The sequence below is a fragment of the Fulvivirga maritima genome (genome assembly GCF_021389955.1).
GTDB classification, from domain to species: Bacteria; Bacteroidota; Bacteroidia; order Cytophagales; family Cyclobacteriaceae; genus Fulvivirga; species Fulvivirga maritima.
Window position 1 is genome coordinate 5,913,078 of sequence record NZ_CP089980.1, and the last position, 461,373, is coordinate 6,374,450.

The window sequence follows — 461,373 nt, forward strand, 5'->3', positions numbered from 1 at the left end:
GAAGAAATACTACTCCCTCCTTTTCATCAGAAATAGTTTTAATTACAGCATCAGTAAATTCTTCCCAGCCCTTTTTCTGGTGAGATCCTGCCGTATTAGCCCTAACGGTAAGGGTAGCATTAAGAAGCAAAACTCCCTGCTCGGCCCATCTTTCCAAATTACCTGATTCTGGTATTTCTTTACCTAACTCGGACTTAATCTCTTTGAATATATTGAGTAATGAAGGAGGCTTTCTTATCCCGTCTCTTACAGAAAAGCATAAACCATTAGCCTGATCCGGGCCATGATAAGGGTCTTGCCCTATTATCACTACTCGGGTTTCATCAAAACTACAATAATCAAAAGCATTAAATATTTCTTTTCCCGGAGGGTATATGGTGTATTGCTGATACTCTGACTTAACAAATTTCACTAAATTTTGAAAATAAGTCTTCTCAAACTCATTAGTTAATTTATTTTTCCATGAATCTGCAATTTTTACTTCCATTCGCTTCCTTTAATTTTAATTCAGTTTTAAATTTAAAACTTCTTATATTTCATTTTCGTTTAATTAAGAAAATTTAGTGCTCTATGGTAACAGAAATAACTCAGGGGATAAAAGTAAGTGTAGAGGCTGAGTACCAGCCCGGCTACTCAAGCCCCAGTCAATATCACTATGTTTTCACTTATAGAGTAACTATCGAAAATCAAAATGAGAATACCATACAGTTACTCAGCAGGCATTGGCACATTAGTGATGCAGGCTATGCTAACCGCGAAGTTCAGGGAGAAGGGGTAGTAGGCCAGCAGCCTATTATGGAGCCTGGTCAACAGCACCAATATGTATCCGGATGCAATTTAAAATCAGGTATAGGTAAGATGTATGGCGTTTTTATAATGGAAAGAATTGTAGATGGGCATAGGTTCGAAGTATCCATTCCTCAATTTCATATGGTAGCTCCATTTAAACTTAATTAATGGAGTGCAACAAAAAATTCAGCAATTAAAAAGTTTTTTGTGGTATTGGTTAAAAGCTGAAGACAAGCATTCATTACATCCTCCTTTTGTTTTCTCTTTATACACCAGTGTTTTTCAAAACAGAGATCAGCCCGAGTGCTTTAAGGCAATTAAAAAAGCACAAAAAGAATTTCAACAAAGTAAAGAAGAAATAAAAGTAACTGATTTTGGAGCCGGATCTACCGTAGCCAAATCAGGAACCAGAAAACTAGCTCAAATTGCCACCAATGGCATTACCAGAGCTAAATACTCTCAATTACTTTACAAAATTTGCCGCTTTATAAACGCTCAGCAAGTAGTTGAGCTTGGCACCTCCATAGGCATCAACACACTTTACCTGAGCTACGCTTGTGCCAATGGAACGGTAACCACCTTTGAAGGAGCCACAGCATTAGCACAAAGAGCTCAAAAGCTATTTAATGAGCATAAAGCTGATAATATCAAAATAGTAACAGGCAATATTGACAACACCTTAGAGCCTAATTTACCTGATAAAGTAGACCTGGCTTTTTTTGATGCGAATCACAAAACAGCCCCTACCCTTCAGTATTTCCATACGGTATTAGATCATGCCCATGAAGACTCTTGCTTTGTTTTTGATGATATACACTGGTCTGCAGAAATGGAAACCGCCTGGGAAGAAATAAAACATCACCCTGATGTTAGCCTTTCGATGGATGTCTTTCAATTTGGTCTTATCTTTTTCAAAAAAGGCATCAAAAAACAGCATTATATTTTACAATTCTGAAAAGGCATCATTTAAAATAACATATCGTAATGCTACCTGTTATCTTTAGGCTTGCTAACCATAAGGGTTATAAATTCGGAACATAAATATGAAAAAGATGTCAGGCAGAATTAGCCTAATATTCATTGCTTTATTAATTCTATTCTTTGTAGTACCTAATATTTTCAACAACCGTGAAAAGGCAGCGTTCTCAAATGAAGAACGACTTGAAAAGGCAAAGCAGAAATACACAATCTCTCAGCTGGGGGATTCTGTGACCGTATCTATATCCGATTATTATGACCGTGGCAGTCTGGCTACGTATTTTCTTGGAGAGCATTACCGTGACATCTGGCATACTGAATTTACCCTACCAGTATTAGATATTGACACCTTAAAAGGCGGACTACAATTTGAAAAAATTGGTGGTGGCCAGCAAACGATTAGCGCTGATGTAATGAGCAAAAGCGGACGTGCCTACACCTTAAGATCAGTAGATAAAGACCAATCAAAGGCCTTACCTCCTATTTTACAATATTCCCTGGCTCGCCCACTATTTAGAGATCAGACGGCAGCTCTCAATCCCTTTGGAGCCATTATAACGGCTTCTCTTGAAAAAACTGCAGATATCCTACATACTACTCCAATCATGTACTTTGTGCCTTATGACAGCAGTTGGAATGAGGAATTTCAACTCAACATGTCAGGCAGGGTAGTAATTATGGAAGAAGAACCCGGTAGAGAGTGGGTAAACCTCAAAAATTTTAACAATGCCATAAGAATAATAGATTCTGATGAGCTAATTCCTGAGTGGCAAAGCTCAAAAATAGAGATAGACACCCGTAATTATTTGAAATGCCGCTTATTTGATATGCTCATTAATGACTGGGACAGGCATGAAGGGCAATGGGACTGGGCTGTTTATAATCGAGACAATAAAATTATTGCTAAACCAATAGCCACTGATAGGGATATGGCTTTTTATAATTTTAATGATGGGCTATTGAATAAAGTGGCCTTGCAGATCAACAACAAGTTTCAATCCTTTACTCCAGAATATGAAGATATTTCCGGACTAATAAGAAACTCTAAAGAATTAGATTTGAAACTGCTGGCTCAGATGAGCAAAGCAGATTTTATAGAAACGGCCGAAAAATTGCAATCTACATTTACGGATGAAAGTATTGATGCAGCGTTTTCTAAATACCCCCATTCCATTTATACCACCTACGGGAAACTACACAAGAAAACCTTTAAACAGCGCTTAGCTAAGTTAGATGAAGCAGCTGGTGAATTTTATGATTTATTAAACGCACACGATTAATCAGCTATAAATCCTCTATGAGAAACTAAATGAATAGCCAATGAAATGTAATTCGACTAAGTAAGATTTGATTATTAATCGGTAGCGTGGAATAAAAGCCAAAAACCTTTATTCCTTCGCAGATAAAGGGAATTTCGTTGCTCTTTTTAGTTTTAGAATGGCTACCTTTCAAACATTTTTAAAAACTAAATAGACTAAGGCTAGATAATTATCTAGCAATATATTAAATTGTTACTACTATTACAACTTTAATAATAATTTTTAATTATTATTTAATTAATATTCTATGAGAGATAGCAAATTGAGACCTCAAAGGGTGACCATGCTTAGAGAACTTCTTCAGATGTCTCAGGTGAAGTTTGCTGAGAAAATAAATATTTCACAAGGAGCCTTATCTCAGATTGAGAACGGCAAATCTCAGATATCCTTAGAAACTCTTCGGAGTATAAGTAATGAGTTACAAGTGAATTGCAACTGGTTAGTAAACGGAACTGGAGATATTTTTCAGCAAGACGAAGAAGAAGCGTATGAAGAAGTAAGAAAAAGCGAGAAAGTATCCATTCAATTGGTATATGATGGTCAAAGCATAGTTCCTTTTGTAAAAGAGGAGGCTCATGCCGGATATATTAACGGATATGATGATCCCTCCTACCTTCAAACCTTGGATGTTTATAAGATACCAGGGTACCAGAACGGGAATTACCGCCTGTTTGAAATAGAAGGAGAAAGCATGACGCCCACTATTTTTCCCAGAGAGATTGTGATATGCTCACACATTGAAAACAGGGAAACAATAGAAAACGGCACCTTGTGTGTTATAGTGACCAAAGAAGGCATTGTAGCAAAACGAGTTTACTTTTATGAAAATGATAATCAGCTTTTTATCCTTAAAAGTGATAATAGTAAATTCAAAACTTACAGCATTCAGGATAAAAAAGTGCTGGAAATATGGAAAATAGAGGCCAAGATTACCACTGTTTTTGTAGAATCAGGACTGGTAGACGCTAAAAGAATAGAAAAGCTAGAGAATAATTTAGAAACACTTAGAAGGGAAGTAAGAAAACTCACCGATACTCCACGAGACTGACCTTTTATTCCACAATTTTAATTTATTACTCTTTATTTTTTTTAGCCAGAAGCTACTTTAATTACTGGCACAATTTTTTAAACTAATAAGCCATAACCAAATGATTAAACTGTTATGGCAAAGGATCATGGATCGTCTATAAAAAACGACGAGCAATACGAAGAATTAAGAAAAAAGGGTTTAAGCAAAGAAAAAGCTGCCCGAATTGCTAATACACCTGACTCTGGGAAAAAGGGAGGCAAGGCAAAACCTTATGAGGAAAGAACTAAGGATGACCTTATGAAGCAGGCCCAGAAAATAGACATAGAAGGCAGAAGTAAAATGAATAAAATTGAGCTAATCACAGCCTTAAGAAACCACTAAGAATATAAAAACAAAGCCAGCAAAAATTGCTGGCTTTGTTTTTATTAAACGACAATCGTTTAACCCGGATTATTCATTAGAATAATCAAAAGGAGGACTAGTAGACGATATGTTCAAGAATATTCCCTCCATCCAGGGTCTTCTTTTGGAGGGTAATGAGATTTTTAAAACCTTTTTATTAGCATGGTTTGCTGTCCAGGCTCCTAATGCAAAGCAATAGGATCTGAGGGTTGACAGGGTTGCTTTTCGATGATGGTTCAACGCAAAATGCCTGAATAAACTCATCAAATTGTAAGCCACCATGATAAAGCGGAAAGAGGCTTCTGTTGCCCAAAAATCTTGTAAACAAAAATTTTCAAGCCCAAAATCTTGTTTCAATTCCTTAATTCTGTTCTCACAATCAGCGCGGGTGTTGTACATGTTCCAAATCTGATCCAGAGGTAAATCCATATTGGTCACATAGCAACTATACCGATAGCCAGGCTCATCTTCAAAAAGTTCCTTGCCTCCTGCATGTGGCCTGATGTCAACTTGCTTTTTTACAATAATATATCGTCTTGGCTTACCGTTTTTATGACTGAAAACCATCTCGTTCAGCTCTATTCCCTTTGCCAGTCTGACCCAATCTTTAAGTCCCCAAACTTCGCTTTTTACATTGGGATACATGCGTACAGCCATAATGTAATTGATGAGTTCTTCATCTAGATATGACATGATTTCTTCGTTGTAAAAACCACTATCGGCCCTTACCAGACCTACTTTTTGTCCTGCCAAGGCGTGCTTAAAGGTTTCTTCCATGAACTCCCTGCAACTACTACTGGCCGCTGTGTTGCCTGGCCTGAGCCATGCATTGGCCACCATTCTGGTTTGACTCACAAAGGCCATCAAAGGATGATGTGAATTTCTCCCTCTTTTGTTGGGGTTATAACCTTTACTACTCCCTTGTTGATCTCCATATCGAGTGATCACAGTACTATCAAAATCAATGGTGAGTGCTCCTAAATGGAGCTGGTCAAAGAACCATTGTTGAAGCTCTGGAAATACTTCGTTGTTTAGGGATTGAGAGAATTTTCCAAAAAAACGACTGTAGGTACTTTGGCTAGGCATACCATCCCAGCCAAAAATTGACTGTAAAACAGTATCATATCTCAACCAGTCACAATGGATGTATCTACTAGCCCCTGTCCAGATACTCAGCCAAAAACTCTCTACGATTTGCTTGGGGTCATATCCTCGGTTAGAACCAGGAGATGGAAGTGCCATTTCGGCTAATTTTTCTCGTATCCCTACCTGATCGATAAATCGTTTCATTAAACTCATCCCTCCAAAGGGTGTCACTGGCTTTGAGGAATATTCAATGGGTAAAGACCCTATATTTTGAGTAACCATTCTGGTGATTTTTATACCTCATCAAAATCGATCTTTTTACACAATTATCGAAGGATTTTCTAAACTTTTAGTTTTCTAATGCATAATCAGGGTTTAATGGCAAGAGAAAAATCTATGGCAAACATAATAGATTATCTCTATTTCACATACACTGCCTTAATATTTACAAATTCTTTTATTCCGAAAGGGCCTAACTCTCTGCCATAACCACTTTCATTAATACCTCCAAAGGGCAATCTAGGATCTGACTTTACCAGTGAGTTAACAAAGCAAGCTCCTGCCTGTAACTCCTCTTCCGCTATGCGTTGGCCTTTAGCCTCATCTTTGGTGAATACAGCTGCTCCCAATCCAAACACTGTATCATTAGCTATACGAATGGCATCTTCATCATCTTTGGCTTCTATAATAGATGCCACAGGGCCAAACATTTCTTCGCTATAAGCAGGCGTACCTGCCTTTACATCACTCAATACTGTAGCAGGATAGAAAGCTCCCTCTCCTGAAGGTACAGTGCCTCCTGTAAGGCACTTGGCTCCTGCTTTTACACTTCTCACCACCTGGTCATGTAACTCGTCTCTAAGATCCTCTCTAGCCATAGGACCTAGCGTAGTAGTTTCTTCATTAGGATCACCCAATACACGGGCTTCCATTTTCTCCACCACTAAAGCTTCAAACTCAGATTTGATTTTAGTGTTAACAATAAACCTTTTGGCGGCAATACAACTTTGCCCTGCATTAATCAAGCGGCTATTTACACAAGTATCAGCAGCTAGCTCTACATCAGCATCTTCCAGCACTACATAAGGATCACTACCGCCCAGCTCCAGCACTGTTTTCTTAAGCTCCTCTCCTGCTTTAACTGCTACAGATTTACCTGCAGGCGTACTTCCTGTTAGGGTTACTGCTTTTACCTTTTTATGTTCAATGATCTTGTTTACGCCAGATGAACCGATTAGCAATGTTTTGAATATATTTTCTGGAAAGTCCGCTCTCATCAATATCTCTTCTATGGCCATCGCACAGCCAGGCACATTAGAAGCGTGCTTTAGCACTCCTGCATTACCAGCCATTAAAGCTGGTGCGGCAAACCTCCAAACTTGCCAGAAAGGAAAATTCCAGGGCATCACAGCCAATACAATTCCTATCGGCTGAAAGGAAACAAAACTATTAGACGCATCCGTTGAGACAGGTTCCCGTTGTAGAAATTTTTCAGCATTTTCAGCATAATATTCACAAACCCAGGCACACTTTTCAGCTTCAGCTATTCCGTCCTTTTTAAGCTTGCCCATCTCATCGGTCATGAGCTGACCCCACTGCTCCTTCTCATCTCTTAAAATGCGTGCAGCTTCTTTCATAAGGCCTGCTCTGTGCTCAAAGGAGGTCTCCTTCCACGACAGCCAAGCCTCATGAACATCATCTATAATATTTTCCGCTTTTTCAGGAGAGATCTCATCATAAGACTTTAATTTCTCTCCATTTGCCGGATTTATAACTTGCATACTCATAACTATTGGATTTTTATTATTCTTACGCTACTACATATGCAAAGCCTATGCCCGCTAGTCCATTAGCGTATGCAGAGGAAAAATAATTCTAAAGATAGTTCCCTGCCCTACTTCACTATCTACTGTAATTTTAGCGCCATGGCTATTTATAATATTTTGAGTAGAAGTAAGACCAAGACCCATACCGCCCTTTTTGCCTGTAAAAAAGGGATCAAAAAGTTTCTTAATCTGATCAGGGGGAATACCCTTACCATTATCAGCAATCGAGATTACTACTGCGCCTTCATCTCTATGGCTATCAATTTTGAGTATACCATGATCTACTTCCATGGCTTCGATAGCATTGATAATTATATTTAAAAAGGCCGTTTTAAGCTGTTCTTTGTCAAAAGAGATTTTTGGCAGCTCTGGCTCCAGCTTTCTTACCAACCTTATACCTCTTAATTTTATTCTGTCAGAAGTGATGTTGAGCGTTTCATTGATCACATCATTCAGGCTACCTACTTCAGGGTTTAGCTGCTTAGGTTTAGAAGATTTGAGCATTTCAGTAATGAGCTGCTCTATTCTATCTGCATTTCTTCTTATGATGTCAAAATATAGGCCGGTATCTTCTTCCTGATCTTCTACCTCATCTCTCAGCTGCTCCAGTGCTAAATTAAGGTTAGTGAGCGGGTTTCTCACTTCATGAGCCATGCTTCGGGCTATTTGCCCGGTCATAGCTAATTTCTCTGCCACCAATAGGTCTTCTTCCGCTCGCTTGCGCAAGGTAAGGTCATGAATAATGCCTTGATAACCATAGATTACGCCATCATCATCAGCTAAGGCAATGCCATTTACCAAACATTCTACCTTTTCATCATCCTTTTTCACCAGGGTGATTTCAAAATCTTTTACCTGCCCGTTTTTAGTGAGCATATGGTAGAAGTACTGATAAGATTCCTCACTGGCGAAAAGCTCCTTCATGGTCATTTGCAGGATTTCTCCTTTGGCATATCCCAGCAACTTTTCCATGCTTTGATTTACATCTATAAAAAGATGCTCTTTGTTGATCATATAAATAGAATCTACTGATCTCTCAAAAAGCGACCTGTATTTAGCCTCGTTGGCATTCAGATCTTTTATAGATTGCGCATGATTGATGGCATATCTTATGCTTCTGCCCAGAGTATTAGCATTGATTTCGCTTTTTATAAGGTAGTCAGAAGCTCCCAGCTTCATAGCCTCATAATCTATTTCTTTATCTCCCTGACCAGTTAAAAGAATTAGAGGGATTTCACAGCCTTTAGATCTGACCCCCTTTATAAAATCAAGTCCGTTTTTTTCACCCAGTCTATAATCTACCAGGCAAATATTATAGTTGTTAGAACAAACTTCCTCTAAGGCAATATCATAATCTGGCTGCCAACTGATATTAAATGAGGTCATACTATTGAGCTCATCCAGATAGTCTTTTACCAGGATAAAGTCATCCTCATCATCATCAATTAGAAAAACATCGATGATATTACTTTTATTTTGCACCATACTTTTATTAAATACTATTTGGCATTTTTAGGCAGCTCCACTATCCCAAACCAATAATCACCTATTTTCCTTGTTACATCTACTAATTCATCGAAAGTGACAGGCTTAGAAATGAAAGAGTTAACCCCAAGGTCATAACTTCTTACAATATCTTCTTCTGCCTTACTGGTGGTGAGCACTATAACGGGAATTCTTCGTAAGTCGGCATCACCTTTAATATGCCTGAGCGCTTCTCTCCCATCCATTCTAGGCATATTCAAATCCAGTAATATTAAGCCTGGACGTGGAGATTCTGCATACTTTCCTCTTTGATACAAAAAGTCTAATAATTGTTCTCCATCCTCCACAAAATGTAAATCGTTAGCCAGTCTGTTTTCGGAAAGGGCTTCCTGAGCCAGCATACGATCATCCGGATCATCGTCTGCCATTAAAATGGTGATAGTCTTAGCTATTTCTGACATCTTTTATTAATTATTTTAAAGGTAATACTATTGTAAATGTTGCTCCTTCTCCTTCTACACTATCAGCGGAAATAAGGCCATTGTGATTTTGAACCACTTTTAAGCATATAGCTAAGCCTATACCTGTTCCCTGAAATTCATTCCTACCATGCAAACGCTCAAAGATATTGAAAATTCTATCAGAATACTTTTTATCAAAGCCTATTCCATTATCACTAATCTTTATTTCCGTAAATTGTTTAGAAGAATCGACATTAAAATTATATTTCTTTTGAACTTGTGTGCCAGTAATGGCATTTGCACTCACTTCAATGTGTGGCATTCTTTCCGGCGGAGTAAATTTTAGAGCATTACTCATCAGGTTTTGGAACAGCTGTCTTAACTGTAAGCTATCACCCTCTATTTCTGGTAATTCGCCTACATCTATTGTAGCTTTTGTTTCTAATATGCGAGTTTCCAAATCTCCTTTCACCTCATCTACAAGCTCGTTGAGTATAATAGGCTTAAATGGCTCCTGATTTCTGGCTACTCTTGAATATTTCAGTAAATCATCTATCAAAGACTGCATACGAGCCGCTGCACTTTGCATTCTACTGATGTAATCGGCTCCTTTTTCCTCCAGCACGGCTTCATATTTAGTCACCAATCTATCACCAAAGGCGCGAATCTTTCTTAAAGGCTCCTGCAAATCATGCGAAGCCACATAGGCAAACTGCTCAAGGTTTTCATTTGACTTCTGTAACTCTTCATTTTTAATAACCAGATTATATTCAAAATTCTTTTGCTGAGTAATATCTTGAATAGCACCATAAAATGTTTCTAAACGGCCCAGTTCATCTAATTCATAGGTGGCTAGTGCTCTTATATATTTTATAGTGCCGCCATTACCCACCAGCCTGAATACAATATCATAACCAGTAATTTCGGTTCGTGCTTTTTCTATTTCTTCCGTAACCCTTGCTAAATCTTCCGGATGGATATGGTTAACAAAGAAACTCTCGTAGGTAGGAACAAAAGAAGCAGGTCTATCATAAATTTTATACACTCCAGAAGACCATTTTACTGAATTTTTAGGCAAATACCACTCCCAGCTACCCATGTTAGCAATGTGCTCTGCAGAGGCCAGAATTTTATTATTCTTCTCTAAATCATCATGAACTTTCTTTTTAATTAATAATGCCCCTATTGATGATGATACTTGCAAAATAGTTCTTCTAAGTGGATCTATGTCAGAAGAGCTATCTTTAGAAAAGAAAGTAGCGGTAAGGATAAGTTCATTATTAAATATAATAGGCACGGCAAACACCATCTTCAGTCCATATTCAGCGGCTTTGTGCTTTTTAATGAACTCCTCATTAGTGGCTTGAGAAATATCTTCTATAAACTCCATCTCCAGGGTGTTCATAACACGGCCAATCATCCCCTCCCCTTTATTAATATCCAGCCTTAAATTATTGGTATGTAACTCTTCAAAAGAGTCATCAACAGCATAGTGTAACTCTGATAAGTACATTTGCCCTTCAAATGGCAGCCACACTTCAGCATAATCCATATTATATCGCTGACTTATTTTCTCAAACACGCTGATTACCGCCTCATCGAAAGTGCTTGAGTCTGCAATAATTAGGTTAAGCTGAGATACGAAGGAACGTTCTTCTTCAGCAAATTTCAATTCAGTAATATCTCTGCCTTCAAATACAATTAAAGACACCATTCCTTCATTAAAAATTGGTTTTAAAGAGAAGTCAACCGTACGCGTGATTCCTTCACTATCAAGCAAGCTCACCTCTTCTCTAACAAAATTTCCGCTTTGCGCCTTATTAAATATTTCCCTGATATCTTCTGTTACTTTTGAAGATTGTATCCACAAAGAAACATCCCACAGATTATGCCCTATCAAATCTTCCGGTTCGAAGCCTCCAAAATCTAAGAAGGCTTCATTCGCTTCCATTATAACGCCTCGGTAATCTAATAAACTGATATACTGAAAGGTGTTATTGAAAATAGCTTCAAACTTTTTACGTCCTTCTTCTATAATAAAATTGGCCTTTTTATGCACGGTGGTGTCTACAAGGGTGATAACACAACCATCATCTAGCTTTACGCAACTTTCTTCAATCCATATTTCATGATTTTCATTAGGATTGTAAAATGTCTCCATGCTATGAGCTATTCCCCTGTCTGTGGTATCAACATAGTTTTCATAAGCACCAGACTCCAGAGCTGAAGGAAATTCTTCTAGCAGAGTTTTTCCTAAAAAGCTTTCTAATGGCCTTTGTAATAATCTTTCTACCGCACGGTTACCCAGCTGATAGCGGAAATCTACTATTTCACCGTTTTCACGGATTGCTTCCATAAATAGAATACCATTAGGAGAGCTGTCCATTACTTTTTGTAATGACTCTCTGGCTCTCATTTTTTCATTTACCTCTTGGCTTATTTGCTTAAGGTTATTCTCTAATTCATGCTCTGCCAGCACTTTTATTCTTAAGGTTTTATATAGCTGCGTAAATAGATAGGCTATAGCTATTATGGCCAGTATAAAACTCATAAAAATGAGCAGAGGGGTAACCATACTACTATAATCCTGGCGATTAGTACGTGCTATTAATAGCTTCCATTCACTATCAGTCATTGTATCTACCTGCTTACGAATAGCCGCCATATTCTTGTTGCCTTTTGCAAGAAGTGTATTTTCAGTCGCTTCAAACTGATTCTTAGTAGACATATCCTCAATGATATTTTCTATGATGCTGTACTGATTAATTACAAGCTCCCTAAGACTATCAACCCTAGTTTTCTGCCTTGCATTATCACTTACCAAGCTATCTACAAGGTCTATCTTAGATAAGGCTATCCATTTACTATTAAAATAAGGCTCTAGAAAGGCAGAGTCAGAGGTAAGCTGATAGCCTCTATGAGCCGATTCAGCATCTTTAACTTCAGAAATAACTTTTTCCAGTTCTCTCATCACCACATTGGTGTGCTCTACATCTTGTGCATCCTGGATCATGTTATTCAAACTTCTATAAGTAAGATATGATATGGCCAGCATTATAGCCACTACCAACCCAAATATGACCCTAAAAGATTTAACTGATTTCATAAATAATATTAAGTGTGTGCAATTTTCCTCATGTATGTAGAATTTATTCCACATACATATACTTACTGATATTTACTTATTGTAATAATATACTCATAAAAAGACTGAATTATCAACTCAAAAGCGGTCATGCTCTGACATTTAATACGGAGCAGAAAATTATCCAAAAATAACAGTGCTAAAAAAATACCGATGAAAGCTACCCTTTAAAAGTAAATTAAGCCCTAACAATAGTTCTACCCGCTGCTTCAACATTGCATGGTTTGGGAAAGAAAAGAAATTACCCATAAGAAAAGCCAATGATTACGAGGTGTGATTAATTATGTATTTCATACTAAGGCTAAAAAATATTATCACTTATAAAATCTCAAAATTCATTGAGTTATATAAAGAGAATAAACGCACAGGGCAATGATATAAAAATCACCCTATGCACAAATGATATTTAAATGTTTATATCGTAAGCTTTTAGCTTATTGTAGAGTGTTTTTCTATCAATATTTAAAACTTCTGCCGCTTTGGTTTTATTGTAACCGGTTTTTTCCAGTACGCTAATAATAGCATTTCTTTCAGCATTTTCTGAGACAGATTTAAGATTGGTTACATCAGTACTAGCTGGCTCACCATTACTTAAAGACGCGGTAAGATAATCAGGAGAAATAATTTCTGATGGCAAGCATTCTAAACTCACCTTATCTGACTGGCATAGTAATACAGCCCTTTTCACTACATTTTGAAGCTCTCTGAGGTTTCCGTGCCAGTAGTAATTCTTCAATTTCTCTTCTACTTCAGGCTCAAAAGCTTCTATATTTTTATCTAACTGGGCATTAGCCAATTCTAAGAAATGACGAGCAAAAATCAGAATATCAGGCTTTCTTTCTCTCAAAGGAGACAGCTCTATTCTAAACTCATTAAGCCTATGGTATAAGTCTTCTCTAAATTTACCGTTTCTTACAGCTTCTTTCAGGTCTTCATTTGTAGCGGCAATCACTCTTACATCTATATCCAGGTCTTTCACACCACCTACACGCTTAATTTTGCGCTCTTGCAACACTCTTAAAAGCTTGATCTGGTTTTCGTAAGATAGGTTTCCTATTTCATCTAAGAAGAGTGTACCTCCATTAGCTATTTCAAAACTACCTGGCTTATCTGCCAAAGCACCAGTAAAAGCTCCCTTCATATGACCAAACAACTCACTACCAGCAAGTTCTTTAGGTAACGCACCACAGTCAATAGCCACAAATGGCTTATCTACACGCTTACTTTTATTATGAATTTCATTAGCTACAAACTCTTTTCCTGTACCTGTTTCTCCGGTTATGATTACAGACATATCAGTAGGTGCTATAAGCGTAATATGCTTATGTACTATTTCTGACTGGCTACTCTTTCCTGCTACAAAATTTTTCTTCTTATTAGGAGATACTTTTTTAGCTCCTGAACTCCCCTTGGCAGGCTCATGATCGTTCTGCTCTTTCTTTTGTTTTATAGCTTCCTTTACGGTAACTAAAATTTCATCAGGATATAAAGGTTTGGTTACATAATCATAAGCTCCATGCTTAAGTGTTTGTACGGCTATGCGCACATCTGAGTATCCGGTAATGATGATTACGGCAGTTTCAGGGCTTATTATCTTTATTTTTCGTAGTATGCTTATACCATCTTCATCTGGCAATCGGTAGTCACTTATTACCAGATCAAATGTTTTTTTCTTAAGTATTCTTATCCCCTCTTCACCAGTATTGGCGTAGTCTACTTCATAGTTCTTTTTGGTTAAAAATTTATTAAGAAGCAGACATATGTCATTATCGTCATCTATTATCAGTATTTTCTCCATTGGGTTAGTCTATAGTATATTCAATCAATTTGTAATGGTTATGACGAGTAAGTCACATGTAATTCTTCGAGGGCATCCATAATCATTTTCTTATTAAATGGCTTGGGAATAAAGAAGTCAGCACCTTCTGCAGTTGCCCTTTGTCTTTCTATGTTACCATCATAAGCGCTTATTATTATCACTTTGGAATCCTTGTTTTCTTCTAAAACCTTGGGAATAAGATGAAAACCTAGTCCATCTGGCAGGTTGAGATCTAAGAAAACAAGATCATACTTATTTGCCTTTATTTTTTTTGCTCCCTCCTCTACGCTATGAGCGTAGGTGGTCTGAAAACCCAGTTTTTTTAACATCCCTGACAGTAGCAAGCATATCTCAACTTCGTCATCCACTACTAGTATCTGCTCTTTCTTCAAAACGTAATCATCTTTAAAAGTTAAGAAATTTGTATTCTTCCACCTCTCTTTATGTGTTCCTTCACATTTACCTTCCTAAAAATGAGTTTTGAAAGGATACAAACTGCAACTATGAAAACAGCAAAGCCAAGGAACAGTGATAATATAATGTTTAGAATCATCATTTTGTTTACCATTATTTACTAATCCGGCTAATGAAAATTTTATACCAATTAAACCATGCGCATTTAAAGCTCAAAATCAACCTTTTGGTTTGGCTAAGTTAGGCAATAGAGATTAAAAGTGTGTATTTAATTCCACACTTAGGAGGTGTGGGGTTCTCACCCCTAATAAAGGAAAGAGCTAATAAGGATTATCAATTAACAATTAGGCTATGGCACAGGATTTTCATATTTAACTTCAATCAAAACTAAATCTTAATACAATTATGAGTGATTTACTTTATATTATAGCTGTGATCCTAATAATAGGATGGCTTCTAGGATTTTTCGTCTTTAGCATTGGAGCTTTAATACATGTACTATTAGTATTTGCAGTTATAGCTATCTTATTCCGACTCATCTCGGGTAGGCGACTATAAATCTACAGTATGAGAAATTTCGAACTTTCTTTTGAAGATTATGCTCAGGACATTCTACCCAGAAGAATGGAAATGCTTAAGTCCTTGGTAAAACATCCTTTTCCGGTAAAGACCCTTTTTGGCAAAGGGCAAGGAGAAAAAAATGTGATAAAAAAGATAGGCAGAGTTTCTGACTTCAAGGGCTTATATGCTTTCATTCAAAATGATGAAGTGATCTATGTAGGCACTTCAGAAAAAGTGGTGAACAGGCTAAGCTACCAGGTGAAAGGGTATACTAAGTATCAGGCTCACCTGGCTTGGGAGATAGCTAAAGAGTATGAGTTATATACTAACAAAAAATTAGGAACTCCTAATCTCAAAAAGGCTAAAAACATTATCATGAACATGCATGTGATATTTCTAGAGATCACTTCGCCACTAGAGCGGCATCTGATGGAAATTTATTCATGCATGAAGTTCGACTGCAAATTCAATATTTTTGAAGGGCACCGCTAATTACAGCGCTGCCCTTATTTTTTCTCTTGCCTCTTCTCTTTCGTCCTCTTCAGCAGGATCTTCTAACGGCTCATCATTAGGTCTATCAGGCGAATATGCTAGTCTTATATACATAGGAAAATGATCTGAACCTATGGCTGGCAACCTTTGAATATCTACTAATCGGAAATCTGTGCTATGAAAAACATGGTCTAGCGGCCATCTTAATATTGGAATCTTAGCATTGAAAGTATTAAAGAAGCCTCTTCCCTTCCGCGGATCTAGCAGCCTGCTTATGCGCTGAAAAATTCTTGTGCTATGAGACCAGGCCACATCATTAAGGTCTCCGGCCACTATTACCGGTCCTTCTACCTGCTCTACCTCTTTGGCTACCAAATAAAGTTCAGCATCACGCTCAGTAGAACGCTCATTTTCTGTAGGGCTTGGCGGCTCAGGGTGTATGGCATACAGCTTTATTAAGTCACCGCTTCTGAGCTTAACATAAGTATGTATAGAAGGAATATCCTCTTCCACCATAAACTTCACCTCTGAACCTTGCAACTGCAGCTTAGAATACATTAAAATGCCATACGTATTGTCAATCGGATATTTAATAGTATAAGGGTAAAATTCCTCAATTTCTTTCACTCCATGCTCCCATTTAAGGTCTGTCTCCACCATAATCAATACATCCGGCATGGTATCTTTCACCACTTTTACCAGCCTTTGATATTCTCGGTTATACATGTACACATTACTGATCATTAGACTTAGAGTACATTCATCGCTTACATCATTTATCCTCTTAGATTCTTTATTGGCCAGCCAGGTATATGGAAAAACTATTATGCTTTCATAAACAGTAGCCGCAGTAAGCACCAGGGTAAGTACAAAATGCCACCATATATTAAAATCAAGTTCCAAAATAAGGCCTACTAAGCAGAGCATACCTAAAACGGCGAGTTGCGCTTGCGGAAAATCAAAAAAGCGAATCCACCAGGCATCTTCCTTCAATAACTTTATGAAGGTTCCTATTATGGTTATAACCGAAAGTACTATGATAATAGTTGTTAGCATTGAATATGTTTTTTTTGAGGAATTATCTCCACATTAAACAGTGAGCAACCATTTTGGTTATCATTTTTTAAGGATTTCTAAATGGCATGAATTTTACCCTATAATAATAAAACATTAATCAACTTGCGAAAAAAGAAAAGTAGTAAAATCATAATCATCACTGCAGTAGTGCTGATAGTGCTAATAGGCACTGGTATTTTTTTAGTAAAACAATATGCTAAGCCTTATGTAAGAGGTAAAATTACCGAACAACTAGACTCCCTTAGCAATAGTCCGTGGAATTTGCAGTATGATTCCTTCTCGATAGATCTGAGCGGCGGAAATTTTAGCATTACTAACCTCTCTATAGACCACCAAGCAGATAGCAGCAGCCGTTATAAAGTTTCTACTGATCAGCTGGAGATTACAGGTATAGGCATTATTACCTATTTACTGAACAAAAAGATATCTATCAATAATATACACCTTTCTAAGCCCAAAATTCAGCTTATTAATAAGCAACAGGCCAAGAATAAGCAAGACAGTAGCTCCACTGCCAAAAGCAGACCTAAGCTCCCTAAAATGAAAATAGGTAAAATTGCTATCTCCGATGGCCAAATACAAATACTACATGCAGATAGTTCACTGGCTAACCCTATGCTAGAGGCTGAGTTTAACTTTGAACTTACCAAACTTAAGACTGACTCCACTGAAGCTCATGAATACAACTTCTTTGATATGGAGACACTCCTATTTGACATGAAAAACATAGCCTATAAGCCAGACAGCCTTTATTTAATAAATCTGAAACAACTCAGCTTAAGCCTGCAAGACAGCAGTTTAATGCTTGATAGTGCCAGTATCACCTCACAATATAGCAAGTTTGATTTGGGGCTGGCAGTAGGTCATGAAATAGACTGGATGGACATTAGTAATCAATCAATAGCTATAAAACATATTAATTTTAAAGAGATTTTTAATGATTCTACTTACCATGCGGGCGCTATAACTGTAAATGGGCTAAATGCTTTGATTTTTAGAGATAAAAGACTGCCTTTCCCTGATAAACCGAATACTGAGCTCTTTAAGGACTTTGTAGCTAAACTTCCCGTAAAGGTGAATATTGACACTATTATGGTAAAAGATGCCAGAGTTGAATATCAAGAATATATCAAAAAGGCTGTAGGTCCTGGCAGAGTACACTTTGATAACCTCTACGCCTCTTTTTATCATTTCACTAACACTGACAGTGCCTTGCTTAAAAAAATTAATTACACCGCCCAAATGGATGCGCAGTGTAATGTTATGGGTGAAGGGCTACTGAAAGCGTCTTTTAAATTCCCCATTACGGATGAAGGTGAACCATACTCCGTAACCGGAAGCATGGAACCTATGGAGCTATCCAGCATTAACCCTATGATAGAGTATGTAGGCTTTACAAAAATTAGAGAAGGAAAGCTTCTGAACCTTGATTTTAATTTCACTTATAATAACAATAGCTCTGATGGTAAGATGTATTTTGAGTATGAAAACCTTAAAATTAACACGCTCGATAAAGACGATCATACCAGTAAAGGGCTGGGACAAAACATCAAATCTTTTATAGCCAATACCTTTGTAGTGAAAACTGATAACTCAAAAGATGATGGTAAATTCAGAGTGGGTGATATCTCATTTGAAAGAGATAAAAAGAAGTCGATATTTAATTACTGGTGGAAATCACTGCTGACAGGCTTTAGGTCCAGCACAGGTATAGAAGCTCCGGAAGAAAAGATTAATGTAAACTAAAAAACATCTTAAGCATTTATAAAGCATAAAAAAGCCTTATGAACATAGAGTTCATAAGGCTTTTTTAATGATCAACGTATATTATATTTAACGGCCTGTTTTCTCTTCGGCTTTTATGTCATCTACTTTGTGCGATGTACTTCTGCCAGAGTCTTTATCTCTTTTTCGGCGAATAAAGAACATCACCCCAAATAATATCGCTATAGATATGATTACGTACAGTATGATTACTAATATCTCCATAATTGTTAAGGTTTATTCGTCTAAAAATATGTTTTTAATAGTTTGGCTTGGTGTAAAGAATAACATGGCCTCAAAGTAAGGACTGGGAGTAACCGTGTTTTCCAGTATTTCATCACGGTTAAAAGAATTATCTTCAGCAATATCAAACCGGAGGTTAAACCTGTACCCGGCCGATAGACCTAACCAGATAAAATCGCTAATTATCGCTCTCTCATAACTTAGTGAAGCTAAAATATCTGATCTTCTAAGTTGTAAATCATTGAAACGTGCCAGCTGCTCATAGTCTAGGGCTATGTTATAGCTATCGCCACTCACTTCATAACCGAAGAAGAAGCGTTGCTTTTTATTCACATTATATCTTAAGTTAAAATCAGCGGGTAATTTCGATTCAAAACCCCAGTTTTCATTCCAGGTTTTATTCCACAAAAACACTGGGTAAATACTTCGTCTACCCAGATTATATGACAGATAAAGGCCTACACCATAGGCATTATCCGGGCTTTTTTGCCATCCGTAAATGGTAGCTAAAGAGTAGTTAGCGAAATTATAAAAAGGAATATCATCATCACTGATATCTCCATTAAATGCTGCTGATGCCCGCACATATATAAAGTGTTTTTTATCAAAAGCATGATTATAATAAGCCTTTACCACGCGAGATCTAAGATCTTTATCATTCAAAGATTGATATAGCGGATAATCTTTATACTCTTCACCCTTAAACTTGTATTCGCTCTGAGCATAATCAAAGCCTATGATGAAGTTACTCCTATCCCTAAGCACAATAGGAATTTTAATTTTAAAACGGAACTTATTCAAATGGCTCACTTCTCCCTCAGAATCGGGCAGGCCAGCTATTTTACTCTTGGTATCAATATCATAACCCACTACAGGAGTATACCGAAGCACTATACCTCGGGGCATCATATTAGTGACATTGGGTGAGGGCCAGTCATCTTCCTCGTCTTTATCAGTGTCTACATCTACTTGTGCTAAAGACTGAAATCCTATCAGCCCCATTATGACCATAATTGCTATTTTTCTCATATATTTTAAAATAAAAATCCTGCTTTAAATGTGAATAATTGATCCTCATCAGAGATACCATAAGAACCTGAGAGTAAGAACACTTCGAAAAAGTGTAGATAAACACCCGGTCCGTAAGATCGGTGCATTTTATTAGAACTTCCTTCTTTACTCCAAACGCGTCCCTGATCGAAGAAGCCAAACAAACCAAAGTTGCCGTTGATTAGATTATTTCTTAGTCTGAAGAGCTTAAATCGCACTTCATTGTTATTATAAAAACTAGTTTTACCCGCAAATCGTGTCCTTCTGAATCCCCTTAAATTTTCCAGATTACCTACAAAGTTGGAGTGGTAGAAATAGTAGTCTCCCACATTAGTGGCAGCCCCCACTCTGGAAGCAAAAGTGACCTTGATAGGTAAGTTAGGAGTAAAATAAACTGACAAATCAGTTGAATATTGGGTGAATTCAGAAAAACCACCATCAAGCTCATTATAATAGTTAATTTCATTTCTCCACTTCATTCCTTTTTCGGGATTCACCGGATGATCTGCCAGCACTGCTTCGGTGAAAAAATTAAAGCCCAGGAATGACTTCCCTCCTCTTGTAACCTCGGGATTATTAATAATATCAGTAGCCAAAATATTATCGCTATTTTCTTCTACGTCTATGTATTCATAATTAGGTCCTGCTCCCACTTTAAATACACTGGAAAACCTTTTCACCACAGCTGGTTTAAACTTGATGCTGTTCATGTGAATTCTATAGTAATCTATACTTCTATCGTTCTCCGTTTCATTACCCTGGCCGAAGTAGTTGAAAACATATTTAGGGCCATTGGCTTTGGCATCTAGGGTAACATCCCAGTGATGCCCCAATACTGAGCTAAATACACCTTCGTATTGAAAGTTGAAAGCCCCTGTATTCACCGCGTAGTTAGCCAAAAGACTATGACTGGCTTTAAAAGGATCCTTTCTGAAACCATGAGTCACCAGTTTGGCTCCTCCTCCCAGATACAGGCCATCATCTACATTATACTGCACAAATAAACGCGGCCCCGTATAATTATATTGATAGCTATCTCGCTCATAAGCATTTACCCATTCATGTTTTGAGGTGATTACCCGTGTTTCTTTACCGGGCTTCATGTTAGGCTCATTGTCCTTATTATCATAGAAAATGGTTTTCTTACTCAGCCCAGCTACTGATGATTCATCAATAAACTCATCTTCTTTCTCCTTACCACCTACTACCCTGATGAGGATGCCATCATTTACCTTTCCGGTGATCTCTACTTTGTCTTCTCCGTCTCTTCCAAAAATCCTTATCTCATCAGTTTCATAGGTATAAAATGTTCTGTCATAAATTGACTTATCTACTTCGCCACCTTTAAAAGTTTTGAACATTTGCACTCTGGTTTCATCATCATTCAAGCGCTCCACTTTTACATATTCATGCTTATCACTCCCAACCACATTTACTTCTTTAGACAAGTAATTATAGTATTCACTGGCATATCTCTGCAAATGATCTCTTCGAGATTTGAGTTTAGCGGCTATCTCAGGGCCAGAAAATGGATACACTTCTTCCGGTAATTGTTTCACTGCTTTATCGATCACTTCATCAGTAAGCTCCTTTTGAATGTTTTTAGCTGTGGACATCCATGCATCTTTATCTAGCTCGCTCAGCAGTGCATGATCGAGATTGATGGCCGAACGGTTAAGACCTTTTATGTCAGAGATATCATAGTCAAAATCGCTAAAGTTTCTAAAAGCCCATTTTCTGCTTAGCAGCCAGGGTATAGCCCCATCATAAAGCACAAACACCTGATCTCTATCTCTTGGAACTGGTCGGAATATTGAACCTTTATCCTCCTTTTCATATTCAGCCCATCTCCATTGGTCATTATGCCTGTCCCAATCACCTATGAGCATATCGAAAAATCGTGATTTCAGATACATATCCGCATCTACTTCATTGTCATTATCTTCTTTCAGGTGCTCAAAAAGCGTAGTAGTGCTCACTACATTTTTAGAAAAACCAAAGCGTTTGTAAGCGCTTAAATCTTCATCAGGACGAATCTCCATCAGGCCCATTCTTCCTCCAAAGTCATTAATATAAGGCCCCAAATAAGGTGTAAATGGAGTATAATAAAGCTCCGGCTCTGTATGATAAATACCTATAGCTTCTGCCATATCGGGCACAGCTAATGCTCCGTACGGATGCGCCGTGCTAATCTGATCTTTTACAAAATCATTTACCCAGGTATCTCTAAAAACATCAGGAATAGCCCCGGCCGGAAACTTATCTATAGAACGCAGGTTATATTGCACACTGTCATCATCAATAAACCGTATAGAGATAGTCTGCTTTCCTCCGCCTTTCTTTATAGGAGTTAGACCTCCTTTATAGCTTTTCAAATCAATGTAAGGTACTTTCACTGGTGTAGTCCACTCCTCTCTGTAATGCTTACCGAAAAAGAACTGTCCTATCTTATTCTTATCATACTCCGGGTTAGCGGCCATTACCTTTACACTGTCAGTATAATCTGGCACATTGGTTTTATCAGCCGCGGGAGTTTTCTCAGGATTTAGTGAATAAAGTGAACTTCGGAAGGTGAGTATTCCTTCAGGGTGTTCCTCATTGGCAGTATAAAACTCCACCCAAACCTGGCCATTTTTATAATACACCAACCGGGCAAAACCTGCCGTCTGCTGTACATAGGCGGCGCCAAATCCTCTAGCAGCGAAGTTAGACTTAGAAGCCGCTCCACTGATTATTTCATTCATTAACCCTTCCTTATGCATCTGCAAGTTATGATCATGACCAGCTACATATGTAATATTGCTCCTTTGCTCAATAATAGACATCATAGCCTTTTTAAAATCCTGAAAGTCGCTACTGGGTATGTCCTGACTGCTCGCTCCTGATTTTCTTAAAATTGGATATAAAGAACCGATGGCCGGAAGTGGCACATACAGGTGATCTCTTACCAAACGAAGAGGGAAAATATTATCCATGAAGTTAAAATGGCCACCGTGGTTTCCATTACTTATTACGGGGTGGTGAGTGGCCAGCAGCACGTGCTTTCCATCATTTCTCCTGATCATATCTTCTAGCTGAATAAAGAAGTCTAACCGATCCTCCACGCCACATCCATTCTCCGGAGCACGAGGCTTGTCATATTTTCTAAGCCACCATTCCACATCAAACACTATGATGGTCATATGTTCATTTACTGAAATTTCTACAGGTCCGGGGCATCCATTATCAGGTAGAAATACATTTTGATGATGGTCTTTCAAATATTCTTCCACCAGCTCTTCCTGCCTGTTAACTGCCAAAAGCCCTTCTGGCCCGCTCTTATCCCAGTCATGGTTTCCGGGTATGATTATGATCCTGCCATTATAACCTTGAGTCACATCCATCTGCATTTTCATAATATCTTCCTTCTCCTCTCTATTATAAGCAGAAGCTTCTGGCAGGCCTCTTTCATAGATATTATCTCCGAGGAAAATTACGGTACTTGCAGAGTCTGGCTCCTGCCTAAGGTTCTTTCTGAGCAGCTTTAGCAGTGGGGTCATCTCATCAGTAGGTACGTCCCCTCCATCTCCTATGAGGTAAACTGTATGATCAACCTGAGCATCAGGCATATTGAAATTCCTCCACCCTCTATATGACTTTCCGTAGTAGGGTTTTACGGTACTGCAAGAAGCAAGAATAAGTAAAAAAAGAAAGGGTAGTGAATACTTACCTAAGTAGTCTTTGTCCATCCGGTATCTTAAAATTTATCATACCTGATTGCAAATACCATGTCGGACTATGGTAAGTATTATGAAATTATCGTTTTGAATGCCCGCTAAGCGATAACGGCCTTTTTTATTTTAATTGAGAAGAGATTTCTGCCTACAAAATAGGGTTTGGTAGTAAACAGATGTGTGTAAGTTATTCCACACATCTGCTTACCCATTTTACTATTTGTCTTCTACCACATCATCAAAAGAAACGGTATCATCCGTCTTTTTCTTGATAGCTTCTATAAAGGCATTTTTAAAGATATTGCCTATGGTAGGCCATATTTTAGTCTTAGGATTATTTAAGTCACCTTTCATAGGCACTTTAGTGGCAAACTGATCATGCGGATGGTTTTCAAAAATCTCTTTAACCAGATCAGCAAAGCCTTCCCAAATCAGCTTCAAAGGCTTTTTCTTGTCATCAGAAAAATCCACAATCTGCAAGTCATTCATCACAGGCTTTATGTACCCTTCTAACTGGCCATCTGCTACGGCCATTTCTGTGTATAGATTGAAAGTACCCTTCTCAAAATCCAGCTTAGCATAAGCCTTGGCAAAATCATTAAGAGCTGGCATATAAACGCCCTCAAACTTAGCATTCATATCAAAATCCGGAATTTCTTTTAGTAAATTAGCTTTGGCTTTCAAGGTAAGTACTCCCCCTCCTACTGATGTGGCGGTAGCATTAATATCACTAGGCAGCGTACCTTCTTCGCGGTCAGCATTGCCCAGGTTGGTAGCCTGAAGCTGTAGACTATCAATAGAAATATTTACCTTAGGATCACTACTGAAATCGCGATAAGCCAAAGTACCATCTTTTATTGAAAAATGGTTTATCTGCAAAGGCATCAGGTCTTTTATAGGCTTGGTCCAGTCGGTATCTACACCAGTCTGCTCTGCCTGGGTACTATCAGCTACCGCTACCACAAAGTTGACTTTGGGCTTTAGTAACTCCACCTCTCCCACTATTTTACCTTTGAACAACGCTCCCCATTGTACTGATAAATCTATATTTTCAATATCTAAAAAAGGCACTGGAATATCTTCACCGGTTTTCTCCATTTTAAGCCCTTCTATCTGATAAGCTCCTCTATATAATCGTAAGCTTACACCTTCTATGGAACCACTATATCCGGGCACCTCATCTAGCACTTTGTTTACATAATCCGTGATCCAGTATGGCAGATAAATACGAACTCCTATCAGCACCAACACAACTACCAAAAGTATTTTAATCGATTTTTTCATTATTCATTTACATTTCCTTCTTCTGATTCTACCTGCTTCACTATTACCGCTCCTTTATCTGGCCTAATTTTATGACCTATCTCTCTGGAATAAACAAAGGTAAACTCAGCACCAAACAGCACTATAACCGAAGAATAATACACCCACACTAACAATAACACCAGCGAACCGGCCGCCCCATAAGCATTGCTCAAAGAGCTATTTCCCAGATAAAAACCAATTAAATATTTACCCAGCGTAAATAAAAGAGTAGTTACAAAAGCTCCTACCCATACATCTCTCCACTCCACTTTAGCATCAGGAAGAATTTTAAAGATCATGGCAAAAACCAAGGTTATGATAGCTAAAGAAAAGCCCAGGTTAACCGCAGAAATAATATAATATGTGCCTCCACTAAAGAGCTCTGATAGTATGTTATTAAACACCACTATGAGGGTATCTACCACCAAAGACACCAAAAGCAAAAAGCCTATACTGATGATCATGGCTAAAGAAAGCAGCCGATTAACAATAAACTTAATAAATCCTTTTTCAGGCTTGGGTTTGATACCCCAAATGCAGTTCAAACCATTTTGCAGGGATACAAATACGGTGGTAGCACTAAAAACGAGCGTACCTATTCCAATTATTTTTGCCAGTATGGAATCCCCCAACCCATCAGCGTTAGCCATTATTTTATCTATTTCACTGGCGCTGGTAGCTCCAAATAAATTTTGAATCTGCTCCATGAGGTTATTACGCACCACCTGATCTTCATAAGCAGAGCTGGCTATAGATACTGTAATTATTAAAATGGCAGGGAGGGAAAATATAGTGTAGAAGGCGATGGATGAGCTATAGCTCATCGGATCATCGGCAATAAACTCTTTTACCGTGTTTTTTATAACTTTCCAATAATCCATGATCCATTTGGCTATCCTCACTTTTTAAATATCTTTTTCACCTTTTTCTCCAGATGATTTGTATCATCAGTCTGATAAAGGTCATCTTTTAAAAGGTAGCTAACAGGTTTTAGCTGTTTGTAGTGCTCACAAGCTACCTTTAATACTGCCGTAAAAGGCAAAAACAAAATCATACCGGCAACACCCCATACGGAGCCTCCTATAATCAGTGCTATAATGGCTACTAATGCATTTAGATTAAGGTTGCCTCCCACTATTTTAGGATTAAGGAAATTGCCCTCTAAAATCTGAATGAACCAGAAAATAAGTATTACACCCAGAGGGTACCACATAGAATCATAATTCATGAATGCGTATAAAGTAGGAATGGCCCCACCTATGAGAGTACCTACATAAGGTATTATGGCCAGAAAAGCTGCCAAGTAGCCAAAGAAAATGGCATAATCGATGCCTAAAAGTAATAAGCCAATACTATTTAATGCTCCAAGTATAACTATAAGGGTAAACATACCGGTGAGGTACTTTTGCCCCACATGCTGCATATTATCTATCATATGCGCATAATCTTTCTGCTTATCAGAAGCGGCAAAATTGACCAAGGCACATTTTAAACCATGCCTGTAAAGTAAAAGCAGAAAGGTGTAAATAATAGTGAGTACAAAGCCAGTAATAAAGTCTGAGGTATTATTGAGCATGGTTTTCACTAGTTTATCAGACTTACTGCTAAACCAATCTTTGCTCATATTCATGATGTCTTCTTCGCTTACATCTGGCAGAATAGACACTTTTTCATTAATAAATGAAGTAAGAGATGCCATAATTTCATGAAGTCGACTACTAAAATCAGAGAAGTCTTTCATGATTTTTACTATCTGCGAGCCAAACAAAGTAATAATGCCAACTAATAGCAACGCCACGCCAAGCATAGTCCAAAGAATAGACCATATACGGCCTACTCTTTTGGTCTCTAAATACCGACAAATGGGATAGAGTATAAAAGAAATGAGAAGTGCAAATGCCATAGGCACCATCACTGTTCTACCAAAAAATAATAATGCTGAGACTCCAAAAACAACGGCAAGGACGTAAAAAACCTTCTTAATGGAAAAGCTCATATTAGCTTCTGCTTCTTTTATACTGCCCACTTATATATCTATTTTATATTGTATGAAGGTTTATTGTAAGAACCGGCACGTCAGATTCCATACTTAAATCTTCTGCCAGGCTATGAGAGAACATTCTAAAGAAGCTGTCTTCTACATGTGTAAGCACCGCTAGTAATGAAGCTGATTTTTGATGAGCAAAATTAATCAGACCCTCTTCAACTTTATCGGCTTCTATTACAGTAATAGAGCTGCTTACAATATTATGCTGAGTAGTAAATGCTGATATCTTTTTCTCTACATCAATCTTATCATGAACTGACTTAGCCACGTTAACAATGTGCAATTCTGCTCCCAGACCTTCAGCTATGTCTTTAAGCAATGAGGCGGCCTGCGTAAAGTTATCATGACGATCCTTTTCTGCATCTACTCCTAAAACAATGCTTTTAAAGTCTGACTTAACATACTTCTCTTTCACTGTAATTACGGGGCAGCTGGCTCTTTCTATCACCTGCTCTGCATGGTTACCAGAGAATATCTCATCTATAGATTCCTCTCCGCTGGTACCCATTACCACCAAATCAATACTGTTGGCTTTAACGTACTCATCAATGCCATCCTGTAATTCTTCTCCATACACCTCAAAGTTCACCACACGCACATCACTACCATATCCATATTTTGTGGCTAACACCTCTAGGTCTCTATGTCTCTTCCGTACTAACTGTACAGTAAATAAGTTTTCTTCGTCGCTAAACTTTTTGTCGAGCTCACCAGTAGCAGTAAATGTCTCACCGAACGGATGATCTGTAAAGTTTACCAAAAAAATTTCTGCTTTCGTGATATCAGCAATATCTGCTGCCATTTGCAAAGCATTCTCTGAAATGTCACTTAAATCAGAAGGCACAAGAATTCGTTTCATAGTGATGTTGTCTTTTAAATTGTTAATAAGTTCATAGAAAAAATCGCACCAACATATTATGTGGTGCCTGAGCAATAAATAAAGGGATTTTACTAATTAAATAGAAGCGAATTGCCATATATCGTGCAATAAATTCTACACTCAGCCAAAATCATCGACAAGAAGGGTAAGTAAGCAAGAAGAACCAGAAAGATTTCTGGTGAGGTTATTTATTTGGAAGATGTTTTACGAATAATACCAAGGCATTATTGAATATCACCAGGTTATCAGTGATCTGTTGCTTTTCGGCTTCAGGAATCTTTATCTCAGCTGTTTTATTAGCCCAGTCTGTAGTCTCTCCCCTCAATATTTTTCCCCAACACACACTGGAAACCACAATAAAAAAAGCAAATAGACACAACGTGAAGATCCTCTCCAGAGATAATTGCTTAAGGTTTAACATGGTAAGTTATGGTTGTTTTAATTACAGACTGATATTACTTTCAGTTTGTTACACCCAATGTAAGTTTTTTTATCTAAAAAACCATTTTATTTCCACTTATTATTCTATGTTCAAACATTATAGCAAATCAACTTAAAGCTTGGCATTTATGCATTAAGCAGCATGAGCAGAGCAAATGATGAAGACTTAATTTAGCCATAGTATGCTAATCAATCACATCATTTATCTTTTCCCAAAGCACATTATCAAAGCCCGAAACAGCAAAGTTAGGATCATCAGGATTGGCTGCTTCCCCCATTCTAATTACAACCATGTTTTTACCAGGCACTATATAAATTCTTTGGTCATTGGCTCCCATGGCAGCATACATATCATTGGGGGCATTAGGCACAAGTGGTCCGGAGAATACGTCCTGACTACCAGGAATCATATATCCTGACTTTCCATTTAACCACCACAAATAGCCATAAGAAGGGTTAATGTTTTGTGATGAGTTAATGCTTTCCATAAAAAAATCTTCATCAATGATTTCCTGATCATTCCACTGCCCTCTGTTCAAGGCTAGCAGACCAAACCTGGCCATGCTTCGGGTGGTACTGTGGTATATGGTATAAACTAACCCTGTATTCCAATAGCCATCCATTCCTATTTTATCACGTAATTCATTATTGAAATAACTATCAAACTGAGTGTTACTTGCCTCTTCAACCACATTAATCAAGCGTTGAAATACATTACCATATGCCCACCTTGTGCCAGCATCGGCCAGGTAGGTTAGATTTGGCCTAATGACTAATTGCGGCTCATCATCCAAACCAGAGGTCATGGTTAATAAATTCTTCACTGTTATTAAATCTTCTTGCTCTGCGGTAGCTCTGGTCCAGCCTGTACCTATATAATCCGAAACCTTATTATTGATATCAATTAAACCATTTTGCTGAGCAATTCCTGTAGCAGCTGTAACCAATGTTTTACCCGCACTATTCCACTCCCAGGTAGAAGTGGCTGCATGTCCATTGAAATATTCTTCTATCACAATTCTACCATTGACCAGAATCATAAAAGATTTCGTGTTCTGATCTGTCAAAAATTGCTTTAAAGGCTCTATTGCACTTTCATTCCACTCTAACTCAGTAACAGCAGAGGTTTCCCATTCCGCCCCGGAAATAGGAGGGAAATACATAGTAGCATTCTGATTTGTGGGTGTTTCATTCTCTTCACTACAACCCATCAATAACAGCACAAAAACTATGGACAAAATACTTTCTTTCATATTGCAATTTTAAAGATGTTTAATAGCTGCTTTTCTTCAGGATTTACTCTTGCAAGCTGTTCCCAAAAACACCTAAACATCTGATTAACAGACTTAAATATAGCAAATTTTGATTAAGTAAGGTCGCAGTTATTCTTAGGCTTACTGAAGGGGAGTTAGGGTTTATCAATGGCTAATGGTGTATGTGACACGGTAAATGAAAGGCATTATTGATAATTGGGAGGGTTGTAGTAGCTAAAGTTGAACAAAAATCATGACTTATGCCGTTGTTTGAAGCCTAATTATTCCAATTGATTACTGGTAAATCTTCATTCACCACTTATCCATCTGCTTTTTGAAATCCTCACGGCTAATAAATTCTCCCCTATCCATTTCATCTTCCGCCTCGTCTATTTCACGGTTGTATTGCTCGATACTAGCTTGCTGGTCTGACTCCTTTAAAGTTTCCTTCTTAAGCAAGGTCTCAAGCTTATCAATGACGGCTTCATTATTAAGAGCAAGAAACTTTTGTATGAATTGGATTTTTTTGGTTTGTATATCCATAGTGATCCGTTTTTAACAAAAAAACATTTTATTTTTATGATTACGTTCATTTGAACCGATGAAGTTTGTCTATAATAGTTTTCATTTCTTCCATGACCTTTATCGGCAACAGTGCTCCTATTTCTGATTTGTTATTGCTTTGAATCAGTTAGAATTTTTTCCTCTATTCTTAGTCTTAATGAAGGGTGAATGTTTAATAATGATTGGCGTAAATGTTAAAGATTCGATGTAGCAACTGGATAGCAGAAGCTTGAGAATAATGGGAACTTGTTTAGTATCAGAGTAGAAAAAGTAAAAGCATTTTCAATTTACTTGAGCCTAGATTCATGAAACTTCATTAAATCGTTAAACTGCTTCCAAAACCTGCGACTTTGCCTTTTTATATATTCCCCTCCATTTATCGATTTCATCGAGTCATTGGCTTTATAAATATAGCTCAAGTAGTTGCCCCAGTAGTATTTGTTAGTCCTTTCATAAACTGTCCTGTCTATTTTTGAAGGTCTGTATATAAGTTTCCTTTTCGCCCCTTTGTACGTAAAACGCTTATATAGTCTTGACTTGAATAAACTCTTATCAGGATTTTTACTATGAATCGCCAATGAAGTCGATTTTTTGAACGTACTTTTCATGGATCTATAAAACTTTGAAAAACCAGAATTTTTTATCAGCACCCTCTCTCCATCAAATGAGAAACCTAAATACTCAAGCTTCTTATTATGATTTGATATTTTAGTTTTTTCATCAATTTCAAAACCAGTGAATTTTTCATTCACTTCCTCAAACCTAAAAACTTTAGTCTTATTTGGTTCGATTTTCAAATTAACAAGGGATTCTATTTTACCTCTGATTAACTTTATCATCTTCATATCGTTGCTCACAAATGATTATTAAATCATCGCTATACCTCTGATAAAAACCACCAACTGAAGAAACTTCGTCAAAAATTTCTTGATCAAAATCTAACATATAAATATTTGCTAACGTTGCACTAATCGGACTTCCTTGAGGTATTCCAACTGAATTGTTTTTTGAGATAATAAGGTTTAAATTATTTTTTAGAAATTCTTTCTTAGTACAATAATGGCTGGCCCCCTTTTCCTTGAAAAATTTGATATTTTTTATTTTTAGTCTAACATATTCAGTTTTATTTGAAGAGTTGGGAATTCCCCTTTCAACCATCATTGTATTGTCATAACTTTCAAATAACTGGTCGGCTTCAATGTATTTTATTTTCGTTAGTGCTTTAAATATATTGTAGTGGTCTTGAGGTAGGCTATTTTCTTTTAAAACCTTTGTCCACTGCGTTTTTAAGATTTTATGATTTAAATTGTCAAAAAATGAAGTAACATCTGCAACAATTGCAGTAAGCTTTTTTGAATTATTCCTCTGTATAAATTCAAAAGTAGTTTTTGCAAAGTCAATGTTACATTTATTCTTATCCGCCCCTTTTGATATAGGGATTTTTCGATAGGCAACTATAGACTCATTGAAACTTAGCCCCTCAATATACTTCTCGTATTTGGTCGCTAATATTTCATTGTATTTGGACAAGATTAGTGAATCCAGATGGGAAGCAAAGAAAATATCCCTAATTTTTGGCTTCCCTAATATTCTTCTTCTCTTTCCACTTGGATTTAAATCAATAATAGAATTATCAGCTCTAAATTTGCGTCTTATTATTGATTTATGAATTAATGGAAGAAAACTATGAATTTTAACTCTATCAGAATTCTCTACATATTCCTTTACCCAATTATAATCTTTAATTGTAATTGGTAAACCTATATGAGGATACTTCTTTGTTTTAAACCACTCTTCTATTTCCATAGTTTAAATAAAAATAGGGGCAGATACTAATAGTAGCAGGTTTGAAATGTACATGCTCTGTCGAAGCTTTGACCCTCTTACAAGGGAGGCAACGCTACTCTTCTCAGGTATAGAAATTGTTATCTTTATATTAAAATTTATAAAGACATCAAATATGCTCAGAAAATTAAATCACATAACCAACTTCAGGTCTATAACAGTTCTTCAACTGTTAATAACTCTTTCCTCAGTGTTTCCTTTACAGGATCCTTTGGAAATTGGTATTTTCCTTCCCAGCTAGCGTATATCCTAGACGTGGTACTATTTGCTAAACGTATCATTCCGACCATCTGCCCCTAAATCTTTCATTTTGTGTTAATCAATGTCATTTAGTAAGTTTTGTTACTTTCTAATATAGTTCGCATTTATTTGTTATGTCAATATGAAACAGAAACACTCCCCCTATCCTTCACAACATTAAATATAAATAATTTCCTATGTAATTCATAGAAAAAAACCTCCCATAGAGCTATCAGTAGCTATCAACACATGCATTATAAAAATGCTATGTCCTTAAAAAAATCCACCTCGGTGTAATAAAGTCAGCCATTAAAAGACTATTATAAGCGAATAATCATTTGCCTTGAAATCTATAGAACAAGACTTTTTACAGCTGATAGATCTGCATCAGAAAATCATACATAAGGTATGTCATATTTATACTCATGACAGGGAAGATTATGATGATCTTTTTCAGGAAATTATGTTACAGCTATGGAAGGGGTATCCCAATTTTAAAGGCAATGCCAAAATTACCACCTGGATGTACCGGGTAAGTCTATACACTGCTATTTCAATATTTAAGAAGAAAAAGAACCGCAAAGAAGTACGCGAACAGCCGGCGCAGGAACCGGGTGAGAGTACAGATCATTATGAGTTCGAGAACTTAAATATGGCTATAAGTCAGCTTTCTGATCCTGAAAAGGCACTGATAGTGCTCTATCTGGAAGAGAAGTCTTATCAGGAGATAGCTGAAATTATAGAACTCAGCGTAACTAACGTGGGCGTAAAACTGAACCGAATAAAAAAGAAGCTTAAAGACATTTTAAATACACTGTAATGGAACTGGATGAACTGAGGAAATCATGGAAAGCCCAAACTGATGAGGTGAAATACAGCAAAAAGGAAGTTGATGAGATCTTTGAAGTAAAAACTAAGAGGTCTCTAAAAACGCTAAACAGAAACATGCTGACCGACGCCTTGCTCATGGCACTTACTACGCTGGCATTTATTTCTGTCTCCTTTTTACTGGGTCTTAAAGATCGTGTTTGGATTAGCGCTGAACTAATTACAATGGCTCTGGTGCTCACGTTGCATTATAAGATAAAGTATCACCTCATTAACCAGTTCGATTTTGAGGTCAACGGCGTAAAATCAGCCATGATAAAAACTATTGATAAGCTAAAAAGGTATATAAAAATATACAAAATCGGCATTCCGTGTATTTCCACGCTGCTTTTTATTACTTATCTGATCAGGGTAAATTTCTATCAGCACGGGGTGTATTTCAGCTCAGATTTACTCACCTGGAAGTGGGCTTTGGCTCCTGTATGCTATTTAACAACTCACTTAATAGTACATGTATTAGCGAAGTGGATGTACGGGAAAAGCATTTCAAAAATGGAAAGCGATCTTAAAAAACTGGACAGCTTATAAAACCGACCTTAGTTGTCCAGCCATTTTTTAAAGTCTCCTACCCTGTCTCTGCTTACTATTACTTCATCATCACAGTCTTTGAGGTTTACTTTCAGCCTGCTGTTAGAGTAGCTGATAATATCATCAAAGGCATTCATAGAGATGATATACTTACGGTTAACCCTGTAAAACTTTTGAGGATCAAGCATCTCTTCAATCTTCTCCAGCGGATGATCCAGCAAGTAGTTTCTACCATCAGTAGCATGACAAAAAGTGGCCTTTTCTCTGCTAAAAAAGTATTGAATATCGCCTATTGCTATTGATTTTATGTGCTCCCCTACTTTTACTATAAACCGGCTTTTATAATTGGTCTGCAGCATACCCATAGCCTCTGATATTTGCTTTACCATAGCACGCTCGTCAAACGATTTTTGAGTCATGCTTTCCCATTTTTCTATGGCCGCAGTGAGCTCCTCTATATCTATGGGCTTCAATAAATAATCAATACTATTGACCTTAAAGGCTTTCAAAGCATACTCATCATAAGCGGTGGTGAAAATAACAGGAGCGGGCACCTCCACGTGATCAAATATCTCAAAGCTCAGCCCATCAGCCAGTTGAATATCCATAAATACCAAGTCTAATGGCTCCTGATTATTACTCAGCCAGGCTATAGCATTCTTTACAGAGGGGATTTTCTCCAGCACCTCAATGCCATCATTATAAATCTGGAGCAGCTTCTCAAGCCTTCTGGCAGCCGGGCGCTCATCTTCTATTATTACAACCTTCATTTTTTCTTTTTAATAAGAGGCAATCTTACTTTAAACTCCCCTCCTTCATCAGTCACCTCTACTTCGGCATCACTCACAAAGGCAAACCTTGCTTTAATATTGGCCAGCCCCGTTTGTGATGACTCCTCTTTGATTATATTTTTCTTCTGCAAATTATTAACCACTTCCAAATAACCATCATGCTCTTGTATGCTTATATGCAAAGGCTCTTCAGCAGAAATGGTGTTATGCTTTATGGCATTTTCTACCAGCATCTGCACAGATAATGGTATAATCATATGCTGAGCGCCATTGATTTGTACTTCGAAATCGAGGTCATTTTCATACCTGATCTTTTGCAGAAAAATATAGGCCTCTACAAATTTGATCTCAGTAGCCAGCGGCACCAGCTCCATATCTTTAGATTCCAGCACATAACGATACACTTCTGACAGCTTTTTTATAAACTTAGCCGCCACGTCCTGATCTTCATATACTAACGTGGTGAGGGCATTAAGGCTATTAAAAAGAAAGTGCGGGTTGACCTGATTTTTTAAAGACTCATATTTAGAAACTGCCGCTTCTTTTTTCACCCTCTCGGCTTCTATAGCCACTTGTCTCCAAGAAATTAAAAACTTATAACTGTGTAATATCAGGCTTACCAATATGGCTATGGCTGTAGAATACATTACCGTAGTGCTGATATTTCCCCACTGCACATGAAAGATTATTCCCGTAAGGTAAATGATAAGTAGTGCCGTAAGAGAAGTGAAAATAGATTGAGTAATTACGCCCATCAGTAGCCGCTTGCCGGGATTATCCAGCCACGATATTTTCTTGTCTATTAGGCTAATGATGTTGATATTCCCTTTATACATCAGCACCCAAAAAAGAATACAGATGGCCACAGATGATATCAGCTTATCAGGGTCAGTCATGCAATCATAGCAGAACCAAAAACCATTAATAACACCTATAAAGATGATAATCAGTAATTCCTTTACCTCCTTCTTTAACCTGCCTGCTGTGAAAAAACTAGCCATAGCTGCGTAAATTATTAAATATTTGCCAGTAAATAAAAGATACCTACTCTATGGTAATAGAAATAGTTGAATCTTCTTCTAAATCTATTTTAGCTTTAGAATACTCAGCCGGGCCGTACATACTGGGAGCGTTATTAGAAAAGCCATAAGCTTCTGTGGGGCCCATATTTCCAAAATCAAGCTTGCCATTTTTATTTGCATCATGGATTACAGATATGGCATACTCTCCGGCCGGTAAATCTTCAAACACCACACTATTCTCAGCTTCGGTCTCAAGATTTACAGACATACCCTTATATGGTTTTTTAAGATAATCAGATTCATTATTAAACAAAGCCACCCTCAACTCCCCTTTGGCAGAAGGAACTCCTTGCACTTCCACAGTAAGTGTAAATGATTCTTGCGCCTTAGCACCTACAGCTACTGTAAGAGCTAAAATTAATAGTAATGCTTTCATTATTTTTCTGTTGATTATGACACTAATGTGGTGCGAATCATCCTTAATTAAAATTAAGACTTACTGAACCGTAGCATTTAGCTACTCAACTGTAAAATAGGCTGATGAATAAAAGCAGCTAAACTTATGGAAAGCCTTTCCGAACCCCTTTACATTCTTTATCATTGCCAGATGATACACTTCAACCGTCCTACCATAGACCTTATTCGGAATACTTTTTTACAGCAGCATTTTCAAGATCACTTCCCTACAGAGATACTCGACCTTATCTATGAGCATAAGCTGTTTAAAATATTCATTCCCGAGCAGTTAGGCGGTTTAGAGTGTAGCTTCCCAGAGGGGCTAAAAATCATGGAAATGAGTGCTTATATTGATGGTGATTTTGGCTGGGCTGTTCAAATAGGCTCGGGAGGTGGGTATTTTACCGGATATTTATCAAAGGAGGTGGCCGATCAGTATATTGCTCAGTCTGATTTTGTAATAGCTGGCAGTGGCATGGCTACCGGTAATGCGGTTACTAATGGCAGTGGCTATGAGGTATCAGGCCAGTGGAAATATTGCAGCGGCAGCCATTATGCCACCCTGTTCACGGCTAATTGCACCTTAAATAATTCTCAAAAAGTAAGCGCCTTTGCTTTTGACCCTAATCAGGTAGCTATTATTAATGACTGGAAAGCCTATGGCATGGAAAACACGCTTTCTCATACTATAAAGGTAAAAAAAGCCCAAGTACCTGAGCATATGCTATTTAATTTTGAAAGGGTAATTAATAATTATGATTACCTGATTTACTATTTCCCTTTCAATGAATTTGCTCGTGGTTGCATCACTTCTGTGTTAATAGGCTTGTTTAAACACCTGCTCAACGAAGCGAATGTATACTACCAAACTAAAAACTACTCGTCTGAAAAGGAATCCTCACTACAGCACACCATAAAAACTGCTGAAAAAGAAAATGAAAAGCTCTCTGAGCTATTTTATGAAGAGGCTCAAAATTGCTGGTCACAGTTAGAAAACGGCTTAATGGAAGATAGCCTTAAAGAATTTAACCAAGCCATAGATAACTACATCCGCTTCATTAACCAAAGTAGTCACAGCCTTTTTCAGCACCTGGGCATGTATGCAACCTACCGAGATAATGCCTTTAACAAAGCATGGAGAGACCTTACCACTGCAGCTCAGCATATTTTGGCTAAGTGGTATTAATCATACTGGAGATTTTCTTAATAGTTAATTATTCACTAAAACATTACATCTAGAATAATATAGAACAATTAAAAGATAATTTAGCAATTCATATTTATTATTATCATTTCTATGGGCATTATAGCTAAATTATACTTTGAGGAAAACTCATATAATATTATAGAGGCGGAATATGGCATACGACAGAGAATCGATGAATCAGGCAAACCGTCATCAACACCTATCTTCAATGGATTAAAAGTTGTAATTGAAGCTTCCAAAGACAATATTTTTTCGAGTATGCCACGGAGGCAAAAAACAGCATTCCAAAACTAGTACTTGAGTACATCCCTAGTATTGCAGGAGGCAAAACCAGAAAAATCACTTTTTATGATTGCCATGTAATCTTTAATCATCAGGGTTTTAAAAATCAAAGTGAACAACCCATGCAAGAGACTATTGTGATCACGGCAGGCGGTGTTCAGGATTCAGCTTCAGCTGCTGAGTATTCTACTTATTGGCGCAAGACCTTTGGCCAAACAGAGGCTTCATCTTCAGAGGAAAAGAGTAAGAGTGAACAACCCAAAGAACTTAAAGTAAAAGCTAAACTATCATAACATGCCCTATTTTGTACCGCTTGGCATTCCTGACTATTAAGGAAACCAAGAACGTGATTTTTTTCAATTTACTTATGATATTGAAGACAATGACGCCGTTGAAATGCTTATACAAATCAGAAATGGAAGTACTGTATGGTATGAAGAAAAAATCACTGATAAAGACAAACTAACCCGAGGAGAACACACCTGGAAATGGGATGGATTTGATAACTCTGGCATTTTCGACTCCGCCAAATTCACTAAAGCCCAAAGCTTAAATTTTTATGCCATAGGCAAAGATAAAGAAGGCAACACCGACAGGCATTCCATAGACTTTGAAGCCAATTACGAGGAAGTAGAATGGGTTGATGTAAAAATCAATAAAAACACTAAACGAATAGATGTAACATTAAGGGTAAACCTGAAGGATGGTGGGGCTTATGGAATAGATTGCACGGAGCAGATAGTAGCTCCTGACCCTATAATTATTAAAGAATGTCCCTGGGATAAAATTCCTGAAAGCCGAATTAAATATTTTGGAAAACCACCTTTAACGTCTCAGGTTAAAAGCTTTAGAGATTTAGAAACGCTAGCTTTAGAAGGTATTAATTATCATTGGGGACGAAACAGAAATCATTTTATTGCTAAAAATGTAGATATAGATGGAGAGGCTTATGAAGTATTTGTAACCGCTATTAATACAACTGAAAAAGCAATGGATGATGTGAGTTTAATATTCAACACTAACAACACTTGGATGCGATCAGGAAATCCGGGAACAGTCGATGACCCTATTTCATTTATCGGTAATATTGTTTCTAGAGAGGCGATTTGTTATAATGTGGGGTATATAAAATACTCTAACAGATGGGATTACAATAATCCAAGCATTGAAGACATAGAAGTAAAATATACTTCAGCACACGAGATTGGACATACAATATTAAAAGCTTATGGAGGAACATTTTATAGCTACGGGCATAAAGGAAGTGTTAATACCGTAACTCAATCAGAAAGCTCAAATGCTATTCCATATCCTAAAAGTGGAGAAATAGATGTAATGCCATACTATTTAAATGTTGTTCCTATAAGTCAGTATAAAAGATTTTCGTCAGCTGAAAAAGACACATTAAGTTTGATATGGCTCACAAAATTAGAACTAAAATGAAAAAATTACTTTTTATTATAATGGCAATTTTCTTTGCCGGATGCAAAACCAATATAAATTATTATCAAGGTTTTATTTATGATATGAATAATAAGCCCGTAAAAAATTTAAAGGTTTATGAAAAAAGCGACAAAAACAACTATTCAATAACAAATGAAAAAGGATATTTTAAAATACCTGCAAAAAATAATAACATTAACCGATTTCTTTATGTGGAGCAAAACGACCTAACAATTATTGATTCTATACAAGTTTTCGGTAGTCAGGGTGGTGAAAAAATAAAGTATAATTTTGTAGAAGGCCAAAAAGATACTCTATATATAAAGTTTCATAGTCAAGTAGACAATGGGGAATCTCACCCCTAAGCTTCTCAAAGAACCGTACGTGAACCTCTCGATTCATTAGGCCACAGATTATTATCAGAGAGTATTACTCTACTCTCTGATAATAATCGATTAGGTCTAGTGTGGCTTACTAAATTAGGATTAGAATGAAATACATAAGCATTTTTATACTCTTACTAAACACTCAGTGTAATTCAGAAATTTCAAATTATCAAGGAGTTATTGTAGACAAAGAAAATGTACCTATAGAAGGGGTGATAATTGTAGGTAGAGATCATCCTGATAGGGAAACTAAAACTGATGTCAACGGTTTTTTCTCACTTGAAGCCAGAAAAAACTTTATGGAATCTTTCCTATATGTTAAAAAAGGCCTAAAAAAAATCGATTCGATTCAGGTTATCAGAACTCATCCTGAATACGGCATCAAATACTATTTTGTTAATAATAGGAATGACACATTATTTATTAAAGAATAAAGAAGTTCAGGTTAATACAACCTTATGACTATTGCTGAAGGAGGTGAAACATACCCGTTAACAAAGTCATGGTTAACTAAATTAGTATTAAAATGAAATACATAACACCTTTTCTACTCTTATTAATGACTTCATGTTCTCAGGAATTTATTCTACGCCCTAAAGTTGAGGGACAAATATTAGATTCTGCTAATAAAGATCCTTTAAAAGGTGTAAAGGTTGAATTTATTGACTGCTTCCAAAGCGACTGTAATGGAGAAAAACCATCCTTTACTGATAAAGATGGAGTCTTCAGTATAAAAGAAGAAAGTAAAGACTATTTTCTATTCAAGCCTCATCGAGATACAAGACCTTATTACTCCTTTATGCTACTTATAAGTCATAAAGACTATGTTTCTGATACGATTGACATAAGAGAATATCAACAATACTCAGAGGTGATCATATTAGATTCAATAAATCTAGTTCGAAAAGGTGGTTCAAAATAATTAAGCTTGAATGAAACATTTTTTCCTCCGAACATCACCGATTAATTAGCATATTAAAAGAGCATATTCCCGAAGACACTCCTGCCTTTTTTTTAGAAAAGTGCATTACTTTTAAATACTATAACTAACTAGAAGCCGTTATTAACGCGTAATTTTATCACTTAAGTAAGAATAACAATAAATCTCTCACAATAAACAAAAAGGCCATTAAAATATTATAACTTTAACCTTACTTCATCACTATGAAATCACTCCTTTCAAAATTTGGGCTGGCTTTTATCTTTCTAACCTTGGGCATCAGCTCCTGCAAAGTAAATCGTGACTACTATTGGGGCTACATCTATTATGATGAAAAGCCATTAACGGACGTCACTGTAAAGATAAACCGTGCTAATGTTGTTGATTCTGTACAAACTGACGCTAATGGATTTTTTAAATTGGCCAAAGCACCACACTCTGCTCCCCCATTAATCTTCAAAAAGGAAGGTTTTATTACGGATACTATCCCTTCAATATGGCACCAACATGGAGAAAAAGTGATGTATACCTTTTTGAACCAACAACCAGATACTGTGGTTTTAAGAAAATAAGCCATTGCCACCTCTCATCCGGAGAATTAACAAAATATAGCGCCCCTTACTGCCTACCGTACAACTAGTCAAATTGATTCTACTTGCTGCGATATTTATATTTTCAATAACCACACCATTTCTCCCGCATTTCAATTTAAAACTCTTTTTAAACATTGCATTAAAGGTATTAAGTCTCAATTGGCTACACCACGCTTAGCATTATTTGTTTTATAAATAAATAACCAACATTAATCAATTTGATAAATATTCAAAACCCTCCAAGCTTTGTAGTCAAATAAAAACAATAACATCACATGCGAAGACTACTATTATTAGTATCAGCCCTCACCGTATCTGCGGCATCATTTGGGCAAAAAAAAATGACCACCAATACAGGAGCGCCTGTAGGGGATAATCAAAATTCTAAAACAGCAGGAGAATATGGCCCTGTATTATTAGAAGACATCCATCTTATTGAAAAACTGGCCTCCTTTGATAGAGAGCGCATTCCTGAGCGTGTAGTACATGCAAGAGGCACCGGAGCTTTCGGGTATTTTGAAGCTTCGGCTGACATGTCAGAATACACTATGGCAGCTCCCTTTCAAAAAACCGGAAAGAAAACAGATTTAGCCGTAAGGTTTTCCACAGTAATTCATGGTAAAGGTTCACCTGAAACAGCTCGAGACCCTCGTGGTTTTGCGGTAAAGTTCTACACTGAAGATGGGAACTATGACATAGTGGGCAATAACCTACCTGTATTCTTCATTTGGGACGCTATTAAATTTCCAGATGTAATTCACTCCTTAAAGCCATCTCCTGTAACCAATGTGCAAGATCCTAACCGCTATTGGGACTTCATATCTAAAACTCCTGAAGCGACACATATGGTAGTGAGGTTGTGGTCTGATTATGGCATTCCACAGGGGTATCAATACATGAATGGAAGCAGTGTACATGGCTTCAAATGGATTAATAAAAAAGGACAAGTTACTTATGTAAAATATAGTTGGGTATCTCATCAAGGTGAGAAAAACTTCACCAGAGCAGAAGCGAACGAACAGCAAGGAAAAAACTGGCAGCATGCTACTATTTCATTTAGAAATGATATAGCTCAAAAAAACTATCCTAAGTGGGACCTATATGTGCAAATGATCAAGCCTGAAGATATGCAAAACTTCGATTTTTGGCCATTAGATGCCACTAAAGACTGGCCTGAAGATGAAATACCAAAAGTAAAAGTGGGCACCATGACGCTCAACCGTAATCCTGTTAATTATTTTCAGGAAATAGAGTCTCTTGCTTTCTCTCCCGGATCATTAATACCAGGCATTGAACCTTCTGAAGACAAACTATTACAAGGTAGATTATTCTCCTATTTTGATACTCAACGCCATAGATTGGGACCAAATTTCCAACAGATTGAGGTAAACAAACCAAAAGGAGAAGTAATCAATTACAACTCTGACAGCTACCTAAGCAGTAGAAATGAAAGTTTTCCTAACCCTGATGTAAACTATCAACCCAGCCACTATACACCTGTAGCTGAAGATACTACATACAGAGCCTCTACATCTACACTAAATAAAGCTGTAATAGCTCAATCTGAAATTACCAAGAAGAACTATTATTCACAGGCTGGTGACTTTTTCAACTCATTGGATAAACAAAACCAGGAAAATCTAATAGGAAACCTAGTAGCGGACTTAGAGCAAGTGGAAAGTAATGAAATAAAAATGACCATGATAACTTACTTCTACAGAGCGGATAGAAAACTAGGAATGGCTGTAGCCAAAGGCCTTGGATATAGCATGAAAGATTTCATGAACCATCACTAATCAAAAAACCATAAGAAGGCATTCTAATATTCACTTTTTAGAATCGCCTTCTTTATTTCCATCTTATTATGTTACCATCTCTACGAAATATTAGTATATCTCATACTTCCACTTCACTGGAGCAGAGGGAAAAATATCACCTTTCAAACACAGCCGTTAGTCTGCTAAGCCTGAATATCTCCAGCCATTTCTCGGACATATGCGGGTTACTGATACTTTCTACCTGTAATCGGACTGAGATATATTTTGAAAGCATTGAGACCAGTGCCTCTGATATGTGTGAATATTTTATCACAGCTCTGCATCCGGAAGCAAAACTCAGTTCAGAGAAAAAATTATTCCATTTTCATAACCGCACAAATGATACCGCCTTCCACATGCTGCAAGTAGCGAATGGACTTAGATCTGCCGTAGTGGGTGATCAACAAATATTAAATCAGATTAAAAGCGCCTATAAACTTTCACTGAAAAATAAAACTCAAGGCTCCATTCTAGAAAGAACATTACAGGCTGTATTTAAAAGTCATAAACGCATCTCTAATGAATCTGCCTTTAGAAATGGAAGCAGATCTACAGCTTATCGTGCATTAAAGATTATTCAGGACAGCTTCGGTAAAGAAAGTATTCAAAGCAAAAAATTACTTCTCATAGGAGCCGGAGAAATAGCTAAAGAAATACTTAAATATCTACCCAAATTCGCATTTCAGGAAATATATATAAGTAACAGAACTGAAGAAAAGGCTCTTGATCTGGCAAAGGATTACCACCTGAAAACTGTAAGCTGGAGCACCATAGAAGAAAATCGCTTTAATGAGTTTGATGCAATAATAACAGCGGTTAGCAACAGAAAAAATCTAATATACAGATTACCTGAAAAGGGTAAAAAAATCATCGTCGACCTTAGCCTCCCCTGCAATATAAATCCATCGTTAGCTTATCAGTATAATATTGAGCTCTTTAACCTGGATAATGTTACTGAGCAGATTGAACAAACTGATAACAACCGAAGGCAAGCCATAAATGATGCCGAGTCTATTATTACAGAGGAGATGAATGCATTGAGCATCTGGATTCAAAAAGGAAAGATCAGAAGGTTTCTCAATGACTATAAAGAAAGTACTACACTCACTATTAAAGAGGTAATTAATCAACTTGACCGTAATGATCCTAAACTCAAAAACATTGACCATATAGCTCAATTAATAGCGGAAAAAATGGTTAAAAACCCAGCTGTGATCATGAACAACACTTGTGAAGGTGAGCTATCAGAAAACAGCATGGAATTAATACAAAAAGCATTTACCCCAAATACGTTTTTCTCATGAAAACAGGAATATTAGTAGTAAACCTGGGTACTCCAGACACCCCTCAAGTTAAAGATGTAAAGAAATACCTCACTGAATTTTTAACAGATGAAAGGGTAATAGATCTCTCGTCAATCAAAAGAAACATCTTAGTTAGAGGTATAATAGTACCCTTCAGAGCTCCTAAAATAGCCAAAGAATATAAAAAGCTATGGCTAAAAAATGGCTCCCCTTTAATGGTATACGGAAGGTCATTGGTTGAAAAATTAAACACTTTATTTGATAATGATGTGGAGGTTGAACTTGCTATGCGGTATCAAAACCCATCTATTGAAAAAGCATTAACCTCCCTTCGGAAAAAGAATGTAGAACGCATCATAGTATTTCCTCTTTTTCCTCAGTATGCCTCTGCCACTACGGGCTCTGTAGTCCAGAAGGTAATGTCAATAATCAGTAAATGGAATATTATTCCATCCATTGATTTTATTAATTCCTACCACACTGATTCCAGGTATATCAATCTTTTTACTGAAAAGGTAGCTACAGACATCGATTATTATAAGCCAGATCATGTTTTATTCAGCTATCATGGAATCCCTGAACGGCATTTAAAAAACATTCAGAAACAAGACAACGAAAAGTGCGCCTGGCCCAACTGTAGTTGCGGAAAGAAGTCAGAAAATAAACCCTATTGCTATCGCTCAGCCTGTTTCAAAACATCAGAATTAATAGCTCAAAAAATAGACACTCCCTTCTCTACTTCATTTCAAAGCAGATTAGGTAAAGACCCCTGGATACAGCCTTATACAGATGATACAATCATACATTTAATTGAAGAAGGCGTTAAAAACCTACTAGTGGTTTCACCTTCATTTGTAGCCGATTGTCTTGAAACGACCTTAGAAATAGGTGAAGAATACCGTGAATTATTCTTATCTAATGGAGGTAAGAAATTTCATTTCACCAGAAGCTTAAATGATGACGATGATTGGGCAAAAGCCATTTATGACATAATCAATGAAAAATTACAACAACATGAAAAACATACTTTTAACAGCACTAGCCAGCTTTACTCTATATATAGCATCAGCACAGCAATATGATGATGTGTTCGATGCGGCACGTAAAGGTGATATTCAAACACTAAAGAGCTTAGCAGCCATAAATCCTGACACGCTCAATAGTCATGATCATAAAGGTTATACACCTCTAATTCTAGCTATTTATAATGATCAAAAAGAAACCAGCCAATATTTACTATCTGAAAAAGTAGAAATTGATACTCAAGATAAATCTGGTAACACCGCCTTAATGGGAGCTACTTTTAAAGGGTACACCACGTTGGTAAAGCTATTACTTAAAACAGGAGCTTCTCCTAATACCAAAAACTATAATGGAGCCACCGCCCTTACTTTTGCGGCCACTTTTGGTAGAGATCAAATCGCTAAGATACTTTTGCAATATGGAGCTGACCTCAACGTAATAGATGCTTATGGTAATACTCCGCTGAGCTATGCTCAAAATCAAGGCAATGAATCTATGATTCTTCTACTTCAAAACAAACCCTGAAAATCAAAAAGCCTGTGTCAAATGACATTTAACACAGGCTTTTTTTACTTATCACTTCTTCTGCAGCAGTGGCCAATTATACTTAAAGGTAGCCGCTTTATATTTAGCTTAATTTTCTTAGCTATTATTCTCAGATAAGTATATTCTCTTTTTAAAAAAGAAACAGCTACCCCTTTAATTTCCCTCCATTAGTATCCGTTCTCTACTCCGATTAACTAATTTTGTGCTCATGGAATTCAGTCATGATATTTTTCTAAAGAACATAGCACAAACTACCGGTTCACCTATTTTACTGGAAGTAGAAAAGGCCGCCGGAAGCTACTTATATTCACCTGATGGCAAAGCTTATCTGGATCTCATCTCCGGCGTAGGCGTAAACCATTTAGGACATCAGCACCCGCATATCATCAAGCGAATTAAAGAGCAGGTAGACAGGCACTTGCATGTGATGGTCTATGGTGAGTTTGTACAATCAGCACCTAACCTGCTGGCCAAAAAGCTTACTGACCTCTTACCGCCAAGCCTTAATTGCTGCTACTTTACTAACAGCGGCACTGAAGCCAACGAAGGAGCGCTGAAATTAGCCAAAAGATATACAGGAAGAACAGAGATTATCTCTTGTCGTGGCTCTTACCATGGCAGTACTCACGGCTCCCTAAGTGTGTCTGGTAATGAAACTAAAAAGCAAGCCTTCCGTCCGCTGTTGCCTGATGTGAAGTTTGTAAGGTTTAATAACATGGATGATCTGGAAATGATCACCACCAAAACGGCTTGCATCATTATGGAAACCGTACAAGGTGATGCCGGCGTGCGAGTGCCCAGCCAGGAGTACATGACAGCCCTTAGAGCCAAGTGTGATGAAACCGGCACCCTCATCATCTTTGATGAAATTCAGGCAGGCATGGGTCGTACTGGTAAAATGTTTGCCTTTGAGCATTTTAACATTGTCCCAGATATTCTTACCATCGCTAAAGCCCTAGGTGGTGGCTTACCTATTGGTGCTTTTATATCTTCACTAGATAAAATGACTTCTTTAACTCATGATCCTATGCTGGGGCATATTACCACTTTCGGAGGCAACCCTGCCAGCTGCGCGGCTGCTTTAGGTGTGTTAGAAGTATTTGAAAATGAGAATATTGTAACTCAAGTAGAAGCTAAAGGTCAACTCATTGAATCTCTATTACAGCATGACAAAATAATAGAGATCAGAAGAAAAGGAATGATGTTCGCTATAGATTTTGCATCTAGCGATGATGTATTTAAAATAGCCAAATATTGCCTTGATCATGGTGTAATCACGTTCTGGTTTCTATCATGCCCTCAAAGCTTCAGAATTTCTCCACCACTCAATATTTCAGAGGAAGATATCAGAAAGGGCTGTGCGGTAATACAAGAGGCCTTTAATTTATTATAAGATCCAATCCATTTTGCATAATGGCAGTGAAGTCTGATTTCAAAAGCAGCACTTTACTGCCTTTTTTATATCCCTGAATACCAGTAAAATCATAACCCAAAATAAGGGCATGTTATAATGCATTCTGGTGTTTATCTTTGGTGCATTAATTATTTCAATAGGAAAAAACGAATTACTATTCCATGAAATCTGCATTAGAAGAACAAGCCAAAACCATTGCTCAGGCTAAGTTTAACGATAAATCCAGCATTGATAAAATCCATAGAGAATGGAGCGAAAACCTAAAGCATGATCCGGCTTTCATGAACTATCCTTTAGCTCATTTAGCCCAGCTATTAACGGAATTTCCTTCTCAAACTGAAGACCAAAGACAGGCCACCTTCAAATATGCACATGTACTGGCCTCCTTCTCACCTCAATATGGCCTTCTGCCTAAGACCACGAATAGCCAGCAGCAGTATCATGATGAACTTAATGGACATATTTCTCAATTACTGCAAAGGGAAGATTATCAAATATTAGAGACTGAAAGCCTGGCCTACAAAGGGACCTTAGGAGCTTTTATTGCAACTATTTTAAGGATTTATGTTACACTTACCCAGATAAACAATCCTTTAAGAGATCAGGCCTCTGTTCACTTGCTTCCGCTCATTAAGAAGTTTGATGTGGATGACAGCTATCTGCTTACGCTCTATGGTGAGAGTACCGATACAATTAATGCGCTTTCAGAGCTCCTTTGTCATTATATTGCCACTAAAAACAAAGAAGGTGTTTACTTCAGCATTCTCTATGACATGCTTGGTGAATATGCTAAGAGGGAAGATTTCGCTCATAAAAGTGCGCCTAAAATCATTGAACAGGTGCTTAAAAACTATCCTGAATGGAATGAAGATGATATTAAGTTTCTCATTCATGAAGGGGTTATTGCTGCCCTAGGCATTAAACTAGAAACGAAAGAAGAGCAGCTTGCAAAAATAAACGACAGGATCGCCTTTTTGAAAACGAAGAATCTGGGGCAAGGCATAAAGCATTATAAAAAAGAGAGAGCTGATTTAGAACAAAACTTTGACAGTATTCAAAGTAAAAAATGGAACTCAGCTGTAAGATCAATAGCCGTTAAAAAGCCTTTGCGTCAAAGCCTTGAACTCCTATTAAAAAAGCTACCAGAAAGCGCATACCTTACAGAATTAGCGCAGTTAGTTACTGAAAGCCATGAGTTTAAAAATAAGCCTAAAGTATTCCCTATTAACAAAAGCCCTAAAGTCAAATTTAAAGACTTTGGCTTTAAGCTATGGGTAATTGAAGAGCTGATGTATAACCAGGAAGTGCTTCAGCCAAAGTTTGATATTTATGAGTTTGCCAAAGAATATGACAAGCGCCAAATAGATGTAGAAAGTGATGGCTATGATTTGATCCCTGAAGCTAAAAAGTACTTACAGCAACTAGACATGTCAGAAGAGCTTTTAAAGCAGGTTACAACGCTTGAAATTGACGACGGCATCAATGGAGGGTCTGAGGTATATAATCAATTGTGGCCCTTCTATGACCCCGGCACAGGTGATGAATTGATCAAGGTATCTAACAAGGCCATTGATGATCTCTCGCTTCTGCCTAATCTTAAAAAGATAATTGGCTTGGAAATGTGTAACCCCACTAAGAAGCTTTTAAAGTACATGGAGGAACAGGGCATAACACTGGAATCAATAGAGCATTAAAAAGAAAAAGAGGTTGCATCATAATTGACTTATGATACAACCTCTTAAAATAATATTATGTATTGGCCTAGTAAGCTCTTACCAGCTTACCTTCCATAAAGTTCACATAAGACTGATTAGCCACTCTGGTTCCACCAGCTGTAGGGAAATTACCTGTAAAGTACCAATCACCGGCATGATTAGGACATGCCTTATGCAGGTTATCCACTGTTTGATAAATCACTTCAAGATCGGCTAGCATCTCCGGAGGCTTTACTATATCTGCTATCTTAGAAGATATCTGCTCATAGCTAAACTCATCATATAGCTTATTCACATGATTGATATTCTCCTTTTTAGCCAGCGATTCTGTACATAAGTCATATACCTCACCTAGCAAATGCTCTTTATTCTCGTCTTTCAATAACTGAACCATAGCTCTAAAAGCCACAAATTCATTCATTTTAGACATATCTATACCATAGCAATCAGGGAATCTGATTTGTGGTGCAGAAGATACAATAACCACTTTCTTTGGTCTCAAACGAGTGATCATGGTAAGAATACTCTTCTCAAGGGTAGTACCTCTCACAATAGAGTCATCCATTATCACCAGTGTATCTTTGCCTTTATTAACCACCTCATAAGTAGTGTCATAAACGTGAGCCACCATTTCATCTCTATGATTATCATCAGCGATAAAGGTTCTCAGTTTAGCATCTTTCAACACTATTTTTTCAACTCTAGGGCGGAAAGACAGGAACTCTTCCAAATCACCCATATGAGGTTTTTTATCTATTACTACTTCCTTACGCTTGGCACTAAGGTAGTCTTCCATGCCTTGCATCATTCCTAAAAAGGCCGTTTCGGCGGTGTTAGGAATGTATGAGAAAACAGTATTTTTTAAATCAAAATTGATTGCTTTCAGGATCTGAGGAACCAGTAAAGAACCCAATTTCTTTCTTTCATTATAAATATCAGGATCAGTACCTCTAGAGAAATAAATTCTTTCAAAGCTACAAGAAGTCTTCTTCTCTTTAGGCTGAATGAACTGATGCTCACCATACTCACCATCTTTCTTAATGATAAGTGCGTGCCCTGGCTTTATCTCTCTGATCTCACCATAGTCAACATTAAAAGCTGTTTTTATAGCAGGCTTTTCTGATGCTACTACTATCACCTCATCATCAGCATAATAATAGGCAGGCCTTATTCCTCCCGGATCTCTGGCTACGAAAGCATCTCCATGCCCTACCATTCCGGCCATAGCATAGCCACCGTCAAAATCTTTACAAGCGCGACTTAATACTTTTTGTAGATCAAGTTCGCTCTCTATAAGTTCTGTTATCTCCTGATTAGAATAATGTTCTTTATACTTTCTGAAGATATCATTGTTTTCCTCATCTAAAAAGTGGCCTATCTTCTCCATCACCGTCACGGTATCCACTTTTTCTTTAGGGTGCTGGCCTAAGCGAACCAGAATATCGAAAAGCTCATCCACATTAGTCATGTTGAAGTTACCTGCCACTACCAGGTTTCTACTTCTCCAGTTATTCTGACGTAAAAAAGGATGGCAGTTTTCAATACTGTTCTTGCCATGTGTACCATATCTCAGGTGGCCTAACCAAACTTCACCAGTGAAAGCACAGTTATCTTTCATCCAGTGCTCGTCATAATACTTGTCCTTCCCCTCTTTAGAAGCTTTTTTGTACTTCTTCGCAATCTTCTCAAAGATGCTTTTAATAGGTTCCTGATCTATTGATCTATAGCGACTGATATATCGCAAACCCGGTTTTTGATTTATTTTAATGTTAGCAATTCCCACACCGTCTTGCCCGCGGTTTCTTTGCTTTTCCATTAAAATATACATTTTGTTAACTGCGTAGGTAGGAGAACCGTACTTTTCAATGAAATAAGAAAGTGGTTTTCTTAGCCTGACCATGGCTATTCCACATTCGTGTTTTATGCTGTCGCTCATATCAGTATTTAAAATGCAAAGCTAACACTATTAATGATCCTCATCAAACTATCTGGTTTAAAGAATGATAACAATATCGCTACAACCAAAAAGAATCCTAAAAAATTCTGCAATGAGAATATTAATTGATTTTCAGGCTTATGTTCAGCGTTTTTGAAGATAATATAGTAAGGTAATTTAAGATAATAAAACAGGGCTATCACTGTATTCATTAATCCAAAAATTAAGAGGTATAAACTCCAATCATTACCAGACTCTACATAGCTATCCCACAAAGCGCTAAATATCAAAAACTTACCCGTAAACCCTCCTGTAGGAGGCAATCCGGTAAGTGCAATCATAACTATCACCAGAGCCACTCCCAATAAGGGCTGCACATTAATAAGGCCCTTGTAATCTTCTACTTTAGTATAGCCCCACTCCTTTTCTGCATGATTTATAAAAAGGAAAGCGGCCATATTCATAAGCAGATATACGAAAGAATAAAAGAGAATAGCTTTATAGGCCGTTTCACTATAAGCCACCAATCCGGCCACTAAAAAGCCTGAGTGAGCTATAGAAGAATAAGCCAATATTCTCTTTACATTATTTTGCCATAAGGCACTAAAATTACCAATACCAATGGTGATCATAGCTATAACTGCCAGCACAATAGTCCAGTTTACAGGGCTATCTCCAAACAGGTTAATCACCATCATCCATCTCATTAAGATGCCTATACCCGCAAGCTTAGGTACAATAGAGAAATAAGCTGCCACCGGTGTAGGCGCAGCGGTATACACATCTGGAGCCCATATATGCATGGGAGCCGCAGATATTTTGTATAGCATACCCGCTAAAGTCATAACAGCTGCCAAGGTAAATGGCAAAGCATGAGCTTTGATAAGGCCGTCTAAAAACTGGACATCATCAAAGGTTAAGGTTCCGGTAAGCGCATATAACCATGACATACCAAAGAGCATAACCCCTGAGGCTGCTGCACCGAAAAGCAAATATTTTATAGCTGCTTCTTTAGAGGCTGCATTAAATGAGAAAGAGGTGAGGATGTAGGCTGTAATAGAAAGCAGCTCAATGGATAAGTATACCGTAAGCAGGTTGTTAGCCATCACCAGCAGATGAGCCCCCAGTAGAATACCGAATATCAAAAGATAATATTCGCTACTTTTATCTTTAAACTCCTTATTGCCAAAGCCCATTGCTATGGTTATAAAGGCTCCTAACACAAATATTATCTTCCAAAAAACAGCTACACTGCTTAGCTTCACCATGTTGTTGAACAATGGTAATGGGCTCTCTAAAGTACTCACATCATGCCACTGCCCTACTACCAGCACCATGATGATAGCCAAAAAGATCAGGGCCAGGGTTTGATATAATTTATTAAAACTACCGGCTTTAAATAAACCTGCTATAAGCAATAGCACAAGTGATATTACAATAGCTATTTCTGGTAAGAAATTGCCCATGCTTCCGGTTATGGCTGTAAGCTTTTCTTGCAAGGTATCTTTAGTTTTGCTGAATAATATTTCCGTACTGACTGATTACATCAATAAACACGGTTACAGAATTATTAATCATATCCAATAAAAATGAGGGGAAAACTCCCATCAACAAGGCCAGTATTACTAATGGCACCAGCATAACATACTCTCTGGTATTAAGGTCGGTAAGCTCATCATTGCTTACTTCTATTTTTGTGAAAAACTTACCAAAAAACATGCGCTGTATAGTCCAAAGGTAATATGCCGCACTAAAAATCAAACCTAAAGCGGCAATTATGGTCATCCACTTAGGTAAAAATCCATTCACTACTGATGAGTTAAATGATCCCAACAGCACAAATATCTCCGCGATAAAACCGGAAAAACCAGGTAAACCCAAAGAAGCGAAAAAGAATATAACCGTAAAAATGGTGTATCTAGGCATCTTATTGATTAATCCGGAGTAGTTCTGTATTATTCTATCATGTCCGCGCTCGTAAATCACTCCAACTATAAGGAATAGTGCTGCAGAGATAACTCCATGACTCACCATCTGATATACTGCTCCGCTCACGCCCTCTGCAGTGCCTGAGGCTAAGCCTAACAGCACAAAACCCATGTGCGAAACGGAAGAATAAGCGATCATTTTCTTTAGATCTTTACTACCAAGTGCATTCAAGGCGCCATAAATGATAGAAATTACGCCTAAGAGGCCCATCATCCAACCATAATAACCTACTCCATCAGGAATAATCATAAAGGCTGTTCGCATAAGGCCATATCCTCCTATTTTAAGTAGTACTCCGGCCAATATTACCGAGATAGGTGTGGGAGCTTCTACGTGCGCATCGGGCAACCAGGTATGTAATGGCACCACCGGTATTTTTATGGCAAAGCCTATGAAGAGTAGTAAAAACATCACCAGCCTTCCTTCTTGCCCAAGGATCATTTTCACCACCTTATAATCCATAACCGACCCGGGAATGTAGTTAGCAGGGTCTGTCATATAAACCATGTTAAAAGTATGTACCAGGTTTTCACCAGACAGCTCTCCCGCAGAAAGGCTTTGCTGCACCTGCTCTACTATTTCCTGACTTACCGCTTGACCTTCCTGCACAAAGCCAGCTTCTATGGCAGTAGCAGCAGGATCAATCACTGAAAGGTTCAGTGCTATCATGGCAATCAGTATAAAAATAGATCCGAATAAGGTGTATAAGAAAAATTTTATTGAAGCATATTCTCTTCTTACTCCTCCCCACAAACCAATCAGGAAGTACATGGGGAGTAGCATAAATTCAAAGAACAAGTAGAAAAGCAAGAAGTCTAATGACAAGAAGCAGCCCAATATAGCTCCATTCAACAACAACAGAAGACTAAAATAGCCTTTCTCTCTAGTTTTAATATTCCAGGAAGCAATAGTGCCAATGAGCATCACTACTACTGAGAGCAATACCATGCTCATATTCAGCCCATCTACCCCTAGGATATAACCAGCAGAAATATGCCCGAATGACGAAAGATGAATATCAAACCAAGATACATTTTCTAAGAACTGAAACCCTTGCAGCTGATTCACCCCTGCCTGAGAAGAATCATAGCCAGCAAAGAGCATAATGCCCAGCAACACCTGTACAGAGGCTACACCAAGAGCTATATATTTGAAAGTACCTTTGAACTTACCTGGTATAAACGCCACTACCAAAGCGGCTATAAGAGGTAAAAATATGAGTATAGAAAGTAAATAATTGTTTAGCATTAATCTACCAGATTATCCAAAAAATGAATACTAAAATTCCCACAAAAGCCAGGGCTATATAGCTCTGTACTTTACCTCCTTGTATTGATTTGGTCATAAGACCTACCCTTCCGACAAAGAAAACGGAAAAATTCACTATTCCGTCCACTATATTTCTATCTATCCAAGCGGTTAAATGCCCTAATATGATATTAAAAATGGCGAATTTATCAATAAAGTTATCTATCACTTTAGTGTCCAATAACTGTAACTTTTGTGATAGCACTTCTATGGGTTTTATTATAAAGTCGTTATAAATCTTATCCAGATACCAATTATTAAAAGACAGCCATTGCCACACATTTCTTGCTCCCTGTCTGTTAAAATAATTGATGGTATATTTTCCTTTTGGTCTATAAATAAACCAGGCCACTAAGCCACCGATCACTATCATGGATACAGATATGATAGTTACCTGCATGTGATTGTGCTCTGCCAACTCCACCAAAGCGCGTTGCCACTCTCCGTCCATGTCAGGCACTAAGATAGTTGGTGTTTTCAATGCCGCTAAAAACCAACTCAAACTGTGGTTTAATGGGTTCAATGACCATATAAAGCCAAATGACATCAGCGCCAAAATACTGAGGGCTATTTTCATCACCCAAGGCACATCTTTCACTTTTATATTCGCATCTATAGACCTTTCATCGGCAATTCTAAAATCTCCAAAAAAGACTAAAAGAAGCTGGCGAACCATATAAAGCGCAGTCAGTACCACTGTAATAAAGCCCAAATCAGGCACCAAATAATGCCATGAAAGCGTGTGTTCTGACATCAGGTCGGCCCAGGCATAAGCACCTGAAAGCAAGGCATCTTTAGATAAATATCCTGAAAAGAAAGGAATTCCTATCAGAGCGAGAGTGGATACCAGATAAGCTATAAAAGTAAAAGGTAAATATTTTCTAAGTCCCCCCATGTTTCTCATATCCTGAGCATCGAAGTGGGCATCAGCTCTATGAGCATAATCATGCAATGCATGGATTACAGCTCCGGCTGATAGGAACAAACAAGCTTTAAAGAAAGCGTGTGTAAACAAGTGAAAAAGCGCCGCATCATAAGCTCCCACGCCCATCCCCATGAGCATATAACCGAGCTGTGAGATAGTAGAAAACGCCAGCACTTTCTTAATATCATGCTGAGCTAAAGCTGCAATAGCCCCCATAAAGGCGGTAACAGATCCTATAATAGCTACAAAGGTAAGCGCATCAACACTCATGAGCGGGAAGACTCTGGCCATGAGGTATACACCTGCTGCCACCATAGTAGCCGCGTGGATCAGCGCTGAAACCGGAGTTGGTCCTTCCATTGCATCTGGCAACCATACCTGAAGCGGAAACTGAGCTGACTTACCCATAGCACCTAAAAACAGGCAAATACCTGCTGCTGTAAGCCAAGGCAGACTTACACTATGTGCTCCGGCTATCCACTGTCCATTATCTATTGTGGAGGCCTCCATTAAAGCTTTTAATGCTTCCAGATCTAAAGTATTAAACTGAGACCAAAGAATAGCCAGGCCAATGATAAAGCCTACGTCACCCACTCTATTAGCAATAAATGCTTTCTTGGCTGCTTTTATAGCACTGTCTTTATGATTCCAATGGCTGATTAGCAGATAAGAAGACAAACCTACCAACTCCCAGAAAACAAAGATCACCAGCACATTATCAGCCAGGATGATGCCTAACATAGAGAAAGTAAAGAGACCTAAAAAGCCAAAATATTTTTTATATCCTGCATCTCCTGCCATGTAAGCAGTAGAGAACAAATGCACCAAAAACGAGATTACTGTAACCACTACCAACATCAGCGCTGCAGGGTCATTGAGTAATACTCCTATAGTAAAAGGCGGTAAATGACCGAAAGAGAACCATTCTACCCGGCTATGGACATCAGCTCCCTGCCAACCAGAAATAAGTAAATGCACCGAGATAAAGCTGGCAACAAGAGTAAGCAACATACCTACCCATGCCGAGGCCTTGGCCTGCGATTTCGGTAAAATAGTAATAATGATAAAACTGAATAAAGGTAATAATAAGACCAATAGACAAAGTATGGTAGGCTGGCTCCACGCCAAGGGTTGTAGTAAGTCTGCTGGGTTGATCACTTTATCCTTTCAATTGATTAATTTTATCTAATTCTGTGGTTCTAAAATATTTAAAAAGTTTCAGTACAATGGCCAGTCCTACTGCAGCCTCTGCCGCCGCCATTACAATTACAAAAAGGGCAAAAAACTGCCCGTCAAGAGAAACTAAATTATTCTTATTAACCGCCACAAAGTTAATGTTAGCTGCGTTTAAAACCAGCTCCACACCCATCAAAACCATTACCGCATTCTTCTTGGTAATGATTACTGCTAACCCTATGCAGAAAAGAGCCGCTGCCAGTATAAAATAATATTCACTACTCATCGGTCCCTTTTGTTTTATATCCTGAAATAACGGAAGCTCCTATTAGTGCCACCAGCAATACTACCGCTGCAATCTCAAAAGGCAGAAGGTATTCTGTAAGAAGCTCTACCCCTATCTGATTCACATTATTCATATCAGCACTTTGACTTTCTACAGCACCAAAATTAATCTTAAGAATACCATAAAACAGCACCACAAAAAGGGAAATAGCTATTATAGCACCTAAAAAACGGTTATATGATGAAGTGATAATTCCCTTATCGGTAATTTTATTGGTAAGCATTACTCCAAATATTAGAAGCACTACTATACCACCCACATAGATCATTAACTGGGTTACAGCCACAAATTCGGCCTGAGCCAAAACATATACCGCGGCCACACATAAAAAGGTAGCTACTAAAGAAAATGCTGCATAGAGCAGGTTTTTAGTAAACAAAATTACTCCGGCAGATAGAATAGCTAAGGCCGAAAAAATGTAAAAGAGAATATCAATCAGCACTAGTATCTCCTTTCTCATCATTATCTGATGGCTTTTTCTTCGGCTTCATCACCGGCTTAGGCTTTTTCATTACCGGTTTAGGTTTAGCCTTGGGCTTATTCTCAGCTTCCTCCTTTTTTTCTTCTGTATCTTCTTTAACCTCTTTTTCAGCACTGGTTTTCACCTTCGGCTTCATTTTAGGTTTAAATTTAGGCTTGGGTTTGCTTTCAGCTCCTTCTTTCTTTTCCTCTACAGAATCCTGATCCTCACTGGTATTAAGTTTGGGCTTGCTCACAGGTCTTGGCTTAGCTACCGGTCTGGCTGCTTTAGTAGCTCCAGAACCAGCAGATTTGGCTGCTGCCTTAGCCTTTTCATGCTCTTCTAACTCTTGCTTTTTAGTAAGAATTTCCAGAGGAGTCATAGTAGCAAAAGAATAGGTATGATCCGCTACATCATATTCGCTAAAATCATATGCTTTAGTCATAGTAAGGCATTCAGTGGGGCATACCGTGGTACATAACCCACAAAAGCAACACTGAGCCATATTAATATCAAACTTAGCTGCGTAAATACGTTTGGAAGTACCATCAGAGGTTTTCCCATAAGTTTCTACCGCTTTTATGGGTTCAATATCAATACAATCGACAGGGCAAATTTTAGCACACTTATCACATACAATGCAGTCATCTATCTCATTATGAAGTCTGTATCGGCCATTATCAGGCACAGGAATACTCTCATGCGGGTAGGCCACCGTCATAATGCCATCCTGATCTTCAAAATAATTATCACTGGTAATATCCTTGTTCTTTACCGTGTGAGTGGCCTTAGAAATATGGCCTAAGGTAAGCTTGAGCCCCGTCCATAAGGTAGAAATAGAATTTCCGATATTTTTAAAATAGGCTGTCATAGGCTTCCTTTCATTTGGAATTTGGGCCAAGAATAAAATCTTATATCCTGGCCATTCAATTATTGACAAGGACGACAAAGAAATGAAAGATTAAAGAAAAAAGCTCACTATTGTAGCGACTTTTTAACCGTAAAAAGGAAAGTTGTTCCTTTTCCCTCTTCACTTTCTACCCAAATATCACCTCCCATTCGCTCCACAAATTCTTTACAAAGCTTTAGCCCAAGCCCTGTACCTTCTTCATTAGCAGTACCTCTGGTAGTGTGCAGGCCAGAGGCATTAGTAAACAGGATGTTTTGCTGCTCTTGGCTCATACCTATGCCATTATCAATCACTTTTAAGATTAGCCACTCCTGATCTTTATCTTGACAAGCCAACTCCACCAGACCTTCTTCTTCAGTAAATTTCATGGCATTAGAAGCCAGGTTTCTTATAATCAGATCCAGCATATTACGGTCAGTATGAACGACAGTTCCTTCCGGAATACTATTGATAAATTGAATGTTCTTATCATTAGTATCTCTAAAAAAATTAATATTTTCTGCTGCTAGCTGATGGAGGTCTATATCCTCCTCTTTTATAGTGATCTCATTCATTTGAATCAGAGCCCAATCCATAAGATTACCCAAAAGTTTTTTAGTACTTAGCAAACGTAGTTTTAGAGATTTAGTAAGTTGTAAAAGCTCTTCTTGTGTTACATAACCGCTTTCCACCATATCCAATATGCCTATAATGGCATTAATGGGCGACCTAAGATCATGAGAAAGTATAGAGAAGAATTTATCTTTCATGGCCAGTAAACCAGACATCTCCCTACTCTGCTCTTCCATTTCTTGCTGATGCTGTAACAGGAGTCGGTTTATTTTTTTCCTCCGAAGACTACTGCGATACAAGGTTATAAGTAACACCGCCGTAAAGGCCAATATCACCACCAAAATATTTCTAAAAAACTCTTCGTTTTCGAGCTGCCGCTTTTGCTGCTCCTCCTGTTGGCTCAAAAAGGCGATCTCCATATCCTTATTAGCCGTTTCATATTTTAGCTGTATCTGAGCAAATTGCTCTGAGCGTTTCTCCCCAAATAAACTATCCTGAAGGGCCTTATATTTCTTATAGTAATTCAAGGATTGTTCAAAAAGCCGCCTTCGCTCGTACAATAATGATAGCTCATGATAGCCCTCTATCATCAGGTCTCTATCCTGAATATTATCTGACATTTCCAGTGATCTGTTTAGCAGACTATTGGCTTTATCATAAGAAGACATTTTACGGTAAACCACCCCTTTACCCAGAAAAGCCTCTGCCATGCCACTCTTATTGTTAATGGTCTGGTAAATAGCCATAGAGCTATCATGGTAATGCAAGGCCTGTTTAAATTCTTTCAGGTTCTCATGAGCAATGGCTATTTTATGCATTATTTTTGGCGTCAGCACTTTTAGAGAAAGCCTCCTACTTACTTTTAGAGCCTCATGCAGTTTTACCAGAGCCTGCTTATACTCACTCTCTAAAATCAGTATTTCGCCAATATCATGATAAGAATAAGCGATACCTTCGCTATCATTTATTACCCGGCTGAGCTCAAGAGAATTCTGAATGTATTCCATGGCTTTCTCTAATTGCCCCATAGCCTTCAGTACACGACCTATATTATAAGTAGAAATAGCTATATAAAGCTTATTTTCCTCTTCTCTCGCCTTTCTCAGGCTTTGTTGATAATAATCATAAGCATCACTAAAAAGATCCAGGTCAAAATAATCTTCACCAATATTATTCAAGCACATCATCATGCTTTCTCCGTCTCCTAATTTCTCAAAGAGCTTTAAGGCTTCCAAGTCCAGCTTTAATGCCTTTTGGTATTGACTCTGAACATTATAATAGTAAGCTAATTTAACATCTGCCTCAGCCTGGTACATAAGGCTATTAGAAGCTATGGCCAGCTTCCTTATTTTATTAGCCAAATAAATAGATGTGTCTATATTATCGAGGTCATATTCATAGACAAGCTTGAACAGCGCCTCCATTTTTGATGAATCGGGGTTATGAGTTTGTCTAACAGGATCAAGAAATTTATTCTCCTTGATTTTGTTAGACTGCCCTTTGGCACAAGCCAAAAAGCCAAATAAGATGGTTAAAATTAAAAGCCCTCTGTTCAAGTATTTTATTTTAAATCATAAATAATCTCCACACAGCAGCCACAAGTAAAACGCAGAGTGCTATTGGAGTTAGGTATTTCCATCCAACACTCATTAATTGATCTATTCTTATTCTAGGGTAAGTCCAGCGTACCCATATTTGTATTAATACCATTACCAAAGATTTGGTAATCAACCAAAAGGCACTCCAAAGGTGCCCAGAGACAGTTCCTGCCTCACCTGTAGTCCAATCGGCAAGTCTTACACCTCCCATATTAGGTAGTGGAGAATTCCAGCTACCCAAGAATAAAATCACCCCAAGAAAGCTCACCAAAAGCATCATTGCATATTCGGCAAGCATCAGTAATGACCATCTAAAACCAGAATATTCTGTTTGAAAACCTGCTACTAACTCAGATTCAGCCTCAGGTAAATCAAAAGGTGCTCTATTACTTTCCGCCAAAGAAGTGATGAAAAAGATAATCCATGTAACAAATAAAATTGGGGCTCTAAAAACATTCCACGTAAGAAATCCACCTACTTCTGTTACATCTATACCTAAGGCTTTAATACCAAAAAGGTAGTTAGTTTCTTGCCCTACCGCATGAATACCTTGCTGTATAGATATTTGCTGTAAATCTAAAGTCTGGCTAATCATTACTACGGAAAGCACACTTAAGGTAAGTGGCACTTCATATGAAATGATCTGTGCGGCAGACCTCATAGCTCCGAACAGGGAATATTTATTATTAGAAGCCCAACCAGCCATAATAATTCCAATAGTATCTAAAGAAACTATGGCAAGCAGAAAGAATAATCCTGTTTGTATGGGAGCTCCCTGCCAGCCTGAGGTAACAGGCACCACAGCGAAACCTGCAAACACAAAGGTGAATACTAATATTGGAGCTATTAAAAATAACTTCTTATCCGCCTTGGTGGGCACAATGTCTTCCTTCTGTAACAGCTTCACCAAGTCAGCCACTGTTTGTAGGATACCGTAATACCCGACTTCCATAGGCCCATATCTATCCTGAATAAATGCTGAAACCTTTCGTTCGGCATAAATAGCTAACACCGCGAACAGTAAAAGAAAAGGAAGAAAAAACAGAATAGTTGACATTATTATCTAGTTAGCTGACTCGCAAATTAAGAAATTACTACTGAAAACACCATTTTACTGACTAACTCAATGCCATTTACAAAACTGAATTACCAAAATTATATTTTGATTTTCAATTTAAACACATCGAATCAATCCCACAAAGGATATTTCTCCAAATTTACTTTTTGTCTAAAGAAAATCTTGGTCGAAGCCTCAAAAGATTCAGTATAATCTGAAACCAAAAAGTGATCTTCCACCAAACCTGGTTGCTGATTGAGCATATCCAGCTCTTGCAAAAAGCTTTTGAGATACCTGGCTGTAATCTCAGAAGAATCCAGCACCTGCACTTTACCCTGGTAGTAGTTTTCTATCTGCTTTTTTACCAGCGGATAGTGTGTACAACCTAGAATTAAAGCCTCAATACCCTCAAACATGGCATCGCTCAGGTATTCATCAATAATCTCACTGCTTATCTTATTATTAAAAAAACCTTCTTCAATCATAGGAACTAATAATGGTGTAGCCTGAGAAACCAAATCAATACCCTGCCCCAGCTGATCTATTTTAGTAGCATAGATATTTGACTGGATAGTACGCTTAGTTCCTATAAGGCCAATTTTAGTAGCGTTAAATTTCTCCTTGACATAATTAATCATAGGATCAATCACATTCACTACTTTAGCCCTACTGCCAACATATTCCTTCAGCAGCTCATAAGCTGCCGAGCTGGCAGAATTACAGGCAATAACAATGACTTTGCAACCTCTATTAAGCAACACATCCGCTATTTTTACCGAATAGGCCTGAACTGCCGCTTCTGATTTATCTCCATAGGGCAAGTGAGCCGTGTCTCCAAAATAGATCATAGACTCCTCAGGAAGCACGTTTCTAATAGCATGTGCTACAGTAAGCCCTCCTATCCCACTATCAAAAATCCCAACCGGCTTTGCTTTTTTGCTTGTCATTTAAATTTATTATTACTTCCTGATGGCAAATCTATTATTAAAGAGTCAAAGCATGTAAGAATTAATGCCAAAAAAATAACCTAACAAATGGCCATGATTAAATAACCTTCCACATTTAGCTAAATATTTTTGTATTATTGCAGCTAATATTAACTAATCAAGATAATACTGACCATGGGTAATAACATACTTAAAGGTAAAAAGGGAATTATTTTTGGAGCACTTGATGAGAACTCAATTGCCTGGAAAACCGCACTAAAAGCTAAAGAAGAGGGTGCTGAGTTTGTTTTAACCAATGCTCCTATAGCATTGAGAATGGGAGTGATAAACAAACTTGCAGAAGAATGTGGTGCTGAAGTGATCCCTGCTGATGCTACATCCATAGAAGATTTAACCAACCTTTTTGAGAAATCAATGGAGGTATTAGGTGGAAAACTAGACTTTGTCCTCCATTCTATTGGTATGAGCCCCAACGTTAGAAAAGGCAAACCATACGGAGACCTTAATTATGACTGGTTTCTAAAAACGCTAGACATCTCAGGTCTTTCGTTTCATAAAGTATTGCAAACCGCTGAAAAAACAGAAGCTATGAACGAGTGGGGTTCAATATTAGCCCTTTCTTATATAGCCGCTCAACGTACTTTCCCTGACTATTCTGATATGGCTCAGGCTAAGGCTGTACTAGAATCTATCGCCAGAAGCTACGGTTATAGATTTGCTAAAAATGGAAATGTAAGAGTAAATACTATCTCTCAGTCTCCTACCATGACTACTGCTGGTAGTGGTGTTACGGGCTTTGATGTATTTTACGATTATGCCGATAAAATGTCGCCATTGGGTAATGCTAGTGGTGATGACTGTGCTAACTACATATTAATGATGTTCTCAGACTATACACGTATGGTCACTATGCAAAACCTTATGCATGACGGTGGATTCTCTAATTCAGGAATCACTGAAGATATAGTAGCTGCACTTAGCAAATAATCTAAATAATATCATAGGCTGCCTTTTAAGTGTTTATATCACTCAAAAGGCAGCTTTTTTATTTCATCTCATTTTAAATGGTTGTATTTCCTAATATCAAAATTAATCTGGGGCTTAATATTATATCTCGTAGAGAAGATGGCTACCATAACATATCTTCGGTTTTTTACCCGCTGCCCTTGACTGATATTTTAGAGATCCTTCCTGCTGAAGAGTTTAACTTTACCAGCACAGGCCTACCTATTCCTGGCAATACTGACGACAACCTTATTATTAAGGCTTACAAACTTCTTAAAGAATCCTATCATCTACCTGCTGTAAGTATTCACTTGCATAAAATTATACCTATGGGTGCAGGTTTGGGTGGCGGTTCTGCTGACTGCGCCTTTACGATCAAGTGCCTGGATCAGCTTTTTGAGCTTAACCTATCTACTGAAACTATGGAGGGTTTTGCTGCCAAATTAGGCAGTGATTGCCCTTTCTTTATAGCAAACAAACCTGTATTAGTAGAAGGAACCGGCCATATTTTTTCAGACATTGACCTTTCTCTGGAAGGCAAATATATTGTTTTGATATACCCTGAAGTACATGTAAGCACTGCCCAAGCCTATAGCAAGGTCACTCCTAAGCAGCCTGATACTTCAGTTGCTGACATTATCAAAAGCAAACCTATAGACCAGTGGAAGGACGTTTTGAATAATGATTTTGAAAGTTCAGTATTTCAGCAATTCCCTGCCATATCTAAAGTGAAAAATGAGCTCTATGATGCAGGAGCCATATATGCCAGCATGACGGGCTCAGGAGCCAGTGTATTTGGCATATTTGACAGCAAGCCTACTATACAACTCAACCATATTGTTTGGGAAGGGCAACTTTAATCTACCTGAGGTTATCTACCTCCAATGGCTTTCTTTTAAAGATTTTATTAAGTAGAGGATACAAAAGTACTGCTAAAAGTATAATTCCGGTGCCTATGTAAAAGCCAGGTTCCATTTTCTCCTTATCACCAAAAACAATCACAGCCAGCAAAATACCATAGACAGGCTCAAGGTTAATGGTAAGGTTTACCATGAAGGCTGAGATGCGCCTCATAAGCTCTACTGAAGCCGAAAAAGCATAGACAGTACATATTAAAGATAAAATGATCAGGTAGAACCAATCCATGCCTTGTGGTATTAGCTGAAGCTCTTCTCCCTGCAGGAAGAAGTATTTATACAAAGGAAAAAATAACAGCGAGCCAATACAAGCTCCTGCCATTTCATAAAAAGTAATTACAAACTGATTGTGCTCTTTAGAAAACTTACCATTAATCACTGAAAAGACTGCTGCCAACATAGCCGCCATAATCCCCATAAAAAGGCCCAGAGCATGATTAAATTCAAATTGAAAAATAACATACAATCCTAGTATTACAATTAGCCCAAGCCCCACTTCAAAGCCTTTTACCTTTCTTCTATTAAATAGCGGCTCTATAAAGCTGGTCCATAAAGAACAGGTGGCTGCTCCTGCCAGACACACTGAAGCCGTAGATACACGGGCTGCGGCAAAGAACAAGATCCAATGAGCGGCGATGATCAATCCTGTACCGGTCACTTTGAGTATAGCCGCCTTACCAATATTTAAATTGCGCTTTCTTAGTTTAAGCATTACCCAAAGAGTAACACTGGCCATGAGCGTTCGGTAAAACACTATTTCTACTGAATTAATAGAAATCAGAAGCCCTAAAATAGCAGTAAAGCCCCATATTAAAACAATAAAATGGAGCTTTAGAAAATCTTTAGTGTTAGACATTATTTATCTCGGTACATACTTATACATGAGCAAGGAAATACCTCCAAACAAGATATTAGGAAACCATACGGATAAAGCAGGAGGCAGTCCACCTGCTTCGGCTATACTTTTACTCATGATAAAGAATAGAATATAAACAAAAGAAAGGAAGAAACCGAGTGCTATTTGGAAGCCAGCACCTCCACGGGTTTTCTTAGATGAAACTATCACCCCCATAAACGTAAGAATAAGCACAGCAAAAGGCGAAGTAAACCTTGTATACTTCTCCACCTCAAATACTTCCACATTACTGGCACCGCGCATTCTTAATTTCGCAATATGCTCATCAAGTTCATTAATGGTCATGGCGTCATAGCTCCTGTAGTCATTTTCAAATTCACTAGGGTGTATAGCCAGTGTGGTATCCATAGTTCGGCCATCAGAGAGTTCTTCTTTAGCGCCGTCAAGAGTCATCAACTCCCAGTTACTGAGGGTCCATTTATTTTTCTTGTCGTCCCATTTAATTCGAGAGGCTGACAATTTTTCTGTTAACTCAGTGCCTTCTACCTTCTCCAGCGTGAAATTATAGCCTGTGTTAGACTGGTTGTTATAATTTCTCATGTAGAGGTAAGTATTGGGGGCTACCTGAATATGATAGTTAGTTTTATCAAAGAAGAATTTACTCTTAAGGTATTCTATCTCAAAAGCTACTCTGGACTTGTTAGAGTTCGGAATAATCCAGCCAGTAAGCACAAAACTCACTAAAGCAATAAGTATTGAACCTATCAGGTAAGGTACCAGCATTCTCTTGAAAGATACACCGCTACTCAGAATAGCAATTATCTCTGTATGCCCAGCCAAACGCGCCGTTACAAATACAGTGGCTATAAACACCGTTAGTGGTGTAATGAAATTAGCTATCCATGGAATAAAATCCATGTAATAACCTATGACCTGCATGGTAGATAACTGAGCCTCAGAGTACTTATCCGTTTTCTCTGTTACATCTATTACCACTATAATGGCCACTATAATAAAAACAGTAAATAGAAATGAACCTAAAAACTTCTTAAGAATGTAACGGTCGATTAATTTCACTAATCCTTGGTTTAAACTTGATTAAAATATTACCTACAGCCTTTGGCTTACCTTACTCACCATTCTATTTTTCCAATCAGCAAAAGTGCCTTGTTTTATTTGCTCTCTGGCCTCTCCTACCAGCCAAAGATAAAAGCTGAGATTATGTATACTAGCAATTTGCGCGCCTAAAATTTCTTTACTCATAATCAGGTGACGAAGATACGCTTTTGAATAAAAGGTATCTACATAACCACCCATATTTGGGTCTATCGGAGAAAAATCATCTTCCCACTTTTTGTTCTTGATATTAATAATACCTTCAGAAGTAAAAAGCATACCATTACGGGCATTACGAGTAGGCATAACACAGTCAAACATATCAATTCCCAGAGCTATACACTCCAGAATGTTAGCAGGCGTTCCCACTCCCATCAAATATCTGGGCCTGTCTTTAGGCAGTATGTCACATACCAAATCAGTCATCTCGTACATCATTTCGGCTGGCTCACCTACAGAAAGACCACCTATGGCATTACCTTCTCTACCAAATGAAGCTATCATCTCTGCCGACTGTACTCTTAAGTCTTTATAAACACTGCCCTGAACAATAGGGAAAAGAGTTTGATCATAGCCATATTTACCTTCTGTTCTGTCAAAATGATCGCAGCAGCGCTTAAGCCAGCGGTGAGTCATATGCATAGAATTCTTAGCATAGTCGTACTCACAAGGGTAAGGAGTACATTCATCAAAGGCCATCATTATATCTGCACCGATAGTTCTTTGGATGTCCATAACATACTCAGGAGTGAAGTTATGCCTTGATCCATCTATATGAGATTGAAAAGTAACACCTTCTTCTTTTATCTTGCGAGTATCTGCCAGAGAATATACCTGATAGCCTCCACTATCGGTAAGTATTGGCCTGTCCCATCCGTTAAATTTATGTAACCCTCCGGCCTTCTCTATAATATCAAGCCCGGGCCTCAGATACAGATGATAGGTATTACCCAGAATAATCTGAGCTTTAATATCTTCTTTGAGCTCTCGCTGGTGAACCGCTTTCACTGAACCGGCCGTACCTACGGGCATAAATATAGGAGTCTGTATCTCTCCATGATCGGTAGTAACTACTCCTGCTCTGGCTTTACTGCCTGTATCGTTTGCTTCTAACTTAAACTTCATCGAACTTTCTTAAAAAGTCACAAAAATAGAACATTAAAACGAAGAGACCGAAAACTTTAAGAAGATTACTAATCAGACTGGAAAGACCTAACTTTACTAAAAAGAAAATTTATATTTGCTATTTACGTTTTATCAACCATGCACCTTAGCATTTTAACCTACCTCCTATTAACCTGTCTGCTTATTCAGGCCATATATTATGTCTTATATATGACTGCTTTTAACAGGTATAAAAAAAACTACGGGCTCTCCACTGCCTGCCTCTCTTATAGTGTGTGCTCATAATGAAGAAGAAAATTTAAAACGATTACTACCTCTTCTCTATGAGCAGAATCATCCAGATTTCGAAATTATTATAGTAGATGATCGTTCTTATGATGGTAGCTATGATTTTTTACTTGAAGAAGCAGCAAAGAACAGCAAGCTGAAAATAGTGAAAGTAAACGAAAAGCCTGAAAACTTTAATGGCAAAAAATATGCACTCACACTCGGAATAAAAGCAGCTAAAAAAGAAAATATTATACTTACTGATGCTGATTGCACCCCCGCCAGCAATGACTGGTTGGCACAGATGTCTTCTCAGTTAGTATCTCCTAAAGTAATTAACCTGGGTTTCTCTTATTACGAGCAGCAAAAAGGCCTGTTAAATGCATTTATCCGTTTTGATACCCTTTGGACGGCCATTCAATACCTGGGTATGGCCATTATGGGCAAACCTTATATGGGAGTAGGCCGCAATTTGGCTTACACCAAAGCACTTTTTATTGACAACAAAGGCTTTACCGGGCATATAAAAGTAATGGGTGGTGATGATGATCTCTTCGTTAATCAGCATGCTAATAAAACTAACACCGCTATTACACTTGGTGAAGATACCGTAGTGTATTCAAAACCAAAGACCTCTTGGAAGCTGTTTTTCAGACAGAAAACACGTCATTTAGCTGTCGGTAAACACTATAAATCTGGAAATAAGTTTATTTTAGGACTATTTTCATTAAGTCATATCTTTTTTTGGTTAATTTTAGGAGTTCAAACGGGCATGCAGGTTGAACTTTACATAGTAATGGGCAGTTTTTTTATCAAAACCCTGTTGCTTTATCTCACGTTTATTATTGCATGCAAAAAATTAGGGGTCAGGTTTAACCTATGGGGCCTAATCTTCCTTGATATAATTTTTGTGTTTTACTATAGTATTATTGGCTTAAAGGCATTATTTACAAAGCGGGTGAGATGGATTTAAAAAAGCAGTTTTCGGATAAAGCATTAGAAGATTTCAAACTGATAGATCAGGCGGTGAAAGATGGTGATGAGCAGGCTTACGCTAAGCTTATGGAAAGATATAAGCGACCTGTTTATCATATGATTCTTAAGATGGTCAGAAATGTAGATGATGCCGAAGATCTTACCATTGAAGCCTTCGCCAAGGCCTTTAAAAACCTTCATCGGTTCAAAAAAGATTATACATTTAGTACCTGGCTTTTCAGGATAGCTACTAATAATGCCATAGATTTTATTCGTAAGAAAAGGCTTGAAACCATGAGTCTTGATACCTCTTTTACTGATGATAACGGTGAGGCTGTACAAATAGATGTAGAAGACCATAACCTTAACCCGCAAGAGGTGGCCATTAAAAGCCAGAAGATAGAGCTTATTCAAATGTTTGTAACTAAGCTACCTGCCAAATACCAAAAACTGGTAAGACTACGCTATTTCAAAGAATTCTCTTATGAAGAGATCGCTCAGGAACTAGATGCTCCCTTAGGCACAGTAAAAGCACAATTACACCGTGCTCGTGAGCTTATGTATGACTTAGTGAAGAACAAAAAAGAACACATCTGATTTTGGAAATACGGATAGAGCAAGCCTCTGTAGAAGAGATTATTGCTATCTCAAAAAATATTCCCGAATTCAAAGACCCTTACCAGCTTGCTGATTATCAAAACCGTTTAAAAGGAATAAAGCACTTGTTATTAAAAGCTATGGTTAATGACCAGGCTGTAGGCTTTAAAATAGGTTATGATCTTGGCCATCATATTTTCTATTCTTGGTTTGGCGCTGTACTCCCTAACTACCGACAGTATGGCGTAGCCAAAAAGCTGGCCGAAACACAAGAAGAATGGGCAAAAAACAACAATTTCCATTTTATTAGAGTCAAAACCAGAAATCATTTCAAACCAATGCTCATCTTTGCGCTTAAAAGCGGCTTTTCTATCATTGATATTGAGAAAAAGGAAAAAACAGAAGAGCATCGCATATTATTGGAAAAAGCACTTATATGAATTCAGACATTATCTTTAAATACTTCCCTGAACTTACGGCCGAGCAAAAATCGCAGTATGAAGCATTATATGACCTCTACCAGGATTGGAACAGACAGATCAATGTGATATCCAGAAAAGATATAGATGAACTTTATGTAAGGCATATTCTGCACTCATTAGGCATAGCCAAGGTTATGAGCTTTAAACCCGGCACGGCGGTGCTAGACGTAGGAACGGGCGGTGGATTTCCTGGCATACCTCTGGCTATCATGTTTCCTGAAACCCGATTTACTCTGGTAGATAGCATTGGCAAAAAAATTAAAGTAGTTAATGGCGTAAGTCAATCTATTGGCTTACAAAACGTAGAAGCCTTTCACAGCAGAGCAGAACAGCTAGCCGACAACTATGATTTTGTAGTAAGCCGGGCTGTAACCAGACTTAAGCCCTTCTACCAATGGGTGAAAAATAAATTCAAAACAGATTCTTTCAATGATCTCAAAAATGGCATTCTCTACCTTAAAGGTGGCGACCTAAGCGAAGAGCTAAAAGAAGCCAAGAAAAAATATGAGATCTATGACCTGCCTAATTATTTTGAAGAAGAATTCTTCGAAACTAAAAAGGTGGTATATGTGCCTGTAGTGTAAGGCTCTGTTAATCACGGTAAGCAGAAAGTCTATCGTTCGAGAGGCCTACCAATGACTGTATAAGTAAATAGTAGGTAATATGGAAAGCTCAAAACAGTTGAGTTCTATTTAAATCAATAATCAGTACCGATCGTCTACACTTCGACGGGGCTACCAATGACGTAATACACTAAATAGGTATTTGTTCAAGCTCATAACCTAATTCTTTAGCTGTTTTTACTAGCCATCTTTCTCTATGGAGCTGCATTTTTTCTTCATATGCTTTGATGCCCCGTTCTGTGTAATCAAGCCCTTTTACCATAAGCCGCCAGTAGAGTACGGCCAGTTTTCGGGCTGTAGCTTTAGTGGCTATGCCTGGACCTCTTTTGCTCTTCAATCTACGCCCAAAAGCTCCCAGTGCTATCTTTTTGCTTTCTATTAAACTTTGGGCTATTTGTCTGAATATTTGTCCTGCCTTTGGCCTGTACTTTCTGTTTCTGGTTTTATTTTTCTTGCCAGACTGGTGTTGACCTGGAGATAATCCTAGCCATGAAGTGAAGTGTTTCTCACTGGGCCACTTACAAAGTTCCATGCCTATTTCAGAATATAATTGTAGCCAGGTATAATCGGTAATACCCGGCAAACACGTAGCATCTTTGCCTGAAAAGATTTTCAGCAGGTGTCCTCCTAAGTGGTCTATATCAGGTTTATTATGTCTAACAGGTTTTCGATCTTTAACAGAATCTATTTCATTTTTGCTTTCCATATCTGAATCGTAGTTATTGAACCGCTTCATGACTTCTTCCAGTTTTTGGTCACATGCCAGTATTTGTTGTTTATAAAATTTGTAACCACTGTATGCCTGTCCCAAAGCAAATAACCCTGACTCGGTATAATAGCCTGAAAGTGCCTTGATGACTTGAGAGGCTTTCTTTTCTCTAATACTGCTATGGCACAGGGATAAGAGCTTTTGGGCATCACGTTCCCCTGCCAGGATGGCTTCTATGATCGCCAGACCACTGGCGCCATGTATCTGACTGAGCACTTCTTTGAGTCGAATGTTCATCTCTATTAGTGACTTTTGCATATGATTTACATGCATAGAGGCTGTTCTCAGATGATCTTCTCTCAAGCGCTGGTAAGCACGAACTTCCTTCACTTGTGCATCGGGAACAAAACAGCGATTCAATAAACCATGACTATGGAGTTGCTGAATCCATTGACAGTCCTTTACATCAGTCTTTCGACCTGGTACTTGTCTCGTCTGACGCCCATCTACTAACCAGACATCCAAACCTGCTGATTCAAGAATCTCATAAAGAATAATCCAGTAAACACCCGTAGCTTCCATAGCCACTGTCTGGATCCCCTCTGATAATAAATAGCACGATGCCTCTCGAAAACTTTCAGTGAAAGTCTCAAAAACACGAACATCCTTGTTTTCTACGGATATGAAAATGTGCTTGGCTCCTATATCTATGCCTGCAGCATTTGCTCTCATCTTTTTCATGACTAATTTTCTAAAAGTTAAACAAAGACCTGTAGGATGAAATATTGTACACGACAGACTACCAATCGGACATTCCTATAAAAACAAGGAAGTACCATACTTTGTGACTCCTTTCTATCCAACCATGCTCAGGGACAGGCAAATTGCACTATGCCAGGTTCGGCTATATTGTACAGGCCACTTCTATTCTTAACGTCATTTCTTTTTGTGCGGTTGAAACAAATGTTAGGTCTCAGTGTGACTCGGCTGTGGTTTCATCTTGCTGTACCGTCGTGCGGTAAAAAAAGAATTGGAAATCAGGCTTTTCTCAAGTCCTTAGTGGCAGTTCATCTCTATGAAATACATCCGTGAGCGGAAGACCTCACAGCAAGAAAGAGTTTTTTGTTACTTTTTTGATCGATTGTAAAAAAGTAAGAAACCTCTGCGATGGTATATAAGATTAGATAATCCAAGTTGGCTGATATTTAAAACATCTAACTGAAAAATAGATTGATGCATACTTTCTATCTAATAATATATCATCCGTCTTACTTCGGTTGAAACAAATGTTAGGTCTCTTGATGACTTTGCCTGGGTTAATCATTATTGATAGACATGAAGATGTGTCCATTCTGAAATTGCAGTTTCTCAAATAGTCTGCATCCTACCGTCTTGGAGGACGGTTTGTCGTGTTTCCAAAAGTTCTTTGAGTTTTTGCAGGTTATCGGCTACAGCATTTTTAATCTTCCGTTTAAAGAAAAATTCCATCAGCTTCGGATATTTCGTATTTACCTGAAATACATCTTTGATAGCAGTAGAATGATCTACCATTCTGCTCAATATAAAAACTCTATGGAAATGTATAGGGCTGTCGGCTGATTTCACTGATTGTAATACCACCTTTTGGTACGGCACCAGCTCTGATATTTTAAAATACTGCTGGTCGTTCTTGCGCTGTTGAAAATACAAACTCCCCTCCCCCTCTCCTTCTACCTTTGTTACTGAGGTAACGTAGTAATTCCATTTAGGCAAATTTTCACATTCTAAGATAAAGTCATAGACCTCCTCCAGACTTGTGTTTACAACAAGGTTATTGGTAAAAGTAATCATGAGTATTTGGTTTAGGTTGAATAAATACTGTAGATAAATATGTTTGGCACTATCCCATCACGCCCAGCATCTCCCTCTTCTGAAATACCTGATCTCTAAGTATGGAGAAATACAGGTGCCTCTGCTTTCTGTTAGAGTTATTAATTAATACGGAATTATTAATGATTAAGTCAATCCACATTTTTATATCATCATATAAAGTAGGATCAAAAGTAAACATGCTATTAATAGAGAACATTTTAATGATGCTTAGCTTCTCCTCTCCTCCCTGACATAGCATGTAAGAATTAGTAAGTTCGGTCTCGCTCATGTACATCTCACAGTTAGAAGACGTATTGGCGTAGTCATACACATCGGTCAAAAAAGCATCAAGCTCAGAAAATATCTGGATAGACTCTGCTTCGCTAATTTCACCCGTTTGGTAGTGATAGCTTATACTACCGAGTAAATCATGAATGGACTGATGCGACCATATCTCGCGGTGTAAGCTGGATTTCATAAGCTTATAAGTATCCTGCAATACTTCCAGAAGTTCTTCAAAGGCCTTATCATACCCTTCAGCTATAGTAATGTCTCTGCCTATCATTTCTTTAAACCAGACCTTTATCCTGAAATTGGTCAATGTTCGATAATTAGCCAGGTAAAAAATTGGCAAATCTGTAAGTGTAAGGCTAATCATAGCGTTTTCATGCTTTAACAGGCGAGTAAGATTAGCCCTAAGCACCACAAAGCAACCTATAAGATCTTTTAGCGGTTGCTCATCATTACACAAAGATTTATAAAATAAAGAAAGCTCATTAGAGCTATTTTTTCCATAAGAGAAGGAAGCGTTGAAGTGATCACAAATTTTTATGAGCTCAGGAAGTATTAATGGAGTCTCTCCACGCATACGTCTATAGGCACTATCAATACTAATATTTAAGATTTCTGCAATTATTGCAGGTAGCGAAGAGGATAACTGATGATTATCTTTTATATCCCTAAAAAAATCAATCTGATGTGTAAGAAAGTTTTTTTCCATAAACCTTGCGTTTAAACTTTAATTATAAGGGCATACAAACATTTTCATAAGAAAGTTAACTTATTTAATGACAAAATTTAAAGTGATGTAGTAAAAATTAGAATCTGGTAATAATTCTAACAGAGAATGTATCATTTATTTGCATAATCTGCAAAACTGCCTCTTCCTATACTCAAATATCAATTATAATTCCTTTAGCATTCATGATATCTTGAGTCATCAATTAAGGCCTAACATTGATTTTAATCTTTAACCTTTAAACAACCACAACGATGATTAAGACAGTTTTAAACGATACAGTAAAATATGCTAAGTCTCAAGAGAAAAAAGAAGTAGAAGAAGCCATAGCAGAATATGCAGCAGGAAATTTCATCCTTATGTCAGACGACGAAAACCGAGAAAATGAGGGCGACCTGGTAATCTCTGCCGAGCATGCTACTAAAGAAGCGATTAATTTCATGATCACTAAAGGAAAAGGACTTGTATGTGTAGCTATAGATGATGAAATAGCTGACAAACACAACTTACTGCCCATGGTAGAAAAGAATCAAGACCACATGGGTACTGCCTTCACCGTAAGCATAGATGCTTCTCCTAAGTTTGGCATTACCACTGGTATTTCTGCCTGGGATAGGGCACGCACCATTGAAGTAATGCTCTCTGAAGAAGATCTTGGTCCTGGTGCTTTGTGCTCGCCTGGTCATATGTTTCCTCTCATAGCTAAGCCGGGAGGTGTACTGGAAAGAACAGGGCATACCGAAGCTGCTGTAACTATGAGCAGACTGGCTGGACATAAACCTGCAGGTGTAATTGTAGAAGTGATCAAAGACTGCGGAGAAATGGCTCGCAGAGATGATCTACTGCTAATGGCCAAAGAGTGGGGTATTAAATACATCACTATTGAAATGCTGGTGCGCTACTGCAACTACCTGCATGAAGCTAAGCTCTATTCTGAAATAGAGAAAATCGGAAGATTTGGTTCTTATGTAGCTAGCGAATCCTAACCACCTCCAATGTTTCAACCTATGATGCTAACACTCATAACCCAAGTAATATTCTGGTTAAAAGTAGGCAGGTTCTACACCAGAGTAAAGATGCGGCACTTACGTTCCATTACAGGTGTGGAAAACTTACCTGAATCTGGTCCCTTTATAGTGGTGGCCAATCACTCCAGCTATGTTGATCATTATTTTATAGGTGCTTTATTTAAGCACCTATATAACAGCAAAGTATTCTTTCTCACCAAGAAAGAGTCTTTCCAAAGCTGGTGGGATAAGTTATGGCTCAAATCTGCCAATGCTATACCAGTAGACCGTGAAAAACCAGATATAGCAGCTTTTAAAACCATGCTCAAAGTGCTGGGAGAAAAGAATATACTGGTCATATATCCGGAGGGCACACGTGGACCGGGAGATGAAATGCTCCCATTCAAATCAGGGGCGTTTAGAATTGCTTCTAAAATGAGAGTACCTATAGTACCCATTGGCCTGGTAGGTGTACACAAAATTATGTCAAGAGAAGAGACTAAATTCAGTAAAGAAAAGGCCTCTTTAAATATAGGCAAGCCGATCTCTATTGATTCTATAAAGCAACTCTCTGCCAGTGAGCTCATGGAGTACACCAGACAAAGGATTTTCGAACTTTCTCATGCGCCAGAAAAACCGCATGAGCTCCCTGAAAACCTACTCACCTCTTGCGATGCTCTGGCTAACAAAGTAGAACGCAGAATTGAAGAAGTGCTGGAAAGCTGTAACTACTCCGAGATTAATATTGGCTATAAACAACAGCATGAAGCTATTGATTATGCCATGATTAATCACCCCAATCATGTGTCATCTATAGTTCAAAAAGCGAGATTGATAGGCATAAAAGCATTGGCATCTAAAAGAGACTTTCTTTTTAGAATGGGTACAGTGAAAAGACTGGCAAAGCAAGCTTTGAGCATAGACCCTGAACATGCCTTTGCCCACTATATTTTAGGTCAGTATTACCTGAAGTTTCCTGATCTATTGGGCGGCAGCGCCTTAAAAGCCATGAAACACTTGTCTTTGGCTTTTCAAAACGCTCCGCTTTACGGAATAGAACAAAGTAAATTCACTTTCTCTTTAGCTGAAGCTTACGAAAAAGCGGGTGACGCACATGCAGCCTTAAAGTTATTGCAATTTCAACCTACCGCTCAGGGTGTTGGCAAAAGGTTTGAAAACAGACAATTAAAAATAAAGAACAAAGTAACTCAACTGGAAGCCCTGTTGATAAAAGCTTAACCACTGCTCTATCTGGTATTACTATGCTGCCAATTGCAGCATAGTAAACCGCTGAGCCATTAAAATAATCTTAAACCATTTTATAATTATGAAAGCCAAACAATTAGCTCTCTTAGGAGTAGCCCTGATAGCACTATGCACCATTTTCTTTGGCATAGGAGCTACCAAGCTGGAAACTAAGAATAGCCAGGATTCAGAATTACCTAAATCAGATGAGATAGTTAGAACCAATGACCTGCTAGAAGAAGTTTTTGGTGAGAACGACATCATCATGGTAGGCCTGAGAGTATCTGAAGGAGATGTGTATACTCCTGAAACCATGACCAAGGCCGTGGGTATTATTGACAAAGTGAAGAAAATTAAAGGAGTTCTGCCAGATGAAATCATCAGCCTGCCCACTTTCAATAATATTACCAATGAAGATTGGGGGCTGCAAGTGGGTGAGTTCATCAATCATGAGCAAGCCACAGATGCGCAATATTTAAAAAACGTACAAAAGGAAGTCGAAAACAACCCGCTTTTAAAGGGTATCCTGGTCTCTGAAGATGGCAAGCTCCTGAACATTATTGCCAATATAGCTGAAGGTTATTCAGAAGAAGAGGTTTATAATGATCTTATGCAAATAAAAGCGGAGTATGAAGGTCCGGAAACCATACTCTTCGCGGGTGACCCTGTGCAACAAAAGGAAATAGACCTGGGCATAAAGGAGGATCTGGGCATATTACTACCCATAGCATTGATTCTTATTCTTATAGGCTTCTGGTTATGCTTCAGAAGTGCATATGGAGTAATTATGCCATTTATTGTAGTCCTGCTCAGTATCATCTGGACTATGGGCGCCATGGGCTGGGTCGGCTTACCTATCACAGTAGTATCATCTGTAGTGCCTATTTTAATCATAGCCATATCCAGTTCTTACGGCATTCACGTACTTTTCAAATACTATGAAAAACGCCTGCATCATACTAATGAAGAGGCAGTAAAACTTACTGTGAAGCAAATCGCTTCACCCTTGATCATGACGGGCTTTACCTCAGCGGTAAGCGCTATTACTCTTGTCGTTTTTAAGGTGACTTCTGTACGTGAATTTGGCATTATATCCGCCATAGGTGTGGTTAATATTGTGATCATCTCTCTGGTGCTACTGCCCAGCCTGCTTACTTTACTTCCTGCTAAGGTGAAAGCATCTAAAAACAAACCTGACTTTCTCACTTTTCTACTAGAAATGTTAGCCAAATATTCCATGGATAATAAAAAGCTGATCATAGCTTGTTTTCTGGGGCTATTGGCAATTTCTCTGGTAGGCATGACCAAGCTTGAAATAGGTAATGATTTCATCAAATATTTCCCTAAAGAGCATAGATTAAGAAAGACCTTCGATGTATACAATGAGCAACTTGGAGGTGCCCGCTATATTGACATTATGTTTGACGGAGGGGAACCTGATGCCCTAAAAAATCCAGACTATTTGAAGCAAATGGTCGCTTTCGAAGAGTATGCAGAATCTTTAAAAGGTGTAGGCTATGTTACTTCTTTTACTGATGTCATCAAAAAGATCAATAAGGAGCTGCACCATGGTGATGAGGAATACGAAAAAATACCTGATAGCTCTCAGGAAATTGCACAATACCTCCTACTCTATTCGGTATCTGGCTCTTCTGGCAATTTTGAGCAACTGGTAGATCAGGACTACCAACGCGCTAAGATACGCATGATGCTCACCACATCGGAGCAAAATGTGCACACTAACATATATAACGCGATAAAAAGCTACGGAGCAAGTCATTTATCACCAGAAATAGCCATTGCTTATGGTGGAGAAGTGATGTTTTGGCTGGCACAGATTAAGTACATTGTTAAAGGCAAAATAGAGAACATCGCTCTCTCCATTGCCATTATCATGGTTTTCTGTATTGTTTTATTCAGATCATTCAAATATGGCCTAATTAGCGCCATACCTATGATCGGCTCCAGCATTATGACTTTTGGGCTGATGGGCTTCCTGGGCATCAGGCTGGAAATCAGCACTGCCGTAATTACCGCCATTGGTATAGGTATAGGTATAGATTTCGCTATACATTACCTCGCTCGCTTCAGACAAGAAATAGAGCAGGGAGCCAGTAGCACCAGTGCCTCAGAAGTAACCATGAAGACTTCCGGGAGAGCCATTTTGTATGATGTATTTTCTAATATCATTGGTTTTATAGTCTTCATTTTCTCCGGTTTTATTCCTGTACAAAACTTTGGCTGGCTCATCTGCTTCACCATGCTCACCGTGTCAGTTAGCACATTGGTACTTTTCCCTGCTCTGCTCACATTCGCTCCTTATAGAAGGAAAAAGCATGTTTTAGCTCGAGCTTAAACCATTTTAAATTTCTAAAAATCAACCCATTATGAAAAAAATAATCATCTCTAGTATAATTCTACTATGCTCTATACCGCTGTTGGCACAAAAAAGTGGCCGTCAGATTATGGAAATGGTAGATGAACAGACCAACCTACCCAATGAGTATCAGGAAATGGAAATGATACAGGTTAGCAAAAATGGCAAAACTATGAATCGCCTTATGAAGATGTACATAGAACGAGTAAGCGATAATCGAAAATCATTAATCGTTTTCACCAGCCCGAGTGATATTGAAGGCAGCGCTTTCCTCACTCTGGAAAATAATGATCGTGATGATGACAACTGGCTCTACCTGCCCATTCTAAGACGTACCAGAAGAATATCTTCTTCTGATATTACAGATAAGTTCATGGGGTCTGACTTTACTTACGAGGATCTGGAAGAAGAAGATATTAATGACTTTACTTATAAGTATCTGGGAGACGAAAAAGGTGAATGGTTCTGATACCTATAAGCTGGAAGCCGTCCCGCATTCTGCCAGGAAAAAGGAAGAAACAGGTTATAGTAAAAGGGTTATTTATGTAGATAAAAAAGCCAACCTGATGGTAAAGGTGCTGTATTATGATAACAACGGCAATCACTCTAAAACCTATGAAGCAGGTAATATAAAACCAGTTGCCGGAACTGATAAATATCGATGCTACCATATGCAAATGACTGACATCAGTAAAGACCATGTAACCAAGCTGGAGTTTACTAAAATTAAAATTGACAATGATTTTAGTGATCAACTGTTTACCCGACGCACACTGGAAGCTGGGCTATAAAATCATCATTATGAAATATTCAATAAGAGAAATAAGAAGAGGCCTTACCGGACTTCTTCTTATTTTCACCCTGCCAGCAGCAGCTCAAAACATGAACACACCCCTGATCTCTGGTTTTACAGAAATAGACCATATTAGCTATTTTAATCATGATGACTCTACCAAAACCTATGGCAGAAATCAGGGTATACTACAGTTAGAGCTTTCCGGCAGTGATAAAAACATCAGCTATTTTGGCGCTATAGAGTTTAGAAATGACATCTCTAATCCTGATCGTAACCGCATCTGGACCGATGAGTTATATATCAGCTATAAAGCTAAAAACTACGACCTGCATTTAGGTAAAAAGATCTATACCTGGGGTAGTACTGACTTTTTCAGTCCAGTGAATATTGTAAATCCAATAGACTACTCAGACCTGTTAGACACTGACAACGAGACTATTAGAGTATACTCAGCCAATATTAAATATTATTGGAATAACTTCTATCTGGATGCCGTTTTTATGCCTGTATTTCAGCCAACAGTTATTCCTCCTGCCAATTCACCCTGGTACCCTGAACTACCGACCAGCCTATATGTAGAAGGTGAGCAACACATACCAATTCGTTACACCTCTATGAGTAGCGAGCCCATTGAAAATGACATTAGAAGTAGTCAGTTTGCTGTTCGGCTAGGAGGATCTGCTGGTAGCATAGACTTTAATCTCAACTATTTTAAAGGTTATGATGACATTCCCTTCTTCCATAAAAACATGCAACTAACCAGCGATACTATGAATATTGCTATAACCGAAAAATATCACAAACTCAGCATGATTGGTATTGATTTCTCCACTGTAGTAGGTGGCATGGTTCTGAAGGGAGAATATGCTTACAATAACCAGGAGGCACCTGCCGATCAGGACTGGTACATGGGCAGCTCTTACCATTATGCTGTAATAGGAATAGACAAAAATGTAAGCGACATTGTAGGTGAAGCAGACTTATTTTTTACTATGCAATACATTTATCAACATATAAATACTGACTATGAAGTGAATAGCTTCAACTACAATCACATCTTTCAGAATGCGCTTATGACCAATTTTGACCTCGCCTTTAACCAAAGATTAAAACTAGAGGCTACGTCGGTGTATGATTTCAAGGAAGAGCATTATGTGATTATACCTGAGATAAGCTACAAGCCAGAAGGATCTCTCATTTTTCAGCTAAAAACCTACTTAACAGGGGGCAACTCCCAATCATTATATGGCAGTTATGATAACAACAGAATACAGTTTATGGCCAAATACCATTTTTAAAAGACACCCCACTTTTGGAGTTTCCGACTCTGACAGTGGGGTATTGTAAGTTTGCAGAAAGTCTATCATTCGATAGGCCTCACATAGACTTTGCTCTGGTTAATAATGCTCAGATTTGGGGTATGTGCTTGAAGCCGAGCTGGGATTATGGGAGTGGGATGAGGTAGTTATACTCATATCTATCAATCTAAGATGACTTATACTTAGTCACATAAAAAAACTCCCTCTCTAATTCATAAATCATAGTTGTAACACTTTTGCGCATGATGAAATATGGCATTATAAGCATACCCAGGATATGAATAATAAAGAATGGCTCTTTAAATTCCCATTGTATGCGATTAAACAGGTCCGTGGTTAAAAACACAATTACGAAAAAAGCATCTAACAATAAGACCAATAGATAAAAAAGCCTCATTTTACCACTAAATCCATAAATTTCCGTTTTTATCAGCAGGTAATTTCCATGTTGCTCATAAGTTCCCTTTGCCTCAGCTACATTAAAGTTCATCCTGGCTCTCCGTCTCTTTCTCCTCATTTTAAAATTATCATGACTAACATAACCTACATACTCATTTCCTTTAACAGATTCAAAACCAACATAATCAGGAATCAATTCCGAACGTTCTTCATCCACCTGAGCCTTCAGGCTTTTTACAAATTCATCTTTTTGAATTTCCAGCTTAAAAGTATGTGTTTCTAGCAATTTCAAGCTTCTTAGTAATTTTTTCCATGGCTGTTAATGGTATGACTGGCTTGTGTTAGCTACAAAATAAGAGATAATTTAATGTTAATATAGTTATATAATATCAATATTAAAACCAAGACATCATCACTTATCAAATTACTGTGACCTGAAACAAAAAAGAAGGCAACTTAGTCCTCCTCAATAAATTCAATAGGATTTAAATAAAACATTTTTTTCCAGCCTTGACGATCATCATCTATTTTCCAGACATAAGGCAAAAGCGTCATAATAGAATAGTGTAAATGTGGCGCTTTTCCGGCCACGTTACCGCTAGCACCTACAGTCCCCAGAGTATCTGTTTTATTCACGAGTGTAAATGTGGCTGTTGAGATATCTCTGAGATGAGCATAATAATGAAATCTCCATTTAGGACCTAAAACCAAAACTACCTTCCCTCCTATGTTTATTTCTCCGGCATACAACACCAGTCCCTTTGTTGACGGATTGATAACCGTGCCTTCTTCGGCAAAAATATCTACTCCCTTATGGGCAACAGATTTTCCCCAAGGGTAATACCAAAATGACTCTGAATTATAATCTGATTTACTAGCTCCTCTTACCGGCATAGATAAATCTTGAGGAATGATAAAACCGATAATTAAAATTAGAAATATGAGTAGAGCGATTATCTTTCTTTTTTTCAAGGGTTGAGAGGATATTTTTGTAAGAAATACTTTATTGTTAGAGCAGTGGTAAGTTTGAAAACATGAACTAATGAGTTTTACTACCCACAGTAAGCTTTAAACTTCTTATCCTGTCATATATTTTATATCTGTCTATATTTTCAGCGTTCAGCAAATTGTGATTACCTACATAATGATAAATCTGTTCAAAAAACATCAAACATTCATTCAGATATTCATCTTCAATACCTTTATTATTTTTATTCTCTAAATAATCAAGAGACCGTTTTATGAAAATAATTGACAGAACATATTGCCTTCCTTGCAATAAACTAATTATATGATTAACGTATGTTGCAAATTCGTACTCTTGTACATTTCTCTTGAAGTATCTTTGGGGTACGGTTTTATTGATTCTCTCAATAAAATAACCTGCATTCAGATTGACCAATGACCAATCAAAAGTTAAAAAATCATCTAAATCCTGCCCTTCCAAATCAGTCCAAGCCTCATAACATCCTACGGGCAGATCGATATTCTTACCATATAACTTTTTCGAGTAGATATTTATCTTTGTACTTATTCTAGAAATGCCATTTAGCTCCAATTGCAACTCATATCTGTCAAATTCATAAATTAAATCTGACCTATTATTACCCTCTAAATAATCAATCCCAACAACATTATCCGACTCAACGTGAGCATTTATCACCTCATCTATACTGTCCAAAGCTTTCTTTTTTAAAGAATACTTATCAGCAAGGCTAATTAATTGATTCTGAATGTTCACTCCCTGAAAAACTTAGTTAATAATTTATTAAGTATCTGACTAAAAGTAGCAAAGGAAGGTAGTATATCCTACCTAAGCAATAATATCTTAATTCCTAAGCCTAATCAAACCAGGCTTTGAGCATCCTCATAAATAAGCTTTGACCTTTCTAATACCGGCTTATTATCTATTTCTTGCTGAATCGCTGCATTTTGCGCATATTGATTTTCAAGGAATACAATCATTTCATCAAGCTCCTTTATTACTTCAGGATACCTTCTATCAACCTGATGATTTACCTGTTCTCGTATCCTAAACTGATTGTATTCCAGATAAGAAATGGTTCTATCCAACATGCCAAGCAATTTACTCTGAATACTGTCGTTTTCTAATAATTACAATTACCATAGCTGTAATTAAGCACAATTGGGCAAATATGCCAACGATAGGAGATCGGGAAAGCCCCTCTCCCACTAGTATATAAAGATTATAAATCAGTAAAAGTAAACTGGCTGCTATTACAAAGTAGGGAGCGGTTTTCTTCCACTTGTTTAACATCATATAGTAGTTTATTATGAAATCAATAAATATGAGGGAATCTAATATTTATACAAGAAAGAAGCAAAAGTGAGAGTCAGCCCTAATGCCTATTGGGCATAACCTAAAGAACATATTTCCTACATATCATAAATTTCAACCCAGATCAATAAAAAACACCTACTAAAGCCAATTGCAACCGTTGAAATTATATTTATAGGTTAAAAAAATAACCATTAAAGCTTAAAATATTGATAATGTCATTTTTATTGCCTTAATTCAAAGTTAAATATTTGTACAATCCTTGGTTTTTCTAGAGACATATTCCGAAAAAAAGCTACTTAAGTCGCTGGTTAAAGGGAAAGAAAGTGCTTTCAAAGCTCTTTTTGACCATTACCACAAGCGTGTTTTTGGGCTTGCGCGCTACATGGGCATGTCAGCAGATGACGCCGAGTGCATTGTGCAAGAAGTGTTTATTTCTATTTGGGAAGGTCGCAAAAAGATATTAGTCAATAAGCCTTTTGAGCCTTACATTCTCACTATAACCAAGAGAATCATTTTAAAAAAAATTAGACGAGGCACTCTCGAAACTAACTACATAAACACTCTTAAAAGTCAATCCCCTGCTTTTCAACACAATACAGAGGAATACATTATATTCAAAGACCTGCTATCTCATGCTAATTCATGCATAGACAGCCTCTCTAGCAGCCAGAAGCAAGTTTTTATGCTTAGCAAAAATGAAGGCCTTTCTAATAAAGAGATTGCAAAAAAACTCAATATATCTATTCGTACGGTAGAAAATCAGCTGTACCGCGCCACCAAAGAGATCAAGCAAGCTATCAGCGATCAAAAATAAATTTCACACTGTTGTGAGTAAATAAGCGAAGCTAGGGTAATAGCTATTTAGACACGCTTATTTTACATGACTATTATTACTAACCAACAATTAAGGAAATTTTTAGACGGAGCCTGCGATGCCGAAGAGGAATCTCGGATCAGGCGCTACCTGGAAACTCCTGAAGGAATGCTAGCTCTTAATAAAATGATGGATGAAGCCTGGCAAACAGAGCAAGAAAGCCTGCCCGATGAAAACAAGACCTTCTCCAGAATACTAGACCAGACTACCAGATCGCAAAGACGCAAAAACAACGCTTCACTATTCTACAAAATAGCGGCTCTATTTATTATTTTAGCCATTCCCACTTACCTACTACTTAAGCAATCACCCCAGCCACCCGCTACACCTCAGGTAGAAGTGCTGGTAAAGAAAAATGAACGCGGTCAAAAGTCAGTCATTCAACTGAGTGACGGCTCTAAGGTTTACCTGAACTCAGAAAGCTCCATTAAGTACAATCGCTATTTTACTGATTCTACGCGCATAATAGAGCTCGACGGAGAAGCCTATTTTGAAGTAGCTAAAGATAAAAAAAGGCCTTTTATAGTTTCTTCACAAGGTTATGAGACTACAGCCCTGGGCACCGAATTTAATGTTAACAGCCGTTCCAGTCACTACAAAGTATCACTAGCAGAAGGACGGATAATGGTAAACGCACAGCACAAGAAAAGCCACAGTATCAACCTGATACCAGGTGAAGCCGTGAAAATCAACACTCAAAGTGATACCCTTGAAAAGCAAACCGGCAATGCCAATGACTTCCTCTGGATCTCTGGCATTCTGGATTTTCATAACGCCTCCATAGAGGAGGTCACCACCACGTTAGAAAGGTGGTATGACGTAAAAATAACCTTCAACTCTAAAACCAAAACCTCGAAAAAATATACCGGAAGGTTCGATAATGCCAGTCTTGAGCATGTGCTTACCAGCATGTCATTCGCTCTGGACTTCAAATACAAAATCCATGATAAACAAATAACCTTAACATTTTAACCGAAAACAATATGAGAAAAACCGCAACCTACTCCTTAAAACTAACCCTCTTAGCTGTATTTGCCATTATGCAGCTGCAGATAGTCATGGCCAAGCCCGGACATCAAGTAGAGAGTGTTAAAGATGTGTTTATTGACTTAAGCCTGAACAATGCTTCGCTTACAGAAACCTTTGCCCGAGTAGAAGCCAAAACGAGTTTTAAGTTTCACTATAGTGAATCTAACATCAAAACTGAGACTCGATTTTCTAAGAAATATAAGAAAACCTCAGTTGCAGACATCTTAACGGACATCGCCAAAGAGTCTAGCCTGAAGTTTAAGCAGGTCAATAACGTTATCAGTGTAAACAAAGTAACCAAGGCTGAGCCAGAGGAAGAATCACTGGAAATAGAAATGGCCGGAGACCCGGTAACCATTACCGTGGTAGATGAAAATGGCAATCCGCTTATTGGGGTAAACGTATCCATAAAAGGCACCTCACAAGGAGGAACTACAGGAGTAGATGGTACGGTAACCATAAATGCGACTAATGGCGCTACGCTTATGATTAGCTACATTGGTTATGTTACCGAAGAGATCACTTACGGCGGCAAATCTTCTATTACCGTAACTATGCAACCTGATGTAGCTCGCCTGGATGATATAGTGATTGTAGGATCTAGAAATGCACCAAGATCATCTACTGACACTCCTTTACCAGTAGACATGCTCGGTTCAGAAGAATTAGTATCTACCGGTCAGCCTACTTTTGACAAGGCCTTACAGTACAGAGTACCTTCTTTTAACACAGTTCAAACTCCGGTAAATGATGCTACTTCGCTATTAGACCCCTATGAAATCAGAAACATGGGACCTAGCCGTACGCTTATCCTGATCAACGGAAAAAGAAAAAACCTAAGTGCATTACTTTATACTCAGACCTCACCAGGTAGAGGTGAAACCGGTGCTGACATATCGGGAATCCCTACTGATGCTATTAAAAGAGTGGAGATTTTGAGAGATGGAGCTTCCGCTCAATATGGTTCTGATGCCATTGCAGGGGTAATGAACATTGTATTAAAAGATGATGCCAGTATCGGTAGAGCTACTTTAAGAACGGGAATCACTTCTGAAGGTGATGGAGAAATGATTGGCTTTGCCGTAAACAACGGTAGCCAGTTAGGCGAAAATGGCTTTCTTAATTATACTATAGACCTCTCTAAAGTGAACCTGGCCAACAGACCCGGAACGGTAGATCCTGTAGGTGATGCCGCTGATTTTGGCGCTGATATAGAAGAGGTTGAAGAGTTTTTAGCCCTAATGCCTGATGCAGGTAACATAAATGGCTCACCAGAAACCACTGCTGCCAAGTTCTTAGTAAACGGTGGAGTGGATCTATCTGAGCAAACAGACTTATATTTCAATGCTGCCTACGTTTACAAAAAGGTAAACAGCTTCGCTAACTACAGAACACCTTACTGGAGAACACTAGATGACTACCCTTACCTTTCTAACTTCTACCCTAATGGCCCTAACGGAGAATATGTAGGCTACAGACCTACTTTTGATGGTAACTTAAATGACTACAATGCCACTTTGGGTTTCAAAACCAATAAAAATGGATGGATGGCTGATTTAAGTATTACCACTGGAGGAAACAAACAAACCTACAACGTAAGAAATACGCATAACGGTAATTCTGTACTTTCAGACCCTATTTATTATGGAGACTTAAATGGAAACGGACAAGTAGACGCCGATGAAATCGAGCCTGGTGTAGAACTATACCGTGAGAACAGTCGCATCTCTTTTGATCCGGGAGGCACCATGTTCTCTCACGTAGTGGGTAACATAGATATTTCTAAATCAATTACTGACAAACTGGGACTTGGTTTCGGATCTGAATTTAGAACAGAGACTTTCACCGTAATAGAAGGTGAACTAGCCTCTTATGATGGTGGTGGTTCAGATTCTTTCGCAGGAAACACGCCAGAAAATTCAGGCAAGTTTAATAGATACAACTTTGGTGGCTACGTAGATTTAATGTGGGACATCACACCTGATTTCCTTATTAATGGTACGGCCAGAGTTGAAAACTACAGTGACTTCGGAAATGCTTTTGTTTGGAAAGTAAGCTCAAGATATAAATTCCTTGATGACAAAATTACTTTGAGAGGATCGATCTCTACCGGCTTCAGAGCTCCTACCCTACACCAAATTTACACTCAGAAAGCACAGTATAGCTTTGTGCCAGGCCAAGGTATACAAGTTGGAGGATTAATCAATAACGTATCTCCACAGGCTCGTTTACTTGGTGTACCTGAGTTAGATGCTGAAAAATCAGACAACTTCACTATTGGTCTTGGCGTGAAACCTTCTTCCAATTTTGATATTACTGTAGATTACTACAATATAGCCATGGAAGACCGAATTATATTAAGTACAGAAATTGGTCCTACAGCAGACGGAGACACCCCTCTTGATCAGGTATTACAAGAAAACAACCTATCTGATGTGAGCTTCTTTGTAAATGCTTTGGATACCAGAACATCTGGTATAGATGTGGTGGCCAACTACAAAAATCTTTCTTTAGGCTCTGGAGACCTTAGCTTCAGCTTATCCGGTAATTATACCATAGAAAACGAAAGAGATGGTGCTGTAAACAATCCTACTCTGGTAGAAGATGCTAATCAATCAGTCGTTAATGATACACAAGAAGCTCTTTTCTTCACTTCCAGACCTAAAACAAAATGGATTTTAGGTATAAACTATGATATTAACAGATTCGGATTTGGCATCTACAATACTTATTTTGGAAAAACAACGTTCCATCAACAAGGCTTACCTGATGGACTAGACACTGAGTTTGATCCTAAAATAGTAACAGATATTTCTATTAACTACAATGCCACTGAAAAGCTATCTGTAGCCTTTAACGTAAATAACGTATTGAACATTCTGCCTGAATGGCACTTTGTGGCCGGCAGCACTGAAATAGATGCGGATGATCCTTCACTAAGAACAGAGAGAAACCTAATCACTTTTAACCAGAGGTACTCTCAAATGACTTATGATGGTTCACACTTCAGCCAGTTAGGTACCATGTTTAATCTCGCTATTTCTTATAAATTTTAAAATCTATCCCTAAACCTAACCTACCGGAGGTGTCTCGCAAGAGGCACCTCTTTTTTTGTTAATGCAAGATGAAAACGAATAAAAAAAACCACCCCAGCGCTAGCCAGGATGGTCTCGGAATATAACAATAATTAATTGCTAGTTACATCATTTATACTGAATCTAACAAAAGTCCCCGGTTCTTGGATGGTCAGAGCCAATCGCCAGGGACTTCATGTTCATTGATCATAGCACCCAGTTTGTACTATCATCCAAAAGGCATTAAACAATTGGTTTTGGAAGTTGATTAATGAATCAGATTAACGCCTTTCTTATTATTGAAGATTACCAATTATTATCATTAATGAAAATTAAATGAGTGAATGAACACTCTGGTTGAGTGAATGGCTCAGTTTTATGAGTAAACGAACATGAATAACTGCTATTTACCCCCTGTTATAAAAAGAAATCGCCACCTTATGGGGCAAGGTGACGACTCTTAAAACCAACTAAAATAGACTTCTTAAAAACTGTTATAACTATACCATCAAATTTTGTTATCACAATATTTTCCCGGTTAGCTCAACCAAAGAACCTGAAAAACTTCGGTAGTAAATTTGATGACTTGAAAATCAGAAATTAAAATGACAATTCAGAAAAAGATGAGTGAATGACACGGATTATTGAGTGAATGACACGTTTTTATGAGTGAATGAAAATTCCATTGGTATAAAAATCAAATTTTACAGCACATCTTCCAATTATTATACAATAAATGGTTTTCCCCTATTCCCTACCTGATTATGAGTTTGTTAAGAAAGGCCATGTAGATTTTTACCCTATTTATTATCTATTACATAAAAAAAGATCACCTTTCACTGTCAATATCATTGTGATAAAACAAATATTCTGCTTTATTTAAAATATCAATCACCCTAACACCTACTTAAATGCACTTAACTATTACACCGGGAAATGGTCCTTCTTTAGATCTTGAATTTCTTATGCCTGTTTTGATAGAATCTCTTTTAAAAACAGACTTTAACGCTAATAATGGCAGTCCCATACATCCTATCAACTTAGATCAATACCTTAAAAACAGGCCTGATACTATCTTCCCCATAGATAGAAACATAACCATAGAAGCCACACTTGAGGGAAGGCCTGAGTCCAAGATTGAATATGGAGAGGTTAAAAATGTATCTAAAAACTCAAAAGGATACATGAAGTCATTGGATTGGGAGAAGTATTTTCATCTATCAAATCAGACTAATTCTGCTCCTAATGGTTCGCTTTATGTTTTACCTGAAAATGAGAAACTACTTAAATTATGTACAGTTGATTATTCTACCGAAGATAACCTATTCATCTCTTATGGTGCTGTCCTAAGCTTTGTGATTGAAGGTTGCCGCTATTATGGCTCTATAGACCCCATAGCCAAAATTAGCTCCAGCGAATAAACTAATGTATGAGATATCATTTAATAACAGTAATACTCTTATGTATTCATGTATCTGTGGCTATTGGTCAAAATCAGCATTTGGCCGATAGCTTCATACAAGTATATGAAAACCAACCTCTTGAGTTAAAGGAGAAATTCCAGGTAAGCAAAAAAATTGCGCATCACCACCCTAATTTTTCGGTAGCCCTGGAGTATGCCAATACAGCGCTTGAACTAGCCAACCAACTCGAAGAGCCATTGTATAAAGCTCAGGCATATGAAGAAATAAGTCTGAACCAATACCTCTTGGGAAATAGAAAAAAATCAGTTGAATACACTTTTGAAGCACTAAAAATATTTGAGGAGTTAGAAAAAACAGAATCCATGGCTTCCTCTTATGCCCAGCTGGCTGCCAACTTTCTGGGAGATAATGAATTCAAGGAGGCAATTAACTATTATAAAAAATCTATTGAAATACTTAAAAACAGCGATAACCAGCTGAACTATACACTAAGTATCCTGAACTTGGGTGAAGCATTTCGCATGGCAAAAAATTATGATAGTGCTATTGTTTATTTCAACAAGGCCTTATTACTCAATCATGCTATAAACAACTCTATTGTAAAGAGCTATTCCATTGGCAATTTGGGCATGACCTACGCGGCAATTAATAAAGTATCTATGGCCAAGTCTCACCTGACAGAAGCTATAGACCTTTGTACCATACTCGGAGACCCATATTCTACTTCGGTATACATGGCCAGCCTGGCAGATGTTTATGAAAAAGAAGGCAACCCTCAAAAAGCTGAAGATCAATTACTGAAGGCACTAAGCCTGGCTGTAGAAAACGGTTTAAAAGAACAGATCAGAGATGTAAACAGTGCTTTGGCCGATTTTTATGAACAACAGGGCAACAACAAAGCAGCACTCGTCCATCTTAAAGAATTTCACGCCTATGAAGACAGCCTGGTAAATAAAGATAAAATCAGGCAGATAGAACGTATTAGAGCGAATTATGAAATAGACAAACGAGAATCTGAAATCAACTTATTGAGCACCATTAACTCTAAACAAAAGAGCCTCGTAACCACTTTGGCTATTAGCGTTTCAGTTTTTTGTATTTTCTCGATTTTACTTTACCGGGCTTATCAGCAAAAGAAGAAAAACAATCTGCTGCTGGCAGCTCAAAAGGACGAGATAGCCCAAAGAGAAGAAGAAAAGGCCCTATTGTTAAGAGAGCTCAATCATCGTATTAAAAATAACTTACAGATGATAGCCAGCTTACTCAACCTGCAAGGTAATGCACTTGCCGGCCATCCTGCCGCAGCAGCCATAGATGCCGGTAGATTCAGAGTAGAAGCCCTTTCTCTTATCCACCAGAAGCTATATAGGGAAGATGTACACACTACCATAGACATTAAGGATTATCTAAAAGAGCTTACTCTCAATCTGTGTTATAGCTATGGATCGGAGCTACGGCCTCAATTCAACATTACCAATGTATCAATAGACATAGACACAGCCATACCACTAGCTCTTATAGTGAATGAACTGGTAACAAATGCTTTGAAATATGCTTTTGAAGGCATTAAAAACCCGCAATTGTGCATTTCATTAAGACAAACGGATCAACTCATATTAGAAATAACTGATAACGGTAAAGGCATTGATATCAACATTGAAGAGACTCCTTCCTTTGGAATTAAGCTGGTAAGGTCACTTGTCAACCAACTAAACGGTTCATTTGAGCTTAAAAAAGCCACTCCGCAAGGCACACATTGGATAATAAGTCTATAATTATTTAATCTATTTCTTATAAATCAGCATCTATGCTTCTGAACCCCAAACTAAAAATACTAGTAGTTGAAGATGAGTCCCTTCTGGCTGAGGACATAAAACTCAGGCTCACCAAAATGGGCTATGAAGTAGCAGCTATAGCGCATAGCGCCGATCAGGCTCTTGAAGCTTTAGAGCAAAATCCTCTTATCGACCTGGCCATACTAGATATCATTCTTAAAGGTAAAATAGATGGCATAGAGCTGGCTGACATGATTAACAATGATTATCACATCCCCTTCATTTTTCTCACCTCTCATGCCGATAAGGCCTTGGTAGACCGTGCTAAAGCAGTAAAGCCTTACGCTTATATGCTAAAACCTTTTAATGATAGAGAAATAGCCATTACAATGGAAATAGCCCTGGCCAATTACTCTAATCACGCTCCTCAGCAGGAATTAATTAGTGGAAATGGTGAATTCACAACTGATGATAATCAGATTTTTCACATCAATGAAAAGCTGTTTTTAAAAAAGGAAAATCACTTCCAAAAAGTTAACCTCAAGGATATCATTTTTTTGGAAGCTGATAATAATTATACTAGTATTCACACCTTAGACGAAAGATTTATCTATTCTATAGTACTCAAAAAGATGATAGAAAAACTACCTCCTCAGCAGTTCATCAGAGTACATAGAGGCTACGTAGTTAACATAGATGCTGTAAATGGATTTGAGGGAAACACCTTGTTTGTAGGCAATAAAAAAGTACCTGTAAGCAAGCCATACAGAGATTCTGTTTTTAAAATCTTTAATATATTGTAGTTGATCTAGCCTTTTTCTATCAAATAAGCACTTAACAATCAAATTGTTGGGCTTGTGAAAATTCTAATCCTATATGCCTACATACAACACTCCCTATAAAGTATGCTCATTTCCGCATATCCTTACCCTTCATATTCTGATCATACCTCTTGCCATCTTTAGAAAATGCCCAAACATCAGACACTTCCCTTAACTCAGGAAGCACCTCCTCCTCTTTATTTATCTTCTGATTCACCTGTCTGCGCAACCTCCGGTTCGCCTTCCTTTTTTCCTCCTTCTCTGATTTGGCAGTGGTTATTCCTCTTACCTTAGTTTTTCTTCTGGATCTGCTCATAAATATTCGTTTTCTGCCCCACCATTATAAAGATTTGTAGGACGTGTATCTATAGTATTTAGGCCTCTGATCTATTCTCATATGCAGCCATGATACGCCTAGCCCTGCAGTACTTAACCACATCGGCTGATCATTGATTAATCGACAATATGTTTCTCCCACCTGCTTCCAAAATTGATCTATCTGTAAACTATCAGCAGTGTTTAGAAATGCTGCCAAATGAGCATAATCAGCCTTTGGATTTATCTTATTTGGCACCACCAGATGAGCATCGCCCCGAAGATTAGGAAAAGAAAGAATTAAGGAGTCATCATCAAAATGCTCCTGAAAAGGCTCAGGATCCATCCTTATTTCCTTAAGACTACTGGACTGCACCACAGCGAATTCAAACGCTTGATCAAGTCGGGATTTTGTAATTGGCTTGACTTCCCAAAAGTATGCTCCGAACCCTGAAGCTCGCATAGTTTGAGTTAATTGTCCTCTGAAATCAGAAGAATGCATCAATAAATTGATGACCTCTTTAAAGGAAAGTCTTCTCTGCTCACTTTCTATTGTATAAGTAACAGCCAAGGCTGAATTGGTTTGATCTTTTTTAAAGGAGATTTCAGACATTAAAAGGTTTAGTTCTCGCCATTAAGTTTATGGCAGATCAATAATGACATTGCTTATCCTGCCAAATTACAAAATGGGTTTCAACAGTACAGTTATTCAATTCAAATAGTGTACTGAAAATGAATTAAAAGCATCCTATCCATGTCTGAAACCTACTCACTATTTTGCCTTTTTTACGGACTCCTTTCTGGTAACCAGAAGAGGAATAGCTACTCCTAATGCTAATGAAAGAAGTATAAAAGTGGCATTGAGACCATTACTAATAGTTTCTGAAAGCACTTTCTCATAGTTTTCATCAGGAATTATGGATAGTTTTATCAGTCCTAACATCATCCTGTAAGCAAAAACCCCGGGTACCATAGGTATAACCGAAGGAATAGAAAAAACCATTGGAGGCGCATGCTTATCATGAGCAGCAAACACCCCCATATACCCTGCCAGGGTAGCCCCTCCCAAGCTGGAGACTATCACATTTATACCTAACCATAAAAGTAAAGTTTTTAAAAGACCGCCTAAGGCTCCAATGATAAAGATATATCGTAAAGTCCTTACCGGTACGTTAAATAGAATAGCAAAACCAATCGCTGCAGACCCAAACCATATGCCTTTTTCAAAAAAAAAGTATCCAATTCATAGTACTAACAGTTGACAAATTTGCATAGCCAGCATTAAGCCCATAGCAATGGCAAATGCTATAATTAAACCGTGCACACTTTTCACTATTCCATTCATAATATTACCATGGATAAGATCAGAAAAAGAGTTTATAAAAGGCACTCCGGGTATTAGGTAAAGCACACAGGCATTAAGAGCCTGATCATGTACTTCAGCACTAAATTTCACACATATACTAGCTATGAGAGATGATGTAAAAGCTGCAAAAAATATGCACAAATAAGCATTAAAATTCTGTTTCATGGATTCTTGCCGAACAAAAAGCCCCAGGAAGGTAGCTCCAAATGCCACCAACATATCTATGTGGGTACCTCCGAATAATCTGCAAAAGGAAGCACCCGCAAGGCTTACCACACCTAATATGAGTAATCTCGGATAATGAGGCAGTGCTATTAACCTGTCTATTTCCGCATTTACATCGTCTATAGTCCAGTTATTATCTACCACGCACCAGCTCATGCGGCTGATCCCGGAAACTACTCTAAAATTTACTCCGTGGGGTAAGGTTCGTTTTAATCCACTGTGAAAATGGGTTACCTCGTCATCACTGATGGTGATCATTAATGCCCTATTAGTGATGAGCAGGTCAATAGTACAACCAAAGGCTCCTGCGACGCGTTCTACAGTTTTTCTGATACGCTGAATATTGGCCCCCGCACTCATTAGATGAGCCCCGATACGTAAGAGTGTTTGGCCAAGCTCTTTTAACTCCGTTTTTGAATGATTTTCAGCCATATTTTTTTGTTTAAAATAGTTGGCTCTGAATCTTTAACCTTTGGCTAAAATTATCCAATTTTTTATTCTTTCAGTTAGTAAACTCTATAAATAAGTGAACTTTTTTAACACTACAGAATAATAGTATCCTACCTCTTTGAATAGCGGATTTTTATTCTACTCCAAACTCAAAGAGCAGGCAAAAACGAAAGGAAATTCGATTTTAAGTGACGTTTGTAGAAAGCTACCCTGTAAAAGCTAACAATCAGAGGTCAGACTGATTAACAGCCCAATATTTCAACTGTAACATTCACCATCCTTTATATAGAATATAAATTCATATTTTTATTATATTGATAAAATCACAGAAGTAATGGTATCCAAACTCATTTTACATCAAAATATATTGCCATGAAATACCTCATCATATTTATTCTATTTACCTCCTATTCTCCTATAAAAAAATACGACTTAGAACTAAACCTAAAAGAAGGAGCTACTTACTCTCAAAGCTATTTATCTCAAGTACTTATCAAACAAACCATTGAGAATACCGAGCAAATTATTAAAATGGACATAGAAGGAGGCATGAACTTTCATGTAAAGAAGAAGCTAAATAGCAGCTACTCCATAGTTTGCGTATATAATAAGCTAAAAATGACTATTCAATCTCCTATGGGCGAAATAACCTTCTCTTCAACTGGTGATGATGAGGGTATAATGACTGCCATTTTAAAAAGTATGATAGATAAAGAGTTCACCTTGGAGCTACAGAAAAATGGCAAAATTTCAAAAATCGAAAATTTGGATAATATATTCACCAACGCATTAGACGCCTTTCCTGAACTAACAGAACCTCAAAAGCAGCAAATACTTGCTCAATTAAAAAAAGCTTATGGAGAAAAGGCATTTAAGGGCAATATGGAAATGACATTTGCTGTTTTTCCTGATAAAAAAGTAGGCATGGGGGATAGTTGGGAAAACTCCATAAAGCTTGAATCTGGCATGTCAGGCGTACTTAAAAATAATTTTACCCTCGCTGAAACCAACGATGAAAACATCATAATTAAAGGAAATTCCACACTCACTACTGAAGATAAAGATGCCTATGTGAAAGTGAATGGTTATGACACCAGGTATAAATTATCCGGCACCATGACCTCAGAATACAAATTAGACCCTGATACCTATTGGATTATCGCTGGTAGCATAAAACAAGACATTTCTGGTGAGGTAGAAATTAAAGATATGCCTGATAAGCCAGACGGTTTCATTATTCCTATGACCATGACTTCGGAAATGACGATAGGACTGTAACGTGGTTAAAAAATAAAACGCCCCTACTAAACACCTTATATCTAGAAGAAGTTTTTTAGCTAAATCGAACTAAGGATGTTAAATGTGAGTTCACAAAACTTCATTCATGGGCATTTAATAGAGATATAGCTTTTAAAACATAATACCGGATTCATCATTTAGTACCTAAAAGTATTCATATACTCATATATTTATTATACCTTTGTATTAGTATGAAGATTCAAAAATCACAAAAGGAAAATATTAAAGAAGCTGCTAAAAAAATGACTGCTGCTAAAAAAAATATTATTGCCTTTTCTAATAAGGAGATCTCCAAGAAAGAATTGAATGACCGAGGAATTAAACTTACCATGCCTTTATAAGGTATATCGTAACCTCGAAGCCAACACTTACTTTTTTAGCACTAATACAAAGGCAGAATACGAAATACTGTTCATAGATGGACGTGAAATATTTTCATTTACTCCACTTGAAAACTCAGAGATCTTCAATATTATTATTAACAAAACTAAAGCAGGAACAGGTAGGCGAGATCCAGAAATAGCAAAAACTATTGAAGCTGTTCTAGAACATTTTTTCATCAACAAAAATCGCATTCTAATTTACACTTGCGACTCTGCAGACTCCAGACACATCTCAAGGAACAGACTTTTTAATAAGTGGTTTATAAACAGTTCCTTAAAAAAAGCCTTAGAAAAATTAGATTATCACTTTACTCTTCAAGATCCTATATACTATACAAGTATGATTTTTCATAAAGATCACCAATTAGGTAGAGTAACAGTTATTCAAACATTCAAGGAAGTTACTAAGGTATTATCTGACTCTAAATAATTAATCTTTCTTCAGTAGTATTAACGCAACCATAGAAAAGTAATAGACTCTCAATCAATGATTTAATCATACAGTCTTGCCTTCTAACATCTAACTCGCCTAATACTAAATTCCATTGATCTCTATTCTATTTAGTCATAACTATTTACTTTTGTAGTCCGCCCCACTACTAAGGGCATCTATTTAGTAACCACTAGCTTCCTTTTTGCATGTACATAGTTTTTGATACCGAAACCACCGGTTTACCTCATAGTTATAGCGCACCCATTACCGACCTGGAGAACTGGCCCAGACTGGTACAATTGGCCTGGCAGCTACACGATGAAAAGGGTAATCTGCTTTCTAACCATAATTACATTGTAAAGCCTGAGGGTTTTACAATTCCATATAACTCTGAAAAGGTTCACGGTATCTCTACCAAAAGAGCCTTAGAAGAAGGTCATGACCTAAAAAAGGTACTCGATATTTTCTCGGAAGACCTTGATAAAGCCAGTATAGTAGTTGGTCATAACATTGAGTTTGATAACAAAATTGTAGGTACAGAATATGTACGTACCAGCAACCAGCCTAAAGGGGAAGAACTTCAGGAAAAAGAGAAAATAGATACCTCAGAAGTATCTAAAGAATACTGCAACCTACGAGGTGGTATTGGAGGTAAACTCAAATCTCCCAAGCTGATAGAGCTGCACGAAAAGCTCTTTGGGGTAGGTTTTGGAGATGCTCACGATGCGGCATATGATGTGGATGCTACTGCCAAATGTTTCTTTGGCCTTATTACTGAAAAAGTAGTACCTACCATCAACGATCTACCGGTAGAGGAAGTGGTGTACGAAGCTCCTAAGCTCGATGAAGCCAACTTTGCCAAAACAGAAAAAAAATCTACCGTTACCCATGGTGGTGATAAGGCGGCAGCTCAGAAGATAGGCCATCCTTTTGTGCACTTGCACGTGCATACCCAGTTCTCGGTACTACAAGCTGTACCAGACATTAAGGGCCTCATAGCTAAAGCCAAAGAATACAATATGCCTGCAGTGGCACTCACTGACCTGGGTAACATGTTTGGGGGTTTCAAATTCGTAAGAGAGGCCATAGCTAATGACATAAAGCCTATCATTGGTTGTGAGTTTTTCGTAGCTGAAGAAAGAACCAAGCTAAAATTCACCAAAGACAACCCTGATAAGAGGTTCAATCAGGTGCTGATAGCTAAAAACAAGGCTGGCTATCATAACCTGGCCAAGTTGAGCTCCATGGCCTACATGGAAGGGCTGTATGGTATTTACCCAAGGGTAGACAAAGACCTTATAAAACAATATTCCGGAGATGTAATCGCCCTTACCGGTGGGCTTCAATGTGAAATACCATCACTTATCCTGAACGTAGGTGAGCACCAGGCCGAAGAAGCTTTTTTATGGTATCTGGAAGTATTTAAAGATGATTTTTATATAGAATTACTGCGCCATGGTAATAGACCTGGACAGGGTCTGGAAGAAGAAAACCGTGTAAACGAAGTTCTGCTAGATTTTGCCCGCAAATACCACGTAAAAGTAATTGCCGCTAATGATGTTTACTACATCAACCAAAAAGACTCTGAAGCACACGATGTACTGCTTTGTGTGAAAGAAGGCGAAATGAAATCTACACCTATCGGTCGTGGCCGTGGTTTCAGATTTGGTTTCCCTAATGATCAGTTCTACTTCAAGTCTCAGGAAGAGATGAAAGTCATATTCAGTGACCTCCCTGAAGCCATAGAGAACCTGACTGAGCTAATTGATAAAATAGAAGTCTACAAGCTGGATAGAGATGTGCTTCTTCCTGCCTTCAACATCCCTGATGAGTTTAAACACCCAGATGATGAAAAAGACGGTGGCAAAAGAGGTGAAAATGCCTTTTTGAGACACCTGACTTATGAAGGAGCCAATAAGCGGTATCCTGAAATCACAGATGACATACGTGAGCGACTAGACTTTGAGCTTCAGACCATTGAAAACACAGGTTATCCCGGTTATTTCCTTATTGTACAGGATTTCACCAGTAAAGCCCGGGAAATAGGCGTTTCAGTAGGTCCTGGAAGGGGATCAGCCGCAGGTTCGGCAGTAGCCTATTGTATAGGTATTACCAATGTAGACCCCATTGCTTATGACCTACTTTTTGAGAGATTCCTAAACCCGGACAGGGTGTCACTTCCCGATATTGATATTGACTTTGATGATGAAGGTCGGGAAAGGGTAATACAGTACGTAATTGACAAATATGGTCGTAATCAGGTAGCTCAGATCATTACTTATGGTACCATGGCCGCCAAGTCATCCATCAGGGATGCTGCCCGGGTTATGGAGCTTTCTTTGGCGGAAGCCAATGACCTGGCTAAGCTTATTCCTGAAAAGCCAGGCACATCGCTAGACAAAGCCTTTAAAGAAGTAAAGGAGCTGGAAGAAATGAGGCATGGCGCAGACCTGAAAGCCAAAGTACTCAACCAGGCTAAAATTCTGGAAGGCTCCGTAAGAAGTACCGGTACACACGCCTGCGGGGTAATCATCACCCCTGATGATATCACTAAGTTTATACCGGTATCTACAGCCAAGGATTCTCCTATGCTTATCACCCAGTTTGATAACAGCGTAGTAGAGAATGCAGGTATGCTTAAGATGGACTTTTTGGGGCTTAAAACCCTTACCATCATTAAATCGGCCATTGCTAATGTTAAAAAGAGACATGGCATTGAGATCGATATTGATCATATCTCATTAGAAGATGAAAAAACTTACCAGCTCTATCAAAAAGGAGAGACAAACGGTACATTCCAGTTTGAATCTCCTGGTATGCAGAAGCACCTTCGCGCACTGAAGCCGGATAAGTTTGAAGACCTTATAGCCATGAACGCCCTGTACAGACCAGGGCCGATGGAATATATACCTAACTTCATTGCCAGAAAGCATGGCGAAGAAGAAATTACTTATGACATAGAAGACATGTCTGAGTACCTGGCAGAAACCTATGGTATTACCGTATATCAGGAGCAAGTGATGCTTCTGAGTCAGAAGCTGGCCGGCTTCTCTAAAGGTGATGCGGACGTTCTGCGTAAAGCGATGGGTAAGAAGATATTCGCTTTACTGGAAAAACTAAAACCTAAGTTTGTAGATGGAGGTAAGGAAAGAGGTCATGATCCTAAAGTACTGGAAAAAGTATGGAAAGACTGGGAAGCATTTGCCGCCTACGCCTTTAACAAATCTCACTCTACTTGTTACTCACTGGTAGCCTATCAAACGGCCTACCTAAAAGCCCACTACCCTGCCGAATACATGGCAGCCGTACTTACACACAACCAGAGTAACATTGAAAAGGTGACTTTCTTCATGGAAGAGTGTCGTAGCCAAGGCATAAAAGTGCTTGGGCCACACGTAAATGAGTCAGCAGTAAACTTTGCCGTAAACGAAGAAGGTGAAATTCGTTTCGGACTGGGTGCTATTAAAGGTAGTGGTGAAGCAGCCGTTGAAGCGATTATAGAAGAAAGAGAAGCCAATGGCCCTTTTAAAGATATCTTTGACTTTGCCGAAAGGATTAATCTTAGAACTGTAAACAAAAAGACCTTTGAATGTCTGGCCATGTCCGGAGCATTCGATTGTTTCGAAGAGTTTCATAGAAGACAATACTTACAAGCACCTGAAGGAGAGCAGACTTTAATAGAGAAGGTAATCAAGTACGCCAACAAAATGCAGATGGAAGCTGAGAGCTCTCAGGCCAGCCTTTTTGGTGGTGATTCAGGCATAGATACTCCTAAGCCTAAAATACCTGCTATGGAGCCTTTCGGCGAAATAGAAAAACTCAATATCGAAAAAGATGTAGTAGGGCTTTACATTTCCGGGCATCCGCTAGATGATTTTTCTTTTGAAATAGAAAACTTTTGTAATACCGAACTGAATCAGCTCAATGATCTTACTCAGCTACAAGGTAAGGAAGTAAGAATAGCTGGTATTGTTTCTTCTTTTGCTCATAGAACTACCAAAGGTGGCAAACCTTTCGGCACCTTAACTATGGAAGATTACAATGGTAACTTTACCTTCTTCCTATTTGGTGATGACTATATTAAGTTTAAAGAATACCTGATGCAAGGTTGGTTTCTCTACATTCAGGGTAATGCCATGGAGCGAAGATGGGGAGATAAAAGTCTGGAGTTCAAAATAAGAACCATAGAGCTACTTAATGATATTAGAGACAAAAGAACCAAAGGCGTAGTAGTTAATGTGAATCTGGAAGAGCTCAATGAAAAGATTATTTTACAGCTAGAAGGTATTTGCGAACAATTTAGAGGAGAATGCACCTTCCACGTTAACTTACTTGATACTCAGGAAAATATAGCCGTAGAACTGATGTCTAGAAAGTACAAAGTGAACCCTAGCAATGAAATGATCAAAGAGATCAAGAAAATACCGGAACTAAAATGCCGTGTAATGGTGTAAACCCGGAAATTTCTAAAAGGCAATTTTAAATCAGGTTGAGGCCCCTCGAAATCTTCTTTATTTTTAATAAAGGAGATTTCGAGTTCCTTAATGTGACATTTATCAATCTTGCAACTACTTTTGAATAAGTGCCATTTACTTAATTTTAGCAAACCACTTCTTCAAGGCTCCTAACTTATCATTAATCACATCACCTTTGTTTTTAGACATGACAAAGGCAATCGGCCTTAGGTACCTATAATGATGGCACACCACCTTAAACATACCTGCAAAAGGCACACTCATAAACATACCCGGAATACCCCACATCATCCCTCCCGCGATTATAATAAGTATAGTAAAAAGTGGGTTAATGGCCACTCTACCTCCCGTAATACCTGGAGTAAGTATATTATTTTCTAGAAACTGAATAATTACAAACAGGATTATCACCCCAATAGCATTTTTAGGATCAGCCGAAACTAAAGTATACAGCAGAGGTATAGCGGCCCCTATTAACGTACCGAAGTAAGGAATAAAATTCATCAGCGCACTGAGAATGCCAAACATAATAGCATACTCCACCCCTACTATCATCAGACCAAACGAATTAATAAAACACAGGATCAAAACCACTATAAAAACACCACTGATATAGCTCTTGGTTATCAAAGATATTTCACCTAAGATAGTCTTCACCCTATCCTTCTGACTACGGCCAGCCAGCATATAAATAAACTTAGAAAAGCGCTCTCTATAGTAAAGCATAAAGAAAATAAATACCGGCTGCAGCCCCATTTTCACCATAGTACCCGTAGTAGCATTAAACACCTTGGTCATAATATCACCACTGTTATTGAGCAAATTAGACACCTTTTCCCTAAGCCACCATTGCTTATTATGATCCATCGGCCCTACCATATTATCTATCTGCACCTGCAGGTAATTTAGATTATCTAAAGCATGTTTTTTAAGCTCGGGAAAATCATCTATAAACACAGCCATTTGCTGATAAAGCAAAAACATACCCGCTCCAATTATGGCTATGGCAGATAATATGGAAATGAGAATGGCCAAAACCCTCGGCAGCTTCCACTTCTCCAACAGATGCGCCATGGGGTATAGTAAAAAAGAAAACAAAAGTGCCAGGCAAATAGGATATAAAAAATCACGCCCTACTATGAGCATAGTAAGTATTAAACTCACTAAAAAAAGCACTAAAGTTAACCTGATAACAAACGGGTATTTTTTTCTCATATGATGAGAACAGCCAAAAAGCCGTTCTGTTATCACTCATCACTTTAGCTTATTGGCCCATTGATAATAATTATGAATCTCAAACTGTTACCAGAAACAAAAACCCTTATATTTGCGTTGAATCGATAATAGAAAAAGAATTTTAATACTTAAAATATAAAGTAATGAGCAAAGCAATAGAAATCACTGATTCAAACTTTGAAGAAATCATCGGCGGTGATAAACCAGTATTGGTTGACTTCTGGGCAGAGTGGTGCGGTCCTTGTAAAATGATTGGACCTGTTGTAGAAGAGCTGGCAGGAGATTACGAAGGCAAAGCAGTTATAGGAAAAGTAAATGTAGATGAGAATCCTAACATCTCTGCTAAGTTTGGAATCAGAAGTATACCTACACTTTTAGTATTTAAAGGTGGTGAAATCGTAGACAAGCAAGTAGGTGCAGTTCCTAAAGGTGTACTTGCTCAGAAAATTGATGCTCAAGTAGCATAATCAAAGCATTTATGATATTTAAAAGAGAGGCGAAATTGTAATTTCGCCTCTCTTTTTATTTTATACCTTTTAGCTTCAACGCCTTCTCTAATATTTCAGCATGATCAAAGCCTAGCTGTGGCAAATCATTTAACGGCCACCACTGCGCTTTTTCAGCATCATCTGAGCCTACAGCTTTCTGCTCATCCTGATTGATTTCAGCCACATAAGCCACAGTAACCATTCTACCCCTAGGGTCTCTCCCCGGCTTGCCATAAGCGCCTACCTGTATGAGATCTTCTACACTAACCGTAATTTGCGTTTCCTCTTCTAACTCTCTGGCAGCTGCTACCGGAAGATCCTCATCATCCTCTACAAAGCCCCCTGGCAACACCCACTGACCTTTAAAGGGTTCGTTCCTCCTCCTTACCAGTAATATTTCTCTACTTTCTGCATCAGGTTGGTTAAAAATAACAGCATCTACCGTTAATAATATATCTTGCTCAATAGCCATTTTTCTACTCTTTAGTTCTCACCTGTAACAATGAACAATGCTAACTTAAAAAATAAAATATAAGATAAAAAGAAGCACCAGTAATATAGCCACCACCTGAATCCACAGGCTGGTGGCAGGAAATTCATAACCACATATAGGACATCGCTTACTATTAGCATCTATTTCCATGGCGCAGGAAGGGCATTCTTTTTTCTTCATATTCATTATAACGAACAATCTTTTGAGTATTACCCCTCAAGTTATGAATCATAACAATACTATCTCAGCATTTCACTATGTCTTTTACAGTAACCATGCTTCAACCGATAAACTAATACCACTCCCCATTATTAAACCCTGATTATGCATTAGAAAACTAAAAGTTTAGAAAATCCTTCGATAATTGTGTAAAAAGATCGATTTTGATGAGGTATAAAAATCACCAGAATGGTTACTCAAAATATAGGGTCTTTACCCATTGAATATTCCTCCAAGCCAGTGACACCCTTTGGAGGGATGAGTTTAATGAAACGATTTATCGATCAGGTAGGGATACGAGAAAAATTAGCCGAACTGGCACTTCCATCTCCTGGTTCTAACCGAGGGTATGACCCCAAGCAAATCGTAGAGAGTTTTTGGCTGAGTATCTGGACAGGGGCTAGTAGATACATCCATTGTGACTGGTTGAGATATGATACTGTTTTACAGTCAATTTTTGGATGGGATGGTATGCCTAGCCAAAGTACCTACAGTCGTTTTTTTGGAAAATTCTCTCAATCCCTAAACAACGAAGTATTTCCAGAGCTTCAACAATGGTTCTTTGACCAGCTCCGTTTAGGAGCACTCACCATTGATTTTGATAGTACTGTGATCACTCGATATGGAGATCAACAAGGGAGTAGTAAAGGTTATAACCCCAACAAAAGAGGGAGAAATTCACATCACCCCTTGATGGCCTTTGTGAGTCAAACCAGAATGGTGGCCAATGCATGGCTCAGGCCAGGCAACACAGCGGCCAGTAGTAGTTGCAGGGAGTTCATGGAAGAAACCTTTAAGCACGCCTTGGCAGGACAAAAAGTAGGTCTGGTAAGGGCCGATAGTGGTTTTTACAACGAAGAAATCATGTCATATCTAGATGAAGAACTCCTCAATTACATTATGGCTGTACGCATGTACCCCAATGTAAAAAGCGAAGTTTGGGGGCTTAAAGATTGGGTCAAACTGGCAAAGGGAATAGAGCTGAACGAGATGGTTTTCAGTCATGAAAACGGTAAGCCAAGACGATACATTATTGTAAAAAAGCAAGTTGACATCAGGCCACATGCAGGAGGCAAGGAACTTTTTGAAGATCAGCCTGGCTATCGATATAGTTGCTATGTGACCAATATGGATTTACCTCTGGATCAGATTTGGAACATGTACAACACCCGCGCCGATTGTGAGAACAGAATTAAGGAATTGAAACAAGATTTTGGGCTTGAAAATTTTTGTTTACAAGATTTTTGGGCAACAGAAGCCTCCTTTCGCTTTATCATGGTGGCTTACAAGTTGATGAGTTTATTCAGGCATTTTGCGTTGAACCATCATCGAAAAGCAACCCTATCAACCCTCAGATCCTATTGCTTTGCATTAGGAGCCTGGACAGCAAACCATGCTAATAAAAAGGTTTTAAAAATCTCATTACCCTCCAAAAGAAGACCCTGGATGGAGGGAATATTCTTGAACATATCGTCTACTAGTCCTCCTTTTGATTATTCTAATGAATAATCCGGGTTAAAAAACAATCATTTCCTTACCACCTCATCAATTAACCTTTTAATTAAACCTTCTTAGCCACTATTTCATTATATTTATTCACGGAATAAAATATAGTACTTTGTAAAGAGCCTATAGCTCAATAAACCTATTTTACCTATGAAGATTCCTGAAGGTTACAATACCGTAATGCCTTACCTTATAGTAAAAGATGCTGCCGCCTTTAAGGCATTTATGATAGAAGTTTTTGACGCCAAAGAAAAGGTAGAAATTATGCGAGAGAGCAGCGATGTAATTATGCATGCGGAAATAACCATTGGAGACAGCACTATTATGTTCGCCAACTGTACTGATGACTTTAAATCTGAAAATGCCGGCATGTTTATTTGGGTCAAAGATGCTGACGTCATTTTTCAAAAAGCGATGAATCTGGGCGCTAGTTCGGTTACACCACTATCTAACCAGAAGTATGGCCGCACATGTGGCATAAAAGATCCTTTTGGCAATACCTGGTGGGTCACCTCTCCTATCAGATAGGGAAATATTAATAAAAGCTGTCTCTCTAAATTTTCTAAAAAACTCATTTAATTCTTTTCTTTGAGAGGAAATTTACGCCTCCATGAAAAAAACACTACAATTCGCACTACAATGGGGTGCTGTAATGGTTATTATAGCCACTGCCCTTAGCTTTTTAGGACGATTCTATTGGTTTTTCGAACTCTTCACAAGTTTTAAACTGCAGTACACCTTCTGTCTACTGATATGTATAATAGGGTTAACTGTCATTAAAAAACGATTAATGGCGGTCATATGCGCGGCATTCCTTATCCCCAATTTATTAGCTATTTTACCTACTTATAATGCCTTATCTTATGACAACATCAACCAAGGCAACCTGAGAGTCACTAGCATCAACCTTCTTTCAAGCAATTACAGTTACTTCAAGGTTGAAACTTATATTGAAAACACCAAACCAGATATTCTTGTGCTGGAAGAATACCATGAGCGTTGGGAGCAAGGTTTAGAACGCGTGCTAGAAAATTATCCTTATCAATACACTGTGCCTCGCTTTGACAACTTCGGCATAGCCATTTTTTCCAACACCAAACTCACCTCTAAAGCTACCTTAGAACTCAATGAAGCTGAGATACCTTCACTACTCTGTTCTTTTATGATTAATAATGAAGAAGTTCATCTGCTGGCTACTCATCCACCCCCTCCTATGTCTTCCACTAAATACAATCTTAGAAATGAGCAGCTTAAAGAAATAGAAAACCTGGGCGCTACGCTTAAAAACCTTATTATAATTGGAGATTTAAATTTAACCCCCTATTGCCATCATTTTGAGTCATTACTCAATCATGCGCACATAAAAGATACGCGTGCCGGCTTTGGCATACAGCCTACCTGGCCGGTTTGGGGCTGGCCGCTCAGCATTCCGCTAGATCATTGCCTTATTTCAAATGATATCATCACCATTAACCGAAGCATAGGGCCTGATGTAGGCTCTGATCACTATCCTGTTACTGTAGACTTATTAATTCCCTCACTTTGAAAGACAAAACTCACCTTCAAAACTTGCTGATGCTTAATATTACCATGATCATCATGAGTACTTCTGGAGCATTAGGCAGATATATAGATATGACTCCTGCAGCCACAATTTGGTGGCGTTGCATACTGGGCACTGTATTTCTTTACAGCTTTTGTAAATGGAAAAAAGTAAATATTAAAATCAATTGGGCGCATGATGGCTGGTCTATAATTATAGCTGGTTTACTATTGGGAGCTCACTGGCTCACTTACTTCTATTCACTTAAGCTATCTAATGTTGCTATCGGCATGTTATCACTATTCACTTATCCCGTGATAACCGCCTTTTTAGAACCCATTATATTAAAAACGAAATTTGAGCTCACTCACATTTTATTGGCGCTCCTGGTATTAATAGGAATATACTTTTTAGCTCCTGAGTTTGATCTTGAAAATGATACTACTCTGGGTATTATTTGCGGAGTAGCTTCTTCCATATTTTACACATTAAGAAACATCCTTCTGAAAAAGAAGGTAGAAAGATATGCAGGCACCACTCTCATGCTATACCAAATAATAATTATAGCATGCCTGCTATGGCCTGTTTTCTTCTTTTATGACATCAGCACTATTCAGACAGAATGGAAAGCCACCCTGGCTTTAGCTTTGATCACCACCTCTATTGGTCACACCCTGTTTGTCTCCAGCTTCAAAAAGTTTTCAGTAACTACAGTAAGCATAATCAGTGGCACACAACCTATTTACGGCATACTCTTAGGCTTTATATTTCTCAATGAAGTACCTCAAAGCTCCACTATGATTGGCGGAGCGTTGATATTAACTACTGTGATAATAGAAAGTATGAGAACAAAGAAATCCAGCTAACTTAGAGGACTATTGAAACAAACTATTAAGATAGTCATCCTTCAAAATCAGCTCTACCCAGGCTTTATATTGCTTACCAGAAGGATGTAGACCATCAGAAGCCACCATATCAGCTTCATCAGTGCGAGAAATGGCCGTTATATCAAAGTACTTCACCCCCAATTCTTCAGACACCTTTCTATTCACTTCATTATAATCATAAATGGCCTTTGTTATCTCTTCTTTTTTATTGGCACCAAAAGGTGTATAACCATAATCAGGAATAGACAAAACTATCACGTGCTCCTTATCTCCTCCTGCAAACTCTATAGCCATATTAAGTAATTCTTCAAATTCAGGCTGATAAGTCTCCACACTTTGGCCTCTATATTGATTATTTACTCCTATTAAGAGAGAAACGAAGTCATAATTCTTAACAGGATTCTCAGCTGCAATACCTGCCTTCAGTTCCTGGGTAGTCCAGCCAGTACGAGCTATTATTTTAGGCTGAGCAAAGGCATAACCATTGTCAGCATGGTTTATAGCATTTACCAGCTGCACTGGCCATCTCTCTATCTGAGTAACTCTTTCCCCTATGGTATAAGAATCGCCTAAAGCCAAAAAGGAAAGGCCTTCTCCTTGTAAGCTATCTTGAGTAGAATCAGGGTGGTTTGAGGGATTGTAAATCATATCATTATCACTGGTACAATTCAGCAAAGCCAGAAGTATTATACAAAAAAACATGTTGGTACGCATTTACTTTTTGTAAAACGTACGTAAACATTCGCCTCTTGGCTTTTATTTTTTCCACTTAATGTTGCACCCCTGGCTTGGCCATTGCTCTTCAGATACAGGATTTCCTTTGATAATGTCATCAAGAGTATTTCTCAAGTCCTTACCTGTAAGTTCTTTTTCATTTCCAGGCCTGCTATCATCGAGCTGACCTCTGTATACCAGCTGCAGAGCACCATCAAACACATAAAAATCTGGGGTACAAGCCGCATCATAGGCCTTTGCTACAGCCTGCGTTTCGTCATATAAATAAGGAAAAGGATATCCCCACTGTCTGGCTAGCGCCTTCATTAACTCAGGTGAGTCTTCCGGATAATTTTCCACATCATTAGAACTTACAGCTACAAAAGAAACCCCTTCCGGAATATAATCTTCAGCTATTTTCACTAGCTCAGATTGTATATGCTTCACATAAGGGCAATGATTACAAATAAACATAACCACAGTAGCCACCTCAGACTTCACATCATCTAAAGTGATCATGCGTTCTGAAACCACATCTAAAAGGTTAAACTTTGGTGCAGTGGTTCCTAAAGGAAGCATATTTGATGGAGTAAGTGACATTTCTATTACTTTTAAGTTCTATTTAATACAACATAATGAAAAAAAGCTATTTTTCCTTTCCTCACAAGCTTTGATATGTACGCAAGAATAAGGAAAATTGTTTACACCTAACAAATAGAAACTATCAACCTTCTCTTTATTTAGCTTTAGTTTTGCACCAAATAGTACATAGAGCAAAGTTTATCGCCCTTCATTAAAATATTCTATAATCGTTTATGAGAATCGGACTTATTTCAGACACCCACAGCCATCTGGATCCTAAAGTTTTTGATCACTTTGAAGAATGTGACGAAATATGGCATGCCGGAGACATTGGCAGCGGTGTGTTAGAACCTCTTCAGGAGTTTAAACCCGTAAAAGCTGTATTTGGAAACATCGATGATAAAAGCATTAGAGCTGCCTGCCCGGAACATCAAAAATTTGAATGCGAGGGGCTTCAGGTTTGGATGACCCACATAGGAGGCTACCCGCCGAGATATAACCCTACTATGCGCCCACTATTACAGCAAGATCCTCCAGATATGTTTATCTGCGGACACTCGCACATACTGAAAGTGATGCGAGACCCCAAGCTCAACAACTTAATATTTATTAATCCTGGAGCTGCCGGCATACACGGATTTCATCAAGTAAAAACCATTATGAGGTTTGATATTGAAGAGAAAACCGTAAAAAATATGCAGGTAATAGAGCTAGGTAAAAAAGGAAAAATTAAATAATCCGAAATACAAAAAAAGCCATCTCTAATACGAGATGGCCTCTTTTTGATATTTTAAATAAAGATTAGTCTTCTTTTTCAGCTTTAGCTTCTTTCTTAGCCTTAGCAGTTTTAGAACCTTTAGCAAACTCTTCTTTTATCTGCTCTACGTCTACACTCTTGATAACAGGCTTTGTGTTAAGTCTTTGAATAGTTTCTTGTCTAACTTTAGACTTTACTTTATTTCTTTTTGCTTTTCTTTTAAGTCTGGTAACTGCCATTTCCGATATATTTTTGTCAAAAGAGGTTGCAAAGTTATAAGAATAGATTAGAATATAAAATATACTTAACAAAATAATTTCACTTTACCTCCAATTCAAATACTACTCCTCAATTAAATGCTTTTTCGTAGTTTTGCCATCATGAGTCAAAAGCCTACTATACCCAAAGGAACAAGAGATTTTGGACCACAGCAAATGGCCAAAAGAAATTTTATATTCAAAGCTATAAAAACTGTATTTGAAAAGTATGGTTTTATGCCTTTAGAAACTCCTACTATGGAAAATCTTTCTGTACTAACAGGAAAGTATGGAGATGAAGGAGATCAGTTATTATTTAAAGTACTTAACTCCGGAGATTACCTTTCTAAGGCTACTGATGAGGAAATTAAAGGAGGCAGCAAATCACTGCTTCCCAGAATTTCAGAAAAAGGATTAAGATATGACCTTACCGTACCCTTTGCGCGCTACGTGGTTATGAATCAGCATGAACTGGCCTTGCCTTTTAAAAGATACCAGATACAGCCTGTTTGGAGAGCAGACAAACCTCAAAGAGGCCGATACAGAGAATTCTATCAGTGCGATGCTGATGTGGTTGGAACGGAATCACTTATCTGTGAGTCAGAAATTATTTTAATGATCAATGAGGTGTTTGCTCAATTGGGCATTACCGATTATAACATAAAAGTGAACCACCGCCAGATATTAAAAGGTATTACTGAGGCGATAGGCGCTGAAGGCAAAGAAAGTGAATTCTGTGTAGCTATTGATAAACTAGACAAAATCGGCCTGGAAAAAGTCCTTAAAGAAATGGAAGACAGAGGCATCTCAGCTGAGGCTGCTCAGAAGTCAGTGCCTATCCTGGAGCTTTCAGGCAGTATTGAAGACAAAATAGCCAAACTAAAAGATATATTCAAAGACTCCGAAAGTGGGCAAAAAGGCCTTACTGATCTGCAAGAGATATTGAATACTCTAAAATCATTTGAGTTAGATAATAACCACATTGATTTCGATGTTTCCTTAGCCAGAGGGCTGAGCTACTACACAGGATCTATTTTTGAGGTGAAGGTAAATAATGTAAGCATTGGCAGTGTAAGCGGAGGTGGACGTTATGATGATCTTACCGGAGTATTTGGTTTAAAGGGGCTTTCAGGAGTAGGCTTCTCCTTTGGTGTAGATCGTATTTATGATGTATTGGAAGAGTTGGACCTGTTCCCTACTGATGCCACTACTTCTACAGAAGCCTTAATAGTTCACTTCGATGAAGAAACTAAAAAGTATGGCTTATCTGTACTTAACAAATTGAGAAAAGCGGGTATTAAATCAGAGATATATCCTGACAAAGCCAAGCCTAAAAAGCAATTCACCTATGCTGATAAGAAAAATATAGCTTACACCGTAGTAATAGGTTCTGATGAAATGGCTTCTGGCAATCTTACACTTAAGAATATGGCCAGCGGCGAGCAAGATCAGCTTCCATTAGATGCCATAATAGAGAAAATCAGTGGACATAATGAATAATAAAGTCCATTACATTTCAGATGAAGCACTTACGCTAGAGAGTATTGAAGAAATTATTTCTGAAGGGTACTCTTTGGCACTTTCACCAGAGGCTGAACAGAAAATCACAAAATGCAGAAACTATCTGGATGAAAAGATAAAATCATCATCTGATCCGGTTTATGGTATTAACACTGGCTTTGGCTCCTTATATAATAAGCATATTCCTAAAGAAGAGCTTAGCAGACTGCAAGAAAACCTGGTAAAGTCTCATGCCTGTGGCACCGGAGCTGAAGTAATTCCAGAAATAGTGAAGCTAATGCTGTTATTGAAAGTACAATCATTAGCATACGGTCATTCTGGTGTTCAACTCATTACGGTAAACCGATTAATAGACTTCTTTAATCATGGCGTTTATCCTGTAGTATATGAAATGGGTTCGTTAGGTGCCAGTGGTGATCTGGCTCCTTTGGCGCATCTTTCCTTACCACTGATTGGTTTAGGAGAAGTCATATATAAAGGAGAACGACTGTCTGGTGAAGCCATAAACAATAAACTAGGCTTCTCGCCCATTACCTTCAAAGCCAAAGAGGGCTTAGCGCTACTCAACGGCACACAGCTTATGAGTGCGTTTGGCATTTGGTGCCTTATGCAATCTGAAAGACTTTGTGATTTGGCTAACATTATAGGCGCCATTTCATTAGATGCCTTCGATGGCAGAATAGAACCTTTCAGTGCTAAGGTTCATCAAATAAGGCCACAGAAAGGACAAATTTTAGTAGCCCAAAGATTTATGGAGCTATTAGAAGGCAGTGAAATAATACAGCAAGTCAAAAAACATGTGCAGGATCCTTATTCGTTTAGATGTATCCCTCAAGTACACGGCGCTAGCATAGAGGCCTTGTTTTATGTAAAAGATATATTCCTCACTGAAATCAATGGAGTTACAGATAACCCTAACGTATTTCCTGACTCTGATGAGATCATTTCTGCAGGTAATTTTCATGGTCAGCCACTAGCCTTACCGCTAGACTTCCTGAGCATGGCTTTATCAGAACTGGGCAGCATTTCTGAAAGGCGCACTTTCCAACTCATTTCTGGTTCAAGAGATTTACCTAATTATCTGGTAGCAAACCCCGGCATTAACTCTGGCTTAATGATCCCTCAGTATACGGCAGCTTCTTTGGCCAGCCAAAACAAACAATACTGCACCCCTTCTTCTACTGACTCCATTGTGTCATCTAACGGTCAGGAAGACCATGTAAGCATGGGAGCCAACGCTGCAACGAAAACATTTAAGGTAGTAAACAACTTATATCGTATATTGGCCATTGAATTAATAACCGCAGCACAAGCTATTGAATTTAGAAGACCGCTAAAAACATCTGACTATCTGGAGGATCTCCTGAACAATTTCAGAGAGAAAGTTCCGTTTATTGAAGATGACCGCGTTCTTTATGAAGACATGGCCAAAGCTGAAGAATTTTTAAAAGAAGTAATTGTATAATTTGAACCGATACTTTCACTATATTTTACTCTTATTTTTTGTCACTGCAGTAAATATAGATAGTCAAGCGCAGTATGAATCTGTTTTTGGCAAATTTGAGGTTGATGAGATTAAAGGATGTGCCCCATTCACAGTCAGTGTCAGATTTTTAGAATCTTGCGCTAATTGTAATGATGCTATATTTTATGAATACAATTATGGCGATGTAGATGGAACAAACCTTACTTCCCACACCTATACTGAACCAGGAATTTATTCATTAAAGATATTTTTCACCTCAGGGCAAGATTCTGTGGCCATAGAAGTATCTGACCCAACCCCTCCCACTTTCGATATTTTCAAATGCAACAATAACACTATTCAGGTAAGCGTCACTGACACTAATTTTGATAATTACATCGTTAATTATGGTGATGGCAGCTCTGAAGTAACAGTAGACTCCTCATCTCCTACTGCCATGCATACTTATGCTAACAGCAGTACAAGAACAGTAAGTGTAAGAGGTATTAATGATGATGGTTTTGATAATTGTACTTCAGGTACGGAACAAATTAATCCCGTCCCTGCGCTGCCGGCAGGTGCCATAACAGGTTTAACTGTAATAGATGAAACACATGTAGAGATCAATTATGACCTGCCAGAAAATGTATTATATCAGCTATATATAAAGCCAAACAATCAAGGTGCTTGGCAGCGATATGGCAATCGTTTTTTTGAAATTGATACACAAACCCTGACTTCAGGCCTAAGGCTCAATGACAACTTCTATTGCTTTATGCTTAGAGCCTATAACCCTTGTGACAATATTTTCACTACTCCTTCTAATGAAATATGCACCTCTATACTTAATCTTTCCACAGAAAGTGATGTAAACAGGCTTACCTGGACCACCGCTTCTCCGGAGGTCAACTTTACTATAGAAAGAAGTGATCAACTCTCTCAACCAGTTAGTGCTAATGCTAACAGCTATGAAGACACCAATATTAACTGCGGCACTGAATACTGCTATCAGCTAGTAGCTCACTATAATAATGGGCACACCAGTACTTCAGCCAGTGTATGTGGCACAGCATTTAGTAACACCCCACCTGAAGGTCCGGCAAATGTAGCCACTGTGGTAGAAGGTCAAAACATAACCCTTTCCTGGTCTGGCACGGCAGGCACTAATGAGTATAATGTATTAAGAGGCAACAATAACACATTCGAATCACTTGGTTCCACCACTAACATCACTTACACAGACTTGGACCTGAAAACAGAGGAAGGACCTTACTGTTACCGCCTGGGCACTACTGATGAATGTGGAAATAGCAGCGGTAACAGGGCCAACGCCATTTGTTCGATTTTCCTTTCAGGCTATTTTGACAGAGAAAACACAGTACACTTGAGCTGGAATGAGTATACAGGTTATGAAAATGGCGTAGCCTCTTACATTGTAGAAAAGACCTACCCAGACGGCCGCAGCACCACTACAGATGTAGGATCAGCCACTAACTATGATAACGAAGAAGCTGATGACACTGAGCAGGTAGTAATCTACCGTATAATAGCCAGACCTAATGATAATTTTGCAAACAGCAATTCTAATGAAGTAACTATTATCAAACCTAACAATATTTATTTCCCTAACGCATTCACCCCGGATCAGGATGGCAATAACGATACTTTCAGGATTCACGGGAAATACATTACAAGCTTCACCCTCACCATTTATAACCGCTGGGGGGAACTGATTTTTGCCTCGGAGAATATGGAAGAATCGTGGGATGGCACCTTCAATGGTAAATTGCTACCTCTGGGTACTTATGCCTTTGTAGCAGAAATGACTGACTTAGCCGGGCAAAATATTAAAAGGACAGGCACCATTACCCTACTCAGAAGGTAATTTTAACCAAATATGGATTAATGCTTGGTTATTCTTGATAACCAATACATTTTTGCAACTTTAATTTTTAAAATCCGATTCTTTAAATAGATAAATAAAAGAATTAACAGACCTAAAATATATATACTATGTTTGACATGATGAAGATGATGGGCAAAATGAAGGAAGTGCAAGCTAAGATCAAAGAAGCCCAAGAAAATTTAGTTCATTTAAGAGCCGTAGGAGAATCTGGTGCTGGTATGGTAAAGGCTACTGTTAATGGCAAAAAAGAAGTTATAGCATTAGAGATAGATAATGACCTGGTAAAGCCTGAAGATAAAGAAGTACTACAAGACCTGATAGTGGCTGCAGTAAACAAGGCTATTCAGGAAATGGATGTTACTGCTAAAGAAGAAATGAAGAAAAGTACTGAAGGTATGCTCCCTAATATTCCCGGCCTCGACCTGAGCGGATTAATGTAAATGAGAGAAACCGCCATTGTTATTTTAAATTATAACGGAGAGCATTATCTCCGTAAATTTTTACCCTCCGTTATTCAATACAGCCCAGGCTGCGAAATAGTAGTGGCGGACAACTGCTCCACTGACGAGTCAGTTACTTATCTAAAAGAGAACCACCCGGAAGTAACCGTAATTCAGCTCTCTTGCAACCACGGCTATAGTGCAGGTTATAATGAGGCCTTAGCTCAAGTCACTGCTGAATATTATGTGCTACTCAACTCTGACGTAGAGGTCACTCCCAACTGGGTCACACCTGTTATTGAGCTACTCAAATCTCAGGACAATATTGTAGCTGCCCAGCCCAAGATATTAATGTATGATAAAAAGACTCACTTCGAGTATGCCGGCGCTGGCGGTGGGTATATAGACTGCCTGGGTTACCCTTTCTGCAGAGGCAGGCTCTTTCTTGATGTAGAAGAAGACAAAGGCCAGTACGATGATGACATTAATATATTCTGGGCCACAGGTGCTTGTTTATTTATTAAGGCCAAAGTCTTTCATGAGGTTGGAGGTTTCGATCCTGACTTCTTCGCACATATGGAAGAAATAGATTTATGCTGGAGAATAAACAATGCTGGCTACGAAATTGCCTACACAGGTAAAAGCAAAGTATACCATGTTGGTGGTGGCACGTTACACAAATCGAACCCCAGGAAGACTTATCTTAACTTCCGCAATGGCCTCACCTTAATATATAAGAACTATTCCAGGTTTGATCTCTGGACCAAGCTTCCTATCCGCTTAGCCTTAGACTGGATTGCATGTATTAAATTCATGCTATTCGATTCATTCAATGACGGCGTGGCCGTAGCAAAGGCTCATTTCCATTTTATAAAACACCTTCGTTTGAATTTCAAAAAGCGAAGAGCAGTACTTAAACTCAAGACACAGCGAAGCATCCCTACTATGTTTAGAGGGTCGGTGGTATTTGAATACTATATTAAAAGGAAAGATACCTTTAAAAAGCTAGACTTTTAATAAGTCTTAGTCTAATAATACCAAACAGAATTTCTCTTACGTCTCAGGTGTTTACGCATGTTCATACCAAAGGCCAAGACCAGGTATACAATTAGTGGAGACCCGAAGGTTAGGAATGAAGCATAAATAAAATATAATCTTATGCTAGAGCTAGCAATCCCTAATTTCTCCCCCAGTTTAGAACATACACCAAAGGCATATTTTTCAAAGAAAAGTTGGATTTTTTTCATAGCAAGTAAATTTAAAAGCAGAAAAAAACAACTAAGTAATAAACAATTTTACCAGTTAAACCTTTATATCATGTGGCTCAACGATAAATATGTGCCTTCACAAATATAATAAGCATATAATCAAAAGTCACTTAGTTATTTCTTATTTTTTTTAACTATTATTGCATAATTCACTATATACAATAATTTTGAATACATAATTCAACCAGACATTTAAAACAAAAACCAATGAGAAAATTATTCTACGCTATAGCTTTATTTGGAGTACTTTCCCTGACCGGTTGTACCCTTAATAAAATGGTAAAAATGGCGGAGGACCAGAATTTAACTGTTACTCCAAATCCGTTGGAGGTTCATGCAGACACTGTTGCTTTTGAGATGTCAGCCAACCTTCCGGTAAAGATGCTGAAAAAAGGTAAGGTTTACTCGGTAAATACATTCTACAAGTACGGAGAAAACGAAGTTGCATTAGACCCTATCGAATTTAAAGCCGAAGATTTCCCTAATGCTGATGAGCAGCAGCCTAAGCAAACAAAAGAGTATGCTTTCGCTTATTCTCCTGCCATGAAAAATGGTATGTTAGAAGTGCAAGGTGTTGCTTCTGACCCTAAAAACGGAAAATCTAAAGAAACAGACAGAATGCCTGTTGCTCCTGGTGTTATCACTACTTCTAAATTAGTAGAAGAAGTATACGCTCCAGCTTACGCTGACCACGGATACAACAATCAGGAAGAACTTATCCCTACAAGAGTTAACTTCTACTTCGTACAAGGTAGCTCTGCTCTTAGATACTCTGAGAGAACAAGTAAAAGAGGTAAGAAACTAGATGCATTCATCGCTGATAAAAACGTAACAAGAACTGTTACTATCACAGGTACTCACTCTCCTGAAGGTGCTGAAAGAATCAACACAAGATTAGCTAAAGATAGAGCTGAGTCTATCCAAGCTTTCTACAAAAGAGAGATGAAAAAATATGACTACGCTGGAATGGCTGATTCTATCAACTTCATCACTAAAGATGTAGTAGAAGATTGGGCTATATTCAAAGATTCTTTAGCCACTTATGATGGTATCTCTTCAGAAGAAAAATCTGCTTACCTGGATGTAGTGAATGGTCCTGGTTCTTATGAAGATAAAGAAGATAAATTACACCAACTGCCTACTTACAAAAAAGTATTCAGAGATTTATATCCTAAATTAAGGGTTGCTAAAACTGAAATCCTTACAGTAAAAGAAAAGAAATCTGATGCTGAGATTTCTGTACTTTCTAAAGGTATTGCTGATGGTTCTGTTTCTGCTGATACATTATCAGAAGAAGAACTTCTTTACGGAGCTACTTTAACTCCTTCATTAACTGAAAAAGAAGCTATCTACAAAGCTGCTACTAAGAAAACTGACAGCTGGGTAGCTCATAACAACCTTGCTGCTGTATATGTAGCTATGGCTATCGAAGGTGATGCTGACAAATATGGTGATATGGCTATGACTCAACTAGAAATTGCTTCTAACAAGCAAGAAAGTGCTGAGATCTATGCTAACATGGCTTCAGTAGAATTAATGAGAGGTAACCCTTACAAAGCTTATGAGCACATCAAAAAAGCTGATTCTATGAACCCTAGCAGCGAAATGGCTCCTGGCTTCAACGGTGTTAAAGGATCTGTAGAAATTATGCTAGCTAAATATGGTGATGCTGTACAGTCTACTGCTAACGCTGAAGATAATGCTGTAAACTCTTTCAACAGAGGTTTAGCTCAAATTCTTAACAAAGATTATCAAAGTGCTTTAACTTCATTCAAAGAAGCTACAGAGAAAGATTCTGATATGGGTATTGCTTACTACGGAGCGGCTATTGCTAACGCTCACCTTGGTAACGAAGATGCTGTATATGAGAATTTAGAGCAAGCTGTAAGTGCTGATCCTGATCTTAAAGGAAAAGCTCTTGAAGACTTAGAATTCGCTTCTTTCGTGTCTAATGAGCAGTTCAGAAATATCTTGAAATAAGAGTTGAATAAATAATATCAAAAAAGCCCCGAAGAAATTCTCTTCGGGGCTTTTTTTGTACCTATTGTTTTTGTGATTAGCCCCCTGAATGCTATTTTTACAATCCAATTTTAAAAAGGATACAATGAGAGAAATACAATTTAGGGAAGCCTTAAGAGAAGCAATGAGTGAGGAGATGCGTAGGGATGAGAAAGTCTACCTCATGGGTGAAGAAGTTGCTGAATATAATGGAGCTTACAAAGTAAGTCAGGGTATGCTCGACGAGTTCGGCCCCGATCGTGTAATCGATACTCCTATTGCTGAGCTTGGCTTTGCAGGAGTAGGTGTAGGATCCGCTATGAACGGATTGAGACCTATCATAGAATTTATGACCTTTAATTTCTCTCTTGTTGCTATAGACCAGGTAATCAACGGAGCCGCTAAAATGATGTCTATGTCTGGTGGACAGTTTAACGTTCCGTGTGTATTCCGTGGCCCTACAGGAAATGCCGGTATGCTTAGCTCTCAGCACTCTCAAAACTTTGAAAACTGGTTTGCTAACACACCAGGTTTAAAGGTGGTAGTACCTTCAAACCCCTATGATGCTAAAGGCCTCTTAAAATCTTCTATAAGAGACAATGATCCTGTAATCTTCATGGAGTCAGAGCTTATGTATGGCGATAAGGGAGAGGTTCCTGAAAACGAGTATTTGATCCCTATCGGTTCTGCTAAAGTAACAAGAGAAGGATCTGATGTGACTATCGTTAGTTTCGGGAAAATTATGAAAGTAGTAGATGAAGCTGCTGAACAATTAGCTAAAGATGGTATTTCTGTTGAGGTGATTGACCTTAGAACAGTTAGACCTATTGATTATGCTACAGTAGTAGAATCAGTGAAGAAAACGAACAGATTAGTGATCGTAGAAGAAGCATGGCCTATTGCTGCCATTAGTTCTGAAATCACTTACCATGTTCAAAAACATGCATTTGATTATTTAGATGCTCCTATCCATAGAATTAACAGTATGGATGTTCCTTTACCTTATGCCCCTACTCTTATAGAGGCTATTTTACCTAGTGTAAAGAGAACCATTGATGCTGTAAAAGCTGTTTCTTATAAATAAGAACATTTAGAGCAAATAAATAACAAAAAAGGTGATGAGTTAATACCCATCACCTTTTTTGTTGCCCTTTTCTTAAATCGACTTAAGGGTTAAGCCAGTTTTCTCTTTTAGAAAGCACCTTCTTCTTAGCATCTGCTACTAGCTTTATATCATAAGAAGCACCTCCCTCTAAAGTAAGCTTGGTAGTAAAAGCTTCTCCGAAATGAGTATACTTCACCTCCACCTCATCATCAGGCTTGTGAGCAGCCAGCCACTGAGTCAATTCAGCCTCACTAGAGATCGCTTTTCCTTCAATTGATGTAATCACATCACCTACGTCAATTCCTGCCTTATACAGCGCTGTTTTGCGTGATGGCGCTGCAGCTACCACCATTCCTTCATCAAACTGAACGCGCACAGCTCCCAATGACGCTTCAGCACTGCCTGGTTGCACTAATTCATACCCTACTTTACTTAGAAGTTCTTTATAATCTGGCTCCTTAGTTCCATAGATGTAATCTTCGAAAAACTGATTAGCAAATTGCTCGTCACTAGTCACTTCAGCTAGCGTTTCCTTAATATCTTCATTAGTATAAGGAATACCTTTTTTGCCAAACTGAACCCACATAGCTCGCATAAGATCATCTAATGAAAGGTCTTTAAAGCGAGTTCTAATCTCAAGATCCAAGGCCAGACCTATAACAGCTCCATAGGGATAATAAGAAGTGAAGGTATTCACAAAGTTAGTCTGATCTACGGCTGTAGCTGCATCTACAAAGGGAGCCTGCTTACTCATTTCTACCGGAGAAGAGACGCCGGTTCCTCCAGAATTAAGCACGTAATTCAACAAACGGCCTAATCTTTCACCATAAGTGCTCTCATCATAAATACCTGCTCGGGCTAGAGATAGCTCAGTGTAATAGGAAGTAAAGCCTTCTGCAAACCAGAGTTCTCCACTCATATTAGTGTTTTCAAAATCAAACGGTTCTAAAGACTTTGGTCTGATTCGCTCCACATTCCAGCAGTGGAAAAACTCATGAGCTACTGTTCTTATCAGATTGATTTCATTTCCGGCCAAGGAAGATGATGACGTGATCATGGTAGAATTACGGTGTTCCATTCCATCACCATGAAACTCAGGACCATATCCACATAAAAAGGTATAGTCTCCATAATCATAATCAGGAAGCTCATGATATACTTTTTGCTCAGCCTTAACCACCTTTTCTACCATAGCTGTGTAAGCTTTGGCTACGCTTTCATCTACTCCCCTATTCAGAGCTACATGGATATCTTTTTCTCTGCCATCCTTCTCGCTTATTACAAAGCTATTAACAGTAAGATCTCCCATTATGGTAGGGCTATCCATGAAATACTGTAAATCTTTAGCCACAAAGCGTCCTTTTGCATTAACAGGCTTTAGCTGCGTGGCAATATCCCAATCAGCAGAAGGCTTATGGTAAGTAACACTAATAGGCCTACCATCTAAACCCTTTGCACACATAAACACAGCCGGCATATTAAAATGCACAAAGAGAGGATCAATTCCGGCATAAGTACCATCAGCATAATTAGCAAAAAGCTTATAAGTAACTTTCACCTGTCCTGAATGATTCTTCACCTCCCACATTTCAGGTTCTACCCTGGTTATGGCCAGCTCATCTCCATTTTGATCAAAGGCGGCAACATCATATACATTTTTGCCAAACTGATGAAAAGCATATCTTCCGGGAGATGATAAGCTCATACGAACATAGAGCGGCTCACTAGCTTTTAATTTTTCATATTTAACAGAAATTTCGGCTTCATGATGTTTTATATTAGGAAACCGGACTTCGTATCTTACTGTGTCATCTACCTGAGCTTTTGCACCAAGCGCAGACACCAGTATTATAAAAAAGGAGTGTATCAATTTATTTTTCATGCTTTAAATTATGATTCACTCCTCATTAATCAAACCTCCGGGAACGGAATTACTTAAATGGTCATATACAAGGTTTTATAAACATAGCATATAGGCCACTAAGGCTTCCTTCTCATTCTTTTTCAGTTTTAGCTCCAGCACTATGTTAAAAAACTCCACGGCATCAGCCAAAGTAGGACATCGGCCATCATGAAGATAAGGTGGAGAATCTTTAATTCCCCTCAATGGGTAGGTTTTAATAGGTCCCTCAGGCCTGCCCTGATAGAACCTTTCTACTTGTAGATCATGCATGTAATCATCTACAAAAGCTGGTCCTGAGTGGCAGTTACCGCATTGGGCTTTACCAAAGAAGAGCTTTTCTCCATACAACTCCTGCTCTGTAGCTTTATCTTTATAGAGCTGACCCATGGGGCCGAGCTTAGGAGCAGGAGGAAAATCAATAATAGCATTAAAATCTCCCATTCTGTTAGTCACTTCCCTCTTCTGTGCCCTCGGCCCTATCGCCTGCTGCATACCCGGATCACCGTCAAAGTACTCTTCTATCTCAGCAAAATGATCCATGCTTCTTATAGACCTCTTGGTAGACAACTGCATGAGGTTGTAGTTCCCTCTCATAGGCGGCGTATCGGTACGTAAACGCGCCAAATTAGGTCTGGAATCAGGAGCTAATTCAAACGCTCCATTAGTATGCCCATTAGTATGACAGCTAAAGCAGGCCACTCCGGCACTTGGCTCCAGCGTAACCCTATGGGTGGTTTGATTGAACCAGGTAGATGGAGTGGGTTTAAGAAGCTCTTTTAGACCTTCCATCTGCTCAGCAGTGAGCAGGCCGTCAAACATCTCAAAATAATTGCTTAAAGTAATTTCTTTTCCTTTAGTAACGTCTCCCAATTCTTTATGGGTCGTTAAAAATAGTGGAGGTGGAAATTCCGGCAGATATTCATCAGGGAAATCATGATCCATATCTATTCTTTTGTGCTCAGGGTGAGCTTCATTGTAATCATCAGGAAAAACCATATGCGCAGTAGACTGCAAAGGGTGAGCCAGCGGCACATAAGGGAAAAGGCCTTTGTTTTTTATTTCTTCAGGTGACAGGTTAGCTAAGCTCTCGTATGACTTCAATCCTTCCGGCAAGCGCGCTATAGGCCCAGCCATTATTGGCTTTCTATTTCCTGACATATACTGCCCAGCTACGGTTTTACCAGAAAAGTCATACCTCATTTTCATATACTCACGTACATCACTCATAAGCTCGGGCTTTTGCTTTTTATGATAAGCTACCCACTCATTCCAAGGCATGGGTAGCTCTGGAGTTTGATAAGAGCTTTTACCTCGACCAGCATATTTCCAAAGGTCAAAGGGCGAACGCTCCCCTTTCTTTAAATCAGGGTATCGCTTTAGGCTATCAATGTAGCCACTCCCAAGCTCATAATCATAGTCTTTATAATTAGCTACGGTGCCTGGCGGACTTTGCAGCATATGTAAATTATGATTGATTACCTGAAAGCCAAAAACAACAACAAACATTAGAGTACTGACTCCTAACAGAAGTAGTTTTTTATTAAACATGGTTTTAGGGTTGATTAGCATTACTCACTATTATTCATGATTAAATCACCTTCACATTGACAAAATCATGATAATAATCAATTTAATAACACATAATTTACAATTATTAAAACGATTTACAATACCAAAACCACACAAATTCAAAGTAATCCACCCACTAGAAAGAACAATATTGACAGTTTGAAATTCTGAAAAGGATTGAAATTTTATAAGACATAAAAAAAGCCATCTCATGTATGAAATGGCTTTTTTTATGATTTATTTGATATCTTATTTGAAAGGATTCAAAGCGGCAAGTCCTCTTTGTCCTCCTCCCATTTTGTTCATAGTTTTCATGAGTTTCTTCATGTCAGCAAATTGCTTCATAAGGTTATTCACCTCCTGCACAGAAGTACCACTACCTTTGGCAATTCGTTTCCTTCTGCTTCCATCAAGTAACTCAGGTCTTTCTCTTTCATCATTAGTCATAGATCTGATAATGGCTTCGATGGGTTTAAAAGAATCATCATCTACATCTATATTTTTAAGGGCTTTACCCATACCAGGGATCATACCTAACAGATCTTTAATGTTACCCATTTTTTTGATCTGCTCCAGCTGGGTTAAAAAGTCATTAAAATCAAACTGATTTTTTCTGATCTTCTTATTTAATCTTCTGGCTTCCTCTTCATCAAATGTTTGCTGCGCCTTTTCTACCAAAGACACCACGTCACCCATACCCAGGATTCTATTGGCCATCCTATCAGGGTGGAACTTATCAATAGCATCCATTTTCTCTCCCGTACTGATAAACTTAATAGGTTTATCAACCACTCTTCTAATAGAAATAGCAGCTCCACCACGGGTATCACCATCTAACTTGGTAAGTACTACACCATCAAAGTTCAGTCTGTCGTTAAAGGCTTTAGCCGTGTTAACAGCATCCTGACCTGTCATAGAGTCTACCACGAAGAGGGTTTCTGAAGGATTAAGAGCCTCTTTTAATTTAGAGATCTCATCCATCATTTCCTCATCTACAGCCAAACGACCGGCGGTATCGACAATGACTATTTTCTTACCATTATCTTTTGCATGCTTGATGGCGTTACTGGCAATCTTTACAGCATCTTTGTTTTCAGGCTCAGCGTAAACATCTACACTAATTTGCTCTCCTAACACTTTCAGCTGATCAATCGCAGCAGGACGGTAGATATCACAAGCAGTTAATAGCACTTGCTTACCCTGACCTTTTAGGTAGCTGGCCAGCTTACCTGAAAATGTAGTTTTACCAGAACCCTGTAAACCGGCGATCAAGATAATAGCAGGATCACCTGCAATATTAATATCTTCATGGCTTCCTCCCATGAGCTCAGTAAGCTCATCGTTAGTTACCTTTGTTAATAACTGTCCTGGAGAAACTGATGTAAGCACATCTTTACCTAATGCTTTTTCCTTGATATCATCAGTAACTTCCTTAGCTACTTTGTAGTTAACGTCGGCATCTATCAGAGCTCTACGGATTTCTTTTACCGTGGTAGCTACGTTTACTTCAGTAATGCTACCTTGCCCTTTTAGGTTCTGTAATGCCTTATCTAACTTATAACTTAAATTATCAAACATATTTAAATCGGATTATGGGATGCAAAACTAAGAATTTCAAAGGTTAAATTGAAGACTGAACACATCTTTTAGTATTTATCTAAAATCTAATGCAGAATTACTCCCCGCTACTAGATGTTAATAAGTGATTGAGATGGCAATAAACCTCCATTAATAATGATTAGAGGCCATTAATGAATAAACAGCTAAAATGAATAGATGGTTAACTAATCAGCTGTTAAATAACTATATTCATATACTAAAACAATGACCAACTCAAACGGAAATACACTTTATGGCTTAGTGCTGATAGGAGGAAAAAGCTCTCGTATGGGTACGGATAAAAGCTTGATAAGGTATCATGATGTAACGCAAAGAGCGTATGTGCACCAACTTTTAAGCCAATACTGCAGTAAGGTTTTCCTATCTTGCAATCCTTCACAAAGGAAGGAACTTGCATTACCTTATATTGAAGACAATCAGTGCGAGGGCCCTATAACAGGATTACTAAGCGCCCATGAAGCATACCCTGACGCTAGTTGGCTGATAATGGCCTGCGACATGCCTTATGTAGACAGCACTTTATTAAATATACTACTACAGCAAAGGGATAACTCCAAATTGGCAACATGCTTCTATTTAGATAACATAGAGCCCTTATGCGCCATTTGGGAAGCCTCTTCTTTCCCATTATTAAAAGAATATTACCAATCAGGAAAGAGAAGCCCCAGACGATTTTTGGAAGGCCAAGATGTAAAAGTGATCACTCCTTCAAAAGATGACAAGTTTAAGTTGAGGAATATTAATGAGGGTTAACTTCCTCCCCCTCTGTATAAATCTCATTTTTTTTTATTACGCCTGTTTTTCTTAAGGCCTCCACTGCATACTCACATGCGGCAAAGCTCTCTTTTGAATGGACTGAACTTACTGCTATTACTACAGCAACCTCGCCTACAGTGAGTACTCCGATGCGATGATGAATAGTAACATGATAAACAGGCCATTTATCTTTCACTTGCTCTATAACGTCCTCTATAGTTTCAATAGCCCTATCTATATCAGTCTCATATTCTAGCCTTACCACTTTTTTATCCTGATTATATGCCTTTACAGTACCCACATGCACATTTACGGCACCTGTATCATTATCATACACCGTGCTCATAACGTCATCAGGGTTGAGAGGAAGTTCAGTTATCTTTATCATAATTTTTTTTAAACTAATATAGGGTGACAATAGTGGTGCTTCATGAGCTTATTATCTTTGTTAGCCGGGAACTCCCCATATAAAAAGCTTCATAATAAGCAGCTTAAAATTAACCTCCTCTACTCTTCATGATTCTACCTTACCAGAATCAAAGAAATAGTGCCATTTATTAAAGCCTGTAAGACCACAAACCAAATATAATAAGGCTTACGGTTTAGTGCTAATTTATTTTAGATGTAATATCCAATTCATAATCACTCTGACCCGATATAGAGCTTAACATTTAAACAAATAGCACGTAATATGAAATGGTCTAAACAGTTGAGATCTAATTAAATCATCAATCAGTACCGATCGTTTACACTTAGACGATGTTCAGTGTGACTCGGCTGTGGTTTCATCTTGCTGTACCGTCATGAGGTGAAATTATATTGAAAAATAGGCTTTTCTCAAGTCCTTAGTGGCAGTTCTTGGCTATGAAATGTTTCAGTAAGCGGAAGACCTCACAGCAAGAAAGAGTTTTTTGTTACTTTTTGATAGATTGCAAAAAAGCAGGGAGCCTAAGCGATGAAATATAAAGATTAGATAATCCAAGTTGGCTGATATTTGAAACATCTAACTTAAAAAATTCGATTGATGTATCCTTCCGACCCAATGATATGTCATCCTTCTTGGTACGGTTAAAACAAATGTCAGGCATCGTAATGATCTGTCTTTAGCTTTAATTATTTTTTTAATGATTTATAAAACTTCTATTTTGCAGCACATTAAAAGGCTAGGTCAGCTATATTCGGAATAAAGGAAATGTTCTTTACCCTTAAGAGCAAGAAATAATTGCCTTTGCCCGTTTATATAACCTATAAAACACAAATTGAAACAAATGAAAATTGACTTTAAAAAGCAGGTGATTCCTCACATTGTTGCTTTACTCACTTTCTTAATCATTACTGTTTTATTCTTCAACCCTATATTTTTTGATGGCAAAAAATTAGCCCAAGAAGACATTAACCAATGGCGTGGTGGTGCAGAGGAGTTGGAGCAGTATAGAGAACAAACAGGAGAAGAAGGCTTATGGAATAATTCTCAGTTTGGAGGTATGCCCGCTTACTTAGTAAATGTAAAGTGGAGTGACGGCATAGTTTCAAACATTAAAACGGTAATCTCATTCGGCCTGCCGCACCCTGTAAAAAACATTTATCTATCTTTCTTTTGTTTCTACATATTACTTTTAGCCTTTAAAGTAAGGCCTTATTTAGCCATAGGTGGTGCGTTAGCTTTTGGCCTTTCATCATATATGCTCATAGGCCTGGGGGCCGGGCATAATGCCAGAATAGGCGCTATCGCTTTTATGCCCCTGATCATAGCAGGTATTCATATTGCCTTCAATAGAAATAGAATATTAGGATTTGGCCTCACTGCCGTAGCTGTAGCATTAGAACTAAGAGAGAGCCACCCTCAAATCACTTATTATCTGCTGATGATTTTAGGTGTATATGGAATTATTCAATTAATAGCATATATAAAAGCTAACAGAGCCAAAGACTTTGCTATAACCAGTGCTTTATTAGTAGTAGCTGCTCTACTAGCATTGGGTACCTCTTTTGGTAGAATGTGGTCTATCTATGAGTTTAGTAAATATTCACAAAGGGGAAAGTCTGAACTATCAAAATCTATTTCTGACCAAGAAAACACCGAAGGTTTATCAAAAGATTATGCTTTTAAATATAGTAATGGCATACTTGAGCCTTTGGTGATGATGATACCTGACTTCTATGGGGGCAGCAGCGGCCACTTATTGGTACAAGATGAAGACAGCAAAGTGCTGGCTGCATTACAAAAAAGCCGAGATCCTCAAACTGCCAATCAGCTAGCACGTTACACCTCAGCCTACTGGGGAAATCAGCCTTACACGGCTCCTTATTACGCAGGAGCAGTTATATGCTTGCTGTTTGCCATAGGTATAGCTTTCGCTGACAAAAAATATGTGATTTGGCTAGTTATAGTTGCCGCTTTGGGTATCATACTTAGTTGGGGAGATAACTTTAAAGCCCTCAACTATTTCTTCTTTGATTATTTACCTGGATACAACAAATTCAGGTCCGTCACCTTTACTATCATTATGCCTTTGTTGGCCATGCCTCTATTAGGCTTTATCGGGCTTGAAAAGCTACTCGCTAAAGGCTTAAATAAGGAAACTCAAAAGAAATTATTTATAGCACTTGGAGCTACTGGCGGGTTCTGCCTCTTAGTAGTAATGTTCGCCGGAATGTCGTCTTTTACCAAAACAGGAGAACATCAGCTGCCTGCCTGGTTCCTCAAAGCGCTTCAAGACGACAGAAAAAGCCTCATGAGAGGTGATGCGCTCCGATCATTAGTATTTATATTAATAGGCTTCGGATTGATATTTTTCAACCTTAAGAATAAATTGTCTTTTGGTATTATGGCAGGCGTATTATCACTAATTATACTAGTGGATCTTTGGAATGTGGATCGCAGGTATTTTGATGATGGCAACTTCAAAAGAGAAAGAGACAACTCTTTCTTCAGCATGACAGAAGCTGACAAAGAAATATTGAAAGACAAAGGACTTAGTTATAGAGTATATAATCCTCAAGGTACTTTTATGGATGCCCGAACCAGTTATCACCATAAATCTCTGGGTGGCTATAATGGTGCCCGAATAAGAAGGTATGAAGAGTTATTTAACGGCTGTATTCAAGAAGAAACCAGCCAACTGATTTCCAGCCTTCAGAGTGGAAGCAGATCCGTAAGTGGTTATGGTGTACTTAATATGCTTAATACGAAATACATTGTATTCGGGCCCGCAAAAAATGCTGTTTTGAAAAACAATGAGGCTTTGGGTAACGCCTGGTTTGTTGAGTCTATTAAAAAAGTGAACTCAGCAGATGAAGAATTTGACGCCACCTGTCAAATTAATCCAGCTAAAGAAGCTGTAATTGATATTTCTAAGTTCACTCCAGCGGAAGCAGGATATGATGCTTCGGCAAGTATAACACTCTCTGAATATAAGCCTAATGAGCTAGTGTATGAATCTAATAGCTCTAAAAGCGGGTTAGCCGTATTCTCTGAAGTGTATTACCCTATAGGTTGGACTGCCACTATAGATGGCAAAGAAGTAGATATTATGAGGGCTAACTTTGTGCTCAGAGCTTTAAATGTACCTGCAGGAAAGCATACCATCACCTTTAAGTTTGAACCTAAAGCTTATACAGTAGGTGATAGCGTAACATTAGCATCTTGCATTATTCTGCTGCTTGTATTTTTCGGAAGTATAGGTTGGACTATAAAACAAGAAAAAGTAGCCTCCTAATTTTGGAGGACTACTTCATTGTTATTTTCAACGCCTGCAGCGAAATCATTTATATTTTTAATAGTGGTTACTGCAATCTGACTCAAAGCCTCATTAGTAAAGAAGCCCTGATGTGCTGTAATAAGCACATTGGGGAATGATATGAGGCGAGTAATCATATCATCAGCAATAATACTTTCAGACAAATCCCTAAAGAACAGCTGTTCTTCCTGCTCATAAACATCAATACCCAAATAGCCTAGTCTGCCGCTTTTTAATGCTTCAATGGCATCTTTGGTATCAATAAGAGCTCCCCTGCTAGTGTTTATCAGCATAACTCCATCATTCATCTGAGCAAAGCTTTTTGCATTAATCAAATGATTCGTCTCAGGCGTCAGTGGACAGTGCAAAGATATAATGTCTGATTTGTTTAAAAGCTTTTCAAAAGACACGTATTCTATTCCTGCTTTCTTCAGCTCATCATTAGGATAAGCATCATATGCAATTACTTCACAGCCTATGCCTTTCATCATTTTGGCAAAAATGCCTCCTATTTTACCGGTTCCCACTACCCCTACTGTTTTGTTATAAATATCAAAACCAGAAAGACGCTCAAGAGAAAAGTTACCTTCTCTTACTCTATTAAAGGCTTTATGTGTTTTCCTGTTGAGGGTTAAAATAAGTGCTAAGGCATGTTCAGCCACCGCCTGAGGAGAATAAGCAGGAACCCTGTATATTTTTAATCCTAAACGATCAGCAGCTGCCAGGTCTACATTGTTAAAACCTGCACAGCGCAAGGCCACCATTTTAATGCCATTGGCCACTAATTTCTCTAGCACATCAGCATCTAAATGATCATTGACAAAGGCACAGATTCCATCAAACCCTGCGGCCAGCTTTACTGTATCAAGGTTAAGATTGGCTTCATAAAATTTAAACTGCACCCCATTATTATGACTTTCAAAAGACTCTTTATCATAAGACTTACTACTGAATACTGCTATCATCATGGTTCGGTTATTTTAAAAAATATTCAACTTGTTTTGGACTTACATCTTCCAAATTACTACCCTCATAAAAGGGTGTGTTTAAAGGCCTGGTTATAGCTACCGATTGGCCGTTTTTAGACACCTTTAATCTGAGCTTGTAAGTTACAGGATCGTGCGGAATTGTCAAACTTACGGCCACCCCTGAGCCCTCTAACCTGGAGGCTACCGGAGTACCAAATCCGTCTACCCTGATTAAGTACCAAGTGTACTCAAAACCTTCATCATCAAAAGCAGCTAAGCTCCATTGCCCCTCCCTTTTTAGCAGTGCGTTAAACGTAAAAACTCGCCCTTCATATGCGATTTCTGCCGGTCTAAGTATATTTATCTCAGGCAACAGGAAGTCATCTTCCTTTCCTTTCACTGCATAATAAGATCTTTTCTTGCGCCCATCAGCATCTAAGAGACCATTATAAGCCATATGATCAGAGTACAAATCATCTTGCCATGCATCAGCGAACATGCCAAAGTCTTGCTGATTAAAATCAGAAAAATTTTCTGGAACAGAATTGATAAAAACAGGGATTGGCAAAGAAAAAGACCTCAAGCTATCAATATGACTAGAATTCAAATTTATCCCAATCGCATCTAGCTGAGGCACCTCTGAAACTATGATTTTTAGAGTTTCAGATAATTGAACAGTTTCGTTCAACTCAATACTAACGGGTCTATCATCGACGTTCTTAATATCTCGCACCAAAGCAGCTAACCATTTTAAATAAGCTTGTTTTTGATAGTATTCTACTGGTTTATAATACTCTGAAGCCAGCTGATCCCAAGTAGCATTTCCTACATGCCAGGCTTTGATCTGATCATCTTTTTTTCTACTCTTTATCTCTGCAATTATAGACTCCTTCTCTTTCTTAAGATAACTGGTATCTTCTAAAAAATTTATTCCTCTAGAAAGCCAGAAGCCATACATAATCTTCAAGTCAAACTCATCTGCACATTCGCTGATGGTATGATCATAAATACCCGGCCCATACCTCTTTACCCAAGATAGCTTTAGGCTTTTTATCCTTTCAAAATCTTCATTAATATTTCTCTTAAAAAGAGGGTGCATGCTCACTTGCCAATCTTGCCCTTTGAAATAGTCTACACCTCTAATCTGATTATATAAACTTTTTTTAGATACCGTTTCCAGAGCACTATTTTCGGTTTTAGTCATAAAAACCTTCTTGGCATCATCGTATGTTTGGAAATCCTTAAAATATTGGAAGCCTTCATTTTGCGAAGCCCAGTTGAGTGCACCATCTTTAGTATTCAGTACATTTTTATCATACTCTGAAGCAAAGAAAACCACAGCTTTCACTTCCGGATATTTGAGCTTTAAAATTTCTCCAGCCTTCTTAAACCAATCCTTAGAACTATCCCTCCCATTCAATGTACCAAACTCAGAAAGCATTACTGGCAGCTGACTCTGAAAAGGCATAGTCCGGCTAAATGGCTGATATATATCCTCAAAGGTGTTCCAATTATCAACTGACACCTCACTGGCGTAGTTTAGGGCCGTGATGCCTAACCAGTCTACGTATTCATGCCCTGGAAAATAGGCGTTTGCATGTTCTGCCTTCCACGGGTTATATACCCAAATAATATTTCTTACATCTTGTGCTTGCATCAGTCGATGCATATACCTCCATGCTTTTATATACTCTTCCCCTGCCTCATCATCACTACTATACCACGGATATTGAGGATTATCCGGCTCATGAGCGAATCTCAAAAAGAAAGGTTTTTGAAGCTTACGAAACTCCTCTGCCATGCCTATAAGGTATTCATCCAAATCCCCCTGATAGATGCTTTGCATGATGGACTTATTAGTATCTGAAGGAAATAGGTCTAACCACGGCTCCCAGGTAATCATAGGGTAGGCTCCCTTTTCATAAATAGCACCTAGATAATCTACAGGAAAAGGCTGCTGAGCCAAAGGCTTCCATGCTAAATAGGTCGATATAATACCGAATTGCATATTGGTACTCTGCTCCAATTGTAGCACAGAAGCGAAGCTAGAAGTGCCACTTTCGTCATCAGGTAAAAACACTCCAAGAAATTGCTCTCCCGTGAGCAATCGATCATTTTTAACTAGATCTATATTCGTGATATCGGCCTCTTTCTCATAATAATAAACACCATAAATAAATAATATAATCAGCGGAAAAGCTGCTATTCGAAATAAACCATACACCTTATGCCGCAATAACCATAATAGCCTTTTCACTGACCACACATGATATGAAAGCTGATCCGCAAAGTTATTTCTGCGTTTAAAAGCCCTCCAGCTGTTATGATAGCCTACCCAGAACATAAAGACCACAAAACCAATATTAATTCCGGCAAAACCAGACATAGCAATGGTATATGGATTGAAATCATTATAAAGGCCATAAACAATGGCTAAAAAGGATATCGCTGCCAGCAAAAGGTTAGGCATAAGTAAACCTAAAACATTTTCTTTACCGGCCTTTTTTGGAGTAGGATCATAAGGCACTTTTTTCCTCAATAAAGTAAAGACGAAGCCCAAAGTGTGAATCCACCAAGTACCAATGAGCACTAGACCTCCTAAAATATGAAAGCCACGCTCCTCCTCTTCCATCACCCACCGTTGCACATAATGCCTAATGAGAAAGGTGCAGGAGAAAAAAGGTATAGACCACAGTAAGAAATGAATAATATCCATCTTCATAGGCATGGCGCCTAAACATAATGACAGAATGGGAATCAAAAAATTAATAAGATAAATCAACCCTGAGAGATAGTGCAAGGGCATTACCCCATAGTATAACTTCTGCCTAAAAGTAAACTTCCTAAAACAAGTAAGATAGGTAGTAAGCCATAGCTCAAAAACACCGCGTGACCATTTCAACTGCTGTTTATAATACGCTGAAATACTAGAAGGAACAAGGCCACGGGTAAGCACCTTAGGCACATACGTAGACCTCCAACCTGCAGCGTGAAGCTTCATGGCAGTATTCAAGTCTTCAGCTAACCCTGCTGCATGCCCTCCTATGGAATCCAATGCCTTCCTCCTAAAAGTGCAATTGGCGCCTATTGCTTGCACTGTACCATAGCTGTTCATGGTCATCATCATAGGACCATAAAACTGATAAGTCTGCTGTGCTGATGCCTTAGCTATCAAGTTTTCTTTATAGTTCTTATAGGCTTGAACCACCTGCACAAAACCTATTTCCTCATCATCAAAATAAGGTAACACCTCATCTAAAAAGTCTGGAGCAGGTACGTGATCTGGATCCAAAATCACACAAATATCTCCTTTAGTGTACTTTAATGCATTGTTAATATTTCCGGCTTTCGCATCCACCCTATTATTTCTGGTCACATGTTTTACCCCAAGCCGATTGCACTGCTTGATGAGATAGGGATCATTGGCTTCATCACATAAATAGGTAGTATGTGGGTAAGTGATTCGCTGAATAGCCTCCAGCGTTTCTATAATCATTTCATATGGTTCTCCCGGGCAAAAGGTAGTGAGTATATCTACTTTATACTCCTTAGCTACCTTTCTTTTCTCGGGAATAGAAATACTGAAGTAATGATACCATTCAAACAACACCCTAAGGCTTAGAAACACCAAACTGATTATTAAAACGTAATAAAGTGGTTCATAACCTATTACTCCTGGCTGTAAAACACCAAAAAGAAAGAAGCCCATAGCCCCTAAACCCGTCAATATCATACTCCTAAGCCATGCTCTTTGCCAACGAGAAGGACTTTTAACCACTATGGGCCGTTTATCATCGTACCACATAAAAGGGCATGTTAGTAGATGAAAAATGTCCTTGCCCATCAGTAACCTTCACAAACAAACGGTACGGCCCTTCACGCTCAGGCACTTGAAATTTCAAAATCGAGGTAGAAGCAGAGTCATATTTTTCAGGAATAGTAATTATTGAGGCAGGAGTATTTTTCATTTGCAATAGCCAGTCTTCTGGTTTCAGATCCCACTGCACAAATAAACTATCATCATCCGCATCCATTATTGCTGCGCTAGCTACATGTAAAGAACCTGGGTTAAATAGAAGCCTATTATATTCATTGCTCCCATCTATCCTCAGATTGCTAACCACGGGAGGAACATTTCCTGTTATTGGCTCGCCCCATAAATCCGCCAGAGCAAATACAGACGTATTAGTTTCTTTATTGTCAGAAAAATAATTGAACCATGTACCTGTCACTTCTTGGCGCTGTCCCCAGAAAAAAGCAAGGCTTCCCAAGCACCTGTGATCATCATTAGGAAGCTGCTTATAAATATATTTAAGACGCTCTGCCTTTTTTATATCATCTAGTTCCAAAGGTGCTTTCCAACTAGTAAAATCAGTTTCCCAAGGTCCACTAACCCCATACTCTCCTATTAAAAACGGGCCATCCCAAAGCCATTCATAGTTTTGCATATCTTGCTGTAACTCTGGCAAGCGCCCAAAAGTATTGAACATGATCAAATCAAGCCTAGATATTTTCAATGATATATTTATAATGGCCCGGTCACTAAAGTTAGCCATAGACCATGCTACTGGGTGATTAGGATCCAGTTGTTTTAAAGTGTCTACAAATTGGTTATAAGCTGTAGCAAAACTGTAGTTAAAAAAATCATAATAGTTCGGTTCATTTCCTAAACACCAAAAAAGTAGTGCCGGGTGTGCCTTATACTTTACCACCTGGCTAGCCAAACTCTTTTTATAAGCCGCTATCAGGTTATTGTTATCATAAAACCATTTTTCATTTGACTTAGGAAGAGGAATTCCTACTATTACCGCCATGCCAGCTGCATGTGCCTTATTAAGTACGGCTTTTAGGCCTACCGTATCATAAGTCCGAATGGTATTTCCGCCTATCTGCTTCAGCAAAGTAAGACTATCTTGCCCAGCCACACCCTTCACTTTAAAAGGACTACCTTTTCTTATAAGTGAATATCCACTATCAGACTTTTGAATATAAACAGCACGATCGGAGCCAACAGAAGATGGTGATTTTTCTTCACAAGCGATTATAACCCATAAAAACAATAGATACCTAAGACCTTTGTACATTTTGCTGGCAGCTGTAATAAGCTAAAAATAGGAAATGCCAGCTTAGGTTAATAGATAGGATAAAATAAAACTTCTTCATCAACGCCTATTAAATCCATAAAACCATGAATATCAAGCAATTGATAAAGAAGTTATTTATATTTAAGAGAAACTAAAACGTTGCCTAAATTCTTCTATTTCCTCATTAAAGGTTTTATCATTAATAAGTCCTAGTTTACTATTAAGCTCTTCATTAGGCTTTACTTTTAACTGACGAAGTTTCAAGTGCTGATTAACGAAGATAAACTCCAATTCCGGGATCTGCTCTTTTAGCGTATCTACTATATCCAGCACTTGCATATCACGGTCTACCAAGTTATAAATTCCTGAATTCAGCTCACCATCCAGCACTCTTGAGAGCGCCTCTGCCACTCTTTTTATATGAATAAAAGATCGTTGTTGAAAACCATCTCCATGAATAGAAATGCGTTTATAGAAATGCGCTTCAAACACAAATTTATTAATAACTGCATCAAACCTCATACTGCGGTTATAGCCGTATACATTGCCACACCTAAATATGAAAGTATCCATTTTATCTTTGAGTCGGCTAGCATGCTCTTCCCCTCTCATTTTAGATATTCCATAAAATGTTTTAGGGTTAGTCTCTATACTTTCATCTACCGCCTCTTTTGAAGAACCATACACTCCCGTGCTGCTAGTGAATATAAACTTCTTCACATCACTTTCTTCAACAGCATAGATCAGCTCAGCAGTACCCCAATGATTTACCTGCTCATAAAAATGAGGGTCGGTATTAGCAAAAGGGGTAGTTACTTTTGCCGCTAAATGATAAACAACATCTATCCCTTTCAAAGCCTTTTTCAAAAAGCGAGAGTCTAGAAGTTCTCCTTTCACAAATTTCACTTTAGCATTATTAGTGAAACTGTGGCCAAGAAAAAAGTTGAAGTTATTTTTACTTAAATTATCATAAACTACTATCTCTTCTACATCATCGCGCTGAGCAAGGAGACCTACTAATTCTGTGCCTATATAGCCGGCACCTCCGGTTACTAAAATTCTCATAATTATTTACTTACCAAGTCCGTGTGCAATCCACATTCCGTTTTATTCATGCCGTACCATCTGGCCTCCCTTTCCATCATATCAGGGTTTACCTTGCGAGTACAAGGCTCACAGCCAATACTCAGATAGCCCGAGTTTTCCAGCGGATGCTTTGGCAGATCATATTCTTTTTGATATTGATAAATCATTTTCGCATTCCAATCCAGCATAGGGTGAAACCTCACCGCGTTATTAGGGGCTGGCTGCTCCACCTGCATGGCTTTTCTTACGGCACTTTGGTCTGCTCTCACACCGTTTATCCATACATCATGCTGCATTAAAAGCCTGTTTACAGGTTGCGTTTTATTTAAAAAGCAGCAGTGGTCTGGGTCAGAAGTAAATAACAACCTGCCTTCAGCGTCTTTTTGCATAAATTTTGGCGTTTCTGACTTTAAGTCCACAGTATTCAGACCAAACAAATCCGCCACCCTGTCTTTAAACTCTACTGTCTCAGGAAAGTGATACCCTGTATTTATAAACACCACAGGAATACTCTTATCTATCCTACTTAAAATATGTAGCAATACTATACTATGCGACTGAAAAGAAGAAGTAGTAAATAATGACTTGCCTTCCTCTTTATATTTCTCTAATTGTGCTTTTATTTCATCAAAACTCACTGAAACACCTCCTTTTTGATTTGTTCAAAGTTATTCATTACTATACCATTTGAAAATAAAAACCTAAATAACTGCACCTTATAAATAAGCTATAGCAAAGCAGCATCTCTCTAAATCAATATTTTTCATTGGTATCTATTTATTTCAAAGTTTCATTTTTCAAGTAACTAGTGCTAATTACCCATATTATTGTTATAACACGTATATTCACGGCTATAAATAGAACCACTAACCAGAATAATTTTGAAAGTAGCCGTTTTTAGAAAAGAGCATTTCAATGCTGCTCACAGACTATACAACCCTGCCTGGGATGATGAGACCAACTTCAAAACCTTTGGTAAATGTAGTAATCCTAATTACCACGGCCATAACTACGAACTTTACGTAAAACTCATTGGAGAGGTTAACCCTGATACGGGATATGTTTATGATATGAAAATTTTGAGTGATCTGATAAAGGAGCATGTAGTGACAAAATTTGATCATAAAAACCTTAACCTCGACACTCCGTATTTTAAAAACAAGATACCCACTGCTGAAAACATTGCCATGGTCATCTATGATTTATTGAGAGAGCAAATAGAAGATGACCTGGAATTAAAAATTAGATTATATGAAACAGAAAGGAACTTTGTCGAATACCCCGTTGGAAAGTGAAGAAATAGATGAAGTGGGCGATGACCACGTAGGTTCAGCCGCCGACACCCCTCTCAGACCTGATGCCTTCGACATGAGTGATGAAGACAAAATGGTTAAAATAGAAGGCCATTTTAAAGAGATAATGGAAACTTTAGGACTTGACCTAACAGATGACTCTCTGAAAGGAACCCCTAAGCGAGTAGCCAAAATGTTTGTTCAGGAGGTTTTTAGTGGACTTAATCCTGCCAATAAACCTCATGCTCGCCTTTTTGAAAATAAGTATAAGTATGATCAAATGTTAGTAGAAAAGGATATCACTTTCTACTCTCATTGTGAACATCACTTTGTGCCTATATATGGTAAAGTTCATGTGGCTTATTTTTCTTCTGGCAAAGTAATCGGTCTATCTAAAATTAACAGAATAGTTCAGTACTACGCCAAAAGACCTCAAGTACAAGAAAGGTTAACTGTACAGATAGGTAATGAACTCAAAAAAGCACTTAATACTGAAGATGTAGGTGTGGTAGTAGACGCAACTCACCTTTGCGTAGCCTCTCGTGGAGTAGGCGATACTAATAGCAAAACAGGCACCGCATACTTCTCTGGTAAATTCGAACAAAACCAGACCAAGAACGAATTCCTTAATTACATTAATGCAAAGTAATAATGAAAAAGGCCACTAAGATTAGCGGCCTTTTTTTATTATATTGTTATTTAAATAATCTATACCAATATAGATGCAATCTATAAGCGTATAACTATTTGTCATTACTCTTTGTTGTACAAACAGTTATCGTTGTTTTATAACGAGCCAGGCCATTATTTAAAGAAGATATAAATAAGCTCGGCGAAATAGCTCTTATAATAAAAAGCAATTAAATTTTGTAATTTTGCAACTCATTTCAAATTAACAATAAAGACGCTAAAACATATGGCATTTGATATTGACATGATAAAGGCGGTTTACTCTCAGATGGGAGAAAAAATAGACGCCGCCAGAAAAGTGGTGAATAAACCGCTTACTTTATCTGAAAAAATTCTTTACTCTCACCTACACGCAGATCAAAACCTAGAAAGTTTCGAAAGAGCAAAATCATATGTGAACTTTGCTCCAGACCGCGTGGCTATGCAAGATGCTACTGCACAAATGGCATTATTGCAATTTATGCAGGCAGGTAAAAAACAAGCAGCTGTGCCTTCTACAGTACACTGTGACCACCTTATCCTAGCTAAAGAAGGAGCAAAAGAAGATTTAAGAAGCTCACTTACCGCCAGTGGCGAGGTGTTCAACTTCTTAGAATCAGTATCAAACAAATATGGCATTGGTTTCTGGAAGCCCGGTGCAGGAATCATTCACCAGGTAGTGCTTGAAAACTACGCTTTCCCTGGTGGTATGATGATAGGTACTGACTCTCACACTGTAAACGCAGGTGGTTTAGGTATGGTAGCTATTGGTGTTGGTGGTGCTGACGCAGTAGACGTAATGGCCGGAATGCCTTGGGAGCTAAAAATGCCAAAAATGATTGGAGTAAAACTAACCGGTAAATTAAACGGTTGGACTGCTCCTAAAGATGTGATCTTAAAAGTAGCTGGTATCCTTACTGTAAAAGGTGGTACTGGTGCTATAGTAGAATATTTCGGAGAAGGCGCTCAGTCTATGTCTTGTACTGGTAAAGGTACTATCTGTAACATGGGTGCTGAAATTGGTGCTACCACTTCTACTTTCGGGTATGATGAAAGCATGGAAAGATACCTTAAAGCTACAGGCAGAGCTGACGTAGCTGAAGCGGCTAATGCAGTAAAAGAACACCTTACCGGTGATGATGAGGTATACGCTAACCCTGAAAAATATTTCGACGAAGTAATTGAAATTAACCTTTCAGAATTAGAGCCACATATTAACGGTCCTTTCACTCCTGATAGAGCAACTCCTGTTTCTAAAATGAGAGAAGAGGCTGAGAAAAACGGATGGCCTACAAAAGTAGAATGGGGACTTATCGGTTCTTGTACTAACTCATCTTACGAAGATTTAACACGTGCAGTATCTATAGCACAACAAGCAATAGATAAAAAAATAAAAGCCAAATCTGATTTTGGTATTAACCCAGGATCTGAGCAAATCCGTTTCACAGTAGACCGTGATGGTATTCTTCAAGTATTTGAAGACTTAGGAGCAAGAATATTTACTAATGCTTGCGGACCATGTATCGGGCAGTGGGACAGAGCCGGAGCTGACAAAAAAGAGAAAAACACTATCATTCACTCTTTCAACAGAAACTTCTCTAAAAGAGCTGATGGTAACCCTAATACACACGCCTTTGTAACTTCACCAGAATTAGTAACTGCATTGGCTATCAGTGGAGACCTTGGTTTTAACCCTCTTACAGATACACTTACTAACGCTGATGGTGAGCAAGTAAAATTAGATCCTCCTTCAGGCTTTGAACTTCCTGAAAAAGGATTTGATGTAGAGGACAATGGCTACCAGGCACCTGCTGAAGACGGTAGTAATGTAGAAGTAAAAGTAGCTCCAGATTCTAAACGTCTGCAGTTATTAACTCCTTTTGAGCCTTGGGATGGCAAAAACATCACTGGCATGAAGCTTTTAATCAAAGCAAAAGGAAAATGTACTACTGACCACATTTCTATGGCTGGTCCTTGGTTAAGATTCAGAGGTCACTTAGATAATATTGCTGACAACACTTTAACAGGAGCTGTTAACTTCTTTAATGATGCTACTGACTCTGTTAAAAATCAGCTTACAGGTGAGTACGGTACTGTACCTGCTACACAAAGAGCTTACAAAGCTGCTGGAATCCCTACCATAGTAGTAGGAGACCATAACTACGGTGAAGGTTCTTCTCGTGAGCACGCAGCTATGCAGCCAAGACACTTAGGTGTAAAAGTGATATTGGTAAAATCATTTGCCAGAATTCACGAAACCAACCTTAAAAAACAAGGTATGCTTGGTTTAACCTTTGCTAATGAAGCTGATTATGACAAAATCCAGGAAGATGATACTTTCGACTTCTTAGATCTTGATCAGTTTGCTCCTGATAAGCCTTTAACTCTAGCAGTAAAACATGCTGATGGATCTGAAGACACTATCAAAGTAAACCATACTTATAACAATCAGCAGATTGCATGGTACAAAGCAGGTTCTGCACTTAACCTTATCAAGGAAAAGAAAAGACAAACTAATTTTGTCTAAATATAATAATAAAAGGCTACTTCATTTTTTGGAGTAGCCTTTTTTTTGTAACTATTCTTAGCTTTGAATAAATAACCAAAAACGTAAAGTATTGCAAGAGCATAATAAACATAAAATCATCATTACCTGCTCACCCAGAATGAGCCCCGTTGTAGAAGAAGAGGTGAAAGCATTAGGCTTCAAAAACACCAGCATTAACCACCAGAATGTAGAACTGATGGGTACTTTTGCTGATACCCTGCGCCTCAACCTTTATCTGCGCACTGCCAATAGAGTGCTTTTTGAAATAGATAACTTCAATGTTAACACCGCAGATGAGCTCTATAAAAAGGTAAAAAAAATCAGATGGGACTCCATATTTGATGTAGATGGATATTTTAGTATTAAAAGCTATGTGAAGAATGACAAGATATTAGATCCTCGCTTTGCCAGCTTAAGGGCTAAAGATGCCATTGCTGATTACTTTATGGAGAAATACGACCGCAGACCTAACTCAGGTAAGGATCTGTCTCAAACCGTATTATTTCTACATTGGCATGAACACGAAGCCGCCATTTACATAGATACTTCTGGTGAAACTATAGCCAAGCACGGCTACCGAAAAATCCCTATGAAAGCCCCTATGATGGAATCATTGGCTGCAGGTACTATCCTGGCTTCAGCCTGGGATCAAAAGAGTCATTTCATTAACCCTATGTGTGGTAGTGGCACATTAGCCATAGAAGCGGCCCTTATAGCCAAAAGAAAATTCCTAAACATCAGCAGAGAAAACTTCGGTTTTATGCATGTAAAGTACTACAATGCTGACATTTGGGAAAGAATGAAGCAAGAAGCAGCCGCTTTAGAACTAAAAGAACTGCCTTTCAAAATTATAGCCACTGACCTTAATCCGGCTGCCATTGTAGCCTCCAGGCAAAATGCCCTGACAGCAGGAGTTGAAGAATTCATAGAATTCAAAACTTGCGATTTTAGAGATACTCCCCTACCTGAAGACAATAAAGGCGTAATCTTTCTCAACCCCGAGTATGGCCAAAGGTTGGGAGAAGAAAAGGCTTTGGAGAAAACTTATCAGGAAATTGGTGATTTCTTTAAGCAAAAGGCATCTGGCTACCTCGGTTACATTTTTACCGGAAACCTGAATTTAGCTAAAAGGATCGGGCTACGAACTAAGCGTAGAATAGAGTTCTTCAATGCTAAAATAGACTGTAGACTCTTAGAATATGAATTATATGCAGGCACTAAAAAAAAGTGATATATTGAGTAAATGATTAAACGCATAAGTGTAATTGGGGAAAGCATTTATTATTCTTTTCCCATCCAGCTACTACTGAATCATGTAAAGAGAAATCAGGTATTGCTTCTTTGCTGGGTTACACTTTTTGCCATCATTTCGGGTAACTTCGGTAATTATCTGGGCATCCCCTACCTATTTCTAGATCCTGTTTACCTCAACAAAGTGAGCTTCTCCAGCTTCTTTATTATGGGGGTAGTAATATCAGGAATCAGCGTAGCATTTCATATTACCACTTATATAAATGATGGCCATAGATTCTCTTTTATAGGTGTTATCTCCAAGCCATTTACCGTCTTCAGTCTCAACAACAGCATTATTCCTTTTCTATTTTTATTCAATTATGTAATCTATATTATTCAGTATCAGATTTCTAATGAATACCTCTCTTTTGATAGCCTTTTTGTTAATCTGCTAGGCCTCCTCTCCGGCTATTGCCTCATGTTAATAGCATTGTATGGTTACTTCTGGTTTACGAATAAAGACATCTTTAAATATGTAGTATGCAAGCTCGATGAAAAGCTGAAGCAAAACATCAAAGCCACACGAGCCAGCGCTATGAAAAAGCTTAACATAGCTAAGAAAAAGCAAATTAGAGTGGATAGCTATCTGTCGTTAAACTTTGAAAATAAAAGGAGCGGATGAAACACAAGGCTTCTATGACAGAAACACCATACTGCAGGTCTTTGACCAAAACCATTTCAATCTGGTAATTATAGAATTACTGATTCTGGTTTTACTTCTGGTAATGGGTATTTTTCGTGATTATGAAATATTCCAGCTACCTGCTGCGGCCAGCTTTACCTTGTTGCTTACTATTTTCATCATGTTTGCCGGAGCTTTCTCCTACTGGTTTGGCAGCTGGTCCGGCACAGTGGCTTTAGTTCTGGTACTAGTGATCAATTTCATGGTGAAAGAAGGTATTTTTAACAAAACCTATGAAGCCTACGGCATTGATTACGATACGGGTCAGAGTTCTTATAACCTGCAAGCAATAGAACAGCTCACGGCTCCTAATGTGGTAAATGCAGACAAACAAAGAGGCCAGCAAATTTTAGCTAACTGGAAAGCCAAATTCGACCCTAACACTAAACCTAAAATGGTCTTTTTATGTGCTAGCGGTGGCGGCCAAAGAGCGGCCTTATGGACCTTATATTCACTGCAAGTAGCCGATAGCCTCACTAATGGCCAGCTGATGAAAAACAGCATGCTTATAACCGGTGCCTCTGGCGGGCTAATAGGTGCGAGCTATTTCAGAGAGCTATACTTAAGAAAACAAGAGCAAGAAATAGACAACCTTTATTCAAAACAGTATTTTGACCACCTAGGCAGTGATAACCTGAATGCAGTTATCTTTAGCCTTCTCATGAACGATATGTTTGTGGGCTTTCAGGAATTTAATTACAAAGGCCAAAACTACTCTAAAGACCGTGGCTACGCCTTTGAACAACAGCTAAACAAAAACACAGGTTACATCCTGGATAAGCCTCTCTCTGCCTACAAGCAACCTGAAAGAGAAAGTAAAATACCCATGCTCATCATGGCTCCTACTATTATTAATGATGGACGCACATTATACATTTCGCCTCAGCATGTTTCTTATATGATGGATGATGCCAGTGATACCGTTTATACTAGTGAAAAAATCAATGGTATCGAGTTTCTTCGGTTCTTTGAAGATCAGCGTGCCGATAGCTTAAGGTTTCTGAGTGGCTTAAGAATGAGCGCTACCTTTCCTTATATCACACCCAACATCACCTTACCTAGTACTCCTCCTATGGAAATTATGGATGCAGGCATTACTGACAACTTCGGCATCTCTGATGCTGTCCGGTTTCTTTATGCTTTTAAAGAATGGATTGCTGAGAACACCTCTGGTGTAGTACTGGTTTCTATTAGAGATTCAGAAAAAGAAGAGCCCATCAAAAAGGAAGATAAACTATCGCTTTTTGAAAAATTTTCACTGCCTATCAGCAGCATTTATCAAAACTTCCAGAGCCTGCAAGACATTACTAATGATGACCGGGTAGAGTACGCTGAAAAACTGGTTTCCGGGCAGTATAGAAAGAGTAGACATTCAGTATATACCGGAAGAATATATGAAAGAAAACCTTCCTAAGACTGATAGTTTACGAATGGAAAATGTAAAACGGGCATCTCTCAGCTGGCGACTTACCAGCCGTGAAAAGGCCAGTTTAATCAATAACATTAACACCTCCTCAAACAGAGCCGCTCTCAAAAAGCTACAAGAGCTGCGAAAAGAGAAACACTGCTATTGTCAGCCCTCCTCATATTTTTCAGCAAAACAAAGAGATAATATTATTTAAACAAGACTTTCATATCTGTGTTAACTAAGTATTAAACTCAGGTTAACTCAATTTATGAGTAAATACAGTATAAAGGAACTATCACAACTATCAGGAGTAAAAGCACATACCATAAGGATATGGGAGAAGAGATACCAGGTGGTAATGCCAGAGCGCACTCCTACCAACATACGCTACTACTCTGATAATGATTTGAAGAAGCTACTGAATGTAGCCATTTTAAATAGCCGTGGGTTTAAGATATCTTACATAGCCTCACTTTCTGAAAGAGAATTGATGGCTAAGGTAAATGAAATGAGCAAAGAACAGACTGACTATGATTTACACATAGATCAGATGGCCATTTCTATGATTGATTTTGATGAATATAAGTTTGAAAAACTCATTAATAAATTTATTAAGAGTTATGGTTTTGAGACCACTATCATAAAAATAGTTTATCCTTTCCTTAACAAGGTGGGCATTTTATGGTTATCTAATAACATTACCCCTATTCAGGAGCATTTTATTACTAACCTTATTCGTCAAAAGATTATAGCTGCTACTGATAGAATACCTATTAGTCAAAATAAGTCCGCTAAAAAGGTACTTCTGTTCCTTCCTCCGAAGGAACTGCATGAATTAGGCTTGCTATATTGTAATTATATACTCAAAAAAACAGGGTTCAAAACCATTTACCTGGGCCAACAGGTTCCATTAGCTGACCTTGAAACTGCTGCCACCAAAGTTAAACCCGATTATTTCATATCTATTTTCTCTGGAGTCTACGCCGAAAAAACAATTGTGGAATTTTCTACACGGTTTACTGATAAATTCCCCACATCACACTTCTTTTTTTCTGGCAAACCATTGTTACAACTTAGGCCCAAACTACCTAAAAAGGTGCGTCTATTTAACTCAATGAAAGAATTAAGAAAAATTTTCAGCGAAATTGATCCCTCCTGAGATTTTAGCATGATTTTTCATCTTACGGTCTATAAAACTGACTAATATATTCCGAACCATCAGTTAAAGAGAATAAAAATAGTCACGTTACGATTTTAATCTTGTCTAACATTTGACTAAATTAATTTAAACAACTATGACCGCTATTGAATTTAACCACCGAATCGCCTCTTTGAAAGACACTCTTGAACTATTTACAAGAAGATTTACTAAAGATCAGGAAGAATCGGAAGACCTTATACAGGATACTGTGCTTAAAGCACTTACCTACAGAGATAAATTTAAGCAAAACACTAACCTTAAAGGTTGGTTATATACAATAATGAGAAATACTTTCATCAACAATTATAGAAAGGCTCAGAGATCAAGAACTACTCATGATGACACTAAAGAGCTTTACTATTTAAATGTTGCTGATGACTATACATTTAACTCTCCTGACACTTCTTACGAGTATGAGGACATTATGAATTGTGTTAATGACGTGAAATCTGATCTTTTACAGCCTTTCAAAATGCATGTTGATGGTTATAAATACCATGAGATCGCTGATCAATTAGAGATTCCTATCGGAACTGTTAAAAACAGAATTTTTCACGCCAGAAAAGAAATTCAGAAAAAGCTCGTAGCATATGCCAGATAATTAATTATGCTGAATGAATAAAAATATTGCAGTAATCGGCTCAGGCTTCGCAGGACTTTCTGCGGCCTGTAGCCTTGCTTATTCCGGACACAAAGTTACTGTATACGAAAAGAATTCTTCCCCTGGCGGAAGAGCTAGAAAATTTGAAACACAAGGTTTTGCCTTTGACATGGGCCCCAGCTGGTATTGGATGCCCGATGTCTTTGAACGGTTCTTCAACCGTTTTGGTCGCTCTACCAAAGACTACTACCACCTCACCCGCTTAGACCCCTCCTACCGCGTTTATTTTGGGAAAGATGATTACACTGACATTCCCGCTGACCTCAACCAAATATTTGAACTCTTTGAAAGCTTGGAAAAGGGCAGTGCCGAAAAATTAAGGGCTTTTTTAAAAGAAGCTGCCTATAAATATGAAGTAGGCATTAATGACCTGGTATACAAACCAGGCAAGTCATTCACTGAATTTCTGGACAGAAGACTGATGAGTGGCCTTTTACGCTTACACGTTTTCAATTCCATTTCTTCTTATATCCGTAAATTCTTTAAACACCCAAGGCTAATACAGCTATTGGAGTTTCCTGTGCTTTTCTTAGGAGCCATGCCTGAAAAAACGCCTGCACTGTACAGCTTAATGAACTATGCGGATATATCACTTGGCACCTGGTATCCTGATAAAGGCATGTATAGCATAATAGATGGAATGTATTCTTTAGCCAAAGAATTGGGTGTGCAGTTCGAATTTAACGCTCCTATTGATGGCATTTGGATGAATGGTCAAAAGGCTCTTGGTCTTAATTGCAAAAAAGATAAACTACCCCATGATTATATAGTAGCCAGCGCCGATTATAACCATGTAGAACAGCAGCTACTACCTGAAAAATTTAGAAAATATGACAATGACTACTGGAACACACGAGAACTAGCTCCGTCTTCATTGATATTTTATCTGGGAGTGGATAAAAAAATAGACAATTTATTACATCATACCTTATTCTTTGACAAACAACTAAAACAGCATGCTAAGGAAATCTATGAAAACGCCTCAATGGCCTTCAGATCCACTTTTCTATGTATGCTGCCCCTCAAAAACAGACCCTACTTGCGCCCTGAAGGTAAGGAAAACCTGTTTATTCTAGTGCCAGTAGCACCTTCTTTGCAGGATAATGAAGAAATCAGAGAGAAATATTACAACCTGATTATAAACAGGTTAGAGACTTTGATAGGACAAAATATCCGTGATCATGTTATCTTCAAAAAGAGCTATGCTCATAAAAATTTTATGGAAGATTATAACGCCTTTAAAGGTAATGCCTATGGTTTGGCCAACACCTTAAGGCAAACAGCCATTTTAAAACCTTCCATGCATAATAAAAAGGTTCCTAACCTTATATACACCGGCCAGCTTACCGTGCCGGGTCCCGGTGTACCTCCGGCTATTATTTCAGGACAAGTGGCTGCAGAAGAGATAGAAAAGTTAATGAAGAAATTATGAAAGCACTATTTGATCAGGTATCTGCTAAGTGTAGCAGGCTTACCACCCATCATTACAGCACTTCTTTTTCATTAGGTATCAGATGCCTGGAAAAGCCTCTTAGAGACCCTATTTGTGGTATCTATGGCTTTGTACGACTGGCTGATGAAATAGTTGACAGCTTTCATGACTATGACAAAGCTGCATTATTAAAGCGGTTTAAAGATGATACTTACCAGGCCATACAAGATGGAATCAGTCTCAATCCCATTTTAAACAGCTTTCAGCATGTGGTAAGTACTTACAATATTGACAAAAGCCTTATAGATCAGTTTTTACTCAGCATGGAGATGGACCTCACCCAGATTGAGTATAACACAAAAAGCTATGAAGAATACATTCTTGGCTCTGCCGAAGTAGTGGGTTTAATGTGCCTGAAGGTATTTTGCAATGGCAATGAAGAGCAATATGAATCCTTAAAACCCTATGCTATGAAGCTGGGCTCTGCCTTTCAAAAAATCAACTTCCTGAGAGATTTAAGAGATGACTACATCACCTTAGGCAGGAGCTATTTCCCTGGCGTAGAGCTTAATAATTTTAACCAAAGCCATAAAGAACAAATAGAGCAAGACATTGAAGCTGAATTCAAAATAGCGCTTACTGGTATAAAAAAACTGCCTAGAAGCTCCAAATTTGGGGTATACCTGGCTTATATCTATTACTTCTCTCTTTTTAAAAAGATCAAGAGGACGCCTTCTGCACATGTTATGAAAAGAAGGATACGTATTCCTAATCAACAAAAAATTTCTTTGTTATTTTACACCTATTTAAAACATAGACTTAATTTGTTATAATGGAGAAAGTGGTTTTGGTAGATCAGCATGATCAAGAACTAGGAACAATGGAAAAGATAGAAACACACAGAAAAGGCTTATTGCATCGTGCCTTCTCACTGTTTGTTTTTAATAGCCAGAACGAACTCCTGATTCAAAAAAGAGCCTCCCACAAATACCACTCTGCCGGTCTATGGACTAACACCTGCTGTAGCCATCCCAGAAAAGGAGAAGCCATTACTGATGCGGCCAAAAGGCGCCTTGTTGAGGAAATGGGCATGACCAGCGATTCAGAGTTTCTCTATAAATTCATTTATAAAGTAGATCTGGAAGGTGAAATGGTAGAACACGAATTAGATCATGTATTGATAGGTTATACTGATGCCACCCCCAACCCTAACCCTGAGGAAGTAGAAAGTTATCTATATGATTCAATGGAAAATATTCAGGAAAAGATAAATTCTAATCCTGATGAATACACCTATTGGTTCAAAATAATTATGGAAACGCTTCCTGAAAAACTTGAAAAAATTAAAAAGTAAAACATCCTGCAATTAACTGCTGTTTTACTGAAAGCATAACAAAGAGCATAATTACCACTGCGCTAAGTGGTTATTGAAGATAAAACATGGGCAAGATCAATATTTTTTGGTTTAGAAGAGATTTACGTGTAGATGATAATATAGGACTTTATCATGCCATGGAGCAAGATTTACCCGTCCTACTGTTATTCATTTTCGATAAAAACATTCTTAATGAACTACCAAAAAATGATGCTCGAGTTACTTTCATACATCATCAGCTGGAAGCACTTAATGAAGAGTTAAAATCTAAAAACACTTCTATAGTCACCCTTTATGATACCCCTGAAAATGCCTGGAAATCGCTGATAGAAGAACATGACATTCATGCCGTGTACACCAACCACGATTATGAACCTTATGCAAAAGAAAGGGACGAGATGGTGGAGAAGCTCCTTAGCGATAAGGATATATTATTTAACACCTACAAAGATCAGGTAATACTGGAAAAAGATGAGGTAGTAAAAGATGATGGAGATCCTTATGTAGTTTTTACTCCTTACAGCAGACAGTGGAAGAAAAAGGCCTCTAAAAAACATTTTGAGAGCGTACCTTCGGCATTATATTTCAGCAATTTCTATAACCATAGCAGTGATTTAATCAGCCTCAAGGAGATGGGCTTTGAAGAAAATAACCTTGAAATACCTTCAGATCAGGTATCTGAAAGTACACTGAAGCAATATGCTGAAAAAAGAGATTATCCTGCGGTTAAGGGCACCTCAAGACTGGGTATTCATTTACGATTTGGAACTATAAGTATTAGAAAAGCCGCTTCAAAAGCCAAACAACATAGTGATACTTTCCTGAATGAATTAATATGGAGAGAATTTTATCAAATGATACTATGGCATTTCCCTCGCGTGGTTAATGAAAATTTCAAGACCAAGTATAATGCTGTGAACTGGCGCCAGAGTGAAAAAGACTTCAAAAAGTGGTGTGAAGGCAAAACCGGCTACCCTATGGTAGATGCCGGCATGCGTGAACTTAACACTACAGGCTATATGCATAACCGTGTGCGCATGGTTACGGCCAGCTTTCTTACCAAACATTTGCTCATAGACTGGCGCTGGGGAGAAGCCTATTTCGCAGAAAAGCTATTAGATTATGACTTAGCCTCTAACAATGGCGGCTGGCAATGGGCTGCAGGAACAGGCACTGATGCTCAACCTTATTTCAGAATATTCAACCCGGAATCACAGTTGAAAAAATTCGATCCTGAGCTCAAGTATGTAAAAAAGTGGGTGCCAGAGTATGGCACAGACCAATACCCAGATCCTATGGTAGATCATAAGGAAGCAAGAGAAAGAGCTCTTTCAGAATATAAAACAGCCCTAAACACATGAAAATACTGCTCACCGGCGCTACAGGCTACATCGGCCGCAGGTTACTGCCTATCTTGGTAAATGACGGACATCAAGTGGTGTGCATGGTGAGAGACCAGAGACGGTTTGATTGGGATGACTTTGATGATGATTTTCTTTCTCATGTAGAAGTGATGGAAGCAGACCTCTCCAACCCGGAGTCTTTGGCTAAAATCCCTAATGACATAGATATTGCTTATTATCTGGTGCATTCTATGACCAGCTCATATTCAGATTTTTCGCAGAAAGAAAAGGAAACAGCCATCAACTTTGCCCAGGCTATTAAGGATACCAATACGCGCCAGATCATTTATCTGAGTGGTATTACTAATGCCGAAGACCTCTCCGAGCATCTAAAATCGAGAAAAATGTAGAAACATTTCTTAAAGAGAGCGGCAAGGCAGTTACCGTACTTCGAGCTGCTATAATTATTGGCTCCGGAAGTGCTTCTTTTGAGATCATCAGAGACATAGTAGAAAAGCTACCCGTGATGCTGGCTCCCAAATGGCTTAAGAGCAGGTGCCAGCCCATAGGCATAAGAAATGTTATGGAATACCTGGCGGGCATAGCTGATAAAAAAGAGGCCTTTGATCAGGTGTTTGATATCGGTGGTCCGGATATACTCACCTACAAAGAAATGCTTTATGCATACGCCAAAGCCCGTAAGCTTAAGCGGCATATACAAACCGTGCCTGTGCTCACGCCTAAGCTATCATCTCTTTGGCTGTACTTCGTTACCTCTACCTCATACCCACTAGCCAGAAACCTGGTAGACAGCATGAAGCACGACGTGGTGGTGCAGCACGAGGGCATTGATAAAATAGTGCCTTTGAAAAAATACACCTACCAGGAGACGCTAGAAATGGCTTTTAGCCGCATTAGTCAGAAGAATGTAATTTCCAGCTGGACTGACGCCGTTTCAAGCCATAAAATGAAAGAAAATTTCATGGACTTCATAGATATACCCAAGCATGGGTGTTTTCATGATGTAAGAGAAATTGAGTTTACCAGGTCTGTTGATCAGGTGCAAGAAAACTTATGGGCCATAGGTGGTACCACTGGCTGGTACTTCGGTAATTTCCTGTGGAAAATAAGGGGTTTTCTAGACAAGCTGGTAGGTGGTGTAGGCCTCCGTAGAGGCAGAAGAAGTCAGAATGACCTAAAAGCTGGCGATGCACTGGATTTCTGGCGCGTGCTACTCGCTAATGAGAAAGAAAGAAGACTACTGCTATATGCAGAGATGAAGCTCCCGGGAGAAGCCTGGCTGGAGTTCAGGATTAAGGAAAATGGCGGTGCCTATAAACTAATACAAAAAGCCACTTTCAGACCACTGGGTATCTGGGGCAGACTCTATTGGTATAGTGTACTCCCTTTCCATTTTTTGATTTTCCCTAAAATGGCCAAAAACATAGTAAACAGCTAAATCTATAAAAATGAAGGTATATAACTTAACCAGTACTCAAACTTTAAATATATCGCTTTTAAAAGCCTGGGACTTTTTTTCATCACCCAAAAACCTGAAAGAAATTACCCCTTCACACATGGGTTTTGACATTAAATATATTTCGGGTGGAGACCGCATGTATCCTGGCCAGATCATCAAATATATTGTGAACGTTTTGCCCGGAGTACCTGTTAAATGGACAACAGAAATTACTCATGTGAGTGAGCCTAACTTTTTTGTAGATGAGCAACGGTTTGGCCCTTATGCCATGTGGCATCATCAGCACCATTTTAAGGAAGTACCTGAAGGAGTACTGATGACTGACATAGTTAACTATGCCATTCCCTATGGTTTTATAGGCAGGCTGGCAAACTGGCTCTTTGTAGAAAAACAGGTAAAGAAAATATTTGCTCATCGATACCAGGTATTAGAAGATTATTTTAACCATAAACCTCAAACTGTATAGCCTATGTCTGGCGCACCTCTCATTATAGTATGCTCATTAATAGTAATAGGCGTATTCCTTTTTATGGAAGGCGTGGCTTGGTTTGCCCATAAATACATTATGCATGGTTTTTTATGGAGCTGGCACCGCTCTCACCATAAACATCACAAACATCTGCTAGAGAGAAATGACCTTTTCGCCGTAGTATTTAGCATTCCCTGCATTAGTCTCTTTTACTATTCTACTTTGGTTAATTATAATCCATACCTTATAGCGGTAAGTATAGGCATATTGTGCTATGGCATTTTTTATATGATCTTTCATGATATTATAGTGCACCAGCGTATAAAATGGTGGCCTAAGAAAAGATCAAAATATTTGAATAGAATGATAAAAGCTCATCATATTCATCATAAAAAACATACTAAAGAAGACTGTGAGGCTTTTGGCTTTTTGTATGCTCCAAAAAAGTTTGAAAAAAGAGACCTTACCCAATAATTTATGAGTGACCGCTGGCTCTACCTCATGCTAGACCTTGGGGCTATAAGCATACCTTTTGTTTGTAGTTTTTACCCTAAAGCTAATTTCTCTAACACCTGGAAAGCACTTATCCCTGCTATCTTACTGCCTGCTGTTATTTTTATATTTTGGGATATTCTTTTTACTCACTGGGGCTTTTGGGGTTTTAACCCAAGGTACCTGACAGGATTTAAGCTATCCAATTTACCTATTGAAGAATGGCTGTTTTTCCTGTGCATACCTTACGCCTGTGTTTTTACCTATTTTTCTATTTGTTATCTGGTAAAAAACAACCCCTTGGAAAGATATGAAAAAGTGATCTCCTGGGTATTGATAATAGGACTATCCTTAACAGGTTTTTGGAATTTATCACTATCCTACACGGCAGTAACTTTTATCAGTTTAGCTTTTTTCTTACTAGCTTATACCGTAATTATTAAAAAATCTCTTGCTTATTTTTATCTCACTTTTCTCATCATTCTCATCCCCTTCTTCCTCATTAATGGAGTGCTTACAGGCACAGGTATAGAAGGTGAAGTGGTCTGGTATAACAATCATGAGAACATAGGAATCAGAATGTTAACCATACCGGTAGAAGACACCTTCTATGGCATGCTACTTTTAATCATGAATGTTACTCTATATGATAGGTTAAGAATTACCTCCCTGAGTAGTGATGTAAGATAAGGTGACTTCACTTTAAAACTTACATGGCTATATCATAGTGGAAGTCTATTTGTTAATATTGAAGTTCACAATTTAACCTAGTTTCATATAGTATGACAAAAACCAACAAGTACTTTTCTAGTCTATACTTGGCAAAATTTCTCTTTATTTTTTTCTTATCTTCTGGTTTGATCAATAATGTATTTGGTCAGGCACCTTTAACGGTAAGTGGGAATAGAATATTGAGTGGAGGCGTAGAAACAAGCTTTGCTGGTAACAGTTTTTTCTGGAGCAACACCGGTTGGGGAGCCGAAAGGTTCTATAATGCTAACTGCGTAGCGTGGCTTAAAAACGATTGGGGATCTACCATAGTGAGAGCAGCCATGGGTGTAGAGGAAGATGGAGGCTACATCTCTGATCCTACAGGAAATAAAAACAGAGTAAAAGCAGTAGTAGATGCTGCTATTGATGAGGGCATTTATGTAATCATAGACTGGCACTCTCACCACGCAGAAAATTATCAATCGCAAGCCATTAGCTTCTTTCAGGAAATGGCTACCGAATATGGTAATACTCCTAACGTGATCTATGAGGTATACAATGAGCCTCTGGGCGGCGCATCATGGAGCGGACAGGTGAAACCCTATGCCGAAGCTGTAATTGCGGCTATTAGAGCAATAGACCCTGACAACCTGATAATGGTAGGCTCTCCTAATTGGTCTCAGGACGTAGACGTAGCTTCTCAGGACCCTATTACGGGTTATGATAACATTGCTTACTCACTGCACTTTTATGCAGGTTCTCACGGACAGTTTTTGAGAAACAAAGCCACCACTGCCATGAATAATGGTATAGCTATAATGGTTACTGAATGGGGCTCTGTTAATGCTGATGGTAACGGAGGCGTAAATCAGAGTGAAAGTAATGCCTGGATGGACTTTTTAGAAGCCAACAACATCTCTCACTGTAACTGGTCAGTGCATGACAAGCAAGAAGGAGCTTCTATTTTACAACCCGGAGCCAGTAGCAATGGCGGCTGGAGCTCTAGTGACCTTACCGCTTCTGGTACGTTTGTGAGAAACATAATTCAAAATTGGGAAAGCGTTACTGGTGGTGGAGGTAATGAAGAAGGAAACTCTGCACCTACAGCTGTAATAAGCACCAGCACTACTTCTGGAGATGCTCCTCTTACCGTTGATTTTGATGGATCCGGATCTTCTGATCCTGATGGAGATAACCTAACTTATAGCTGGGATTTTGGAGATGGAAATACCGCTTCTGGTGTTAGCACCACTCATATTTACAGCAGTAATGGCACTTATACAGCTTCTTTAACCGTAAATGATGGTGAAGGACATAGTAACAGTGCTTCAGTAAGTATTTCTGTAGGTACGGCTGGTACAGGATGCACTTTTAACACTCCTAAAGCAGTGGCTCTGCCTTCTAAACAAAATGCTTATTCTAATGTGCATGTGTCTGCTGGTGGCCCAGACTTAAGTAATATTGCTGACCTGACCATTAACTGGGATCTTCCTAACAATGGTTTGTATCAGTTCTCTATCAGAACTAATAACGGCTCACCTGACTGGTGGAATGACCTTATGCCTAAGGCCACACATACCTTCAATCAATCACAACCAGCACTAACACTTTCTAACACTGGCTTCCCCGGTTTAGATGGCGAGTATTGGGTGAATTTTGATGGTGATAACTTCGTAATGGTAAGCAAAACAGGTAATTTCTACATCTATTTCTCTAATGATGCCAGCACTCCGGCTTGCCCGGCTGCAGAAACTATAGCAAGCAACTATAGTAATGCAGGCAGCAGAACAGATGAGATCATCTACCCTAACCCGAGTGACTCAAGGTTCCAGATTAAAGTAAGCACTCCTGATAAAGTGCAAACCATGAACCTGTATGATAGCAACGGTCAGCTAGTTCGTTCTTATGCTGAGAAAAATATACAATCATCTATGGAAATTGGCGACGAGCTTCCTAAGGGATTATATATCTTAAAAGTGAATTATAGCGAAACAAGTAAATCTTACAAGCTTATTAAAAAATAATACCCAACTAACGGCTGTACTCATAAGTGCAGCCGCTTATTTTTTCCATTTTATAATCATTCAGAAAATTATTAAATTATACTAATCAATAATTTTCAACGAATGACTCTATCACCTACCGCACTACTAACCATTATTCTACTGGGAATCAGCCCATTGGCATCTGCTCAGATGTCTGAAGACCTCACCTACTGTGACATGCCGCTTGAAACACCTGTAGGCTGTAACACCAAAGCTTCTGAAGTAACTTGCGATGATTATGCTGTTCAATGGCTTTATATGAATACCTTGATGCTCAAATCAATGCCTGAGCAGTTTATAAGCCAGATGGAAGATGAATTCAAGAAGTTCTCTAAACAACCCATTCAGGCTTCCTCTTTTGGGTATCCGCTTGATGGGCAGAAGATCACCTATAAACACAAAGGCCATTGGAAATATAAAATAGTAGCTTATGGCGTGGTAAACGCTCAGCCGGTAATGCTTAACATTAGCCTGTTAAATGATCCTGTCAATAACGATGCATTGCCTGATTTTGTACAAGTAATGATTCAACTGAAAGACTGATGTATTAAATTTCCATGGCAGGATTAGGCTGTTTATTGGTGATAATCCAGTACATACCTAAATCTCCTATTAATTTAGAGAAATCATTAAAATTAACAGGTTTTACAATATAGCTATTGGCCCCTTCATTATAGCAGGTATCTATATCTGGCACCTCGTTAGAAGAAGTTAAAATAACTACAGGTATATTTTGTGTTCGAGGGTCTTTTTTGATCTTTCTTAAAATCTCAATTCCGCTGATTTTGGGTAGTTTAAGATCTAATAAGATTAGCTTCGGATTAAAGACCTTCCCCTCATTAAATGAATATTGACCTTCATTAAACATAAAATCAAGTGCCTCTTCGCCGTCATCAATATGCAACATATTATTGGCCAATTTAGACTTCTTAAGGTTACGAATGGTCAGTTCTGCCTCATGATGATTATCTTCAATAAGCAAAAGTTCAACTAGTTCAGTGTCCATGTTTCTTTAACGTTTTTTACCTCGGTGGGTATCGTGAAATAGAAGGTTGTTCCCTTATCTATTTCAGACTCTGCCCATATTTTACCTCCGTGTTTTTTTATAATTCTATTTACAGTAGCTAATCCCACCCCGGTACCTTCAAATTCGCTCTCTTTATGTAACCTCTGGAATACACCAAAGAGTTTGCCGGCATAGTCCATATTGAACCCAACTCCATTATCCTTTACATAATACGTAATTTCCTCGTCATTTCTAAACGAATTCACCTCAATAATTATTTCGGATTTTTTCTTAGAATATTTTAATGCATTAGATATTAGATTAGAAAATACTTGTTTTATCAATCCAGGATCACCTTTCATATCCTCTATATTTCCTAGCTTAACATCTATATTTTTATTTTCGGCCACACTCATCTGTTCAGAGAACACCTCCTCCACCACTTTCCAGGTATTAATAGGCCTCAGGTGAATATCTTTCCTGCCCAGCTTAGCAAAATTGAGCAACTCATCTATTAGCACACCCATTTTTATAGCATTGTTAGACACCACATCCATAAGCCTCTGACTCTCATCATCTAAATCCACCAGGTCTTCTTTGAGCATAGAAATATAGCCATCAATAATTCTGAGCGGTGCTCGCAAATCATGAGCTACTGTATATGAAAATGCCTCTAACTCACGATTGGCACTTTCTAGCTGAGCCTCTTTTAATTTACGATAAGTAGCATTAGAAGAAAGTAAGGTTACCCCTACAATATCATTATTATGGTCATAAATAGCCCTATACCTCAGCTCATACCACTTATCTTCTGATTTAAGATATTTCTCTTCTGTTATGGTTTGTCCTGCCAATACAGCCGTACATTTTTCCTTTAGTATTTCGCGGTGTTCAGGAACAGTAACTGCAGCCCACAAGGGTTGACCTAGTGCTACTTCAGTACCATAAATAGCCTTCATAGACTGAGCAAAGCCTTCATTATAACTTAAACATCTAAAATTCTTATCTATAGAAACTATAGTTATATCATTAAGGCTATCAATACTAGATCTTAATAAAGAATAAGTCAACCTATTCTTAGATTCAGCTTTTCTATGAGCTCTGTCTTTATTGTTTATTTTCACAATGGCTAACCAAATAAAAGCCGTATTCACCACTATAATAAGTAATGAAGCTATGGCTACGCCTAGCTCTTCAGATGCTCCATAAAGTATATTAAGTACCTGCGACATTAGTCCGGCCAAAAAGGTAAGACCAATGGATAATGGCATAATAACCCTAGCTATTTTACCGCCAGATAATGAAGTGGTTATATCTCTAACTATACCTCTATCACCAGATTTAAAAAGAATAGCTAAAGCTACAGCTGCAAAGCCAACAGCAGTATGTACCGCCATAGGAAAATAGGTTAACAAACCATAAAACTCCTTCACCCCGTAGGCATAGCCAACCAATGAAAAATTAGCAAAGTAAAAGAGTATTACCGCAAGCACTTGATAGTATGCACTCTTGAGTTTAAGGCTTTTTCCACCAATTATTATCCCACTGAGCAAAAAACAAAGCGCAGTATTTACTGCCATTCTGTTAGATATCTTACCCTCTCCTTCTATTAGCAAGCTTTTATGAAAAAGAAGTTTATCTACTTGGATAGGACAATCTGTGAAATACAAAACAATATGAACTACCGAAATAAGTATCAAAGCAGAGACCAGGATACGAGTGATGACTTTTTTACGCTCCAGACAAAGTGCCGCTCCGCAAATAACAAAACACAGTGCTGTGAGCGGATTCATAGCCACCAGGCCAGTAATAGGTCTTTTTATAAACTCCAAATCAAAACTCCAGCCTGCAAGTACTATGAGCCCCAGAGCAATAACAAAATATATAAGATAAGTAGCTAGAGTCTTTAAAAACCGCCTTAACCGCGTTTCAACTCCAAATTGTTCTTTCCCTTTAGTCATGTTATACTTTCTGATAATGTCAAAAAATATTGAATGGGCAGGATTAATTAGATTTAAATATGAATATAATTAATTAAGAAAAGAATCTTAAATCATTAAATAAATAAAATTTATCTATACTTATTATCAATAAGAATATAGCAATGATTTACCACGTGATCTGTCAGCAACTGTAAAACCTATGATTTTACAGAATGAATAGCCACCACGCCTTATCAATATCTCAATCCTTTTCATTCTTATTAAAGTGGAGAAAGAAGCTGCACTTGAAAGACTATTGGTATTGTTCTTGTCGTTATTGCCTTGGGTATGAAAAAGCGAGGAAAACTCAGAGCTCTCATAAAAAATTGACAAAAAATCAGACAAATCCTTTAAATTTGAATCAAACCATACATTATGCATAGATCATTAATTATACTCATACTATTATTTGTTGCTCATTTCAGCCACGCTCAAGATGATTATCTGGTTACTCTAAAAAGAGATACCATAAAAGGAGAAGTGCAAATTCTTCTTCCTTCAGACAGAAATGAAGAGATCATGTTTAAAACTGGTGACGACAAAACCAGGTATAAAGCATACCAGTTTTTAGAGTTTTATCATGAAGGAGAACATTATGTGCCCGTGAAGATGACTGAAAAATACGCCATAATGAAAGTTATAAAATCAGGATACTTAAGCTTACTAAGCTATAGAGTAGATAATAATTATGATTTTGGAAATCTTTATTTACTTAAAAAGACGGGAGAAGGAACAGAAGTACCCACTTTCCTTTTCAAAAAAGTGATGGCTGATTTTCTTGCCAACTGTACTCAGGTGAGCAAAAAGATTGAAAACAAAGAATACAAAAGATCAGATATAGAAACTATTGTAGATGAGTTTAATAACTGCATTATAAGGCAAACAGCAGATACTTACTCAGGCGAAGCACCTGCTAAAAAGAGTACTCCTAAAGTGACTGACCACCCTGCTTTATCCATTATTAAAAACATAAAATCTACACTGGCTGGTTATGACACTGAAGAAACGGAAGATATACTGGCTTTACTCTCAGACCTTAATGATAAAATATCTACGGGAGAAAAAGTACCTTCTTATATGATTGGTGCACTAAAAGAAGAAGCTGGTGCCTTTGATAAAATTCAGGCAGATGTAGAAGCTTTAGTAGAAGCTATCAAATAACAGAAACAGAATTCTATTTATACAAGAAGGGGCGGCCTCAAAAGTATTTACTTAACTAAAAGTAACTTTTGAAACCGCCCCTTTTTCATTTACACAATAGCTTTTTATTTCTTTTTTAACGGTTTTAGCTCATCTTTATTTTGCTCACTATATTCTTTTAGTGATTTATAAAAGCTAAAGCACATGACTATAATAATGATGGAAAAAGGCAGTCCGGTAATAATGGAAGCCGTCTGCAGAGCCGTGAGTCCGCCACCCACTAAAAGAACAGCAGCCACTAACCCTTCCATTGAAGCCCAAAATATCTTTTGACCTTTAGGCGCATCATGCCTCCCTCCTGAAGTAAGCGTATCTACTACAAAAGAGCCTGAATCTGATGAGGTAACAAAGAAACTGGCCACCAATAGCACAGTAACTATAGATGCAAATGAGGTTAAAGGATATTGTTCCAGTAAATAGTATACCGCTGTAGAAACATCGGCTTTTACCGCCTTAGTAATGTCATGATTACCTAATAACTCCTGATAAATAGCACTACCCCCAAATACAGACATCCATAAGAAAGTGAATAAGGTAGGTACTAATAGCACTCCTAAAATAAACTCTTTAACCGTTCTTCCTTTAGAAATTCTGGCTATAAAAATACCTACAAATGGAGACCATGAGATCCACCAGGCCCAGTAAAATACCGTCCAGGTATTCTGCCAATTAGTTTTTTCGCCCACTCCTTTGTATGTATTAGTCCAGAAACTAAGCTCAAAAAACTCGTAGATATAATGACCTATATTTTGTACAAAAGATTTAAACAAGAAAAGCGTAGGCCCCACCACCAGAACGAAAAGCATTAAGAACAGGGCCAGGCGCATGTTCCATTCACTAAGCTTTCTTATGCCTTTATCTATACCTAAGATAAGAGATAAGGTAGCGAAAAAGGTAATCACCACAATAAGGATCACTTGTACCATCTCACTGTTTTCTACCCCGAAAAGGTATTCTAGCCCTGCATTAACCTGCTTTACCCCCAGCCCCAAAGAAGTGGCCAGACCAAAAAGAGTGGCTATAACACTTATAATATCGATTATATCTCCAATAGGGCCATGAATTTTATCTCCGAATAACGGATGAAAAACCGACCTTATGGTGAGAGGAAGTTTCTTATTGAAAGTGAAAAAAGCCAATGCGAGCCCTATGATAGCATACAGCGCCCAGGCATGCACGCCCCAATGCAAAAAGGTAATGCCCATAGCCTCTTTGGCCGCAGCCACCTTATTCTCAGGGTTCTTTAAAAAGGGATTACTGTTAAAATGGAAAATAGGTTCTGAAACACTCCAGAACAAAAGGCCGATTCCCATACCGGCACTAAAAAGCATTGAAAACCAGCCCAAAGTAGAGAATTCTGGTTTAGCATCTGGCCCGCCAATTCTTATGTTCTTAAACTTTCCAAAGCCAAGAAAAAGAGAAAATATAAGCAACCCATTCACCAATAATATGAAGAACCAACCCACATGGTCAGCAATGTAGTTTTGTGTGTTATTAAACCACTTCTCCATAGGCTTACCCACTATGATAGTGGTAAGCACTAATCCTAAAATAATTACTAAAGAGGTTACAAATACCGGTCCGTTAGCTTTAATCCCCAGAAATTCCTTCTGATCACTTCTCGTATTTGTTTGCGACATATATTATTAATTTTGATTAAAAGTAATATCCAATATTTATATTAAATCGTGTTTCCCATTCCGCTTTCGGGTTTCCTTGAGCCAGCCCTTCTGTCCACTCAGGCCCTATCCAAGGGTGGTTTTTCCCAGCTGCCAAATCAATATAAGTATACACCTGACCTGCCGTTACCATCACCCCTGTCACATTCATATAGGTATCTGCAAATCCATTAGCAGGCTTATGCATATAACCGAAATCATCATATACTTTTAGCTCTGAAACAGGTCCCCAGGTCACTGGTATGGCATAAGCCGCTCCCAGCGTATAAGTAGTAGCAGAAGCAGCGGTTAAATAAGGCGCACCATAAGCTGTCATGGCTATAATGTCATCCCGCTCATCTTCCGGATTTTGAGGTGAGTATTTATAATGGGAAACTTGTGCTTTGAGATCAAAGCGGCCTACTAGTAACTCATAGTGACCCGCCAGCGCGTAATGATGCCCCACATCTTCTGTAGTGAGGTTATACAGCCCTCCATACTGAGCTGAAACACCGATATTATGCTGAAAAGAGCCGGCAAGCGTTTTATAAACAAGCTTGCCATTTATCTGATTAACCTCCTTATTTCTAAACTCCAGCTCACCGTCACCACTATAGTCTATAGAAGCTACATCATAAGAATATCTGCTGTCTGAAGCATCACTATTAGAGCCAAAATTGAGCTCTTCAGCATTTTTAAAGAAGGCAATATCATAGTCCCATCGATCACCTCTGTGCTTAAACTTAAGCCCCATGTCGTGGTCGTCTTCCAAACCAATGTAGTAATTTAAACCGAAAAACCAATTATGAGAATCATACTGAGTTATACCAAACGGAACTTGAGTGAGGCCTAATTGTAGTTCTTCGGCGTCATTAAAATCATAAGCCACCCACCCTTGCTTGAGCATGCCTCCACCAAATGCAGACGAGTATAATCTGTATTCGGCATTGAGCTTCACTCCTTTATAGCTGGCTTTAGCATTTATTCTGAAGAGATCATAACCGAAGTCACCTCCCCTTTTCTGCTGCCCGTCTTTCCAGGATGATAAATTATAATTAAACCTAAGGGCACCACCAATGCTAATTTTTGGCTTCTCTTCCTCCCCTTCTTTTTCCTGTGCCATTAAAGGCATGGTGGCTAAAAAACAAAGCCCAACCACCCCAATTATAAATTTCATCAGTATGCTATTGTTTGGTTATTTCTTATCTCACATCCAAACCCTAACAGCCAAATATCACGCTAAGAAATTCTAATAGTAGCAGTAAAAAGAAGAAACAAAAAAGTCGATAGCCAACCTTATAAAACAACTCCCCTCCCATCACCAAAAGAATTATATTGTATTAATTAGCAAATAGTTAAAGCTAAAATCTACCTCAAGCTTATCTTTTGAATGTGTCAGCTATATAACCACGGCTACTGGTGAATAGTTTATAAAACTCACTTCACAAGGTTCATTATATCTTCTTTTGTAAGGTTTTTAAGTATGGCATTTTCATCATTAATAAGGCCTCCCAGTAATTCTTTTTTTGAGGACTGCAGCTTCATAATTTTCTCCTCTACAGTACCCGGACATATGAGTCTGATAGCGGTTACGCGCTTATTCTGACCTATCCGGTAAGATCTGTCTATGGCCTGATTTTCTACTGCCGGATTCCACCAGGGATCTACCATATATACATAACTGGCCTCCGTGAGATTAAGACCTACACCTCCTGCTTTAAGACTAATGAGAAAAACCCTGACATCTTCATTTTTCTGAAACCGAGTTACTACTTCTTCTCTGTTTTTAGTGGCTCCAGTAAGTATGGCATAGCCTATTCCTTTAGCCTCTAACTCAGCTTGTATGAGCTCTAGCATACCTACGAACTGAGAAAAAACCAGCATTTTATGATATGGAGCATGATTATCTACCTGCTCCATTAGCACTTCTATTTTAGCTGCGGTTTCTGTAAGCTGAGCAGGAGTAGAATCTAGCAACTTAGGTGAATTACAAATTTGGCGTAACTGTGTAAGCCCTTTAAGCACATACATAGAAGTTTTACGAATATCATCAGTTTCCTTCTCTTCCATATAATCTCTAAAATCCTTCTCACTGGCTTCGTAAATACGCTTTTGTTCCGGTTTCATTTCACAATAAATAACCAGCTCTTCTTTCTCTGGCAGCTCTTGCGCCACCTGATCTTTAGTTCGTCTAAGCAAAAACGGACTGATTTTATCCTGCAGCTCTTTAGCCCTTTTCTTACTCTTAAACTGATCTATTGGAGCCGAATAGCGCTCTTTAAAAAACTGCTTGCTGCCCATAAGCCCTGGGCAGGCAAATGAAAACTGACTGTAAAGATCAAAGGTGTTATTTTCAAACGGTGTGCCCGTTATTACAATCTTATTACGAGACTTCAATAACCTTACGGCCTTATAACGTTGTGAATTAGGATTTTTTATTTGCTGAGATTCATCCAGAAAAATGTAGTCAAACATGAAGTTCTTCAGAAACACTACATCTGCCAGCAGGGTGCCATAGCTGGTAAGTATAATATCATACTTGCCAAAAAGTGACGTATCTCTTTGTCTGTCGGCACCTTTTAATTCCAATACTTCAAGTTCCGGGGCAAACTTCTCTATCTCTGACCTCCAGTTAAACCTGAGTGTGGTAGGCACCACTAAAAGATGTGGCTTCTTGCCTTGCTTCTCTTTTAAAGCCAATATGAAAGCTATTATTTGCACTGACTTGCCCAGCCCCATATCATCCGCCAGACAACCCCCAAAATTAAAGTCATCAAGAAAATTGAGCCAGTTAAGACCTTCTTTCTGGTATGGTCTCAATTCCGCTCTTAACTCTTTGGGAATGTTCACCTGCTCTATGGCTTTAAAATTCTCAAGTTTTTCATGATACATAGCCAGTTCATGCCGCACGGTTTCATCCAGCATCTTAGTCTCAAAGAGGCTTTCTATTGCTGAGAAGTTCACCTTTGGGAAGGTAATCATGTCCTGCTCATCTATTTCACCAGCATTAAAATAGGCTTCAAACTTCTTCATCCACTCTTTGGGGAGCACGCCAAAGGTCCCATCATCGAGCTGCACGTATTTAGACTTGTTTCGCACCGCCGCTTTCACCTTTTTCATAGAAGCCTTTTGCTTAGCGTAGCGCATGTCTACCTCAGCATTAAACCAATTGATGCCGCTAACCACCTTAATATCAATACTTACCGGATTAGGATTTAAACGATTACCCTCAATTTCATCAAAACCTAAAATAGTAATGTCACTTTCCGCCCACTCCATACAGGTTTTGAGAAACCACTCTTCTTCCAAAAACCTCTTTTTATGTAAATAGAAATAAGGCAGATCGTTCTCTTCTAGCTGCTCTTCAAAAAAAGGATGCTGTTTAATCATTAAAGCCAGAAATTCAGACTCCTTATTCACATCCCTTTTCACCAAAAACTCCTTACCCTGGCTATCATAGGCATAAATCTGCTTACGGCTACGCACCTCCACTTCTACATCACTGTAGCGCATTACAGGTATGAGCATTACAAAATTGTCAAAATCAGATAGGTAGATGATTTTTTCCTCAGAGTCATTAAAGCCCTCCATTTCAAGCTGCTCTGCTGTTGCTTCTTTTATAAAGCGGTATTCGATCTCTATCTGCTTTTCAATATCATCTAAAAACTGCGTTCTAAACTCTTTAAAGGCTGAAGCATGTACAATCAGCTTACCGCCCTTTTGGTTTAACAGGTCTAACACTCTGATCAGCTGCAAGCCAGAAAGCAAATGAAGTTGCTCCTCTATTTCAAGAAAGCAATTATACTTCAGCTTCACTTCATTGAGCCCAAAGCTTTTGTCTCCTAAGAATATTTGCGCTTCTATTTCAAAATGACGACCTACTTTAGACACCCACAGTTTTACCTTGCCTGCAAATGGCCTTACCTGAACCTGAGATATGGAGCTGGCACTTATTTTATCAGAAGCGCGCGAGTTATGCTGATAAAACTCATATCCTAAAGGATTTTTAATAATATAAGAAAGCACTGCCAAATCCTCCGCAGTAAGTGATTCTCCTTTAAAATCCATAAACTTATTCACCCCTAGCAGGAATTTAATCTCCCGGCCATCTTGCAAGTCCCAGACATGGTTCTGCGGATTAACCTGTACCAGCGGATTTTTTATTTTACCCTTCTGAGTGCGCTCCGCATGGTAAATTGAAATAAGTAAATGATTATAATAACGATGCTTTCTTAGCACCAATATGTTTTTATTATGATCTAAGCTGCCAGCTAGTAATTGCTCTCCATCTGTTCTCACCTGACTTTTCAAGCTTTTAAGACTATCTGCGGTTACAGAAATTAATCCGGGATGGGCAGGTTTAGTAATAAGGCGACCATGCTCTTGTTCTATATCAAAGTATTCATCAAGATCAGGCTCGTTTTCAAGACCATAATCAAAGGCCATTTTTTTCAATTCCTGATGCCTGCGTTGCTTATCAAAGAAAATAAGCAAATCATCGGAATGCATTAACAGATCTAACGCCTCCGCCTGATGATCACATAGCAACATGTCATCTCCCTCACAATTACAAACCACTATCAGCTGCTCTGCTGTTTGTGAAAGCACTACTTGAAAGCTGCCTTGTGAAGATTTTATAGTAAACACCCCTTGGTTCACACTCATCAGCTCTGTAAACACACGTAAGTCCTCACCTTGATACTGATGGTGAGTAAGCACCTGATCTATTTGGTGCTGTGGCAGTGTATTGTCTTGTTCCGAATGAAAAACATAATGATGCTGCGGTGGCAGACCATCTTCTTTGTGACCTGAATCAGCCATAAAGTTTATTGCTCCTTTTGCTCTGTAGTAGATTCTATAACCACCCCCTTCTGTGGTAAAAGAAAGACCTTGCTGCGAAGCTGTACCAATCATTACGGCTTGAGCCAACAGTTTATCAGAGCCTTTATCTGCCCCCCAATGAACTATGAAATTGGCCCCCGGACCTCCTGCGGCATCATCATGAGCCACTACTATTTCCACTGATTGTAATGCTGTGAGTACAATTGGTTTTTCTATGTAATGCCTTACCAGTCCACCTTCTGAGTCATAATAATCTATACCTGTCACATACACACTGTCCTGCATATTTACATTTCTCAGGCTAAGCGTAGCTGCTAAAGCAAATCTTCTGGTGCCATCCAGGTGATAAATATCTGAATAGACTGGCACATATAAAGTCTCCTGATAAGCCAGGTCCGATACATCAACATCGGTATAATGATAATTTTCGCTAGGATGCGTCTTCTTTTTGACCTTTGCCTCTTGCCGCTGCTCAGCTTCAGGAGACTGGCACGCCAGGCATACACCAATAATGAACAACACACTCCAGTATTTCATATAGATTTCCTTTATCACCTTTACAAACCTAAAGCTACAAAAAGTTTGAATGATAATTTTCAGAGAGCATATAGAAAGTCTCCCGTTAGGGTATAGGTTTCGGACAAAAACTTAGAAACTCCAATATTAATGAGAAAGTGATAGGTAACACTAAAGAACATATCAACCTCATTAAAGACCCGTTCGGTCAAAAAGTAATCATGCAATATGAATACATAAACACAGAAAAAGCTAAACTAAAAATGTCTTTCTAATTAAAATATAAATTTTATACACCAATAACTTTAAATAAGATAACAAAAGTCACGTCTTATATTTAATCATACACCGCACCACTAACAATCAAAAAACTTAACTCAGAGCAAGTGTGATAGCACACATCAAAATTATAAATAGACAATGTTTTAATTTTTTAGTACAATGCAATTAATAAAATATAATAAATCATAATACGTTTTTTATTAAAATTTCAATAACATAACTTGCTGCCGTTCAATTTTAACTAAACCCAAACATGTTATGAAAAATCTATTCAAGAGAGGCGCACTCTTTATTGGCGTAGCTATGTTTTTCTCTGTAATTATCACTTCCTGTGATGATGAAGAGAAGTCAATCAACCAAAAAATCCAAAAACCAGAAGTTAAAGAAGCTGTAGAAACCACTGTAGAAGGCCATGGAGATATTATTCCGGGCAGCTACATTGTTACCTTAAAGGAAGGTTCCGTGGGCAGCAACATGAGAACCATGAAAGGTTATGCCATCAGACAGGCAGTGGCTAAACCGATGATGAGTGACATGATCACCCGTGCTGGTTTACAGTTAGATCAATTGAAACACGTATATTCCGCCGAGGGAATAATGGGTTTTTCTGTTGATAATGTGGACAGTGAAGGTCTTGCCAAGCTTAAAAGCATGTCTAATGTGGAGACTGTTACTCCTAACAGAGTAATTGCTCTTGTTCCTTGGTATTGTTCCTTCTTCCCCTGGTTAGATGTCTGTAATGAAGATCCAGAACCAAGTCCTGATCAAACCACTCCTTGGGGCATCACTCGTGTAGGCGGCCCTACAAACATGAGTAATTCTAATAAAAGAGCCTTTGTTATTGATACAGGCATTGATTTTGATCACCCTGACTTAAATGTAAATACTTCATTGAGCACCAGTTTTGTTGGCAGCAATGGTAATGATGGCAACGGTCATGGAACCCACGTAGCCGGTACCATAGGAGCTATTGATAACAGCATAGGTGTAGTAGGAGTAGCTGCTGGTATTGAAGTAGTTGCAGTACAAGTACTTAACTCACAAGGATCTGGTTCATATGCTGGTGTAGTCTCTGGTATTGATTATGTTGCCCAAACTGCTAATCCTGGTGACGCAGCTAACTTAAGTCTTGGAGGCCCTACTGACTCTTCAGTAGACAATGCCATTAGAAGGTTAGGTAATGCCGGCGTTTTTGTTTCATTAGCTGCAGGTAATGAAACTCAAAATGCAAATAATGTTTCTCCTGCAAGAACTAATGGAACTAACATTTACACTGTTTCCTCTATGACCAGCAGCAATTCTATATCTTATTTCTCTAATTATGGCAACCCTCCTGTGGACTATGCCGCACCTGGATCGAGCATAGAATCTACTTGGTTAAATGGAGGTTATAATACCATAAGTGGTACATCTATGGCAGCGCCTCACGTAGCAGGACTGCTTTTAGTAACTAATGGAAACATCCAAACTGATGGCTATATATCTGGTGACCCTGATGGTAACCCGGACCCAATAGCTCACAACTAAAGTTCATAATTCAAATTAATAATAAGGCCTCTGGATTTATTCAGGGGCCTTTTTGTGGGAATGTGTGGGGGTATGAATGTTAGTAGATGGAAACTTAACACAATTTAAAAACTCTTTGATTCATTTTACACATATCAATCTACTCATTTAACAAAAAAGTCATAGTGACCGATAAGAGTGCGTAGTGAAATCCTTTTGCAGTGACACTATCACACAGCTGTGTAAAGAAAGAATGAAGAAAGGAGACTGAAAATTCATTTTAGCTTTGATGAACCATTTTTTCACCTATTTCCCTACATACTTGGCAGGTATTTCAGCTTTATCAGATTCTATTGTCCATAAAAGGCTAACTATCCACCAACGGCCACCATAATAAGTTAATTGATAGCTATTTATCCCTCTTTCCTCAGATCCTTCAGAGTCTTTACCATAAAAACTCTGGAATACTTGTGCTATGCCATTGTATTCATCTACCACCTTATGAATTTCCTTTTCAAGGTATCCTTGTTCATAGTAAGGGTCTTTCAAGAGGCTAAGAAAGTCATCAAGCAAAACGGTTTCAGCATTTGAAGCATCTGCAACTGTAAGTATGGCAGACGGGTGAAATAAATTCCTAATTGCTGCAGTATCCATCTTCTCCCCTTTTTCTATGGTTATCTGATCTAGTAGTTCACCAATAATGCCATTTATAGATTCAACAGGTGCTAAAGTCTTTTCCTGAGCTAGAGAATTTATTGAAGTAGATAGAATAAGTACTGTGTAGAGAAAGAATTTCACAATAAGGCTTATTAAAAGTTCATTATAAAACACATAAAAAACAATATTATATTATTTTATTTAATAAATTTAAATATATCATCCTATAATCCATATAAATCACAATTGCATTGCGATTATATCTTCCGGCATTTACAATGCCTGTATCAAATCAAAATTGTAAATGCTAATGAAAATTTATGTCGGAATGGATTTGCTAGCTAGCTAAAATTTGCATGGTTCTCTATCCCCAAAAGCATCCATGAGCGTCTTTTTCAACTATGTCTAAAAACTCCTCAATGGTCTTAACCTTAGGCTTGGGATCATAACCATGCCATTTAAGATTTGATCGCATCCAATAGATTTTCCAGATATTTTGAGCTTTCACCCAAGTGGTTTTTGCAACAGGGCTTTCGATTTTCTCTTCTTTATTCATCCAATGTGGACGAATATCAAAAATAATGATACTCTGATTCTCGATTTTGTAGCTCAAGTCCAACTCCTGCCTGATGTGTTCGGCAGGTCTGTGTTTGCCCAGAAATACTTCCAGGGCATTGATAGTTTCTGCTGATTGTAGTGCGTCTAATGGCATAGTTTTATTTTTATAGATTAAACCTCCTGCGTTTTCAAAAATGTGGAGATTTGGTAGTTAATTAATTCAAAAGCCTCTTCTAGCTAGATCACAATTATAGTTCAACTATACTAAGTTTGAAAAACGAAACTAAAGATTTAAGAACTTATAAGAATTATGTACCATCAAAATATCAACTTTATTTTCATGGACTATTACATAAACAATTCTATAGTTACCCAATATCACCCCTCTTATTCTAGGATTATTAAGTTCGGGAACCATTCTTCTTGAGTCGGGAAATTTGGATAATTGACGAACACGAGTGCGAATGCGTCGGACTTGAATCTTTGCATACTTTAATGAATCCCTACTGATGAATTCAGCAATTGAAATTAGGTCATTTTTGGCTTGTGTGGTTCAATTTACCTGAGCCATTCTGGAAGCTCTTTATCCAGACCCTCATCGGCAATCACATCACCTGCACTGGATTGCGCAAGTCCACGATCTATCTTCTCTAAAAGTAGTAGTTCATCAATAATCTCATCAACCGAAAATTCATCCGGAAACTTCCCACTGGTCGTAGCATCCGCTACGATCCATACTTTGCTTGAGCGTCCGCTCAAATTCTTTCCTAAATACAATCAATATCCTTCTTGAAATACTGACTGTGCATTGTAGCTACAGACATACGCTTATCTCATTCCGAGCATATGCTCTTGCTAATTATAGGTCGTAGGACCGCTGCGCTTAACCTACGACCAGTGGGTGCTAAATCGCAATTGTATTGAGATTTTATCTTCTGCCCATTTACAATTCCTCTGAATAAACTGGCGACACGAATGTTAATGGAAATTTATGGAGTAATGGAATTTCGACATATCTAAGTGAATTTTCTATTCCAATAATCCTTTTATCAACTTTATGATTTCAGGTGCCATTGCACTAGTAGCAACTCCTTCCACTAAGCTTCTAACTGTTTTTAATGACTCGGAAATTATTGATATTTTGGGTTTAGGCGAATTACTTTGTGCTCTTAATGTATCTATTTCAGCGCTAAGTTCTTCTCTTAATTCAGGGTCTAATTTTACATCAAGGGCAAACCTTTGAAGCTTCTCAACAAGGTCTTTCAATGCTTTGACTTTAAACATAAATTCTTGATGAGAGCTTGTATTTCCCTGCTGAATTGCCGAATTACTCATATTCTTAATATTGATAATATTATATGATTTGAAATGTTCAGTTGGCTCATCTGGTTCACTCAAAGCCTTTTCGATTTCTGAAATACCCTCATGTGATATCCCAATTGTTCCCCCAACACCTCTAGATTCTATAAGACTCTCTTTAATTAAATAATCAACAGTATCCTGGGTCCTACCCATATCAAATTTTAATTCTCTGCCTATGCACCACATATCAACGTCTTTAAAACTGCTTCCTTCTACAGTATCGTACAGGTGCTTTAAGAATTGAAATCTCTGATTTTTTTTCTCTCTCATATTTATTTGTTTTTCCATTAATCTAAACTAAATGGTTTTGAAATTATTCGATAGAAGACAAGCAGCGACATCACAATTGCATTATGGTGTTATCTTCCAGACATTTGCAATGCCTCTGAATAAAACGAATTATCACTTGAAAAATCATCCCTAAATATAATCACCCCATCAACCTCTGGAGCAAATTCTATTTCTTTAAAAATTTCTCTATGAACATTCTCCTCTTCTTCAACAGGTTGTAATACATTTCGTAAATTAAGTAACTGCATAAAAGCTATATTGACCGCTAATAACACTTTTCCATTCAGTCCAGAAAATCCGGCTTTTCCAAATTTTTTAATCATCTTACCTTTTAACTTATTAAAAAGAGACTCATCATGAGCATCTAAAGTAATAAAACCACTTGCACTATTTGGAGGCAATTCCTTATTTGGCATATAAACCTCAAAATGAATTTCTTCACCTTTATCTCCGGTAATCGTAATATCAACATCCCTACGATTTCCAGATACTTTATGTGTAAACGGATGCTCAAATATTATTTTATAACCCATTGATTTCAACTGTACAGCTAATGTCAACTCACTAAGCGTAGAAAAAAAATTCACACCTCCAAGATTTGTGATCTTATCCTTAAAGCCTTTGTCTGTCTGTAATTCCGGAAATTCCGTGAGATATTGATTCAGTTTTTCAAAATAGATTTTATAGTTTCTATTACCTGATATCGGTCGACTAATTAAAACAGCAATTATCAAAAAATTCAGATTATTTTTTCCTCCAAAAAAATAATCATAAAAATCATTCTCATCAGTCATTTTATTTTGCCACTTTAAATAATCATCATCATTTATCAGATTGTCAATGGCGTTATACCTAATGATGCTTTCTTTAGCATACTGGATACATTCTGTTACTTCTAATTGATTCATTATATTTAAAAGTGTTTTATATTGTGCAATACAAACATAATATATAAATATTTAACCATACCGCATAATTAAACGTACTTCCCTCCTTCAAACCTGAATTTATGAATCATTAAAATAGCAACACAGGTCACTGTAGTTATTTAACTGCATCAATAATTGAAGCACTAAACACATTTTACTTCCCCCAACCCTTCTAATGCAATAAAATCCTCTTATTTTTGCAGGTCTGTAAACTAAAACAACCAAAATGGCAGAATATAACTTCAGCGAAATAGAGAAAAAATGGCAGCAGTTCTGGGCTGACAACGACACATATAAAGCTTCAGTAGATCCTTCAAAACCTAAATTTTACTCTTTGGATATGTTTCCATATCCTTCAGGAGCAGGATTACACGTAGGTCATCCGCTGGGATATATCGCTTCTGATATTGTTTCTCGATTCAAAAAACTGAAGGGCTTTAACGTGCTCCACCCTATGGGGTTTGATGCTTTCGGTTTGCCGGCTGAGCAATATGCTATCCAAACCGGACAGCACCCTGCTATTACTACAGAAGAAAACATTAAAAGATATAAAGAGCAGCTTCGTAATATAGGCTTCTCTTTTGATTGGGATAAAGAAGTGCGCACCTCAGACCCTAAGTTCTACAAATGGACTCAGTGGATCTTTATGCAGCTTTTTAACAGCTATTATAATAACAACACTGACAAGGCAGAATCTATCGAAAGCCTGGTAGCAGAATTTGAAGCGAAAGGTAATGCCGCTGTTAATGCTGTTTGCGATGAAGATACTCCTGCCTTTACTGCTGAAGAGTGGAAAGGGTTTTCGGAAAAAGAACAACAGCAAATATTATTAAAATACAGGCTTTCTTACTTAGCTGACACCACCGTAAACTGGTGTCCTGCATTAGGCACTGTACTTTCTAATGACGAGGTGAAAGACGGCTTCTCTGAAAGAGGCGGTCACCCTGTGGTAAGAAAGAAAATGATGCAGTGGATGATGCGCATCACGGCTTATGCAGAAAGGTTACTGACCGGCCTGGAAACTATCGATTGGCCAGAGCCTTTGAAAGAAATGCAGCGCAACTGGATTGGTAAATCTATGGGTGCGGAGCTGGATTTTAAAGTAGAGGGTCATGATATAGATATCACTGTTTTCACCACCAGAATAGATACTATTTTTGGTGTTACCTATCTGGCATTAGCGCCGGAAAGTGAGTTGGTAAAGCAGTTAGTTACTGAAGACCAGAAAGAGACTGTAATGGCTTACGCCGAAAAAGCGGCTAACCGATCTGAGCGCGAGCGTATGACGGATGTAAAAACCATTACCGGTGCTTTCACTGGTGCTTATGCTATCCATCCTTTTAGCGGCGAGCAGGTACCTATCTGGGTGGCAGATTATGTATTGGCTGGCTACGGCACTGGCGCAGTAATGGCCGTACCTGCTGGTGATCAGCGCGATTATGACTTTGCCAAGCACTTTGACCTTCCTATAGTACCTATTATTGAAGGGGCTAATATTGAAGAAGCCGCTGACCCCACTAAAGAGGGCATCATGATTAACTCAGGTTTTCTTAACAGACTTTCGCCTAAAGAGGCCATTCTTAAAGGCATAGAGGAGCTGGAGAAACAAGGCATAGGTAAAGCTAAGATCAACTATAGAATGCGCGATGCTATTTTCACCCGTCAAAGATATTGGGGTGAGCCACTGCCTGTTTACTATCAGGATGGTAATCCGTATTTGATGGATACTGATAAGCTGCCTTTGGTACTGCCTGAAATAGATAAATACTTACCTACTGAAGATGGTGAGCCTCCTTTGGGCCGAGCTAAAGACTGGACTACAGAAAAAGGCGATCCTATAGAGCTGAGCACTATGCCGGGTTGGGCAGGTTCTAGCTGGTACTTCTTCCGCTACATGGATGCTCATAATGAGGATGCCTTTGTTAGCAAAGAAGCGCAGGAATATTGGGAAAATGTAGACTTATACATTGGTGGATCGGAACATGCTACCGGACACTTATTATATTCAAGATTCTGGACTAAATTCTTATATGACCAGGGTTATGTTACTGTAGAAGAGCCCTTTAAAAAACTGATCAACCAGGGAATGATCCAGGGAGTATCTAGCTTAGTTTACAGGCTTACGTTAGAATATACTGGATCTTCTGAAGGTCAAAAGCCTGAAATATATCTTTCAAAAGGCATTATAGATAAGATTAAGAAATCCAATCTAACAAATGCAGAAAAAGAGATTATTGAAAAACTGATTTCAGAAGGTATCGCATCGTTCAATCAAAACAACGGCACAGACCTTACGCCAAAAGAGATTAGCTTCGATCAAATCACTCCTATTCATGTAGACATTAATATGGTTTATAATGATGAGTTAGATATCGAAGCCTTTAAAAAATGGAGAGCTGAGCTTAAAAATGCCATTGTTATACCTGAAGCTGACGGAAAGTACCTTTGTGGTTCTGAGGTAGAGAAGATGTCTAAGTCTAAGTACAACGTGGTAAACCCTGATGACATCATTGAAAAATACGGCGCTGATACTTTAAGAATGTACGAAATGTTCCTTGGGCCATTAGAGCAATTTAAGCCTTGGAATACCAACGGTATAGATGGCGTATTCAAGTTCTTAAGAAGGTTCTGGAACCTATTCCATGATGATAAAGACAATTTCTTTGTATCTACAGAAAAGGCCACTAAGGAAGAATTGAAAGTGCTTCATAAAACCATTAAGAAAGCTCAAGAAGACATTGAAAAGTATTCTTTCAATACTTCTGTAAGCGAGTTTATGATTTGTGTGAATGAGCTTACTTCATTGAAGTGTAACAAAGCAGAAATTCTTGAGCAACTAGTGATCGTTTTATCTCCTTACGCACCTCATATTGCAGAAGAGTTATGGAGCAAGCTAGGTCATGTAACCAGTGTTACTACGGCACAATTCCCTGCTTATGATGAAAGCTATTTGGTAGAAGATAGTCATGAATATCCAGTATCAGTAAATGGAAAAATGAGAGCTAAAATGTCATTCCCTACAGATATGCCAAGAGAAGAAATTGAAAAGCAGGTTTTAGCTTCAGAAATTATACAAAAATGGCTTGAAGGTAAAACACCTAAAAAGGTCATAGTAGTACCAAAGAAAATTGTGAATGTGGTAATTTAACTTACAAGATAATTACTCATCAAAAAAGAGGTCGTCTTTACACTAACAGTCGACCTCTTTTTGATGCTATATTTCCAACAAAGCTTTCACTGATTCATAATCACCAATCAAATGTATTATAAAATTGACAATATAAACTTTCACTTTTACAGTAAATATTAGTTTCTTGCAGCCTATTTAGCATTTATGAGAAGTCCTTCCTTTTTAGTCGTAGTTCTAATCCTTATTTCTTATGGATTGCAGGCTCAAAATATATCCAGTGAGCACCAAGCCAAGCTCGATCAAATAAAAGATCCGGCCAAAAGGGAAAGGCTATATAAAAAATACCTGAGAAAGGATGCTAAAGAAATGGAGAAGCAGCTCTCAGAAAACCAATCCGATTCCACCTCTAATGATTCTACATTAGTTAATAAAGCTAAAAAAGAAGCACTTTCTATTGCCCAGGATTCCCTTCAGAATCGTAACCTCCCAACTGCACTTCCAATAGATACCACCTCCACTTTAAAAGAAAAAAGCCTTAAAGTTATTCATGATGAGTTAGACATCCCCACTGACAGTGCGGCCATCAAAGCTGAAGCCAAAACCAGGCTAAAAAACGAACTCGGCACTGACATTCCAGACATCAAGTTAGATTCTACCACCGTGGATCAAGCTGAAAAAGAATTGACAAAAAGAGCGGAAGAAGAACTTAAAAAAAGAGGCGATATTCAATCATTAGATGGTGCCGAAAATTCTGAGTTTTCACAATTAGAGAACTATAAAGATCAACTAGAAAAGACTCAGGAGCAAATGCGCCAAGCAGATGCCAAGCAGGCCATGAAAGCAAAAATGACCTCCCAGGCTAGAGAGTTTATCACCCAACATGCTGACAAAATTCAAGAGGTACAATCTAAAATGAATGGCCTTAAAAAGAAATATAGCTATGTGCCGAATAGCAATGACTTAAGTACCGCAAAAAAGCGCAACTCTCTGGAAGACAAAACTTTTTGGGAGCGAATAAGCTTAGGCGGCAACTTTAACGTAAGCAAAACAAACCCTGTAACCGTAGATCTATCGCCTGTAATTGCCTATAAACTTAATAAGGTCTCTGAAATTGGTATTACCGGGTCTTATAGAACTGAATTTGGTGCTGATAAATCAGGTTTAAGCGGCCTGGACGATGAGACCTATGGTTTTGGAGTCTTTGGAAATCATACTGTATTCAACAACTTCATGGTGCAGCTAGAAGGGGAATGCCTGAGAACTACTACCGGGTCTGCAGAGCAAAACGAAAGAAGCTGGAAACAAACCTTGCTATTGGGTATTGGAAGACGATTTAAAGTGACCAAATGGCTAGAAATGCAAACATTGGTCATGTTCAATGTACTCCACAATCCTCCTAAAAGCCCCTACCCTTCTCCTGTGGTGTTTAAAACTGGCTTTAGGATAGTGAAATAACCTTCGCTATTAAACCTGCATATTGATGCATCAATAATAGGAATTAGTTCATAAAATACTCTTGAGGTTGCCTATTTTTGCCGGAGAGAACAACAGATATGAATACTACCGAAGACCCTAAAGTTTATCAATCAAAAGTCTTTTCAAAGATTAAAGCAGCTGGCAAAAAGATCACCAATCGTGAGTTTATAAAATGTAAGTTTAAAGATTGTGATTTTAGCAAAGCCGATCTCAGTGACAATGACTATGAAAGCTGCGAATTTAATCAGTGTAACTTCACTATGACTATCATGGAGAGTGTGGGGCTTAGTAGTTGTACGTTTGTCAACTGTAAACTTATGGGTGTCGACTTCACTCGCTGTAACTCTTTTCGTTTTTCCTTCAACTTTCATGAATGCTTTTTAGACTATAGCATATTTGTAGGCACAAAAATGAAAAAGACCATTTTCTCTCACTGCTCATTAAAAGAAACCAATTTCTCTAACACCGATCTCACCCTGGCTTCCTTTGACAATTGTGACTTAGAAGGCACCGTTTTTTCTCATACCATTTTAATTGGAGTCGACTTTAGAACCGCCAAAAACTTCAGTATTGATCCTAACTATAACAAGATGAAGAGAGCAAAATTCTCATCAGTTAACCTAGCAGGACTTTTAGATCAACATCAGTTGAATATAGAATAGCACAAAAACAGACAGGCTCAAAAGTAGTTACTTTTGAGCCTGTCTGTTTTTATTTATAATCCCTAATTACTCATACTTCAAAGACCGAACAGGGTCCACCTTAGCGGCTTTTAAGGATTGATAGCTCACGGTAAGCCATGATATCAATAAGGCAGATAGTCCGCCCAGGGCAAAGATCCAATAGCTGATCTCTACCTTGTTAGCAAAACCCTCTAACCAACTGTCCATTACATAATAAGCCGGATAGATAGCCAGGACAAAAGCAATTAGTACGAGCTTGGTAAATTCTGCTGACATCAGTGAAGTGATGCTCCACACACTTGCTCCTAAAACTTTTCGTATGCCTATCTCTTTGGTTCTTTGCTCTGCCATAAATGCTGCTAAACCAAATAAACCAAGGCAGGCTATAAATATTGCCAAAACAGTAAATACCGTAAACACTTTACCTAGTCGCTGCTCTGATCGAAATAGCGCATCATAGTCTTCATCTAAAAATGAATATGAAAGCGGATCTCCGGTCATATACTTATCCCAAGCGTTGGTAATGTCGGCAACCATTCTACCAGGATCATCTCCCGCTATACGAACATACAGTACATTTCCTGTATTGGTAAAATGAAGCACTAATGGCCTCACATTGAACTTCAAACTTTCATAATTATAATCTTTCACTACCCCAATAACAGCTCTACTCACTGCCGAATCTCCATTAAAATCAATGATTTTTTCACTCAATGGATCTTGCCATCCCATTTCTCTAACAGCCGCTTCATTAATTACCACTGCGTTAGAGTCTGACGGAAAATCTCTGCTAAAAAACCTTCCTTCCACTAGCTTCAAGTCCAGTGCTTTGAGATGGTCGTAATCAGCATAATAGGTAGACATCATATGATCAGCAGCATCTCCTTCTCCTCTGAAGATGGTGGTATTATTAACTCCCGGCACTGTATTATTAGAATAGCTAACGCCGGCTATATTGGTATTAGCTCTCAATTCATTTTTAAAGGCCACTTGATTTTTGTCCAGACGAGAGGCATCATTTATTAAAAGAATATGATCTTTATCAAAACCCAAATTCTGATTTTGAACGTACTTGAGCTGCTGATAAACAATAGCTGTGCAGATGATAAGCACTATTGAAATCCAGAACTGAAAAGTAACTAAAAAACTTCTGACTCCTCCACTCTTCATACCTGCTCTCAGCTTTCCTTTAAGCACTTCAGTAATTTTAAATGAAGTGAGATATAAAGCCGGATAACTACCTGCTAGTAAACCTACGAATATTATTACCGCAAATAAGATCCCCAACAAGTTGATATTTAATAACTGACTTGCCTGTAACTCCTTCCCTGATATTTCATTAAACAAAGGCATTAATGCATAAACCACACCCATAGCTAACACCGCACCTATTAAAGTATAAGCAACGGATTCCGTTAAAAACTGGCCGATCAAAGTGGTTCTTAGTGAGCCTAGCGTTTTACGAAGCCCCACTTCTTTAGCCCTACCTGCTGATTTGGCTGTAGTAAGATTCATGAAATTAATACAGGCAATTACCATAATAAATATGCCTATGACGGTCATAATCCAGATGTAGCTCATACTGCCCGGAGGTTCGGGTTCATCTCTTAAGCTGGATTTCAGGTGAATATCATAAAGAGGAATACTCCAATACCGATAAATACCGCCTTCATTTCTAAATTCCGCCAGGCTTTTACCCATAAACTCCACAAAAGTAGGGCTCACATGTGTTTCAATCATGGCATCCATCTTGTGATCTACCTCCGCCGGGTTACCAGTTTTGTTAATCATATAATAAGTCCACAAGCTATTGCTAAGCCATTGATCTCTGTTCATCCAAGGGAAGGAGCTGGATGATAAAAGAGCATTAAACTTTAAATGAGAGTTACCTGGTACCTCCGCAAAAACACCAGTAACCTTATAGCTAGACTTATCATTACCTATGGCCATAGTCTTATCAAGCGGATTTTCATCACCAAAGTATTTCTCTGCTAATAATTCAGAAATAACTATACTATTCGGATCTTGCAACGCTTTATCAGGATTACCTTTAACCAGTTCATAGCTGAAAAAATTAAAGAAATTAGAATCAACAGCCATCACTTTATCTTCTTTAAATGCCTTCTCTTCATATCGGAATATCCACTCGCGCATATCATTGACACGTGTGGCTTGTTCTATTTCTGGTATCTCCTCTACTAATGCCTTATATAATGGGTAAGCAGTGCTGGTAGTATGTACCTCCTGCCCGGCTATCTTGCCATGCAAATTGACTCTATAAATTCTATCTCCTTTTTCATTGAACCGATCATAACTAAGTTCGTCCTGAATATACATTACAATGAAAAGCGTACCTGCAATACCTATGGTAAGCCCAAGAATATTGATGACCGAAAAGAGTTTGTGTTTAGTAATGTTGCGAAAAGCAACTTTGAGGTAATTAGTTAACATGTGTGTTGTTGTTTGAGTTTTTGACCTTTGACCTTTAGACTATATTCTTTTAATGATGTTACATCTATTATGAAAAATTATTCATCACGCAGGGTGTCTACCGGATTCATAGCGGCAGCATTGTACACTTTAGAGCCTATTGTAATTAATGAAACCACTAGTATCAAAACTATGCCTACAATAAAGGTAATAGGACTAGTATGTTGATAAAAGCGCCAAATACTGGCCATTAATGAATCAATAAAATAATAGCTGGCCAGTGACCCTAACATGGCCGCTATAATCAATATGATATAAAACTGAAGGTTAAGCCTATAGGCAATATTAGATATGGAAGCTCCGAGCACCTTCCTCACTCCTATTTCCTTCATTCTCCTGATAATATTCAATGAAACCATGCTGAACAGACCACTGGCAGAAAGTAAAGTGGCTACCAGTCCCAGAAAAATAAACATCTTCAAAATATTAGTATTTACTGAGCTGGCCTCCTTACTATCACTATCCATAAAAACAGCAGAATATAATCTATTAGGAAACAGCTCCTTCCATCTGGCAGCCATATATTCATTTACATCTTTGAGTTTAGATATTTTTGCTTTTACTATAATCCGACTGTATTCATCATCATTATTCAACCTGAAGATAGTGGGCTCAATATCCTGCCAAAGGCCGCCAGAATAGTAGTCCTTCATTACACCTACTACATAGAGAGGCACAGTATCTCTCCAGACCACTTTGGCTCCCAAAGGCTCATTAAGCCCTAATTGACTAGCCAATTTTTCATTAATAATGATCGATTCATTTCTATCCGTCTCTGAGTCCTTATTAAAATTTCTTCCTTCTAACAAGGTCATGCCCATGATATCCATGTAATCATAGTCCACCTCCAGTATATCTGTCTCCAACTCCTGAGATTCATACTTAATAGGATCATTAATCATAGCGGAAAGGATATGATGTTTAGTACCGGCTACTGCTATAATATCATCATTACCTTCAAGTTCGTTTTTATATAGATCAAATTCCTTTTTACCATTAATGTAGCTATAGATTATTCCTTCCCTTTCAAATCCAAAATCAAACTTCTTTTGATAATCAGCATTTTGAATAAAAGCAACAGCTGCTATTAAGGCAATAAGAGAAATACTAAACTGTACGCAAAGCAGCACTTTAGTAAGCCAATTAACACCTCCAAATTTAAAGGTTCCTTTCAGTATGTTGGTAGCTTCAAATTTGCTGATATAAAATGCAGGATAACTCCCTGCCACTAGCCCTGTGAATATCAACAGCCCTAGCATAAACAGCAGAAAATTGGCATTAGAAAGGTAGTTAAGATCAAGATCTACAAAATCCCACATTTGATTATAAGCAGGCACCATAATCTCCGCCATAAGAAGAGCCACTATAGCTGACAATAAACAAAGCGTAATATTCTCTAAAAGAAACTGAAAAATCACCTGGCTTTTTCGGCTGCCCATTACTTTTCTAATGCCTATTTCTTTTAAACGCCTACTTGAAATGGCTATGGAAGTATTGGTGAAATTACAAATGGCGATCAGCAATATTAAAATTGACATGACCACCGGAGCAATTACCGCAGGAGTAGGCAGACTGTTTCTGAACCAATGGTTATGAACATCCTCTCTTTGCTTTCTCACCGCCATACCTTCGAAAGGTTCCAGATAAAAAGAAGCTACTTGAAAATCTTCTCTGGCTTTATTTTGAATGGGAACGTACTTTTGCAATTCATTCTCTATGGCAGGTATGTTTTTCTCATCAGGTACGTGAAGAAACAATACATTCCACCTTTTCCAATTATCAATTTCCTCATCCTGAAAGCTGTCATAATAATTATCCATTAGAGTTACAGCATCGAACTGAAAGCTTGAATTATCAGGCATTTTTTCAAATACGCCGGCTATAATATACTCGTGAGTGCCACTATCGAGCATATGAGTGATTTGCTGGCCAATTGCCTCCTTATCTCCAAAGTATTTCTCAGCCACCTCATTACTGATAAATATCTTAGACTTATCATTAAAATCACGCTCTACACCACTTACTAAGGGAAAAGTGAAAGTTTCAAAAAAGCCTTTGTCTGCAAAGAGTATATCTGTAGCAAAAAGATCATCCTCCAGTTTAATGTTTGAATATACAGGCACGCAAGTCACCACTTCCTCTACGCCGGTAAGTTTATCCTTCACCGTGTTGCCCAGCGGCTGAGGCGCTATTCCATTTCTAGTAACATTCCCCTGAAAATCTCTAAGAAAGTCTACCCTATATATTTCATCGGCATTAACATGCTGCTTATCAAAATCTACATTAAAGCTATAATTAAGGTAGGCTACAATACAACATGCCATGGATATGCCCATTCCTAAAACATTGATAAGGACAAATACTTTACTCTTCCAAAGACTGCGAAAGGTGATTTTAAGGTAATTTTTGAACATGTCGGTGAGATTTAGGAGTGGAGTTATAAACCAAAGACTAATGAGTGAGAGCAAAGGTTGCATGAAGAAATAATTTTCCCTGCTCAGTACCTTGTATTACCAAGTATCGAAATGAAATAAAACCGGCCTAAACCGGTTTCTTCATTTATATATGAAATTGTTCTTTAATATTCTCAGTTACCACTTTACCATCAAACAAGTTAATGATACGGTGAGCATAATTAGCATCATATGGAGAGTGAGTAACCATAATGATAGTGGTACCTTCCTCATTCAGCTCAGCTAATAATTTCATCACTTCTTCACCATTGGCAGAGTCTAAGTTACCCGTAGGCTCATCCGCTAAAATTACGCTTGGCTTAGCTACAATGGCTCTTGCAATAGCCACACGCTGCTGCTGACCACCAGAAAGCTGCTGCGGGAAGTGGTTACGTCTATGCATGATGTTCATTCTCTCCAGCACTTCTTCTACACGCTGCTTACGCTCTGCTGAAGGTACTTTTAAATACAAAAGTGGTAGCTCTACATTTTCAAATACAGTAAGTTCATCAATCAGGTTAAAGCTCTGAAAAACAAAGCCAATAGATCCTTTTCTAAGCTGTGCTCTTTGTCTTTCAGAATAATTAGCCACTTCATGCTCTCCAAAGTGATATTCACCATCACTCGGGTTATCTAACAGTCCTAAAATATTCAGAAGTGTGGATTTACCACAGCCTGATGGCCCCATAATAGCTACAAACTCCCCCTCTTTAATTTCAATGTTAATGCTATTGAGCGCAGTGGTTTCTACCTCATCAGTAGTGTAGACCTTTTGTAAGTTTTTGATTTGTATCATTGACATAGGTTTAAATTTTTTAAGTTTTGAGTTTTTGACCTTTATATTTTTATTTTAGAACTAATACTTCGTTATCACCAAAGTTATCATAGCTGGAGGTAATCACTTTTTCTCCTGGCTGCAAACCTTCTAGTACTTCAAAGTTTTCAGGATTCTTCCTGCCTAGTCTTATTTTTCTTTTCTCTGCCGAAGAACCATCTTCACTCACTACATACACCCAATTACCACCAGTATCTTTATAGAAACCTCCTACTGATAGCAGCAGCTCTTCTGATGATTGCCCCAACTCTATTCTTAATCGTAATGATTGCCCTCTTCTGATACCTTCAGGAGCATCATTTACAAACTCCATATCTACCTCAAATCTTCCATTAGTAATGGTAGGGTAAATGTAGGTAATGACCAGCTTATACTCCTTATTGGCAAAGGTGGTAGTGGCATTTAAACCAGTAGATATTCTAGGTAAGTAAAGCTCATCAATAGGAACTCTTACTTTGTAACTACCTATTTTATCTACCTGCCCTAATCTCTGTCCCTGGCTTACTGCCTGTCCTTCAAATAATGGTGGAGTAGAAAGCTGGCCATCTATAGGTGACTTAATGGTTAAATTGTCTAAGATCTGACCTACACCTTCAAGGCTTTGCGTCATTCTTCTCTCTGATCGGTTTAGCTGAGTAAGCTGTCTCACTCTAGAAAGAGAGTCATTTTTATAGCTTGTATAGGTGATTTTTCTTCTTTTTAAGTTGTATTCGTAATCTGCCTCAGTTTGCTCAAACTCTTGCTTGCTGATTAGTTTCTTCTCATAAAGCATTTTTTGTCTTTCATACTGTGGCTTCAGCTTAGCCAGCTCATTATCTATCTGAGCCAGGGTCTGCTGTTGTTGTAAGTCATTCTGTTCTAAAGAAAGTCTGGTTTGGCGTACTCTGTTAATACTTTCGTTAAGTCCCGCTTCTTGAGACAACACGCTCAGCTCTCTGTTAAGGTTAGAAAGCTCCACTATCACATCTCCTTTTTGCAGCATGGCTCCACTTTCCTTATACACCTTCTTTATATTTCCTCCTTCTATAGCATCTAAGTAAAAAGTAACACTTGGCTCTACTGTACCTGTTTGAGGTATCCTCTCCTGAAAGATTCCTCTTCTCACAGAAGAAATGGTTATTTTTTCTTTATCAACATTAAGCTTTGATCTTCTATCAGCAAATACTAAGAGATATATTATAAAGCCTAGCACCAAGGCTCCTCCTCCTATGGTGGCTATCTTTTTAAAGGTCCACGTTTTTTTCTTTATTTTTCGGTCCATGCAGACTAAGTGTTTTAAGGTTTGATTTCTCTTTTGCCAACAAGTGTGCCAAATGGCCTGAAGCCTCAGATACGACCTTTTTCGCAAAAAACACCAGTCCGATTACGTTCATGAATGGACGTGATCGTCCGCCACCGAACAATAAAACGAACAATTATTTGTCCGGTTTTCATTTATTGAGTAACATAAAGCTTTATTCTTAGTCATATGAGCGCAAATACATGATTTTCATCGATGAGCATACCATTTAGGTATCACCTTTGCCTTCTAAGCATAAAATCGAACACAAACATTCTAACATGGGCGATAAGACAAATAAGACAGGACGTATACTAATAGTAGATGATAACGAAGACCTTTTAAAGGCAGCCAAAATATTTTTGAAGCGTCATTTTGAGCAGGTAGATTTAGAAAAGAACCCACAAGCCATCCCTTCGCTAATTACTAATGAAGACTATGATGTCATATTGCTCGACATGAACTTTACTAAAGATGTAAGTAGTGGTAAGGAAGGCTATTATTGGTTAGAAAAAATTCTGGAAATAGACCCTTCTGCTGTAGTGGTATTGATAACTGCTTATGGAGATGTACAAATGGCCGTAAAAGCAATAAAAGCAGGAGCCACAGATTTTGTACTGAAACCATGGGAAAACGAAAAACTACTAGCCACGCTTTACTCTGCCATGAAGCTCAGACAAACCAGACAGGAGGTAGAAGATTTAAAGATCAAGCAAAAAGAGATTAACCTGCAGATTAACTCCAGGTATGAAGATATAATAGGCAAAAGCTCCGCCATAAGAAAAGTGTTTGAAACCATTGATCGTGTGGCTGGCACTGATGCCAATGTGCTGATACTCGGTGAAAACGGAACCGGAAAAGAGCTAATAGCCCGAGCGCTTCACAATAATTCTAACAGAAAAGATGAAGTATTTATCAATGTAGACTTAGGTTCAGTAAGCGAGACTTTGTTTGAAAGTGAGCTGTTCGGTCATAAAAAAGGAGCATTTACTGATGCCAAAGAAGACCGGGCCGGGCGTTTTGAAATCGCCAATAAAGGCACACTTTTTCTGGATGAGATCGGAAACTTATCTCTCCCCCTACAAGCTAAAATACTTACCGCCATACAGAGCCGAAAGGTAAGTCGTGTAGGCGCTAATAAAGAGACTAACATAGACATCAGGCTGGTTTGTGCTACTAACATGCCGCTGTATGATATGGTGAAAGACAATAAATTCAGACAAGATCTTTTGTACAGAATCAATACCATAGAAATAGAGCTGCCCGCCTTACGAGAGCGAATTGAAGACATTCCGCTACTGGCCAATCATTTCTTAAAGCAATATGCGGAGAAATATGAAAAACCTGCACTTAAGATCAGCGATGCCGCTGTCAGCAGAATGCAAAAGCACCACTGGCCTGGCAATATCAGGGAGTTGCAACATGCTATAGAGAGAGCCGTAATTATGAGTGGTTCTCAAGTATTACAACCCGAAGATTTTAATTTTAATGCTCAGCCACAAAACACCATGGAGGGCGAAAATGTAACTTTGGATCAGTTTAAACTGGAAGATGTAGAAAAAATCCTAATCAGAAAGGTGCTAAAGAAATACAATGGAAACATTACCCAGGCAGCTTCAGAATTAGGCTTAACCAGATCCTCACTCTATAGAAGGTTAGAAAAATATGGTTTATAAAGATTTTAGATTTAAAGTAGCATTTCGCGTTATATTACTAGGCCTCACTATGGCCGCTTTTATTTATTGCATAGGCTCAGACACCCTATTTGTAACTGCCATCATAATAGGTGCTGTAGTTATTTTTGAACTGCTGGAGCTATTTAACTTCATTTCTAATACTAACCGGAAACTAACTCGCTTTTTAGAATCAGTGAAGTACTCTGATTTTTCATCAGGATTTGCTGCCGACAACCGCCTAGGTCAAAGCTTCAAAGACCTTAATCAGGCTTTTAATGAAGTATTGGAAGCCTTCAGAAAAGCCCGATCAGAAAAAGAAGAGCACCTGCAATACCTCCACACCGTGGTAGAGCATGTAAGCACTGGCCTGATGTCCTTTGACGAGCACGGTAAAGTAGAACTGATGAATGCCACGGCCAAGCGTTTCTTAAAAGTAGAGCGACTGAGAAATATAGAAGAGTTAATAGCTGATAAATCCAGGTTATACAAAGTGCTATTTGATTTACCTACCGGAAAAAGCACATTATACCGTAGTGAAGGAGACATTCAACTATCAGTACATGCCACTGAGCTGATACTGAGAGGCAAAAAAATAAAGTTGATCGCCTTCCAGAACATACAACCAGAATTACAGAAAAAGGAACTGGAAGCGTGGCAGAACCTTACCCGGGTATTGCGCCATGAGATCACGAACTCCATCACTCCTATTGCCTCGCTTACTTCTACCATGAAAGATATTTTAATGGAAGATCTGGAAAAGCACGAAGACCATTATACCTTGGAAGATGAAACGGTAGAAGACTTGCAAGATGGCCTCAGCACTATCTCTGGACGTAGTCAGGGACTAATTCGCTTCATAGATGCATACCGCGATTATACCTCTATTCCATTACCGAAAATGAAGCCTATCAAAGTAGCTCATTTGCTCGATCATATTTCTCAGTTAATGAAAGTAGAAGTAAAAAGGGCTCAGATCAACTATAGCTGCCAGGTAAACGACGAAAGTCTGGAGTTAAACATGGATGAAGAACTGATAGAGCAGGTACTTATTAACCTTATTAAAAATGCCATTGAAGCACTGGAAGATACGGAGGCGCCAACCATAGTTCTATCCGCCTCCACAGATAGCAGCAGTAATATTAGAATTAGTGTTACAGACAATGGCCCTGGCATTATCAGAGAAGCTCTTGATCAAATATTTATTCCTTTTTATTCTACCAAAAAAAGAGGGTCAGGTATAGGATTAAGCCTTAGCAGGCAAATCATGCAGCTACATAATGGTTCTCTATCAGTAACATCAGAACCTCATGTAGAAACCGAGTTTACACTTACTTTTTAGTATTAGTGGCGTTTGAGAAAAGGCATCCATTCATCGCAATGGAAACCTGAAAAATCTCTTAGGAACATAATGTAGGTAGGCCTGAAAGGACTGGTTTTAAGGCTTATTCCTACTTCTTCCGGGCTGTTATCTCCCTTTCTGGTATTACATCTTTTGCAGGCTGTAACCAGGTTATTCCAGGCAGATTTTCCTCCTTTGGAGCGAGGTACTACATGATCTAGAGTAAGCTCCTTTTTAGTGCCGCAATACTGACAGGTAAAGTTATCTCGCTTAAATACATTTTGCCGGGTAAGCGCCACTCCTTTATAAGGAACATTGACATATTTAGTCAAACGGATAACCGCAGGCATAGGAAAACTTTTAGTTACTGAGTGCAGTTTATACCCATTGGCTGAAGCCACCAATTCTGTTTTCTTCAAATAATTAAGAAGAAAGGCTCTTTGCACAGTACAAACTGAAATTGGACTAAAATCCTGATTTAAAACTAGCACCTTACGGTTCATCCTCTTAATATAAACGCATTCAATTACGAAAGCAAAGCAAAGAGGATAATTTAGTCTTTTAGCACCCTCCTTATCGAAGATAAACGATGACTGTAACTACCTGTGGACTTATTCAAAATACCTTTTTCATCCAGCGTGTCTATGCGCACCAAGCCAGAAGCATGTATAATATCATCTTTATTAAGCAAAATACCCACATGATGAATCTTTCCGGCTTCATTTTCAAAGAAAGCCAAATCTCCCGGCTTAGTTTCTTCCAGGGCCGGAACAAGTGCTCCTGCCCTTATCTGCTGTGAAGCATCTCTTGGCAAAGGGTAGCCGCATATTCTAAATACGATTTGAGTAAAACCAGAACAATCTATACCAAAAGGAGACCTCCCACCCCACAAGTAAGGTGCATTAAGGTATTTACAAGCGATATGCTTTAGAAAATCGTACTCTCGCTTCTGACTAAGGCTTTTGCTCTCTCCATTATAGGCCAATTGCTCTTCCATCTTAAAGAGCTCATTGGTAGAAATAGGTAATATACTTCCTATTACTATCGGCAGCTGGTGCTTTTGATAGAGTATGCTGGAGCTCAGATCAGTGCTGATCTTATAGTCTACGTTATTGATTTGGTTGAAATAATCCTCAGAAATAAAGGTGTGTTGCTTAGCATCTATCCAACCTTCATATTTATCAAAATGAATAAGTATTCTGAGCCATTTCTTATCCTTTGTAACCTCAGTGACCGTATAGTGCTCACCAAACAACAGCTGGCTCACTATCTCACTTTTATCACTTCCCTCTGCTCTTACCGGAACTATGCTCAGCCTGCAAATACCTTTTTCCTGGATTTCCATAGCCAATTATAACTTTATTTTTTCGAGTTCTCGTTTTGTGTCCTTTTCCTTAATGCTATTACGCTTATCATGCAACTTCTTACCCTTAGCCAGCGCTACCTCTAGCTTAGCCAAGCCTCTGTCATTAATAAAAAGCCTCGATGGGATCAGGGTCAGCCCCTTCTCGTTGATCTTGGTTTCTATCTTATCCAGCTCTTTCTTTTTTAATAGAAGTTTTCTGTCACGATTAGTTTCATGATTATAAAAAGAACCCTGTGCATAAGGTGTAATATGTATGCCTTTTACAAACAGTTCTCCTTTACTGAAATAGCAATATCCATCCATGAGGTTCACTTTCCCCTCTCTAATGGACTTTATTTCAGTACCTTTCAAAGCCATACCGGCAATATAAGTATCTATAAACTCATATTCGTACCTGGCTTTTCGGTTTTTAATATTAATATTATTAGAAAATCTTGACTTTTCTTTTGCCATAATCACTCAAAGGTAGAAAAAATCTCTATTATGAGATTCTTTTTTAATATCTTTTGCCCAGTTAATCCTTCTGCCACCTTCCTATCACCTACTTTAACCGTGTAATCACATATTAGTTCATTTTTATCAAAGGTTCTTAAGGTAGCGGAAATCTCTATTTTGTCTCCAACGAGAGCCGGAGATAAATGTTTTATTTCTAATTGTGTGCCTATCCCCTCTTCATCATCTTCGCACATATCCAGCACAAACAGCCTTGAAGCCCACTCTATATCCCTGGCCAGAGAAAAAGTAGAGCAAACATGATGAACCACTTGCCCATGAAAAGAAGCCACATCCTCTTCAGTAATTACTCTGTTATAAGTTTTAACATCACCAAGACGATGAAGGCGCTTCATAGGTTATTTAGATTTTCATGCGAGCCATAGGGCTTATATCTAAATTACTAAATTTTCCTTGTAAATATTTGAAATGAGCAGCTATTGCTATCATGCCGGCATTATCTGTGCAATATTGGAAATCGGGCACATACACATTCCAGCCTTTTTCTTTAGATAAACGATCCAGCTCTTGCCTTAATCCTCTGTTAGCTGATACTCCACCAGCAATGGCTATCTCCCTAATGCCTGTTTCATTACTGGCTCTTTTCAGCTTTTGCATCAGCATTCTTATTAAAGCCTTTTGTAAGCTGGCACAGATATCATTCATATTTTCTTGCACAAAATCAGGATTTTTCTTTTCTGATCTCGCAAAAAATACATAAAAGCCGTTTTTATACCACTAAATGAATAATTAAGCCCCGGCATTTCCGTATCAGGAAAGTCATAAGCATCGGCATTTCCTTCAGCCGCATACTTGTCTATCAGTGGCCCTCCGGGGTAAGGCAGTTCCAGCAGCTTGGCTGACTTATCAAAAGCTTCCCCTACTGCATCATCCTGAGTCTCTCCGATTACTTCCATCTCCAGATAATCTTTAACCACTACCAACTGCGTATGCCCCCCACTCACGGTAAGGCATAAAAATGGAAATGATGGTTTAGGATCATCAATAAAATGTGCCAAAATATGTGCCTGCATATGATTCACCTCTATCAGTGGAATATCAAGACTCATGGCCATAGACTTGGCAAAAGAAGTACCTACCAATAATGCTCCCAAAAGGCCGGGACCTCTGGTAAAAGCAATGGCATCTAACTCAGATTTTTCAACTCCTGCAGTACTTAAAGCCTCCGCTATTACCGGTACCACGTTCTGTTGGTGAGCCCGAGATGCTAATTCGGGAACTACTCCTCCATATTTTTCGTGTACTGATTGTGTAGCAATAATATTATTAAGTACTTTGCCGTTTTTAATAATTGCAGCAGAAGTTTCGTCACACGATGATTCTATAGCAAGTATAGTGGGGTTCATTTTCAATAATCAAATTTGGCGCAAGTTATTAAAAAACGTATAGTTAAGACAATACTTTGGCTTATACTCTCAGTTTTTCTCCTATTGGTCATAGTTGCTGGCGCAGTACAGTTCCCCTATATCCAAACAAAACTGGTGAGTTATGTATCCGAACATTATTCGGAGCTGACCGGCTATAACCTGTCCGTAGGCCGACTTTATGTGAATTGGTTCGATGAAATTCAGATCGATGAACTCAATGTTATTGACCTGGATAATAATAAACTCATCCATGCCGATGAAATTCAAATTGATTTCAACCTTAAAAGTCTTCTCAATAAAGAAAACCATAACGTAGATAACATCACCCTGATAGGCGCTAATGTATTCTTAACCCAAATTATAGTTAATGATACCGTTGAAACACTCAATATCAATGAGCTTATCAGAAGATTAAGAGCTCAGGCCACAGGGCAATCTGGCGGCAGGGTGATATTATCATCTGATCATATCACAGTAAAAAACTCCACTTTTTCTTACTCTGATCCTCGCCGGGATACCATTACGAATGCATTTGACTACTACCATTTCACTTTAACTAATATCAATGGTGAGTTTGGCCAGTTTAATGCTGTTGCTGATACAGTTGCCTTTCAAGTAGAAAAACTCTCTTTGAATGACAGCCTTACTCAACTCCAAGTAAAAGATCTCACCACTAACTATAGGGTATCACAGAGTGCTATGGAATTTCTCGGGATTAACGCGAAAATTGGCAACAGTACCATCAAAGACACAGTGGTATTCAAATACAATAGCACGCTGGATTTAAATGATTTTAACACTAAAGTAAGGCTCTCTGGCCATCTGAATAATTCGGTTATCCATTCATCTGACTTAGCATATTTCGCCCCTGATATGCGAAACATCCAGGATATCTATCAGCTTAGTGGTAACTTCAGAGGAAAAGTAACCTCCTTCACCCTCAGCGATGCCCTACTAAAATTTGGTGAAGGCACGGCTCTCAAAGGAAAAATACGAATGGATGGTTTACCCAATATAGCGGAAACCTTCATTAACTTCGATTTAAGCAACTCTTATGTAAAAACCACTGACCTTAAAAGCTACGTAAAAACAAAAACTTACAACCGGCTTCGCCCTTTTGATAGAGTAAGCTTCAGTGCCGAGTTTTTAGGTTTCCCTAATGACTTTGTGGCTAAAGGAGATTTCTTTAGTAAGTATGGCAGAATCACTTCTGATATTAACCTTAAAATAGAAGAAGACATTAACCAGTCTGACTATAGCGGTACGCTGATTATGCAAGACTTTGACGTGGGTGGGTACACCGGCAACTCATTACTACAAAAAGTAACGTTAAAAGGTGAAATAGAAGGTCGGGGTTTTACTCTTGAAGATGCTGATTTTGACCTCAACGGGCACATCGATTATATCGGCATTAATCATTATGAGTATAAAGACATAAAAACAGATGCCAGATTCGCCAAGGAGTTCTTCCAGGGTTATATGGAAATTAATGATCCTAACCTTAAGCTAACCACTACGGGGTCTATAGACCTTAGAAAAGGCATTAATATATTCAACGTGCAGGCACAGCTAGATACCGCTTTTCTTAAGCCTCTTAATATTTCCGGGCAAGACTTGTTTATTCAAAGCGAAATTAATGTAAACGCTCGCGGCTTGCAGCTGGATAGCATTACTGGCTTGGCTGATCTCTATCACTCACAAGTAATTTACAATGGCCAATCATTATATGTAGATTCGCTACAAATTATATCTGAAAAGAAACAAGGAGTAAGACAAGTAACCCTTAAAACCGATCTGGTAGACGCCAAAGTAAACGGAATTTTTGATTTTACCGTGGTATATGATGATTTCAAAACCCTGATCAAAGAGTATGAGCTCAACTTACAAAACGACAGAAAGGCTATTCGAGATTATTATGCCCGTAAGCAATCATCAAACAGAAAAGATTATCGGCTAGAGTATAATGTTAACATTAAAGATCCTAATCCTATTTTAACGCTATTCTCTCCAGACCTGTACATCTCTGAGATGCAACCCATTACTGGGAATGTCACTGGTGGCTACACATCCATTTTAGCCATCAACTCGCAAATAGATACGTTGATCTATAAAGAAGACACATTTGTAAACTCAGAATTACAGTTCAACATCTCTAAAATATCTGACAGCACCAATGTGCTGGCCATGGGCTATATTAACTCTCAAAATCAGGTACTTTCTGGCATAGAAACCAGAGATATGATCATGGAAGCGATCTGGAATAAAAACCATATTGACTTTGAGTTTGATATTGATCAGGTAAAATATGCTAACTACGCTCGCCTATTCGGCTCTGTAGATTTTAAGCAGGATGAAACCCAGCTCAGGCTCCTACCCTCAGACCTTAAAATACTAGACAAAAGCTGGCAGCTAGATGAGTCTAACCTGATTTCAATTATCAATGATGAAATAGCGATTGAAGGACTCCGCATTTTTAATGACTTTCAAAGTATTTCATTAGACGGAAAAATATCCCACAATCCTGATGACATTCTTTCTTTAAGAATAGATAGTGTAGAAATTGAAAACATCAACTCCATTCTATCTAAAGACCTGGCAGGTACTGTTAATGGCTACGCTGATATCCAGAATTACTACGAAGACATGCGCATAGAAAGCAAAGTAGAGATTGAGGATTTTTCTATTGATAAATTTCTTATTGGCGACATACAAGGTAACAATACCTGGAACAATGAACTGAAGCTGTTCAACATAAAAATGAACATTAAGCGCCTGGGTAAAAACATCCTCTCTCTGACTGGCTATTATTCTCCTGATGATGAATTAGACCCGCTTAGGCTCAATGCTGATTTGAATGATACCGAGCTAAATGCGTTAGAACCTTTCATAAACGATTATTTTTCTCAGATAGATGGTACTGTAACCGGGCATATTACCGTTACCGGCACGCCATACCATCCTATTTTTAAGGGAAAAGGAAATATAAACAACGCACGGGTACATGTCAATTACCTCAATACCAACTACTCTCTTGCTGGAGGTTTTTACTTTGAAAAAGATAAAATAGGTTTTGAAAACGTGGCCGTAAAAGACAGCCGTAATGAAAATGCCACTCTCAATGGCTATTTCACACATACTGATTTTAAAGATTTCGCTATAGACCTAAAAGGCAACCTTTCTAACTTTATGGTGCTTAACACCAGCAGCACTGATAATAACCTGTTCTATGGCACCGGAATCGCCACGGGTAACATAGATTTTATCGGCCCTATCAGTAACATGACCATTAATGCACAGGCCACCAGCGAAAAAGGAACCCGTATTTTCATACCAATTGGTGACTCTGAAAGCATTGAAAAGGAAGAATACATTCATTTTGTTGATTTTAATGACACTACCAAGACTCAGGAGATTAATAACGTTGGTAAAGTAGATCTCAAAGGCCTTAAATTAAACTTTGACCTTAACCTCACTCCTGATGCTTATTGCGAGATTATATTTGACATAAAATCAGGCGATATTATAAGAGGTAGAGGAAATGGAGACATTAAGCTTCAGATAGATACCAAAGGAGATTTCAATATGTTTGGAGACTTCATGATCCAGGAAGGAGGCTACAACTTCACCCTGTATAGCATCATTAACAAAGAATTTGAAATCCTTCCTAACAGCAAAATTTCATGGTATGGAGATCCTTATGAAGGTATTCTTGACATAAAAGCCACCTATAATCAGCTGGCGTCGTTCTTACCTCTACTCATTCAGCAAGAAGCTGATTCTGTATATGAAGATGTGGTGGAGATCAAAAGAAAGTACCCGGTAAAAGTCTATCTGGATATAGATGGCGCATTGCTTTCTCCTACTGTAAATTTTGATATCCTCACCAGCAACCTGCCGAGAAACATTAAAGTAGCTGAACGGCCAGATGTAGATTTAGAATTCGAATTTTTAAAATTTAAAAACAGCATAGACGAACAAGAGCTAAAAAGACAAGTATTCAGCCTTATTGTACTCCGGCGGTTCTCTCCTCTCCAATCCTTTAACACGGGTGGCTCCATTACCAGTAGTGTGAGTGAGCTGCTCTCTAACCAGCTCAGCTACTGGATAACCCAGGTAGATGAAAACCTGGAAATTGACCTGGATGTGGATTTTGATAAAATGGATGAAGAAGCCTACAATACCTTTCAGCTACGCCTGAGCTACACCTTTTTAGATGGACGACTGCGAGTAACCAGAAATGGAGGCTTCACCAATCAGGAAAACCGAACGGACATCTCTAGTATAGCCGGAGACTGGACGCTGGAGTACATACTTACACCTGACGGTAAGTTCAAGGCTAAGATGTATAACCGCACCAATTATAACCCGATAAACCCCACAGATGAAAATCGAAATACTATAACTACTGGTTTTAGCATTACCCACACCCAGAGCTTTGACCAATTAAAGGACCTTTTTAAAAAGAAAAAGAAGGAAAAAGAAAACCAGGAAGAAGAGGAAGACGAAGAGACCAATCAACAGCAAGAAGATGACTCTAAAAACACCCAAAACAGCGTAAATAAAGAAGGAATAAGAAATGAAGATGACGCCATGGAATAAAACCATCACCTTGCTGGTACTTTTACTTGTTAGTTATAACTGCCGGGCACAAGATAGCCTTAAACAACAAAAGCGGCTAAAACCTCTGATAATAGCCTCTGCCGGAGCTTACACCATCTCTATGATTGGCCTTAATCACCTGTGGTATTCTGATTATGAAAGAGAAGGTTTTCATTTTTTTAATGATAACAATGAATGGAATCAGGTAGATAAATTTGGTCATTTTTATAGTGCCTTTCACCTCACTTCAGGCGGTGATCGCATCTTACACTGGGCTGGTGTAGGCTCAGAAAAGTCTATACTTTGGAGCTCCTTAGCAAGCACGTTGGTCATGACATCAATTGAAGTTTTTGATGGCTTTTCTGCCGAATATGGAGCCTCCTATGGAGATGCCATAGCCAATACAGCCGGAACCCTATTTTACTTCGGACAGCAAAAATTATGGAATGAAATCCGCATTCAACCTAAGTTTTCCTTTCGCACTACCCATTACCCTGACTTGCGGCCAGAATTACTTGGCAGCAACCTCTCCGAACAAATACTCAAAGACTATAACGGACAGACTTACTGGTTTTCAGTCAACTTATCTAAATTCATAAAAAAACCATTCCCTAAATGGCTCAATATAGCTGCAGGCTACGGCACCACAGACATGATCTATGCTGATAAAGATCAGAACATAGAAATGGGCTTTAACCCCAGAAGAAGGTACTTCCTGAGCATTGATTTTGACTTGAGTGAATACCAATCGCATTCAAAAGTAGTGAACACCCTCATCTATTTTGTAAACATGATCCACCTACCTGCTCCAGCATTGGAGATGAGAGATGATGAATTAAAATTTCATTTTTTCTATTAAAAACTGATTTTTTTCATAAATTCAGTATGGTAACTAAATAATATTTGAATATGGATTTAAACGCGTTTATGCAAACTTATGCTGATGAGATAGGTGGGGAATATTCAGAATATGACAGCAAAACTTCCATCATTATAGTTCCACTTGCTGATGACCGCTTCCAAACGGTCCTTGGCAAGTTAAAATACAGCCCCCGGTTCGACCAGCTGAGCATAGAATTCATTTCTAAAGTTTGTCTATATGAAGCTAAAATGAACTTAAAAGGACTATTGGAAGAAAATGCGAACCTTAATCACTCGCGCTTTGTCATTTCCGATGAATATATCCATGTAGAAGCCGCCAGTTTTGTGGACAGTGCCACAGAAGAAATCTTGAAAGAAATTATTCAGGAAGTAGCCAACGTAGCTGATGAATACGAGTTTAAACTCACCGGAGAAGACATCCACTAAAACAGTACTTTATAGAAAAAACTCTACTATTAATTTATTTGTACTTACTTTTGCAACAAATGTAAGCCGCCTTATCGCTTCATTCACTTGAAGAGGAAAGTCCGGGCAGCATAGGGCATCGTACTTCCTAACGGGAAGGGCTTTTCTTAGGAAAAGTACAGACAGTGCCACAGAAAACAAACTACCCTGTGCAAACAGGGAAAAGGTGAAAAGGCGAGGTAAGAGCTCACCGCCCCAATGGCGACTGCGGGGGCACGGTAAACCTTACGAGCTGAAAGATCAAATAAGTTGCATATGCCCTCGGGCAGTCAGGCGGCCCGTCTGGCTCTTTTACAGAGATGTAACGGGTAGATCGATAGATCGTAGCAGCAATGCTGCGGCTAGATAAATGATAAGGCCCTGAGCTTTCAGGGACAGAACCCGGCTTATAGGCTTATATTTTTTTCTTATTTTAGCAATGCCATCATTTCTATTATTATGTGAAATGGTGGCATTGTTAATTTTAACCAACTCATTATGCCTAAAATATTAATCATTGATGATGAGCAAAGCATCAGAAATACACTAAAGGAAATTTTAGAGTATGAAAACTATGATGTAGATGAAGCCAAAAACGGTGAAGAAGGATTAAAAAAACTGAGCAAAGATAAATTTGATGCTGCCTTATGCGATATCAAAATGCCTAAAATGGACGGCATAGAGGTATTAGAAAAAGCAGCTGAGCAAGGAATAGAAACTCCTTTTATTATGATCAGCGCGCACGGCACCATTGAAACGGCCGTAGAAGCTACTAAAAAAGGTGCCTATGACTTTATCCAAAAGCCGCCAGATCTTAATCGCCTTTTAGTTACTCTAAGAAATGCGCTCGATAAATCTACTTTGGTAAACGAAACCAAGGTACTCAAAAAGAAAATATCTAAAACCTTTGATATAGTAGGTGAATCAGATGCCATATCACAGGTAAAAGAAACCATAGAAAAAGTAGCTCCTACAGAAGCTCGTGTACTGGTAACTGGTGAAAACGGAACAGGTAAAGAACTTGTTGCCAAATGGTTACATGAGAAAAGCGGTAGATCTAAAGGGCCATTAGTAGAGGTAAACTGCGCGGCCATACCCTCAGAACTTATTGAGAGTGAGCTTTTTGGACATGAGAAGGGCGCTTTTACCTCAGCAGTAAAGCAGCGCATAGGCAAGTTTGAACAAGCTAACGGAGGCACCCTGTTTTTAGATGAAATAGGTGACATGAGTCTTTCGGCTCAGGCCAAAGTACTACGAGCTTTGCAAGAGAACAAAATCACCCGTGTAGGTGGAGATAAAGAAATAAAAGTAAACGTAAGAATAGTAGCGGCCACCAATAAAGACCTCAAAGCTGAGATTACCGAAAATAAATTCAGAGAGGACCTTTATCACCGATTAAGTGTAATTCTTATAAAAGTACCTGCACTTAGAGACCGAAAAGACGATATTCCGCTTTTGGTTGACAAATTCTTAAATGACATAGCCGCAGAATATGGCTCTAAGCCTAAAGAAATCAGCGCTGAGGCTATCACTCTGCTTCAATCTCATGCTTGGACGGGCAACATCCGTGAGCTTAGAAATGTGGTAGAAAGATTAATCATCATGTCAGCAGCCGTCATTACAGAAGAAGATGTAGTCAAATACGCAGATATTAATCGTAATTAAAGTTCTAAAATGAAAAAACTCTTATTATTAGCCTTATCTCTCACATTACTTATCTTCTATAGCCATGCAGGAACTAAGCCTCAGATACATTTCACCGTATCTATGGCTGATCCCGCTTCGCACACTTTTCATGTAGAAATGATTTGCTCACATGTAAAAGAAGATCAGCTGGAGCTTAAAATGCCGGTTTGGACACCCGGCTATTACCAAATTTTGGATTTCCCTGGTAATGTAAAAAATTTCAACGCTTCCGCTGACGGTAATACTATTGATTTTACAAAAAAGGATAAAAACACATGGCTCCTGGCTACAGGTAAAGCCAAAGAAATAGTAATAAGCTACGATGTGGTGGCCACCAAAGAATTTGTAGCCGAACCATATCTGGGTAGCAGCAGAGGCTATATTTTACCCGGCGGAGTTTTCCTTTATCCTGAAAACAGAATAGAATCAGCTATTAGCATTAAGATCAATCACCCGGACTATTGGCCTGATATAGCTACAGGACTAAGTCAGGGAGACAATAAAGATGTATTCATAGCTGATAATTATGATGTGCTTTATGACAGCCCTATACTGGTAGGTAAATTACACAGCCTGCCTGACTTTAAATTAGACGGTATTCCTCACTATTTCTCGGGGTATAACATGGGAGACTTTGATGAGCAAGGTCTAATGGATGATTTAAAGAAGATCATCAAGACAAGTACAGATCTTATAGGTGATATTCCTTACGAGCAATACACTTTTATAGGCATTGGCCCGGGCAGAGGCGGCATTGAGCACCTTAACTCTACATCAGTGAGCTTTTCTGGCAACAGCCTTTCTGATCCTAATGCAAGGCTTCAGACGCTCTTCTTCCTGGCTCATGAGTATTTTCATAATTTCAATGTGAAACGTATCAGACCCATAGAGCTAGGACCATTTGACTATAGCGATGTTAACAGAACCAAAATGCTGTGGGTCTCTGAAGGCCTTTCTGTTTATTATGAATATATGGTGGTAAAAAGAGCGGAATTATGCTCTAAAGAGCAACTCTTTAAAGCTTTTGAAGGAAACATCAATGCCTATGAAAATGATCCGGGAAAAACTTATCAGTCCATAGCTGAGGCCAGTTATGAAACCTGGCGAGATGGCCCCTTCGGGCAAACGGCAGAAGAGGAAGATCGCGGTATTTCATATTATCAAAAAGGGCCGATTTTAGGTTTACTACTAGATTTCAAAATCAGACATGAAACCAATAACAGAAACTCCCTTGATGACGTGATGAGAGACTTGTATAACACATATTACAAAGGGAAAAAGAGAGGCTTTACTGAAGAAGAACTTAGAAAAACCTGCGAAAAGTATGCTGAGACTAATCTGGATGAGTTTTTCAGCTACATCTACACTACTCAACCGCTAGACTATGATAAATACTTAGGCTATGCCGGCTTAGAGCTTACTTCTAAAAAGAAAGATAATGGTGCTGTAGAATACACTATTGAAGAATTGACTGAGAAAACAGATTTACAGGAAAGAATCTTCAAAAATTGGGTTTCAGAGCAATAAAGTAGAAATTATGACTTAATGTTAACATTTCTTTAAATCATTATAAACAAATATTAAACCTCATATTATCAATTGATTAATATGAGGTTTTTTTCTTAACCTAATGTATTTTTTCACATAAACATAGGACAAAAGATATTTAGTTGATTTGCATTATAATTATAAAATCAACTTACCTATGAAACTAAAAAACTATTACCTGGCTTTGGGAACTCTCGCTTGCCTGGGTGCACTTTCAAACTGCAAAGATGAAATAACGGAAGTGACCGAAGTCATCAACAACGACACTACTATAGTGATGAATAATGACACTACTATTATTTATTCTAATGTAGATGAACTTACCCCTTTAGAAAGCTCCCACACCCCTGCTAGTATTTTAAAAGTTTGGGAAGATTTCAGCGACATAGAACTGAGTGTAGTATTAAGTTCTGAAGATACGCTTCCCAGCTCTCCGAGTTTTGTTTACGGTAGCATGGCCGATGGCGCTGGCTTAATTGCTGAAAATGATGGTACCTTCACCTTAATTAATAACATAGAAGCCGATTATTCTATAGCCAGAATATTGCTTAATAGTGATCTTAAACCCGTTATTGGAGAATACATCCTTAACAGCACTGCTACTGGCGGCACAGCCCAATGTTCAGGCAATCTGGTAATGCCTGCGACTCATGGCTTCGGACCGCTTTACCTATCTGGCGGTGAGTGGGATGGCAACTCTCAAGGGGTATTTGCTACTGATCCTTACAAGAGAACTTCAGATGCCAGTGCCGCTTGGATATTGACTGCCCTGGGGCAATGGAACACAGAAAATGCAGTAGTTCTTGGAAAAGATGCTTATGCCGATAAAACTGTAGTTCTCATTGGAGATGATGAAAGTAATAACTCTGTTCCTTCAGGTCAATTAGGTATGTATGTAGGTAACAGAGGAGATTTAGCAGGAGGTAAACTGTATGGATTGAAGGTTACTGACAGTGAAGTGGAATACGAAATGGATATGGAAGAAGGTCAGGAATATAATATTGAATTCGTAGAACTGGAACAAAAAGGATTAGATCTATTAGATACTGAAGCCAAAAATAAAGGTGTAATGGGCTTCTCCAGATTAGAAGATATAGACTGGAGAAAAGGATCTGCCGCTAATGAAAGAGAAGTATATTTTGCAGTAACAGGAAGAGACAAACCAGACCTTATAGGCAAGGGAAGCAGAACAGGACGTGTATACAAATTAGTATTGAATGATACTGATCCTACGGCTGCAGGTACCATCACATGTGTGCTAGATGGTGACAAAGGTATTACCGATCCTAATGCTGTAGCGGCTGCATTCCATAGCCCGGATAACATTCTTACAACAGAAAACTATGTTTACATCCAGGAAGATCCTAACGGCATACAAGGAATAAAAGAGGCCGCCAATCATTATCCATACCTATATCAATATAACATCAATACAGGCGAATTAAAAGTAGTTCTGGAATGCGATCAGGTTACAGCCGCCTCTTTAGGTTACGGAAACACCTCATCTATCTGGGAACTTACAGGTATGATTGACATAACCGATGAAGTAAATAACGGAGAAAACACCTTCCTGATTATGACCCAAAACCACGGTTGGGAAAGAGCTAACGGATTGCCTTTTACTGATCCTACCGCAGTACAAAATCTAAATGGATCACGCAAAGAAGGTAGCGTTCTATTCAAAATAGTAGGTCTGGAAAGGTAAAAAATGACATATCTATTGAAACTCACCAAAGAGGCTTGCTTAATAGCAGGCCTCTTTTCTCTCTTTATAAGCTGTAACACTCAACCAAGTGAAAACAGCAACGATTTAAAAGATTTTGAAGCAGTAGAACAGACATACGTTCTTCAACTGGATTCTACCATACACTTTTTAAAGGCTTTAAAAAATTCAGAAAATGAAACAGCTATTAAAGAAAACTTCCTTATAGCCAAGAAGTACTTCAAGAAAGCAGAACCGATTCTTGGCTTCATTGAAATGGAAAACTATAAAACTTTAAATGGCCCTAACCTATTAAAAGTAGAAGAAGAAGACCTTACTGATATTAAGAAAATAACACCGAAAAGCTTTCAGGTTCTGGAAGAAAATATATTTACTGACAGTAATATAGACAAAGAGCATATTCATCAAGTGGTTGATTTTCTTGCTAATCGACTCACACTTATTAAAAATAATACCGATCTATCTACCTACAAAGACTATCATTTCTTGTGGCTTTTAAGAAACTCAATCATTCGGACAGCTACACTAGGCATTACAGGATTTGATTCTCCTGCATTATCCCAATCAATGGATGAAGCACAAATAGTCTACAACAGCCTAAATAATTATCTGGCCTTTTTTAAAGACCATTTCCATGACAAGAGCCTTTTTGAAGAGTGGAAAAAAGAAATCAGCAACACTGTAGCCATGCTTTCCGATGGTGATTTTAACACTTTTGATAGGTTTCAATTTATAAAGCAACATACTGAATACCAACTTCACCTTTGGAACAAAACCTGCAAAGACTGGAATACCAATTTCCCTTTTTCCTTGGCTATCAATAACGACGCGCCGGGCCTTTTCAGCGACAAGACCTTCAGTATAGCTTACTTTGCTGATCACGCGGTGCCTGAAGAAAAAGATTCTATCAGTGCATTGGGAAAAATGCTTTTTTACGACACAAACCTCTCCGACAACAATTCTCTTAGCTGTGCCAGCTGCCACAAAGCATCACTCGCTTTTACTGATGGTGAAAAAACAGGGTTAGGCATCCACAGAAAGCCCGTCAAAAGAAATACGCCCACACTCTACTATGCGGGTTTACAAAAGGCCTTTTTTTATGATAATCGCACAGGTAACATCGAAGGTCAAATTTCTGATGTGGTCAATAATAAAGATGAATTCCACTCTGACTTGGCTGCCTTAGAGAAAAAAGTAAAATCAGATCCTCAATATAAAGAGCAATTTTCCTCCATATATAAAAATGGCATTACTCAAAACAACATAAGGCATGCCATAGCCACCTACATCCGCAGCCTGGCTCCTTTCAACTCTAAGTTTGATAGAAACATGCGCGGAGAAGAAGCCTCCTTAACCAAGGAAGAAATGCTGGGCTTCAATCTTTTCATGGGCAAAGCCGCGTGCGCTACCTGCCACTTCCCTCCTCTCTTTAACGGCACAGTACCACCAGACTTCCGAGAATCTGAAATGGAAGCCTTAGGAACGCCCAAAACAGCTTCTAATAAAACATTAGACACAGACCTGGGTAGATATGAAATATTCAAAACAGAGGAGCGTAAACACTTTTTTAAAACGCCTACCATCAGAAACATTGCCTACACAGCGCCTTACATGCATAATGGTGTGTATGATAGCCTGGAACAAGTAATGGATTTTTATAATGTCGGGGGTGGAATTGGCATGGGTTTTAAACTCGAGCATCAGACGCTTCCAGAAGATTCCCTTCATCTATCTGATCAGGAGCAACAAGCGATTATCGCCTTTATGAAAACACTTTCTGACCCGATGCCTCAATCTAATTATTAAAAAAAACAGCCCTTGAAGTGCGTAACTTCAAGGGCTGTTTCTCCATTCAATTTATTACAGATTATCCTTCGTAGTAAATTCGATAAACATTATTACCAAAGTCATCAGACACTAAAATAGAACCATCTTTCAGTTGAATTACATCTACGGGTCTGCCCCAGTTAGATTGTGTTTTATCATTTAGCCAGCCATCAGCAAAAACCTTGGCTTCGGTAGCTCGATTTCCTTCAATAGAAACGTGCATCAATCTATATCCTATCTTTTTAGAGCGATTCCAGGAACCATGCTGAGCCACTATAATATCGCCTTTATATTCTTCAGGAAACATATCTCCGGTATAAAAAGTAAACCCTAAATTGGCTGTATGCGCTTCAAACTTCCAGACTGGAGGTACAAAGTCAGAACAAGGAAACTTCCCTCCAAACTCAGGATCAGCTATTTCACCGCCATGGCAATAAGGGTAGCCAAAGTGTTGCCCTTTTTCAGTAATTCTATTTAACTCTCCCGGAGGAAAATTATCTCCCATCATATCCCTTCCATTATCTGTAAACCACAGCTCTTTAGTATCAGGCTTCCAATCAAACCCTACTGTATTTCTTATCCCTTTCGCCACTATTTCTCTGCCAGTACCATCAGGGTTCATTCTGGTAATAGTAGCAAAAATCTCATCTTCACTTTCACAAATATTACAAGGCGCACCTACTGGCACATATAATTTACCATCAGGCCCAAAAGCGATGTATTTCCAGCCATGATGCCCTTCAGTAGGATAATTATCATTAATTACTTCATAGGCAGGAGGATTTTCAAGCTGTGTTTCTATATCAGAAAGCTTCAATATTCTGCTTATTTCGGCTATGTATAAATCACCATCTTTAAAGGCCACACCGTTAGGACTATTCAAGCTATCGGCCAACACATATTTTTTCTCTGCTTTACCATCACCATCTTCATCCTTTAGCGCATATACTTTATTTTCAGCCCTATTGCCCACATATACTACTCCTGAAGGGCTTAAAGCCAATGATCGTGCGTTTTCCACCTCGGCAAATACTTCTATTTTAAAACCAGCAGGTAGATTAATTCTATCCAACCCTTCTTTAGGGGCTTCCTTTTCAGTAGCAACCGCGCTACTATCAACATTGTCAGTATCCTCATCTTTAGTTTCAGAAGAGCTACTACAACCAATAGCCACTGCAAATACCAACAAAATTAAAAACGACTTTTTCATAATGAATTCTATTAGAATTAAAATTTCTGAGCAAAATGTAAAACTATAATACTATTAGGTTTTATTATCTATTGATCAACAGATAACTTTGTAGCATGTTATCAATAAACAACCTTTCTTATTTCATCGGAGGCAGAGCTCTCTACGAGGAAGCCTCACTTCACATCAAGCCAAAAGACAAAATAGGACTTATTGGTCTAAACGGAGCAGGCAAGTCCACTTTATTACGACTGCTAAATGGAAACTATCAGCCCGATGGCGGAGATATCAGCAAAAGTAATGACTGCACCATTGGCTTTTTAAATCAGGATCTTCTCTCTTACCAAACCGAAGATAGTATACTTTCTGTGGCCATGGAGGCTTTTGAAGAAGCCGTACAAACCCAAAAAGCCATTGATAGTATTCTGAAAAAGCTGGAAACAGACTACTCTGATGATTTGGTAGAAAAGCTCACCAAGCAACAGGAAAAGTTTGAAAGGTTGGAAGGTTATAGCATGCAGGCTAAGGCTGAAGAGATATTAGAAGGTATCGGCTTTAACACGCAGGATTTACAAAGGCCTCTTAAAGAATTTTCAGGAGGATGGCGCATGAGGGTGATGCTGGCTAAGTTACTATTAGAAAAACCATCCTTACTCATGCTGGATGAGCCTACTAACCACTTGGATTTACCTTCTATAGAATGGGTAGAAAACTACCTTAGAAATTATGAAGGAGCCGTTATAGTAGTTTCTCACGATAGGCAGTTCCTCAACAACACCATCAACAAGGTAGTAGAAGTGACCCAGCAACAGCTCACTGTTTACGAAGGAGATTATGACTTCTACCTGGAAGAAAAAGAGCTGAGAAGCGAAATTCAAAAAAATGCTTTTGAAAATCAGCAACAGAAAATAAAGCAAACCGAACGCTTTATTGAGAAGTTCCGAGCTAAAGCCACTAAAGCCAAACAGGTACAATCTCGCGTGAAAGCACTTAACCGTATGGATAAGGTGGAAGATGTTATTGATACTAACGCGGTGGTGAATTTCAAATTTGAGTTCAAACAAAAATCTGGCAGACATGTAATTCGCCTTGACGATATAAGCAAATCATACGGAGATCTAAAAATATTAGAAAATACCTCGGCACATATAGAGCGGGGTGATAAAATTGCGCTTATTGGAGCCAATGGAAAGGGTAAGTCTACCGTATTAAGAATTATAGATGGATCAGAAGCTGTTTACGGTAAAAGAGAAGAAGGCTATAATGTACTTAAAGGCTTTTACGCTCAGCATCAGCTGGAATCATTGCACGTAAACAATGACATTCTGGAGGAACTAAAGCAAGCCGGCACAGAGAAAACAGAACTACAATTAAGGCAAGTTCTCGGTTGCTTCCTATTTACTGATGAAGATGTATTTAAGAAAATCAAAGTACTCTCTGGAGGAGAAAAATCAAGGGTAGCATTAGCCAAAACACTTATCTCCGAAGCCAACTTCTTATTACTTGATGAGCCTACCAACCACTTAGATTTTCAGTCAGAGAACATTTTAATACAAGCCTTACAGCAATATCAAGGTACATTTATCACTGTTTCTCACAACAGACACTTCGTAAATCAGGTAGCCAATAAAATTTGGTATATAGAAAACCATGAAATAAAAGTGTATCCAGGCACATATCAGGAATATTTATACTGGAGAGAGCAAAATCCTGTAGAAGCAACTGCTGCTGCACCTAAGCCAAAGGCAGAGAAGAAAGAAAAGCCTCAGCCTAAAAAACATACTGATGAAGATCAAAGAAAGCTACAGGCACTTCAAAAAGAACTGAGCCGTATAGAACAGGAAATGGAAAAGCTGGAGAAAGAAATTAATGAACTGGAAACTCATATGGCTGAACCAGACGTATATGGAAACCCAGATAAGCTTTTAGAGGCTAACACCAAATATGAGTCTAAAAAATCAATTCTTGATGGACTTAATGAACAGTGGGAAGAAAAAGCAATGGAAATTGATATGCTAGAGGAATAGGTTCGAATTTCGAACCTATTCCTCCTTTTTTTCGATCTATTGCAAAATGAGGTGAAATGCTAGAGCATAACCCCCACCAGTATAATCATTCCTATTAAAAATAATACTTGTACATAAATCGCCCTAAATAGACTTCTTATAATTGTCCTTCGCATAATTAGTCTTGTTAAAAAATATTGCTGTTAGTTATCTATTAGACTCTCCTTAGTTCAAAAGGGTTGGAAGAGTGTTTAAAAAATATATTTAAATCTAAAACCGACTTCTAGAATTGTAGGCCTACTGTCAAAATCAGAGTCTGATTTAGTAACCGATGTTAGCGCCTGCCTTAATTGAGGTAAAAATGACAAAATGTAATGTCCTCCCATCTCATAGCTAAACTCTGAGCCTAGCAAACCGCTCACCTGATAAGTTCTATATGGAGACTCGCTTCCTGCGCTTACAGTCAAATCTTCCACATCACCATCAGACCCATCGAAAGTATTTCTAATTAAAATGTTATTAGCCACCCCTGATAATATAGTGATGTTAAATTTCTTATCTAGCACAATGTAACCAGCCTGTAGTGGCACACTCACCAGCTGATAAGTATTCACTATTTCATAAGGTCTGGTAAACTCTATGCTCACCTCATCATTTGTAGCACCGTTATTTCCTATACTGTTAAATGAAGTTACTGTTTTAGAGGCGGTTCTTCCTGTGGTAGTAGTGTTGTTTGAAACCACATTAGAAGCACTAGAAGCTTGCTGTTGCAAATAGCTCAGACCACCTTGCACCACCCATCTCTTCGCTAATTGAGTACCTACACTTACTCCCACATTAACGCTCTGCCCTACTGTCTCTTCAGAAAATGTAGGATTTCTTCTCATGGCCAGGCTACTACCTTCAAAATCCATATTAGCCAGAGTGCTATTGGTTCCGCCTCCTATATTAGGATCGAACCTGCCTGCAGAAAAACCAACTCCTGCCCAAGTATCATTAGAACTGGCTTCTTCCTTTTGTGTAGGAACGTAAGCATACCACGGCACCATTTGCATTTCTCTATCCATTAAAGAATCTGCTTTTAGGTATTCAAAGCGCTTATCTAAATCAGCCAATAACACATTGTCTTGAGCCGCTAATACTTCTATCTGAGATGGTGATGAAGCATTATTTACTTCATCTCTATATTGATTATTTGTTTCATTGTTATCATTCATGGCTACACTGCTATTTGTTGTAGTTCCAGAGAGAGCATTATTTTGAGATGCTATGCCTTCTCCTCTATTTTCAGCCAACGAATGAGACTTCGATCCTTTTTCTTTATACGAATATTGAGCAGCATTATTTCCTATGCCATCAGTTATTTCATTTGAGTTGCTATTTTCCGCTACTCTAGTATTATTGGTGTAACTATCCAAATTATCAGAAATAACCTCAGCAAGTTCACTTTCACTCGCCATATCGGCAGATGAATTTCTCTCATTGTCTGCAAGCAGATTTACGTCAGAAATACCCTCTTTAGATTCTTCAAGAGCTTTATTTTTATTGCTATTTTCTTTTACTCCATGTGACTGATTAGCCATTTCAGATCCAGTAGCAGCTGCTTCTTCTGTTTCATTTATAGAAGATGAAGTATGATTGCTCTTTAAATTATCAGGATCACTATTAGTCATTTCAGAGTCAGAAATCGAACCATTACTTTTATCATTTTCAGTACCTAGTCCATTCGTCTGTTCAGCATCAGTCATAGCTATGCCTGACTCTTCCACTGACAAACCAGCATTTTTATTGGAATACCATTGATATGAATAAATACCGGAAATAGTAAGAGCAAATACAACAGAAGCAGCAGCTAGCAATTGAAAAAACAGCAATCGCCGTTTCATTTTACTATTATTAGCATTAGCAAGATCCAGCTCTATCCTTTCCCAAACATGGTTGGACACGTCCAATTCAGCATCTTCAAAAGCCTGCTGCCATTGATCTTCAAAGTTTGATCTATTTTGCTTGTCCATAGCTTAGTTTTTCCTCCTTTTTAAACTGCTCTTGTAATAAAGCTCTGGCTCTTGAATATTGAGATTTTGATGTTCCCTCACTAATATTCAACTCCTCTGCTATCTCTTTATGAGTATAGCCCTCAATAGCATAAAGATTAAATACCGTCTGGCAACCAGCAGGTAATCTCTGAATCATCTTGAGTAATTCTTTGAAATTGAAATCGGATAATGAGAAGTCACTGTCTTCAGTAAATGTGACATCATTGATATCTGTCATAGGAAACAGATACAATTTGCTTCGTTGATGATTTAAAGCTGTATTCACCACAATTCTTTTAATCCAAAAATCGAGACGGCTTTCACCTCTAAAAGTGGATATTTTATCAAATATCTTAATAAACGCTTCTTGTATGATATCTTCAGCTTCCTGATCAAACTTAGAGTACCTCATAGCCACAGTCATCATCTTCTTTGAATAAAGATCATATAACTGTCGCTGAGACGCTCTGTCTCCCTTCCGACACCCCTCTACAAGATCATTTTCTGATATCATTTAACAATAAAAGTCCAAAGGCTTTGTTTAATAAGACACAGCTTTATTTGAATAGGTTGTAATTGCTATCTTAGCGTAAAGATAAAAATATTTCAAAAAGCATATGAATTTTAGAACTATATATATATTTTTTTTTACTCTTATTTGCCAGTTACACCTCAATATTCAGTCAAAATAAGAAACTTTTATATAAAAACGCCACGTACGAATTTGAAACCAGAACCGTACAATTATACTCTGGTAACAATACCACCAACCCCGCCACTGCACTTTTAGGTAGAAACAACCTCACTTTAGAATTTGATGACCTGGTAGAAGCTGAAGAAAGCTATAGAGTTAAAATAATTCATTGTGATAGAGACTGGAGCCCTTCCAAACTCAAGGCGATTGACTATTTATACGACTTTAATGAATTCAATATCAATAATTATAAGCTTTCGGTAGACACCAAAATTGCTTATGTACACTACACCTTTAGAGTACCCAATGTAAAAATACCCGGTAACTATTTACTTGTAGTTTACAGAGGAACGGACGAATCAGATATAATATTATCTCATCGATTCATGATATATGCTAATAATGTAGGCATAGCACTAACCAGCAACCTAAAAGGCATGACCTCTATGGATAGAAGTAGACAACAATTAGACTTCACCATAAATTACGAAAACTATCCTATTCAAAATCCCGGAGACATTCAGGTGGTAATAAGACAAAACCAGCGCTGGGATAACGCAATTACAGATCTAAAACCCAGCATGATTAAGGAACATAGCTCGGAATTAGATTATAAATATTTCAATAATGAAAATAGTTTTTACGCTGGTAATGAATTTCGCTTTTTTGACATGCAATCTATCCGATATCCGGGGCAAAATGTACAGCGAACCAATTTTCAAACCAGACCAACTTCTGCTCAGTTAATGGTAGACAAGCCAAGAATTTATCAGCCTTACACCCAATATGATGATCTTAATGGTAATTTCTTCATTTCTAACACTGACACAGGCAATGGCCCTACACAATCTGATTACCTCACCGTTTACTTCTACCTTCAGGCAGAACAAATAGAAGGCGACGTGTACCTTGTTGGCAACATGAATAACTGGGAACTTGACACTCCTTTAAAGTATAATGCCTCCAATAACATGTACACCTGCGATATGATCTTAAAACAGGGACATTATAATTTCCAATATTTAGTTAAGAGCAAGGAGTTAACCCCTAACTATCTGGAAGGAAATCATTTTGAAACAGAAAATAACTACGAAATATTAGTGTATTATAAGCCTCCGTCAATGAGATCAGAAATACTTATAGGCTATGCCAGTTATACTATGAATCCTGTTGACTAAGCGTCTGAAATTCGTACTTCAGCACCCTGTTGTTAGGGTTAGAGTTAGCCACATCGAGCATACCAAAGCCTTTGTGCGTAAATCTACCCATACCACAGTTGAATACGAATTCCTGTACTTCCTTAGCAGCATATAAGGTAAAAGGAAAGGTATACCCCCTCACTTCATACTTTACATCCTGATCATACACAGGGTATATTCTGGCAAATTTCTTCTGAGCAGAAGTAAGTCTTGCTAAATATGCTTTATCTGGCACTAACTGAAACTTATAAAAGCTGGAAAGCTGTTCTTCAGTATAAAGTTGTGCCTCCTGCATTCTAGACATAGTAGACTCATAGAGTAAATCTGAGAAGTTATCAGATTCAGGAGAAATAAACCTTTTAGATGAGTTATCGTTGAACGATGAGTTTAATATCACTAAAGGTGATATACATATAAATTTCATAGAATCAGAAAGCTCTACGCCTTCTTCTAACTCTACGCTCTCAGGTTGCAGATACAGCCCCCCCAATTCTACCTGGTTGAACTCAAATAAGTTCATAAGGAAATAGTCAATAAATTGCTTATTAGGACTGGATAGAACCAAGGTTACACGAGAGGAATAAAAATGAAGCCCTTTCCTGCTCACCTTTGTCTGCCCCTTAAGGCCAGAAAAGTTATAAAATGAGTATTGTATAAGCTTTTCATCACCACCTTTCATAAGTATTCCCTTGATCATCTGAGCAAGAAGATACTGGTGATGAAAAGGGACGTGGCTCCCCCTATTCTTTAAAAGAAAAATAATTCTAACTCTCAACTTGAATTAATTATAGACAAAAAATTAAGGCCGCCTGTTTCTTTTTAAATTATTATTTCAAAAAAAATCCGCAATTATGCACTTACCAACTAAATCCTGGGCCGAACAATAAATATTAAAAAAATATTTTAATAAAAATAATGTTTAAAAAATTAATCTGAAAATTCAACCGAATTTTATTTCATGAAGACACTAATAATTCTTCAATAATGTCAATAATAAAGGTAATTTCTTCTCAAAATTACCTTTTTATGAATTACAGGCTACACGTTAAACCTAAAATGCATGATATCACCATCAGCTACCACATACTCTTTTCCTTCTATGGCTATCTTTCCGGCTTCTTTACAAGCTACTTCGGTCTTATAGGTTTGGTAGCTATCTAATTTTATCACTTCTGCTTTAATAAATCCCTTTTCGAAATCTGTATGGATCACCCCTGCAGCTTGCGGCGCTTTCCAACCTTTTTTAATGGTCCAGGCTCGCACTTCTTGTACTCCCGCAGTAAAGTAGGTAATTAGATCTAATAAGCTGTAAGCGGCTTTAATAAGCTTATTCAAACCAGACTCTGTCAGGCCATATTCTTCCAAAAACATAGCTCTCTCATCAGGATCCTCAAGCTCAGCTATCTGAGCCTCGATAGAAGCTGATACTACTACTACCTCAGCATTCTCACTAGCAGCCATTTCTTTTAATGTATCAGAGTGTGAATTACCATTAGGCAATGCTGTCTCTTCAACGTTGGCCACATATATTACTGGTTTAGCGGTAAGCAACTGTAAATCAGCCACAGATTTTTTATCCTCAGGATCCATATCTAAGCTCCTGGCATTCTGCCCTGACTCTAAGTGATTTTTATATTTCTTCAGTACTTCAAGATCTTTCTTAGATTTGGCATCACCACTTTTAGCAATCTTCTCCACTCTTAAGATCTTCTTATCCACAGATTCCAAATCCTTCAGCTGAAGTTCTGCATCTATTACTTCCTTATCTGCAAGCGGATCCACCTTTCCATCTACATGGACAATATTATCATCTTCAAAGCATCTTACCACGTGGGCAATAGCATCTACCTCTCTGATATTAGCTAAAAACTGATTTCCCAGTCCTTCACCTTTACTTGCCCCTTTTACCAGTCCGGCAATATCTACAAATTCCATTGTAGTAGGAATTACTCTTTGAGGATTCACAAGTTCCTCCAAAACACTTAACCTGTCATCAGGCACCGTAATTACCCCTACATTAGGTTCTATTGTACAAAAAGGAAAGTTAGCAGCCTCTGCCTTATTGTTTGAAATTGCATTAAAAAGAGTTGATTTGCCCACATTTGGCAATCCTACTATTCCACATTTAAGAGCCATGAAAAATTATTTTTTCTGTAATTTAAATACACTATAACTTCTATAACCTATATACAGTTCGCTTACAAATACTCTAAAAACCGTATAAACAGGTATCGCAGCAATCATTCCTGGTATACCCGCTAAAGAAGCGCCTGCAAATATAATTATAAATATTTCCAAAGGGTGCGCTTTTACACTTTTAGAAAAAATCAAAGGTTGAAGTAAAATATTATCTACAATTTGTACGGTGGCAAATACAGATCCTATTTTAATAATCAACAACAGATAGCTATTAGTAGTAAATAAATCTAAACCAGTAGATACTCCTACTATGACACCAAAACAGGCCCCAAGCAAAGGTCCCAGGTAAGGAATAAGATTAGCCACAGCTGCAAACAAAGCAATAGTAAGGGCATATTTAATACCTAGTATGCTTAAGCCAAGGGAAGCGATAGTGAAAACGGAAAAAATCTGAAACAATAAGCCAATCAGATAATTAGATAACAATCGCTCAATTTTATTATAAGCAGCAATGGTCACTTCAAAATAACGATTAGGAATAAAGCTGATTAACTTCCTTCTCATAGATCCCATTTCGTACAAGAAAAAGAAAGAGATAAAACTTACCGCCAGAATTCCCACTAAAATTTGCCCGGTAACCGAAATAACATTATTCAAAATATTACCAAACTGAGCATTGGAGATCAGCTCTACTATATTACTACGGAGCTTATCTACAATAAAGCCTTCTGGCTGAGTAGTAAGATTATTGTTAATAAGGAAATTTTCAAAGTTTTTAAGAGGCAAACTCAATTTCAGGTATAGACTTCTATAATCAAGGCCAGAAATCACCTCAATTTGCTCTGATATTAAAGGAATGAATAGAATGACGAAAGCCGTAAAAAAACCAATCAATACACAATAGGATAAAATCACAGCCACTAATCTGGGCACTCTGAAATTGTATATTTGAGTGTTAGCAATGTACTGTGTTAACGGCCTAAGAATGCTACTCACCACTATGGCAATGGCCACATAGATAACAATATCTATAAACAGCCAACTAAGCAAGACAAATACCAGTACGGCAATTAAAATATATGTTAGCGTTTTTCCGAGCATAAAATCAAAGATAATAAAAAAGCCCTTGATTATCTCAAGGGCTTTGTTTATCAAATCATTAAAGTGTTAATCCCATCTAAGTTCTGTATCGATCTCTGAGCTATCTTCTACTTCCTGTCCGTCTCCCATTTGTCTATCAAACTGACTAAAGTCTACGTCAGGCAATAACTCTTCTTTTACATGGTTTACAGTATTGTTTAAAGCGTCAACAAACTTATTGAAGTCTTCCTTATACAAAAAGATCTTATGTTTTTCGTACGTAAACCCATCATCTTTATACCTTCTCTTACTTTCCGTAATAGTTAGGTAGTAATCATTCGAACGCGTGGCTTTTACATCAAAGAAATATGTCCTCTTACCTGCACGCACTCGTTCTGAAAATATTTCTTCTCTTTCGTTGGTATTATTCTCTTCCACAATCCTAGTAGTTTAGTTTTTAGTTTTTTGCTTAGACTTTACATAAATCCGTTTTAAATATAGTATATTAATTGCGTTCAATGCAAGCGTATCATTATTAATTATAAAACATTTTGCATTATTATGTGTTCCCGATACACTCTTTCGGTAGATTTATGGCAAAAAAACTATTTAGCATATGAAATTGGACCTAGATAAGGTTAAAAATACTGGTCAAATTGATTTTCTTGCACGTCAATTAGTAGATGGATTTATCACTGGTTTACATAAATCTCCCTACCATGGCTTCTCTGTAGAGTTTGCAGAACACCATTTATACAACTCAGGAGAAAGCACCAGACATATCGATTGGAAAGTATATGCTAAAACAGACCGATTATATACAAAAACCTTTGAAGAAGAGACCAACTTAAGGTGTCAGTTGGTTTTAGACAACTCTTCTTCCATGCACTACCCTACGGAGTCTAAGGGCAAGATAAAATTCAGTATCCTTTGCGCTGCAGCTATTTCTCATTTACTCCAGAAACAAAGAGATGCCGTTGGTATTACTACATTTTCAAATAAGGTAGAGCTTACCACCCCTATTAGCTCCACCAGTTCTCATCTTAGAAAACTGATGACCTTATTAGAACAGCTATTCAACGATACGGATAAAAACAAAAGCACAAGTGTAGCCTCTGTACTACATGAGGTAGCAGAAAAAAATCATAAGAGGTCCTTGATTATCATTTTCAGTGACATGTTCGATAACCCAGACGAACTAGAGGACATATTTAAAGGCCTTCAACACCTGAAACATAATAAGCATGAAGTTTTACTCTTTCATGTCACCGATAAGCAGACAGAGTATTCTTTTAATTTCGAAGATCGACCTTATGAATTTATAGATCTGGAGTCAGGAGAAAAATTAAAGCTTCAACCCGGTCAAGTAAAGGATAAATATGTTGAAGATATCCAAAAATACTATCACGAACTGAAGCTTAGATGTGGGCAATTAAAAATAGATTTTATTGAAGCCGATATTTCTGGTGACTTCAACGACATTTTGAATGCCTATCTTATTAAAAGAGCCAAAATGAAATAAGCTTTATTGCCTATTCATCATGAAGCCATTCTTTCTTGGCTACCAACTCTTCCTCATCCTCTTCATAATCCGGATCAGGAACACAGCAGTCTACAGGGCATACAGCCGCACACTGAGGCTCTTCATGAAATCCTGTACACTCAGTACACTTACCCGAAACAATGTAGTAGAACTCATCAGAAACCGGTTCTTGAGGCTCTTTAGCATCTAGCACCGTCCCGTCTTCCATTTCTACTTCAGTAAGGGTTGTTCCTCCTGCCCAGTCCCACTCTAAACCACCTTCATAGATGGCTGTGTTAGGACATTCAGGCTCGCATGCACCACAGTTGATACATTCGTCAGTTATCATTATAGCCATTACACAAACTATTTATTCCATTTAAATCTTAAAATTCGAATCTTTGCAAAAATATAAAGTATCTATCTGCTTTCAAACAGAAACAAGCTACAAAGGTTATTTGATTATATATGAACATCACAGAACGAATTTCTGCTTTCGCCGAACTAGGAAATAAGCTTAAAAATATTACTCAAGGAAATCCTGATGAAGAGTTCTTCATTAGGGCCAAATCACAAAACCCATGGTTTACTGAAGACAATGTAAGACTTGCTCTCAACAATATCATTAATTACCTACAGGAAGATCAACTTGCTAAATGGGTTAGCCAATATGAATTAAAAGAGCAAAACAAAAAAATAGGTATTGTAATGGCCGGTAACATCCCCCTTGTGGGCTTTCATGATCTACTTGCCGTTGTTATTAGTGGTAATATAGCTGTCACTAAAATAAGTTCACAGGATACATTCTTAATGACCCATATCATCAATGAGCTTAATTCAATTGACAATAGACTGAATGATAAAATAATCATAAAAGATCAACTTAAAGAGATTGATGCTATCATTGCTACCGGAAGTGACAACACCAGTAGGTATTTTGAGTATTATTTTTCAAAATATCCTAATATCATAAGAAAAAACCGAACTTCAACTGCTGTTCTGGATGGCAATGAAAGTACAGAGGAACTACAGAAACTTTCAGATGATATATTTAGCTATTTTGGATTAGGCTGCAGAAATGTATCCAAACTGTTGGTTCCAACAGATTATAACTTCAATTCATTTTTTGAAGCTATGAACAAATATCAATCGATTACTTATAACCACAAGTATTCGAACAACTATGACTATAATAAATCCATCTATTTAGTCAATGGTGTTAAACATCTAGATAATGGATTTCTCCTATTAAAAGAAGATTTTAACATGGTCTCTCCTATTTCTGTACTCTTCTATGAACATTATTCAAGTGACACTGACCTTTCAGAAATACTAAATCGGCAAAAAGATAAAATTCAATGTGTAGTTAGCAACAAGCAACTAGCAGTAGATTATAAACCTTTAGGAGATGCCCAGTATCCCCAATTATGGGACTATGCCGACGGTGTAGATACCATGAAATTCTTAACTGAATTATAATTAAACATTTGAATACCCCCAGCAATAATAAAGGCCTCTAAATTGATTTTAGAGGCCTTTTATTTTTATTGTAACAATATTATTGATATAACTTCATTCTTTTAAATAAGCTCTATGGATGTCCTCGGATAACTTCTACCCAGCCGGTATACAGTTCACCATCAATATCCAATTTATAAAAGTAAACTCCATCTGGTGTATCCTCAGCCTCCCAGTCATTTCGATAGTCACTCGTCTGATAAATTACATTACCCCATCTATTAGTAATTACCAGTTCAGCTTCAACATCAGAAGGAATGTTTCTTACATAGAAGGTCGGGTTTAATGCATCTCCATTAGGAGTAAATATATTCGGAACAAAGACATCTGTATTCATAGGCACCCTCGCTACCAGTTCTATTATACAACCCAAACTATCAGTAACCTCTACAAGGTATCTACCCGCTGGAATATCCTCATAAACCATCTCATACTGGAAGTTATCGTTAATAGGAACTTCTTCATAATTAGTCACAAAACTTTGTCCCGGAACTGCTGCTGAATCTAACTCAATCTGAGTCATATAACCTGGTATTCCACCTCCAAAATTAATAATCTCAAATGAGCCTGTATATCTCTCAGGTAAGGACTCTGTAACTTCCCCAATCTGAGCAGTCATAGGACCTGGAACAATTAAGTTAACCGGATCAGATTTCATAGTACAAGTGATATCCTCTTGTTCTAAAATCAACACATATTCACTAGCCCCATTCAAGAAAGCAGGTCTCATAATTGGATTAGCTTCGCCTGTTATATCACTTACTGTTAACGTATATGGGCTAACAACCTCTTCCGTTACCTGACGATTATATATTCTTAAAGTATATTCTAAGGCCGAATTTCCTTTAATATCATAAAGAACCAGATTCTTAGTTCCATCCTCATTACATTCTAAAGTATATTCAAAGTCCACTACTTGAGGACCTCCAATCGTGTACGATTTCTTATTAGGACAGAACTGATTATTTGCAGGGTCTATAGTTACATTGTATGTACCTGCACTCAAAGTATCCATATTAACACCTCTGCCAGTATATTCATTCTCCTGATAAAAAATTTCAGACTCATCCTCTCCAAGTGTTACAATTAACACATAAGGCCCAGGTACATCTCCTCTATTTCCTACACTGAAGGCGATACTTCCATTTTTACCCTCTCCAGCACAACTTGCATTACCAGGCAATCCATCATCCTTTATATCAACCTGACCTGGAGCCGTAATCTCAACATCTTCACTAACAACACAACCTGATTCATCTCTAACAAATACTGTATAGTTACCAGGAGATAGGCTTTCAGCACCAAACAAAGGACTGCCTAACTGAAGTGTGCCATAACTGCTTGGCGTAACTCCATTAGTTACCGCCACTTCCCATTGTCCTGATGGGTTGCTACCCCCTGTTGGAGTGGATTCTATAGTTATATATCCATCACTATTCTCACAATCTGATACCGGATGAGAGGTAGATACAAATTGAATTTCATCGTGTTGATTTCCTATCACTACCGTTATAGAGGCATTACAAGGATCTGACTGACTCCTTCTTACTGCAATTACCTGCTCAAAAGATGGTGCTGGTCCTACTGGTATTGAGATTTGCTGTCCAGCAACAAAGGATGTCCAATTAAATCCATCAAGAGACCATTGTAAGACATTGCCCGTTTCACCCGGTACATCAAGGTTTAATTGACCTTCATCTCCATAACAGTCTGCATTCATAATGTTGGTTGCCACTGGCACTCCTACAGTTCCTGATTGATCAATAGTTACTTGTCCTTCTTTAATACAAGATGCATCTCCATATTGTATAGAATAGTTATATATACCAATAGGTAGATTATCAAATTGAGGATCATTAACATTGGTTCTTGATTCAGGACCCGAAATTGTAATAATCACCCCTGTATTATTCACCAACGGCGTTGCTGGAGATATATCGAAAAAGATTGAACCATCAGAATTAGTACAAGTTGCAGGTGAGGTTGTAGGCGTAATTCTTACAGTTGCACATTCGCCGCCACCTCCGCCAGAACATCCAGAAGGCTCAGTAACTGTATAGTTAGTAGCTGCAGAACAACCACTATTAATATCATTAACAAATACAGTGTACGTTCCTGGGTCATCAAGGCTTGCTATATCTTCTGTTGTACTAGCAAATCCGTTAGGTCCAACCCATGAATAAGTAAAATTGCCACTACCCCCTGTTACGGTTAAATTAACAAAACCTTCGCTTCCCCCGCATGTGGTAATATTACCACCAGCGACATTCAATGTGAAATTTACAGGGTCACTCAAATTAACGTCAACATCCTGAGTTGAAGTACAAGCACCTACAGTAATACTCAAATCATTATAGACTCCTGCAGGTAAACCTGAAATAGTAGCTTCACTACTTGTTACTGTGACATTATTAAAGGTCCCAGCTGCATAGTTAATGGTATAAATTCCGTCAGGTACATTTGTAAATGACAATGTTATACTTCCATCTGATGCACCACAAGAACTCGGTCCATTACTCGAGCTTAAAGTAATACCTACTCCAGGGTTAGAATTTACATTTATGCTTGCTGTACCTGTACATCCTGTATTATCATCAGTTACAGTAACTTCATAGATACCAGGTGCTAAGCCTGCAATATCTTCTACGGTTGCGCTAAAGCTAGGGCCTGTCCACTCATAGCTATAGTTGCCGCTACCATCAGTGACTGTGATATCTATAGCGCCATCGAATGGAGCTGAACAACTTGTATTTGCTGTTACTGTGCTAGTTATCGTTAAGCTTGGTGAGTTATCAATCACTGAAATGCTCGCAAAACCAGTACAGCCTGTGTCATTATCCGTTACCGTGATTTCATAGTCCCCACCTGCTAGGCCTGAGATATCTTCATCTGTAGAGCTAAAGCTATCGCCTGTCCAAGCATAGCTATAGTTGCCACTGCCATCAGTGACTGAGATATCTATAGCACCATCGAATGGAGCTGAACAACTTGTATTTGGGGTTACTGTGCTAGTTATCGTTAAGCTTGGTGAGTTATCAATCACTGAAATGCTCGCAAAACCAGTACAGCCTGTGTCATTATCCGTTACCGTGATTTCATAGTCACCACCTGCTAGGCCTGAGATATCTTCATCTGTAGAGCTAAAGCTATCGCCTGTCCACTCATAGCTATAGTTGCCGCTGCCATCGGTGACTGTGATATCTATAGCACCATCGAATGGAGCTGAACAACTTGTATTTGGGGTTACTGTGCTAGTTATCGTTAAGCTTGGTGAGTTATCAATCACTGAAATGCTCGCAAAACCAGTACAGCCTGTGTCATTATCAGTTACCGTGATTTCATAGTCACCACCTGCTAAGCCTGAGATATCTTCATCTGTAGAGCTAAAGCTATCGCCTATCCAAGCATAGCTATAGTTGCCACTGCCATCGGTGACTGTGATATCTATAGCACCATCGAATGGAGCTGAACAGCTCGTATTTGGGGTTACTGTGCTAGTTATAGTTAAGCTTGGTGAGTTATCAAGCACTGCTATGCTGGCAAAACCAGTACAGCCTGTGTCATTATCAGTTACCGTGATTTCATAGTCACCACCTGCTAGGCCTGAGATATCTTCATCTGTAGAGCTAAAGCTATCGCCTATCCACTCATAGCTATAGTTGCCGCTACCATCAGTGACTGTGATATCTATAGCACCATCGAATGGAGCTGAACAGCTTGTATTTGGTGTTACTGTACTAGTTATTGTTAAGCTTGGTGAGTTATCAATCACTGCTATGCTAGCAAAACCAGTACAGCCCGTGTCATTATCCGTTACCGTGATTTCATAGTCACCACCTGCTAGGCCTGAGATATCTTCATCTGTAGAGCTAAAACTATCGCCTGTCCACTCATAGCTATAGTTGCCGCTACCATCAGTGACTGTGATATCTATAGCGCCATCGAATGGAGCTGAACAACTTGTATTTGCTGTTACTGTGCTAGTTATCGTTAAGCTTGGTGAGTTATCAATCACTGAAATGCTCGCAAAACCAGTACAGCCTGTGTCATTATCCGTTACCGTGATTTCATAGTCCCCACCTGCTAGGCCTGAGATATCTTCATCTGTAGAGCTAAAGCTATCGCCTGTCCAAGCATAGCTATAGTTGCCACTGCCATCAGTGACTGTGATATCTATAGCACCATCGAATGGAGCTGAACAACTTGTATTTGGGGTTACTGTGCTAGTTATCGTTAAGCTTGGTGAGTTATCAATCACTGAAATGCTCGCAAAACCAGTACAGCCTGTGTCATTATCCGTTACCGTGATTTCATAGTCACCACCTGCTAGGCCTGAGATATCTTCATCTGTAGAGCTAAAGCTATCGCCTGTCCACTCATAGCTATAGTTGCCGCTGCCATCGGTGACTGTGATATCTATAGCACCATCGAATGGAGCTGAACAACTTGTATTTGGGGTTACTGTGCTAGTTATCGTTAAGCTTGGTGAGTTATCAATCACTGAAATGCTCGCAAAACCAGTACAGCCTGTGTCATTATCAGTTACCGTGATTTCATAGTCACCACCTGCTAAGCCTGAGATATCTTCATCTGTAGAGCTAAAGCTATCGCCTATCCAAGCATAGCTATAGTTGCCACTGCCATCGGTGACTGTGATATCTATAGCACCATCGAATGGAGCTGAACAGCTCGTATTTGGGGTTACTGTGCTAGTTATAGTTAAGCTTGGTGAGTTATCAAGCACTGCTATGCTGGCAAAACCAGTACAGCCTGTGTCATTATCAGTTACCGTGATTTCATAGTCCCCACCTGCTAGCCCTGAGATATCTTCATCTGTAGAGCTAAAGCTATCGCCTATCCACTCATAGCTATAGTTGCCGCTACCATCAGTGACTGTGATATCTATAGCACCATCGAATGGAGCTGAACAGCTTGTATTTGGTGTTACTGTACTAGTTATTGTTAAGCTTGGTGAGTTATCAATCACTGCTATGCTAGCAAAACCAGTACAGCCCGTGTCATTATCCGTTACCGTGATTTCATAGTCACCACCTGCTAGGCCTGAGATATCTTCATCTGTAGAACTAAAGCTATCGCCTATCCACTCATAGCTATAATTGCCACTGCCATCAGTGACTGTGATATCTATAGCACCATCGAAGGGTGTTGAACAACTTGTATTTGGGGTTACTGTGCTAGTTATTGTTAAGCTTGGTGAGTTATCAAGCACTGCTATGCTAGCAAAACCAGTACAGCCTGTGTCATTATCAGTTACCGTGATTTCATAGTCACCGCCTGCAAGACCTGAGATATCTTCATCTGTAGAGCTAAAGCTATCGCCTATCCAAGCATAGCTATAGTTGCCACTGCCATCGGTAACCGTGATATCTATAGCACCATCGAAGGGTGTTGAACAACTTGTATTTGGTGTTACTGAGCTAGTTATAGTTAAGCTTGGTGAGTTATCAAGCACTGCTATGCTAGCAAAACCAGTACAGCCTGTGTCATTATCAGTTACCGTGATTTCATAATCGCCACCTGCTAGGCCTGAGATATCTTCATCTGTAGAGCTAAAGCTATCGCCTATCCAAGCATAGCTATAGTTGCCACTGCCATCGGTAACCGTGATATCTATAGCACCATCGAATGGTGTTGAACAACTTGTATTTGGTGTTACTGTACTAGTTATAGTTAAGCTTGGTGCTTCATCTAGCACTTCGATGCTCGCTGTTCCTGTACAGCCACTATTATCATCCGTAACAACAACTTCATAAGTACCTGGTGCTAAATCTGTTATATTAGCAGTGCTGGCACTAAAGCTAGATGGGCCTGTCCATGAGTAGCTATAACTGCCGCTGCCGTCCGATACCGTAAGCTCGATATCGCCGTTATAAGGATCTACACAATTGGTATTACTCTCTACGACACTGGTAAGCGTTAGCGTTGGTGCTTCATCTAGCACTTCGATACTAGCTGTTCCTGTACAGCCACTATTATCATCCGTAACAACAACTTCATAAGTACCTGGTGCTAAATCTGTTATATTAGCAGTGCTGGCACTAAAGCTTGATGGGCCTGTCCATGAGTAGCTATAACTGCCACTGCCGTCTGATACCGTAAGCTCGATATCGCCGTTATAAGGATCTACACAATTGGTATTACTCTCTACGACACTGGTAAGCGTTAGCGTTGGTGCTTCATCTAGCACTTCGATGCTCGCTGTTCCTGTACAGCCACTATTATCATCCGTAACAACAACTTCATAAGTGCCTGGTGCTAAATCTGTTATATTAGCAATGCTGGCACTAAAGCTTGATGGGCCTGTCCATGCGTAGCTATAACTGCCACTGCCGTCTGATACCGTAAGCTCGATATCGCCGTTATAAGGATCTACACAATTGGTATTACTCTCTACGACACTGGTGAGCGTTAGTGTTGGTGCTTCATCTAACACTTCGATACTCGCTGTTTCTGTACAGCCACTATTATCATCCGTAACAACAACTTCATAAGTACCTGGTGCTAAATCTGTTATATTGGCTGTACTAGCACTAAAGCTAGATGGGCCTGTCCATGAGTAGCTATAACTGCCACTGCCGTCTGATACCGTAAGCTCGATATCGCCGTTATAAGGATCTACACAATTGGTATTACTCTCTACGACACTGGTGAGCGTTAGTGTTGGTGCTTCATCTAGTACTTCGATGCTCGCTGTTCCTGTACAGCCACTATTATCATCCGTAACAACAACTTCATAAGTACCTGGTGCTAAATCTGTTATATTGGCTGTACTAGCACTAAAGCTAGATGGGCCTGTCCATGAGTAGCTATAACTGCCACTGCCGTCTGATACCGTAAGCTCGATATCGCCGTTATAAGGATCTACACAATTGGTATTACTCTCTACGACACTGGTGAGCGTTAGTGTTGGTGCTTCATCTAGTACTTCGATGCTCGCTGTTCCTTCACAACCACTATTATCATCCGTAACAACAACTTCATAAGTGCCTGGTGCTAAATCTGTTATATTAGCGGTACTGGCACTAAAGCTAGATGGGCCTGTCCATGAGTAGCTATAACTGCCACTGCCGTCTGATACCGTAAGCTCGATATCGCCGTTATAAGGATCTACACAATTGGTATTACTCTCTACGACACTGGTGAGCGTTAGTGTTGGTGCTTCATCTAGTACTTCGATGCTCGCTGTTCCTTCACAACCACTATTATCATCCGTAACAACAACTTCATAAGTGCCTGGTGCTAAATCTGTTATATTAGCGGTACTGGCACTAAAGCTAGATGGGCCTGTCCATGAGTAGCTATAACTGCCACTGCCGTCTGATACCGTAAGCTCGATATCGCCGTTATAAGGATCTACACAATTGGTATTACTCTCTACGACACTGGTGAGCGTTAGTGTTGGTGCTTCATCTAGTACTTCGATGCTCGCTGTTCCTTCACAACCACTATTATCATCCGTAACAACAACTTCATAAGTGCCTGGTGCTAAATCTGTTATATTAGCGGTATTGGCACTAAAGCTAGATGGGCCTGTCCATGAGTAGCTATAACTGCCGCTGCCATCTGATACCGTAAGCTCGATATCGCCGTTATAAGGATCTACACAATTGGTATTACTCTCTACGACACTGGTGAGCGTTAGCGTGGGTGCTTCATCTAGTACTTCGATGCTCGCTGTTCCTTCACAACCACTATTATCATCCGTAACAACAACTTCATAAGTGCCTGGTGCTAAATCTGTTATATTAGCGGTATTGGCACTAAAGCTAGATGGGCCTGTCCATGAGTAGCTATAACTGCCGCTGCCATCTGATACCGTAAGCTCGATATCGCCGTTATAAGGATCTACACAATTGGTATTACTCTCTACGACACTGGTGAGCGTTAGCGTGGGTGCTTCATCTAGTACTTCGATGCTCGCTGTTCCTTCACAACCACTATTATCATCCGTAACAACAACTTCATAAGTGCCTGGTGCTAAATCTGTTATATTAGCGGTATTGGCACTAAAGCTAGATGGGCCTGTCCATGAGTAGCTATAACTGCCGCTGCCATCTGATACCGTAAGCTCGATATCGCCGTTATAAGGATCTACACAATTGGTATTACTCTCTACGACACTGGTGAGCGTTAGCGTGGGTGCTTCATCTAGTACTTCGATGCTCGCTGTTCCTTCACAACCACTATTATCATCCGTAACAACAACTTCATAAGTGCCTGGTGCTAAATCTGTTATATTAGCAGTGCTGGCACTAAAGCTAGATGGGCCTGTCCATGAGTAGCTATAACTGCCGCTGCCATCTGATACCGTAAGCTCGATATCGCCGTTATAAGGATCTACACAATTGGTATTACTCTCTACGACACTGGTGAGCGTTAGCGTTGGTGCTTCATCTAGCACTTCGATGCTCGCTGTTCCTTCACAACCACTATTATCATCCGTAACAACAACTTCATAAGTACCTGGTGCTAAATCTGTTATATTAGCTGTATTAGCGCTAAAGCTTGATGGGCCTGTCCATGAGTAGCTATAACTGCCACTGCCATCTGATACCGTAAGCTCGATATCGCCGTTATAAGGATCTACACAATTGGTATTACTCTCTACGACACTGGTGAGCGTTAGCGTGGGTGCTTCATCTAGTACTTCGATGCTCGCTGTTCCTTCACAACCACTATTATCATCCGTAACAACAACATCATAAGTACCTGGTGCTAAATCTGTTATATTAGCGGTACTGGCACTAAAGCTAGATGGGCCTGTCCATGAGTAGCTATAACTGCCACTGCCATCTGATACCGTAAGCTCGATATCGCCGTTATAAGGATCTACACAATTGGTATTACTCTCTACGACACTGGTGAGCGTTAGCGTGGGTGCTTCATCTAGTACTTCGATGCTCGCTGTTCCTTCACAACCACTATTATCATCCGTAACAACAACATCATAAGTGCCTGGTGCTAAATCTGTTATATTAGCGGTACTGGCACTAAAGCTAGATGGGCCTGTCCATGAGTAGCTATAACTGCCACTGCCATCTGATACCGTAAGCTCAATATCGCCGTTATAAGGATCTACACAATTGGTATTACTCTCTACGACGCTGGTGAGCGTTAGCGTGGGTGCTTCATCTAGCACTTCTATGCTCGCTGTTTCTTCACATCCAGAAATATTATCAGTTACCGTTACTTCGTAAGTGCCTGCATCTAATTCTGTTAAGTCTTCTGTGCTAGCAGTAAAACTACCTGGGCCTGTCCATGAATAGCTATAATCACCGCTGCCGGCGGTAACCGTGATGTCGATCTCGCCATTATAAGGAGTAACACAATTTGTATTATCTTCTACCGCACTGCTTATTAATGGTGTTACTGTGGCATCTTGTACTTCTATGCTCGCTGTTTCTTCACATCCAGAAATGTTATCGGTTACAGTTACTTCGTAAGTGCCTGCATCTAATTCTGTTAAGTCTTCTGTGCTAGCAGTAAAACTACCTGGGCCTGTCCATGAATAGCTATAATCACCGCTGCCGGCGGTAACCGTGATGTCGATCTCGCCATTATAAGGAGTAACACAATTTGTATTATCTTCTACTGCACTGCTTATTAATGGTGTTACTGTGGCATCTTGTACTTCTATACTTGCTGTTTCTTCACAGCCAGAAATGTTATCGGTTACAGTTACTTCGTAAGTGCCTGCATCTAATTCTGTTAAGTCTTCTGTGCTAGCAGTAAAACTACCTGGGCCTGTCCATGAATAGCTATAATCACCGCTGCCGGCGGTAACCGTGATGTCGATCTCGCCATTATAAGGAGTAACACAATTTGTATTATCTTCTACTGCACTGCTTATTAATGGTGTTACTGTGGCATCTTGTACTTCTATGCTCGCTGTTTCTTCACAGCCAGAAATGTTATCGGTTACCGTTACTTCGTAAGTACCTGCATCTAATTCGGTTAAGTCTTCTGTGCTAGCGGTAAAACTACCTGGGCCTGTCCATGAATAGCTATAATCACCGCTGCCGGCGGTAACCGTGATGTCGATCTCTCCATTATAAGGAGTAACACAATTTGTATTATCTTCTACCGCACTGCTTATTACTGGTGTTACTGTGGCATCTTGTACTTCTATACTTGCTGTTTCTTCACAGCCAGAAATGTTATCGGTTACAGTTACTTCGTAAGTACCTGCATCTAATTCTGTTAAGTCTTCTGTGCTAGCGGTAAAACTACCTGGGCCTGTCCATGAATAGCTATAATCGCCGCTGCCGGCGGTAACCGTGATGTCGATCTCTCCATTATAAGGAGTAACACAATTTGTATTATCTTCTACCGCACTGCTTATTACTGGTGTTACTGTGGCATCTTGTACTTCTATGCTTGCTGTTTCTTCACAGCCAGAAATGTTATCGGTTACAGTTACTTCGTAAGTGCCTGCATCTAATTCTGTTAAGTCTTCTGTGCTAGCAGTAAAACTACCTGGGCCTGTCCATGAATAGCTATAATCACCGCTGCCGGCGGTAACCGTGATGTCGATCTCTCCATTATAAGGAGTAACACAATTTGTATTATCTTCTACCGCACTGCTTATTACTGGTGTTACTGTGGCATCTTGTACTTCTATGCTCGCTGTTTCTTCACATCCAGAAATATTATCAGTTACAGTTACTTCGTAAGTGCCTGCATCTAATTCTGTTAAGTCTTCTGTGCTAGCGGTAAAACTACCTGGGCCTGTCCATGAATAGCTGTAATCACCGCTGCCGGCGGTAACCGTGATGTCGATCTCTCCATTATAAGGAGTAACACAATTTGTATTATCTTCTACCGCACTGCTTATTACTGGTGTCACTGTTGCATCTTGTACTTCTATGCTCGCTGTTTCTTCACATCCAGAAATGTTATCGGTTACAGTTACTTCGTAAGTGCCTGCGTTTAATTCGGTTAAGTCTTCTGTACTAGCGGTAAAACTACCTGGGCCTGTCCATGAATAGCTATAATCGCCGCTGCCGGCGGTAACCGTGATGTCGATCTCTCCATTATAAGGAGTAACACAATTTGTATTATCTTCTACCGCACTGCTTATTACTGGTGTTACTGTGGCATCTTGTACTTCTATGCTCGCTGTTTCTTCACATCCAGAAATATTATCAGTTACAGTTACTTCGTAAGTGCCTGCATCTAATTCTGTTAAGTCTTCTGTGCTAGCGGTAAAACTACCTGGGCCTGTCCATGAATAGCTGTAATCACCGCTGCCGGCGGTAACCGTGATGTCGATCTCTCCATTATAAGGAGTAACACAATTTGTATTATCTTCTACCGCACTGCTTATTGTAGGATCAACAGCATCATCTAACACTTCAATAGTGGTTGTTTCAATACAACCTGAACCATTATCTGTAACTTCAAGCTGATAAGAACCTGGTTCAAGTGCTGATATATTTTGATCAGTTGAGGCAAAGCTATTTGGACCACTCCAAGCATAACTATAAGGCCCTACTCCTCCAGTTACTGTTACCTGAATACTTCCATCATAAGGTAATAAACAACGTTCATTATTATCAACCACAGGAGTTATAACCAAATCAACCACATCTACTGTGACACTGCCATTCATATCTACTATAGGGCAGTTATTATTTTGAGCCTGTACTGTCAGAACGTCTCCATCACTAAAGCTTCCTGAAGGAATAGTTAATGAAATTGCCCCGCCCGTACCAGTAACAGTAGAACTTGCTACTGGTGAACCATTTACATTTACAGTATATTCTACCGTTTCGGGAGCAGGAGGTGTCTCACTTCCATCCAAATCTATGGTAACATCATCTCCAATACACACTTCTAATGGGGAGAGTGTTGTTATATTATAAATGTTTGATGATGGATCGGTTAACTCAATTCCTGATGATGCTCCTGAGCATGATGAGTAAGAATCCTCAACATTTATGGTATATGATCCACCTGAAAGACCAGATAGAGAAACTACGGATTCCCCATCAACGGTGAGCGTGTTAGAATAACCAGTAGAAGAAGTCACTAAAACATCAAATAGGCCATTTCCTGCGCCTAAATCTCTGGATCCTCCACTAATTGAAAAATCAATTTGCCCATTGGGGCTAATACATGAATTATTATCAGATTTTGAGTCTACGGTTATGGTTATTGGTGAAAGTCCAACCAAAAATACTCCACCACCAGGCGCCAATTCATCTATTTGATTCGAAGCATCTTGCAATGCAAAGCGATAATTTCCACTTGGCAACCCTGCACCTGAATTATCAAAGGTATATGAATCACCCACAGCAATGGTCTGAGTTGAGCCTAAAATTACTGGGCCAAAAATGAATAACAGATCCGCACTTGGACCATCTGCCGCAAGCACCGTAAATGTAATATCTCCGTTGTTTAATCCATCACAAGGGTTGGAAACAAATACTTCTACTTCTAAATCTCCATTAGTAAAAGTGTTATTTTGAGCACTAGCGAAACTAGTACTAAAAAGTAACAGGAAGACTAAAAAAAAATACCTCATCCTTAATCTCATTTAATTTTGAATTCTCCCCTCTTCCAACACCCTTTATCGGAGTATATAAAATACTTATAATCACCGACTGACAAATTTTGAATTTTCGATTTCCCTTCTGAAACAGGCTTACTATCCTTATCATATATAAAATAAGATATCTTCCCTGCAGTGCTAGAAACCTTAAACTCAACAGATTTTTTCTCGACTTCCACTTCAACCTTGAAATTATCACAATCAGAAATTTCTGTAAAAGAAAAACTAAATACAGCCCCCATCAAAAGGAGTATTACCAAGGAATATCTAATAATATTATTCATTTAATGAGATTTCAAAAGTTGTCAATACATATATATACATATAAAAAATAATGTAACCAGCGTTACAACAATATTTGGGCAATGATGAAAATTAGGAACATCACTTTACTAAAAAATTACCTTCTGAAGGTGCCAATATAATTAAAGCCTCAATAATATATAATAAAAATGCTCAATTTCCGTTGTTAGAAACTGAGCTACATCTTGTAATTTATATTTTATGAAAAAATATTAGTACTTTCTATTGAGAATCTCACTTAAGATGACAGCTTTACGCGCACCATTTGGATCCTTCAAACTCTGTAATATATCATTGGCTACTGAGTTTTCTTCTTTCTGATCGTACTCTTTAAAATATTGTGATTTGGTGGGAATATCTTCTAAATCAACTTGCTCGTCTAAGGTCTTCAGGTTCTTCGCTTCGTTTACTGACTTTCGGTAAGTTTCTTCTACCCTCTCTTCTTCTTCAAAATCAAAATCATCAAATTCTGCTTCAAAGGTTTTACTTGGAGATGGCTGCGAAGAAGTAGTTTCACCAGTAAACTCTCTTAAAAGCTCTTCAAAAGTTTTAGTTTTTTCCACGTTTTGAGAAGCCGGCCTTTCTGCTGTTCTTTTAGGAGCTTTTGATTTATCCTTTTTACTAGACTTTAAAACTCTACTGATGATTGCGATAGCAACAAAAACGATGTAAATAAGTATTTCCTTATCCATAGTGTTAACAAATTTATAATATTTAATTTTAAATTTGCTGTCTTTGCCCCTAATTATAAATCAACAATACGGGGCGATACCTATAAGTATTTAAAATAGAGATACATGCAACTTTCCAAACTGGAGATCAAGGGCTTTAAAAGTTTTGGCGATAAAGTAACAATTAACTTTGATGAGGGAATTACAGGAATTGTAGGACCTAATGGTTGTGGTAAATCTAATATCGTGGACTCTATACGATGGGTACTGGGTGAGCAAAGTAGCCGTACTCTGCGGTCAGAGAAGATGGAGAACGTTATTTTTAACGGAACCAAAAAGCGTAAGCCTACTCAGCTGGCAGAAGTATCACTCACTTTTAATAATACAAAGAATCTACTTCCTACAGAATATTCACAAGTATCTATCACCAGGCGTTATTACAGGTCAGGGGAAAGCGAATACTTACTTAATGGTGTAACTTGTAGGCTCAAAGATATCACCAACCTCTTTTTAGATACTGGTATTGCTTCTAATAGCTATGCCATTATAGAATTAAAAATGGTAGATGATATTCTTAATGACAAGGACAACTCGCGAAGAGGACTTTTTGAAGAAGCAGCCGGAATTTCCAAATTCAAAAAAAGGAAGAAAGAGACCTTAAAAAAACTTCAGGATACTGATGCTGACCTGGAAAGAGTAGAAGATCTCCTTTATGAGATCGAAAAGAACATGAAGTCTTTAGAAAGACAGGCCAAGCAGACTGAAAAGTACTATCAACTTAAAGAAGAATATAAATCATTAAGTATTTTACTGGCACGGCTCACTATTAATAAATTTAGTGAGAACTATAAGAATTTAGGCAAACGAATCGAAGCCGAAAATGATAAAAAGCTAAGCCTTAACAAGCAAGTAAGTGAAAAAGAAGCCAGCCTGGAGAAATCTAAGGCTGACATGATTCTCAAAGAAAAGGCACTTTCATCAAGGCAAAAAGCACTTAATGAGCATGTAAATAAAATTAGGCAATACGAAAGTGAGAAAAAGATAAAAAATGAGCGTTTACGCTTTCTTAATGACAAATCTGACTCACTTAAAGACCAAATAGAGCAAGACCGAAAGAGTAATGAACGTGCCAAATTCAGCCTTGAAAGCCTTACACAGGAAAAAAATGCGGCTCAGAAGATCTTAGCAGAGATAGAAGTAAAACTCGGCGGTTTAAAAGAAGAGTATGAAATTCAAAAAAGGAAAACCGCTCAAATTCAGGAAGAGGTAGATACGCTCCGAAAATCTCAGAAGAGTAAGCAAGAAGAGATGTATCAACTTAAAAAATCTGTTGAAATTAAAGAACTTCAGCTTAGCTCCCTAAAACAAGAACTTGAAAAAACCGCTAGTGATACTAATCAACAAAGTGCCAGCTTAGTTGAATTTGATCAAAAAGTCTCTGCTTTATCAGAACAGCTTAGTGTAAAGGATAAAGAACAGCAAAGATTACAGGCAGAAGAAACTGATCTTCAGAACAGAATTGAGTCTACCGAAAAAACTATTGAGGTTATCAGGGAGGAAGTAACACAGACCAACCGAAAGCTAGATGCCAGACAGAATGAATACAACCTCACAAAATCTCTGGTAGAAAGTCTGGAGGGTTTTCCTGAAGCCATTAAATTTTTAAAGAAAAAAGCAGGCTGGAACAAGAATGCCCCTCTCCTATCAGACATACTCACCTGTGATGATAAATATAGGGTAACCATAGAAAATTATCTGGAGCCCTACCTGAACTATTACATAGTAGAGAAAGAAGAAGATGCTTATGAAGCCATCAATATTTTAAGTGAAGCCGCCAGAGGTAAAGCACACTTTTTTATCCTGGAGTCCTTTGAAGACTTTACTCCTTCTAACACTACTCTTTATGACAATGCCTTCCCGGCTACTAACATCATGGAATATGACAGCAAGTACAGAAAGCTGATGAGTCATATATTAGATAGGGTGTACATTCTGGAAGGAGATTACAAGAACATACCAAAAAATGATGAAAATATCTTCATCACGCAAAGTGGTAAAGTCACCAGAAGGCGTTTCAGTATTTCCGGAGGTTCTGTAGGTCTATTTGAAGGTAAAAAGATAGGGCGAGCTAAAAACCTGGAGAAATTAGATAAAGAAATAAAGGAGCTCACAAAAAGACTGGATGAGGTACAGCAAAGCCTTAAAGACAAACAAAAAGAACTTGAACAGTTTAAGCTCAGCACCAAAAAAACCGACATTGAAGAGTTAAGGGAAGAGATTAAACTTATCAATGAAGAGTATATCTCTATAAAAACTAAGCAAGAGCAGTTTAGCAAAATGCTTTCTGACGCAGATATGCGAAAAGAAGATATCCTTGAAAAAATAGAGGAGCTTACTGAGCAAATAGCTGAAGACAAGCCCAGAGCTGAAAATGAAGAGAAGGCGCAACTTGAAAAAGAAGTGAAATTAAATGACCTCTCTTTAGAACTGCAAGAGGAAAATGAAATTCTAACAGAGAAATCCTCTGCTTTCAATGAGCAAAACATCTCTTTTCACCAGCAGGAGAACCGAGTTAGAAGTCTGGAACAAGAGATCGAATACAAAACAGATACCTTTGAAAATAGTAAAGCCAGAATAGAGAAAAATCAGCTGGAGTTAAAAGAGAATGAATCTGAAATCAGACAACTGTTAGATAAAGCTGAGACCAATGATGATGAGTTGGTATCTATGTACGAAGAAAAAGAAAGCATAGAAGCTGGTGTAAATGAAGCCGAAAGAGAATACTATAATGTAAGAGGGCAAATAGATGAAGTTGATAAGTCAGTAAGAGAAGTTCAGAGGAATAAAGAAAATATAGACACCGTGCTCATGGAGCTTCAAAATAAGCTCAATGAAACCAAGCTTGAACTCAATTCAGTAAAAGAAAGACTTTCTGTAGAGTTTAACATTAAGGTGGATGAGATAATGGATGAGGAGTCTGAAGAGCAAGTAGAAGCCAGTGAAGAGGAACTTCGAGAAAAGGTTAACAAAATAAAAGACAGGCTGGATCGTATGGGGCCTATTAACCCTATGGCCATGGAAGCCTACCAGGAAATAAAAGAAAGAAATGATTTCATTACCAGCCAGCGAGAGGATCTCTTTAATGCTAAAGAATCTCTACTGACAACTATTAGTGAAATTGATACAGTAGCCAAAGAAACCTTTATAGATGCTTACGAAAAAATAAAAGAGAACTTCGTAAAAGTATTTAGAAGCTTGTTTACTGAAGAAGATGACTGTGACCTTAAACTGAGTGATCCTGAAAATCCTCTGGAATCTAGCATCGAGATTATAGCTAAGCCAAAAGGAAAGAGACCACTTACTATTAACCAGCTTTCAGGAGGTGAAAAAACACTTACTGCTACCTCTCTTCTGTTTTCCATCTATCTACTGAAGCCGGCTCCATTCTGTATTTTTGATGAAGTTGATGCTCCTTTAGATGATGCCAATATTGATAAGTTCAACAATATTATAAAGACCTTCTCTAAAGAATCTCAATTTATAATAGTGACTCACAACAAAAGAACCATGGCCAGCACTGATGTAATCTATGGTATTACCATGATAGAACAAGGTGTCTCTCGTGTGATTCCGGTGGATTTAAGAGAACTTGCTGATTAAAATTTAGGGGTTTTCCTGTATCGTAAGTTCAGAGAGCCCCTTATACATCTTTACTCTGTCATAAAAACAGCCTATAGCACCGATAGACGAACATACAAAACACTGAAAAACAACCATTTACATTAAAAATTCATTTTCAGAATAATCCCCTATAATTTCATTCATTCTGCTTACGATATTTGAAATATCAATTTTTAAAAGCAAGAAATCATGAAATCAAAAGCCTCATTTTTTATTCTCATTGCTTATTTCCTCACTCCTTTTATGGGAGCTAGGGCTTTTGATAAAATTACTGATATTGATGATGAGCGAAAAACGAAAAGTCAATTTATACTATCTATAACTAAGTATTTGGAATGGTCAACCCCTTCTGACAACATAGTGCTAGGTATCATTTCTAATAATGATCAAATGTATAAGACTTTATCAGCATTAGCCTCATCAAGATCAACCAGTAAAAAAATAATAATTAAAAACTATACTAATATTTCAGATGTAGATGACTGTAATATTCTATTCGTCACTAAAGGAGGTGAATTAAGTGCTAATCAAATCCGACAGTTGGACATTACAGATTTGCTGGTCATTACAGAGCAGGAGGGCGAGAAAGGTAGTGCGATTAATTTAATCCATAAAGAAGGCAAATTAATGTTTGAGATTAATCGTGAAGTGGTGGATAAGACGGGGGTGAAAATGGCCAGCAAACTAATGGATTTGGCCATAGTGAAATAGAAACGTGTGGGTTAGGTTGATAGAGGTTAAAGAGGAGCGGAAAGGCTCCTCTTTACGTTATCACAAATAATTGCCGTAGCCATTGCTACATTTAAAGATTCTGCTCTACCATAAGCAGGTATGGTAATTTTAGAGGTTACCATTTTTTCGATTTCAGCTGAGATACCATGAGCTTCATTTCCCATTAACAAAATTCCTCCTTTACTAAAACTCACCTGATGCACATTTTCCCCATCTAATAAAGCCCCATAGACAGGTACCTCCACATCTGACAACACTTCCGACAAGTCCTTATACCACACATCTACCCTGGCGAAAGATCCCTTAGATGCAGAGATTACTTTAGGGTTATAAAAATCAGCTGTATTAGGAGATGCCAATACTTTAGAAATGCCATACCAATCAGCTATTCTTATTATGGTACCCAAATTACCTGGGTCATTGATATCATCCAGCGCTATTACATATTCGGATGAACTCATCGTAAACCTCTTGTCTTCTTTCATTTTGACCACTGCTAAAGCCTGGTTATTAGATTTTAATGTGCCTATTTTCTCCAGATCCTTTTCACTTGCCTCTATGATCTCAATTTCTTCAGGAATAATGGTATCTTTAATGAAATCATTAGTCGCCAGAAGCATTGTTACCTCAAAATCAGACTGTAATACCTCTTGAACACTTTTCTTTCCCTCTACTAAAAATGATTGTTCTTCCTTTCGGTATTTCTTTAATTGCAAGGATTTAATGAACTTCGCAGTTGTTTTAGATATCATAAGCTATAAGTTACGAATAAGTTTGAGGGTACATTATATTTTTATAATCATCACAGCATTTCTACTGTCAGGATGTTTGGGCTCCAAATATCTTAAAGAAGATGAAAAACTGCTCTACAAACAGAAAATAAAAAGTAGTAACCAGATAGATAAAGAAGATCTGGCTCAGCTATATGCCCAAAAGCCTAACCGACAATTTCCTATAGTTCCCTTCTCTCCTTATGTATGGTTTTATTATTATGGGCAAAACAGGTATGATGCTGATAGGTATAAGGCCAAAAGAAATGAGACCAGAATTAAATGGAATAAAAAAATAGCTAAAGCTCAGGCTAAAGAAAAATCAAAAAAGGCCAAAAAACTTGAGCGTAAAAAGCAGAAAAAGATAGCCCGAATAAACAAAACCATTCAGGAGGGTAATATTTGGATGCGCTGGGGTGAACCCATCGCTGTATATGATTCTGCGCTTTCTAGGCTAACCATGGATAGGTTTAAGTTATATCTTTACTCTAAAGGTTATTTCCAAGCCTCTGTAGACACTACCCTGAGGCTATACAATGATAAAGTCTCGATTAAATATATTATTGAAGAAGGAGAGCCTTATACTATAGACACGGTAATGCTTGAGTCTACCGATGACGCTATTACTCAACTCATTAAAAAGAATAAGGATGATAGCCAATTAAAAGTAGGTGAGAATTATGATCAAAGTAAGATTAGTGACGAAAGAGAATGGATTGATCAATTATTAAAAGATAACGGATATTTTGATTTTAGTCGTCAATACGTAGAATTCAATGTAGATACCGCATTTGGTGGAGATAAGAAAATCGCTATTGAAACGGTAATTAATGAACCTAAAAAAGGATCTCACAGGGTTTTTACTGTAGACAGCGTTAATTTCACTACAGATGCTAATGCTGCCACCACTCCATCTGATTCCTTAAGAAAGTCAGAAACCTACAATGGTACTACCTATCGTTTTTATGAAAACCTATATAATTTTAAAATCCTTAACAGAAGGGTTTTCATTAAAAAAGATAGTGTTTATAGCAAGAGCAACACCTTTACCACTCAGCGACAGCTCGCTAACCTTGATCATTTTCGGTTTATAAATATCAACTATGACTCAGCTGATGGCAAGTTAATAGCCAACATATACACCAGCCCACTGAGCCGGTATCAATGGACTAACGAAGTAGGAATAAATGTTACTCAGGGGTTTCCTGGGCCTTTTTATAATGTGTCTTTCAAAAAAAGAAATGTATTCAGAGGGCTTGAAATTCTGGAATTAAACGGCAGAGTAGGAATTGAAGGAGTAGCACCTGCAACCGAAGTACAGGAAGTCTACGCCAGCGTAGAAGCTGGGGTGAACGCCTCTTTAACCTTTCCGCAGTTCGTACTACCTTTAAGTGGCAAAGCAAAGGAACGGCTGGGTCGCCTAAACCCAAAAACAAGACTTCTTACCGGTTATACCTACACAGATCGACCTGAATATGTCAGAGAAAACATTAATATTTCCAATTCTTATTCCTGGCAATCCGAAAAGCAGACCTTATTTAACTTCACCACTACTGATATTAGCATCATTAATTCGGATTTAAGTCAGAGTTTTAGAGATACACTTATTGTGCTGGCTCAAAGAGGTAACAGACTTATAAACACTTTTAGACCATCATTTGTAAGTAGCATGAACTTCAGCACTACCTGGAATAATAACAGCTACGGAATCAATTTTGAGAACTCTTCTTTTTTCAGAATTTACCTGGAAAGTGGTGGTACCAGTCTTAATTTCATTGATCCGGGCCCAATAGAAAGGCAAGGATTAGAGTATTATAAATACATAAAATTTAGTATTGATAAACGGAAGATCAATCCTATCAATGAAAATACAACCCTGGCCTATCGAATTAATGCAGGTATAGCCAAGCCTTATAGTGAGAACCAAATATTGCCTTATGAAAAATATTTCTTTGCCGGAGGTAGTAACGGTATACGAGCATGGCGACCGAGGCGGCTGGGCCCAGGATCATTTTCTTCCATTGATTCAGTATCTAACCGGGTTACGTATAATTTTGAACAGCCTGGAGAATTGTTAATAGAAGGAAGTATAGAGCTCAGAAAGAACCTGATTGGCTTTATTGATTATGCCGCTTTTATTGATTTTGGTAATATTTGGATGATTCAGAAAGACCCTTCCAGACCTGGATCTCAATTTAAATTGGATCGATTTTACAAAGAAATAGCCGTGGGTGGTGGCCTGGGGTTACGCTTTGACTTTTCATTCCTGGTATTAAGGCTAGATGCTGGCATGAAGCTCTATGATCCCGCCAGGCCTGAAGGTAAGCGTTTCATTACATCTAGTGGGTATTATGATGAGCCCTTTACTCCTACAGCAGCAGAAGCGATTGTACTGAATATTGGTATTGGCTATCCTTTCTAATACTCTAACAACTCAGCAAGCGCTCGCTCAACTTTTGCTGCATTAGGCAACACCTGCTTTTCTAACTCCACATTTAAAGGAATAGCCGGTAAATTAGCAGCCCCGAGCAACTGTACAGGTGCATCCAAAAACTCAAAACACCTATGGCCTATTCTCCCTGCCAAAGACTCGGCAAACGAATTCATTAACGGCTCCTCGGTAAGCACAAAAGCTCTGTTATGCCTTTTCACTGCAGCTTCAATACTTTCCCAATCAATGGGATTGAGAGATCGTAAGTCCAAGATCTCTACCCTACCTTCTAAGCTACTAGCTGCAGCTTTAGCCCAATATACCCCCATTCCATATGTGATAATCACACAACTGGATTTTTCCTTAATAACATCATCTTGTGCCGTTAATACCTGTCGCGCTTTTCCTAGTGGAATAATATAGTCCTTTGATGGCTCAGCTGTCTTCGCCTCTTTGGTTCCCGGAACTTTAGACCAGTAAAGGCCTTTATGCTCTAGCATAATCACAGGATTAGGGTCGTAAAATGCGGCTTTCATTAATCCTTTCATATCAGCAGCATTAGATGGATAAACTACTTTAATTCCTCTTATGCTCAACAGTACTGACTCTATGCTTCCCGAATGGTATGGTCCACCGCCGCCATAGGCTCCGATTGGCACCCTGATCAGTGATTGTATAGGAAACTTGCCGGCTGACAAATAACAACTCTTAGACAGCTCTTCTACGAGCTGATTAATACCCGGCCATATATAATCCGCAAACTGTACTTCCACAATAGGCTTTGCTCCCACAGCAGACATCCCCGCAGTAGAACCTATAATATATGCCTCCTGAATAGGCGTGTTAAAGATCCGGTGACTACCATATTTTTGAGCTAATGTGGCCGCTTCTCTAAATACACCTCCCAATGTACCTCCTACATCCTGTCCATAAAAAAGGGCTTCAGGGTGGCTCTTCAATATTTCTTCTATGGCGTGTAATGCCGCATCTACCATTACTACTTTCTCGGCTTTATCAGGCTCTCGCTCCCCTCTTTCTTCGGTGATCTCAGTCGGTGCAAACTCATGCATATCATACGTTTGCACATCAGGATCACTAGCTTGCAATGCCTTTTGATATTCACCTGCTACATTTTCTATAGCTTTTGCCTCTAATTCTTCAAGTTCTGATAGTTCTATTCCGGTTTCTAGTAAATAATGTTTTAGCTTAAATAATGGATCCTGCTTACTATGTTTTTTCAAATCATCATCTCCTCTATACCATTCCTTTCTTACCCCAGAAGTATGATGCCCCAATAGTGGACACTTAGCATGTACCAAAATAGGCCCCTTTCTTTCTCTCACATATGAAAAGGCCTTTTGAATACCCTGATAAGAACTTACAAAGTCTGCCCCATCAACCTGTAGCCGCTCCATGCCCTTAAAGCCAGCTGCATATTCATACGCATTCATATTCCTCATTTCCTTACCTGTAGCTGATATGCCCCAATCATTATCCTGAACCAGATAAACAATAGGCAACTTTTTCAAAACCGCCATTTGCCAGGCCTCAGCCACTTCTCCTTCTGTAACCGAACCATCTCCCAGAGAGCATAATACTAATGGTCTGTTTTCATTCTCTCCCCCTACCTTTTCCAAATATTGAATACCTTGAGCCATGCCCGTAGCAGGTATAGCCTGCATACCTGTAGCAGAACTTTGGTGAGGTATCACAGGAAATCCCTTCCTCTTCAATGATGGATGTGAATAATAAGTTCTACCTTGAGAAAATGGATCATCAGCCTTGGCTAGAAGTTGTAACATTAACTCATAGGGCTGCATTCCGATACCTAAAAGAATAGATTCATCTCTATAATATAAAGAGGCATAATCATGCTCTGTAAGTTGAAACCCTGCCGCTAACTGAATGGCTTCATGACCTCTGGAAGTGCTATGCACATATTTGCTACAAACCTCCCTATTTTCATCGTACAGCTCAGCCATTCTTTTAGTAGTACACATCAGGCTGTAGGCTTTCAGTAAAACACTTTTATTGATGGTGGGCTTATCCTGAGTTATGAAAGATCGGGTTGAAGGCATAGGAATTTTTTCTTTTATTCGCTCAAGCTAACGACTGTTCGCTACAATAGCTAATTTACGAAATTCGCAAAGAACATAGCCCTATTTAATATTTTTTACAATTATCAAATCGAAAAAAACCTGAGTAGTAATCAAGAATTCAATAGTTTTGCCCTATGAGTATTACTAAAACAGATATTTCGGAGTGGTTTAAGTTATTACAGGATGAAATCTGTAATGCATTAGAAAAAGCTGACGGCAAAGCCCAGTTTAAGGAGGACTTATGGGAAAGACCTGGCGGCGGCGGCGGCCGTACCAGAGTAATCACTGACGGTAATGTTTTAGAAAAAGGAGGCGTAAATTTCTCTGCTGTTGAAGGTACTACGCCTGTTAATATACTTCAGGCTCTGGAACTTGAAGAGTGCGATTTTTTCGCCACAGGAGTTTCAATAGTTATTCACCCCAGCAACCCTTGGGTGCCTATCATTCACATGAATGTTCGCTATTTTGAAATGAGCAATGGCGTGTGGTGGTTTGGAGGTGGAATAGACCTAACACCTCATTACATAAACCCACAGGAGGCTTTTTACTTCCACCAAAGCATCAAATCTGTGTGCGACCATCATAACAGTGACTTTTATCCTAGATTTAAAACCTGGGCTGATGAGTATTTCTATTTGAAACACCGCAAAGAGACCAGAGGTGTGGGGGGTATTTTCTTTGACAGGCTTGGAGAAAGTGAAGGCTCCAAAGAAGATCTTTTTGCCTTTGTGCAGGAAGTAGGTAAAAGCTTTGCACCCATTTATGTTCACTATATCAATCAAAACAGAGACAAAACCTTTACTGAAGTAGAAAAGAATTGGCAAATGCTTCGCAGAGGCCGTTATGTAGAGTTTAATTTAGTTTGGGACAAAGGCACAAAATTTGGCCTTGATACCGATGGCAGAACTGAGTCTATCCTCATGAGTTTGCCTCCCCAAGCGAACTGGGTATATGATTTTCAACCTGAAGAGGGCAGCAAAGAGAGTGAAACCCTTAAATTGCTTAAGAAAAATATTGATTGGATAAATCAAAAGTAAACGCTACCATTAAATTTTAAAGACACTTTATGATAGATTGGTTAATCAAACTTGATCAGGAAATATTCTTTTTTCTCAACGGACTACATCAAGACTGGCTAGATCAGGTTATGTTTTGGATCTCTGATAAATATGTTTGGTTCCCTTTCTATGCTGTCCTTGCAGGAATTATCATTAAAAAATATAAATGGCATTCCATCATTTGGCTTGTAGGGTTAGGGCTGGCAATAGCTGCTGCAGATCAGGTTTGTTCTGGTTTTATGAAACCTTATTTTGAACGCCCCAGGCCCTCTAGAGATCCTCAGTTTGAAGGATTAGTCTATATTATTAATGGCTATACCGGAGGTCATTATGGCTTTGCTTCATCTCATTCAGGTAATGCCTTTTCTTTAGCGGCATTCGTCTTTTTCCTATTCAGAAATGAATACAAATGGATCTGGACAATTTTTGTTTGGGCCTTCGTGGTAGCATACAGCAGAATTTACCTGGGCGTACACTACCCCGGAGACATTTTAGTGGGTGGACTTATTGGAACACTGTTTGGCTATCTTTTTTACAAGTTAGCAGCTTGGGTGCATGAGAATAAATTTAAATCTGTCCGGACTTAGCTAGAAGTTTTTGTACGTATTTTCCAATAATATCAAACTCTAGATTAACAGAACTGCCTACCTCTAAATGTTTCATATTAGTGTGTTCGTAAGTGTAAGGAATAATAGCTACACTAAATTCATTATCTTTTGAATTAAAGCAAGTTAGGCTAATTCCATTAAGAGTTATTGACCCTTTTTCTACTGTAAAATGCTCTTTAGAAAGATTATGCTCTATCGTAAAAAGCCAGCTACCACCTTCTTCTTTAATGCTTTTAACCACACCAGTCATATCCACATGCCCTTGTACAATATGACCATCAAATCGGCCATTATTAATCATGCAGCGCTCCAGATTTACAAGGCTTCCTGGCTTTAAATCTCCCAGGCTAGTCTTAGTCATGGTTTCATGAATAGCGGTAACAAAATGGCTATCTCCATCTACCTCAGTCACCGTAAGGCAAACTCCATTGTGAGATACGCTTTGATCTATCTTTAATTCGGAAGATATAGAACTTTCTATTTCAAAATGTCTATTCTCCCCTTCTGTTTGGATAGATTTCACCATACCCAAACTCTCTATAATTCCGGTAAACATAAGCTATTTATTATTTTGCTGTAAAGCTAACTAAACCACACAGGCTAAAAAACTAATTGGAATAATACAGTATTACATACTCCTATTGACCATAAGAGTCTGATAACTTCTCTTTTTTGGGACTTCGCTTTTTGCCATCACCTGCAAGCAATATTATCAAACCTCCCGCAGCGCAAAAAGCCATTACTAGCACCATAGGCAAAGTAGTACCATTGTGCAGCACACTTACAAGTGCAGAAACCAAGCCTCCAAGTCCCATCCTGATAGCTCCCATTAAGGCACTGGCACTACCTGCATTTTTAGTAAACGGGGCTAAAGTTAAAGCGGAAGCATTAGGATTAGATAATCCATGACCGGTTAAGAATATGAAAAGCAATGCAATGAGCATATACATATTAATAATGCCAAGCATCACCCCTCCTACCATCAATATACCAGTAACTACCTGATAGCTAATAGCCACTTTCATTACCTGCTTGTTACTGTAATACTTTAATAAAATATGGTTCAGCTGAGTAGATCCTATCATGGCAAAAGCCAGAATAGCGAAAATCCAACCATACTGCTTTTCTGACACTTGATAAATATTCATGAACACGTCTGAAGACCCGGCAATATAAGCGAAAGGGGCCGAGGTAGCTATTCCTCCAGCAAAACCATACACTGCAAACTGCTTGTTGTTTAACACTGTCCAATAGGCTTTAGCCACTGCTTTAGGCTTTAAAGACAATGATCGGTCTGCCAGCTGCCCTTCTGGCAGTGCGAAAAATGCTGCCACTAAAATAAAAGCTGTAATACCTCCTAAAACCAAAAACACTGAATGCCAGCCATAAGAAGCCACCATATATCCACCTAAAGTAGGCGCAATCATAGGAGAAATGGCGATTACTAACACCAACATAGCAAAAGCCTGCGCTGTTTTTTCCACAGGAAACAAGTCTCTCACTAATGCCTGAGCCGCTACCATACCTGCACACCCACCAACAGCCTGTACCAATCGCATAAAGATCAGCTGCTCTACAGAATTGGTATATGCGCAACCTACCGACGCCACTACATAGATAAGCAAACCAATATACAACGGCCTTTTTCTTCCAAACCTATCAAGCAATGGCCCATAAACTAATTGCCCCAATGATATTCCTATAAAATAACTGGTCAACGACAGCTGCACCCTATCTATAGTTGAGTTCAGGTCTTTAGCTATAGATGGAAAGCCTGGCAAATACATATCAATCGAAAAAGGACTTATTGTAGAAAGAAGCCCTAAAATTAAAATCAATATAAAATATTGCGATTTTGTCATATCCTGATTTAATAAACTAAGTGTATTAAAAACACTAAGTTATGAATGATTAAACCCTCTATAACGTAACCACAAATATTTAGTTTAACATTTCTTATTTATTTCCCTTCTTTTCCCAAAACGATCATTTCTTACGAAAGAAAGTAGAAAATGCTCATTATTTTGCGAAATGCTCTTAATTTTGCAGCCTTATAGAATAACCAGAAACATACATGTCATTAAAAGAAAAGTACCCCATAGCCCTGTACAACACTTTAAGTGGTAAAAAAGAAACCTTTGTACCTTTAAATAAAGAAAGTGTAGGCATGTATGTATGTGGACCTACCGTTTATAGCGATGTTCATCTGGGCAACATTCGCACCTTTATGAGCTTTGATATTGTGTACAGATATTTAATGTACATAGGCTATAAGGTACGTTATGTAAGAAACATTACTGATGTGGGCCACCTGGAAAATGACGCAGATGAAGGCGAAGACAAAATCGCTAAAAAAGCACGCATAGAACAGCTGGAACCTATGGAACTGGTACAAAAGTACACCTCTGGCTTTCATCAGGTACTTGAACAATTCAATATTTTACCTGTAAGCATTGAGCCTTCTGCCACCGGTCATATTGTGGAGCAGATTGAAATGGTAAAAGAACTCATAGATAATGGCTGGGCTTATGAAGTAAATGGCTCTGTATATTTTGATGTTTCTAAATATGATAAGTCTCATTCTTACGGCAGACTCTCCAAAAGAAAGATAGAAGAGCTTATGGATAGCGGCCGTACGCTTGACAGCCAGGATGAGAAAAGAAACAAAATAGATTTCGCTATTTGGAAAAAGGCATCTCCAAGCCACATCATGCGTTGGAACTCTCCTTGGGGAGAAGGTTTCCCCGGATGGCACCTGGAGTGTACTGTAATGAGCACCAAATACCTAGGAGAACAGTTTGACATCCATGGCGGTGGTATGGATCTGGTATTCCCTCACCATGAATGTGAAATAGCACAGTCTGTGGGAGCCACAGGAAAGGATCCCGTGAGCTACTGGATGCATGCTAACATGCTCACTGTAAACGGACAGAAAATGAGTAAGTCTTTAGGTAATTCATTCTTACCTTCTGAGTTGTTTTCTGGAAAACATAAGCTTTTAGAAAGAGGCTTTAGCCCTATGGCAGTTAGGTTCTTTATGTTGCAGTCTCACTACTCTAGCACCCTAGACTTCTCTAACGAAGCACTGATTGCCGCTGAAAAAGGCTATAAAAGGTTAATGGAAGGCTTAAAGGTTTCTAAAAATCTCACGTATAGCAAAGGGCAGGTTAATCAAGAGCTGGAAGATTCTGTAAACGCTATGATTGACAGCCTGTTCCAAAACATGGGAGATGACTTTAATACGGCTAAAACACTAGCGGTATTATTTGAAATCACCACGCTAATGAACAACTTCAAAGCAGGCAACCATAGTACTGGTGAGATCAAAGAAGACACTTTCAATAGCCTCATTGAACATTACCAAGGCATTATTTTAAAAGTACTGGGCTTAAACGAAGAGATAGAGAGCAATAACAACCTTGCAAATGGTGTAATTGAGCTACTCATCAATTTAAGATCTGATGCCAAATCAGCCAAAAATTATGCTTTATCAGACAAAATAAGGGATGATTTAAAAGGTTTGGGCGTTACACTTAAAGATGGAAAAGACGGCACTGAATTTACTATTGATTAATCAGCTATGATGAACCTTCTGAAGATATTATTTATCATTCCGGTAAGGTTTTATCAGTTAGCAATAAGCCCACTTTTGGGTCAAAACTGCAGACATACCCCCACTTGCTCCCAATATACTATTGAGGCAATTAAAGAGTGGGGGCCTTTTAAAGGCACCTGGCTTGGCATGAAACGAATTTCTCGCTGCCATCCTTGGGGTACCAGCGGCTATGATCCTGTGCCCAAGAAAGAAAAAAAATAATACCTCCTTATCACATAAGGCCCTCCTCCTACCTTTCGCATTACTATTTAGCTTTCCTTTTCGAGGGTATCCCAACATATTTGAGCATATTTGTCTAAACCTCTAACGCTCCCTAAACCATGTTAAAAATAGATATGCACACCCATATTATTCCAGAAATAATGCCTAACTGGACTGAAAAATTTGGATATGGAGACTTTATCTATCTGCAACATCATACAAAAGGAGTAGCGAAGATGATGAAAGGCAATCAGTTCTTTCGCGAGATACAAGCTAACTGTTGGGATCCTCAGATAAGGATAGATGAATACCAACAGTTCAAAACTCAGGTTCAGGTAGTATGTACCATTCCGGTAATGTTCTCTTACTGGGCCAAGCCAGATGACTGTTATGACCTATCCCGCTTTCTTAATGATCATATGGCCGCATTGGTAGAGGCTTACCCCAAAAACTATATCGGATTAGCCACCATTCCTATGCAGGACGCGGATCTGGCAATTGAAGAATTAGAAAGGTGCAAAAAATTAGGGTTTCCGGGTATTCAGATAGGCAGCAATATCAATAATGAAAACCTAAGCGAAGATCGCTTTTATCCCATATTCGAAGCATGTCAGGCCTTAGACATGGCCATAATGGTACACCCTTGGAATATGATGGGCATGGAGAGCATGCCTAAATACTGGCTTCCCTGGCTGGTAGGCATGCCTGCTGAGACCTCTAGAGCCATCTGCTCCATAATTTTTTCAGGAATCATGGAAAAACTTCCTAATCTAAGATTTAACTTCGTGCATGCCAGTGGCTCCTTTTTGGCCACCATAGGCAGAATAGAACACGGCTTCCATTGCAGACCAGACCTCGTGGCCATTGATAATAACATTAATCCACGCAACTATATTGGAAAATTCTGGGTTGATTGTATTACGCATGACAAAAAAATGCTAGAATACGTTTTGGAAACCCAAGGATCTAATAGAGTAACTTTAGGGTCTGACTATCCCTTTCCTTTGGGAGATTTGGAAATTGGCAAGTTTGTTGAAGAAATGAATCTGCCGGCCGAAGAGGTTGAAAATATTTTTTGCAATTCCACGTTGGAATGGCTTAACTTGGAAAAGAAAGATTATATATAGATGCATAAGCAATTATTACTTGTTAGTATTTTTTCACTCATCTCCTGCATGAGTGTATTAGCTCAGGAAACACAGGAAGAGAAAATTCAACAAGCTATAATGGATAGAGAGCAAGCCGAAAGATCTCAAATACTACAAACTATGGATCGTGGTGTAGCTTTAATGGAAGATGAAAAGTACACCGAAGCCAACGCACTATTCAAAGATGTGCTAGCTCATGTAAAAGTAGTACCTACAGAGCTATGCTTTTATTTCGGAAAAAACTCTTATCACTTAGGCAAGTACCGTCAGAGTATTGACTGGTTAAATAAATATATTGAGTTAAAAGGAACTACAGGACAGTATTTTGATGAGTGTTCTGAATATTTAGAAAAAGCAAAACAAGGCTTTGTAGGTGTTCAGAAGGAAGAAAGAGAAGAAGTGAAAAACATCCTTTCTATCAATTATGACATAGACTGTGGCCCCAGCGGCATGGTAATATGTCCTGTATGCCAGGGAAAAGGGGTAATAATTACTAAAGGCCAATTTAGAGACACTTACAAGACCTGCCCCTATAGCAATGATCATGGCTTACTTACCTGCGAAGAATACAACCAATTACTTCGCGGAGAACTAAAGCCAAAATTATAACCAAGCCTACCTATGGTTACTCACTTATCGGTTACCTTTTGCCAAATTTACGCATGACTAGGTACCACTAGCAGATTGCTAATTGTTTGGTGAAATGTTAACTTTGTCGGATAAATCAAAAGACATTCTTGCAAAATGATCTTACATAATAGAGTTAATGGAAAAGTCCTTAAAGAACAAATTAAGGCCAGTGACGAAAAACGCGTCACTTTATCTTTTTACAAATACGTAAAACTATCTGATCCTCAGGACTTCAGAGATAAGTTGTATAATGACTACAGCAATCTTGGCGTCTATGGACGGATATACGTAGCGAATGAAGGAGTAAATGCTCAGATCAGTGTGCCTGCTGAGCGATATGAGGAGTATGCGGAATACATGAATAATTCCGAACAGCTGAATGGCGCACACCTTAACAATGCCATTGAAGATGATGGAAAATCGTTCTTTAAATTAAAAATACAGGTTCGTAAAAAAATCTTAGCTGATGGGCTTAATGATACCACCTTTGATGTAACAAACAAGGGGGTTCACCTTACTGCTGAAGATTTTAACAAACTGGCAGAAGATCCTAACACTATCCTTTTGGATATGAGGAACCACTATGAAACAGAAGTGGGCCATTTTAAAGATGCCATCTGTCCTGATGTGGATACTTTCAGAGACTCTCTCCCTATTATAGAAGAGATGCTGGAAGACAAAAAGGACAAAAACCTGCTCATGTACTGCACCGGAGGAATCCGATGTGAAAAGGCTAGCGCTTATTATAAGCACAAAGGCTTTAAAAATGTATTCCAACTTCAGGGCGGAATTATTGAGTATGCGCGTCAGGTAAATGAACAAGGTATTGAAAATAAATTCATCGGGAAGAACTTTGTCTTTGATGAAAGACTTGGAGAGCGGATTTCTGATGATGTAATAAGCCATTGTCACCAATGTGGTAAACCATGTGATGATCATACCAATTGTAAAAATGATGGTTGTCACTTGCTATTTATTCAATGTAAAGAATGTGCCGAAAAATACGAAGGCTGTTGTTCAGAAGAGTGCGTTGATATTATTCATTTGCCTGAAGATGAGCAAAAGAAAATCCGCCAAGGAGTGAACAAAGGCAGGCAAGTATTTAAAAAAGGGCGTTCAGAAAAGCTGACTTTTAAAAAGTAAAATCAGTTCTATAGGTATTAATTAGGTTTTGGAACACTAAGCAGTAAAATGCGAATTTTCTGTAGATGTGGTTCTAACAATAAAATAAATGACTTCCCTCAGGGAGTTAGTTGGCTATACGTTTTTTTCAATTGAGATTAAGAATATTTAAAAGGGTAGACAGATAATATTTACCCTTAGTTCTTACTCTTTTTAAATTATTTGAGATTTATATATTTAGTCATTTTGAGGTGAAGCACTGGTTTTCATGCCAAAATAATACTTATTTGATATGGCGCGCATAAAATATTATTACGACACGGAAACGTGTAAATATGAACGGGTTAAAGTCAAAAAACAAGACATTGTACTTAACCTACTTGGTTTAGGATCTCTAATAGTGGCTATAGCTGCAGGCCTCAATATACTTTTTAGCAGTTATTTCGTATCCCCAAAAGAGGTAATTCTGAAAAATGAAGTCGCTGAAATGGAGTTTTATTATGAAAACATTAATAATAAAGTAAGTGAACTTCATGAAATACTCACCGCTCTGGAAAAAAGAGACGATGAAATCTACAGAATGGTTTTAGGAGCAGAACCTATTGATCCTTCCATCCGAAATGCAGGCATAGGAGGTGTAGACCGTTACAAGGAAATCAGAGATAAGGACATTATTCACGGAGAAGACATTATTTCTCTTAGCGAAGATATTGACAAGCTAAGAAGGAAAGTATACATCCAGTCTAAAAGCTATGATGACATCATAGAACTTGCCGAGAATAAGGCTAAAATGTTAGCGGCTATACCAGCTATTCAGCCCATATCTAACGAAAAACTTATACGGTTGGCTTCCGGCTTTGGCTATAGGGTTCATCCTGTCTACAAAGTAAAAAAGCTCCATACAGGCATCGACTTTTCAGCTCCAATTGGCACTCCTATTTATGCCACCGCTGACGGTGTGGTATCCAATACCACTATTAGCTTCGGTGGTTATGGCAAGCATGTAGAAATAGACCATGGGTTCGGATACAAAACTCACTATGCCCACATGCATGAATTTGTGGTGGAAGAAGGTCAAAAAGTAAAAAGAGGTCAAATGATAGGTTATGTTGGTAACACAGGCGTATCTACAGCTCCTCATTTACATTATGAGGTGATTAAAAATGATAAAAAGATAAATCCTATTCATTATTTCTTTAATGACCTGGATGCTGAAGAATATGAAAAAATTATAGAATTAGCGTCAATAGAAAACCAATCATTAGGAATGTAATGGAAAATTTAATATTCAAATCTATTGCTTGATTAATAACTATTGGCTTACTTAGCAATAGAATAAGAAACAAATGAACTTAAGCGTAAACAAATATCACCATCACCACCATCATTTCAACATCGATCTGATGCATGGGAGGTATATGTTTTAGCGTAAAAATATTTTAACAAAAACAAAAAAGGCTTACCATGTGGTAAGCCTTTTTTGTTTTAAGACCATCTAGAATCATGACCAAGAAAATTAGAATTGCTATTCAAAAATCAGGAAGACTGCAAGAGCAGTCAGTGAAGTTATTAAAAGAATGTGGGTTGAGCTTCAGCAATGGACCTAATAGACTTAAAGCATCATGCTATAGTTTTCCGGCTGAAATACTATTCCTTAGAGATGATGATATCCCTCAATATGTAGAAGATGGAGTAGCTGATGTAGGTATCGTAGGCGAGAATGTTTACATCGAAAAACAAAAGGAGATTTCAGTAATAGAGAAGTTAGATTTCTCAAAATGCCGCCTCAGCATAGCTATTCCCAGAGAAAAAGAATATGGAGGCCCACAATCCCTCAACGGCAAAAAAATAGCCACCTCCTACCCTAACATAGTCAGACAATACCTTAAAGAACAAAACATTCAGGCCGACATACACGAAATCAGTGGCTCAGTAGAAATTGCTCCGGGAATAGGCCTTGCAGAAGCCATTGTAGATATTGTAAGCACAGGAAGCACCCTTCTAAGTAATGGCTTAAAAGAAGTAGAAACGGTAATGAAGTCTGAGGCCATATTAGTTTCTACCAAAACGCTGGATCCTGAGGTACAAATACTTTTAGACAAACTGATCTTCAGAATAAAAGCAGTAAACACGGCTAAGAATAATAAATACCTCCTACTGAACACGCCTAATGAGTCAATTAAAGCTATTACTAATATTTTGCCTGGCATGAAAAGCCCTACCGTTACACCTCTACAGCAAGAAGGTTGGTCGTCACTGCACTCGGTAATTAATGAAAATGATTTCTGGGAAATTATTGATCAATTAAAAGACCTGGGAGCGCAAGGCATATTAGTAGTACCTATAGAAAAAATGATCATCTAAAATCGCCATTCGAAATGAACATTATCAAATATCCTGATCAGAAAGATTTACCTGAAATATTAAAAAGGCCTGTTTTTGAAACTGATTTCCTCGAAAGTACAGTTAAAAACATCATTAACAGGGTGCAAACTGGTGGTGATCTCACTTTGCTAGAGTTCAATGAAAAGTTTGACAAAGCAAAGCTAGAAACCCTTAGAGTATCAGAAGAAGAAGTAAAGGAAGCTTCTACCTTAATTTCTGATAAGTTAAAAGCCGCCATTGAAACAGCAGCTGCTAATGTTAGGAAATTTCATGAAGGTCAAAGAAGGTCAGAGCAACCCATAGAAACTTCGGTAGGCGTTAATTGCTGGAGAAAGTCTGTTGCCATTGAAAAAGTGGGTATTTATATTCCTGGCGGAACGGCTCCTTTGTTTTCTACGGTACTCATGCTGGGCATACCAGCTGCCATTGCAGGAAGCAAAGAAATAGTGCTTTGCACTCCTCCTGGAGCTGATGGAAAGGTGGCTCCTGCTATTCTCTTCACAGCAGAACTGGTAGGTGTAAGCAAAATATTTAAAGTAGGCGGTGCTCAAGCAGTAGCAGCTATGGCCTATGGTACAGAAAGCATACCTAAAGTAGACAAGATATTCGGCCCCGGCAACCAATACGTTACCGCTGCTAAGCAAATGGTAAGTATGGATGGCGTAGCTATTGATATGCCTGCTGGTCCATCTGAGCTAGCTGTGATAGCAGACAACTCTTGTGACCCTGAATTTGTAGCCTCAGATTTACTCTCTCAGGCTGAGCACGGCAAAGACAGTCAGGTGGTCTTAATATCGCCTAATGAAGAAGCTATCGAGGCTATCGTAAAGGCAGTTGCCGCTCAGGTAGAGGACTTACCTAGAAAAGAAATTGCCTATGAAAGCCTTGAGCATAGCAAGTTTATCTTGGTTAAAGATATAGATGAAGCCATGAATATTAGCAATGCTTATGCTCCTGAGCACTTAATCCTAGCTACCGAAGACGCAGTGCAACTAGCAGAAAAAGTAATCAACGCAGGTTCTGTTTTCATTGGTAATTACAGCCCTGAATCAGCCGGAGACTATGCCTCTGGCACCAACCATACTTTACCTACTAATGGAGCCGCACGCGCTTACAGCGGTGTATCCTTAGATAGTTTCATGAAACAGATCACCTTCCAGCAGGTGACAGAAGAGGGCATTAAAAACCTTGGGCCTGCAATAGAAGCTATGGCGGAAGCGGAGCTACTACAGGCACACAAAAATGCCGTTACCTTAAGACTTAAAAAACTAGGCTTGTAATACTATGAACATTCAAAACTTAGTTAGAGCTAACATCCGCGCTTTGCAACCTTATTCTTCCGCCAGAGATGAATTTACCGGCAATGGAGAAGTTTTTCTGGATGCCAACGAAAACCCTTTCGAAACTGAGGTAAACCGATATCCGGATCCTTACCAGAGAGCGATTAAAGAAAACCTGGCACCTATCAAGGCTGTTAGACCTGCTCAGATTTTCTTGGGCAATGGTAGCGATGAAGCCATTGATCTGATCATTAGAATTTTTTGTGAGCCGGGAAAAGAAAAAATTATCATTTCTGATCCCAGTTACGGAATGTATCAGGTATCGGCAGGTATTAATAACATAGAAGTGATAAAAGTGCCGCTTAGTGAAAACTTCGAATTCATAGCGGAGAATATGTTAAAAGAAGCCGATGAAAACACTAAAGTGGCCTTCTTATGCTCACCTAACAATCCTTCTGGCAACGCTTTAGACAGTGCTGAAGTAGAAAAATTCATCCAATCCTTCGAGGGAATAGTGGTAGTAGATGAGGCTTATATAGACTTCTCATCATCAAAAAGCTTCACAGAAAAGCTGGAGATCTACCCTAACCTGATTGTAATGCAGACTTTCTCCAAAGCCTGGGGAATGGCTGGCTTAAGATTAGGAATGGCTTTTGCCTCTGAGGAAATAATTGGTCTCATTAATAAGGTAAAACCGCCTTACAACATTAACATTTTAACTCAAAAAGCAGCCCTGGAAGCTCTGAGCAATGAAGATAAGGTAAAAGCAGAAATTGAGCTTATCCTTCAACAAAAGGATTGGCTACAAAAAGAGTTTACAGAACTGCCTGTTACAGAACATATTTTCCCTTCTGACAGTAATTTCTTATTAGTTAAATTTAAAGATGCCAAAGGCTTATTTGATTACCTAATAGCTAAAGAAATCATTGTAAGAGATAGAAGAAAAGTCCGCTTTGGAGATAACTGCCTAAGAATAACAGTAGGCACTCCCGAAGAAAACAAGAAACTAATCGCTGCTATAAAAAACTATCAACCATGAAATGAGTACTGATCTCATTTCTCACTAAAAGATAAACCATACAGATATGAAAAAAGCTTTGTTTATAGATAGAGACGGAACCTTAATTCTGGAACCTGAAGACGAACAGATCGACAGCCTTGAAAAACTGGATTACTACCCTGGCGTCTTCACCTGGCTGGGTAAAATATGCCGTGAGCTAGACTATGAGGTGGTTATGGTTACTAATCAGGATGGTCTGGGTACAGAAACCTTTCCTGAAGACACCTTTTGGCCTGCCCATAATCGTATGCTTGAGACATTAAAAAACGAAGGCATTATTTTTAAAGATATTATCATAGACCGAACCAGACCTGAGGACAACCAGCCCACACGAAAACCGGGCACTGCCCTTCTTGGCAAATACACTGGTGGCGGTTATGATTTAGAAAAGTCCTATACCATTGGCGATAGAATTACTGACGTAATATTAGCCAAAAACCTCGGTGCACAAGGCATTTTCATTAACGATGGCAGTTTAAAAGAGCAGGTAAAAACTAATGATGTTGAAGCCAGTTGCGCTCTGATTACTACTAGCTGGCAAGCGATATATGAACTACTTCAGGAGCAACCTCGCAAAGCCAGCATTACCAGAACCACAAAAGAAACAGATATTGCCATCACTGTGAATTTAGATGGCGGAGGAAGAAGCCAAATAAACACTGGCATTGACTTCTTTGACCATATGCTAGAGCAAATAGCCAAACACGGCCTGATAGACCTCGATATTAAAGTGAATGGGGACTTAAATGTAGACGAACACCATACTATTGAAGATACAGCCATTGCCCTGGGTGAAGCATTTCTTCAAGCACTTGGCAGCAAAAAAGGTATCGAAAGATATGGCTTCTGCCTACCTATGGATGACGTTCTAGCACAAGTAGCCATTGACTTTGGCGGACGAAATTGGATAGTTTGGGAAGCTGAATTCAACAGAGAAATGGTAGGAAAAATGCCTACTGAGATGTTTTACCATTTCTTCAAGTCCTTTTCTGATGCTGCCCGCTGCAACCTGAATGTGAAAGTGGAAGGAGATAATGAACATCATAAAATAGAAGGCATCTTTAAAGCTTTCGCGAAAGCGATAAAAATGGCTCTAAGAAAAGATAAAGATAATTTTCAACTCCCTAGCACCAAAGGTGTTTTGTAAAACCTATTGATCATGAAAACTGCCATAATAAAATATAATGCAGGCAATACCCAGTCAGTAATTTATGCTCTGGAGAGGCTGGGCATTACCCCTACCCTCACTAATGATTTTGATGAAATCAGGTCAGCAGACAAAGTGATATTCCCTGGCGTAGGAGAAGCAAGCTCCACCATGAAGCACCTGCAAGAAATGAAATTAGATCAGCTTATCCCATCTTTAACGCAACCTGTATTAGGTATTTGCCTGGGCATGCAGCTGATGTGCAAACACTCAGAAGAAGGAGATGTAAACTGCCTTAATATATTTGATTGTGAGGTGAAAAAATTTCCTGCTAATCCTTCTGAAAAAGTACCTCACATGGGGTGGAACACGCTGTATGACACTAACCAACCATGGATTAGCAATGACCTGGAAGACAAACATGTTTACTTTGTACATAGCTTCTACGTGCCGGTGGTAAAAGAAACAGTAGCCAAATGTGATTATATTTTACCATTTAGTGCCGCATTACAAAAAAATAACTTCTACGCTACTCAGTTTCACCCAGAAAAATCAGCTGCTCAGGGAGCCAAAATAATAGAAAACTTTATCAAACTATGAGAATAATACCTGCAATAGACATCATTGACGGCAAGTGCGTAAGATTAACACAGGGAGATTACGATCAAAAGAAAGTATATAATGAAGATCCTCTGGAAGTGGCTAAGTCATTTGAAGATGCCGGCCTTCAATACCTCCATTTAGTAGATTTAGATGGAGCCAAGGCAGGAAAGGTGATCAATACTGAGGTTCTTGCTAAAATCACCACTAATACCTCTTTAGTAGTAGATTTTGGTGGCGGCATAAAGACTGACGCGGACATAGAAAAGGTATTTGATAATGGTGCCTCTAAGGTTACTTGTGGCAGTATCGCCGTAAAAAATCCCACAAAAGTATCAGAATGGCTTGAAAAATACGGCGCATCCAAGCTCATACTGGGGGCTGATGTAAAAGACAAAATGATATCAGTAAGCGGATGGACAGAGCAAACCACCCTTTCAATAGAAGACCTGCTACACAAATATTTGGATGACGGTCTGGAAGAAGTAATTTGCACAGACATAGCCACTGACGGCATGCTTACCGGACCTAACTTGAGCCTTTATCAGGAATTGCTCAATATTTTCCCTAACATCAAACTCATAGCCAGTGGCGGTGTCAGCAACCTGGATGACCTCAAAGCCCTGAAGGCTGCCGGCCTGGAAGGTGCTATTTTAGGCAAAGCCATCTATGAAGGCAAAGTGACGCTTCAAGAATTAAACGAACTTCAAAATGCTTAAAAAAAGAATAATTCCCTGCCTCGATATAAAAAACGGACGCACCGTAAAAGGTGTTAACTTCGTAAACATAAGAGATGCTGGTGACCCTGTGGAGTTAGGAGCACTCTATGCTGAGCAAGGCGCTGACGAACTGGTATTTTTAGACATAACTGCCACTAATGAAGGTAGAAAAACGTTTAAAGAGCTGGTAAAAGACATTGCCAAACATTTGAACATTCCTTTTACCGTAGGTGGTGGTATTAGTCGTGTAGAGGATGTGTCTCCCCTACTCTATGCTGGTGCAGATAAGGTTTCTATCAACTCCAGTGCCGTAAAACGCCCTGAGTTGATTGATGAACTGGTAGCCGAATTTGGCAGTCAATGCATAGTAGCGGCCATTGATGCTCGTTTTGTAGATGGCGAATGGATTGTGCATACTCATGGTGGCTCTAAACCTACGGATAAAGAACTTTTTTCATGGGCTAAAGAAGTAGAGCAAAGAGGAGCTGGAGAAATATTGTTTACCAGCATGGATCATGACGGCACTAAGCAAGGCTTTGCTAATGAAGCCCTTAGCAAAATGGCTAGTAAGGTAAGCATTCCTATCATTGCCTCTGGCGGGGCTGGTACTATGCCTCATTTTAAGGATGTATTTGAGCAAGGTAAAGCAGATGCCGCCCTGGCTGCCAGTATTTTTCACTTTAAGGAAATAGGCATTCAGGAATTAAAAAACTATTTAAGAGATAATAATATAGCAGTAAGATAAATGGATAATTTACAACCTGATTTCGAAAAACTCAACGGCCTGGTTCCGGCAGTAATACAGGATCTTTATACTAAAAAGGTATTGATGGTGGGCTTCATGAACGATGAGGCCTTCAAAAAAACAAGTGAAGAAAAAAGAGTTACCTTTTATAGCAGAACCAAGGAAAGGCTTTGGACCAAAGGAGAAACCAGCGGTAATTTTCTGGAAGTAAAAAGTATGGCACTTGATTGTGATAATGATACACTACTCATCCAGGTGGTTCCGGTTGGCCCTGTTTGCCACACGGGCACTGACACTTGTTTTGGTGATGAATCTAACACTTCTACGGACTTAGGCTTTCTGGAAAAAACCATTCAAGAAAGAAAAACCAATCCTAAAGAAGGTTCTTATACCAACTTACTTTTTGACAAGGGCATCAACAAAGTAGCTCAGAAGGTAGGAGAAGAAGCCGTAGAATTAGTGATAGAAGCGAAAGATGATGACAAAAACCTCTTTCTCAATGAAGCTGCTGATCTAATGTACCACTATTTGGTACTATTAGCCGCTAAAGATTTTTCTCTGAATGATGTTATTGAAGTCTTAAAAGAAAGACACAGCTAAAGCAGAACTTCAGGATACTACCCGCCTTTTTTCTTTGTTTTATAAATTCATTGTTATTAATTGAATGAATAAATACATCATATGACAAAGAAAACCATCATAGGCGGGTATCCTTTTATTCCTTACCAAAAAGAAACCTATTCAGAAGCAGAGGTAATAAAAAGAAGCCAGGAATTCCACTCTTGGTTAGATCTTCGCAGGAGTGTCCGCGAGTTCTCCGATAAGCCCATTCCTAAAACGGTAATTGAAAACCTAATTCTTAGTGCCTCCACAGCGCCATCAGGGGCTCACAAGCAGCCATGGACTTTCTGTGCAGTAAGTAACAAAGATCTCAAACAGCAAATAAGAATAGCGGCAGAAAAAGAAGAAAAAGAAAGCTATGAAAGCCGCATGAGCAAAGAATGGCTCAATGACCTGAAGCCACTGCAAACCGACTGGCAAAAAGCATTTCTTGAAATAGCGCCATACCTTATAGTGGTATTTAAAAAGGCCTTTGAATTACAACCTGATGGATCAAAAAAGAATTATTATTATGTAAATGAATCAGTGGGTCTGGCTACAGGCCTTCTGCTAGCGGCGATTCATAATGCAGGCCTTGTGGCTTTAACTCACACCCCCAGCCCCATGAATTTCCTTACTGATTTACTAAAAAGACCAACCAATGAAAGGCCTTTTCTCCTCATACCTGTGGGCTACCCTAAAGAAGAAACCTTAGTACCGGATATAAAAAGAAAAAAACTGGAAGAGGTAAGTGTTTTTTATGAGTAATAGCTCCTCAAAAGATCATCAAAACGACAAATCATAAATATCCCAGCTCTTCAAATTCATTTCTGAAACACTAGCCTGAGGCTCGTTGCTCACCTCTCTATAATTTTCATCCAATTCATAACATCCTCCAAGCATAAAGAATATTAATATCATCGAATAGAAATAATAATGAATGTTATTATACATAACTTATTATAATGCCTTTACATAAACAGGCCGCAATAGTAATAAAATAAGCTCTAATATGAACTTAAAAACCAACTTAGTTGAGCACGTTTTTCCACACATAAGCCACTCATATAATAATACTATCATGCTTACTTACAATTTTCATATCTTTCTTGGTTGTTCTTTATAAGAGATAAAAAGTGGTGATTATAAATTGCCTCTTTAGGGCATAACTTGAGTACAAGAAAAAATGAATTATTGGCTAGATTCTGAAAAATAAATTATTTTCGAGGCATATAACCTATTTTTTATAAAGGCTTAATTTTTTAATCAAAATTTTACTCCGATGAAAAGCAATCTTTTCGAGACTACTTTTAATAATAATATAGCTAACCTGTGGCTTCTTTTGCTGAGAGTTTCCATAGGAGCACTAATGATGAGCCATGGTTTACCCAAATTACAAATGCTTTTAGAAGGTGGTGAAATCCAGTTTGTAGACTGGTTAGGCTTAGGACCTACCGTTTCTCTCACTCTGGCTGTACTTGCCGAAGTAGTTTGTTCTGCTTTCATCATTTTAGGATTAGGCACAAGGCTGGCCGTTATACCGCTAATCATAACCATGCTTACAGCCATATTTGTAATTCATGTTAATGATCCGTTTGCAAAACAAGAGTTCCCCCTTTTATATATGCTTATTTACATTACTCTTCTGGTATTTGGTAGTGGTAAATTTTCTATTGATCAGAAAATGAACCGCAGAGGATATCGTTAAAAGTGTAATATGATTATCCGTAATTAGTCATATGCTGTAATGTTAGCTATAACGAGCCTATCAAAGAGCTTATCACCAAAGTATCGTCTATTGAGTTTGTAAACAAACTCATTGAGATACAATTGAAGGTACTTTCCTTTAATCTTATGGTAGTTCCCTAGAAATGTTCTTTTGGCATTGCTAATGGTGATATGCACCCATTTAAGTGTCTCGTTAGTGGTTTGCTTATTAGATTTCTCAGTAATGTGAAGCTCTATATAATCAGCAATGTTAACATAGGAAGTGCTTTGGTCTGAAAAAACAATACTTTGTTCATCAATGGATGATTGTAATACATGATCTACTTCCTGTGAACTGTGGCCTTTAAGTACTTTAGCTTTGAAATAACGACATTGACGTTCTTTTTTTCCTGTTTCCAAGTCTTCTAAAGGAGTAGATTCAGCCATTACTGCTACATTTTGTTTTCCTGCCGCTCCTCTACCTCTTTTCCCTTTATTCTTCTCGATCTCAGTTGATTCCACTGTAAAATAGCCCTCATCCATCTCAATCATTCCCTCTAAAGTGTATCTGGAATCTCGATTTCCCATGGCTTTTCTCAGTTTATGAACCATTGCCCATACGGGCTCATATCGTTTCAATCCCAATTGCTTCTGAATCTCCTTGCTGGAAAAACCTTTTTTGGTAACACTCATTAAAAACATTGTTTTGTACCAAACCAGAAAAGAAAGGTTAGAGTCTTGCATGATCGTGCCGCTACGTAAAGAAGTTCTACTTCGGCAAGCTTTACACTCATAGCTCCATCGGCTTTTTATCCAATAATGCTGATCATGACCGCAACGGTGACATATAACTCCTAACTTGTCTCGTTCTCCTTTAAAATGCTCTCTGCATGATTGTTCATCACTGAAGTGGGTAGTGAAACTGAATATATCCATACACTAATTTAATACTTTTTTTACATTATGGGTAATTACGGATAATCATAAAAGTGTAATTTTACTTCCTGATTATCCGGGGAAATTATAATTTCGCGATTCTAAAACTATTACTTATGGGAAGAGCATTTGAATACCGCAGAGCGGCCAAAGAAAAAAGGTGGGACAAGATGTCCAAACTATTTCCTAAACTGGCCAAAGCCATCACAGTAGCCGCCAAAGAAGGAGGCACTGATCCTGACATGAACGCCAAGCTAAGGACAGCCATCCAAAATGCTAAGGCTCAAAACATGCCTAAAGATAACATTGATGCCGCTATAAAACGGGCTGATGGCAAAGATGCTGATGCTTATGTAGAGGTAAACTATGAAGGTAAAGGACCTCACGGTGTTCTTGTTTTTGTAGAATGTGCTACTGATAACACCACCAGAACTGTAGCTAACGTAAAATCTTACTTTAATAAAGCAGGCGGCAGCCTGGTACCTTCTGGATCTTTAGAATTTATGTTCAACAGAAATGCTGTTTTCGAATTTGAAAAAGCTGAAGACATGGATCTTGAAGAATTAGAGCTAGAGCTTATTGATGCCGGCATGGAAGAAATTGAAGAGCAGGAAGGTAAAGTCTATGTGTATGGAGATTACACCCAGTTCGGAAGTATTTCAAAAGCTTTAGAAGATTTAAATATTGAGGTAACAAAAGCGTCTCTACAACGTTTTCCTACTACACCTGTAGACTTCACAGAAGAGCAGTTGGAAGAAATAGAGAAAATGCTTGATAAAGTTGAAGACGACGACGACGTTCAAGCGGTATACACTAACATAGCTTAATGGCAGCTTCAAGTTTTGCACAACGGTTAAAAAGTCTAAACATAGTCCACTGGATTATTGCTTTACCCCTGGTCATGGGAGGATTAATAATATTCTCCCTTAACATGAACCAACCGGCAGTAGGTCCCGGTCAAACTATAGATTATTTAATCTACGTGCCTCTTTTGGCAATGGTAATGATTTTGCCTATCAGCAATATCATATACACCCAAATGCTAAAAAAGCACTACAGCAAGCCGTTAACAGCAAAATTTGAAGCTTATAAAGGGGCTTTTATCCTAAGAGATTCTTTATTTGAAATACCTGGCATACTCACGTGTATAATAGCTTATGTCTTAGGAAATAACTTCATACTCATTATCATCCCAGCTATTTTATTACAGTTTTATTCTAACAGACCTGTACTGAAAAAAATCAGTTACGACTTAAGGCTTACTCCTGAACAGGAAAAAGAAATATTGGCCTAAGTCAAAATATCCTCATAAGCTCCATTTACATGTACTCGAGCGCTGAGATGCCCCTTTAATGATTCCGGCTTGAGTAATGAAGTGCCAAGCAGCATCCTTACACACTCCTGTATCCCTTCTGTAATAGACGGATGAGGATGAACACATTCCGCTAACTCTTCCACTCCTTTATCCATACTTATAAGCAGAGCCACCGCCTGTATAGCACTAGAAGCCTGATTACCCACTACCCTCATACCTAGCAGGCGCATTTTATCATCATTAGAAACTAACAATTTTATAAAGCCTTGTGTATTTCTCTTTGCTATTGCTCTGGGTATACATCGGTAATCAAGCGTAACCACTTTATAAGAAATACCCTTTTTAATAGCTTGTTGCTCATTAAGCCCTACCCCGGCTACCTCCGGATCCAGAAACATAATAGTAGAGATGTTTTCATACATCAGCTTTCTTTCAGGGTTCCCGAAAATGCGCTCCACAGCGTACCGCCCTTCAAGCTCGCCCACGTTAACCAATGCTATATCTGCAGTTAAGTCACCTACCGCGTATATATTACTCTCACTAGTCTGTGTTTGATTATCTTCTACACCTCTATGGTTTAAAGTGATGTTTACATTATCACTCCATAAGTTTTCATAATTAGGCACACGCCCCACAGCCACCAATGCCTTCTCTACATTAAAGACTTCATTAGAGCCATCAGTATATTCCAGTTCATACTCTACCCTATCGTGAATCACCTCCATTCTTACTAACTGGGAATTTCTATGGATATGTACGCCATTATTTTCCATGTTACGCTCTATCACATTCACCACATCTTCATCTTCAAAAGGCAGAATGTGATCTCCTTTGTCTATAAGGTGAACTTTTGTTTTTCCAAAACCGGAAAATATTGTAGCAAACTCACACCCAATAACCCCCGCTCCTACTATCACCATACTTTCGGGGAAGTCATCTAGTGTTTCTATGCTATCACTGGTAATAATAATTTTTTCATCTATAGGTATGTTAGGCAACTTTCTGGGTCTACTGCCTGTAGCCAAAACAATATGATCAGCCTCCACTATCTGTTCCTTACCTGAAGCGTCAATTATTTGCACCTCATGTGGCGTGAGTAAATGAGCCGTACCTTCTTTATAAGTGAGCAAACCCATCATTTGAGTATTTCTCAGAGAGGTCATGTTATCCAAAAGCATCGCTTGCCTTTCACTAACAGCCCTTAGCACCTCTCTTTTTATTTCATTGAAATCAGCATCAGGCGGCTCCAAATTAAACCTACTCAGGTGCCTGCTCACCAAATGAACATCTCGGGAGATCTCCCACCAGGTTTTTGAGGACAAAGCTCCTTTAGCTACTCCCCCTCCTCCTATACTTTCCTTTTCAACAAGTAAAGTTTTCTTCTTAAAATCAATTGCACGCATAGCGGCTGCATACCCTGCAGGCCCAGCTCCTATAATAACGAGATCATACTTTTCCATAACCAAAGACACTTATATAAATATACGATTTCATAGTATTTTTCCACTACTAATAACCCGTTAATACCAATTCAGTTATACAAAGTGGCTAGAAGATACAGGAAATTTTAAATTCTACATTATTTCTTACTTAAATCTTACATCAACGTATTTTTTTATAAATCATGGGAATATTATTATTTGTATTAAAATTTCAACTATACATTTCATTGGTAATTAATATAAAATATTTATAACATTTATTATTTATGATTAAAATATTCTTATATTTTTTATTGATCATAGATTTAAATAGCTATAATATTGTATTACAAAACATTTATAACTATTTAAACTATTTACAAAATGAAAACGGTAGTAACTAAAAGCAAGGAAACGCAGAAGAAAGAAGAGTTAATTTCCAAACTAATGCAAAACAACAAAGACAACTTCAGTAGCCCCTGCCTGATACAGTGCAGTATCATCGGTGGAAATGAGTAATAAAAACCATTGGGAGTCACCCTGAACCCGTGACTCCCGATTTTTTTTAAATTTTAACGGTATGGAAATGAAACTGGAAAAGTATCTTGATTGTGAAAACGAAGAGTTAGTGATAGAAGGCTTTATTGATAGGTACAATGTATCAGAAGAGGAAGCAAAGGAGATTTTTTTAGAAACCAAAAAATGGCTTTGGTTAGCCGACCAATGTATTAAAAAAGAAGGTTTTAATCTTTTTATTGATGGTCCTTTACTGATCATTGATGAGATGTGGCACACGTTCATATTATACACCAGTGTGTATACAAAATTTTGCAAAAAGCAGTTCAATAAATTCATTCATCATCACCCTACAAGTAAAAAAGAGCAAGCAGAAAGGGACAAGCTTATCAAGGAGAACAAGGCAGCTAATCCTTATGAAGAGAGCATAGAAAAGCAGTATAGTCTTATTTATGACTATCTGGGCGCTGAAACTTTATTAAAATGGTATGAGGTAATTCCTCAGAAGTACACCCCTAGTTATATAAAGCAGATAAGAAAATATTAAATTCATTTTTTCTTTTTACCAACAGTTAAACTATTTTAGTATCCATTAACCTTAATGGATGCTATTTTTTTTTGTCGTAATAAAGAATACCCTAACCACTTAAGCCCTCTTTTTAAGTGGGTTACATGTTTATTTTGCTTTTTTTTTGAGCTCCATTTCAGTGGCTCAAGATATACCATTCACTACTTACACCCCTTCAGACTATAATGCTTCATCATCTAACTGGTCTATAACTCAGGATGAAAATGGCTTATTCTATTTCGCTAATTACCAAGGCATTCTAATATTTGATGGCTCCACCTGGGAGCTTATTCCTCTTGAAGGACAAAATATAGGTTTATCAGTAGCATATGCCAAAGGAAAAATATTCGTTGGCTCCAAAGGTGATCTCGGTTATTTAAAACCAGACATTAAAGGGAAACTTCACTTTGAATCATTAAATAGCAGCCTTTCTGAAGAAACCAGAATCCATAGCTGGTTTGACATAAAAAGCACAGATGAGATTACTTATTTCTATTCCAATCAGTGTATTGTGGGGATAAAAAATGATTCTATATTCGAAATTAAAACTGATAATGGGCTATTAGGAGGACTTTTTGAAGTAGATAATGAAATCTATACCTATATCTATAAAAATGGAATTTATAAGATTGAAGAGAAAACATTGGTAAAACTGAAAGGCACTGATCAACTCACTTATGAAAACATTGCCTATATAGACAAAAAGGATGGTAAAATCATCATTGGCACTAATAAAAATACGCTATACTCCTACAAAAACGGACATATTCAAAGGCTACAAAACTCAATCACAGATTCCCCCATTAGCTCCTTCGCAAGCAGTTACAATTCAACCCAGAAATACAATAAGGCCATAGGCACACAAAGTAAGGGGCTATACTTTCTAACACCGGATTATAATCCAATAAAAAGCGGCTTTCTGGAAAATCAAACGATCAAAGAGCTCTATTTTGATGATAATGGAAATCTCTGGAGTGCCTCTCAAGAGAATATATCACACTTTGAAACCTCATCTCCTTTAAAAATATCAAAAGACATCTATGATGAAACAGGCTCTATCCTCTCCTTAATAAAATGGAGAGAGACTATTTATATGGGTACTACCACTGGTTTATTTTCAAAAAAAGGTAATTCTCTTAAAAAAGTAGCCGGTATAAATGCGAAAGTATGGAGCCTAACTGTTTTTAACAATAAATTACTGATAGGCAGCGAAGCAGGCCTCTATCAACTTAACGGCAGCTTGACTGAAGTATCAGAAATAAAACTAATCTCCAAACTCAGCTCCTGGAACGATCACCTCATTGTAGGTTCTCTTGGCCAATTAAACATTCTTTCAAAAGAACCAGAGGCCAAACTTAAGGTAATAAAGAAAATACCATTGAAAGTCCGGCATTTTAATGATATTATGCAGATAAATGACAGTACTATATGGCTTCATTCTAAGTTTGATGGCATTTATAAATTAGACAATATTAATGGTGATTCCGTCATAATAAATAAATTCACTACTGACAATGAATTACCTGATGTAAATGACATCAACATCTTCAATATCAACAACAAAATACTCTTTTCTACCAGCAAAGGGCTTTATCATTTCAACCCTGAAGATCAAACCTTCTCAGTAGACTCATCTCTTTCTAAAAAGCCGTATAACATTACCTATGCTACTAAATCAGAAAAAGGTATTGTGCTGTCTACTATCAATAAAACTAACCACAATAAACTGGTACACCTTACGGATAAAGGCAAAGAAATAATTACTCCTTTTAAAAGGATTCCGAATACCTCTATTAACCTGATTTATTATGCTGACAGCACCTTATGGGTAGCCGCCAGCAATGGACTCTATACTTTTGACTATCGCATAAAAAAAGACTACACCCGAAGCTACCCCACAGTTATCAGGCGAGTAACGTCGCAGGATTCTGCTATTTTCCTAGGTCATTATTATGAATCTAATCAAAAGGAAAAGATACCTACTTTACTTTCTAAACAGAACAAGATATTTACCCCTACTCTGGATTTTGAGCACAATGAAATAGCGTTTCAATATAGTGCCTCTTTTTTCGAGGTGCCTGAAAGCAATTTATACAGCTATTATTTGGAAAATGAAGACAAAGGATGGTCTCGATGGGATGCTAGTTATAAAAAAGAATACAGTAACTTACCCCCCGGAGATTATGTATTTCACGTAAAGTCTAAAAATATTTACGGAGTAGAAGGCCAAGAAGCCACCTACTCTTTCTCCATATTACCTCCTTGGTACATGACCTGGTGGGCCTACGTAGGCTACACTATTTTATTAGCCTTTATAATATGGGGCGTAGTACTTGCCTATACCTATAGGGTACGTATGCAGCGTCAAAAACTTAAGCTCATAGTGGCAGACAGAACTTTTGAAGTGATTACTCAGAAAAAGGAAATAGAAAAACAGAAGAGCCTTCTAGAGAATCAATTTGAGCAGATCAAAGCCCAAAGAGACGACATTCAGGTCAAAAACCTGGAGCTCAGTCAGGCTCAGAAAAAAACCTACCAGACTAATCTGGCCCTACAAGAACTTAACAGCAACCTGGAGCTACAAGTAGAAGAAAGAACCAAAGAGATTAAATCTATGCTCACCGAGCTCCAAAAGACGAACAAGGAGCTGGATCATTTTATTTACCGAGCCTCGCATGACCTGAAAGGGCCTATCAGCAGGATTAGCGGACTTACTTCTCTCGCCAAACTTGAGATTGAGGATAGTCCTACTAAAAACTACATTAACCTGATTGATTATACGGCTAATAATATGAAGTCTACCCTGACCAAGCTCACTCAGGTGCACGATCTTATGACTGCAGAAGTAGTAATAGAAGAGGTAGACATTGCCACCTTACTTAGCGACATTAAAAACAGCTTAAAACATCTTGATGATCAAGATACTAACACTAAATACACTTTTGATTTTAAGGACAACCTCTGCGTTAAACAAGACAAATACCGGCTTAATATTATCTTAAGCAACCTACTGGAAAATGCCATTGTTTATAAAAGACAATCCAGGGAAGAGCACACCATAGATATCAAAATAAGAAAGAAAGAAGATAAGCTAACTATTACGGTGAGTGACACAGGTATTGGAATAGAACCTGACCAAAAGGACAAAGTATTTAATATGTTTTACAAAGCCAATGATATCCACAATGGCAGCGGGCTGGGGCTCTATTTGGTAAGCCTGGCTGTAACCAAGTTAAATGGCTCCATTACCGTAGAAAGCAAAGTAAACACCTTCACTACCTTCACAGTACAGATAGGCCTACCCAAAAGCCTTACTTAGGCCTCCCTTGATAATTGCATAAATCAAAACAAGATATAAAAGCTGGACTGATTAAGTCCAGCTTTTTTTGTTATAAATCTGAACACCTTCCGCTTTAGCGTCTTCGAAAAGTGCAAAATCGTGAGTGGTTTTATTAATAAATCTGAAGGAATATCGATTTAGAATAGTATAGACACACCGATCCCTGGGGCTTTTCTGATTTAGGTTTAGGCGGCCTGAAGTAGTGGTATGTCTTCTGATTTCTTTTTGCTCATCTTAACAGCATTGGCCATCATAACGGCAAAGAATACATGTATCATTTCTCGTTTTTCTCCCTTAACCTTGATTTTATTCAGGCCGTAAGCCGTTTTATGGGTACCAAAGCTTCCTTCCATCACGGTTGCTCTCTGGTTAGAGATGAGGCTTCTGAGTTTGCTTTCCTGAGGTTTGTTTACCTTGGGGCCTTTCTTTGGAAAGCAAGTGAACACTTTCCTTACTGTTAAATACTTTCTGTTGGCGTTAGTGGCATAAATACGATCCGCCCCCAGCTGATGAAGGGAGCCAAATATCGATCTATGTTTTAAACTACTTATTTTTAGTCTGGTACTTTCATTGAATGCCCTGAACTCCATGGCATCAATAAAGCAGATGCCGTCAACCTGAAGCATGTGGGCTTTCATTCCAAACTCAACCCTTTTAGTTTCTTTGCCTCGTACGATAGGCCTGACATAAGGTCTGGGAAGCGATACTATCCTGTTTTTCAATTCTTTAGCTGGATGATGCTGCAAGAATTGCTGTTGCTCAAGTACCTTCTTTATTGTTTTTAGGTATGATCGCTCTTGAAAGTGAAGCTGTATTTGTGGGTTTTCATTGAGTAAGTACTGCAGCTGTCCAAGCCCTTTGGACAGTAGATATATCAATGCCTTTTTACGCTTGCGTCCAGCTTTGTATGTCTTTTTTCGACTACGATCGTAAGACATCTGCTTGCGTTTTTGATCTATATATTTGGAGCGAGGCCTCTTTACACCTAATATTTTACACCATCTGTAAAGCTGTTTTTCAAACACCCATTGACAACTTTCCCAGATTAGCTTAACGTCGGTAGGAAAACGAATATAACTTTCATAGCAAGTGGCATCCATTAAGAGAACATGCGTATTATTCATATCTCTTTTCCAATGATGAATGAGTACTTCCTGAAGTTGTTGCCAATCAGTATTATCAGCCATATACGTCCTTATTCTACTTAAAATGGCCTTATCCTTAATTCTTTGGTTATCATCCAACAATTTATTGCAAAAAAGCTGAAGGCTCCAGTCAGTATTAAATCGTTCTATTAACTTCTCGTCACTCAGGTTTAAATAAGATTTTAGAAACATTAGACCAAACATGCCTTGGGCCGAAAACCAGCGGGGTGCGCCTGGGCCTCTATTTTCCTTTGGCAAACATTCTGAAAGTTGACTCCAAGGAATAGTATTATAAACCTTACCTAATTTGCTATTCTTGAATAAGTACCATTTTGGAGTTAAGTAATCTTGCGGTTGGAAAAGCTCTTGATCTCTCATATATTGCAGTGTTAATTGTGATTAGGCACTACAATTTAACAAATCAAAAACCCCGAAAAAAGCTTTATATAGCTAATTTCGGGGTTTTATTTTATGCTTTAATACTGATAAGTAACTGTATTTCAGTGTTTTTTATTTAAAAGGGAGGCCCTACTTAATACCATCAATAATAGGTCTGATTTTATTCGCCTCTTTCATAAATGATTCCATGGCCTCTGCATCCTTTGCATCCAACACATGCTTAAATTGTTGTAATTGAGCAATATAAGTATCTAACGCACCAGATAAATTCTTCTGATTTTGCCTGAAAATAGGAGACCACATAGCCGGTGAACTTTTAGCCAATCGTACTGTAGAAGCAAAACCGGAACCTGCCATAGCAAAAATGTGCTTTTCATCCTTCTCCTTAGCTAACACCGTGGTGCTCAAGGCAAAAGAAGATATATGACTCAAATGACTCACGTATGCTATATGCAAATCATGGTCTTTGGGAGTCATATTCACCACTCTCATAGCCAGATTTTTACATATCTCCTGAAATAGATTGAGCTGCTCATCACCACTCTTCTCTTCTTCACAAAGAATCATAATTTTATCTTCAAAAAGGGTAGAAAAGGCGGCCTCCGGCCCTGAATACTCAGTACCTGCCATAGGGTGAGCTGCCACAAAGCAATGGCGCTTAGGGTGGTCCTCCACAGCTGTACACACTGCTCCTTTGGTAGAGCCAAAATCAATCACTAATTGACCATCATCAACCAGATCCATCACCTGAGGTAAAAGCGAGGTGAGCGCATCTACAGGAATGGCTAAAATCACCACATCTGACTGCTTGACTGCCTCCTCCAGGCTAGCTTCTCCATCAATAATACCAAGCTGTAAAGCCTTTTGTATATTATCAGAATTCTTATCTACGCCAATAACTTCTACATGAAGTCTTCTACGCTTTACTGCCAAGGCGAATGAGCCACCGATGAGGCCTACACCTACTAAAGCTATTTTCATATTGTTAAAGTCTTTTTAATGCCTTTTCATACACCTCCACATCACTACACAATGATATGCGCACATACTTTTTACCTTTATCGCCAAAGATGAATCCCGGTGTAATAAAAACATGATTTTCATGTAAAAGTCGCTCCACTAAATCTTCAGCACTATTCACCTCATCTGGTATCTGTGCCCACACAAACATTCCTTGCTGATCTGCACTATAAGTACAACCCAATTTATCCATTATAGCCTGGGCTTTTACTCTTCTTTGAGCATATACTTCATTGATACTGTCAAACCATTCATCTCCCAGCTTCAATGCCTCCACAGCGGCCAGCATCATAGGCTTAAACATGCCTGAGTCTACATTACTTTTTATCTTAAGTATGGCCTGAATATACTCTTGAGCACCTGCCACCCAGCCGATACGCCAGCCTGCCATATTAAAAGATTTACTCATAGAGTTAAGCTCCAAAGCTACTTCTTTAGCTCCCGGCACCGAAAATATGCTCAACGGTTTACCGGAAGGCAAAATCATACTATAAGGATTATCATGACAAAGCAACACTTGCTTTTCTCTGGCTAACTGCACAAACCTGGTCAAGGTATCTACATCTGCCGGCTGCCCAGTAGGCATATGCGGGTAATTGAGCCATAAAAGCTTGATCTTACTATAATCTAACTGCTCAAGAAACTGCCAATCAGGTTGCCATCCATTATCTTGAAGAAGAGGAAAACGAATGACTTCCGCTCCACACATTTCCGCCACAGCTCCATATGCCGGATAGCAAAGCTCAGGCACTAAAACCTGATCACCAGGATTTAGAAAGGTTAAGGAAATGTGTGTGATGCCTTCTTTTGAGCCTATCAGTGGCAGAATCTCTGTGGTAGCATCTAAATTTACTTCAAATACCCTATCTATCCACTGACTCATGGCTTCCCTAAGTTCTGGCAGCCCGGTATAAGACTGATAGCCGTGATTAACCGGTTTAAATATTTCTTCAGAAGCCTTGTTTAGGACAGCTTCTGCAGGAGGGAGATCAGGACTACCAATGGCAAGGTTTAAAACATCTTTACCCTCAGACTGCATTTTCCTCACTTCGGCCAGCTTCTTAGAGAAATAATACTCCTTTACCTGTCCTAGCCGATCAGCTGTTGAAATTATCATATCACTTATCCTACTTTACTTTGCAATTTTTCATTTAAGCGTGTTTTCACCTCTTCTATTGAGTGAAAAAGCTGCTCATAAGACTCAATGATAAAGTATTTTTCCTGAAAAGCATCTTTTCTAAAAGGAGTATCTAAAATTTGCTCTACGTCATAAGCAAAATGCTCAGGCTCATCGCTTAAAGAAAAATGAGTTTCTCCCACAGAACTAAGAATGCCAGCCCCGTAAATTCTAAGCCCTGATTCTTCTCTGATAAGGCCAAACTCAACGGTAAACCAGTAAATTCTTGACAGTAACTCAATGGCTTCAGGATCATTAGCATGAGCGGCTCCTATTTCGCTCAGCGCTTGCAGGTAATCAACAAAAGCCTGATTAGTAAGCAATGGCACGTGCGCAAATACATCATGAAACATATCTGGTTCTTCCAGGTAATCCAGCTCCTCCATCTTTCTAAGCCAGGTAGTAGCAGGAAATTTCTTATTAGACATTAATTCAAAAAACAATTTATCGTCTACAATGCCTTCTACAGCCACTAATTCCCAGCCTGTAGCTTCACGAAGAATAGCATTAGTCTCATCAAACGCTGGTATGCTTTCATTAGTAAACTTCACCACATCAAGCCCTTTCATAAACTCTACCGTAGCAGCACCGGGCATGTTTACAATCTGACGATCATAAAGGATATTCCATACTTTTTGGTCTTCGGCAGTATACTGATCATAAACCTGCTTCATGTCTTTTAAAGTAGGGATCACTCTTTTCTCAGATTTTGTAATTGGTTCCATTGTTTTTAAAATTAGTTTAAAATAAAAAAGCCTGGCTCTCTTTCGGAACCAGGCTGGGTATATTCAGTTATTTTCTTTCTAGTCTGTCATGAACATACAACTCCAATTCCGAATGATGTGATTCGGTAATAGTAGTAGTAATAATATTTGCTGCTCATGTTTGTCATACGAAGACAAATCTAAAATTTATTCTCAATAAATAAAACAAGAAAATCACTTTTTAATTAAAGGCTCTCTCGTAATTCAAAAACCTTACGAATTTTCTCTATCAATTTTTCTGATTGCACAAAGTCAAGCGTCTGCTGCCCATCAGACCAGGCTTCATCTGGCTTTTCATGTGATTCAAATATGATTCCATCGGCACCAGCCATTACGCAGGCCAGCGCCACCGGCTCTACATGATTTCTAAGGCCTATGCCATGAGAAGGGTCAGCTATTACAGGCAAGTGCGATTTCTCCTTTAAAATAGATATAGCGTTTATATCCATCGTATTTCTGCTGGCACGTTCATAGGTACGTATTCCTCTTTCGCAAAGCATGAGGTTTTCATTACCGGCAGAAAAAACATATTCGGCAGAACCTAAAAGTTCATCAATAGTACCAGAAATGCCTCTTTTGATCAATACCGGTTTATCTACCTTGCCCAGCTCATCTAATAAATTAAAGTTTTGAGCGTTTCTGGCTCCTACCTGATATACATCAACATAATCATACATTTCTTCTATCTGGGACACCTGCATCACTTCAGTAATAATCTTTATGCCCGCTTCTCTAGCCAGTTTATACCAGATTTTAAGACCTTCAAGCCCTAAGCCTCTAAATGAGTAAGGAGAACTTCTGGGTTTAAAAACACCACCACGCATGATCTTCACATTATTAGCTTTGAGGTGCGCAATAGTCTTTTCTATTTGCGCTTCACCTTCTATGGAGCACGGACCAGCCATGATAGCCATATTTCCCTCTCCTATGGTTACTCCATCACCAAGGTCTATAGTGGTAGGCTTTACTTTCCACTTGCGTGAAACCAACTTATTATCATCAGTAATAATATGGATATCTTCTATCCCTGGCATCTGACCTACTTCGCGTATATCAAAATCGCCTTTTCCTACTCCTACTATGTAATCACCCAACTGTGTTTTTACTTCAGTGGTTTTATATTTTAGTGAGTTCACTTTATCAATGATACCCTTCTTTTTATCTAACGACAGGTCTTTTTCTAACTGGACAATCATAACTTACTTTTTTAAAATCTTTTACTAATTGAATAATGTTTTAATCCTCTACTAATGAGCCTCTTATGCGGGTTACACAACCCTTTTTACTTGCATAAGAATGCTCCTAAGCATTATGATTAGCCACTAAAACCTACCGTAACACCTGAGAAGTTTACTACTCTGCAGTAATAAAAGAAAAACCATACTTGTTGACTTAGGTTGGTAAATCGATCATAAACCTGCTTCATGTCTTTTAAAGTAGGGATCACTCTTTTCTCAGATTTCGTAATTGGTTTCATTGTTTTAAAAATTATATAAAATAAAAAAGCCTGGCTCTCTTTCGGAACCAGGCTTGGTATATTCAATTATTTCTTTCTAGTTGGTCATGAACATACAACTCCTATTCCGAATGCTTTGATTCGGTAAAAAAAGAAGAAGTAATAATATTTGTTGTTCATGTTTGTCATGTGAAGGCAAATGTAAAATTTATTCTTAAATAAAAAAGCAAGAAACTAACTTTTTAATTAAAAGCTCTCTCTCAGTTCAAAAACCTTACGGATTTTATCAATCAATTTCTCTGATTGCCTGAAGTTGAGCGTTTGCTGACCATCAGACCAGGCTTCATCTGGTAGCTCATGAGCTTCATAGATAATGCCATCGGCCCCAGCCATTACACAAGCCAACGCTACAGGCTCTACATGATCTCTCAGGCCTATACCATGAGAAGGATCTGCAATCACAGGTAAATGAGACTTCTCTTTCAATATGGCTATGGCATTGATATCCATAGTATTTCTGCTGGCGCGTTCATAAGTACGAATACCTCTCTCACAAAGCATGAGATTTTCATTACCGGCAGAAAAAACATATTCGGCAGAACCTAAAAGCTCATCTATAGTACCTGAAATACCCCTTTTGATTAACACAGGCTTATCCACTTTGCCCAACTCATCTAAAAGGTTAAAGTTTTGCGTATTTCTGGCTCCTACCTGATAGATATCTACATAATCATACATTTCTTCTATCTGAGACACTTGCATGACCTCTGTAATGATTTTGATGCCAGCTTCTCTGGCCAGCTTATACCATGTTTTTAAGCCTTCTATCCCCAATCCCCTGAAAGAATATGGAGAACTTCTGGGTTTATACACCCCTCCACGCATAATTTTAATATTATTGGCCTTTAGGTGAGCAATCGTCTTTTCTATCTGCTCCTCACCTTCTATAGAACATGGACCAGCCATAATAGCCATTCCGCCTTCTTCTATTTTTACGTCATCACCCAGGTCTATGGTAGTGGGTTTTACTTTCCACTTACGTGAAACCAATTTATTATCATCAGAGACTATGTGAATATCTTCTATACCAGGCATTTGGCCTACTTCACGAATATCAAAATCGCTTTTTCCTATACCTATGATATACTCTCCCTTCTGAGTTTTCACTTCCGTGGTTTTGTATTTCAGCGAGTTCACCTTTTCAATGATACCCTTCTTTTTATCTGATGACAGGTCTTTTTCTAACTGGATAATCATAACTTAACCTTTAATATCCTTTACAAATTGATTAATAATTTCCTTTTCTATTCCTGAGCTATCTATACAATTAATAAAGGCACTGCCTATAATAGCACCACTACTATAAGTGCAAGCCTGCTCATATGTATCATTATTTGAAATACCAAAACCTATTAAAGTAGGATTTTTCAAATCCATCTTTTTTATTCTTTCAAAGTAACTAATCTGCTCTTCAGAAAAAGAACCTCTGGCTCCTGTAGTACTGGCCGAAGACACCATATAGATAAATCCATCAGTATTTTGATCAATTTCTCGCACTCTGTTTTCTGAGGTTTGAGGCGTAATCAAGAATACATTTTTAATACCATGGTCATCAAACTTATCTTTATACAAAGCCAGGTACTCTGCCATAGGCAGGTCTGGCAAAATGAGTCCATCTACTCCTACTTCTTCGCACTTTTCACAAAACGCATCAATACCAAACTGGAGTACGGGATTGATATAGCCCATAAGAATAATAGGAATAGAAACGCTCTGTCTAACCTCTTTCAGCTGTTCAAAAAGCAACTGAATAGACATTCCATTTTCTAAAGCCTTTTTATTACTTTCCTGAATAGTAGGGCCATCAGCCACAGGATCTGAGAAAGGCATACCTATCTCAATAATATCAGCTCCTGCCACTTCCAGATTTTGGGCAATGGCCAGTGTATTATTAAGTTCGGGAAAACCTGCCGTATAATAAACCGAAAGGACGTTTTTCTTATTCTGAAAAACCTCATTTATTCTATTTGTAGTCATTGTTTCCATTTAAAATTATCTGTTAGGGTAAAGGTTTAGTGTTAATAGCTTCTTCATTACATTAATATTTACCCCATTTGATATAGGTCTCAAGATCCTTATCTCCTCTACCTGATAGGTTGATCACCACAATATCAGAAGCATCAAAAGACATCTTTTTTAATGCTGCCAAGGCATGAGCAGATTCTATTGCCGGAATGATACCCTCCAGCTTGCTCAGCTCTACTCCGGCCTCCATAGCCTCTTCATCAGTAGCATTTTCGAACTTCACCCGGCCAGTATCAAACAAATGCGCATGCATAGGGCCTATACCAGGATAATCTAAGCCCGCAGAAATAGAATAAGGCTCTACCACCTGACCATCAGCTGTTTGCATAAGCAATGTCTTACTTCCATGAAGCACACCAGGCTTACCCAAATAAGATGTAGCGGCAGATTCACCACTATCCACACCTTTTCCCGCTGCTTCTACAGCTACTAAATTCACTTTCTCTTCATCTAGGTAATGATAGAATGCGCCGGCAGCATTACTTCCGCCACCTACACAGGCGATCACATAATGAGGATATTCCGTTCCTTCTTCTTCATTAAGCTGCCATTTCATTTCCTCGCTGATCACGCTCTGAAAACGAGCCACCATATCAGGATAAGGGTGAGGGCCGACTACCGAACCAATAATATAATGCGTATCTACGGGATTACTGATCCAATGTCTCATAGCTTCATTAGTGGCATCTTTCAGGGTTTTGCTGCCACTTTTAGCAGGCACCACCTCGGCGCCTAATATGCGCATGCGCTCCACATTAGGCTTTTGTCGCTGCATGTCAATTTCGCCCATGTACACAATACACTCCATACCCATCAGTGCACATACGGTAGCTGTAGCCACACCATGTTGCCCTGCTCCGGTTTCAGCTATAATCTTTTGCTTACCGAGCTTTTTTGCCAGTATAATCTGACCGATGGTATTATTTACTTTGTGCGCTCCTGTGTGGCACAGGTCTTCTCGCTTTAAGTAAATTTTAGCACCATATTTCTCAGAAAGCCTGTTAGCAAAATATAAGGGCGTTGGTCTGCCCACATAGTCTTTAAGAAGCTTATCAAACTCGGCCTTAAAAGCACTATCACCAATGATTGATAAGTAATTCTCTCTTAATTCTTCTACATTAGGATATAACATTTCCGGGATATAAGCCCCGCCAAACTGGCCATAATAACCATTTTCATCTACACTGTATCGCATAGCATTTTATCTTTAAGCTGTTGTAACAAATTAATATTTTTAAGCCCGGGGCTTATTTCAAACTTACTATTCACATCTACCGCATGAATATGCACTTCTTTAATTTCAGAAACCTTTTCTACGTTTTCCAGGTCTACACCTCCGCTGATAAACACGGGTTTGGTTAGGTGAACTTTTTCTAGGCGAGACCAGTCAAAGCTCTTTCCGGTGCCTCCTAACTTCTCGGTGCGTGTATCAAAAAGGAAGTAATCAACGGCTTCTTCATAAACTTTAAATTCCATCCAATCAAGATCATTATTACCTGAAAATACCTTAATTACCTGAACGCCTTCTTCTTTCAGCTTAGCGCAGTATTCAACAGTTTCATAGCCATGCAACTGCACCAGATCAAGCTGATAAGTCTTTACTTTATGAAGCACCTCTTCCAGGTCTTCATTTACAAAAACGCCGATTTTCTTAATAGAATCAGGAATATTATGCAAAACTCCGGGATCCAGATCTCCTACAAATCGGGGAGATTTATCATAAAATATGAACCCCACATAATCAGGCTTAAGCGCTATTACCTCTTCGATGTTATCTCTAAGGCCGCATACTTTAAGCTTTATATCTTTAAGCTTTGGCATAATTCACTTTATCATGAAGGCTCAACTTTTCAATAAAACTCTCCGCTGATTTTTCAGGCCTGGCTGAGCGCATGAACCTTTCTCCGATAAGGAAACCTTCGAAGCCATGCTTTTTAAGCAATTCAATATCTTCTGGCTCATTAATGCCGCTTTCAGCTACTTTAACCACGCCGGCAGGCACCTTTTCAGAAAGTGAAATAGAAGTATTAAGATCCACTTTAAAAGAAGCAAGATCCCGGTTATTTACTCCAAGCAGGTCAACATATTCATTAAATGAGCGGTCAAGTTCTGCTTCGTTATGTACTTCTAACAACACTTCTAAGCCTAGTGAATGCGCCAGCTTAGCAAAAGCTTTCACTTCCTCTGGGGTAAGCACAGCAGCTATCAACAATATGGCATCGGCTCCAATGGATTTGGCTTCAATAATCTGATACTCATCTACTGTAAAATCTTTCCTTAAAATAGGGCAGAAATTAAACTTGCGAGCCGTAGTTAAATCCTCATTTTTACCACCGAAGAACTTTGTATCAGTAAGCACTGATAAGGCAGAAGCTCCGGCCTGCATATACCCAATAGAAGTCCTTTCTATAGACACATTAGGGTTAATCACTCCTTTAGATGGGGACTTCCTCTTTATTTCGGCTATGATTCCTGATTTATCTTCACGGTGTATATATTTCTTTAATGACACTGTTTTAGTGTGAAAAAATATACTTTGCTCTAATAAAGTGACCGGAAATAAATTCTTCTTATCATTTACTTCTTTACGCTTGTGCGCAACAATTTCTTCCAAAATATTCATGACTTAATGGGTTGTATAGCTTTTCTTTTTATTGACTAAATTCTTGAATGCCGCTTTGGCCTTTCCTGATTTTAAAGACTCTTCGGCCTTTTGCATACTGGCTTCTATGTCTGCCTCCTGATCAGCAGCATATAGCGCCATACCGGCGTTAGCTATGATTACTGCTTCTTGCTGCGGAGTTCCTTCTCCATTCAAAACATCATTGAAGATTTTAGCGGCTTCCTCTATGGTTTCACCCCCGTAAATATCTTCTGGCTTTAGCACTGGCTTATTAATATCTGCTGGCATAATGAGCTGCTCACCACTATTAGAAACTACCTTAAAACCACCGGTAAGCGATACTTCATCATAACCATCTAATGAGTGAAGTATTACAAATTGCTTATCAGTTTTCTGGTACAAGTAACCATACAAACGAGCTAACTCCAAACTAAATACACCTACAAGCTGCTTTTTAGGTCTGGAAGGATTAGTCATAGGTCCCAGCATATTAAAGAACGTTTTTACTCCCAGGTCTTTTCTTATGGGAGCTACATTTTTCATAGCTGGATGAAATAAAGGCGCATGTAAAAAGCAGATATTTGCTTCATCAAGCCCTCTTTTCAGCTCGTCTATATTATTGGTGAATTCATACCCAAACTGAGCCATCAGGTTAGAAGAGCCACATACAGAAGACACACCATTATTACCATGTTTAGCTACTGCCTGTCCTGCACCGGCCACCACAAAAGAAGATAGCGTAGAAATGTTAAAAGTATCTTTGCCATCACCACCGGTACCACACAGATCTATGGCATCATACTCAGCAATATCAACGGGCACGCACAGTTCCAGCATAGCATCTCTAAAGCCCTGAAGCTCATCTACAGTAATAGTACGCATCATATATACGGTAAGAAAAGCGGCTATCTGACTTTGATTATATTCACCCTGAGCCAGCTTCACAAGAATATTTTTAGCATCCTCTCGGCTCAAATATTTATGTTCTATCAGTCTGTTTAAAATATCTTTCATTTGATTCTTTTATTTTACCACAAGGGTGTTATTAATTCTTTATCCAGTTTTCTAACATAACCTTACCATTTTCTGTAAGGATAGACTCAGGATGAAACTGCAGCCCTTTCACATCATATTTCACATGAGATAGTGCCATAATATTTCCTTTTTCATCTGTGGCAGTGACCTGTATTTGATCGCTCACACTATCCGGAACTACTGCCCAGCTGTGGTAATGACATCCTTTAAATTTGGTAGGCACTCCTTTAAACATATAATCATCAGTCTTGCTCACGGTAATATCACCCGCAATACCGTGCAGCACCTCTGGCATATTAAAAAGCTCACAACCATACACCTCTGCTATACCCTGATGCCCCAAACAAACACCCAAGATGCTCTTAGTAGCACCATAAGTTTCTACTACAGCCTTTAAAATACCTGCTTCTTCTGGAATACCCGGCCCCGGAGATATTAAGATTTTGTCATATTTCTCTACTTCTTCAATAGCTATCTTATCATTTCTGAAAATATCTAGCTCCACATTATCCATTTCACGAAGTATGTGTACCAGGTTATAGGTAAAAGAATCGTAATTATCTAAAATCAATACTTTCATTATCATTTATCGGTTTATGGTTTCTGCAGTAGACAATGCATTTCTTAAAGCGGCCAGTTTATTATTTACTTCCTGAAGCTCGCTATCGGGTGAAGACTTAGCCACTACACCGGCACCTGCCTGATAGTGTAATTCGTTTTCCTTACTCAAAAAGGAGCGAATCATAATGGCATGATTAAAATCTCCATTGAAACCAATAAAACCAATAGCGCCACCATAATAACTACGGCTTCGGTTCTCATACTTATCTATAAGCTTCATGGCCATATGCTTGGGAGCACCTGAGAGCGTACCTGCGGGGAAAGTATCTGCTACCAATTTTAATGGAGATGATCCTTCAGCCAGCTTACCCGTAACTTTAGACACCAAATGAATAACATGAGAATAGTATTGAATCTCTTTAAACACCTCTACCTCTACTTTCTCCGAGCTGCGGCTCAGGTCATTTCTGGCCAGGTCTACCAACATTACATGCTCTGAGTTCTCTTTTTCATCAGCAAATAGTTTGGTAGCCAGCTCTGCATCTGCAGTGTCATTACCTGTTCTGCGGAAAGTACCGGCAATAGGAAAAATACTGGCTTCTCCATCTTTGATCACTATCTGAGATTCTGGAGAAGAGCCAAATATTTTATAAGTACCATAATCGAAATAAAATAAATAAGGTGATGGATTAATTGACCTTAAAGCTCGGTACACATTAAACTCATCACCTGAAAACTTGCTTTGAAAGCGTCTGGAGAGCACGATCTGAAAAACATCTCCCCGGTGGCAGTGCGATCGGCCGTTAGAAAGGATATCCAGAAACTCGGCATCAGTATAATTAGAGGTTTCATCTCCGGTAAGTTGAAAATGAAATTTAGGATTGCTATTGATATTAATAAGCGACTCCAGATATTGGATATCTACCTGCTGCTCACCCTCCCCTTCTACACTATGCTCAAATAAATAAAGCTCATTTTTAAAATGATCAACCACGATAACAAAGCGATAAAGAGTGTAAAAAATATCGGGTATATCTTCATTATCATTTTTAAAGTCTACATCCTCAAAGTACTGTACGCCATCATAAGCCATATAACCAAAAAGGCCATTGGTCACGAATTTGTACTCAGAGGGATCAGTAGAAAAGCTATCCTTAAACTGATTCAGCTCATCTAACAGGGTGGTTCTGTCTACTTGTTTTACTTCATGAGCTTTTCCGGGATAATCCAATGTTAGCTCATTGTTTTTTGCTTTAAAAGAAGCTATTGGAGAGCAGCAGATATAAGAAAAACTATTATCAGTGCCATGGTAGTCTGAGCTTTCCAATAAAATACTCTGGGCGAATTTATCCCTGAGCCGGAGGTAGATACTCACCGGAGTGAGGGTATCTGCCAGTAATTTTTTTGAGGTTGTGTTAAGTTTGATTGTCATTTAATTTTAATGGTTTAAAACAAAAAAAGCCCGCTGTGTGAACAGCGGGCTTTCCTAATACTTTAAAAGATCTATAAAAATCTCACAATAACGCCGTTCACTCCTTCTTATTAAGAAAGTGCCACCACCATGCGTTATTTGAGAATATTGTTGTCATATCTGAACCAAATGTAATTATAGAATATTTAAATGCAAACAATTTTTATATTTAATTGCCTGCCCGGTTGATTAACTTTTTGTTACCAGATCTTAACTCTCACGCTGTCATCACGATACATGCCGTCTCCTGGTTTCACATCAAAAGCCTCATAAAATGCTTCCATGTTAGATAGAGGCCCATTGGCTCTGTACATTCCTGGTGAGTGCGGATCAGTATTTACCTGAGTGCGTAAAGTCTCATCTTTATATTTTATTCTCCAAATAGTAGCCCATGACATGAAGAACCTTTGCTGTGGAGTCATTCCATCTATCAAGTCAGGATCACCATGCTCAGCCAAGTGCTTTTGCAGCCCATCATAAGCCACGTTGATACCACCAAGGTCTCCAATATTTTCACCTAAAGTGAAAGCTCCATTTACATGAACACTATCTAAAGGCTCATAGCCATCATACTGCGCTATCAGCTTACCTGTTCTACCTTTAAAGTTTTCAGCATCTTCATCTGTCCACCAGTTAACCAGGTTTCCATTAGCATCAAATCTACTTCCCTGATCATCAAAACAGTGAGAAATCTCATGGCCAATAACCGCTCCTATACCACCATAGTTAACCGCCATATCAGCTTTATAATTATAGAACGGAGGTTGCAAAATAGCCGCAGGAAATACTATTTCATTAAACATAGGATTAAAATAAGCATTCACTGTTTGAGGTGACATGCCCCACTCTGTTTTATCTACAGGCTTGCCTATTTTATCTATTTCTTCCTGGAAGCCAAACTTACGGGCATTCATAATATTACCTACATAAGAAGCTGTTTCAGCATCACTTTCCACTTTCAGGTCACTGTAATCTTTCCACTCATCTGGGTAACCTATTTTTACAGTCATTTTAGTAAGCTTAGCCAATGCCTTTTGCTTAGTAGAATCTGACATCCAAGGCAAAGCTTTAATTCTATCAGCGAAAGCTAGTTTAATATTACCCACCATCTCTTCGGCCTTTTTCTTGGCTTCAGGAGGGAACGTTTCATCTACATACAATTTACCAATGGCTTCTCCTAAGGAATAGTTAGCTGTTCCTAACACTCTTTTCCATCTTGGCTGCATTTCGTCTACGCCATTAAGCTCTTTACTAAAGAAATCAAAGTTAGCTTGCACAAAATCATGGCTAAGGAAGCTAGAATTCTGATCTATTAAGTTCCATCTCAAGTACTCTCTCCATGTAGAAGCAGGCACCTCTTTTACTATAGCCTGAAACTCCTTCATAAACTCAGGCTGCATTACTATTAAAGTATCTACGCCTGTTACGCCCATATCAGCCAGATATTCTTTCCAATCAAAAGCCGGCACAATCTCTCCTACCTTAGCTAAAGACATTTTGTTATATAACGCAGGCGTGTTTCTTCTCTCTACATTAGTCATAGAAGCTTCTGCCAGCCTGGTTTCTAAAGCCATAATGCGCTCAGCCTCTGCTTTTGCTTCTTCTTCAGAATCTCCCAGCATCTGTAACATTTTAGCTACATGCTGCACATATTTCTCTCTTATTTCTACTGACTTAGAATCTGTTTTAGTATAATAATCTCTGTCAGGTAAGCCTAAGCCTCCTTGAGAAAGGTAGGTAGCTATGGCGTTACTATTTTTAAAATCTGCAAATACTGCAAATCTAAAAAATGGACCTCCTCCTATTTTTTCATTTTCAGAAAGGTATTTCTGAAGGTCATGAGCGGTTTCTATTTTTTCTATTTTCGCAAATAGAGGCTCAAGAGGCTTTACCCCCACTTGCTCAGCCAGAGATGAATCCATACCAACGGTATAAAAATCAATGGCTTTTTTCTGATCTGTACCTTCTTTGTACTCACCACCCGCAGACTTAAGCACGTTAAGCACTGTTTCGTTGGTCATTTCTCTCAACTCATTAAAACTACCCCAACGCCCCTGGTCTCCTGGAATCTCTGTTTCTTCTATCCATTTACCATTGGCATACAAGAAAAAATCATCTGCCGGTCTCACGGTAGAATCGATATAAGCCGTGTTTATGCCTATTACTTCTTCTTCGGTTGCTCCCTCATCTGTGCCTTTTTCTACTTTGTTACAAGACACTGCCAACACCATACCTAACATGGTTATTGGCACAAAAGACTTAAAAAATTTAAAATGCATACTGTGTATTTTTTATTTCTAATTACTAAGTTCTAATAGAAGCTCATCTTTTCAGAGCTTTATTATGTTAGCGGTATATTCAATATACTTATAGCAGAGGAACTTATCTATAAAACATGCGTTTTTCAAATAAAACAAAGTAATAAAAACTATGGCAAGAGCATCATCAGACCTAATAGTCGCCATAAAGAATACGGCCTCAAAACTCGAACAAAGTGCTATTTATCAATGGGGACATATGGGCAGCTGCAATTGTGGATTTTTAGCTCAGGAGCTCACCCGGCTTTCTAAAAGTGAGATCCATAGCCGTGCCATGCAAAAATATGGCGACTGGAATGAACAGCTTAATGACTACTGCCCTACCAGCGGCCTGCTTATGGATGATCTCATTTCTGAAATGCTCCATTATGGGCTCGATACCGATGACCTAAAACATCTTGAAAAGCTCAGCAGCCCCAAAGTGTTGAACTACCTACCGAAAGGCACCTATCTAAAGCACAACGTAAAGCAAGATGTAATTATGTATTTACGTGCCTGGGCTAACCAGCTGGAAGACGAACTGCTATCACGAATAAAAATATCTGAGCTAAACCAAAGGCCAATTGAACAGAATGTGTGATATTAGAGTCTGTTACTCAATTTTCAATACATGCAGAACGTAGTTCACAACTATTATAAAAGACAATTTGATGATTTCACTGTGCTGGTACAGGTTAATCCTGTTACTTATAAAGGCATGGAGCTGACTATTCATAAAAATGGTGAAATTGAAAAAAGGAAAATGGAGTTTGACGAAGAGATTTATGATGACCTGGCAGCCGATGAATTCCAAGAGTCTAGTTCTCTGGAGTTTAACCTTTATTTAAAAGGCCTGGTGAAGGGTGGGGAAAAATAATTTAAAGAAAATGCCTCAAGGTTTTAACATTTAAGGAAAACCTTATACATTTGCAGTGGCAAATCAGTACGACCAGCTCCTGCTGAACTCCCCCAGGACCGGAAGGTAGCAAGGGTAGGCGGTTGTAGCGGTGCGATACTTGATTTGCCTTTTTTGTTTCTGCAGTTTGTATTTAGAAAAAATATAACTCAACGTATCATTTATAATATACCCCTATGAAATTCTTTATTGATACCGCTAATTTAAAAGACATCCAAGAAGCATATGACCTTGGAGTTTTGGATGGTGTAACTACCAACCCTTCTTTAATGGCTAAAGAGGGAATTAAAGGCGATGAAAACGTAAAAGCTCACTATAAAGCTATCTGTGATATTGTAGATAACAATGTAAGTGCTGAGGTGATAGCTACTGACTTTGAAAGCATGATCAAAGAAGGTGAAGAGCTAGCTAAGATAGATGACAAGATCGTAGTGAAAATACCTATGATCAAAGATGGCGTGAAAGCCATAAAATATTTGACTTCTCAGGAAATCAGAACTAACTGTACTTTGATATTCTCTCCTGGTCAGGCACTTTTAGCTGCTAAAGCCGGAGCTAGTTATGTATCTCCATTCATTGGTAGATTAGATGACATCGCTATTGATGGATTAGCTTTAATAGAGCAAATTGTAAACATCTATGATAACTATGGTTTCTCTACTGAAGTATTAGCTGCTAGTGTAAGACACACAATGCACCTTATTCAGTGTGCTGAAATCGGCGCTGATGTAGCTACTTGTCCTTTAAATGTGATCACTAGCTTATTAAACCACCCATTAACTGATAGTGGTTTAGAAAAATTCTTAGCTGATCATAAAAAAGCAAACAGTTAATAAAATATAATCGAGATGTCTTTCTCCTCTGACCCTGTAGTACGAATAAAAGATGCCTCCATTTTTCAGGATGACAAAACTGTTCTGAATGATGTAAATTTCGAAATCGAAAAAGGCGAATTTGTATTCCTTATTGGCAGAACTGGAGGCGGTAAGACATCTCTTCTTAAAACTTTATATGCTGACCTGGATCTGCGCTTAGGAGAAATAAACGTAGCCGGCTATAATATTGGCAATATAAAGAAAAACGAAATCCCCCTTCTAAGAAGAAAACTGGGTATTATATTCCAGGATTTTCAATTATTCCCTGATCGTACTGTAGCTGAGAACCTCACCTTTGTAATGAAAGCTACAGGCTGGAAAGAGAACTCTAAAATGAAAGCTCGCCAAACTGAAGTGCTTATGCAAGTAGGTTTAGGTTCTGTAGCTTCAAAAATGCCGCATCAGCTTTCTGGTGGTGAACAGCAAAGAGTAGTAATAGCACGAGCTTTGCTTAATGAGCCTGTTATATTATTGGCAGATGAGCCTACCGGTAACCTTGACCCGGAAGTATCTCAAGGTATCTTCAAACTATTTCAGGATATTAATAAAAGCGGTACAGCGGTACTTATGGCTACTCATGATCATACACTGGTAAAGAATTACCCTGCCAGAGTGCTTAAATGTGATAGTGGAAAGGTGCTGGATTCTAAACTGGAAAGTTTTGAGCTAAGCGCGAAATACTTCTAATAGCTAAGCATTCTTAGCTTCATCATCCTCTTTTTTTGATTCTTTTACCTGATCTAACTTTTCTAGTTGGCTATTCAGAATATCTACCCTTACCAGTAAGTTGAGAATTAAGGCATCTACCACTTTTTTGCTTGGGTTTTGCATGAGCTCTTCTTTGAGCACTTCATACATAGCATCCAGCTTCTGTAGGTCTTGTTCAAAATCAGCATCTACATTAGCCGATTCAGACTCAAAATCATATATAAGGCCTTTTTTCTCTGATATCTCCTGAAAGTAAAAAGACTCAACAGACTTAAACTCTTTCGCTAAAGAATTATCAGCTACTAGCTGGGGCTGATCTACCGTTTCCAGTCTTAAAAATAAATATACAGAAGACAAAAAGAATACTACCGCAGCAGCTTTCCATAGCCACTGGTAACTTGTTCTCTTTTTCTCTGGCAAATGCGTTTCTATACCAGCCCATACTTTTTGAGAGGGTTCCTGATCATCAAACTGATCTCTATTGTCTTTTATGAAATCTTCCAGCTTATCTTTCATAACTCATTTCCTCCGATAAAATCTGTTTCAATTTGGCCTTAGCTCTGTTCAATTGTGATTTAGAAGTAGACTCTGATATTTTTAATATATCTGATATCTCACTATGATCGTAACCTTCCAGCAAGTATAAAGAAAAAACCACTCTATAGCCATCAGGTAATTTGCGCATGGCCTCTTTTATTAAGTCTACCTGATAGTTAATGGCATCTGACTGTCCCCCCTTTTCTTCTACTTCATATTCTTTATCACTATCCAATTCATCGAACTCCAGCTTTCGCTTTTGAATAAAATTGATGGATTTATTAATAACAATCCGTTTGAGCCAGGCACCAAAGGTAGAATCTCCCTTATAACCACTTAAACCATTAAAAGCACTCACAAAAGCATCTTGAAGCACATCCTCAGCATCATTTCTATCATTTACCATTCTCAGACAAACATTAAACATGGCTTTAGAGTATAATTGGTACAACTGCCCATAGGCCTGGCGGTTTCCTGCCAGACAACTCTTTATAATGCTCTCATGTATGTTCTTAATTGGTTTAGTCAATGCTTATCATTCTTACTTAGAAAGACTGCCGAAAAAACTATAAGTTGCATCAGCCCTGAGAAATTTAACAAAAAAAAGCCGGATGTTCAGTTAGAACACCCGGCCTTCCCATTTATAAACATTTAACAACTATTCACTTAAGTGTATTTTCACTTTGGCATCATCTATCATTAACTCAAAATCTCCGGCCTCTAGTAACTTCTTACCATCTCTTCCAAAGTAACTCAAATCTGCTTCAGGCGAAAGGGTGAAATCCACTGTTTTTGACTCGCCTGGTTTAAGGCTGATTTTCTCAAATCTTCTCAACCTTTTTACATCAGGTGTAACGCTGCTGGCAAACAAATCACTACTGAAAAGATGAACTACTTCTTTACCTTCTACTTTACCAGTATTTTTCACAGTAACGGATACTTTTATAGCCTCTCCTTTTTTATAAGAAGCTTTATCTGTTTTCAGGTTTGAATATTCGAAAGTAGTATAGCTTAGTCCGTGACCAAATTCGAACTGAGGGTTATAATCTGCTTCGTAGTTATAAACACCTTCAGCCTTTTTCTGCTCCTCAGAAGGCTTATGGATATATGAAATAGTAGCATTAGGATATCTTGGGTAAGTATAAGGCAGCTTACCAGAAGGGTTCACATCTCCTAAAAGGATATCAACCAAAGCCTCTCCACCGTGATTACCAGGCAGGTAAGCCTGCACAATGGCATTCATTTGTTGTTCAAATCGGCTGATGACTCTTGGCCTACCTTCGTTTAAAACTAATACGATTGGTTTGCCAGTAGCGGCCAGTTTTTTAGCCAACTCAGTCTGGTTTTCTGAAATATAAAGATCATTAAGATCACCAGGCTTTTCAGTGTAAGTATTTTCTCCCAGACAAAGGATTATCACATCAGCCTGAGCCGCGCTTTTTACCGCTTCTTCCATTTGATCTGCCTCATCTTCATAATATTTACCACCTTCTGTGTAGCTCACGCCTGGCACAAAAGTGACATTCTTTTCACCCATTTTATTTTTTAGGGCCTCCACTATGGTATTATAGTCACCGGCAAATTCAGGCACTCTGTCTCCTTGCCAAGAGTAAGTCCAGGCTCCATTGAGCGTTCTCATGCTATTAGCATTAGGACCTGTAACTAATACTTTTGCAGATTTATCTAGCGGAAGTAAATCATCCGTATTTTTCAATAAAGTGATAGACTCAGCGGCCATTTGGTAAGCTGCTTTACCAAACTCATCACTACCAAATTTAGGATAGTCTTTATAGTTAGTGGTAGGCGCTTCAAACAAGTTAAGAGCAAACTTCACTCTTAGAACTCTTCTTACCGCATCATCAATTCTCTCCATGCTCACCTTTCCTTCTTTCACTAAAGCTACCAGATCATTGCAAAATGGCTCATATTGGTAAGGAATCATAGACATATCGATACCTGCATTAATAGCCAGCATCACCGCATCTTTATTCGTTTCTGCTATTCTGTCTCTTCTCTGCAAGTTTTCAATATCAGCCCAGTCTGTTACTACCAGACCTTTAAAGCCTAACTCTTCTTTTAAAAGCTTAGTTAACAACTCATAGTTAGCATGTACTGGCACACCGTTAATGATACCAGAGTTAATCATAATAGTATGTGCTCCTGCTTCAATTGCTGCCTTAAATGATGGTAAATGATATTCTCTTAAAGCGTCTTCAGGGATATAGCCAGGAGTTCTGTCTTTACCTGAAATAGTAGCATGGTAGCCCAGGAAATGCTTCAGACATGAAGCAATATGCTCAGGATCACCAACTGTATTGTTTTCGCCCTCATATCCGTTAATCATTTCTACACCCAGTTGAGTACATAAATATGGATCTTCACCAAAAGACTCCCACATACGTGAAAATCTGGGCTCTAAACCTAAATCAAGTACAGGAGAGAAAGTCCAAGGAATGGAGCTGGCTCTGGTTTCATAAGCAGTTATTTCAGCTCCTTTTCTCACCAAGTCTCTGTTTCTGCTAGCTCCCTGAGCAATTTGCTGAGGGAACATAGTAGCGCCGGCAGTGTAAGTAGCTCCGTGAATTTCATCTACTCCATAAAGAATAGGGATTTTCAGACGAGTATCCTTCATGGCTACTTTCTGAATATCTCTAATAATCTCATACCAACGTTTTGGTGTTAGCGCCTTGTTATTAGCGGTATTGAGTACAGATCCTATTTTATAATCTACAAGAGCCTTTTTCAATGCTTCCTTATCTAGCTCTACAGGATCATAGCTGGAATAAATATTTTCTCCTTTACCCACCACATCAAGCGTAATTTGAGCCATTTGACCTACTTTTTCCTCTAAGGTCATTTTTTTAATAAGAGCTTCTATCTTTGCTTCATCATCTTTCTGAGCCCATGCCACCTGGCAAAAACCCGCTAGAAAAAGGAAAGCAATTGTCATTTTCACGTTCATCCTTTTATTCAATTAAATTTTATAAACATATGTAGCCACGGCTCCTGCAGCCAGGCTGGTATCAAATCGATTCTTATTTATTTCTATGCTAAAGTCACGTTCTTCAGCATCATCATTTAGCACTATGAGTACTATATCATTGTTCTCATTTTTAAATGCCACATTGGGCAGGCCATCCACCTCATTGGAATACACCCTAAAGGCTCCTGCTTTCACATACCTAGAGGCATGAGCTATAACATAATAGGCTGGGTTATTCAACACCTCACTATCAGCTATGGTAACTGCTCCCAGACAGCGGTCACATCCGCCTCGGTCTGTATGTGGCTCCAGCTCAGGATTAGAAGACAAATTCCACTCGAGAATAGTCTTACACCAGTTACGAGCACCACCTATTACCACCTCTCTGGTATGCCATTTGAAATCGTTAGCAAAATCACCGGGGGCTCCTACCCACTGCTCTGTAAAATACAAATTCTTCTCAGGATAAGCCTTATGTAAAGAAGAAAGAGTATCTATATTACCATTATATAAGTGAAATGCTGCACCATCAATATATTTAGCAGCTTCCTGATCTTTATAGATAGTGACCGGATAATCAGGCCGATCAGCATTATGATCATAGGCTATGATTTTAGTAGTAATGCCATTCTTTTCAAAAGCCGGGCCGAGGTGATTTTTCACAAATTCGGCTTGCTGCTCAGCCGGCATAAACATACTGGGATTATTACCCGGATGAAGCGGCTCATTCTGCACAGTGATGGCATCTATGGTTATACCTTCAGCTTTCATTGCCTGCAGATATTTCACAAGATATTTAGCATAAGCCTCATAATACTCAGGTTTAAGACTGCCTCCTCTGGTATCATGGTTATCTTTCATCCAGGCAGGTGCTGACCAGGGCGAGCCCATTATTTTCAGTTCAGGATTTATTTCCAAAACCTCCTTAAGTACCGGAATAAGATGAGCTCGATCATTATCTAGCGAAAAACGATCAATTTCCAGATCCTCTTCACCTGCAGGTAAATCATTATAAGAAAAAGGTTGAGGATCAAGATCTGAAGCTCCTATGCTTATTCTTAAATAGTTTACCCCTATTCCCAGGCTATCTGTGTCAAATAAATTGAGTAACAATTGCTTCCGGGCCAGGCTATCCATTTGAGATATGTGGCCGGCACTACCGCCAGTAAGCGTGTAGCCAAAGCCATCCATTTGCTGAAAAATACTATCCTCATTTATAGCAATAGTAATTAAAGCATCATCTAAGTGATCAGCCTTTTGTAATGAACCCAAGGCCAATAAGTTAGATTTATCCGGTGTAGTAAGCATGTAATTCAACTGCTCTACACCAGTAGTAGGCTTGCTTTGGTCACAACTAATTAATGTTGTTAAAAATAAAGCGCAAGCCAGTATTCCCCCTGATGTTTTTTTCAACATGAAATTAACGTATAATAATTTTTTGAGTATAGGACTCATCAGCATCCGTAACTGTTATAAAGTACAAACCAGCCGCTAAAGACTCTTCTATCTCTATCTGCTCACGACCTTGTGGTACCTCCTGAGTAAACAGCACCTTGCCGGAATGATCTCGTAATGATATTTGCTTGTCTTCTACAGAATTAGTAAAACGCACATTTACCGCACCATCAGCAGGATTTGGATATATTGTATAATTTAAAGCTATATTATCTTCTACTCCTGTAGGCAAAGAAGCTCCTATATAGTTAAGCCTAATCCAGTTTACATTAAACAATGAAGTAATGGCTTTTAAACGGATGCGTTGAAAACCCTGAGACAGGTCTGCCACCGAACCATTTACGGTAACCCAAGCTTGCCAGTCATCTGTCTTCTCAAATGAAACACGGCTTATTTCGTTTTCCTGATCCTCCTCATTTAGCGTAAATAGAGCTACGGTGCCACCTTCATCCTGAGATGATACTCTATACTCCACCTCGTAATATCCTTCTTCTTCTACATTTACAGCAAAATCAAGATAGTCTCCTGCATCAGTATATGATAAGTTAAGGCCTCCTCCTTCATCTTCAGCTTCTTCCCACTCAAAACCGTTATTCACAAAATAATCTTCCACTTCTATCTGACCGGGAACAGCCAAAGGCAACCGATCTCCGTCAAGAAAAATATCTATGGATAAGTCTGTAATTGCTGCCAATGTAACACCTTCTGTTGTTTGCAGATTAGTGCCGTTATAAGAAATCAAAATCTCATCTCCATAATGAATTTCCTCTGCCATATAAATATTTACCACCTGATGCGCCTCCTCACCGAGCTCTACAGATTCTATTTCGGCCGACTCGCCATTGACCGTAGCAGTAAAACCGTGCGCTTCAGGCATTTCAACAAATGATTGATTAAAGATCAGGCCTATTCTTTTTTTTGATTAATAGCCTTTTTCTCTAAAATCTTTGGCTGCTCAGTTACATCAAAAGGACCTTCAATTTCTATGTAATTAAAATTAAAATCGCCTTCTTCTACTAACAGCTTTAATTTCTGCTCTCCCTGATTTAGGTGAATACCTTCTACTGTGATAGTGCTCCACGCCTGGTAATCTCCCGTGTTAGGCATAGTGATAGTTTCAGATACTTTCACATCATTAGCATATAGCTTCACTTTGCCCAAACCTGAGGGAGACGCCACTCTGAACGATACATGATAGCTGCCTTCCTCTTCCACATTGATTGTATATTGTAACCACTCTTCCGGCATTGTCCAACCGACGTTATAACCATTAGTCAGCTCATCTGAACAGCCTTCTATATCTACTCCAGCATTTCTGTATTGCCCGCCGCTATTCCAGCTGGCTCCACCTGAAGTTCCTGAAGTATTGGAAGCATCAACATCATAATAAGCATAACCGTTTTTACCAAGATCATAATCTACAGCGTAGATCAATAGGTTATCGCCCACTGTCAGGTCATGTGACTTGAAAGGTTTTGTCTCATTAGTGTGAGGTTGCCTGATTAGCGCATCCACCACATCTTTTCTGTATTCACAATTTTCCAGCTTTGTATTTTCAGCAAACTGCATTAGCCCTTCATAAGCCTCTGTTTCTGAAGGTGCTTCGGCGGCTCCATTCCAATAGTCAATTACCTGCTGATAGCCTTCTCCTTTATGAATTTGCAAAGGATTATTTCCACCAGTTTTCTTCAACGGCCACCAGGACCATCCCATATCATTCTCTTCAAAAAGCTGGACAGCGTTAGTAAACCAGGTATTAGAATTTTCACCTGTCTCACCTAACCAAATAGGCACATTACGGTCATTTCGCATATCTAGCATGCCTTGGATAGCTCCTACGTCATTGGCATTCCAGTATTTATGGTAGCTAACCACCATATTATCATCCCAGAGTTCTGGCAAGCCTGCGTAGTTATTTCCCCAGCAGTTTCCTTCTATAATTACAATATGATTCTGATCTACCTCTCTTATGGCCTCTGTAACTTCTTTTTGCAAATCCCAGAGTTCCGTATTTTCTGACTCAGAACATCCGTTGGGATCTCCGGCATGATCCTGAAAGCCCCAATTAGGTTCATTAATAATGTCATAAGCAGCTATCATAGGTTCATCCGCATACCTTTCGGCAAGCTTTCTCCATAGAGCTACCATTTTAGCCTTGTTAGCCTCACTTTCCCATAACGATGGTTTGGTGGGATCATAATCATTGATATCGGCATTTTCTCCCTGTCCGCCAGGGGTGGCATGCAGGTCTAAAATAAGGTATACATTATGGGTTTTACACCACTGAAGCAGGTTATCTGTTAACTCGAAGCCTTTGTTCAGCCAGGTAATCTCTTCATTGGTTTCCTCTTCAATAGGTGGAGTGAAGAGATTATAATGCATAGGTAGCCTTATCATATTAAAACCCCAGGAGCTCAGAGAATCCACATCTATCTCCTGCATATGATTCGCGAGCCAGGCATCATAAAACTCATTCTTTTTATCCTCGCCAATAAGCTCAGTGATCCTTCTTTGAATCTGAAATTGAGGTCCGCCAGTCTCTAGCATATACCCTTCTTGCAGCATCCAGCCGCCTAGCCCCATTCCTCTCCACAAGACCTCTTCTCCGCTGTTACTGTCTATAATGCGCCCTTGGTGTGCCTGTAAAAAGCCCTGGGACTTTGCATCATAAAAAAAGGTAATTAAAAGTATAGAACAACATAGTATAATCTGCTTTTTCATAATATATCCATGAGTGTTATAAAAACAGCCTGATCAGGTTTGACCAGGCTGACATTAATTTTATCGGGTACCTCTAAACTCTACCCGATCTATTACAATACCTCCATCACCGAGATTGACTCCTCCGGTTCTGATAACCAAGTACTTGGTGCCTCCAGTCTCAAATTCTATTTCTCCATTTTCTTCTACTAAAGAACCTGTACATCCTATCACTGCGAGATTACCACTGAAGGCGCTATTTCCACAGCCAACCCATGTGTTTAACCCCATGAGGTTTCCGCCCTCACTATATTCTACTCCTTCCTCGGGTTCTGTATCTCCCATGTAAACTTCTAACCAAACATCTGTAGCTCCATTTCCAGATAAATAAACTGATAGATTATAAACCTTATCTGCCTCTACATTAATAGGCTGATAAATACCTACATGTCCATCATTATTTCCGGAAGCAACCATATGGCCGTCTTCCAGATTGATATCAACATCATGATTGGCACTGATATAAAATTTCGTCCAATACTCAAAACTATCCATATCAGCTCCTTGAATTAAGTTACCAGCAGCAGGATCTGAAGTAGCCACAGTTATCATTTGAGTCTCAGATTCATCAATACCTCCTGGAGAAACCGCCCTAAGTCTCACTTCATATTCTCCTTGATCAGGGAAAAACACAGTGTCTTGAGGTTCTCCTTTTTCAAACCCTCTTCCCATGTCCCAGTAGGTCATAAAAGCATTAGGCGTAGTATTCTCCAATATGAAGAAGTTTGGTTCACCAGCCACTTCACTCACTGTAAAACTGGCCTCTTCAGGCTGCCCTAGTGACAAGTCTTCATCTTCCGGAGTACAAGCAGCAGCCAGTACAAAACAGGATAGGCTCGTTACTTTTAAAAAGTTATATATATGATTTTTCATAATTTACTAATGTTTTAAAGAAGACGATTTTAGTAGTTAGGATCTTGCTCTAGCATGGTATCAGTAAGCTCTCTCAATGGAATAGGAAGCCTCTCATTTTTACCTGGTGTAAAGCCTTTTTCAGTTAACCCTTGAGTGACTCTACCGTTACGCATCAGGTCAAACCAACGCTGACCTTCACCAGCTAACTCCAGCCTTCTCTCTCTTAAGATATTATCCATATTTACTGGCACTGATTCTAAGCCTACTCTCTCTCTTACCGCATCTAATAAAGACTGAGCACGTTCCTGACCGACTCCGCCTCTCACAAGTGCTTCAGCTTCTAACAGGTAAGTATCTGCCAACCTGATTTCATAAGTGTTTTGAGGGAAATTAAGCTCCACAGCTCCTGAACCTGTAGAAACATTCTGCTGAGTACCTGCAAATTTTCTTAGTACATAACCACTGTTTTGATAACTTTCGCCATAAGATATAGCCCCAATTTCTTGCAGGCTGTCCAAATTGGTTAGAGTAGCCGAATATCTAGGATCATAGTTACCTCCACCTAAATTGAAGGCATCTGCCAAACCTTGAGTAGGCACACAAAATCCGTAACCAGAAACATAGCGCGGAATAGAAGTTGATAAGCTATCAGTAACAGTGTAGCTTCTAGGTGCCGCAATATGATTTAACACATTACCTTCAGTACAAGGGATACAATCCCATCCTGTATTTGATTCACTACTGTGGGCTACTTCAAAAATAGATTCAGAGTTAAACTCATTTCCTACTTTAAATAAATCGGCAAAATTATCTAATAAACTATAACCATATTGACTAGTACCTCCCGGGGTTCCATTCACTTTTTCAAATTGAGCAGCAGCATCTGAAAATCTTTCCATTTCCAAATACAATTTACCCAGCAGTGCACGAGCTGCTCCTTCTGTAGCTCTACCTCCTTCATTGCTTACGTTTACAGTTGCTGGAAGATGAGGAATAGCATCCAGCAAATCTGTTTCTATTTGTTCATAAACCTGTTCTCTTTCTACCTGCTCTACAGTCAATACATCCTCTGGCAGAATCGTTTCTGTCATTAAAGGAATTTTATAAAAGAACCTTATAAGGTCGAAGTAATAAAATGCTCTTAAAAATTTAGCTTCAGCATTATATCTGGTCTTTAAGCTCTCACTCATACCTGGTATCCCCGGCAGCTTTTCCATAAGTATATTAGCTCTGAAAATTCCAGAGTACCCTTTATTCCAAAGCTCTCCCTGAGGACCTCTAGCTTCATTTAAGGAATAATTTGACATGGCTTGAATATCTGGCTGATCACTAGAGCTACCTCCACCGGCATTAAAATCATCAGACGCTACATTGGTGGCGAAAAGTTTAGAAACATAATTACTACCTATCCACCCCACTGGATCATATGCAGCCACCAAGGCAGCATAAGCCTCTTCCTGATTTTGATAATAATTTATCTCTAACTTACTGGCTACCGGATCCACATCTAGAAAATCATCAGAGCAAGAGCCTGACACAAACATGGCAGCTACTAATAAGCTTAATTTTATATATCTATTTTTAGTCATTTCAGTTCAATTTTTAAATTTATGGATTATCATAAAAGGTCTTAAAAAGACACACTCACACCTACCATGAAAGATCTTGCCTGAGGGTAAATTCCACGGTCAATACTCATTACACCTCCACCTATTTCAGGATCATAACCAGTGTACTTAGTGAAAGTGAATAAGTTTTCAGCCATCAAATAAACTCTAGCACTGGTAATACCCACATCTGACAACATACTGTTAGGGAGTGTATAGCCCAGCTGAACAGTCTTAATGCGGAAGTAATCTCCATCTTCCAGGTAAAAATCAGAAGGTCTCCCGAAATTATAATTATCATCTTTATCAGTTAACCTGGCATAACTGTTAGAAGTACCTTCTCCTGTCCATCTGCCCAAAGCGGCTTTTTGATAATTTGCAGCCTTAATATCTGACCGTCTTAAACCCTGAAAAATCTGATTTCCGGAAACACCTTGACCAAATACAGTGAAATCAAAGTTTTGATAATTCAACTTCACAGTTAACCCATAAGACCAGTTTGGAATTGAATTACCTAAAAATGTTCTGTCATCTGTATCAATAGAACCACTATCATCCAAATCAGCCCATTTAAAATCTCCAGGAACAGCATCTGGCTGAATTACCTGACCTTCGGAGTTAGTATAACTAGCTATCTCCGCTTCATTTTGGAAAACACCAATTATTTTGTATCCATAAAATGAACTAATTGGTTGGCCAACAGCAATCCTTGTAATAGGATCTGTACTACCTTGGAAAGAAGCCTCATCATAGTAATTGCGTGATCCTAAGTTAGTCACCTCATTATGGAGGTAAGAAACGTTTCCATTAACAGTAATACCTAATTTTCCTATTTGTTTGGAATAACCTAAGTCTAACTCGACACCGCTATTCTCCATATCGCCAATATTCACAGCAGGATTACTCACAGTACCTACATAGCCTGGGATGTCCGGGGTTCTTAAAATACCTGTTGTTATTTTCTTGTACCAATCAAAAGTAACACTGAAATCTTGCAGTACGGTTGCCTCAAATCCAACATTTATTTGTGTAGTTTCTTCCCATTGCAAGTCAGGGTTTGCTAGAGCATTAGGACTAAAACCTTGGGAAATATTATTACCAAAAGCATAATTTCTACCCCCTCCAATAATCGACACAAAATTTAATGGTCCAATATTATCATTACCAACTACGCCATAACCTCCTCTTACTTTAAGGAAATTAACGACTTCATTTCTTGGCCAAAATGGCTCATCAGAAGCATTCCAGCCTAAAGACAATGAAGGGAAATAGCCATATCTTTTGTTTTTACCAAAATTACTAGATCCATCTCTCCTAATAACAGCCGTAAGCATGTACCTCTCTTTATAGTCATAATTAACACGGGCAAATAATGAACTTACTTTATGAGGAACAGCTTCTCCTCCACCTCCCCGAGTGTCTTTAGGCAAATAATTCCATCCTAAAGAACCCTCATCAAAACTATTAATAGGTAAATCATAAGCATATAAGTTTACAGAGGTATTATAACTATCTCTATAAGCTCCTTGACCTAATAATACCGTAAAATCATGATCCCCTACTTTCTTAGAATAGGATATAGTATTTTCTAAATTCCAATCTCTTTTTCGATCTACACTCCTTCCAAAAGAATTTCTTGCGTTGTAATTAGAAGGATTAAAATAGAATTCTGGAGTAAAACTCTCACTTCCCCAAAAAGCTAGCTTAGTACCTATGGTAGATCTAATTTTCAAACCTTCTATAGGTGTAAGTTCAACATAAGCATTACCCACTATATTATCAGACCAGTTGTAGTTTCCAAGTCTTGTTTGTATGAAAGCCAGTGGATTTGCCATTTCCTGAGTTACCACTTCAGAAATACCATAATACAGCCCATTAGGTGCCATTACTCCTTTAAGAGAATCATCAGGATAAAGGGGTGAATTTAATCTATCAGGATCGGTTTCGTAAACAGGGGTAGTAGGATCTAAGTTGATAGCCGAACTAAGTGGGCCGCCATACTCACTGTTAGTATTTCCAAGGCCTACACTTTTTTCATGAGAGTATCCTAAGTTCTGACCTACAGTAAGCCAGTCTTTAATTTTATGAGTAGAATTTAATCTTACGTTATATCTCTCATATTTTGAAATATCAGTGGCTACTATACCATCCTGACCAAGATACCCAAACGAAAGATAGAAGTCAGATACATCATTAGCACCGCTAATACTTACTTCATGGTTTTGTCTTCTGGCGTCGTTATTAAATATCTGATCTTGCCAGTCAGTACCTTCACCTAACTCCTGAGGATTTTCAAAGACAATCCCATCCCCTGCTGCTAAAGACGATTCATTTCTTAAGGTAGCATATTCGCGTGCATTAAGTAAATCTAGTTTTCTTGCTGGTGCTGAGGTTCCATAATAACCATTATAATTTACCTTTATTCCTCCTTTTTTACCAGACTTAGTGGTAACCAAAATAACGCCAGTAGCGGCTCGTGCTCCATAAATAGCTTGTGATGCAGCATCTTTCAGCACTTCAATAGATTCAATGTCAGATTGATTCAGGTAGCCAATACCACCATTATCTACAATTACACCATCTACTACCCACAGCGGATCATTGTTATTAAGTGTAGTAATACCTCTAACTCTAATGGTAGCCACTGAGCCAGGCTGACCAGAAGGAGCAGCCATAGTTAAACCAGCCGTTCTTCCTTGAAGTGCCTGGCCTACGTTATTAATAGGTAATGATTCAAGGTCTTCAGCCGAAACGCTGGAAATAGCACCGGTTACCACTTTCTTCTTTTGCTCTCCGTAACCTACAACTACTACCTCTTCCAACGTTTCTACATCTTGTGATAAAGAGATGTTTATCTGAGTTTGATTTCCTACTACTATCTTCTGAGTTTCATATCCAATAAAAGAAAATAACAGGGTTTTACCAGACTCTACATTAAGCGAAAAAGTTCCGTTAATATCGGTAACTGTACCTTTTGAGGTACCTTCTACTAACACATTTACACCAGGTATTGGATCTGAAGTCTCTCCGTCCACCACTGTCCCGGTGATGGTAGACTGCCCAAAAGCCCATTGTGTCAGTACTAAAAAACTGATCAATAAGTAGCATTTTATTTTCATACAAATAAGGGTTAAGTTTTTAGTAATTGGGTGTCATTTCGCAATCGTTTTCGTTGATTAAAAAGTAAATGACACTGCAATATATCTCTACTTATTTCCTGCACAAAAAATAGCACTACACTTCAATTACACCATTCAAAAAATGTACTTCGCCAACAATACTTCAAAATATTTTAATTATCTGTTTATCAAATGATTAACACTACGCCTTTTTACTTCACAGGCCACTATTTATTAAATAGAAATACATTTTTTGGTAATAATTATTAAATTAGCCGCAATCGTTTGATAATTCCCCCAATAAGCAAATGTTATCAACTACTTTAAAATATAGGATCGCACTACTCTTCATCTTATTAGTGCTCATTTTTTCACCTACAGAAGCTCAAGAGCTTGCGAGTGAAATTGCCGGTAAGCCGGGCATAGTGCACTATACTCAAAAAGAGTTCAAGGCAGATCAACAATTCTGGGCCGTATGTGAAGACAATAATGGCATTCTTTATTTTGGTAATAATGATGGAGCCATCATATTTGATGGAGAAACCTGGCATAAGGTGAGCATTCCCAATAATTCATCAATCAGGTGCCTTGCTGCAGATTCTCTTGGTAATGTTTATGCAGGTGCTTTTAATGAATTCGGGCTGATCAAGAAAGATGAAACGGGAAACTACTATTACCAATCACTCTTTGACACTTTAAAATTTAATGACAGTAAAATAGAAAACCTTTGGGAGGTCCATATTTTAAAATCTACCGTCATTTTCAGAAGCTTTGGTAAACTGATAGCCATTTCAGGCAATAAGGTTACTCAATTGCCCTCCAGAAGCTATTTTGTTAAATCCTTCGTAGTAAACAACAATTATTATGTGCATGACCTGAACGAAGGTATTTTCAGGCTGAACCTTGAAAACATGCAGCTTCAGCAGTGCCTCACTTTTGCACAGATAAAACAAGAAGAGCTCATTGCTCTGCTCCCCATTACTAATAGCGAAGAAGTACTTGGGATAAGTAAAACCGGTAAAGTATTCAATTTAGATTTAACAAAAGGCACTTCTACATTCAGTCATCAAATCTTCGATAAGGGGACCAATCAAGTGGAATCGGCCATAGTAGGTAAAGATGGCTTTTATTATCTGGCCACCTTGAGTGAAGGTATCCTTAAAATGGATCAAAAAGGCCTTATATTAAATAAATCCGATTACTTACCTACCTTACAAGACAGGAGTGTGATTAACCTGTATCAGACTCGGCAAGGTAACTTATGGGCCTTACTCAACCGTGGGCTGGATTACATCACTTTCAACTCTCCCATCTCAGCCATTTTTGAAGGGGCTAATATTTATGATGTCATCATCAATAATAGTGAAATGTATCTGGCTACCAATCAGGGAATTTTTTATTCGGACTCTATCAATATTAAAAAGCCCATTTTCACACAAATACCAGGCACTGAAGGACAGGCTTGGTCAATAGATAAACGTAGCGGAGACATACTGGCAAGTCATGACAAGGGCATTTTTATACTTAACCATGGCAATGCCACCAAAGTGGGAGAAGAAACAGGCATATGGAAAACCATTGCCACCCAGGAGAACGAAAACCTATTTCTTGCCGCCACTTATAATGGCCTTTTAGTTATAGAAAAAAAGAATGGCCATTGGACCTATAAAAATAGAATTAAAGGTTTTGACGAATCAACAAGGGATATTTTAGAAACCGAAACTCCCGGCACCTACTGGGTTTGCCATGGTTTTAAAGGGGTGTTTAAGATAAAAATGGATCCAGGCTACACCAGAGTTACCTCCGTAGAGCATTTTACTACTCAAAATGGTTTTACCTATCCTTACAGCATTAATGTAACTAAATGGCAAGACCAGATTGTATTTACCACCGACGAAGGTATTTTCACATACAACCAAAATAACAATCAGTTTGAGCCCTACCAGCCGCTTAATTCCATACTTGATTCTACCTACAATACCCGCACACTCATAGAGCATGAAGATAAGACCTGGTTCATTCAAGATGATGAAGCGGGCTATTTTGTTACCAAATCTCCTGATCAATTTGAAAAGGGCTACTTCCTGAAATTTAAAGGTGACTTTAACCGTGGCATGGAGTGCATCTTGCCCATTAGTCAGGATCAGGTAATGCTAGGTACCAAAAGAGGCCTTTATCTCTTTGACCTTACTTATAAAGACCGCGCTCAGGAAGCACATACTATGATTACCAGCGCACAGTATTATAAAGGAGAAACTCAGAAAAGCCTGACTTTAAATGGCGACAGCAGAGTGGTTTTACCGAACGGGACTAATACGCTGCGTTTTGACTTTGCTGTACCCCAAATGCAAAATGATGCTGATATTCAATACTCCTACAAACTAGAAGAAGTAGATAAAAAATGGTCTGACTGGGATCTGGCTTCCTATAAAGAATACGCTCACCTTATGCCCGGCAAGTACACCTTCAAGGTGAAAAGCAGGAGCCTGATAGGTACTAGAGGAGATGTTGCTTCTATTTCTTTTGAAATATTGCCTCTATGGTACCAGACTATTTGGGCTGCCATTGCCTACTTTTTAATAGCTGCAGGGCTGGCAGCATTTATAATCCAATGGGTTAAAAAGAAAATAGCTAAGGAAAATGCTAAAACAAGGGCTGAAGAACAGCAAGCTAAAAAGCTACTTGAGTTAGAAGTAGATCAGCTTAAGTTAAAAGCCGAAAAGGATAAAATAAACCGTGATAAGGTAATTCTACAGGAAAATATAATTCATAAAAGTAAGGAGTTGGCTAATTACACCATGCTACTGGTAAAGAAAAAGGAAATTTTCTCTGAGATACAGGAGGATATAAAAACACTTCGCAGCCAGGTTAAAACCGAAGGATCACGAAAAAAACTTCAGAGTATGTATGCCAAGCTTAACGACCATGTTATAGGTGTGGAATACATGAACGTTTTTGAATCCAATTTCGAAAAAGTACACCACGACTTTTTTGCTAACCTAAAAGCCAAATACCCTGATCTTACTCAACGAGAACTTCGTTTATGTGCTTTTATTAAAATGAATCTTACTAATAAGGAAATATCTCCTTTACTCAATATTTCCGTTCGCGGAGTAGAGACGGCTCGCTACAGAATTAGGAAAAAGCTGCATTTGGAGCACGACTCTAACTTCACTGAATTTCTTGAGAGCGTTGCTGTAAGCTAATGCTTATGGCCTATCTGGCCTTACATTATCTTTATTCACAAATTCTGAACTTAACGGATTTTGACCGTAGGCAGATTGCTCAGCACTATAGTTAGGTGTAGAAGTGATTGATGCCGGATCTTCTTCACTTATATGTTGTATATGCAGTAACGCATTTGGGTCTTTTTGTAAGTCTTTGATGTTTCTTCTGTCTTGTCGTTTCATAGTTGTTTTTTTGTAACTATAAAGACAAAGGCGATGCCAAAAAGGCTTATTTCAGAAGTTTTCTGATTTTATTTAACTTTTCTTCCGTAATCGGCTTTGATTGGAATAAAAGCACATCAGAATTAGCACTTATGCGTTCTTTGTCAAAGTCATTATCTGAGCTGGTGAGTACAATTATGGTGATGTGTTTCCTTACTTCCTCAGGAAATGTGGCATATGCTTCCAAAAACTCAAAGCCATCAATCACCGGCATGTTTAAATCCAGAAATATGATATCCGGCATCTGGTTAGATTCTGTGTTTGATAAATAGTCTAGTGCTTCCCTGGCTGAAAAACAGGTAATTACCTTCTCAGAAAATTGATCAAACTCTATCACTTTCTGATTAATAAAAACATCTATTTCATTGTCATCTATCAACATGACAATATCCGCACATTTACTATTCATTCTCCGGATTTCAAATCATTAAATTTGCAGCGATATTACTTATTAACGTACATGAATCCAACTAAGATTAAAAAACATTTCAAATAATATACAAAATATCCTATTTATTACTAGCTTAAATCATTTTGACATTAACTATAATCCTTTGGTTATAAAAAGGGGCTATACTCCTCTTCGTCAGGCTATCCGTACACACAAAATAATATTTGGCCGCATCTCATAGATAAAGCAAAAAACATAGATAGATGTTTCATTCATACAAAAAAAATATTAAAATTGGAGTTTCATTTTTATTAACCTATAACACTATGAATTACAAAAAATTAGGTTCTGCATTTTTCACTCTACTAATAATTTTTGGACTCACATCTTGTGGTCAAAAAACAGAAAAAGAAGCTGGAGATGCTTCTGAAGAACTTGAAGCAGCTGAACCAGAATTAAAAGAGCAAATTGAAGAGGTAGTATATGAGATACCATCTCCTTCAGAAATACCTACCTTACTTGAAAGAACAGGTGCAGAATACAACGGATCACTTATCAACCCTGCTGATAAAGCTGATTCTTATGTATCTACTAACGACAAAGCAGCTTTAAACCTGGGAGTTTATGCTACTGATATTGGCTACTTAGTGTCTTATGATAAGGCACAGGATGCCCTAACCTACATTTCTTCTTCTAAAAAATTATCTGATAACTTAGGTGTTACAGGTGCTATAGACAGCAAACTTTTGAAAAGATTTGAGGATAATCTTTCTAGAAAAGATTCTCTGGTTATACTTATCAACTCTACCATTGACAAAACAGAGTCTTATTTAAAAGATGATGACAGAAATCAATTAGCAGCATTAGTAGTAGCAGGTTCTTTTGTAGAAGGCCTTTATATCTCTACTGGTTTGGTAAAAACTTACCCTACTGATATTCTTCCTGAAGACAAAAGAAATTTGGTACTTACTCCACTTATCGATGTAATCTTAAAACAAGAGCAATCAGTAAAAGATCTTTCTAAAATGATAGACGCACTTGATAAAAGCGGTCCTGTTGCTGAACTTAGCACTAAGCTTAAAGCTTTAGAGGCTGATTATGAAAAGCTGAATATCGAAGAGCAAATCAAAAATAACAGAGCTGATCTTGTACTTACTGATGCTACGCTTCAAGAAATTACTTCTAAAGTAGCTGAAATCAGAAGTATGATTGTAGAATAATATACATCATGTTTGTTAACCTTAAAGGATCGGAGCTTTCCGATCCTTTTTTTATTTTCTACTATTTAATTACGTGGAGCCAACCCGTGCAGGTGTACTCATTATCAATAGAAGCCTCAAAATAATATACTCCTGAAACCTGGCCTTCTGCCTGCCAATCATTTTGATAATCACTGGTTTCATAAACCAACTTACCCCAACGGTTATAAATCTTTAAGGCCTTTAAAACATCCTCAGGCAATATTTCGAAATAATCATTATCCATTTTAAGACCCGGAGTAATTACGTTAGGCACTTTAAGTTCATAAAAGGAATAACTGGCTGTGGCCTCATTAACACAAAACTCATTCATAGCACTAAGTCTAATGGTATAATCACCATCTTTAGCATAACTATAGTCTACAATTTGCTCATCTTTTATCTCGGTGTCATCTCCTAAAGACCACACAAAACCAGATCCATTAGAGGAAGTATTAGTTAATCGAACGGAAGGCCTCGAGAAACAATCATATATTTTCTCTGCAGAAAAGGAAATATCCAAAGCCGGAATCACATTAACGGTAACCTGGTCTGATGCTGTACACCCATTACTATCTACCATGTTTACCCAATAGGTAGTGGTGTCATTAGGAGAAACTACAGGCGATTTTTCAAAAGAATTAAATGTACCATCTGCAGTAAACCATTGGTAGCTCACTCCTCCTTCTGCGGTGAGGCGAAAGCTATTATAAGAGCAAATATCCCCTCCTTCTCCTACTGTTAAACTAGATAGATATACATCTACAGTTACAGCCATAACATCTTCTCCTATACAGGTAGTAGGGTCTATGGCTCTGAGCGTGACACGATACTTACCTGGGTTTTGATAATAATGAGGTATAGGATCTGTAGTTTCTACTGAAAGCTCTTCGCCATCTCCAAAATTCCATTCATAGATTTCTCCCCCTACACTGAGGTTTTCAAAAACAATAGGATCAGGCATACATACTTCTCTCAAGCCCGGGTTATCCAGCTCCAGCGAATTGGTTTGGATAACGGCTCTTAATGATGCCATATCGTATTTAAAAGCTGCATTGTTACAGCCTTGATTAGCGCCGTTCACTTCAGACCAGGCTCCTTCGGTAACATCAAAACTAGAACCTCCTGCACAGCTGGCGCACACCGATTGATAAACTATTCCTTGCCTATCAAAACGACTGGTACCGCCATCTACATGCACTGCAGAATTTTCACCTCCAAAATAGGTAGCGAATAAAAGTGAACTAGCATCTGCATCTAAAGACATCAAGTAAAAATCTGACCCTGAAGTACTCTCCCGGTAAGCATCTGAAGTAGTAGGTAGGCCGGAAACCGTAAGCGGCCAGTTATTAGAAGAAAATGTATCATCTTCACTCTGGCCGGGTATAGTGGTATTAGCCCACCCTGCTATGTACATGTTATTACAATCATTTACCAAGAAGGCAGTGGGCGATATATTGGGTGTGAACCTACCCGGAGTACCAAACATGGTAGAAAATATAGAAGTAGACAAATCTGCCGATAGCTTATGAATAAACTGACCGCCACCTCCATTGGAGTATTTGCCGGGAGTAACAGGGTACATCCCTCTGGTCTGGCCGAGTACATAAATAAATCCATCGCTATCAAAATCCACCATGAATACCTGATCATAATCGGTAGTACCTAAGTAGGTAGTGGCAAGCAGCGAATCTCCCGCCAAGTTAACATGTGCCACCCACCCATCAGCACCTCCCGCCAAGTTGGTATGCAGGCCATTACCTTCCATAATAAAATCCGTACTACTAGTGCCTCCTGCTGCATATACCCCTTGGTCATTCACCTTCACTGAATAAGTAGCATCAGAGCTACTGCCACCAAGATAACCGCCCCAGACCAGGGCACTAAGATCTTCATTAAATTTGGCTAAAAAACCATCCACTTCACCTCCACCATAGCTGTTATTAAAAGAGGTAACGGCACTAAAAAGGTCATTAGAAGAAGTAACTCCTCCTATAAAAACATTATCTTTATCATCTACATATACTTCTCCGCGCTGAGAGTCACCATAGTTACGTGCCAATGGATTTAAGCCTCTCATTATACCATCATTTCCATTACCACCAAAATAGGTGCTTCCGGTCAGTTGACTACCATCTTTGCTGAGCTTAGCCACAAAAGCATCTGATCCATCAGAAAACTCCTCTCCAATAATTGAAAACACTGCACTTCCTCCCTGAAAGTTCTTTTGGTAAGCATTGGCCGTGAGGGGAAAATCTGTTGAGTTAGTAGATCCAAATATCACCAGTTCTTCCTGGCTATTAATAATTAAGCTTTGAGGCACTTCTGATCCACTGCCACCCAGGTAGGTAGCATACTCCAGGTTACTGCCTGTAGAATCATATTTCAAAATAGCAACATCCCAGTTGCCTCCCCATGCGGTTTGAAATGCTCCCGGTGTAGCCGGAAATTCGCCCATATATCTTTCATTTCTATAATGATGGGTTATGCCTCCAGAATAGAGCTTTCCATTTTCACCATAAGTAGCGGTGGTACCCCAGTTATCTGCATTAGAACCAGAATAAGTAGAAAATATTAAAATAGGATCGATTATGAGTTCTTTATTTTCATCATAACCTAAAGGAAAGTTAAACGAAAGTGTATTCCCCTCCAGAATATATTCACAGGCAACTTGTTGCTTCTCCCCTCCTACCATTTGATAGGCATAAGGCTTGTATTCCTCTATTTTGCTTACAGAAGTTTCTAATATTAAGCTGCCTTGCTGCAAATAAATATCATCCATACCTGAATATTCTAGCTGAATGTCATCAGGATCTCCCCCAGGCTTTACAAGCAAATCATATTTCAAGAAAGAGTCTTGAGAATATAACTCCATGTCAGTATAATCATAGATACTTTTATAGTGCAAGCGTTGAAATGCCTTAGCCTTACTCACCCACTTTCGTGAATCAGTACCGTAGTAATAATTATAATGGGTAGTAAAAGGAGAGGTGGCTTCTACCTGTTCTGTATTTGCATTTTTAAAGGCCACGTTAACCACGTGCATCTTCACCTGATCATGACCATTGTTTTCTTCAGAAAAGCCCGCTGCCTGGTAGTTTTTCTCTTCATAGCCGGCATGCCTCCTGTGAATGGCTTCACCATCCCAAAAAACATAAGAAAAACCGGTCTTACCAAAGTATGCTGTACCGTTACTTATATCAGCACCGTAAAGCGAATTTTTTAAGAACTGACCCTTATTTTCAACAAACCTAACCCCCGGATTTTCCGTTGCTGTAACTGATAAATTAATCGCCAAAAATAGAGTTACAATCGCTAAGATCTCACGCAGATTCATGGCTTTAAAGTACAGAATTAACTATTAGTTTCCTAAGCTTCCTTTCTTAACACTTCCAGCGGTGACTTATTAATAACATCTCTTGTATTGAACCAACCTACTATCAAAGTAAGCGCCGTTACGCCTACCCAGATATAAAGCAATTCCAAGAAATTAGGCATAAACACTACTTTAAAGAAATAAAGTGCTAATAACCAACCAGAAAGCACTGCTAACAGCAAGCCTACCAAGCCAGCGAAGAATCCCAGATAGGCATATTCCAGCAAGGTCATACCTACTATCTGCTTTTGAGCCGCTCCTATGGTTCGGAGTAGCACATTCTCCTTAAGCCTTAAGTATTTACTATTGATCACCGCTCCGGCCAATACAACCAACCCTGTTAGAATACTAAAAAGCGCCATAAACTGAATAACAAAAGAAACTTTCCCAAAGAATTCATCTATTGTAGCCAGAATTAATCGCAGATCTATCAAGGATATGTTAGGGAACATAGTTACCAGCTGCCTTTGAAAAGCATTGGCCTTACCATCATCTTCTACCCGGGTGGTGAGCACATAGGTTTGGGGCGCCTCTTCTAACACGCCATTAGGAAATACAAAAATGAAATTAGGCGGATCTTTCTGCCACTCCACATCTCTAATGCCACTGATATAGGTGGTCATAGGTATTCCCTGAATATCAAACACTATGGTATCTCCTATTTCTACATCCAGATCTTCCTGCATACCCTCAGATATACTTACATAAATAGAGTCATTTGAAAGGTGCTGAGCTGTACCTTGTTTTATTTCTTCAGCTGAGCTCAAAGAATCACGATAAGTGACCCTATACTCTCTGGTAACAGCCCAGTTTCTAATGTTATCAGTAGTATCATTTTTTATTTCTGTAACTGTTCTTCCATTCACTTCACTAATACGGCAAGTAACAATAGGCACTACCTGCTGCACAGGCAAATTATGCTCTTCTGTTAACTTCACCACCTCCTCTTTCTGCGGAGGTTGAATATCAAAAAGAATGGTGTTAGACTGGTTTTCCTGTCCTACAAACTCTACCTGATTGAGCAGGTTAGACTGCGCTATATTGAGCGTAGCTATCATAAACACCCCCAGCCCAATTACCACTATCAACACAGAGGTTTGATTATTTGGCCTGAAAAGATTGGCTAAACTTTGTCTCCATACAAAACTCCAGCACGACGGGAAATACCTGCGTACCAACTTCATAAGTAAATGAGCCATGCCTGCTAAAGAAGCAAAGGCGACCAATAAACCCAGAAAAAAGGCCCCTCCAATAAGAAAACTGCTCGACTGATAGCTGGCAAACGCAAATGGGAACAACAATATACAGCCCACTACCGCCCATCTAAGGCGTGAAGCCATTCTTTCTTTTGAAAAACCTGACCGCAAGACACTTAACGGAGGTACAAAACGTACAGCATTGAGAGGCAACGTAGAAAACAGCACCGTGATTATTAATCCCAGTACCAGCCCTTCAGCTACTGACTCCCAGGCAATCTGCAAATTGAGATCAAGAGGAATGAACTCCTGCAGCAATGGAGGCAAAGCAAACTGCATGGCCACTCCCAGCACTATGCCCAGCACCGTACCGATCATACCTACCACTATGCTTTGAATAAAGAAAATGTTAAAAGCCTGCCAACCCGTAGCTCCAATACAACGAAGTACCGCCACACTCTCACGCTTTTCTTTTACATAAATATGTACTGAGCTGGCCACACCAATACACCCTAAAATGAGCGCAATGAAGGCCAGTAAATTAAAGAAACGATAAAGGTTTTGGACTCCTTTACCCAAGCTTTCTTTTCTCTCCTGTACGGTATCAAACGAATGCCCATATTGCCTGATTATGGGTTTTAAATATGCTTCGGCCTCTGCAGTTTCTTTTTCACTATCAAATTTAAAAAACTGGCTATATCTTACTCTGCTTCCATACTGTACCAGACCTGTTGAATCTAAATATTGCTTTGATATGTAAACCGAAGGTGTAAAAGTAGAACGTACACCTCCACCACCGGGTATTTGCCTTACCTCTCCCGCTATTTTAAAGGTCACCGTGCCCAGTTTTATAGAATCTTCAGAGCTCACATCATAGTGACTGGCCAGGTTTTTATCTACCATAATGTAGCGGCCATCCTGCACCAGCTGCATAGCATTTGAGGGTGAAGTTTCAAGGTCTCCGTAAAAAGGAAAATCGCCTTCAATCGCCACCACACGAACTAGTCTGGTACCCGGGCTACTGGTCATAAACATGGCCATTGAAGCTAAAGAAGCCTGCGAGGCCTGCTGAGAAGGAATAGAGTCAAATGTTTGCATCAATGCTTCTTCAAAAGCACTATTGCCCTCCACTACCAAATCAGCACCTAGTAATTCTTTGGCCTGATCATCAATATTTTGCTTCAGGTTGATATTAAATGAATTGATAGATACCAGTGCGGCTATGCCTATCACTATCGATAATACAAAGAGAAACAACCTGCCAAAGTTCTTTCTGGCATCTCTATAAGCCATTTTCCACACCCACTTATCTCTAAGTGCATACGGCTTTTTCCTTTTAATTTTAATGATATACTCCATTAGGAAACCTCACTACTCTTTTTGTCAGACACCAATTTTCCTCCTTTAATCTGAAGTATGCGTTCGGTATGTGCTGCCAGCTCCAGGTTATGTGTAACCATTACCAGCGTGGTGCCTTCCTGCTTATTGATATTGAAAAGCAACTCCGTAACTTTTTCTGCCGTTTCCTCATCTAAGTTGCCAGTAGGCTCATCTGCAAAAAGTATTTTGGGGTTCGTAATAAAAGCCCTGGCCATAGCCACACGCTGCTGCTCCCCTCCAGAAAGCTGAGAAGGGTAATGATCCATCCTATCGCCCAGCCCCACACGATCAAGCAGCTCACGTCCTTTTTCTTTATATACTTTTTCTCCGCGTAGCTCCAAAGGCACCGTTACATTTTCCAAGGCAGTAAGCGTAGGTAATAGCTGAAAATTTTGAAATATAAAGCCTACATGCTGATTCCTGACATAAGCCCGATCATCTTCATCTAAGGCATTAAGCTTCATGTCTACCAATGAAACAAAACCCGAGGTAGACACATCAAGCCCTGCGCATAGCCCCAAAAGGGTAGTTTTGCCACTCCCTGATGGCCCCACAATAGCCATGCTCTCCCCTTCTTCCACGGTAAAAGAAACATCATCTAACACGGTGAGGACTTTACCTGATGAGTTAAATGATTTTGTAAGGTTTTCTACAATAAGTATTTTCGACATAGTATTTTTAAAACAAGCTGACGATATGATCGTTTAAACATGAAAATGACAGCCATCTATCGGCAACTGCATTTTTTGGTTTAAAAATTGAGGAACCAACCTCTGTAAAACACTGACATTACTATCATTATGTTTAAGAAACAACTTATATATATACTGATCACAGGATTTTTTGTTTTATCGGCATTTAATACTGATCAAAAAACCATTATTTTTTTTGGCGATAGCCTTACTGCCGGCTATGGCTTATCTAAAGAGCAGGCCTTTCCTGCCCTGGTAGAAGATAAGCTGGAAGCCAGTAATAAAAACTATAAAGTAATTAATGCCGGCCTTAGTGGAGAAACCACTGCTGGCGGCCTCTCAAGAATCGACTGGATACTAAAGCAGCCAGTAGATATTTTTGTACTTGAGCTTGGCGCTAATGACGGACTAAGAGGTTTGCCCCTAGATCAGACCAGAAAAAACCTGCAAGGCATTATAGACAAGGTGAGAAAGAAAAACCCTAACGTAAAAATAGTCATTGCCGGCATGATGGTACCTCCTAACCTGGGGCCAGAATATAGTGCAGAATTTCAAAAAATATTCCCTCAGATAGCTAAGAAAAATAACGCCACCCTCATTCCTTTTTTACTAGAAGATGTGGCTGGAGACAGCAACCTCAATCAGGCTGACGGCATACACCCTAACGTAAAAGGCCACCAGATAGTAGCTGATAATGTAATGGAAGTTTTGAGAGGCATTATTTAACTGAATGATCAAACATGAAGTGAAATTACTTCATTTCATCACTTTTCAATCCTTTTGTACCATTGACAGTATAAGTAATTTGTAGGTAATATGAAAAGCTCAAAACAGTTGAGATGTAATTAAATCATGAATCAGTACCGATCGTCTACATTTCGACGGGGCTCAGTGTGACTCGGTGAGTGTGATCGTCACCTTCCCTATCTGGTAATTACGAGGAAGATATGCCGAAGTAATCTCGAAACTATGAAATACTGTATCTCGACTGACTGCAGAAGCAACTTCGAGATTGCTTCACTACACTTCGTTTCGTTCGCAATAACCATTATAAGTACTATCATCATTTATCGTCATCCCTGCCGAAACGAAGTGAAGAGCAGGGATCTCGCTGTTCAGTTAACACTAACCGAACAGTGAGATTCCTGATATCATTGCGCTATGCTCCATGATTCAGGAATGACGGCTTTCAAATGCTACTAGAGCTACGCCTGAGCTCAGAAGTAATGTAGCTTTTTCTTGTTACTTTTTTGATCGATTGTAAAAAAATAAGGAACCTCAGCTATGAAATAGAGGCAGTGGATTAAACAAGCAAACAGCTGTATGAAAAGCTTTACTTAAACCAATAAGCAGATCTCTCCTGCCGTCGAAATGCCCTGGATTTTAGGGAGTAGATTATGTCAATTCTATTGGTGCGGTTGAGACAAATGTTAGGTCTCGAAATGACTGCGGTGCATAAATGTATTTGACTTAAAGTTTTAGCTCATATAAATTGACTTGACGCTCCTGCTAACATTTAGGAATAGTCCAAAACAGTTATAATGATTTTTGCATATACCCTTTTCTGGTGATGGATTAGAAATATTGCTCCAATAGCTTTGTTACAACCTCTGGAAGTAAAACGGCAAAGCGCAATTAAAGCACAAATCATGGCAATAGAAGAAATAAAAAAACGATTCGATAATTTAGAAGAAATCTACAAAACGCAGTTAGAAATTAACCTTAAAGAAGAAGATGCCTTGGTGGCCTATGCTGGTTATGACTTTTTCTCGTTAGAGCAGTTTAACTGTGAGTTTCAAAACTTTTCCAGAAAAAAAATTGAGTTCTTCCCCACTTTAGAAGAGGTGGAATCTGATGAAAAACACATAGTACTTATCCGCAATGGTAAGCTTTTACATACCCGCCAGTATTTTGGAGAAGATGTTTATTATGATTCTGTATTTGTGCATTCTGAAAAAGGAATCATGGCGCTACCATGTATATATAAATGCTGATACTTTTAGGCCCATATTCATTGAATACCTTAGTAGAAATGAAGAAGGATCTCCTTTGCAATATATAAAATACTTATATGGGTATCAGATTTATGATTATAAATGGGAAGATAATGAAGACCACCCATGCCATGTAAACGTGTCATCATTTTCTCCCGACGATGAATTGATAAGAACAGAAAAATACCTGGTCACTTACAAAAACGTCATTGTTGATAAAATAATTAATGAAGACGGCATAGAGGTGCACAACAGCGAAAACCTTGATAAAGACATCTCTCAGATTATTGAGGAAGTAAAGGCCCAGGTAATTGCCAATGTAGGTAAAATGATGGAGGAAAAAGGCCATCTATTCAAAGGGAAAATCGCCTTTGCCCTCTTTGAATATGTTTTTGATGCTGCCTTCCCTCCCATCCTGGCTTTAGCCACACAAGAAGAGGCTGATAGAGAAGAAGACCCGCTTTTAGCTTATTCAGCTGCCGATCTGCTATATTTTTCGGAAAGTGATGAATATTATTTTGACTTAAATAGTGAAGGAAGTGATAAGTTTGACATTCTAAACGAACACATCAGTGAAACATTGGAATATGAAGATGCCGTAACGCTGGCCAGAACTGTGTACAGTGACATTTGCAAATCACCAGAGCTCTACGAGATTTTCAATCAACACCTGGATATAGCTGATGATTTTCACATTACTGTGTTTGATATGGACGCTGTAGATTTAGATGAAATGCTACCACTTACTGTAAGCAAAGAGGTACAGCAAAAGTTATGGGGTAAACAGCAAGCTTACTTAGAAAGTCGTCAAATTCCAGATGAATACTTACGCATTATAGCTGAAATGAATGAAGCTTGTCAGGTAGATCCCGAGGAATGGCAAAAACTAGTTTCAGAAGCCAAAGAAGTAAGCACCAGCCATTGTTACTTATCTGATTTTCATTTTTACATACAACCGTTGTTATACGAACAATGTCATAGAGAACATGCACCTTATTCTGATTTTATCCGCCTTACCGGTGCATCTCTCACTCCTGAACCCGATAAAAGCTGTAAGCACTATCTAGATGCCGAGGGAAGAATTTGCATGATTGAACAGGTAAATAACGACAAAATCACTTTAACAAAAGTATTCAAATATGAACCTCATCAAATACAAGCTTTCACCAAGCGTTCCCAAAGAAATGAGCTGGATTCTATAGCAACACTTTCATTAAAGAATGGGTTGCCTGATAGCTTAATTAATTATGACCTACGTCTAAAAAGTCAAGATATTCAAACTCTATGTGAAATTAAGTACACCATGGAAGGTGAACATGTTAAACAAGCAACAGAATCCACTTTATACTTCCATATTAATGAAAACTTCTATTCTAAAAACATTTACAAATATGTGTACACCTATTCTCCAGAAGGCAAATTAACTAAGACAGACACCTACTTAGAAAATGATGTTTTTTTTATGAGTGAAGATTTTAAACCTCTCGATTACTCATCATAACTTCTAATTATTGAATTGTCCATTCTAAAATCAATGTACTATGCTACCCGATTTACAATCACAAATTGACAATTATGCCGCCTACCTCAGTGGTATATTTCAGGCTAATGCTGACAGTTTCATAGAAGGTATTAGTGACGATTTTCCAGCTAAGCACATGGATATATAATAACATTCCTGACCAAGGTATGATTACAGGAGCCACTTATGGTTTATCCTTTTCTGATCATCCTACCTGGATGTACGGCAAGCCAGAACTGATGATCACCGTACAATCTGATAGTATAGAATGGGCTCGTGCTGCCGCTAACATGGCTTTTCAGTTACGCGGTAGTTGCCCGTTTGCTTATGGAAATACTATTAGATATGGAAAGCCCATTGCTGAAGATTCAGAAATGGATGCATTTTTCATTTTCGCTCCTTCTATTTTAAACAAGGAGGACTATTTACATATAGATCTGGGGCTTGATTACAAAATATGCACAGCAGGCCTGTATCCTATCTATTCATCAGAAATAGAATTGATTAATACATGGGGACTGAAAGATTTCTGGCATCACCCGGAATTTGACATTTATAATATAAAAAGAAAGCCTATAACCGGTTGATTTAGACTCAATGCCATCAGCGCATATGCATGAAGCGATATATCCATTGATTCCATTCTATCAAAACAACCTGTAATTGACGATTAGGATCAGTTCTTGATAAAGACTACACCCTCATCAAAAGTCATCTCTCGCCAGGAGAGATTCATGTGTTTATGACCTTCAGACTAGAATAGCAAGGAACCTAGACTTACTATTGCAAATCATCATCTATGTGAGGTAGACCGGAGCAGCCTTGGCTATGACCTTAATAGATTTCTCCCTTCGTAACAATGACAGGTAGATAAAAATGATCAAAACAGTTGAGATCTGATTAAATCAAGAATTAGTACCGGTCGTCTACACTTCGACGGGGCTCAGTGTGACTTTATAGGTGCGGCCCCTCACCTTCCCTATCTGGTAATTACGAGGAAGATATGACGAAGTAACCTTGAAGCTATGAAATACTGCATCTCGCCTGACAGCAAAAGTAACATCGAGATTACTTCACTACACTTCGTTTCGTTCGCAATAACCATTATAAGTACTATCATCATTTATCGTCATCCCTGCCGAAACGAAGTGAAGAGCAGGAATCTCGCTGTTCAGATAACACTTAACGAACAGTGAGATTCCTGATATCACTGCGCTATGCTCGATGATTCAGGAATGACGGCTTTCAAATGCTACTACAGCTACGCCTGAGCTCTGAAGTAATGTAGCTTTTTCTTTTTACTTTTTTGATCGATTGCAAAAAAGTAAAGGACAAAAGCTATGAAATGTAGACAGTGGCTTCTTAAAACCAGCAGATGCTTGAAAAGCCTATGCTGCATGAATACATAGATTTCTCCTTCCGTCGAAATGACCCTGTTTTGCAGTAGCTTCCTTTCATAAAAAAACCTGAAGAACAGACGCTTTAAGGTCCATCCTTCAGGTTTCATTGATTTAGGTGTATGGCTTATCTATTTTATTTCTTAAGCACCAAATAACCATTGGTTTTTTCTAGCTGATGATCTGCTGGTACCATGATTTTAAAGAAGTAGGTACCTTCTGGCAGGTCGCCCGCTCCTAAGCCGGTAAGCCTGTTGGCCTGACCTGTAAAGGAATGGCCCTGATTATCATAGCCTTCCATTTCAAACACCAAATCTCCCCAGCGGTTATAGATTGATACTTTGTTTTCAGGGTAATCTTCTATACCATGGATCACCCAGCGATCATTAATGCCGTCTCCATCAGGAGAAAGGCCGTATTTAGTCTCCCCTTCTACCACTTCTATAGTGAGGTAATCATAAACCTCGCAGCCTTCTTCTGACACAAATTGCAGGGTATAATCTGTGGTATATTGCGGACTGGCCGTGGTGGTACTGCTTTCAGGATTACTCAGTCCGTTTATAGGACTCCATTGAAAACTACCTGGCATATTGGCTTCTGCATTTAAAGTAGTACTGTTGCCCAAAACTATCTGCACATTATCGCCAGCCTCTAATTCTGGCTCCAATTGATGAACGACAAAGGCACAAGTTGAAGCATTGCCATCTGCATCTGTAGCAGTGATGTTTACGGTCATGCCATCAGTAAGTGCCGAGCCTGCGGCCGGGCTTTGTGTCACTTCAGGATCAGCATCCATATTATCTGTTACTGTAATTTGAGAAAGATAATCCGGTAAAGTGGTGATATCACAAGCCACTTCCTGATCTTCCAGACATGTGATTTCTGGTGCTTCTGAATCTGTAAAAACTGGCGTTACCATAAATGAGCAAGTGCCTATGTTCCCCGAAGCATCAGTTGCAGAGAGTGTTACTTCTGTAGCTACTGTGATAGTGGCTCCGGCAGCGGGACTCTGTGTAACGTCAGGGTCATCATCACAAACATCTGATACGGTGGCTAATGATGTATAATCTAAAAGACTGCTTCCACCTTCTACTTCTTGATTTTCTATGCAGGTGATGGTGGGCGCGGTTGTGTCTTCACTTAGGTTCACGTCAAAAGAACAGTGAGAGCTATTACCTGCAGAATCTGTAGCAGTGATGTTTACGGTCATGCCATCAGTAAGTGCTGAGCCTGCGGCCGGGCTTTGTGTTACTTCAGGATCAGCATCCATATTATCTGTAACTGTAATTTGAGAAAGATAATCCGGTAAAGTGGTGACATCACAAGCTACTTCCTGATCATCAAGGCAAGTGATTTCTGGAGCTTCTGTATCTGTAAAGACGGGCGTTACTATAAATGAGCAAGTGCCTATGTTGCCTGATGCATCAGTAGCCGTTAGCGTCACTTCTGTGGCTACTGTGATAGTGGCCCCGGCAGCGGGACTCTGAGTAATTTCAGGATCATCATCACAAACATCTGATACGGTGGCTAATGATGTATAATCTAAAAGGCTGCTTCCGCCTTCTATTTCACGATCTTCCAGACATGTTATCTCTGGTGCCACGGTATCTTCTTTTAGGTCCACTTCAAAAGAACAGTTGGAACTATTGCCTGTAGAATCTGTGGCGGTGATGGTGACTGTCATTCCAGCTGTAAAGGCCGTGCCTGCTCCAGGGCTCTGCGTTACTTCAGGATCGGGATCTATATTATCTGTTACTGTAATTTGAGAAAGATAATCCGGTAAAGTAGTGACATCACAAGCTACTTCCTGATCTTCAAGGCAAGTGATTTCTGGAGCTTCTTCATCTATCGGTGCTACTATAAAAGAACAGGTACTCTTATTGCCGGAAGCGTCTGTAGCCGTTATAGTCACTTTTGTACTCACCGTAATAACTGAATCTGGCGCCGGACTTTGCTCTATGGTAGGATTGGGATCACAAGCATCTGTTACTGTAACTATGCTGGTGTAATCTACTAAGGAATCTCCATAATTCACCTCCTGATCTTTCAGGCATGTAATTTCTGGGGCTGCCTCATCGGTAGGAGAATACCCGAAAATAACATATATCTCTCCAGGCTCATTGAACTGACTATCTTCTGTATAGTGAGATAAATACCTTGCTCCAGAAATGACGTCACTGATTCCGTCATTGTTAATATCTCCTGCGATGGCTACCGAACCAATAGAATTTGAAACAGTATTGAAGTACTCCCCTGTATGGAGACCACTACTAGTTATTGTATTTGGCCATGTACTTCTCCCAAAAACCACCTTATTTCTAACCACAAAATCATCAATACCATCTCCATTGAAATCTCCACCTCCCTGCATTTTAGAATAGGAAAGATCACGAAATCCTGTCATGGAGAAACCATTAGTTCCATCCAAATCAGCCACATCAAAAGATGCCACTCCTGCTCCAATAGCTCCTCCAAAAATGGCATAATATGAACTTCCCTCACTAACAAAAAGACCTTCATATCCTGAATCATTAATATCTCCTGCATTAAAAACATTAGATAAACTTCCTGAAGAATTGGTTATCACCACACCGCTGCTTGCATCCAGATTATCTAATGAATAAGTAGATGAATAAGACTGAGTAGTACTCCCATAAATAACGTAAACTTGCTGGTTACTAATCACTGCAAGATCTTCTAAGCCATCGCCATTAAGATCTCCCGCATTGCTTAGATGCAGACTAATTTCTCCTCCACTTGGTCCTTCAAGAACAAAACCATTGGTGCCATCCAAATCTGCATAACTGATCATAGCATCGAACGTGGATCCTTTCCCATAAACCACATATGCCTTACCATCTAATGAGCCTGAACCACTTCTGGCTGCCACTACCAGGTCATCATAGTTGTCTCCATTGAGATTTACAGAAGTGATTTCCATTCCTGATTGGACCCATTGTTCACCAGAAAGAATAAAGCCATTGGTGCCATCCAGATCGGCATAGTCAAACTGAGCATCAGAAAACGTACTACTTCCAAAAATCACGAAAGTAAAACCACACTCATTTCCCAGCCCACAATCCTGAAAAGGATCCCCAATAGCAATATCGGCAAGACCATCGCCATTGATGTCTCCAATACCTGCCACAGCATATCCAGAATATTGACTAGAAGTATATAGATTACTAAAATCACCTATTACGAACCGATTGGTTCCATCTAATAAGGCCATATCTTCATATCCTTCAAATCCAGTGGATCTGCCATAAACTAAAAAAGCATTCCCCTCAACTACTATATTTTGATTATTGTACTCACCTCCAAAAGATGCGGACACCCCACGCGCTCCTACTATGAAGTCATCAATTCCATCACCATTGAAATCTCCTACGTATTCGATATCATTCCCAAACTGTGAAGTTGTCTTCACTCCTTCTGCCTTAAAACCATCCGTACCATCCAAATTCTCATAATTGATACTTGTACTGTTGCAATTTAAATCTGCGTTGGGTATTGCTTCATTTACCATAAATGAACAAGAAGTGGTATTGCCACTGCCATCAGTTACTGACATAGTCACCTCTACAGCTCCTGTAAACAAAGTGCCTCGCGGAGGAGACTGACTAATCACCAAATCTTCTATATAAGTACAATTATCAGAGGCATTGATTTCAGATACATAACTAGGAAGTGTGGATCCTTCAAAAAGCGACTGGCTAGATGATGGACAGGTTATTGTGGGTGCAATATCATCATCTAAATCAAAAGTATTACCGTACACGATGGCCACCCCCGAAGTTGTTGAGCTTGTACTACTGCCTATTATGAAGTCATCATAACCGTCTTCATTGACATCCCCTAGCGCATCAACAGCTATACCGTAAGTCGGATAATTTACTCTATAAAACACTTGAAATCCATGATTGGGATCTGATACATAATCATCTAATATCATTTCTGCAGGATAAGCTCCTGAAGTGCCATAAAGAACATAAGCAGCACCTCCATTGGCTCTACCCGCACTGCGTCCTGAGATTAATAAATCATCAATACCATCATTATTGACATCTCCAGCTATGCTCACACCGGTTCCAAGTCTATCATTGAATCCTTCTCGACCTCTCATTACAAAGCCATTACTCCCATCCAGAGTTGTCAGATCATAATCAGCTGGAAAATCACCAGGGTTATTGCTACCATAAATTACATAAGCAGCACCATTATAAGTACCATCAACATCACTTGCCGCATAGTTCCCTATGATAAAATCATCTATAGCATCACCATTTATATCTCCCCCATAAGCGACATCACCTCCAAAAGGTCCATATCGTGACAATCCTACCATAAACCCATTGGAACCGTCTAAAGAAGAGATCTCGAATTCTCTTGAAAATGAACTTCTACCATAAATAACATGCAACCGACTAGTATAAATTGAGCCTATCCTCAAATATGCAGAAACGGCAATATCATTGAAACCATCATCATTGATATCGCCAACTGTGGTCACTTTATAACCCAAATTTGATAGGCCTGAATAACTTCGTATAATGAATCCATTTGCTCCATTAAGATTTGTAACATCGAAAGTAGATCCAAAATTATTTCCTCCATAAAGCACATAGGCTTCTCCCCTTCGGCTACTCCCGAATTAGAATTATTATCTATTCGAGACATGTGAGCACCTATGATGATATCTGGTATACCATCTCCATTTACATCGCCAAGGCCATCAGACTCCAAACCAAATTGACCTCCTGCTATTTCACCTCTGATCAAAAAACCATTCGTACCATCCAGATCGGCATAAGATACATTGGCAGGAAAAGGATCCGTACTGCCGTACAAAACCATAGCAGCACCCAGATCATCTGAATATCCATAGAGCCCTACGATAAGATCATCAATGCCATCGTTGTTAAAGTCTCCAATAGTATTGGCAGATGTTCCCAGATACTCATCTTCCAATACTCCATTGATTCTGAAACCATTGGTTCCGTACAGAGTAGCAGGGGCAAAAGGGGAACTAAGTCCAGCTCCTCCGAAGATCACATAAACTGACCCTACATTTTGAAGACCACTTACAGGGTGATCAGCTACGGATGCGGTAACCAATATATCATTGATGCCATCACCATTGATATCCCCTGCACTCGCAGCATCATATCCAAAATTGGAAGAACTCTCACTGCCTTCTAACAGAACTCCATTGGTACCATCCAGATCGGAATAATAGACATCATTACACTGTGAATGAGCAAAAAAAGAAATAATAAAAGCCAATAATAAAAATGTGGATTTAGACCAGTTCATAGTTACATTATTAATGTCTGATTTTGGTTCGGGCAGAAAAAAATATACTCTTAGCCAGAACACAAATGTTTTTCAGTTAAAGAGTTTTTAAACCACTTATTAAGATTCAGAGTCAGCTAAAATTTGCATTGGTTAGAATGCAGCCTGACAGACTCATTTTCTCTCAGAAAGATTTAAAAATCTACTCCACAAAATTATAGGGTGCACCTTCCGTATAAATCACTATAAATAGGTAAATCAGAAAATCATTAGTAATGATCAGTACTTGGTTATTAATGTAATAAATAGCCTTTCAGCCAGAAGAGAACTATTTTGAAACATGATTATATTTTGATATTCACTTATGAACACTAAGCTCCAATAAAGGTGATAAAGTGTATAATACTTACATCAACTTAAATTTTTTCTCTATTTAATTAAATTTGAGTACTGTTTTAAAGAGTAAAATAGAGCTATAAATACTCCACTTTTTTACTATGCGATTTTTTATCATCATTTTACTTTTTTTATTAAAAAGCAGTCTATACGCACAACATACACTGCTACCCAATGAGCGTAACTGGCTGCAGAAACATACTATCTCTTTTAATTCTGAAATTGGTGATATTCAACCGCAAGAGTTTAGCAGGCTTGTAATTCCTGATTCTACAAGAATAATAGGGTTGGGAGAGGCTAATCATGGAAGTAAAGAATTTCAGGTTCTGAAATATAAACTAGCAGCCTACCTCATTCAAAATCATGATTTTAATATTATCTCTATAGAATTTCCCTATACACAAGGACTCTTATTAAATGATTATGTACTGGGAAAAGATGAAGATGGGCTAAGAATACTAACTGATCAACTAAACAGTGAATACAATAACACTCAATTCATAGAGTTTGTAGATTACATAAAAGCCATCAATAAACATAGAAGTGCTAATAAAATTCAATTTTTAGGAGGAGATATTTTTGGAAAGCCCTACGCTGTAAAAAGACTAATAACCTATTTTAGAAAAACCACGGTTCAAGTTCCTTCTGTTTTATTAAATACTGCAGACTTATATCAAAGCCTATCTACCCAGGAGGACAAACAACTAAAGCCACCCTCTAAAACGATATTAAATGAACTAAGAACCCACCATGACCAAATGGTTAAAGCCAGCTCTCTTTTAGAGTTTAATAGAATGACACGGTTGGCTGAGTTATTAGCGGTAGAATGGAAAGGCAACCAAAGGGTAATAGAATGGGCAAAATCTACGCTGCATCAACTCAATGAAAACAAAGACAATAAAATTCTTCTGCTAGCCCACAATGGTCATATCAAAAAAACCAACAGAGAACTAGGCAGGAAACTGGCACGCAGGCTTGGTAATTTATACTTCGCCATCGGTACTGATTATAACGCAGGAAGTTTTGCCTTGAAAAACCTCAATGACAGAGCTCATGTTCACTATGACAGCATACAAGTAGTGCCTATGCCCGATTGCTTAGCTGAGCATATCAACCAGATGAATGGCCAACTTCATTATCTAAAAACGCCTACTCAAAAGGAAAAGGCTAATGCATGGCTATTCCAGAAAATTTATACCTCCTCTACAGGAATGGGATACCTGACTCCACTTACTAAGCCAGTAGAATTCAAAAGAAAAAATAAAGTCACCAAACAGTATGATGCGCTTTTTATTTTAAAGGAAATTCACCCCAGCCATCTACTTAAAAACACTACTCCTCTTAATCCATCATAACCTAATAATTAACTAACATAAAAACCTACAAACCAATGAAACTCATCTTCACCACCTTATTTTTCGCCCTATTGACTCTTATGAGCTATGGACAGGAAACTATAACCGTAGAATACACGGCTGACTACACGTTACTGATTAATGGCCAACAGATAGACAACACCACTACCTACGATGACATAGTGAAATTACTTGGTGAACCGGAATTATATAAGGCCTATCCTACAGGTAAAAGCAGATACCATTATAAAGAGCTCGGTATTGCGCTAAGCACAGTAGAGGGTAATGTATTATCTATAGGCTTCAATTATAACTGGGATGGTGATAAGAATTTTCCGGAAACTTCTTTTGAGGGCGAACTGAAGGTAGAAGATATTTTTATAAACAAAAGTTCTCATGCTATAATCATTGAAAACCTGGCCGAGCTGGAATTAACTGCCCTATCCCCGGCATGTGCATGAATAACCCGAAGAAGATCAAAAACCCCATTTTATTAGGTTTTGAAAATGATGAGATTACTCAGGTGAGTATTGAATTTCATTAACCCTCCTTAAATATAATTCCCATTTAAACACCCAAATCCTTTTAAATTATGTCCTATAATAAGTGGAAATTTTCTATAACATTACTTTTTGTTATTATCTCTTGGTCAGCCATAGCACAAGACCAATTCATATCTCTCAAAGGAGGGCTAAACATCACTAAAATACAGTCAGATGGTTTATTTTCCCCAAACGATGCGCGCAAGGGCTTCATTGCTGGTGTCGGGTATGAATACCATTTGGGCACTGGCATATTCATTGGAGCAGACTTACTTTATAACCAAAGAGGATATACTATTGATGCTTATCTTATGAGTGATAATGGAAGTAACATCAAGGAGAAGGTCACCTTTGAGTACGACTACAACTATATATCCCTACCTCTTAAAGTAGGTTATAAATCTGGCTCTACTAAAATATCAGCCTTCGGTAATGTGGGCTTAGTACCATCTCTACTAGTATATGCTGAAATTACAGAACCTTCGTTAGGCGAACTTCTAGAGGGGGAAAACTACTACTATCACCAAAAAGGCAAGTAGGTTTGACCTTGCAGGAATGGCTGAAATAGGAGGCCTTCTTCAATTCAGTAATGAAATTCATTTATTCACTTCAGTAGCCTTTCAACATAGTCTTACTAGCATAACTAATGACAACTATTTCTCAGAAAGCAAAGCTCGCCATTATGGTGTGATGTTAACCTTAGGCTTAAAAAAATCCGTTTAAACGCTCTACTACAAACTTTATAAGTAATAACACAAACCTATTACCATCCCATAAATTACTTTAATAACTTTACATGGGCCAATAATTTAAAATTGGCCTATTGTTTACTATTAATAAACCACTACCAATATGATAAAATGGGGCATAATCGGTACGGGCACTATTGTTCACCGGTTTCTTAACGATTTTCCTTTTGCCGAAGGCGGGCAATTAGCGGCCATAGCTTCCAGAAATATAGAAAGGGCTAATGAGGTGGCTACAGCTTATAAAATCCCCAAGGCTTACGGCAGCTACGAGGCTTTACTTCAAGATCCGCAGGTGGATGCCATATATATTGGTACACCCCATCATTTACATTATGAAAATACAATAGCCTGCTTAGAAGCCGGTAAAGCCGTGCTCTGCGAGAAGCCGATTTCTGTAAACACTGACATGGTAAAAGGCATGTTTGCTAAGGCTGAAGAAAAGAGAACCTTCCTTATGGAGGCTATGTGGACTTACTTTCTGCCACCAGTTTTGGTAGCACAGCAGTGGGTAAACGAAGGGCAAATAGGAAAATTAAAAATGATTAAAGCTGACTTCGGCTTCACCGGCAATTTCTCTCCTGATCACCGGCTTTTCAATCCCAATATGGCTGGCGGAGCCTTGCTAGATGTAGGCATCTACCCAATAGCATTGGCACTGCTTTTCGCTCAATCTACCCCAAAAGACATTATGGCCAATGCTATAATAGGTGAAACCGGAGTGGATGAGACCAATAGCATCGAAATTAAATTTGAAAATGGAGTAATTGCTCAACTTACCAGCTCGGTTACTGATAAATTTCCTAATAAAGGCTATATCTATGGAACAGAGGGCTACATCGAAATACCTAACTTTTGGGAAGCCAAAACAGCCAAGCTACACCGATATGATGAAGAAGGCTCAGAAGAATTTGTAGATGCCCGAAAGCCTATGGGTTTTAACTATGAAATAGAAGAGGTAAACCAGTGCCTCATGGATGGTAAGCTCAGTAGCTCCACTATGGGCTTAAAACAAAGCATGGATCTGATTGGAGTGATGGATCAGGTAAGATCAATTATTGGATTGAAGTACCCTTTTGAATAAGGGTTTTATGAACAAATAGGTCTTCTTCAACAATAGTAACAAGAATTAGTGAGTGTCACATTGAAGTACTCAAAAGCCTCTATTTCACGGAAATAAGCCTTGCGAGTACCTCACTCTGATTTAAATTTTGCTTTTGACACAATATCTTTCGTTTTCATATAGAAATCAAGAGATGCTAGGCTTCATAGCTAATCGCCTTCACTTCAAATACGCGTTCTCCTTTTGCCAGTTTAAGAACGGCCTCCTCTCCTACTTTCTTTTCTATTAGCAACCGGGCTATTGGCGATATGAAAGCTATCTTTCCTTTGTTGATATCCGCTTCATCAACCCCCACTATCTGGTATTTCTGTAATTTGCTTACCCCTTTATCTTTAAAGTAACCGTAGCTCCAAATCTCACTTCATCTGTAGACTGATCTTCTACCGGGACTATCTTGGCACTGTTAATTCTCTCATTGAGTAAGTTTAACTTAGCATTAATAAAATTGACGGCTATTCGCTTTTCATTTTCATTAACACTATCGGTATTATCTCTTTCCTTTATCAGTTCTTCCCTTTCTTCCAGCAATAAGTCCATTCCTTTTCTGGTAACATAATTAGTTACACCAGCAGGCAAATCCGCACGTGGCGGCACCATGGGTATTTCTTCCTGATCTTCTTCTTTTACAAACCCTCTACTCATAATCTTTCTCTTTACACAATAAACAGATTACCCAATTATATGTTTTTTTATGTGAAAAATTGACTTTTATGTAATGAAATTAAAAAAGAGGCCTGCAATAGCAAACCTCTTTTTCTGTCAATCAGTCCATCATTCAAACTATCTCATATTTACTAGGCTTTATCTCTTGTATTAATATGAAAAGGCAAATACAGCGGACAAATACTAACAAATGAGGTGATCACAAATATTACAGCCAATACACCCAAAATAAGCGCTGTAACTCCAGAAATAACATGTGTAAAATACAACACCCCGATGGTAAGAGCGATTAAAATTCTGATGGTCTTATCTATTTTTCCTACATTCTTTTTCATAGCAATAGGCATTATCCGTTTTTTACTTTATTTACATGTAACCATGAGCCTCCATTGATGATATTATGAAAGCCATGGTGCTCCAATACATTTTGTGCCTGCATGCTTCTGTTTCCACTTTGGCAGAACACTACAATTTTATTTTTACCATCAAATTTTTTCAGCTGATCGCCAACAGTATTGAGCGGGATATTCACTGCTCCTACCACGCTGCCTCCGGCAAATTCACCGGGAGTACGCACATCTACCAGAAAAGCCCCTTCATCTATTGCCTTCTTCAATGCCCCATCATTTACAGGGTTCAGCATATTTTTTAACATTGCAAACATGACTCTATTCTTATTTAATGGTTTTTAACTAAACACTTTACTTTGACATACAAAATCGGTTTTAGGCACCTCAGTTTTGGCTATAGCTCCAAAGCCACCCGCTATTTCTGAGAAGTTTCTATAACCTCTGGCTTGTAAAATACTGGCCGCAATCATACTTCTGTAACCTCCAGCACAGTGAAGGTAGAAGTGCTCGTTATCATCTACATCTTTAAGCCATTCATTGATATATGCCAAAGGCTTATTATAAGCTTCATCTACATGCTCAGCGGCATATTCACTCTCCTTACGAACATCTATTACTCTGGCTGATTTGCCTTCTATTTCTTCCGCAAATTGCTCTGCTGTTATTCTATTGACGGCATCTAGATCCTTACCTGCTGCCTTCCAGGCATCCACTCCACCTTTGAGGTATCCTATCACATGATCAAAACCTACCCTGCTCAAGCGAGTTATGGCTTCTTCCTCATCACCCTCATCTGTTACCAGTAAAATCGGTTGTTTTACGTCTACAATCATAGCACCAACCCAGGGAGCAAAATCTCCTTTAAGGCCTATATTAATAGATTGAGGTACAAAGCCCTTAGAAAAATAAGCATTGCTTCGAGTATCCAGCACCAGAGCTCCGGTAGACTCAGCTGCCGCTTCAAACTCAGCCACTCCAAGTGCACTCATCCCTTTATCAAGCACTTCTTCGAAGCTATCATACCCTTTTTTATTCATGGCCACGTTCATTCCAAAATAGGCTGGCGGAGGTAAAAGTCCATCGGTTACAGCTTTAATGAAGCTGGCCTTATCAGGCTGCTTGAGCGCATAATTGACTTCTTTCTGATTGCCTAAAGTATCCACTGTTTCCTTCATCATATTTTTGCCACAGGCAGAACCCGCTCCATGAGCTGGGTAAACGGTAACATCATCAGGCAGTGTAATTATCTTATTGTATAAGCTATCATATAATAATCCTGCTAGTTCTTCCTGAGTCATATGAGCTGCTTTCTGTGCTAAATCAGGCCTGCCCACATCACCTAGAAAAAGAGTATCTCCACTAAATAAGGCGGTCGGCTTTCCTTGCTCATCGCGTAAGAGATAGCAGCTACTTTCCATAGTGTGCCCTGGCGTGTGCAGTACTTCTATAGTTACATCTCCTAATTCAAATACCTGATGATCTTCTGCTATTGTAGCTTCAAAAGCTGGCTGTGCTTTAGGACCGTACACAATAGGTGCTCCGGTAGCCTTACTCAAATCCACATGCCCACTCACAAAATCGGCATGAAAGTGTGTTTCAAAAATATATTTGAGCTTTACATTATCTCGTTCAAGTCTATCAAGGTAAGGTTGCGTTTCTCTGAGCGGATCTATAATAACCGCCTCTCCCTTAGAGGTGATATAATATGCTCCCTGCGCCAGACATCCCGTATAAATTTGTTCTACTTTCATATTTGATTCCTTCCATTTCGTTTTACAATACAAAAATGATATACTTCCTTTAATTTTACTGTTACTTTTGTCACACAAGCCATTTTATATTACTTATCCTTATAAGTTGACTTGGTATAAAACCCGCCACACATTACCGCTATCAAGTACGTTAATAATTCAATTAATATTAATCCAATTAGCTTAATTATAGAATTTAATTAAGATTTTTATGTGATTTTTTGTTATATTATACCAAACAAAATACGAACACATGAAATGTAAATATTGCCAAACTGAAACCACAGAAGAAACCGCTGAGTGCAACGTATGCCGCTATCCTATTAAAGGAACTGAAAAAGAACAAGCTTCATTTGTAGCAAAACAGATTATACAAAAAAGGGAGGTAGAAGAGTCTTATGAAAAGTTAAAAAAAGCGAGAAATATACTATTTATTATTGGTGGCTTTTATATTGTATTTCCATTTACTCCTCTTTCTGGAACTATAACACAGTTTGCTATCATAGTAAGTGTTATATTAGGAGCAATATTTACAATATTCGCATTCCTTACCTATAAAAGTCCGTTAGTAGCTATAGGCATTCCCTTATTTCTTACTTTAGCTTTCTACGTGGTGCTATTACTGATAAATCCCATGTTATTATTTAAAGGTTTACTCTGGAAAATAATAATCGTGTCAGGGTTAGGTTACGGATTTGCTAGTGTGTGGAAATCAAACCAAATATTAAAAGAAAACCAATACCTGGCTTCTATTTTAAGACCTGGCCAATCATAAATTTTCTGATAAGCAATAATTTCATATTTTTAAGTTGATCTAATTGAAGAATTCGTCACCTAAAATTGAAAAGAGGTGAGTTTAATTACATGAGTTTAAGTCTATCAGAATATGTGAAAAAGCGGAACGGTGTGGCTATGGGTAGCTCTAAATCTCTTAGAAACAACCTGTATCGATCTTTAGGAGCTGCCAACTTCTCACTATTTTGGAATTATTGGAATCCCATTTTTGGCTACTACTTAGGCAATTTCATATTCAAACCTTTAAAGAAGTTTATTCCCGTTTCCATTGCCTTAGTGCTCACTTTTGTGTTTTGCGGGCTTATTCATGATGCTGTCACCACACTTCTTCGTAAGCATATTTCTTTATTCTTTACGCTGTGGTTTTTCTTTATGAGCCTAATAGTATTACTCACCCGAGTTTTTCAGCATAATTTCTCAAACCATCCCTGGATCATCAGAGCAACCATTAATATTGTCATTATATCCTTTTGCTTCCTGGCTACCTATCTCATCTTAAAGGTTGACTATTGAGCTTCTTTGTTGCAAAGCATAGAGAAATAGATTACTTATGCTTTATAATTAATCATGATGAAAATACTTATAATCACAGCTTTGGCCTTTATAACAAGTCTGAGTGTAAAGGCCCAAAACGAGCACGCCATTGATCTAAAGCAAAAAGACTGTTTGCAAAATGCCATAAGCACCATGGATATGATCAAATGTCAGACTGATGCCGGTGAAGCCTGGGACAAAGAACTTAATAAGTACTATCAGCTATATATGGCCGCTACCTCAGAAGAAAACAAAATAATCTTGAAAGCCGCTCAGAGAGAGTGGATGGTTTATCGTGATAAAGAGTATGAGCTGATTAACCATCATTATTACATAGAACTGCAAGGCACTATGTGGAGACCAATAGCCGCTGGTGAAAGGGCTAAAATCATAAAAGAAAGAGCTTTACAGCTTAAAAATTATTATGAAGAGCTGGATATGTAAGAATGAAAACATCAGAAAATGTCTTTTCCTTCATCAGTGATGTACTCCACCGCTACCACCCTATTTCTGAGGAATCAGTAACTGCGCTATATAATACCGCCAGTCTTCAGCATGTAAAAAAAGGCGAATTAATACTGCACATTGGCAAAAAGTCTAACAAAATAAATATTCTGCAAGAGGGAGTAATAGTTTCCTATTACCTGGATAATGAGGGTAATCAATACCATAAAAATATCTTCATGGAAGGCCATTGGGTTGGGTCTATGGTGGCGCTCATACAGCAAACTCCATCTAATTTTGCACTGCAAGCCATTAGCGAGGTCACCTTAATTCAGTGGAACTACAGTACTTTCCGTATGTTGGTTAATGCTCATGATGATCTCAAAGATTTCTATATCGCCTACCTTGAAAAAAACTGGGTTATAGACAAAGAAAAGAGAGAAGTAGATATAGTAATGAAAGAAGCCAAAGAGCGGTATCTGGAGTTATTAAATGAACATCCTGATATAGAAAACAGGGTACCTTTGCAGTATATTGCCTCTCACCTGGGCATTACCCCCACGCAGCTCAGCCGAATAAGAAAAAGTTCTTATAAATAATCGGCTTTCAACATATGTAAAGGAAATGATCACTACGGTTTCGCTCCTTTGCCACATGAAAACACTCTTATTATACGTATTAGCCTTTACAGGAGGCATATTCCTGGCGGTGCAGGCGGGCTTTAACACGCAGCTTGGCACCATTCTAAAACAGCCAGTGGTGGCAGTAGTTGCCTCATCTGTTTTCAGTGCTATATTTGGCTTTATTCTCATACTATGCACCGGCCAAAAGAACTTTCTCAATCTAAGTCAGGTAAATATCCCCTGGTACTTATGGGGTATCGGCGGACTGTTTAGTATGTTGGGCATATCGCTGTACTTTTATACTATCCCACGGCTAGGCATTTCAAAAATGATAGTTATGGGACTTTCCGGACAGCTGGTCTTTTCAATGCTGGCCGGTCGCTTCGGATGGCTAGGCTTACCTACAGAACCATTTACCCTTTACCGATTCATCGGTCTTTTATTAATGATTGGAGGCATCTTTTTAATTAATTCAAAATGAAAAACAGAACCTTAAATATTGAAAACCTGACTCAGCTCTGGAAAACCGTAGCTAAACCTTATGATGCTCATACCATTGAAAGTGATTATGAATTTATCACCATTCAGGAGCTACAGTGGCCCAATAGAATCTGGAATAAAAAGCCACTTACCCATCAGGTATTAGAGCAAATTATAAAGGAAATGAAAAGGCATTCATCAATGCCTTTTTCACATTTTGTAGCGAACAATGCTCCTTCTGAGCTTACCAATAATAATTTAACCTTTAAGGCAAATCAATATGGAATGAGCTTACCGCTTCATCAAAAATTTAGCATTGAAAAAGAAATGGAAACCCGGAGAGTAGACTCAAAAGCAGATGCTGAACTATGGAGCTCAGCGTTTGCCTCTGCTTTTGGCTACAAAATACTCCCTGAAACCATCATTAAAACTAAAAATGAGATCCCCTACAGTCTGCTCTATCATAACAATGAACTGGTGGGAACCATCATTCTATTTATCACTGAAGAAATAGCCGGTATCCATAGCTTGGGCATAATACCTGCCAAGCGCAAACATGGCTACGCTCAGGCTGCCATGAAACATATCCTGAATCAGGCCATAGATCTAAAAGCAACTGTAGCCACACTTCAGGCTTCTGAAATGGCCAGAAACATGTATCTGCAATTAGGGTTTAGTCAGGATTTTATAATGAAGAATTATGTTTTGAAGTAGTGTGGCGTTAGTGACTTTATAGTTTCCTTGGAATATCTTTTAAGATTGACTTATATCAGTAGGCTCTCACCTAAAAAGTCACTAACTCTGCTATCACTTCCTCCTTGTCAAAAGAAATATCACTACACAAATGCAGCACATGATTTTCTATTAAATTATATGGCTTTAAATACCACAATTTCTCTTCAACTATAACTTTAGAATCGGTGACATCTATACTATTTAAGGGAATATTTAAGCCTCTTCCATCTGCTTTTAATATTGCCTCTTTTTTGGTCCAGTAATTAAAAAATTCCTTTTTTGAATCTTGAGACTGACAAATACTTCGATACTCAGCTTCAGTCCATTGTCTCTCAAAATCTGCAATATTAATATCCGAAAGTTCTTCAACATCCACCCCAACCCTTCTTTTATCAGATATCACACATGCCACAGCCTTCTTAGTATGAGATATATTGAAATCTAAATTAGAAAAATCAGGTAGATACGGTCTGGAATATTGAGAATATTCTAATTGAAGAGGTTTTGTGTAATTAAACTTCTTTAACCCTTTCTGCAATAACAATTTACCATAAAGAGAAGCATGTTTATCTTGCCACATCATATATCTCATTATTTTTTCGTGATAGGCAATAGGAAGTTGATTCAAAAGCATTTGAAACTTGTCTTGACTCAATGGTTGATCAAATGCCGTAAAAAGCAAATATGTCAATAGCTATAATTTTAATTCTCTTCTATTTCAATTCATTAAAGTTACTTAAAATAGTATATCTACTCCTTACAACCTCATTTTTAGTCCTTTAAAAAATCTATTATCACAAATCCACCTGCTCACCGTCCTCTAACAATCTAAAGCAAGTGCCATCTTTTATCAAAAGACCTTCTGAACCGAATTGCGGCCAGTTTTTGTGATAATCTTTAGCATGCTTCACATCAATACCAATGACTTTTCCTTCATAAAAAGATTTCACTTTATGTTGCAAGGTATGCCCTACAATTATCCTTTCTGCATTAAATGTATTTAACAGAGGCTCAACATCTGCCTGCTCAAGCTCCTCCTTAAAATAACCGCGATACCAACATATCCCTTTAGCTGAAGAAATCAGCATTTCTCTATCGTCAGATTTAACTTTGGGGTAAGGAGCGGTATAATAGGTAGACCTCAAATATCGATTGATCTGCTCTATGCCCAGATTCATATCCGTGAGATCAGGATGCAGCCCGCCATGTACAAATAAGTTTCCATTGATCAATTCCATTACATTTTTACTGGCCAGCCACCTGCCTAACACTGACTTCTTTCCAAGTAAATCAGCCTGGGTTTCACCCAAAATAGAAGCCACAAAAGTGTACTTTAAAGCGGAAGCCTGATAATCTCCATACATGTTCTTTAGCTCGTGGTTCCCTAGTATAAAATGAACTGTTCCTCCCTGAGCGTTGGCCTGCTGTTCCAGCTTATAAATAAACCAAAGCACTTGAGTAGTTGAAAAACCCCGATCAACAAAATCACCATTGAGCACCAAGTGATTTTTACCGAAAATCCAGTTCAGATCTTCATCAATCACCTTATTATGCATCAAAAAATCTCGAAAAGCCTTAAATCCACTTTCAATATCAGATATAGCTATAATCTGCTGATCATCACTATATACAATCTCAGGCGAGGTGAATTCCGCATTTATGGTGAAATTGAAATATGTAGAGTCTAAAGGAAAAAACACCTGAGCAGGAATAGGCTCATTATGCTGATACTGAGTAGTATCTAAATAAAAACCTTCATCCTTATTCCCTCGAATATAATAGGCCTGTAAAACACTGTCGCTTTGATAAAAAACATATGGCCCTTCACCGTTAAGGTTGATACGCGCATTATTATGGCCATATGATAGTTGAGCACCGTGATAAATGCCCACCGGAATTAGAATGGCCAAAACCAACAAAAATGTAAGACCAACATGCTTTAGATAACGGAAAATTCTTCTTTTCATGTCAAATAAGTTTAATACGATTATTTTACCGCTACAAAGCTGTTTAAGATGATGGTTGACAAAGAATTAATGTGATGATCTGCCTGACTTCAAGGATAAACAGTCAAAACATTGCCCTTTTTGAATTGAAAACCAGATTGAAGGTTTTTATGATTAAAAAGCGGCTGTTGGTCACAAAAATTATCTCCTTTTATTCAAACTCCTTATTTTGCAGCGTGATGTTGAAAAAGAATTATTGGCTCGTACTAAAAGTATTGATATTTATAAGCATAGCCGTTCCACTTGGGATCACTACTTATGAAATAATATTTCTGGGCCGTGAATCGGTGGTTTTTCTGGGAGACTACCCCGCAGCTGTCGGCTTCACAGTAATTATTTACTACGCGCTAATTTTAGTAGCGGGCATAATCTGGGTAGTGATACAACTGAAATCAGTCTTCACGCTAAAAAACGAAATAGAAAAAAATGAGCTTGTACATCTCAAGCGACAAGTGAATCCGCACTTCTTTTTCAATATGCTCAACAATCTGTATGGCATAGTCGATCAGGATACAGAAAAAGCGAAAAAGCTTATTCTTACCCTTTCGGAAATGATGCGTTATGGCATATATGAAGGAGAGAAAAAAGAGTGTACTACTAGCCGATGAAGTGAATTATCTCAAGCAATATATAGCGCTCCATCAATTACGGTATCACAAAAAAGTGGAGGTGAGTTTTAGTGTAGATATCGATGATGATAAGATGGAAATTATGCCGCTGACGTTTATTATTTTGGTTGAAAATGCCTTTAAACATGGCGTAGAAACATTACGAGATAATGCATTCGTTAATATGAAGTTAACAGCGAACAAAGGAATTATTCAATTTGAAATAGTTAATAATTATGCTGCTAATGGCACAGAAGCTAAACCTGGCATCGGTATTAAAAATCTCAAACGCAGATTAGCCTTGGCTTATCCTAAACAACACCAGCTGCTACTCACTGATGAAGACACTATTTATAAGGCCTTTTTAGAAATAAAAAATGGATAAATACCTGATTATAGACGATGAGCCAGTAGCCCATGAGATCATAAAAAGTTACTGTGACAAGCTTCCTTATCTGTCATTGGCGGCGCAGTGCTACGATGCTTTTGAAGCCCTGGAATACTTAAAAAAGCACTCCGTTGATCTTATTTTCTTAGATCTCAACATGCCGCAGCTCAAAGGCTTTGATTTTTTGAGATCACTAGCTAAGCCTCCAAAAATCATAGTTACCACGGCCTATCAGGAATATGCCGTAGAAGGTTATGAACTTGATATTATAGATTACCTCCTCAAGCCTTTTAGCTTTGAGCGTTTTCTAAAAGCCGTGAACAAAGCGCTTCAAACCGACACTCCCCTCACCAGAAATGACTCACCAATAGCGGATCACATTTTTCTATATGAAGATAAAAAGCATATCCAGGTGAAACTCAATGAAATTCTTTTCATAGAAGCATCAGGCAATTATTGCAAAGTAATCCTAGAGAACAGCCAATTGCTGACCAGAACTAAAATATCAGAAATACTACAAAAATTACCCGACAGCCGATTTATACAAGTCCATAAATCATTCATCATATCTAAAGAAAAGGTTGACTGTATAACCGGCAATATAGTTACCATCGGTCAGCACATCATACCTATTGGTAAACTGTTTAAACCTCAAGTAGATGGCTTTTTGAAGGGATAGTTGATTGATTGGAATTTTATAAACTTGGGGTGAGGATTTCACCCTAGCACTATAGCTATAATTACAGCCGTCGGTACTATAGGAAAGTACAACACTGCAGATCTAAAATTCCATAAATGATATTTCGTGAGCATGGTCTTCCTGTAATTTCTATAAACAATGATTCCCATTAAAACTCAATTCAAAAGATAATCTGTTTATCATCCTCCACGATTCAATTTTAACCAATGGAATAAAATCTAACCCTAGAATTCCAATATTAATATACTCCTAATGCGAAACCACCTTCAACCCTATAATGGATAAAATCAATGTGGTAATGAAAAAGAGTCGGAGAAATGTTGCTGGCTCTTTGAATACTATGATCCCTAACAATACTGTTCCTACAGCCCCAATGCCCGTCCACACGGCATAAGCAGTGCCAATAGGTAAAGTTTGAGTGGCCTTAACTAAAAGTACCATACTCATAGTAAGGCTCATCAAAAAACCTATGTACCACAGATACATCCCATTTCCCGTTGTTTCTTTGGCCTTACCTAAACAAAAGGCAAAAGCCACCTCAAACAGACCTGCAATAACCAGAATGATCCAATTCATCTCACTTTATTTTTTCACAAAGGTCTGAAAAGGAATTGAGGAAGTGTTTTTTGATACAATAAAATAAGGCGAAAAATTTATTTCTTCTACTCCACCCAAAGCTTAATTTCATTCTTCAAAGCTTCTAATTCCGCATAAATAGAATAGGCTTTATTATGCTTTTTCTCTTTCCTTAGTCTTTTCAGTTTATCATAAACCGGATAAAACTCCATGAGAGATTTTAGCTGATAATGTTCTTTGAAATGCAAAATTAATGTATCTACTGATCGTTGAATTTTGTTTTCCTGTAGTAATGACTTAGTTTTAGACTTAATATTGTTAGCTACATCGGTTTCTTCCCAACGGCTAAGGTTATCTATAAATATTTGAGTATAATCTTCTCTAAAGCCCAATTGCTGCTCCAATAAAAATGAAAGGCATTTTACTTTTTCACTAAAAGGCAATTTACAACTTACATCTTCCTTCAATGTGGTTCTGAGTTTTTGCCCATTTTCAAAACCTGCTCCAAAACCCACTAAATATCCCGATTGCGAATTATATTGTGACAGCTTGTGCTGCCCCTTATTCAAAACATATGAGGTAATATCACCAGAACTGTTGAGTCCTTCTATTTGCCCGTCTAATTTACCTTTTGTAGTAGGATGCAGCATCCCTCCCATTTGTACAGTGTTTTATTTTTACTTTGAATAATTTTTCGAGTCTTGTTTTAAATGCGCTTAAGCCTATCCTGAGGTCTTATTTCAAGGCCATTCATATTATTGATTCCTTAGTTAATGTTCGATTTAAGAAGGATAAGCTACTGAAACAAGCTCACTTCCTTATGACATCACATTCCAAGTGAAGCTATTATTTCCTTATTTACAGGGTATTTAATCTCTACTGGCAATAATTTTTTCGCTTCTGAAAGATTTTTTCTTAACACCAACCCTTGCATCTCATGAGTCAAACTAGTCACATCTTCTATTTTTGAGATCCATTTTTTAGCGTAAACTTCACTCAGCTTCTCTGTTATTCCCACTTGAATTGATTTAAAATCCAGCCTTTGGTTTTCTATGTCTCTTTCAGGATCCCATTGAACTCTTACCCTGGCCTTTTCTAATTTAGCCCTCCAGCCTTTATGGTTTTTATATACATGTGGCTCTGGAGTAATTAGAATAGCTTCCTTAAGCGCAGCCTCCCAATCCTTTCTATTGATCCAAATTCTTAAGATACGATTCATTCCGGCACGGTTGCCCCAATCACTCCTATACATCATCCACAAAAAGGATGGTTTTATCCAGGTCATTCTTGAGTAGGTGAATGGTGGCAAAAGCTTCTGATTCTGAATGGCAACATCTGCTATAGAATCGCTAAATGCTGAATATACAGCAATACTTTTATCGTTGTATAAGGCTCTTATTTCATATTTATCGGTGGTCATAAATCTATCATCTGCCTTAAATATTTTGTCCGAATGTGAGTAAATTATTATCAGGATCTAGCAATGAAAACTCCTTTTGCCCCCAGGGTTTATTTTCCAACTTACCATTCGGGTGTATTTCTATGCCTTTATCTAGCATCGATTGATAAAGTCCTTCAATATTATCGGTTCTAATATATACCTGTCCATAATTTTCTGCTGGGTCTATATCTTTATGCTCAAAGAAATGAATCTGAATTTGATCCATTTCCATCATCAGGTAATATGGAAATGAGTTATCTCCAAACTCTTTAAATCCTAAGCGAGTATAATATTCCTGAGTCAATATTTTGCTACGCATAGGTAATTTAGGGTTGATAGCGATTAGCATGAAATTTTAAGGCTAAATTTAATGTTTTTTTAATCTTATGGCTATGTAGCAAATTACTAGTGAAATAGTCAGAATACAAACCGTTAATATTTCATTACCAATCATTCCTCCACAAGAACTCTTAAACAACAATTATATCAAGTACTTACTATATATATTCTGCCCCTAGCCCAACCACGATATCAATAAAAAAGTCAAGATATATGAAAAGATAGGAGCGACTGCCCAGATGATGAAAAACCGCTTAACCGTTTTGTTTTCAAAGGTCTTTTTAAGGCCTGTTTTGCTAATACTTAAGGCTATAAAAGCCGCTCCATTAAGCTGAACTAACGATGTAGGTATACCTTTAGAGATAGAAGCAAACAAGAGCAAGCTGGCAGTGATCACCGCAATAATAGCGGCATACATAGGTGATACTTCTACTATATCCCGTCCTGTCATTTTAGTTACTTTATGACCTAGTAATGAGCTGCCAATAGCAAAACATGGCGCCACTATTAACACTGATAAAATAATGATGGGCAAGAAGTTTTGAACCTCCTCCTGCCCTATTTCATTAGCTGTTAAAGATGCAATGGGAGCCGCAGCATTAGCCACATTATTGGCGCCAATAGAAAAGGCCACATAAAGTGATGATAGTATAATAATGCCTTTCACCACTTGGTTATGCCTTAAATAACTATAATCATTAGTAAAAATCGTGCTTTTAAGCAATGGAAATATCCACTTAGACAGGGCTAGCATAATAACAAAAGCAATAATGGGCAGAACTATCCAAACGGGTATAATTTCATAAAATAGCTTGTGTGTGTTTAATCCTTCCAGTGCTGTGGCCGCCCCTGCTATGGAAAGTACCGTAGCCTGACTGGTAGATTGGGGCACACCCAAGAGGTTAGCCACTAATAGCGATAGCCCAATGGATAACAAAATAATAGATGTGTTAAATGTGGTGAAAAATGATGAATTAAGCAGTCCTTCGCCCAGCGTTAAAGAAACTTCTTTGCCAGCTAATAGTGCTCCGGCCAGCACCATAAGTCCAAATAGCCCAGGTATAACCGTTCGCTTGATCACATGAGCTCCATAAGCAGCAGAAAAGGCAGGAGCAGTACCACTCCCGCCCATATTTATAGCAAGAAACATAGCTAATAAGAAGGGAATGGTAAGCCCCGTAAATAATTGTGACATATCTATTTCTAATCGTAATTATAAAGAATGATTATGGTTTCAATGAAAAATTGTACCTCAAGGTGGCTCCATACGTTCTGGGTCTCCCAGCACCGCGGCATAATGACCTGCGTTGCCTCCAGCCACCAAAAGTTGTTCAAAATAATGGGTATCTGTTAAATTGCGGCTCCACAAATAAAATGTTACCCCATTGGTTGTTCTAAAACCAGCCCTGGCATTGAGCAAAGCATAGGCATCTATATTAAGATAGCGTGATGGTGTAGGGTTAGAAGAAAAGTCAGAGCGATAAAACAAGTCCGAACCAATGAAGAATTCTCCTTCCTGCTGTAAAAATTTTCCTTTCGTAAAAACTTCTAAAGCTACAGTAAAAGACCATTTAGAAATGCCGGGCAACTCCTCTCCGGAGATGTCCTTTAACTCATTTCCTTCACTACCTGTTTCTTCCAGCGGCACAGGAGCATTAGCAAAAGTAATGTATTTACCATCAGTATAACTTACAGAAGAGGCCACTCTAAAATGACGTGAGTTATAATTAGCTTCTAACTCAGCTCCAGAGGTTCTTACCTGCTCCGCATTAGCCAGATATCCGCGTATCACCCCTAACTCCGCCGAGCGAACTGTGGTTTGATAATCATGAATATCAGTATTGAAAATGGTAAAATTAAGAGTACCATTGGCGATAGGTTGAGTCTTCACCCCTACTTCAAAATGACTCACACGCTCAGGTTTAATCACTGCGAGGTTTAATACAGGCTCTCCGTTCTCTGTAGGTATACCTCCCAGATTTAACCCCACTGGCTTAAAGCCATGTGAATAATTAGCAAAGATCATTAACTTATCATTGAATGTATACCTAAAACCTAGCTGCCCTGATACATTCCAATCATCTACATCTGCCTGAAAGGCCAAAGGACTAAACACTCGTTGTTGTAAGGCTATTAGCTCAGGATCATCGGTCTGCAGCCCGCCTGAAACGGAGCTTTCATAGTCTACCTCCTTCTGATCATAATTGAGCCTGATACCTGGTGTTATTACCAGCTTACTGCTAAGCCTCCAATCTATCTGAGTGAAGAGGGCTCCGCTAAAGTTCCTGAACCGAGGTTTGGTATCCTGCCTGAGTCCATCCAGCAAACCTGGTGTTTGCCACAGTGGGTCTTGTGTGTTTTGCACAAAACGCCACTGATCTGCACCGGCTTCTAAGGTATGGGTGCCATCAGGATCTAACTTCTGGTAGAAGGTAAAAAGGCCTATGGTTCCACTAAGTTTATCATTTATATCACCTGCATACCTTACCTCCTGAGACCACTGATAATGAATAGAAGGAGCCTGTGATTTGGCTATGGCAGAAAGGCCGGTAAAATCTCTGTCGTTAGAAGGGTTCCATTTCCAAAATCTCCAGGCTGTGGTAGAGCTCAGCGTACCTTTAGCCAAATCAATATCCGCATTTAAGGATATGCCGCCCATATCCTGATCAGCTTGCCAGGGAGTATCATGATCTATAACCCTGTCAAAAGGATTTTGACTTGGTAAATCATAATCAAGATCGGTGATAATACGTTCAAACTGTCTGAAATCCGCTCTCTGAGTAGGCGTATTACCTGCATATACCTGCGCATAACCATCTGGCCGTTGTCTGGTGTAATCTGTAGAAAGCGTAATACTGGTCTTATCTGATGGAATAAAAAGAAACTGACTCCTTAGCCCCTGATTATTCATAGTATTAGTATGCCTATCAGTAGCTACATTATAAATGGTGCCATCTCTATAAGTGCCTGTAAAAGACAATCGAGCAGCTAATTTATCCTTGATTATTGGCCCGGTTACAGTACCTTTAGTCTGGATAAATCCATAGTTCCCAAATGTTTGTTCAAAAATGCCATTGGTTATAAAACCGGGCTTTCTGGTAGTAATATTGAAAGTGCCTGCTGTGGTATTTTTACCAAATAAGGTTCCTTGAGGGCCTCTTAATATTTCTATCTGCTGTACATCAATAAAATCAAGAGTAGCTGCAGCTGGCCGGGCATAGTACACCCCATCTACATAAAAACCAACACCCGGATCTATGCCATCATTGGTTAAGCCAAAAGTAGATCCTATACCACGGATATTCAGAGTCGTATTTCTGGGGTTAGAAGAGTAAAGTTGTACCGATGGCACCAATTCTTTTACTCGGTTTACGTTAAAAGAAGTAGAATTATCCAACTCTTTAAATCCAATAACTGCCATTGGTATGGGTGTTTCTTGTACCTCCTCATTACGCCGACGAGCAGTAACAGTGACTTCGTTTAAAGACATGGAAGAAGGTTTTAAATAAATTAAGGTCGTTTCATTTTCAGTAAGAGTCACTTCTTCCGCCTCATAGCCCACATAGCTAACAGAGAGTGTGAGTGGGAAAACATGCGCATCGTTAAATAAAAATGCTCCATGAATATCGGTGATAGTTCCTTTACTGGTTCCTTTTATGAGCACTGAAGCCCCAATCAATGGTTCTTTGGTTTGAGCATCTAATACTTTTCCTTCGATATTTTTTTGTGCCAGGGCCTGTATACTAACCCATGTTAATATCAGACTAATTACGGTAAGCTTTCTTTTCATTAATAGAGATCTAAAGTTTAAAACATATAATTCCTACCTTTTTTATAGGATTTAAAAGCGAAGGTATAAATCCTATATATCCTATCAAAGTAGTATGATTTAAAATTAAAAAATTATTTTTTTAATTTCTGCTCTCTTTTTATGATATCTGCCAGCGTTGCCGCTTTTAGACGCTTCACAGTCTCATTACGTATTTCCATGGCTACCTGTCTTATTCCGCAGGTTTCCTCATCAATACACTCTTCACAGCGCTCATAAAATTTATAAGTTACACAGGGCAGCAGGGCTATAGCGCCATCAAATAATCTCAAAACCATGGCCATATGAATTTCTTCTGGCTTACCATTAAGAGAATAGCCTCCATACTTTCCTTTCTTGCTATTTAATATCCGGGCATTTTTTAATTCTACCAGTATCGACTCTAAGAATTTCAAAGGAATATTTTGGCCTTCAGAGATTCTGCTGACCGAAATAGGCTGCTCATCAATATTTTTAGCAATGAAAACAAGCGCATTGATGGCGTATTTTGATTTTTTAGATAACACTATTCCTCTCTTTAAACTATGCAGTAAGATGCTCATAAGTATCAGCATCTATTGGTACGATCAAACTTAAGGATTTTTACCTAAAATCACTGAAAATGAGGTCGGCATATAAGAACTCGCAGGATGAAAAAGCACATTTCTTATACTCATTATTATCCCATAAACAACCTCAGGTTAATCAACAACTCACTACAATAAACTTTCTTAGTGTGCTTCCCAAGATCATAAATCCACCCATTGATTTTTATTCCTTTTCATCATTTTATCGATGCATATCCAGAGGTTTTGAATAATAATCCCAACTTCAGTGTATCATCCACATCTCATCATCCCGATTTTATCACTCAGATTAGCTACTATCTGAACCTATACCCACAGGCTACATCAAAATAGTTTGAATATGACAACATATGGATTGTAAGCAACAATTTCTTCCTATATCGCCTCTCTATCTTTGTATTATAAACTTAAAATAAAAGCAAACATGATTACAGTACTCACAGAATTTAAAGCTAAAGATGCGGCTTCAGCAGAAGAATTGGAATCGATTTTCAAAAAATTGATTCAAGAAACTCCTTCAGAAACAGGTTGTATTTCCTATGAAATAAACACTGTACAAGACAAACCTACTACCTATTACATATTGGAAAGATGGGCCTCAACTGAAGACTTACAAAACCATGCTCTCACTGTAGCACAAAAGGGCTATGTTATACAGGCAGTAGCATTAATAGAAAATAATATAGAAAACCAAATACTTCAAATTTTAAAATAATCATGATGAAAAAGACCGTATTAATAACAGGAACATCATCAGGCATAGGCCGAGCAGCAGTATTAAAGTTTCAGAAAGAAGGCTGGAACGTAATAGCTACTATGCGCTCTCCTGAAAAAGAAAATGAGTTAAATAAGTTAGATAGCGTAATAACGGCTGCACTAGATGTTCAGAAAGCAGATACCATAGAAAGCGCAATACAAGCCGGTATCGATAAATTTGGTCAAATAGATGCAGTTGTTAACAATGCAGGGTATGCTGTTTTTGGCGTGTTTGAGCTAGCCAGTGAAGAGCAGATCAATAAACTATTTGACACCAATGTCTACGGTCCAATGCGTGTAACAAGAGCTATATTGCCGCATTTTAGAGCACAAAAATCGGGCGTTATAATCAATATTTCATCCCAGGGAGGCCGAATTACCTTCCCAACCTGCGGCATGTACCATGCTACCAAATTTGCTTTGGAGGGTTTTACAGAAGCCTTAGCCTACGAGCTCATTCCTTTTAATATCAGAACTAAGATAGTAGAACCGGGTTCTACTGCGACTAAGTTTGTAGGAGCCGCAGAAATCACTTCAGGTGGAATACCTGAATATGAAGAGTTTATCAAAGTTGGCTTAGGCAACTGGGCCAAATATGATACCATGACTTCAGAGCCTGAAGAAATTGCAGAAGTAATTTATACTGCTGCTACCGATGAAAATGGAAAGCTGAGATACAAAGCAGGAGAAGACGCCGAATTGTACATAGGCAAATTAGAAGAAGGAGATGATCAGGCATATGTAGATTATATGAGAAGGCGCTTTATTCCGGAATATTTAAAATAGTATAAACATGAACTTAAAAAACAACACAATACTTATAACAGGAGCCGGAACCGGAATGGGTCTGGCTGCCGCCAAATGGTTCTCTGAGCAGGGCAACCACGTGATTATGACGGCTCGCAACGAAGAGAGATTGAAAGAGGAGGCATCTAAGTTAAAGAATGCATCTTATGTAGCTTGTGACTTGTCTGATCCAAACCAACTAGAATCATTGGTATCTGCCATGAAGACTGAATACCCGGAGCTTAACATGATTTTCCTGAATGCAGGAATCGCCACTAATTACCAATTACTGAATTATGATAATGCTTACGAAATAAGTAAATCAGAAATGATTACAAACTATCATTTCGCTGTGTATTTAACACATGCCTTGGTGCCACTGATAGCTAACAAAAAAGAGTCCGCTTTAATAATAACTACATCAGGAGTAGCATTTGCACCTGATTTATTACACCCAACCTACAGTGCTTCCAAAGCCGCCTTGCATAGCTATATTAAAGCGCTAAGGTTGGTTTTACAACGTCAAAAATCATCAATTGAGGTGTATGAATTAATGGCGCCATTGGTAGATTCTCCCTTTTCCAAAGCGGTACATTCAGATTTGAAAGTTTCTCCTGAAGAGGTTATCGAAACATTAGTAAATAGCATTAGAATTCAGGAATTTGAAATTCGCCCAGGCTTAACTGAGGATATTTACCAAACCTATCTTCGTTCTCCAAATGAAGCTCTAATAATGGTTAATACAGCCACAGGTGCTTAATTTTGTGTAATTTTATTGTATTCAAACTGTGCCCTATCATACGGTTCGGTACAGTTTTAATTTTTATATTGATATGAAAGGAAAACTAAACATCTATAAAAAGGAAAGTCTCTCAGAATTCGAAAGGCGAAATTTCATGCTCCAAAAGAGTATTTCAGAGCAGAAACCCTTTCGATTTTTCAGTTCAGCTGACTGCTCATCAGACACCCCTATTTTATACATGAGGCGAGATTTCTATAAGGTAAGCTTATTAGAAGGTGACTATATTGTGCATTATGGAGACGAAAGCATCAAGACTTCCGGCACTTCATTATCGTTTTTCAGTCCGCATTCTCCCTATACTATTAAAGAAATAGAAGAAAGAGAAAATGCAGGATATTTTATTTTTACTGAGACTTTTTACGACACTTATTTTAAATTCGGTATCAAATCATTTCCCTTATTTGATAATAAAAAGAAGCCTATTTTCTTATTGAATAATGGCCAAATACAGATGGTAAAAGATTTGTTTGGTAAGATTGAATATCAAAACAATACAGATTACCCTTATAAATATGACCTTATTCGCAACTATACCAATGAGCTGATGCATTACGCTAATAACCTGCAACCTGCTTCAGAACGGCACCATCAGTTTACAGCAAAAGAACGCCTGTTAAATGTATTTTATGAATTACTTGATAGGCAATTTCCAGCAGATGAAAATCATGCGCAGGAGTTACGTTCTCCCAGCTATTTTGCTGATAGCTTAAGTGTTCATGTCAATTACCTCAATCGAGTTTTGAAAGAGCTAACCGGAAAATCCACCAGTGAATTATTGTATGATCGCCTATTGAAAGAGTCTATCATTTTACTTAAGCATACTGACTGGAGTATATCTGAAGTGGCATATAAGCTTGGATTCAACGACACTTCTCATTTCAATCATTTTTTCAAAAAACAAACTAACCAGATACCGTCGTCTTATAGAAGCTTATGATCCAATTTAATATCTTAATTTAGAAGATTTTGAGTTTAAATTATTTTACCACTCATAAATTAATCTATCATAATCTCTTAACTCCTTATAATCTCTGCTTATCTCTCAGCATTGCAATAAATCCAACCATTGATTTTTATTGATCCTGCTTAAAATTATAATTCTGTTAAAATTAAATTTAATAGCTGTATATCTATGTAAATCCATTATCGTATATTTATCCACTCTCGTGGAAATATAGTCAATCAAAATCAACCAAAATTCACTAAATCTGTCTTTCAGACTCGAGATCTTTTGATTTTTTTCGTTAATAACCACCAACATTGCCTCATACCGACTTTTAGTAACCTCTCCACCTAAATCATAATCATGTATAATATTAAGTTCATAGGCATAGTCTGTAGTGTCCTTACCTTCAAATAGCACTACAGAAACTCCCGGGACGATTTGTACGCTATTCTGAAAATTCCTGGATAAGGTAGTTTTAATTATCTGTCTTTTTAATTCCTTTTTGAAATGTTTCTTTGCTTTTTTATCTAGCTTAAATAAACGCTTATATCGTAGAGTGACAGAAATTGAGTTTGGTATTAAGAATTCATATCTTTCTAACTCATCCCTCACGATTTTTGTTATTATACTTTTGTCACATTCTGGCAATTGTACTCTATCACCATCTATTACTTTCTGCTTATTTAACCTACGTACTTCAATTGCAATGTTATCCTTGGCTGAAAAATCAGGAAAAGAAGAATCACCCAAAGGTTCACGCTCCAACTCCTTCAAACCCAAAGTGCTAAGGAAATTAAGCGCATAGAGTTCATCTTTATTCATATTATCCTAATTATTAAGAAAATCGATTTTATTATCACTTAAAAACTTAAGCCCATCTTCTACTTCAGCCCTAATATCTTCAATATCATTCCCATTGTATTTACCCAGAAGTAATAAATATTTATCACGAATGGATTCAACATTTGAAGGTTGGAAACGCCTAGCTAAAATGAGCCCATTAATTATTCGCTTTTCTAACCTTGACATGGGTAGATATTCAATAAACTCATCAGGCTTGGAATTATAAATTTCATTTAAGGTCTGGTAATCATTAATTCTTGAAAAAGTGAAGTCAATTTTTGGTTTGATTTCACTGAAAAACTCTTCTGCCAATTTATTTATAGATCTATCTGTATAGTCGTTTTTCGTTTCATCATACAAAGAACTCTGAGTCCAATGCAGGTTCTCGTGGATGGTCCAATTAGTCCACCCATAGTTAGGATAAACTTTTTTAAAGGCCTTTTCTAAATCTTCAAACACTATTTTGATGAAGTATTGAACCATTGATATATAACCAAACGAATTAATATATGACAGACTTATAATTCGTTTTCCATAATCAAAATCCTGCACAAACTCATGTTTGGATTTAAGATGTCTAAATCCTTCTTTTTCCAGTGTATGCAATAATAGTTTTTCAAATCTTTCACTAGGTTTAAGAGTGGGATCAGTTGGAATAATCTTTTTTCTTCTACCAAAAAGCTTCATCATTTTATATTAATAGCTCAGTTATATTAGATATGCCTCTTAAGATAGCGCATTTCCTCATACCCTCACATAATTTTACGGGGTAATGACACTGGCAAGAAAGTGGCATTCGGCCTTACAGACACAAAAATCCTAAAAGAAAGCAAACACCTATCTGTAGCATCTTTGGTAAGATAAACTTAAATCACACATGACTGCACAGAAAACAGGCCATTTTTCAATATTAGACTTATATGACAATTCTCTTATTCAAAGCTCTATAACTCCTAGTTACCCCTCAGCATTGCAACAATTCTACCATTTCATTAATCTGTTTCCGAGCCGCATATGCCTATATACCAGTCCTTCTCTAGTCATTTGATATAAGTTTAAATATAACAGAAAAAGAATTAGTTACGTGATCAATCTCAAACTCCATGAGTAGTTAGTGTGTTTACACGAAATCATTAAATACTTATAACTAAGACCTGTTTTCCTTTTTAAATATGATTTGTACAAGTATATTGGACGTTTCTATCTAAATGGCATTGATTATAATTTATAATAAAGCGGCATTTTTTACTCAATTAACTGAAACCAGAATAGCAGATGAAAATTAGTTCGATCAAGTTAGAACACACCAACCCTTCATTAGGACCTCATGAAAAAATAACATCAATACAACTAGTTGCTGCAGAAAAACATGCAAGCAAAATTGATAGCTTCTTACAAAGCTCTAAAATCAATAACACTACCTCACTATTTGAATATTTGGAGGCTGTAGAAACTAATAATAAGCAACTGATTGACTCCGTATTAAATAACGCTCCTAAGAATGTGACTAATGAAGGTCAAGAAATATCTAACCTGTTTTTTAGTCTTGAAAGTGGAGTGACTGTAACGCTTGCCGATGTATATCGTAGGTTTGAATTGAGCCATTTTTATCCTGACTTCACTAGTTATATGATGGAAAACGGAGAAGTAAACGATGACCTATCTCCATTTGATTGATAGTGGATTTTAATGGTATTTTTCTGACCTAACAAGTTATGTGCTAAACCCTTAGTGAAATTAATGAGTCTATTAACTCAACCCATTTCAACTGAAGTGAAATATTCAAAAAGCTGATAATAGACTGTATTTATAACCTTACAAATTAGAATAAGCTGAGGTAGTGCAAACTAAGATACAGCACAGATATGTGCCACTAAGGCCCCTCTAAATTGGCTCGGGAGTTTTAGCTCATCTGAGCTTTTCATTTTAATAACTTATAAAAAACAACTATCCTCCACAAAGTGTCTCTAATATCATTCAAAATAGCTTTAACACCTCATGGATGATAGTTTGTTAATATAATTAAAGAAGAAGTATAACCTTAAATCCCCTTAAATAACTCATCAAAAAGTTTAGCAGAAGCGTCTGTAAACTCAAAATTTCCTCTAATGTACTCCAATGTACGCTTTTCAGTTTCAGTTACAGAATGACCATCTTTTGCGGACTTAAATAAATCTTCCACCTCATCTTTTGAAAGCTTACCTTCGCCTTTTCCTGTGGTATGTGCTTTTGCTAATTCTAGTAACTCCTTTTCGTAGCTAACACCGTCTATTGATACGTATGCCATGATTTAAAAATTTTTAATGTTTATCGATAACTAAATTTAATTAAATAGTTTATACAAATAACATCACACTAATAATATTTCATTTGAATATTAAAATCAAGCAGTAATTATGTTCTCCTTTTTAAGTTGATCAAATAAATCAAAGAAAGAATCTCTGGTATCCTGATACTCCGTAAACCCTAGCTTGCGGCTTTTTGACATGTCTGTCATTACTTCAATAGGTCGGCCTAAATCCAGATCACTATGCCAGGGTGAGGCCAGCCGGCTAAGCTCAGATTCAGCCAAATTATACTTAGCAGCTATTTCTTTCCAGACTGCTTCATCGCCTTGCATTATTTCTTCCAGACTGCTATTGTTTTCTTCATACCCTTGGTATTCCACTCCAAAGTACTCTGCCAATTGTTTCCACAGCCAACTCCAACGAAACACGTCGCCATTTACAATATTAAAGGCTTCATTTTTAGCTTCAGGCGTAGTGGCTGCCCATACAAATTGCTTAGCCAATATTCTGGCATCAGTAACATCAGAGATGCCATTCCACTGCGCAGCTGATCCGGGCCATGTAAAAGGCTTACCCGTTTCTTTACAAATGCTGGCATACACAGCCAAAGTAGTACCCATATTCATGAGGTTGCCTACCGCTTTTCCTATTACGGTGTGTGAACGATGCACGCTCCAGGTAAAGCCATCTCGCTCAGCGGCCTCAAAAACCTCGTCTTCCTGCGTATAATAAAAATTATCTATAGCCAGCCTGGGGTGCTCTTCCCTTACCGGCGTTTCGGGCAAAAATCCCTCTTGCGCATAAGCCTCAAAGGGCCCCAGATAGTGCTTTAAACCTGTAACTAAGGCCACATGCTCAACTGATTTCTTTGGAGACAATACTTGCAAAAGGTTACGCACCAAAGCACCGTTCACCTTAATATTTTCGGCCTCGGTGTCTTTCCTCATCCATGCAGTGAAGAACACATGAGTTGGTTTTACATCTTTCAAGGCCACTTCCAATGAGCTCGGATCTAACAAATCGGCCTTGATGTTTTTTAATCCTGGGAGCAACGTATCAGAACTTCTGGTAATTCCATAAGTCTCCCAACCATTGGAAAGAAGCTCTCTGGCCAGATTGTTACCGGAAATTCCACTTGCCCCTACTATTAATGCTATTTTATCCATATCTCTATTCGTTTATTAGAAAGAACAAAGCTAGGAGACCGCCACCTGCGATGCCTTGATCTAGATCAAGGTTATGAGATACCTCCTTACAGGTTCTTCTTTATCCGGCTTATGGTTTCCGGTGTTACTCCCAAATAAGAGGCAATAAGATGTTGAGGCACTTTTTGCTGTATAAACGGGTAGGTATTAATAAGTTCTTTGTACTTCTCCTCTGCGGTGTAGGTGTTAGAACTGATCAGTCTTCTATCTTTAGTAACCAGGCTATTTTGGTACAATATTCTGAAATATCGCTCCATAATGGGTACGGCTTCCAAGAGCTGCTCATACTTGTCTTTTGAAATGAGCAAAAGCTCACTATCTTCAATGGCATCTATAGACAGAATAGCCTTTTCATTACAAATGAAACTTCTAAAATCAGACACCCACCAGCCTTCCCAACCAAATAAATTGATATGATCATTCCCTTTATCATCAGTAGTATATGATTTTACAATGCCCTTAGAAACAAAGGCCAATTGCTTACAATAATCCCCCTCTTGAAACAAAAATTGTCTCTTCTTAAGTTTTTTAGTCTTGAAAAAAACAGGAATCAAGGCTTTCTCCTGTTCTTCTAACTTTACCTTTTGCTCCAGATGCTTAAAAAGAGTGTCAAACATAGAATTTCAATTCAACAGGAGCAAAGTTATGAAAGAAAACGAACACCAGAATAAGTGAAGGAAAGGCTGCCGAAGTGAGCTTATGAAAACTATTTCATTTTGATAGTGCTGCTTAATTCTCTAATTATCTCCGGTTCTACAGTAGCTCCATTTTGAACAGCCTGTATGATTACCTGATTTTCTCCTTTAACAATGGTCTGGACGAAAATACTGGTAAGAGAATTATTATTAAATATCACTAGTGTCCGACTAAACTCTGGTCTAAGAAATTTTAGCGATTCTAAGCAAAAATAAAGTGGTTTTCTTCTAATCTGGAAAAGTGAGCCCTCTATGGACTAAATAAAGGGTATTGATTGGTTTTATATATTGTTTTTTGAAGTTCTAGGTCTGGATTGTTTAGAAAGCGGGTAAGGTGAACATAGGCCATCAAGTGAAACCTTACCAATGAGACCATATTAGAAAAGGCCCATCTTTTTTTGATCTGTTTTCGGACTACTTCCATCAATAATAGACAGATCAGGGCACTCCAAATTTGGATCTCAATAGCATTTTGGTTGTCCCCCAGAAAATATTTGAGAGGAAAGTTCTGCTTCAGCTTTTTAAATAAAAGCTCTATCTGCCATCGGTATTTATAAATGGCCGCTATTGTGGCTGCTTCCAACTCCATATTATTGGTCATAAACACTAATAATTTATTATTGAGGTCATCATAATAGGCTATTCTTCTATTTTGAAGCTCTTGCACTTGTCCATCAGTCTTGAAACTGATAACAACTTTTTCATCCTTAAGTACACAAAAGTCTTTATCTTCAGGCAGTTCTAGCTCATCTATTGATTGATATCTGGCATTTTCTTTCATTCTGGTAATGTAAAATATCCCTTGATGACTCCACTGTGCGTATTGTCTATAATCGATATACCCTTTATCCATCACCACATAGGATCCTTCTGGGAGTTGTAATTGCTTTAAAAATGTATGATCATGCTGACTTCCCTTGGTCAACCGTACTAAACATGGCATTAATTCTGCCGCATGAATCATTACATGAGCTTTAATGCCTCCCTTGCTTTTGCCATCTTTTCTAGGGCGTCCTGCTACCTTGAGAATATCTTTAAACAGACTAATAATCGTTGAATCAACAATATAAAGTTTATTGAGAACTTCCATTCTCAAGCGGCTGTCCGGCAAAAGGTGCCGATACTTTTTAAACAATTTCATGTAAATGTCTGCAAAGACTATACTACTGCGTTTTTTGTTGCTATCTGATAAAGTGGAACGTCTGGGTATAAATTGAATACCTAAATGGATCAGTTTGTTTTGGCAGGCCAAAAGCCCCGTAGTAAGCTCTCTGAGAGCACTTGCCCCACTGAAACAGCAGTATAACATGCTTACTAGGTGATGCCAAGTATTCAATTTCTTGTAATATCTGTCAGATTGGTGTTTTGATATTATTTGATTTAACACCGATTTATCTATCAGCGATAATAGTTGAGAAAAGATTGGCTGTCCGTAGAAATATGTATTTTTACTCATGTGTGATTTTTTGTTGTGGTAAACCGAAAATACACATTATGGGGCACTCTTGAAATTATTCAGAGGCCCCTATCTTTTTTCTCGGACACTAGTGATTAAATATTTAAAAACAGATCAATATTTCATTTCGGAGGGATTAGAATAGTGAGAGAAGAGCATTTAGTGAGACTTTTAAAGGTCAATATTTTAGATACCTATTTAATTAAGTTCATCAATGTGCTGGAAATTTATTTGGCCGATATTGTTTATATGATCTTCCAGATTAATTAATTTTTGTTGAATTTCTATATCCTCATTTAGAAGCCCTATTATTACTCCAATTTGCTGATAAGCTTTTTTCAAATACGACATTTGTCTCAAGAGATTCTCAAGTTCATCAATTTGGTATATTCGAGATCTTTTTTGAAAGCCCTTTTTTGTAGATTTAGAGTGACGTAAACTGAAGGTATTTTTATTCAAATTTCCATCAAAATCTGACCATCCTAGTCTGTATGAACCGTGAGCAAATGAATTTCGTATTTCAGTGATTGATGCATTTATATTTGATAACTTACAGTTCAGTTTAATTAGCAATTCTTGACTCCTATAATTGTCTGCAATTAAGGCATCAAATTTCGTCCGTAAAGATGAAGATGTTAAGCCTTCTAAAAGAATTTCTATGTTTCTTTTGTTCTTTCCAAAATTATTATCTGAGAAAATAATCTTCGGAATTAAAAATGGAATAATAGATATTGTCTCTTCATATTGAACAAAGAATTTTCCGATCAACTGATGCTGAGTATCTATCTCTTCCTCCGAAGGCATATCATTTTTCATAAGTACACTACACCTTTTTTTGTTTTACAAACATTCACTTGTTGCTTTTATTAAATTCAATCTACTCATTTCACTTTAAAACTCCTAAATAATTACTTGAGGCTTTTAGTGATGCTTTTTCATTATCTAGTATACTTTTGCATGCCGTTTTAGCGTACTATTTTTTATCATCAATATTTAAATGAAATACTTTTATCTGTTACTGCTCTTCCTTTTCCTACCATTCCCGGGGCTTTCTCAGGATCATAGGGCTGAGATCCACTGCAAGCATTGGCTGGGAGGATACCCTTATGGAACTCCACCAACCAATGATTTAATTATTCGGGATATCTATGCCTTAAGCAATAATGATGATACTAAGTTTGCCGACTGGGTAGCTTATAGATTAGATCCTGAAATAATTTCTGGCAGTAACAAAAACCGAAACTGGAAAGCCGACCCTTGGTTAGATCCTACTGAGACCCTTGAACCAGACCCCGACCATGGCGATTATAAAGGGGCCTATGATTCTATTCATACTGATCGTGGACACCAAGCGCCCTTAGGCAGCTTAGACGGTTCACCTTTTTGGTATGAGGCTAATTATCTTTCTAATATTACCCCGCAAAAATCTGACTTAAATCAAGGAGCCTGGGTGGCACTTGAAGAAAAAGTAAGAGAAATGGTAAATAAATATAAGGTGGTTTATATTATGACCGGCCCTCTGTATGAGAGAGAAATGCCACCTCTACCCTTCGCTGATGAGCCCCATAAAGTCCCTAGTGGATACTGGAAGATAATTCTTGTAGAACTTCGCAATGGACATATTGAGCCCCTTGCTTTTATTTTCGATCAGGAGACTCCGAGGAATTCGTCACTACAGAATCATCTTTGTACTATTGATGAAGTAGAGCTGAGATCTAACCTTGACTTTCCGTGGGAGTTAAGTGACTATAAAGAGAAAGCCATAGAAGCTAATAAAAATGAAGATTGGTTTGAGATTAATATAAAATAAAAGATGGTACTCCGCTGGCAACAGTACTCAAACGGTTAATATACACAGTCGAATGTAGTACAGGTATCCATATTTGGAAATAACATCATAATTTCGCTCAAAAACTCATCTTGCATTTGCTCTAACGTTTGGCAAGAGTTTCCAAAGCATTTTCTCCCTGGTACAAGAGATATAATTTTAATCAAAGCCACACCTCGATTGTAGCTCGCTAATAAAAGCTAATTGAGCTTGAAAAATAGTATCTTTCTTCTTGCTCATAAACTGATATATTAAAAGTATCCATAGTAATTTTATTAATAACATCGGCTTGATAAATATCATACGTTTTAGCCTTTTCTTCTAGAGAATATTTTTCCTTATCAATCAGATCAAGGATTTTGAGGGTGTCAAATTTATCAATTTCAATTACCATATTTTTCAAAATAGGATAAGACTCATGACAGATATCGGGGGTTTCCTTAAGTGGCACAAATTCTTTTTCCTCATTTTGAGAACTAACCTTTACTACATTCAAATTATTTAAGTGTCGGTAATCGAAATAGGCCAAGCCTGCATAATACTCCATTTGATAATAATCTAAAGTATCTCCAAATCTTTTACCAATGATAATTACATCAACTCCTGGCATCCATTGATATCCTTCAAGAGTAAGATCTTCGCAAGTAACATTTCTATTAATTGTAAAGGGGTTTCTTGGGACTTTTTGATGTTCGCTGCAAGAAGTCAGCATAGTGATTAGAAAGATTATAGAGGTTATTCTCATTTTCATGTTCAATCTGCTCTTAGCTACGACTCCTGCTCGGGTATATTTGAGCGTAGCGGTGACATGTCTGGCTTACATTTTAGGCACCTAGCTATCCTTAATCTTACCGAAGGGTGACTAAGGATTTATTAATGATTAGGAGTGTCTCTGACAAGGCGAAAGAAGCTTCTACTCTCATTTATTTCTAACACTCGTCATAATCCTGCATAGTATCTTGCAAAACATATATTCCTTATTTCTTTTGGTCATTCATGCGAACCTATAATAAATGTAAACAATGATTACTTAAAAACGATAAAGATTTGAGGCTAAATACCGTGTCTGAGACACAGATGATCATTGAAAGTTTGTAGTCGTAGACAACGAACTACGAAGTTAATTAACCTCCACTTAATATCTGATGCCTCTGTCAGATCAATTGCTGCAAGAAGAGTCCACTACACCTATAACATCTTCATATTCAACGTTAATTATTCAATAATTTTCATCTGAGCTTTTAACAGAATCATAATGATTAGCCTCTATAATTGTTGCTTAATATAATTTTCATTTGGGGCAAGAATTTATGAAAGCTTACTTCGATCACTATAACGACACTCAGCTCATGCGCCTCATTAAGAATGATAATGAGCTGGCTTTGCAAATACTCTTCGATCGATATTATGATTCTCTACTGGAGATTTCATTTCATTTCCTAACAAATGTGGCGCTCGCAGAAGAGGTAGTAGCAGATATCTTTATTAGGATATGGGAGAAACGCTACAACATTAACGTTGAAAATTTAAAGGGATATTTATATACAGCAGCCAAAAATCTTTCTATTAACAAATTAGATAAAGAAAAATATAGTTTTCATTCCAGCAAAAATATAGATACTCCTTATAGCACTGACCCAGAAAGAGATATACAATTCGATGAAATGTTTCAGCAAATAGACTATCTCATTTCACAAATGCCCGGACAAAGACAATTGGTTTTCAGGCTAAATAAAATTGACGGGCTGGCCTATAAGGAAATAGCAAAGCTTTTGGAAATATCTGTAGAAACAGTACAAAAACACATGTCGCTGGCAGTTAAATATATGGCTTTGTATAAAGATCAGATTTACGGTATGGCACATTATCTTACCACTTTTATGGCTACATCAAGCTTATTATTAATTTTTTTAAAAAATCTTCTTTCCCACTAGCAGATTTTTCTTTCGGCTCCTGTCATATAGTTGAAAAGCAAAAAGTATGAATGAAGAAATCTTCTGGCAATTGGCAAGTAAGTTGCTTGCAGGTGAAGCTTCTCCAACTCAGGAAGAAGAACTTAAAAGCATAATAGCTTCCAATAAGGTTTTAAAAAAGAAATGGTTAATAGCAAAGGCTCAGTGGCAGGCTACTCCTCAACTACCTACGCATGATAGATCACGAGCTCGCAAGCTTCTTCTTGAGGGATTAAAAAAAACGAAGGGCAGAAGAAACTCATACACCTAAGAAACAAAAAAGAACTAGGAAATGGTGGAACCTCGGTGCCGCTGCCATCATCATAGCTATAATATCCTCTTATATAATTTTTCAGGTTAAGCTACCTAAAAATGAAGAGCATCATATAGAGGCCTACACTAAAACTGTAACTGTACCGGCCGGTCAAATACAAAAAGTAGTACTACCAGACAGCTCACACGTGTGGATCAATGCCGGTAGCTCCTTATCCTACCAGGTACCCTTTTTCGATAGAAATATCCAGTTAAAAGGTGAAGCATTTTTTGAAGTAACAAGAAATGAAAAATCACCATTTACTATTACCTCGGCCGATCTGAAGGTAAGAGTGCTGGGTACCTCATTTAATGTTCGAAACTACTCAGAAGGGCTTCCACAAGTGAATGTATCCAAAGGTAAGGTACAAGTGGAAGTGAATCAAAACCCTGATCAAAAGGCCATTCTAATAAAATCTGAAATGGCCATAGTGAAAAAAAATCATCTAGTGAAGACACAAGGAAAATTTAAGGATATAGCTATATGGAGAGAAGGTAAACTAGTCTTTGAAAATAAACCTATCAACGACATTATTCCTGAACTTCAGCGCTGGTACAAGGTCAAAATAGAGCTCACTGACAGCAAAATTGGCCAACAAAGATTCAGCGGTTCTTTTCATAAAGAAACATTAGAGAGTATTCTTAAAGTGATGCATCATGCCCTGTGCATAGACTATACTATTCAGGAAGAAACTGTGATATTATCTAAAAACAGCTGCTTCTGACACCACAATAAGCTTAAAAACAAATACTATTCAATCTTTTAAAAACAAAAATATGAACACAAACTTTTACCTCTATCCGCGGCTGGCTTTGAGGGCCATGGCATGGGCTATGGTGCTCTTTGCATGGCTAACACTCCTGCCTCCTGCTATAGCAAACTCTCAGCAGAGCCTGAGTGATGTAAAACTGACACTTTCACTGAAAGAAGTTCCAGTAAAAAAAGTGCTGGACAAAATTGAAAATGAAACCGATTTTAATTTTTCTTTTGGTAACAGAAGAGTAAACCTGGATCAAAAGGTAACTATCCAGTCAAACAACAAATCACTAAAAGAAATACTCTATTCTATTGCACTGCAAACTGATCTTAACTTTAAAAGAATCAGTCAGAATATAGTAGTAATGTTAAGAACCGGCAAGATGGAAATCATTGCCGAGGTAGCAGAAGTTACCGTGAGTGGAATAGTAAAAGACATGAATGGTGATCCATTGCCAGGTGTGAATGTAGTAATAAAAGGGACGAGTAAAGGATCCATTACGGATATCAATGGAGCCTTTACATTAACAGTGCCGGACGATGCCACACTGATATTTTCCTATATTGGATTTAACACAGAAGAGATTTCAGTGAATGGAAGAACCAATATTGATGTAGCCTTAACTCCGTCATTAACTTCATTAGAAAATATTGTGGTTATCGGTTATGGAACCGCTAAAAAGAAAGATGTAACAGGAGCCATATCTGAAGTACAAAATGTGGAGCAACTTAATACCAGACCCATTTTTAATGCTCAGGATGTAATGCAAGGAAAGGTAGCCGGTGTTACCGTGTTACAAAATGGCGGAGACCCTACTGCCCAGCCAATGGTAAGAGTAAGAGGTATAGGAACGCTATCTAACGAAGAACCATTATACGTAGTAGATGGAGTGCCGGGAGCCCCTGTTCCAAATCCTGCTGACATTGAAACTATGAACGTATTAAAAGACGCTTCCGCTTCATCAATTTATGGTGTAAGGGCTGCGGCTGGTGTAGTTATAATCACTACAAAAAAAGGACAATCGGGTAAAACTCAAGTTAATTTCAATACTTACTATGGAGTACAAAATGTCAGCAAAAAGTTAGATGCCTTAAACGCCCAAGAATATGCAGATGTAATGAACCTGGCTTTTAACAATGCTGGTTATGCGGCTGATTACCCGGGTAGGGAATACATTCAGCCACAAACAAATGCATATGGCCTTGTAACCCGTACCAATTGGATGGATGAAATATTCAGAACTGCTACCATCCAAAATTATGATGTATCTATAAACGGCGGCAGTGAAAAAAGCCGATTCTATACCTCACTAGGTTACAAAAAAAGTGAAGGTACTTTAAGAAACACTTATGCGGACCGATACACTTTGAGATTGAATAGTGATTTTGATCTTGGCGAACACTTTAAGGTGGGTGAGAATTTCACAGTTTTATTTAACAATGGAAACTATGGCGTAAACACCACTTCCGGATATACGGGAGCGCTGATCACGGCCATATATTATCCTCCAAGTGCTGTTATCTGGGAAAACGAAGCTGAGGGCCTTTATGGAGGGGTTGCTCCACGAGGAAGCGATTATATAGGTTCATATGGAGATCTCATTAACCCTGTAGCGTATCTGAACAGACTGAATGACAAAAGACCATCTACTACCCTTTCAGGTAATGTATTTGCAGAATATAATATTATTGAAGGTCTTACTTATAAATTTAATTTAGGTATAAATAGAACAAACACCACAATAAAGTCATTCACTTCAAAAATTACTGAACCAGGAAAAATATTCGATTACAATGAACTATATCAGGAGGATAATCTAAGGTTTTCCTGGGTAGCGGAAAATACTTTGAACTATAAAAAGATGGTTGGTGACCATTCTTTCGATATACTTCTAGGTTATATGTCGCAAAAGTATGAGTACTCATACTTTAATATGAGTGCCCAGGGCTTTCCAAGTGAAGACCCTTCTCAGCAATACTTTCCTAACGCGAATGGGCCTTTTGCAGCACCTGGCGGAGGTAGCACAGAAAATGCACTGGTTTCTGCTTTGGCCAGGTTAAACTATGACTACAAAGACAAATACTTATTAACGGCCACCATAAGAAGAGACGGATCTTCAAAATTAAGTAAGGACAACAGATGGGGATCATTCCCTTCAGCGTCTGTAGCGTGGAGACTTTCTAATGAAGATTTCATGCAGGATGTAAGCTGGTTAAATGACTTAAAACTAAGAGCCAGCTGGGGAAAAATAGGTAATTTAGGTGCTCTCGGTGATTTTCCTACTACTGTATCCCTTAGCCGAACTGAAGGCTTACTAGGTAACCCAGCTTCCTATACGAACTACTATGGATATGCCATAGATGGTATTGCTAACTCTGATATTAAATGGGAAACCACCACCCAGACCGATATTGGATTGAATGCAACGGCTCTTGATAGTAAGATATACCTTAATGCAGATTACTTCTTCAAAGAAACTTCCGATATGCTGGTACAGGTGCCTTTAGTAGGAACTGCCGGAGTAAGCAATGCTCCCTGGGAAAATGCAGGAACCGTTCAAAACAAAGGTTGGGAATTTTTGCTGGGCTATACTAATCAAATTGGAGACTTGACGTTTGACATTTCAGCCAATCTTACTACCATTAAAAATGAGGTAACAAGCCTGGGCAGTAATTACGATAATATTCAACACTCTGAAAATGTAAGAGGCATTTTGCAGCCGTTAAGAACTGAAGTTGGTCATGCTATTTACTCTTACTATGTATATGAAAATGACGGTATTTTTCAGAATGATGAGGAAATTAACAACTACATAGGACCAAATGGAAAAAAAGTACAGCCTTATGCTCAGCCAGGTGATCTTAAATTTGTAGATCAAAATGGAGATGGAAAATTAAATGAAGAAGATAAGGTATTTAAAGGGGACAACTTCCCTGATTTCACCTACGGTATAAACCTAAGCCTAAACTATAAAGCCTTTGATCTGACAATGCTTTTACAAGGGGTGAGCGGAATAAAAGTATTTAACGGGCTTAAATTCAGCACATTAAAGCCAACACAAGGTTATAATATGTTAGCCGATGTTAAAGATGCCTGGTCTCCTGAAAACACTGGTTCTGATATACCACGAGTATCTGTTGATGATCAAAACAATAACTTCGGAACTGTTTCAGACTGGTATTTGGAAGATGCCTCTTATATGCGTGTTAAAAATGTGACATTGGGATATACACTACCCACATCTTTTGCTAATAGGCTTAAACTTTCTCAGCTAAGAATTTATGCCACAGCTACCAATCTACTCACTTTCACTGATTATTCAGGATTTGATCCTGAAGTAATATCTAATCATGGTATTGATATGGGCTACTATCCACAAGCAAGAAGCTTCATATTTGGCCTGAATCTAAAATTTTAATTTCTCAAACTTTAGAAATACAATGAAATGAGCATAAACTATAGGATTTAAAGAAAGTTTATTGCGAATTACATTTGACAATTGAAAATTAACTAAATACACATGAAAAATTTAAAATATTTATTAATCATCTGGATGGGCATGTTCGCTTCTTGTTCAGACGATTTTCTGGATATAAAACCTGAAGGCACACCTACTGACGCCAACTTCTGGTCTACAGAGGAAGATGCTATTGCAGCTTCTAATGCCCTATATTCATTGTTCACAGATGATGAAATGGTAGGACGCGGGTATTTTTGGTTCATAAACGCCAGTGACGACATGGTAACTGGTCGTGTAAAGGCGGACCCTGATAACATGAAAAATTTCATCTGTACTGGAGATGAAGATTACATCCGCAATATATGGTCTAAAAAATATCAGGTAATAAAAAGGGCTAATGATGTTATCAATCATCTGCCAGAAATGGATATTGATCAGAATCTTAAAAACAGAATAATGGGTGAAGCATACTTTATGTCTGGGCTCATGTATTTCGATCTGGCTTATAGATTTGGAGACGACCGTGCTGGTATACCGATCATTGATAGAGAAAATATGCTTGATTATAATATTCCAAGGACCTCTACCGTGGTAAACAATTATGCTTATATCATTAGTGAATTTGAAAAGGCAGCGGAGTTATTACCATTCTTTGATGAGTATACTTCCGAGGATTATGGCAGAGCCCATAAAACTGCAGCCTGGGCTTATATGTCCAAAACTTACCTATACTGGGCTCAATATGATGCATCTAAATACAGCAGTGCTGTAGAAGCCGCAGATAAAGTGATCAATTCCGGAAAGCATGCGTTAATAGATACTGGTGAACCTTCAAATGACTATAAAGCTGTATTCTCCGCTGCTAATAACTGGAGCAAAGAATATATCTGGTCAGTAGTATCAAATGTACAAACAGGAAGTATTCTACCCGGCGTAATGTTTGAAAACAAAGGCTGGGGGCATTACAATGGCTGGGGATATTTTCAACCTACTAAGGAACTATATGATAGTTATGAACAGGGAGATGCGAGAAGAGACGTAACAATTTTTAAAGAAGGCACTGTCTTTAATTATTTCGGAGAAGAATTCACCTGGTACCAGACAAGTAATAATGAAACCGGTTATATGTTTGGCAAATACACCGAACCCTTCTCAGATGTTTCAAGGGTTAATCCTAATGGAGATAAGCCTTCCACCGATCTGAATGTACCACTAATGAGATTTGCAGAGGTTTTATTAATTAAAGCAGAGGCCCTAATCGCAGACGGAAAAAATGGAGACGCTCCATTGAATGAAGTAAGAACACGTGCCGGTTTACCTGCTCTTAATGGTGCTACCATAACTGAACTGAAAAGAGAAAGAAGAAATGAATTAGCTGGAGAATGGAGCGACCGCCACTTTGACCTGATAAGATGGGGCGATGCGGATGCCGCTTATGCACAGCCATTACATACTCACGATGGATCAATTGCATGGCCTGCCAGACCACAATTCGACCCAACCATACACCATGTATGGCCTATTCCTCCTCATGAGGTTGCATCTAGTAATGGCATTCTAGAGCAAAATGAAGGCTGGTAAAATTAGTAATACTTTTGATTTGAAAATGAAAAGGTCTCTCGTAATGGGTGGCCTTTTCTGTTTCTATTAAATAGAAAATAATCTATTTCATTCATTTATAAGGAATTTTTGAATTAAGATTGACCTCAAAAACCAAAGTCACCAGTTTTATGAAAAATATCGCCCTTCTTATCACCCTGTTTTCATTATCAAGCATCCCACCTTCCCTTAGTCTTACCGAAATTTATTAATGATAAGGAGTGTCTCTGACACGGTAAAGTAGCTTCTACTCTCATTTTTTTTACCACTCCTCATAATCCTGGATAGTATTTTGCAAAATATATTTTCCTTATTTCTTTTGGTCGTTCCTACGAACCTAATAAATGTAAGCCATGATTACGTAAAAACGATAAGGATTTGAGGTTAAACACCATGTCTGAGACACTGATGATCATTGAAAGTTTGTAGTCGCAGACTACGAACAACGAGGGGGATTACAAAACCGCGAAAAAATAAAAAACAATACGTCAAATGAGGAATCTTCCAAGTTCTGAAAAGCAATATTTAAATTGCGATTCCATGTGATAAAATCATTTAACTTATAAGACCTAAAGTGAACAACCAGCAGCTTTTGGTTTGACCATTAAAAACCAGGAACAGCTGATTTAGCCTTAACAAATAACCACTGGTAATTTTACCACCATGCCGGGCAACGGAGGAGACTTTTTAAAGTTCGATGCGGATAGCTTGCCCAGTCTGTAGTGAGCACGCGTATTGCTTCGCTACGCGAGCTAGATGGGAAGTTAAATTTCACTGCCCTCAGTCCCTTCCATTTTTATTATTACTGCTCATTAGGAGTGACAAATTTCAATCCCCACTTACTCATTTCTTCTATAATAGGATTTAAACTAAAACCTAATTCCGTGATAAGATACTCTACTTTAGGGGGAATTTCAGCATAAACAACCCGATCCAAAATTCCATCATCTTCCAACTCACGGAGTTTATTGGTTAATGTCTGTCTGCTAATATCAGGGATTATTTTTTGCAGAGCACTATAACGATTATGCCCTTGTTTGATGTAATGAATGATTATCAATTTCCATCTATCTCCAATCTTGCTGAGGCTGTATACTACAGGGCAATTGTTAGGATTATAGTCCTTTAGCTTTCTATTGTGGTTTTTAGCCATTAGTCTAAAAAGTTAGCGTATGTCAATTAATTAGGATTAAACTAATTTATAGACAAAGCTAACCTAATTTTGACAAACAAAACAATAAAAAAATGCAAGCAATACAAATTAATGAATACGGGGATAACTCTGTTTTAAAAAGTGTGCAAATCCAAGATCCGAAGCCAACCGCCAATCAGGTACTGGTAAAGTTGAAGGCTTCCTCTGTGAATCCGGTTGATTATAAAATTCGTTCCGGTTTTATGGCTGGTATGCTAAAGAAAGAATTCCCTTTCACCTTAGGCTGGGAAGGTGCCGGTATAATAACAGAAGTAGGTAGCGATGTAAGTTCTTTTCATGCAGGTGATGAAGTAATGGTAATGCCCAATTTTATGGAAGGTGGAACCTATGCAGAATATGTGGCGGTAAATGAGTCAGAAGTTGTTCCAAAACCCAAAGCCTTGAGTTTCAGCGAAGCCTCTACAATTCCCTACTCAATAGGAACAGCTTACATTTCACTTATAGAAGATGCTCAAATAACGCAAGGTCAAAAGATATTGATCCACGGAGCAGGTGGTGCAGTAGGTCAAATGGCCGTTCAGATTGCAAAAAACAATGGCCTTTATGTAATTGGCACGGCTAGCGGAGAAAAGATCAAAGAATTGCAAGAATTAGGGATAAACCAAGTGATTGATTACCGAACCACTGACTTTTCTGAGGAATTACAAAATCTGGATGTGATTTTAGATTTGGTTGGAGGTGAAACATTGGCAAAATCATATGCCTTACTTAATAAAGGTGGAACTATAATATCTACCACCCAACCTCTGGAGAAATCAGAATTAAGTAAACACGGAGTTTCAGGTAAAATGACTTTTTTTAGTAACAATGGAGATAAATTCAAGCATATCAACAAGTGGCTTAACGAGGGTTTAATAAAGGTTAAAGCACCTCAAATATTTAAATTATCTCATGCCATGGAGGCATTGTCTCTAGTGGAAAACAGAAAAGCTGAATCAAAAGTTGTTTTTGAATTTTAAAAGCATGATAGCCTGTAATTAATATCAAATAAGAGAAGTAGATCAATCGCTCACTATTCCTACTGAGCATTATTGAATAGTCGCCTCTAATACTACAATGTAATGGGGTGACTACACTTTGACCTGTCCTGACGAAGGCAAACTAAATATTATGAAAGGTGTAATCAGACTCTATTTGAGTCAGAGTTATGGACTAGACATTTCATTTAGGAGTATTGCAGCCGACCAACAATATTGTTCTGAATCCATCGAAAAAAGACTGGTATTAAAGCCAGAGGTATAACAAACACTAGAACAGGAAGAAGTTCAGATGGGCGATGAATGGCCAAAAAGGCTAATAGCCCAATGTAAACAGCCAAAAATATTCCGTAAACTATATATGCAAATACAGTTCCGATGAATCTAATAGTTACAGATGTCCCCGAATTATTCGGGTTGAAGACCACTTCTGCTCTTGGCCAATAGAAGATATCTTTACTTTTTATGATCACTTTATGCTCGTAAGGAATGGTGTACCAAAGAGGTTCAGTGTTTTTTATTGAGTTGTTCAGCTCAGAAAAATAGGTGAAATCATTTCCTGAAAAGCGCGGTTCAGGGCTCATGTTCCGTCTGATATTCCTATACAGATCTTCAGTGGTTAAAGTTGTTCGATATGTTCTCTTGAGTCTCTCCTAGTGAATATTAAGGCCGTCGGAAAAAATATACGCCCCACGAGGCTATAAGAAATTAAACGTAGCGTTTTTTGATAACTTTCTCAACCTACATAAGCTCATAAAATATTTTACATTATACACGGTGCCTGAGTGTGGCACTATACGAAAAGATTATTAACTTCAGAAAACACAAAAGTGGAGCTAGTAAAACAAGTAAATAGATCTTAAGATATTTTGACTATGCCTCATATTTAGAAATGCCTGTGGATTGCACGCATATTAGTTCGCTACGCACCCTACGAAAAGTGAGCATAACCATTGATATACAGTAATTTGCAAAGCTTTGATTATCTAAAAATAATTCATTGATTGCAGATCAAATCATTCATTTAGAGAGCTGATTTTCAACTATAAAAAAATAAATATGTTCAGTTTTTTCAAAAAAAAAATCGAAAGTAGAAAAATTAGAAATTCAGTATAAAAAGCTACTAGAAGAATCATATAAGCTTTCTCATAGTAACAGAAAAGAAAGTGATAAAAAAAGAGCTGAAGCTGAAGAAATATTAAATCAGATAGAGTCGCTTACAAAGAATGATTAACGTGAGTTTTTATTAAAATTAGCATTACCTTTTTTATAAAGTTATATAACCTTGGCAAGCTATGGCTAGTTTAGTTTAGAAGACGCTAAACTATCAAGATCATCACCTTTTTAAATAGATTTCTCCACCCTAAACGATAAATATTCATTCATAGCATTTATCTCCTTTCAATAATTCTTTATTTCAACGATGAAAGTTGAGGTATCCAATTCAGTATTACCGTTTTCAATTAAATACGCTACCGCTTCATATTTATAGGTTCCAATATCTGAAAGTGAATCATTCCACCTTGTTACGAGTGAATCAGGGTGGATGTATACAGTATCTTTGGTATTAGGGCCATATATAACAAAGTGCTGCTCAACATCTATTTGTTTGGTCCTTGAGGGTGCAGGAATTAGCCAAGCTTGCTCAAACGGTTCATTTGGATGTAGAGTAATTTTGTTAAAGAATTGAGCTAAAAATATACGGCCTCTTTTGCTAATCAAATCCCCTTTTTCATCATAACTCCTTTGATACATAATCTTGCCACGCAGGTCCCTATAATTATATTCTTTAAGGTTAGTAGCGTATGGAGCGATGAACCATTTTCCTTCAATTTGAACTGCCATGGAGTCCTGATATCCATCATAGAATACAAGCTCCTCACCATAGGGAAGCCCATTGACATAATATGCGTCAGACTTTACAATGCCGGAAGGATAATATTCTTTATAGTACCCACTAAGAGTGTCGTTTACATAGTTGGCATTTGAATGAATGTTTCCCAATGAGTCAAATGCATCAAATTTACCATTTTTCATTGAGTTAACTATCGGACCTTTAAGACGTAAAATATTGTTTACATCGTAAGCATATAATGTATCGGATTTTACAACTTCCCTAAGTCCATGATTCTGTTCTTGGCAGGAAATTATAACAAATAATAATATACAAAATTCAAGTGGTTTCATTCTTATCCGAAAGTAAAATCCGTATATAGGACCAAAACATTCCTTTATACATTTTATGGCACCAATCTAAACATTTTGATATACAACTCATAGTGCATGGGGCGTTTCTAAAGACTTGGATCAGCCACTGATAAATTAGTTGATATATCAGGATGTTCACCTTTAATTTCTTTATAAGCTTGCTGTATAATATCTAGAGTTGAAATAAATATATCATAACTTGCTTTCCTAGAATAATTCAGTGTCAATAAATGAGTCTCACCATGACGGATAACAAAGTCCTTAATAATTCCTTTGGCTTTGCTTATGTCAGTTTGTCTATTATTTAAATATAAAAGTTCATCAGCCGTAATTAGAATGTTCAAAGAATCATATTTTTCTAATAGTCTTGGCTTCACACTTTCTGGCTTTAAACCTAGTTGACTGTTAAAATTAGATTTTATCAAGTTGGATATCATCAAAGTGCCTATATGATTATAGAGGTCATGATTAAGATCTGTAGGCTCAAATACTTTAAGTAATTCTTTGGCTACAATTGATGGAGTAATATTTCCCTTTGAGCCTATTGAATCAAACACCGCTATTAGTAAGCTATATTTGGAATTATAGTATTCGGAAGATTCAAGTTGAATCAGTGTAGAATCACGACAATTAATGCTTGTTGGCAAATACTTAATATTATTCAATTCATACTGAATATCCTCATTAGCAAGCACTGGAAGGTCATTTGTTTCTGCAATTACCAAAAGAAAATGATAATAACTTTGCCCTGTTGGTTCATGTATAATTCCGTGTCTTAAAAGTATATTTTGAGCCGAATCAATAGAGGCTTTCACGTCAATTCCATAGCCCCGATATTGATCATAGAAGCAATTCAATATTTTATCCTCAAAAGTATAGTTATAAGATTTTTCACAACTAATACAGATTAGAGCTAATATTATTCCTGATAAATATTTCAAGTTAATGGGTTTATAAATAATGCACGGAATCCAGGCAAAAACAATCCTTTATACATTTTATGGTGCCAATCTAAACATTTTGACATACAACTCATAGTGCATGGCTGGCTATCCAGTTCTAATATTGCTACCAGCGTTTTGTAAGTCTTTTAAAGTTCTATAAGAATAGCTTGCCCAGCCTAGTTATCACGCGTATTGCTCCGCTACGCGCGCTAGTTGGAGCTTCATTTATACTCTTAGTAATCAAAATCCTGAGCATTGTCATTCCAACTTATATTTTCTACCCCTTTCTGGATTATATCTTCAACCATTTTTCCATTGGGTAAATCATCGAACCAGATTACCACTAATTCAGAGCCATCAAAATTTGGGTTTATTGGTTCAAATGAATTTAACCAAACAATATAATAGGTAGGCTTTAATTTCGTTTTGAAATCATTATTGTCTGGCTGGATTTTGATAACTTTTCTTCCACCCCAATCTGAAGGATAAGTAGTCCTTTCAAAAATGCTTTTATTCATTCTTTCATTCGGAGAACCTTCTAACAACCCTCCATACGTATATCCAAATTGAAATCCATTAACTTTAACATCTCTTCCACAATTCAATCTTATTCTAATCATATTTTATTAATACCTACAAACAAGCCCTTTAGCTATCTTCAAAATTAAGTGAATATTATCTTTCTGTCTACCATTTTGAATCACTCAAAGTCATATTTATAGTTGGTAATTTTTTGTTATTTTATTCTTTATTAATGTAACGGTTGGTGAGACTTTTAAAGTTCGATGTGATTAGCTATGCTCGCCTATATCAATAATCTATAGTAACCATACTACCATTACGAGCATGGCGGCAACAGGGGAAGAGCAGCGTTTTGTGAGACTTTTAAAGTTCGATGTAAACAGCTCGGCCAGTCTATGCAAAAGAGTTTTAGTAATCAGGCCTCCATGCCGAGCATGGCGGCAACGAGGGCGTAAGCATCAGGCCGCATATGAACTTAATAGCTATGGTGCAGGTTATACCAACACATGACAAAGAACCCTAAATTCTCAACAGATAAAAACTTTGAATTTTCAGAACAACTGAAGTTAAGAGTTAATGATTATTTCAAAGTAAATGATCTAAGTAAGCAAGGCAAAGGAGGCATGATTTTTAAAGCTATATGCATGCTGATTTTGTTTTTAGCGCCATTAATACTCATTAATACTGGAATTATTACGAGTTCATTGTTGCTTTTTGTTTTCTACATTTTAAGTGGCTTAGGAATGGCTGGCATTGGTATGGGAGTTATGCATGATGCCATCCATGGCTCTTTCTCTAAAAAAAAGAAAGTCAATCAATGGATGGGCTATACCATGAATTTAATAGGAGCTAATGCCTCCGTTTGGAAGATTCAACATAATGTATTACATCATACATATACTAACATTAGTGAATCAGATGACGATATTAATACCCCTATCTTCCTGCGTTTTTCACCTCACAGCAAGAAATACTGGATACATCGTTTCCAACATATATATATCTGGCTTTTTTACGGCTTATCAACTATCTCATGGATCACGGCCAAGGATTTCGTTAGAACAAGTCGGTACAATAAAATGGGCTTTTTCAATGGCAAGAAGGAACTAAAACGCACTATGTTAAAGATAAGTGCTTGGAAGCTGTTATATTATTCTTATACACTGATATTACCACTAATTATGGTACCACTCGCATGGTGGGTAATATTACTGGCATTTTTGAGTATGCATTTTGTTACAGGCCTGCTTATTAGCATCGTTTTTCAGACCGCCCATATTATGCCTAATAATGACTATCCGCTGCCCAATAATAAAGGACTTATTGACAACAACTGGTCAGTGCACCAATTGGCAACCACTAGTAATTATTCACCAAGAAGCAAATTCTTTTCATGGATGATAGGTGGCTTAAACTATCAGATTGAACATCATTTATTTCCAAATATCTGCCATATGCATTATCGCAAATTGTCAGGTATTGTAGCCGCAACAGCTAAAGAATATGGCATTCCCTACCATTCTAAAAAAACCTTTCTATCTGCCATTATTGCTCACATCAAAATGCTAAGAATATTAGGGAAAATGGAATTGAAACTTTAGAGATTCCGCCAACCCTATCTGTTATCATCTATTCATGGAATATCAGATAATTCCTGTAGTTAATTAAGGTGAATCACAAAGTATTATAGCACAGGCATTCTAACCCCATTAATGATAGCATTATTTAAGTTCTACAATACTTTTACTACTTACAACAATTTTAATATAATGATCCTAAAGAAAAATATTCCTATATCCTACATCATCAGTGAACTTAAAACCCCTTTAATCTCAGTTACCCTAATTGCTATCGCCTCAGCTATTCTTCCTCTTATTTTCGGTTCATTTTTTTCTGAAATACCTATCAATATTGCCACTACACTAGGCGTAGCTATATCCATACTTCTTTCCTACATGATTAATCAGTCATATGAAAGATGGTGGGAGGCGCGAAAAATATGGGGGGGAAATTGTGAATGATAGCAGAACATTAATTTTGCAATTACAGATGTACTTGAATACTGGAAATAAAGAAATACAAATTATGGGTCTCAGGCAAATAAGCTGGTGTTACTGCTTGGGAAGATACCTCAGAAAAACCGAATCCGAAAAGACGCTACAAGAATCACTATCAGAACATGATTTTAAGCTACTCAAAGACCATAAGCACATACCATTAAATATTCTATCGTTACAAAGTGTTAGCATCAAAAGACTATTTGAGAAAAAAGAGCTTGATAAATTTTCACAAATTAAAATTGAAGAGACAATAGCAAGGCTGACAGCATCTATGGGTAAATGTGAAAGAATAAAAAACACGGTATTTCCAACTATTTATAGATATGGTCTGCATGCAACCATTTATTTGTTTGTAGTCTTTTTATCATTATCGGTGGCCTTTGAATTACAACACTTTATACTTCAGTTTTTTATCCTATTAATCGTATCTACTGTCTTTTTCTTTTTAGAAAAAGCTGCATTTAGAATGCAGGATCCCTTTGAAAATATCGCTACAGACACACCTATGACTTCTATTGCAGAAGCAATTGAAAATAATATTATGGAATTGCTTAATAAAGAAGTAATTTCAGCCGTTGAGCAGGAAAATAACAAATTTTATGTTTTATAAAATATCCATTTCAATACGACTTAATTATCATCTGATCTCTCAAATCTTATTGACAAATTGACATGTGACTGTTAAAAATCGGAACATCAATTTTTCTTTAAAAATTATATTTAAGAGGATCTTAAAATCAACTATAAAACAGATAACACCAAAATGACGAAAATAACAAGAAGCTGGAGAGAACAGAAGATCATGCTGAAGAGGAGATTCTCAAATTTATGTGATCAGGATTTCGAATTTGAAGAATCCCAGAAGGAATCTATGCTCGACAATCTGGCTCTTAAACTTAACAAAACCAGACTAGAGCTTCAGAAGCTATTCGCAGAACTTCAGACTTACTAGTATGCCCGATATCGCATTGGCTCTTCATGGTAAAGCAGGAACTATTCTAAAAAAAATCCTATAAAGCCTACCAGACTGGTTGTGGAAAAATCAGAGCCTTTATTTTTGTCAGGTAAGGGTGCTGAAGAATTTGCTCGTGAAATGGCTGCAATTTTGAAGACGCCTCTTATTTTTTTGATGAATTTTGATATAAACAGTGGCCGACTTTAAAAAAAAACCGACCAGTTTCAATTGGAGCATTCGTCTAATATAAATGAAAAATTCGACGCCGTAGGGGATGTAACCTTAGATCAATATGGCAACCTGACTGCAGCCACCTCTACCAGGGCATGACTAATAAGAAATTGGGGCGGATTGGTGATAGTCCAATGATCGGAGCTGACAACTACGCGAACAATCTCTCCTGCGCAGTATCATGCACCGGCAGTGGTGAGTTCTTTATCCGTGGTGTTGTAGCCTATGATTTCAGCTGCCTGATAGAATTTAAAGGCTTAAGCCTCACTGAAGCATGTCAGAAAGTTATTCATCAATGTTTGTCCAAAATTGGCGACGATGGTGGCCTAATAGCCGTTGACAGGTAAGAAAACACCTCCTTATCTTTTAATATAGAAGGCTTGTATCGTGGTCACAGAAATTCTCAAGGTCTGAACGAAGTGGCCATTTACTTTGCCGACTGTGAACAGAAACCAGGTTTCATATCATAATATTGTGGTGTCACTGTACACAATCGGAAAGTAGTCATAGCTAAGTTGATCCTATAATTTTACTAGTGAAAATTATTATTTTCATTCACTAAGAAAAGGGTAATCTATATAGCCTCCTGCATCGCCACCAAACATGGTATCTCTATCTGGTTCATTGAGTTCTGTCTGCAATTCAAAACGCTTTGGCAAATCAGGGTTTGCTAAAAATAATGTTCCAAATGAAACCACGCTGGCAATACCTTTTTCTAATTCTGCTTCGGCCGTATCTCTTCCATAACCAGCATTAGCAATCACCTTTTTATTGATCATTTTACCAAAAAGTTCAATCTCGTCATCTGCAGGGTAGTGATCCGGACCAGGGAAGTAAGGGCTACGCTTCATAATTTCGACATAGGCAAAATCTAATTTATTCAATTCCTCTATGAGATAAGTATAGGTTTCCTGAGGATTATCTAATATCATATGACCGTACGGATGGAAGGGTGAGATTTTAATGCCGACCTTTTCTCCTCCAATAGCACTTATCAATTCCTGCATCGTTTCCAATACAAATCTGGCTTTATTTGGTATACTCCCCCCATATTCATCCGTGCGCCGGTTAGCACTCTCTGCCAGGAACTGATTGGGCAAATAACCATTAGCAGCATGAAGTTCTACGCCGTCAAAGCCTGCTTCCATAGCGTTTTTGGCGGCTTGTCCGTAGTCTTTGATTGTTTGCTTAATCTCTTCCACAGAGATTTCCCGTGGCGTTTCATAATCTCTCATTCCTTGCGAAGTGAAATGCTGTACTCCTGGTATTGCAATGGCCGAAGGAGCTAAAGGTAGTTGCCCCTTACGATCAATAGAGTGCCCTACCCTACCTGTGTGCCATAATTGAGCTACTACCTTTCCGCCTTGAGCATGAACGGCATCAGTAACTTTTTTCCAGGCTTCTATTTGCTCTATTGTATAAATACCGGGCGTAAAAGGACTGCCAATAGCTTGTTCACTAATATTAATTGCCTCTGTAAAAATGAGGCCGGCACTTGCTCTTTGGGTATAGTATTGTACTGTAATATCCTCTACTACTCCATTTTGATTGGCACGGCTTCTTGTCATAGCAGACATAGCCATTTTATTTTTTAATGTTAGATCTCCTAACTGTGTTGGTGCTAATAATTTCATTGCTTTTCTATCTCAATTGTTAATTTATTATGGAAAAAGGGAATCGGTTGAGTCTGTAGACCGTTATCCTACCTTGTTACCCCTTTATTATTTATAATTAGTTATTATAAATCGGCTTATAGACTTCCTGTACAAAGTCTTCCGCTGTAGTAGTGGTTATTGTAGATTGATTTCTCTGCTGGTAGTTCATGAATCCGGTTTTAACTGCAGTGCCCATTTCAATTAGGTTATCAACAAAATCTTCAGAAAACCCATTGCCTATAAAGATTTCCTTTGCTTTCTCTACCGGTATCTGAACATAAGGTAATTCGGGCTTTTCAATAGCTTGCCCAATTATGGTGGTAAACTCACGGTAGGTATAATCCTTAGGGCCCATCACGGGTTCTATGCTTTTACCCTTGAAATCAAGATTCATCAAATGGGCTGCTATTACTTTAGCCACATCCTTAGTGGCAATCATAGGGATGGCATGGTCTCCATCGGCAACAGTACCGTTAATCCCTTGATGTTTCACTAAGCCAATAGTCCTTAAGAAATTATCCATAAAATAGGCCGAGCGAATATGCAATACATTAACTTCGTTCAACTGATTGAGTCGGACTTCTTGTTCACCAGTTCCGCCCATCATTCCATTGCCTTCATGCATGTGAGACCCCAAGCTGCTCATATTAACAATGTGTTTAATTCCTGATTGCTCAATGGCTTTAATCAGGTTACTCGTTACCTGCCTTTGATAGTGTCGGGTATTTTCCGCTTTTACATTATCAGGTAAAATAAGGAAGGCACTATCAGCATTTTTAAAGGCATTCACTAAGGTTTCAACATCGTTTACATCGCCCGCTATGATATTTGCACCCAACCTACGAAACCTTTCCAATGGCTCCGTATTTCTTGCAATTAAAGTGACATGCTGCCCTTGGTTTACCAATATTTCTGAAACTTTACTGCCTACCGTTCCGGTGGCTCCTAGTACTACTATATTCTTTTTCATTTCGATTAATTTTAATGTTTTATAAATGTTTGATGATGTAAAGGTGAATAATACGATGACGACAAACTTGTATCAGATCACTGTTCATGTATTGATGAGCGTTTCAATTAGAATTATAGATGGCTGTCATCTTTTAATAAATAGGCATATCTCTATGGCCTCAACCCAGAAATAATTAACTGACCTCTATGGCCGCTTTACCAATAACGCCGCCTTTTTCAGCGTACTTATACGCTTCAACGGACTGATCAAATGGAAATACTTTGCTCACCTCTATCTGCAAACCATCGTTGATTGCATTGATCAGCTTGTTCATATACTTTATTGATGGACTTGAGAGTACCATGACCTGTTTTTTACCCGTAAACAGGTTCTTTAATAGAGAGGTTGGGATTTCAATCGGCTGAGGAGCCACATTAAGAAACCGGGCTTTAGGCTTCATGATCTTCTTAGCTTGGGCATACTCCATTTTCCCTGACAGATCCACTATGATATCGTAGGTTTGATTCTGTGTCAGGATATTTTCTTTCGTATAATCTACTACTACGTCAGCTCCCCATTTTTTAGCATACTCTATGGCTTTTGTGCTGGCTACCGCCGTTACATGAGTGCCTTTTTCTCTGAGTAATTGCAGCAGAAACATTCCGAATCCGCCGGTGGCACCATTGACTAGAATTTTTGTCTGTGAAGTGATCTTCCCCATCTTCTCTAAAGCAGTTAACGCTGCAGAACCCACAATAGGAATAGAAGCTGCTTGATTAAAGTTGATACCAGCAGGCTTTTTCCAAACCAAGTTAAAAGGCACCGCAACATACTCAGACAAGGCACCGTCTTTCATATTGTTTTTCACTACCCCGAAAACCTCATCGCCTGGTTTGAAATCAGTGACGGCGCTACCGGTAGCTTCCACAATACCTGCAAAATCAACTCCGGTATGCCTTGGGAATTTAGATCCGGACATCAGTTTCATTTCGCCTTTCCTGATCTTCCAGTCCATAGGATTGATAGAAACGGCTTTAACTTTTATGAGAACCTGATTGGACTCAACAGAAGGTTTTGATTCTTCTATCATTTGTAAAACATCGGTATTTCCAAAATGGTGATATGATATCGCTTTCATTATGCTCTTATTTAAATGTTTAAATTAATAGCACAAAGGTGTAGAATGCCAGACCCGCAAACTTGTATCAAATCACTGTTGTAGTGATACTCACAATTTCATTAGTGCTCTCTTCCTTAATATCATAGTAGTAGTCACCTGGTGAAGCTCACATTTTACCAAATGGTAAGGAAAGCATATTAATAATTAACTACTTTCGATACATGGAAGAGTTTATAGAATACATATTACAGTTCGGCGACTTGAACAGGCAGCAAATTGACCTCATTAATAATAAAGCCAAAGAAGTAGTGCTCAATAAAAACGAGTATTTTGCAGAAGCTGGCAAAGTGTTAAAGCAGGTAGGCTTCATAGTGGATGGTATACTTCGTATTTGCTACTACAATAACAAAGGCGAAGAAATCACCAAGATTTTTATGGAAGAAAACCATTTACTCTATAATCTGAATAATACGCCTTCCACAGAATACATCCAGGCGGCTACAGATTGTAAACTACTGGTATTTTCCAACAAGGACTGGAAAGAAATCTCAGATACCATCATAGCCTGGGATAGCATAATCCAAAAAATTGCCAATAAAGCACTTGTTCAAAAACTGCAAAGAGTGAGTCCGCTTATATCTCAGGATGCCACTACCCGTTATCTGGAGTTTATGGAAAAATACCCCACACTGGCCAACCGAATACCTCTTTCATACATCGCCTCCTATTTAGGTGTCACCCAGCAATCTTTGAGTAGAATAAGAAAAAATATACGGTAAATTGCTATTTAACATATGGTAAACAGTTTCACTTGTTGATTGTAGAGTTTTGTTGCTTAACTAATAAAAAAATTAAACTTATGAACAAGACTATTTTTATCACAGGTGCTTCATCAGGTTTAGGAAAGGCTTGCGCTAAATTATTCGCTTCAAAAGGCTGGACCGTTATTGCTACTATGAGGCAAACGGAAAAAGAAACTGAACTTATAGATCTGCCAAACATACATCTTTTAAAGTTAGATCTCAACGACGCGCAACAAGTAGCCGGGATAGCTGCAAAAGCAGAAAAAATAAGTCCGGTAGATGTAGTATTGAATAATGCGGGATATGGATTGATGGGACCTTTTGAAGGAACCACCGAAGAACAAATAGCTCAACAAATCAATACTAATTTTTTAGGAACCATACTGATTACAAAATCCTTTCTTCCCTATCTAAGAAAACGAAAAAAGGGTTCCGTTATTAGCGTAACCTCTTCCACGGCCAATATTCCTTATCCGTTCGTAGCTGTTTATGCAGCCACAAAGTCTGCCTTGGAAACTTGGACAGAGGGCATGAGTTATGAATTAAGCCACTTCGGAATAGCCATTAAAACGATAGTACCTGCTTACATGCAGACAAGTTTTGGCAGCAATGCACAACTTGTTTCTCACCCCAATTATCAAGATATCTTTGATCATTACATGAAGGCTATGCGTGCAGATGCATCTACTAAACGTGATAGCCCAGAAAGCATTGCTGAAGTCATTTATGAAGCAGCTCTAAATAATGACGGCCAATTGCATCACACAGCAGGCGATCTTTCTAATACAGAATATGAGTGGCTCAGAAAGGACGGAGTAGAAAATGTAATGGAAGCCATGAAAGAGCGCTTTTTCGGAAAATTGGCTTAATAGCAATTTCAAGGATTACTCATTATAGCCGATTAATCCAATCGATGGTTCAAATATGAATGATCTATCACTAATAATAAAACCCTAAAATAGACTTACGCTCAATTTTGGGGTTTTATTTATCATTTTGCCGTTTTTTGAGTTTCTCATCACACTCCTTAAAATTGAGGGATGCATTTTGACTAATAAATTTGTATCAAATCGCTGTTCTGTTTTAACGCTTTAGGGGGCATTCCAAACATTTCATACATATACTTATTTAATTGTGGAAGATCATAAAAGCCAGTGTCGTAAGTGTAAGCACCCCAAAATTAGGACTGTTTAAATGTATAGATTTCTAACAATTATTATTATTGAAATCAGGTGTTAATTGTGGGTAACTCGATAGAGTTATCCACTGTTAACGCCCTCTGTGCATACAGCACCGGACTCAAGTCATTCAGACTTTCATGAGGCCTGAAAAAGTTATAGTCATTCATCCACTTTTCAGTAGCTTCACGCACTTCATTTATATCATCAAAAAGATACACATCCAATACATTTCTTCTGAAGGTGCCATTCAGCCTTTCTATGTAGGCATTTTGAGTGGGCTTACCTGGTTGTATATAAATGAAGTCGATTTCGTGCATTTGGCTCCATTCCTTAGTTAATGTTGCAATAAATTCAGGGCCATTATCCATCCTGATCCGCTCAGGTTTGCCTCGACGTTTAATTAAATGGTTTAAAACCCATACTATTTTATTGCTCTTAAGAGAATAGTCAATCTCTATATGTAACGCTTCCCTGTTAAAATCATCCATTACATTGAAAGATCTAAACTTTCTGCCGTTAAATAAAGCATCACTCATAAAGTCAATAGACCAGGTATGATTGATTACAGGCGGTATCTCCAAAGGCTCTTTCACTCTTGCGGGCAGTCTTTTTTTGTCTTTCTACGCATACTTAATCCCATGGATTTATAGACTCTATGTACTTTCTTATGATTCCATTTATGCCCCTCATTTCGAAGTCTACTGAAAGCTTTCCAAAAACCTTCTCTGGGAAACTGCTCTGCTTTTTCTTTTAAAGCAGCCATAATAGGCTCATCATTTTTAATAGATGAATAATAATAGACGGATTTGGCAAGATTTAAAACCCGGCACGCCCTGCTGATGCTGATCGCGTAATTAAATTCCCTTTTTATTTCCGTAACTAGCTGCTTTTTCTGGCAGGGCTTTAAAGCTTTTTTTCGATGATCTCTTTAGCAAGCTTAAGATCAAGGGCTAATTCCGCATACATGTGTTTAAGCCTGCGATTTTCCTCTTCAAGTTCTTTTAGCTTCCGTAACTCTGAAGCATCCATGCCTCCAAATCGCTGGCGCCACTTGTAGAAGGCTGCCTGACTAACGCCATGCTCACGGCTGATCTCAGCCGCGGTCTTACCTGCATCAAATTCCTTCAAGATGCTGGCAATCTGTTGGGGTGAAAATTTCTTTCGTTTCATAGTGAACAGTTTAAATTTAATTAAATTTTTCTACTTTTAAACTGTCCTATTTTTAGGGGGGCTTACAAAAGCCCCATCCTGAGGACTACTATCACCATATCACGACTAAGAAAGAAAGGGTATCAAAGCATGCTGGATTATTACCTAAAACTTCAACCAGAGATTCAATGAACCGCCGTATACCAGACCGGTACGTACGGTGGTGTGAGAGGCGAACCCTGGCTCAATTTGAGTCAGAGCCGTCTACTCAATTGGGCATAGTTTTTTTATTCATTCAATGCAAGGAATTCGTCATCATTTTTATAACTGCCAAATTCGTCATCAAGCATAATTTTCTCTGTAACTCTTTCTTTGTCAATATCCTTTGCCTTTTTTAGATGTCTAATCATTGATTCTTTGTCATTATTCAAAGCAAAGTAATGAGCCTTAGTATAGTTGAATATCATTTCATCGGTTTCACCTTTTATTAATTTTTCAGCTATGTTATACTCAATAATGGCTTTTTCCATTTGGCCATTTCGAGCATATGCTCTCGCTAGATTCGAATGAATAGCTGACGATTCAGGATGTAAATACTTTCCTTTTAATAATACCTTCATTGATTCTTCACTCATCCCCATATCACAGTAATCAACCCCTTGTGTTAAGATGTCTGCGACTTTTCTGTCTTCAATTTCAGATTCTTCATTTAATCTCTTTCTAAAGAATTTAAATGCCTTTGTTGCTTTTCTAGCTGTTGATATTAAAACGATTAAAAGAATAATGAAAATAATAACTAGAACGAGCGTTATGTAAAGAACAACAGGTGATATATTCTTTTCGTTATTATCGTTTAACGTTCCGACACTATTATTTCCTCGAACTTCAATTTTTATATCATTTTTATTTGTTAGGTTTTCAACTAAAAGTGAAAGGTTTAAATTGTCAAATTGGTATAGCGAGTTAACCTGATAGATAATTAAGTTTTTTTCCTGTTTGACAATGTTAAATTCAACAAGAGGATTGTTTGATTCAATTTTGGGTTCTTTAATTCTGCTAGTTGGAGGTAGCTCGATATAAAGCTTAACATTTTCAGCTTTTTTTTGACCTCTATTCTTAATTGTATAATTCACTATTGACAATTCAGTTTCATTACTTTGAAATGTCGAAATAGGAAATTCTTCATAAGTAAGCTCCGTTTTTTCAGTAGTGTAGAAAAACACTACAATCGCAACTGCTAGGGAAACGAGTCCTGTAATTATTGAGGTAATTACAATTTGTTTCCAATTAATTTCTTGACTAGCTTTTTCTTTTGTCATCAGGTGTTTTTAAATTATGCCCAACATCCGTGTAAGGGAAACACATTCCCTTATTTTTATTATGGGGATCAATCTAAAGGATTTCTGATTAATTTCATAGAGGTGTTAGCTATATGTGTGTATACCTCTGTGGTCTTGGTTGAGTTATGCCCCAAGAGCAACTGTATTTGACACCATCTTCTAATAAGTGAGTGGCCAAGCTATCCCCGCTGGCGCGCGTTTTTAAAACGCGTGACCAGTCTAATATAAACATATGCGGAACAACAAGGAATTTGATCACTAGATGGCACGCCTTGAAAACAGCGCGCCAACGGCTACGGACATACGCGGAACAACAGGTCACATACGCGGACGAACGGGAAAGTCGTAGGACCACTGCGCTTAACCTACGACCAGTTGGGGCTTGTTATTCATAGTAAATGGCACATGGATTTGCAACAAAAAACTGGACAATAAGTTAAGCACATTTTGAATAGTTATGGTTATTAAATTGTTCAGGCGTCTTATATCCTAAGTGCGAATGTTTTCTTTTTCTATTATACCATATTTCTATAAATTCGAACAGGTCATTCTTGGCCTGAAGAATACTATAGAAATTGGTATGTTTGACCAGTTCTGACTTCAGTATCTTAAAGAAGTTTTCTGCCACAGCATTATCCCAGCAATTACCTTTTCTACTCATGCTTTGTTGTATACCCTTACTTTTGAGGTGATCTGAAAAAGAATAGGTGGCATACTGCACTCCCCGGTCGGAATGAAATATTAATTGGTTTGTTATTGGCCTATTAATTAAAGCCATTCTCCAGGCTGGCCATATTGTATCATGGCACGCCATAGACCTACTCAATGACCATCCTATAATCTTTCGATCGTACAAATCCATAATGATGGTTAAATACATCCAACCTTGACCAGTGGGGATGTATGTAATATCAGAGACCCATTTATGCCCCGGAAGGTTTGCCTGAAAATCTCTGTTTAATAGGTTTTTAGCTACTGGATAGTTGTGTCTTGATTGGGTGGTAGTTCCTCTGAACTTTCTGCAAATAATACTTCTAATGCCCTGGTTACGCATGATCCTGGCCACTCTGGGGCGAGAGATACGCCAACCCAGGTCTCGTAACTCCTCGGTGATCTTCGGGCTACCATACCTTCCTCTGCTATTGCTGTGTATAGTCCTGATACATGCGGATACCTTTTCATTCTCCAACTTTCTCATTGATGGCCTTCTGTTGCTCCAATTATAGAAACCACTTCTACTGACTTTAAGTACTTTACACATCCTCTCAACACCAAATCTGTGGTTGTATTCCTTTATGAACCGGAATATTTGTTGTCTCCCTTGGAGAAGATGCTTACTGCCTTTTTTAAAATATCCCTTTCTAGTTGGGCTTCACGCAGTTCTCGTTTTAAACGGGCTATCTCCTTTTGTTCTGAGGTTAAATTCTGATTACCATGACCTGAAAAACTACCTTCTTTGTACTCATTGTATTCACGTTTCCATCGGGTAACCAGCTCAGTCCTTAAACCAAGCTCATCAGCTACTTCTCTTGTACTTTTTCCTGACAGGCACAGGTTCACTGCCATCTGTTTAAACTCCTTGTCAAACTCTCTTCTTGCTCTTTTCATATTTAGTAAATTTAACTCAAAAGCGCTTAACTTACTGTCCAATCAAATGTAGCAGGTCCAGATCCGTTTGTCGGACGGATACGTTGAATCGTATTACTTGTAGTCTATTCAGGTGCGATTATAACATTACGAATTTCATTTGTTAACACCTTAATACCCTTTTGTTTATATGTAAAACCAAGTGTTGGTAGTGCTTTTATAATTTCTGTAGTGTAATCTTCTTTTGATACAGAAAATATGGGAGTACCATAAAAAATATCATCTTTCACTGAAAACCTCACTTCCTGATGAGGTCTTATATCAACCATCTTATTATCCATAAATCCAAGGGGAAAAAGTTCCTTTTCATGCTTCTCTCCTTCAAAATTGTAACTCAAATAGTAAGAGGCGCTTACAGGACTAATAGTAATCGTTTCACCTGACTTATTGCAAATAACTACTTTCATTTCCACATAAGGTCCATTTTCATGGATATTAACAATATCTGGGTTAGTATTTTTTTTTATTCTGTTGACGCTAACACTGTCAATGTAAATACTGAGATCTTGTCCAAAAACTTGAGCACACAAAATTGTAGCAAATATTAACAAATAACTTCTCATAACCCTTTTGGTTTAATTTTGGGAGGTACAGGTATATATCCATTATCAACACCATACTTAACAACACCTTTTTGATAAGCTTTTCTAGTTTTTGCAAAAGATGGGTCATTAACCTGTGTATTAACGGCTCTTCGTTCCATGGCTTTATGACCTGCATCAGTTTTACCTGCCATATTAAAATCAGCTGCACCTGTCTCTTGATAGTCTGAATAGTGTTTCCCTTCATGCACAAAATTGCTTTTTATTTCTTCAGCATGATCTGATATTTTTGAGTCTTTCATATTATCAAGATCAACTCGCATTCTTTCGCTTCCTTCTACTGGTACTCCATCACGTACTTTATAAGCAAAAGACATTTCCGCTGTTCCTAAATCAGCACTCTCCATAGGTAAATCTGTTGTATTATAATGATCATAGATTTTCACGCTGGCCTCATCACTAATTCCTGATTTTGAATGATCAACTGATGAATAAGAGCCAATATCATGATCAACTGTCTCGCTTCCATCTTCGTTTGTTGTCTTTAGCATGTCCCAGTTACTTCTAGCTATCACTTTTACATTATCCGTATCAGCATTATCAGAGCCTAAATAATTGCCATTTTGATCAAAATAGTCGTCAAGTGGCGCCATCCCATCAGGATCAATAAACCTAATCGGATTATCAAAAGCATAATTATATGGCGAGTGCCTTCGCATCTGATCAGCCAATGGGTCTATCATTCCCCATCTCCCAACATCAGCCATGTACATCCTAGCTCCATAATCATACCATCCTAAATCAAGATCACTGATTCTTTCTTTACCGTTATATAAGTACTTATTCTCTTTCGCCGTGACCCTCTGATAGGAGTTAAAAGCCAGACCAAAGGGATAGTAATCATCCGCCTGAATTATAGGGGATTCTTTTAATGTCAGCTGCATATCATCGAAGTAGGCTTCTAATTGGGTGTTGCTTTCGTTGCTGACATAGATCATCACTGTACCGGATGAGGGGGCGGTGAACTCTGGCAAGGTAAGTAATTCCCAATTATCATTGGCATCTGATACTTGTTTATATTTTAGTTCGCTATTGGTTATTGTGCTTACCCCGTCTTCTGGTATAAACAACATATTAAGAAATACCATGGGTTGAGCATCCTCTATCGAAAATCCATTTGTGCCTAGCAAGCCTCCTGTACTCCCATAACCATTACTAATACTACTGGATGCTTCAGTGCCTCCTGGTATAAGATGAGAAGTAAGTAATGCACTTAAAATTACTCCTATACCTTCTGGGGCATTTACCTCATTACTGGTTATGTTTAAGAGTTTTACATTTACAGATACCTTTACCTTATCTCCTGCACCTACGCTTACAGGCACCAAGGAACCTGCACGTGAACTATTGTTACCATTAAGTACATAGGCATTCTGGTAAGTACCACCTTCATCAGTATGATCGAAAACATTGTTAGTATAAATATTCCCCGCATCTTCTTCTGACAGCAAATCGGTATCATCTACCTTATCTTGTCCTGCTACGTTTACAGTACCTCCTGTGGTGCTTTCATAGAATAGATTAAACTCGTGTGTCTTTGGCTTAGTAGTAAATGACACCCTGGTATTACCCAAATGATCTTTTAAATGGTATTGATATTCCCATCCTCCATTGATTTCATCTTCCACTATCCTGCCTTCCTCATGTTGAATGAGCTGTAGTTTTGGCGTGCCATCTTCTCCCAGAGTTTCATAAATGAATTCTCCTATATAGTCGGTGCGCTTTACCCTTACCCCTTCTGAGTCATACACCTCTTGAGCCAGCTTAATACCCGCTGCACCGTAGGTATATTCTATATACTGACCATCATCTTTTAATACTTTAGCTGGTAGGTTAAGATGGTTATAGGTGATCTCTACAATGCCCTTATTCAGATCTTGAGTCATATTACCATTAGCGTCGTAGGTGTAGTCATCAGTAGTGTTGATGCCGTCTGTAAAACCGCCTTCTGTCGTCGCGGCATCATGGACATTTAATAATTTATTCCCTTCATAATTATAAGATAGTAAATCAATAGCTACAGGTTCATTTCTTTTCCCTCCATATCTTTTTAGGTTTAAAATATTTCCATTTAAATCATATCCTGAAGGATCATTGCCTAATGGAAGGATCTCCAAATTATACAAACCTTCATCCTCAAAATGTCCATCAGGGTAACGTTTCCCCTTAACAAAATGAGCAGAAACAATTCTATTCATATCATCATATTGATACCCATAAGCATACCTCTCAGCATCTTTTTTTGTTTTCCATTTAACACCTGATAAGTTACCATTGAAACATGGTATTTCGAATCCGTTTTTTGTATAATTATAAAAAAGATTCATACCCCAAAAGTCATCACTCTCATCATTAGTATCATCCATTGCAAGCTCTGAATTGTTAATAGAGGTCAACCATCCTCTAATGTTGTAGCGGTAATCAATTGATTGCTTAAAATTTAAGCCGTTATCGTCAGAATGCAATCTTTTATCCACCAACTCTCCAAGTTCGTTATACTCATTTTTAACAAGTAAAATAGCTGGCTCATTATCTATTGCATGCGATATTTCATTTAAACGTCCAATATGATCGTAAAAATATAATTTTTCAATTTTGATACTATTGAAATCAGTTGAATGGCTTATTGCTGTCTTTATAGACTTCCCTGAAAAATCATAAATACTACTTGAAACATCAAACCCTTGCATCAGATTATTCTTTATAGTTTGAATAATACGGTATCTGGCATCATAATAAGTAATAGATTTAACCCATTCGTTTTCCTCTCCTCCTAATAATCGACTCATACCTCCTGTTAACTTTCCTTTAACCCGACGGAACTCTTCTTCTGGAAAAGAATAGGTTCTTTGAGCACTTAAGGCATTGATTAATTGTTCTGGATCATAGTCAAAATCACTACCAAAATAATATAAAGATTTAAATTCATAGTTATCATAATAGGTAATAGTCAAATAATCTGAAGCTGATACATTGGTTGGAAAGGAATTATTTGTATAACCATAAATTGTCCCTCCAAAGACCTCATACCAATCATAAGTACTTCCTATTGAAATATTTAATGATGCTTGCATCATTGCTTGGCTTGTATTTTCTATATCTTCATAAATTCCTGTAGCTATTGGCCTATTAATTGCATCATATTTAGTAAAAGACCATTGGTTGTTTTTATTAATATCTTGATTATGTAGACGCTGATTTCCATCCTGGGTTAGCACTAATCGATCTCTCTGATCATACACCATATAAACCCAATCCGATCCTGGCATTTTTTTACCCACCATCCTATTACGTTTATCATAATTGTACAAAAAGCACCATTTATCCAGAAAATCTTTATCAGGAATACGCAAATTCTCTCTAAACAACCTATTAACACCTTCAGGCTGTATCACAACTCTTAAGTTCCCGAAATCATCATATACATAAAAAGTATGTGCTAACCCAGTTCTTTTTAACACAATCTGCCCCTGCTTATTTTTATACTCAATTGTTTGGTGCAAATCAGCGTCAAACACTTTCTTTATAAACAATTGATTTTCATCATAAAACAAATCAGCACCTTCTTGACCACGTGCCATTATACTTCCAAATTCACCAATATTACCTTCTAAATAATCCCACCTCCAGACTTCATTCGCCTTATTCGTCTCATATTCCATTTTGTCGGCATGGATATTATTGACCACGGGATAATGATCAAAAGACATCAAACTTCCTGTTGTTTGCCACGCCTCCCCGGGACTTCCTTGCTCCATTATTAAATTTAGTGGTGATTTATCAAATTTTGTCATAGCAAAAGGGTATTCCGAATGGGCAACTTTGTCTTGTACTAAGTAAAAATCATAAAGATCCCCACCTCCACCAATTGGATCAGTTCTATCTAAATCATTTATATTGTAATAACCATTACTCTCACTGGTATAAGGAAGCAGTTTTATTGCTTCCCTCCCGAATTCGTCATATACCATTGATTGAACAATATCTTTTAACATAGGAGAGGCCTCTTTTGAGACAGTCTGAATAGGCCTTCCTAGACCATCAAAATAATTGATTAAAACCTGATTTTCATTAACAGATAATATTTTCATGCTATCTGACTCTGGAGCCGTCACTCCCTCTACTTGAATATTATTAGTTACGATGTAATTCATCCCCTCCTGAATAGTAGATCGATCTACTACAGTTTTTATTTGTGACGTAAAGTTTTGATCTCCTTTAATGACATTAACACTATATTTACCTGGCTGCTTTGTTTTAAAGGTAGATCCATTAGCTCCAACCAGTGGATTCCCATAATAATCCATCCATTGATACGAGTCATAAGTATAATTATCCACTGACAATATTACATCATCTTCATTAGACACTACACCGCCATTTGAAACATGCACTATAGGCTTAGGAACACCTCCTTCCACATTAACTTTTAACCTGACTATTTCCTCAATATTTCCATATACAAGATCATTATCCATTCTAATATCAAACTCCAATTCATATAAACCTGGAGATCCCCATATAACCTCACATTTAAAGTTTGATGTATTTACCACTTGAGGGTACACATCATAACTCAAATTAGGCTCTTCCCAAATAGTCCAGTCCCAATAGTCATTAAGTGGAGACTCCACATCACGTCCTTCATAGTCTTTAAACACTACTCTATAACTTACGTGATCACCCTGAGACACCTTAGTAGGTCCTAAAATTTGAACCGTAGTAATTTGAGCTAAAATTTCAGACTGAAAAATTATTACAATAAACAATCCGAACACAAATTTCCTATATAGTTTTAATTTCATTATAGTAACTATTCGGACCATATAGGCTGTCCTTTATAATGATACTCATAGTTCGATAAAATATTATATTGATAATCTCTAACTGATAATAATCTATCTCCCTCATATTGATAAAATGTTGTTATGCCATTTGCATCTGTCCTGCTTGTAGCTCCGATTAAAGGCTTATAAGTGTAAGTTTCAACAAAAGCCTGATTATCGAGCTGATCCCTTATTGCTATATTAAACTCAAACCAGTCAAATCTTTGATTATAGTTATCAAAGTTATTGAGCGTCCTCAAAAAATTATCTAGGTCATCAATTCCGTTAATGTAACCTGATCGCTTCAACACTAGATCCACTACATCCTCAAGATTATCATGAGATATATTCACACCTTTCACTATAGGATAAGCTCCATTATAACCCCAGAGATAAGAAGTTTTTTTATCTTCGTTTTTAGATATGCTAAGCACATTTCCAGAAACATCATAATCATGATAAATAACTCTTGGCACATATGGATCATTTTTAAATCTTGAATAAATTGCTTGAATATTAATTAAATTGTTTTCCCATAGGGCAAAATCTGTTTTTGTAGTATTTAGCAGAACACCATCTATCATTGTCTTTTTTTCAATTACCGGCGTAATCATATACTTTTCACTAACCATCAAGCTATATGGCTCTGTAGATGCATAATCATGTGGATAAGAAAACTGTGTCTTAATTAACCGCCCATCTGAATCTTCTGTCTCTATACTTGTAACTAGTTTATGATCCATATTTTCATAAGAATATTTTTCTTTTACCCCAACTTCTTCTCCATCATAAAATTTTATCACCTCTTTTGAATCTTGAACCCACCACTCTGAAACATTGTCATAATAAAGGACATCCCTATCCTCATATAAAAAAAATTGATTAGGTTCCATTGGTGGTTTAAAAACCTTTACCCCTTTCAATACATTCCTCCTTTTCAGCAAATAGCTATATTTCTCTTTTAATTTTAATTTGTTTTTATTATCGTATACTTCTTTTTCTATTAACTTGCCATTTCGGCGATCAAGTGAAAATGGTAATTCTGGAATTAAGTCATATGTCTGTGGGGGTAAATTGAAATAATTCAATACAGTAGAGCCTCCTTCGCCTTCATGCCCATTATACACATAGACTTTACTATAACCAACAGGAGCCGTGGAAGCCCCAAAACCCATAGGAAAAAGTGAAGAAGAAGCTCTCACTAAATAAAGAGCCGTAGAACCTAAGCCTACTCCTCCTTCCTCAACCCCTAACTTTACGGTTTTCATGTATCTATTTAAAGGCTTATGTATTAATTGTCCTGATGTTGCTCCCTCCTCAGTACCATCCAGAGTATAGATAAATTTCTGATATTTCAATTCTCTCCCATTGTCATCCTCATCCTTAATTGATTTCACCCTTATACCTCCTCCTTTTTCAGCAAAAACAGTCTTGATATCATAAGTATACACATGGAGATTTATACTATAATCGACAATTCCATCTACTTCAATATAATATTGACCAGGTAGCAAATCCGTGAACACTTGAGTATTAGCCATGCTTAATCTACTGATAACACTATCATCCTGCTTGTTCTTTAGATAGCCTATGAATTGATCTACAGGTATTAAATCATCTTCATGTGCGTATGTAGGGAATGCATAAAGTCTTAAACCTATTGATGCAGTTTCTTGCAATGAAAAGTCATCTTGCAATTCATTGCCAAAATCATTTGAATAAGCATAACCCAAGTAACTCTCAACTGTATCAATTTTAGGAGTTGAGCTATAATATTCATTTGGTTCATAGCTGAAAATAGTTTTACCACCTGTTGGGTAAACAATAGATGATAGTGCTCCTCTCTCTGCACTTGTACCTAATTGATCACCTCTTCGATCTACACCTTCATATGTTCTCGGCCCCCAATATGAATCTGCAACATATACTTCAGGCAAAAGAGTAGGTCTTGTCTCATCATTAATAGTTTTATTATTAATTGCATAATTGTAAAAACCCCAATGATCAACTTTTCGCGAGTATTTACTCGGAAGCTGATCCATGTTTTGATAAGTAAACTTATACGGTGGCTTTGACTTTTCTTGAATTGCATCAAGTTTTAATCGACAAAACTCTGTTGATCCTAATCGATCATCATTAAAATAACTACATGTAAATTGAAACTCCTTAACAATCTCATTAGTGGGGCCATAAACTGTAATTGCAGACAATCGTTGCGGATTATTAGATGAGTACATATCATCAACTTCAATATCACTACGGTCTACCCTATCAAATCTAATACGACCATTTTTATAATTAATTTCTTTTAAATATACATCCTCCATTACCTGCCTAGAGGTTGAATGATAAACATAACGATCTGCGGCTGGCGCACCTTGTGTAGAACCCACAGGACTTACTAAATCATACCTGCAATGTCTCCTGGATGGAACGCTCAAACTACGCACCCCATATGTATCATGATCATCATACACAAATTCAATTCTTTCCCCATTAGGAGCTTCAATATAGTCTAAGTACCAAGATGATACAGATACCTTATATGATCTAACATAATGATCCAACCCTTCTAAACTATTATCAGGTAAGTCTGAAGATGTAGAGTAATTTTCAACCAACTCTTCTGTATTAAAACTATAAATATATCCTTCCGGTGTGGTTATCTTCCACCTATCTGAACCTGTTTCATTGTATTCAATCTTTAAATTATTGTCATCAGCAATAAATTTCGGAGTACCATCAAGCTTCTTACCCATAACAAACTTACCTGAATACATACCAAAGTTATAAATATATATATCAGGGGCTCCATCGTAATTTCCATAAAGTATCCCCAAATAATAATTGCGCGTTTCAAGAGCATTATCATCTGTTATATAAGGTGTGTTATAATTTTCATCACCTTCAATAGTATGCATAGGAGGCAAATTTGGACTATAGTAATAGCCTCCACTATTATAAATATCATCCTCTCCTTGAACACTACGCGTAATCAGTCCTCCTGCATTTAAAGACCACCCCAATCCAACCCAACTAGCATCTTGAGCTACCTTTAACCCTGTGAAATTGTAAGATAGATAAATTGGCAGTGTATTATTATTAGTCTTTATTGTGTATAATGGTATTGATACATTCGGCGTCCCTGTATAATACCCAACTGGAACATCTCCATAAACCCCCAAAGATGCAGCTGTAGGAGAAGGTGGTATAATCTTACCGGGTTTGTAATGGTCTTGATCTTGCCCATATACCTCAAGCACTATCAGTAAAATGAAACTTAATTTTAAAATAAACTTGGTAAACATATTTATCTAATTATTTCCTAAAGGCTCATTTACAATAGACCCATCGTAGCCATTTTCAGTAGCTATAAAAACATCAATAATTGTTGGATCACTCCAACAACTTGTCTCTATGTTTTGGGCTCTCAAATAATATTGTGCAGTTCCATTAGCAATGTATTCATTATTAACATTGGTAATATCCCTTGCTTCTAAGTCTGAACCTTGCCAACACCACCTTTCATTAATTGGAGATTCAGATTTAATAAGCTTCCATTCACTCCAATAATTTTTAAATACTTTAGGATAAGCTGGTTTTTCTGGGGCTTCTAAGCTAACATCAAAATGAATTGTATCTTTTCCTGTGCAATATCCGATATCATAATTTTCTGTATATGCATATGCCACTTCATACACACCCACTCCTGAATTAATAGCACTAAACACATTATTATCAACAAAGAGGCCAGACCAAATTCCTCCTGATGGACTACCTACTAAGTTTACAATTTCATTTGTACAAAGTTCTTTATCTTCACCAGCATCTACCATAGGAACAGCGTTAACAGCAGCAACAATCGGCACACGAAGGCTTTCACACCCCTCTTCCTCAGAAGAATAACTTGAAATATAATAAGTAGTTGTTTTACTAATTGAAGGTGTTTTATATAAGGTTCCCGTATGTAATAATGATGTATCATTGTTAGATGAATACCATCTAATCGTATTTGCTCCATTTCCTGCATCTGCTTTAAGTTCAATATATCCTTCATCCCCACATAAGTAATCACTATCTGGGTCGGGTTCATTAGGGAGTACGTCTTTCACTATGGCAGAGATTGATTCTCTATAATCACATTCACACCCCCATTCTTCATTAAAACTCGCAGCATAAAAAGTAGTAGAACTTGACAAATTGTCTGTTTTAAACGTCAATCCGATATGAACGGGAGAACCTCCTACGGCGGCAGCATACCATTTAATTGTTGTTCCACTTCCTCCCGGAGATGCTTTAAGGCTTACTGAACCCGGCAAACATCTGGAAGCAGCAATTCCTGTGGCTTGCATAGGCTTTTCATTAACCTCTACCCAAATACTACTTGAGTAGTTACTCCATATCCCTGTATTGTTATTTTTAGCCCTCAAATAATACCAGCCAGACTGCCCTACTTCAAATGTGGAACCAGATCCATAAGTAGTTACTTTCGAATGATCAAGTATCTGCCAAAACCAAGTCTCACCCTCAGGAACATCTCCCCGAGTTAGAACTGCTTTTTCGCAATTACTTATTATTATTGGGATTGTTGGCGTTTCTGGAGCTTGAGGAGGATCATATACTATAACATCTTTCCAAACCAAATCTGAACCATAGTTCTCTGAATCATATTCAAATTCTATTTCTTTAGTTCCCAATTGATCAAATGTATACCTAGCACGAAATAAGTGATAACTAACACTACATCCATTACATGAATGTGCATTAGCATACCACTGAGAAGTTAAAACATCCCCATGTTCATCTGGAATTACTACATTATAGGTTGCACTGCCTCCCAAAACTACTGAATCAGGCCCTGTAATATAAGCATATTGGCTTAAACAAATATTGGAAATAGATAATAGTACTATAGTAATAAGACTGTTTTTACAGGAATACATTTACAAGACACCTTTGTGAGATGTGAATATCCATACTTTACTTTCCTGTAAATAATATATTTATTACACAATATTACTCATGTAATATTTACATAATATTAAAATATCATATAAATATAAACAATAGAAAAAATTTAATTTATACAATAAAAGAAATACTCTCCCAGTACTTCATCGACTACCTTATCACTACAATACCTCACCAACTAGTCAAATATCGAAATGGGCTGATCTTATCATAACTTCAAATACTACTCCAGTAGCCCATTTCCCTTATTCAAGCATTGTCAATAAATTGCCTAACACTTTGGAAATAATCGCCCCATTTCTCAAAGCTGCCTCACTACGACACTTCGTTCACCACCTTCTCAAAACGCATAATAAGATTAAGCCAGAATGTCTCACTACCTAAGCCACAGGGCATACTGGCTTAACCTTATTTTTATCCCTCGCTTTTTAATAAAACCTACAGGCTGAATAAGACTCTTTCCGTTCCTGCAATCGCCCCATTCAACCTCGCACAACAAGCCTTTTTACTTACCCGCCCACTCCCCTGGGTAAGTCAATACACTTATTCTTTCCTCGCTCAGTTTCTATACAGTGATTCGGAACCTGCTCACATTTCTAACCGCAAAAATATATCACAATACAAAGCCTGTAAAGGGTATATAAACAGTGCCAAGCTCAGCCCTTCCCTACTGCCCTTGACATACTTTGTATATTAATATGAACTGGCATTTAAGAAATGATGACTGATTCTCTGGAGCAGGTAAAAGATATGATTATACGACTTATATATACCCTCCCTTTTTATGTGTGAGTGGCCTGTTGGGGTGGCCACAGCAAGATGTACAAATGTATACATTTGAATCTTGACCTAACGGTAAGTGGCCATGCTCGCAACTCGCACGGAATTTGAATTTCATTTGCATCAGAAATTAATATGAGACGGTAATAGAATGGAATTACTGCCGGTTGGATACTCCTCCTGTCGATATAATTAAATATTACTAACTACAATCAGAACTTAAAATATATTTAAAAACCAGCTAGTAGATAACGTTTCCTGCTCCCCCTATAGGAATCATTAAACCTCAAACCTATTGTATTCATTAATTTATCTTATAGCCATTAATTCTTTTCTAGCCCCCATGAAGAGGGGATAGAATTTCTTTGGAATAAGTGGATTAGTGCGTATGAAGAAAAGTCCACTTTGCTTCTTAGCTGCTATAACGTCTAAAACTAATAAAGCTAGCAACTCCTAGAAGTAAAATAGCTCCTATAAACGGCGATAGCAGCCTACCCCAGCTAACATCTTCCTCAAAATCAATATGTTCAGGTTTAAAACGGGACCAATCAACTTGTTCGGCCGTCTGATTTGAAAAGATTTTTGGGTATAAATACAGTCTGGTTTTTTCATGAAACCTTTCGGTATATCTCAAAAATTTGAAATGATTTTCCATACTTGAGCCCGCTAATGAATTAAATACGAGTTGCGCGTGTAGTGACGGAACCAAAAGAGACCAGTTTCTACTTACTTGTTCTCTGGTAATCACTTTACTTTCTAGCATTTCACTCTCTTGTCTAGATTCTACATCCCCCAAATTTTGCATAGCATAGTACCACAACCAATCACTCTTTACATCTTCAGATGGATAACCATACTTGGTAAATTGAGGATATTGTTGGTAGAATTTCTCTACTGTTTTATGCTTATTGGTGTCCCACTTTTCATGATATCCGTCACGCTGCTTTATCATGGTGGTAAAGGCCTCAGGTATTGGATATTTATTTACAATAATATTATTAAGCACAGCAGGAACAAGAATTAAGAATATTAGCCAACAAAAAAGTAATGTAAGGGCATTAAAATTAGAGCTACGTCTCAAAGAGATGATTAAAGCGACTATAGCAAACCAGAAAGTGATGTAAAGTATAGCAGTTAATACAGTTTTGCTAAAAGCCAAATTATAAGGAATATCTAACACTAATGCCGCAATTAGGAATAGCATTAGGGCAACCGCATACAGTAAAAATGCCCGTACCGACATTTTAGAAAATAAATATCTCCACTTGTAAGCAGACATCACACTCACCATTCTCCATGTGCCCCCCTCTTCTTCCTCAGATAAAAGATTGTAGTTAAATGCAATAACCAACAGCGGAAATACATAGACAATAATAAAGCTTAAATCTAAATTCCCGTATAATAAGGTGGCAGGGTTAACTAGATCTGTATCGTACTTCTGACCTTCTAAGGCAAGAATAGTTACATTCTGAACACTAGGATTCACATCTTTTTGCCCAATAGAAAGTGCTGCCAAAGGATTGGTTTTATTTACGATGGCAAACTTTAAATAATAGAGTAGCAAGCCTAAATTATCATTATGCAGCTCTACATTTCTTTCAATATGATCATACTGCTGTTGTACCACCTGCTCAGCTATTTCTTGTTGGCCCTCAAGAAATTGCTTTCCTATCAAAATACTGATAATGCCTAAAACCAATACCATAGACAACCCCAATTGACAAATTCTGGTTCTAATAAATTGTCTGAATATTAATACATATAATTTCATATTGCTGTAGCTTTTTTAGCTCCGTAAACTAAAAGAGTAATTGATAGTAATAACCAACCTAAAATAGATACGATAGAGACATTTACATTAGAAAGGGCTTCTGTGGTAGAGAGCTTCGTATACTGAAAATCAGAAAATGCCTTCCACTGATCCCTGCTTACAATAGTGCCTTTTTCAGTATCTGTAGACTTAGAGCGTATGTATTTCATTTGGAGGGCATTCATTTTCTGAGCTAATTGATAACGATAGTCTTCTGCCTGCTGCTGAAAATGAACATAAGATTCAAAATCAGTTCCTGAAAGTGACATAGAGAGGTTTTTGAGTGCCAGAAAAGGATTAATAATAGAAAACCATTGTGTCAATTGATTCTGCCTCCTATATTGATTCAATAAACTCTTATGGTGTTTACTATATATGTCAGCACTAATTTTCTCCCCCTGCCCCATTACAAAACCCCCATAATTAAATGGTAGCTCTTCTACTGTTTTCACATGATTAGCCTTAAGCACCGAATCTTTCAAAGCTGAAAAATGAGGATCATTTGGATCATGGCTATCTCCAAATTTCAGTACATCTTGCTCTATGGCGGCTCTAAACTCAAGTTTAGATGGAGTTGCATATACATAAGCTCCGATGGCCTGTGAGGTTTTTGGTACCAGAATAACCATTAATAACCATAACCCTAATAACTTTACCAGAGCGTTTTTTGAGGAAGCACTTTTTAACGATATGTATATCGTAATGAAAGATAAAATAAAACAAAAGATTGTATAAGTGATGGTTATAACCCCCAGCCTTACCCAATCATCATGTGCTACATGTTCTTCAGTAAAGAATATCAAACAAATAGTGATTAAAAAGGGCAACCAAAATACCAAGGCTATACTTGCCAAGCCTAGTGCCCTACCGAATAAGATCTCCTCCCATTTGGCTCCCTGGGTAAGTAAAATTTTGAGAGTACCATTTTCTCTATCAGCTACAATAGCCGAATACCCAATAAAGAAAATAACGAGAGGCAAAAGGGTTTGCAATACCATGGCCATACTCAGCTCACCAAAGCGCAATAGACCTGTGGAAAAGCTAGCTTCTGAAAAATTGACCACATTTTGCTTGTGAGCTTCCAGAAATACGGCATTACCTGTGAAACTTTCAACTCCAAAATCAAAAATACTCAAAGGGTGTTTCAGCCTGAAGGCAAAAGTGCCAAAATGAGCCATTCTATGAGGATGCTTATCTGGGTTGTTTTCCCAACTTTCACGAGCCATTTGTTGATGATCAATCCTATAATGGTTTTGATCATAATAATCAACACCACTTCGGGCTGCTATTACCAACAATACTAACAACGTAAGTATTAACAGATAAATGGTTTTTGACTTAAATACACCCAGACAAAACTGTTTTGCTATAATAAGCAATGTACCTTTATTCATATTTGAAATATTACATGACTAGTGACAATATCACCTACTATTTACCTTAATAATGCTTTTATTATATAGTTTTGAGGTACATGTCTTGTAACTGACTAGCACTTAGCCTCGCAGTTTCTCCAGAATGAATAAGCTCCCCCTCTTTCATGATACCAATTTTGGAACCCACGTTTACAGCATTGAATATGTCATGAGTAGCCATAAAGATAGTTTTACCTTCAGATACCAGCTCCTTACAAATGGCTGTAAACTCAGCTGTGGCCTGAGGATCTAAACCTGAGGTAGGCTCATCCATAAATATTACCTGAGCATTTTTTGACAGTGCTATCGCTACTCCTACTTTTTGCCGCATGCCTTTAGAATAACCAGATAACTTTTTAGTATGATGATGCTCCTGAAGACCTGCTTTAGAAAGCAATGCAGATAACCACCTTCTATTATGTTTATGACCTGACAGCCTGCTAAAAAATTCCAAATTTTCTAAGCCATTCAAATTACCATAAAGCTGTACCACTTCAGGAATATAAGCGATCATGCTATTGGTACTGCTATTTCTCATATTCACCTCTTCGCCATTTATTAAGACATTACCTCCTGAAGGCTTTAATAGGCCTAAAAAAAGATTAATAGTAGTAGTTTTACCAGCTCCATTTTGACCCAACAAACAATAAGTTTCTCCGGCAGACACCTTTAGGTTTAAGCCTTTAAGAGCATGATGCTCTCTATATTTCTTTGATAAATTGATTGCTTCTAGCATAAGCCTTAACAGTTTAATATCTATATGTGGAAACTACCTAAAGACTTATCTATTGGATATTTCCCATTTGAAAAATTCATATTAGGACAATGTTAATGTTAGAAAGCATTAAATGCAACACATTTGCATTTAATATTAAAAAAGGTGAGATGGTCTTATGAGCGGTAAGGGCTATATCGGTATTTAACAGGTAGCAATCAATATACGCCTTTTTTTAACTCATTTTAAAGTGAACACTTTATAGATACCTGAATATTCCTTCCTTGTTCGGGTAGATTAAGGATTCTATACCTACTCATGTTATTGAGATAATACTTATTAGTAAGATTTTTAACATGAAGCTGGCATTCAAACAGCTGATTAAACAGCTGAAATTCAACACCTAAAGCCATATGAACCAGATAATGTCCAGGCGTTCTTTTTTCATTTTGATCAACTCTGTTTTGATCCGAAAATGTTTCAGCTGATAACCTTATCCATGGTTTGGCTCTTTCACTTCTTACATTAAATTGGTATTCCCAGTCACTAAGAATATGAAAGGGTGGAGTAAATGGCAATGGATAATTGAGATCCAAATTCTTATTCCAAACATACTCCATGGTAAGCATCCAAGTGAGGTTGTTAAACACCAAACTGGTGGCACTTAGCTCCCCTCCAGTAATGTTTACCCTTCCCTGAGAATACTCATAAACCTGCCCTGCTTCTGGTAAGGTGGAAAAATTAGAAGAGGGCCTCAAGTAAATGTAGTTACTGAAATTATAATAAAACACGGCTAATGTAAGGTCAATCCTTTTTTGATGATTATGCCAGGAAATATCCTGCAGCACTCCTTTTTCCACATCCAATTCAGAGTCTCCCACTTCGTGTCTGAAAGTACCATGATGCACTCCATTAGAAGCCAACTCAGGGACTGAAGGGAATCTAAAAGCAGTACCAACATTATACTTAAAACTGTTCTTAGGTGAGGCTTGAAAACCCACCCCTGATGATAACGTAGGAATGCTATATGATTTACTAATATGCGTATTTCTTATAGAATAATCGGTTATGGAAGCATCATCATTGTATATGGGCAACCTTGTTTCCTGTGCCTCTTGTCTGGCTAAATCCCACCTTGCTCCCAATTGCCAGTAGAGTTTTTTTGCTATTCTGAGATCCTGTAGTACATAAATACCTGTCTGCTTCACTTCGTATTCAGGAATAAGCGACTCAAAGCCATCTATGGTGTTGGTTTTTACTTGCCCGTTACTGCCTACAAAAAGATGCCAATTTTCTAAAATATCATAGTTCCATCGGAGATTATAGGAATAGGTTTTTAAGCTTAACTGTAATGCTAAAGTTCCCTGTGGCGTAGGCCCCTGACCATGAGAATGTGGATAAGAATGTTCTTCTCTTAAGTTATGTTGATAACCAATATCTATCATCCAGGTACTTTTATTGTTAAAAATAACTGTGTTAGATATCAACTTCCAATGATCTATATTTTGATAAGGTAGCTGAATATCCCTATTATTACCGTCATCCTGCAGTTGATAACTTCGAGGCATACCAAAAGCTCCCGAAAAAAAGCCTACCTTCTGTCCATAACGTGACAAATACATAGTAGTATAACCCCATTTTCTTTTGATGCCTGTATGAACTGAATAATCTAACTCATTCCCCGCCGTATTTTTTAATTTTTGATCAATAATGGGTAGTGTATATGAATTATAAAGAAATTCATTAGCCGGAACCTGGTAGTCGGCAAAATCCTGCCACGTTACTCTTCCCTTGAGCCAAAGACCATTTTTTACGGTTTCTACTGAGGCAGATGAACCTATCAAGCTATTATTAGATTTATAGTTCACCATGATGTCTCCTCTTAATGTATCATGAGGGGAAATGGTTGGTTTCTTAATATTAATCACCCCTCCTACACCATCAGATCCATAAATTACTGATGATGGCCCTTTGATAACCTCTAACTCTTCAACTCCAAACTGATCTAACTCCAAGCCGTGATCTACACCCCATTGCTGCCCTTCCTGCTTAATGCCGTATTCATTAACAATTACTCTATTAAAGCTCATTCCTCTTATTACGGGCTTAGAAATACCAGTTCCCGTATTTATAGAACTTACACCAGGTAGCTTCTCTATAGTGTTCATTAAAGTATTACCCTGGTTTTTCATTAAAAACTGTCTGTCTACCTGATCTGATGTAAGCGTGAATACCAAAGGAGCATGAGTATGCACCCCATGAGCATCTGCAGTAATTTCTACAGCTTGTAATGTTTCTGTTTTTTCAATCAGTATAAAATCTTTTTTTGGTGGAATAACTGACTATATCTACAGTATCACTTTGACTCTCATACCCTAGCAATCTCACTACAAGAGTATGCCTTCCTGAAGATAAATTATGAATAGCATATGCCCCTGATTGATCAGTAATTACAGTTTTACCACTAGTAAGATCTTGAACCACAGCATTTTCTAATTTCTGATTAGAACTATTCAATACCACTCCATTAATCATAAATTCGGTTTGACTAAATGCTGGTTTGAAGACCATCAGAAAAATGACAATAATATTAGCCGAAAAACAGACTTTAAGTTTAGAGCGACTCACTTTAATCACTAATAATCACCTCTAAACTCTCTTCAGTTACATTACCTGTGGCATCATACACTTTTACCATAAATGTATATTCACCACTAGTGGGTAACGTAGGAAAATCAAAATTGAAGTTATAGGTAAATTCCTCTCCATCTGCTTGAGTGAAATAATATTGAGCAGCTGTATATGTTTGTCCAGAAGGGCTTATATAAGTTACATCTACTCTGCCTCCGTATAGAAGCTCATTATCTGATATTGCATAGGAAAATTCTACTGGCTCAGTTTTTACTAACTGGAGTGGAGGCTCTGATGGGTTTATCAATTGCATATTAGGAGCTTGAATATCTCCTACATTTTTTACCTGTAGGCTATAAAGTACTGCTTCAGCTTCATTTCCCTTCTGATCTAATAGCTGAAGCATAAAATGATAATTACCCGCCTGCACATCCTGAGGCACGATTAACCTTTCATCTACAGTAGCTTCTGAGCCTTCTACTTCCTCCACTTTTAAGACATACCAGGGAGCTTGGTTAATTCTCCCATGTGTGTGGCAATCAAAATTGCTATGCAAATCTATTTTATATTGAGAAAGACCATTTTGTCCTTTTAGATTAAAAGTTATGGCTAAAGTATCTGCAGAGGTTAGAGCTATAGACCGAGGATCATTCTCTCCACATATCTCAAGGGTTTCCACATGAGGATGAACTTGTACAACGTTAATCTCCGGCTGTTCAGGTAAAGGGGTTTCAGAATCACCACATGAAAAAATAATAGCAGTAGATAGAATGCAAAGGATAACTATATTTCTCATATTATTTTATGATTATTTTGTTCATATAAATTCGATCTGTTTGAGTAATAGCACGCACTATGTAACTGCCCTGAGGCCAATCATTAGTATTCACACACTCCTTTACTCCATTCTTTGAGACTTGATAAAATAACTTTCCTCTCAAGTCATAAATTTCTAACTGAATAATTTCCGTATCTGACGCTATGCAAAAGTGTTCTCTTGCTGGATTTGGGAATAACTTTATATCCACATTATTCACCAGGGGATCTATTGCTGTAATGGTGTTAAATTCTACTATTGGATATAGTGCAAAATGAGTAGCAATAGGAGTGAAATTCTGAGTATAAAAATCTTTCCAATCTTCTTTAGTATGGTTATGTGCCTGTACAGCGTTTCTACCAAAACTATTTAGATCCTGTTCTGAGCGAGACCCTTCTTCTCCCATCATTAGACCGAGCGTATCTCCATCATAGCCGCCGTGCAAATAATCTAAGACATTGAAAGTAACAAAAAAGGAATCCTTTACAGCTATGGCAGTATTAAAAGCTACATGCATGGCTTTTCCGCTAAGGTCAAGGTCTTTATAGAGAACTTGTTTACCTCCCAGTCTATTACCGGGAAGGGCATTAGCCGCCACATTGTAAACATTGAATTCCACGTAATTATTAGGGTGGTTATAGTTGCCAGAAAGGTGTACAACCATTCCTTTTACTACACCTGAGCCTTCTATATAATACTTCTCCGCAAATTGTTGACGGTAAGACGAGTTTTGCCCTAATATATACCCCCATTCTCCGGGGTTAGAATACTGTGGAGCATATAGCTCCACAGTATCAGAAAGGTTAGTTAATGTATCTAAGTCTTGAGCATTTACTAAGGACGTCAAGCTTATAGCCAATACTACAAACAGCAATTTAATGGTTCTATTCATAGCTTTATCTGTTAATGATTAATTTGCTACTCTGCACCTCGCCTGCCAACCTCAGTTGTATTACATACACTCCATTTTCTAGCTCTGGCGTGATATCCCATAGGTACTCTCCATCCTGAAAATTAATATTAGTATTCACTACTTTATTTCCATTAAGACTATTTACTATCAGCACAGCAGGCCCACTGTAAGAAGTCTGCAACTTAAAATGAATTCTGCTTTTAGCTGGATTAGGATATATTACTGTTTCCAACGTAGTCACACCTCGGCCTAAGTCTTCTACACCAGTAATGTGCTCACCGTAGAAAAGAATGTTGCCTGCAGTACCTACTGCCCAACCTTGTCCCTGATCATTAAAATAAATATCTAAAAGTGTATTTCCTGAAGGTGTGGGTTGGATATTCCAGTTTTTCCCGCCATCATCAGTTGCAAGTACATTCCCTGAAGTAGTAATATAACCATGGTTAGCATCTGAAAAGTATACAGAATTAAGCGTAGCAGATACTCCGCTTACCTGAGGAATCCATAGACCTCCTCCATTTTCTGTATAGGAAATAATACCTGACCTTCCTACCGCATATCCAGTTGAGCTGCTTACAAAGAATACATCATTCAAATGAGAAAGAACACCTGGATCTTGCAATTCCCAATTATATCCGCCATCGGTAGACATGGCTAATAGCCCAGTGTTACCCACTACATAACCAGTATCTGCACTTACAAAATGGACAGCATTAAGGTTGTCTTCTGCAGAAATATTACCAACACTCCAGTTAGCACCTGCGTCAGAAGTTTTTATGATAGTACCTGTAGCTCCTGTTAAAATAAGTTCTTCTCTAGACCATAAATACATATCGCTAAAATTGCCCTCATAACCTACTTCCACTTGTTGCCAATTATTGCCTCCATCTTCCGTTTTTAGTACTATTCCATCATTTCCTGCAGCCCAACCGTGGTTGTCATCCACAAATTGTACGCAATGTAAGGCGCTATTCACTGGAGTACTCATCACCTGCCATTGCTGACCTTTATCTGTGCTATGAAAAATTTCGCCTGCACTGGCCGCTATATATAAATGATCATTAGCATTGCTGATGCTATACAAATCATTAATGGAGTCAATAGGCAAAACCTTCTCAAAATCATTTCCATTATGCGTTACTAATATATCGTAGGAAGCCACTGCAATTCCATTACCCTCAGTATCAAATTGAATGAAAGACTTTCGGCTGCCACCATAATCACTTTCACAATTACTACTCCAAGTGGCTCCACCATCTTCAGTAGTGTACAGACACTCAAAGCTGCTGACCCATCCTCTCATATTATCATAAAAATACGCTTCAGTGAAATAATCTGAAGACTCTGCGCTTCCCATAAGTACAGACCAAGTGGCGCCTGAATCCGTAGTTTTTATAATATATCCGCTAGGGCCAACTATAAACCCTGTACTTTCATTAACAAAATAAGCTCCTTCATAAAAACCACCTGCAGTAGCTGGTAAAGAGATGGTGTTCCATGTAGTTCCTCCGTCATAACTCCTAAAAAAGGTATTGTCCCAGCCTGCTGCATAAACAGTATCCTGGCTTACCGCTTTACAGAAAAAGAGGCCATAAAAAGAGGCTCCTGCAGTTAATGGAAGTGTAATTTTAGACCAATCTTCCCCTCCGTTTTCCGTTTTAAATAACACATTCTCTACATAGCCTGCATCACCCACAGCGTAGCCTATTTGTTCGTTATAAAAATAAATATCACGCAAGGTTGGGCTTTCTGCATTTTCGTACTGTAAAGTCCAATTAGTTCCTGCATCTTCTGTAACCCAGATTTGGCCATTGTCAGTAACAGCCCAACCCTTAGATTCATTAATAAAATCTATCTCTCTTACCGTAGCTTCTGTAGGCAGATGAGACACTTCCCAAGACCCTCCAAAATCAGAGGTTTTTATAAACTGTCCTTTTGTTCCAGAAACATAAAAAGTCTCTTCACTGATCCAAGCTACATCAAAATGACTATTTCCTACGGGAAATGGATGCTGCCATTTCCAACTGTTATCCTGCGCTTGAATATGATTCCAGTGAATAAATAGAAAGGCGGTTAAAAAAGATAGCTTAAGGTATTTATTAAAGAGTAGAGTTTTCATCATATCAATTCGTTATATTTTTATTGCTTTTGAAACTGAAAGGCATAAACACCGTCTAGTCCATTTAACTTGCCACTTGAATGAGTGCTACTAAACATAAACGTCATTGTTAAAGCGCTTCCGGTCACTTGAAAATCAATGACGATACCATCTCCCCTTTCCATCTGATTAAGACTACCTTCGACAAAGTGCCATGATCCGCTTTCTGGCCAAATTTGAGTTTGAGTATTTGTAGTTATGTATGTTTCTTCGGTAAATTCAATTTCAAAATCATCCCAGCCATCCTGATCGGTTTCATTAAGCGTCACTTGTGTTGCTCTCCAAGAGCCTTTAAGCAATTCTATTTGCACCTCTTCAGGATTGGGAGTTCCCGAATCATCATTGCTACATGATGTAACAAAAAACACAAAAACAACAAGAAAATAGAGTAAGTAAGGGTTTTTCATATTTTTAGATTAATTTTAATTGCAACATTATTGCAATTATATAAATGATTTATCATTATTGCAACAATGTTGCAGTTATATTGATGATTATGAAATTCCCCTTTGTAAGACAGCTAGACGTAATGGATTGCGGCGCAGCATGCCTCAGCATGGTAGCCAAATACCATGGAAGGTCTGTACCATTACAAAAGCTGCGACAAATGTCAGACATAGATAGGGATGGTGCTTCACTAGCCGGAATAATGCAAGCGGCAGAAAAAATACACTTCAGGTCTTTCGCAGCTTACCTTACAGAAGAACAGCTCGTAAAAGCTCCACTACCTATTATTATTCACTGGGATCAGGTACATTATGTAATACTTTATAAAACCAAGAACCAACATTTTTATATTGCCGACCCCGGTAAAGGAAAGGTTAAGCTTAAAAGAGATTCATTCATGAAGCACTGGAAGATAACTGAGAAAGACTCAGGGGTCGCTCTTCTTCTTGAACCGCTACCTTCATTTTATAAGCAACCTTATAACCAAGAGAAAAATAACATAGGTTCTTTATTTCATTACTTAAGAGGATATAAAAAACTCTTTACACAAGTATTTTTAGGTCTGTTTTTAGCTACCCTGCTTGGAATGGCTTTACCTTTTCTTACTCAAGCGATTGTAGACACGGGCATACAAACAGAAAATCTCAACTTTATATACCTTATCTGCTTGGCACAACTCATGGTATTCTCCGGTCGAATGGTGGTGGAGATGATACGAACCAGGGTATTACTTCATATTGGTAGTCGCTTAAGCATATCTTTATTGGCGGATTTTTTAGAGAAACTCATGGCACTTCCCGCCTCATTTTTTGATGCCCGCAAAACAGCGGATATTATGCAAAGGATGCAAGACCATAAACGAATTGAAATTTTCTTTACAAAATCTGTAATAGCCGCCATTTTTTCATCTATCAATCTGATTGTCTTCTCTATAGTCTTAGTGATTTACAGTTTCAAAATAGCGCTTATATTTTTCATAGGTACAATATTAAGCACCATTTGGATTTTTGGTTTCATGAGCCGCAGAAAGCAAGTTGATTATGGAAAGTTCTTACAACAATCGGAGAATCAAAATGCACTTATTGAAATAGTGCAGGGCATGTTCGAAATTAAACTCAATGGAGCTGAGAAAGAAAAAAGCTGGGACTGGCAAGAAAAACAAGCTCGTTTATTTAAACTCAACTTTTCAAGTTTAAACATAGAACAATCACAACAAGGTGGCACTCTTTTTTTAGGAGAAATAAAAAACATCCTGATTATAGCTGTATCCGCCAGTCTGGTACTTAAAGGTGAACTTACCTTAGGAATGATGTTATCCATTTCATACATCACTGGACAGCTAAATAACCCCGTGGTGCAATTCATTGATTTTTTCAGAAATTGGCAAGATGCTCAAATAAGTTTCAAAAGGATCAATGAGATTTTTTTGATGGAAACAGAGGATAGAGAAAAGCCTTCTCTGGCTGATTTTAACTCTATATCTAATTCTTCTCTAAGTGTATCTAACATCACTTTTAAATATAATAAAGCACAAAATAAAGCCGCGCTAAGAAATATTTCTCTCAATATCCCTTCAGGAAAAGTTACTGCCATTGTAGGAGCAAGTGGCAGTGGTAAAACCACATTAATAAAGCTATTACTCAAATTTATAGAACCCGATAATGGCAGCATCCACCTGGGCAATATTCCCTTAGCCGGTATAACCGCTTCTTCCTGGAGAAAGAAATGTGGAGCCGTTCTACAAGGGGGCTACATTTTCTCTGATACAGTAGCCAATAATATCACCTTCGGCTCCGATCTGGTAGATCATGCACGACTACAAAAAGCGGCCCAGCTAGCCAATGTTGACTCCTTCATATCATCATTGCCTTCGGGCTATCAAAGTGTAATAGGCATTGATGGAATTGGGCTTAGTGAAGGTCAAAAACAGAGAATACTTATTGCCAGGGCTGCTTATAGAGATCCTGAATTCATTTTCTTTGATGAAGCCACCAATTCTTTGGATGCTAATAATGAGAAAGAAATAACTGAAAACCTAAGCGATTTTTTTAAAGGAAAGACAGTAGTTATAGTAGCACACAGACTAAGCACAGTGAGGCATGCGGATCAAATAATTATGTTAGACAAGGGCCATATCATAGAACAAGGCTCTCATGATGACTTGATTAGGCTGGAAGGTGGGTATTATCATTTGATTAAAAACCAATTGGAGCTAGGGCTATGAAAGAGAAAGCTAAAATCCACCCACTTGAAGACATGGTAGAAATTATTCCAACATGGTACGAGAGCTACGGTATAAGTATTCTCTTCGTGGTTGTCATCTTTTTTATTTCAATGGCTGCCATAATTAGATACCCTACCGTGTTAAAGTCTGATATAGATATTGCGACCATAACACCTCCCGTTAAAGTTTTCTCAAGAGTGCCTGGTAATTACATACCTCTTGTAACAGAAGGATCTGCCGTACAACTTCATGAACCGTTAGGAATAATAGACAATAATATATCTTACAACGATTTGCAAGGTGTCAAAATCATATTGCAGCAAACATTAAAAGATAGTTCCTATGCTCGACTGCAACACTTGAATTCTATACTAATCCTAGAAGACATGCAGGACCTGTATTCACAAATATTTACATCTTTACCAAAACTATCAATACCTGATTCAGTCTCCCTATCAGAAACAACTTCAGTCTAATATAAAGGCTCAAATGCAACAGGCAGCTGAAATTGAAAAAATACTCTCTTCTCAAAAAGACCTTCTATACAAGCAGCAAGAAATTTATAACAGCAAAAGGCAAAGAGACTCACTTATTCTCACCTTCCAGGCCATTAGTGAGCAGACCATGGAACTATCTGAAGTAGAATGGATTGCTAAAAAAAAATAACGTCAGAGATCTTGATTTAAAAATATCACAGAACGTACTAAAAAAGACAGAATTGCATGAAACATTTCTAGCCAATGAAAAAGATATGGCTTCTGCTCTTTTTCAAAACCATATCAACCTTCAGCAAGCAATTAAAAAAATGCTTGCGGCCATTTCAGAATGGGAAAGAAAATACATTATAAAAGCTCCTATTGCCGGAAGCGTTACTTATTTAAAGAAATTTGCCACCAATCAATTCATTACCCCAGATGAGGCTATTGCATCAGTAGTACCTGACCATGGCACGTACACTGGCAAAGTGAGCCTCCCAGTAAATGGATCTGGTAAGGTAAAACCAGGCCAGACCGTAATTATTCACCTTTATCATTACCCGTCTCAAGAATATGGCACATTAAAAGGCAAAGTTGAAGAGCTTTCACTTGTTCCTAATGAAGGAGATTACCTAATATCCGTTTCACTAGACCATCAATTACGCACTAGCTACTTGATAGATATTCCTTTTAAACAGCACTTAAGCGGCTCTGCCCATATTATCACAGAGGACATGAGCTTGCTTGCCCGGCTTTTTGGACACATAAGATCATTATTTGACAACAAAATCAACCTTTAAAACCTATGTATCTTTATTCCTCTTTACTTCACAGAGTTTCACCTTTAAAAATTAATGATATTGAAAGTTTTAAATCAAAATCCTTACATACTTTCTCAGCTAAAATTAAATCTCAAGAGGATGCTCTCCTGTATTGTAGCGAACGACTTACCGATATTCTTTTTGAAAAAATTCAAAACTGCCAAGATTCAAAAAAGAGAAATAAACTTCTGAACTGCAAAAGGTCAATATTCAATCAGAAATATCTTAAAAAGAAGGAAACGAATCTGCTTTTTAATTCATTACCTCCAGATGCTACTGATGTACTAGAACAATACATAAAGCTTCAGCAAAATATTGATCACTTGATACAACAAGGTCATGGGTTGTATAAAGATGAGCTATTAAAATCCAGGGCAGCAATTCAAAATATGATAAAAAAAAATGAAGCTTTTCACCAATCTTTACAGCTATCTTCCCAAAGTCTATTTACTCAATTAAATCCCTATCTAGCATCTCCTGTAGATAGGCTGAGTAAAAAGCAGTCAAATGCAGAGCTATCATTTTTAAAATACCTGACAAGACAATACACTAAAACGTCTCCATTTAGCCGCTTCACATGCCTAGCCATTGGAGATTCTACACTAACTACTAACAACCAAATTAAGGCATCTGCAAGACTCAATAATTATATATATGCTTATGTGTTAGGTTTATGCATGCAAGTTACTGACGTGGCTGCACACATTCCCATTAAACTGAACCCCTCTTTAACCCCTGAAGCTACCCATTATACCTTTCTTGTCAATTTTAACAATGTCGAAATTTTTCAAACAATAGAGAGAAATAGCGCTATCGATCTTATCATTACTTGTGTAGATGACTTGGTTGACATCAGTTCAATAAGCCAAAAGTTAATATCCTTTTTTCCTGATTCTACAGCAAATCAACTGCAGAACTACCTGACAGGATTATTGGAGGTTGGTATATTAGAAACCAATTTAAATATATCCGGTATTGATCCTGACTGGCCTTCAAAATTCATATCATTCCTTACCAAGCTAAGTCATAAAACCTCTAAGATTGAGGGATTATTAAATGGCATGCTCTTTCTACAACAAGCAGCCAATCAACTGAGTGATATTAGTACTTCTGATAGGCAAATTCTTCTGAGCAAAGCCCTGGAAATATTTAAAGGTGCAGCCAAGTCATTCTGTCAAATGAATCACCTTCCATTCTCAGAGGGTGAAGATAACCGAATAGCCAAAAAGCAGTTTTTAGAAACATTAGAAAATGACATCTCTTTCAAAAAGAGATACTTTAATGGATTTTACTTTACAGAAGAAAATTTATTTTACGAAGATGCCTCCATCACTATAAATTCTGCCTTAGGCATAGATGAGATTAGGCCCCTAGTCAAGAACCTTGATCTACTCTTACAAGAATTATCGCCACTTGCATTTGAGAATATTAATCAAGAAAAAATGACAGCCTTTTTTAATCACTATTATGAAAATTATGAGAGTGTACCATTAATAAAATTCTATGAGAGTTATTACAAAAATTATGTAAAGCCGAACAAGAAAGGTGAGATTTCGGCCATTTCTAGCTCTATTGATCTTTTGCAAAAAGAACAATTTGCTATAGAAAAGGACTATAAAGATAAACTAAAAGAATTACTGCTAAATAAGAAGGAAGTGGAAGGTGTTATTAATTTCACTTTAGATGAAATTAAAGGGTTAAACCTCCAAAAATCAGAACCAATAGCATATTCTAAAGCGGCACATATCCAATTTTATAAAAATAATAAGGGAGATATACAAGGAGTAGTAAACAGTGTATTTACAGGATATGGAAGAGGTTATGGTCGCTTTTTACACCTTTTCCCTAAACAAATAACGGAAGAACTTAATCGCATCAACAAAGAGATTCTCTCTGATTATACACCTGCAGAAGTAAGAGACGCCTCATCTTTTAATGCCAACCTACATCCTTCTCTTTTACCTCATGAAATTATTATTCCAGGTGGTAATCCTAGCCTCTCTTCTGAGCAACAAATTTCCATTGAAAATATCATTGTGAAGCATAACCATGGTAAAGTCTCTCTAGCTCATGCACTTACTGGTAAAACTATACTCCCATTTGATCTTTGCTTGCAGACCTCCAGAACGAGATCAGAACTTTATCAGCTACTCACCTCATTTTCACAAAAAACTGCTAATTCCATTTATTCATTTGTTAACCACATACATAATATCATAGGAGAACAGGATATTAACCATGTTATTATGATACCTAGAATAGCTTTTGAAAATGACTTGGTACTATCGAGAAAATGCTGGAAAATACCCAACCAATCACTTCCTGAAAATAGCCATTTAGTAAGCGAATTTGATTATTATCATGCATTGAATAAATGGAGAGGTCAATATGGCATTCCGAAAGCATGCTTCTTATTCATTACTCCTACTCATAATCTTGCCTCCAAAAATTCCACTTTCGATGATTATAAGCCCCAATATATTGACTTTGAATCTCCTTTATTAGTAAAACTATTTCGAAAAGCTACACGCAAAGCAGGAAAATACATTAGGATTGAAGAAATGCTCCCCGCCAAAAATAATCTACTTAATGAGCATGTAAATGAAACTTTGGTTCAGTGGTATAAGCTTAACCCAGCCGAACCAAATATCAATTTAAATACAATAAAAAGTCTTCAAATGATAGATCATTATGCTAACTAAATGGTTATCCTATCATATTTATACTGACCTGGATAGAAACACAGTACTGACTGAACATGTAGCTTATCTTATCAATCACTTAGAAGCTAACAACCTTCTTCGTCAATATTTTTATATCCGTTATAATGAAGGAGGGCCACATATCAGACTACGTTTAAAGGTTGAGAAATCTAATCAACCCAAAGTCTCTTTCGAATTAAAAAATTGTTTTAATAGCGATGATTTTAATGTACAAGAGCAAATATACCAACAAGAAACCTCCAGATACGGAGGCCAAATAAGTGCGCTAGTGTGTGAAGAACATTTCCAGCTTTCATCCGAAACCTGTCTTTATGCCTTGACTCTACCGTCCAATGTATTGAGTAAAGCTCTGATTTTGCATTACACCATGATGAGATCTTATATCTGTGAGCATAAGGCACTCATAAAACTATTCCATTCTTATATGACTCACTGGTTTGCTCACTCCCATTTGGCTGAAGCAAACAAAACCACCAATGAATTAATCAACACATACTTTGAGCCCAGATATCAGAGCATGAAAAACATATCATTCTTCCAGAATCTAGAAAAAATGGTTTTAGGCACTAAACCACACGCCACAGACTGGTTAAGTAAGTGGGTTAGAGGCAATAAACACACCTTAAACCATTTAAATGGCTGCCTGGATGATAAAAGCTTTTTCAGTGTGTTAGAAAGTCTCATACATATGACTAACAATCGCCTAGGAGTTTATAATTACGATGAAGCTTTCCTAGCCTTTTTACTTAAAAGAACTATAGAAGATTTATCCCATCATGAACAATCTTCATAATTATATAAATCCGCATATGTCTGAGCTGCAACAGCAAAAGCTCAAAAATTGGCATAATGAATTTAACAGTCAGCTGATAGGCCAAAGTATACAAGACAAAGACATGGCTTATTGGGAAACACTTGACTTTGATAAGGATAAGCATGCTCATAGTTTTTATAGACCTGACTTCACCATATATAAAGGCAATGCAGGTATTCTCCTTTACCTAATCTCTTGCTACAAGTATTCAAAAAAACATATATACCTTAATCTTGTCCAAAGAAATTTAAATTGGCTCAGACGCGCTGTAGAAGATCATGACAAGAATCATTTTGCACTTTATACCGGAAAAACCGGTCTTGCCTACGTACTGAGCACATTATACGATCTTACCTTGCATCCCCCCTTACTTAAAGAAGCTACAGAATTGGTATTGAAAAATAAATCGTCTTTTACCAATCATTATAGTGATGATTTACTGAGTGGCCTTGCCGGTAATATTATAGCCTTGGCTCAAATACATACTCAATCTGAAAATAAGGAGATATTCAAACTTTTGTGTAGTAGCATCGATGATATAATAAACAATGTTTACTTATCTATTAAAGGTTTAAAATGGCGCTATAGGCCCAACTATATTGATAGCCTCTGTGGGCTTTCTCATGGTGCCGCCGGTATAGGGTATGCACTGATAGAAGTTGGCAAATGCTACAATGCCCATGGTTTGGTATGGCTGGGAGAGCAAGCATTTAAGTATGAAAATCAACACTTTAATGAAATTGATTCCTCCTGGCCTGATCTACGTATACACCCCAAAAAGCTAGAAAATCCACAATCCGTAGGCTCTCCGCATGAGTTAATGAAAGGCGAAAAGGTAAATGGTTGGGCTCATGGTAGCGCTGGTATAGCTATGACGAGACTAAGGGCTCATTATCACTTAGAGTCTATATCATATTTAGAACAAACTGAAGCAATACTCCAGGCAATGCAATCGGTACCTCGCTCTGCATTGAACTATTCCTTAGCCAACGGTTTTGGCGCAAACGCTTACCTATTGGCTGAAGCTGGATACAAATTAAACAAGAAAGAGTACACACAATCAGCATACCAAATCATAGAAAAAGCCATGATGCTAAAAAGGGAAAAAGGTTATTTTCCTGCAGGCTGGGACAGTTGTAAAGCTGATCTGTCAGTATTTATGGGTGAAACCGGGATCGCATATTCCATACTTAAGTTAATAAGCCCATATTGTTCAGATCATTTAGTTTTACCTGAACTTAAAAAAAATAAAAACAGCCAATATTCAGGTTGTTTCCCTGATATCAAAAATATATTAAGAAAGATCAGCAAAAGATACTTTCCTAAATCCTATGAAAACATAAAATTCACCTCCGATATAACTAATGAACAAGAGCCCTACCAGCTTATTAATAATATAAGGTTTGAGGGAGATAATAATAAAACCGATGATAATTTTATAATAGAAAAGAAAAAATTAGATATGGAAGTAAGCCCAGTAACTTTTGAGTTCCTATCTGATAACTATCAAAGAATAGTAAATAAACTGACATTTAAGGCTGGTAAATTTCAGCTCAGTGAGTATGCGACTATAATAGAGTTAGCTGATGAGGTAAAAGTATTGGTAAAGCACAGGTACGGAGTGGAAGAATTGAGACTCGAAGCGCTATCTCAGGCAATAATCGCTTCAATAAACCAAGGGAAATATTCATTCAATTCAATAGCTGAAAACATTTTATCTAAGTTAGATGAAACGCAAAAAATAGGTCAGCTAAAACACATAATAAAAAAGCAACTCAAACAACTCTATTTAAATGGAATTATAAAGCAGGTAGAATAAATTCTACCTGCCTCTATAATTAAGGATTAATTTCTAATGAAGTTTTGCTAGCATCACAAGTACAAGTCTCGTGAGTATCTGTGTCTTCGGTATGTGTAGGGTGACTAGCTGCGCCTCCAAGTATTTTTTGAGCTTTTTCTTCATCAATACTGGTAGCGAAACTTTGAACTTTTAAGTCATCTAAACTTAACTTTCCATTTTGATTATTCATTTTAATCATTTTTAATATTAAGCCTACTCTCTTAGAGGTTTTCAGCATCGCCTCACGTTGCAACGATACCTGAAAATATAAAAGAATTAACTTAAACGCAACATTGTTGCAATTAAATAACTATGAATAAATGAGGTTTTTTTATAATATTAACATCATCAACAATACATTACATGCTTTTTACAGCAACAGAATATGCATCGAAAAATATTTGTTAAAGTTACCAACATCTAATCCTCTAAAAATTAGTTAGTAGCCTATTATAGCATCTCTATACTACCGAATAATCCATTTAACATCCGGTTACAAAATCATTATATTATAAAATACTTACTTCCTCGAATTTACTCCCTCATACGATATGCCATTACCCGAATTGGGCGCCCAGGTGAGCTACATCCTTAAGAGGAATAATTCTTTCTAGCAATTGAGTAAATATCTTTTGGAATGATTTGGTTTGAATTTCTAGATATCTCAGACACGAGGAAATAAAAGAATTGGGATTGACTCTGAAACTTGTAAAACATATAACATCGAAAAGGTTGGCTTTTAATTATTTAAAAGTCAACCTTTTTAACCATCTAATAGCGCGTTCCAAATTTCACTTTTTATATATGTTGATAGAATTCATTACGAAAATCAATATCGTTGAATTTTCCACCATATTCTAAAGTCGTGGTCTTACTGGTTTTGTCTTTCACTCCACGTGTAGAAACACACAAATGTTCTGCCTCTACCACCACAATCACATCATCTGTCTGAAGAGCATTTTTTAGCTCTTCGAAGATCTGAAGGGTCATACGTTCCTGTACCTGAGGTCTACGACCATAATATTCTACTACTCTGTTAATTTTAGAAAGGCCTATTACTTTACCCGAAGAAATATAGCCTACATGTGCCTTCCCGATAATTGGCAAAAAATGATGCTCACAAGCTGATGAGAAACTTATATCCTTCTCTATCAGCATTTTATTGTACTGATATTTATTATCAAAAACGGATAGTGAAGGTTTGTTTTCAGGATTAAGACCATTAAACAACTCCTTTACATACATTTTTGCCACGCGGTATGGAGTACCTTTAAGGCTATCATCAGTAAGATCCAAGCCAAGCTCTTCCATAATGCCAGCAAACAATTTCTCAATATTCGTTACCTTTTCTTCATCTGACTTTGCAAATGCATCTTTTCTTAATGGTGTTTCCACAGAACTCATCACATGATTATCTCCATTTATGTCATACTGTTTTCTTTTCAATAGATCATTGTCTGTTTTCATATTCGTCAATTTCTTCTTCCTCTATAATTCATAAAATCAATGGTATAGAATAGTATTGTTTTAACATTCCTTCATCACAGATCTTGACGTAAATACCCCTTCATATACCACTAGATATCCTTTTTACTGATATGAATGTAAAGGTAAGTGAAATATCATTAAATGCAACATTGATGCATTTAAGTGGTCGATAAAATGGAAATATATCACTAACTTCCGTCCGAAATCATGGCCTATAGAATCGATCAGATTGTCCATAGACTTCGATGATGGGCTAGAGGATGACACGATCCTTTTTAAGCAACAAATAAATTACTCAAAATAGATGTCGGAATTTGAATGGATTGAGGGGTTTAATTGAGTAGGATCATTTAAAATGCTCCTTAAACACCTGTTTGGCAGCATGAAATCCACACATACCATGAACTCCTCCTCCGGGAGGTGTAGAAGATGAGCATAAGTAAATCTGTGTATTGGAAGTATTATAAGGAGAGATTTTTACCACAGGACGCGTGAAAAGTTGGGTCAGGTCTTGCTTGCCTCCATTAATATCTCCTCCAATAATATTAGGGTTAAAGGCATGCATTTCTTTTGTATTTTTGATGGAGCGAGCTAAAATAATTCTTTTAAACCCTGGTGCAACTCGCTCTATCTGGTTTTCGATCACTTCTGTTCGATCCTCAGTACTTCCATTAGGCACATGACAATAGGCCCATGCGGTATGTTTCCCCTCCGGCGCACGAGTTTTATCAAACACTGTATGCTGGGCTAAAAGAACATATGGAGCATTGGTAAGTAGACCTTCATTACACGATTTTTCAGATTCTTTGAGCTCTTCTGTAGAATACCCCAAGTGGATTGTACCTGCTTTGCGGCACTTTTCATTAGTAAATGGAATTGGACTATCTAATGCCCAATCAATTTTAAAAATTCCTGCACCATATTTGAAATTACTGAGCCTTTTACGATAGAAATTGCTCAGATTAGTATTTCTGACCTTAAGTAGTTGTTTGGGTGTCAAATCAAAAAGATAAGTTTTCGATTTTGGCAATTGCTTAATATCTGTGATAGGAGCATTTAACACCACCTTTCCTCCCAAGGATTCATAATAAGAAACTAAAGCACTAATAATAGTTTTTGCACCACCTTCTGGAAAAGGCCAGTTATATTTATGAGCCATGCAACTTAGTACTAGCCCGAATGCACTGGAAGCCCAACCGTCTAACGGTAAAGTAGCATGAGCAGCAGCTCCAAAAAAAAAGGCTTTCGTTTTTTCATCTTGAAAATAATGATTACACAACTGCTCCGCTGATAGCATAGCTTTGAGGCCAAATTGCACAAAATCTAATGGATGTTTTGGAATGGTAAGTGGCCCTAGCATATCAGGAGCTATCCCCTCCCATTTTTTTGTGAGATTATCAAAAATACGGCCATAAGCTTTCTGGTCTACACCCAACTGAGCAGCGGTTTGAGAGACGTCTGCATAGGCTGCTAATGCACTACCATCTAAAAATGGATGAGCATATGGAATTTCTGGAAAAATCCATTTTAAACCGTACTCCTCTAATGGAAGAGTTTTTAAAAAAGGAGATGCAAAAGCCATAGGGTGAACAGCTGACCCTGTATCATGTAAAAATCCCGGTAAGGTAAGTGATTCTGTTTTAGTGGATCCACCTGGAACACTACCACTCTCATATATAATTGTTTTAAGCCCTCGCTTTTGCAAATAAATAGCTGCAGAGAGTCCATTAACACCACTTCCTATAATAATGCTATCGTACTCTTCCATTAGGATAGATCATTTATATCTACTGTGTTAAGATATTCTTCAAATGTGACGGTACCATTCTTTTCACCAATCATATCATGAGTAGTGATATATTTAAAAAAGCCCATTTTCTCATGAAGATTCTTATCAAAAATTTGTGGCAGTACAGCCCCCACATCTGCAACAGTAGAAGGAATTTTAATAATTTTACCCCCAAGCCTATCTTTTATCATTTTGGCCATTTCATAGCGGGTATGAATTTTTGGTCCTCCTATTAAATGTACTCCAGTGTTTTTTCTTTTTAAAGTACTGATAACCACTTCTGCCATATCTCCCTGAGCCATGCTATTTGTTTTAGCCTCACCATTTCCAATGACCGGTATTACATGGTGTTTTGCCATTATTGCCAAATCATGTAGCCCCGAATAAAAGCCAACGGGTCTGAGAATACAATGACTAATTTTTGAATTATGAAGGCTTTCTTCAAATTGTTTGTGGCTTTTAGGGATGGCATACTGGTCATTGTGCCCAGCTTCTTTTATAGATACATATATATAATAAGATACCTTATTTTTTATGGCGTCTGAAAGTATATGGGCATTAGCAAGATAATCAACTTCATAAAACGTGTCTTGCGAATTCTTGAAAAGGCTAACGCTCTTTCCCATGCCTGAAATTACAGTAGTTACACCCTCAGTAACCCCCTTTACGCTTTCTGGATTGGCCACTGGATCTACGATCCAAATATCATCGGTATATGGTTTAAGCTTTTCTTCACCGCTGGATGAAGTTGTTTGACCTCTGAAAGGAATAGAATCTCGCTTTAGTCTTTTAGCAATTTCCAAACCTAAGGATCCAGATGCTCCTAGAAGTAACAAATGTTCGCGCATACTTTTATTTATGATTAGTCTCTGTAGAGATTTTTGTTATCTGACTCTCCTTAAAAGATGACAGCATTTTTTAGATGCTCTCCTACCAGTCAGGTAATAATTAGGTTTAGCCACAACATGTTAATTGTCAAAACTAAACCCCTCCTAATAGGACAACTATTCTCAATAAAAGTTATGATTAGTATCTATAATATATACTCAAGTCATCCCCTCCTTTATTTAAAACATATCACCACTCACGGTACATTTAACGCAGTCCGTAAAACAATCTTCTAGCTTGTAAGTTATAGTTTTAAGCAATAATGTTCAAAAAAACGAGAAGAGAGAGATGAGTAAAGTAGATGATCTAAACCTAATTACCGAGTATACCAAAAAGTTACAGCAAGCGTCTTTAGAATTAAGATCCAAACTGACGTCGATTATACTCTATAATGAACAATGTACCGCGTTAGCACCTGAGGAGAAAGAATGTATTAGCAACATTACCAAAATAATTAAGGCGAAGGGTGATGAATTAGTAAATTGTGAAAATCAACTACTGGAAGTAATTGAGCATTTCCCGCAAGTGAAAGAGAAAACCCTCAACTCTAAGAATTCGGGTAAAAGATAAAGATAGATTATCAGGATAATCCACCTTTATTTTATGAGGTCATTACCTCTTATATGCATTTGTCATTCTGATCTCTAAAAGCTATATAGTAGATATTGCCCTTGATGGTGCGCTCATATTATATCAGTAATTTCATCGCACTATCGGGCAATTCTACACAAATTATTCTCCCTTTTTAACTGAGATCGTCTAATATTTCATAGTGTATAGGTTTAAATGATCCATTATTACTGTCTTCAGCCGAGCACGCGGTTAAACCTACGATCATGTCCATTTCCGCCTTAAATATAATGTAGTCTCCTGATTTACTGGTAGGAGGACAAACCTCAATTTTTCCATCCTGCGCAAACTGCACATTCATAAAAATATTAAATGCCGTGGGGATGTCATCCGGCCTAATATCATATTCAGCTAAATGAGTATAAAGATTTTCAAAACAGCTGGGATGATATTCATCGTGCTTATACATTATTTTAAATGTTTCTGCACTACAAGGAGCGAGAAGAAAGTCATTTCTTCCATTAGTATCTTTCATTATACTGGCCATTATATTTGATCTGTTGCTCCAAAGTTTATTTCCTTCAGTTAACAATATAGCTTCCTCAAAATCCAATGATTTTCCTGATGATATCTTCTCTCTTGTATCTTCAGCATTGAAGAGAACCATGTCACTGACTTGCTCTCCATTGGGGTCAATCACTTTTAAATATTGATTCTTTTTAATCTTGAAAGCACTTCCGCTTTGTTTTTCGATAATATGTAACATTAAACTCTAGTTTGATTAAGAAAAGGACATTTCCATCTTTCATCCACAGCTCTTCCACTATATTGCCGAGCCTCACTGTTTGATCCAAAATCCTCCAACATAGGGTTAGGTACTCCTTGAATTCCCAAATCATTTTCACGTATTTTGTGCTTCATAACCTGATATTTTCCTGAAGTTTTAAGATTTTCAAATTGGTAATGCAGGTTAAAAACTAAAGCGGGTATTGCGCATTGTCTTGAGATCCTTGAACTTTTAGGATGCATACCAACAATATAAAAGGCTTTGCCTCCTACACTAAAGCTAAAATTATCATCCTCCGGATTGTCACTAACAGAACCATCCCACGAGTAATTATCCACACTATTTAAAAGCTGAAGCTGCTGCCACATAATTGTTTCGAACTGCTTTTCAGATTTTACTTGTTCTAAAGAAAAGGAGGCAATAAAACTATAAAACTTCTTAGAATTGCTGTTTATAGATCTTGTAAATTGAAGAAGGTCTTGATACAGTTTCCTAGTAAATTCAATGTTGTTAAAATATTGATAATCTTCAATTTTAAGGGTATCAGATTTTAAAGTAGACTTCCCCATCAGGCAAGGGAAGTTATCATCTGCAATGTGCTGTTTTATTATTGATTGAGCGTTCATGGTTTTAGGTATTTAATTGACAGACCCTGTTGCAAATTCCTCTCCTTACCTAAAACGTGTTTTTAACGCTATATTAATAGAACTCGTTAGCAACTATAACCCCATTCACGCAGATGAACCTCTACATAATGATAATTTTAATTATACCTATTGATGCGATTTGATAGAGGTTTTAGCAACAATTCTAGATAATCATAATCCAGTCAGAAAAGATATTTTCCCAAATGCATTTACCTTTTTAGTATTGCCATAATTACACCCTTTTCTTAAAGGCATATAAAACCAAGGGTAACCTGACTCCCTTCAATCATTTTTATTTATAATCGATTTTAATTTACTCATATCAGCACTCAACTTTTGTTCTACGACCTTAGCATAGATCTGAGTGGTTGAAATTTTAGAGTGCCCAACATCTTACTTACTGATTCTATAGGCACACCATTACTCAAAGTTACTGTGGTAGCAAAAGTATGTCTGGCCAAATGAAAAGTAAGATTCTTTTTAATGTCACATAAATCGGCTATTTCCTTAAGATAAGAGTTTAATTTTTGATTAGACATCCCGGGCAATAAAGTTCGCTCATACATCACCTTAGGGTGATCTTGATACTTTTCAATAATATCGAGCGCTTGCTTTAACAGCGGCACTCGAATAGTATTACTGGTCTTTTGTCTTTTTGTGAAAATCCATAATTCCCCATCTACTCCTTTTGCAATATTATCAGGAGTAAGGTTCACTACATCAATATAAGCCAAACCTGTATAACAACTAAATATAAATAGATCCTTCACCTGCTCTAACCGGGAAATACTAAACTTTTTTTGCTCTATTGTATGCAACTGCTCCTCGGTTAAATACCCCCTTTCAACTTTAATAAATTTTGGTTGATACTTTGCAAAAGGATCATGCTTCATCCACTCCATACGTATCGCGAGATTAACCATTTTACGAAAACGCTCCATATGTTTCATAATACCGTTATTACCTAATGGCTTATGATGATCTTTAGGCTTCCATTTATGAAGAAAAAATTCAAAGTCCGTAATAAACTTATAATTAATCTGAGCTAGATATACATCAGCTGTAGAGCATTTGCTTTTCAGAAACCTTTCCAAATACTTCTGAGTCGTGAAATAATTTTTCATTGTTCCCCAGGCCAAAACCTCTTTCATTTCGGTATTATGGTATTCAATAAGCTTACAAAGTGTATGCTCTTTTTTATCAATTCCTAAAAATTGATTTTTAATAGCCTCTGCAGTAACCAGTCTATTTTGCAATACCATATTCTGATAATGCTGCACTATTTTACTTCTTACTTGCTCTAAATATTTGTTCAAATTTTTCACATCCTCTCGATTCCCCCTAGCCAGTCCTTTGCTGGTATTCCAATTGCTTTCCTCAATGGAGCGCTTAATAGAAATATCCACTCTCTTACCGTTTACTGTAATTCTTGCATAGATTGGAGTTTTGCCATTATTGGCCTTATATTTTCTTAAATAAAAAACTACTCCAAATGTGTTTGTGTGGGCTTTCATCATACTTAAACTTTTAATTTGTTTTTATTTGATGACCCGGGGGCACCTAATCAAAAGTATTTTTGCTGTCAAATAGAAATATTTAATAACAAACAAAATGAATTAAACATCTAATAATCTGATATTTAACCCCTTATTTGTGCCCCAAATATAAGATAAAAAAAGGGGCACCGAATGGGGCACATTTTTAATGAAATTTAATGTTGATTATTGGTAGGATAAAATAAAAAAAGCCTCTAAATCATAAGATTTAGAGGCTTTTGCGAGCCGTTGACTCTTTTTAGTCGGGGCGGCAGGATTCGAACCTGCGACCCCCTGGTCCCAAACCAGGTGCGCTAACCGGGCTGCGCTACGCCCCGAACTTATTTTTATCTGCGGAGAGAGGGGGATTCGAACCCCCCGGTACCTTTACAGGTACGGCAGTTTAGCAAACTGCTGGTTTCAGCCACTCACCCACCTCTCCAAGGTTCGTTAACCGTAATTTCTTGCTTTTTTCAACAGTGTTGCCGTCCCTCGTTTGCTCTTGCCCTCACTGCTTTCCCTAAAAGCGAGTGCAAATATAACAGAACTCTTTCCTCTTTACCAAACACTTCCTAAAAGTTTTTTAAAATATTTTTTCTCACACAAACTAAACCCGCTTTTAACCCGTTAATTGACCAGTCTTGTATTTAATAGACTTGGTATTTGAGTGCATTGAGAGCTTTTATATATTTGCCTCTTTGCCACCATTAATTGGAAGTTTTTATATCATGAACTGGCTTTACTCTTTAACCGGCCTGGAAATGGCTTTTGTATTACTTTTTGTCATATTCTACATCGCCTATATCATTAGGGTAGTGAGCATTGGCAGAAAATTAAGAACACCATTCGGACAAGTGTTTATAAAAACCGTAGTCCGTACTGTGTACTTTGCCTTGCTTGTAATCGCGCTCATGGGGCCTTCTTTCGGAGAAACCAAAAGAGAAGTGAAATCAGTAGGTAAAGATATTTTTGTATTGGTAGACCTTTCTCAGTCTATGAATGCTACAGACATACAACCTTCTCGGTTAGAGAAAGTGAAATTTGAGCTTAAAAATATTGTTGAAGCTTTTAACTCAGACAGAATTGGAGTTATCATTTTTTCTTCTGAAGCATTCATGCAAGCCCCGCTCACTTTTGATCAAAATGCGCTTAATCTCTTCATAGAAACCCTCAACACCTCACTGGTGCCCAACGCAGGTACGGACTTTGGCCCTCCCCTACGCATGGCACTGGATAAGCTTAATAATGAAGACTCCCCCATTACCCAGCAAAAATCTAAGGTAATAGTGCTTATTAGTGATGGTGAAGACTTTGGAGAAGACACCGAAGAGGTAATTAATGAAATAGAAGATCAGAATATTAAACTATTCACCCTGGGTGTAGGTACCTCCAGAGGTAGTAAGTTAATGGAAGCCGGACAGTACAAAAAGGATAATGAAGGCAAAGATGTGCTTACCCGCTTAGATAACCGCACCTTAAGGCAACTGGCTAAAGAAACTGATGGTGAGTATTTTGAAATCAATGAAACTAATAATGATGTTTCTCGATTAATAAATACGATTAACAATATTGAAGGCGAACTTAGAGATACTCGTCAGGTAGATGTTTCGGCTAACCGATATTATTATTTTTTAGCTGCAGCACTTTTACTAATTTTACTAGATGTTCTTGTTTCTATAAAAACAATTAAGATTTAAAAAAGGCCTATGAAGTACCTTGTTTTAACGGTTTTAGTAATGGTAAGCTCCTCTTTTGGAGAGCTCGATCGTATTGCGAAGATCAATAAGCTTAAAAAAGAAGCTAAAGAAGCTTATAACAGCGGAAATTTTGACAAGGCTATTGATAACTACCACTATCTGCTAGATACGCTGCAGATGGAAGACGACAATATTACGCTTAACCTGGCCAATGCCTACTTCCAAAAGAAAGACACTACCAATGCTTTTAATAACTATGAGAGCATAATCAACAGCGAAAATAAAAGTGTACGCTCGGTAGCTCATCAGCAGCTGGGCATTATGGCTAACAGAACCAAGAAATACGAAGAGGCGCTGGAACACTTCAAACAAGCCCTAAAAGCTGACCCTACTAATGAAGAGGCCCGCTATAATTATGAGATGGTGAAAAAGGCTCTTGAGAATCAAAAAGACCAAAACAACCAGGATCAGGATAAAAACGACGAGAATAAAGATCAGCAAGATCAAAAGGATCAACAAGACAAGGATCAGAAAAACCAAGATAAGAAAGACGGCGATCAGGAAAACGAAGATCAGCAGAATCAGGATCAGCAAAGTGAAGATGAGAAAGGTCAGGAAAAAGACCAGCAAGAGAAAGACGGAAAACCTGACGAAAAAGATAAAGAAGGAGAAGAGCAGAAAAAGGGCGAAAAAGACGATACTAAGAAAGAAGACGCAGACGAAAAGCAGCAAGCAGGAGAAGAAAATGACAAAAAAGAAGGTGACGAAGAGAATATGAGCTCCGTATCTGAGAAGCTTAAAGAAATGAAAATGTCTCCTGAAAAGGCTAAAATGATACTGGAAGCCTTAAAAAACAAAGAGATTCAATATTACCAGCAAAATAAACACAAGGCTACCAAGCCAAAATCATCTGGCAAGCCTGACTGGTAAAAGCATATTCACTTCCACTGCTGAGCACGCCTACTCCTCAGCAGTGGAAGTAAAATTCCAATTGTTCCCAAAAACAATTATCTTCATTACTCAACCGAGTATTCCCTCATTAAAACCAATACTATTATGCAAGAAGTTTATATTGTTTCTGCTGTAAGAACGCCTATTGGCAGTTTTGGAGGTAGCCTTGCCAGCCTTACCGCTGTGCAACTGGGCGCCACAGCCATTAAAGCGGCGCTAAGCAAAGCTGGCGTAGAAGGCAGCAGCGTTAATGAAGTTTTTCTAGGTAATGTCATTTCTGCCGGGCTGGGCCAAGCGCCTGCTCGCCAGGCAGCCGTGGGTGCCGGACTGGGTTATTCCGTACCCTGCACCACCGTAAATAAAGTATGTGCTTCAGGCATGAAATCAGTAATGCTGGCTGCTCAAAGTATTATGCTGGGGCAAAATGATGTGGTAGTAGCCGGAGGTATGGAAAGCATGTCTAACGTGCCCTACTACGTACCCAAAGCCAGGTATGGTTATAAATACGGCCATGGCCAACTCATAGATGGTCTCATGCATGATGGCCTTTGGGAGGCCTATAATGAATTCCCGATGGGCAACTGCGCTGACAATACTGCCTCTGAAATGAATCTCACCCGTGAGCAGCAAGATGAATATGCTATTCAATCATACAAGCGCTCAGCAGCAGCCTGGGAGGCAGGTAAATTTGCAGAAGAAGTAATTCCTGTAGAAGTACCGCAGCGCAGAGGTGAACCCCTTATCTTCGATCAGGATGAAGAGTATAAAAATGTTAATTTCGACAAAATACCCTCTCTAAGACCCGTTTTCTCTAAAGAAGGTACTGTAACCGCAGCTAATGCTTCTACCATTAATGATGGCGCTTCTGCCCTTGTGCTAGTGAGCGAGGCAAAACTAAAGGAACTCAACCTTACTCCCCTGGCTAAAATCACCGGCTTTGCTGATGCTGCCCAAGATCCATTATGGTTTACCACTGCCCCTGCGCTAGCAATACCTAAAGCCATAAAAAATGCCGGAATAGACGCGTCAGCCGTAGATTTCTACGAAATTAATGAAGCCTTCTCTGCTGTAGCATTGGCAAATATTAAAGAACTCAACCTTGATCCTGACAAAGTAAATGTAAACGGTGGAGCTGTAGCACTTGGACACCCGCTGGGCTGCTCAGGAGCAAGAATAATTACTACCCTGCATAGCGTTTTAAGTCAAAATAAAGGAAAAGTAGGTGTGGCAGGTATTTGCAACGGCGGCGGTGGTGCCTCGGCCATTGTTATTGAAAAAGTATAATAAGGCATTTTCTTTCTTTAAATAATATCATCTAAAGCCTTTCGTTTACATCGAAAGGCTTTTTTTCGTTTCATCATGTCACTATATTTGACTTATGGCTAAATTCTCACTTTTACTAATACTCATTATCCCCTTTGCTGCCCAGGCTCAGAAGGAAGTTCGCACCTTCTATGATGAAGAGGGCACCATACTCAAAGAAGTCTACCATGTTAGTAACGCTGATGGTGGAATAGATGGTATTTATAAAAAATTCTACCCTCAAAATGAAGCTTTGGCCATGGAAGGCCATTTCTCTCAAGGAATTAAAGATGGCGTTTTTAAAGAATACTATGAGAATGGTCAGCTCAAAAGAGAGATGAAGTTTAACAAAGGCCAGAAAGAAGGCCCCGTGGTAGTTTACAGCGCTTCTGGCAAAGTGATTCAAACAGCGAGCTTTCAGGATAATGAAATTGCTGATAGCCTGTACATCTATTACAACTCTGGCAGCCTTAAAAGTCGCGGCTATTTCGTAAACGGTAAGCCTGATGGCACATTACTGGAATATTACCCTTCCGGAAGCATTAAGAAAGAAATTACTTATGAAGGAGGTTTTCAGTCAGGCATTACTAAAGAGTATTATGAAAACGGGCAACTACTCAATGAAGGTAACTATCATAAAGGGGTATTGCATGGCTACTATAAAACCTATTATGAAAATGGGCAAATAGAAACAGAGTCTGAAATGGAAGACGGTGAAAAAACCGGAGTTTTTAAAACTTACACTAAAGAAGGCAAGCCCTTACTCATAGGCCACTACAAAAATGGACTTATGGATGGTGAGAATATTGGTTATTATGCTGATGGCTCTATTGAACATCAGTTTAACTATACTGAAGGCAAAAAAGCCGGTAAATCATTTTTTCACAATAGTGCTATTAAAACCATTTACAAACTATCAAAAGGCAACGCAGCCCTTACTGTAGAGCGCTATGACTCACTGGGCCACATGCTAGCCGTAGAAAAATATGAAAATGATAAAGCTCATGGTGAGTGGGTAGATTATTATGAAAACGGCCATAAAAAGAAAACTCAAACTTTTGATAAAGGTAAATTAAACGGCTTGGTCACCACCTATTATGAAAATGGGCAAAAAGAATCTGAAATGACCTACCAATTTGATTTAAGAAAAGGTTCATATACTGAATATTTTGATAATGGGCAGGTAAAAACCCTAATGAACTTCCATAATGACAAGCCTCATGGCTCTTATAAAACTTACCATAAAAACGGCCAGGAAGAGATAGATGGAGAATATGTAACCAGCAGAAAGGTAGGCCATTGGAAGTATTATGATGAAAACGGAGCACTGGAAAAGATAGAAACTTATAGCCGCGGCAAGCTCTCAAATGTTGACTCCGGACCATTCGAAGAGCAAGAAACAAAAGAATAAATTTTTAATCTGTTCCCAGCTACTTAAATTTGCGCCACCTATGAAATCCCTTAAAGAAACAAATTATAATTTCCCCGGGCAGACCAACTTTTACAGAGGCAAGGTTCGGGACATTTACTATTTTGATAAGAAAATGGTAATGGTGGCGTCAGATAGAATTTCAGCCTTTGATGTGGTACTTCCAAGAGCTATCCCTTTTAAAGGGCAGGTGCTTAACCAAGTGGCACAAAAAAACCTGGAAGCTACAAGAGATATTTGCCCTAACTGGCTGGAAGCAAGCCCTGATCCTAACGTAGCAGTAGGACTTATGTGCGATCCTTTCCCTGTAGAAATGGTGATAAGAGGCTACCTGGCAGGCCACGCTTGGAGAGAGTACAGAGACGGCAAAAGAACGCTTTGTGGTGTAGCATTACCAGAAGGACTAAAAGAAAATGATAAACTTCCTCAGCCTATCATTACGCCTACTACCAAAGCGCATGAAGGCCATGACGAAGATATTTCTAAAGAAGAAATTTTAAGCAGCGGCTTAGTGTCTAAAGAAGACTACGAGCAGCTGGAAAAATATACTTTTGCTCTATTTCAAAGAGGAACGGAATTAGCGAAAGAAAGAGATTTGATCCTGGTAGATACTAAATATGAATTTGGTAAACTCAATGATGAAATCTACCTGATAGATGAAGTCCACACTCCTGATTCATCAAGGTATTTTTATCTGGATGGATACGCAGAGAGACAAGACAGCGGCGAATCTCAGAAGCAATTGTCTAAAGAATTTGTGAGGCAGTGGTTAATCGCCAATGGCTTTCAAGGCAAAGATGGACAATCAGTACCTGAAATGACTGACGAGGTTGTAAAATCAATTTCTGATAGGTATCTTGAGCTTTTTGAAAAGGTTACTGGAGAAGTTTTAAATAAGCAAGATTATTCAAACGTAGACACACGTATTGAAAATAAAATTCTCGAATATATTAAAACTCAGTAAGCTGAATATCAGTTTAAGGAAGAAGTATCTCAACTAAACCAAAGAAAAAAATGAAATATACTATAGATAAACAAGATAAATATAGCTTATTGAAGCTACATGAAGAAAAGCTGGACTCCAGCATTGCTCCTAGCCTAAAGTCAGAGTTAATTACCACTCATGCGGAAGGAGTAAAAAATATCATCCTTGATTTATCGGAAGTTAAATACACTGATTCTTCTGGCTTAAGTGCCTTATTAGTAGGCAACAGGGTTATTCAGGAAGATAGCGGCATTTTTGTATTGGCAGGACTTTCAGAACATACTCATAAACTCATAAAAATATCTCAGCTAGACAGTGTTTTAAACATACTGCCTACTGTAGAGGAAGCAGTAGATGCTGTGTTTATGAACGAATTAGAAAACGACCTGAAAGAAGGAGAAGAAGATCATTGAGTTGAACCTATAAATTTGTCTTTCGAACTAAAAATACTCGGATCCAATTCAGCCACACCTGCGTATGGCAGACACCATACCGCCCAGCTATTAAGGGTTAAAAGTCATAATTTTCTTATTGACTGTGGTGAAGGCACACAAATACAGCTTTCAAGGTATAAGTGTAAAGCGTTACGCATTAATCATATTTTCATAAGTCATTTGCATGGTGATCATTATTTAGGTCTGATGGGCCTAATTTTCACCATGCATTTGCTACAGCGCAAAGATGACCTCTTCATCTATGGGCAAAAGGGGCTTCAAGAGATTATTACTACACAACTGAAGTACTCAGACACTTCTCTTAATTACAAAATCCATTTTCATGAGCTACAAAATGACTGCTCAGAATTGCTTTTTGAAGACAAGTTACTCACCGTTCATAGTTTCCCTTTAAACCATAGAATAGCCTGTTGTGGGTTTTTATTTAAGGAAAAACCCAAACCTATTCGCCTGAATAAAGAGAAACTTCCGGAGAACATCAGTTTGACACAAATTGGCGACCTCAAAAAGGGTCTTGACATACTAGACGATGAAGGCAATGTTTTATATAAAAACAGCGATATTACCCTTCCTCCAAGAAAAAGTAGAACCTATGCCTACTGTTCAGACACTAAGTATGATGAAAGTATTCTCCCTTATATCTCTAACGCAGACTTACTTTACCATGAAGCTACTTTCTTAGAAGAAAAAGCTATATGGGCAGAAAAGACCTTTCACAGCACTACGACTCAGGCGGCTACAATAGCCAAAATGGCGGGTGTAAAACACCTGCTTATCGGACATTATTCTGCCAGATACAAAGATCTATCTCCATTTTTAAATGAAGCTAAATCTGTCTTTGAAAACACTTCCCTAGCTACAGAAGGAGAATCTACACATGTGCCTGAATAAATGAAAAACATAATAGACAAGAAAACTAACCTCTTTATCATATTAAGTGGTATTTTCCTCACTAATGCCTTATTAGCAGAGCTAGTAGGAACTAAAATATTTTCACTGGAAGCTACTATGGGCTTCCCTCCTGCCAAAATTCCTATGCTGGGAGATTGGGTGCTGGATTTTAACCTCACAGCCGGGGTAGTGTTATGGCCCGTAGTATTTGTTACCTCTGATATTATCAATGAATACTTTGGAAAACAAGGGGTGAAAAAGATCAGCTATCTTACCATTGTCTTCATCATATACATGTTCTTGATTATTTCTGTAGTAAGCTGGCTAAAACCCGCACAGTTTTGGCTAGATGTAAACGCTACTGATGATTCGGGTAATGCCTTTAATATTAACTACGCTTTTAATAAAGTCTTTCTACAAGGAGCCAGAATCATTGTAGGTTCGCTGGTAGCTTTTTTACTAGGTCAGCTGCTAGATGTGTATGTTTTTCATAAGCTGCGCGCCATCACTGGCAGCAAAAAGCTGTGGCTCAGAGCCACAGGGTCTACCTTAATTTCTCAACTGGTAGACAGCTTTGTAGTGCTATTTGTAGCCTTTTATCTGCTGGCGGCCAAAGATTCTAAATGGACTCTCATTCAGGTATTATCTGTAGGCACTATTAATTATACCTACAAATTCATAATAGCAATCATTATGACACCGGCCTTATACATTATCCATTCATTAATAGATAAGTATTTAGGAAAAGATAAAGCCCATGAACTGATGGAAGATGCAGCATCAAAAAGTGGCTCCTTTTTTTAGGAGCCCTGCTTTTCTTTATCTGCTAATTCTTTAGTTGCCACATCCGTATCACAAGGATAGTCAAATAGGCATTTTTCTTTCACGGCACTTACCACTTTTCTTGGCACCATAGCCTCCCAGCCTTCTTCACCAGACTTAATCATAGACAAGACATTATCAGAAATAATGTGCAGGTTGTCTACATTGGCTCCTTTAATATTTTCCAGCTTGTCGTTATCAATCAAATAACCGAACAGCCCTTTTAATTTAGCCGGTAGTTCAAAGTTATCAAGCGTGTACAGCTCCTCTCCTTCTTCATCTGGCTTGGTAGCCGGGTACACATAAATCTTCACATTATTACCAAACAAAGTACCGAAGGCCTCTAGCACTCCTCCTCTCAGGTCAGTATAATATTTCTCATCAAATACCCTTTGCAGGTTATAAATACCTAGTATAATACCTATTTTTCTACCTTTGGTAATCTCAGAGAGGTAATCTACCAGTTTATAATATTCAGGGTAGTTAGAGATCATCACGTTTTGACCTAAAGAGCAAATGATGTCCACCCTGTTTAAGAAATCCTTTTCATCAATCTCACCTTCCATCCTCAAGTCACTGAGCGTAAGCTCGGTAAGCACTACTATTTTATCTCTATCAACATCCGGCTCCTTTTTAAAGTGGCGCCTGGAAGCCAACAGCATATCCACATTAACATGAGTAACAGGTCTGAATCTACCTCTCAGTATTAATACATTTTTCTTATAAAGCGCTTCTGAAGGCTGCATGGCATTACCATCAGGGCCAAACATAGCGGCATGAGTAAAGCCACTTTTAACTAGTTTTAAGCTCATCAGCCTGTTATCTACATGCGAATAATCAGGGCCGCTAAGCCTAAACATATCTATTTCTATTCTCCCGGGAGTGATGCCATCCATCAGAGACTCCAGCAACTGCTCAGCATCTTTAAAAAAGAAACATCCGAATATAAGGTTAACCCCAATGGTTCCTAATGCTTGCTGCTGCAGTAGCACATCATTATCACTCATCTTCACATGGAGTACACATTCGTTATACTCTCCTCCTGGCGTGCACTGGAAACGAAGGCCTATCCACCCATGAGGCTGGTTACTTCTTTTATAGTTAAGTGCCTCTACGGTATTAGCAAAAGCAAAAAACTTGGTATTGGGAGCTCTGTGAGGTAATCGCTCTATGAGCAAATCATATTCATGCTCCAACATTTTCATGAGCCGGGGCTCGCATACATATCGTTCACAGTATCCATATATGGCATCACTAAAACTCATATCATAGGCTGACATAGTTTTAGCTACTGTACCAGATGCTCCTCCTGCTTTAAAGAAATTGGCAGCTACCTCCTGGCCGGCTCCAATTTCTGCAAAAGATCCGTAAATATCTTTACTTAAATTTATCTGAAGAGCTTTTTCCTTTGTGGTTAATTTTCTTAGTGAGTCCATTCCGTTTGCCTGTTCTTCCTCAAAACAATGAGGATTTATATCTATTTACAAATATTTAGTAAACCATGTTTTATACATTACAAAATTACGTATAAAGGGGTTTACTATTAGACCATTTTAGTGATTAAAAGTCACCAGTAGTAGTGAGAGATTTAGCCCTTAAATATTTTCCTAAAGGTAGTGCAGAAGAATGGAATTGGCCTATATTTTCATGTAATATTGCTGATTTATTAACGTTTTATAACCTTTTACATAGAAATAGAACTACGTCTGTGCTTTTTCTTTTGAATAATCATAAAATGTACATATTTTCAACGCCCGAAACGAAAATACATTATGGCAAACAGAGGAGGATTTAGTAGTAAATTAGGATTTATCTTTGCAGCTGCAGGCTCAGCGGTAGGACTAGGAAATATATGGAAATTTCCCTACGAAGCTGGCTTAAATGGTGGAGCTGTTTTTTTAGTTATATACTTAATATTAACAGTAGTAGTATGCTATCCGATTATGGTTGGAGAGATCGCTATTGGTAGAAGAGCACAGGCTGATGCCTATGGTTCCTATAAAAAATTAGGAGGTAGAAAATGGGGTCTTATTGGCCTTTTTGGAATTATCTGCGGAGTAATGATACTCTCTTTCTACAATGTGGTAGCCGGCTGGGCCTTTGGTTACTTCCTTGAGATATCATTCGGCTCTCTATTGAAGCAAGGAAATTATTCTGAGTTTTTCTCATCTTACGTAGCTGACATTACAGATAACTTCATTTTCTCATTCTGCTTCATGATTATCACCGCTTTTATTGTGGTAAAAGGAGTACAGGGAGGAATTGAAAAGGCTTCTAAAATATTAATGCCTGTTCTGTTCATCATTCTTATTGGCCTTATCATCTATGCCGTTACATTGCCTAACGCTCTTGATGGCGTGAAATATTACTTACTGCCAGACTTCAGCACATTTAGAGCAGAAGCGCTTTATTCTGCACTAGGTCAGGCTTTCTTTTCACTCTCATTAGGTATGGGAGCCTTAATCACTTACGGATCATATATCAGCAAAAATGATAACATTATATCATCAGCTGCTATGATTACTATAATGGATGCAGGTGTAGCATTCCTTGCAGGATTGCTCATTTTCCCTTTGATATTCTCTCAAAACCTGGAACCTACTGCTGGCCCCGGTCTGGTTTTCGTAGTGCTTCCTGGCGTATTTGAAGCTATGGGACCATTTATAGGTAGAATAATAGGTGGAGGATTCTTCCTACTGCTATGCTTCGCGGCGTTAACTTCTACTATTAGCTTGCTAGAGGTACCTGTAGCCTACTTGGTAGATGAAAAGAAATGGCCAAGAAAAAGAGTAGTATGGTTACTTGGTTTAGTAGTATTTCTTGTAGGAATACCAAGTATGCTATCTCAGGGTGCTGTTGAAATGTTCACTAAATTAGGCTTCTACAGCGATAAAGATTTCCTGACTTTCGTAGCAGAGGTATTTAGTGATGTTAGTTTGCCATTAGGCGGATGCTTGATGTCTATATTCATAGCTGTAAAATGGAAAAAAGAGAATTTCAGTGATGAAATAGCGCAAGGAAACCCTAAATATAAAGGCTCATTCCTGGAAAAATTCATCAACGTGATGATTACTGTGATAAGCCCGTTTATACTAGCCTTCTTATTCATTAATACAGTATTGGCTAAGTTCTTCGAAATAAGCTTGATCTAAACAAAAGATATATAAAAAGTAAAAGCCTCCTGATTCAATTTCAGGAGGCTTTTTTTAGGCCTCCCTTGATAATTACATAAATCAAAACAAGATATAAAAGCTGGACTGATTAAGTCCAGCTTTTTTTGTTATAAATCTGAACACCTTCCGCTTTAGCGTCTTCGAAAAGTGCAAAATCGTGAGTGGTTTTATTAATAAATCTGAAGGAATATCGATTTAGAATAGTATAGACACACCGATCCCTAAGGCTTTTCTGATTTAGGTTTAGGCGGCCTGAAGTAGTGGTATGTTTTCTGATTTCTTTTTGCTCATCTTAACAGCATTGGCCATCATAACGGCAAAGAATACATGTATCATTTCTCGTTTTTCTCCCTTAACCTTGATTTTATTCAGGCCGTAAGCCGTTTTATGGGTACCAAAACTTCCCTCCATCACGGTTGCTCTCTGGTTAGAGATGAGGCTTCTGAGTTTGCTTTCCTCAGGTTTGTTTATCTTGGGGCCTTTCTTTGGAAAGCAAGTGAACACTTTCCTTACTGTTAAATACTTTCTGTTGGCATTAGTGGCATAAATGCGATCTGCCCCCAGCTGATGAAGGGAGCCAAATATCGATCTATGTTTTAAACTACTTATTTTTAGTCTGGTACTTTCATTGAATGCCCTGAACTCCATGGCATCAATAAAGCAGATGCCGTCAACCTGAAGCATGTGGGCTTTCATTCCAAACTCAACCCTTTTAGTTTCTTTGCCTCGTACGATAGGCCTGACATAAGGTCTGGGAAGCGATACTATCCTGTTTTTCAATTCTTTAGCTGGATGATGCTGCAAGAATTGCTGTTGCCCAAGTACCTTCTGTATTGTTTTTAGGTATGCTCGCTCTTGAAAGTGAAGCTGTATTTGTGGGTTTTCATTGAGTAAGTACTGCAGCTGTCCAAGCCCTTTGGACAGTAGATATATCAATGCCTTTTTACGCTTGCGTCCAGCTTTGTATGTCTTTTTTCGACTACGATCGTAAGACATCTGCTTGCGTTTTTGATCTATATATTTGGAGCGAGGCCGTTTTACACCTAATATTTTACTCCATCTGTAAAGCTGTTTTTCAAACACCCATTGACAGCTTTCCCAAAGTAGTTTTACATCGGTAGGAAAACGAATATAACTTTCATAGCAAGTGGCATCCATTAAGAGAACATGCGTATTATTCATATCTCTTTTCCAATGATGAATGAGTACTTCCTGAAGTTGTTGCCAATCAGTATTATCAGCCATATACGTCCTGATTCTACTTAAAATGGCCTTATCCTTAATTCTTTGGTTATCATCCAACAATTTATTGCAAAAAAGCTGAAGGCTCCAGTCAGTATTAAATCGTTCTATTAACTTCTCGTCACTCAGGTTTAAATAAGATTTTAGAAACATTAGACCAAACATGCCTTGGGCCGAAAACCAGCGGGGTGCGCCTGGGCCTCTATTTTCCTTTGGCAAACATTCTGAAAGTTGACTCCAAGGAATAGTATTATAAACTTTCCCCAAGGTGCTATTCTTGAATAAGTACCATTTTGGAGTTAAGTAATCTTGCGGTTGGAAAAGCTCTTGATCTCTCATATATTGCAGTGTTAATTGTGATTAGGCACTACAATTTAACAAATCAAAAACCCCGAAAAAAGCTTTATATAGCTAATTTCGGGGTTTTATTTTATGCTTTAATACTGATAAGTAACTGTATTTCAGTGTTTTTTATTTAAAAGGGAGGCCCTTTTTATGTCTTTAAATCTCTTGCCTTTCTTGATCAACACAATCAATAAGGAGTCAATTGAACTACTGCAAGCAATTAGGTAGCTTAATCCTCTACCTTATAAACTCTGGCAACATCATTTCTGTGAATTCTGGGGTTGAAGAAATGTAGTAGTTGATCAAAATGAGAAGGCTCTATTTCTGTTTCTAATTTCAGCTTCTTACCAGGAAACAAAGCATCGACACGTTTTTTACGTTCATTAAAATTTTGGTCTCCTTTAAAAATAACATAATTAGGCCTTTTCTGAACACTGTCCATCTCTAACTGCAGCTCCTCCACTGTCTTGTTTGATCCCAGACTAAATACCATTTTATAATCAGGGTCCAGGTATTTTTTTAGTGGCCTTATCTTGTAAAACTCCACCTAAGTCATCACTAAACTCATTATAATCTACACAGCCTGTACCCATATAATAAACCGGCACCTGTTTCACTGACCCACGTTCACTTTCTACTATAACACTGCTCACATCATTTTTATGATATAAATAATACATAGGTTCTACCCTATCTCTTTTAGTAAAAGTAAGTGCCATGGCCACAGCTGCTATAATATTGATGCTCCAGAAGAATGTCCACAGCCCTTTATGCAACCTCTGATTCTTCAGCCAAAATTTTGATTTAGCCACAAAATCATTCCACCCTATAATCCCAATAATAATCAGCATAGGGTACATTGGTAGTATAAAACGCTCCTGTTTATTAGGAAACAAACTGTGAACGAGAAAGAAAATGATAATCCCTACGTACATCATAGGTTCCACTTTTCTACCTCTTAAAAAACCCCAGAGAATAAACACACTCACCGGTGGCACCAAAAAGCCAAGAGTAGTAAGCAAGAACTTGTGCGGGCCGCCAGTAATGTAGTTATAAGCATTTTCACTATTGTAAGCGAAATAATCTACCACGTACTGAAAGGGATAATCAAAGAAGATGATATCTGGTATACCTATTATTATAAATGCTGTAATAAGGAAACCTATTGTAAACAGTATGCTGCTCACCCATTCTTTTCTAAACAGGAATATGATACCAATACCACCAGCAAATAGCACTGTATGCATTCTCACCACAAAAGCTAATCCGAAAAGTACGCCAGCTCCCAAAAAAGTAAGGGCTTTGCGCTTATCCCAGTATTTCAAAATCAGGTAAAAGCCTGCTAACATAGGAGGAACACAAACTAATTCTGCCAGAAACTTAACGCTTAAGTAAGGCATAAACCAAAGTAAGGCCAAGATCCATCCTACTAAATTTGCTGCCTTTCGGTTAGAAAGCATTAAAGTTATTTTATAAGCAAAATAAATGGTGAGCAATGAGTAAAAAGCATGAAATAGCCTTAATACAGTAGTTTTTACAATAGGATCCATAATACCCACGCCTTCCATGAGCCATATGAAAACCGCATTAATACCTGCGTAAAACATGCTGTGCTTTGGGGGGTGCTCCGCTTCTAACCAGTGCGGGATACCACTAGCCCAGTGCTGCGCTACCCTGGTTACACAAAAGTGATCGTCATGAAAAGCGTAGCCTTCTGAGAAAAAAGAAGCCAACAACCTTAAGAACAAACCCACTGCTAATATTACTGTCAGAGGATTACTGTCTATGTATTGCCTCCAGGATGATTTACCTAAATTAGTCAAACCTAATGAATTTAATGATCGGCAAAACTAATTTTTTAATTGATTGAAATCAAGAAGCAGAGAGGTGAGCTGCAGTAATTGGTTCAGGCTGAGCGTATAATAAAGACTCAAAAAGGTATTCAAAATTATTTACTGTTCTCTTCACTGAAAACTCCTGAGCCGTTTTATAGCCTTCTATTTTCAGTTGTGCTGCCAGTTCCTTATCATGATAAATAGCTATTAATGCAGAGGATAGTTCACCTATATTATTATCCTGAAAAAGCAGGCCGTTCTCTCTGTTTCTTATCAGATCTAAGTTGCCGGCTAGTGCTGTAGCTATTACCGGAGTTTTGAGATACATCGCCTCCAACAGTGCCTGCGATAACCCTTCCATTCTTGACGGCAGCACTTTAACATCAAATATTTTATAGTAAGCCAAAATCATTTCCTGATCTACCGTACCCTCAAAGAAAATATCATGCTTTAAATCCAGCTTCTGTATTTGTCGCCTAAACTCAGGCGTTTCTTCTATACCTGCAAAAATCACCTTAGCCTTAAAATCAAGATCAGCCAGAGCTTGCAGCAACTGATTTTGCTCTTTAATCCGGGCTACACAGCCAATCACAAAGTCGCCTGGCTTAATTCCAAACTTATCTTTTAAATGATCCATCTGCTTAAGATCTATGCCTTCATACTTTTCAGGAGGAGTGCCATTATAGATCACTTCTATTTTATTCCTGGAAATGCCTTTGTCTAATAAGGATTTTTCAATACCGTGACTCACCGCCACTATCTTATCTGCCCCACGCATATAAAAAAGGCTTTGTATACCGCCCAAACTTTTAGACACCTGCCGGCGTGTGTGCACTATTTTTACTGGCAACTGATATTTCCATTTAGCCAAAATGGAGGTATAACGATCTTTTCCTGATTGTGCATTTATAATATCAATTTTAAACTTAGTTACTGCCTCTTTGATCTGTTTTATATTTTCCGAATCCCATTTAGAGGCAAAAGTCATGGCAATAACACGCACCTGACTATCCTTAAGGTTTCTATATAATAAAGATTCTTTGCGGCACCCCACATATATTTTATGCCCCTTTTCCGCTAGTCCTTTAGCTAGATAAATGATAGAGTTAGTAGACCCTGCAATATCTCCCTGATATGTTAAGAATAGTATATTCATAATAAAGCTCCTCCTTATGCGAAAATTGGCATTTGGAGGAGCTTTATGAAAATATCTTGGTTATGAATGTTTTAAGTCTTTAAGCCGATTTCACAGCTCATTTTCTCATAATTTTTAATATTAAGGTTAGATGAACCCAAAAAGAGAATGCCCGGCTCTGAGGGCATATTTAAAAACATATATTACTACATTGTAACATCTTGTTTAAAAGACAATTATCCTAACGTTACTGAAGCATTAAGCCTGTTTAGTCTCTGCCTCTCTCAGTTCCCGCCTAAGAATTTTACCTACATTGGATTTAGGCAATTCATCTTTAAACTCAATTTTCTTAGGCCTCTTATATCCGGTAAGATTTTCCTTACAGAAATCTTTCAGCTCTTGTTCAGTAAGTGAATTATCCTTTTTCACCACAAATATTTTCACCACCTCTGTTGATCTCTCATCAGAGACACCAACAGCGGCTACTTCTGCCACCTTAGGGTGGTTGGCCACTATATTTTCTATTTCGTTAGGGTATACGTTAAAGCCTGAAACGTTAATCATATCCTTCTTACGATCTACAATTTTAAAGAAGCCCTCTTCATCCATCATGCCCATATCTCCTGTCCTGAACCATCCTCCCTCAAAAAAGACTCCTTCATTGCTTTTATTCCAATAACCAGTCATCACCTGTGGTCCTCTGGCACATATCTCTCCCACTTCTCCATCGGCCAATTTATTACCGTCATCATCAAAAACAGCCATTTCAGTACCTGGTGTAGGTAAACCTATCGTTCCCAGGTGGTGCGTACCATCTAAAGGATTTACAGAGAGTACTGGCGAAGTCTCGCTAAGCCCATAGCCCTCTACTAATGGAGAGTTAGTAATAGACTCCCATTTTTTAGCAACAGCATCTTGCACTGCCATACCTCCTCCGATACTCGTTTTTAAATGACTAAAGTCGATAGTTTTAAAATCAGCCTGATTCAAAAGACCATTAAACAAGGTATTTACACCTGTCATGAGCGTAAATTTATGCTTCTTTAACTCTTTAATGAACCCCTTCATATCTCTTGGGTTTGTAATAAGCACACTTTTAGCCCCTACTTTAAACATCAGCAATCCGTTTACCGCCAAGGCAAAAATGTGATATAAAGGAATGGCCGTGATCATTGTCTCTGGATTACCATCATTAAGAAGAGTAGAAAAACAATGGGTGACCTGTTGCGTATGAGCAACCATATTTTTATGCGATAGCTGAGCCCCTTTAGAAACTCCTGTAGTGCCTCCTGTATATTGTAAGAAGGCAAGGTCTTCACTCTTCATTTCCGGGCGAGTGTAGCTCATGTTTATCCCTTCTTTCAAAACTTGTTTAAAGCTTATTCCTTGCGGAATATGATACGAAGGCACCATCTTTTTAATGTGCTTAACCACAAAATTTACTAACCACCCTTTAAGGCCTCCAAATAGATCGCCTATCTCAGTAATAATAATGTTTTTAATAGGTGTATTTTGAAGCACCTTCTCTAAGTTACTGGCAAAATTGGCCACTATAATCACTGCTTTTACGTCAGCATCTTTAAACTGATGCTCCATTTCTCTAGGTGTATAAAGAGGGTTAGTATTTACTACCGTAAGCCCCGCACGAAGTGCTCCTATTAAAGCAATAGGGTATTGAAGCAGGTTGGGCATTTGTATAGCCACCCTATCTCCTTTTTGTAATTGAAATTTATTTTGTAGGTAAGCAGCAAAATCTCTTGACAGTCGATCTACATCTCCATAGGTAAGAGTGACATCCATATTTACATAAGCGTCACGATCTGCATATCTTTTAAAGCCATCTTCAAACATCTCCAAAAGAGATTCATATTCCAGTTTTCCTAATTCAACAGGCACACTTTTAGGGTAGCTTTTTATCCAAGGGAAGTCACTCATAAACAGTTTTATTTTATTCAATCGATTCCGAAAGTAGATAAAGATGCTAAAAAAAGGAAGAAATACCTTATTTTATAAAGATGTTTATTCAAAAAACAGCTTATAATTATATTTCTGGCTCTTTTTAAGAAAAAAAACCATGCAGACTTACCAACAATCTTTAAATAGATAGCGTGCTAAAACTGTTTTAAAAGAAGATATTTATAGTATGTTAGCTGTGGTGCTAAGGGAATGAGTCTGGAGACATAAGGTGTGTTTTTTAATTAAAGCCAAGTAAGTAAGTTTCGGGAATATATGTTCCTCCTAATTGTTGTTTACCAACCTTTCATTGCTAGGTTGTATTTCTGTTTTCACTATACCGTAATCTGCTGCTACTTCTTTTATCTCATCGGTATAGACTATGGCAAGAATTCCCAGAACGGGTAGAATTATGCCCACTATTTTAATGATCTTGTTTCTCATGTGATTAGGGTTTTGCTGAATTTGTTTTAAAGTTATAGACAAGAGGCCATTCAATTCAAGGGGAATTTTCCCCTATAACACATATGAATATTTATTTTTCAACACCATATTGTATTAATATATAAACGTTAGTTTATAAGCATTTGGTTCTCATTTCATCATAAACACCCGCTTATATGTCTATTAAGGCAATATTTCGCATTTTTAGACACATGAAGAGGCGTGTAATAAACACAAGAACTAAATTGACATTGAGCTGAAATCTAAGCCTCACAATTAGTTTACTCTCATTTTCATAAGAGCTTCCAACTCATTTCACGATATAAAGTTGCAAGGTTCATTCCAGCATGTAAGAAAGGGGAATACAAATGACAAAAAACGGATTAATATCCAGAGGTAAGACTAGAAACAAAAGGGGCAATTTTATCTAACGACATCACCTTTTCTGCGGCATTAAGTTTTATTGCTTCTTTGGGCATTCCAAACACAGTACAGCTCTTTTCATCCTGAGCAATAGTATATGCACCTGCTTCGCGCATGGCCAAAAGGCCTTTGGCACCATCTCCACCCATACCTGTCATAATTACGCCTACAGCATTTTTACCTACATATTGCGCAGTAGAGTTAAAAAGAACATCAACAGAAGGCCTATGCCTATTTACGGGTTCTCCATCAGTAATACTCACATAATAACGAGCTCCACTTCTTTTCACCTCCATATGTTTATTACCAGGAGCTATCAAAGCGTGGCCTTTTAGAATACTATCATTATCAGAAGCCTCCTTCACAGTGATTTTACAGATACTATTTAACCGATTGGCAAATGACTTTGTAAAAAGCTCAGGCATGTGTTGTACTATGACTATCCCGGCACAATCTAAAGGCATATTTTGGAGAAAGTCTAATAAGGCAATGGTACCTCCGGTAGAGGCTCCGATGGCAATTATTTTCTCGGTGGTACGCACCATACTCTTTCCTGCTGCCGGCACTGGAGCCGAAAGCTGATTAGCACTTAGCTTTTTGCGCAATACCACCGCTTTAGAAGCTCCTTTCACCACATCTATTATATGCCTCTCAGACTGTTCTATGGCATCTCTGCTAAATGATGATTTTTTTATAACATCTACCGCCCCCAGCTCTAAAGCCTGGATAGCCGTTTCTGTACCTCTTTCTGTAAGACTGGAGATGACTACCACAGGAATAGGCCGCTGAGACATTATTTTACGCAAAAAGGTAATTCCATCCATTCGTGGCATTTCTACATCCAGCGTTATTACATCAGGAATCTCTCTCGCGATTTTCTGAGCCGCGATAAAGGGATCAGCAGCAGTACCCATAACTTCTATTGAAGGATCTTTACTTAGGGTATGGCTCAGTGCCTGCCTCATCACTGCGGAGTCATCTACTATCAAAACCTTTATCTTACTCATCTTAAAAAATGTTCAAAGCGTTATTTTATAACGTATTTTAAAAAAACTTCACCAGTAATGGTATTAAAGAGAATTTTTCTGCCTTTCTCTCCTCCTACATTAGAGGCTATAATTGGGATTTTATGTTCCTGTAAAATGTCTTTGGCTACTTGTATATTATGCCGGGCAGTAGAGAAGTTAGTCTTTTCTCCATACTGAGAAGCTCCTCCAAATATTTTAGCGACTAGATTTCCTTTTTGAGCTCCTAAATTTAACATCCTGTTGATAAGCTTTTCAATAGCGATGTTGCCATATTTTGGAGATGCCAGCCCCTCTCCTTTCCATATGGGCAGCATATAATGGTTCATCCCTCCAAAAGCCCCGGCAGCATCAAACAAACATACTGATACACATGACCCCAGCACTGTTTGAACAATAGTGAATTTTCTTTCCGCATAGATAGCCGAAGACATTAAGAAATATTTTTCAGGCTCTTGAGCAATCATCAGAAAACCTCGTCATTACCAAATAAAAACTCATTCCAACCTTCCACTTTTGTGTCTGTCTCCTCATCATTTTTAACAGATGGTAATGTAATGCTAAAGGTACTTCCTTTTCCTTTGGTACTATTTATTTCTACTGTGCCACTGAGCAGTTCTACCATAGCCTGCGTTACTGATAAGCCTAGCCCCTGACCACGATGCTGCTTGGTAGTACCATAATCCAGTTGATAAAACCGATCAAAAATCTTCTTCTGATCACTTTTACTTAAGCCAATACCTATGTCTTTTACGCAAACCAGCAAGCTATCTTCCTTAAGCTCAGTGTATATTTCAACCTTCTGATCTGGCAAGCTGTATTCAATGGCATTAGAATAAATATTAGAAATGATCAGGTTAAACATAGCAGCATCAGTAGTAAATACTATTGGATTATCTCCACTGCTTTCTACCACACTCAATTTTTTTTCTTTGGCTTTAAACTCAAAAGAAGCCATAACATCCTTTATAGCGGAAATGATATCTATTTTGGCATATTCAGGCTCTATCATGCCAGCTTCCAGCTCTGCAGCCATGAATATATTTCGCATCTGAAAATCGAGATTAAAAGCCTCATTATGGATTAAATAAGCATGTCTTTTCAGCTTTTTCAAATCTATTTCTTTAGCCTGTAACAGAAAATCTGATATGCCCAGCACAGCAGAAAGCGGATTAGTGATCTCATTACGAATGTTGGACAAAAAATTAGATTTAAGCTGTTCTGATTGCTTTAATTGCTCTCCTAACTGCTCCACCTCCTGAAACATCTTCTCTTCCTGGTCTGGTAAAGAAGCTTTGACCAGCCTCTCTCTTAACTCATTAATCAGTTCTTCATTCGATAATTTCATAAGCCCCTACTGTTCTAATTTTAATTCTTTTCTATTGAGCTGATGCCGTATAAACCTCATCACATCTAGCACTAATGCTACGCTACCATCTCCCAGAATAGTGGCGCCACTAAACTCATCTTGAGTTTCATAATGATCTCCCAGCGGCTTCATAGCTGCCTGATATTGACCAATGATATGATCAACCGTAATACACACCGGAAACTCATCATAATTGAGCTTAATTACCTGAGTAATGCTACCTTGATAGGCCGCAAGACCAAAGCAAGCTCTGGTATTTAACACTGGCAGCATACTGCCTTCAAAAACATGCTTTTGACTTTCATCTTCGTCTATTTTTAAAGTATTTATCTCATAGCATCTATCTACAAAATCTAGAGGTATAATGTATTTGGTATCTGCTACTTGCACCAACATGCCATCTATGATAGAGAGTGTAAGTGGTAGCTTAATGGTAATAGTAGTACCCTTGTCTATTTGTGAAGCTAGAGTTACATCACCTTTCAAAGCCTCAATTTTTCGCTTCACTACATCCATACCTACTCCACGTCCTGAAACGTCCGTAACCTCTTCTGCCGTAGAAAATCCAGGCATAAAAATAAGTTCCAGTGTTTCTTTTTCTGTAAGCTGGTCTCCTGTAACAATAAGTCCATTTTGAATAGCCTTTTTCTTAATACTTTCAGGGTTGATTCCCTGACCATCATCTTTTATCTGAATATAAACATAGGTACCAGAATAGAAAGCATTGAGCTCCAACCTACCTTCAGGGGACTTCCCTTTTCGCACCCTTTCATCAGCAGGCTCTATTCCATGATCTATACTATTTCTGATAATATGCAGAATAGGATCACTTATATTTTCAATTATTGATTTATCTAGCTCCGTATCCGTTCCAGAAGCTATGAATTGGATTTCCTTGCCCAAATCATTACTCAGGTCTCTCACCAGCCTTTGAAAGCGGGTAACCAATACCTGAATAGGCACCAGACATATAGAAAAAGCATTATCACGTAGCCTGCGGGTAATCTTCTCCATGTTTTCCCCTAATTCAGTAAGCTCAACAATGCCCTTTTGCTCAGCAATAAGTGAAATCTGCGCCTGAGTAGTCACCAGTTCACTAACCAAATTCATCAGCTCATCAAGCTTATCAGATGATACCCTGATACTGCTTTCTGTTTTAGTAATTTCCTTTTTCCTGGTTTTTAAAGATTTTGAACCTTCATCGAGATGTAATTGAACAAGATCTTTAATGGCATCATAACCCAATATATTCTCATCTAATGTCTTGGCTTGCAAAGCATTGATAAATGGTTCAAAATCCAGTAAATTACCTCCGCAGATCATCTCCACTTGTATTTCGCATTGATCTTCTGCAAAAATAAAGACGTCATTTATTTCATCCTTGGGTCTTTCTGTAGACAATAGTACCTCAAATTGCGTATAGCATTTTTCGGGCTCTACATCTTTTAGAGCCGGCACCTCAGCCATAGAAGGCAAAATCATGCATTCGCCTAAAGCTGACAGGTCATCTATCAGATATAAAGGATTGGTGCCGTTCGCAAAAATGCTTTCATTTGGGGCAACATGAATATAATAGGTAGCCATTGATTGACCAGCGTCCTGGCTCTCCAATTCATCAGGAACAGCTTCAGTTTCAGTCATTAAAGACTCAATTTTAGCCAGTACTTCCTGGTGCTTTTCTCTGTTATAATCATCAGCTAACTGCTGATCCAGAAGTGAGTTTTTTAAATGATCTAAAGCTTCAAAGGTAACATCAAGAATGACTCTGTTCGCTTTGAGTTGATGATTTCTTATCTGATCGTAAATGGTTTCCAAATGATGGGTAACAGAACTAATGGTGTCAAAACCAAACATGCTACCTCCACCTTTCAACGAATGCATAGCCCGGAAGATCTCACTAATGCATTGCTCATCTTCAAAGTCATCTTCCAGGCGCAATAATGCCTGCTCCAGATCAGCCATGAGCTCTTCAGCTTCTTGCAGAAATGTTTTTTGAAACTTATCCATAGCCTAGCGGATCACTTTTTTCACTATAGCTATCAGTTTTTCCTGCACAAAAGGCTTTACTATCCAGCCGGTGGCTCCTACTTCCTTCGCCTTTTCCTTTTTTATAGTTTGAGATTCTGTAGTCAGCAATAAAATAGGCACGGTGCTATATGCTTCATGTGCCCTTACTTTTTTAATAAAGTCAATGCCATCTAAATTTGGCATATTCAAATCAGTAATAATTAAATCAACCGGTCTGCCATTGAGCTTATAGGTTGCATCTTCACCATCAAAACTTTTAATCACTTTGTACCCTGCATTTTCAAGCGTCATCTCTACAAGATCTCTGATACTTTCAGAATCATCTACAATCAAAACTGTTTTACTCATGAAATATCTATAGTTTATACCTTAAAGGAAAAGTGAAGAGAACCCAGTATTATCAATCAGCTGCTGCTCGGCATCTTCCATATTTGCCTGCATATGAAAGTGTATATCAGAAGACTGACAATATTTTCTAAACGCCCATATCATTTGTATCGCACACAAGTCTACCCCTTCTATTTCCTCTAATATAAGCTCTACTTTTTTTTGGTAAATAGGTAATTCGGCAAGCATTTGTTTGATATCTTCAGCATATCTCAATGTAAGTTCTCCACGTATTTTCACGATAAGACTATCATTCTCGTCAAAAATCTGTACTTGTGGCTTCATCTCTTCTAAAAAAAATCTACTGAAGATGTACTTCCTATCCCTTGTCTTAATGAAGCCACTATTTCTTCGGTGGTGATTTCACTATTACCTAAATACATGTCTAAAACCATGCGTTCAGACATAGTAGAATATAATTTATACAACATTTCCTTCTCTTGCTGTATATTTAAAAATTGATACTTATGACATTGGTCACAAATTATATCTAAGTTCTCCTTCAAATTTTTGCTGTACATAGCCACTACATCCATGAACTCCTTTCGGATAGTGAAAGTCGGATCTATCTGCTCAAGCATGCCATTAATCTTCTCTAACTTCTCCTGCAGCCTCACTACTGCCACTTCCACTTGTAGCCTGCTTAATTCAAAAACGGACCAACTTTTATCTGGGCTGTCTTCATTAATAAGCTTTGGATCATTAATATTAATCTTAGCATGAATCTGCTTTATATGATCCACCTTTTGCGTGAGCAGATCCAAATATTGTAACTCTTCAACTATACGAAAAACCAATCTCTCATGCCTCTTGGCTCCTGCAAGCATTGAAATGTAAATCTTTACATAATTGCATATGTAAAGAAACTCAGACCTGGTAACTCTAAGTAAATCATTTAGGATAAGGTCAATTTTGCTTAGATGACATTGTACATTCATATCTTTCTATCTCTTACCAGTTAAACATGTCACAAATACAAAACAACGGTGCAGATGAAAGATAATACAAAAGCTACCTAACAGGATTTTTCATTCCTATAAATAGGTTTGTACTACAAGAGGCGTAGGGAATTCAGCAAATAGGCATGCCTATTACTAATTTTTTGGTTGGTGGTTGATTGCAGGTTGTTGGCTCCTGTTAGAATAAAACTTCAGCGCACTTAACTTATAAGAGAAAGTACACTTGCAGGTAGTTGTTTACCCTTTTTATTACCTCAAATTACATAGCTCGTGTTATTTTCACTAACACCTTATTTTATACATTAATATACTAAATCTTTCTGAGGTAAGCATCATGAGTAATGTTTTTTATCTTTTTACTAGTTTTTTAATTAATAATCTATGTTTAAACAAATATTAATTTACCTTTAGCCGACTAACATTAGCCCTCTCTAAGATGATATAAACAACATTTCAACGAAATAACTAAAATAAAAAAGGCCATCTTAGTAAGATAGCCTTTTCTATTTATCAGTGTTTTATCTGCTTGGCCGCAGCCTCATCTAGATACCAGACCAGGTTACCCTTTTCTGGCTTAATGAGTTGCGAAGGATATTCTGTAGGTTTATAATCACCTTCAATTACTGATTTTAATGTCTCAGCTTTTCCCTCTCCAAAAGCACCAAAGAATATATTTCTGGCTTTATTTATAAAAGGAGCAGTTAAAGTTATCCGGTCTGACTTCAGCTCGGCATTATAACCCTTATCTACCCACTTATCCTTTTCATTAATCACTTCTGTACCTGGAAAAATAGAGGCTGTATGACCATCTCCTCCCATTCCTAACAGAATGAGATCAAAAGCAGGCTCTTCACCAGCAAAATGTTCCTTTAAAATGCTTTCATATTGCTGAGCCCCTTCTTCAGGATCGTTTCTACCATCCATTCTAAAGATATTCTCTTCAGGAACAGGCACATCATTCAGCAATAATTCAAATGCCATTTTCGCATTATTATCCTCATGATCAAAAGGAACACATCTTTCGTCTCCCCAGAAAACGAAGGTTTTATCCCATGGAATTTCATTTACCAATGGCTCCTTAGCCAGGAGCTGATAAAGCACCTTAGGGGAGCTACCTCCTGTGAGAGAAACATTAAACCTGCCCCTCTCCTTTACGGATTCATTAGCTATATTTTTAAATTCCTGTGCCATCGCTTCACTGGCCTCTTGTTGAGAACTATATACTTTAATCATAAAATAACTTCTTTTTAGACATTAAGCCATGAACGGCCATCTCTTTCTAACAGATCATCAGCTTTTTGAGGGCCCCAAGATCCGGCAGCATAGTTAGGGAAGTCTTTTTCTTTATTATTCTCCCAGTAATTCAAAATCGGCATTACTATTTTCCATGCAGCCTCAACCTGATCCGCTCTCATAAATAGAGTAGAGTCTCCCTGCATTACATCAAGCAATAAGGTTTCGTAAGCTTCAGGTGTAGCTTCAGTGAAAGCATCATCATAATCAAAGGTCATTCCTACCTTATTCAAAGACATTTTTAAACCTGGCTTCTTAGCCTGCATACATAATTTAATACCCATAGTAGGCTGAATATGTATGGTAAGCAAGTTAGGCAAATTGGTTGCCTCACTAGGGAAAAGCTTATGAGATACCGGCTTAAACTGGATAGTAATAGAAGTATTCTTTTCTGGCATACTCTTACCTGTTCTTAGATAGAAAGGTACGTCTTTCCATCTCCAGTTATCAAGATACACTTTCATGGCAGCGTAAGTCTCTGTATTAGACTCCTCGCCTGTGCCTTTGGCATCTCGATAGCCTTCTATTGTTTCTCCCTCTACCACGCCTTCAAAGTATTGACCCCTTACGGTATCTTCCTGTACTTTTTCATCAGTAGAAAATGGCCTTACAGAATGCAGCACATCTACCTTTCTGTTTTGGATTTCATCTGCCTCATAGGTAATAGGTGGCTCCATAGCTACCATACATAGCAGCTGCAGTAAGTGGTTCTGAATCATATCTCTAAGTGCTCCAGACTTGTCATAGTAGTTACCTCTATGCTCTACCCCTACGGTTTCCGCCACAGTTATCTGCACACTATCAATATAATTTCTATTCCAAAGCGGTTCAAATATGGTATTCGCAAAGCGGAAGGCCATAATATTTTGAACTGTTTCTTTACCTAAATAGTGGTCAATTCTGTAAATCTGACTTTCTTTAAAGTGCTCACGCAACTTCTTATTTAAATGCTCGGCAGACTCATAGTCTCTTCCGAAAGGCTTTTCTACTACTATTCGGCTATTTTCTATACTATTAGCCACTCCTGATGTACTGATGTTTTGAGCAATAGGCTCTATAAACTGAGGAGATACTGATAGATAGAAGATTCTACTCGCCTTAGTTCCCCATTTTTCATCATAGGCATCTAACTCTTCAGCAAGTCCTTTGTAAGATTCAGGGTTAGTAAAATCAGCTTTATAATAGGTAATACTGGAAGAAAGTCTGTCCCAGTCTCCGTTACCTCTAAAATCTCTTCTTGAATGCTTACTCACTCCATCCTTCAGAAGCTCTCTAAGATCTTCTGTGGTCCTTTCATGGTGACTAACACCAATCATGGCAAAATTATCAGGCAACCAAGAGTCAAGCATCAAGTTATATAATGCAGGCACTAGTTTCCTTTGGCTCAAATCTCCAGACGCACCGAAAATCACTAACACTGTAGAGCCAGGTTTTTTTGTGGATTCAATCATGTTCACAATGAAGAATATTTATATAATGTTAATATCAAAATTTATTTCCAGATGGTATGAAATACACCCTCTTCTCCTATTCTCTCATAAGTATGAGCACCAAAGAAATCTCTCTGAGCTTGAATAAGGTTAAGAGGCAGCCATCCGCTTCTATACAAATCAAAATATGAAAGCGATGCCATAGTAGCAGACATAGGTATGCTTGCGTCTACTCCCATTTTCACACAATCTCTAATATCACTTTGGTAAGCATTTAACTTTTTAGCAAGGTCATCATTAACCATTATATTTTTAAGAGAAGGATCAGCTTCAAAAGCCTTACGAAAATCTTCTAACATGGCTGCACGAATAATACATCCTCCCCTCCATATTTTAGCCACTTCAGCTATCTTCACCTCGTAGTTGTATTCATCACTAGCCTTTTTAATCATAGCAAAACCCTGAGCATAGGCTGTTATAAATGCAAACTTCAGTGCATTTTCCACCTTACCTATCACTTCTTCTTTACTTGCATCAAGCTTATATTCTTTAGCAGGGAATATTTCTCCGGCAGCTTCTCTTTCTTCTTTTATTGCTGAAATATCTCTGGCCACCACTGCTAGATCTATGGTAGGCGCGGGTACCTGTAAGTCCATAGCATTTTGAGAAGTCCACTTTCCTGTTCCTTTTGATCTTGCTCTATCAAGTATCTTGTTAAGAATCAATGTTTCTCCATCCTCATCTTTCTTGGCAAAAATCTCAGAAGTAATCTCTATTAGGAAAGAGTTAAGCTCACCTTTATTCCATTCTGTGAAAACATTTTTCAGCTCCTCATCAGAAAGTCCTGCACCAGATTTCAGCAAATGGTAAGCCTCAGAAATCAACTGCATTAAGGCATACTCTATACCATTGTGAACCATTTTTACGTAGTTTCCAGCGCTTCGATGACCTATAAAAGTCACGCATGGTTCTCCGTTAACTTTAGCTGCTGCTGCTTCTAAAATGGGCTTAATAAAATCATAAGAAGCGGCACTGCCACCAGGCATAATACTTGGTCCTCTACGAGCTCCTTCTTCACCTCCAGAAATACCTACGCCCATGTAATGAATGCCCTTCTCTGTAAGTGCATCATATCTCCTATTCGTATCAGGAAAGTATGAGTTACCTCCATCCATAAGCAAGTCTCCTTTTGACAAAAAAGGAGTTAGCTCAGCGATAACAGAATCTACTGGCGCACCAGCAGGCACCAACATCATAATTTTTCTAGGTGATTTTAATGAAGAAATAAATTCTTCTGCTGAGGTAGTAGCCTTTACATGATCCTTATCGGCTTCTTCTGTCAATGAAGCTACCTTTTCTATATCTTTATCAAGACCTATTACACTGTAACCACTATCAGCTATATTTAATAATAAGTTTCTTCCCATTACTCCAAGACCTACCATCCCGAAGTCGTAACCTGTATTACTCATTTCTTTAAGTATTTTTCTTCTGTTTGAATTAATTTTTGTAATCTTCTCTCGAACCTTCCTTCGCCAATGTAACTGGCACCTAAAAAGGCGTTGATAATCTCCATTACTAAAGCAGAGCCAATAACTCTACCACCTAGACAAAGTACATTCATATCATCATGCTCCACGCCCTGATGGGCAGAATATGTTTCCGTGATTAGGGCCGCCCTTACACCGGGTAGCTTGTTAGCAATGATAGAGGCTCCAACACCACTACCACAAATGGCTATTCCTTTATCTACTGTTCCTGCTGAAACAGCCTCAGCTAAAGGCAATATTCTGTCAGGATAATCATCATTATTATCCAAAGCATCTGCCCCAAAATCTTGAATTGTATATTTGTTGGTGATATCTAGGTTAGAGGTAATCAGTTTCTTCAGTTCAAAGCCGCCGTGGTCGGCTGCTATTCCAATTTTAAGCATAGCAAAAGTTAGTTCGTTGCTAATTATTATACTCCTCAAAGTAAAAAAAGGTTTTAAAATAAGTAATACACTTCTATTAATTATTTCAATAAGAAAAAGATTCTATAAATCAGATTTAATAATTTGAAATACTACAAAAGCATTTTACTTAGTGCGCATTCACTTGCAGCAAGCGTGATTTAAAATCCAAATTAATTTTATTAACCGCTCTTTTTCAATAGGTTACGATGTATTACATAAAGAATGAATAAATATTTTGACCTAAGGTTGTATGGATATGTGTTTATTTATAGATTTGCACTCCTAAAACAATAAGGCGCTGTGGCCGAGTGGCTAGGCAGAGGTCTGCAAAACCTTGTACAGCGGTTCGAATCCGCTCAGCGCCTCAAGTAATTTTAAAAAGCCTCTGATTATCAGGGGCTTTATTTTTTTTATAATCTTTTATACTGAGTAACTTACTTACACTAATTTTCCATAAACATTTCTGCGGTTTTCCATTAAATCAACAATAGCCAAATCGCTCTGTTCATGACAGACCAACTTTGCTAAATCATAAATAGTAGTACCTCCATTATGCGAATGATCTATATTGGCGCCATGCATTAATAGTAAGCCAACAGCTTCTAAACTAAAAGGGTGATTTTGAAAAGTCAACCTTAAAGGTGTTTCTCCATCTTCAGAAACAGGATCCACATCAGCACCTGCCTGCAAAAGGCATTGGATCACTGGCACACTCTTCACCCTAGCGGCATAGTGTAACGGGGTATAGCCATACACATCCACACTATTTACTTCTACTCCTTTATCAATAAGGTATTTGATCATATCTACTTTTGGAGTAATTGAAACAGAGACCAATGCTCTGTGCAGCAGATTCCAACTCTCCTTTTCTGTAACATTATGTACATCATAGCCTTGCTGAATTAATCCTTCTAATTTATCAATATCTCCTTTTAATATCGCCCTTGAAACTTCTCTACTCATTATTGCATCAATCTTTACTCAGCGTACGGTCATATACTGAGCTTAATTAAACATCAATCAAATATAATATTTTGAGTTTCTTCAATTTCAAACTAATACTAAAAGAATTAGAAAGGCAGTTGAAAATCAAATAGACACCTGTCATCTATTTTGTCTTAATAGAATCCCTATTCTATAAGCTGGATTTTATGTAAGTTTTTCTACTATTTTAAAGTATCCTTAGTGACCTTAAATGCAAGTTATTAATCATCCTTGTAGACTCTACTCATCTAATAGATCAAAAAAAATGGCTCTTGATTATTTTTCAAGAGCCATTTTTTATATGCTATTCGACCATTAATTAATCTTCATTAAATAGGTCTCTTACTTTTTGTATTCTCCCTTCATATATAAGCTTTTTTCTTCTCATATAGATAGTGGTACCTAAAAGAACCATAATAAATACCGCGATACAAGCACTTGCGGTTTTTATAATAGTAGATCGCTCACTATCAATTTTTGCTTGCTTCACCTCTCTGTAATGAATTTCTATTTCTTTATCTAGAAGCACTTGCAATTTTTTAAAATCAAGTTGCCCAGCCAATTCTTCCTTAAGTGCTGATTGTTGCTTTCTCAAATCTTCTACCCTAAATACATCATCAAACGCCACTTTCCCGTTTTTATCAGCAAGTGCACGTTGTGACTTAGATATTAAATCAAGGGTATTGGCAAAGTATTCATTAATGACACCTTTATCTGCCACTTCAATCGCCTGATTAAACACCTTAACCGCTTCTTGATGTTTTCCTTGTAATTGGTAAAACTCTCCTTCTATATTCAGCCTTTGAATTAAACGAGTATCATCAATAGACAAATTTCTTTCCAAAACATGTGCTTTTGACAACCAATCCTCTGACTTAGTGAAGTCTCCTTTTAAATTCAAAGCATTAGCTATATTGATATAAATAGAATGCTTTTGAAGATCAGAAACATCTTTAACTGATAATGCTTCAGTATAACTGTTTAATGCTTTATCATACTCCTTTTGCGCAAAATAAACATTTCCAACTTTACTGTAGAAGAAAGTTAACTCTTCATTATCGCCTTGAGACTTCTTTACAGTATTAATTCCATTATTAAAAAACTTTAAGGCCTCACTCCGCTGCCCATCCCTCAAATAGCAGGTACCCATATTGGCTAGTGTACGAGACAAGTATTTCCAATCTTTTGCCTCACTATATATGCCTACAGCTTTTTCGTAATAAGGTAATGCTTGAGAATAACCTTCAATATTTTTAAATAAAATCCCGATCTCATTAAGAGCATCTGCTGTTCTTAATAAATCTCCTGATTTTTGAAACAATTCCGACGCTCTTAAAAAGTGGACAATAGCTATTTCATACTTTCTTTCATTTCTCAATATCGCACCTTTTGAAAGCTCATAACGACCTTGATAAGAAGGATTATCCTCAGAGACTGCTAATACAGATAATTTATCTAAGTAATCATTCGCTATTTCAGGATTTTTATATTTTGAATCCTTAAATAATCTATAGTAGATTTCCATTCGAGCTGCTGGGTTTAAATCGTCGTTTAACAGAAGTAAACTTAATGCTTGAGCATCGTTAGGAAGCTCTTCAGGAGCAGTATCCTCACTTTCATTTATACAGGAAAAAAAGAACATACAAATCACTACACTGAGTATATTCATCCTTAAGAATGTTATTAGAATCTTCATTAGGTAAAGGTTAGGTTGCTTTCAATAAATCAGTATTATTTGCCCACTTGTTAATGAATCCCGAACTCAACCACCTCTTTCCGAGTTTGAAAGATCATGATCAGCCGGATCAGTTGGCAGTTCTTTTTTATTAATATCCTCATAAGGATCACTGCATGATGTTAGAGTAAAAAAGCCTGCTATTATAATTATGAATGATACTATCCTTATAATTTTCATACGAGTAGAATTATTTATTGAATATTCCGATGCTAAATATATTAATTAATAATTAAAGTTGGAACTCTTAAATTAAGAGCGGCTTATTATTGATGTAACTAAACACCGTATTTTAAACATTTCTAGCGCAACATCCATCTTGCTACATCTATAGCAAGCAGAAATTATCACTGCTTACATTTTAATGCTTTAAAATTTTGGGTTACACGCCAAACAAAGCCTATAAATAAAATCACTTTCTAATTTCAATGTCCTATGCCTATTTTTCTCCTTTTCAAATAGAACCATATACTCTAGATCCTTTTCAATATTATTTTCCTCATCATAATTAGCATAGCTATTAATAATACCCTTAACCTCTTCTTCTGATGAAGATTTTAAACTCATTGAGATTTCAGATTTAATGCCTATTTTAAATTCCTCAAAAGCTATAAAAACATTATCTCCTTTATACCCAATAGAAATAATGACCGCAGTTTTACCTTTAGGCATAAGCATCTCTCTTTGTTCATCATTGCCCACATAAAATAGACCTCCACTTTTAGTATTGAGACGATATAAGCTTTTAATGGAAGTATAAACCACATAAGAATGAAGCATGTCATATTTTTCTACATTTTGCACTTGAACCTCTAAGCCTTGATATCCCCATTGCTTTGCTGTAACCCCTTCGCAGCATACCTCACTAACATCCATTAATGTTAAGCTATTATTTCTTATATGTTTATTTAATGTTAAATAACGCTAATATTTATATTTTTGCAGATTTAATGGTTAGTGAAGATTCTATGAGGGGTATTATTCCACGAATATTTTTTTATTTATTATTCTTGTCATCCGGCATTTTAAAGGCTCAAAACATTCAAAATGACTCCACTGAAAATAAGCAGTGGCAAATCAATTATGGATCTAAGGGCGTTCAGTTAAGATCTCCTGATAACTCCTATCTGCTTCAGATACAAGGTCGATTACAATTTCGCTTTGCTACGCCTAGCGATAATGATCCTGTTACTTTTAATGATTTTGCGAGCAATAACACCTCTGCATTTAAAATAAACCGTGCTCGCCTTAAAGTGGGTGGCCATGCCTATAAACCCTGGCTAAAATACTATTGGGAATATGAACTAGGCCGCTCTAATCTGCTCGATTTCAGAATAATGGTAGAACGTTGGAAATGGTTTAACGTTAAAATTGGTCAATGGAAAGTGGAATTCAACAGAGAACGGAGAATAAGTAGTGGCGTACAGCAGATGGTAGATCGCTCTATTCTGAACAGAGCCTTTACCGTTGATCGACAGCAAGGAGTAGAAATATACGGTCGCTTAGATGGCCCCAGTGTAGCAGACTTCAATTACTGGGCTGGTATATTTACGGGCACAGGCAGAGGCACACAAGAAAATGACGACAAAAACCTGATGTACTTTGGCAGACTGCAATGGAATGTAACTGGAGAGAACCTGGGATTTAAAAGCAGTGACCTTTCAATTCATAAAACCCCCGAAGCTATAATAGCACTATCTGCCGTAACTAACAGAAGTGGCTACACCCGCTTCTCCTCTTCAGGAGGAGGCTATTTACAAGGATTTGAAAACGGACAAGCAGGTCAATACAGAATTAACCAGATAAATCTGGAAACTGCGTTTGTCTACAATGGATTTAGTTGGCAATCCGAGCTTCACAACAAAGAGATCATTGACAAAATAAACAAAAATACCACTACTCTAAGAGGCTTCTATCTGCAAGCAGGTTACCTTGCTCATCAGTCGATACACTGGTGGCCCGAACCTTTAGAAATCGCCTTTAGATACTCTAATTACAGTCCTGACACTGACCTAGACAATAACCTGGAAGAGGCATCAGTGGCTATGAACTGGTTTTTCACCGGACATAGAAATAAGCTATCTATGGAAGTATCACAGTTTGATATACAAACCAGTGACTATCAAACAGCTGATGAACTAAGATTTAGAGTGCAATGGGACTTTTCATTTTAAACTAGATACCATTTAATTTATAGTTGGAAATTCATCAGACCATCATAATTCATATAACACTGACAATCAATAGATTTACATCGAACATTTAGTGACTAATTAGCGTTCATTGGTTACTTATAGGCCAAAGGCAGTCTATAAATAACTAAACCTAATTATACCTAAATCATGCCTCAAGAGATTATTCAGAGTTTCTACCTCAGTCTGGAAGAGCCTAATAAGAGCTGCTTAATGACTTTAAGAGACCTCATTTTAGAACAAGACCCGAATATTTTTGAAACTATAAAATACGGAATGCCTTGCTTCTGCTACGGCAAAAAGGCGTTTTGTTACTTATGGAAAGATAAAAAAACAGAAGAGCCATATATACTTATGGTTGAAGGCAAACTACTGAAACATGCTGTTTTAGAACAGGGAAACCGATCTAGAATGAAAATTCTAAGGGTAAACCCTACAGATGATATTCCTATAAAAACAATAACCAAAGTCTTAAATGACGCTTTAGATCTTTATCGAAATGGAATTATAAAGTAAAAGGGTAAGCTTTCTTCACTATTCTCATTCAAACCATCATCGTAAGGGACTACGTGTATTTAATAAACAAAAGGTGCCCCTATTATCAACAAAGAATACCACGCATCAAATATCAAGTTTATCATTTTTTTAATACACTTGTTACATAACTGAATTTATAATAAACGCATGAAAACAAATATTCTACTGTTACTGATTTGGCTGACCTCTATATCCTGCATGGCGCAGTATCAGGTTAATGCCGACCAACTGGAAAAAGGCTATTACATGAACCCCATTTTTCCTGGAGACTATCCTGACCCCAGCATTTTGGTGGATGGAAAGGATTATTACATTGTACACTCATCATTCGAATACTACCCAGGCCTGCTCATATGGCATTCTACTGACTTGATTAATTGGACTCCGCTGACCCATGCCTTAAAAACATATGTGGGCTCCGTTTGGGCTCCTGACATGGTTAAATATGAAGGTAAGTATTACATCTACTTCCCGGCAAGTAATACCAATTATGTAGTCTATGCCGATAATATAGAAGGGCCTTGGAGCGAACCTATTGAACTGGATATTGAAAGCATTGACCCAGGCCATATTACTGATGACGAAGGCAATCGATATCTATATTTTAGCAATGGCTCCTACGTGCCGCTCTCAAAAGATGGACTCAAAGTTACCGGGGAACTTACTCACAGCTATGATGGATGGAAAATACCGAGAGAATGGTCTATCGAGTGTTTTTGTATGGAAGGTCCAAAATTATTTAAAAGAGGCGATTATTACTATCTAACCGTAGCTGAAGGTGGTACTGCAGGACCTGCTACCGGCCACATGGTTATTTCTGCCAGATCTAAATCTCCACTTGGCCCTTGGGAAAATTCTCCTTATAACCCCATTACCCGAGCACAGTCAAACGATGAACATTGGGCTTCTGTAGCTCATGCCACTCCTTTTGAAGATGCTTATGGAAAATGGTGGATGATATACCACGGCTATGAAAATGGATTTTATAATATGGGGAGACAGACCTTCCTCATGCCTTTAGAATGGACTAATGACGGATGGTACAAACTGCCGGATGATGCTTCTCTAAGCAAACCTGTAAAAATGCCCGAAGGCAAGCATCCTAAAAAAACCTATTCTTTAAATGACTCTTTCGATGGTAAAACATTGAATCCGGCATGGAGATTTTTTGAAGAGTACAACACTGACCGCTTTGAATTAACTGATGAAAATTTAATAGTAGAGGGAAAAGGAGAAGGTGTAGCCAACAGCTCCCCAATTCTACTTATGCCTTCTCATCATGCTTATACTGCAGATATTGAACTAGAAGTAGAAGGTGATGCAGTTGGTGGACTAATACTGTTCTACAACAAACAAGCGTTCTCAGGTATTTTAGCTGATAGTAAGAATATACTTACCAACTTACGCGGCTGGCAGTTTGTAACCGAAAAAGATGTTATTAAAAGAAAAGTATGGCTTCGACTAAAAGCCGTTAACAATACAGTAGACATGTATTACAGTCTAGATGGCAAGAACTGGACTAAAACAGAAAACTCAGCTGAAGTTTCCGGGCTTCATCATAATGTACTTAGTGGTTTTATGGCTTTAAGAATAGGTCTTGTTTCTATGGGTAAAGGCAAAGTCATATTCAAAGACTTTAAGTATACTCCCATAAAATAACATTACATATTAAATCCTGGCCACAGTCAAAGGTGGCCAGGTAATCCTCTCTCCTCCCCAATCACACCAATCTCCAGTAACTGATTACCGACTAGAATAGTACCCACTTCTTAAATGCAACAATAATTCATTTGCAATTTTATTGCATTTAAAAACTCCCTTATGTATCCTTGCACCCTATTGCAACTATATTGCATATAAATAAAAGATGCGTTTCCCTACATGAGAGGTATAATATTTAAATCTGTTTACATCACATTATTCAATACACTTTGCCTTTATGGATTTTCATCTGCACAGGAAAAAGTAATAAGAGGCCAAGTGCTCAACCTTGATAACGAGGTGTTAGAAGGTGCTAGTATTATGCTGACTCCTGGCAACGTCATTACTATTGCGGATGAAAAAGGCAACTTTATTATCCCACTAAAAGCCAACAAGTCATATACCATTACTATATCATACATAGGCTACATTTCGAAAGAAATAGCTGTTTCTCATCAAGATACCTCTAATCCGCTAAAGATACAGCTACACCCATCTCTACAAGAGCTTGAGGAAGTAACTATACACACTAACCCGGATAAACTAGCCAAAAAAGAAGAAGCATTAAATGTAGAAATTGTCAATAAAGAATTTATTAGAAAAAATCTGGGTGGCAGCCTTATGCAATCTCTAGAACGAATACCAGGGGTGAGCAGCATAGGCATCGGCTCTGGCCAATCCAAACCACTGATCAGAGGGCTTGGTTTCAACCGAGTATCTGTAATAGACAAAGGCATAAAACATGAAGCCCAGCAGTGGGGTGCAGATCACGGCTTAGAAATAGACCAATTTGGAGCTTCTAAAATCAAAATACTAAAAGGCCCTGCTTCATTTATATATGGCTCAGATGCCATTGGCGGGGTAATAGACATACTGCCTCCACCCGCTCCCAATAAAAACTCCCTTGGTGGAGCTGTAGACATTATCGGCAAAAGCAACAACAATTTATTAGGGGGCTCTTTCAACTTATACGGAAGAGGCAATTCCTTATTTTTTAATACGCGTGTTACTCATCAAAATTACGGAGACTATAAAGTGCCCACAGAAAGTGTTAGTGTATACAATGCCCCCGTACGCCTCCACAATAATGAAGTCAGAAATACTGCTGGCAGAGAAACCAGCCTCCATTTGGATGTTGGCTTGATAAAAGATGATTTAAAATCTACCTTTTACATCACCAATACCCATAGCAAGAGCGGATTTTTTGCCAACGCTCATGGGCTGGAACCTCGCCAGGTAGACACAGAACTACACGACCACTCCAGCCGGGACATTCACCATCCTTTTCAGGAAGTGAATCATTTCAAAATCATTAATGCTAGTGAATTTACATGGTCTACTAATCATAAACTAATAACAGAACTAGGGTATCAAAATAATTTACGAGAAGAACTAAGCAACTATGTTACCCATGGCTACATGCCAGCTGCCTATCCTGAAAATTTAGATATCCCTGAAGATCAGGAAAGGAAATTTAAAAAAGACATTTTCTCTGCCAATGTTCGTAACCTATTTTGGCTAGGCAAGCATAATTTAACAATAGGCATTAATTCATCCTTTCAAGATAATAAAATTGGTGGATGGGGCTTTCTTATTCCATCATTTCAACAGCTTACGGCCGGAAGTTATATTTATGACAAATATGAAATCAACAAAAAATGGCTCCTTCATGCTGCTATCAGGTGGGACTATGGCAAAGTGAAAATAGAGGAGTACTATGATTGGTTTGAATCTAATAACACTGAAAGTAACTCAGAATCCATATTCATTCAACGCTCCAGTAATCAATCCAGGGACTTCAATAATATGTCATGGTCTGCAGGAGTCAATTATAACCATGATCAACTTAATTTAAAGCTAAATATCGGAAAAAGCTTTCGTATGCCAATAGCCAAAGAATTAGGTGCTAATGGCGTAAACTATCATTATTACAGTTATGAAAGAGGCGATATAGATTTAGACCCTGAGCAGTCATATCAGGCAGACCTGGGCGTTACCTGGTCAGCACCTAGCTGGACGATCGAAGCTACACCGTTCTTCAACTATTTTCAAAATTATATCTATCTCAACCCTACCTCAGAGCATGACTATCTCTATGGAGCAGGGAATCAAGTATTTGAATACACCCAAAGTAAAGTAATGCGCTACGGCGGGGAGCTATCTGCACAATGGAATTTTCATAAATCATTAAGCACTGAAGTAACCGGTGAATATGTTTATGCCCAGCAGCTTAACGGAGAGAAAAAAGGGTTCTCGCTCCCCTTCTCACCTGCACCGTCAGCAATTTTTTCTATATCCTGGTCGCCAGCCCTAAAAAAGCTCAACGAAACTTCATTTTCCATTGACTACCGAGTTACCGCCAGACAAAACCGGATAGTACCTCCAGAAAAAGAAACTCCTGGCTCACAGGTTATCCATATCAGAGCCAGCACCAGTATCCAAATAAGAGAGCAGCCTTTACATATCAGTTTGCAGGCGCATAACCTTTTGAACACTAAATATTTCAATCATACCAGCTTTTATAGGCTTATAGATATGCCTGAAGCCGGACGAAACATAATTCTATCAGTGAACATACCTTTTACAATTAAATAAATTAAAATGATGAACAAACAACTATTATTACGAGCAAGATTAGTTCTCGTAGCTTTAGTATGCTTTAGTACTTTTATGGCTTGTAGCGATGATGACGATGAAACACCATCTCTACCAGCACCTACTATTACGGATTTTGAATATGGAGCAGGCAGTGATCACTCCACTGACCCAGTAGCTTATAAGGGCTCAGATCTACATATGGAAGCTAGTATTGAGGCAGAGGCTACTGTACAAAGCATTACTTTAACTATTCATGGTCATGACTTAGAGCTAGCCGATGGTGAAGAAGAATGGGACTTAGAACAAGTTTTTACAGATGAAAAATACTTAGTAAAAAACCCTTCTTTTCATGAGCATATCGATATCCCTGCCAACATTCCTGCAGGAGAATATCATATTACATTGCTTGTTACCGATGAAGCCGGACAAACTGCTGAATCTGAAGGACACCTTGAAATAATGGATGGTGATGCCTCTACTGGAGAAATCAGCTATAGCGATCTTTCTATTGATGAAACAGTAGTAAGAGGCACTGATCTACATGCAGAATTTATGATAGATGCTCATCATGGTATCCATCATATCATTGTAGATATCCACGGACATGACCTTACTGTAGGTGCAGGAGAAGAAGAATGGCATTTTGAGCAGGAGTTTGAAGACGGTTATCATGGAGAATCAGAAGTTGAATTTCATGAGCATATAGACGTGCCAGCCAATGCGCCTGTAGGAGAATACCATGCGACCTTCATTATTGAAGACGAAGAAGGCAATGAACTGGAATTTGAATCACATATTGAAGTTGTTGCTGCTTCGTGATTTGAACTACCGGTTTATCAGAGAGCTCCATTAAGCGAGCTCTCTTGATCATTATTTAATAAACAGTAAAGACATGAAATTTAAAACAACATATTACTTCCTTCATTTCTTATTCATTCTTTTCGCCACAATTATACTATTGACCGGTTGTTCTGATGATGAAGAATCTCTAGACACGGAGTATCCTGTAATAGATGAGACTTTTGCAGCTAATTACCCGCAGCAGTGCAGCGAAATAAAAAAAGGAGAAAGCTTTACTTTTATAGCTCACTTCACTGACAACCAAGAGCTTGGCTCATACAGCATAGATATACATCATAATTTTGATCATCACAACCATAGCACAGAAGTGAATGATTGCAACATGGATCCAATAAAAACCCCTGAAAACCCATTCTTATTTATCAATAATTTCTCCATTCCTGAAGGCCAAAGAGAATACACGGCTGAAATGAGTATTGATGTGCCAGCAGATGTAGATAATGGAGATTATCATTTCCTAATTATGCTCACTGACCATGAAGGATGGCAAACCATTAAAGGAATAAGCTTTAAAATAATAGATTAATCCACTTATTAACAAGGAGATGGCACTTATCCGCCATTTCCTTATTCATTTCTATTTGGAATTATAAATTCCACCTCTGTATAGCTACCCTCCACAGAATCTATTTTCACCTCTCCCTGCAAGGTGTGAATTATTTCTTTCACAATATACAAACCCAAACCAGATCCTTTAGAACTGGTAGTGCCTCTACTAAACATATCAAATACCTGATCTTTGAACTGCTGACCTATACCCTTACCATTATCTCTAAAACTCATACTTATCTGTTGGTTACTAACATGAGCTCTGATCATCAGCTGAGACACCATCTTTTCCTGATCCTGATAAAGAATAGCATTATCTATAATATTAGTAATTACTGTCTTCAATCTATTCAAGTCACTCACCACGGCACAGTCTTCTATTAAATCAATGTCAATCTCCAGATTTTCGGCATTAGGTAAACTTTGCAATTCATTAATAACATTCTCTATCACTTGCCTTAAGTCTATTACACCCTTTCTAATGGCAGAACTACTATTATAAGAGAAGTCTATAATATCTTTAATATAATCATCCAGTTTAAGGATCGACTGCCTAATTTTATCAAGATAAATAGAAAAAGAGTTCGTAGTTACATCCCTCTCTGCCAGGTTAACCAAGCCGAGCACAGAAGTTAGTGGCCCCCGCAGATCATGTGATGATTTATAAACAAACTGATCTAGTTCATTCTTAGCCTTAATGATTTGCTCATTACTCAAAAGCAACCGCTGATTCACCTGTTTAATAGGCTCAATATTGATTAACTTTACAGCCACCCCAAACACATTCTGTTCATTATCTTTTGCCAATGCAGCATTTAGTAACCACCACTCTGAGCCTCCATGCTCTGCAGGAAGGTAGACCTCTTCTTTTATATCCTCCCCTTCTAACACTACTTCTAACCAACGCTTACCCTGCTCCTCATACTCTTTTCCTATTCTACGCCATATAGGCACTCCCTCTTCTAACGGTCCATGCCACACATTTTGAGCAAGGGTATTTGCTACCGGATTAAAACTTAAAACATTTCCTGCAAGATCTAAGAGTAAGTGCGCATCAGAGGTATTATTAAAGAAAGCCTTGAGTTTCATCTCCGAGGCTATCAACTCCTTCTCTGCTTTTCTACGCTCTGAAATATCTATACCTACCCCAATAAGACATGGCTCATTTTGATAGATAATGCGCCACCCATTGAAATAATAGGGTATCTTTTTCCCATTCTTCAATAAAAAATTAGACTCTGCTTCCGCATAGCCTTTAGTAAATACCTCGCCAACCTTTTGCATTACCATGTCCCTATCTGCTCCTTCTTCGAACAAATCTACAGCTGTGATTTCTTTCATTTCTTCAGAACTATAGCCTGTTACATGAGTAAAATTATCATTCCACCTTAAAAATTGACCTTTCTTATTGTATAGGTAAAAAATCCCTGGAAGATTATTAATGATGCTATCTGACAACTCCTTTTCCAGAGTAATCTTCTGACGGGCAAGCTTCTGCTCTGTAACATCCTTCACGCTTCCTTCCAGCATTACGAGTTTCCCTTCCTGATAAATACCATGAACATTAACCTGGACCCACACTTTATCTCCACTTTTTTTATTAGCCCTTAACTCCAGTCCCTTTACAGAAATGTTCTTGTGCAAGCTTTGCAAGAGCTTATCACGATTTTCCTGGTCACTATATAAATCACGGCCAATATCATTTACCTGATCCAGCATATCATCAGGCGAATCATAACCCAGCATTTCAGCCAGGGCAGGGTTAGCGGCCATAAGCCTGCCATCAGGCGTAGATTGGAAAATTCCATCTTGAGAATTTTCGAATATTTGACGGTAATTCTCTTCTGCCCTCTTTAAAGACTCTATTTGCTCTACTCTTTTTGTAATATCTAATATAGTACCTTGATAACGGCTAATAGTACCATCTTCATTATACATGACACTCATCTGAGGCAAAAGATAGCGCAGAGACAGCATATCAGGGTTGGTACGCATCAACCTCTCTTCCAGCGGCTTACCTGACTTCATCCGCTCTTCATTCTCAAATAATATGTACCTATCTTCGGGGTGAAATCGTTGAATCCAATCATCAAAGGGTGGCGGCTCTGTCATTTCAGGGTCATAGCCCAATAAACGAAACATTTGCTTAGACCAGTGCCTGCGACCATCTGCAGTAAGGTACCAACTGCCC

General features: G+C 38.1%; 401 protein-coding genes, 3 tRNA genes, 2 other RNA genes and 3 pseudogenes (2 of these 409 running past the window's edge). 198 read left to right on the forward strand and 211 right to left on the reverse strand.

Annotation, left to right across the window (positions count from 1 at the left end):
* A protein-coding gene (ung, locus tag LVD15_RS24680; RefSeq protein WP_233777855.1) for a uracil-DNA glycosylase crosses the window boundary here: on the reverse strand, window positions 1-487 show its 5' portion. The gene continues 176 nt to the left of window position 1, outside the view; only the first 487 of its 663 coding nucleotides appear in the window; it begins with the start codon at window positions 485-487; its stop codon lies beyond the left edge, outside the window.
* A gap of 83 nt (window positions 488-570) precedes the next feature.
* Between ung and apaG the strand changes: the two genes are divergently transcribed.
* From apaG to LVD15_RS24705, 5 genes are all read left to right on the forward strand, one after another.
* The gene (apaG, locus tag LVD15_RS24685; RefSeq protein ID WP_233777856.1) at window positions 571-957 is read left to right on the forward strand and encodes a Co2+/Mg2+ efflux facilitator ApaG/CorD; all 387 of its coding nucleotides are present in this window, start codon (window positions 571-573) and stop codon (window positions 955-957) included.
* Window positions 958-961: 4 nt separating this feature from the next.
* Window positions 962-1,744: an O-methyltransferase gene (locus LVD15_RS24690; RefSeq protein WP_233777857.1), complete on the forward strand. Its 783-nt coding sequence runs from the start codon at window positions 962-964 to the stop codon at window positions 1,742-1,744.
* Window positions 1,745-1,841: 97 nt separating this feature from the next.
* Window positions 1,842-3,047, forward strand: a complete 1,206-nt coding sequence (locus tag LVD15_RS24695; RefSeq protein WP_233777858.1) for a hypothetical protein — start codon at window positions 1,842-1,844, stop codon at window positions 3,045-3,047.
* 286 nt (window positions 3,048-3,333) lie between these two features.
* Window positions 3,334-4,134 (forward strand): XRE family transcriptional regulator, encoded by an 801-nt coding sequence (locus LVD15_RS24700; RefSeq protein WP_233777859.1) that lies wholly within the window; start codon window positions 3,334-3,336, stop codon window positions 4,132-4,134.
* Window positions 4,135-4,248: 114 nt separating this feature from the next.
* Window positions 4,249-4,497 (forward strand): DUF7218 family protein, encoded by a 249-nt coding sequence (locus LVD15_RS24705; RefSeq protein WP_233777860.1) that lies wholly within the window; start codon window positions 4,249-4,251, stop codon window positions 4,495-4,497.
* A 69-nt stretch (window positions 4,498-4,566) separates the two neighbouring features.
* Here LVD15_RS24705 and LVD15_RS24710 read toward each other — a convergent pair whose 3' ends face one another.
* The 7 genes from LVD15_RS24710 to LVD15_RS24740 form a co-directional block, all read right to left on the reverse strand.
* A complete protein-coding gene (locus tag LVD15_RS24710; RefSeq protein WP_233777861.1) occupies window positions 4,567-5,886 on the reverse strand; it encodes an IS1380 family transposase in 1,320 nt (439 codons plus the stop codon).
* Window positions 5,887-6,023: 137 nt separating this feature from the next.
* On the reverse strand, window positions 6,024-7,391 hold the full coding sequence (locus tag LVD15_RS24715) for an NAD-dependent succinate-semialdehyde dehydrogenase (RefSeq protein ID WP_233777862.1): 1,368 nt from the start codon (window positions 7,389-7,391) through the stop codon (window positions 6,024-6,026).
* A 54-nt stretch (window positions 7,392-7,445) separates the two neighbouring features.
* On the reverse strand, window positions 7,446-8,915 hold the full coding sequence (locus tag LVD15_RS24720; RefSeq protein WP_233777863.1) for a hybrid sensor histidine kinase/response regulator: 1,470 nt from the start codon (window positions 8,913-8,915) through the stop codon (window positions 7,446-7,448).
* 14 nt (window positions 8,916-8,929) lie between these two features.
* Window positions 8,930-9,376, reverse strand: coding sequence for a response regulator (locus LVD15_RS24725; protein WP_233777864.1), 447 nt, complete (start codon window positions 9,374-9,376; stop codon window positions 8,930-8,932).
* A gap of 10 nt (window positions 9,377-9,386) precedes the next feature.
* On the reverse strand, window positions 9,387-12,482 hold the full coding sequence (locus LVD15_RS24730) for a CHASE3 domain-containing protein (protein ID WP_233777865.1): 3,096 nt from the start codon (window positions 12,480-12,482) through the stop codon (window positions 9,387-9,389).
* Between the two features lie 445 nt (window positions 12,483-12,927).
* Window positions 12,928-14,319: a sigma-54-dependent transcriptional regulator gene (locus tag LVD15_RS24735; RefSeq protein ID WP_233777866.1), complete on the reverse strand. Its 1,392-nt coding sequence runs from the start codon at window positions 14,317-14,319 to the stop codon at window positions 12,928-12,930.
* Window positions 14,320-14,357: 38 nt separating this feature from the next.
* A complete protein-coding gene (locus LVD15_RS24740) occupies window positions 14,358-14,732 on the reverse strand; it encodes a response regulator (RefSeq protein WP_233777867.1) in 375 nt (124 codons plus the stop codon).
* A 427-nt stretch (window positions 14,733-15,159) separates the two neighbouring features.
* Between LVD15_RS24740 and LVD15_RS24745 the strand changes: the two genes are divergently transcribed.
* A complete protein-coding gene (locus tag LVD15_RS24745) occupies window positions 15,160-15,312 on the forward strand; it encodes a lmo0937 family membrane protein (protein WP_233777868.1) in 153 nt (50 codons plus the stop codon).
* A 9-nt stretch (window positions 15,313-15,321) separates the two neighbouring features.
* Entirely contained in the window at window positions 15,322-15,807 is a 486-nt protein-coding gene (locus LVD15_RS24750) for a hypothetical protein (RefSeq protein WP_233777869.1), read from the forward strand.
* Here LVD15_RS24750 and LVD15_RS24755 read toward each other — a convergent pair whose 3' ends face one another.
* Window positions 15,808-16,863 (reverse strand): endonuclease/exonuclease/phosphatase family protein, encoded by a 1,056-nt coding sequence (locus tag LVD15_RS24755; protein ID WP_233777870.1) that lies wholly within the window; start codon window positions 16,861-16,863, stop codon window positions 15,808-15,810.
* Between the two features lie 123 nt (window positions 16,864-16,986).
* Between LVD15_RS24755 and LVD15_RS24760 the strand changes: the two genes are divergently transcribed.
* The gene (locus tag LVD15_RS24760; protein ID WP_233777871.1) at window positions 16,987-18,630 is read left to right on the forward strand and encodes an AsmA family protein; all 1,644 of its coding nucleotides are present in this window, start codon (window positions 16,987-16,989) and stop codon (window positions 18,628-18,630) included.
* An 87-nt stretch (window positions 18,631-18,717) separates the two neighbouring features.
* On the opposite strand, the gene LVD15_RS24765 is transcribed toward LVD15_RS24760, so the two are convergent.
* The 12 genes from LVD15_RS24765 to LVD15_RS24820 form a co-directional block, all read right to left on the reverse strand.
* Window positions 18,718-18,873 (reverse strand): hypothetical protein, encoded by a 156-nt coding sequence (locus LVD15_RS24765; RefSeq protein WP_233777872.1) that lies wholly within the window; start codon window positions 18,871-18,873, stop codon window positions 18,718-18,720.
* A gap of 12 nt (window positions 18,874-18,885) precedes the next feature.
* Window positions 18,886-19,920 (reverse strand): DUF6268 family outer membrane beta-barrel protein, encoded by a 1,035-nt coding sequence (locus LVD15_RS24770; RefSeq protein WP_233777873.1) that lies wholly within the window; start codon window positions 19,918-19,920, stop codon window positions 18,886-18,888.
* Window positions 19,921-19,925: 5 nt separating this feature from the next.
* Window positions 19,926-23,669 (reverse strand): BamA/TamA family outer membrane protein, encoded by a 3,744-nt coding sequence (locus LVD15_RS24775; RefSeq protein ID WP_233777874.1) that lies wholly within the window; start codon window positions 23,667-23,669, stop codon window positions 19,926-19,928.
* A 201-nt stretch (window positions 23,670-23,870) separates the two neighbouring features.
* A complete protein-coding gene (locus LVD15_RS24780) occupies window positions 23,871-24,938 on the reverse strand; it encodes a DUF748 domain-containing protein (RefSeq protein ID WP_233777875.1) in 1,068 nt (355 codons plus the stop codon).
* Window positions 24,938-25,840: a YihY/virulence factor BrkB family protein gene (locus LVD15_RS24785; protein ID WP_233777876.1), complete on the reverse strand. Its 903-nt coding sequence runs from the start codon at window positions 25,838-25,840 to the stop codon at window positions 24,938-24,940. Before LVD15_RS24785 ends, LVD15_RS24780 begins: the two co-directional genes overlap by 1 nt.
* Before the next feature lie 17 nt (window positions 25,841-25,857).
* On the reverse strand, window positions 25,858-26,985 hold the full coding sequence (locus LVD15_RS24790; RefSeq protein ID WP_233777877.1) for an AI-2E family transporter: 1,128 nt from the start codon (window positions 26,983-26,985) through the stop codon (window positions 25,858-25,860).
* 13 nt (window positions 26,986-26,998) lie between these two features.
* Window positions 26,999-27,865 (reverse strand): universal stress protein, encoded by an 867-nt coding sequence (locus LVD15_RS24795; RefSeq protein WP_233777878.1) that lies wholly within the window; start codon window positions 27,863-27,865, stop codon window positions 26,999-27,001.
* Between the two features lie 205 nt (window positions 27,866-28,070).
* Window positions 28,071-28,307, reverse strand: coding sequence for a hypothetical protein (locus tag LVD15_RS24800; protein WP_233777879.1), 237 nt, complete (start codon window positions 28,305-28,307; stop codon window positions 28,071-28,073).
* 205 nt (window positions 28,308-28,512) lie between these two features.
* The gene (locus LVD15_RS24805) at window positions 28,513-29,580 is read right to left on the reverse strand and encodes a serine hydrolase domain-containing protein (protein WP_233777880.1); all 1,068 of its coding nucleotides are present in this window, start codon (window positions 29,578-29,580) and stop codon (window positions 28,513-28,515) included.
* A gap of 312 nt (window positions 29,581-29,892) precedes the next feature.
* Window positions 29,893-30,123, reverse strand: coding sequence for a hypothetical protein (locus LVD15_RS24810; protein ID WP_233777881.1), 231 nt, complete (start codon window positions 30,121-30,123; stop codon window positions 29,893-29,895).
* 308 nt (window positions 30,124-30,431) lie between these two features.
* The gene (locus LVD15_RS24815) at window positions 30,432-30,983 is read right to left on the reverse strand and encodes a hypothetical protein (RefSeq protein WP_233777882.1); all 552 of its coding nucleotides are present in this window, start codon (window positions 30,981-30,983) and stop codon (window positions 30,432-30,434) included.
* Entirely contained in the window at window positions 30,961-31,950 is a 990-nt protein-coding gene (locus LVD15_RS24820; protein ID WP_233777883.1) for a reverse transcriptase domain-containing protein, read from the reverse strand. Before LVD15_RS24820 ends, LVD15_RS24815 begins: the two co-directional genes overlap by 23 nt.
* A gap of 622 nt (window positions 31,951-32,572) precedes the next feature.
* Between LVD15_RS24820 and LVD15_RS24825 the strand changes: the two genes are divergently transcribed.
* Entirely contained in the window at window positions 32,573-33,049 is a 477-nt protein-coding gene (locus LVD15_RS24825) for an RNA polymerase sigma factor (RefSeq protein WP_233777884.1), read from the forward strand.
* Entirely contained in the window at window positions 33,049-33,645 is a 597-nt protein-coding gene (locus LVD15_RS24830) for a hypothetical protein (protein ID WP_233777885.1), read from the forward strand. Before LVD15_RS24825 ends, LVD15_RS24830 begins: the two co-directional genes overlap by 1 nt.
* An 8-nt stretch (window positions 33,646-33,653) precedes the next feature.
* Here LVD15_RS24830 and LVD15_RS24835 read toward each other — a convergent pair whose 3' ends face one another.
* The 3 genes from LVD15_RS24835 to LVD15_RS24845 are packed head-to-tail and all read right to left on the reverse strand — an operon-like array spanning window position 33,654 to window position 35,894.
* Entirely contained in the window at window positions 33,654-34,415 is a 762-nt protein-coding gene (locus LVD15_RS24835; RefSeq protein WP_233777886.1) for a LytR/AlgR family response regulator transcription factor, read from the reverse strand.
* Window positions 34,412-35,437 carry a sensor histidine kinase gene (locus LVD15_RS24840; RefSeq protein ID WP_233777887.1) on the reverse strand — a complete coding sequence of 342 codons (1,026 nt, stop codon included), beginning with the start codon at window positions 35,435-35,437 and terminating at the stop codon, window positions 34,412-34,414. The genes LVD15_RS24835 and LVD15_RS24840 overlap by 4 nt, the downstream gene beginning before the upstream one ends.
* Window positions 35,438-35,480: 43 nt before the next feature.
* On the reverse strand, window positions 35,481-35,894 hold the full coding sequence (locus LVD15_RS24845) for a DUF2141 domain-containing protein (protein WP_233777888.1): 414 nt from the start codon (window positions 35,892-35,894) through the stop codon (window positions 35,481-35,483).
* 171 nt (window positions 35,895-36,065) lie between these two features.
* Between LVD15_RS24845 and LVD15_RS24850 the strand changes: the two genes are divergently transcribed.
* From LVD15_RS24850 to LVD15_RS24910, 14 genes are all read left to right on the forward strand, one after another.
* Window positions 36,066-37,100 (forward strand): acyl-CoA dehydrogenase family protein, encoded by a 1,035-nt coding sequence (locus LVD15_RS24850; RefSeq protein ID WP_233777889.1) that lies wholly within the window; start codon window positions 36,066-36,068, stop codon window positions 37,098-37,100.
* A gap of 111 nt (window positions 37,101-37,211) precedes the next feature.
* On the forward strand, window positions 37,212-37,415 hold the full coding sequence (gene tssD / locus LVD15_RS27370; protein WP_370687383.1) for a type VI secretion system tube protein TssD: 204 nt from the start codon (window positions 37,212-37,214) through the stop codon (window positions 37,413-37,415).
* A gap of 11 nt (window positions 37,416-37,426) precedes the next feature.
* Window positions 37,427-37,696, forward strand: a complete 270-nt coding sequence (gene tssD / locus LVD15_RS26965) for a type VI secretion system tube protein TssD (RefSeq protein WP_502798051.1) — start codon at window positions 37,427-37,429, stop codon at window positions 37,694-37,696.
* Between the two features lie 103 nt (window positions 37,697-37,799).
* Window positions 37,800-38,846 carry a hypothetical protein gene (locus tag LVD15_RS24860; RefSeq protein WP_233777890.1) on the forward strand — a complete coding sequence of 349 codons (1,047 nt, stop codon included), beginning with the start codon at window positions 37,800-37,802 and terminating at the stop codon, window positions 38,844-38,846.
* A complete protein-coding gene (locus tag LVD15_RS24865) occupies window positions 38,843-39,211 on the forward strand; it encodes a transthyretin-like family protein (RefSeq protein WP_233777891.1) in 369 nt (122 codons plus the stop codon). The genes LVD15_RS24860 and LVD15_RS24865 overlap by 4 nt, the downstream gene beginning before the upstream one ends.
* A gap of 125 nt (window positions 39,212-39,336) precedes the next feature.
* The gene (locus LVD15_RS24870) at window positions 39,337-39,666 is read left to right on the forward strand and encodes a hypothetical protein (protein WP_233777892.1); all 330 of its coding nucleotides are present in this window, start codon (window positions 39,337-39,339) and stop codon (window positions 39,664-39,666) included.
* Between the two features lie 92 nt (window positions 39,667-39,758).
* Window positions 39,759-40,154 (forward strand): hypothetical protein, encoded by a 396-nt coding sequence (locus tag LVD15_RS24875; protein ID WP_233777893.1) that lies wholly within the window; start codon window positions 39,759-39,761, stop codon window positions 40,152-40,154.
* 242 nt (window positions 40,155-40,396) lie between these two features.
* Window positions 40,397-40,744: a hypothetical protein gene (locus LVD15_RS24880; RefSeq protein WP_233777894.1), complete on the forward strand. Its 348-nt coding sequence runs from the start codon at window positions 40,397-40,399 to the stop codon at window positions 40,742-40,744.
* Window positions 40,745-41,040: 296 nt separating this feature from the next.
* Window positions 41,041-42,561, forward strand: coding sequence for a catalase (locus LVD15_RS24885; protein ID WP_233777895.1), 1,521 nt, complete (start codon window positions 41,041-41,043; stop codon window positions 42,559-42,561).
* A 68-nt stretch (window positions 42,562-42,629) separates the two neighbouring features.
* The gene (hemA, locus tag LVD15_RS24890) at window positions 42,630-43,886 is read left to right on the forward strand and encodes a glutamyl-tRNA reductase (RefSeq protein ID WP_233777896.1); all 1,257 of its coding nucleotides are present in this window, start codon (window positions 42,630-42,632) and stop codon (window positions 43,884-43,886) included.
* Complete coding sequence (gene hemH, locus LVD15_RS24895; RefSeq protein ID WP_233777897.1) at window positions 43,883-44,968, forward strand: ferrochelatase; 1,086 nt, start codon at window positions 43,883-43,885, stop codon at window positions 44,966-44,968. The genes hemA and hemH overlap by 4 nt, the downstream gene beginning before the upstream one ends.
* Entirely contained in the window at window positions 44,901-45,434 is a 534-nt protein-coding gene (locus LVD15_RS24900) for an ankyrin repeat domain-containing protein (protein WP_233777898.1), read from the forward strand. The genes hemH and LVD15_RS24900 overlap by 68 nt, the downstream gene beginning before the upstream one ends.
* Window positions 45,435-45,663: 229 nt before the next feature.
* Entirely contained in the window at window positions 45,664-46,848 is a 1,185-nt protein-coding gene (locus LVD15_RS24905; RefSeq protein WP_233777899.1) for an aspartate aminotransferase family protein, read from the forward strand.
* A 182-nt stretch (window positions 46,849-47,030) separates the two neighbouring features.
* Window positions 47,031-48,563 carry a DUF6892 domain-containing protein gene (locus LVD15_RS24910; RefSeq protein WP_233777900.1) on the forward strand — a complete coding sequence of 511 codons (1,533 nt, stop codon included), beginning with the start codon at window positions 47,031-47,033 and terminating at the stop codon, window positions 48,561-48,563.
* Window positions 48,564-48,630: 67 nt separating this feature from the next.
* Here LVD15_RS24910 and LVD15_RS24915 read toward each other — a convergent pair whose 3' ends face one another.
* The 10 genes from LVD15_RS24915 to murI all read right to left on the reverse strand — a co-directional run bounded on the left by LVD15_RS24915 (window position 48,631) and on the right by murI (window position 61,788).
* The gene (locus LVD15_RS24915) at window positions 48,631-50,520 is read right to left on the reverse strand and encodes an amidophosphoribosyltransferase (RefSeq protein ID WP_233777901.1); all 1,890 of its coding nucleotides are present in this window, start codon (window positions 50,518-50,520) and stop codon (window positions 48,631-48,633) included.
* Between the two features lie 8 nt (window positions 50,521-50,528).
* Entirely contained in the window at window positions 50,529-52,019 is a 1,491-nt protein-coding gene (locus LVD15_RS24920) for an NADH-quinone oxidoreductase subunit N (protein ID WP_233777902.1), read from the reverse strand.
* Window positions 52,020-52,026: 7 nt separating this feature from the next.
* Complete coding sequence (locus tag LVD15_RS24925) at window positions 52,027-53,757, reverse strand: complex I subunit 4 family protein (protein ID WP_233777903.1); 1,731 nt, start codon at window positions 53,755-53,757, stop codon at window positions 52,027-52,029.
* Between the two features lie 4 nt (window positions 53,758-53,761).
* A complete protein-coding gene (nuoL, locus tag LVD15_RS24930; protein WP_233777904.1) occupies window positions 53,762-55,900 on the reverse strand; it encodes an NADH-quinone oxidoreductase subunit L in 2,139 nt (712 codons plus the stop codon).
* Between the two features lies 1 nt (window position 55,901).
* On the reverse strand, window positions 55,902-56,204 hold the full coding sequence (gene nuoK, locus LVD15_RS24935; RefSeq protein WP_233777905.1) for an NADH-quinone oxidoreductase subunit NuoK: 303 nt from the start codon (window positions 56,202-56,204) through the stop codon (window positions 55,902-55,904).
* Window positions 56,197-56,727, reverse strand: coding sequence for an NADH-quinone oxidoreductase subunit J family protein (locus LVD15_RS24940; protein ID WP_233777906.1), 531 nt, complete (start codon window positions 56,725-56,727; stop codon window positions 56,197-56,199). Before LVD15_RS24940 ends, nuoK begins: the two co-directional genes overlap by 8 nt.
* Entirely contained in the window at window positions 56,696-57,595 is a 900-nt protein-coding gene (locus LVD15_RS24945; protein ID WP_233777907.1) for a 4Fe-4S dicluster domain-containing protein, read from the reverse strand. Before LVD15_RS24945 ends, LVD15_RS24940 begins: the two co-directional genes overlap by 32 nt.
* A gap of 107 nt (window positions 57,596-57,702) precedes the next feature.
* Complete coding sequence (locus LVD15_RS24950; protein ID WP_233777908.1) at window positions 57,703-59,742, reverse strand: tetratricopeptide repeat-containing sensor histidine kinase; 2,040 nt, start codon at window positions 59,740-59,742, stop codon at window positions 57,703-57,705.
* Between the two features lie 10 nt (window positions 59,743-59,752).
* A complete protein-coding gene (locus LVD15_RS24955) occupies window positions 59,753-60,841 on the reverse strand; it encodes a complex I subunit 1/NuoH family protein (RefSeq protein ID WP_233777909.1) in 1,089 nt (362 codons plus the stop codon).
* A gap of 131 nt (window positions 60,842-60,972) precedes the next feature.
* On the reverse strand, window positions 60,973-61,788 hold the full coding sequence (gene murI, locus LVD15_RS24960) for a glutamate racemase (protein WP_233777910.1): 816 nt from the start codon (window positions 61,786-61,788) through the stop codon (window positions 60,973-60,975).
* Window positions 61,789-61,962: 174 nt separating this feature from the next.
* On the opposite strand from murI, the gene LVD15_RS24965 reads away from it, so the two are divergent.
* A complete protein-coding gene (locus tag LVD15_RS24965; protein ID WP_233777911.1) occupies window positions 61,963-62,775 on the forward strand; it encodes an enoyl-ACP reductase FabI in 813 nt (270 codons plus the stop codon).
* Window positions 62,776-62,852: 77 nt separating this feature from the next.
* On the forward strand, window positions 62,853-63,653 hold the full coding sequence (gene ispE, locus LVD15_RS24970) for a 4-(cytidine 5'-diphospho)-2-C-methyl-D-erythritol kinase (protein WP_233777912.1): 801 nt from the start codon (window positions 62,853-62,855) through the stop codon (window positions 63,651-63,653).
* Window position 63,654: 1 nt separating this feature from the next.
* On the opposite strand, the gene LVD15_RS24975 is transcribed toward ispE, so the two are convergent.
* From LVD15_RS24975 to tgt, 3 genes are read right to left on the reverse strand one after another with little or no spacing between them, the layout of a single operon-like run.
* The gene (locus tag LVD15_RS24975) at window positions 63,655-64,566 is read right to left on the reverse strand and encodes a DMT family transporter (RefSeq protein ID WP_233777913.1); all 912 of its coding nucleotides are present in this window, start codon (window positions 64,564-64,566) and stop codon (window positions 63,655-63,657) included.
* A 3-nt stretch (window positions 64,567-64,569) separates the two neighbouring features.
* On the reverse strand, window positions 64,570-65,643 hold the full coding sequence (locus tag LVD15_RS24980; protein WP_233777914.1) for an LptF/LptG family permease: 1,074 nt from the start codon (window positions 65,641-65,643) through the stop codon (window positions 64,570-64,572).
* Between the two features lie 33 nt (window positions 65,644-65,676).
* A complete protein-coding gene (gene tgt / locus LVD15_RS24985) occupies window positions 65,677-66,807 on the reverse strand; it encodes a tRNA guanosine(34) transglycosylase Tgt (protein WP_233777915.1) in 1,131 nt (376 codons plus the stop codon).
* A 271-nt stretch (window positions 66,808-67,078) separates the two neighbouring features.
* Here tgt and LVD15_RS24990 point away from each other — a divergent pair, with 271 nt between their 5' ends.
* From LVD15_RS24990 to rsmG, 4 genes are read left to right on the forward strand one after another with little or no spacing between them, the layout of a single operon-like run.
* Window positions 67,079-68,047 (forward strand): glycosyltransferase, encoded by a 969-nt coding sequence (locus tag LVD15_RS24990; protein WP_233777916.1) that lies wholly within the window; start codon window positions 67,079-67,081, stop codon window positions 68,045-68,047.
* Window positions 68,038-68,646, forward strand: a complete 609-nt coding sequence (locus LVD15_RS24995; protein WP_233777917.1) for an RNA polymerase sigma factor — start codon at window positions 68,038-68,040, stop codon at window positions 68,644-68,646. Before LVD15_RS24990 ends, LVD15_RS24995 begins: the two co-directional genes overlap by 10 nt.
* 2 nt (window positions 68,647-68,648) lie before the next feature.
* Entirely contained in the window at window positions 68,649-69,086 is a 438-nt protein-coding gene (locus LVD15_RS25000; RefSeq protein ID WP_233777918.1) for a GNAT family N-acetyltransferase, read from the forward strand.
* Window positions 69,083-69,712, forward strand: a complete 630-nt coding sequence (gene rsmG / locus LVD15_RS25005; protein WP_233777919.1) for a 16S rRNA (guanine(527)-N(7))-methyltransferase RsmG — start codon at window positions 69,083-69,085, stop codon at window positions 69,710-69,712. The genes LVD15_RS25000 and rsmG overlap by 4 nt, the downstream gene beginning before the upstream one ends.
* 169 nt (window positions 69,713-69,881) lie before the next feature.
* Here rsmG and LVD15_RS25010 read toward each other — a convergent pair whose 3' ends face one another.
* The 3 genes from LVD15_RS25010 to LVD15_RS25020 all read right to left on the reverse strand — a co-directional run bounded on the left by LVD15_RS25010 (window position 69,882) and on the right by LVD15_RS25020 (window position 73,311).
* Window positions 69,882-71,201, reverse strand: coding sequence for an IS110 family RNA-guided transposase (locus LVD15_RS25010; RefSeq protein ID WP_233777920.1), 1,320 nt, complete (start codon window positions 71,199-71,201; stop codon window positions 69,882-69,884).
* Window positions 71,202-71,828: 627 nt separating this feature from the next.
* Window positions 71,829-72,290, reverse strand: a complete 462-nt coding sequence (locus LVD15_RS25015) for an SRPBCC family protein (protein ID WP_233777921.1) — start codon at window positions 72,288-72,290, stop codon at window positions 71,829-71,831.
* Window positions 72,291-72,339: 49 nt separating this feature from the next.
* Entirely contained in the window at window positions 72,340-73,311 is a 972-nt protein-coding gene (locus LVD15_RS25020; protein WP_233777922.1) for a helix-turn-helix domain-containing protein, read from the reverse strand.
* A gap of 272 nt (window positions 73,312-73,583) precedes the next feature.
* Here LVD15_RS25020 and ribB point away from each other — a divergent pair, with 272 nt between their 5' ends.
* The 6 genes from ribB (at window position 73,584) to LVD15_RS25045 (ending at window position 80,052) form a co-directional block, all read left to right on the forward strand.
* Entirely contained in the window at window positions 73,584-74,315 is a 732-nt protein-coding gene (gene ribB / locus LVD15_RS25025; RefSeq protein ID WP_233777923.1) for a 3,4-dihydroxy-2-butanone-4-phosphate synthase, read from the forward strand.
* 21 nt (window positions 74,316-74,336) lie between these two features.
* Complete coding sequence (locus LVD15_RS25030) at window positions 74,337-75,575, forward strand: lysophospholipid acyltransferase family protein (protein ID WP_233777924.1); 1,239 nt, start codon at window positions 74,337-74,339, stop codon at window positions 75,573-75,575.
* 88 nt (window positions 75,576-75,663) lie between these two features.
* Window positions 75,664-77,937 (forward strand): efflux RND transporter permease subunit, encoded by a 2,274-nt coding sequence (locus tag LVD15_RS25035; RefSeq protein ID WP_233777925.1) that lies wholly within the window; start codon window positions 75,664-75,666, stop codon window positions 77,935-77,937.
* A 31-nt stretch (window positions 77,938-77,968) separates the two neighbouring features.
* Window positions 77,969-78,427, forward strand: a complete 459-nt coding sequence (locus tag LVD15_RS26970; RefSeq protein ID WP_255763339.1) for an outer membrane lipoprotein-sorting protein — start codon at window positions 77,969-77,971, stop codon at window positions 78,425-78,427.
* Window positions 78,378-78,749 (forward strand): outer membrane lipoprotein-sorting protein, encoded by a 372-nt coding sequence (locus LVD15_RS26975; RefSeq protein WP_255763340.1) that lies wholly within the window; start codon window positions 78,378-78,380, stop codon window positions 78,747-78,749. Before LVD15_RS26970 ends, LVD15_RS26975 begins: the two co-directional genes overlap by 50 nt.
* A gap of 10 nt (window positions 78,750-78,759) precedes the next feature.
* Window positions 78,760-80,052: a DUF1302 family protein gene (locus LVD15_RS25045; protein ID WP_233777926.1), complete on the forward strand. Its 1,293-nt coding sequence runs from the start codon at window positions 78,760-78,762 to the stop codon at window positions 80,050-80,052.
* Window positions 80,053-80,239: 187 nt separating this feature from the next.
* Here the strand turns inward: LVD15_RS25045 and LVD15_RS25050 are convergent, their stop codons facing one another.
* The 4 genes from LVD15_RS25050 to LVD15_RS25065 form a co-directional block, all read right to left on the reverse strand.
* Window positions 80,240-80,764 (reverse strand): hypothetical protein, encoded by a 525-nt coding sequence (locus LVD15_RS25050; RefSeq protein ID WP_233777927.1) that lies wholly within the window; start codon window positions 80,762-80,764, stop codon window positions 80,240-80,242.
* A gap of 164 nt (window positions 80,765-80,928) precedes the next feature.
* A complete protein-coding gene (locus tag LVD15_RS25055; protein WP_233777928.1) occupies window positions 80,929-81,444 on the reverse strand; it encodes a M23 family metallopeptidase in 516 nt (171 codons plus the stop codon).
* A 67-nt stretch (window positions 81,445-81,511) separates the two neighbouring features.
* A complete protein-coding gene (locus tag LVD15_RS25060) occupies window positions 81,512-82,213 on the reverse strand; it encodes a hypothetical protein (RefSeq protein ID WP_233777929.1) in 702 nt (233 codons plus the stop codon).
* A 104-nt stretch (window positions 82,214-82,317) separates the two neighbouring features.
* Window positions 82,318-82,548 (reverse strand): hypothetical protein, encoded by a 231-nt coding sequence (locus LVD15_RS25065; RefSeq protein WP_233777930.1) that lies wholly within the window; start codon window positions 82,546-82,548, stop codon window positions 82,318-82,320.
* A gap of 485 nt (window positions 82,549-83,033) precedes the next feature.
* Here LVD15_RS25065 and LVD15_RS25070 point away from each other — a divergent pair, with 485 nt between their 5' ends.
* From LVD15_RS25070 to LVD15_RS25095, 6 genes are all read left to right on the forward strand, one after another.
* The gene (locus tag LVD15_RS25070; RefSeq protein WP_233777931.1) at window positions 83,034-83,588 is read left to right on the forward strand and encodes an RNA polymerase sigma factor; all 555 of its coding nucleotides are present in this window, start codon (window positions 83,034-83,036) and stop codon (window positions 83,586-83,588) included.
* Between the two features lie 66 nt (window positions 83,589-83,654).
* Window positions 83,655-84,620 carry a FecR family protein gene (locus LVD15_RS25075; protein WP_233777932.1) on the forward strand — a complete coding sequence of 322 codons (966 nt, stop codon included), beginning with the start codon at window positions 83,655-83,657 and terminating at the stop codon, window positions 84,618-84,620.
* Window positions 84,621-84,631: 11 nt separating this feature from the next.
* Window positions 84,632-87,733 (forward strand): TonB-dependent receptor, encoded by a 3,102-nt coding sequence (locus tag LVD15_RS25080; RefSeq protein WP_233777933.1) that lies wholly within the window; start codon window positions 84,632-84,634, stop codon window positions 87,731-87,733.
* Window positions 87,734-88,662: 929 nt separating this feature from the next.
* Window positions 88,663-89,172: a hypothetical protein gene (locus tag LVD15_RS25085; protein WP_233777934.1), complete on the forward strand. Its 510-nt coding sequence runs from the start codon at window positions 88,663-88,665 to the stop codon at window positions 89,170-89,172.
* A gap of 8 nt (window positions 89,173-89,180) precedes the next feature.
* Complete coding sequence (locus LVD15_RS25090; protein ID WP_233777935.1) at window positions 89,181-90,950, forward strand: histidine kinase dimerization/phosphoacceptor domain -containing protein; 1,770 nt, start codon at window positions 89,181-89,183, stop codon at window positions 90,948-90,950.
* 32 nt (window positions 90,951-90,982) lie between these two features.
* Window positions 90,983-91,753 (forward strand): LytR/AlgR family response regulator transcription factor, encoded by a 771-nt coding sequence (locus tag LVD15_RS25095; protein ID WP_233777936.1) that lies wholly within the window; start codon window positions 90,983-90,985, stop codon window positions 91,751-91,753.
* A 106-nt stretch (window positions 91,754-91,859) separates the two neighbouring features.
* Here the strand turns inward: LVD15_RS25095 and LVD15_RS25100 are convergent, their stop codons facing one another.
* The 4 genes from LVD15_RS25100 to LVD15_RS25115 form a co-directional block, all read right to left on the reverse strand.
* Entirely contained in the window at window positions 91,860-92,087 is a 228-nt protein-coding gene (locus LVD15_RS25100; protein ID WP_233777937.1) for a hypothetical protein, read from the reverse strand.
* Between the two features lie 24 nt (window positions 92,088-92,111).
* A complete protein-coding gene (locus LVD15_RS25105; protein ID WP_233777938.1) occupies window positions 92,112-92,699 on the reverse strand; it encodes a DUF6940 family protein in 588 nt (195 codons plus the stop codon).
* A 159-nt stretch (window positions 92,700-92,858) separates the two neighbouring features.
* Window positions 92,859-93,329 (reverse strand): threonine/serine exporter family protein, encoded by a 471-nt coding sequence (locus LVD15_RS25110; protein WP_306416982.1) that lies wholly within the window; start codon window positions 93,327-93,329, stop codon window positions 92,859-92,861.
* Complete coding sequence (locus tag LVD15_RS25115; protein WP_233777939.1) at window positions 93,330-94,109, reverse strand: threonine/serine exporter family protein; 780 nt, start codon at window positions 94,107-94,109, stop codon at window positions 93,330-93,332.
* Window positions 94,110-94,499: 390 nt separating this feature from the next.
* On the opposite strand from LVD15_RS25115, the gene LVD15_RS25120 reads away from it, so the two are divergent.
* From LVD15_RS25120 to dnaE, 4 genes are all read left to right on the forward strand, one after another.
* On the forward strand, window positions 94,500-95,405 hold the full coding sequence (locus LVD15_RS25120; RefSeq protein WP_233777940.1) for a DUF6263 family protein: 906 nt from the start codon (window positions 94,500-94,502) through the stop codon (window positions 95,403-95,405).
* A gap of 212 nt (window positions 95,406-95,617) precedes the next feature.
* Window positions 95,618-95,767 carry a hypothetical protein gene (locus tag LVD15_RS25125; protein WP_233777941.1) on the forward strand — a complete coding sequence of 50 codons (150 nt, stop codon included), beginning with the start codon at window positions 95,618-95,620 and terminating at the stop codon, window positions 95,765-95,767.
* Window positions 95,733-96,239, forward strand: coding sequence for a DUF6169 family protein (locus LVD15_RS25130; protein WP_233777942.1), 507 nt, complete (start codon window positions 95,733-95,735; stop codon window positions 96,237-96,239). The genes LVD15_RS25125 and LVD15_RS25130 overlap by 35 nt, the downstream gene beginning before the upstream one ends.
* Before the next feature lie 209 nt (window positions 96,240-96,448).
* Window positions 96,449-100,696, forward strand: a complete 4,248-nt coding sequence (gene dnaE / locus LVD15_RS25135; protein WP_233777943.1) for a DNA polymerase III subunit alpha — start codon at window positions 96,449-96,451, stop codon at window positions 100,694-100,696.
* Window positions 100,697-100,831: 135 nt separating this feature from the next.
* Here dnaE and LVD15_RS25140 read toward each other — a convergent pair whose 3' ends face one another.
* Window positions 100,832-101,932, reverse strand: a complete 1,101-nt coding sequence (locus LVD15_RS25140) for an AI-2E family transporter (RefSeq protein WP_233777944.1) — start codon at window positions 101,930-101,932, stop codon at window positions 100,832-100,834.
* Window positions 101,933-102,096: 164 nt separating this feature from the next.
* Here LVD15_RS25140 and trxA point away from each other — a divergent pair, with 164 nt between their 5' ends.
* Window positions 102,097-102,420 (forward strand): thioredoxin, encoded by a 324-nt coding sequence (trxA, locus tag LVD15_RS25145; protein ID WP_202245292.1) that lies wholly within the window; start codon window positions 102,097-102,099, stop codon window positions 102,418-102,420.
* Window positions 102,421-102,475: 55 nt separating this feature from the next.
* Here the strand turns inward: trxA and LVD15_RS25150 are convergent, their stop codons facing one another.
* Window positions 102,476-102,913 (reverse strand): NUDIX domain-containing protein, encoded by a 438-nt coding sequence (locus LVD15_RS25150; RefSeq protein ID WP_233777945.1) that lies wholly within the window; start codon window positions 102,911-102,913, stop codon window positions 102,476-102,478.
* Between the two features lie 45 nt (window positions 102,914-102,958).
* The gene (locus LVD15_RS25155) at window positions 102,959-103,114 is read right to left on the reverse strand and encodes a zinc ribbon domain-containing protein (protein WP_233777946.1); all 156 of its coding nucleotides are present in this window, start codon (window positions 103,112-103,114) and stop codon (window positions 102,959-102,961) included.
* A gap of 228 nt (window positions 103,115-103,342) precedes the next feature.
* On the opposite strand from LVD15_RS25155, the gene LVD15_RS25160 reads away from it, so the two are divergent.
* The 4 genes from LVD15_RS25160 to LVD15_RS25175 all read left to right on the forward strand — a co-directional run bounded on the left by LVD15_RS25160 (window position 103,343) and on the right by LVD15_RS25175 (window position 107,068).
* The gene (locus tag LVD15_RS25160) at window positions 103,343-104,662 is read left to right on the forward strand and encodes an IS1380 family transposase (RefSeq protein ID WP_233777947.1); all 1,320 of its coding nucleotides are present in this window, start codon (window positions 103,343-103,345) and stop codon (window positions 104,660-104,662) included.
* A gap of 147 nt (window positions 104,663-104,809) precedes the next feature.
* A complete protein-coding gene (locus LVD15_RS25165) occupies window positions 104,810-105,187 on the forward strand; it encodes a VOC family protein (protein WP_233777948.1) in 378 nt (125 codons plus the stop codon).
* An 82-nt stretch (window positions 105,188-105,269) separates the two neighbouring features.
* Window positions 105,270-106,205, forward strand: a complete 936-nt coding sequence (locus LVD15_RS25170) for an endonuclease/exonuclease/phosphatase family protein (protein ID WP_233777949.1) — start codon at window positions 105,270-105,272, stop codon at window positions 106,203-106,205.
* Window positions 106,202-107,068: a DMT family transporter gene (locus tag LVD15_RS25175; protein ID WP_233777950.1), complete on the forward strand. Its 867-nt coding sequence runs from the start codon at window positions 106,202-106,204 to the stop codon at window positions 107,066-107,068. Before LVD15_RS25170 ends, LVD15_RS25175 begins: the two co-directional genes overlap by 4 nt.
* A 9-nt stretch (window positions 107,069-107,077) precedes the next feature.
* Here LVD15_RS25175 and LVD15_RS25180 read toward each other — a convergent pair whose 3' ends face one another.
* The gene (locus tag LVD15_RS25180; RefSeq protein WP_233777951.1) at window positions 107,078-107,791 is read right to left on the reverse strand and encodes an SGNH/GDSL hydrolase family protein; all 714 of its coding nucleotides are present in this window, start codon (window positions 107,789-107,791) and stop codon (window positions 107,078-107,080) included.
* A 54-nt stretch (window positions 107,792-107,845) separates the two neighbouring features.
* On the reverse strand, window positions 107,846-108,403 hold the full coding sequence (locus LVD15_RS25185; protein WP_233777952.1) for a thioredoxin family protein: 558 nt from the start codon (window positions 108,401-108,403) through the stop codon (window positions 107,846-107,848).
* Window positions 108,404-108,618: 215 nt separating this feature from the next.
* On the opposite strand from LVD15_RS25185, the gene LVD15_RS25190 reads away from it, so the two are divergent.
* On the forward strand, window positions 108,619-109,122 hold the full coding sequence (locus LVD15_RS25190) for a metallophosphoesterase family protein (protein ID WP_233777953.1): 504 nt from the start codon (window positions 108,619-108,621) through the stop codon (window positions 109,120-109,122).
* Window positions 109,123-109,186: 64 nt separating this feature from the next.
* On the opposite strand, the gene LVD15_RS25195 is transcribed toward LVD15_RS25190, so the two are convergent.
* Entirely contained in the window at window positions 109,187-109,381 is a 195-nt protein-coding gene (locus LVD15_RS25195; protein ID WP_202245283.1) for a hypothetical protein, read from the reverse strand.
* A 141-nt stretch (window positions 109,382-109,522) separates the two neighbouring features.
* Between LVD15_RS25195 and hisS the strand changes: the two genes are divergently transcribed.
* The 5 genes from hisS (at window position 109,523) to LVD15_RS25220 (ending at window position 115,748) form a co-directional block, all read left to right on the forward strand.
* Window positions 109,523-110,899 (forward strand): histidine--tRNA ligase, encoded by a 1,377-nt coding sequence (gene hisS, locus LVD15_RS25200; RefSeq protein ID WP_370687384.1) that lies wholly within the window; start codon window positions 109,523-109,525, stop codon window positions 110,897-110,899.
* Complete coding sequence (gene hutH, locus LVD15_RS25205) at window positions 110,892-112,385, forward strand: histidine ammonia-lyase (protein WP_233777954.1); 1,494 nt, start codon at window positions 110,892-110,894, stop codon at window positions 112,383-112,385. The genes hisS and hutH overlap by 8 nt, the downstream gene beginning before the upstream one ends.
* A complete protein-coding gene (locus LVD15_RS25210; protein ID WP_233777955.1) occupies window positions 112,378-114,270 on the forward strand; it encodes a T9SS type B sorting domain-containing protein in 1,893 nt (630 codons plus the stop codon). Before hutH ends, LVD15_RS25210 begins: the two co-directional genes overlap by 8 nt.
* Window positions 114,271-114,398: 128 nt before the next feature.
* Window positions 114,399-114,731, forward strand: a complete 333-nt coding sequence (locus LVD15_RS25215) for a YbaB/EbfC family nucleoid-associated protein (protein WP_233777956.1) — start codon at window positions 114,399-114,401, stop codon at window positions 114,729-114,731.
* A complete protein-coding gene (locus LVD15_RS25220) occupies window positions 114,732-115,748 on the forward strand; it encodes a glycosyltransferase family 2 protein (RefSeq protein ID WP_233777957.1) in 1,017 nt (338 codons plus the stop codon).
* An 11-nt stretch (window positions 115,749-115,759) separates the two neighbouring features.
* On the opposite strand, the gene LVD15_RS25225 is transcribed toward LVD15_RS25220, so the two are convergent.
* Window positions 115,760-115,978, reverse strand: a complete 219-nt coding sequence (locus tag LVD15_RS25225; RefSeq protein WP_202245277.1) for a PspC domain-containing protein — start codon at window positions 115,976-115,978, stop codon at window positions 115,760-115,762.
* A gap of 228 nt (window positions 115,979-116,206) precedes the next feature.
* Here LVD15_RS25225 and LVD15_RS25230 point away from each other — a divergent pair, with 228 nt between their 5' ends.
* Both LVD15_RS25230 and LVD15_RS25235 read left to right on the forward strand, forming a co-directional pair.
* Complete coding sequence (locus tag LVD15_RS25230; protein ID WP_233777958.1) at window positions 116,207-117,979, forward strand: tetratricopeptide repeat protein; 1,773 nt, start codon at window positions 116,207-116,209, stop codon at window positions 117,977-117,979.
* A 124-nt stretch (window positions 117,980-118,103) separates the two neighbouring features.
* Window positions 118,104-119,081: a pyruvate dehydrogenase complex E1 component subunit beta gene (locus LVD15_RS25235; protein ID WP_233777959.1), complete on the forward strand. Its 978-nt coding sequence runs from the start codon at window positions 118,104-118,106 to the stop codon at window positions 119,079-119,081.
* An 82-nt stretch (window positions 119,082-119,163) separates the two neighbouring features.
* Here LVD15_RS25235 and LVD15_RS25240 read toward each other — a convergent pair whose 3' ends face one another.
* From LVD15_RS25240 to ffh, 3 genes are all read right to left on the reverse strand, one after another.
* A complete protein-coding gene (locus tag LVD15_RS25240) occupies window positions 119,164-120,984 on the reverse strand; it encodes a M61 family metallopeptidase (protein WP_233777960.1) in 1,821 nt (606 codons plus the stop codon).
* Between the two features lie 75 nt (window positions 120,985-121,059).
* Complete coding sequence (locus LVD15_RS25245) at window positions 121,060-122,553, reverse strand: cytochrome C (protein ID WP_233777961.1); 1,494 nt, start codon at window positions 122,551-122,553, stop codon at window positions 121,060-121,062.
* 270 nt (window positions 122,554-122,823) lie between these two features.
* Window positions 122,824-124,152, reverse strand: coding sequence for a signal recognition particle protein (gene ffh / locus LVD15_RS25250; RefSeq protein WP_233777962.1), 1,329 nt, complete (start codon window positions 124,150-124,152; stop codon window positions 122,824-122,826).
* Between the two features lie 246 nt (window positions 124,153-124,398).
* Between ffh and mobA the strand changes: the two genes are divergently transcribed.
* The gene (mobA, locus tag LVD15_RS25255) at window positions 124,399-124,947 is read left to right on the forward strand and encodes a molybdenum cofactor guanylyltransferase (protein ID WP_233777963.1); all 549 of its coding nucleotides are present in this window, start codon (window positions 124,399-124,401) and stop codon (window positions 124,945-124,947) included.
* Here the strand turns inward: mobA and LVD15_RS25260 are convergent.
* Entirely contained in the window at window positions 124,934-125,338 is a 405-nt protein-coding gene (locus LVD15_RS25260; RefSeq protein ID WP_233777964.1) for a molybdenum cofactor biosynthesis protein MoaE, read from the reverse strand. The genes mobA and LVD15_RS25260 overlap by 14 nt on opposite strands.
* Window positions 125,339-126,218: 880 nt before the next feature.
* Here LVD15_RS25260 and LVD15_RS25265 point away from each other — a divergent pair.
* On the forward strand, window positions 126,219-128,669 hold the full coding sequence (locus tag LVD15_RS25265) for a YfhO family protein (RefSeq protein ID WP_233777965.1): 2,451 nt from the start codon (window positions 126,219-126,221) through the stop codon (window positions 128,667-128,669).
* Here the strand turns inward: LVD15_RS25265 and LVD15_RS25270 are convergent.
* The 5 genes from LVD15_RS25270 to LVD15_RS25290 all read right to left on the reverse strand — a co-directional run bounded on the left by LVD15_RS25270 (window position 128,666) and on the right by LVD15_RS25290 (window position 136,466).
* On the reverse strand, window positions 128,666-129,658 hold the full coding sequence (locus LVD15_RS25270) for a 2-hydroxyacid dehydrogenase (protein ID WP_233777966.1): 993 nt from the start codon (window positions 129,656-129,658) through the stop codon (window positions 128,666-128,668). The two genes, LVD15_RS25265 and LVD15_RS25270, sit on opposite strands and share 4 nt — an antisense overlap.
* A gap of 7 nt (window positions 129,659-129,665) precedes the next feature.
* A complete protein-coding gene (locus LVD15_RS25275; protein WP_233777967.1) occupies window positions 129,666-133,463 on the reverse strand; it encodes a glycosyltransferase in 3,798 nt (1,265 codons plus the stop codon).
* Window positions 133,450-134,742: a glycoside hydrolase family 2 TIM barrel-domain containing protein gene (locus LVD15_RS25280; RefSeq protein ID WP_233777968.1), complete on the reverse strand. Its 1,293-nt coding sequence runs from the start codon at window positions 134,740-134,742 to the stop codon at window positions 133,450-133,452. Before LVD15_RS25280 ends, LVD15_RS25275 begins: the two co-directional genes overlap by 14 nt.
* Window positions 134,743-134,883: 141 nt before the next feature.
* The gene (locus LVD15_RS25285; RefSeq protein ID WP_233777969.1) at window positions 134,884-135,807 is read right to left on the reverse strand and encodes an NAD-dependent epimerase/dehydratase family protein; all 924 of its coding nucleotides are present in this window, start codon (window positions 135,805-135,807) and stop codon (window positions 134,884-134,886) included.
* 2 nt (window positions 135,808-135,809) lie between these two features.
* Window positions 135,810-136,466, reverse strand: a complete 657-nt coding sequence (locus LVD15_RS25290; RefSeq protein ID WP_202245260.1) for a phosphoadenylyl-sulfate reductase — start codon at window positions 136,464-136,466, stop codon at window positions 135,810-135,812.
* Window positions 136,467-136,709: 243 nt separating this feature from the next.
* Here LVD15_RS25290 and LVD15_RS25295 point away from each other — a divergent pair, with 243 nt between their 5' ends.
* The 20 genes from LVD15_RS25295 (at window position 136,710) to LVD15_RS25385 (ending at window position 155,472) form a co-directional block, all read left to right on the forward strand.
* Complete coding sequence (locus tag LVD15_RS25295) at window positions 136,710-137,123, forward strand: 6-pyruvoyl trahydropterin synthase family protein (RefSeq protein WP_233777970.1); 414 nt, start codon at window positions 136,710-136,712, stop codon at window positions 137,121-137,123.
* Window positions 137,080-137,769, forward strand: a complete 690-nt coding sequence (gene folE / locus LVD15_RS25300) for a GTP cyclohydrolase I FolE (protein WP_233777971.1) — start codon at window positions 137,080-137,082, stop codon at window positions 137,767-137,769. The genes LVD15_RS25295 and folE (LVD15_RS25300) overlap by 44 nt, the downstream gene beginning before the upstream one ends.
* A 267-nt stretch (window positions 137,770-138,036) precedes the next feature.
* The gene (locus LVD15_RS25305) at window positions 138,037-140,316 is read left to right on the forward strand and encodes an aconitate hydratase (RefSeq protein ID WP_233777972.1); all 2,280 of its coding nucleotides are present in this window, start codon (window positions 138,037-138,039) and stop codon (window positions 140,314-140,316) included.
* A 91-nt stretch (window positions 140,317-140,407) separates the two neighbouring features.
* The gene (locus tag LVD15_RS25310) at window positions 140,408-141,568 is read left to right on the forward strand and encodes a THUMP domain-containing class I SAM-dependent RNA methyltransferase (protein ID WP_441709090.1); all 1,161 of its coding nucleotides are present in this window, start codon (window positions 140,408-140,410) and stop codon (window positions 141,566-141,568) included.
* Between the two features lie 12 nt (window positions 141,569-141,580).
* Window positions 141,581-142,252 carry a hypothetical protein gene (locus LVD15_RS25315; RefSeq protein WP_233777974.1) on the forward strand — a complete coding sequence of 224 codons (672 nt, stop codon included), beginning with the start codon at window positions 141,581-141,583 and terminating at the stop codon, window positions 142,250-142,252.
* Window positions 142,230-143,726 carry a patatin-like phospholipase family protein gene (locus LVD15_RS25320; RefSeq protein ID WP_233777975.1) on the forward strand — a complete coding sequence of 499 codons (1,497 nt, stop codon included), beginning with the start codon at window positions 142,230-142,232 and terminating at the stop codon, window positions 143,724-143,726. The genes LVD15_RS25315 and LVD15_RS25320 overlap by 23 nt, the downstream gene beginning before the upstream one ends.
* Window positions 143,707-143,934: a hypothetical protein gene (locus LVD15_RS25325; protein WP_233777976.1), complete on the forward strand. Its 228-nt coding sequence runs from the start codon at window positions 143,707-143,709 to the stop codon at window positions 143,932-143,934. Before LVD15_RS25320 ends, LVD15_RS25325 begins: the two co-directional genes overlap by 20 nt.
* 54 nt (window positions 143,935-143,988) lie before the next feature.
* Entirely contained in the window at window positions 143,989-144,879 is an 891-nt protein-coding gene (locus LVD15_RS25330) for a MerR family transcriptional regulator (RefSeq protein WP_233777977.1), read from the forward strand.
* Between the two features lie 136 nt (window positions 144,880-145,015).
* Window positions 145,016-145,522 (forward strand): RNA polymerase sigma factor, encoded by a 507-nt coding sequence (locus LVD15_RS25335; RefSeq protein WP_233777978.1) that lies wholly within the window; start codon window positions 145,016-145,018, stop codon window positions 145,520-145,522.
* Between the two features lie 13 nt (window positions 145,523-145,535).
* A complete protein-coding gene (gene crtID / locus LVD15_RS25340; RefSeq protein WP_233777979.1) occupies window positions 145,536-147,014 on the forward strand; it encodes a bifunctional phytoene desaturase/3,4-desaturase in 1,479 nt (492 codons plus the stop codon).
* Window positions 147,011-147,847, forward strand: a complete 837-nt coding sequence (locus tag LVD15_RS25345) for a phytoene/squalene synthase family protein (protein ID WP_233777980.1) — start codon at window positions 147,011-147,013, stop codon at window positions 147,845-147,847. Before crtID ends, LVD15_RS25345 begins: the two co-directional genes overlap by 4 nt.
* A complete protein-coding gene (idi, locus tag LVD15_RS25350) occupies window positions 147,847-148,368 on the forward strand; it encodes an isopentenyl-diphosphate Delta-isomerase (protein WP_233777981.1) in 522 nt (173 codons plus the stop codon). Before LVD15_RS25345 ends, idi begins: the two co-directional genes overlap by 1 nt.
* Before the next feature lie 86 nt (window positions 148,369-148,454).
* Window positions 148,455-149,750 carry a cryptochrome/photolyase family protein gene (locus LVD15_RS25355; protein WP_233777982.1) on the forward strand — a complete coding sequence of 432 codons (1,296 nt, stop codon included), beginning with the start codon at window positions 148,455-148,457 and terminating at the stop codon, window positions 149,748-149,750.
* Window positions 149,747-150,142: an NAD(P)H-binding protein gene (locus LVD15_RS27215; RefSeq protein WP_306416793.1), complete on the forward strand. Its 396-nt coding sequence runs from the start codon at window positions 149,747-149,749 to the stop codon at window positions 150,140-150,142. The genes LVD15_RS25355 and LVD15_RS27215 overlap by 4 nt, the downstream gene beginning before the upstream one ends.
* Before the next feature lie 116 nt (window positions 150,143-150,258).
* Window positions 150,259-151,191, forward strand: a complete 933-nt coding sequence (locus LVD15_RS27220; RefSeq protein WP_306416794.1) for an SDR family oxidoreductase — start codon at window positions 150,259-150,261, stop codon at window positions 151,189-151,191.
* A gap of 10 nt (window positions 151,192-151,201) precedes the next feature.
* Window positions 151,202-151,678 carry an SRPBCC family protein gene (locus tag LVD15_RS25365; RefSeq protein WP_233777983.1) on the forward strand — a complete coding sequence of 159 codons (477 nt, stop codon included), beginning with the start codon at window positions 151,202-151,204 and terminating at the stop codon, window positions 151,676-151,678.
* Between the two features lie 3 nt (window positions 151,679-151,681).
* Window positions 151,682-152,155: a sterol desaturase family protein gene (locus tag LVD15_RS25370; protein WP_233777984.1), complete on the forward strand. Its 474-nt coding sequence runs from the start codon at window positions 151,682-151,684 to the stop codon at window positions 152,153-152,155.
* Window positions 152,156-152,158: 3 nt separating this feature from the next.
* Window positions 152,159-152,863 (forward strand): lycopene cyclase domain-containing protein, encoded by a 705-nt coding sequence (locus LVD15_RS25375; protein ID WP_233777985.1) that lies wholly within the window; start codon window positions 152,159-152,161, stop codon window positions 152,861-152,863.
* Window positions 152,864-152,955: 92 nt separating this feature from the next.
* The gene (locus LVD15_RS25380) at window positions 152,956-154,908 is read left to right on the forward strand and encodes a cellulase family glycosylhydrolase (RefSeq protein WP_233777986.1); all 1,953 of its coding nucleotides are present in this window, start codon (window positions 152,956-152,958) and stop codon (window positions 154,906-154,908) included.
* Between the two features lie 102 nt (window positions 154,909-155,010).
* On the forward strand, window positions 155,011-155,472 hold the full coding sequence (locus LVD15_RS25385; RefSeq protein WP_233777987.1) for a hypothetical protein: 462 nt from the start codon (window positions 155,011-155,013) through the stop codon (window positions 155,470-155,472).
* A gap of 4 nt (window positions 155,473-155,476) precedes the next feature.
* Here LVD15_RS25385 and LVD15_RS25390 read toward each other — a convergent pair whose 3' ends face one another.
* A complete protein-coding gene (locus LVD15_RS25390) occupies window positions 155,477-155,935 on the reverse strand; it encodes a response regulator (RefSeq protein ID WP_233777988.1) in 459 nt (152 codons plus the stop codon).
* The gene (locus tag LVD15_RS25395; protein ID WP_233777989.1) at window positions 155,920-157,896 is read right to left on the reverse strand and encodes an ATP-binding protein; all 1,977 of its coding nucleotides are present in this window, start codon (window positions 157,894-157,896) and stop codon (window positions 155,920-155,922) included. Before LVD15_RS25395 ends, LVD15_RS25390 begins: the two co-directional genes overlap by 16 nt.
* A gap of 396 nt (window positions 157,897-158,292) precedes the next feature.
* Here LVD15_RS25395 and LVD15_RS25400 point away from each other — a divergent pair, with 396 nt between their 5' ends.
* Window positions 158,293-159,078: a hypothetical protein gene (locus LVD15_RS25400; RefSeq protein ID WP_233777990.1), complete on the forward strand. Its 786-nt coding sequence runs from the start codon at window positions 158,293-158,295 to the stop codon at window positions 159,076-159,078.
* Between the two features lie 104 nt (window positions 159,079-159,182).
* On the opposite strand, the gene LVD15_RS25405 is transcribed toward LVD15_RS25400, so the two are convergent.
* The 3 genes from LVD15_RS25405 to LVD15_RS25415 form a co-directional block, all read right to left on the reverse strand.
* Entirely contained in the window at window positions 159,183-160,757 is a 1,575-nt protein-coding gene (locus LVD15_RS25405) for a BCCT family transporter (RefSeq protein WP_233777991.1), read from the reverse strand.
* Between the two features lie 16 nt (window positions 160,758-160,773).
* Window positions 160,774-161,952, reverse strand: a complete 1,179-nt coding sequence (locus LVD15_RS25410) for a hypothetical protein (RefSeq protein WP_233777992.1) — start codon at window positions 161,950-161,952, stop codon at window positions 160,774-160,776.
* Between the two features lie 260 nt (window positions 161,953-162,212).
* Window positions 162,213-166,154, reverse strand: coding sequence for an SNF2-related protein (locus LVD15_RS25415; RefSeq protein ID WP_233777993.1), 3,942 nt, complete (start codon window positions 166,152-166,154; stop codon window positions 162,213-162,215).
* A gap of 519 nt (window positions 166,155-166,673) precedes the next feature.
* Between LVD15_RS25415 and LVD15_RS25420 the strand changes: the two genes are divergently transcribed.
* Entirely contained in the window at window positions 166,674-167,942 is a 1,269-nt protein-coding gene (locus tag LVD15_RS25420) for a S8 family serine peptidase (protein WP_233777994.1), read from the forward strand.
* 285 nt (window positions 167,943-168,227) lie between these two features.
* On the opposite strand, the gene LVD15_RS25425 is transcribed toward LVD15_RS25420, so the two are convergent.
* From LVD15_RS25425 to LVD15_RS25445, 6 genes and pseudogenes are all read right to left on the reverse strand, one after another.
* Window positions 168,228-168,719: a hypothetical protein gene (locus LVD15_RS25425; protein WP_233777995.1), complete on the reverse strand. Its 492-nt coding sequence runs from the start codon at window positions 168,717-168,719 to the stop codon at window positions 168,228-168,230.
* A 223-nt stretch (window positions 168,720-168,942) separates the two neighbouring features.
* On the reverse strand, window positions 168,943-169,290 hold the full coding sequence (locus LVD15_RS25430) for a DUF3024 domain-containing protein (protein ID WP_233777996.1): 348 nt from the start codon (window positions 169,288-169,290) through the stop codon (window positions 168,943-168,945).
* A 129-nt stretch (window positions 169,291-169,419) separates the two neighbouring features.
* A pseudogene (locus LVD15_RS27375) lies at window positions 169,420-169,677 on the reverse strand (type II toxin-antitoxin system RelE/ParE family toxin); the annotation flags it as partial.
* 17 nt (window positions 169,678-169,694) lie between these two features.
* On the reverse strand, window positions 169,695-169,913 hold the full coding sequence (locus LVD15_RS25435) for a hypothetical protein (protein WP_233777997.1): 219 nt from the start codon (window positions 169,911-169,913) through the stop codon (window positions 169,695-169,697).
* 252 nt (window positions 169,914-170,165) lie between these two features.
* The gene (locus tag LVD15_RS25440; RefSeq protein ID WP_233777998.1) at window positions 170,166-170,786 is read right to left on the reverse strand and encodes a hypothetical protein; all 621 of its coding nucleotides are present in this window, start codon (window positions 170,784-170,786) and stop codon (window positions 170,166-170,168) included.
* A 71-nt stretch (window positions 170,787-170,857) separates the two neighbouring features.
* Window positions 170,858-171,697: a hypothetical protein gene (locus LVD15_RS25445; RefSeq protein ID WP_233777999.1), complete on the reverse strand. Its 840-nt coding sequence runs from the start codon at window positions 171,695-171,697 to the stop codon at window positions 170,858-170,860.
* A 247-nt stretch (window positions 171,698-171,944) separates the two neighbouring features.
* On the opposite strand from LVD15_RS25445, the gene LVD15_RS25450 reads away from it, so the two are divergent.
* The 3 genes from LVD15_RS25450 (at window position 171,945) to LVD15_RS25460 (ending at window position 176,986) form a co-directional block, all read left to right on the forward strand.
* The gene (locus LVD15_RS25450) at window positions 171,945-174,866 is read left to right on the forward strand and encodes a leucine--tRNA ligase (protein ID WP_233778000.1); all 2,922 of its coding nucleotides are present in this window, start codon (window positions 171,945-171,947) and stop codon (window positions 174,864-174,866) included.
* 186 nt (window positions 174,867-175,052) lie between these two features.
* Window positions 175,053-176,303: a hypothetical protein gene (locus LVD15_RS25455; protein WP_233778001.1), complete on the forward strand. Its 1,251-nt coding sequence runs from the start codon at window positions 175,053-175,055 to the stop codon at window positions 176,301-176,303.
* Between the two features lie 98 nt (window positions 176,304-176,401).
* Window positions 176,402-176,986 (forward strand): pentapeptide repeat-containing protein, encoded by a 585-nt coding sequence (locus LVD15_RS25460; protein WP_233778002.1) that lies wholly within the window; start codon window positions 176,402-176,404, stop codon window positions 176,984-176,986.
* A gap of 66 nt (window positions 176,987-177,052) precedes the next feature.
* On the opposite strand, the gene LVD15_RS25465 is transcribed toward LVD15_RS25460, so the two are convergent.
* The 4 genes from LVD15_RS25465 to LVD15_RS25480 all read right to left on the reverse strand — a co-directional run bounded on the left by LVD15_RS25465 (window position 177,053) and on the right by LVD15_RS25480 (window position 184,046).
* Entirely contained in the window at window positions 177,053-179,458 is a 2,406-nt protein-coding gene (locus tag LVD15_RS25465) for an ABC transporter permease (protein WP_202245228.1), read from the reverse strand.
* A gap of 77 nt (window positions 179,459-179,535) precedes the next feature.
* Window positions 179,536-181,911, reverse strand: a complete 2,376-nt coding sequence (locus LVD15_RS25470; protein ID WP_233778003.1) for an ABC transporter permease — start codon at window positions 181,909-181,911, stop codon at window positions 179,536-179,538.
* 145 nt (window positions 181,912-182,056) lie between these two features.
* Window positions 182,057-182,746, reverse strand: a complete 690-nt coding sequence (locus LVD15_RS25475) for an ABC transporter ATP-binding protein (RefSeq protein ID WP_233778004.1) — start codon at window positions 182,744-182,746, stop codon at window positions 182,057-182,059.
* Between the two features lie 49 nt (window positions 182,747-182,795).
* Window positions 182,796-184,046, reverse strand: coding sequence for an efflux RND transporter periplasmic adaptor subunit (locus tag LVD15_RS25480; RefSeq protein ID WP_233778005.1), 1,251 nt, complete (start codon window positions 184,044-184,046; stop codon window positions 182,796-182,798).
* Window positions 184,047-184,345: 299 nt separating this feature from the next.
* On the opposite strand from LVD15_RS25480, the gene LVD15_RS25485 reads away from it, so the two are divergent.
* Together LVD15_RS25485 and LVD15_RS25490 are read left to right on the forward strand one after the other, a co-directional pair.
* Window positions 184,346-185,740, forward strand: a complete 1,395-nt coding sequence (locus LVD15_RS25485) for a sigma-54-dependent transcriptional regulator (protein ID WP_233778006.1) — start codon at window positions 184,346-184,348, stop codon at window positions 185,738-185,740.
* Window positions 185,730-187,079, forward strand: a complete 1,350-nt coding sequence (locus LVD15_RS25490) for a sensor histidine kinase (protein ID WP_233778007.1) — start codon at window positions 185,730-185,732, stop codon at window positions 187,077-187,079. Before LVD15_RS25485 ends, LVD15_RS25490 begins: the two co-directional genes overlap by 11 nt.
* Window positions 187,080-187,081: 2 nt before the next feature.
* Here the strand turns inward: LVD15_RS25490 and LVD15_RS25495 are convergent, their stop codons facing one another.
* The 5 genes and pseudogenes from LVD15_RS25495 to tsaD all read right to left on the reverse strand — a co-directional run bounded on the left by LVD15_RS25495 (window position 187,082) and on the right by tsaD (window position 190,304).
* The gene (locus tag LVD15_RS25495) at window positions 187,082-187,582 is read right to left on the reverse strand and encodes an HNH endonuclease (RefSeq protein ID WP_233778008.1); all 501 of its coding nucleotides are present in this window, start codon (window positions 187,580-187,582) and stop codon (window positions 187,082-187,084) included.
* Between the two features lie 50 nt (window positions 187,583-187,632).
* A complete protein-coding gene (locus tag LVD15_RS25500) occupies window positions 187,633-188,424 on the reverse strand; it encodes a C40 family peptidase (protein ID WP_233778009.1) in 792 nt (263 codons plus the stop codon).
* Between the two features lie 6 nt (window positions 188,425-188,430).
* The gene (smpB, locus tag LVD15_RS25505; protein WP_233778010.1) at window positions 188,431-188,898 is read right to left on the reverse strand and encodes an SsrA-binding protein SmpB; all 468 of its coding nucleotides are present in this window, start codon (window positions 188,896-188,898) and stop codon (window positions 188,431-188,433) included.
* A gap of 2 nt (window positions 188,899-188,900) precedes the next feature.
* Window positions 188,901-189,293 (reverse strand): thioesterase family protein, encoded by a 393-nt coding sequence (locus tag LVD15_RS25510; RefSeq protein ID WP_233778011.1) that lies wholly within the window; start codon window positions 189,291-189,293, stop codon window positions 188,901-188,903.
* A gap of 7 nt (window positions 189,294-189,300) precedes the next feature.
* Window positions 189,301-190,304 (reverse strand): annotated as a pseudogene (tsaD, locus tag LVD15_RS25515) (tRNA (adenosine(37)-N6)-threonylcarbamoyltransferase complex transferase subunit TsaD).
* Between the two features lie 135 nt (window positions 190,305-190,439).
* Here tsaD and LVD15_RS25520 point away from each other — a divergent pair.
* From LVD15_RS25520 to LVD15_RS25555, 8 genes are all read left to right on the forward strand, one after another.
* Complete coding sequence (locus LVD15_RS25520) at window positions 190,440-194,924, forward strand: translocation/assembly module TamB domain-containing protein (RefSeq protein WP_233778012.1); 4,485 nt, start codon at window positions 190,440-190,442, stop codon at window positions 194,922-194,924.
* Window positions 194,902-195,783, forward strand: a complete 882-nt coding sequence (locus tag LVD15_RS25525; RefSeq protein WP_233778013.1) for a DUF2279 domain-containing protein — start codon at window positions 194,902-194,904, stop codon at window positions 195,781-195,783. The genes LVD15_RS25520 and LVD15_RS25525 overlap by 23 nt, the downstream gene beginning before the upstream one ends.
* A gap of 50 nt (window positions 195,784-195,833) precedes the next feature.
* Entirely contained in the window at window positions 195,834-196,232 is a 399-nt protein-coding gene (locus LVD15_RS25530; protein WP_233778014.1) for a hypothetical protein, read from the forward strand.
* 58 nt (window positions 196,233-196,290) lie between these two features.
* Window positions 196,291-196,676, forward strand: an RNA gene (gene rnpB, locus LVD15_RS25535) — RNase P RNA component class A.
* Between the two features lie 72 nt (window positions 196,677-196,748).
* Window positions 196,749-197,915, forward strand: a complete 1,167-nt coding sequence (locus LVD15_RS25540; protein ID WP_233778015.1) for a sigma-54-dependent transcriptional regulator — start codon at window positions 196,749-196,751, stop codon at window positions 197,913-197,915.
* 9 nt (window positions 197,916-197,924) lie between these two features.
* Window positions 197,925-199,463, forward strand: a complete 1,539-nt coding sequence (locus LVD15_RS25545; RefSeq protein ID WP_233778016.1) for a M61 family metallopeptidase — start codon at window positions 197,925-197,927, stop codon at window positions 199,461-199,463.
* Window positions 199,464-199,641: 178 nt separating this feature from the next.
* The gene (locus tag LVD15_RS25550) at window positions 199,642-201,189 is read left to right on the forward strand and encodes an alkaline phosphatase PhoX (protein WP_233778017.1); all 1,548 of its coding nucleotides are present in this window, start codon (window positions 199,642-199,644) and stop codon (window positions 201,187-201,189) included.
* A 3-nt stretch (window positions 201,190-201,192) separates the two neighbouring features.
* Window positions 201,193-203,013, forward strand: coding sequence for a cytochrome-c peroxidase (locus LVD15_RS25555; protein ID WP_233778018.1), 1,821 nt, complete (start codon window positions 201,193-201,195; stop codon window positions 203,011-203,013).
* 61 nt (window positions 203,014-203,074) lie between these two features.
* On the opposite strand, the gene LVD15_RS25560 is transcribed toward LVD15_RS25555, so the two are convergent.
* Complete coding sequence (locus LVD15_RS25560) at window positions 203,075-204,244, reverse strand: PQQ-dependent sugar dehydrogenase (RefSeq protein WP_233778019.1); 1,170 nt, start codon at window positions 204,242-204,244, stop codon at window positions 203,075-203,077.
* Window positions 204,245-204,339: 95 nt separating this feature from the next.
* Between LVD15_RS25560 and LVD15_RS25565 the strand changes: the two genes are divergently transcribed.
* A complete protein-coding gene (locus LVD15_RS25565; protein WP_233778020.1) occupies window positions 204,340-206,250 on the forward strand; it encodes an ABC-F family ATP-binding cassette domain-containing protein in 1,911 nt (636 codons plus the stop codon).
* Window positions 206,251-206,480: 230 nt separating this feature from the next.
* Here LVD15_RS25565 and LVD15_RS25570 read toward each other — a convergent pair whose 3' ends face one another.
* On the reverse strand, window positions 206,481-208,244 hold the full coding sequence (locus tag LVD15_RS25570; protein ID WP_233778021.1) for a hypothetical protein: 1,764 nt from the start codon (window positions 208,242-208,244) through the stop codon (window positions 206,481-206,483).
* Window positions 208,228-208,779, reverse strand: a complete 552-nt coding sequence (locus tag LVD15_RS25575) for an RNA polymerase sigma factor (protein WP_233778022.1) — start codon at window positions 208,777-208,779, stop codon at window positions 208,228-208,230. The genes LVD15_RS25570 and LVD15_RS25575 overlap by 17 nt, the downstream gene beginning before the upstream one ends.
* A 161-nt stretch (window positions 208,780-208,940) precedes the next feature.
* Here LVD15_RS25575 and LVD15_RS25580 point away from each other — a divergent pair, with 161 nt between their 5' ends.
* Window positions 208,941-210,137 (forward strand): type IX secretion system plug protein, encoded by a 1,197-nt coding sequence (locus tag LVD15_RS25580; RefSeq protein ID WP_233781010.1) that lies wholly within the window; start codon window positions 208,941-208,943, stop codon window positions 210,135-210,137.
* Here LVD15_RS25580 and cas6 read toward each other — a convergent pair.
* The 4 genes from cas6 to LVD15_RS25600 form a co-directional block, all read right to left on the reverse strand.
* A complete protein-coding gene (cas6, locus tag LVD15_RS25585; protein ID WP_233778023.1) occupies window positions 210,118-210,933 on the reverse strand; it encodes a CRISPR-associated endoribonuclease Cas6 in 816 nt (271 codons plus the stop codon). The genes LVD15_RS25580 and cas6 overlap by 20 nt on opposite strands.
* 263 nt (window positions 210,934-211,196) lie before the next feature.
* A complete protein-coding gene (ychF, locus tag LVD15_RS25590) occupies window positions 211,197-212,294 on the reverse strand; it encodes a redox-regulated ATPase YchF (RefSeq protein ID WP_233778024.1) in 1,098 nt (365 codons plus the stop codon).
* A 6-nt stretch (window positions 212,295-212,300) separates the two neighbouring features.
* Window positions 212,301-213,452 (reverse strand): AI-2E family transporter, encoded by a 1,152-nt coding sequence (locus LVD15_RS25595; protein ID WP_233778025.1) that lies wholly within the window; start codon window positions 213,450-213,452, stop codon window positions 212,301-212,303.
* A gap of 12 nt (window positions 213,453-213,464) precedes the next feature.
* Entirely contained in the window at window positions 213,465-213,815 is a 351-nt protein-coding gene (locus LVD15_RS25600; protein ID WP_233778026.1) for a DUF3276 family protein, read from the reverse strand.
* 178 nt (window positions 213,816-213,993) lie between these two features.
* Here LVD15_RS25600 and LVD15_RS25605 point away from each other — a divergent pair, with 178 nt between their 5' ends.
* Window positions 213,994-214,899, forward strand: coding sequence for a DUF58 domain-containing protein (locus LVD15_RS25605; RefSeq protein ID WP_233778027.1), 906 nt, complete (start codon window positions 213,994-213,996; stop codon window positions 214,897-214,899).
* 10 nt (window positions 214,900-214,909) lie between these two features.
* Here LVD15_RS25605 and LVD15_RS25610 read toward each other — a convergent pair whose 3' ends face one another.
* On the reverse strand, window positions 214,910-215,257 hold the full coding sequence (locus LVD15_RS25610; RefSeq protein WP_233778028.1) for a 4Fe-4S binding protein: 348 nt from the start codon (window positions 215,255-215,257) through the stop codon (window positions 214,910-214,912).
* Window positions 215,258-215,367: 110 nt separating this feature from the next.
* On the opposite strand from LVD15_RS25610, the gene LVD15_RS25615 reads away from it, so the two are divergent.
* Entirely contained in the window at window positions 215,368-216,378 is a 1,011-nt protein-coding gene (locus tag LVD15_RS25615) for an acyl-CoA reductase (RefSeq protein ID WP_233778029.1), read from the forward strand.
* Window positions 216,379-216,490: 112 nt separating this feature from the next.
* Here LVD15_RS25615 and LVD15_RS25620 read toward each other — a convergent pair whose 3' ends face one another.
* The 3 genes from LVD15_RS25620 to LVD15_RS25630 form a co-directional block, all read right to left on the reverse strand.
* On the reverse strand, window positions 216,491-228,964 hold the full coding sequence (locus tag LVD15_RS25620; protein WP_233778030.1) for a T9SS type B sorting domain-containing protein: 12,474 nt from the start codon (window positions 228,962-228,964) through the stop codon (window positions 216,491-216,493).
* A gap of 8 nt (window positions 228,965-228,972) precedes the next feature.
* Entirely contained in the window at window positions 228,973-229,275 is a 303-nt protein-coding gene (locus tag LVD15_RS25625) for a hypothetical protein (RefSeq protein WP_233778031.1), read from the reverse strand.
* Window positions 229,276-229,506: 231 nt separating this feature from the next.
* Window positions 229,507-229,986, reverse strand: a complete 480-nt coding sequence (locus LVD15_RS25630; protein ID WP_233778032.1) for a hypothetical protein — start codon at window positions 229,984-229,986, stop codon at window positions 229,507-229,509.
* Between the two features lie 105 nt (window positions 229,987-230,091).
* Here LVD15_RS25630 and smc point away from each other — a divergent pair, with 105 nt between their 5' ends.
* A complete protein-coding gene (smc, locus tag LVD15_RS25635; protein ID WP_233778033.1) occupies window positions 230,092-233,625 on the forward strand; it encodes a chromosome segregation protein SMC in 3,534 nt (1,177 codons plus the stop codon).
* 210 nt (window positions 233,626-233,835) lie between these two features.
* Window positions 233,836-234,357 (forward strand): YfiR family protein, encoded by a 522-nt coding sequence (locus tag LVD15_RS25640; RefSeq protein ID WP_233778034.1) that lies wholly within the window; start codon window positions 233,836-233,838, stop codon window positions 234,355-234,357.
* Between the two features lie 26 nt (window positions 234,358-234,383).
* On the opposite strand, the gene LVD15_RS25645 is transcribed toward LVD15_RS25640, so the two are convergent.
* A complete protein-coding gene (locus LVD15_RS25645) occupies window positions 234,384-235,130 on the reverse strand; it encodes an RNA methyltransferase (RefSeq protein WP_233778035.1) in 747 nt (248 codons plus the stop codon).
* Here LVD15_RS25645 and tamL point away from each other — a divergent pair.
* Window positions 235,102-237,570 carry a translocation and assembly module lipoprotein TamL gene (gene tamL / locus LVD15_RS25650; protein ID WP_233778036.1) on the forward strand — a complete coding sequence of 823 codons (2,469 nt, stop codon included), beginning with the start codon at window positions 235,102-235,104 and terminating at the stop codon, window positions 237,568-237,570. The two genes, LVD15_RS25645 and tamL, sit on opposite strands and share 29 nt — an antisense overlap.
* On the opposite strand, the gene LVD15_RS25655 is transcribed toward tamL, so the two are convergent.
* Window positions 237,567-239,657: an alpha-ketoacid dehydrogenase subunit alpha/beta gene (locus LVD15_RS25655; RefSeq protein WP_233778037.1), complete on the reverse strand. Its 2,091-nt coding sequence runs from the start codon at window positions 239,655-239,657 to the stop codon at window positions 237,567-237,569. The two genes, tamL and LVD15_RS25655, sit on opposite strands and share 4 nt — an antisense overlap.
* A 155-nt stretch (window positions 239,658-239,812) precedes the next feature.
* Between LVD15_RS25655 and hemF the strand changes: the two genes are divergently transcribed.
* Both hemF and LVD15_RS25665 read left to right on the forward strand, forming a co-directional pair.
* The gene (hemF, locus tag LVD15_RS25660; RefSeq protein ID WP_233778038.1) at window positions 239,813-240,715 is read left to right on the forward strand and encodes an oxygen-dependent coproporphyrinogen oxidase; all 903 of its coding nucleotides are present in this window, start codon (window positions 239,813-239,815) and stop codon (window positions 240,713-240,715) included.
* Window positions 240,716-240,744: 29 nt separating this feature from the next.
* Window positions 240,745-241,323 carry a phosphatase PAP2 family protein gene (locus LVD15_RS25665; RefSeq protein WP_233778039.1) on the forward strand — a complete coding sequence of 193 codons (579 nt, stop codon included), beginning with the start codon at window positions 240,745-240,747 and terminating at the stop codon, window positions 241,321-241,323.
* Here the strand turns inward: LVD15_RS25665 and LVD15_RS25670 are convergent.
* Window positions 241,304-241,900 (reverse strand): riboflavin synthase, encoded by a 597-nt coding sequence (locus LVD15_RS25670; RefSeq protein WP_233778040.1) that lies wholly within the window; start codon window positions 241,898-241,900, stop codon window positions 241,304-241,306. The genes LVD15_RS25665 and LVD15_RS25670 overlap by 20 nt on opposite strands.
* Window positions 241,901-241,982: 82 nt before the next feature.
* A complete protein-coding gene (locus tag LVD15_RS25675) occupies window positions 241,983-243,206 on the reverse strand; it encodes a multidrug effflux MFS transporter (protein ID WP_233778041.1) in 1,224 nt (407 codons plus the stop codon).
* A 212-nt stretch (window positions 243,207-243,418) separates the two neighbouring features.
* On the opposite strand from LVD15_RS25675, the gene cysS reads away from it, so the two are divergent.
* From cysS to LVD15_RS25755, 16 genes are all read left to right on the forward strand, one after another.
* Window positions 243,419-244,918 carry a cysteine--tRNA ligase gene (cysS, locus tag LVD15_RS25680; RefSeq protein ID WP_233778042.1) on the forward strand — a complete coding sequence of 500 codons (1,500 nt, stop codon included), beginning with the start codon at window positions 243,419-243,421 and terminating at the stop codon, window positions 244,916-244,918.
* 6 nt (window positions 244,919-244,924) lie between these two features.
* On the forward strand, window positions 244,925-245,161 hold the full coding sequence (yidD, locus tag LVD15_RS25685; protein WP_233778043.1) for a membrane protein insertion efficiency factor YidD: 237 nt from the start codon (window positions 244,925-244,927) through the stop codon (window positions 245,159-245,161).
* A 119-nt stretch (window positions 245,162-245,280) separates the two neighbouring features.
* Window positions 245,281-246,288: an amidohydrolase family protein gene (locus tag LVD15_RS25690; protein ID WP_233778044.1), complete on the forward strand. Its 1,008-nt coding sequence runs from the start codon at window positions 245,281-245,283 to the stop codon at window positions 246,286-246,288.
* Window positions 246,289-246,336: 48 nt separating this feature from the next.
* On the forward strand, window positions 246,337-246,918 hold the full coding sequence (locus LVD15_RS25695; protein WP_233778045.1) for a hypothetical protein: 582 nt from the start codon (window positions 246,337-246,339) through the stop codon (window positions 246,916-246,918).
* A 135-nt stretch (window positions 246,919-247,053) separates the two neighbouring features.
* Entirely contained in the window at window positions 247,054-248,082 is a 1,029-nt protein-coding gene (trhO, locus tag LVD15_RS25700; RefSeq protein ID WP_233778046.1) for an oxygen-dependent tRNA uridine(34) hydroxylase TrhO, read from the forward strand.
* Window positions 248,083-248,353: 271 nt separating this feature from the next.
* Window positions 248,354-249,334, forward strand: a complete 981-nt coding sequence (locus LVD15_RS25705) for a M23 family metallopeptidase (RefSeq protein ID WP_233778047.1) — start codon at window positions 248,354-248,356, stop codon at window positions 249,332-249,334.
* 230 nt (window positions 249,335-249,564) lie between these two features.
* On the forward strand, window positions 249,565-250,425 hold the full coding sequence (gene hisG / locus LVD15_RS25710) for an ATP phosphoribosyltransferase (protein ID WP_233778048.1): 861 nt from the start codon (window positions 249,565-249,567) through the stop codon (window positions 250,423-250,425).
* Window positions 250,426-250,439: 14 nt separating this feature from the next.
* Entirely contained in the window at window positions 250,440-251,726 is a 1,287-nt protein-coding gene (gene hisD / locus LVD15_RS25715; RefSeq protein WP_233778049.1) for a histidinol dehydrogenase, read from the forward strand.
* Between the two features lie 4 nt (window positions 251,727-251,730).
* On the forward strand, window positions 251,731-252,765 hold the full coding sequence (hisC, locus tag LVD15_RS25720; RefSeq protein WP_233778050.1) for a histidinol-phosphate transaminase: 1,035 nt from the start codon (window positions 251,731-251,733) through the stop codon (window positions 252,763-252,765).
* Window positions 252,766-252,811: 46 nt separating this feature from the next.
* Entirely contained in the window at window positions 252,812-253,933 is a 1,122-nt protein-coding gene (hisB, locus tag LVD15_RS25725) for a bifunctional histidinol-phosphatase/imidazoleglycerol-phosphate dehydratase HisB (RefSeq protein ID WP_233778051.1), read from the forward strand.
* 12 nt (window positions 253,934-253,945) lie between these two features.
* Window positions 253,946-254,533: an imidazole glycerol phosphate synthase subunit HisH gene (gene hisH, locus LVD15_RS25730; protein ID WP_233778052.1), complete on the forward strand. Its 588-nt coding sequence runs from the start codon at window positions 253,946-253,948 to the stop codon at window positions 254,531-254,533.
* Window positions 254,530-255,252, forward strand: a complete 723-nt coding sequence (hisA, locus tag LVD15_RS25735) for a 1-(5-phosphoribosyl)-5-[(5-phosphoribosylamino)methylideneamino]imidazole-4-carboxamide isomerase (RefSeq protein ID WP_233778053.1) — start codon at window positions 254,530-254,532, stop codon at window positions 255,250-255,252. The genes hisH and hisA overlap by 4 nt, the downstream gene beginning before the upstream one ends.
* Window positions 255,245-255,997, forward strand: a complete 753-nt coding sequence (gene hisF, locus LVD15_RS25740) for an imidazole glycerol phosphate synthase subunit HisF (protein WP_233778054.1) — start codon at window positions 255,245-255,247, stop codon at window positions 255,995-255,997. Before hisA ends, hisF begins: the two co-directional genes overlap by 8 nt.
* Window positions 255,998-256,597 carry a bifunctional phosphoribosyl-AMP cyclohydrolase/phosphoribosyl-ATP diphosphatase HisIE gene (gene hisIE / locus LVD15_RS25745; protein WP_233778055.1) on the forward strand — a complete coding sequence of 200 codons (600 nt, stop codon included), beginning with the start codon at window positions 255,998-256,000 and terminating at the stop codon, window positions 256,595-256,597.
* An 81-nt stretch (window positions 256,598-256,678) separates the two neighbouring features.
* Window positions 256,679-257,365 carry a nitroreductase family protein gene (locus LVD15_RS25750; RefSeq protein ID WP_233778056.1) on the forward strand — a complete coding sequence of 229 codons (687 nt, stop codon included), beginning with the start codon at window positions 256,679-256,681 and terminating at the stop codon, window positions 257,363-257,365.
* Window positions 257,366-257,879: 514 nt separating this feature from the next.
* Window positions 257,880-258,305, forward strand: a complete 426-nt coding sequence (locus LVD15_RS25755; RefSeq protein WP_233778057.1) for a DoxX family protein — start codon at window positions 257,880-257,882, stop codon at window positions 258,303-258,305.
* Between the two features lie 23 nt (window positions 258,306-258,328).
* On the opposite strand, the gene LVD15_RS25760 is transcribed toward LVD15_RS25755, so the two are convergent.
* Window positions 258,329-259,240, reverse strand: coding sequence for an IS1595 family transposase (locus tag LVD15_RS25760; protein ID WP_233778058.1), 912 nt, complete (start codon window positions 259,238-259,240; stop codon window positions 258,329-258,331).
* A 116-nt stretch (window positions 259,241-259,356) separates the two neighbouring features.
* On the opposite strand from LVD15_RS25760, the gene LVD15_RS25765 reads away from it, so the two are divergent.
* Both LVD15_RS25765 and LVD15_RS25770 read left to right on the forward strand, forming a co-directional pair.
* Window positions 259,357-260,067, forward strand: coding sequence for a YebC/PmpR family DNA-binding transcriptional regulator (locus LVD15_RS25765; RefSeq protein WP_233778059.1), 711 nt, complete (start codon window positions 259,357-259,359; stop codon window positions 260,065-260,067).
* 74 nt (window positions 260,068-260,141) lie between these two features.
* The gene (locus LVD15_RS25770; RefSeq protein ID WP_233778060.1) at window positions 260,142-260,534 is read left to right on the forward strand and encodes a hypothetical protein; all 393 of its coding nucleotides are present in this window, start codon (window positions 260,142-260,144) and stop codon (window positions 260,532-260,534) included.
* Here LVD15_RS25770 and LVD15_RS25775 read toward each other — a convergent pair.
* Window positions 260,531-262,015, reverse strand: a complete 1,485-nt coding sequence (locus LVD15_RS25775) for a dihydrolipoyl dehydrogenase family protein (RefSeq protein WP_233778061.1) — start codon at window positions 262,013-262,015, stop codon at window positions 260,531-260,533. The two genes, LVD15_RS25770 and LVD15_RS25775, sit on opposite strands and share 4 nt — an antisense overlap.
* A gap of 345 nt (window positions 262,016-262,360) precedes the next feature.
* On the opposite strand from LVD15_RS25775, the gene LVD15_RS26980 reads away from it, so the two are divergent.
* The 3 genes from LVD15_RS26980 (at window position 262,361) to LVD15_RS25785 (ending at window position 266,379) form a co-directional block, all read left to right on the forward strand.
* On the forward strand, window positions 262,361-262,495 hold the full coding sequence (locus LVD15_RS26980; RefSeq protein ID WP_255763343.1) for a hypothetical protein: 135 nt from the start codon (window positions 262,361-262,363) through the stop codon (window positions 262,493-262,495).
* A gap of 67 nt (window positions 262,496-262,562) precedes the next feature.
* Window positions 262,563-263,039, forward strand: coding sequence for a UCP032817 domain-containing protein (locus LVD15_RS25780; RefSeq protein WP_233778062.1), 477 nt, complete (start codon window positions 262,563-262,565; stop codon window positions 263,037-263,039).
* Between the two features lie 160 nt (window positions 263,040-263,199).
* Entirely contained in the window at window positions 263,200-266,379 is a 3,180-nt protein-coding gene (locus tag LVD15_RS25785) for a sensor histidine kinase (RefSeq protein WP_233778063.1), read from the forward strand.
* A gap of 206 nt (window positions 266,380-266,585) precedes the next feature.
* On the opposite strand, the gene LVD15_RS25790 is transcribed toward LVD15_RS25785, so the two are convergent.
* From LVD15_RS25790 to LVD15_RS25860, 15 genes are all read right to left on the reverse strand, one after another.
* Entirely contained in the window at window positions 266,586-267,923 is a 1,338-nt protein-coding gene (locus tag LVD15_RS25790; protein WP_233776421.1) for a transposase, read from the reverse strand.
* A 150-nt stretch (window positions 267,924-268,073) separates the two neighbouring features.
* Entirely contained in the window at window positions 268,074-268,925 is an 852-nt protein-coding gene (locus LVD15_RS25795; RefSeq protein WP_233778064.1) for a prephenate dehydrogenase, read from the reverse strand.
* 4 nt (window positions 268,926-268,929) lie between these two features.
* Entirely contained in the window at window positions 268,930-270,081 is a 1,152-nt protein-coding gene (locus LVD15_RS25800; RefSeq protein ID WP_233778065.1) for a pyridoxal phosphate-dependent aminotransferase, read from the reverse strand.
* A 5-nt stretch (window positions 270,082-270,086) separates the two neighbouring features.
* Complete coding sequence (locus LVD15_RS25805) at window positions 270,087-270,866, reverse strand: phenylalanine 4-monooxygenase (protein ID WP_233778066.1); 780 nt, start codon at window positions 270,864-270,866, stop codon at window positions 270,087-270,089.
* 224 nt (window positions 270,867-271,090) lie between these two features.
* A complete protein-coding gene (gene aroF / locus LVD15_RS25810; protein ID WP_233778067.1) occupies window positions 271,091-272,101 on the reverse strand; it encodes a 3-deoxy-7-phosphoheptulonate synthase in 1,011 nt (336 codons plus the stop codon).
* 119 nt (window positions 272,102-272,220) lie between these two features.
* On the reverse strand, window positions 272,221-272,382 hold the full coding sequence (locus LVD15_RS25815) for a hypothetical protein (protein ID WP_233778068.1): 162 nt from the start codon (window positions 272,380-272,382) through the stop codon (window positions 272,221-272,223).
* A 225-nt stretch (window positions 272,383-272,607) separates the two neighbouring features.
* Entirely contained in the window at window positions 272,608-273,618 is a 1,011-nt protein-coding gene (gene aroF, locus LVD15_RS25820; protein WP_233778069.1) for a 3-deoxy-7-phosphoheptulonate synthase, read from the reverse strand.
* A 3-nt stretch (window positions 273,619-273,621) separates the two neighbouring features.
* Window positions 273,622-274,407 carry a tryptophan synthase subunit alpha gene (trpA, locus tag LVD15_RS25825; RefSeq protein ID WP_370687386.1) on the reverse strand — a complete coding sequence of 262 codons (786 nt, stop codon included), beginning with the start codon at window positions 274,405-274,407 and terminating at the stop codon, window positions 273,622-273,624.
* A 52-nt stretch (window positions 274,408-274,459) separates the two neighbouring features.
* A complete protein-coding gene (gene trpB, locus LVD15_RS25830; protein WP_233778071.1) occupies window positions 274,460-275,641 on the reverse strand; it encodes a tryptophan synthase subunit beta in 1,182 nt (393 codons plus the stop codon).
* Window positions 275,626-276,267, reverse strand: coding sequence for a phosphoribosylanthranilate isomerase (locus tag LVD15_RS25835; protein ID WP_233778072.1), 642 nt, complete (start codon window positions 276,265-276,267; stop codon window positions 275,626-275,628). The genes trpB and LVD15_RS25835 overlap by 16 nt, the downstream gene beginning before the upstream one ends.
* A complete protein-coding gene (gene trpC / locus LVD15_RS25840) occupies window positions 276,254-277,069 on the reverse strand; it encodes an indole-3-glycerol phosphate synthase TrpC (RefSeq protein ID WP_233778073.1) in 816 nt (271 codons plus the stop codon). Before trpC ends, LVD15_RS25835 begins: the two co-directional genes overlap by 14 nt.
* 3 nt (window positions 277,070-277,072) lie before the next feature.
* Complete coding sequence (gene trpD / locus LVD15_RS25845; RefSeq protein WP_233778074.1) at window positions 277,073-278,083, reverse strand: anthranilate phosphoribosyltransferase; 1,011 nt, start codon at window positions 278,081-278,083, stop codon at window positions 277,073-277,075.
* A 31-nt stretch (window positions 278,084-278,114) separates the two neighbouring features.
* A complete protein-coding gene (locus LVD15_RS25850; RefSeq protein WP_233778075.1) occupies window positions 278,115-278,684 on the reverse strand; it encodes an anthranilate synthase component II in 570 nt (189 codons plus the stop codon).
* A gap of 6 nt (window positions 278,685-278,690) precedes the next feature.
* On the reverse strand, window positions 278,691-280,097 hold the full coding sequence (locus tag LVD15_RS25855) for an anthranilate synthase component I family protein (RefSeq protein WP_233778076.1): 1,407 nt from the start codon (window positions 280,095-280,097) through the stop codon (window positions 278,691-278,693).
* Window positions 280,098-280,336: 239 nt separating this feature from the next.
* Window positions 280,337-282,415 (reverse strand): M13 family metallopeptidase, encoded by a 2,079-nt coding sequence (locus LVD15_RS25860; RefSeq protein ID WP_233778077.1) that lies wholly within the window; start codon window positions 282,413-282,415, stop codon window positions 280,337-280,339.
* Between the two features lie 151 nt (window positions 282,416-282,566).
* Here LVD15_RS25860 and LVD15_RS25865 point away from each other — a divergent pair, with 151 nt between their 5' ends.
* The 5 genes from LVD15_RS25865 (at window position 282,567) to LVD15_RS25885 (ending at window position 284,911) form a co-directional block, all read left to right on the forward strand.
* Window positions 282,567-283,034: a hypothetical protein gene (locus tag LVD15_RS25865; protein ID WP_233778078.1), complete on the forward strand. Its 468-nt coding sequence runs from the start codon at window positions 282,567-282,569 to the stop codon at window positions 283,032-283,034.
* A 30-nt stretch (window positions 283,035-283,064) separates the two neighbouring features.
* A complete protein-coding gene (locus LVD15_RS25870) occupies window positions 283,065-283,310 on the forward strand; it encodes a hypothetical protein (protein ID WP_202246484.1) in 246 nt (81 codons plus the stop codon).
* A 55-nt stretch (window positions 283,311-283,365) separates the two neighbouring features.
* Window positions 283,366-283,464: signal recognition particle sRNA small type (gene ffs / locus LVD15_RS25875), an RNA gene on the forward strand.
* Window positions 283,465-283,525: 61 nt separating this feature from the next.
* Complete coding sequence (fsa, locus tag LVD15_RS25880; RefSeq protein ID WP_233778079.1) at window positions 283,526-284,182, forward strand: fructose-6-phosphate aldolase; 657 nt, start codon at window positions 283,526-283,528, stop codon at window positions 284,180-284,182.
* A gap of 15 nt (window positions 284,183-284,197) precedes the next feature.
* Window positions 284,198-284,911, forward strand: a complete 714-nt coding sequence (locus LVD15_RS25885) for a cell division ATP-binding protein FtsE (protein WP_233778080.1) — start codon at window positions 284,198-284,200, stop codon at window positions 284,909-284,911.
* A gap of 3 nt (window positions 284,912-284,914) precedes the next feature.
* Here LVD15_RS25885 and LVD15_RS25890 read toward each other — a convergent pair whose 3' ends face one another.
* The 9 genes from LVD15_RS25890 to LVD15_RS25930 all read right to left on the reverse strand — a co-directional run bounded on the left by LVD15_RS25890 (window position 284,915) and on the right by LVD15_RS25930 (window position 298,248).
* Entirely contained in the window at window positions 284,915-285,448 is a 534-nt protein-coding gene (locus LVD15_RS25890; RefSeq protein ID WP_233778081.1) for a hypothetical protein, read from the reverse strand.
* Entirely contained in the window at window positions 285,438-285,998 is a 561-nt protein-coding gene (locus LVD15_RS25895; RefSeq protein ID WP_233778082.1) for an RNA polymerase sigma factor, read from the reverse strand. The genes LVD15_RS25890 and LVD15_RS25895 overlap by 11 nt, the downstream gene beginning before the upstream one ends.
* A 129-nt stretch (window positions 285,999-286,127) precedes the next feature.
* Entirely contained in the window at window positions 286,128-288,419 is a 2,292-nt protein-coding gene (locus tag LVD15_RS25900) for a glycoside hydrolase family 3 N-terminal domain-containing protein (RefSeq protein WP_233781011.1), read from the reverse strand.
* Between the two features lie 24 nt (window positions 288,420-288,443).
* Window positions 288,444-289,868, reverse strand: a complete 1,425-nt coding sequence (locus LVD15_RS25905) for a glycoside hydrolase family 30 protein (RefSeq protein ID WP_233778083.1) — start codon at window positions 289,866-289,868, stop codon at window positions 288,444-288,446.
* Between the two features lie 4 nt (window positions 289,869-289,872).
* Window positions 289,873-290,784 (reverse strand): carbohydrate-binding protein, encoded by a 912-nt coding sequence (locus tag LVD15_RS25910; protein ID WP_233778084.1) that lies wholly within the window; start codon window positions 290,782-290,784, stop codon window positions 289,873-289,875.
* A gap of 29 nt (window positions 290,785-290,813) precedes the next feature.
* Window positions 290,814-292,628, reverse strand: coding sequence for a cellulase family glycosylhydrolase (locus tag LVD15_RS25915; protein ID WP_233778085.1), 1,815 nt, complete (start codon window positions 292,626-292,628; stop codon window positions 290,814-290,816).
* Between the two features lie 60 nt (window positions 292,629-292,688).
* A complete protein-coding gene (locus tag LVD15_RS25920) occupies window positions 292,689-293,540 on the reverse strand; it encodes a hypothetical protein (RefSeq protein WP_233778086.1) in 852 nt (283 codons plus the stop codon).
* A 29-nt stretch (window positions 293,541-293,569) separates the two neighbouring features.
* A complete protein-coding gene (locus LVD15_RS25925; RefSeq protein WP_233778087.1) occupies window positions 293,570-295,111 on the reverse strand; it encodes a RagB/SusD family nutrient uptake outer membrane protein in 1,542 nt (513 codons plus the stop codon).
* A 41-nt stretch (window positions 295,112-295,152) separates the two neighbouring features.
* Window positions 295,153-298,248, reverse strand: coding sequence for a SusC/RagA family TonB-linked outer membrane protein (locus tag LVD15_RS25930; protein WP_233778088.1), 3,096 nt, complete (start codon window positions 298,246-298,248; stop codon window positions 295,153-295,155).
* Window positions 298,249-298,556: 308 nt separating this feature from the next.
* On the opposite strand from LVD15_RS25930, the gene LVD15_RS25935 reads away from it, so the two are divergent.
* Window positions 298,557-301,454, forward strand: coding sequence for a helix-turn-helix and ligand-binding sensor domain-containing protein (locus tag LVD15_RS25935; RefSeq protein WP_233778089.1), 2,898 nt, complete (start codon window positions 298,557-298,559; stop codon window positions 301,452-301,454).
* 3 nt (window positions 301,455-301,457) lie between these two features.
* On the opposite strand, the gene LVD15_RS25940 is transcribed toward LVD15_RS25935, so the two are convergent.
* Both LVD15_RS25940 and LVD15_RS25945 read right to left on the reverse strand, forming a co-directional pair.
* Window positions 301,458-301,658, reverse strand: a complete 201-nt coding sequence (locus LVD15_RS25940; protein WP_233778090.1) for a hypothetical protein — start codon at window positions 301,656-301,658, stop codon at window positions 301,458-301,460.
* 46 nt (window positions 301,659-301,704) lie between these two features.
* Window positions 301,705-302,106, reverse strand: coding sequence for a response regulator (locus LVD15_RS25945; protein ID WP_233778091.1), 402 nt, complete (start codon window positions 302,104-302,106; stop codon window positions 301,705-301,707).
* Window positions 302,107-302,414: 308 nt separating this feature from the next.
* On the opposite strand from LVD15_RS25945, the gene LVD15_RS25950 reads away from it, so the two are divergent.
* On the forward strand, window positions 302,415-303,308 hold the full coding sequence (locus LVD15_RS25950; RefSeq protein WP_233778092.1) for a hypothetical protein: 894 nt from the start codon (window positions 302,415-302,417) through the stop codon (window positions 303,306-303,308).
* Window positions 303,309-303,369: 61 nt separating this feature from the next.
* Here the strand turns inward: LVD15_RS25950 and LVD15_RS25955 are convergent, their stop codons facing one another.
* From LVD15_RS25955 to LVD15_RS25965, 3 genes are read right to left on the reverse strand one after another with little or no spacing between them, the layout of a single operon-like run.
* On the reverse strand, window positions 303,370-306,663 hold the full coding sequence (locus LVD15_RS25955) for a DUF7948 domain-containing protein (RefSeq protein ID WP_233778093.1): 3,294 nt from the start codon (window positions 306,661-306,663) through the stop codon (window positions 303,370-303,372).
* Window positions 306,664-306,695: 32 nt separating this feature from the next.
* A complete protein-coding gene (locus tag LVD15_RS25960) occupies window positions 306,696-309,257 on the reverse strand; it encodes an ABC transporter permease (RefSeq protein ID WP_233778094.1) in 2,562 nt (853 codons plus the stop codon).
* Complete coding sequence (locus LVD15_RS25965; RefSeq protein WP_233778095.1) at window positions 309,257-309,949, reverse strand: ABC transporter ATP-binding protein; 693 nt, start codon at window positions 309,947-309,949, stop codon at window positions 309,257-309,259. Before LVD15_RS25965 ends, LVD15_RS25960 begins: the two co-directional genes overlap by 1 nt.
* Window positions 309,950-310,078: 129 nt before the next feature.
* Here LVD15_RS25965 and LVD15_RS25970 point away from each other — a divergent pair, with 129 nt between their 5' ends.
* The 5 genes from LVD15_RS25970 to LVD15_RS25985 all read left to right on the forward strand — a co-directional run bounded on the left by LVD15_RS25970 (window position 310,079) and on the right by LVD15_RS25985 (window position 314,073).
* Complete coding sequence (locus LVD15_RS25970; protein WP_233778096.1) at window positions 310,079-310,696, forward strand: arylesterase; 618 nt, start codon at window positions 310,079-310,081, stop codon at window positions 310,694-310,696.
* 923 nt (window positions 310,697-311,619) lie between these two features.
* Entirely contained in the window at window positions 311,620-311,964 is a 345-nt protein-coding gene (locus tag LVD15_RS25975; RefSeq protein ID WP_233778097.1) for a hypothetical protein, read from the forward strand.
* Window positions 311,900-313,465 (forward strand): hypothetical protein, encoded by a 1,566-nt coding sequence (locus LVD15_RS25980; RefSeq protein WP_233778098.1) that lies wholly within the window; start codon window positions 311,900-311,902, stop codon window positions 313,463-313,465. Before LVD15_RS25975 ends, LVD15_RS25980 begins: the two co-directional genes overlap by 65 nt.
* A gap of 40 nt (window positions 313,466-313,505) precedes the next feature.
* Entirely contained in the window at window positions 313,506-313,634 is a 129-nt protein-coding gene (locus LVD15_RS26985) for a hypothetical protein (RefSeq protein WP_255763344.1), read from the forward strand.
* A complete protein-coding gene (locus tag LVD15_RS25985; RefSeq protein WP_370687387.1) occupies window positions 313,600-314,073 on the forward strand; it encodes a suppressor of fused domain protein in 474 nt (157 codons plus the stop codon). The genes LVD15_RS26985 and LVD15_RS25985 overlap by 35 nt, the downstream gene beginning before the upstream one ends.
* A 946-nt stretch (window positions 314,074-315,019) precedes the next feature.
* Here LVD15_RS25985 and LVD15_RS25990 read toward each other — a convergent pair.
* Window positions 315,020-319,396: an HYR domain-containing protein gene (locus LVD15_RS25990; protein WP_233778100.1), complete on the reverse strand. Its 4,377-nt coding sequence runs from the start codon at window positions 319,394-319,396 to the stop codon at window positions 315,020-315,022.
* On the reverse strand, window positions 319,393-320,199 hold the full coding sequence (locus LVD15_RS25995; protein WP_233778101.1) for an integrin alpha: 807 nt from the start codon (window positions 320,197-320,199) through the stop codon (window positions 319,393-319,395). Before LVD15_RS25995 ends, LVD15_RS25990 begins: the two co-directional genes overlap by 4 nt.
* A 476-nt stretch (window positions 320,200-320,675) precedes the next feature.
* Between LVD15_RS25995 and LVD15_RS26000 the strand changes: the two genes are divergently transcribed.
* The 5 genes from LVD15_RS26000 (at window position 320,676) to LVD15_RS26020 (ending at window position 324,301) form a co-directional block, all read left to right on the forward strand.
* A complete protein-coding gene (locus LVD15_RS26000; RefSeq protein WP_233778102.1) occupies window positions 320,676-321,929 on the forward strand; it encodes an erythromycin esterase family protein in 1,254 nt (417 codons plus the stop codon).
* Between the two features lie 35 nt (window positions 321,930-321,964).
* Window positions 321,965-322,390 (forward strand): DUF7738 domain-containing protein, encoded by a 426-nt coding sequence (locus tag LVD15_RS26005; RefSeq protein WP_233778103.1) that lies wholly within the window; start codon window positions 321,965-321,967, stop codon window positions 322,388-322,390.
* A 131-nt stretch (window positions 322,391-322,521) separates the two neighbouring features.
* Window positions 322,522-323,010: a porin family protein gene (locus LVD15_RS26010; protein WP_233778104.1), complete on the forward strand. Its 489-nt coding sequence runs from the start codon at window positions 322,522-322,524 to the stop codon at window positions 323,008-323,010.
* A gap of 16 nt (window positions 323,011-323,026) precedes the next feature.
* Entirely contained in the window at window positions 323,027-323,194 is a 168-nt protein-coding gene (locus tag LVD15_RS26015; RefSeq protein WP_233778105.1) for a hypothetical protein, read from the forward strand.
* 129 nt (window positions 323,195-323,323) lie between these two features.
* The gene (locus LVD15_RS26020; protein WP_233778106.1) at window positions 323,324-324,301 is read left to right on the forward strand and encodes a Gfo/Idh/MocA family protein; all 978 of its coding nucleotides are present in this window, start codon (window positions 323,324-323,326) and stop codon (window positions 324,299-324,301) included.
* A gap of 175 nt (window positions 324,302-324,476) precedes the next feature.
* On the opposite strand, the gene LVD15_RS26025 is transcribed toward LVD15_RS26020, so the two are convergent.
* From LVD15_RS26025 to LVD15_RS26045, 5 genes are all read right to left on the reverse strand, one after another.
* Entirely contained in the window at window positions 324,477-324,635 is a 159-nt protein-coding gene (locus LVD15_RS26025; RefSeq protein WP_233778107.1) for a GreA/GreB family elongation factor, read from the reverse strand.
* Window positions 324,636-324,658: 23 nt separating this feature from the next.
* A complete protein-coding gene (locus LVD15_RS26030; protein WP_233778108.1) occupies window positions 324,659-324,982 on the reverse strand; it encodes a hypothetical protein in 324 nt (107 codons plus the stop codon).
* A gap of 152 nt (window positions 324,983-325,134) precedes the next feature.
* Window positions 325,135-325,338, reverse strand: a complete 204-nt coding sequence (locus LVD15_RS26035; protein ID WP_233778109.1) for a YgaP family membrane protein — start codon at window positions 325,336-325,338, stop codon at window positions 325,135-325,137.
* A gap of 11 nt (window positions 325,339-325,349) precedes the next feature.
* Complete coding sequence (locus LVD15_RS26040) at window positions 325,350-325,667, reverse strand: rhodanese-like domain-containing protein (RefSeq protein WP_233778110.1); 318 nt, start codon at window positions 325,665-325,667, stop codon at window positions 325,350-325,352.
* A 24-nt stretch (window positions 325,668-325,691) separates the two neighbouring features.
* Window positions 325,692-327,104, reverse strand: coding sequence for an MBL fold metallo-hydrolase (locus tag LVD15_RS26045; protein WP_233778111.1), 1,413 nt, complete (start codon window positions 327,102-327,104; stop codon window positions 325,692-325,694).
* A gap of 253 nt (window positions 327,105-327,357) precedes the next feature.
* Here LVD15_RS26045 and LVD15_RS26050 point away from each other — a divergent pair, with 253 nt between their 5' ends.
* The 6 genes from LVD15_RS26050 (at window position 327,358) to LVD15_RS26075 (ending at window position 330,694) form a co-directional block, all read left to right on the forward strand.
* Window positions 327,358-327,879, forward strand: coding sequence for a hypothetical protein (locus tag LVD15_RS26050; RefSeq protein WP_233778112.1), 522 nt, complete (start codon window positions 327,358-327,360; stop codon window positions 327,877-327,879).
* Between the two features lie 89 nt (window positions 327,880-327,968).
* Complete coding sequence (locus LVD15_RS26055; RefSeq protein WP_233778113.1) at window positions 327,969-328,412, forward strand: acyltransferase; 444 nt, start codon at window positions 327,969-327,971, stop codon at window positions 328,410-328,412.
* A gap of 54 nt (window positions 328,413-328,466) precedes the next feature.
* Window positions 328,467-328,877 (forward strand): lysozyme inhibitor LprI family protein, encoded by a 411-nt coding sequence (locus LVD15_RS26060; RefSeq protein WP_233778114.1) that lies wholly within the window; start codon window positions 328,467-328,469, stop codon window positions 328,875-328,877.
* A gap of 2 nt (window positions 328,878-328,879) precedes the next feature.
* Window positions 328,880-329,476: a Crp/Fnr family transcriptional regulator gene (locus LVD15_RS26065; RefSeq protein WP_233778115.1), complete on the forward strand. Its 597-nt coding sequence runs from the start codon at window positions 328,880-328,882 to the stop codon at window positions 329,474-329,476.
* 55 nt (window positions 329,477-329,531) lie between these two features.
* On the forward strand, window positions 329,532-329,981 hold the full coding sequence (locus LVD15_RS26070; protein ID WP_233778116.1) for a DMT family transporter: 450 nt from the start codon (window positions 329,532-329,534) through the stop codon (window positions 329,979-329,981).
* A complete protein-coding gene (locus LVD15_RS26075) occupies window positions 329,978-330,694 on the forward strand; it encodes a GNAT family N-acetyltransferase (RefSeq protein ID WP_233778117.1) in 717 nt (238 codons plus the stop codon). The genes LVD15_RS26070 and LVD15_RS26075 overlap by 4 nt, the downstream gene beginning before the upstream one ends.
* Window positions 330,695-330,764: 70 nt before the next feature.
* Here LVD15_RS26075 and LVD15_RS26080 read toward each other — a convergent pair whose 3' ends face one another.
* Both LVD15_RS26080 and LVD15_RS26085 read right to left on the reverse strand, forming a co-directional pair.
* Window positions 330,765-331,406 (reverse strand): 4'-phosphopantetheinyl transferase family protein, encoded by a 642-nt coding sequence (locus tag LVD15_RS26080; RefSeq protein WP_233778118.1) that lies wholly within the window; start codon window positions 331,404-331,406, stop codon window positions 330,765-330,767.
* 103 nt (window positions 331,407-331,509) lie between these two features.
* Window positions 331,510-332,682 carry a metallophosphoesterase gene (locus tag LVD15_RS26085; RefSeq protein ID WP_233778119.1) on the reverse strand — a complete coding sequence of 391 codons (1,173 nt, stop codon included), beginning with the start codon at window positions 332,680-332,682 and terminating at the stop codon, window positions 331,510-331,512.
* Between the two features lie 218 nt (window positions 332,683-332,900).
* On the opposite strand from LVD15_RS26085, the gene LVD15_RS26090 reads away from it, so the two are divergent.
* Genes LVD15_RS26090 through LVD15_RS26100 form a run of 3 tightly spaced genes read left to right on the forward strand, consistent with a single transcriptional unit; the run spans window position 332,901 to window position 334,396 of the window.
* Complete coding sequence (locus tag LVD15_RS26090; protein WP_233778120.1) at window positions 332,901-333,329, forward strand: histidine kinase; 429 nt, start codon at window positions 332,901-332,903, stop codon at window positions 333,327-333,329.
* Window positions 333,283-333,714, forward strand: a complete 432-nt coding sequence (locus LVD15_RS26095; RefSeq protein WP_233778121.1) for a LytS family sensor histidine kinase — start codon at window positions 333,283-333,285, stop codon at window positions 333,712-333,714. Before LVD15_RS26090 ends, LVD15_RS26095 begins: the two co-directional genes overlap by 47 nt.
* Complete coding sequence (locus LVD15_RS26100) at window positions 333,707-334,396, forward strand: LytR/AlgR family response regulator transcription factor (RefSeq protein ID WP_233778122.1); 690 nt, start codon at window positions 333,707-333,709, stop codon at window positions 334,394-334,396. The genes LVD15_RS26095 and LVD15_RS26100 overlap by 8 nt, the downstream gene beginning before the upstream one ends.
* 270 nt (window positions 334,397-334,666) lie before the next feature.
* On the opposite strand, the gene LVD15_RS26105 is transcribed toward LVD15_RS26100, so the two are convergent.
* The 7 genes from LVD15_RS26105 to LVD15_RS26135 all read right to left on the reverse strand — a co-directional run bounded on the left by LVD15_RS26105 (window position 334,667) and on the right by LVD15_RS26135 (window position 341,144).
* Entirely contained in the window at window positions 334,667-334,993 is a 327-nt protein-coding gene (locus tag LVD15_RS26105; RefSeq protein WP_233778123.1) for a DMT family transporter, read from the reverse strand.
* An 86-nt stretch (window positions 334,994-335,079) separates the two neighbouring features.
* Window positions 335,080-335,652 carry a hypothetical protein gene (locus tag LVD15_RS26110; protein ID WP_233778124.1) on the reverse strand — a complete coding sequence of 191 codons (573 nt, stop codon included), beginning with the start codon at window positions 335,650-335,652 and terminating at the stop codon, window positions 335,080-335,082.
* Between the two features lie 167 nt (window positions 335,653-335,819).
* A complete protein-coding gene (locus LVD15_RS26115) occupies window positions 335,820-336,413 on the reverse strand; it encodes a DUF4291 domain-containing protein (RefSeq protein ID WP_233778125.1) in 594 nt (197 codons plus the stop codon).
* 16 nt (window positions 336,414-336,429) lie between these two features.
* Entirely contained in the window at window positions 336,430-336,783 is a 354-nt protein-coding gene (locus tag LVD15_RS26120; protein WP_233778126.1) for a bleomycin resistance protein, read from the reverse strand.
* A gap of 165 nt (window positions 336,784-336,948) precedes the next feature.
* Window positions 336,949-337,968, reverse strand: a complete 1,020-nt coding sequence (locus LVD15_RS26125) for an inorganic phosphate transporter (RefSeq protein WP_233778127.1) — start codon at window positions 337,966-337,968, stop codon at window positions 336,949-336,951.
* Window positions 337,969-338,025: 57 nt separating this feature from the next.
* Window positions 338,026-340,563, reverse strand: coding sequence for a TonB-dependent receptor (locus LVD15_RS26130; RefSeq protein WP_233778128.1), 2,538 nt, complete (start codon window positions 340,561-340,563; stop codon window positions 338,026-338,028).
* Window positions 340,564-340,676: 113 nt separating this feature from the next.
* Entirely contained in the window at window positions 340,677-341,144 is a 468-nt protein-coding gene (locus LVD15_RS26135; protein ID WP_306416798.1) for an RrF2 family transcriptional regulator, read from the reverse strand.
* Between the two features lie 448 nt (window positions 341,145-341,592).
* Here LVD15_RS26135 and LVD15_RS26140 point away from each other — a divergent pair, with 448 nt between their 5' ends.
* From LVD15_RS26140 to LVD15_RS26155, 4 genes are all read left to right on the forward strand, one after another.
* Entirely contained in the window at window positions 341,593-341,883 is a 291-nt protein-coding gene (locus LVD15_RS26140; protein WP_233778129.1) for a putative quinol monooxygenase, read from the forward strand.
* Window positions 341,884-341,885: 2 nt separating this feature from the next.
* On the forward strand, window positions 341,886-342,710 hold the full coding sequence (locus LVD15_RS26145) for an SDR family oxidoreductase (protein WP_233778130.1): 825 nt from the start codon (window positions 341,886-341,888) through the stop codon (window positions 342,708-342,710).
* Between the two features lie 7 nt (window positions 342,711-342,717).
* Complete coding sequence (locus tag LVD15_RS26150) at window positions 342,718-343,470, forward strand: SDR family oxidoreductase (protein WP_233778131.1); 753 nt, start codon at window positions 342,718-342,720, stop codon at window positions 343,468-343,470.
* Between the two features lie 73 nt (window positions 343,471-343,543).
* Window positions 343,544-344,449: a helix-turn-helix domain-containing protein gene (locus tag LVD15_RS26155; RefSeq protein WP_233778132.1), complete on the forward strand. Its 906-nt coding sequence runs from the start codon at window positions 343,544-343,546 to the stop codon at window positions 344,447-344,449.
* Between the two features lie 105 nt (window positions 344,450-344,554).
* Here LVD15_RS26155 and LVD15_RS26160 read toward each other — a convergent pair whose 3' ends face one another.
* Together LVD15_RS26160 and LVD15_RS26165 are read right to left on the reverse strand one after the other, a co-directional pair.
* Window positions 344,555-345,280 (reverse strand): hypothetical protein, encoded by a 726-nt coding sequence (locus tag LVD15_RS26160; protein ID WP_233778133.1) that lies wholly within the window; start codon window positions 345,278-345,280, stop codon window positions 344,555-344,557.
* A gap of 6 nt (window positions 345,281-345,286) precedes the next feature.
* Window positions 345,287-345,991 (reverse strand): hypothetical protein, encoded by a 705-nt coding sequence (locus LVD15_RS26165; RefSeq protein WP_233778134.1) that lies wholly within the window; start codon window positions 345,989-345,991, stop codon window positions 345,287-345,289.
* A gap of 585 nt (window positions 345,992-346,576) precedes the next feature.
* Here LVD15_RS26165 and LVD15_RS26170 point away from each other — a divergent pair.
* Window positions 346,577-346,978 carry a hypothetical protein gene (locus LVD15_RS26170; protein WP_233778136.1) on the forward strand — a complete coding sequence of 134 codons (402 nt, stop codon included), beginning with the start codon at window positions 346,577-346,579 and terminating at the stop codon, window positions 346,976-346,978.
* A gap of 364 nt (window positions 346,979-347,342) precedes the next feature.
* On the opposite strand, the gene LVD15_RS26175 is transcribed toward LVD15_RS26170, so the two are convergent.
* The 6 genes from LVD15_RS26175 to LVD15_RS26200 all read right to left on the reverse strand — a co-directional run bounded on the left by LVD15_RS26175 (window position 347,343) and on the right by LVD15_RS26200 (window position 351,761).
* Window positions 347,343-347,588 (reverse strand): hypothetical protein, encoded by a 246-nt coding sequence (locus tag LVD15_RS26175; RefSeq protein WP_233778137.1) that lies wholly within the window; start codon window positions 347,586-347,588, stop codon window positions 347,343-347,345.
* Window positions 347,589-347,684: 96 nt separating this feature from the next.
* A complete protein-coding gene (locus LVD15_RS26180) occupies window positions 347,685-348,755 on the reverse strand; it encodes an SDR family oxidoreductase (RefSeq protein ID WP_233778138.1) in 1,071 nt (356 codons plus the stop codon).
* A gap of 86 nt (window positions 348,756-348,841) precedes the next feature.
* Window positions 348,842-349,411, reverse strand: a complete 570-nt coding sequence (locus LVD15_RS26185) for a Crp/Fnr family transcriptional regulator (RefSeq protein ID WP_233778140.1) — start codon at window positions 349,409-349,411, stop codon at window positions 348,842-348,844.
* Window positions 349,412-349,500: 89 nt separating this feature from the next.
* Entirely contained in the window at window positions 349,501-349,650 is a 150-nt protein-coding gene (locus LVD15_RS26190; protein ID WP_233778141.1) for a hypothetical protein, read from the reverse strand.
* 89 nt (window positions 349,651-349,739) lie between these two features.
* Window positions 349,740-350,945 carry an IS4 family transposase gene (locus tag LVD15_RS26195; RefSeq protein WP_233777304.1) on the reverse strand — a complete coding sequence of 402 codons (1,206 nt, stop codon included), beginning with the start codon at window positions 350,943-350,945 and terminating at the stop codon, window positions 349,740-349,742.
* A gap of 198 nt (window positions 350,946-351,143) precedes the next feature.
* Entirely contained in the window at window positions 351,144-351,761 is a 618-nt protein-coding gene (locus tag LVD15_RS26200; protein ID WP_233778142.1) for a hypothetical protein, read from the reverse strand.
* A 181-nt stretch (window positions 351,762-351,942) separates the two neighbouring features.
* Between LVD15_RS26200 and LVD15_RS26205 the strand changes: the two genes are divergently transcribed.
* The gene (locus LVD15_RS26205) at window positions 351,943-352,755 is read left to right on the forward strand and encodes a DNA/RNA non-specific endonuclease (protein WP_233778144.1); all 813 of its coding nucleotides are present in this window, start codon (window positions 351,943-351,945) and stop codon (window positions 352,753-352,755) included.
* Window positions 352,756-352,963: 208 nt separating this feature from the next.
* On the opposite strand, the gene LVD15_RS26210 is transcribed toward LVD15_RS26205, so the two are convergent.
* On the reverse strand, window positions 352,964-353,524 hold the full coding sequence (locus LVD15_RS26210) for a hypothetical protein (RefSeq protein WP_233778145.1): 561 nt from the start codon (window positions 353,522-353,524) through the stop codon (window positions 352,964-352,966).
* Window positions 353,525-354,083: 559 nt separating this feature from the next.
* On the opposite strand from LVD15_RS26210, the gene LVD15_RS26215 reads away from it, so the two are divergent.
* From LVD15_RS26215 to LVD15_RS26235, 5 genes are all read left to right on the forward strand, one after another.
* Complete coding sequence (locus LVD15_RS26215; protein WP_233778147.1) at window positions 354,084-354,707, forward strand: RNA polymerase sigma factor; 624 nt, start codon at window positions 354,084-354,086, stop codon at window positions 354,705-354,707.
* A gap of 46 nt (window positions 354,708-354,753) precedes the next feature.
* Entirely contained in the window at window positions 354,754-354,996 is a 243-nt protein-coding gene (locus LVD15_RS26220; RefSeq protein ID WP_233778148.1) for a hypothetical protein, read from the forward strand.
* Between the two features lie 115 nt (window positions 354,997-355,111).
* The gene (locus tag LVD15_RS26225) at window positions 355,112-355,762 is read left to right on the forward strand and encodes a FecR family protein (protein WP_370687438.1); all 651 of its coding nucleotides are present in this window, start codon (window positions 355,112-355,114) and stop codon (window positions 355,760-355,762) included.
* A gap of 52 nt (window positions 355,763-355,814) precedes the next feature.
* A complete protein-coding gene (locus LVD15_RS26230) occupies window positions 355,815-359,213 on the forward strand; it encodes a TonB-dependent receptor (RefSeq protein ID WP_233778150.1) in 3,399 nt (1,132 codons plus the stop codon).
* Between the two features lie 102 nt (window positions 359,214-359,315).
* Window positions 359,316-360,836, forward strand: a complete 1,521-nt coding sequence (locus LVD15_RS26235) for a RagB/SusD family nutrient uptake outer membrane protein (protein WP_233778151.1) — start codon at window positions 359,316-359,318, stop codon at window positions 360,834-360,836.
* Window positions 360,837-361,656: 820 nt separating this feature from the next.
* Here LVD15_RS26235 and LVD15_RS26240 read toward each other — a convergent pair.
* Window positions 361,657-362,007 carry a winged helix-turn-helix transcriptional regulator gene (locus LVD15_RS26240; protein ID WP_233778152.1) on the reverse strand — a complete coding sequence of 117 codons (351 nt, stop codon included), beginning with the start codon at window positions 362,005-362,007 and terminating at the stop codon, window positions 361,657-361,659.
* Window positions 362,008-362,099: 92 nt separating this feature from the next.
* Between LVD15_RS26240 and LVD15_RS26245 the strand changes: the two genes are divergently transcribed.
* Window positions 362,100-363,026: an NADP-dependent oxidoreductase gene (locus tag LVD15_RS26245; RefSeq protein ID WP_233778153.1), complete on the forward strand. Its 927-nt coding sequence runs from the start codon at window positions 362,100-362,102 to the stop codon at window positions 363,024-363,026.
* Between the two features lie 206 nt (window positions 363,027-363,232).
* On the opposite strand, the gene LVD15_RS26250 is transcribed toward LVD15_RS26245, so the two are convergent.
* Window positions 363,233-363,628, reverse strand: a complete 396-nt coding sequence (locus LVD15_RS26250; RefSeq protein ID WP_233778154.1) for a hypothetical protein — start codon at window positions 363,626-363,628, stop codon at window positions 363,233-363,235.
* A 473-nt stretch (window positions 363,629-364,101) separates the two neighbouring features.
* Between LVD15_RS26250 and LVD15_RS26255 the strand changes: the two genes are divergently transcribed.
* On the forward strand, window positions 364,102-364,278 hold the full coding sequence (locus LVD15_RS26255; RefSeq protein ID WP_370687439.1) for a Lacal_2735 family protein: 177 nt from the start codon (window positions 364,102-364,104) through the stop codon (window positions 364,276-364,278).
* Between the two features lie 167 nt (window positions 364,279-364,445).
* On the opposite strand, the gene LVD15_RS26260 is transcribed toward LVD15_RS26255, so the two are convergent.
* The 3 genes from LVD15_RS26260 to LVD15_RS26270 all read right to left on the reverse strand — a co-directional run bounded on the left by LVD15_RS26260 (window position 364,446) and on the right by LVD15_RS26270 (window position 366,816).
* Window positions 364,446-365,231: a toxin-antitoxin system YwqK family antitoxin gene (locus tag LVD15_RS26260; RefSeq protein WP_233778156.1), complete on the reverse strand. Its 786-nt coding sequence runs from the start codon at window positions 365,229-365,231 to the stop codon at window positions 364,446-364,448.
* 107 nt (window positions 365,232-365,338) lie between these two features.
* The gene (locus LVD15_RS26265) at window positions 365,339-366,193 is read right to left on the reverse strand and encodes an ExbD/TolR family protein (RefSeq protein WP_233778157.1); all 855 of its coding nucleotides are present in this window, start codon (window positions 366,191-366,193) and stop codon (window positions 365,339-365,341) included.
* A 236-nt stretch (window positions 366,194-366,429) separates the two neighbouring features.
* Window positions 366,430-366,816 (reverse strand): hypothetical protein, encoded by a 387-nt coding sequence (locus LVD15_RS26270; RefSeq protein ID WP_233778158.1) that lies wholly within the window; start codon window positions 366,814-366,816, stop codon window positions 366,430-366,432.
* Between the two features lie 226 nt (window positions 366,817-367,042).
* Here LVD15_RS26270 and LVD15_RS26275 point away from each other — a divergent pair, with 226 nt between their 5' ends.
* The 7 genes from LVD15_RS26275 to LVD15_RS27385 all read left to right on the forward strand — a co-directional run bounded on the left by LVD15_RS26275 (window position 367,043) and on the right by LVD15_RS27385 (window position 370,311).
* Window positions 367,043-367,228, forward strand: a complete 186-nt coding sequence (locus LVD15_RS26275) for a hypothetical protein (protein WP_233778159.1) — start codon at window positions 367,043-367,045, stop codon at window positions 367,226-367,228.
* Entirely contained in the window at window positions 367,225-368,319 is a 1,095-nt protein-coding gene (locus LVD15_RS26280; RefSeq protein WP_233778160.1) for a fatty acid desaturase family protein, read from the forward strand. Before LVD15_RS26275 ends, LVD15_RS26280 begins: the two co-directional genes overlap by 4 nt.
* Before the next feature lie 168 nt (window positions 368,320-368,487).
* Window positions 368,488-368,739: a bestrophin family protein gene (locus LVD15_RS26285; protein ID WP_233778161.1), complete on the forward strand. Its 252-nt coding sequence runs from the start codon at window positions 368,488-368,490 to the stop codon at window positions 368,737-368,739.
* Window positions 368,690-369,388: a bestrophin family protein gene (locus tag LVD15_RS26290; RefSeq protein WP_233778162.1), complete on the forward strand. Its 699-nt coding sequence runs from the start codon at window positions 368,690-368,692 to the stop codon at window positions 369,386-369,388. The genes LVD15_RS26285 and LVD15_RS26290 overlap by 50 nt, the downstream gene beginning before the upstream one ends.
* Window positions 369,389-369,541: 153 nt before the next feature.
* Window positions 369,542-369,730, forward strand: a complete 189-nt coding sequence (locus LVD15_RS26295; RefSeq protein ID WP_233778163.1) for a hypothetical protein — start codon at window positions 369,542-369,544, stop codon at window positions 369,728-369,730.
* A gap of 81 nt (window positions 369,731-369,811) precedes the next feature.
* The gene (locus LVD15_RS26300; RefSeq protein WP_233778164.1) at window positions 369,812-369,940 is read left to right on the forward strand and encodes an isoaspartyl peptidase/L-asparaginase; all 129 of its coding nucleotides are present in this window, start codon (window positions 369,812-369,814) and stop codon (window positions 369,938-369,940) included.
* A 158-nt stretch (window positions 369,941-370,098) separates the two neighbouring features.
* Entirely contained in the window at window positions 370,099-370,311 is a 213-nt protein-coding gene (locus tag LVD15_RS27385; protein ID WP_370687440.1) for an isoaspartyl peptidase/L-asparaginase, read from the forward strand.
* Window positions 370,312-370,515: 204 nt separating this feature from the next.
* Here LVD15_RS27385 and LVD15_RS26305 read toward each other — a convergent pair whose 3' ends face one another.
* The 3 genes from LVD15_RS26305 to LVD15_RS26315 form a co-directional block, all read right to left on the reverse strand.
* Window positions 370,516-371,598 carry an alkene reductase gene (locus LVD15_RS26305; RefSeq protein WP_233778165.1) on the reverse strand — a complete coding sequence of 361 codons (1,083 nt, stop codon included), beginning with the start codon at window positions 371,596-371,598 and terminating at the stop codon, window positions 370,516-370,518.
* A gap of 97 nt (window positions 371,599-371,695) precedes the next feature.
* The gene (locus LVD15_RS26310; RefSeq protein ID WP_233778166.1) at window positions 371,696-372,589 is read right to left on the reverse strand and encodes an NmrA family NAD(P)-binding protein; all 894 of its coding nucleotides are present in this window, start codon (window positions 372,587-372,589) and stop codon (window positions 371,696-371,698) included.
* A gap of 175 nt (window positions 372,590-372,764) precedes the next feature.
* Window positions 372,765-373,709 carry an NAD(P)-dependent alcohol dehydrogenase gene (locus LVD15_RS26315; protein ID WP_233778168.1) on the reverse strand — a complete coding sequence of 315 codons (945 nt, stop codon included), beginning with the start codon at window positions 373,707-373,709 and terminating at the stop codon, window positions 372,765-372,767.
* A 203-nt stretch (window positions 373,710-373,912) separates the two neighbouring features.
* On the opposite strand from LVD15_RS26315, the gene LVD15_RS26320 reads away from it, so the two are divergent.
* Window positions 373,913-374,470, forward strand: a complete 558-nt coding sequence (locus LVD15_RS26320; protein ID WP_233778169.1) for a Crp/Fnr family transcriptional regulator — start codon at window positions 373,913-373,915, stop codon at window positions 374,468-374,470.
* Window positions 374,471-374,550: 80 nt separating this feature from the next.
* Entirely contained in the window at window positions 374,551-375,363 is an 813-nt protein-coding gene (locus tag LVD15_RS26325) for an SDR family oxidoreductase (RefSeq protein ID WP_233778171.1), read from the forward strand.
* Window positions 375,364-375,722: 359 nt separating this feature from the next.
* Here LVD15_RS26325 and LVD15_RS26330 read toward each other — a convergent pair.
* The 17 genes and pseudogenes from LVD15_RS26330 to LVD15_RS26410 all read right to left on the reverse strand — a co-directional run bounded on the left by LVD15_RS26330 (window position 375,723) and on the right by LVD15_RS26410 (window position 401,856).
* A pseudogene (locus LVD15_RS26330) lies at window positions 375,723-376,845 on the reverse strand (IS3 family transposase).
* A gap of 266 nt (window positions 376,846-377,111) precedes the next feature.
* Window positions 377,112-378,143, reverse strand: coding sequence for a tetratricopeptide repeat protein (locus tag LVD15_RS26335; protein WP_233778172.1), 1,032 nt, complete (start codon window positions 378,141-378,143; stop codon window positions 377,112-377,114).
* Window positions 378,144-378,600: 457 nt separating this feature from the next.
* Complete coding sequence (locus LVD15_RS26340) at window positions 378,601-379,473, reverse strand: IS3 family transposase (protein ID WP_306416983.1); 873 nt, start codon at window positions 379,471-379,473, stop codon at window positions 378,601-378,603.
* Window positions 379,458-379,772, reverse strand: a complete 315-nt coding sequence (locus LVD15_RS26345) for a transposase (protein ID WP_233776495.1) — start codon at window positions 379,770-379,772, stop codon at window positions 379,458-379,460. The genes LVD15_RS26340 and LVD15_RS26345 overlap by 16 nt, the downstream gene beginning before the upstream one ends.
* A 104-nt stretch (window positions 379,773-379,876) precedes the next feature.
* Window positions 379,877-380,374, reverse strand: coding sequence for a hypothetical protein (locus LVD15_RS26350; RefSeq protein ID WP_233778173.1), 498 nt, complete (start codon window positions 380,372-380,374; stop codon window positions 379,877-379,879).
* Window positions 380,371-385,218, reverse strand: coding sequence for a DUF6443 domain-containing protein (locus LVD15_RS26355; protein ID WP_233778174.1), 4,848 nt, complete (start codon window positions 385,216-385,218; stop codon window positions 380,371-380,373). Before LVD15_RS26355 ends, LVD15_RS26350 begins: the two co-directional genes overlap by 4 nt.
* A gap of 8 nt (window positions 385,219-385,226) precedes the next feature.
* Window positions 385,227-388,547: a hypothetical protein gene (locus LVD15_RS26360; protein ID WP_233778175.1), complete on the reverse strand. Its 3,321-nt coding sequence runs from the start codon at window positions 388,545-388,547 to the stop codon at window positions 385,227-385,229.
* Between the two features lie 6 nt (window positions 388,548-388,553).
* Window positions 388,554-390,182, reverse strand: coding sequence for an immunoglobulin domain-containing protein (locus LVD15_RS26365; protein ID WP_233778176.1), 1,629 nt, complete (start codon window positions 390,180-390,182; stop codon window positions 388,554-388,556).
* 1,220 nt (window positions 390,183-391,402) lie between these two features.
* Window positions 391,403-392,761, reverse strand: a complete 1,359-nt coding sequence (locus tag LVD15_RS26370; protein WP_233778177.1) for a DUF3526 domain-containing protein — start codon at window positions 392,759-392,761, stop codon at window positions 391,403-391,405.
* On the reverse strand, window positions 392,758-394,194 hold the full coding sequence (locus tag LVD15_RS26375; protein ID WP_233778178.1) for an ABC transporter permease: 1,437 nt from the start codon (window positions 394,192-394,194) through the stop codon (window positions 392,758-392,760). Before LVD15_RS26375 ends, LVD15_RS26370 begins: the two co-directional genes overlap by 4 nt.
* A gap of 61 nt (window positions 394,195-394,255) precedes the next feature.
* On the reverse strand, window positions 394,256-394,951 hold the full coding sequence (locus LVD15_RS26380; RefSeq protein WP_233778179.1) for an ABC transporter ATP-binding protein: 696 nt from the start codon (window positions 394,949-394,951) through the stop codon (window positions 394,256-394,258).
* A 224-nt stretch (window positions 394,952-395,175) separates the two neighbouring features.
* On the reverse strand, window positions 395,176-397,185 hold the full coding sequence (locus LVD15_RS26385) for a TonB-dependent receptor (protein WP_233778180.1): 2,010 nt from the start codon (window positions 397,183-397,185) through the stop codon (window positions 395,176-395,178).
* Between the two features lie 49 nt (window positions 397,186-397,234).
* Entirely contained in the window at window positions 397,235-397,465 is a 231-nt protein-coding gene (locus tag LVD15_RS26390) for a carboxypeptidase-like regulatory domain-containing protein (RefSeq protein ID WP_233778181.1), read from the reverse strand.
* A 94-nt stretch (window positions 397,466-397,559) separates the two neighbouring features.
* Complete coding sequence (locus LVD15_RS26395) at window positions 397,560-398,357, reverse strand: DUF4625 domain-containing protein (RefSeq protein ID WP_233778182.1); 798 nt, start codon at window positions 398,355-398,357, stop codon at window positions 397,560-397,562.
* Between the two features lies 1 nt (window position 398,358).
* A complete protein-coding gene (locus tag LVD15_RS26400; RefSeq protein WP_233778183.1) occupies window positions 398,359-399,270 on the reverse strand; it encodes a T9SS type A sorting domain-containing protein in 912 nt (303 codons plus the stop codon).
* Window positions 399,271-399,274: 4 nt separating this feature from the next.
* On the reverse strand, window positions 399,275-401,413 hold the full coding sequence (locus tag LVD15_RS26405) for a YCF48-related protein (RefSeq protein WP_233778184.1): 2,139 nt from the start codon (window positions 401,411-401,413) through the stop codon (window positions 399,275-399,277).
* 17 nt (window positions 401,414-401,430) lie between these two features.
* A complete protein-coding gene (locus LVD15_RS26410) occupies window positions 401,431-401,856 on the reverse strand; it encodes a hypothetical protein (RefSeq protein ID WP_233778185.1) in 426 nt (141 codons plus the stop codon).
* 89 nt (window positions 401,857-401,945) lie between these two features.
* Between LVD15_RS26410 and LVD15_RS26415 the strand changes: the two genes are divergently transcribed.
* Genes LVD15_RS26415 through LVD15_RS26445 form a run of 7 tightly spaced genes read left to right on the forward strand, consistent with a single transcriptional unit; the run spans window position 401,946 to window position 410,773 of the window.
* Window positions 401,946-404,120, forward strand: coding sequence for a peptidase domain-containing ABC transporter (locus LVD15_RS26415; RefSeq protein WP_233778186.1), 2,175 nt, complete (start codon window positions 401,946-401,948; stop codon window positions 404,118-404,120).
* Window positions 404,117-404,596: a hypothetical protein gene (locus LVD15_RS26420; protein WP_233778188.1), complete on the forward strand. Its 480-nt coding sequence runs from the start codon at window positions 404,117-404,119 to the stop codon at window positions 404,594-404,596. The genes LVD15_RS26415 and LVD15_RS26420 overlap by 4 nt, the downstream gene beginning before the upstream one ends.
* 13 nt (window positions 404,597-404,609) lie before the next feature.
* A complete protein-coding gene (locus LVD15_RS26425) occupies window positions 404,610-404,786 on the forward strand; it encodes a hypothetical protein (protein WP_233778189.1) in 177 nt (58 codons plus the stop codon).
* Between the two features lie 52 nt (window positions 404,787-404,838).
* Window positions 404,839-405,396, forward strand: a complete 558-nt coding sequence (locus LVD15_RS26430; protein WP_233778191.1) for an HlyD family secretion protein — start codon at window positions 404,839-404,841, stop codon at window positions 405,394-405,396.
* A 5-nt stretch (window positions 405,397-405,401) separates the two neighbouring features.
* Window positions 405,402-408,119, forward strand: coding sequence for a lantibiotic dehydratase (locus LVD15_RS26435; RefSeq protein ID WP_233778192.1), 2,718 nt, complete (start codon window positions 405,402-405,404; stop codon window positions 408,117-408,119).
* Window positions 408,109-408,933 carry a thiopeptide-type bacteriocin biosynthesis protein gene (locus tag LVD15_RS26440; protein WP_233778194.1) on the forward strand — a complete coding sequence of 275 codons (825 nt, stop codon included), beginning with the start codon at window positions 408,109-408,111 and terminating at the stop codon, window positions 408,931-408,933. The genes LVD15_RS26435 and LVD15_RS26440 overlap by 11 nt, the downstream gene beginning before the upstream one ends.
* 16 nt (window positions 408,934-408,949) lie before the next feature.
* A complete protein-coding gene (locus LVD15_RS26445; RefSeq protein WP_233778196.1) occupies window positions 408,950-410,773 on the forward strand; it encodes a lanthionine synthetase LanC family protein in 1,824 nt (607 codons plus the stop codon).
* A 19-nt stretch (window positions 410,774-410,792) separates the two neighbouring features.
* Here LVD15_RS26445 and LVD15_RS26450 read toward each other — a convergent pair whose 3' ends face one another.
* The 4 genes from LVD15_RS26450 to LVD15_RS26465 form a co-directional block, all read right to left on the reverse strand.
* A complete protein-coding gene (locus LVD15_RS26450; RefSeq protein ID WP_233778198.1) occupies window positions 410,793-410,984 on the reverse strand; it encodes a pinensin family lanthipeptide in 192 nt (63 codons plus the stop codon).
* A 608-nt stretch (window positions 410,985-411,592) separates the two neighbouring features.
* On the reverse strand, window positions 411,593-412,261 hold the full coding sequence (gene folE / locus LVD15_RS26455; protein WP_233778199.1) for a GTP cyclohydrolase I FolE: 669 nt from the start codon (window positions 412,259-412,261) through the stop codon (window positions 411,593-411,595).
* A 367-nt stretch (window positions 412,262-412,628) separates the two neighbouring features.
* Window positions 412,629-414,050, reverse strand: a complete 1,422-nt coding sequence (locus tag LVD15_RS26460) for a phytoene desaturase family protein (protein WP_233778201.1) — start codon at window positions 414,048-414,050, stop codon at window positions 412,629-412,631.
* Window positions 414,050-414,919: an SDR family oxidoreductase gene (locus tag LVD15_RS26465; RefSeq protein ID WP_233778202.1), complete on the reverse strand. Its 870-nt coding sequence runs from the start codon at window positions 414,917-414,919 to the stop codon at window positions 414,050-414,052. The genes LVD15_RS26460 and LVD15_RS26465 overlap by 1 nt, the downstream gene beginning before the upstream one ends.
* A 328-nt stretch (window positions 414,920-415,247) precedes the next feature.
* On the opposite strand from LVD15_RS26465, the gene LVD15_RS26470 reads away from it, so the two are divergent.
* On the forward strand, window positions 415,248-415,529 hold the full coding sequence (locus LVD15_RS26470; RefSeq protein WP_233778203.1) for a hypothetical protein: 282 nt from the start codon (window positions 415,248-415,250) through the stop codon (window positions 415,527-415,529).
* A 175-nt stretch (window positions 415,530-415,704) separates the two neighbouring features.
* Here LVD15_RS26470 and LVD15_RS26475 read toward each other — a convergent pair whose 3' ends face one another.
* From LVD15_RS26475 to LVD15_RS26495, 5 genes are all read right to left on the reverse strand, one after another.
* Window positions 415,705-416,295 carry a DUF1989 domain-containing protein gene (locus LVD15_RS26475; protein WP_233778204.1) on the reverse strand — a complete coding sequence of 197 codons (591 nt, stop codon included), beginning with the start codon at window positions 416,293-416,295 and terminating at the stop codon, window positions 415,705-415,707.
* Window positions 416,295-416,942, reverse strand: coding sequence for a guanitoxin biosynthesis heme-dependent pre-guanitoxin N-hydroxylase GntA (gntA, locus tag LVD15_RS26480; protein ID WP_370687388.1), 648 nt, complete (start codon window positions 416,940-416,942; stop codon window positions 416,295-416,297). Before gntA ends, LVD15_RS26475 begins: the two co-directional genes overlap by 1 nt.
* A 362-nt stretch (window positions 416,943-417,304) precedes the next feature.
* Window positions 417,305-418,480, reverse strand: coding sequence for a site-specific integrase (locus LVD15_RS26485; RefSeq protein ID WP_233778206.1), 1,176 nt, complete (start codon window positions 418,478-418,480; stop codon window positions 417,305-417,307).
* 281 nt (window positions 418,481-418,761) lie between these two features.
* Window positions 418,762-418,836, reverse strand: a tRNA-Pro gene (locus tag LVD15_RS26490).
* Between the two features lie 16 nt (window positions 418,837-418,852).
* A tRNA-Ser gene (locus LVD15_RS26495) sits at window positions 418,853-418,940 on the reverse strand.
* Window positions 418,941-419,226: 286 nt separating this feature from the next.
* Here LVD15_RS26495 and LVD15_RS26500 point away from each other — a divergent pair.
* From LVD15_RS26500 to LVD15_RS26535, 8 genes are all read left to right on the forward strand, one after another.
* On the forward strand, window positions 419,227-420,195 hold the full coding sequence (locus tag LVD15_RS26500) for a vWA domain-containing protein (protein ID WP_233778207.1): 969 nt from the start codon (window positions 419,227-419,229) through the stop codon (window positions 420,193-420,195).
* A 9-nt stretch (window positions 420,196-420,204) separates the two neighbouring features.
* The gene (locus LVD15_RS26505) at window positions 420,205-421,125 is read left to right on the forward strand and encodes a tetratricopeptide repeat protein (RefSeq protein ID WP_233778208.1); all 921 of its coding nucleotides are present in this window, start codon (window positions 420,205-420,207) and stop codon (window positions 421,123-421,125) included.
* A 126-nt stretch (window positions 421,126-421,251) separates the two neighbouring features.
* A complete protein-coding gene (locus tag LVD15_RS26510; protein ID WP_233778209.1) occupies window positions 421,252-422,430 on the forward strand; it encodes an acetyl-CoA C-acyltransferase in 1,179 nt (392 codons plus the stop codon).
* A 94-nt stretch (window positions 422,431-422,524) separates the two neighbouring features.
* On the forward strand, window positions 422,525-423,859 hold the full coding sequence (locus tag LVD15_RS26515; RefSeq protein WP_233778210.1) for a toxin-antitoxin system YwqK family antitoxin: 1,335 nt from the start codon (window positions 422,525-422,527) through the stop codon (window positions 423,857-423,859).
* Window positions 423,860-423,899: 40 nt separating this feature from the next.
* On the forward strand, window positions 423,900-424,841 hold the full coding sequence (locus tag LVD15_RS26520) for a phosphoribosylaminoimidazolesuccinocarboxamide synthase (RefSeq protein WP_233778211.1): 942 nt from the start codon (window positions 423,900-423,902) through the stop codon (window positions 424,839-424,841).
* A 50-nt stretch (window positions 424,842-424,891) separates the two neighbouring features.
* Window positions 424,892-425,275 carry an STAS domain-containing protein gene (locus LVD15_RS26525; RefSeq protein WP_202246383.1) on the forward strand — a complete coding sequence of 128 codons (384 nt, stop codon included), beginning with the start codon at window positions 424,892-424,894 and terminating at the stop codon, window positions 425,273-425,275.
* Window positions 425,276-425,290: 15 nt separating this feature from the next.
* The gene (locus LVD15_RS26530) at window positions 425,291-426,208 is read left to right on the forward strand and encodes a ribonuclease Z (RefSeq protein ID WP_233778212.1); all 918 of its coding nucleotides are present in this window, start codon (window positions 425,291-425,293) and stop codon (window positions 426,206-426,208) included.
* Complete coding sequence (locus LVD15_RS26535) at window positions 426,209-427,012, forward strand: queuosine precursor transporter (RefSeq protein ID WP_233778213.1); 804 nt, start codon at window positions 426,209-426,211, stop codon at window positions 427,010-427,012. It abuts the gene before it with no gap.
* Here the strand turns inward: LVD15_RS26535 and LVD15_RS26540 are convergent.
* A complete protein-coding gene (locus LVD15_RS26540) occupies window positions 427,009-428,466 on the reverse strand; it encodes a TonB-dependent receptor (RefSeq protein WP_233778214.1) in 1,458 nt (485 codons plus the stop codon). The genes LVD15_RS26535 and LVD15_RS26540 overlap by 4 nt on opposite strands.
* A 336-nt stretch (window positions 428,467-428,802) precedes the next feature.
* On the opposite strand from LVD15_RS26540, the gene LVD15_RS26545 reads away from it, so the two are divergent.
* The gene (locus LVD15_RS26545; RefSeq protein ID WP_233778215.1) at window positions 428,803-430,182 is read left to right on the forward strand and encodes a sodium-dependent transporter; all 1,380 of its coding nucleotides are present in this window, start codon (window positions 428,803-428,805) and stop codon (window positions 430,180-430,182) included.
* Window positions 430,183-430,446: 264 nt separating this feature from the next.
* On the opposite strand, the gene LVD15_RS26550 is transcribed toward LVD15_RS26545, so the two are convergent.
* From LVD15_RS26550 to LVD15_RS26630, 17 genes are all read right to left on the reverse strand, one after another.
* The gene (locus LVD15_RS26550; protein WP_233778216.1) at window positions 430,447-431,784 is read right to left on the reverse strand and encodes a transposase; all 1,338 of its coding nucleotides are present in this window, start codon (window positions 431,782-431,784) and stop codon (window positions 430,447-430,449) included.
* A gap of 235 nt (window positions 431,785-432,019) precedes the next feature.
* Complete coding sequence (locus tag LVD15_RS26555; protein WP_233778217.1) at window positions 432,020-432,337, reverse strand: hypothetical protein; 318 nt, start codon at window positions 432,335-432,337, stop codon at window positions 432,020-432,022.
* Window positions 432,291-433,613, reverse strand: coding sequence for an ArnT family glycosyltransferase (locus LVD15_RS26560; RefSeq protein WP_233778218.1), 1,323 nt, complete (start codon window positions 433,611-433,613; stop codon window positions 432,291-432,293). Before LVD15_RS26560 ends, LVD15_RS26555 begins: the two co-directional genes overlap by 47 nt.
* A gap of 49 nt (window positions 433,614-433,662) precedes the next feature.
* Window positions 433,663-434,781 carry a glycosyltransferase family 4 protein gene (locus tag LVD15_RS26565; protein ID WP_233778219.1) on the reverse strand — a complete coding sequence of 373 codons (1,119 nt, stop codon included), beginning with the start codon at window positions 434,779-434,781 and terminating at the stop codon, window positions 433,663-433,665.
* Window positions 434,782-435,018: 237 nt separating this feature from the next.
* Complete coding sequence (locus LVD15_RS26570) at window positions 435,019-436,695, reverse strand: AMP-binding protein (RefSeq protein WP_233778220.1); 1,677 nt, start codon at window positions 436,693-436,695, stop codon at window positions 435,019-435,021.
* A gap of 303 nt (window positions 436,696-436,998) precedes the next feature.
* Window positions 436,999-437,157 carry a hypothetical protein gene (locus LVD15_RS26575; protein ID WP_233778221.1) on the reverse strand — a complete coding sequence of 53 codons (159 nt, stop codon included), beginning with the start codon at window positions 437,155-437,157 and terminating at the stop codon, window positions 436,999-437,001.
* 383 nt (window positions 437,158-437,540) lie between these two features.
* The gene (locus LVD15_RS26580; RefSeq protein ID WP_233778222.1) at window positions 437,541-438,587 is read right to left on the reverse strand and encodes a protein-glutamate methylesterase/protein-glutamine glutaminase; all 1,047 of its coding nucleotides are present in this window, start codon (window positions 438,585-438,587) and stop codon (window positions 437,541-437,543) included.
* Window positions 438,588-438,607: 20 nt separating this feature from the next.
* Window positions 438,608-439,072: a chemotaxis protein CheD gene (locus LVD15_RS26585; protein ID WP_233778223.1), complete on the reverse strand. Its 465-nt coding sequence runs from the start codon at window positions 439,070-439,072 to the stop codon at window positions 438,608-438,610.
* A complete protein-coding gene (locus tag LVD15_RS26590; protein ID WP_233778224.1) occupies window positions 439,072-439,953 on the reverse strand; it encodes a sensor histidine kinase in 882 nt (293 codons plus the stop codon). Before LVD15_RS26590 ends, LVD15_RS26585 begins: the two co-directional genes overlap by 1 nt.
* A gap of 6 nt (window positions 439,954-439,959) precedes the next feature.
* Window positions 439,960-441,981 (reverse strand): chemotaxis protein CheA, encoded by a 2,022-nt coding sequence (locus tag LVD15_RS26595; RefSeq protein WP_233778225.1) that lies wholly within the window; start codon window positions 441,979-441,981, stop codon window positions 439,960-439,962.
* A 3-nt stretch (window positions 441,982-441,984) separates the two neighbouring features.
* Entirely contained in the window at window positions 441,985-442,350 is a 366-nt protein-coding gene (locus LVD15_RS26600; protein WP_233778226.1) for a response regulator, read from the reverse strand.
* Between the two features lie 21 nt (window positions 442,351-442,371).
* Window positions 442,372-442,674 carry an STAS domain-containing protein gene (locus tag LVD15_RS26605; protein ID WP_233778227.1) on the reverse strand — a complete coding sequence of 101 codons (303 nt, stop codon included), beginning with the start codon at window positions 442,672-442,674 and terminating at the stop codon, window positions 442,372-442,374.
* A gap of 5 nt (window positions 442,675-442,679) precedes the next feature.
* Window positions 442,680-443,327 carry a hypothetical protein gene (locus tag LVD15_RS26610; RefSeq protein WP_233778228.1) on the reverse strand — a complete coding sequence of 216 codons (648 nt, stop codon included), beginning with the start codon at window positions 443,325-443,327 and terminating at the stop codon, window positions 442,680-442,682.
* Window positions 443,328-443,858: 531 nt separating this feature from the next.
* Window positions 443,859-444,581, reverse strand: a complete 723-nt coding sequence (gene pgl, locus LVD15_RS26615; protein WP_233778229.1) for a 6-phosphogluconolactonase — start codon at window positions 444,579-444,581, stop codon at window positions 443,859-443,861.
* A gap of 14 nt (window positions 444,582-444,595) precedes the next feature.
* Window positions 444,596-446,092 (reverse strand): glucose-6-phosphate dehydrogenase, encoded by a 1,497-nt coding sequence (gene zwf, locus LVD15_RS26620; protein WP_233781014.1) that lies wholly within the window; start codon window positions 446,090-446,092, stop codon window positions 444,596-444,598.
* 41 nt (window positions 446,093-446,133) lie between these two features.
* Complete coding sequence (gene gnd / locus LVD15_RS26625) at window positions 446,134-447,543, reverse strand: NADP-dependent phosphogluconate dehydrogenase (protein WP_233778230.1); 1,410 nt, start codon at window positions 447,541-447,543, stop codon at window positions 446,134-446,136.
* On the reverse strand, window positions 447,540-448,043 hold the full coding sequence (locus LVD15_RS26630) for an RpiB/LacA/LacB family sugar-phosphate isomerase (protein WP_233778231.1): 504 nt from the start codon (window positions 448,041-448,043) through the stop codon (window positions 447,540-447,542). The genes gnd and LVD15_RS26630 overlap by 4 nt, the downstream gene beginning before the upstream one ends.
* A 276-nt stretch (window positions 448,044-448,319) precedes the next feature.
* On the opposite strand from LVD15_RS26630, the gene LVD15_RS26635 reads away from it, so the two are divergent.
* Window positions 448,320-448,390: transfer RNA gene (locus LVD15_RS26635), tRNA-Cys, on the forward strand.
* A 73-nt stretch (window positions 448,391-448,463) separates the two neighbouring features.
* On the opposite strand, the gene LVD15_RS26640 is transcribed toward LVD15_RS26635, so the two are convergent.
* The 3 genes from LVD15_RS26640 to LVD15_RS26650 all read right to left on the reverse strand — a co-directional run bounded on the left by LVD15_RS26640 (window position 448,464) and on the right by LVD15_RS26650 (window position 451,620).
* Window positions 448,464-448,988, reverse strand: coding sequence for an ankyrin repeat domain-containing protein (locus LVD15_RS26640; RefSeq protein WP_233778232.1), 525 nt, complete (start codon window positions 448,986-448,988; stop codon window positions 448,464-448,466).
* Between the two features lie 340 nt (window positions 448,989-449,328).
* Complete coding sequence (locus LVD15_RS26645) at window positions 449,329-450,678, reverse strand: tetratricopeptide repeat protein (protein ID WP_233778233.1); 1,350 nt, start codon at window positions 450,676-450,678, stop codon at window positions 449,329-449,331.
* Between the two features lie 435 nt (window positions 450,679-451,113).
* The gene (locus LVD15_RS26650) at window positions 451,114-451,620 is read right to left on the reverse strand and encodes a hypothetical protein (protein ID WP_233778234.1); all 507 of its coding nucleotides are present in this window, start codon (window positions 451,618-451,620) and stop codon (window positions 451,114-451,116) included.
* A gap of 35 nt (window positions 451,621-451,655) precedes the next feature.
* Between LVD15_RS26650 and LVD15_RS26655 the strand changes: the two genes are divergently transcribed.
* The 6 genes from LVD15_RS26655 (at window position 451,656) to LVD15_RS26680 (ending at window position 459,159) form a co-directional block, all read left to right on the forward strand.
* Entirely contained in the window at window positions 451,656-452,918 is a 1,263-nt protein-coding gene (locus LVD15_RS26655; RefSeq protein ID WP_233778235.1) for an OprO/OprP family phosphate-selective porin, read from the forward strand.
* Window positions 452,919-453,086: 168 nt separating this feature from the next.
* Window positions 453,087-453,452 carry a DUF1801 domain-containing protein gene (locus tag LVD15_RS26660; protein ID WP_233778236.1) on the forward strand — a complete coding sequence of 122 codons (366 nt, stop codon included), beginning with the start codon at window positions 453,087-453,089 and terminating at the stop codon, window positions 453,450-453,452.
* A gap of 168 nt (window positions 453,453-453,620) precedes the next feature.
* Complete coding sequence (locus LVD15_RS26665) at window positions 453,621-455,132, forward strand: family 43 glycosylhydrolase (RefSeq protein ID WP_233778237.1); 1,512 nt, start codon at window positions 453,621-453,623, stop codon at window positions 455,130-455,132.
* Window positions 455,133-455,354: 222 nt separating this feature from the next.
* Window positions 455,355-457,769, forward strand: a complete 2,415-nt coding sequence (locus tag LVD15_RS26670) for a TonB-dependent receptor (protein ID WP_233778238.1) — start codon at window positions 455,355-455,357, stop codon at window positions 457,767-457,769.
* A gap of 6 nt (window positions 457,770-457,775) precedes the next feature.
* Complete coding sequence (locus tag LVD15_RS26675; protein WP_233778239.1) at window positions 457,776-458,591, forward strand: DUF4625 domain-containing protein; 816 nt, start codon at window positions 457,776-457,778, stop codon at window positions 458,589-458,591.
* A 73-nt stretch (window positions 458,592-458,664) separates the two neighbouring features.
* Window positions 458,665-459,159: a DUF4625 domain-containing protein gene (locus LVD15_RS26680; protein ID WP_233778240.1), complete on the forward strand. Its 495-nt coding sequence runs from the start codon at window positions 458,665-458,667 to the stop codon at window positions 459,157-459,159.
* Between the two features lie 41 nt (window positions 459,160-459,200).
* On the opposite strand, the gene LVD15_RS26685 is transcribed toward LVD15_RS26680, so the two are convergent.
* Window positions 459,201-461,373 carry the 3' portion of a PAS domain S-box protein gene (locus LVD15_RS26685; protein WP_233778241.1) on the reverse strand. It continues 971 nt past the right edge of the window, so 2,173 of the gene's 3,144 nt are visible here — the last part of the coding sequence; the start codon falls outside the window, past its right edge; it ends in the stop codon at window positions 459,201-459,203.

What these genes read in the sequence shown, in the direction of transcription:
- LVD15_RS26000 (WP_233778102.1), top strand. Translation starts at nt 320,676, where the DNA reads ATGCGATTTTTTATCATCATTTTACTTTTTTTATTAAAAAGCAGTCTA.
- LVD15_RS26155 (WP_233778132.1), top strand. Translation starts at nt 343,544, where the DNA reads ATGAAAGGAAAACTAAACATCTATAAAAAGGAAAGTCTCTCAGAATTC.
- smpB (WP_233778010.1), bottom strand. Translation starts at nt 188,898, where the DNA reads ATGGCAAAAGAAAAGTCAAGATTTTCTAATAATATTAATATTAAAAAC.
- LVD15_RS25475 (WP_233778004.1), bottom strand. Translation starts at nt 182,746, where the DNA reads ATGATACAAATCAAAAACTTACAAAAGGTCTACACTACTGATGAGGTA.
- LVD15_RS25605 (WP_233778027.1), top strand. Translation starts at nt 213,994, where the DNA reads ATGAAATTGGACCTAGATAAGGTTAAAAATACTGGTCAAATTGATTTT.
- LVD15_RS26975 (WP_255763340.1), top strand. Translation starts at nt 78,378, where the DNA reads ATGACTTTACTTATAAGTATCTGGGAGACGAAAAAGGTGAATGGTTCT.
- LVD15_RS24940 (WP_233777906.1), bottom strand. Translation starts at nt 56,727, where the DNA reads ATGATGAGAAAGGAGATACTAGTGCTGATTGATATTCTCTTTTACATT.
- LVD15_RS24755 (WP_233777870.1), bottom strand. Translation starts at nt 16,863, where the DNA reads ATGCTAACAACTATTATCATAGTACTTTCGGTTATAACCATAATAGGA.
- LVD15_RS25225 (WP_202245277.1), bottom strand. Translation starts at nt 115,978, where the DNA reads ATGAAAAAAATCCAACTTTTCTTTGAAAAATATGCCTTTGGTGTATGT.
- LVD15_RS26100 (WP_233778122.1), top strand. Translation starts at nt 333,707, where the DNA reads ATGGATAAATACCTGATTATAGACGATGAGCCAGTAGCCCATGAGATC.
- LVD15_RS26665 (WP_233778237.1), top strand. Translation starts at nt 453,621, where the DNA reads ATGAAAACAAATATTCTACTGTTACTGATTTGGCTGACCTCTATATCC.
- LVD15_RS25305 (WP_233777972.1), top strand. Translation starts at nt 138,037, where the DNA reads ATGGCATTTGATATTGACATGATAAAGGCGGTTTACTCTCAGATGGGA.
- LVD15_RS25500 (WP_233778009.1), bottom strand. Translation starts at nt 188,424, where the DNA reads ATGGAAATCCAGGAAAAAGGTATTTGCAGGCTGAGCATAGTTCCGGTA.
- LVD15_RS25795 (WP_233778064.1), bottom strand. Translation starts at nt 268,925, where the DNA reads ATGAAAATAGCTTTAGTAGGTGTAGGCCTCATCGGTGGCTCATTCGCC.
- LVD15_RS25190 (WP_233777953.1), top strand. Translation starts at nt 108,619, where the DNA reads ATGAGAATCGGACTTATTTCAGACACCCACAGCCATCTGGATCCTAAA.
- LVD15_RS24775 (WP_233777874.1), bottom strand. Translation starts at nt 23,669, where the DNA reads ATGGACAAAGACTACTTAGGTAAGTATTCACTACCCTTTCTTTTTTTA.
- LVD15_RS24800 (WP_233777879.1), bottom strand. Translation starts at nt 28,307, where the DNA reads ATGTTAAACCTTAAGCAATTATCTCTGGAGAGGATCTTCACGTTGTGT.
- LVD15_RS25380 (WP_233777986.1), top strand. Translation starts at nt 152,956, where the DNA reads ATGACAAAAACCAACAAGTACTTTTCTAGTCTATACTTGGCAAAATTT.
- LVD15_RS25180 (WP_233777951.1), bottom strand. Translation starts at nt 107,791, where the DNA reads ATGTTTTTTTGTATAATACTTCTGGCTTTGCTGAATTGTACCAGTGAT.
- LVD15_RS26250 (WP_233778154.1), bottom strand. Translation starts at nt 363,628, where the DNA reads ATGAGCCCTGAACCGCGCTTTTCAGGAAATGATTTCACCTATTTTTCT.
- LVD15_RS26235 (WP_233778151.1), top strand. Translation starts at nt 359,316, where the DNA reads ATGAAAAATTTAAAATATTTATTAATCATCTGGATGGGCATGTTCGCT.
- LVD15_RS25370 (WP_233777984.1), top strand. Translation starts at nt 151,682, where the DNA reads ATGTCTGGCGCACCTCTCATTATAGTATGCTCATTAATAGTAATAGGC.
- LVD15_RS26260 (WP_233778156.1), bottom strand. Translation starts at nt 365,231, where the DNA reads ATGAAACCACTTGAATTTTGTATATTATTATTTGTTATAATTTCCTGC.
- LVD15_RS26970 (WP_255763339.1), top strand. Translation starts at nt 77,969, where the DNA reads ATGAAAAAAATAATCATCTCTAGTATAATTCTACTATGCTCTATACCG.
- LVD15_RS25815 (WP_233778068.1), bottom strand. Translation starts at nt 272,382, where the DNA reads ATGAAACCAATTACGAAATCTGAGAAAAGAGTGATCCCTACTTTAAAA.
- LVD15_RS26130 (WP_233778128.1), bottom strand. Translation starts at nt 340,563, where the DNA reads ATGAAAAGAAAGCTTACCGTAATTAGTCTGATATTAACATGGGTTAGT.
- murI (WP_233777910.1), bottom strand. Translation starts at nt 61,788, where the DNA reads ATGACAAGCAAAAAAGCAAAGCCGGTTGGGATTTTTGATAGTGGGATA.
- LVD15_RS26600 (WP_233778226.1), bottom strand. Translation starts at nt 442,350, where the DNA reads ATGAGTAAAACAGTTTTGATTGTAGATGATTCTGAAAGTATCAGAGAT.
- LVD15_RS25835 (WP_233778072.1), bottom strand. Translation starts at nt 276,267, where the DNA reads ATGCCAAAGCTTAAAGATATAAAGCTTAAAGTATGCGGCCTTAGAGAT.
- LVD15_RS26215 (WP_233778147.1), top strand. Translation starts at nt 354,084, where the DNA reads ATGAAAGCTTACTTCGATCACTATAACGACACTCAGCTCATGCGCCTC.
- LVD15_RS26160 (WP_233778133.1), bottom strand. Translation starts at nt 345,280, where the DNA reads ATGAATAAAGATGAACTCTATGCGCTTAATTTCCTTAGCACTTTGGGT.
- LVD15_RS25490 (WP_233778007.1), top strand. Translation starts at nt 185,730, where the DNA reads ATGGTTTATAAAGATTTTAGATTTAAAGTAGCATTTCGCGTTATATTA.
- LVD15_RS25165 (WP_233777948.1), top strand. Translation starts at nt 104,810, where the DNA reads ATGAAGATTCCTGAAGGTTACAATACCGTAATGCCTTACCTTATAGTA.
- LVD15_RS25575 (WP_233778022.1), bottom strand. Translation starts at nt 208,779, where the DNA reads ATGATATCAGAAAATGATCTTGTAGAGGGGTGTCGGAAGGGAGACAGA.
- LVD15_RS25765 (WP_233778059.1), top strand. Translation starts at nt 259,357, where the DNA reads ATGGGAAGAGCATTTGAATACCGCAGAGCGGCCAAAGAAAAAAGGTGG.
- LVD15_RS24785 (WP_233777876.1), bottom strand. Translation starts at nt 25,840, where the DNA reads ATGGATTATTGGAAAGTTATAAAAAACACGGTAAAAGAGTTTATTGCC.
- LVD15_RS25940 (WP_233778090.1), bottom strand. Translation starts at nt 301,658, where the DNA reads ATGAAACGACAAGACAGAAGAAACATCAAAGACTTACAAAAAGACCCA.
- LVD15_RS26545 (WP_233778215.1), top strand. Translation starts at nt 428,803, where the DNA reads ATGGCAAACAGAGGAGGATTTAGTAGTAAATTAGGATTTATCTTTGCA.
- LVD15_RS26450 (WP_233778198.1), bottom strand. Translation starts at nt 410,984, where the DNA reads ATGAATAATCAAAATGGAAAGTTAAGTTTAGATGACTTAAAAGTTCAA.
- LVD15_RS25085 (WP_233777934.1), top strand. Translation starts at nt 88,663, where the DNA reads ATGCACTTAACTATTACACCGGGAAATGGTCCTTCTTTAGATCTTGAA.
- LVD15_RS24745 (WP_233777868.1), top strand. Translation starts at nt 15,160, where the DNA reads ATGAGTGATTTACTTTATATTATAGCTGTGATCCTAATAATAGGATGG.
- LVD15_RS25760 (WP_233778058.1), bottom strand. Translation starts at nt 259,240, where the DNA reads ATGGATATATTCAGTTTCACTACCCACTTCAGTGATGAACAATCATGC.
- LVD15_RS26045 (WP_233778111.1), bottom strand. Translation starts at nt 327,104, where the DNA reads ATGAAAGTAGAACAAATTTATACGGGATGTCTGGCGCAGGGAGCATAT.
- pgl (WP_233778229.1), bottom strand. Translation starts at nt 444,581, where the DNA reads ATGATTAAAGTATATAGTTCTCAACAAGAGGCCAGTGAAGCGATGGCA.
- LVD15_RS26505 (WP_233778208.1), top strand. Translation starts at nt 420,205, where the DNA reads ATGAAGTACCTTGTTTTAACGGTTTTAGTAATGGTAAGCTCCTCTTTT.
- LVD15_RS24925 (WP_233777903.1), bottom strand. Translation starts at nt 53,757, where the DNA reads ATGCTAAACAATTATTTACTTTCTATACTCATATTTTTACCTCTTATA.
- LVD15_RS24820 (WP_233777883.1), bottom strand. Translation starts at nt 31,950, where the DNA reads ATGGAAATAGAAGAGTGGTTTAAAACAAAGAAGTATCCTCATATAGGT.
- LVD15_RS25355 (WP_233777982.1), top strand. Translation starts at nt 148,455, where the DNA reads ATGGGCAAGATCAATATTTTTTGGTTTAGAAGAGATTTACGTGTAGAT.
- LVD15_RS26275 (WP_233778159.1), top strand. Translation starts at nt 367,043, where the DNA reads ATGGCGGCAACAGGGGAAGAGCAGCGTTTTGTGAGACTTTTAAAGTTC.
- LVD15_RS26115 (WP_233778125.1), bottom strand. Translation starts at nt 336,413, where the DNA reads ATGACCACCGATAAATATGAAATAAGAGCCTTATACAACGATAAAAGT.
- LVD15_RS25705 (WP_233778047.1), top strand. Translation starts at nt 248,354, where the DNA reads ATGGCGCGCATAAAATATTATTACGACACGGAAACGTGTAAATATGAA.
- LVD15_RS24705 (WP_233777860.1), top strand. Translation starts at nt 4,249, where the DNA reads ATGGCAAAGGATCATGGATCGTCTATAAAAAACGACGAGCAATACGAA.
- LVD15_RS25615 (WP_233778029.1), top strand. Translation starts at nt 215,368, where the DNA reads ATGAACATCACAGAACGAATTTCTGCTTTCGCCGAACTAGGAAATAAG.
- LVD15_RS26305 (WP_233778165.1), bottom strand. Translation starts at nt 371,598, where the DNA reads ATGAAATTATTAGCACCAACACAGTTAGGAGATCTAACATTAAAAAAT.
- LVD15_RS25545 (WP_233778016.1), top strand. Translation starts at nt 197,925, where the DNA reads ATGAAAAAACTCTTATTATTAGCCTTATCTCTCACATTACTTATCTTC.
- LVD15_RS24770 (WP_233777873.1), bottom strand. Translation starts at nt 19,920, where the DNA reads ATGAGAAAAATAGCAATTATGGTCATAATGGGGCTGATAGGATTTCAG.
- LVD15_RS24715 (WP_233777862.1), bottom strand. Translation starts at nt 7,391, where the DNA reads ATGAGTATGCAAGTTATAAATCCGGCAAATGGAGAGAAATTAAAGTCT.
- yidD (WP_233778043.1), top strand. Translation starts at nt 244,925, where the DNA reads ATGATGAACCTTCTGAAGATATTATTTATCATTCCGGTAAGGTTTTAT.
- LVD15_RS24955 (WP_233777909.1), bottom strand. Translation starts at nt 60,841, where the DNA reads ATGTCAACTATTCTGTTTTTTCTTCCTTTTCTTTTACTGTTCGCGGTG.
- LVD15_RS26095 (WP_233778121.1), top strand. Translation starts at nt 333,283, where the DNA reads ATGGCATATATGAAGGAGAGAAAAAAGAGTGTACTACTAGCCGATGAA.
- folE (WP_233778199.1), bottom strand. Translation starts at nt 412,261, where the DNA reads ATGAAAACAGACAATGATCTATTGAAAAGAAAACAGTATGACATAAAT.
- hemF (WP_233778038.1), top strand. Translation starts at nt 239,813, where the DNA reads ATGAGTATTACTAAAACAGATATTTCGGAGTGGTTTAAGTTATTACAG.
- LVD15_RS25090 (WP_233777935.1), top strand. Translation starts at nt 89,181, where the DNA reads ATGAGATATCATTTAATAACAGTAATACTCTTATGTATTCATGTATCT.
- LVD15_RS25390 (WP_233777988.1), bottom strand. Translation starts at nt 155,935, where the DNA reads ATGGACACTGAACTAGTTGAACTTTTGCTTATTGAAGATAATCATCAT.
- ispE (WP_233777912.1), top strand. Translation starts at nt 62,853, where the DNA reads ATGGTTGTATTTCCTAATATCAAAATTAATCTGGGGCTTAATATTATA.
- trpA (WP_370687386.1), bottom strand. Translation starts at nt 274,407, where the DNA reads ATGGAAACAATGACTACAAATAGAATAAATGAGGTTTTTCAGAATAAG.
- LVD15_RS24725 (WP_233777864.1), bottom strand. Translation starts at nt 9,376, where the DNA reads ATGTCAGAAATAGCTAAGACTATCACCATTTTAATGGCAGACGATGAT.
- LVD15_RS26570 (WP_233778220.1), bottom strand. Translation starts at nt 436,695, where the DNA reads ATGAGTGACTTCCCTTGGATAAAAAGCTACCCTAAAAGTGTGCCTGTT.
- LVD15_RS26575 (WP_233778221.1), bottom strand. Translation starts at nt 437,157, where the DNA reads ATGAGAAACAAGATCATTAAAATAGTGGGCATAATTCTACCCGTTCTG.
- idi (WP_233777981.1), top strand. Translation starts at nt 147,847, where the DNA reads ATGGAGAAAGTGGTTTTGGTAGATCAGCATGATCAAGAACTAGGAACA.
- LVD15_RS26205 (WP_233778144.1), top strand. Translation starts at nt 351,943, where the DNA reads ATGAAATACTTTTATCTGTTACTGCTCTTCCTTTTCCTACCATTCCCG.
- LVD15_RS26425 (WP_233778189.1), top strand. Translation starts at nt 404,610, where the DNA reads ATGCAACAGGCAGCTGAAATTGAAAAAATACTCTCTTCTCAAAAAGAC.
- LVD15_RS24750 (WP_233777869.1), top strand. Translation starts at nt 15,322, where the DNA reads ATGAGAAATTTCGAACTTTCTTTTGAAGATTATGCTCAGGACATTCTA.
- LVD15_RS25330 (WP_233777977.1), top strand. Translation starts at nt 143,989, where the DNA reads ATGAGTAAATACAGTATAAAGGAACTATCACAACTATCAGGAGTAAAA.
- LVD15_RS26175 (WP_233778137.1), bottom strand. Translation starts at nt 347,588, where the DNA reads ATGGCATACGTATCAATAGACGGTGTTAGCTACGAAAAGGAGTTACTA.
- LVD15_RS25675 (WP_233778041.1), bottom strand. Translation starts at nt 243,206, where the DNA reads ATGACAAAATCGCAATATTTTATATTGATTTTAATTTTAGGGCTTCTT.
- LVD15_RS24900 (WP_233777898.1), top strand. Translation starts at nt 44,901, where the DNA reads ATGAAAAACATACTTTTAACAGCACTAGCCAGCTTTACTCTATATATA.
- LVD15_RS25950 (WP_233778092.1), top strand. Translation starts at nt 302,415, where the DNA reads ATGAATTACAAAAAATTAGGTTCTGCATTTTTCACTCTACTAATAATT.
- LVD15_RS26470 (WP_233778203.1), top strand. Translation starts at nt 415,248, where the DNA reads ATGAGTAAAGTAGATGATCTAAACCTAATTACCGAGTATACCAAAAAG.
- LVD15_RS25640 (WP_233778034.1), top strand. Translation starts at nt 233,836, where the DNA reads ATGAAATCAAAAGCCTCATTTTTTATTCTCATTGCTTATTTCCTCACT.
- LVD15_RS25625 (WP_233778031.1), bottom strand. Translation starts at nt 229,275, where the DNA reads ATGAATAATATTATTAGATATTCCTTGGTAATACTCCTTTTGATGGGG.
- LVD15_RS25670 (WP_233778040.1), bottom strand. Translation starts at nt 241,900, where the DNA reads ATGTTTACCGGAATTATAGAGAGTTTGGGTATGGTGAAATCTATCCAA.
- LVD15_RS26360 (WP_233778175.1), bottom strand. Translation starts at nt 388,547, where the DNA reads ATGTTTACCAAGTTTATTTTAAAATTAAGTTTCATTTTACTGATAGTG.
- LVD15_RS25935 (WP_233778089.1), top strand. Translation starts at nt 298,557, where the DNA reads ATGTTATCAACTACTTTAAAATATAGGATCGCACTACTCTTCATCTTA.
- LVD15_RS24905 (WP_233777899.1), top strand. Translation starts at nt 45,664, where the DNA reads ATGGAATTCAGTCATGATATTTTTCTAAAGAACATAGCACAAACTACC.
- LVD15_RS25010 (WP_233777920.1), bottom strand. Translation starts at nt 71,201, where the DNA reads ATGAAAAAGATGAGAGCAAATGCTGCAGGCATAGATATAGGAGCCAAG.
- LVD15_RS26675 (WP_233778239.1), top strand. Translation starts at nt 457,776, where the DNA reads ATGATGAACAAACAACTATTATTACGAGCAAGATTAGTTCTCGTAGCT.
- LVD15_RS26075 (WP_233778117.1), top strand. Translation starts at nt 329,978, where the DNA reads ATGAAAAACAGAACCTTAAATATTGAAAACCTGACTCAGCTCTGGAAA.
- LVD15_RS24845 (WP_233777888.1), bottom strand. Translation starts at nt 35,894, where the DNA reads ATGAAAGCATTACTATTAATTTTAGCTCTTACAGTAGCTGTAGGTGCT.
- LVD15_RS24870 (WP_233777892.1), top strand. Translation starts at nt 39,337, where the DNA reads ATGAAATACATAAGCATTTTTATACTCTTACTAAACACTCAGTGTAAT.
- LVD15_RS25325 (WP_233777976.1), top strand. Translation starts at nt 143,707, where the DNA reads ATGAAAGAAAACCTTCCTAAGACTGATAGTTTACGAATGGAAAATGTA.
- LVD15_RS25430 (WP_233777996.1), bottom strand. Translation starts at nt 169,290, where the DNA reads ATGCCATTAGACGCACTACAATCAGCAGAAACTATCAATGCCCTGGAA.
- LVD15_RS25385 (WP_233777987.1), top strand. Translation starts at nt 155,011, where the DNA reads ATGACTCTATCACCTACCGCACTACTAACCATTATTCTACTGGGAATC.
- hisC (WP_233778050.1), top strand. Translation starts at nt 251,731, where the DNA reads ATGAACATTCAAAACTTAGTTAGAGCTAACATCCGCGCTTTGCAACCT.
- LVD15_RS26415 (WP_233778186.1), top strand. Translation starts at nt 401,946, where the DNA reads ATGAAATTCCCCTTTGTAAGACAGCTAGACGTAATGGATTGCGGCGCA.
- LVD15_RS26165 (WP_233778134.1), bottom strand. Translation starts at nt 345,991, where the DNA reads ATGATGAAGCTTTTTGGTAGAAGAAAAAAGATTATTCCAACTGATCCC.
- LVD15_RS26590 (WP_233778224.1), bottom strand. Translation starts at nt 439,953, where the DNA reads ATGAAATTATCGAATGAAGAACTGATTAATGAGTTAAGAGAGAGGCTG.
- LVD15_RS25365 (WP_233777983.1), top strand. Translation starts at nt 151,202, where the DNA reads ATGAAGGTATATAACTTAACCAGTACTCAAACTTTAAATATATCGCTT.
- LVD15_RS26465 (WP_233778202.1), bottom strand. Translation starts at nt 414,919, where the DNA reads ATGCGCGAACATTTGTTACTTCTAGGAGCATCTGGATCCTTAGGTTTG.
- LVD15_RS25315 (WP_233777974.1), top strand. Translation starts at nt 141,581, where the DNA reads ATGATTAAACGCATAAGTGTAATTGGGGAAAGCATTTATTATTCTTTT.
- LVD15_RS25270 (WP_233777966.1), bottom strand. Translation starts at nt 129,658, where the DNA reads ATGATGATAGCAGTATTCAGTAGTAAGTCTTATGATAAAGAGTCTTTT.
- LVD15_RS26445 (WP_233778196.1), top strand. Translation starts at nt 408,950, where the DNA reads ATGTCTGAGCTGCAACAGCAAAAGCTCAAAAATTGGCATAATGAATTT.
- LVD15_RS25910 (WP_233778084.1), bottom strand. Translation starts at nt 290,784, where the DNA reads ATGCCTGAAGCGCACGGTTTTACTGCTACGGTCAATGGCGAGTCGGCC.
- LVD15_RS26550 (WP_233778216.1), bottom strand. Translation starts at nt 431,784, where the DNA reads ATGAGAGATCAAGAGCTTTTCCAACCGCAAGATTACTTAACTCCAAAA.
- LVD15_RS24835 (WP_233777886.1), bottom strand. Translation starts at nt 34,415, where the DNA reads ATGAAGGTTGTAATAATAGAAGATGAGCGCCCGGCTGCCAGAAGGCTT.
- LVD15_RS26090 (WP_233778120.1), top strand. Translation starts at nt 332,901, where the DNA reads ATGTTGAAAAAGAATTATTGGCTCGTACTAAAAGTATTGATATTTATA.
- LVD15_RS25550 (WP_233778017.1), top strand. Translation starts at nt 199,642, where the DNA reads ATGAAACTAAAAAACTATTACCTGGCTTTGGGAACTCTCGCTTGCCTG.
- LVD15_RS25865 (WP_233778078.1), top strand. Translation starts at nt 282,567, where the DNA reads ATGGCAAGAGCATCATCAGACCTAATAGTCGCCATAAAGAATACGGCC.
- LVD15_RS26315 (WP_233778168.1), bottom strand. Translation starts at nt 373,709, where the DNA reads ATGAAAGCGATATCATATCACCATTTTGGAAATACCGATGTTTTACAA.
- trhO (WP_233778046.1), top strand. Translation starts at nt 247,054, where the DNA reads ATGATCTTACATAATAGAGTTAATGGAAAAGTCCTTAAAGAACAAATT.
- LVD15_RS26595 (WP_233778225.1), bottom strand. Translation starts at nt 441,981, where the DNA reads ATGGATAAGTTTCAAAAAACATTTCTGCAAGAAGCTGAAGAGCTCATG.
- LVD15_RS26020 (WP_233778106.1), top strand. Translation starts at nt 323,324, where the DNA reads ATGATAAAATGGGGCATAATCGGTACGGGCACTATTGTTCACCGGTTT.
- LVD15_RS25630 (WP_233778032.1), bottom strand. Translation starts at nt 229,986, where the DNA reads ATGGATAAGGAAATACTTATTTACATCGTTTTTGTTGCTATCGCAATC.
- rsmG (WP_233777919.1), top strand. Translation starts at nt 69,083, where the DNA reads ATGAATTCAGACATTATCTTTAAATACTTCCCTGAACTTACGGCCGAG.
- LVD15_RS25035 (WP_233777925.1), top strand. Translation starts at nt 75,664, where the DNA reads ATGAAAGCCAAACAATTAGCTCTCTTAGGAGTAGCCCTGATAGCACTA.
- LVD15_RS26405 (WP_233778184.1), bottom strand. Translation starts at nt 401,413, where the DNA reads ATGATGAAAACTCTACTCTTTAATAAATACCTTAAGCTATCTTTTTTA.
- LVD15_RS24860 (WP_233777890.1), top strand. Translation starts at nt 37,800, where the DNA reads ATGCTTATACAAATCAGAAATGGAAGTACTGTATGGTATGAAGAAAAA.
- LVD15_RS26310 (WP_233778166.1), bottom strand. Translation starts at nt 372,589, where the DNA reads ATGAAAAAGAATATAGTAGTACTAGGAGCCACCGGAACGGTAGGCAGT.
- LVD15_RS24840 (WP_233777887.1), bottom strand. Translation starts at nt 35,437, where the DNA reads ATGGCTAGTTTTTTCACAGCAGGCAGGTTAAAGAAGGAGGTAAAGGAA.
- LVD15_RS25900 (WP_233781011.1), bottom strand. Translation starts at nt 288,419, where the DNA reads ATGACAATTGCTTTCCTTTTTCTAGCGGGTTTTTGCCAGGTGGCATGG.
- LVD15_RS24735 (WP_233777866.1), bottom strand. Translation starts at nt 14,319, where the DNA reads ATGGAGAAAATACTGATAATAGATGACGATAATGACATATGTCTGCTT.
- LVD15_RS26055 (WP_233778113.1), top strand. Translation starts at nt 327,969, where the DNA reads ATGAGTTTAAGTCTATCAGAATATGTGAAAAAGCGGAACGGTGTGGCT.
- LVD15_RS26135 (WP_306416798.1), bottom strand. Translation starts at nt 341,144, where the DNA reads ATGAGCATCTTACTGCATAGTTTAAAGAGAGGAATAGTGTTATCTAAA.
- LVD15_RS26320 (WP_233778169.1), top strand. Translation starts at nt 373,913, where the DNA reads ATGGAAGAGTTTATAGAATACATATTACAGTTCGGCGACTTGAACAGG.
- LVD15_RS25665 (WP_233778039.1), top strand. Translation starts at nt 240,745, where the DNA reads ATGATAGATTGGTTAATCAAACTTGATCAGGAAATATTCTTTTTTCTC.
- LVD15_RS25960 (WP_233778094.1), bottom strand. Translation starts at nt 309,257, where the DNA reads ATGGAGTATATCATTAAAATTAAAAGGAAAAAGCCGTATGCACTTAGA.
- LVD15_RS25775 (WP_233778061.1), bottom strand. Translation starts at nt 262,015, where the DNA reads ATGGAAAAGTATGATCTCGTTATTATAGGAGCTGGGCCTGCAGGGTAT.
- LVD15_RS25240 (WP_233777960.1), bottom strand. Translation starts at nt 120,984, where the DNA reads ATGAAAAATAAATTGATACACTCCTTTTTTATAATACTGGTGTCTGCG.
- LVD15_RS25215 (WP_233777956.1), top strand. Translation starts at nt 114,399, where the DNA reads ATGTTTGACATGATGAAGATGATGGGCAAAATGAAGGAAGTGCAAGCT.
- aroF (WP_233778067.1), bottom strand. Translation starts at nt 272,101, where the DNA reads ATGATTGTCCAGTTAGAAAAAGACCTGTCGTTAGATAAAAAGAAGGGT.
- LVD15_RS25970 (WP_233778096.1), top strand. Translation starts at nt 310,079, where the DNA reads ATGTTTAAGAAACAACTTATATATATACTGATCACAGGATTTTTTGTT.
- ribB (WP_233777923.1), top strand. Translation starts at nt 73,584, where the DNA reads ATGATTAAGACAGTTTTAAACGATACAGTAAAATATGCTAAGTCTCAA.
- LVD15_RS25105 (WP_233777938.1), bottom strand. Translation starts at nt 92,699, where the DNA reads ATGTCTGAAATCTCCTTTAAAAAAGATCAAACCAATTCAGCCTTGGCT.
- LVD15_RS26610 (WP_233778228.1), bottom strand. Translation starts at nt 443,327, where the DNA reads ATGAATGTACAATGTCATCTAAGCAAAATTGACCTTATCCTAAATGAT.
- LVD15_RS25260 (WP_233777964.1), bottom strand. Translation starts at nt 125,338, where the DNA reads ATGATAAAGATAACTGAACTTCCTCTCAACCCTGATGACGTTATGAGC.
- LVD15_RS26535 (WP_233778213.1), top strand. Translation starts at nt 426,209, where the DNA reads ATGAAAAACATAATAGACAAGAAAACTAACCTCTTTATCATATTAAGT.
- LVD15_RS25335 (WP_233777978.1), top strand. Translation starts at nt 145,016, where the DNA reads ATGACCGCTATTGAATTTAACCACCGAATCGCCTCTTTGAAAGACACT.
- LVD15_RS26150 (WP_233778131.1), top strand. Translation starts at nt 342,718, where the DNA reads ATGAACTTAAAAAACAACACAATACTTATAACAGGAGCCGGAACCGGA.
- LVD15_RS26230 (WP_233778150.1), top strand. Translation starts at nt 355,815, where the DNA reads ATGAACACAAACTTTTACCTCTATCCGCGGCTGGCTTTGAGGGCCATG.
- LVD15_RS26525 (WP_202246383.1), top strand. Translation starts at nt 424,892, where the DNA reads ATGAAATATACTATAGATAAACAAGATAAATATAGCTTATTGAAGCTA.
- LVD15_RS25100 (WP_233777937.1), bottom strand. Translation starts at nt 92,087, where the DNA reads ATGAGCAGATCCAGAAGAAAAACTAAGGTAAGAGGAATAACCACTGCC.
- LVD15_RS25965 (WP_233778095.1), bottom strand. Translation starts at nt 309,949, where the DNA reads ATGTCGAAAATACTTATTGTAGAAAACCTTACAAAATCATTTAACTCA.
- hisF (WP_233778054.1), top strand. Translation starts at nt 255,245, where the DNA reads ATGCTTAAAAAAAGAATAATTCCCTGCCTCGATATAAAAAACGGACGC.
- hisB (WP_233778051.1), top strand. Translation starts at nt 252,812, where the DNA reads ATGAAAAAAGCTTTGTTTATAGATAGAGACGGAACCTTAATTCTGGAA.
- LVD15_RS25790 (WP_233776421.1), bottom strand. Translation starts at nt 267,923, where the DNA reads ATGAGAGATCAAGAGCTTTTCCAACCGCAAGATTACTTAACTCCAAAA.
- LVD15_RS25155 (WP_233777946.1), bottom strand. Translation starts at nt 103,114, where the DNA reads ATGAAGAAAAAAGAATGCCCTTCCTGCGCCATGGAAATAGATGCTAAT.
- LVD15_RS25265 (WP_233777965.1), top strand. Translation starts at nt 126,219, where the DNA reads ATGAAAATTGACTTTAAAAAGCAGGTGATTCCTCACATTGTTGCTTTA.
- LVD15_RS26085 (WP_233778119.1), bottom strand. Translation starts at nt 332,682, where the DNA reads ATGAAAAGAAGAATTTTCCGTTATCTAAAGCATGTTGGTCTTACATTT.
- smc (WP_233778033.1), top strand. Translation starts at nt 230,092, where the DNA reads ATGCAACTTTCCAAACTGGAGATCAAGGGCTTTAAAAGTTTTGGCGAT.
- LVD15_RS25860 (WP_233778077.1), bottom strand. Translation starts at nt 282,415, where the DNA reads ATGCATTTTAAATTTTTTAAGTCTTTTGTGCCAATAACCATGTTAGGT.
- LVD15_RS25645 (WP_233778035.1), bottom strand. Translation starts at nt 235,130, where the DNA reads ATGATATCTAAAACAACTGCGAAGTTCATTAAATCCTTGCAATTAAAG.
- hisD (WP_233778049.1), top strand. Translation starts at nt 250,440, where the DNA reads ATGAACATTATCAAATATCCTGATCAGAAAGATTTACCTGAAATATTA.
- LVD15_RS26145 (WP_233778130.1), top strand. Translation starts at nt 341,886, where the DNA reads ATGATGAAAAAGACCGTATTAATAACAGGAACATCATCAGGCATAGGC.
- LVD15_RS25920 (WP_233778086.1), bottom strand. Translation starts at nt 293,540, where the DNA reads ATGAAAAATCATATATATAACTTTTTAAAAGTAACGAGCCTATCCTGT.
- gnd (WP_233778230.1), bottom strand. Translation starts at nt 447,543, where the DNA reads ATGAGTAATACAGGTTACGACTTCGGGATGGTAGGTCTTGGAGTAATG.
- LVD15_RS24915 (WP_233777901.1), bottom strand. Translation starts at nt 50,520, where the DNA reads ATGAGCGACAGCATAAAACACGAATGTGGAATAGCCATGGTCAGGCTA.
- LVD15_RS24710 (WP_233777861.1), bottom strand. Translation starts at nt 5,886, where the DNA reads ATGGTTACTCAAAATATAGGGTCTTTACCCATTGAATATTCCTCAAAG.
- LVD15_RS24695 (WP_233777858.1), top strand. Translation starts at nt 1,842, where the DNA reads ATGTCAGGCAGAATTAGCCTAATATTCATTGCTTTATTAATTCTATTC.
- LVD15_RS25170 (WP_233777949.1), top strand. Translation starts at nt 105,270, where the DNA reads ATGAAAAAAACACTACAATTCGCACTACAATGGGGTGCTGTAATGGTT.
- LVD15_RS26030 (WP_233778108.1), bottom strand. Translation starts at nt 324,982, where the DNA reads ATGAGTAGAGGGTTTGTAAAAGAAGAAGATCAGGAAGAAATACCCATG.
- aroF (WP_233778069.1), bottom strand. Translation starts at nt 273,618, where the DNA reads ATGATTATCCAGTTAGAAAAAGACCTGTCATCAGATAAAAAGAAGGGT.
- LVD15_RS25610 (WP_233778028.1), bottom strand. Translation starts at nt 215,257, where the DNA reads ATGGCTATAATGATAACTGACGAATGTATCAACTGTGGTGCATGCGAG.
- LVD15_RS25195 (WP_202245283.1), bottom strand. Translation starts at nt 109,381, where the DNA reads ATGGCAGTTACCAGACTTAAAAGAAAAGCAAAAAGAAATAAAGTAAAG.
- LVD15_RS24815 (WP_233777882.1), bottom strand. Translation starts at nt 30,983, where the DNA reads ATGATAAAGTTAATCAGAGGTAAAATAGAATCCCTTGTTAATTTGAAA.
- LVD15_RS26515 (WP_233778210.1), top strand. Translation starts at nt 422,525, where the DNA reads ATGGCTAAATTCTCACTTTTACTAATACTCATTATCCCCTTTGCTGCC.
- LVD15_RS26460 (WP_233778201.1), bottom strand. Translation starts at nt 414,050, where the DNA reads ATGGAAGAGTACGATAGCATTATTATAGGAAGTGGTGTTAATGGACTC.
- LVD15_RS25125 (WP_233777941.1), top strand. Translation starts at nt 95,618, where the DNA reads ATGAAGATTCAAAAATCACAAAAGGAAAATATTAAAGAAGCTGCTAAA.
- LVD15_RS25530 (WP_233778014.1), top strand. Translation starts at nt 195,834, where the DNA reads ATGGATTTAAACGCGTTTATGCAAACTTATGCTGATGAGATAGGTGGG.
- LVD15_RS26185 (WP_233778140.1), bottom strand. Translation starts at nt 349,411, where the DNA reads ATGTTTGACACTCTTTTTAAGCATCTGGAGCAAAAGGTAAAGTTAGAA.
- LVD15_RS25275 (WP_233777967.1), bottom strand. Translation starts at nt 133,463, where the DNA reads ATGTGGTACGATGATAAACGGCCCATAGTGGTTAAAAGTCCTTCTCGT.
- LVD15_RS26655 (WP_233778235.1), top strand. Translation starts at nt 451,656, where the DNA reads ATGTTAAATAACGCTAATATTTATATTTTTGCAGATTTAATGGTTAGT.
- LVD15_RS24975 (WP_233777913.1), bottom strand. Translation starts at nt 64,566, where the DNA reads ATGTCTAACACTAAAGATTTTCTAAAGCTCCATTTTATTGTTTTAATA.
- LVD15_RS25925 (WP_233778087.1), bottom strand. Translation starts at nt 295,111, where the DNA reads ATGACTAAAAATAGATATATAAAATTAAGCTTATTAGTAGCTGCCATG.
- cysS (WP_233778042.1), top strand. Translation starts at nt 243,419, where the DNA reads ATGTCATTAAAAGAAAAGTACCCCATAGCCCTGTACAACACTTTAAGT.
- LVD15_RS27385 (WP_370687440.1), top strand. Translation starts at nt 370,099, where the DNA reads ATGATCGGAGCTGACAACTACGCGAACAATCTCTCCTGCGCAGTATCA.
- LVD15_RS26485 (WP_233778206.1), bottom strand. Translation starts at nt 418,480, where the DNA reads ATGATGAAAGCCCACACAAACACATTTGGAGTAGTTTTTTATTTAAGA.
- LVD15_RS25160 (WP_233777947.1), top strand. Translation starts at nt 103,343, where the DNA reads ATGGTTACTCAAAATATAGGGTCTTTACCCATTGAATATTCCTCCAAG.
- LVD15_RS26510 (WP_233778209.1), top strand. Translation starts at nt 421,252, where the DNA reads ATGCAAGAAGTTTATATTGTTTCTGCTGTAAGAACGCCTATTGGCAGT.
- LVD15_RS25655 (WP_233778037.1), bottom strand. Translation starts at nt 239,657, where the DNA reads ATGCCTTCAACCCGATCTTTCATAACTCAGGATAAGCCCACCATCAAT.
- LVD15_RS25555 (WP_233778018.1), top strand. Translation starts at nt 201,193, where the DNA reads ATGACATATCTATTGAAACTCACCAAAGAGGCTTGCTTAATAGCAGGC.
- LVD15_RS25975 (WP_233778097.1), top strand. Translation starts at nt 311,620, where the DNA reads ATGGCAATAGAAGAAATAAAAAAACGATTCGATAATTTAGAAGAAATC.
- LVD15_RS26985 (WP_255763344.1), top strand. Translation starts at nt 313,506, where the DNA reads ATGCTACCCGATTTACAATCACAAATTGACAATTATGCCGCCTACCTC.
- LVD15_RS26980 (WP_255763343.1), top strand. Translation starts at nt 262,361, where the DNA reads ATGAAAACGGTAGTAACTAAAAGCAAGGAAACGCAGAAGAAAGAAGAG.
- LVD15_RS26270 (WP_233778158.1), bottom strand. Translation starts at nt 366,816, where the DNA reads ATGATTAGAATAAGATTGAATTGTGGAAGAGATGTTAAAGTTAATGGA.
- LVD15_RS25485 (WP_233778006.1), top strand. Translation starts at nt 184,346, where the DNA reads ATGGGCGATAAGACAAATAAGACAGGACGTATACTAATAGTAGATGAT.
- LVD15_RS26105 (WP_233778123.1), bottom strand. Translation starts at nt 334,993, where the DNA reads ATGAATTGGATCATTCTGGTTATTGCAGGTCTGTTTGAGGTGGCTTTT.
- dnaE (WP_233777943.1), top strand. Translation starts at nt 96,449, where the DNA reads ATGTACATAGTTTTTGATACCGAAACCACCGGTTTACCTCATAGTTAT.
- folE (WP_233777971.1), top strand. Translation starts at nt 137,080, where the DNA reads ATGAAACAGAAAGGAACTTTGTCGAATACCCCGTTGGAAAGTGAAGAA.
- LVD15_RS26050 (WP_233778112.1), top strand. Translation starts at nt 327,358, where the DNA reads ATGAAATGTAAATATTGCCAAACTGAAACCACAGAAGAAACCGCTGAG.
- LVD15_RS25510 (WP_233778011.1), bottom strand. Translation starts at nt 189,293, where the DNA reads ATGAAGCGCCTTCATCGTCTTGGTGATGTTAAAACTTATAACAGAGTA.
- ffh (WP_233777962.1), bottom strand. Translation starts at nt 124,152, where the DNA reads ATGTTTGATAATTTAAGTTATAAGTTAGATAAGGCATTACAGAACCTA.
- LVD15_RS25045 (WP_233777926.1), top strand. Translation starts at nt 78,760, where the DNA reads ATGAAATATTCAATAAGAGAAATAAGAAGAGGCCTTACCGGACTTCTT.
- LVD15_RS25220 (WP_233777957.1), top strand. Translation starts at nt 114,732, where the DNA reads ATGAGAGAAACCGCCATTGTTATTTTAAATTATAACGGAGAGCATTAT.
- LVD15_RS25440 (WP_233777998.1), bottom strand. Translation starts at nt 170,786, where the DNA reads ATGGAAAAACAAATAAATATGAGAGAGAAAAAAAATCAGAGATTTCAA.
- LVD15_RS26170 (WP_233778136.1), top strand. Translation starts at nt 346,577, where the DNA reads ATGAAAATTAGTTCGATCAAGTTAGAACACACCAACCCTTCATTAGGA.
- LVD15_RS25075 (WP_233777932.1), top strand. Translation starts at nt 83,655, where the DNA reads ATGACTATTATTACTAACCAACAATTAAGGAAATTTTTAGACGGAGCC.
- LVD15_RS25185 (WP_233777952.1), bottom strand. Translation starts at nt 108,403, where the DNA reads ATGTCACTTACTCCATCAAATATGCTTCCTTTAGGAACCACTGCACCA.
- LVD15_RS26120 (WP_233778126.1), bottom strand. Translation starts at nt 336,783, where the DNA reads ATGCTAATCGCTATCAACCCTAAATTACCTATGCGTAGCAAAATATTG.
- LVD15_RS25345 (WP_233777980.1), top strand. Translation starts at nt 147,011, where the DNA reads ATGAAAGCACTATTTGATCAGGTATCTGCTAAGTGTAGCAGGCTTACC.
- LVD15_RS25375 (WP_233777985.1), top strand. Translation starts at nt 152,159, where the DNA reads ATGAGTGACCGCTGGCTCTACCTCATGCTAGACCTTGGGGCTATAAGC.
- LVD15_RS26410 (WP_233778185.1), bottom strand. Translation starts at nt 401,856, where the DNA reads ATGAAAAACCCTTACTTACTCTATTTTCTTGTTGTTTTTGTGTTTTTT.
- LVD15_RS26125 (WP_233778127.1), bottom strand. Translation starts at nt 337,968, where the DNA reads ATGTCACAATTATTTACGGGGCTTACCATTCCCTTCTTATTAGCTATG.
- LVD15_RS26335 (WP_233778172.1), bottom strand. Translation starts at nt 378,143, where the DNA reads ATGACAAAAGAAAAAGCTAGTCAAGAAATTAATTGGAAACAAATTGTA.
- LVD15_RS25445 (WP_233777999.1), bottom strand. Translation starts at nt 171,697, where the DNA reads ATGAATCAATTAGAAGTAACAGAATGTATCCAGTATGCTAAAGAAAGC.
- LVD15_RS26680 (WP_233778240.1), top strand. Translation starts at nt 458,665, where the DNA reads ATGAAATTTAAAACAACATATTACTTCCTTCATTTCTTATTCATTCTT.
- LVD15_RS27220 (WP_306416794.1), top strand. Translation starts at nt 150,259, where the DNA reads ATGCTGGCTCCCAAATGGCTTAAGAGCAGGTGCCAGCCCATAGGCATA.
- apaG (WP_233777856.1), top strand. Translation starts at nt 571, where the DNA reads ATGGTAACAGAAATAACTCAGGGGATAAAAGTAAGTGTAGAGGCTGAG.
- LVD15_RS26015 (WP_233778105.1), top strand. Translation starts at nt 323,027, where the DNA reads ATGGCTGAAATAGGAGGCCTTCTTCAATTCAGTAATGAAATTCATTTA.
- LVD15_RS25870 (WP_202246484.1), top strand. Translation starts at nt 283,065, where the DNA reads ATGCAGAACGTAGTTCACAACTATTATAAAAGACAATTTGATGATTTC.
- LVD15_RS26010 (WP_233778104.1), top strand. Translation starts at nt 322,522, where the DNA reads ATGTCCTATAATAAGTGGAAATTTTCTATAACATTACTTTTTGTTATT.
- LVD15_RS25750 (WP_233778056.1), top strand. Translation starts at nt 256,679, where the DNA reads ATGACAAAGAAAACCATCATAGGCGGGTATCCTTTTATTCCTTACCAA.
- LVD15_RS26475 (WP_233778204.1), bottom strand. Translation starts at nt 416,295, where the DNA reads ATGTTACATATTATCGAAAAACAAAGCGGAAGTGCTTTCAAGATTAAA.
- LVD15_RS25770 (WP_233778060.1), top strand. Translation starts at nt 260,142, where the DNA reads ATGGGAGGATTAATAATATTCTCCCTTAACATGAACCAACCGGCAGTA.
- ychF (WP_233778024.1), bottom strand. Translation starts at nt 212,294, where the DNA reads ATGGCTCTTAAATGTGGAATAGTAGGATTGCCAAATGTGGGCAAATCA.
- LVD15_RS25570 (WP_233778021.1), bottom strand. Translation starts at nt 208,244, where the DNA reads ATGGACAAGCAAAATAGATCAAACTTTGAAGATCAATGGCAGCAGGCT.
- LVD15_RS25150 (WP_233777945.1), bottom strand. Translation starts at nt 102,913, where the DNA reads ATGGCTATTGAGCAAGATATATTATTAACGGTAGATGCTGTTATTTTT.
- tamL (WP_233778036.1), top strand. Translation starts at nt 235,102, where the DNA reads ATGAACTTCGCAGTTGTTTTAGATATCATAAGCTATAAGTTACGAATA.
- LVD15_RS26435 (WP_233778192.1), top strand. Translation starts at nt 405,402, where the DNA reads ATGTATCTTTATTCCTCTTTACTTCACAGAGTTTCACCTTTAAAAATT.
- LVD15_RS25470 (WP_233778003.1), bottom strand. Translation starts at nt 181,911, where the DNA reads ATGTTCAAAAATTACCTTAAAATCACCTTTCGCAGTCTTTGGAAGAGT.
- LVD15_RS25855 (WP_233778076.1), bottom strand. Translation starts at nt 280,097, where the DNA reads ATGACAATCAAACTTAACACAACCTCAAAAAAATTACTGGCAGATACC.
- hemH (WP_233777897.1), top strand. Translation starts at nt 43,883, where the DNA reads ATGAAAACAGGAATATTAGTAGTAAACCTGGGTACTCCAGACACCCCT.
- LVD15_RS25755 (WP_233778057.1), top strand. Translation starts at nt 257,880, where the DNA reads ATGAAAAGCAATCTTTTCGAGACTACTTTTAATAATAATATAGCTAAC.
- LVD15_RS25030 (WP_233777924.1), top strand. Translation starts at nt 74,337, where the DNA reads ATGATGCTAACACTCATAACCCAAGTAATATTCTGGTTAAAAGTAGGC.
- LVD15_RS26670 (WP_233778238.1), top strand. Translation starts at nt 455,355, where the DNA reads ATGAGAGGTATAATATTTAAATCTGTTTACATCACATTATTCAATACA.
- LVD15_RS26580 (WP_233778222.1), bottom strand. Translation starts at nt 438,587, where the DNA reads ATGAGTAAGATAAAGGTTTTGATAGTAGATGACTCCGCAGTGATGAGG.
- LVD15_RS26140 (WP_233778129.1), top strand. Translation starts at nt 341,593, where the DNA reads ATGATTACAGTACTCACAGAATTTAAAGCTAAAGATGCGGCTTCAGCA.
- LVD15_RS24805 (WP_233777880.1), bottom strand. Translation starts at nt 29,580, where the DNA reads ATGAAAGAAAGTATTTTGTCCATAGTTTTTGTGCTGTTATTGATGGGT.
- LVD15_RS26005 (WP_233778103.1), top strand. Translation starts at nt 321,965, where the DNA reads ATGAAACTCATCTTCACCACCTTATTTTTCGCCCTATTGACTCTTATG.
- LVD15_RS26285 (WP_233778161.1), top strand. Translation starts at nt 368,488, where the DNA reads ATGATCCTAAAGAAAAATATTCCTATATCCTACATCATCAGTGAACTT.
- tssD (WP_370687383.1), top strand. Translation starts at nt 37,212, where the DNA reads ATGGGCATTATAGCTAAATTATACTTTGAGGAAAACTCATATAATATT.
- LVD15_RS26210 (WP_233778145.1), bottom strand. Translation starts at nt 353,524, where the DNA reads ATGAAAATGAGAATAACCTCTATAATCTTTCTAATCACTATGCTGACT.
- LVD15_RS25465 (WP_202245228.1), bottom strand. Translation starts at nt 179,458, where the DNA reads ATGTTAACTAATTACCTCAAAGTTGCTTTTCGCAACATTACTAAACAC.
- LVD15_RS24945 (WP_233777907.1), bottom strand. Translation starts at nt 57,595, where the DNA reads ATGACAGCCTATTTTAAAAATATCGGAAATTCTATTTCTACCTTATGG.
- LVD15_RS26110 (WP_233778124.1), bottom strand. Translation starts at nt 335,652, where the DNA reads ATGGGAGGGATGCTGCATCCTACTACAAAAGGTAAATTAGACGGGCAA.
- hutH (WP_233777954.1), top strand. Translation starts at nt 110,892, where the DNA reads ATGAATAATAAAGTCCATTACATTTCAGATGAAGCACTTACGCTAGAG.
- LVD15_RS26195 (WP_233777304.1), bottom strand. Translation starts at nt 350,945, where the DNA reads ATGAGTAAAAATACATATTTCTACGGACAGCCAATCTTTTCTCAACTA.
- LVD15_RS25015 (WP_233777921.1), bottom strand. Translation starts at nt 72,290, where the DNA reads ATGATTACTTTTACCAATAACCTTGTTGTAAACACAAGTCTGGAGGAG.
- LVD15_RS25540 (WP_233778015.1), top strand. Translation starts at nt 196,749, where the DNA reads ATGCCTAAAATATTAATCATTGATGATGAGCAAAGCATCAGAAATACA.
- LVD15_RS24995 (WP_233777917.1), top strand. Translation starts at nt 68,038, where the DNA reads ATGGATTTAAAAAAGCAGTTTTCGGATAAAGCATTAGAAGATTTCAAA.
- LVD15_RS25565 (WP_233778020.1), top strand. Translation starts at nt 204,340, where the DNA reads ATGTTATCAATAAACAACCTTTCTTATTTCATCGGAGGCAGAGCTCTC.
- LVD15_RS24885 (WP_233777895.1), top strand. Translation starts at nt 41,041, where the DNA reads ATGCGAAGACTACTATTATTAGTATCAGCCCTCACCGTATCTGCGGCA.
- LVD15_RS26350 (WP_233778173.1), bottom strand. Translation starts at nt 380,374, where the DNA reads ATGAGAAGTTATTTGTTAATATTTGCTACAATTTTGTGTGCTCAAGTT.
- LVD15_RS26365 (WP_233778176.1), bottom strand. Translation starts at nt 390,182, where the DNA reads ATGTATTCCTGTAAAAACAGTCTTATTACTATAGTACTATTATCTATT.
- LVD15_RS25905 (WP_233778083.1), bottom strand. Translation starts at nt 289,868, where the DNA reads ATGTTGAAAAAAACATCAGGGGGAATACTGGCTTGCGCTTTATTTTTA.
- nuoK (WP_233777905.1), bottom strand. Translation starts at nt 56,204, where the DNA reads ATGAGTAGTGAATATTATTTTATACTGGCAGCGGCTCTTTTCTGCATA.
- LVD15_RS25780 (WP_233778062.1), top strand. Translation starts at nt 262,563, where the DNA reads ATGAAACTGGAAAAGTATCTTGATTGTGAAAACGAAGAGTTAGTGATA.
- LVD15_RS26035 (WP_233778109.1), bottom strand. Translation starts at nt 325,338, where the DNA reads ATGAAAAAGAATGTAGGAAAAATAGATAAGACCATCAGAATTTTAATC.
- LVD15_RS24780 (WP_233777875.1), bottom strand. Translation starts at nt 24,938, where the DNA reads ATGAAAAAATCGATTAAAATACTTTTGGTAGTTGTGTTGGTGCTGATA.
- LVD15_RS25395 (WP_233777989.1), bottom strand. Translation starts at nt 157,896, where the DNA reads ATGACTAAAGGGAAAGAACAATTTGGAGTTGAAACGCGGTTAAGGCGG.
- tgt (WP_233777915.1), bottom strand. Translation starts at nt 66,807, where the DNA reads ATGAAGTTTAAGTTAGAAGCAAACGATACAGGCAGTAAAGCCAGAGCA.
- LVD15_RS26240 (WP_233778152.1), bottom strand. Translation starts at nt 362,007, where the DNA reads ATGGCTAAAAACCACAATAGAAAGCTAAAGGACTATAATCCTAACAAT.
- trpD (WP_233778074.1), bottom strand. Translation starts at nt 278,083, where the DNA reads ATGAAAGATATTTTAAACAGACTGATAGAACATAAATATTTGAGCCGA.
- hisS (WP_370687384.1), top strand. Translation starts at nt 109,523, where the DNA reads ATGAGTCAAAAGCCTACTATACCCAAAGGAACAAGAGATTTTGGACCA.
- LVD15_RS25410 (WP_233777992.1), bottom strand. Translation starts at nt 161,952, where the DNA reads ATGAAATTTATAATTGGGGTGGTTGGGCTTTGTTTTTTAGCCACCATG.
- LVD15_RS27215 (WP_306416793.1), top strand. Translation starts at nt 149,747, where the DNA reads ATGAAAATACTGCTCACCGGCGCTACAGGCTACATCGGCCGCAGGTTA.
- LVD15_RS25945 (WP_233778091.1), bottom strand. Translation starts at nt 302,106, where the DNA reads ATGAATAGTAAATGTGCGGATATTGTCATGTTGATAGATGACAATGAA.
- trpB (WP_233778071.1), bottom strand. Translation starts at nt 275,641, where the DNA reads ATGCGATACAGTGTAGATGAAAATGGTTATTATGGCCAGTTTGGCGGG.
- LVD15_RS26500 (WP_233778207.1), top strand. Translation starts at nt 419,227, where the DNA reads ATGAACTGGCTTTACTCTTTAACCGGCCTGGAAATGGCTTTTGTATTA.
- LVD15_RS26040 (WP_233778110.1), bottom strand. Translation starts at nt 325,667, where the DNA reads ATGTTTGCAATGTTAAAAAATATGCTGAACCCTGTAAATGATGGGGCA.
- LVD15_RS25695 (WP_233778045.1), top strand. Translation starts at nt 246,337, where the DNA reads ATGAGTGTATTAGCTCAGGAAACACAGGAAGAGAAAATTCAACAAGCT.
- LVD15_RS26375 (WP_233778178.1), bottom strand. Translation starts at nt 394,194, where the DNA reads ATGAATAAAGGTACATTGCTTATTATAGCAAAACAGTTTTGTCTGGGT.
- LVD15_RS26325 (WP_233778171.1), top strand. Translation starts at nt 374,551, where the DNA reads ATGAACAAGACTATTTTTATCACAGGTGCTTCATCAGGTTTAGGAAAG.
- LVD15_RS25480 (WP_233778005.1), bottom strand. Translation starts at nt 184,046, where the DNA reads ATGGACCGAAAAATAAAGAAAAAAACGTGGACCTTTAAAAAGATAGCC.
- LVD15_RS26640 (WP_233778232.1), bottom strand. Translation starts at nt 448,988, where the DNA reads ATGAGTAGAGAAGTTTCAAGGGCGATATTAAAAGGAGATATTGATAAA.
- LVD15_RS26565 (WP_233778219.1), bottom strand. Translation starts at nt 434,781, where the DNA reads ATGAATATACTATTCTTAACATATCAGGGAGATATTGCAGGGTCTACT.
- LVD15_RS26660 (WP_233778236.1), top strand. Translation starts at nt 453,087, where the DNA reads ATGCCTCAAGAGATTATTCAGAGTTTCTACCTCAGTCTGGAAGAGCCT.
- LVD15_RS24910 (WP_233777900.1), top strand. Translation starts at nt 47,031, where the DNA reads ATGAAATCTGCATTAGAAGAACAAGCCAAAACCATTGCTCAGGCTAAG.
- LVD15_RS25420 (WP_233777994.1), top strand. Translation starts at nt 166,674, where the DNA reads ATGAAAAATCTATTCAAGAGAGGCGCACTCTTTATTGGCGTAGCTATG.
- LVD15_RS25280 (WP_233777968.1), bottom strand. Translation starts at nt 134,742, where the DNA reads ATGTACAAAGGTCTTAGGTATCTATTGTTTTTATGGGTTATAATCGCT.
- LVD15_RS25915 (WP_233778085.1), bottom strand. Translation starts at nt 292,628, where the DNA reads ATGAAAAAGCAGATTATACTATGTTGTTCTATACTTTTAATTACCTTT.
- LVD15_RS26355 (WP_233778174.1), bottom strand. Translation starts at nt 385,218, where the DNA reads ATGAAATTAAAACTATATAGGAAATTTGTGTTCGGATTGTTTATTGTA.
- LVD15_RS26200 (WP_233778142.1), bottom strand. Translation starts at nt 351,761, where the DNA reads ATGAAAAATGATATGCCTTCGGAGGAAGAGATAGATACTCAGCATCAG.
- LVD15_RS24720 (WP_233777863.1), bottom strand. Translation starts at nt 8,915, where the DNA reads ATGGTGCAAAATAAAAGTAATATCATCGATGTTTTTCTAATTGATGAT.
- mobA (WP_233777963.1), top strand. Translation starts at nt 124,399, where the DNA reads ATGACCAACTCAAACGGAAATACACTTTATGGCTTAGTGCTGATAGGA.
- crtID (WP_233777979.1), top strand. Translation starts at nt 145,536, where the DNA reads ATGAATAAAAATATTGCAGTAATCGGCTCAGGCTTCGCAGGACTTTCT.
- LVD15_RS24865 (WP_233777891.1), top strand. Translation starts at nt 38,843, where the DNA reads ATGAAAAAATTACTTTTTATTATAATGGCAATTTTCTTTGCCGGATGC.
- hisH (WP_233778052.1), top strand. Translation starts at nt 253,946, where the DNA reads ATGAAAACTGCCATAATAAAATATAATGCAGGCAATACCCAGTCAGTA.
- LVD15_RS25065 (WP_233777930.1), bottom strand. Translation starts at nt 82,548, where the DNA reads ATGTTGGATAGAACCATTTCTTATCTGGAATACAATCAGTTTAGGATA.
- hemA (WP_233777896.1), top strand. Translation starts at nt 42,630, where the DNA reads ATGTTACCATCTCTACGAAATATTAGTATATCTCATACTTCCACTTCA.
- LVD15_RS25140 (WP_233777944.1), bottom strand. Translation starts at nt 101,932, where the DNA reads ATGAGAAAAAAATACCCGTTTGTTATCAGGTTAACTTTAGTGCTTTTT.
- LVD15_RS24700 (WP_233777859.1), top strand. Translation starts at nt 3,334, where the DNA reads ATGAGAGATAGCAAATTGAGACCTCAAAGGGTGACCATGCTTAGAGAA.
- LVD15_RS25415 (WP_233777993.1), bottom strand. Translation starts at nt 166,154, where the DNA reads ATGAAATACTGGAGTGTGTTGTTCATTATTGGTGTATGCCTGGCGTGC.
- LVD15_RS26280 (WP_233778160.1), top strand. Translation starts at nt 367,225, where the DNA reads ATGACAAAGAACCCTAAATTCTCAACAGATAAAAACTTTGAATTTTCA.
- LVD15_RS25890 (WP_233778081.1), bottom strand. Translation starts at nt 285,448, where the DNA reads ATGAAAGATAAGCTGGAAGATTTCATAAAAGACAATAGAGATCAGTTT.
- LVD15_RS26295 (WP_233778163.1), top strand. Translation starts at nt 369,542, where the DNA reads ATGACGAAAATAACAAGAAGCTGGAGAGAACAGAAGATCATGCTGAAG.
- LVD15_RS25095 (WP_233777936.1), top strand. Translation starts at nt 90,983, where the DNA reads ATGCTTCTGAACCCCAAACTAAAAATACTAGTAGTTGAAGATGAGTCC.
- LVD15_RS24965 (WP_233777911.1), top strand. Translation starts at nt 61,963, where the DNA reads ATGGGTAATAACATACTTAAAGGTAAAAAGGGAATTATTTTTGGAGCA.
- LVD15_RS24810 (WP_233777881.1), bottom strand. Translation starts at nt 30,123, where the DNA reads ATGGATATACAAACCAAAAAAATCCAATTCATACAAAAGTTTCTTGCT.
- LVD15_RS26370 (WP_233778177.1), bottom strand. Translation starts at nt 392,761, where the DNA reads ATGAAATTATATGTATTAATATTCAGACAATTTATTAGAACCAGAATT.
- LVD15_RS25080 (WP_233777933.1), top strand. Translation starts at nt 84,632, where the DNA reads ATGAGAAAAACCGCAACCTACTCCTTAAAACTAACCCTCTTAGCTGTA.
- LVD15_RS25955 (WP_233778093.1), bottom strand. Translation starts at nt 306,663, where the DNA reads ATGAATCTGCGTGAGATCTTAGCGATTGTAACTCTATTTTTGGCGATT.
- gntA (WP_370687388.1), bottom strand. Translation starts at nt 416,942, where the DNA reads ATGAACGCTCAATCAATAATAAAACAGCACATTGCAGATGATAACTTC.
- LVD15_RS25405 (WP_233777991.1), bottom strand. Translation starts at nt 160,757, where the DNA reads ATGTCGCAAACAAATACGAGAAGTGATCAGAAGGAATTTCTGGGGATT.
- LVD15_RS24875 (WP_233777893.1), top strand. Translation starts at nt 39,759, where the DNA reads ATGAAATACATAACACCTTTTCTACTCTTATTAATGACTTCATGTTCT.
- LVD15_RS25455 (WP_233778001.1), top strand. Translation starts at nt 175,053, where the DNA reads ATGAGAAGTCCTTCCTTTTTAGTCGTAGTTCTAATCCTTATTTCTTAT.
- LVD15_RS26345 (WP_233776495.1), bottom strand. Translation starts at nt 379,772, where the DNA reads ATGAAAAGAGCAAGAAGAGAGTTTGACAAGGAGTTTAAACAGATGGCA.
- LVD15_RS26650 (WP_233778234.1), bottom strand. Translation starts at nt 451,620, where the DNA reads ATGGATGTTAGTGAGGTATGCTGCGAAGGGGTTACAGCAAAGCAATGG.
- LVD15_RS25115 (WP_233777939.1), bottom strand. Translation starts at nt 94,109, where the DNA reads ATGGCTGAAAATCATTCAAAAACGGAGTTAAAAGAGCTTGGCCAAACA.
- LVD15_RS26440 (WP_233778194.1), top strand. Translation starts at nt 408,109, where the DNA reads ATGCTAACTAAATGGTTATCCTATCATATTTATACTGACCTGGATAGA.
- LVD15_RS25800 (WP_233778065.1), bottom strand. Translation starts at nt 270,081, where the DNA reads ATGATAATTTCAACAGCTGATCGGCTAGGACAGGTAAAGGAGTATTAT.
- LVD15_RS26645 (WP_233778233.1), bottom strand. Translation starts at nt 450,678, where the DNA reads ATGAATATACTCAGTGTAGTGATTTGTATGTTCTTTTTTTCCTGTATA.
- LVD15_RS25400 (WP_233777990.1), top strand. Translation starts at nt 158,293, where the DNA reads ATGCATAGATCATTAATTATACTCATACTATTATTTGTTGCTCATTTC.
- LVD15_RS25850 (WP_233778075.1), bottom strand. Translation starts at nt 278,684, where the DNA reads ATGAAAGTATTGATTTTAGATAATTACGATTCTTTTACCTATAACCTG.
- fsa (WP_233778079.1), top strand. Translation starts at nt 283,526, where the DNA reads ATGAAATTCTTTATTGATACCGCTAATTTAAAAGACATCCAAGAAGCA.
- LVD15_RS26605 (WP_233778227.1), bottom strand. Translation starts at nt 442,674, where the DNA reads ATGAAGCCACAAGTACAGATTTTTGACGAGAATGATAGTCTTATCGTG.
- trpC (WP_233778073.1), bottom strand. Translation starts at nt 277,069, where the DNA reads ATGAATATTTTGGAAGAAATTGTTGCGCACAAGCGTAAAGAAGTAAAT.
- LVD15_RS25235 (WP_233777959.1), top strand. Translation starts at nt 118,104, where the DNA reads ATGAGAGAAATACAATTTAGGGAAGCCTTAAGAGAAGCAATGAGTGAG.
- LVD15_RS25020 (WP_233777922.1), bottom strand. Translation starts at nt 73,311, where the DNA reads ATGGAAAAAAACTTTCTTACACATCAGATTGATTTTTTTAGGGATATA.
- LVD15_RS26520 (WP_233778211.1), top strand. Translation starts at nt 423,900, where the DNA reads ATGAAATCCCTTAAAGAAACAAATTATAATTTCCCCGGGCAGACCAAC.
- LVD15_RS25120 (WP_233777940.1), top strand. Translation starts at nt 94,500, where the DNA reads ATGAAATACCTCATCATATTTATTCTATTTACCTCCTATTCTCCTATA.
- LVD15_RS24850 (WP_233777889.1), top strand. Translation starts at nt 36,066, where the DNA reads ATGATACACTTCAACCGTCCTACCATAGACCTTATTCGGAATACTTTT.
- LVD15_RS24765 (WP_233777872.1), bottom strand. Translation starts at nt 18,873, where the DNA reads ATGGAGATATTAGTAATCATACTGTACGTAATCATATCTATAGCGATA.
- LVD15_RS26070 (WP_233778116.1), top strand. Translation starts at nt 329,532, where the DNA reads ATGAAAACACTCTTATTATACGTATTAGCCTTTACAGGAGGCATATTC.
- LVD15_RS25130 (WP_233777942.1), top strand. Translation starts at nt 95,733, where the DNA reads ATGACCGAGGAATTAAACTTACCATGCCTTTATAAGGTATATCGTAAC.
- LVD15_RS26060 (WP_233778114.1), top strand. Translation starts at nt 328,467, where the DNA reads ATGATGAAAATACTTATAATCACAGCTTTGGCCTTTATAACAAGTCTG.
- LVD15_RS26400 (WP_233778183.1), bottom strand. Translation starts at nt 399,270, where the DNA reads ATGAATAGAACCATTAAATTGCTGTTTGTAGTATTGGCTATAAGCTTG.
- LVD15_RS26245 (WP_233778153.1), top strand. Translation starts at nt 362,100, where the DNA reads ATGCAAGCAATACAAATTAATGAATACGGGGATAACTCTGTTTTAAAA.
- LVD15_RS25885 (WP_233778080.1), top strand. Translation starts at nt 284,198, where the DNA reads ATGTCTTTCTCCTCTGACCCTGTAGTACGAATAAAAGATGCCTCCATT.
- LVD15_RS24880 (WP_233777894.1), top strand. Translation starts at nt 40,397, where the DNA reads ATGAAATCACTCCTTTCAAAATTTGGGCTGGCTTTTATCTTTCTAACC.
- LVD15_RS26180 (WP_233778138.1), bottom strand. Translation starts at nt 348,755, where the DNA reads ATGGATAAAATAGCATTAATAGTAGGGGCAAGTGGAATTTCCGGTAAC.
- LVD15_RS26290 (WP_233778162.1), top strand. Translation starts at nt 368,690, where the DNA reads ATGAAAGATGGTGGGAGGCGCGAAAAATATGGGGGGGAAATTGTGAAT.
- hisA (WP_233778053.1), top strand. Translation starts at nt 254,530, where the DNA reads ATGAGAATAATACCTGCAATAGACATCATTGACGGCAAGTGCGTAAGA.
- LVD15_RS25450 (WP_233778000.1), top strand. Translation starts at nt 171,945, where the DNA reads ATGGCAGAATATAACTTCAGCGAAATAGAGAAAAAATGGCAGCAGTTC.
- LVD15_RS25495 (WP_233778008.1), bottom strand. Translation starts at nt 187,582, where the DNA reads ATGAACCGTAAGGTGCTAGTTTTAAATCAGGATTTTAGTCCAATTTCA.
- LVD15_RS25460 (WP_233778002.1), top strand. Translation starts at nt 176,402, where the DNA reads ATGAATACTACCGAAGACCCTAAAGTTTATCAATCAAAAGTCTTTTCA.
- LVD15_RS25560 (WP_233778019.1), bottom strand. Translation starts at nt 204,244, where the DNA reads ATGAAAAAGTCGTTTTTAATTTTGTTGGTATTTGCAGTGGCTATTGGT.
- hisG (WP_233778048.1), top strand. Translation starts at nt 249,565, where the DNA reads ATGACCAAGAAAATTAGAATTGCTATTCAAAAATCAGGAAGACTGCAA.
- LVD15_RS25980 (WP_233778098.1), top strand. Translation starts at nt 311,900, where the DNA reads ATGATTCTGTATTTGTGCATTCTGAAAAAGGAATCATGGCGCTACCAT.
- LVD15_RS25995 (WP_233778101.1), bottom strand. Translation starts at nt 320,199, where the DNA reads ATGAACTGGTCTAAATCCACATTTTTATTATTGGCTTTTATTATTTCT.
- LVD15_RS26540 (WP_233778214.1), bottom strand. Translation starts at nt 428,466, where the DNA reads ATGGACTCACTAAGAAAATTAACCACAAAGGAAAAAGCTCTTCAGATA.
- LVD15_RS25245 (WP_233777961.1), bottom strand. Translation starts at nt 122,553, where the DNA reads ATGTTTAATAAAAAACTACTTCTGTTAGGAGTCAGTACTCTAATGTTT.
- LVD15_RS26065 (WP_233778115.1), top strand. Translation starts at nt 328,880, where the DNA reads ATGAAAACATCAGAAAATGTCTTTTCCTTCATCAGTGATGTACTCCAC.
- LVD15_RS26390 (WP_233778181.1), bottom strand. Translation starts at nt 397,465, where the DNA reads ATGATTAATGGAGTGGTATTGAATAGTTCTAATCAGAAATTAGAAAAT.
- LVD15_RS25690 (WP_233778044.1), top strand. Translation starts at nt 245,281, where the DNA reads ATGTTAAAAATAGATATGCACACCCATATTATTCCAGAAATAATGCCT.
- trxA (WP_202245292.1), top strand. Translation starts at nt 102,097, where the DNA reads ATGAGCAAAGCAATAGAAATCACTGATTCAAACTTTGAAGAAATCATC.
- LVD15_RS26420 (WP_233778188.1), top strand. Translation starts at nt 404,117, where the DNA reads ATGAAAGAGAAAGCTAAAATCCACCCACTTGAAGACATGGTAGAAATT.
- LVD15_RS25620 (WP_233778030.1), bottom strand. Translation starts at nt 228,964, where the DNA reads ATGAGGTATTTTTTTTTAGTCTTCCTGTTACTTTTTAGTACTAGTTTC.
- LVD15_RS25525 (WP_233778013.1), top strand. Translation starts at nt 194,902, where the DNA reads ATGAAGATGACGCCATGGAATAAAACCATCACCTTGCTGGTACTTTTA.
- LVD15_RS25805 (WP_233778066.1), bottom strand. Translation starts at nt 270,866, where the DNA reads ATGGAACCAATTACAAAATCTGAGAAAAGAGTGATCCCTACTTTAAAA.
- LVD15_RS24730 (WP_233777865.1), bottom strand. Translation starts at nt 12,482, where the DNA reads ATGAAATCAGTTAAATCTTTTAGGGTCATATTTGGGTTGGTAGTGGCT.
- LVD15_RS25230 (WP_233777958.1), top strand. Translation starts at nt 116,207, where the DNA reads ATGAGAAAATTATTCTACGCTATAGCTTTATTTGGAGTACTTTCCCTG.
- hisIE (WP_233778055.1), top strand. Translation starts at nt 255,998, where the DNA reads ATGGATAATTTACAACCTGATTTCGAAAAACTCAACGGCCTGGTTCCG.
- LVD15_RS26585 (WP_233778223.1), bottom strand. Translation starts at nt 439,072, where the DNA reads ATGATTGCTCAAGAGCCTGAAAAATATTTCTTAATGTCTTCGGCTATC.
- LVD15_RS24830 (WP_233777885.1), top strand. Translation starts at nt 33,049, where the DNA reads ATGGAACTGGATGAACTGAGGAAATCATGGAAAGCCCAAACTGATGAG.
- LVD15_RS24795 (WP_233777878.1), bottom strand. Translation starts at nt 27,865, where the DNA reads ATGAAACGAATTCTTGTGCCTTCTGATTTAAGTGACATTTCAGAGAAT.
- LVD15_RS26395 (WP_233778182.1), bottom strand. Translation starts at nt 398,357, where the DNA reads ATGAGAAATATAGTTATCCTTTGCATTCTATCTACTGCTATTATTTTT.
- LVD15_RS26220 (WP_233778148.1), top strand. Translation starts at nt 354,754, where the DNA reads ATGAATGAAGAAATCTTCTGGCAATTGGCAAGTAAGTTGCTTGCAGGT.
- zwf (WP_233781014.1), bottom strand. Translation starts at nt 446,092, where the DNA reads ATGATTGAATCCACAAAAAAACCTGGCTCTACAGTGTTAGTGATTTTC.
- LVD15_RS25930 (WP_233778088.1), bottom strand. Translation starts at nt 298,248, where the DNA reads ATGAAAATAAAATGCTACTTATTGATCAGTTTTTTAGTACTGACACAA.
- LVD15_RS25285 (WP_233777969.1), bottom strand. Translation starts at nt 135,807, where the DNA reads ATGAGAATTTTAGTAACCGGAGGTGCCGGCTATATAGGCACAGAATTA.
- LVD15_RS26380 (WP_233778179.1), bottom strand. Translation starts at nt 394,951, where the DNA reads ATGCTAGAAGCAATCAATTTATCAAAGAAATATAGAGAGCATCATGCT.